The 380,207-nt window shown below is 34.6% G+C and carries 319 protein-coding genes, 6 tRNA genes, 2 other RNA genes, 1 pseudogene and 2 riboswitches; of the genes and pseudogenes, 150 read left to right on the top strand and 178 right to left on the bottom strand.

Annotation, left to right across the window (positions count from 1 at the left end; all coding sequences use genetic code 11):
* From AC07XU_RS13840 to AC07XU_RS13805, 8 genes are all read left to right on the top strand, one after another.
* On the top strand, positions 1-437 hold a 437-nt coding region (locus tag AC07XU_RS13840; protein WP_494944217.1), incomplete at its 5' end, for a TraJ family protein.
* 31 nt (positions 438-468) lie between these two features.
* Positions 469-1,083, top strand: a complete 615-nt coding sequence (gene traK / locus AC07XU_RS13835) for a conjugative transposon protein TraK (protein WP_494944216.1) — start codon at positions 469-471, stop codon at positions 1,081-1,083.
* 258 nt (positions 1,084-1,341) lie between these two features.
* On the top strand, positions 1,342-2,394 hold the full coding sequence (traM, locus tag AC07XU_RS13830) for a conjugative transposon protein TraM (protein ID WP_494944215.1): 1,053 nt from the start codon (positions 1,342-1,344) through the stop codon (positions 2,392-2,394).
* A gap of 87 nt (positions 2,395-2,481) precedes the next feature.
* Entirely contained in the window at positions 2,482-3,447 is a 966-nt protein-coding gene (locus AC07XU_RS13825; RefSeq protein WP_494944214.1) for a hypothetical protein, read from the top strand.
* Between the two features lie 97 nt (positions 3,448-3,544).
* Complete coding sequence (locus AC07XU_RS13820; protein WP_494944213.1) at positions 3,545-3,721, top strand: BF3379 family histone-like protein; 177 nt, start codon at positions 3,545-3,547, stop codon at positions 3,719-3,721.
* Between the two features lie 470 nt (positions 3,722-4,191).
* Positions 4,192-4,869, top strand: a complete 678-nt coding sequence (locus AC07XU_RS13815) for a hypothetical protein (RefSeq protein WP_494944212.1) — start codon at positions 4,192-4,194, stop codon at positions 4,867-4,869.
* Between the two features lie 62 nt (positions 4,870-4,931).
* Positions 4,932-5,138 carry a hypothetical protein gene (locus AC07XU_RS13810; RefSeq protein ID WP_494944211.1) on the top strand — a complete coding sequence of 69 codons (207 nt, stop codon included), beginning with the start codon at positions 4,932-4,934 and terminating at the stop codon, positions 5,136-5,138.
* On the top strand, positions 5,116-6,180 hold the full coding sequence (locus AC07XU_RS13805; protein ID WP_494944210.1) for a DUF932 domain-containing protein: 1,065 nt from the start codon (positions 5,116-5,118) through the stop codon (positions 6,178-6,180). The genes AC07XU_RS13810 and AC07XU_RS13805 overlap by 23 nt, the downstream gene beginning before the upstream one ends.
* A 123-nt stretch (positions 6,181-6,303) precedes the next feature.
* Here AC07XU_RS13805 and AC07XU_RS13800 read toward each other — a convergent pair whose 3' ends face one another.
* On the bottom strand, positions 6,304-7,092 hold the full coding sequence (locus tag AC07XU_RS13800; protein ID WP_494944209.1) for a hypothetical protein: 789 nt from the start codon (positions 7,090-7,092) through the stop codon (positions 6,304-6,306).
* A gap of 381 nt (positions 7,093-7,473) precedes the next feature.
* A complete protein-coding gene (locus tag AC07XU_RS13795; protein WP_494944208.1) occupies positions 7,474-8,304 on the bottom strand; it encodes a hypothetical protein in 831 nt (276 codons plus the stop codon).
* A gap of 115 nt (positions 8,305-8,419) precedes the next feature.
* Between AC07XU_RS13795 and AC07XU_RS13790 the strand changes: the two genes are divergently transcribed.
* Both AC07XU_RS13790 and AC07XU_RS13785 read left to right on the top strand, forming a co-directional pair.
* The gene (locus tag AC07XU_RS13790) at positions 8,420-8,845 is read left to right on the top strand and encodes a hypothetical protein (protein ID WP_494944207.1); all 426 of its coding nucleotides are present in this window, start codon (positions 8,420-8,422) and stop codon (positions 8,843-8,845) included.
* Positions 8,846-8,872: 27 nt separating this feature from the next.
* Entirely contained in the window at positions 8,873-10,609 is a 1,737-nt protein-coding gene (locus AC07XU_RS13785; protein WP_494944206.1) for a hypothetical protein, read from the top strand.
* A 1-nt stretch (position 10,610) separates the two neighbouring features.
* Here AC07XU_RS13785 and AC07XU_RS13780 read toward each other — a convergent pair whose 3' ends face one another.
* Positions 10,611-12,221 (bottom strand): hypothetical protein, encoded by a 1,611-nt coding sequence (locus AC07XU_RS13780; protein ID WP_494944205.1) that lies wholly within the window; start codon positions 12,219-12,221, stop codon positions 10,611-10,613.
* A gap of 173 nt (positions 12,222-12,394) precedes the next feature.
* On the opposite strand from AC07XU_RS13780, the gene AC07XU_RS13775 reads away from it, so the two are divergent.
* The 3 genes from AC07XU_RS13775 to AC07XU_RS13765 all read left to right on the top strand — a co-directional run bounded on the left by AC07XU_RS13775 (position 12,395) and on the right by AC07XU_RS13765 (position 15,448).
* Positions 12,395-14,137 carry a DUF262 domain-containing protein gene (locus AC07XU_RS13775; protein ID WP_494944204.1) on the top strand — a complete coding sequence of 581 codons (1,743 nt, stop codon included), beginning with the start codon at positions 12,395-12,397 and terminating at the stop codon, positions 14,135-14,137.
* 37 nt (positions 14,138-14,174) lie between these two features.
* Positions 14,175-14,360 (top strand): DUF3606 domain-containing protein, encoded by a 186-nt coding sequence (locus AC07XU_RS13770; RefSeq protein ID WP_494944203.1) that lies wholly within the window; start codon positions 14,175-14,177, stop codon positions 14,358-14,360.
* A gap of 209 nt (positions 14,361-14,569) precedes the next feature.
* Positions 14,570-15,448 carry a hypothetical protein gene (locus AC07XU_RS13765; RefSeq protein WP_494944202.1) on the top strand — a complete coding sequence of 293 codons (879 nt, stop codon included), beginning with the start codon at positions 14,570-14,572 and terminating at the stop codon, positions 15,446-15,448.
* 303 nt (positions 15,449-15,751) lie between these two features.
* Here the strand turns inward: AC07XU_RS13765 and AC07XU_RS13760 are convergent, their stop codons facing one another.
* Entirely contained in the window at positions 15,752-17,044 is a 1,293-nt protein-coding gene (locus AC07XU_RS13760) for a site-specific integrase (protein ID WP_494944201.1), read from the bottom strand.
* A 228-nt stretch (positions 17,045-17,272) separates the two neighbouring features.
* Positions 17,273-17,345: transfer RNA gene (locus tag AC07XU_RS13755), tRNA-Lys, on the bottom strand.
* Positions 17,346-17,535: 190 nt separating this feature from the next.
* Here AC07XU_RS13755 and AC07XU_RS13750 point away from each other — a divergent pair.
* From AC07XU_RS13750 to AC07XU_RS13680, 15 genes are all read left to right on the top strand, one after another.
* Positions 17,536-17,976, top strand: coding sequence for a hypothetical protein (locus tag AC07XU_RS13750; RefSeq protein ID WP_494944200.1), 441 nt, complete (start codon positions 17,536-17,538; stop codon positions 17,974-17,976).
* Positions 17,977-18,203: 227 nt separating this feature from the next.
* Complete coding sequence (locus tag AC07XU_RS13745) at positions 18,204-19,241, top strand: NAD(P)-dependent alcohol dehydrogenase (protein ID WP_494944199.1); 1,038 nt, start codon at positions 18,204-18,206, stop codon at positions 19,239-19,241.
* 220 nt (positions 19,242-19,461) lie between these two features.
* Entirely contained in the window at positions 19,462-19,656 is a 195-nt protein-coding gene (locus tag AC07XU_RS13740; protein ID WP_494944198.1) for a YtxH domain-containing protein, read from the top strand.
* Between the two features lie 205 nt (positions 19,657-19,861).
* Entirely contained in the window at positions 19,862-22,690 is a 2,829-nt protein-coding gene (locus tag AC07XU_RS13735; RefSeq protein ID WP_494944197.1) for an FAD-binding and (Fe-S)-binding domain-containing protein, read from the top strand.
* A 233-nt stretch (positions 22,691-22,923) separates the two neighbouring features.
* Complete coding sequence (locus AC07XU_RS13730; RefSeq protein ID WP_494944196.1) at positions 22,924-23,370, top strand: Hsp20/alpha crystallin family protein; 447 nt, start codon at positions 22,924-22,926, stop codon at positions 23,368-23,370.
* A 205-nt stretch (positions 23,371-23,575) separates the two neighbouring features.
* Positions 23,576-25,120 (top strand): polysaccharide lyase, encoded by a 1,545-nt coding sequence (locus tag AC07XU_RS13725; protein ID WP_494944195.1) that lies wholly within the window; start codon positions 23,576-23,578, stop codon positions 25,118-25,120.
* Positions 25,121-25,211: 91 nt separating this feature from the next.
* Complete coding sequence (locus tag AC07XU_RS13720; protein WP_494944194.1) at positions 25,212-27,656, top strand: T9SS C-terminal target domain-containing protein; 2,445 nt, start codon at positions 25,212-25,214, stop codon at positions 27,654-27,656.
* A gap of 472 nt (positions 27,657-28,128) precedes the next feature.
* A complete protein-coding gene (gene dinB / locus AC07XU_RS13715; protein ID WP_494944193.1) occupies positions 28,129-29,289 on the top strand; it encodes a DNA polymerase IV in 1,161 nt (386 codons plus the stop codon).
* A 141-nt stretch (positions 29,290-29,430) separates the two neighbouring features.
* Complete coding sequence (gene dnaE, locus AC07XU_RS13710) at positions 29,431-32,448, top strand: DNA polymerase III subunit alpha (RefSeq protein WP_494944192.1); 3,018 nt, start codon at positions 29,431-29,433, stop codon at positions 32,446-32,448.
* Between the two features lie 59 nt (positions 32,449-32,507).
* Positions 32,508-33,152: a hypothetical protein gene (locus AC07XU_RS13705; protein WP_494944191.1), complete on the top strand. Its 645-nt coding sequence runs from the start codon at positions 32,508-32,510 to the stop codon at positions 33,150-33,152.
* Between the two features lie 208 nt (positions 33,153-33,360).
* Entirely contained in the window at positions 33,361-35,949 is a 2,589-nt protein-coding gene (gene gyrA, locus AC07XU_RS13700) for a DNA gyrase subunit A (protein WP_494944224.1), read from the top strand.
* Positions 35,950-35,975: 26 nt separating this feature from the next.
* Positions 35,976-37,061, top strand: a complete 1,086-nt coding sequence (locus AC07XU_RS13695; protein ID WP_494944190.1) for a tetratricopeptide repeat protein — start codon at positions 35,976-35,978, stop codon at positions 37,059-37,061.
* A 119-nt stretch (positions 37,062-37,180) separates the two neighbouring features.
* A complete protein-coding gene (locus AC07XU_RS13690) occupies positions 37,181-38,314 on the top strand; it encodes a tetratricopeptide repeat protein (RefSeq protein WP_494944189.1) in 1,134 nt (377 codons plus the stop codon).
* Between the two features lie 212 nt (positions 38,315-38,526).
* A complete protein-coding gene (locus AC07XU_RS13685) occupies positions 38,527-38,958 on the top strand; it encodes a hypothetical protein (RefSeq protein WP_494944188.1) in 432 nt (143 codons plus the stop codon).
* A 23-nt stretch (positions 38,959-38,981) separates the two neighbouring features.
* Complete coding sequence (locus AC07XU_RS13680) at positions 38,982-40,190, top strand: TCR/Tet family MFS transporter (RefSeq protein WP_494944187.1); 1,209 nt, start codon at positions 38,982-38,984, stop codon at positions 40,188-40,190.
* On the opposite strand, the gene AC07XU_RS13675 is transcribed toward AC07XU_RS13680, so the two are convergent.
* The gene (locus AC07XU_RS13675; protein ID WP_494944186.1) at positions 40,187-41,539 is read right to left on the bottom strand and encodes a PhoH family protein; all 1,353 of its coding nucleotides are present in this window, start codon (positions 41,537-41,539) and stop codon (positions 40,187-40,189) included. The two genes, AC07XU_RS13680 and AC07XU_RS13675, sit on opposite strands and share 4 nt — an antisense overlap.
* 975 nt (positions 41,540-42,514) lie before the next feature.
* Here AC07XU_RS13675 and AC07XU_RS13670 point away from each other — a divergent pair.
* Positions 42,515-44,671, top strand: a complete 2,157-nt coding sequence (locus AC07XU_RS13670; RefSeq protein WP_494944185.1) for an FUSC family protein — start codon at positions 42,515-42,517, stop codon at positions 44,669-44,671.
* Here the strand turns inward: AC07XU_RS13670 and AC07XU_RS13665 are convergent.
* From AC07XU_RS13665 to AC07XU_RS13655, 3 genes are read right to left on the bottom strand one after another with little or no spacing between them, the layout of a single operon-like run.
* Positions 44,660-45,106, bottom strand: coding sequence for a hypothetical protein (locus tag AC07XU_RS13665; protein WP_494944184.1), 447 nt, complete (start codon positions 45,104-45,106; stop codon positions 44,660-44,662). The genes AC07XU_RS13670 and AC07XU_RS13665 overlap by 12 nt on opposite strands.
* A 1-nt stretch (position 45,107) precedes the next feature.
* Complete coding sequence (locus AC07XU_RS13660) at positions 45,108-46,097, bottom strand: PorP/SprF family type IX secretion system membrane protein (RefSeq protein WP_494944183.1); 990 nt, start codon at positions 46,095-46,097, stop codon at positions 45,108-45,110.
* Positions 46,097-48,478: a T9SS type B sorting domain-containing protein gene (locus AC07XU_RS13655; RefSeq protein ID WP_494944182.1), complete on the bottom strand. Its 2,382-nt coding sequence runs from the start codon at positions 48,476-48,478 to the stop codon at positions 46,097-46,099. Before AC07XU_RS13655 ends, AC07XU_RS13660 begins: the two co-directional genes overlap by 1 nt.
* A gap of 185 nt (positions 48,479-48,663) precedes the next feature.
* On the opposite strand from AC07XU_RS13655, the gene AC07XU_RS13650 reads away from it, so the two are divergent.
* Positions 48,664-49,074, top strand: coding sequence for an organic hydroperoxide resistance protein (locus AC07XU_RS13650; protein WP_494944181.1), 411 nt, complete (start codon positions 48,664-48,666; stop codon positions 49,072-49,074).
* 59 nt (positions 49,075-49,133) lie between these two features.
* On the opposite strand, the gene bioB is transcribed toward AC07XU_RS13650, so the two are convergent.
* From bioB to AC07XU_RS13630, 4 genes are all read right to left on the bottom strand, one after another.
* The gene (gene bioB / locus AC07XU_RS13645) at positions 49,134-50,141 is read right to left on the bottom strand and encodes a biotin synthase BioB (protein ID WP_494944180.1); all 1,008 of its coding nucleotides are present in this window, start codon (positions 50,139-50,141) and stop codon (positions 49,134-49,136) included.
* Between the two features lie 24 nt (positions 50,142-50,165).
* Complete coding sequence (gene mgtE, locus AC07XU_RS13640; protein ID WP_494944179.1) at positions 50,166-51,515, bottom strand: magnesium transporter; 1,350 nt, start codon at positions 51,513-51,515, stop codon at positions 50,166-50,168.
* Positions 51,516-51,999: 484 nt separating this feature from the next.
* Positions 52,000-53,118 (bottom strand): magnesium/cobalt transporter CorA, encoded by a 1,119-nt coding sequence (corA, locus tag AC07XU_RS13635; protein ID WP_494944178.1) that lies wholly within the window; start codon positions 53,116-53,118, stop codon positions 52,000-52,002.
* A gap of 3 nt (positions 53,119-53,121) precedes the next feature.
* Entirely contained in the window at positions 53,122-53,730 is a 609-nt protein-coding gene (locus AC07XU_RS13630; protein ID WP_494944177.1) for a WbqC family protein, read from the bottom strand.
* 37 nt (positions 53,731-53,767) lie between these two features.
* Here AC07XU_RS13630 and AC07XU_RS13625 point away from each other — a divergent pair, with 37 nt between their 5' ends.
* Positions 53,768-54,637: a lysophospholipid acyltransferase family protein gene (locus tag AC07XU_RS13625; RefSeq protein ID WP_494944176.1), complete on the top strand. Its 870-nt coding sequence runs from the start codon at positions 53,768-53,770 to the stop codon at positions 54,635-54,637.
* Between the two features lie 2 nt (positions 54,638-54,639).
* Positions 54,640-55,656 carry a glycosyltransferase family 2 protein gene (locus tag AC07XU_RS13620; RefSeq protein ID WP_494944175.1) on the top strand — a complete coding sequence of 339 codons (1,017 nt, stop codon included), beginning with the start codon at positions 54,640-54,642 and terminating at the stop codon, positions 55,654-55,656.
* Here the strand turns inward: AC07XU_RS13620 and AC07XU_RS13615 are convergent.
* Together AC07XU_RS13615 and aroQ are read right to left on the bottom strand one after the other, a co-directional pair.
* Complete coding sequence (locus AC07XU_RS13615; RefSeq protein ID WP_494944174.1) at positions 55,637-56,377, bottom strand: TlpA family protein disulfide reductase; 741 nt, start codon at positions 56,375-56,377, stop codon at positions 55,637-55,639. The genes AC07XU_RS13620 and AC07XU_RS13615 overlap by 20 nt on opposite strands.
* A gap of 1 nt (position 56,378) precedes the next feature.
* Positions 56,379-56,801 (bottom strand): type II 3-dehydroquinate dehydratase, encoded by a 423-nt coding sequence (gene aroQ, locus AC07XU_RS13610; RefSeq protein WP_494944173.1) that lies wholly within the window; start codon positions 56,799-56,801, stop codon positions 56,379-56,381.
* 58 nt (positions 56,802-56,859) lie between these two features.
* Between aroQ and xerD the strand changes: the two genes are divergently transcribed.
* On the top strand, positions 56,860-57,759 hold the full coding sequence (gene xerD / locus AC07XU_RS13605) for a site-specific tyrosine recombinase XerD (RefSeq protein WP_494944172.1): 900 nt from the start codon (positions 56,860-56,862) through the stop codon (positions 57,757-57,759).
* Between the two features lie 40 nt (positions 57,760-57,799).
* On the opposite strand, the gene prmC is transcribed toward xerD, so the two are convergent.
* Positions 57,800-58,672, bottom strand: coding sequence for a peptide chain release factor N(5)-glutamine methyltransferase (gene prmC / locus AC07XU_RS13600; protein ID WP_494944171.1), 873 nt, complete (start codon positions 58,670-58,672; stop codon positions 57,800-57,802).
* Between the two features lie 89 nt (positions 58,673-58,761).
* On the opposite strand from prmC, the gene ribD reads away from it, so the two are divergent.
* The 5 genes from ribD (at position 58,762) to AC07XU_RS13575 (ending at position 62,866) form a co-directional block, all read left to right on the top strand.
* On the top strand, positions 58,762-59,820 hold the full coding sequence (ribD, locus tag AC07XU_RS13595; RefSeq protein WP_494944170.1) for a bifunctional diaminohydroxyphosphoribosylaminopyrimidine deaminase/5-amino-6-(5-phosphoribosylamino)uracil reductase RibD: 1,059 nt from the start codon (positions 58,762-58,764) through the stop codon (positions 59,818-59,820).
* Positions 59,817-60,683 (top strand): EamA family transporter, encoded by an 867-nt coding sequence (locus AC07XU_RS13590; RefSeq protein WP_494944169.1) that lies wholly within the window; start codon positions 59,817-59,819, stop codon positions 60,681-60,683. The genes ribD and AC07XU_RS13590 overlap by 4 nt, the downstream gene beginning before the upstream one ends.
* A complete protein-coding gene (locus tag AC07XU_RS13585; protein WP_494944168.1) occupies positions 60,673-61,287 on the top strand; it encodes a YigZ family protein in 615 nt (204 codons plus the stop codon). The genes AC07XU_RS13590 and AC07XU_RS13585 overlap by 11 nt, the downstream gene beginning before the upstream one ends.
* A gap of 216 nt (positions 61,288-61,503) precedes the next feature.
* On the top strand, positions 61,504-62,370 hold the full coding sequence (locus AC07XU_RS13580) for a nucleoside phosphorylase (RefSeq protein ID WP_494944167.1): 867 nt from the start codon (positions 61,504-61,506) through the stop codon (positions 62,368-62,370).
* Between the two features lie 4 nt (positions 62,371-62,374).
* Positions 62,375-62,866 carry a GtrA family protein gene (locus tag AC07XU_RS13575; protein ID WP_494944166.1) on the top strand — a complete coding sequence of 164 codons (492 nt, stop codon included), beginning with the start codon at positions 62,375-62,377 and terminating at the stop codon, positions 62,864-62,866.
* Here AC07XU_RS13575 and AC07XU_RS13570 read toward each other — a convergent pair.
* From AC07XU_RS13570 to AC07XU_RS13550, 5 genes are all read right to left on the bottom strand, one after another.
* Positions 62,859-63,635, bottom strand: coding sequence for a polysaccharide deacetylase family protein (locus AC07XU_RS13570; protein ID WP_494944165.1), 777 nt, complete (start codon positions 63,633-63,635; stop codon positions 62,859-62,861). The two genes, AC07XU_RS13575 and AC07XU_RS13570, sit on opposite strands and share 8 nt — an antisense overlap.
* A complete protein-coding gene (locus AC07XU_RS13565) occupies positions 63,632-64,564 on the bottom strand; it encodes a glycosyltransferase family 2 protein (protein WP_494944164.1) in 933 nt (310 codons plus the stop codon). Before AC07XU_RS13565 ends, AC07XU_RS13570 begins: the two co-directional genes overlap by 4 nt.
* Positions 64,557-65,759, bottom strand: a complete 1,203-nt coding sequence (locus AC07XU_RS13560; RefSeq protein ID WP_494944163.1) for a glycosyltransferase family 87 protein — start codon at positions 65,757-65,759, stop codon at positions 64,557-64,559. The genes AC07XU_RS13565 and AC07XU_RS13560 overlap by 8 nt, the downstream gene beginning before the upstream one ends.
* An 80-nt stretch (positions 65,760-65,839) precedes the next feature.
* Positions 65,840-66,232, bottom strand: a complete 393-nt coding sequence (locus AC07XU_RS13555; RefSeq protein WP_494944162.1) for a DUF1398 domain-containing protein — start codon at positions 66,230-66,232, stop codon at positions 65,840-65,842.
* Positions 66,233-66,237: 5 nt separating this feature from the next.
* A complete protein-coding gene (locus AC07XU_RS13550) occupies positions 66,238-67,287 on the bottom strand; it encodes an aldose epimerase family protein (RefSeq protein WP_494944161.1) in 1,050 nt (349 codons plus the stop codon).
* A 66-nt stretch (positions 67,288-67,353) separates the two neighbouring features.
* On the opposite strand from AC07XU_RS13550, the gene AC07XU_RS13545 reads away from it, so the two are divergent.
* The 4 genes from AC07XU_RS13545 to AC07XU_RS13530 all read left to right on the top strand — a co-directional run bounded on the left by AC07XU_RS13545 (position 67,354) and on the right by AC07XU_RS13530 (position 71,307).
* Positions 67,354-68,511, top strand: a complete 1,158-nt coding sequence (locus AC07XU_RS13545) for a galactokinase (protein WP_494944160.1) — start codon at positions 67,354-67,356, stop codon at positions 68,509-68,511.
* Positions 68,512-68,536: 25 nt separating this feature from the next.
* The gene (locus tag AC07XU_RS13540) at positions 68,537-69,067 is read left to right on the top strand and encodes an RNA methyltransferase (protein WP_494944159.1); all 531 of its coding nucleotides are present in this window, start codon (positions 68,537-68,539) and stop codon (positions 69,065-69,067) included.
* A 196-nt stretch (positions 69,068-69,263) separates the two neighbouring features.
* The gene (locus tag AC07XU_RS13535) at positions 69,264-70,559 is read left to right on the top strand and encodes an OmpA family protein (protein ID WP_494944158.1); all 1,296 of its coding nucleotides are present in this window, start codon (positions 69,264-69,266) and stop codon (positions 70,557-70,559) included.
* Positions 70,560-70,650: 91 nt separating this feature from the next.
* Positions 70,651-71,307 (top strand): YdeI/OmpD-associated family protein, encoded by a 657-nt coding sequence (locus tag AC07XU_RS13530; protein WP_494944157.1) that lies wholly within the window; start codon positions 70,651-70,653, stop codon positions 71,305-71,307.
* 117 nt (positions 71,308-71,424) lie between these two features.
* Here the strand turns inward: AC07XU_RS13530 and AC07XU_RS13525 are convergent, their stop codons facing one another.
* The 6 genes from AC07XU_RS13525 to gltB form a co-directional block, all read right to left on the bottom strand.
* Positions 71,425-73,545: a xanthine dehydrogenase family protein molybdopterin-binding subunit gene (locus AC07XU_RS13525; RefSeq protein WP_494944156.1), complete on the bottom strand. Its 2,121-nt coding sequence runs from the start codon at positions 73,543-73,545 to the stop codon at positions 71,425-71,427.
* Positions 73,545-74,528, bottom strand: a complete 984-nt coding sequence (locus AC07XU_RS13520) for an FAD binding domain-containing protein (RefSeq protein ID WP_494944155.1) — start codon at positions 74,526-74,528, stop codon at positions 73,545-73,547. The genes AC07XU_RS13525 and AC07XU_RS13520 overlap by 1 nt, the downstream gene beginning before the upstream one ends.
* The gene (locus AC07XU_RS13515) at positions 74,525-75,145 is read right to left on the bottom strand and encodes a (2Fe-2S)-binding protein (protein ID WP_494944154.1); all 621 of its coding nucleotides are present in this window, start codon (positions 75,143-75,145) and stop codon (positions 74,525-74,527) included. Before AC07XU_RS13515 ends, AC07XU_RS13520 begins: the two co-directional genes overlap by 4 nt.
* Positions 75,146-75,521: 376 nt before the next feature.
* Positions 75,522-76,154 carry a hypothetical protein gene (locus AC07XU_RS13510; protein WP_494944153.1) on the bottom strand — a complete coding sequence of 211 codons (633 nt, stop codon included), beginning with the start codon at positions 76,152-76,154 and terminating at the stop codon, positions 75,522-75,524.
* Between the two features lie 347 nt (positions 76,155-76,501).
* On the bottom strand, positions 76,502-77,968 hold the full coding sequence (locus AC07XU_RS13505; RefSeq protein ID WP_494944152.1) for a glutamate synthase subunit beta: 1,467 nt from the start codon (positions 77,966-77,968) through the stop codon (positions 76,502-76,504).
* A gap of 1 nt (position 77,969) precedes the next feature.
* Positions 77,970-82,478, bottom strand: a complete 4,509-nt coding sequence (gene gltB, locus AC07XU_RS13500; protein WP_494944151.1) for a glutamate synthase large subunit — start codon at positions 82,476-82,478, stop codon at positions 77,970-77,972.
* 778 nt (positions 82,479-83,256) lie between these two features.
* Between gltB and ffs the strand changes: the two genes are divergently transcribed.
* An RNA gene (gene ffs, locus AC07XU_RS13495) (signal recognition particle sRNA small type) lies at positions 83,257-83,356 on the top strand.
* A 103-nt stretch (positions 83,357-83,459) separates the two neighbouring features.
* Positions 83,460-84,119: a fructose-6-phosphate aldolase gene (gene fsa / locus AC07XU_RS13490; protein WP_494944150.1), complete on the top strand. Its 660-nt coding sequence runs from the start codon at positions 83,460-83,462 to the stop codon at positions 84,117-84,119.
* Between the two features lie 247 nt (positions 84,120-84,366).
* Here fsa and AC07XU_RS13485 read toward each other — a convergent pair whose 3' ends face one another.
* The gene (locus AC07XU_RS13485) at positions 84,367-84,864 is read right to left on the bottom strand and encodes a D-glycero-alpha-D-manno-heptose-1,7-bisphosphate 7-phosphatase (protein WP_494944149.1); all 498 of its coding nucleotides are present in this window, start codon (positions 84,862-84,864) and stop codon (positions 84,367-84,369) included.
* 198 nt (positions 84,865-85,062) lie between these two features.
* Between AC07XU_RS13485 and AC07XU_RS13480 the strand changes: the two genes are divergently transcribed.
* On the top strand, positions 85,063-87,120 hold the full coding sequence (locus AC07XU_RS13480) for an OPT family oligopeptide transporter (RefSeq protein WP_494944148.1): 2,058 nt from the start codon (positions 85,063-85,065) through the stop codon (positions 87,118-87,120).
* A 94-nt stretch (positions 87,121-87,214) separates the two neighbouring features.
* Here AC07XU_RS13480 and AC07XU_RS13475 read toward each other — a convergent pair whose 3' ends face one another.
* Positions 87,215-89,374, bottom strand: coding sequence for a glycoside hydrolase family 3 C-terminal domain-containing protein (locus AC07XU_RS13475; protein ID WP_494944147.1), 2,160 nt, complete (start codon positions 89,372-89,374; stop codon positions 87,215-87,217).
* A gap of 212 nt (positions 89,375-89,586) precedes the next feature.
* Between AC07XU_RS13475 and AC07XU_RS13470 the strand changes: the two genes are divergently transcribed.
* Positions 89,587-89,659, top strand: a tRNA-Lys gene (locus tag AC07XU_RS13470).
* A 151-nt stretch (positions 89,660-89,810) separates the two neighbouring features.
* Entirely contained in the window at positions 89,811-90,524 is a 714-nt protein-coding gene (locus tag AC07XU_RS13465; RefSeq protein ID WP_494944146.1) for a class I SAM-dependent methyltransferase, read from the top strand.
* Positions 90,525-90,624: 100 nt separating this feature from the next.
* Here AC07XU_RS13465 and AC07XU_RS13460 read toward each other — a convergent pair whose 3' ends face one another.
* The 8 genes from AC07XU_RS13460 to AC07XU_RS13425 all read right to left on the bottom strand — a co-directional run bounded on the left by AC07XU_RS13460 (position 90,625) and on the right by AC07XU_RS13425 (position 103,980).
* Positions 90,625-93,102, bottom strand: coding sequence for a mechanosensitive ion channel family protein (locus AC07XU_RS13460; protein WP_494944145.1), 2,478 nt, complete (start codon positions 93,100-93,102; stop codon positions 90,625-90,627).
* A 91-nt stretch (positions 93,103-93,193) separates the two neighbouring features.
* A complete protein-coding gene (locus AC07XU_RS13455; protein ID WP_494944144.1) occupies positions 93,194-94,945 on the bottom strand; it encodes a HAMP domain-containing sensor histidine kinase in 1,752 nt (583 codons plus the stop codon).
* 113 nt (positions 94,946-95,058) lie between these two features.
* Complete coding sequence (locus AC07XU_RS13450; protein ID WP_494944143.1) at positions 95,059-96,171, bottom strand: sensor protein KdpD; 1,113 nt, start codon at positions 96,169-96,171, stop codon at positions 95,059-95,061.
* A gap of 197 nt (positions 96,172-96,368) precedes the next feature.
* Complete coding sequence (locus AC07XU_RS13445; protein WP_494944142.1) at positions 96,369-97,439, bottom strand: porin; 1,071 nt, start codon at positions 97,437-97,439, stop codon at positions 96,369-96,371.
* 216 nt (positions 97,440-97,655) lie between these two features.
* Positions 97,656-98,216 carry a K(+)-transporting ATPase subunit C gene (locus AC07XU_RS13440; RefSeq protein ID WP_494944141.1) on the bottom strand — a complete coding sequence of 187 codons (561 nt, stop codon included), beginning with the start codon at positions 98,214-98,216 and terminating at the stop codon, positions 97,656-97,658.
* 154 nt (positions 98,217-98,370) lie between these two features.
* Positions 98,371-100,398, bottom strand: coding sequence for a potassium-transporting ATPase subunit KdpB (gene kdpB / locus AC07XU_RS13435; RefSeq protein WP_494944140.1), 2,028 nt, complete (start codon positions 100,396-100,398; stop codon positions 98,371-98,373).
* A gap of 78 nt (positions 100,399-100,476) precedes the next feature.
* Positions 100,477-102,195 carry a potassium-transporting ATPase subunit KdpA gene (kdpA, locus tag AC07XU_RS13430; protein ID WP_494944139.1) on the bottom strand — a complete coding sequence of 573 codons (1,719 nt, stop codon included), beginning with the start codon at positions 102,193-102,195 and terminating at the stop codon, positions 100,477-100,479.
* Between the two features lie 444 nt (positions 102,196-102,639).
* Positions 102,640-103,980 (bottom strand): sigma-54-dependent transcriptional regulator, encoded by a 1,341-nt coding sequence (locus tag AC07XU_RS13425; RefSeq protein ID WP_494944138.1) that lies wholly within the window; start codon positions 103,978-103,980, stop codon positions 102,640-102,642.
* Between the two features lie 125 nt (positions 103,981-104,105).
* Here AC07XU_RS13425 and AC07XU_RS13420 point away from each other — a divergent pair, with 125 nt between their 5' ends.
* The 4 genes from AC07XU_RS13420 (at position 104,106) to AC07XU_RS13405 (ending at position 109,953) form a co-directional block, all read left to right on the top strand.
* Entirely contained in the window at positions 104,106-105,806 is a 1,701-nt protein-coding gene (locus AC07XU_RS13420) for a ribulokinase (RefSeq protein ID WP_494944137.1), read from the top strand.
* The gene (locus AC07XU_RS13415) at positions 105,803-106,501 is read left to right on the top strand and encodes an L-ribulose-5-phosphate 4-epimerase (RefSeq protein WP_494944136.1); all 699 of its coding nucleotides are present in this window, start codon (positions 105,803-105,805) and stop codon (positions 106,499-106,501) included. Before AC07XU_RS13420 ends, AC07XU_RS13415 begins: the two co-directional genes overlap by 4 nt.
* Before the next feature lie 234 nt (positions 106,502-106,735).
* Complete coding sequence (gene araA, locus AC07XU_RS13410; RefSeq protein WP_494944135.1) at positions 106,736-108,226, top strand: L-arabinose isomerase; 1,491 nt, start codon at positions 106,736-106,738, stop codon at positions 108,224-108,226.
* Positions 108,227-108,252: 26 nt separating this feature from the next.
* Entirely contained in the window at positions 108,253-109,953 is a 1,701-nt protein-coding gene (locus AC07XU_RS13405) for a sodium:solute symporter family transporter (protein WP_494944134.1), read from the top strand.
* A 575-nt stretch (positions 109,954-110,528) separates the two neighbouring features.
* Here AC07XU_RS13405 and hemF read toward each other — a convergent pair.
* The 5 genes from hemF to AC07XU_RS13380 form a co-directional block, all read right to left on the bottom strand.
* The gene (gene hemF / locus AC07XU_RS13400) at positions 110,529-111,422 is read right to left on the bottom strand and encodes an oxygen-dependent coproporphyrinogen oxidase (RefSeq protein WP_494944133.1); all 894 of its coding nucleotides are present in this window, start codon (positions 111,420-111,422) and stop codon (positions 110,529-110,531) included.
* Positions 111,423-111,687: 265 nt separating this feature from the next.
* On the bottom strand, positions 111,688-112,908 hold the full coding sequence (locus tag AC07XU_RS13395; RefSeq protein ID WP_494944132.1) for an MFS transporter: 1,221 nt from the start codon (positions 112,906-112,908) through the stop codon (positions 111,688-111,690).
* Between the two features lie 110 nt (positions 112,909-113,018).
* The gene (locus AC07XU_RS13390; protein WP_494944131.1) at positions 113,019-113,606 is read right to left on the bottom strand and encodes a fasciclin domain-containing protein; all 588 of its coding nucleotides are present in this window, start codon (positions 113,604-113,606) and stop codon (positions 113,019-113,021) included.
* Between the two features lie 79 nt (positions 113,607-113,685).
* Entirely contained in the window at positions 113,686-114,486 is an 801-nt protein-coding gene (locus tag AC07XU_RS13385) for a DUF4249 domain-containing protein (RefSeq protein WP_494944130.1), read from the bottom strand.
* Positions 114,487-114,488: 2 nt separating this feature from the next.
* Positions 114,489-116,822 carry a TonB-dependent receptor gene (locus AC07XU_RS13380; RefSeq protein ID WP_494944129.1) on the bottom strand — a complete coding sequence of 778 codons (2,334 nt, stop codon included), beginning with the start codon at positions 116,820-116,822 and terminating at the stop codon, positions 114,489-114,491.
* A gap of 180 nt (positions 116,823-117,002) precedes the next feature.
* Between AC07XU_RS13380 and AC07XU_RS13375 the strand changes: the two genes are divergently transcribed.
* The gene (locus AC07XU_RS13375) at positions 117,003-117,488 is read left to right on the top strand and encodes a PaaI family thioesterase (RefSeq protein ID WP_494944128.1); all 486 of its coding nucleotides are present in this window, start codon (positions 117,003-117,005) and stop codon (positions 117,486-117,488) included.
* A 13-nt stretch (positions 117,489-117,501) separates the two neighbouring features.
* A complete protein-coding gene (locus AC07XU_RS13370; RefSeq protein WP_494944127.1) occupies positions 117,502-118,134 on the top strand; it encodes an AlbA family DNA-binding domain-containing protein in 633 nt (210 codons plus the stop codon).
* A 79-nt stretch (positions 118,135-118,213) separates the two neighbouring features.
* On the opposite strand, the gene AC07XU_RS13365 is transcribed toward AC07XU_RS13370, so the two are convergent.
* Both AC07XU_RS13365 and AC07XU_RS13360 read right to left on the bottom strand, forming a co-directional pair.
* Positions 118,214-118,366, bottom strand: a complete 153-nt coding sequence (locus AC07XU_RS13365) for a hypothetical protein (protein ID WP_494944126.1) — start codon at positions 118,364-118,366, stop codon at positions 118,214-118,216.
* A gap of 177 nt (positions 118,367-118,543) precedes the next feature.
* The gene (locus tag AC07XU_RS13360; protein WP_494944125.1) at positions 118,544-118,759 is read right to left on the bottom strand and encodes a hypothetical protein; all 216 of its coding nucleotides are present in this window, start codon (positions 118,757-118,759) and stop codon (positions 118,544-118,546) included.
* A 130-nt stretch (positions 118,760-118,889) separates the two neighbouring features.
* On the opposite strand from AC07XU_RS13360, the gene AC07XU_RS13355 reads away from it, so the two are divergent.
* The 3 genes from AC07XU_RS13355 to AC07XU_RS13345 are packed head-to-tail and all read left to right on the top strand — an operon-like array spanning position 118,890 to position 121,795.
* A complete protein-coding gene (locus AC07XU_RS13355; RefSeq protein ID WP_494944124.1) occupies positions 118,890-120,263 on the top strand; it encodes an MATE family efflux transporter in 1,374 nt (457 codons plus the stop codon).
* Entirely contained in the window at positions 120,260-121,396 is a 1,137-nt protein-coding gene (locus tag AC07XU_RS13350; RefSeq protein ID WP_494944123.1) for a cytochrome-c peroxidase, read from the top strand. The genes AC07XU_RS13355 and AC07XU_RS13350 overlap by 4 nt, the downstream gene beginning before the upstream one ends.
* A gap of 39 nt (positions 121,397-121,435) precedes the next feature.
* Complete coding sequence (locus AC07XU_RS13345; RefSeq protein WP_494944122.1) at positions 121,436-121,795, top strand: response regulator; 360 nt, start codon at positions 121,436-121,438, stop codon at positions 121,793-121,795.
* A 2-nt stretch (positions 121,796-121,797) separates the two neighbouring features.
* On the opposite strand, the gene AC07XU_RS13340 is transcribed toward AC07XU_RS13345, so the two are convergent.
* The 12 genes from AC07XU_RS13340 to AC07XU_RS13285 all read right to left on the bottom strand — a co-directional run bounded on the left by AC07XU_RS13340 (position 121,798) and on the right by AC07XU_RS13285 (position 131,330).
* Positions 121,798-121,959, bottom strand: a complete 162-nt coding sequence (locus tag AC07XU_RS13340; protein WP_494944121.1) for a hypothetical protein — start codon at positions 121,957-121,959, stop codon at positions 121,798-121,800.
* A gap of 66 nt (positions 121,960-122,025) precedes the next feature.
* Entirely contained in the window at positions 122,026-123,144 is a 1,119-nt protein-coding gene (gene dinB, locus AC07XU_RS13335) for a DNA polymerase IV (RefSeq protein ID WP_494944120.1), read from the bottom strand.
* Positions 123,144-124,088: a hypothetical protein gene (locus tag AC07XU_RS13330; protein ID WP_494944119.1), complete on the bottom strand. Its 945-nt coding sequence runs from the start codon at positions 124,086-124,088 to the stop codon at positions 123,144-123,146. The genes dinB (AC07XU_RS13335) and AC07XU_RS13330 overlap by 1 nt, the downstream gene beginning before the upstream one ends.
* A 27-nt stretch (positions 124,089-124,115) precedes the next feature.
* Positions 124,116-124,859 (bottom strand): hypothetical protein, encoded by a 744-nt coding sequence (locus AC07XU_RS13325; protein ID WP_494944118.1) that lies wholly within the window; start codon positions 124,857-124,859, stop codon positions 124,116-124,118.
* A 38-nt stretch (positions 124,860-124,897) separates the two neighbouring features.
* Positions 124,898-125,581 carry a pseudouridine synthase gene (locus AC07XU_RS13320; protein WP_494944117.1) on the bottom strand — a complete coding sequence of 228 codons (684 nt, stop codon included), beginning with the start codon at positions 125,579-125,581 and terminating at the stop codon, positions 124,898-124,900.
* 63 nt (positions 125,582-125,644) lie between these two features.
* Positions 125,645-126,517: a carboxypeptidase-like regulatory domain-containing protein gene (locus AC07XU_RS13315; protein ID WP_494944116.1), complete on the bottom strand. Its 873-nt coding sequence runs from the start codon at positions 126,515-126,517 to the stop codon at positions 125,645-125,647.
* A 53-nt stretch (positions 126,518-126,570) separates the two neighbouring features.
* Positions 126,571-127,473 carry a histone deacetylase family protein gene (locus AC07XU_RS13310; RefSeq protein ID WP_494944115.1) on the bottom strand — a complete coding sequence of 301 codons (903 nt, stop codon included), beginning with the start codon at positions 127,471-127,473 and terminating at the stop codon, positions 126,571-126,573.
* A 3-nt stretch (positions 127,474-127,476) separates the two neighbouring features.
* The gene (locus tag AC07XU_RS13305; protein ID WP_494944114.1) at positions 127,477-128,337 is read right to left on the bottom strand and encodes a bestrophin family protein; all 861 of its coding nucleotides are present in this window, start codon (positions 128,335-128,337) and stop codon (positions 127,477-127,479) included.
* Positions 128,338-129,621: a kynureninase gene (kynU, locus tag AC07XU_RS13300; RefSeq protein ID WP_494944113.1), complete on the bottom strand. Its 1,284-nt coding sequence runs from the start codon at positions 129,619-129,621 to the stop codon at positions 128,338-128,340.
* Between the two features lie 66 nt (positions 129,622-129,687).
* The gene (locus tag AC07XU_RS13295; protein WP_494944112.1) at positions 129,688-130,173 is read right to left on the bottom strand and encodes a pyridoxamine 5'-phosphate oxidase family protein; all 486 of its coding nucleotides are present in this window, start codon (positions 130,171-130,173) and stop codon (positions 129,688-129,690) included.
* A gap of 61 nt (positions 130,174-130,234) precedes the next feature.
* A complete protein-coding gene (locus tag AC07XU_RS13290) occupies positions 130,235-130,840 on the bottom strand; it encodes a DNA-3-methyladenine glycosylase (RefSeq protein WP_494944111.1) in 606 nt (201 codons plus the stop codon).
* Positions 130,833-131,330, bottom strand: a complete 498-nt coding sequence (locus tag AC07XU_RS13285) for a GAF domain-containing protein (RefSeq protein ID WP_494944110.1) — start codon at positions 131,328-131,330, stop codon at positions 130,833-130,835. The genes AC07XU_RS13290 and AC07XU_RS13285 overlap by 8 nt, the downstream gene beginning before the upstream one ends.
* A 135-nt stretch (positions 131,331-131,465) precedes the next feature.
* Between AC07XU_RS13285 and AC07XU_RS13280 the strand changes: the two genes are divergently transcribed.
* The 3 genes from AC07XU_RS13280 to AC07XU_RS13270 all read left to right on the top strand — a co-directional run bounded on the left by AC07XU_RS13280 (position 131,466) and on the right by AC07XU_RS13270 (position 134,972).
* Positions 131,466-133,634: a S46 family peptidase gene (locus tag AC07XU_RS13280; RefSeq protein WP_494944223.1), complete on the top strand. Its 2,169-nt coding sequence runs from the start codon at positions 131,466-131,468 to the stop codon at positions 133,632-133,634.
* Positions 133,635-133,722: 88 nt separating this feature from the next.
* A complete protein-coding gene (locus AC07XU_RS13275; protein ID WP_494944109.1) occupies positions 133,723-133,971 on the top strand; it encodes a hypothetical protein in 249 nt (82 codons plus the stop codon).
* A 362-nt stretch (positions 133,972-134,333) separates the two neighbouring features.
* Complete coding sequence (locus AC07XU_RS13270) at positions 134,334-134,972, top strand: hypothetical protein (protein ID WP_494944108.1); 639 nt, start codon at positions 134,334-134,336, stop codon at positions 134,970-134,972.
* Positions 134,973-134,977: 5 nt separating this feature from the next.
* Here the strand turns inward: AC07XU_RS13270 and AC07XU_RS13265 are convergent, their stop codons facing one another.
* From AC07XU_RS13265 to AC07XU_RS13240, 6 genes are all read right to left on the bottom strand, one after another.
* Complete coding sequence (locus AC07XU_RS13265) at positions 134,978-135,439, bottom strand: RES family NAD+ phosphorylase (RefSeq protein ID WP_494944107.1); 462 nt, start codon at positions 135,437-135,439, stop codon at positions 134,978-134,980.
* A 2-nt stretch (positions 135,440-135,441) separates the two neighbouring features.
* Positions 135,442-135,873 (bottom strand): antitoxin Xre-like helix-turn-helix domain-containing protein, encoded by a 432-nt coding sequence (locus AC07XU_RS13260; protein WP_494944106.1) that lies wholly within the window; start codon positions 135,871-135,873, stop codon positions 135,442-135,444.
* Positions 135,874-135,928: 55 nt separating this feature from the next.
* A complete protein-coding gene (locus AC07XU_RS13255; RefSeq protein ID WP_494944105.1) occupies positions 135,929-136,618 on the bottom strand; it encodes a Dph6-related ATP pyrophosphatase in 690 nt (229 codons plus the stop codon).
* Entirely contained in the window at positions 136,611-137,303 is a 693-nt protein-coding gene (locus AC07XU_RS13250; protein WP_494944104.1) for an SIR2 family NAD-dependent protein deacylase, read from the bottom strand. Before AC07XU_RS13250 ends, AC07XU_RS13255 begins: the two co-directional genes overlap by 8 nt.
* Before the next feature lie 69 nt (positions 137,304-137,372).
* A complete protein-coding gene (locus tag AC07XU_RS13245; RefSeq protein ID WP_494944103.1) occupies positions 137,373-137,945 on the bottom strand; it encodes a DUF6580 family putative transport protein in 573 nt (190 codons plus the stop codon).
* A 59-nt stretch (positions 137,946-138,004) separates the two neighbouring features.
* Positions 138,005-139,873 (bottom strand): TonB-dependent receptor plug domain-containing protein, encoded by a 1,869-nt coding sequence (locus AC07XU_RS13240; RefSeq protein WP_494944102.1) that lies wholly within the window; start codon positions 139,871-139,873, stop codon positions 138,005-138,007.
* Between the two features lie 93 nt (positions 139,874-139,966).
* Positions 139,967-140,157: riboswitch (cobalamin riboswitch) on the bottom strand.
* Positions 140,158-140,243: 86 nt separating this feature from the next.
* Here AC07XU_RS13240 and AC07XU_RS13235 point away from each other — a divergent pair.
* Positions 140,244-141,494, top strand: coding sequence for a serine hydrolase (locus AC07XU_RS13235; RefSeq protein ID WP_494944101.1), 1,251 nt, complete (start codon positions 140,244-140,246; stop codon positions 141,492-141,494).
* An 85-nt stretch (positions 141,495-141,579) separates the two neighbouring features.
* Here AC07XU_RS13235 and AC07XU_RS13230 read toward each other — a convergent pair whose 3' ends face one another.
* Positions 141,580-142,467, bottom strand: coding sequence for a polyphosphate kinase 2 family protein (locus AC07XU_RS13230; protein ID WP_494944100.1), 888 nt, complete (start codon positions 142,465-142,467; stop codon positions 141,580-141,582).
* 223 nt (positions 142,468-142,690) lie between these two features.
* On the opposite strand from AC07XU_RS13230, the gene AC07XU_RS13225 reads away from it, so the two are divergent.
* On the top strand, positions 142,691-145,144 hold the full coding sequence (locus tag AC07XU_RS13225) for a transglycosylase domain-containing protein (protein WP_494944099.1): 2,454 nt from the start codon (positions 142,691-142,693) through the stop codon (positions 145,142-145,144).
* Between the two features lie 69 nt (positions 145,145-145,213).
* Positions 145,214-148,396, top strand: a complete 3,183-nt coding sequence (locus AC07XU_RS13220; protein ID WP_494944098.1) for a peptidase MA family metallohydrolase — start codon at positions 145,214-145,216, stop codon at positions 148,394-148,396.
* A 304-nt stretch (positions 148,397-148,700) separates the two neighbouring features.
* Here the strand turns inward: AC07XU_RS13220 and AC07XU_RS13215 are convergent, their stop codons facing one another.
* Complete coding sequence (locus AC07XU_RS13215; RefSeq protein ID WP_136877669.1) at positions 148,701-149,051, bottom strand: GIY-YIG nuclease family protein; 351 nt, start codon at positions 149,049-149,051, stop codon at positions 148,701-148,703.
* 134 nt (positions 149,052-149,185) lie between these two features.
* Between AC07XU_RS13215 and AC07XU_RS13210 the strand changes: the two genes are divergently transcribed.
* The gene (locus AC07XU_RS13210; protein ID WP_494944097.1) at positions 149,186-149,962 is read left to right on the top strand and encodes an XRE family transcriptional regulator; all 777 of its coding nucleotides are present in this window, start codon (positions 149,186-149,188) and stop codon (positions 149,960-149,962) included.
* Between the two features lie 77 nt (positions 149,963-150,039).
* Positions 150,040-150,489, top strand: coding sequence for a DUF4890 domain-containing protein (locus tag AC07XU_RS13205; protein WP_494944096.1), 450 nt, complete (start codon positions 150,040-150,042; stop codon positions 150,487-150,489).
* 61 nt (positions 150,490-150,550) lie between these two features.
* Here the strand turns inward: AC07XU_RS13205 and AC07XU_RS13200 are convergent, their stop codons facing one another.
* From AC07XU_RS13200 to AC07XU_RS13165, 8 genes are all read right to left on the bottom strand, one after another.
* Positions 150,551-151,240, bottom strand: a complete 690-nt coding sequence (locus AC07XU_RS13200) for a GDSL-type esterase/lipase family protein (protein WP_494944095.1) — start codon at positions 151,238-151,240, stop codon at positions 150,551-150,553.
* 9 nt (positions 151,241-151,249) lie between these two features.
* Positions 151,250-152,611 carry a glycerol-3-phosphate transporter gene (gene glpT / locus AC07XU_RS13195; RefSeq protein ID WP_494944094.1) on the bottom strand — a complete coding sequence of 454 codons (1,362 nt, stop codon included), beginning with the start codon at positions 152,609-152,611 and terminating at the stop codon, positions 151,250-151,252.
* A 43-nt stretch (positions 152,612-152,654) separates the two neighbouring features.
* A complete protein-coding gene (locus AC07XU_RS13190; protein ID WP_494944093.1) occupies positions 152,655-153,560 on the bottom strand; it encodes a glycerophosphodiester phosphodiesterase family protein in 906 nt (301 codons plus the stop codon).
* A gap of 1 nt (position 153,561) precedes the next feature.
* Positions 153,562-154,965: a calcineurin-like phosphoesterase C-terminal domain-containing protein gene (locus AC07XU_RS13185; protein ID WP_494944092.1), complete on the bottom strand. Its 1,404-nt coding sequence runs from the start codon at positions 154,963-154,965 to the stop codon at positions 153,562-153,564.
* A gap of 82 nt (positions 154,966-155,047) precedes the next feature.
* Positions 155,048-156,592 (bottom strand): DUF5689 domain-containing protein, encoded by a 1,545-nt coding sequence (locus tag AC07XU_RS13180; protein ID WP_494944091.1) that lies wholly within the window; start codon positions 156,590-156,592, stop codon positions 155,048-155,050.
* Between the two features lie 19 nt (positions 156,593-156,611).
* Positions 156,612-158,180, bottom strand: a complete 1,569-nt coding sequence (locus tag AC07XU_RS13175; protein ID WP_494944090.1) for a SusD/RagB family nutrient-binding outer membrane lipoprotein — start codon at positions 158,178-158,180, stop codon at positions 156,612-156,614.
* A 50-nt stretch (positions 158,181-158,230) separates the two neighbouring features.
* Positions 158,231-161,557, bottom strand: a complete 3,327-nt coding sequence (locus AC07XU_RS13170) for a SusC/RagA family TonB-linked outer membrane protein (protein ID WP_494944089.1) — start codon at positions 161,555-161,557, stop codon at positions 158,231-158,233.
* Between the two features lie 468 nt (positions 161,558-162,025).
* On the bottom strand, positions 162,026-162,790 hold the full coding sequence (locus AC07XU_RS13165; RefSeq protein ID WP_494944222.1) for a DeoR/GlpR family DNA-binding transcription regulator: 765 nt from the start codon (positions 162,788-162,790) through the stop codon (positions 162,026-162,028).
* A gap of 152 nt (positions 162,791-162,942) precedes the next feature.
* On the opposite strand from AC07XU_RS13165, the gene AC07XU_RS13160 reads away from it, so the two are divergent.
* The 7 genes from AC07XU_RS13160 to AC07XU_RS13130 all read left to right on the top strand — a co-directional run bounded on the left by AC07XU_RS13160 (position 162,943) and on the right by AC07XU_RS13130 (position 171,033).
* Positions 162,943-164,535, top strand: coding sequence for a glycerol-3-phosphate dehydrogenase/oxidase (locus tag AC07XU_RS13160; protein ID WP_494944088.1), 1,593 nt, complete (start codon positions 162,943-162,945; stop codon positions 164,533-164,535).
* Positions 164,536-164,557: 22 nt separating this feature from the next.
* A complete protein-coding gene (gene glpK / locus AC07XU_RS13155) occupies positions 164,558-166,048 on the top strand; it encodes a glycerol kinase GlpK (protein ID WP_494944087.1) in 1,491 nt (496 codons plus the stop codon).
* A 70-nt stretch (positions 166,049-166,118) separates the two neighbouring features.
* Positions 166,119-166,859 carry an MIP/aquaporin family protein gene (locus tag AC07XU_RS13150; RefSeq protein WP_494944086.1) on the top strand — a complete coding sequence of 247 codons (741 nt, stop codon included), beginning with the start codon at positions 166,119-166,121 and terminating at the stop codon, positions 166,857-166,859.
* Positions 166,860-166,952: 93 nt separating this feature from the next.
* Positions 166,953-168,080 (top strand): aminotransferase class I/II-fold pyridoxal phosphate-dependent enzyme, encoded by a 1,128-nt coding sequence (locus AC07XU_RS13145; RefSeq protein WP_494944085.1) that lies wholly within the window; start codon positions 166,953-166,955, stop codon positions 168,078-168,080.
* Positions 168,077-168,688: a dethiobiotin synthase gene (bioD, locus tag AC07XU_RS13140; protein WP_494944084.1), complete on the top strand. Its 612-nt coding sequence runs from the start codon at positions 168,077-168,079 to the stop codon at positions 168,686-168,688. Before AC07XU_RS13145 ends, bioD begins: the two co-directional genes overlap by 4 nt.
* Positions 168,689-169,900: 1,212 nt before the next feature.
* Positions 169,901-170,467 carry a hypothetical protein gene (locus AC07XU_RS13135; protein ID WP_494944083.1) on the top strand — a complete coding sequence of 189 codons (567 nt, stop codon included), beginning with the start codon at positions 169,901-169,903 and terminating at the stop codon, positions 170,465-170,467.
* 173 nt (positions 170,468-170,640) lie between these two features.
* The gene (locus tag AC07XU_RS13130; protein ID WP_494944082.1) at positions 170,641-171,033 is read left to right on the top strand and encodes a hypothetical protein; all 393 of its coding nucleotides are present in this window, start codon (positions 170,641-170,643) and stop codon (positions 171,031-171,033) included.
* 234 nt (positions 171,034-171,267) lie between these two features.
* Here AC07XU_RS13130 and rplT read toward each other — a convergent pair whose 3' ends face one another.
* The 9 genes from rplT to AC07XU_RS13085 all read right to left on the bottom strand — a co-directional run bounded on the left by rplT (position 171,268) and on the right by AC07XU_RS13085 (position 180,334).
* A complete protein-coding gene (gene rplT, locus AC07XU_RS13125) occupies positions 171,268-171,612 on the bottom strand; it encodes a 50S ribosomal protein L20 (RefSeq protein ID WP_055131818.1) in 345 nt (114 codons plus the stop codon).
* A 69-nt stretch (positions 171,613-171,681) separates the two neighbouring features.
* Positions 171,682-171,882, bottom strand: coding sequence for a 50S ribosomal protein L35 (gene rpmI / locus AC07XU_RS13120; protein ID WP_113652647.1), 201 nt, complete (start codon positions 171,880-171,882; stop codon positions 171,682-171,684).
* Between the two features lie 25 nt (positions 171,883-171,907).
* Positions 171,908-172,477 (bottom strand): translation initiation factor IF-3, encoded by a 570-nt coding sequence (gene infC / locus AC07XU_RS13115; RefSeq protein ID WP_339580298.1) that lies wholly within the window; start codon positions 172,475-172,477, stop codon positions 171,908-171,910.
* A gap of 13 nt (positions 172,478-172,490) precedes the next feature.
* Positions 172,491-174,416: a threonine--tRNA ligase gene (thrS, locus tag AC07XU_RS13110; RefSeq protein WP_494944081.1), complete on the bottom strand. Its 1,926-nt coding sequence runs from the start codon at positions 174,414-174,416 to the stop codon at positions 172,491-172,493.
* A 198-nt stretch (positions 174,417-174,614) separates the two neighbouring features.
* Positions 174,615-175,529, bottom strand: a complete 915-nt coding sequence (locus AC07XU_RS13105) for a hypothetical protein (RefSeq protein ID WP_494944080.1) — start codon at positions 175,527-175,529, stop codon at positions 174,615-174,617.
* Positions 175,530-175,782: 253 nt separating this feature from the next.
* Entirely contained in the window at positions 175,783-176,511 is a 729-nt protein-coding gene (locus AC07XU_RS13100; protein ID WP_494944079.1) for a (Fe-S)-binding protein, read from the bottom strand.
* Between the two features lie 26 nt (positions 176,512-176,537).
* The gene (locus tag AC07XU_RS13095) at positions 176,538-177,848 is read right to left on the bottom strand and encodes an MFS transporter (RefSeq protein ID WP_494944078.1); all 1,311 of its coding nucleotides are present in this window, start codon (positions 177,846-177,848) and stop codon (positions 176,538-176,540) included.
* A 66-nt stretch (positions 177,849-177,914) separates the two neighbouring features.
* Positions 177,915-178,346, bottom strand: a complete 432-nt coding sequence (locus tag AC07XU_RS13090; protein ID WP_494944077.1) for a hypothetical protein — start codon at positions 178,344-178,346, stop codon at positions 177,915-177,917.
* Positions 178,347-178,441: 95 nt separating this feature from the next.
* Positions 178,442-180,334 carry a RecQ family ATP-dependent DNA helicase gene (locus AC07XU_RS13085; protein ID WP_494944076.1) on the bottom strand — a complete coding sequence of 631 codons (1,893 nt, stop codon included), beginning with the start codon at positions 180,332-180,334 and terminating at the stop codon, positions 178,442-178,444.
* A gap of 76 nt (positions 180,335-180,410) precedes the next feature.
* On the opposite strand from AC07XU_RS13085, the gene AC07XU_RS13080 reads away from it, so the two are divergent.
* Complete coding sequence (locus AC07XU_RS13080; RefSeq protein WP_494944075.1) at positions 180,411-183,662, top strand: amidohydrolase family protein; 3,252 nt, start codon at positions 180,411-180,413, stop codon at positions 183,660-183,662.
* Positions 183,663-183,802: 140 nt separating this feature from the next.
* Here the strand turns inward: AC07XU_RS13080 and AC07XU_RS13075 are convergent, their stop codons facing one another.
* Together AC07XU_RS13075 and AC07XU_RS13070 are read right to left on the bottom strand one after the other, a co-directional pair.
* A complete protein-coding gene (locus tag AC07XU_RS13075) occupies positions 183,803-186,004 on the bottom strand; it encodes a B12-binding domain-containing radical SAM protein (RefSeq protein ID WP_494944074.1) in 2,202 nt (733 codons plus the stop codon).
* 164 nt (positions 186,005-186,168) lie between these two features.
* Entirely contained in the window at positions 186,169-187,359 is a 1,191-nt protein-coding gene (locus tag AC07XU_RS13070; protein WP_494944221.1) for a BaiN/RdsA family NAD(P)/FAD-dependent oxidoreductase, read from the bottom strand.
* A 267-nt stretch (positions 187,360-187,626) separates the two neighbouring features.
* On the opposite strand from AC07XU_RS13070, the gene AC07XU_RS13065 reads away from it, so the two are divergent.
* Both AC07XU_RS13065 and purE read left to right on the top strand, forming a co-directional pair.
* The gene (locus AC07XU_RS13065; protein WP_494944073.1) at positions 187,627-188,766 is read left to right on the top strand and encodes a 5-(carboxyamino)imidazole ribonucleotide synthase; all 1,140 of its coding nucleotides are present in this window, start codon (positions 187,627-187,629) and stop codon (positions 188,764-188,766) included.
* A 128-nt stretch (positions 188,767-188,894) separates the two neighbouring features.
* Positions 188,895-189,383 (top strand): 5-(carboxyamino)imidazole ribonucleotide mutase, encoded by a 489-nt coding sequence (gene purE, locus AC07XU_RS13060; RefSeq protein WP_494944072.1) that lies wholly within the window; start codon positions 188,895-188,897, stop codon positions 189,381-189,383.
* 97 nt (positions 189,384-189,480) lie between these two features.
* Here purE and AC07XU_RS13055 read toward each other — a convergent pair whose 3' ends face one another.
* Entirely contained in the window at positions 189,481-190,044 is a 564-nt protein-coding gene (locus tag AC07XU_RS13055; protein ID WP_494944071.1) for a YqgE/AlgH family protein, read from the bottom strand.
* A gap of 127 nt (positions 190,045-190,171) precedes the next feature.
* On the opposite strand from AC07XU_RS13055, the gene pdxH reads away from it, so the two are divergent.
* Positions 190,172-190,822 carry a pyridoxamine 5'-phosphate oxidase gene (gene pdxH / locus AC07XU_RS13050; protein ID WP_494944070.1) on the top strand — a complete coding sequence of 217 codons (651 nt, stop codon included), beginning with the start codon at positions 190,172-190,174 and terminating at the stop codon, positions 190,820-190,822.
* Here pdxH and AC07XU_RS13045 read toward each other — a convergent pair whose 3' ends face one another.
* Genes AC07XU_RS13045 through AC07XU_RS13030 form a run of 4 tightly spaced genes read right to left on the bottom strand, consistent with a single transcriptional unit; the run spans position 190,823 to position 196,656 of the window.
* The gene (locus AC07XU_RS13045) at positions 190,823-191,494 is read right to left on the bottom strand and encodes a hypothetical protein (protein WP_494944069.1); all 672 of its coding nucleotides are present in this window, start codon (positions 191,492-191,494) and stop codon (positions 190,823-190,825) included.
* A 56-nt stretch (positions 191,495-191,550) separates the two neighbouring features.
* Positions 191,551-192,126 (bottom strand): hypothetical protein, encoded by a 576-nt coding sequence (locus AC07XU_RS13040; protein WP_494944068.1) that lies wholly within the window; start codon positions 192,124-192,126, stop codon positions 191,551-191,553.
* Between the two features lie 10 nt (positions 192,127-192,136).
* Positions 192,137-193,630: a RagB/SusD family nutrient uptake outer membrane protein gene (locus tag AC07XU_RS13035; protein WP_494944067.1), complete on the bottom strand. Its 1,494-nt coding sequence runs from the start codon at positions 193,628-193,630 to the stop codon at positions 192,137-192,139.
* A gap of 11 nt (positions 193,631-193,641) precedes the next feature.
* Entirely contained in the window at positions 193,642-196,656 is a 3,015-nt protein-coding gene (locus AC07XU_RS13030; protein ID WP_494944066.1) for a SusC/RagA family TonB-linked outer membrane protein, read from the bottom strand.
* A 345-nt stretch (positions 196,657-197,001) separates the two neighbouring features.
* Here AC07XU_RS13030 and AC07XU_RS13025 point away from each other — a divergent pair, with 345 nt between their 5' ends.
* From AC07XU_RS13025 to AC07XU_RS13015, 3 genes are all read left to right on the top strand, one after another.
* Positions 197,002-197,889 carry a 3-hydroxyacyl-CoA dehydrogenase family protein gene (locus AC07XU_RS13025; protein WP_494944065.1) on the top strand — a complete coding sequence of 296 codons (888 nt, stop codon included), beginning with the start codon at positions 197,002-197,004 and terminating at the stop codon, positions 197,887-197,889.
* Between the two features lie 427 nt (positions 197,890-198,316).
* Entirely contained in the window at positions 198,317-199,339 is a 1,023-nt protein-coding gene (gene ruvB / locus AC07XU_RS13020) for a Holliday junction branch migration DNA helicase RuvB (protein ID WP_494944064.1), read from the top strand.
* Positions 199,340-199,418: 79 nt separating this feature from the next.
* Complete coding sequence (locus AC07XU_RS13015; protein ID WP_494944063.1) at positions 199,419-200,927, top strand: carbon-nitrogen hydrolase family protein; 1,509 nt, start codon at positions 199,419-199,421, stop codon at positions 200,925-200,927.
* Between the two features lie 63 nt (positions 200,928-200,990).
* Here AC07XU_RS13015 and AC07XU_RS13010 read toward each other — a convergent pair whose 3' ends face one another.
* Entirely contained in the window at positions 200,991-201,212 is a 222-nt protein-coding gene (locus AC07XU_RS13010; RefSeq protein WP_494944062.1) for a hypothetical protein, read from the bottom strand.
* Positions 201,213-201,310: 98 nt separating this feature from the next.
* On the opposite strand from AC07XU_RS13010, the gene queG reads away from it, so the two are divergent.
* The 3 genes from queG to AC07XU_RS12995 are packed head-to-tail and all read left to right on the top strand — an operon-like array spanning position 201,311 to position 202,988.
* Positions 201,311-202,246: a tRNA epoxyqueuosine(34) reductase QueG gene (gene queG, locus AC07XU_RS13005; protein WP_494944061.1), complete on the top strand. Its 936-nt coding sequence runs from the start codon at positions 201,311-201,313 to the stop codon at positions 202,244-202,246.
* On the top strand, positions 202,246-202,569 hold the full coding sequence (locus AC07XU_RS13000) for a hypothetical protein (protein ID WP_494944060.1): 324 nt from the start codon (positions 202,246-202,248) through the stop codon (positions 202,567-202,569). Before queG ends, AC07XU_RS13000 begins: the two co-directional genes overlap by 1 nt.
* The gene (locus AC07XU_RS12995; protein ID WP_494944059.1) at positions 202,566-202,988 is read left to right on the top strand and encodes a hypothetical protein; all 423 of its coding nucleotides are present in this window, start codon (positions 202,566-202,568) and stop codon (positions 202,986-202,988) included. Before AC07XU_RS13000 ends, AC07XU_RS12995 begins: the two co-directional genes overlap by 4 nt.
* Positions 202,989-203,250: 262 nt before the next feature.
* Here AC07XU_RS12995 and AC07XU_RS12990 read toward each other — a convergent pair whose 3' ends face one another.
* Together AC07XU_RS12990 and AC07XU_RS12985 are read right to left on the bottom strand one after the other, a co-directional pair.
* On the bottom strand, positions 203,251-205,143 hold the full coding sequence (locus AC07XU_RS12990) for a M1 family metallopeptidase (protein WP_494944058.1): 1,893 nt from the start codon (positions 205,141-205,143) through the stop codon (positions 203,251-203,253).
* Positions 205,144-205,237: 94 nt separating this feature from the next.
* On the bottom strand, positions 205,238-206,194 hold the full coding sequence (locus tag AC07XU_RS12985) for an exonuclease domain-containing protein (protein ID WP_494944057.1): 957 nt from the start codon (positions 206,192-206,194) through the stop codon (positions 205,238-205,240).
* A 166-nt stretch (positions 206,195-206,360) separates the two neighbouring features.
* Between AC07XU_RS12985 and AC07XU_RS12980 the strand changes: the two genes are divergently transcribed.
* Entirely contained in the window at positions 206,361-208,337 is a 1,977-nt protein-coding gene (locus AC07XU_RS12980; protein ID WP_494944056.1) for a DUF3858 domain-containing protein, read from the top strand.
* Positions 208,337-210,235 carry a DUF3858 domain-containing protein gene (locus tag AC07XU_RS12975; RefSeq protein ID WP_494944055.1) on the top strand — a complete coding sequence of 633 codons (1,899 nt, stop codon included), beginning with the start codon at positions 208,337-208,339 and terminating at the stop codon, positions 210,233-210,235. The genes AC07XU_RS12980 and AC07XU_RS12975 overlap by 1 nt, the downstream gene beginning before the upstream one ends.
* Positions 210,236-210,447: 212 nt before the next feature.
* On the opposite strand, the gene AC07XU_RS12970 is transcribed toward AC07XU_RS12975, so the two are convergent.
* From AC07XU_RS12970 to mutS, 4 genes are all read right to left on the bottom strand, one after another.
* Positions 210,448-210,930, bottom strand: a complete 483-nt coding sequence (locus tag AC07XU_RS12970; protein ID WP_494944054.1) for a TlpA disulfide reductase family protein — start codon at positions 210,928-210,930, stop codon at positions 210,448-210,450.
* A gap of 10 nt (positions 210,931-210,940) precedes the next feature.
* A complete protein-coding gene (locus AC07XU_RS12965; protein WP_494944053.1) occupies positions 210,941-211,486 on the bottom strand; it encodes a redoxin family protein in 546 nt (181 codons plus the stop codon).
* Between the two features lie 4 nt (positions 211,487-211,490).
* Positions 211,491-211,994, bottom strand: coding sequence for a C40 family peptidase (locus AC07XU_RS12960; protein WP_494944052.1), 504 nt, complete (start codon positions 211,992-211,994; stop codon positions 211,491-211,493).
* Between the two features lie 71 nt (positions 211,995-212,065).
* Complete coding sequence (gene mutS / locus AC07XU_RS12955; protein WP_494944051.1) at positions 212,066-214,675, bottom strand: DNA mismatch repair protein MutS; 2,610 nt, start codon at positions 214,673-214,675, stop codon at positions 212,066-212,068.
* A gap of 349 nt (positions 214,676-215,024) precedes the next feature.
* Between mutS and AC07XU_RS12950 the strand changes: the two genes are divergently transcribed.
* Entirely contained in the window at positions 215,025-215,594 is a 570-nt protein-coding gene (locus AC07XU_RS12950) for a hypothetical protein (RefSeq protein ID WP_494944050.1), read from the top strand.
* A gap of 112 nt (positions 215,595-215,706) precedes the next feature.
* Here the strand turns inward: AC07XU_RS12950 and AC07XU_RS12945 are convergent, their stop codons facing one another.
* The 4 genes from AC07XU_RS12945 to AC07XU_RS12930 all read right to left on the bottom strand — a co-directional run bounded on the left by AC07XU_RS12945 (position 215,707) and on the right by AC07XU_RS12930 (position 219,107).
* Entirely contained in the window at positions 215,707-216,429 is a 723-nt protein-coding gene (locus AC07XU_RS12945) for a menaquinone biosynthetic enzyme MqnA/MqnD family protein (RefSeq protein WP_494944049.1), read from the bottom strand.
* Positions 216,430-216,602: 173 nt separating this feature from the next.
* Positions 216,603-217,214 (bottom strand): histidine phosphatase family protein, encoded by a 612-nt coding sequence (locus tag AC07XU_RS12940; RefSeq protein WP_494944048.1) that lies wholly within the window; start codon positions 217,212-217,214, stop codon positions 216,603-216,605.
* Between the two features lie 79 nt (positions 217,215-217,293).
* Positions 217,294-218,487, bottom strand: a complete 1,194-nt coding sequence (mqnE, locus tag AC07XU_RS12935) for an aminofutalosine synthase MqnE (protein ID WP_494944220.1) — start codon at positions 218,485-218,487, stop codon at positions 217,294-217,296.
* Positions 218,488-218,615: 128 nt separating this feature from the next.
* Positions 218,616-219,107, bottom strand: a complete 492-nt coding sequence (locus AC07XU_RS12930; protein WP_494944047.1) for a hypothetical protein — start codon at positions 219,105-219,107, stop codon at positions 218,616-218,618.
* A 102-nt stretch (positions 219,108-219,209) separates the two neighbouring features.
* Between AC07XU_RS12930 and AC07XU_RS12925 the strand changes: the two genes are divergently transcribed.
* The 3 genes from AC07XU_RS12925 to AC07XU_RS12915 all read left to right on the top strand — a co-directional run bounded on the left by AC07XU_RS12925 (position 219,210) and on the right by AC07XU_RS12915 (position 220,862).
* Positions 219,210-220,328, top strand: coding sequence for a trans-sulfuration enzyme family protein (locus AC07XU_RS12925; RefSeq protein WP_494944046.1), 1,119 nt, complete (start codon positions 219,210-219,212; stop codon positions 220,326-220,328).
* A gap of 63 nt (positions 220,329-220,391) precedes the next feature.
* A complete protein-coding gene (locus AC07XU_RS12920; protein ID WP_494944045.1) occupies positions 220,392-220,607 on the top strand; it encodes a DUF2683 family protein in 216 nt (71 codons plus the stop codon).
* A 63-nt stretch (positions 220,608-220,670) separates the two neighbouring features.
* On the top strand, positions 220,671-220,862 hold the full coding sequence (locus tag AC07XU_RS12915) for a Txe/YoeB family addiction module toxin (protein WP_494944219.1): 192 nt from the start codon (positions 220,671-220,673) through the stop codon (positions 220,860-220,862).
* Positions 220,863-221,137: 275 nt separating this feature from the next.
* Here AC07XU_RS12915 and cysM read toward each other — a convergent pair whose 3' ends face one another.
* Positions 221,138-222,010, bottom strand: coding sequence for a cysteine synthase CysM (gene cysM / locus AC07XU_RS12910; protein WP_494944044.1), 873 nt, complete (start codon positions 222,008-222,010; stop codon positions 221,138-221,140).
* Positions 222,007-222,807 (bottom strand): serine O-acetyltransferase EpsC, encoded by an 801-nt coding sequence (gene epsC, locus AC07XU_RS12905; protein ID WP_494944043.1) that lies wholly within the window; start codon positions 222,805-222,807, stop codon positions 222,007-222,009. The genes cysM and epsC overlap by 4 nt, the downstream gene beginning before the upstream one ends.
* A gap of 235 nt (positions 222,808-223,042) precedes the next feature.
* Positions 223,043-223,155: riboswitch (SAM riboswitch) on the top strand.
* A 272-nt stretch (positions 223,156-223,427) separates the two neighbouring features.
* On the opposite strand from epsC, the gene AC07XU_RS12900 reads away from it, so the two are divergent.
* From AC07XU_RS12900 to AC07XU_RS12890, 3 genes are all read left to right on the top strand, one after another.
* Entirely contained in the window at positions 223,428-224,741 is a 1,314-nt protein-coding gene (locus AC07XU_RS12900; protein WP_494944042.1) for an O-acetylhomoserine aminocarboxypropyltransferase/cysteine synthase family protein, read from the top strand.
* A gap of 48 nt (positions 224,742-224,789) precedes the next feature.
* On the top strand, positions 224,790-225,842 hold the full coding sequence (locus AC07XU_RS12895; protein WP_494944041.1) for a homoserine O-acetyltransferase family protein: 1,053 nt from the start codon (positions 224,790-224,792) through the stop codon (positions 225,840-225,842).
* A gap of 87 nt (positions 225,843-225,929) precedes the next feature.
* Complete coding sequence (locus AC07XU_RS12890) at positions 225,930-227,171, top strand: homoserine dehydrogenase (RefSeq protein WP_494944040.1); 1,242 nt, start codon at positions 225,930-225,932, stop codon at positions 227,169-227,171.
* A 520-nt stretch (positions 227,172-227,691) separates the two neighbouring features.
* Here AC07XU_RS12890 and AC07XU_RS12885 read toward each other — a convergent pair.
* The 3 genes from AC07XU_RS12885 to AC07XU_RS12875 all read right to left on the bottom strand — a co-directional run bounded on the left by AC07XU_RS12885 (position 227,692) and on the right by AC07XU_RS12875 (position 233,101).
* On the bottom strand, positions 227,692-229,035 hold the full coding sequence (locus AC07XU_RS12885; RefSeq protein WP_494944039.1) for a dihydrolipoamide acetyltransferase family protein: 1,344 nt from the start codon (positions 229,033-229,035) through the stop codon (positions 227,692-227,694).
* Positions 229,036-229,091: 56 nt separating this feature from the next.
* Positions 229,092-230,339, bottom strand: coding sequence for a competence/damage-inducible protein A (locus AC07XU_RS12880; RefSeq protein WP_494944038.1), 1,248 nt, complete (start codon positions 230,337-230,339; stop codon positions 229,092-229,094).
* A 128-nt stretch (positions 230,340-230,467) separates the two neighbouring features.
* Positions 230,468-233,101 (bottom strand): putative LPS assembly protein LptD, encoded by a 2,634-nt coding sequence (locus AC07XU_RS12875; protein WP_494944037.1) that lies wholly within the window; start codon positions 233,099-233,101, stop codon positions 230,468-230,470.
* Positions 233,102-233,259: 158 nt separating this feature from the next.
* Between AC07XU_RS12875 and AC07XU_RS12870 the strand changes: the two genes are divergently transcribed.
* From AC07XU_RS12870 to AC07XU_RS12860, 3 genes are all read left to right on the top strand, one after another.
* On the top strand, positions 233,260-234,138 hold the full coding sequence (locus AC07XU_RS12870; RefSeq protein ID WP_494944036.1) for an N-acetylmuramoyl-L-alanine amidase family protein: 879 nt from the start codon (positions 233,260-233,262) through the stop codon (positions 234,136-234,138).
* 41 nt (positions 234,139-234,179) lie between these two features.
* Complete coding sequence (locus AC07XU_RS12865; protein WP_494944035.1) at positions 234,180-234,953, top strand: N-acetylmuramoyl-L-alanine amidase family protein; 774 nt, start codon at positions 234,180-234,182, stop codon at positions 234,951-234,953.
* 67 nt (positions 234,954-235,020) lie between these two features.
* The gene (locus tag AC07XU_RS12860; protein ID WP_494944034.1) at positions 235,021-235,974 is read left to right on the top strand and encodes an MlaD family protein; all 954 of its coding nucleotides are present in this window, start codon (positions 235,021-235,023) and stop codon (positions 235,972-235,974) included.
* A 386-nt stretch (positions 235,975-236,360) separates the two neighbouring features.
* Here the strand turns inward: AC07XU_RS12860 and AC07XU_RS12855 are convergent, their stop codons facing one another.
* From AC07XU_RS12855 to AC07XU_RS12835, 5 genes are all read right to left on the bottom strand, one after another.
* Positions 236,361-237,272 carry a ribonuclease Z gene (locus AC07XU_RS12855; RefSeq protein WP_494944033.1) on the bottom strand — a complete coding sequence of 304 codons (912 nt, stop codon included), beginning with the start codon at positions 237,270-237,272 and terminating at the stop codon, positions 236,361-236,363.
* 3 nt (positions 237,273-237,275) lie between these two features.
* Complete coding sequence (locus AC07XU_RS12850) at positions 237,276-237,662, bottom strand: STAS domain-containing protein (RefSeq protein WP_494944032.1); 387 nt, start codon at positions 237,660-237,662, stop codon at positions 237,276-237,278.
* Between the two features lie 36 nt (positions 237,663-237,698).
* Positions 237,699-238,652, bottom strand: coding sequence for a phosphoribosylaminoimidazolesuccinocarboxamide synthase (locus tag AC07XU_RS12845; protein ID WP_494944031.1), 954 nt, complete (start codon positions 238,650-238,652; stop codon positions 237,699-237,701).
* A gap of 171 nt (positions 238,653-238,823) precedes the next feature.
* A complete protein-coding gene (locus AC07XU_RS12840; protein ID WP_494944030.1) occupies positions 238,824-239,804 on the bottom strand; it encodes a hypothetical protein in 981 nt (326 codons plus the stop codon).
* A 58-nt stretch (positions 239,805-239,862) separates the two neighbouring features.
* The gene (locus AC07XU_RS12835; RefSeq protein ID WP_494944029.1) at positions 239,863-240,834 is read right to left on the bottom strand and encodes a PhoH family protein; all 972 of its coding nucleotides are present in this window, start codon (positions 240,832-240,834) and stop codon (positions 239,863-239,865) included.
* 103 nt (positions 240,835-240,937) lie between these two features.
* On the opposite strand from AC07XU_RS12835, the gene AC07XU_RS12830 reads away from it, so the two are divergent.
* From AC07XU_RS12830 to AC07XU_RS12820, 3 genes are all read left to right on the top strand, one after another.
* The gene (locus AC07XU_RS12830) at positions 240,938-241,717 is read left to right on the top strand and encodes an SAM hydrolase/SAM-dependent halogenase family protein (protein WP_494944028.1); all 780 of its coding nucleotides are present in this window, start codon (positions 240,938-240,940) and stop codon (positions 241,715-241,717) included.
* Positions 241,718-242,009: 292 nt separating this feature from the next.
* Positions 242,010-242,294 carry a putative quinol monooxygenase gene (locus tag AC07XU_RS12825; protein ID WP_494944027.1) on the top strand — a complete coding sequence of 95 codons (285 nt, stop codon included), beginning with the start codon at positions 242,010-242,012 and terminating at the stop codon, positions 242,292-242,294.
* A gap of 10 nt (positions 242,295-242,304) precedes the next feature.
* Positions 242,305-242,841 carry a hypothetical protein gene (locus AC07XU_RS12820; RefSeq protein WP_494944026.1) on the top strand — a complete coding sequence of 179 codons (537 nt, stop codon included), beginning with the start codon at positions 242,305-242,307 and terminating at the stop codon, positions 242,839-242,841.
* A gap of 194 nt (positions 242,842-243,035) precedes the next feature.
* Here the strand turns inward: AC07XU_RS12820 and AC07XU_RS12815 are convergent, their stop codons facing one another.
* The 9 genes from AC07XU_RS12815 to AC07XU_RS12775 all read right to left on the bottom strand — a co-directional run bounded on the left by AC07XU_RS12815 (position 243,036) and on the right by AC07XU_RS12775 (position 252,335).
* Positions 243,036-243,986: a D-2-hydroxyacid dehydrogenase gene (locus tag AC07XU_RS12815; protein ID WP_494944025.1), complete on the bottom strand. Its 951-nt coding sequence runs from the start codon at positions 243,984-243,986 to the stop codon at positions 243,036-243,038.
* Positions 243,987-244,073: 87 nt separating this feature from the next.
* On the bottom strand, positions 244,074-245,144 hold the full coding sequence (serC, locus tag AC07XU_RS12810; protein WP_494944024.1) for a 3-phosphoserine/phosphohydroxythreonine transaminase: 1,071 nt from the start codon (positions 245,142-245,144) through the stop codon (positions 244,074-244,076).
* A gap of 124 nt (positions 245,145-245,268) precedes the next feature.
* Positions 245,269-247,707, bottom strand: coding sequence for a TonB-dependent receptor (locus tag AC07XU_RS12805; RefSeq protein WP_494944023.1), 2,439 nt, complete (start codon positions 247,705-247,707; stop codon positions 245,269-245,271).
* Positions 247,708-247,716: 9 nt separating this feature from the next.
* Positions 247,717-248,388, bottom strand: a complete 672-nt coding sequence (gene rpe / locus AC07XU_RS12800; protein WP_494944022.1) for a ribulose-phosphate 3-epimerase — start codon at positions 248,386-248,388, stop codon at positions 247,717-247,719.
* Between the two features lie 387 nt (positions 248,389-248,775).
* On the bottom strand, positions 248,776-250,911 hold the full coding sequence (gene pnp / locus AC07XU_RS12795; protein ID WP_494944021.1) for a polyribonucleotide nucleotidyltransferase: 2,136 nt from the start codon (positions 250,909-250,911) through the stop codon (positions 248,776-248,778).
* A 110-nt stretch (positions 250,912-251,021) separates the two neighbouring features.
* Positions 251,022-251,306 carry a 30S ribosomal protein S15 gene (rpsO, locus tag AC07XU_RS12790; protein ID WP_494944020.1) on the bottom strand — a complete coding sequence of 95 codons (285 nt, stop codon included), beginning with the start codon at positions 251,304-251,306 and terminating at the stop codon, positions 251,022-251,024.
* Positions 251,307-251,598: 292 nt separating this feature from the next.
* Entirely contained in the window at positions 251,599-251,790 is a 192-nt protein-coding gene (locus AC07XU_RS12785) for a hypothetical protein (RefSeq protein WP_494944019.1), read from the bottom strand.
* 9 nt (positions 251,791-251,799) lie between these two features.
* On the bottom strand, positions 251,800-251,934 hold the full coding sequence (locus AC07XU_RS12780) for a hypothetical protein (RefSeq protein ID WP_494944018.1): 135 nt from the start codon (positions 251,932-251,934) through the stop codon (positions 251,800-251,802).
* A gap of 146 nt (positions 251,935-252,080) precedes the next feature.
* A complete protein-coding gene (locus AC07XU_RS12775) occupies positions 252,081-252,335 on the bottom strand; it encodes a hypothetical protein (RefSeq protein WP_494944017.1) in 255 nt (84 codons plus the stop codon).
* An 80-nt stretch (positions 252,336-252,415) separates the two neighbouring features.
* Here AC07XU_RS12775 and AC07XU_RS12770 point away from each other — a divergent pair, with 80 nt between their 5' ends.
* Together AC07XU_RS12770 and AC07XU_RS12765 are read left to right on the top strand one after the other, a co-directional pair.
* Positions 252,416-252,835, top strand: a complete 420-nt coding sequence (locus AC07XU_RS12770) for an acyl-CoA thioesterase (RefSeq protein WP_494944016.1) — start codon at positions 252,416-252,418, stop codon at positions 252,833-252,835.
* Positions 252,836-253,041: 206 nt separating this feature from the next.
* Positions 253,042-254,466, top strand: coding sequence for an MATE family efflux transporter (locus tag AC07XU_RS12765; protein ID WP_494944015.1), 1,425 nt, complete (start codon positions 253,042-253,044; stop codon positions 254,464-254,466).
* Positions 254,467-255,033: 567 nt separating this feature from the next.
* Here AC07XU_RS12765 and AC07XU_RS12760 read toward each other — a convergent pair.
* Positions 255,034-256,017 carry a D-alanine--D-alanine ligase gene (locus tag AC07XU_RS12760; RefSeq protein WP_494944014.1) on the bottom strand — a complete coding sequence of 328 codons (984 nt, stop codon included), beginning with the start codon at positions 256,015-256,017 and terminating at the stop codon, positions 255,034-255,036.
* A 120-nt stretch (positions 256,018-256,137) separates the two neighbouring features.
* Between AC07XU_RS12760 and AC07XU_RS12755 the strand changes: the two genes are divergently transcribed.
* The 7 genes from AC07XU_RS12755 to AC07XU_RS12725 all read left to right on the top strand — a co-directional run bounded on the left by AC07XU_RS12755 (position 256,138) and on the right by AC07XU_RS12725 (position 262,487).
* Positions 256,138-256,911, top strand: a complete 774-nt coding sequence (locus AC07XU_RS12755; RefSeq protein ID WP_494944013.1) for a PASTA domain-containing protein — start codon at positions 256,138-256,140, stop codon at positions 256,909-256,911.
* Between the two features lie 9 nt (positions 256,912-256,920).
* Entirely contained in the window at positions 256,921-257,976 is a 1,056-nt protein-coding gene (gene mltG, locus AC07XU_RS12750; protein ID WP_494944012.1) for an endolytic transglycosylase MltG, read from the top strand.
* A complete protein-coding gene (locus AC07XU_RS12745) occupies positions 257,976-258,386 on the top strand; it encodes an acyl-CoA thioesterase (protein ID WP_494944011.1) in 411 nt (136 codons plus the stop codon). The genes mltG and AC07XU_RS12745 overlap by 1 nt, the downstream gene beginning before the upstream one ends.
* The gene (locus tag AC07XU_RS12740) at positions 258,387-259,376 is read left to right on the top strand and encodes a YihY/virulence factor BrkB family protein (RefSeq protein ID WP_494944010.1); all 990 of its coding nucleotides are present in this window, start codon (positions 258,387-258,389) and stop codon (positions 259,374-259,376) included. It abuts the gene before it with no gap.
* A gap of 96 nt (positions 259,377-259,472) precedes the next feature.
* Positions 259,473-259,560 (top strand) — tRNA-Ser (locus tag AC07XU_RS12735).
* A 365-nt stretch (positions 259,561-259,925) separates the two neighbouring features.
* A complete protein-coding gene (locus AC07XU_RS12730) occupies positions 259,926-260,360 on the top strand; it encodes a hypothetical protein (protein ID WP_494944009.1) in 435 nt (144 codons plus the stop codon).
* A gap of 42 nt (positions 260,361-260,402) precedes the next feature.
* Positions 260,403-262,487: an HRDC domain-containing protein gene (locus AC07XU_RS12725; RefSeq protein ID WP_494944008.1), complete on the top strand. Its 2,085-nt coding sequence runs from the start codon at positions 260,403-260,405 to the stop codon at positions 262,485-262,487.
* A 39-nt stretch (positions 262,488-262,526) separates the two neighbouring features.
* On the opposite strand, the gene AC07XU_RS12720 is transcribed toward AC07XU_RS12725, so the two are convergent.
* From AC07XU_RS12720 to rhaT, 5 genes are all read right to left on the bottom strand, one after another.
* The gene (locus AC07XU_RS12720) at positions 262,527-263,558 is read right to left on the bottom strand and encodes a GntR family transcriptional regulator (protein ID WP_494944007.1); all 1,032 of its coding nucleotides are present in this window, start codon (positions 263,556-263,558) and stop codon (positions 262,527-262,529) included.
* Between the two features lie 52 nt (positions 263,559-263,610).
* Entirely contained in the window at positions 263,611-264,990 is a 1,380-nt protein-coding gene (locus tag AC07XU_RS12715) for an FGGY-family carbohydrate kinase (RefSeq protein WP_494944006.1), read from the bottom strand.
* Positions 264,991-264,999: 9 nt separating this feature from the next.
* On the bottom strand, positions 265,000-266,283 hold the full coding sequence (locus tag AC07XU_RS12710) for a sugar isomerase (protein WP_494944005.1): 1,284 nt from the start codon (positions 266,281-266,283) through the stop codon (positions 265,000-265,002).
* Positions 266,284-266,388: 105 nt separating this feature from the next.
* On the bottom strand, positions 266,389-268,509 hold the full coding sequence (locus AC07XU_RS12705; RefSeq protein WP_494944004.1) for a bifunctional aldolase/short-chain dehydrogenase: 2,121 nt from the start codon (positions 268,507-268,509) through the stop codon (positions 266,389-266,391).
* Between the two features lie 19 nt (positions 268,510-268,528).
* On the bottom strand, positions 268,529-269,623 hold the full coding sequence (gene rhaT / locus AC07XU_RS12700; protein ID WP_494944003.1) for an L-rhamnose/proton symporter RhaT: 1,095 nt from the start codon (positions 269,621-269,623) through the stop codon (positions 268,529-268,531).
* Positions 269,624-269,848: 225 nt separating this feature from the next.
* Here rhaT and AC07XU_RS12695 point away from each other — a divergent pair, with 225 nt between their 5' ends.
* The 7 genes from AC07XU_RS12695 to AC07XU_RS12665 all read left to right on the top strand — a co-directional run bounded on the left by AC07XU_RS12695 (position 269,849) and on the right by AC07XU_RS12665 (position 276,996).
* Positions 269,849-270,607, top strand: a complete 759-nt coding sequence (locus AC07XU_RS12695; RefSeq protein WP_494944002.1) for an ROK family protein — start codon at positions 269,849-269,851, stop codon at positions 270,605-270,607.
* Positions 270,607-271,215: an HAD family hydrolase gene (locus AC07XU_RS12690; RefSeq protein WP_494944001.1), complete on the top strand. Its 609-nt coding sequence runs from the start codon at positions 270,607-270,609 to the stop codon at positions 271,213-271,215. Before AC07XU_RS12695 ends, AC07XU_RS12690 begins: the two co-directional genes overlap by 1 nt.
* 1 nt (position 271,216) lies before the next feature.
* Positions 271,217-272,638 (top strand): NADP-dependent phosphogluconate dehydrogenase, encoded by a 1,422-nt coding sequence (gnd, locus tag AC07XU_RS12685; RefSeq protein WP_494944000.1) that lies wholly within the window; start codon positions 271,217-271,219, stop codon positions 272,636-272,638.
* Between the two features lie 60 nt (positions 272,639-272,698).
* Positions 272,699-274,210, top strand: coding sequence for a glucose-6-phosphate dehydrogenase (gene zwf / locus AC07XU_RS12680; RefSeq protein ID WP_494943999.1), 1,512 nt, complete (start codon positions 272,699-272,701; stop codon positions 274,208-274,210).
* Between the two features lie 99 nt (positions 274,211-274,309).
* Entirely contained in the window at positions 274,310-275,032 is a 723-nt protein-coding gene (gene pgl / locus AC07XU_RS12675) for a 6-phosphogluconolactonase (protein WP_494943998.1), read from the top strand.
* A gap of 146 nt (positions 275,033-275,178) precedes the next feature.
* Positions 275,179-276,384 (top strand): ATP-binding protein, encoded by a 1,206-nt coding sequence (locus AC07XU_RS12670; protein WP_494943997.1) that lies wholly within the window; start codon positions 275,179-275,181, stop codon positions 276,382-276,384.
* A gap of 3 nt (positions 276,385-276,387) precedes the next feature.
* On the top strand, positions 276,388-276,996 hold the full coding sequence (locus AC07XU_RS12665) for an alpha-ketoglutarate-dependent dioxygenase AlkB family protein (protein ID WP_494943996.1): 609 nt from the start codon (positions 276,388-276,390) through the stop codon (positions 276,994-276,996).
* 99 nt (positions 276,997-277,095) lie between these two features.
* Here AC07XU_RS12665 and AC07XU_RS12660 read toward each other — a convergent pair whose 3' ends face one another.
* The 3 genes from AC07XU_RS12660 to AC07XU_RS12650 form a co-directional block, all read right to left on the bottom strand.
* Positions 277,096-277,977 carry a Ppx/GppA phosphatase family protein gene (locus tag AC07XU_RS12660; protein ID WP_494943995.1) on the bottom strand — a complete coding sequence of 294 codons (882 nt, stop codon included), beginning with the start codon at positions 277,975-277,977 and terminating at the stop codon, positions 277,096-277,098.
* 2 nt (positions 277,978-277,979) lie between these two features.
* Positions 277,980-280,037: a polyphosphate kinase 1 gene (ppk1, locus tag AC07XU_RS12655; protein ID WP_494943994.1), complete on the bottom strand. Its 2,058-nt coding sequence runs from the start codon at positions 280,035-280,037 to the stop codon at positions 277,980-277,982.
* Positions 280,038-280,137: 100 nt separating this feature from the next.
* On the bottom strand, positions 280,138-280,743 hold the full coding sequence (locus AC07XU_RS12650; RefSeq protein ID WP_494943993.1) for a hypothetical protein: 606 nt from the start codon (positions 280,741-280,743) through the stop codon (positions 280,138-280,140).
* A 76-nt stretch (positions 280,744-280,819) separates the two neighbouring features.
* Between AC07XU_RS12650 and AC07XU_RS12645 the strand changes: the two genes are divergently transcribed.
* Both AC07XU_RS12645 and AC07XU_RS12640 read left to right on the top strand, forming a co-directional pair.
* The gene (locus tag AC07XU_RS12645) at positions 280,820-281,311 is read left to right on the top strand and encodes a YajQ family cyclic di-GMP-binding protein (RefSeq protein ID WP_494943992.1); all 492 of its coding nucleotides are present in this window, start codon (positions 280,820-280,822) and stop codon (positions 281,309-281,311) included.
* A gap of 82 nt (positions 281,312-281,393) precedes the next feature.
* Positions 281,394-281,846: a GNAT family N-acetyltransferase gene (locus AC07XU_RS12640; protein WP_494943991.1), complete on the top strand. Its 453-nt coding sequence runs from the start codon at positions 281,394-281,396 to the stop codon at positions 281,844-281,846.
* A 37-nt stretch (positions 281,847-281,883) separates the two neighbouring features.
* On the opposite strand, the gene AC07XU_RS12635 is transcribed toward AC07XU_RS12640, so the two are convergent.
* The 4 genes from AC07XU_RS12635 to AC07XU_RS12620 all read right to left on the bottom strand — a co-directional run bounded on the left by AC07XU_RS12635 (position 281,884) and on the right by AC07XU_RS12620 (position 285,881).
* Positions 281,884-282,846 carry a glycoside hydrolase family 43 protein gene (locus tag AC07XU_RS12635; protein WP_494943990.1) on the bottom strand — a complete coding sequence of 321 codons (963 nt, stop codon included), beginning with the start codon at positions 282,844-282,846 and terminating at the stop codon, positions 281,884-281,886.
* A 131-nt stretch (positions 282,847-282,977) separates the two neighbouring features.
* The gene (gene rlmF / locus AC07XU_RS12630) at positions 282,978-283,931 is read right to left on the bottom strand and encodes a 23S rRNA (adenine(1618)-N(6))-methyltransferase RlmF (RefSeq protein ID WP_494943989.1); all 954 of its coding nucleotides are present in this window, start codon (positions 283,929-283,931) and stop codon (positions 282,978-282,980) included.
* On the bottom strand, positions 283,931-285,244 hold the full coding sequence (locus AC07XU_RS12625; protein WP_494943988.1) for a nicotinamide mononucleotide adenylyltransferase: 1,314 nt from the start codon (positions 285,242-285,244) through the stop codon (positions 283,931-283,933). The genes rlmF and AC07XU_RS12625 overlap by 1 nt, the downstream gene beginning before the upstream one ends.
* A 205-nt stretch (positions 285,245-285,449) precedes the next feature.
* The gene (locus tag AC07XU_RS12620; RefSeq protein WP_494943987.1) at positions 285,450-285,881 is read right to left on the bottom strand and encodes an Hsp20/alpha crystallin family protein; all 432 of its coding nucleotides are present in this window, start codon (positions 285,879-285,881) and stop codon (positions 285,450-285,452) included.
* 71 nt (positions 285,882-285,952) lie between these two features.
* On the opposite strand from AC07XU_RS12620, the gene AC07XU_RS12615 reads away from it, so the two are divergent.
* A complete protein-coding gene (locus tag AC07XU_RS12615) occupies positions 285,953-286,438 on the top strand; it encodes an acyl-CoA thioesterase (RefSeq protein WP_494943986.1) in 486 nt (161 codons plus the stop codon).
* On the opposite strand, the gene AC07XU_RS12610 is transcribed toward AC07XU_RS12615, so the two are convergent.
* The gene (locus AC07XU_RS12610) at positions 286,435-286,794 is read right to left on the bottom strand and encodes a dihydroneopterin aldolase (RefSeq protein ID WP_494943985.1); all 360 of its coding nucleotides are present in this window, start codon (positions 286,792-286,794) and stop codon (positions 286,435-286,437) included. The two genes, AC07XU_RS12615 and AC07XU_RS12610, sit on opposite strands and share 4 nt — an antisense overlap.
* Positions 286,795-286,919: 125 nt before the next feature.
* On the opposite strand from AC07XU_RS12610, the gene AC07XU_RS12605 reads away from it, so the two are divergent.
* Genes AC07XU_RS12605 through AC07XU_RS12585 form a run of 5 tightly spaced genes read left to right on the top strand, consistent with a single transcriptional unit; the run spans position 286,920 to position 289,927 of the window.
* A complete protein-coding gene (locus AC07XU_RS12605) occupies positions 286,920-288,110 on the top strand; it encodes an acyl-CoA dehydrogenase family protein (RefSeq protein ID WP_494943984.1) in 1,191 nt (396 codons plus the stop codon).
* A 6-nt stretch (positions 288,111-288,116) separates the two neighbouring features.
* Positions 288,117-288,503, top strand: a complete 387-nt coding sequence (locus AC07XU_RS12600; RefSeq protein WP_494943983.1) for an SRPBCC domain-containing protein — start codon at positions 288,117-288,119, stop codon at positions 288,501-288,503.
* Positions 288,503-288,859 (top strand): DUF1801 domain-containing protein, encoded by a 357-nt coding sequence (locus AC07XU_RS12595; protein WP_494943982.1) that lies wholly within the window; start codon positions 288,503-288,505, stop codon positions 288,857-288,859. Before AC07XU_RS12600 ends, AC07XU_RS12595 begins: the two co-directional genes overlap by 1 nt.
* 12 nt (positions 288,860-288,871) lie before the next feature.
* Complete coding sequence (locus AC07XU_RS12590; protein ID WP_494943981.1) at positions 288,872-289,660, top strand: hypothetical protein; 789 nt, start codon at positions 288,872-288,874, stop codon at positions 289,658-289,660.
* A 54-nt stretch (positions 289,661-289,714) separates the two neighbouring features.
* Positions 289,715-289,927 carry a hypothetical protein gene (locus tag AC07XU_RS12585; RefSeq protein WP_494943980.1) on the top strand — a complete coding sequence of 71 codons (213 nt, stop codon included), beginning with the start codon at positions 289,715-289,717 and terminating at the stop codon, positions 289,925-289,927.
* A gap of 119 nt (positions 289,928-290,046) precedes the next feature.
* Here the strand turns inward: AC07XU_RS12585 and lysA are convergent, their stop codons facing one another.
* Positions 290,047-291,213: a diaminopimelate decarboxylase gene (gene lysA / locus AC07XU_RS12580; protein WP_494943979.1), complete on the bottom strand. Its 1,167-nt coding sequence runs from the start codon at positions 291,211-291,213 to the stop codon at positions 290,047-290,049.
* A gap of 178 nt (positions 291,214-291,391) precedes the next feature.
* Positions 291,392-292,705 (bottom strand): aspartate kinase, encoded by a 1,314-nt coding sequence (locus AC07XU_RS12575; RefSeq protein ID WP_494943978.1) that lies wholly within the window; start codon positions 292,703-292,705, stop codon positions 291,392-291,394.
* A 175-nt stretch (positions 292,706-292,880) separates the two neighbouring features.
* On the opposite strand from AC07XU_RS12575, the gene AC07XU_RS12570 reads away from it, so the two are divergent.
* The 13 genes and pseudogenes from AC07XU_RS12570 to rnpB all read left to right on the top strand — a co-directional run bounded on the left by AC07XU_RS12570 (position 292,881) and on the right by rnpB (position 303,267).
* Entirely contained in the window at positions 292,881-294,614 is a 1,734-nt protein-coding gene (locus AC07XU_RS12570; protein WP_494943977.1) for a phospho-sugar mutase, read from the top strand.
* 277 nt (positions 294,615-294,891) lie between these two features.
* Complete coding sequence (locus AC07XU_RS12565) at positions 294,892-295,269, top strand: hypothetical protein (protein WP_494943976.1); 378 nt, start codon at positions 294,892-294,894, stop codon at positions 295,267-295,269.
* A 305-nt stretch (positions 295,270-295,574) separates the two neighbouring features.
* A pseudogene (locus tag AC07XU_RS12560) lies at positions 295,575-296,360 on the top strand (MbnP family protein).
* A 4-nt stretch (positions 296,361-296,364) separates the two neighbouring features.
* Complete coding sequence (locus tag AC07XU_RS12555) at positions 296,365-297,447, top strand: cytochrome-c peroxidase (RefSeq protein ID WP_494943975.1); 1,083 nt, start codon at positions 296,365-296,367, stop codon at positions 297,445-297,447.
* Between the two features lie 5 nt (positions 297,448-297,452).
* On the top strand, positions 297,453-298,304 hold the full coding sequence (locus tag AC07XU_RS12550) for an MbnP family protein (RefSeq protein WP_494943974.1): 852 nt from the start codon (positions 297,453-297,455) through the stop codon (positions 298,302-298,304).
* Between the two features lie 5 nt (positions 298,305-298,309).
* Positions 298,310-299,353, top strand: coding sequence for a cytochrome-c peroxidase (locus AC07XU_RS12545; RefSeq protein ID WP_494943973.1), 1,044 nt, complete (start codon positions 298,310-298,312; stop codon positions 299,351-299,353).
* Positions 299,354-299,358: 5 nt separating this feature from the next.
* A complete protein-coding gene (locus AC07XU_RS12540; protein ID WP_494943972.1) occupies positions 299,359-300,282 on the top strand; it encodes a transporter family protein in 924 nt (307 codons plus the stop codon).
* A 12-nt stretch (positions 300,283-300,294) separates the two neighbouring features.
* Entirely contained in the window at positions 300,295-300,729 is a 435-nt protein-coding gene (locus AC07XU_RS12535; protein ID WP_494943971.1) for a hypothetical protein, read from the top strand.
* Positions 300,729-301,358 (top strand): SCO family protein, encoded by a 630-nt coding sequence (locus tag AC07XU_RS12530; RefSeq protein ID WP_494943970.1) that lies wholly within the window; start codon positions 300,729-300,731, stop codon positions 301,356-301,358. Before AC07XU_RS12535 ends, AC07XU_RS12530 begins: the two co-directional genes overlap by 1 nt.
* A gap of 21 nt (positions 301,359-301,379) precedes the next feature.
* The gene (locus AC07XU_RS12525; protein ID WP_494943969.1) at positions 301,380-301,637 is read left to right on the top strand and encodes a YHS domain-containing protein; all 258 of its coding nucleotides are present in this window, start codon (positions 301,380-301,382) and stop codon (positions 301,635-301,637) included.
* Between the two features lie 100 nt (positions 301,638-301,737).
* Positions 301,738-302,382, top strand: coding sequence for an SCO family protein (locus AC07XU_RS12520; protein WP_494943968.1), 645 nt, complete (start codon positions 301,738-301,740; stop codon positions 302,380-302,382).
* Between the two features lies 1 nt (position 302,383).
* Positions 302,384-302,836, top strand: coding sequence for a c-type cytochrome (locus tag AC07XU_RS12515; RefSeq protein ID WP_494943967.1), 453 nt, complete (start codon positions 302,384-302,386; stop codon positions 302,834-302,836).
* Positions 302,837-302,892: 56 nt separating this feature from the next.
* An RNA gene (rnpB, locus tag AC07XU_RS12510) (RNase P RNA component class A) lies at positions 302,893-303,267 on the top strand.
* Between the two features lie 560 nt (positions 303,268-303,827).
* Here rnpB and AC07XU_RS12505 read toward each other — a convergent pair.
* Positions 303,828-304,937 carry a cytochrome-c peroxidase gene (locus AC07XU_RS12505; protein ID WP_494943966.1) on the bottom strand — a complete coding sequence of 370 codons (1,110 nt, stop codon included), beginning with the start codon at positions 304,935-304,937 and terminating at the stop codon, positions 303,828-303,830.
* A gap of 123 nt (positions 304,938-305,060) precedes the next feature.
* Here AC07XU_RS12505 and AC07XU_RS12500 point away from each other — a divergent pair, with 123 nt between their 5' ends.
* Complete coding sequence (locus tag AC07XU_RS12500; RefSeq protein WP_494943965.1) at positions 305,061-306,458, top strand: sigma-54-dependent transcriptional regulator; 1,398 nt, start codon at positions 305,061-305,063, stop codon at positions 306,456-306,458.
* 44 nt (positions 306,459-306,502) lie between these two features.
* Here AC07XU_RS12500 and AC07XU_RS12495 read toward each other — a convergent pair whose 3' ends face one another.
* The 25 genes from AC07XU_RS12495 to AC07XU_RS12375 all read right to left on the bottom strand — a co-directional run bounded on the left by AC07XU_RS12495 (position 306,503) and on the right by AC07XU_RS12375 (position 344,089).
* Entirely contained in the window at positions 306,503-308,293 is a 1,791-nt protein-coding gene (locus tag AC07XU_RS12495) for a chloride channel protein (RefSeq protein WP_494943964.1), read from the bottom strand.
* A 41-nt stretch (positions 308,294-308,334) separates the two neighbouring features.
* A complete protein-coding gene (locus AC07XU_RS12490) occupies positions 308,335-309,057 on the bottom strand; it encodes an RluA family pseudouridine synthase (RefSeq protein ID WP_494943963.1) in 723 nt (240 codons plus the stop codon).
* 105 nt (positions 309,058-309,162) lie between these two features.
* Positions 309,163-310,341 (bottom strand): glycoside hydrolase family 88 protein, encoded by a 1,179-nt coding sequence (locus AC07XU_RS12485; protein ID WP_494943962.1) that lies wholly within the window; start codon positions 310,339-310,341, stop codon positions 309,163-309,165.
* A 9-nt stretch (positions 310,342-310,350) separates the two neighbouring features.
* A complete protein-coding gene (locus tag AC07XU_RS12480; RefSeq protein ID WP_494943961.1) occupies positions 310,351-311,856 on the bottom strand; it encodes a hypothetical protein in 1,506 nt (501 codons plus the stop codon).
* Positions 311,857-311,866: 10 nt separating this feature from the next.
* Complete coding sequence (locus tag AC07XU_RS12475; protein ID WP_494943960.1) at positions 311,867-313,030, bottom strand: alginate lyase family protein; 1,164 nt, start codon at positions 313,028-313,030, stop codon at positions 311,867-311,869.
* Between the two features lie 2 nt (positions 313,031-313,032).
* Complete coding sequence (locus AC07XU_RS12470) at positions 313,033-315,495, bottom strand: glycoside hydrolase family 2 protein (RefSeq protein ID WP_494943959.1); 2,463 nt, start codon at positions 315,493-315,495, stop codon at positions 313,033-313,035.
* Entirely contained in the window at positions 315,495-316,631 is a 1,137-nt protein-coding gene (locus AC07XU_RS12465) for a glycoside hydrolase family 18 protein (protein WP_494943958.1), read from the bottom strand. Before AC07XU_RS12465 ends, AC07XU_RS12470 begins: the two co-directional genes overlap by 1 nt.
* 2 nt (positions 316,632-316,633) lie before the next feature.
* Positions 316,634-319,288 (bottom strand): glycoside hydrolase family 2 TIM barrel-domain containing protein, encoded by a 2,655-nt coding sequence (locus AC07XU_RS12460; RefSeq protein ID WP_494943957.1) that lies wholly within the window; start codon positions 319,286-319,288, stop codon positions 316,634-316,636.
* A gap of 37 nt (positions 319,289-319,325) precedes the next feature.
* Positions 319,326-321,566 (bottom strand): beta-glucosidase BglX, encoded by a 2,241-nt coding sequence (gene bglX / locus AC07XU_RS12455; RefSeq protein ID WP_494943956.1) that lies wholly within the window; start codon positions 321,564-321,566, stop codon positions 319,326-319,328.
* 16 nt (positions 321,567-321,582) lie between these two features.
* Complete coding sequence (locus AC07XU_RS12450) at positions 321,583-322,659, bottom strand: endo-1,4-beta-xylanase (protein WP_494943955.1); 1,077 nt, start codon at positions 322,657-322,659, stop codon at positions 321,583-321,585.
* Positions 322,660-322,661: 2 nt separating this feature from the next.
* Positions 322,662-324,083, bottom strand: a complete 1,422-nt coding sequence (locus tag AC07XU_RS12445; RefSeq protein WP_494943954.1) for a hypothetical protein — start codon at positions 324,081-324,083, stop codon at positions 322,662-322,664.
* 1 nt (position 324,084) lies between these two features.
* Positions 324,085-325,914: a glycoside hydrolase family 2 protein gene (locus tag AC07XU_RS12440; protein WP_494943953.1), complete on the bottom strand. Its 1,830-nt coding sequence runs from the start codon at positions 325,912-325,914 to the stop codon at positions 324,085-324,087.
* A gap of 72 nt (positions 325,915-325,986) precedes the next feature.
* Entirely contained in the window at positions 325,987-327,732 is a 1,746-nt protein-coding gene (locus tag AC07XU_RS12435) for a RagB/SusD family nutrient uptake outer membrane protein (RefSeq protein WP_494943952.1), read from the bottom strand.
* A gap of 11 nt (positions 327,733-327,743) precedes the next feature.
* On the bottom strand, positions 327,744-330,821 hold the full coding sequence (locus AC07XU_RS12430; RefSeq protein ID WP_494943951.1) for a SusC/RagA family TonB-linked outer membrane protein: 3,078 nt from the start codon (positions 330,819-330,821) through the stop codon (positions 327,744-327,746).
* A 37-nt stretch (positions 330,822-330,858) separates the two neighbouring features.
* Positions 330,859-332,577: a RagB/SusD family nutrient uptake outer membrane protein gene (locus AC07XU_RS12425; protein WP_494943950.1), complete on the bottom strand. Its 1,719-nt coding sequence runs from the start codon at positions 332,575-332,577 to the stop codon at positions 330,859-330,861.
* A 4-nt stretch (positions 332,578-332,581) separates the two neighbouring features.
* A complete protein-coding gene (locus tag AC07XU_RS12420) occupies positions 332,582-335,776 on the bottom strand; it encodes a SusC/RagA family TonB-linked outer membrane protein (protein ID WP_494943949.1) in 3,195 nt (1,064 codons plus the stop codon).
* 297 nt (positions 335,777-336,073) lie between these two features.
* Positions 336,074-338,005: a 7TM diverse intracellular signaling domain-containing protein gene (locus AC07XU_RS12415; protein ID WP_494943948.1), complete on the bottom strand. Its 1,932-nt coding sequence runs from the start codon at positions 338,003-338,005 to the stop codon at positions 336,074-336,076.
* A gap of 474 nt (positions 338,006-338,479) precedes the next feature.
* Positions 338,480-338,938 carry a MaoC family dehydratase gene (locus AC07XU_RS12410; RefSeq protein WP_494943947.1) on the bottom strand — a complete coding sequence of 153 codons (459 nt, stop codon included), beginning with the start codon at positions 338,936-338,938 and terminating at the stop codon, positions 338,480-338,482.
* Positions 338,939-338,970: 32 nt separating this feature from the next.
* Entirely contained in the window at positions 338,971-339,441 is a 471-nt protein-coding gene (locus AC07XU_RS12405; RefSeq protein ID WP_494943946.1) for a pyrophosphohydrolase domain-containing protein, read from the bottom strand.
* A 156-nt stretch (positions 339,442-339,597) separates the two neighbouring features.
* Complete coding sequence (locus AC07XU_RS12400) at positions 339,598-340,365, bottom strand: SDR family NAD(P)-dependent oxidoreductase (RefSeq protein WP_494943945.1); 768 nt, start codon at positions 340,363-340,365, stop codon at positions 339,598-339,600.
* A 93-nt stretch (positions 340,366-340,458) separates the two neighbouring features.
* Entirely contained in the window at positions 340,459-341,388 is a 930-nt protein-coding gene (locus AC07XU_RS12395; protein ID WP_494943944.1) for a helix-turn-helix domain-containing protein, read from the bottom strand.
* A gap of 172 nt (positions 341,389-341,560) precedes the next feature.
* Positions 341,561-341,634 (bottom strand) — tRNA-Pro (locus AC07XU_RS12390).
* 57 nt (positions 341,635-341,691) lie between these two features.
* Positions 341,692-341,765, bottom strand: a tRNA-Pro gene (locus tag AC07XU_RS12385).
* 94 nt (positions 341,766-341,859) lie between these two features.
* Positions 341,860-341,946: transfer RNA gene (locus AC07XU_RS12380), tRNA-Ser, on the bottom strand.
* A gap of 64 nt (positions 341,947-342,010) precedes the next feature.
* The gene (locus tag AC07XU_RS12375; protein ID WP_494943943.1) at positions 342,011-344,089 is read right to left on the bottom strand and encodes an HD family phosphohydrolase; all 2,079 of its coding nucleotides are present in this window, start codon (positions 344,087-344,089) and stop codon (positions 342,011-342,013) included.
* A 197-nt stretch (positions 344,090-344,286) separates the two neighbouring features.
* Here AC07XU_RS12375 and AC07XU_RS12370 point away from each other — a divergent pair, with 197 nt between their 5' ends.
* The 7 genes from AC07XU_RS12370 to AC07XU_RS12340 all read left to right on the top strand — a co-directional run bounded on the left by AC07XU_RS12370 (position 344,287) and on the right by AC07XU_RS12340 (position 350,900).
* Positions 344,287-345,144, top strand: a complete 858-nt coding sequence (locus AC07XU_RS12370) for an SPFH domain-containing protein (RefSeq protein ID WP_494943942.1) — start codon at positions 344,287-344,289, stop codon at positions 345,142-345,144.
* The gene (locus tag AC07XU_RS12365) at positions 345,144-345,680 is read left to right on the top strand and encodes a hypothetical protein (protein ID WP_494943941.1); all 537 of its coding nucleotides are present in this window, start codon (positions 345,144-345,146) and stop codon (positions 345,678-345,680) included. Before AC07XU_RS12370 ends, AC07XU_RS12365 begins: the two co-directional genes overlap by 1 nt.
* Positions 345,664-345,834 carry a type II toxin-antitoxin system antitoxin gene (locus AC07XU_RS12360; RefSeq protein ID WP_494943940.1) on the top strand — a complete coding sequence of 57 codons (171 nt, stop codon included), beginning with the start codon at positions 345,664-345,666 and terminating at the stop codon, positions 345,832-345,834. The genes AC07XU_RS12365 and AC07XU_RS12360 overlap by 17 nt, the downstream gene beginning before the upstream one ends.
* Before the next feature lie 213 nt (positions 345,835-346,047).
* Complete coding sequence (locus AC07XU_RS12355) at positions 346,048-347,226, top strand: acetyl-CoA C-acyltransferase (RefSeq protein ID WP_494943939.1); 1,179 nt, start codon at positions 346,048-346,050, stop codon at positions 347,224-347,226.
* A gap of 20 nt (positions 347,227-347,246) precedes the next feature.
* The gene (locus tag AC07XU_RS12350) at positions 347,247-348,173 is read left to right on the top strand and encodes a hypothetical protein (RefSeq protein ID WP_494943938.1); all 927 of its coding nucleotides are present in this window, start codon (positions 347,247-347,249) and stop codon (positions 348,171-348,173) included.
* 94 nt (positions 348,174-348,267) lie between these two features.
* Positions 348,268-350,037: a peptide MFS transporter gene (locus AC07XU_RS12345; protein WP_494943937.1), complete on the top strand. Its 1,770-nt coding sequence runs from the start codon at positions 348,268-348,270 to the stop codon at positions 350,035-350,037.
* 113 nt (positions 350,038-350,150) lie between these two features.
* Positions 350,151-350,900 carry a polyprenol monophosphomannose synthase gene (locus AC07XU_RS12340; protein WP_494943936.1) on the top strand — a complete coding sequence of 250 codons (750 nt, stop codon included), beginning with the start codon at positions 350,151-350,153 and terminating at the stop codon, positions 350,898-350,900.
* 58 nt (positions 350,901-350,958) lie between these two features.
* Here the strand turns inward: AC07XU_RS12340 and AC07XU_RS12335 are convergent, their stop codons facing one another.
* The 4 genes from AC07XU_RS12335 to proS all read right to left on the bottom strand — a co-directional run bounded on the left by AC07XU_RS12335 (position 350,959) and on the right by proS (position 355,183).
* Positions 350,959-351,462 carry a YdeI/OmpD-associated family protein gene (locus tag AC07XU_RS12335; protein WP_494943935.1) on the bottom strand — a complete coding sequence of 168 codons (504 nt, stop codon included), beginning with the start codon at positions 351,460-351,462 and terminating at the stop codon, positions 350,959-350,961.
* A gap of 109 nt (positions 351,463-351,571) precedes the next feature.
* Entirely contained in the window at positions 351,572-352,459 is an 888-nt protein-coding gene (locus tag AC07XU_RS12330) for a TIGR02757 family protein (RefSeq protein WP_494943934.1), read from the bottom strand.
* A 16-nt stretch (positions 352,460-352,475) separates the two neighbouring features.
* Positions 352,476-353,615 carry a cystathionine gamma-synthase gene (locus AC07XU_RS12325; RefSeq protein ID WP_494943933.1) on the bottom strand — a complete coding sequence of 380 codons (1,140 nt, stop codon included), beginning with the start codon at positions 353,613-353,615 and terminating at the stop codon, positions 352,476-352,478.
* A gap of 95 nt (positions 353,616-353,710) precedes the next feature.
* Positions 353,711-355,183: a proline--tRNA ligase gene (gene proS / locus AC07XU_RS12320; RefSeq protein ID WP_494943932.1), complete on the bottom strand. Its 1,473-nt coding sequence runs from the start codon at positions 355,181-355,183 to the stop codon at positions 353,711-353,713.
* 105 nt (positions 355,184-355,288) lie between these two features.
* Between proS and AC07XU_RS12315 the strand changes: the two genes are divergently transcribed.
* Together AC07XU_RS12315 and AC07XU_RS12310 are read left to right on the top strand one after the other, a co-directional pair.
* On the top strand, positions 355,289-356,176 hold the full coding sequence (locus AC07XU_RS12315; protein ID WP_494943931.1) for a hypothetical protein: 888 nt from the start codon (positions 355,289-355,291) through the stop codon (positions 356,174-356,176).
* A gap of 24 nt (positions 356,177-356,200) precedes the next feature.
* Complete coding sequence (locus tag AC07XU_RS12310) at positions 356,201-357,559, top strand: OmpP1/FadL family transporter (protein WP_494943930.1); 1,359 nt, start codon at positions 356,201-356,203, stop codon at positions 357,557-357,559.
* 56 nt (positions 357,560-357,615) lie between these two features.
* Here the strand turns inward: AC07XU_RS12310 and AC07XU_RS12305 are convergent, their stop codons facing one another.
* Both AC07XU_RS12305 and AC07XU_RS12300 read right to left on the bottom strand, forming a co-directional pair.
* A complete protein-coding gene (locus tag AC07XU_RS12305; protein ID WP_494943929.1) occupies positions 357,616-359,448 on the bottom strand; it encodes a UbiD family decarboxylase in 1,833 nt (610 codons plus the stop codon).
* 475 nt (positions 359,449-359,923) lie between these two features.
* The gene (locus AC07XU_RS12300; protein WP_494944218.1) at positions 359,924-360,403 is read right to left on the bottom strand and encodes a Dps family protein; all 480 of its coding nucleotides are present in this window, start codon (positions 360,401-360,403) and stop codon (positions 359,924-359,926) included.
* A 174-nt stretch (positions 360,404-360,577) separates the two neighbouring features.
* Here AC07XU_RS12300 and AC07XU_RS12295 point away from each other — a divergent pair, with 174 nt between their 5' ends.
* Positions 360,578-361,924, top strand: a complete 1,347-nt coding sequence (locus AC07XU_RS12295; protein ID WP_494943928.1) for a LysM peptidoglycan-binding domain-containing protein — start codon at positions 360,578-360,580, stop codon at positions 361,922-361,924.
* Entirely contained in the window at positions 361,911-362,546 is a 636-nt protein-coding gene (locus tag AC07XU_RS12290) for a uridine kinase family protein (RefSeq protein WP_494943927.1), read from the top strand. Before AC07XU_RS12295 ends, AC07XU_RS12290 begins: the two co-directional genes overlap by 14 nt.
* 14 nt (positions 362,547-362,560) lie before the next feature.
* Here AC07XU_RS12290 and AC07XU_RS12285 read toward each other — a convergent pair whose 3' ends face one another.
* From AC07XU_RS12285 to AC07XU_RS12265, 5 genes are all read right to left on the bottom strand, one after another.
* On the bottom strand, positions 362,561-364,051 hold the full coding sequence (locus tag AC07XU_RS12285; RefSeq protein ID WP_494943926.1) for a M56 family metallopeptidase: 1,491 nt from the start codon (positions 364,049-364,051) through the stop codon (positions 362,561-362,563).
* Positions 364,052-364,055: 4 nt separating this feature from the next.
* Positions 364,056-364,418 carry a BlaI/MecI/CopY family transcriptional regulator gene (locus AC07XU_RS12280; protein ID WP_494943925.1) on the bottom strand — a complete coding sequence of 121 codons (363 nt, stop codon included), beginning with the start codon at positions 364,416-364,418 and terminating at the stop codon, positions 364,056-364,058.
* A gap of 68 nt (positions 364,419-364,486) precedes the next feature.
* Entirely contained in the window at positions 364,487-364,999 is a 513-nt protein-coding gene (locus AC07XU_RS12275; RefSeq protein WP_494943924.1) for a hypothetical protein, read from the bottom strand.
* Between the two features lie 32 nt (positions 365,000-365,031).
* Positions 365,032-365,556: a hypothetical protein gene (locus AC07XU_RS12270; protein WP_494943923.1), complete on the bottom strand. Its 525-nt coding sequence runs from the start codon at positions 365,554-365,556 to the stop codon at positions 365,032-365,034.
* Entirely contained in the window at positions 365,543-366,964 is a 1,422-nt protein-coding gene (locus AC07XU_RS12265; RefSeq protein WP_494943922.1) for a dicarboxylate/amino acid:cation symporter, read from the bottom strand. The genes AC07XU_RS12270 and AC07XU_RS12265 overlap by 14 nt, the downstream gene beginning before the upstream one ends.
* A 299-nt stretch (positions 366,965-367,263) precedes the next feature.
* Between AC07XU_RS12265 and AC07XU_RS12260 the strand changes: the two genes are divergently transcribed.
* The 3 genes from AC07XU_RS12260 to AC07XU_RS12250 are packed head-to-tail and all read left to right on the top strand — an operon-like array spanning position 367,264 to position 368,933.
* Complete coding sequence (locus AC07XU_RS12260; protein WP_494943921.1) at positions 367,264-367,761, top strand: RNA polymerase sigma factor; 498 nt, start codon at positions 367,264-367,266, stop codon at positions 367,759-367,761.
* The gene (locus AC07XU_RS12255; protein WP_494943920.1) at positions 367,748-368,338 is read left to right on the top strand and encodes a hypothetical protein; all 591 of its coding nucleotides are present in this window, start codon (positions 367,748-367,750) and stop codon (positions 368,336-368,338) included. Before AC07XU_RS12260 ends, AC07XU_RS12255 begins: the two co-directional genes overlap by 14 nt.
* 40 nt (positions 368,339-368,378) lie before the next feature.
* Positions 368,379-368,933 (top strand): DUF922 domain-containing protein, encoded by a 555-nt coding sequence (locus tag AC07XU_RS12250; protein ID WP_494943919.1) that lies wholly within the window; start codon positions 368,379-368,381, stop codon positions 368,931-368,933.
* Between the two features lie 181 nt (positions 368,934-369,114).
* Here the strand turns inward: AC07XU_RS12250 and AC07XU_RS12245 are convergent, their stop codons facing one another.
* The 6 genes from AC07XU_RS12245 to AC07XU_RS12220 all read right to left on the bottom strand — a co-directional run bounded on the left by AC07XU_RS12245 (position 369,115) and on the right by AC07XU_RS12220 (position 377,952).
* Positions 369,115-369,729 (bottom strand): hypothetical protein, encoded by a 615-nt coding sequence (locus AC07XU_RS12245; protein WP_494943918.1) that lies wholly within the window; start codon positions 369,727-369,729, stop codon positions 369,115-369,117.
* A 56-nt stretch (positions 369,730-369,785) separates the two neighbouring features.
* Positions 369,786-371,705, bottom strand: a complete 1,920-nt coding sequence (locus AC07XU_RS12240) for a beta-N-acetylhexosaminidase (RefSeq protein WP_494943917.1) — start codon at positions 371,703-371,705, stop codon at positions 369,786-369,788.
* Between the two features lie 1,496 nt (positions 371,706-373,201).
* Complete coding sequence (gene trxB / locus AC07XU_RS12235; protein ID WP_494943916.1) at positions 373,202-374,185, bottom strand: thioredoxin-disulfide reductase; 984 nt, start codon at positions 374,183-374,185, stop codon at positions 373,202-373,204.
* Positions 374,186-374,527: 342 nt separating this feature from the next.
* Positions 374,528-375,691, bottom strand: coding sequence for a dipeptidase (locus AC07XU_RS12230; protein ID WP_494943915.1), 1,164 nt, complete (start codon positions 375,689-375,691; stop codon positions 374,528-374,530).
* On the bottom strand, positions 375,691-376,317 hold the full coding sequence (locus AC07XU_RS12225) for a toxin-antitoxin system YwqK family antitoxin (protein WP_494943914.1): 627 nt from the start codon (positions 376,315-376,317) through the stop codon (positions 375,691-375,693). The genes AC07XU_RS12230 and AC07XU_RS12225 overlap by 1 nt, the downstream gene beginning before the upstream one ends.
* Before the next feature lie 6 nt (positions 376,318-376,323).
* Positions 376,324-377,952, bottom strand: coding sequence for an acyl-CoA carboxylase subunit beta (locus AC07XU_RS12220; RefSeq protein ID WP_494943913.1), 1,629 nt, complete (start codon positions 377,950-377,952; stop codon positions 376,324-376,326).
* Between the two features lie 194 nt (positions 377,953-378,146).
* On the opposite strand from AC07XU_RS12220, the gene AC07XU_RS12215 reads away from it, so the two are divergent.
* Both AC07XU_RS12215 and AC07XU_RS12210 read left to right on the top strand, forming a co-directional pair.
* Positions 378,147-378,857: a hypothetical protein gene (locus AC07XU_RS12215; RefSeq protein WP_494943912.1), complete on the top strand. Its 711-nt coding sequence runs from the start codon at positions 378,147-378,149 to the stop codon at positions 378,855-378,857.
* An 82-nt stretch (positions 378,858-378,939) separates the two neighbouring features.
* Positions 378,940-379,380 carry a DUF2721 domain-containing protein gene (locus AC07XU_RS12210; protein WP_494943911.1) on the top strand — a complete coding sequence of 147 codons (441 nt, stop codon included), beginning with the start codon at positions 378,940-378,942 and terminating at the stop codon, positions 379,378-379,380.
* Positions 379,381-379,456: 76 nt separating this feature from the next.
* Here the strand turns inward: AC07XU_RS12210 and AC07XU_RS12205 are convergent, their stop codons facing one another.
* Entirely contained in the window at positions 379,457-380,041 is a 585-nt protein-coding gene (locus tag AC07XU_RS12205; RefSeq protein WP_494943910.1) for an LOG family protein, read from the bottom strand.
* Between the last annotated feature and the right edge of the window lie 166 nt (positions 380,042-380,207).

Genomic DNA, 380,207 nt, shown 5'->3' with positions numbered 1-380,207 from the left:
AGAGCCGTATGAAGCGAGAGTTTCACGTACGGTTCTGTGAGGGGTTTGGGGTGAAATTCCGCCTTACCCACTCGACTCTTTCGCAAATCGAACAGCAGGGCGATACCTTTTTCAGCGGAACAGATACAGCTTACCTCATATTTTTGCTGATTGGCATCATAGGATATTTTTCTGTGCCGAATGTGGCAAACTATGTCGTTCATGCGGGTGGTGGAAATGCTATCCTCCAAAAGGTAAATGCCATCATTAGTAGTACCAACAGTACGGGAATGAAAACAGCATCATCTGGAGCTGGAATGGCTGCAGATATGATGGGCAATGCTTACCGTAATATGCAACAGGGTTATGCTGCTTCCAGTAATGGCGATTATCTGCCTGATCAAACGCCTGGACAACATCAACACGATAAGCTGAGTGGTAAGGAAGGAAAATCATAATCATTAATAGTAACACCTAATCTATTTACCCATGTTCAGTCAACTAAGAAATATAGATACCGCATTCAGGCACATCAAAAGGTTCAGTCTTTTTCTGATCATTGCCTGCATTACCATTTCAGGATTTGCCATTTACAAGAGCTATGAAATGGTCGGTAAAGCACAGGCAAAAGTTTACATCCTTGCCAACGGAAAAGCCATAGAAGCTTTTAGTACCGAACGAAAAAGCAACTTGCCTGTAGAGACCAGGGATCACGTAAAAATGTTCCACCACTACTTTTTTACCCTTGATCCTGATGAAAAGGTTATCCAGCGAAACATTAGCAAAGCTCTAGAACTATCAGACCAAAGCGCAAAGAAAAGTTACGATAATCTGAAGGAACAAGGTTTCTATAGCAACCTGATTTCGGCCAATATCTCACAGGAAATTACAATTGATAGTGTTCATCTTGATATTGAACAGTATCCCTATTATTTCCGCTGTTATGCTACACAACAGCTTATCCGTTCGAGTGCTACAGTAAACAGAAAACTGGTTACCCAGGGGTATTTGAGAAATGTCGGACGCAGTGATAATAATCCTCATGGTTTTTTGATCCAACGCTGGGAAACTTTGGAGAATAGCGACTTACCCTTAAAGCCCTAAACGTATGAAACTCTTTAGGAAAAATAGTACATCAATTGGTGGCGATGCGATTGCCGAGAAAATTGCCAAAAAGATTATCGATAGGCAAAGGATATTAGCCAATTATCTGAACAGAAAAACAAGGAACATTTCTGGCAAGTTATGGATGGCTATCCTGATAATTTTTTGTGCGGCTTTTGGGTGCTATTGTACATTTCTGCTCATTAGGGCGCTAGGCTGATTTAATCAAATACAGAAAAATCATTTAAAAATAAGATTATGGAAACAATCAACAAAAAGGACAAGCGGAAACAGTTACTCATCATTCCGTTACTTATCATCCCATTTTTGGCACTGGGATTTTATGCGATGGGCGGGGGTAAAGGTAGAGATGAAGATCTTCAAAAAGGTCATCGAGAAATCAATGCCAACCTGCCAGATGCAGCTTTCAAAAAGGAAGAGCCAACTGATAAAATGGGTTTTTATAAGCAGTCTGATACGGACAGCTCTTACATTAAGGAAAGTGTAGGGGATAGTAGCCTGAATAGTATTGAAGCCCGTTTGGCCAGAAATAGAGACCAGCAGGATATAAGGACTGATGCCATTAATCAGAAGCTGGAAGCTTTGAACAAAGAGATCAATCGTCCAGAAGAGCCACGTTCAAATCCTAATGCTCAATCAAAGGGTAGGCAGGAAGCATCAATCAAAAACGATGTAGACCGGTTGGAAGCCTTGATGAAAACCATGCAGGCTGAAAAAGGCGAAGACCCAGAAATGGCACAATTGAGTGGGATGATGGATAAGATCATCGCCATTCAGAACCCCGAAATAGCTCGTTCAAAAGAACAGCTGAACTTGATAAGGGACAGCCAGTTTAGGGCTGTGCCAGCTACAATTGTAGAAAATCAAAAGGTGGTTCAAGGAGCAACGGTTAAATTGCGGTTGAGTGATAGCGTTCGTTTAAGTGGTCAATTCTTTCCGAAAGGACATTTGTTGTTCGGCACCTGCAACATTACCAATCAACGCTTGCTGCTGCAAATCAAAAATATCAGGTTGGGAACTTCTATTGTCCCTGTTGATCTGACAGTATATAGTCTGGACGGAATGCCTGGTATTCCTGCACCGGAAGCTGAATTGACAGGAGCAGTTAATGGTGGTGCAGATGATGCTATCCGAAGCATGCAGTTCCTTTCAATGGATCAGTCCATAGGTTTACAGGCCGCTGGAGCTGGGATTGATGCCGCAAAATCCCTTTTCAGCAAAAAATTGAAGAAAGTAAGGGTCAAGCTCAAAGCTGATTATCCTATACTAATCCGTATCAACAAAAAATAAACATTTAATAAATTTTAAACTGGGATAAACCTGAATAAGACAATTTCAGAAAATCCCAATAACCAATTGATTATGAATCTAAACAATTTGGAAAATCTCAAAGAAGAGATGAAAAATCTGGGCTTCAAGGATAAGCTCATTGAGAAAATGGAAGAGAACATGAGAAAAGATGTTCCCGAATTTACGCTTAATGATAGCGTTGCCGCAACAAAAGGCCAGGTTGATCTTGCACTTCATTTTAAGCAATCCGGACAATCTGATTTCTATTACTTTAACAAGTTTACTGTTAGCCATAACCAAGGTAAACCATTGGAGGAAGGTCAGCAGTATATGGTCATTACCAAAAATGAAGAAGGAAAAAATATCGTTAAGAAACATGAAAATGTGAGCGATGCACTTGCTTTCTTTAAGGAGCAGAAAGGTAACAGTGAACTTGCGGTAGGGAAAGATGCGGCCAATAAAGTAATGGTAGCTAGCATGGAAAATGGTAAGGTAAATTATGTAGCAAAGGAGTTCAACCGTACCTATTATGCAAGCCCTGCAACCCAGACCATTTGGCTGGAGCGTGGTAAAGGCTTTACAGCTGAACAAGCCGCCAATTTGATACAAGGTCGTTCGGTCTATCGTGATGACATGATGAATATGGGTGGGGAGACTTATAAAGCATGGATTAAATTGGATTTTGATAAGGGTAAAGACCGTTTTCAGAATTATAGTATCAACCAGTACCATGATCCGTCCTATGGTTTCGATATCAATAAAGTATTAGATAAGTTCAATATCAAAGAGTTGGAAGATCCTGCTAAAAGAGTGCTGCTTGAGGCATCATTGCGTAATGGCAACAGACCACTTGTAACAGTTGAAAAAGAAGGGCAGGAGGTGAAGGTGTTTTTGGAAGCCGTACCGCGTTACAGCCAGTTGAATATGTACGCAGAGAACGGTAAACCAGAAAAAAGGGAACAGTTTTTGAAAGAGACTGCACTTTCAAGTAAGCAGGAAAACACTAAAGGTCAAGAAAAAGAAATGAGCGAGAGCCAAGGCGTGAGGAGATAATTTAATCCTAGTTTTTTGTACTTGTAGATTTAATAAATGTAAATAAAGGAATTGTTGAAAGGCAATTCAAAACCTTAAAAATTTAATTTAAAATAGCATGGAAAAATTCACAGAGTTAAAGGCGGTGATTGCATCAGCAGAAGCAGATGCCACTGCATTTTTTGAAAAGAACAATAAAGCAGCTGGAACAAGGTTAAGAAATGCGTTACAGCAGACAAAAACTTTGGCGCAGGATATCCGTAACGAAGTTACTGCCAAAAAGAATGAAAAATAAACAGCATAGCTGTTTTGGTAAATGCCTGACTGGAAACGGTCAGGCATTTTTTTTTGGCTTTTTTTTACAGGTTAAGTTCTTTTTTAATTTTAGCTAAATGATAAGTCAGCGGTAAAACCGCTTTGCTCGTACCTCGCTTCAGCCGATTTCCGCATTTATGCAACAATGGCTTCGTGCCTCGCCAACGTTGCGCTTTTTAATACATCATATCAGCATCATCTTCCATAAACTTTCGGAAAGATCAGGGTAAAAATTCCACCTAGGCTTTTTGTTGCAAAATTTCTGAACAAGCCCTTTGACGTCAAGGCCAAGCCCTACGGGTTTGCTGAAAAAAAATCTTCCTCACTCGCTGCGCTCGGAGCGTATTTTTTTTCGCAAAGCCTTGCCTTACAAAGGGCTTGTGTCAGGAGCGGTGGTTTAACAAAAAGCCAGGAGGCCCTGCCGACTGGATTTATAAAAAAGATAGCCACATGATAGCAACAAAGGACAGAAGCCCACCCACCCAAAGCGGTACAGCAAACAGCTACCGCCTAAACAGAACTGCCCCAATAGGGGAAATTATTCAAATCATTATCAATAAAAATTTAAAATCAAAAGTTATGAAAACTGCACAATTGAACGGTTCAGCCGTAAATGGAAAATCAGAAGTTAAAATTAGTCAACCTGTAAACAATGGTACAGCAAATAGGATAGAGACAAAAGCCGAAGAGGTTAAGGACATTGCACAATCAATCGATTTAAAAAATGTGGAACAGGTAAAACCCGAAGCAGTAGCGCCAAAAGTGGAACAACCAAAAGTTGAACCTACCAAAATAGAAATCAAGGAACAGTTGAAAGAGGAAAAACCTGCCCTTAATTTAGAAAAAACCATCAAGTTGGCGTTAGACTTAAACCGCCGTATCAATCAGAGAGGTAAATTATTGGAAACAATAAACACATTGGAAGCCTTTGAAGTAGCGCAAAAAGATGATGCAGACGAAACAGATACCAACTTTTTTCAAGGCTGTACCCTTACCCTTGAAGATGATAAAGGTAGGGAATTTACTACTAAAAACCCATTTATCATTCGTGAAGTAGCAAGCAGGGTAAATGCTTTATGTGTTGATAAATTAGCCGAAATCGAGGGAGAGATTTTTATTCCTGCTTAATTAAAGTAACGCCCTTTGCAGATTGCAGGGGGCGTTTATTCATTTATCAAAATCCAAAAAAAATGAAATACGAGACAATATTTATTATGGCTCGGGTGGCAGTTCATGCCGACCATATCAATTTGGGGGATATCGTACACGAAATAGAAACCCAATCTAAACTAACATTAAGCGATACCGCTAACATCAATATTTTAGAAACTGAAATTTTGGTTTCACGAGTGAGGAACATTAAAAATATCAACCATGGCACACAACCTGAATTATAACGAAAAAACAGAAAAGTACAGCTTTTTTAGCGTAAAGGAAAAAGCCTGGCATGGTCTGGGGCAGATTATAACCGATTACCCTACCAGTGCTGAAGCAATCAAGCACGCAGGTTTGGATTACACCGTAGAAAAACGGAATTTGTTTACCTATGGAGATGATACAACACCCGAAACAGAGGACAATGATATTGTAATGGAATGGCGTGTTGATTTACCAAACCATTACGCAAATGTTAGAACAGATACGGACGAGGTTTTGGGGGTTGTTGGCAAGGATTATAAAATCGTTCAAAATGTAGATGCATTTGCATTTTTTGATAGTATCGTAGGTGGAAAAGATGGGATATTATATGAAACCGCAGGGGCATTAGGATTAGGAGAACGGATTTTTATTACCGCTAAACTGCCTGATTATATTCGTGTAGGCAGAACGGACTGTATAGAAAAATATCTTTTCCTTACATCTTCGCACGATGGTTTTGGTAGTATAACCGCATCGTTTACGCCTGTTCGTGTCTGTTGCCAAAATACATTGAATGCCGCATTAAAAAACCATACCAATTGCATTAAGATACGCCACACCGCAAGCGCACAGGAAAGGTTAAAGCAGGCGCATAAACTTTTAGGGATTACCAACCAATTGGCAAATGAATTGGAGGAGGTTTTTAACCAATGGTCTAAAGTAAAAATTACTGATAGGGCTGTAAAACGCTTGGTTCAGTTGGCAATGGCACCGAACAAGGAAACGTTAACCAATCTAAAAATTGGCAGACAGGATGAATTTTCAAGTGCTTACAATAATATGGTCAATAACGTGATGGAATATGCTTTAACAAACCCTACCCAACTGGAAACTACGACCAAAGGCACTTTGTTTGGTGCGTATAATGCCGTAACTGGTTATTTTCAGAATGTTAGAAAGTATAAGGACGATGAAAGTAAATTCAAATCAATCATATACGGAACGGGTTTACAAAGAAGTCAAACCGCATTTGATTTATGTAGAAGCTTTGCTAAAAATGGCGTAGAAGCGTTAAATTAAGCTGAAATAGTAAATAAATGCCCACTTCATTAATTAAATGGAGAGGGCATTTATTTGTCGGCGCCTTAAGTGCTTTTTAAGTCCATCTAAGACAATTACAAGTTTATTTAGTTAAGATTGATTTTAAGTTGTTTTGTCGTTTTCAACCGCAAACGCAATGACATGATGAACTAAAAAGGCATCAATCAAAGAAAGTGCATAGTCACGATTTATGGGCAACATATCTGGTCTCAACAGACTTTCATCGATATATTTTTCTGCATTCCATAATTTACGAACCAAATCAGGGTTTTCTGGCTCTAGTCTTTCTAAGACTTCCTCAAATACTTCATTGGCCGTATTAATAAATTTTATTCTATCTTCTCCCACCAATGGTAGGGCAGTAATTTTAACTGCAATTTTATTTTCCATTTCCTTTATATTTGGTTTAACATTTTGACTTTCATTCATTGGTATTTCTTTTTCTCTCTGTAAGCGGTAGTCTATTCCGTCACTTTGATGGCCATCTACTTCGTCAAAGACCGTTTTGAAAATATCCAATTTAAACTCGTCATCAAAACGAAAACCTTTGTCACGTTCTTCACTAGAAATATAAATGTCCCATTCAATAACACTCACTTTGTGCATGTTGTCAAAAAGTAGTTTTGATAATTCTAGTACTGGGGAGGGCGCTTTCAGCATATCCGTCCATTTTCGAAATCCTGCCAAACGTGCAATATAGTGCTGAGCGTTCATTAGGGTAAAATGGTCTTCATCGATATCGAAATCGAGTGCCAATGCATCTATATCGAAAAATTTTGGCGCATACTCGTAAACGTCGTGGCCATGAGTGTGATCGAAATAAGAATTTTGGGTTTTAAAATCTTTGTGCAGATTTTTTGCTTGGAGTTTGAAGTACTCAACTGTTTTCATAATATAACAATCCTTTAACACCAACTAATTATCCAGGGTTTTTGCGTTCGTATTCTTATTAGGATAATAGGCAGGTAGGTTTGCTTTATTAAACAATTAAATTGGCTGATGAAATCTTTGCACGAACGGGCAAGCTTGCCAACAAGCATATACAATTATAGAAATAAAAATTCTTAGTTTCAATATCTAAATTCAGTTTAAAAAAAATGTTTTTATACTTTTCCGTATGAGATCAGAACTTCATTCCAGTAGCATGAAATGCATCAACGCAAGTCTAAGTGGATAGTAACCGTGGGTTGTAGTTTACGCACTTAGCGAAAGACTTACTTAAAGTTTAAGTATTCATTAGTTATATTTTAGAGCATAAAGATTCTTTACTAATCAAAACATATCAAAAGCCTCGAAATCGTTATACCCAAAGATGAATTTTACCGTGTTCATTGTAAAATCGTTATAAAAGCTGATGAAATTTGAGAACTGATCGATTTTCGGAAGTAAATTGAGATAGCCATTTTGATCACTAATCAAATCAAAATGCCTTGAGAATACATCTTTCGCCTTAGAATAAATCTCATTTTTTGTATCTGTAGAAACAATTTTGCCATGATGCCCTACTAGATTCCGTAACATAGAAGTTAGTTCAAAAAAATTATTCCAATCTGTATCTAAATCGATTCTAATCTTTTGATTTAAAAACCAATCTACATCGGTAGACTGTTTTTTTAAGAAGGAGAGAATATGTTTGTTATTTCGTGAATCAATTTTCTGATCGACAGACTTTAGATCTTTTTCAATGGCATTAATAATAGAATTAGTAGCCTGGCGACTTCCTGTTGGATTTTTTAGATCAGGAAAGTAGCGAATCTTTATTGCCTGGAAAAAGAAAACCTCCATTGCATTATAGATTCCCAGCAGAGATTGGTTTGCAATTGAACACATAAATGAGTCACTACTTTTATGAAGATCAATGGTAACAAAATGATCAGCATCCTTATACATTCTTCCCCATCCATCTCCCGTTTCTGGCGAGATGTTATATGCGTGGAAAACTGAACTATAGATATGCTCTGGTTGATATTCCTGGCTCAGGTAGCGATCGATCGAAAGTTTTAAAAAAGAACGATAGAACGTCAAATCATTAATCGCTTTTGAAACGGTATTTTTATAGATAAGAAATGCTTTATCTAAATTTTCTAATTCGGATGGGGTCATAATATAAAAGTACAACTTGATTTCCAACTTATAAAGTTCATGATCTTAAACACTTGTTTATGATAAAAAACTCATCTGAAAACACTACATTTCAATTTTATGAATGTATTTCAAAATGTTGACAGAAAATGACATAACAAACTATTTAGTAGTTTATTTAAAATATATAGGTTATACTGAAGTAAAATATATAGGTTATACTGAAGTAAATGGATTAACGACACTTGAGCGTGGAATTGACGTTACTGCATTAAATATTAAAGGCGAAAAAGTTTGTATAGAGGTTAAGGGTGAAACAAGTTCTAAAGTTGGTACAAAAAGATATGGTATGCCTTTTACTGGAAACCAAATTTCATCTCATGTTAGCGTAGTACTTTTGAAGACCATTGTAACCATGAATGAAGATGAATATAGAAATTGTGAATTCGGTATTGCTTTTCCCTTTAACCACGAGATATTAATCCGAAGAATACTTCCTTCTCTTAAGTTATTGGGAATATCAGTCTATTTAGTATCTTCTGAAAATATAGTTGTATTATAAAAATATCATAAATAGTATTACACCCTTATGAAATTTGGCATTGTACCACGTTACATTGATTTGTTTGAAGAACCAATTCCAGAATTATCACAATTGCTAAGTGGGATTTCCTCTGACATAATTGTTGGCCTGACAACAATGATACACGCTGAATTGCATTTAGTAAGCAATAATGTTAGTGCGCAAGCTCGGATATTAAAACTTTTTTTACAGCGTCAGTCTCCAGATTTGCAATTATCATTTTTGAGAAACTTATCCAAGGGAAAGAGGAATGATGAGCATGCTCTATTCTCGATGAACTATGTTATGGACTTTATGCATTATGCATTAGCAAACTATAGGGAAATTCCTATGATTGGAGGAGATACAAGTCCCGAACAAGACTATTTGCTCTTAAAAGCCTATGTTGTTTTTATTGAGTTGCGAAACGATAGAGATTCTCGAATCTATGACCATAACAGAAATCACACTGATGATTTCTTTTTTAAACATACTTTGCCCATTTTAAGTGGGCAATTTGAAGCAAATCGACTTCTTAATCCGTTTCCAGAAATGGTCAGAGGCTTGGTCTTCTTCAATTATTTACAGTTTTCCTCTCCTTATGGCGAGCTTGTAAAATCTTTCTTGAAAAAACGGGGATTTAGTAGTTCTTGGCATTATGTTTTTACGATGACAAGTATAATTCAGAGTTCTTGGGAAACAATAACGCATAATGGAAAAACAAGTGCTCGCTATTCTATACCAGTACAAAAGGAATTTGAAGATCTATTTAAGGAATTTACACTAGACATTGCCTTGTATAAACAAAAATATTCTGTGGATCACAGAAATTTTAGTGGCATTAAAGATAAACCCTTGTTTAAGTATGATGAAAACACTTACATAGTTCTGAACTGGAATTTTTTTGCTAGTAAGCTTTATGAAGGCTTACTTTTCGATTTTTATAACAACTCGGGTTTAAAAGAAGCAAGTTCTTTTAAGACCTTTCCTAATTTCAAACAATATATCGGAGAAGAGGTAACCGAAAAATACTTGTTTAAAAAGCTACTCACTGAAGCTTTTCAAAAGAAGCATAGCGTCTTAATTTTTGATGATAAAGAACATGATGGCTTTCCAGATGCATACTATAGAGAGGGAAATGATGTAATCTTGTTTGAAGTTAAAGACGCTTATTTTCAGGCGAAAGGAATAGATACGATTGATTACTCAAACATCAAGGAAGCTATCGACAATAAATATAATAAAGACAACAAAGGCACAGGTCAGCTCGCTGCTCAGCTATTGAAAATGGTGACTAAGCCATTTGAGACCCATCAAAATTATAAAAACTCTAAAAATCTAACAGTTTATCCAGTTATGATTTATACTGATTACTTTTTTAGTATGCCTGGTATTAACAACTATTTGCAGCTTGAATTTGATAAAAGGATTGACATGCTAAAATTAAAGGATAAGTATAAAAATATAAAACCATTGGTATTTATAAGCATCCGTTTTTTTATTAATCACATCGATCTGATAAGTCAAAAAGAAACGGATCTTTTAACTCTGTTTAAAATTTTTTATAAGGAACAAATTCGCGCGAATAAGAAGGTCAATAGGACCGATGATTTATCTGTTTTCTTTGACTGCTACAAAACTTTTGAAACTGTCGTTCTTGAGACCTATAAAGATATCATGTATAGGAGAGAAAATTACGTCAAAAGAATAGTAGAAACATTAGAACTTTCTAAAGGGTTGCCGGAAGGAGAATCTATTGAATAATTTAAACTGTAATTTCATTGATAATTTCACTTGTAAGACCTGAACTTCCCATCATCCTATTCATAAATTCATCAAATGATTTGGCTAGAATTGGATTGTTTATCTCTGTCATAGACTGCCATAAGCCCATGAACGAGAAATACCTTTCATCTGGATGGTCACTTTTATTTTTGAGCATTTGAACGAAATCCAAATCTTGACTGATCATGGTTCCCATAAGTTCGAGGTCTGAAATACTTCCCAATTGCAAGTCATTAGCCATTTCTCCATATTCTGCCTGTATTATAGGCAATAATATGGTATTTAGAACAAAGACATCTTCATATCCAATAATAACCTTAATCACACGAGAAATATTCTTAAACCTAACATCATCTATCTTCCCGCTCAAGACAAACTCACCAAACTTATTGAGTTGCTTCAATGCTTTCTTGAAACTACCGTCTTTTATTTCTGCGCTCAATGTGGATTGCTCAAAATATGAGCGTGCTTCTATCTTAAGTAAAGTTGTTTTTATCTCATATAGTACACAGATTTCATTTTTAACAAAAGCGAAGTCTGGTATACTAATTCCGCTTTTATTATTGAAGTCCTCATCCATATCTATAAATTGGAACCCAACATTACCCTGATTCAATTGCACGCCAGCATACTTACGATAAATATGGCCAAACTCCTTTCTAAATGGATTTTGGCCTTTTTTTTCCAGTTGGCTAGCAATTTGTTGTTCTCTATCTGCTAAAAGATAAAAGATACCGCTAGAGGCACGGTCGAAGAAATATCTCGGTTGTGGAATAACATAAGAGCCATTTTTATAGTATGTAGAATGATTAATTAGAAGCGCAGGCATGCGAAAAAATGGTTCTGCGCCGTAGGTATCCTTCATTTCGTCACGATCTTTCCATTTATCTCCTCTTACATAACGTCTGTAATCTTCAGGAGTTCCAGATGAAAGTTTTAAAAATTGGGTTTGATTATGGTCTGAAGCTACGCTGACCATTGCTGGAATCTGGATTTCTAATAGATTAGTTTCATAACCATTTGTTTTCATCCATAAAGTCATACCAGTAGCGATAAATTCAAATGCACCAAAACCAAAATATTCATTCATTTTCTCATCAAAAGAGTATTCATCTTTGAATTTCTCTGCTAATTGCACAAACAGAAAATAACCTCGTCCAATTATATATTTGTGTTCGGCTTGTAAAGGAAATTGCTTTTGACTCATCCTGGCTAGCAGTCCAGCAGCCCCCTGATCCTTAAATAATTTTTTTTCCAGTTCGCTATCGTAGATTTCACCTGTCATATTTAATGCAATGGCAAAAGAGTCATTACTTAAATCCAAATGCTTACTTCGGTAATCATTGGCTCCTGAGAGTAAAAGGTATCTAGCCAATCTACCAGTATCAATAAATATTGTAAGGAAGTTTTGATAAGTTTTGCAGTTTATTTTTAGCCATTCAATAACGTAGGGAGCAACACCCTCATTATCAATATTTTTGAAATCATATTTAAGCGCCGAATTAATAGCTGCGATGAGAACTAAGCTGTCAGACAGGTGGAAGCCCTTTAAATAGGTGTATAAAAATGCGAGAGATGTATCTTTTTTCATGATTAATCCAAATTTACCTGATATTGTATTAATAGTTTAATCCCTTTGCCGTACAGAACAAAAGCCATCAATAATTTTGTATTATTGACGGAGAAAATAACGATCTACCAAAATAATTTAAAAAAATATTACTCTCAAACATTTCTAATTACCGCACTAAATTTTATCTAACCATGAGTTATCAAACCCCAATATCAATTAAACAAGCAATTGACAAGATTGACTTTAACCACTATTTACTGCCAGCGATACAGCGGGAATTTGTATGGAAATCAAATCAAATTGAATTACTATTCGATAGTTTAATGAGAAATTATCCAATTGGTTCCTTTTTAATGTGGAAGGTACAAGGTGTAAACAAAACTGACCATCGATTTTATAGTGTCCTAAAAGAATACAAAGAAAGATACGTAACACACTGCAAAGAGGTCAACACAAATTCAATTGGAGATTTTGAAGCAGTTTTAGATGGACAACAAAGATTAACTGCTTTGTATATAGGTCTTAAGGGATCTTATGCCTATAAGACGAAGAACTTTGCATGGAACAACAATGAGCATTCCTTACCTACACGCAAGCTTTATTTATGTCTCAATGAAAATTCAATCAATGAAGACGACAATGAAGATGGAAGAGTATATAATTTTAGATTTCTAACAACCTCAGAAATCACCACATCTGACAAAATTTGGTTTGAAGTTGGTCAAATCCTCAACCTTAATGGAACTTTTGAACTCAACCAATTTTTAAAGAAAGAAGGCTGGGATTCTAATGAGTTTATTAGCAATACAATCTCAAAGCTCCTTGATGTGATTCATGTTAAAACTCTGGTAAATTACTATCTTGAATTAGAACAAGATTATGATAAAGCATTAAACATCTTTATTAGAATTAATAGCGGGGGTGAAAAGCTATCGTATTCTGATTTAATAATGTCAACTTTAATTTCCGGATGGAATTCAGCAACAATATCCGCTAGAGATGAATTTAATAATCTAGTTGATGAAGTCTGGAACTCCACCTCGATTGACATTGATAAGGATTTAATAATTAGAGCTTACCTTCTCATTTTTTGCGAGGACATAAAGTTTAGAGTAACCAATTTTTCAGTAGCAAATGCCAAAGAATTTAAAGAAAATTGGGCAGATATAAGATCAGCGATTGTTGAAACTCTACTTTTGGTTCGAGATTTCGGGTATGTAGAACGAACGCTAACCTCAAAAAATTCTTTGTTGCCAATAATACATTATTTGTACAAAAGTGGTAGGAAAAAGCAATTTACTACCAAAGTTGCTTACAAAGAAGACCGAGAGCTAATTAAAAGGTGGTTACATACTGTTCTTTTGAAAAGAATATTTGGTGGGCAAGCAGATACTGTACTCAAAGTGATTAGAGATGTGGTTTCGGAAGAAGTTAAAAATGATACTGAATTATTTCCAGCTAAAGCAATAGCAAAGAAGCTATCCAAAACTACAAAATCAATTACAATGGATAGTGAAACAATTGATAACCTATTATATACAACTTATGAAGATCGATATGCCTTTCCCATTTTAGCACTCCTATATCCCCATCTTGATTACAGAAATAATGACTTTAATAAAGATCATGTTTTCCCTGTAAGTTATTTTAACAGTAAGAATTTGAAGAAACTAAATGTTGATTTAAAGCAAGAAAGTGGACACTACTATACTGATAACTGGTTTTATAACGGAATTGTTAATCTGCAAATGTTTGATAGTAATGAAAATAAATCTAAAGGTGACAAGAGCTTTGAAGAGTGGGCAAAAACCTCAAAAGTTAACTATGAGAAACAAATCCTGCCAGAAATTACGGAATTCAACCGATTTATTGAGTTCGTTGACGTTAGATGGGAAATGTTAAAAACAAAATTGGAAGAAGCGTTGAAATTTTAATTACTTTAATATCAATAAGATTCTAAACATTTATATTATGATAACTGAAGATTACAAAACTAGCGAAAGTGTGGATATGAAAAATCCAGATGCAGTAAAGTATGCTGCTGATCAAGTAGGCTTAAGCGTTGCAAAATATAGACTGTATGCTGATCAAGCAGGTACATATCATAGGAAAGCGGTAGAAAAATATATTTCGCACAATCACGAGGAAAAAAATTAAAATATCATTATTCTTTATTTGGAATTACCGTTTTACCCATAGCAATCAAAATATTTTGACTCTATTGTATGAGTTAGAAATCCCTAGTTTAATTACTGTAAAGCATTCTTAATGCTGATATCTATTATTTGGTACGGTTAGTACAATCTTTGTTGTTCATCTAACTTTTGAGATAAGTTAGTCTATTTTATAAGTTAAAATAAATTCATATGGCGGGACATTATACCCAAGTAGTAGTTAATAAGGCAAAAAGTCGGGTTCTAAAAGCAACCACTGTAATTTCATTACAAATCAGAGAGCATAATGGTATCGAGGCATTGGGTTCTGGTGTCCTTCTAAAGATGGATGGAGATATATTCCTTGTTACAGCAGCCCATATTCTTAATCATGAAAATTGGCATTTGTTGACTATTCCAGGAGATGGAGATGTAATGATTACCCTGCAAGGGGAAATGTGTAGTAGTTATATAGGAAATGAGGATTCCAAAATTGATTTTGCAGTTTTGAAATTTTATCCAAAAATGCATAAATATTTAGGACGGTACTTACCTCTGGATACGAGTGAGATTTCTATGAGCCACAAATTATTAAATACAGATAATTATCTAATTAGTGGCTTTCCATTTAGAAAAATAACCAAAAAAGCTGAAGGTAAAGTTTTAATCTACACGGCTGATCCACTAATTCTTCTTACTTATAATGCTAGTAGAAAGAGGTATGCAAAGCACAATTTTAATGACCAAACTCATATATTGGTACAATTCCAGCAAAAGTTGCAGGCTTTTGGTAGTGCTCTCATAACTAGAGTGGTTAATCCACAGGGAATAAGCGGGTCAGGATTATACTTCTTACCTGCGTTTAATGAACAACAATCTATCAAGCCGGATCTTTCTATAGTAGGTATAATGATCGAAAATCATAAAGATCGTGGCTTCATGGCAGCTATAAGAATTGATGCCGTAATTGAGATAATTAGATCAAACTTTCCAGCAAATCACATTGATTTACCACAAACGGCATTTCAATTTCATTTAGGGAACGTGTACATAGGAGATTATAATGAAAATCTTAAAGCTACCAATCAATAAAATATACAATAGTCTTAAAACCTATTTGTTTATTAACTTCACTTTTTACTGTATCATTTTAATTATTCCAAAATGAATAGACAATATTTAACTCCTTAACTATTTGTTCATATACTAAAAATGTCTACTGTTCCAATTTGGAAGCTTGGGGTTTTAGCTACAACAAAAACTGAATAGTATTATAGCAATCTCAAAAATAGATGTGATTCATTTTTATGGTAATAGTGATACTGGATTAACAGTTCAAGAAGACTTAGAAACCTGTCAAAGTATTCAAAGCATTCCTGCTCATAGATAATTAGTTTATTTCTTAAAAGCTTTCTTCAATTCTCCGGTTTCATCAAATAATATACTTTTCGCATCGTTCATTTTTTTGCTAATCCTGCTTTTCTTTACTCTGGCATATCTTTGGGTAGTGCGAATATTTTTGTGTCCTAGCATTTTGCTCACATCCTCCAACGGAAAGTTCAAAACATTCAGCATCATATCTGCGAATGTATGTCGTGCAAGATGACTATTTAGCGGTCTTCCAATCTCGCATATATCAGATAGTTCTTTTAAATAGACGTTATACCTAAAGTTACTGTTTACTGGAATTAAACGATTATGTACTTTACAATAAGGATGTTTTTTATACTTTTTTATTAGTTCACCAACAATTGGAAGTACTGGAACCATCTCTGTAACCTTTGTTTTTCCTCGTTCCTTTACCAACCACGGTTCATGTTCTGATCCAACGTATATTATATGCTCATTACTTAGATTATAAATATCCTGATAGGCAAATCCTGTAAAGCATTGAAATATGAATGCATCCCTAACTTTAGCTAAGCGTTCAATTCCAATCTTTTTTCTCCATAATGTTTCTACCTCGAAAATTTCAAGAGGTATTATCTCTGGATCTTCTGACCCACATTTGAATTTTGCAATTGGATTTTTAGGAATCCACATGTTCGCTTCTGCTATATTTAAGAGCTGTTTTAGATTTTTAATCTGTTTCATTGTAGCGGCATCTTGCAACGCTGGAGTTCTTCTTACAGCAAGATATTTGTAGAATTTCTGTGCGAAGGAGTATTCAATAGCTGATAAGCTAAAATCCGTAACCTTAAATTCAAATTTTAAAAACTCAATAATCTTCTTTTGAGTGGCTTTCCATTGTTTTAATGTCTCTTTTGATCGTATTTCCTTCTCTACCAACTCGCTGAAATCTTTAATATGGATTTCAGTTAATTCTAATAATGAAGGTGTTTTATGTTCTTTTACCTCATTCTTTTTACCTTCAATAGGAACGTTTTGGTAAATGTTTTTTAGCATTAATGGGCTAACACAATCATACTGGGTTTTTAATACATTAAAATTAACTTCGAGTGAACTTTCAATGTGGTTAAGGGCTGAATTAATTTTCTTAGAATCAGTTGACCTCATTACTTTTTTCATTTCAACGTTCCAGTCCTCAACATGTACTTTTTGGGATGTTGAAAATTCAGCATCATTTCCATCAATAGAAATCCTGCAAATAATAGGAGCAAGGCCCTTTGAATCGGCTTTTGATTTACGGTGCCAGAATAGGATTTTTAGGGTTTGGTTACTTTTCATTTCTCAATCTTTTAGTAAAACATTTTATTTGTTTTCAGATTGTTCTTCAGCACTTTAAATCAATTTGATCTGGTATGACTGGTGCCCAAATTTACCGATTACAATTGGGCACCAGTTAGGGCACCAGTTTGTATGGTTTAAGATGGTTTGAAATGACTTATAATTTTTTCAGAATTGCGGTTTAAAATATCTTTTAAACAGAAAAGGCGCAATTTCTTGCGCCTTTCGTGATCCCGCTGGGATTCGAACCCAGGACCACTACATTAAAAGTGTAATGCTCTACCAGCTGAGCTACGGAATCAATTCCTTTTGTTTAAGGAGGTGCAAATATAGAAATTAATATTTATTTGCCCAATTATTTTTAAGAAATTATAAAATTCTATCAAAAATACTTATAACCCCTTGAAAATTAGCCATAAAAAATCTTCCCATTAAACTTAAAAACAATTTGGCACTAAAAACTATTTCATTATAGTTAAAACTATTAAGCTATGGAAAATTCAAAAGATGGAAATTCAGTTCATGAAAATCCGAAACCTACAGATCAAATACAAATGCAAATAGAAACTGTTACACCAGATACAGAAAAAAATGTGGTGCCTACAGTTGATAATGATAATTCAGACAAAAATATAGACGAACCTAAAGATCTCGAGCAAGAAGAAACTCAATCTTCAAAAGAAAATGATCAAACAGCTGATATAGAAACTGTAGTTCCTGATAAGGCAAAAGCCGATGCTGCTAATACAAAAGCTGATGATAGTGATGATGAAGTTAATGCAGAAGAATCAACTAACGACGAAACAAAATTAGAAGAAGAGGAAATTACAGCTGCAAAAACTGATAACTCTAAGGGAGATGAGACAGAAAGCCAAAATAAAGAAGATGAAGGCGATGATGAAAGAGATCAAATAGAAACAGTTAGTCCTTAAAAATAAAAATGATGGCGAAGAAAAGATCAAAATCTAACCCCTGCTGGAAAAACTATAAACGCGTTGGAACCAAAATAAAAGCTGGTAAGAAAGTGCCTAACTGTGTTCCAAAATCTTCATCAAAAAAATAATAATTGTAATTGATTAGCCATAATTGTAAAGGTTATAGTTAACAATTTAAATATCAATTAACTTTACTTATTAAACAAAAAAATTAAAAAATAAATATGATACAATCTAAAGGATATGCTGCGCAATCTCCAGAGGCTGATTTAACGGCTTGGGACTTTGAACGCAGAGATGTTGGCGCTCACGATATTCAAATTGAAATTCAGTTTTGTGGGGTTTGCCATAGTGATTTACATCAAATTAAAAATGATTGGTTTCCTGGCATTTTTCCTATGGTTCCAGGACATGAAATTGTAGGTAAAATTGTAAAAGTTGGCGATCACGTTAAAAACTTTAAAGTTGGTGATTTAGCAGGTGTGGGCTGTATGGTAGATTCTTGTCAGGTTTGCGAAAACTGTAAAGCTGATTTAGAGCAATATTGCGAAGAAGGAAACACGCAAACTTATAACAATAAAGGCAGAGATGGTGTACCGACATACGGTGGCTACTCAAACAATATTGTTGTTAGAGAAGAGTTCGTGTTGCATATTTCGGATAAACTATCATTAGCTGCTACAGCGCCATTATTATGTGCTGGTATTACCACTTATTCTCCATTAAGACACTGGAAAGTTGGTAAAGGACATAAATTAGCAGTTTTAGGTTTAGGGGGCTTAGGACATATGGCTGTTAAATTTGGTGTTGCTTTTGGAGCGGAAGTAACAGTTTTAAGTACTTCTCCTAATAAGGAAGCTGCAGCCAAAGAATTAGGTGCACATCACTTTGTAGTAACAAAAGATAAAGCGCAACTTGACTCGGTAAAAGGTAGCTTTGATTTTATTTTAGATACGGTTTCTGCAGATCATGATATGAACATGTATTTAGGTTTATTGCGTACCAATGGTGTACATATCGTAGTTGGCGTACCTGCTCCATACGCTATTCATCCATTTTCATTAATTAACGGGCGTAAAAGTTTAGCTGGCTCTGGTATTGGAGGCATAGCCGAAACTCAAGAAATGTTAGATTTCTGTGCAGAACACAATATTGTATGTGATATTGAGTTGATTGATATTAAGGATATTACCACTGCATACGAGCGTATGGTTAAAGGAGATGTAAGATATCGTTTCGTAATTGATATCGCAACATTGTAAACATAACATACCAAAATTTTACAGTTTCATTTCGTATAAGAGATGAAGAGAGATCTTTTTCAATATTCATTTGAAGAAGATTTCTCTTTTTAAAATGCGATAGTTTTTGAGGGAAGCTCATTCTAAAAAAACAGAACTCTAATGTGATGCAACAATTTAAAATTTAATCAAACAATTAATTTGGTCAACTGTTCATCTATAAATTTAAAAACATTTTACCATGGGATTATTTAGAACAGCATTAATTGGAGCAGCCTTATACGGCGCATACAAATACATCACAAAACCAGATGAATTAACTGGTAGAACAATTGTTGACGATTTAAAGGACAAAGCTCCTGAATGGATTGATAAAGCAAAAGTTTATAAAGAAGATCTGGAAGCAAAGTACATGACAGATGATTTACCAAGATAGGTAAGAATTAAAAAATTTTAGAGGCTGCAGCAATTGTAGCCTCTTTTTTTTGCTCAAAATCTAAGCGAATGTTCAATTCTGCCAATAGATTTATATATTTGAAGGTAATTCTAAAATTTCAATCATTAGATCTATTTAGCGTTATTAAAATCTGAATTCTTCTGCTTATGAATTCCTTTTTTACATCAATAATTTAATCATTCACATGTCTACTACTACTGGAAAATTATTAGCCGAAATTATACCATCAGATCGAATTAAGGATAGATTAATAGATTTAGTTTCTTACGCTTCCGATGCCGGATTTTATTACCTCCGTCCGAAGGCAGTAGTGCAACCAGTTTCTGATCAGGAAGTGATTTCGCTCTTTAAATTTTCACATCAGCAACAAATTCCCATCACTTTTAGGGCAGCAGGCACAAGTCTTTCTGGTCAGTCAGTGTCTGATGGTATATTGGTAGATTTAAGTCAGCATTGGAATTTTGTTAGGGTAGAAGAAAAAGGTGAGACAGTTAGGGTTCATCCAGGTGTTATAGGCGCTGTAGTAAACAGTGAACTAAAAAAATACGGCAAAAAGATTGGACCTGATCCAGCTAGTATAAATTCTGCCATGATGGGGGGTATTTTATCTAACAATGCCAGTGGAATGTGCTGTGGTGTTAGTAAAAATTCTTATCACACTGTTAAATACATTAAATTTATATTGCCAAACGGCAGCAGTTTTAGTACAGAAAACGAAGCTGATTATGCTCGTTTTAAAGAAGAATGTAACGAGGTTTATAATGAAATTCTAACACTCCGAGATCAGATCATAACAAATTCAACACTTTTCGATTTAATTAGAGATAAGTATAAGACCAAAAACACAGTCGGTTATGCCGTTAATGCATTTATTGATTTTGAGGATCCTTTAGATATTTTAGCACATGTCTTAATTGGGGCTGAAGGTACTTTAGGCTTTATTTCAGAGGCCGTTTTAAATACGGTACCAGATTATCCTGTTAAGTCTACAGCTCTTTTGTATTTCCCAGACATTTATGCATCATGTAGCGCTATTGTGCCACTGAGCAATTCTGGTGCAGAGGCAGTAGAATTAATGGATCGGGCTTCTTTACGCTCGATAGAATTAATGAAGGGTGTGCCAAATATCATTAAAACTCTTCCATCAACAGCATCAGCTTTGCTAGTAGAATATCAAGGCAACAGTGTTGAGGAATTACAGGTTAAGGCAGCTAATTTTTTAGCTGTTGCACCTAATTTGTCACTCATAGAAATGCCTAATTTTACCGAAGACCCTGATGAACAAGCTTTTTTATGGAAAGTGAGAAAAGGGATGTTTCCATCAGTAGGTTCAGTAAGGGCAAGTGGTACCACGGTAATATTAGAAGATATTGCTGTGCCAGTCGCTCGTTTAGGCGATGCTATTTTAGATTTACAATCTTTATTCAGCAAATACAATTACGAAAACGCCATCATTTTTGGTCATGCTAAAGATGGTAATATCCACTTTGTGGTTACCCAAGCTTTTGATACTGCAGCAGAAATTACACGTTACGATGCTTTTTTAAAAGAGGTTGTAATTTTGGTCGTCGAAAAATATAAAGGTGCATTAAAGGCTGAGCATGGTACTGGCCGCAATATGGCGCCATTTGTGGCAACAGAATGGGGTGAGGAAATTTACCAAATCATGAAGGGTCTAAAAACAATCATCGATCCAAAAAACCTATTAAACCCTGGTGTAATTATTAATGATGATCAACATGCCCACATTAAAAATCTAAAAGATTTACCCAAGGTTGAAGAAGAGGTAGATAAATGTATGGAATGTGGCTTTTGTGAATATAAATGTCCGAGCCGTAACATTACACTTACACCTAGAAGAAGAATTGTAGTTAGGCGAGAATTGCTAAATTTAAAAAGAAAAGGAGATACGATACCTTACAAAGAACTCCTAAATCAATATCAATATGATGGTTTAGATACTTGTGCAGTTGATGGTTTATGTGCAACTGCTTGTCCGGTAGATATTAATACAGGTTCTTTGGTAAAAAGGTTGCGGAGAGAAAATCATAGTGCTTTTGCCAATGGAGTAGCCTTAAAAGTGGCAAAAAACTTTAAACCTGTTACTCAAATTGTAAAAATTGGAGTAAAATCAGCAACAGTATTTAACAAGGTTTTTGGCAAAAATGCGATGTTGAATTTAACCAAAACAGTTAAAAAAGTTGTTCCTGCTATGCCGTTATGGTCTAACCAAATCCATCCAACTGCTAATTTTAATCATTACCTATCGGGAGATGTTTCTAAAAACACCGCGACAGTAGTTTATTACCCTACCTGTATCTCAAGGGTAATGGGTGGCGCTGCCGATGGCAAAAAGAACATCATTGAAACTTTTGTGAGCATCTCTAACAAAGCAAATGTAGGTTTTAGCATTCCAAAAGATATTAGTGGCACTTGTTGTGGACAAATTTTCTCTTCAAAAGGCTTTAGCAGTGCTTACCAACATACAGTAAATGATACGGTTGCTAAAATGTGGACTTGGAGTAATGAAGGTGCTTTGCCTATTGTTTTGGATATAACTTCATGTACATTAACCCTGCAAGATTGTGGCTATGCATTAACGCCAGAAAACAAACAAAAATTTGATGCCATGCAAATTATTGATAGCGTAGATTATATCTTAAACTATCTACTGCCTAAAATCAGCATTGCGAAGAAAAAGGATAACATTACTTTACATCCAGTTTGTTCTTTACAAAAAATGGGCTTAGAAGCAAAATTTGTAAGTATTGCTAGGCATTTGGCTAATGAAGTTAACGTGCCTGTTAACGCTGGTTGTTGTGGTATGGCAGGTGATCGAGGCTTTTTGTTTCCAGAACTCACGGCATCTGCTACTAAACCAGAAGCCACCGAGGTTAACCAAAAACAATATTCGGGTTATTATTCTAGTGGAAAAACCTGCGAAATTGCCATGTCTGAGGCGGTAGGTAAAAACTACGAATCGATTTTGTATTTATTGGATGAGTGTGTTTAGACAATTTTAAATAACACATAGGCAAATAGCTTGCTCAAGCGTCAATATGGTTCGCTAATGAAAAAATGTCAAAATCAAGCTGATTTTTTTTCAGTTTAACTGTAATTTTTTCAGTTTCAATTAGGCTTAACTTGCTTGGCATAAGGGTTGTTGTTCATTCAACGAGATCAGAAATCTCATTTTTAATTAATCATAGTTTTAATCATTAACAAAAAATTAAGGAGGAAAAACCAATGACACTGGTTAAATTCAATTCAGACAAAAACAACAATCAAAGGAGTTTAGTTCCATCAATCAACAATGTTTTTGATTCTATTTTTACCGACAGCTTTTTTAATGCAAGGGAAGCAACTTTGGTACCTGCAGTTAACATTTCAGAAACTGCAGATCAGTATCAGATAGAGTTGGCTGCACCTGGATTAAGTAAAGAAGATTTTAAAGTAAATTTAGAGCGAAAAATGCTGAGCATTGCAGTTCATAAAGAGCAAACGGCTGAGCAAGATAACAGAAATTATAGCAGAAGAGAATTTAGCTATACTTCTTTTACTCGATCATTTACATTGCCAGATAGTGCTGATGAGCATGCTATTCAAGCAAAATACAATGATGGGATATTGCAAATTCAAATCCCTAAAAAAGAAGAGGCAAAATTATTAACCCGCCAAATCTCGATTAGCTAATTTTTAAAAGCCACCGCAAAAAGGTGGCTTTTTCATTTTATAAAAAAAATTAATATGTATTTAAGAAATTGAAATAGTTCGAATATCTGCTCTATATTTATGTTTTAAATAAGCACTAACACAAATATTACATTTATTCACAAATGCTTTTTTTATATTTAAATTCTTAATCCTAACCAAATTAAATCACATCGCATATCATTGTATGAAAATTCATTCGCGTTTAAACTTAAGTTCTTTAATTTTTATTGCCGCAATTTCTTTATCTAGCATAGCTGAAGCACAAAATTTAAATACCTCTGCCGAAGTTGCTCAAATTCCGCCACATCCGCCTCGTTTGCCCGAAGGTGCAATTCCTGCTTTTCCTGGTGCTTGGGGTGGCGGTATGTTTACCACTGGTGGCCGTGGAGGTAAAGTTATAGCAGTTACCAATTTAAACGACAGTGGCGTGGGTAGTTTACGTGCTGCGTTAGAAAGTAAAGGTGCACGAATTGTGGTTTTTCGCGTTGCGGGAACGATAAAAGTACAAGGAGATTTAAATATAGACAATCCAGATCTTACAATCGCTGGTCAATCTGCACCGGGCGATGGCATTTGCATTGCCGGAACTTTAAATATCAATACGCATAATGTCATTATTCGTCATGTGCGTGTGCGCAGAGGTGTACCAGTTGGCGGTCAGGGTGATGACAATATTGGAGGTAATCCACATCATCATATTATTATCGATCATTGTTCTACCAGTTGGGGAATGGATGAAAATATTTCGCTTTACCGACACATGAGGCCATCTTTGGATGGTAATACACAAATTAAAGATGCTGCAGAAAATGTTACCATTCAATGGACGATATCAAGCGAAGCTTTAGATGCTAAAGGACATGCTTTTGGTGGTACATGGGGTGGCAATCCTTCTACTTTTCATCATAATCTTTTTGCCAGCAATACTGCTCGTAACCCTTCAATCGGTATGTCTGGCCCGTTCGATTACCGTTACAATGTAGTTTTTAACTGGCGTCACCGCACTATGGATGGCGGCGACGAAACTTCTATGATAAATTTAATTAACAATTACTATAAAGCTGGCCCAGCAACTAATAAAGATATGCAGGCTGTTTTTGCTCGTATAGAAGAACGAAGCATGTATTCTCCTGGTAGCGCATGGGCAGAAGGTGGTTGGTATGCAAAAGAGGCCAATAGACCAGGGAAATGGTATGTAGCTGGAAATATAATGCATGATAATGCTGAGATTACAGCAGACAATTGGAAAGGGATGCGAATGAAAACTGATCCAAAAAATAATGCTGGACAAAATTTAGCTCGAGTAAATACACCGTTTGAAGGTTGGCCAGTAGCACCACACCAAACAGCTGAAGTGGCTTATGAGGCGGTTTTGGCAAAAGCCGGAGCAACTTTACCTAAAAGAGATGCTGTTGATACCCGTGTGGTAGCAATGGTTCGAAGTGGCAAACCAACAACTGCAACTGGCATTATTAAAGATGTTGCTGAGGTTGGTGGTTATCCAAATTTAACTTTTAACAAAGCTGATGTGTTGGTAGATACCGATGGCGATGGTATGCCAGATGCTTGGGAGATTAAATATGGATTAGATCCTAAAAACGCTAAAGATGGTGCTTTAGATGCTGATGGTGATGGTTATACCAATGTAGAAGAGTTTTTAAATGGAACAAATCCGAAAGAAAAAATCAATTACCGTAACTTGGCAAATAACGTTGATCAAATTAGCTAGTTATTTTTATACCAATTAAACTTTGAGCTATCAAATGCCTCAAATAAAAGATTACAACTCAAAAAATGGGATTGAATAATTCCAAAAAAATATGCAAAATACAATTCATCAATACATTAAGAGCACATTTATTAGCTGCTGTTTAGCTTTTACGTTATTTAGTTCAACGCTTTATGCGCAAAAGCCAGTTATTAAGGTAGATTTAAATTTTAGCGGAAGAAATGAGGCTGAGGTACATGAACTGGGTTATACATCTTGGCCTATACAAAGTGGTACATCAGCACAGAAAACTATCGATGGAATTCAATTTATCCTAAAAGGAAATTTTACTTCTGATTGGTATAAAGCAGGTGTTCAGGCTCCATTTTATGCTAAACTAGTTAATGACGGAATTACGACAAAATCGCCGGTTGAGTTAACGATTACTGGCTTAAAAGAAGGTAGTCACACTTTATTGAGTTTTCACAATTCATTTAGTCAAAATACAGCTGCATTACCAACACAAATGGCTATTTACGTTGATGGAAAATTAGCTGTAGATAAGTTATTGCCAAGTACCAGAGCCGAACATACTACTAAAGCGCAGTTGGCTTACCTAACCTTGCAAGCAAAAGCAGGAGTTCCGGTTGTAATTCGTTATCAAGCAAATGAAGGTGCAAGTTTTTCTATCAATGGTTTCGAGCTAAATACGCCTAATTTAGCCAAGCAAGCCAAAATGCCAATGCCAGTAGACGCAGATGAGCATGTAAATTTAGGCAACAACATTACGCTAAAATGGTCTGCTGCAACCAACGTAAAATCTCATGATGTTTATTTTGGATTAGATAAAAATGCTGTTGAGAATGCCAATCGCACTGCGCCAGAATTTAAAGGCTCACAAAGTGATACCACTTATCAAGTTAAAGATTTGTATAGTATGCAAACTTACTTTTGGCGTATTGATGAGCAAGACAAAAGTGGCAACATCACCAAGGGTAAAGTATGGTATTTTCGTCCAGCTCAATTGGCATTTAAGGGTGCCGAAGGATATGGTCGTTTTGCCAGAGGCGGACGAGGAGGTAAAGTTGTACATGTATCCAATTTAAACGATAGCGGCGCAGGAAGTTTGCGTGAAGCAGTAAACAATGACATCGGTCCGAGAACAATTGTTTTTGATGTTGGTGGTGTTATCAAATTAGAATCGCGTTTGGTTGTTAACCAGCCTTACGTTACTATTGCCGGTCAAACTGCACCTGGTAAAGGAATTACAATTACAGCTGCTCCAATTGGCTTAACAGGTAACGATGGTATTATTCGTTTTTTAAGAGTAAGAGTCGGCGCTGGCAGAACTTATGATGGCATGGGTTTAACAGGAGCAAACCACAGTATTATCGATCATTGTTCAATTAGTTGGACAATTGATGAGGCTTTTAGTTCTAGAGGCGCACATCACATCAGTTTACAAAACACCTTAATTTCTGAAGCCTTAAACGTAGCCGATCATGGTAAATATGAAAAAGGTAAGATGCATGGTTATGCAGCAACCATAGGTGGTGATATTGGTAGTTTTCATCATAATTTATTAGCGCATAATTATGGTAGAAATTGGAGTATTGGCGGTGGATTAAACGGAAATGGTGCTTATGGTGGCAAATTAGATATTAGAAACAATGTGGTTTACAACTGGGGCAGGAGAACTACAGATGGTGGCGCCAATGAAGTAAATTTTGTAAATAATTATTACAAACCAGGTAAAGCTACAGAGGTATTCCATGCCTTGAAAGCACAGCACGAAGGCGTTGGATCGGGTATGCAACGTTATTATTTTGCTGGCAACGTTATGCCGGGTTATTTTGATGAAAAAAATCAAGAGAAGGGTAGAGCTATTCAAGGCAAAGTAGATTATGAAACGTTTGTAAATCAAGAGTTTTTTCCATCATATGTAACTACACAAAGCGCAAAAGATGCTTATAAGCAAGTACTGTCTGATGTTGGCGCCAATCAGCCTGTTTTTGATGATCATGATTTGCGCATCATTAAAGAAACCCAAGAAGGTACTTACACCTACAAAGGTAGCAAAAGCGGCATAGCCGGAATGATTGACACGCAAGCTGATGTGGGTGGTTTAGAAGATTATCCGGCCGTAAAAAGAGAAAACAATTGGGATACTGATGGTGATGGTTTGCCTGATTGGTGGGAAACCGCACACCAACTAAATCCAAAATCTGCAATGGGAGATTTTTCTGATAGCAATGCCGATTCAAACAAAGATGGTTTTACCAATTTAGATGATTATTTGCAGTGGATGGCTGAACCTCATTATTTTTTAAATGCTGGTAAAACACACGATGTTGATGTAGCAAAATTATTTATGGGTTATGAAGCTAATCCAGTTTACAGTATTAAAAGTGTGGTAAATGGTAAGGTTAAAATTAATAACAACATAGCTCAGTTTGTTGCAGATAAAACAGGTTTTGGAAACGCAGTTTTTATGGTAAAAGATCAGGATGGAAGTACAATGACAAGGACTGTTAATTTTTATATGGTAACTAAGTGATTTTATAATACTCCTAACTAACATCTTCCTTACTAAGAAGGTGTTTAACTTAACCTTTTACTGCAGTTTTTTAAGTAGTTAGATTAATTTAAAAGCTTAATTCATAATTTGTGAGTTAAGCTTTTGGTTTTATAGGTAAGTGTAATAGCGTTTGCCGTATATATTTTAATGTCAAATTCTTTGCCTGCGTGGTTACTAAATGTAAATCTGAAACTTGCAACTTGAGTGTGTTGCACTGTTTTTGCTCTTTAAACCTGATTGCAATGAAAAGCCTCAATTTTTACCAATTAAAATCGGTACAAAAAATTGAGCTTGTAATGCAAAGCAGGACATCCGTATGCTATAAAATGCTGAATTAGCTTTTCAAAAACAATTTCAACAAATATTAAAATTACTAACATATTTAGTTAAATATCTTGATAACTTAATTTGAAATACTAATATATTTAGTATTATATTTGTTCATCAACTTATGGATTTCGGCGATAAACATATTATTCACATGGATCAGGATGCATTTTTTGTTTCGGTAGAAATAAAAAAGAACAGCAAACTGGCGGGCCTACCTGTTATTATTGGTGGTACATCTGATAGGGGTGTGGTGGCATCTTGCAGTTACGAGGCCCGTAAATTTGGCATACACTCGGCTATGCCCAGCAGAATGGCCAAACAGCTTTGTCCGCATGCTATTTTTGTAAAAGGCAGTATGGATGAGTATAGTTATTACTCGCATCAGATTACCGAATTGTTGCAAGAAAAAGTGCCGTTGTTAGAAAAAGCAAGCATTGATGAGCATTATATAGACATGACCGGAATGGATAAATTTTTCGGCTGTATGAAATTTGCACATGAGTTGCGGCATTCGGTAATGAACCAAATCGGTTTGCCTATTTCTTTTGGGCTGTCTGTTAATAAAACCGTATCTAAAATGGCTACTAATGAATGTAAGCCAGATGGCGAATTGCAAATTCAAAAATACGAAGTTCAGCCTTTTTTAAACCCTTTGTCGATAAAAAAAATACCAGGTTTGGGCGATGCAACATTTCTGAAATTGAGCGAAATGGGTGTTCGCAAAATACATACCTTAACCCAAATACCGCAAGAGCTGATGTTTAAAATACTAGGCCAAAATGGATTAAGCCTTTGGCAAAAAGCAAATGGGATAGATAACTCGCCAGTGGTACCTTACCGCGAACAAAAGTCTATAGGCAAACAAACCACTTTCGAGAGCGATAGTATGGATATGGCTGGTATAAAAATCATTTTAATGGATATGATTACCAAGTTGGCTTTTGAGTTGAGGCAAAAGCAAAAATTAACGGCTTGTATTACTGTTACCATTCGTTATGCCAATTTTGAAACCGTTACGCAGCAAGCTAAAATACCTTATACATCTTTAGATAGCACACTAATTGCCAAAGCAAAAGAGCTTTTTGATAAGGTTTACGGCAAAAGAATGTTGTTGCGATTGGTTGGGGTAAAGTTATCGCATTTGGTAAGCGGAAACGAACAGATTGACTTGTACGGGCCATCTGAAAAAATCTATAACCTTTACCAAAGTATGGATAAAATGCGCTCTCGTTATGGAATAGACACCATTAAGCTGGCTACGGTTTTACCTGCAAAAAGTTAATTAGATAATTGGTTCATTTTTTTTAGGATTTTAATTGAGTAATACTAAAGAAATAACCACATAGAAAGATTTACACTAGTTTGCGTTTGTATGCTCGCTATATAATAACCAACTAAACATCAATGTTTTAACATAAATGATATGTTTTTAAATGTTCATTCGCAATATAGCCTTAGGTATGGTACTATGGATATCGAAACCTTGATTAAAGAAGCAAGGGCGAAGAATATTCATCAAATGGTATTAACCGACATTAATAATTCTACTGGATGCATGGAATTTATTAGGCTTTGTCGTAAGGAAGCAAGTGGTTACGAAGATAAGGATGGTAAATTTTGGCCCGCTTATGATTTAAAACCCATCATCGGGATAGAATTTAGGCGAGATCAGCAGCTGTTATACATCGGCATTGCCAAAAATAAGGAAGGTATGAAAGAGCTTAATGACTTTTTAACCGAACATAATTTAGCGCAAAAACCTTTACCGAATGAGCCTTGTGAATTTAAAAATGCTTTTGTTGTTTACCCCTATGGCAGTAAAACCGATTTAAAACCGAATGAGTATTTAGGAATAGGCGCCAACCAGTTAAATAAAATAACCCGAAAACCATTAACTGATATTAAAGATAAATTGGTGGTTTTGCATCCGATAACAGTTAAGAATAAACTAGAGTACAGGCTACATAAATACTTAAGGGCTATAGGTTTAACTACGGTTTTAGGTAAGCTTACCGAAAGTGATTACTGCTTAGAAAATGAACAATTTTTAAGCGAAGAAGAGCTTACCAAAAAGTTCGAAAATTTTGAATTTATTTTAGCAAACACCCAGCAATTATTAGCCAATTGTTGTATGAATGATTATACATTTGGCAAGAAAAATAAAAAAACTTTTACAGGCAATTTTAACGATGATTTATCGCTTCTAACCAAATTAGCCATTGACGGAGCAATTTATCGCTACGGTAAAAACAACAAAGAAGCTGTTGCTAGGGTAAAAAAGGAGCTAAAAGTAATTGCCGAACTTAATTTTTGTGCCTATTTTTTAATTACTTGGGATGTAATTTCTTATGCAATGAAAAGGGGTTATTATCACGTAGGCAGGGGTTCTGGTGCCAATAGCATTGTGGCCTATTGTTTAAAAATAACTGATGTAGATCCGATTGGTTTAGATTTATATTTTGAGCGTTTTTTGAACCACAAACGTACATCGCCACCAGATTTTGATATTGATTTTAGTTGGGATGAACGTGAGGATGTACAAGATTACATTTTTAAGCGCTACCAAGGAACAAATACCGCACTTTTAGGCACCATGAGTACCTTTAAGGATAGGGCGATTATTAGAGAAATTGGCAAAGTAATGGGTTTGCCAAAGGCAGAAATAGATAATTTTACCGATCCAACAAAAGACCAGTTACATAAAGATAATGAGGTTTTTAAGAAGCTGATGTACATTAATTCGATGATGCGAGGAATGCCTAACCAGCGTTCGATACATGCAGGTGGGATTTTAATTAGCGAAGAACCGTTAACTTATTACACCGCATTAGATTTACCACCCAAAGGGATGCAAACCGTACAATGGGATATGTACGAGGCAGAAGCAATTGGTTTGGATAAATATGATATTCTTAGTCAGCGGGGTATTGGGCACATTAGAGAAGCAGTTAATTTAGTGTTGGCCAACAAAAAGCAAAAGGTTGATATCCATGATTTTAAATCGTTTAGGTATGATCCAAAACTAAATGCACAATTACGTGCGGGCACGCCAATTGGTTGTTTTTATATCGAATCGCCTGCCATGCGACAATTGCTCAAAAAACTAGAATGTGAAGATTACCTCACTTTGGTAGCTGCAAGTTCTATTATTAGGCCTGGAGTTGCCAGTTCTGGGATGATGAAAATGTATATTCAAAGTTACCATAAACCACAAGATGTTAAATACTTACATCCGGTAATGAAAGAACAATTAGAAGAAACTTTTGGGGTAATGGTTTACCAAGAGGATGTGATTAAAATTTGTCACCATTATGCAGGTTTAGACATGGCCGATGCAGATATTTTACGCCGTGGCATGAGTGGCAAATATCGCTCTAAAATTGAATTTGATAAATTGGTGCAACGCTTTTTTGATAAGGCTAAAGAAAAAGGTAGAGATGAAGCAGTAACAAAGGAAGTTTGGCGCCAAGTATCCAGCTTTGCTGGTTATAGTTTTTCTAAGGCGCATTCAGCTAGTTTTGCGGTAGAAAGTTACCAAAGTTTATATCTTAAAACCTATTACCCGATGGAGTTTATGGTGGCTGTACTTAATAATTATGGGGGATTTTATCAGCGGTGGGTTTATGTACATGCGCTACAGCAAACTGGTGCTACCGTTAATCTGCCTTGCGTAAACAATAGTGATAGCGTGGTAAATATCAACGGTGAAAAAGTTTATTTGGGTTTTGTTGGGATTCAAGGATTGGAAAATAGGTTAATGGAAATTATACCGCAAGAGCGGAGAGAAAATGGAAATTATACCGATTTAGAAGATTTAATTAAACGTACACAACTTACTTTAGAACAAGCAATTATATTAATTAGAATCGGTGCTTTACGTTTTACAGGTAAGAGCAAAAAAGAATTGCTTTGGGAGGTGCATAATTACTTAGGTACAAAGACTAAAATAATTGCTGACAAAGAATTATTTCACATATCAACCAAAGCCTACAACTTACCAGATTTAGCGAATAGCTCAATCGAAGATGCTTATCAAGAATTGGAACTATTGGGTTTTCCTGTTACGTTGGGTATGTTCGACTTATTAAAAACCGATTACCGTGGAGATATTTTAGCGAAAAACTTAGAGCAGCATGAAGGCAAAATTGTAAAAATGTTGGGCAGCTTTGTATGCGATAAAACAGTACACACCATTAAAAATACCAAAATGTGGTTTGGAACTTTTATCGATGTAGAAGGAAATTTCTTCGACACTACACACTTTCCAAATAGTTCGCCAATTTATCCTTTTAGAGGAAAAGGTTGTTATTTAATTTTAGGCAAAGTGGTGTTAGATTTTGGCGTGCCAAGTATAGAAGTGATTAAATTCGCTAAACTGCCAATTATAGATAATCCGGTATTGGTTACAAATAGTAAGCCTTTGAAAAAGAAATTCAACTAGATTAGAAATTCATTTTATGTAATATAACCACATTATGCATCTTATTTAAAATTTGCGGAATGAAATTATTTTTAAAATTGTTAGTATCCCTTCTAATAAGTATTCAGTTCTATGGTTGCAAGACAAATGAACAAAATGTAGGAGGTTCTTATTATCTAAATCGATGGAAAAAAACCAAACTTACGTTAAATAACAATGGTACTTTTGAGTTTTTAAACTATAATCCTTTGCTTATCTTCAAAGGAGGAAATTACCAAACAAGTAGCGGTTATTGGCAAAAAGCATCTCAAACTATTAATCTAACGAGCGATAGATCAGCATTAAATTACAATAAAATATCAGTTAAAGAAAAGCAACCAAAATCCAAGTCTGCAACCAAGTTTGTATTTTTTGACTTGTACGGAGACACAGTTGATATCGATGCTGTTAAAATAGGAGATAGCTTAGTTGCTATGAGATTCCATAAATTACTTTCTAGTTATGAAACTTCAGAAAAAGAGATAAAACAAAAGCTTCATAGCTTTTATTTTATTGGTTATAAAACTTTTAACTTTATAAATAACCAAGAAAAAAATGCCGATTATGACATTACTTTATCTCCTGAAATAAACGAAAGTTATTTTGATGAAACTTTCTTTAAAATTAAAAAGAACAAACTCATAAATAAAGAGTTGAGTTATAAGTTTATTAAAATCAAAAAATGATAAATCATAGGTGATTTTATATTCTGAAGCATAACAGAACGCCATATTTTAAAACCCTAAAACTTTTCCACATATAGGTGCATATTGAGGGTTATTTTGTTAAATTCGCAAGGTTATAATAAAACCTAATTTATATTGCGATTGGCAATTGTAAAATGGCGTTATGAAACGCCTAACGCATTACGCCTTGCGCAAAACACAAAAATTTATGGCAGAAGATTTAGAAAATCAAGAGAACGACAAAATCATTTCAATAAACATAGACGAGCAGATGAAATCTGCTTACATCGATTATTCGATGTCTGTTATTGTAAGTAGGGCTTTGCCTGATGTACGTGACGGATTAAAACCAGTACACCGCCGTGTTTTATACGGTATGTTAGACTTAGGTTTAGGTGCAGGAAAACCTTATAAAAAATCTGCACGTATTGTAGGAGAGGTGTTGGGTAAATATCACCCACATGGCGACTCTTCTGTTTACATGACCATGGTACGTATGGCGCAGGAGTGGAGTTTGCGGTATTTAATGGTTGATGGACAAGGTAACTATGGTTCGATAGATGGTGACTCGCCAGCTGCGATGCGTTATACTGAGGCTCGTTTCCAGAAGATGGCCGAAGAAATGTTGGCAGATATCAATAAGGATACAGTTGATTTTCAATTGAACTTTGATGACTCGTTGCAAGAGCCAACTGTTCTTCCTGCTAAGGTTCCTAACCTTTTAATTAACGGTTCATCGGGTATTGCTGTGGGTATGGCCACCAATATGGCTCCTCACAATATTACCGAAGTAATTAATGCAACAGTAGCATATATCGATAATACGGAGATTACTATCCCTGAATTAATGAAATATGTGAAAGGCCCAGATTTCCCGACAGGAGCTATTATTTATGGCTACTCTGGCGTGCAGGAAGCTTTCGAAACTGGTAGAGGACGTGTTGTAATGCGTGCCAAAGCAGAAATAGAAACTGTAAAGGATAGAGAAACCATTATTGTAACTGAAATACCTTATCAGGTTAATAAAGCCATGATGATTGAGCGTACTGCCGAATTGGTAGGCGAGAAAAAAATCGAAGGTATTTCTAACATCAAAGATGAATCTAATAAAGACGGTATTCGTATTGTTTATGAAATAAAACGTGATGCTAATGCGAGTATCGTATTAAATAACTTGTACAAGCAAACAGCATTACAAACTTCATTTAGTGTAAATAACATTGCGTTGGTGCATGGTCGCCCACAAATGTTGAACCTAAAAGATTTAATTCGTCACTTTGTTGATCACCGCCATGAGGTTGTTGTTCGTAGAACGAAATTTGAATTAGCAGAGGCTGAAAAACGTGCTCACATTTTAGAAGGTTTATTAATTGCTTTAGATCATATTGAAGAGGTAATTAAACTAATTCGTGCATCAAACACCCCAGAAGAAGCTAGACTTGGCTTGATGGAAAAATTTGGTTTGAGTGATATTCAAGCTAGAGCCATCTTAGACATGACCTTGCGTAGATTAACAGGTCTGGAGCGTGATAAAATTAAAGAAGAGTATGCTGAATTGATGAAAACTATCGAATATTTAAAATCAATTTTGGATAGTGAGACTTTAAGAATGCAAATTATTAAAGATGAATTAGCTGAAATGCTTGATAAATATGGCGATGAACGTAGAACAACTATTGTTCACTCGGCAGAAGATATGAGCATGGAAGATTTCATCGAAGATGAAGAAGTGGTAATCACAATCTCGCATGAAGGATACATTAAACGTACACCGGCTACAGAATACCGTACACAAGGTAGAGGTGGTAAAGGCTCTAAAGGAAGTGACTCTAGAAATGAAGATTTTATTGAGCATTTGTTAATTGCTTCTAACCATAATTACATGTTATTCTTTACCGAAGCGGGAAGATGTTTCTGGTTAAGAGTTTACGAAATACCTGAGGGAAGTAGATTAAGTAAAGGAAGAGCTTTGCAAAATATCATCAACATACCAAAAGAAGAAAAGGTAAAAGCATATATTAAGGTTAAAAACTTAAAAGATCAAGATTACTTAGAGAATAACTTTATCATTATGTGTACCAAAAAAGGTACCATCAAAAAAACATCTTTAGAGGCTTATTCTCGTCCGCGTGTTAACGGTATCAATGCAATAAACATTAATGAAGGCGATCAGTTGTTAGAAGCAAGTTTAACAACTGGCAGCAGCGAAATTGTAATGGCTTTGCGTTCTGGTAGAGCTATTCGCTTTAACGAAAGTACAGTTAGACCGATGGGTAGAACAGCAACTGGAGTTAGAGGTGTTACATTAGCACATGATAAAGATGAAGTAGTTGGTATGATTGCTATTGATAGCCCAGAAGCCACTGTTTTAGTAGTTTCAGAAAAAGGCTATGGCAAACGTACTGATATTGATGATTATCGCGTTACAAATAGAGGGGGTAAAGGTGTTAAGACCATAAACATTACAGAAAAAACTGGCGCATTAGTTGCTATTAAAAACGTAACAGATGCTGATGATTTAATGATTATTAACAAATCTGGTATTGTTATACGCATAGTTGTGAGCGAGTTAAGGGTAATGGGAAGAGCAACACAAGGCGTTCGTTTAATTACTTTAAAAGGTAATGATGAAATTGCATCTGTAGCAAAAATTGAACATGAAGATGATGTGGAAGAGGTTGAAGATGCAGAAATTGTAGAAGGAGCAGAGCCAACTGCAGAAAATGCTGAACCTAAAAATGATGCTCCAGCAGAAGATAACAATACTGACACTAACGAAGAAAAAGAAGAGAATTAATATAATTTCAAAAAAAACAAAATAACATGAAAAAAATACTTTTAAGTATATTAATTGTAGGAAGCGCTACACTTGCTAATGCTCAAAAGAGTGAAGTAGCAGAAGCGAAAAAGAAATGGGATATTTTTAGCATTACTGGTGGAAAAGGTGCTTTTGATAAAACAATGACATCGCTAAATGATGGTCTGGCACATACAGATAAAGCTATTGCTAATGAAAAGTCGAGCATTTTGCCAGAAGCATGGTCGTATAGAGCTTTGTTTGCTTCTGCCATTGCTCTTACTGACTCTGTTAATACAGATAATTCAATAGCTAAGCAAAAAATTGCTGAAGAAGCAATTGCGAAAACTAAAGATCTTGACAAGAAAGATTCTGAAAAAGATAAAATAGAAACAGCTAAAATCAATATTCGTAATGCAGTTACCGGAAGAGGCATTAGGGCTTACAACAAGAAAGATTACAAAACCGCTGTAACCTCATTTAAGGATGTGATTGCATTAAACCCAACTGATACTGCAATGTATTTAAACGTTGCTGTTGTATCTAGAATGGATAATAATTTTCCAGAAGCAGTAACCTATTTCAAAAAAATGATTGACTTTAACGTTCCTGAATCTAAAAGTTATTTAACAGAGATTATTAACATCAATTTGATTAACTTGAAAGACACAACGGCGGCTTTAGCTTTAATTACTGAAGGTTTAGCTAAGTATCCAAATGATGGAGATTTAATTTCTATTGAAACTGATGTATATATCTCAAGAGGAGATATTGCAAAATCTCAATCTTCACTTCAAAAATTGGTAGCAAATAATCCAAAAAATGCGCTATACCAATATTTGTTAGGTACCACTTACTTTAACACTGCATTAGAAGTTCAAAAACAAAGAGATAAACTTGATGCGAAAAAAGTAAAGGAATATAATGCTGAAACTGCAAAAGTGGTTTCAATGATTGATCAATCTTTACCATACTTTTTAAAAGCTATAGAATTAGATCCGAATCATCAGCCAAGCTTAGATGTGTTGACAAGAATATATGCATTTAAAGGCGACACAAAAAGTTATGAAGAAATAAAGAAGAGGTTAGACGCTTTACCAAAAACGAACTAATTTTAAATAGGAAAGGAGGAATGAATGTTCCTCCTTTTTTTTTTGAAAAATCTGAACTAGTGTAAAATATGATGATAAAAAATTAAATCACTATTTTTGCTAGCATAAGTATTTAAGAGATGAATTTGAGATATATTATTTATTACGTACTACTTTTTACAAGTTTTAATGCTTTAGCCCAAAAAACTCAAGTACAACAAGCGCAAAATAGTGTAGGCAAACTTCAAGTGAGCATATCAAAAGATGAAGATATAAAAAAACAGCTTACAATAATAGGTGAGGGGATAAAAGCAATTGAATTAGCAGAAAAGGATAGGAAAACGAAAAACTGGCCTGAGACATGGGCAGTTAAAGCATACTTAAGTTCTTACGTTGCTTTAGTTGATGGCGAAACCAATGCAGACAAACATTTTAATTTAGCAACCGAAGCTTTAGAAAAAGCTAAATCCTTAGATAAGTTTCAGGCAAATTCATCATTAATAAATGCAGCCGCTTATAATATTATCATTAAAAAGCAAAAGATAGGCAATGAATTATTTTTTCAGAATGATTTTACCAATGCATTTAAATATTTAAAAGAAGTAAGTGATTATTTACCAAAAGATACAACGCTTGCTGTAAATGTAGGCATGTGTGCGCAAAATATACAGTTATACAATGAGGCACTTATTTATTTTAAAAGAGCTAAAGATAATGGGATTAAAAATCCTATCGTATACCAAAATATGGCAAATATTTATGCTTCAAAATTTGATAGCGAAACCGCAATTAAAACACTTGAAGACGGTTTATCGGTTAATCCTTATCAGCCGTATTTAACAAATGATTATATCAATTTATTGCTTGATAATGAAAAATATGATAAGGCTACTAAAATAATTGAAGGTTCAATAGCTACTGATAAACGCAACAAATCACTGCTTTTTTTATACGGTTATCTACATCAAGCTCAGCTAAACAATAAATCTACTGCAGAATTAGCTTATCAAAAAGCATTAGATCTTGATAAAAATTATTTTGATGCTTTATATCAACTTGGATTGATTTATATTGAAAGTGCTAACGAAACACTTAAAGCAAATAATACCAAACAATTTGCATCAAATATCAATCGTGCAGAATTCATTTTACAACGTGCTCATGAAATAAACTTGAATGATAGAAATACAATTCAATTATTAATTGAAATATATTCTAGAAAAAACAAGTTAGATAGGGTTCAAGAACTGAAAAGAAAACTTAACGAGTTTTAAAGAATACTAATAATATGAATAGGTATTGAATAGTAATGTTCACAACTTAACATAATGTTAATTATAAGACAAATAATAATATTGCTTTTGTTAGGATTAGAAATTTTGGTATGAACGTATTGTAGTTTATTGTAATATCAAGTTTGAATGATCTATATTCGCATTATAATCTTCTTAAATCTATTTATTTTATAATTTTTGCAGCATATCAATTGAATACGAAATTTTTATACATTAGTTTAGCTTTGCTAGTTTGCTCCAAAATTTTATATGCGCAAAACAATGTAGAATATGTTGGCTATTATAAAGCAAAATCTATCAATATGGGAAATATTGCGGTTAAAGTTGATAAAGATAGCAACGCTTTATTAATTATATATGATTATAAAAATAAACCCATTAAACTTCAATGTGATTGTAGAACACTTAATCAAAATACTTTAGGGTGTTATATGGTAAAATTGGTTGAAGGTAAATCTGTTATTTTTAATCCTAAAGTTGGTGAATTTGTTTTCGCTATCATTCATGAAAATCGTGAATATTATCCTTTTATTAGAGGCGATCAACCTCCATTCACAAATAACTTGCCTTCCGAGAAATTATTTATGAAAAAAGACGCTGTAAAATTCATAAAGTCGAAGTAGTATAAATAAGATTAAATTAAACAATGAATAACAAAAATTCTACACTCGGCTTTATATTCATTACAATTTTAATTGATTGTATTGGTTTTGGGATAATTATTCCGGTTTTACCAGATTTGATAAAAGAAATTTCAGGAAAAACGCTGGCTGAAGCTGCAGAATATGGCGGTTTACTTTTGGTAGCTTATTCAATTGCTCAATTCATATTTTCACCAATTATTGGTTCGCTGAGTGATAAATACGGCCGTCGACCAATATTATTGATTTCTTTATTAGGTTTAGGTATAGATTATATTTTCTTGTCATTTGCGCCAACGTTGGCTTGGATATTTGTAGGTCGTATTATTGCTGGGGTTGCTGGAGCAAGTTTTACAACCGCAATGGCTTATATAGCCGATATTAGTACTCCAGAAAAAAAAGCGCAGAACTTTGGTTTAGTTGGTGTAGCTTTCGGAATTGGTTTTATCATTGGCCCATTAATTGGTGGTTTGGTTAGTAATATGGGACTAAGAGTTCCATTTATGATTTCTGCAGCGTTGGCAATTTTAAACTGGCTTTATGGTTATTTCATTTTACCGGAATCTTTAGCTAAAGAAAAACGTCGAGAATTTTCGTGGAAAAGAGCTAATCCAATTGGAGCCTTAAAAAGCGTTTCTAAATATCCGGCAATTATTGGGTTAGTGGCTGCATTGTTGTTATTGTACATTGCCAGTCATTCTGTGCAATCTAATTGGGGTTATTACGTAAAAGAAAAGTTTCTATGGAACCCAACAATGATTGGTTATTCACTTACAGTTGTTGGAGTTGTTGTAGCCATAGTTCAAGGTGGCTTAATCAGAATTGTTATTCCTAAAATTGGCAGTAAAAATGCCATCATGTTGGGCTTATCGCTTTATACAATTGGTTTTACTTGTTTTGCTTTTGCTCCAAATGGCGTAATGATGATGATTTTCATTCTTCCTTATTGCTTAGCAGGAATTGGTAATCCTGCCATGCAGACAATTATTTCAAATCAAGTTCCGGATAATGCTCAAGGAGAAATTCAAGGTATTGTAACTTCTATGCAGAGTTTAGGAGCAATTTTTGGACCTTTTTTAATGGCTTTTATTTTCGCTTATTTTATAAATAAAAACAACTCAATTTATTTCCCCGGAGCACCATTTATTTTGAGCGCAATTTTAGCGTTTTGTGCTTTATTAATTGCTATGTCTGCGTTAAGAAAACATCATTAAAGTAAATCTGTAGCCAAATTTGCTAACTCACTCCTCTCCCCTTTTTGAAGTGTGATATGCGCATACAATGGATGATTTTTTGCATTTTCTATGAGATAAGATAATCCATTACTTTCCGAATCTAAATATGGTGTATCAATTTGATAGATATCGCCAGTAAAAATGATTTTAGTTTGCTCCCCAGCTCTAGATATGATTGTTTTAATTTCGTGTGGAGTTAGGTTTTGGGCTTCATCTACAATAAAGAAAATCTTGGTTATAGTTCTTCCCCTTATAAACGCTAAAGGAGCAATCTGTATTTTTTCAGTTCTAACGAGTTCATCAATTTTAAATTGCATCTTTTCATCATCACTAAACTGCTCTCTAATAAACCTCAAATTATCCCATATTGGTGCCATGTAAGGGTCTATTTTTTGCTTCACATCACCAGGTAAAAAACCAATATCTTTGTTGCTTAATGGCACAATTGGTCTGGTAATGTAAATCTGCCTAAAGTCTTTTCTTTGTTCTAAGGCACAAGCTAATGCGAGCAATGTTTTGCCAGTACCTGCATTTCCTTGAATAGTGACTAATTTAATATCTGGATTTAATAAGGCATCAATAGCAAATGATTGTTCGGCATTACGTGGCAATATATTGAATACAGGTTGATCACTTACTTTTTTGAGTGAATTTAGTGCATGATTATAAAAGGCTATGACGTTTTTCTTTTTATTTTTGAGGATAAAAAAATGATTACATTTTAACTGAGGTATTTCTAGTGGAGTGGGATTTAGCTCCTCATTACTATCTAACTTTGCTATCGCTTTTACATCAAAATTGTCTAATTCCGTTTTTCCGGTGTATAATTCATCGGCGTTTTTAATTTTACCTGTTTCGTAATCCTCAGCATACAGATCTAATGATTTTGCCTTTAAACGCAAACAAATATCTTTAGAAACTAAAACAACCTTACATTTAGGATTTTCTTCTTTTAAGAATAATGCGGTATTTAAAATTCTATTGTCAAACTTCGTATCTCCAAAAATTTTTTCAGCATTTATTTTTTTTGGGTTTTCATCTAAAACAACTTTAAATTTGCCTAAACTATTTTTTTTAAGCGCAAACCACTTGTTAATTAAATTATGTTTTGATGCTTGATCTATCAATCTAATGAAATTTCTTGCTTCGAAATTTCTTGTATCATTACCGCTTTTAAAATTATCAAGCTCTTCTAAAACTAAAACAGGCACAGCAACATCATGTTCCTGAAAGCTATTAACAGCTTCGTGGTCGTATAAAATAACCGAAGTATCTAATACAAATATCTTTTTTATTGAACTGCTTAGCTGATGCTCTTTTTTTGCCATATCATTACAAAATTAGCAATTAGGCTCAAAAAATAATAGCTTATTTGCTAACAATAGTAAACAAAAAACGGAGATCCTCTTCTTTCGATTTGGTGTCTCCGTTTTAACCTTATTACCAACCGTAGTTTGTAACATGGCATCAATTGAATATACTTAACCTTATGCGTTTTTTAAAAATTCTTTCGAATAATTAAACTCGTTTATAAACTATCACGCTATTGCTTTACTCCGTAAAATGCGGCAATTGTGCTAGTGTCTGATTTTGCTTTAAACTATATGGTTTTTCAACCATTAAATCTGCTAAATAAACTTATTTTTCAATCAGCTTAATCTAGTAATTTTTTTTTAACAATAATTGTCTTTCGATATTTTTTGTTAAAGATTAGCATCTCTCGATGTTCATCAGTTTTATCATCAAATTAAATTTAGGCCTTAAACCTATTTTTTCCATCTATTTATAAACCTTTAGGTTTTTAAATTTCAGTTACTTATTTATTTCATCAATTTATCTTTCGATAATTAGCTGAAATCGATTTACATTTTGCAATGTAATTTCGAATTTGATTTTAAGCATTCTAATCCCAAAAATTTTTAATCTTTCGACTTGATTTTTGTTTTGAATTATTTTCAGACTGTCAAAGTACTTCGTTATTGATATGATCTAATTTAGAAGCAATTTGACTAGGATGCAAGAAAATAATAAAAGTTTTTTACACAAGTTATAAACCTTTCATTATCAGTTATAAACAATGATTTTATCTAAGAAAGTTTAAATATAGATCAAAATCAAACTTTTTTGGATTTTTTATTTATCTTATTAACAATTAGACGATTATAGCTTGTACACATTTTATGAAAATTATTGAGTTTCAAAAGAGAATAAAAACTCTATTTTTTAGTAAACATTAGAAAAAGTTAATATCAATTATCAATTTTTAAAATCAATTTGAACCCTAAAAACGTTAATTTTGCGTCATGCTGAACCAGCCAATAAGAAACATTCAAGATTTTTTGCTAAGTACCTATTTTGCAGATGGATTGCGAATAACTATTGGTGTACTCCTGCCCTCTTTAATAATGGCGCAATTTGGCATGCTACAATACGGAATGACGCTTTCACTTGGAGCATTATGTATTAGTGTTGTAGACACACCAGGACCAATTGTGCATCGCCGCAATGCAATGGTGATTACCACAGCATTATTATTTATTATTTCTATTGTTGTTGGCTTAACGAACTTAAATATCTACGTTACAGGCACATTACTTGTATTCTGCAGTTTCTTTTTTTCAATGTTCTTTTTATATGGAAATAGAGCTGCATCTGTTGGAACATCAGTTTTACTGATTATGGTTTTAAGTATTGATGATATAAGACCGTGGAAAGAAGTTATTTTTTATGCATTGTTGGTACTTGCCGGAAGTATTTGGTATACTTTGCTAAGTTACTTTGTATACAGGTTGCGTCCCTACCGCTTGGTACAGCAAATGCTGAGCGATTCTATTTTAGAGGTTAGTGCTTTTTTAAGAGCAAAGGCTAAATTTTATCATCAAAACACAGATTACGAAAAAAACTATACAGAACTGCTACAACTACAGGTACAGGTAAATGATAAACAAGATGAAGTACGAGATGTATTATTTAGAACAAGGGAAATTGTAAGGGAATCTACACCACAAGGCAGATTTTTATTGTTGGTATTTGTAGATATGGTTGATTTATTTGAACAAGTAATGTCTACCTACTATAATTACAAACAACTGCATGAGCAGTTTGATTCTGCTGGTATTTTACCTAGGTACGAAAGGGTTATTAACCAAATTGCTGACTCTTTGGATGAGGTTGCTTTCGCATTAAAAAGTGGCAGGCTGCCACATTTAGATCCCAAATTAATTAAGGGCGTTGAAAAACTTAAATACAAAATTACATTACTTGAAAAAAATAAACAGCAGCAATACAATACTTTAGGGTTAATTGCTTTAAAAAACATTGAAGTAAATATTGAAAATATTGTTGGGCGAGTAAAAACAATCAATGGATATTTTAACAAAAACGAAAAGAAAAACTTAAAAAGAAGAGATATTGATGTAGATAAGTTTGTTAACAAACAGAATATGGATGTAAAGTTGTTCTTCGAAAACTTAACATTCAGTTCGTCTACATTTAGACATGCTATAAGAGTTGCCATTGTAATGTTTATAGGTTTTATAGTGGCTAAAAGTTTAAATTTCGCACACAGTTATTGGATTTTATTAACCATTTTGGTGATTTCTAAACCTGGTTTTAGTTTAACCAAAGAGAGAAATATACAGCGTTTAATTGGTACTGTAGTTGGTGCTTTTATAGGAATGGGCATACTGGTTTATGTGCATGACAAAAACACTCTTTTTGTTATTTTGCTATTCTGCATGATTGGCAGCTATAGTTTTCAGCGTAAAAACTATGTAGTTAGTGTACTTTTCATGACACCATATATTTTAGTATTATTCGACTTTTTAGGGATGGGAAGTTTATCATTAGCTCGAGAGAGAATTTATGATACATTAATAGGATCTGCTATTGCTTTATTGGCTAGTTATTCTTTATTTCCTAACTGGGAATATGAAAAACTAAAAGAAGCTATGATAGATACCATTAAGGCAAATATGAAATATTATGAGCAAGTTACTTTATTATATTTCGAGCAAAACCACAACACAACCAATTATAAAGTGGCCAGAAAACAGGTTTATGTAAAAACATCCAACTTGGCCTCATTATTTCAAAGGATGTTCTCTGAGCCTAAAAGCAAACAGCACCACATGACAGAGCTACATCAATTTACAGTGTTAAATCATTTGCTATCGTCCTACATAGCTACTTTATCATTATATAAAAAGGAACATGCATACGTGTACCTGGATATTGATGAGCTAAAACCTGTGGCAACGAATACAATCTATCTTCTAGACCAGTCTGCAAGTAACATAAATGTGCATAATGATGACATTAGCAATGTACCTTTAATTAGAAGGAAAAACCTAAACATCTCACTAAAAGAAAATGAAAATATGGTAATCTCAGAGCAATTTGATACCATACAAAAAGTTGCTTATGATATTTTTAAACTAACGGAAAAACTAAAGATTTAGCGTTTTTAATTTATCTTTTGCTAAACAAAATCTAAAAGGTAATGCTATTTTTTTTCCATTTAAAAACGTAAAATATATTGTCGTTTCGCAATCTATTGATTTGTTTAATATTGACTTTATATTCGCCCCAATAAGTAAACTCTTCAAATTTTCATCATCCGTTTTAATTAAAAAATCAACAGCGTTGAATGGAACTTGAATTAATTTATCTCCATTTTTTACAGCTACACTCTGTAATTTATCAAAACTATGAGTGGTTAAAAATTCAAATTCGATAGCCGATTTTGTATCATCTACTTTAACAAACATGTTGTACGCATGATATTCGTTATCAGCTCTGCTGTATTGATAATCTACATTGATACGTTTGTCTTGAGATTTAACATTTAAAGAAAATAGCACAATGCAAAATAATAATTGTAGAATTTTTTTCATATCAAAACTTGCAAGTGTTTTTAAATTTACTGAATGTATTGTCTCTAAGGATAAGTGATAATTCGAATGTTCTGGGCTGGTAATTGCTGATGTTTTTAGAAAACAACGAATAATTTACTCCGAGTGATAAATTAGACACATCGAAACCAATAAAAGGTAAAAATGAATTGCCATTTGTTTGATACCATAAGCCAGTATTTAGTTTCACTTTAGAATCAAAGTTTGGCTTAAACCCTACTACTGCACCCAAAATGGTATCATGACTAGCACCTTCGATTAAACGGTGAGCGCCAAAATTAAAATCAATTAAATCTTCATTTGAATATCTAAAGCTAAAGTTAATGGAATGTCTATAAGGCAATCTGATAGATAAATCGTTAAATAATGATTGTTTAGGCTTTGTTAAGTGATAAACTGCATAACCTAATGAGGCAGAGATTTTATCTAATGATAAAGCTAGATTAGTTCCAACATTAAAATCGAAATACGATAGTTGGTTGCTATTCAAGTCTAAATAGTTTGGTAATGATAAATTAAATCCACCATTTTGATATTGAGATGCGACAGTTAAAGCGTTAAAATCTAAACGTTTAGAAACATAAGAAACTTGTGGTGCTAATCCTAGTTTAAAATTGTGGTTTGGATCTAAAAATTTATAGTACGAAAATCCTGCACTGTAATTTGTAGCTTTTAAAAAATTATTAAACGATTCATCGTACAAGGCGCTAACCCCAATTGTAAAAATATCATTGTGATAAAATTCATCATTTAACTTTAACTCTCCTGATAAACTATAGGTGTTATATGGTGCACCAACGTTTGCCCATTGTTGCCTTACATTAGCGGCAACCCTATAATCTCCATCAAAATAACCAGCCAAAGCAGGATTTAAAGCTAATGGTGCTGCAAAATATTGAGAGAATTTAGCATCTTGACTATAAATATAATTAACAGCAAATAAGGCAATTAGTGTAAGTAATAACTTTTTCATTACGGGATTAAAATTGTGTTGCCCTTTGCAGTAAATTTCTGGTTAATTAAATCGATCCCCTCTGCAAACCAGGTGTATGTTTCAAATGGTTGAGCAGAATTATTGTAATACCCATTCCAACCACTTCCAGGTTCTGATGTATTTGTCTCAAAAACCAAATTTCCCCATTTGTTAAAAACTTTAAAGCTTAATAACTTTTTCAATGCATCAGTAAATGGATAAAGTTTATTATTGGTACTTTTAAAAGGGGTAAATGCTGTAGGAACAATTATTTTTGGTAACTCAACCAGTTCAGCTTTCACCTCTCCTACAATTGTACAACCAGATAAATTTGTTAGTGATATAAAATAACTTCCAGATTTAGTAACTTGATTTGGGGTCGTCAACTGCTTTTGCATTTGACTATCATGCCAATAAGCAATTTTATTATAATCGCTACTTCCTTTTAATATTTCCTGTTTTGTAAGGTCGATTTTTTGTGTAACAAACACGGTTCTAGGTTGATTAATTACGATTATTGGTTGCGAATTAACAATGACTTTAATTTCACTAATCGTTTCGCAATTATTCGGATTTGTTGCTTTCACAATGTATACACCGCTTTTATCAATAGATTTAGGATTGCTTATCATTCTTCCATCAACTTTGTCATAAAAGGTATAGTTTACATCTTTTGTACTTCCTACATAATTATTTAAATCCGTTAAATCTATTTTTAGCGGAGCACAAATAGGCTCTGGATTTTTTACTACTAAAACAGGCAATTCATAAATTGTAACTGCAACTGATTTACTAGAAACACATCCATTTTTGTTTACTGCTTTGATGTAGTAAGTACCTGTTAATGCGATAGATTGAGGATTATCTAACTTTAGCAACAAATTTTCATCTTTAAAATACGATAACTGTATATCATTGTCGCTTCCTTTAGTTACCTCTGCATTAGTAATATCAATTGTTTTTGGATAACAAACTGGTACAGGATTACTTACTTTTAAATTTGGCAAATCATAAATTTCTATATTTATTTTCTTTACAACACTACAATACTGAGATTTAAAACTGATATAATAAGCGCCGCTTTTGGTAATTTTATGTGGCGCTGAAACAACTTTGGTTAGGGCTAAATCTTCATAATATTGTACTGTTAAACCAGTTGGAACAATTTTTTGTATCAATTTACTGGTTAAATCTACATCGGTATCAGCGCAAACTTTGATTTCAGGAACAACATCAATATCGGTAATATCAGTAAATATAACTTCAATTGGCTTTATGGCACTACAGCCATTTGTGCTTCTAGCTTTTAAATAAAAAATACCGCTTCTAGTTACACTTGTTGGGTTTTGTAGGATATTTTTTAACTCAGAATCTGTGAAGTAATCATAGGTAACATCCTTACCCATGTTTAATCGATACTGATCAGAAGTTAAATCAATAATATCATTTTTACATGCATTCACTACGTTCACCAAATTCAGTTCAAAAGCTGCACTTTTTATTGTGGTGCTAACCGTATTTGTACATCCAAAACCTTCAAAAGGTATTAGATCAAGTACAACCTTCTCACCTACTTTTAATTTAGGATTGATAATGATTGATTTTCCTTCTCCGTATAATATAGATTTATCTTCATTGTACCATTTATAAAATTCGTAACCACTTGGTCCTGTCAACATCACATCTTCAGAGCCATTACAGTTACCATTACCTTGTATTATACTTTCGCAGTTTTCGTTAACGTCTAAATAGGCATAACCAAAATGTCCGCTTTGGGTACAATCTGCCGTAGTAAACTCTAATAAAAGCTGTTTACCTTGGTAATTACTTAGGTTAATAGAAACCGGCGACCAATCTTTATAAATGACACCATTTACTTTAGATTTTTTAAAACCTGGCAAGTTAGAGGTTGCTATATACTCGAAAGAAGCACAGTTTATATAGTTATTTGTACTTAAATCTAATACTTTAACGTTAAACCTAGGCTGTTCTGGTTCAATATGATTAGGATCTTGAAATACAACTGCATATTGATAAGTTAAATTAAAAACAGGTTTATCTGCCGGAACGGTAATTAAATAAGAAATTCTTTCGGCCTGTCTACCAGTGCCATCATTACCGAGTTTTACAGAATAATTGCTGCCATTTGGTGCGAGTACCGGAAAATCACCATATGGATCTTTTGCCGTTTTAGAATTTAAAATCGTATGCCGTAGGTTGGTAACCGCTACAGGATTTACAATAACTCGATTGCTGATTTTTCGATCTGGCAATAAAAAAGTTTCTACAGAACCAGTAAATGTTTGCCACTTGGCAAACGTACCTGTCTCAAACCCAATGTTATCTGGGCAATTTTGTCCGAAAGTAAAACTTATCTCCATTAAAAAGGAAATAAGCAAGAGGCTAATTAATCTATAATTTTTCAATTTTGGGGATGATTGAAGTACTAAAACTAATAATTTTTTTTCTTAATACTCAAATAAAATGCCTTAAAAACACACGATTTAACGATAAATAAAAACTTATTAACTATTAGTTTGTTATTTTAAATTAAAGGAAATTTTATATGAATAAATTATATACATCATCTGTTGTTGCCCAAGGCGGAAGAGATGGACACATAAAATCAAACGACGGAATTTTAGATTTTGAAGTTAAAAGACCTAAAGAAATGGATGGACAAGGCGGTGCAACCAATCCAGAGCAATTATTTGCTGCAGCTTGGGGACCATGTTATTTAGGCGCTTTAAAAAGCATTGCAGATAAAGAAGGTGTTGTAGCAGAAGATGCGACTGTCGATGTTCAAATCTCATTTAATGAAGATGGTAAAGCATTTGCTTTATCAGCAGAGCTAGATGTGCATATACCTGGTTTATCACATGATGAAACACAGCGATTGGCAGATATGGCTCACAAAACTTGTCCATACTCAAAAGCTACTAGAGGAAATATTGAAGTTAGAGTTACAGCGGTTTAATTTAGTAATATTACAATACAAAAAAAGCTTTCCAAATTTGGAAAGCTTTTTTTATGCCTTTATGCTTGCTCAACAATTTCTTCTTTTATCGTATTTTTTGGCCTGCCGTTTTTAAAAGCTTCTCTAGTTTTTAAGCCCAGCAACTCAAACATTACCATATCATCGGCAAATGCCGGATTAGGGGTAGTTAACAATTTATCGCCAGCAAAAATAGAACTTGCACCTGCCATAAAACAAAATGCTTGCTCTAAGGTACTCATCTCATTTCTACCAGCACTTAAACGTACTACAGAATTTGGCATCACAATTCTAGCTGTTGCAATCATTCTTACCATATCCCAAATTGGTACACGCGGCTGCTCCTCCAATGGTGTGCCTTTAACTGGCACCAAAGCATTTACAGGAACCGATTCTGGATGCTGTGGCAAGTTTGCCAAAGTTTGCAACATCGCTACCCTATCTGCTGGAGTTTCTCCTAAACCAATTATACCACCGCTACAAACTGTCAATTTAGCCTTACGTACGTTTTTAATTGTATTTAATCGATCATCGTAAGTACGTGTGGAGATAATTCTTTTATAATCCTCTTCAGAAGTATCAATATTATGGTTGTAGGCATATAAACCTGCATCTGCTAAACGTTGCGCTTGTGTTTCGGTAAGCATACCTAAAGTACAACAAACCTCCATATCCATATCATTAACAGCTTTAACCATTTCAATTACGCGGTCAAAATCCCTATTATCTCTAACCTCACGCCATGCAGCACCCATACATAAACGAGATGCTCCACCCTCTTTTGCTTTTACAGCGGCGCTAACTACCTGTCCCAATTGCATTAATGGCTGTACTTCTAAATCTGTTTGGTAACGAGCAGCCTGCGGACAATAAGAGCAATCTTCGGCACAACCACCAGTTTTTATAGAGATTAAAGAACTTATTTGAACTTCATTGTAGTCTTTCTGTTCACGATGAATAGTTGCAGCCTCATAAACTAAATCCAAAAATGGCTTATCATAAATGGCCTGTATTTCTTCTTTTGTCCAATCGTGTCTTAATGCTTGCATATTTATTTATGTGTATTTTTAATTTTATAATAATAATTTACTGGCTAAACCTAAAAGAAGTAAAAATCCAAAAACATCTGTAAATGTCGTAATAATTATAGATGATGCAATAGCTGGATCGATACCAAAACGTTTTAATACTAAAGGTATACCCGAACCTGTAATGCCTGCAATAACTAAATTGCCAGTCATGGCTAAAAATATAACCAACCCCAACATTGGGTTAGCATCAAAGAAAAACGCAATACCGAAAACAATTAAGCCGGTAACAGCTCCATTAATTAAACCAACGGTAAATTCTTTTAAAACAGCACGATAAGCCTGATTATCTGTTAAATCATATAGCGAAATACGCCTAACAGTAACGGCTAAAGCTTGTGTTGCGGCATTACCACCCATACCGGCTATAATAACCATGTAAGCAGAAAGAACGGTTAATTGTGCGGTTACAAACTCATAATGCCTAACCACTGCCGATGCTAAAAATGCGGTAGCTAAATTAATAATTAACCAAGGTAAACGAGATTTTACTGCCTCTACCCAATTACCGCTCAATTCCTCATCTTCAGATACCCCAGATATTTTTAGAAAATCCTCTGTGTTTTCATCTTCCAAAACATCAATCACATCATCAAATGTAACTAAGCCTAATAGTTTCATTTCATCATCAACAACCGGGATACTGGTTAAATTGTACTGCGAAATTAACTTTGCAACCTCTTCCTGATCTGTTTCTGCTTTCACATACACCACATCAGCATTTACCATTTCAGTTATTTTTTGGTAGCCTTTGGCTTTAATAATGTCTTTTAAAGAAACAATTCCTTTAAAAACATTGTCATCATCAACTACATAAACCGTGTAAAACTCTTCAATTTCTTCACTTTGCCGTATTATTTCATCAATTGCATCTTTTTTGCTAGCATTTAAGTTAATTCGAATAACATCGGTGTTCATTAAACCACCTGCTGTTTCTTCGTCATAGCTCATTAAATTCCGAATACTTGAGGCATCATCCTCATTTAAGTCTTCTAAAATTTCTTGCTGCTCATGCTCGTCTAGCTGAGAAATAATATCCGTAGCGTCATCATAGTCGAGTTCTTCAACAATTTCGGTACGCTTATCTGGATGCAGTTGCAGTAACAATTCTGCAGGGTGCGATTCCTCATGCATTTCGGCAATAACTTCCGATGCAATTTCTACATCCAATAAGTTAATAATTCGCTCCTTGTCTTCACTGCTTAAGCTTTCAAATAAAATAGCAATTTCAGACGCATGATATTCAGCCAGCGTAGCCTTAAGTAGTTCATTATCACCACTTATTGCCTGCTTTAGCTTAGAAACGTCTGTTTTATCTAAATCAAATGATTGCATAGGGCACTAAGATAGAAATAATTTACATGTGAAATGTTAGAAAAATGGCTTTTAAAAGCGGTTAGAGTAATTTTTATTTGAAAAACAAAGGGTAGCAAATAATGGCTAATGCTATCCTGCTTTACGTTGCTCCCGATGAAAAATCGGGATTTACTTCAATCAGGTTTATTTTACAAAGCAAGTAGTGCTTTTTGGGGGTTGTATGATGCAGATTTTGTTCAAAAGCCTTAACACAATTTTTAAATCATTGCCGTCGGTTTTAACCGACGGAACTATGGATTATGCTTAAGCGCTTAATTTTTGTTTCTTGCACAAGCCTTAATTTATTAAACCTGACAGCAGCGAACATGTAGGGGTAACCCTCTCGGTTACCCTGGAGTAAAGCGAATGGCAGGACTTTAGTTTCCGATGAAAAACAGAACCTTGCTTTTCAAAAAACATCTCAAATCACACATCTCAAATCTCATATCACATATATCAAACCTTACTTAAACCAACCTTTGCGCCAAAAATAAATTACTTGTAGCACAGCAATTATACCCATAACAATCATGGTGTATAAATAACCATGTTCTTGGTAAAGTTCGGGCATGTTTTGTGGCAAAATTTTACCTGTAACTGGATCCTCTCTGCTAAAATTCATACCGTAAATACCAGCAATAAAAGTTAGCGGAATAAAAATAGATGAGATGATGGTTAGCACTTTCATAATCTCATTCATTCTGTTACTGATGATTGACAAATACATATCGATGTTACTTGCCGAAATCTCTTTAAGCGATTCTACCATATCAATAGTTTGGATACAGTGATCGTAAGCATCTCTTAAATACACTTTTGTAGAATCAGTGATAAACTTACTGTCGGTTCTCAAAATATCGTTCATTTTGTCTCGCTCTGGCCAAGTAACTCTCCTCACATTTATTAAATTACGTTTTATGGCTTGAGTATCGTACATAATAGTACGGTCTGGTTTTTCAAACAACCTATCTTCAATGTTATCTAACTCTTCGCTCCAAACGCCTAACACAGAAAAATATTCATCGATAATTAAATCCATTAAGGCATACATTAAATAGCTACTGCCGCCAATGCGAATATTGCCTTTACCACCTTCTAAACGGTTGCGAACAGCATCCAAACAATCTTCATATTTATCTTGAAAAGTGATTAAAACATTGGAAGTTAATATGAAAGACAGTTGCTCATTTTGTAAAACATTTTCTTCGTCTATAAACAACATGCGGCTAACAGCAAAATCATGCGAACCATACTCCTCGAACTTAGGGCGCTGGTATGTTCTGGTAATATCTTCTAAAACCAATTTGTTGATATTCCATTCGGTATTTAATGTTTCGAACATGTTAAAGGAGTTAAATCCTTTAATTTCTACCCAATAATTGTAGTCTGCATCTACCAATTGAGCCCTTAAACCCTCAATAGTTTCTAGCTTTTTTACCTCGTAATAGTTTTCGTTGTAGGTGTATAAATTGATGTGAGGAGTTAAAGAGTTCTCATCAATAAATACAATACCCGGACTAGAACCCGGTTTAGGAAGTTTATAGCTGTGTTTTTTATGTTTATGCTTTTTAAGCTTTGTCATAATTTACAAATAGAGTTTTGCTTGCGGCCCTTGGTTAAATAACAAATCGACAATACTTAAGTTAGGTATAAAATCATTTCTATCGCTAAACACCTGAAAATAGTTTTTTGCATTTGCAGAGTGTATTTCACTTTTATTAAACTTTGATCTAAAATCAAGTTCATTTGCTAAATCATTTTCATATTCAGCTGTAAATGATAAAGACTGATTTTGCTTTAATTGTTTTAAAATCCAAGAGAATAATTCTACATTAAAATCGAAAAGGAAATCGAATTTGTGATGATAAAATGGTGCTAAACCATCCTCATAAAATTCAAAATAAGCTGAGCTACGGTAGCAAGTTTGCATGCTAAGCCAATGCAATCTTTGCCATTTGGCATCGTAGCTAATCTTTACATCTTTAATTGGTGTTTTAAATTTCGAGCCTTTTACAACCGGTATCATTAAATCTAAAATACCATCTGGCGAAGCGATGCTGGTTCTATTTCTGAATGTCTGCTTTACAAAATGCTCATGCTTTTCTATAGAAAAATTAAAATCATTTTCTTTTAATGCTGTAAAATAGCTTACCGGTGGAAGATAAAAAAGAGGAAATATTGCTGAACTTTGCATCTGTTACTTTATGTTTGTATTCTAGTTGCCCAAATTAATGATTCTAAAAGGCTTTTCGTATATCGGTATATTTTTTTTGTACGTTTTATCGCTTTTACCCCTACCTATACTATTGTTTTTTGCCCGGATAATTTATTATCCGCTTTATTACATTGTTGGTTACCGAAAAAAAGTTGTTAGAGAAAACTTGCAAAAATCTTTTCCGGAGAAGGATTTAAAGACAATTATAACCATCGAAAAAAGATTTTATAAGTATTTAACAGATTTGATTTTCGAGATTATTAAGTTGAACAATATCTCTGAGCGAGAGTTACGCAAAAGAGTAAAATTTAACAACCTCTCTTTAGTTGAAAACTACTTTAACAAGGGCGAAAGCATTTTAGCGTGTACCGGTCATTATGGCAATTGGGAACTTTGCATGCTTGCTTTAGGATTAAATATTAGCGCAACGCCATATGTAATTTATAAGCCCTTGGCAAGTGAGGTTTTCGAAAATTGGTTTCAAAAATGGAGAACTCAATTTGGGAATATATTTGTACCCATGAGACAAACTTTACGGCAGGTTGTGGCTACAAAAGATAAAGCAACTATGTTTTGTTTTGCAAGCGACCAAACCCCAGTTAGAGAAGAAACCCAATACACTTTACAATTTTTAAATCAGCCTACGGCGGTATTATTAGGTTTAGAAAAAATAGCATTACAAACCAATAGACCAATATTTTATTTTGATGTGATAAGTGTTAAGCGTGGTTATTATGAGGTAAATTGTGTGCCTTTATGTTTAAATCCGAAAGCAACAAAAGATCACGAAATAACGGATTTATTATTTGAACATTTAAATAACACCATTCAGCGAGAGCCGGCTTTTTGGTTGTGGAGCCATAGGCGATGGAAGTTTACAGTATAAGTATGGAACCAAGCGTAGCAGTTGTAATATTAAATTGGAATGGTAAAAATTGGTTAAAACAGTTTTTGCCAAGTGTTGTGGCTTCTAATTATACCAACCTTCAGGTTATTGTTGGCGACAATGCATCAACTGATGAATCAATTTTATTTGTTAAAGAGCACTTCCCCACCGTTAAAATTATTGTTAACGACAAAAATTATGGATTTGCTGGCGGATACAATCAGGTTTTAGCACAAGTTGAAGCTGATTATTTTGTGTTGCTTAACTCTGATGTTGAAGTGCCGCAAAACTGGATTAAACCTGTAATTGATTTAATGCAGAGCGATGAAAAGATTGCAGCCGCTCAGCCTAAAATTAAATGGCAAAAAAATAAAAGTGTTTTTGAGTATGCTGGTGCAGCTGGCGGATTTTTAGATTTATTTGCTTATCCATTTTGCAGAGGAAGAATTTTTGATGCCATTGAGCAAGATACCAATCAGTACCAAACTGAAATTGATGTTTTTTGGGCAAGTGGTGCAGCATTATTTATTAAAAGTAAAGCTTGGAAAGAAGTTGGAGGTTTAGATGCCGATCTTTTTGCCCATATGGAAGAGATTGACATTTGTTGGCGTTTAAAAAATTTAGGATATAGAATTGTATGCTGCACAAGCGCAGAAGTTTACCACGTTGGCGGAGGTACTTTAAATAACAACAATCCTTATAAAACCTACCTTAATTTTAGAAATAACCTCATTATTATGCAAAAAAACTTGCCTAAAGTTGATGCCTATTTAAGGATCTTCATCAGATTTTGGCTCGATTTGATTGCGTGGGTTCGGTTTTTATTGAGAGGAGAATTTAAATTTACTGCCGCAATTAGCAAGGCTCATTATCACTTTTTCATAAACTTAAATCAAACCGCAAAGAAAAGAACACAAACTCAACTTCCATATTTGAAGCACACTGGTGTTTACAAACACAGTGTTGTTTACAAATATTTCGTTAAAAAAATTAAAAAGTTTAGTCAGCTGCCTTGGTAAAAGGTAAATCAATTTGTTCTTTAATGGTTTTATCTACCCAATGTACGGTGTTAGATGCCAAACCCGTGGTATGAAATTTTACTAAACCATCTTTACCAACCACTAAATGAGTTGGGTAAGACGAAACGCTGTATTTTTGAGCATAATATCTTCCATCTGCAACTATAGGGTATAAAAAAGGCAAAGTTTTTATAAATTGCTTGATATCATATTTTTCATCAAGTGCTACTGCCAAAAATACAACATCTTTATTGTCTTTGTATTTAACATACATTTGATTTAATTCTGGTATTTCTTGCTTGCAAGGCGGACAATTGATAAACCAAAAGTTAAAAACTAATACTTTACCAGTTAGTTCTCTTAAATCATATTTATTGCCATTGATATCTACAAACTTATCCCCTTTAAATTTTTCACCATCTTTAAAAGACGAACTTAAACGCGGTCTCGGTAATTTATCCATGTTTGCTATCTTTCTCTCAGTGGCTTTAACTTTTTCCTCAGCAGACATTTGATACATGATAAACTCCGTTTTTTCTTTGTTTAATTTAAAAGCATAGTCACCAGTAGTATAATAGGCACGCCATAACTTACTGTTCAAAATGTTTCCAGCTTCATCTTTAACAATAGCTTTATCATCTAATTTTAATGTAGTTGTAGCCATTTGTGCATTGCTATAAGTAGCAAATAACACTAATGCAATGATTAAAAATTTTTTCATATTAGTTTGATTTTAATAAACTTTCAATAGCTAATCTGTAGCCATCTAACCCAAAACCTGTAAGCACTCCTTTGCAATTTTTACCAGTTAAAGAAACATGTCTAAACTCTTCTCTGGCATAAATATTAGAGATATGTACTTCAACAACGGGTGTTTTAATGGCCGCAATAGCATCGGCAATAGCTACAGAAGTATGTGTATACCCACCAGCGTTAATGATAATGCCATCATATTTAAAACCAACTTCATGTAATTTATTAATCAACTCCCCTTCTACATTGCTTTGGTAATAATCAATTTCCAAAATCGAATACAAATCACGCAGTTGCGAGATGTAACTATCAAACCCTTCAGAACCATAAATACTTGGCTCTCTTAAACCTAAAAGATTTAAATTTGGTCCGTTTATAATTTGTATTTTCATTTGTTGTAATTTAAAATTTGTAACGTTGCAATGTTATAAAAAAAACTCAATAAATTAAGTGAATTTTCAATCTTACCTAAAAGGATTTAAAGACTATCTGAAATTAGAGCGCTCGCTTTCTAAACATTCTATTGATGCCTATTTAAACGATGTAGATAAGTTAGTTCAGTTTTATTTATCAACAGAGAAAGAGCTTAATTTAAATAAAATTACCTTAAAGGATTTACGAGAGTTTATTACTTGGCTCAATGAAATTGGTATGCAATCTAACACTCAGGCAAGGGTAATATCAGGATTGAAAGCTTTCTTTATGTATTTAATGCAAGAAGAAATTATTGATGAAGACCCAACTGCTTTACTCGAAGCTCCTACGCTTACCCGTAAATTACCAGATACCTTAAGTATTGATGAAATAAATAAACTAATTAGTGCAATTGATGCTTCTAAGCCAGAAGGCATGCGCAATAAGACCATTATCGAAATGCTTTATGGTTGTGGTTTACGTGTTACAGAATTGGTTGAGCTCCGCATATCTAACATATTTGAAAAGAGTGAGTTTATAAAAGTTGTGGGTAAAGGAAACAAAGAAAGAATTGTACCTATTGGTTCAGTTGCACTTCATCTCTTAGATATCTACATTAAACAGGTAAGAGTTCATCTAACCATTAAAAAAGGGCATGAAGATTTTATCTTTTTAAACAGATTTGGAAGTAGGCTATCACGAATTTCTGTATTTAACTTGATTAAATCTTTAGCCGAAGCTACAGGAGTTCATAAAAATGTTAGTCCGCATACACTGAGGCATTCTTTTGCCACCCATTTAATTGAAGGTGGCGCAGATTTAAGGGCTGTACAAGAAATGTTAGGGCATGCTAGCATTACCACAACAGAAATTTATACGCATTTAGATAGAGATTATTTGAAAAGCGTGATTACGCAATTTCATCCAAGATCATAACACCCTAAAGGACCTTTCCATAAAATAGGATTTGAGAGTTTCAGTCTGGTTTATTTGCTTTAATCATTCTATCCTTACCTTGCATATCTTTTCTTAACTCAATGTTTTTAAAATTTTTATCCTTAAGTAATTGCATAGTTTGTTCACCTAAATATTCATTAATCTCAAAAAATAACAATCCATTTTCTTCAAGATTTTCCAAGGCGAAATTGGCTATAGCCTCGTAAAATATCAATGGATTTTGGTTGTTAACAAATAATGCTCTGTGCGGTTCGTTACTTAAAACATTTTTATGCATTGCAGGTTTTTCATCTTCTTTAATATAAGGGGGATTGCTAATAATTATTGAAAGTTGAGATTTGAAATTTGAGACTTGAGAATTTAATATATCATCCTGAATAAATTTAACTTCAAGATTGTTTAATAAAGCATTTTCTTTGGCTGTTTCAATTGTATCTTCTGCAATATCTAATGCGTAAATTTCAGTTTCAGGCAAATTTTTCTTCAATGAAACTGCAATGCAGCCACTTCCTGTGCCAATATCAAGTATGTTTACAATTTTAGATGGACGATTAATAGTATTTTCTGAACGGCAAACCGACAAAATCCAATCTACCAGTTCTTCAGTTTCTGGTCTCGGTATTAAAACCGATGGATTAACTTTAAATGGTAATCCGTAAAAATAGGTCTCCCCTAAAATATACTGTATAGGTTTCTCAGCTAATAGTTCATTTAAAATATGATCAAATTCTTGGAGGAGATCTTGGTTAAGTTGTCCCTCTTTTTTTAGTAAATAATCAGCTCTGCTATACTGCATTAGCTGTGCCACACTTAACAAAAATATAGCTTGCGCTTCGTCCTTTTGGTAAAGACCCGATAATTTATCAATAAACTGTTGTAATAATTGTTTCAATTGCATCGGTGGTAAAAATAGAAATATTCATTTGAATAGTTATCGAAAATATGAGCCTAGGCTGAAAAATATAACTTACTTTTGCTGCAATGAATATCGATGAATTTTACATGCAACGCTGCCTAGACTTAGCCAAATTAGGTATAGGTAAAGTAAGTCCTAACCCGATGGTTGGTTGTGTAATTGTTCAGGAAAATAAAATTATTGGAGAAGGATTTCATCAGAAATTTGGTGAAGCACATGCTGAAGTAAATGCTGTGAATAATGTGTTTGCCGAATATGGTGATAATACTTCTGCCCTCTTAAAAAATGCTACAATTTATGTGAGTTTAGAACCTTGTGCTCATTTTGGTAAAACTCCACCATGTGCAGATTTGTTGATTAAACATGAAGTTAAAAAAGTTGTTATCGGCAATAGAGATCCATTTGACGCAGTTAACGGAAAAGGTATAGAAAAACTAACTAACGCTGGTATTGAAGTAGTAAGTGGAGTTTTAGAAGATAAATGCAGCTATTTAAATCGAAGGTTTTTTACCAGAATTAAAGAACAACGACCATTTATAGTTTTAAAATGGGCACAAACAGCAGATGGTCATTTTGCGCCTCTAAATGCTATTCAGAAATGGATTACAGGGCCAATTGCCAAACAACTCTCTTACAAATGGCGAAGTGAAGAAGACGCAATTTTAGTTGGTAAAAACACAGCATTGGTTGACAATCCGCAATTGACAAGTAGAATTGTAGGCGGCAAAAATCCAATCCGAATAGTAATTGATAAAAATTTAGACATCCCATCTAATAACCACATATTTGACAATAAAGCAAAGACGATTATTTTTAATGAAGTAAAAACGGATGTAATAGAAAATATCCACTATGTGCAAATGGAGGATATGCATTTTTATTTAGCTCAAAAAATAGCCTTCCAATTATTTTTAATGGATATACAATCGGTGATTATTGAAGGTGGCATTCAAATCCTAAATCAGTTTATCAATGCAAATTTATGGAATGAGGCGAGAATATTTACGTCTAACACAAATTGGAATGAAGGTAAATTAGCACCAGCAATTGACGGAATAGTAATGGAAAATTTGATATTAGGAGATGATCAATTGACAATCTTAACCCAAGCTAAAAAACGATGATATATTTAATACTCAGTATAATTTGCAGTGTTACTGTTGGTGTTCTTTTAAAGCTAGCCAAACGTTACCATATTGATATTGTACAAGCAGTTACGTGGAATTATTTGTTTGCTATTGTTTTGAGCTTAGTGTTTTTTAAACCCGATTTCAGCTTAATTACAGTAAGTAATTTCTCTCCTATTTACATTTCGCTTGGTGTTTTATTGCCAGTAATTTTTCTTTTTCTTGGCTTTGCAGTAAGGCAAGCAGGCTTAGCAAAAACAGATATTGCGCAACGGTTATCTTTATTCATATCACTTTGTGCCGCCTATTTTATATTTAATGAAAGTTTTGATCGTTTAAAATATGTAGGGATCATTTTTGGTTTTATTGCTATTGTACTAACCATGTATAAAAAAGGAACATACTCATCCTCAAAAAATAGTTGGTTATATTTATTGCTAGTTTTTGTAGGCTTTGGCGCTATTGATATTCTCTTTAAAATGGTGAGCCAGTTAAGCGCAGTACCTTACACAACATCACTTTTTCAAATATTTTGCATTTCTTTCATACTGTCTTTAGTTTATATCATTTATCTGGCAATCGCTAAAAAAACAAAAATTCAATTCATCAATTTTATTTGCGGTTGTATTTTGGGCTTTTTTAATTTTGGCAATATTTTATTCTATTTAAAAGCTCATGGTGCAATGGCCGATAATCCATCAACTGTGTTTGCAGCAATGAATATTGGCGTAATCATAATTGGTAGTTTAGTAGGGATTATCGTCTTTAAAGAAAGGTTTAGTAAATGGAATTACACCGGGTTGCTTTTTGCTTTAATCGCAATTATTTTAATCACTTTATCAAAATTACATGCTGTTTGATGATAGCTACAAAACGATAAAATCAATTTCTGAAGGCATTTTTAGAGATAAAGGCAGCAAGTTTATTGGTTACGCCTACCCTATAAAAAGTGAAGACGAGGTTAAATCAATTGTTGCAAAATTGAAAGCCGAACACGCAAAAGCAAGACATTTTTGTTGGGCTATTAGACTATCTACTGATAGAAATGTATTCAAACTAAATGATGATGGAGAACCTTCTGGAACAGCAGGCAGACCGATACTAAACACTTTATTGTCGGCAGATGTGACCAATATTTTAGTTGTTGTAGTGCGTTATTTTGGTGGTACGCTATTAGGTGTACCTGGTTTAATTAATGCATACAAAAATGCCACAATTGAAGCTATAAATGCCAACGAAATCATCAACAAAACCATTAATGATATTTATCAAATCAATTTTGATTATTTAATGATGAACCAAGTTATGAGAGTTGTAAAAGAAGAACAATTAGAAATTATTAATCAGGAGTTTGATACCAATTGTATCATAAAATTTGAAGTTAGAAAAGCTAACTTAAATCAGGTTTTAGGTAAATTAGAAAAGATTGAAGGAGTTGAGATAAAGTATTTAACTACAGTTTAATTAATCCAATACTTTGTCGAACTTTTTAAAGATGAAAACTCTGAATTTTTTTATAAAGTTGATATTAAATCAGCTTTGTAATGAAAGATACCTCCTCGCTGCCCTACGTTCGATAGGAGGTATTTTACCAATGATTTTTGTTAAGTTTGCTATGCGCTTTGTATCTGCCAATAATCTAATGATACAAATGAACTAATGAACGAACAAACCAATGTTATGCAAAAACTCTCAGAAGCAGATTTAATTATCAATCCAGATGGAAGTATTTACCACCTAAATTTATTACCAGAAGATATAGCTGATACTTTAATTACTGTAGGCGATTTAGATAGAGTTGCTGAGGTGAGCAAATACTTTGATCGTATCGAGCTTAAAAAAGGAAAGCGTGAATTTATAACACATACCGGTTATATTGGTAAAAAACGTGTAACTGTTCTTTCTACAGGTATAGGTACTGATAATATTGACATTGTTTTTAATGAGTTAGATGCTTTAGTTAATATAGATTTTGAAACTCGTACTGTCAAAAAAGAGCTAAAATCTTTAGATATTATTAGAATTGGTACATCGGGAACAATACAACCTGACATTGAAATGGGTACAATTTTAGCTTCTTCTTTTGGATTAGGTTTCGATGCCTTGATGCATTATTATATACATGAACTTTCTGGAGATGAGCACAGTATTTTGGATGGTGTAAAATCGCACTTTTCGCATGTAAAAAATTTGCATCCTTATTTAACAGCTGCAGACCATATTTTACTCGAAACAGTTGGGAAGGATATGACGCAAGGTATAACCATTACTGCACCAGGTTTTTATGCACCACAAGGCAGACAAGTGAGAGCTAAAAATGCAGTACCAAATTTTATTTCAATGCTGAATAGCTTTAAACAAGATGAACATCGCATTACCAACTTAGAAATGGAAACCGCTGGCATTTATGCTCTAGCAAAAACATTAGGTCATAAAGCATTATCGGTAAACGCAATTTTAGCAAGCAGAGTGAATTTTGAATTTAGCAAAGAACCTAATAAAATAGTTGAAAAGGCGATTAAAATGGTTTTAGAACGTTTAAGTTAGGATTGTGATTAATCTAGATAGACTAAGGTTATCCTTATTGCGCTTCATCGATTTTTTTTACCCAGTAGCTAAACCTTGGTTGGGCTTGCAGACTTTTAGATATGCAGTTTGTGGCGGTAGTAATGCTGCTTTAAACTTACTTATTTTTTATTTGAGCTATAATTTTATTTTTGAAGATGAGGTAATCTATCTTTTAGATTTCGCAATAACTAGGTACATCGCAGCTTACCTAATTGCATTGTCATTTAGCTTTCCAATTGGTTTTTGTTTAAATAAGTTCATCGTATTTCAACAATCTAACTTAAAATCTCAAGTACAATTATTTAGATATGCATTTATAACAGTCTCGAGCATTTTAATAGATTATTGTCTGCTCCACCTACTAGTTGGTTATTTTGGTTTTTGGGCAACTCCATCCCAAGCATTTATCATTGTAATTCTATCGCTCTATAGCTACTTTGCCCAAACTTATTTCACTTTCAAGACAATTAAATAATTTTTCTTACGAATTCATAAATAGTTGAGTTTTGATAGTTTTGTTTGTTTAGCCAAGCTAAAAAATTATCCATACGAGTAACCATTTGGTGGCCAGAATTTTTACTTACATAACCCGGAAAACCAAAACGTTTTTTGTTACTTAAATCGGTAAATTCCCATGGATGAAAATATATGTTTAAGTATTTATCTCTTTTAACAGCTTTTTTTACAAGAAAGCGGTAAAACCACTGCGGAAAGTTATGGAATGATAGCCAGAACAAAGGAATACGAAAAAATGTACTTACTGAAGCTGGTAATTGTAAAACATTGCCTTGATTAAAGTAAGTTCTTTTGATGTGTAAATTATTGTATCTGCCAGGTAACCAAGTTGGATTGATTGAACTATTATACAAATATCCTGCTTTTTCAATTTCAAGTTCATTAACAGGCATCATCCGTGGCATTCTAAATCCATGTATTGGCGAACCAAAAAGTTCTTCCAATTTTTCTTTGGCATTTTTTAAATCCTTAACCTCAAATTTGGAATGATAATAACTGTGAGAGGCCAGTTCGTGACCATCATTTTTAATTCTTGCAATTGCTGCAGGCGCATGTATGGCAAAGGTTGCAGTTGAAAAAAAAGTAGCCTTAAAATTATGTTTTTTTAAGAGATCTAAAATAAGGTTTGTACCTTCGATTGATATGCTAATTTGATCCTCGAAAGAGATTTCCTTACCATATTCAAAGGCCATATCAAACTCTTCTATATCAAAACTTAAGAGGATCATTTGTTATTAATATTAGTAGAACGGATGATGTAATTTGGTCTGTTTTTAGATTGTATAAACATTTTTCCAATATAAATACCGATTATCCCTAAGATGATAAGCTGCAAACCTCCAAAAAATGCCACTGTTGAGATTAGAGACGCCCAACCGCTAACATGCTGACCAACATAATACGCATACAACACATAAGGAATATAAAGTAAGGATAAAAATGAGAAGAAAAAGCCCAAATAAACTGCAGTATGCAAGGGTTTGATGCTTAAAGAAGTTACTCCATGTATTGCCAATTTGCGCATTTTTGCGATGTTATACTTGCTGGCTCCCGCAAACCTTTTTTCGGGAATATAGTCGATAGCATATTGCTTAAATCCTAGCCATTTTACCAATCCTCTTACAAAAGGCTCATTTTCATTAAACTGTTTAAAAACATCCACAACAGTTCTATCTAATAACCTAAAATCGGCAGTGCCTGGTTCTAATTCAATATCTGATAAGGAATTGAGCAATTTATAAAAATACAAAGAAGATTTTCTTTTTCTAAAAGACAGACTTTTATCTTCTTTTCTTCGGGTATAGACAACATCAAAGCCTTCCTCCCATTTATGTATCATTTGCATAAATAACTCTGGCGGATGTTGTAAATCTGCATCTAATGAAATCACACAATCGCCCTTGGCAAAATCTAAACCTGCTTTTAATGCTGGTTGGTGACCAAAATTGCGAGAAAATTCGATATAAAAAATTCTATGATTTATAGCAGCAATATCCTTAACAATTGATAAGGTTTTATCAGAGCCACCATCGTCAATCACTAAAATTTCATAATCATAGTTTAAGTTTAATAGCACTTTTGCTATTCTATCAAAAATGATGACAATATTTTCTTCCTCGTTATGTGCAGGAATTACTATTGATATGAGTTTATTCATTAATGTGTACAGGTTTTAGACTAAACTTTTCGAAAATTAGTTGATAAACTATTGCCAGCCAAACAATTAAACACGGTAAAGCTTTCAGCGAATATCGTATAATGTATTGATCTCTAATAAATTTCGGAAACAGATCTGAAGGTGAAAAACTGGTCAACAACATGGCGAAAATAAATAAGGCGTAAGTCCAATATGATTTTGGTTTATCTTGTACTACAAACCAAATAGCTACACCAACAAATGCGATGATGTAAGTTGGCGACTCTGATGAATTACTGAAAATTACAGCAAAAATTAGGGCTGAGGCCAGATACAATAGCCTAAATTTTAATGATTGATACTGCGATATTCTCAGATACGGTAATGCAAAAACAATAACACCAGTAACTAAAAATGGCAAATTTGAAATATTTACATTTCCACTTATCCTACGAGCCATACCCATTACAGAAATATCTTGCATAGAAGTTAATGAGGCGTTTAATAGTTGCTTCTCTGACAAGGATTGATACCAATCTTGATAGGATTGTAAAATGTAAGAAGGCGTAAAAAATAGCATTGGTAAAATCAAAAACACAATTGACCACATAACACCATACATAATGAGTTTTGGTTTTTGTTTTGCAAAGAAGAAAAATGCCAGGCCAATAACACCATAAAGCTTTACAAAAGTTCCTAATACGATTACAAGAGCAGCCCAAAAATTTTTCTCTTTCTCAATATAAATAAATGCTAAAACTATGATTGCTGCAATTGATATATTAAACTGCAAACCCAACATCGCCGTATATAGTTCATGAGTGATAATCCAAAAAACTGCATTTACCTTTGTAGTGCTTAAAGGCAATTGCTTAATTGCAAAGTATAGGAAGAATATATTTGCTAGTTGCCAAAAAAGCATCCCTAAATAGTCGGGTAATATGGCAAATGGTGCAATTAATAAACTAAAAAATGGACCATAATGATTGCTGTCTTGATGGTCTGATGGATACGCTGAATAAAGATTTAGTTGATCAAGAGCATGGTAAAATGTATGCTTAAATATTAAATAATTATTACTTACAGTAAGTTGAAAATAATGCTTTACAGCTATTAGAAGGGCTAAAAGTATCCAAAGTATTAAAACAACAGATTTATTGTTTAAGAATTTTACTACAGCATTAAGTTTTGATACAGAGCTATGATTATTAGTCACAATAATTTAGATTGCTACATTTGATTAAACAAATATAGCAGTTAATCTAACATTACTGTTACAAAATAATAAATTTTAAATTATGCCTCTGGAATATGCTCAACTACTAATTCATTGCCTGCGCTATCCAAGTAGGTTACCGTCATTTCATTTAAATCAGTTACCCATTTTTCTACACCTGCAACAGCAACCTGCCTGCAAAAAGTAATGTAGTCAGTTGCTCCATTTTGATGAACTTTTAAAGCTTCCTTTAACTCTTCAACAGATGAAGTTTCTTCGATAATTAAATCTTCATAAGCAGGTGCGCTTTGAACTGTATGATCGTCGTTTCCATAATAAACAGACATACCATTTATTACAAAAACATCATTTCTTATTACACCCAATGCTTTAATTTCTTGAATAAAATTAGGAAAATCTGCACCAGATTTAATCTTAGCCTCTGCTGCTTGTATTTGTTCTATTGTAAACATGATCGTTAATTTTCTAAGGTAACTTTATAAATTGTGGTTTGGCTATAATTCTCGTCAGGCTGTAAAATTGTATTAGGAAAATGTTCAATATTTATTGCATTTGGATGGTGTTGGGTTTCAACACAAAATCCGTCAAATTCTTTATATTCTTTTCCAGCTTTACCATTTTTAACTGCCAGATATTTAGCAGTATAAAAATGCGCAACAGGTTCGGTACTATATACTAAAAGAGATAAACCACTTTCGCTGTCTTTTGTTTTACTAGCTAGCGTTAAATCTCCATAATTTTTATCTAAAACATAAGATTGATCGTAACCCAAAGCCGCATCCCATCCCTCTCCTATTTTTTTACCGCTTCTAAAATCATGATGCGTACCTTCAACAGACAATAAATTTCCTGTAACTACACTATTTGCATCTTGTTCTAAATAATTAGATGCAAACATTTGGTGGTGATGGTTAATTATTTTTTCGCCATTGGCTGATAAGTTAAAATAACTATGGTGTGTTAAGTTTACAGGTGTAGCTTCATCTGTATCAGCATGATAAGTTAAAATTAATTCGTCGTTATCAGTTAACTCAAATCTCAACTGAACTACTAGATCTCCAGGAAAATTCTCTTCGCCATCAAAACTGAAATGCTGAAAAGTAACGCTTGCATTTGGCTGTTCAGCAATTTCAATCACATCCCAAACTTTTCTGTCGAAACCAAATTTTCCACCGTGCAAGCAGTCTTCGCCATTATTTTTTTCTAATTGATATTCGTAGCTTTCAACTTCAAACTTACCGTCTTTAATTCTATTCGCATAGCGACCAATTATAGCACCGAAATAAGGGTATTTTGCTAAATAATCATCGCTTAAATAATCTTCAAATTTATCAAAACCCAATACAATATCTTGATTTTCGCCTTTGGCATTTTTTACAATAAATTTATTAATAATGGTACCGTAATTAAAAATCTTAACTAAAGTACCTTTTTGGTTAGTTAATTCGATCTCGATTATCTCTTTTTTATCAACAATAATCCCTGTATTAATTTGCTTTACTTTCATAAATTGTATATTGGCTGCTTGCTAAATTACAACTAATATTGAAGACAAATCAATAAATTATTTTTTATGGAAGATCAGTTACGCCAAAAATTTATAGAGAAATACCATCAAAATCCCACGGCTATCTATTTTGCACCTGGCAGAGTAAATTTAATTGGAGAGCATATAGATTACAACGGCGGTTTGGTAATGCCTTGCGCAATTACGGCCGGTACATGGCTGCTTTTGGCTCCAAATAATGATAATGTATTGAGATTTAGCAGTATTAATTTTGAAGATGAAACAAGCCTGCCAATTCAAATAAACTACGAAAAAAATGGCTCATCTTGGTTCAATTATCCCGTTGGTGTTTTTAATGAATTACAACAATTAGGTTGGTTACCTGGCGGATTGGATTTATTATATTTTGGTAACATACCTATTGGCTCCGGACTTTCATCATCAGCATCTTTAGAAGTTTTAACTGCTTATGCTTTAAATGATTGTTGTAATTTAGCTCAAGATAAATTAGAACTAGTAAAATTGAGTAAAAGGGTTGAAAACAATTTTATTGGCGTTAACTCTGGCATTATGGATCAGTTTGCAGTTGCCTTTGGCGAAGCTGATAAAGCCCTTGTATTAAATTGTGATACTTTAAAATATAAGGTAGTAGATTGTAATTTAGGCGAATATGTTTTAGCGATAATTAATACCAACAAAACAAGAAAACTTGAAGAGTCTAAGTATAATGAACGCTTTGAAGAATGTAGATCTGCGCTTAAAGCTTTACAAAAGGAAATCAACATTAACAACCTCTGCGACCTTACCGCCGAAAAATTTGCTTTACATAGTCATTTAATTGAAAACGACACTATATTTAAAAGAGCAACACATGTTGTTAAAGAAAATGATAGAGTTCATTTAGCCGCAAAAGCATTAAGTAATGGAGAATTAGAAGTTTTCGGGAAGTTGATGTATGCTTCACACCAATCTTTAAAAGAATTATATGAAGTATCTGGTGAGGAATTAGATGCTGTAGTTGATTTTTGCACTGAATACGAACACGTTATTGGTGCGAGAATGACCGGTGCTGGTTTTGGCGGATGCGCCATCGCTTTGCTAAAAAAAGGATTTGAAGAAGATTTTGCTAAGCATTTAACGGATAGTTATGTCGCAAAAATTGGCTATCCTGCTGCTATTTACATTCATCAAATTGGCGATGGAGTGAAGAAATTAGTTAATTAAATATTCTAATCAGTAGTTTTGCAATATGAGAAAATTAAAACTAGACGAACTAAATCGTGTAGATATTAAAGAGTTTAAGGAGCAAGAGAAATTACCAGTAGTAGTGGTGTTAGATAATGTTAGAAGCATGCACAACGTTGGTTCTGTGTTTCGCACCGCAGATGGTTTTTCTATTGAAAAAGTTGTTTTATGTGGTATTACAGCTCAACCTCCACACCGTGAGATTGAAAAAACTGCTTTAGGAGCAACCCAATCTGTAGACTGGGTACATTTTGAAGATACGTTAACTGCAATTGATCACCTAAGAAATGAAGGTTATCAAATTATTGCAATTGAGCAGGCTCAAGATAGCACTATGTTAAACACCTTTAAGCCAAATAACGAGCTTAAGTATGCGTTAATTTTTGGCAATGAAGTAAATGGAGTGAGCGATGAAGCTATGCAAATGATAGATGAATGTATCGAAATACCACAATTCGGAACTAAACATTCGTTCAATATCGTTATTTCTGCAGGGATAGTTTTATGGGATTTCTTTGCAAAATTACGTTTGTAAAAATACACTAATTTTGGCAAGTGTATAGTTTTGTATACAAAAATAGACACTTGATCTCTCCTTTAATTGTATCAGGTATGATACATTAATAAGCTGATAACATGAAGTTTACGTAAAATTCATTAATATTTGGCAAGGTTTTTCTAGATGGCGATGTAAATAGAAATTTATCATCCATCTATTAAAATTAATAAAAATGAACTTAAAAATTACAAAAACTGCATTATTGGTAGCGTTACTAGGCGTATCAGGATCGGTATTAGCACAAGAAACAACAACTACAAGTACACGTTTCGACAAACAATCTTACCGCACATGGAGTGTTGGTGCACAAGGTGGAATCTTATCACAAAACACAATTTTTGGTGGAGATAGCCAAAGAGCAGACGAATTCTCTAGTATTGGTTACGGAGTTTTCGTTAAAAAACAAATTTTACCAGCATTAGGTTTACAAGCTGATTTTTTACGTGGCGATGTAAAAACTTACTTTGGTGCAAACTCTAGATCAGAAAACAAAGTTAACTGGGCTACTTCATTAACAGCTGTATTAAATGTTGCTAACTTTAGCTTCAACGATCAAAATGCTGTATTAATTCCTTATGTAAAAGCAGGTGCTGGTTATATGTCATCAAGTGCTGACGTAACTACAGGATCTACTACAACAAATTTATTTACAGACAGAGAAGGTTGGTATATTCCAGTTGGAGTTGGATTTAAATTAGGTGTATCTAAAGGAATTAACCTTGATTTTGGTTACGATGTTAACTTTATCAAATCTTCACCTACTGTTAAATCTGTTTATAACGAAGGTAGATTTGGATATGCTCACGCAGGTGTAGAATTTGCTATCGGTAAAAAAGAAAAATCTCAATTACAAAATTATAGCGCAATTGCTGATTTACGTAAGAAAAGTGCTGCAGAAAGTGAAGAATTAAGAAGAGCACTTTCATCTGCAGAAGCAAACGCACAAAGAGATAGAGAGCAATATGCTAAAGACATGGGTGATGATGACGGTGATGGTGTTGCAAACAAATTTGATAAATGCGCTGGTACTCCTGCAGGTACTGTAGTTGATGGTTCTGGTTGCCCTTTATCAGCTCCAAAACCACAAATCATTAAAGAAACTAAAGTTGTTGTAACTGAAGCAGACAGAAAAGTTGTAGGTGATGCTATTGCAAACTTAGAATTTGACTTAGGTAAATCGACCATCCGTTCTAAATCATATGCTAGCTTAAACAGAGTTGCTGCTTTATTGATGGAAAAAGATTTTAGCTTAAAATTAGCTGGTCACACAGATAACACTGGTGGTAGAGAATTAAACTTACGTTTATCTAAAGACAGAGCAGAAGCTGTTAAAGCTTATTTAGTGTCTCAAGGTGCTAATGCATCAAGAATTGAAGCTACTGGTTACGGACCTGATCAACCAATTTCTAGCAATAAAACTGCTACTGGTCGTCAAGAAAATCGTCGTGTAGAGTTTACAATTTACTAATCAAGATTTTATCTTAACAAAAAGCCTTCAAGAAATTGAAGGCTTTTTTGCTTTATACCAATTTTTAATACATTTGATCATACATCTAAATATGGAAAATCAATTATTAAAAAAACTACAAATTAAACCCGGCTTCAAAGTTAGAATAGTAAATGCGCCTGATAATTTTTCCTCAATTATCTCAGCAATACCATCTGATATAGAACTTTCAGCTAACATCAAAAAGGATTTTGATGGATTGTTAATATTTGCTATCAGCAAAGCTGATTTATTAAGCGCCTTGAAACTTGAAAATATTGGCACAAATACAATTTGCTGGATATTATACCCAAAAGCTAAATCTAAATTGGCCAACGATTTAAACCTTATGCAAAATTGGGAAGATTTAAAAGCCTTTAACCTCACTCCTTGTGGATCAGCTGCTATTGATGAAACTTGGACGGCTCTACGTATCAAACCGATTTCAGAATTAAAAAGATCTGGTTTGGGAAATACAGAAATTGCACAAAACGATTTTGGAAATTATATTGATGTTACAAATAAAATAATTACCCTGCCAGTAGATTTAGAGCTGGAACTTCAAAATAATTCTCTAGCGTTTGATTTTTATCAAAACTTATCTTATTCCAATAGAAAAGAGTATGTGCTTTGGGTTTTATCTGCCAAGCAAGAAAAAACCAGAACAGATCGTATCGCTAAAACTATTGAGAAATTATCTGCTGGCAAGAAAAATCCAAGTGAAAAGTGAAATAACCACTAAAGTCCACTAGAAAGAGAGCAGTGATGAGAGAACTGACTTGGTTAAGCTACTGCCTACAAAAAAACAGATATCTCGTCGCTGCACTCGCTCGATATGACGGAAAACCTAACCTTCCAAAACCTTATCTGGCGTTATAGGTAAAGTTCTAATCCTTTTCCCTGTGGCGTTAAAAACCGCATTTGCCACAGCGCCAGCAAAACCGATTAAAGCAATTTCTCCCATTCCCTTTGCTCCCATTGGGTTTACGATAAAGTCTGGCTTATCAATAAAAATTACATCAATTTCAGGCACATCTGCATGTACAGGTACGTGGTAATCTGCAAAATTGTTGTTTACATATTTACCGTATCTATTATCTAATAAAGCTTCTTCAGTTAACGCCATCCCAATTCCGCCAACTGCACCGCCAACCATTTGGCTTCGGGCTGTTTTCGGACTAACGATTTTACCTGAATCGCCAACTGATACAATTTTACTCACCTTAACTACGCCAGTTAAATTATGCACTTTAACTTGCACAAAGTGGATTGAAAACGAATACATCGAATATTCTTTACCTTGCTGGTTGGCTTGAGATTGTTTGGTAACCTCAATCATAGGTAAATTGTTCTTTTTCAACACCTCAACAAAGTTTGATGTAGCATCCATATTAGCATTAGCCGCTAATTCTGCAATTGTAGATTTTAAAGAAACACAAACATCGTTAACTGCTGTACCAACTGTAGATAGCGTTGTAGATCCTCCTTGACTAGGTGCAGGTGGTAATGATGAGTCACCTAATTCAAAAGTTATTTTTTCAACTGGAATGTTCATTAATCTACTGGCAATTAATGTCATACCCGTTCCTGTTCCTGGTCCAATATCACTCGTTGCGCTTTGCAGAACTAACGATCCATCAGCTTTTAAAATTCCTTTTACGGTTGCTCTACCTCTGCTAGCATTAAAAACACCAATACTTACACCATAACCAATATTCCATGGGCCATCTGCAATACTTCCTGGTTTATTTTTTCTATTACTCCAACCTATTTTAGCAGATCCCAACTTGTAAGCTTCTTTTATATTTTTACTAGAAAATGGAATGTTTTTCATTGGATCAGTTTCAGGATCATTCTTCATCCTAAATTCCAAAGGATCCATATCTAAAGCATGTGCCATTTCATCAATCGCACTTTCTAATGCAAAGGCACCAGTTGCTTCACCCGGACCACGCATCCAAATGGGCACGCTCATATCCAGGGGTACTACATAATAATTGGTATTTACATTTTCCGATGCATACATGAATTTAGTCATGTTTACTACGCCTTCGGTAAAGTTCTCATAAACTGCGGTTTGTCCGAAAGCGGTATGAGTTATGCCAGTAATTTTACCATCTTTTGTTGCGCCTAAACCAATCTTTTGATAAGCAGCTGGTCTGTTACCCACCATAGTAAACATTTGGTCGCGAGTAATTACCAATTTAACAGGTTTTTTAACCTGTTTTGAAGCCATAATTGTTGCAATTTCTAACGGCCATGTACGCAAAGCCATACCAAAACCACCACCAACAAATTCAGATTTTACCTGAATATTTTCTTGAGGGATTTTAAACACATTTGCTATAGTTGCCTGTGCAGCCTTTACACCCTGTGTTTTAGCATAAACAGTAACTTGATCGTTGGTACGCCAATCTGCAATAATTCCGTGTAATTCCATTGGATTATGTGTTTCAACTGGCATCTCATAAGTCTGCTCTACTTTTACCTCTGCAGTTTTGTAAGCATCGGCAACACCTCTTACATAAGGAGGCTGACCTTGCTTTTTTGTTACACTTGCATCAGCAACACTCTTTTTAAAATCTGTATTAAAGGTAGATTTTTCATAACTTACTTTAACCAATGTAGCAGCGTAAGTTGCTCTTTCAAAAGTATCTGCAACTACTAAAGCTACAGGCTGACCGTTAAAAAAAACTTCATCCGTATAAAAAATCTTCATCGGCGAACCACCACCAGCTTCATAACCAGCGGCGGCAGGTTTGTTTAAATGCGATAGCACATCTAAAACACCAGGAGCATTTTTCGCCGCCTTAATATCAATTGCTGTAATTTTTCCTTTGGTAATGGTACTAGGTACTAAAACACCATAAATTAATCCGGGTAACTTAAATTCAGCAAAATATTTTGCCTTACCAGTTACTTTTTCTATACCGTCTACGCGGTCGTTTTCGTCTACAAAAAAATCCATTAGGCTTTGGCTTTAGCTACAGTTAACGCTTCAATTATTGTGTTTGGAGCCATTTTTAGTTTAAAATCATTCTCTCCAAAACCTTTTGCTCCTTCCATGGCAAGTTTAGCAGCCGCCTCAAAATTGGCTAGCGTTGCTGTTTTACCTTTTAAAAAGTTTTCGGCAGCGAGTAAACGCCAAGGTTTATGCGCCACACCACCCATCGCCAATTTAGCATTGCTAATTACTTCATCTTTAAGTTCCAATGCAGCTGCTACAGAAATCAAGGCAAATGCATACGATGATCGATCACGTACTTTCTGGTAATGAAAATTCTTGTTTAAATTATTTACCGGAATTTCTAACCTCGAAATCAATTCTCCCTTTTGTAGATTATTATCTTTATCTGGCGTATTTCCTGCCAAGCGGTGAAAATCTATAAAATTAATTTTTCGCTCGCCTTTTGCTCCAGCTATTACCACTTGGGCATCCAATGCTACTAAGCCTACGCACATGTCGCTTGGGTGTACAGCAATACAAGACTCGGATGTTCCAAAGATCCCATGCATTCTATTGTAACCTCCTATGGCACCACAACCGCTTCCATGTTGACGTTTATTACAGGGCATAGTGGTGTCGTAAAAATAACCACAGCGGGTGCGCTGCATCATATTGCCACCGACAGTAGCCACATTTCTCAACTGTGCTGATGCGCCAGACTGTAAAGCCAACATCAACAGCGGAAACTTTTCTTTTACAATCGCATTTTCGGCCAATGCCGAATTAGAAACCATTGCTCCTATATGTAACACGTTATTTTTTAGTTCAATTTGTTTAAGCGGTAGCTGATTAATATCGATTAACTTTTCTGGAGCGGTAACTCCCCTTTTCATTAAATCAACTAAATTGGTACCACCAGCAATAAAAGTTGCTTTAGGGTCTTTAGCCACCAAACCTAAAGCAGTTTTAATAACCGATGTTCTTAAAAATTGGAAATTAATCATATCGCAGCCCCCTTTTCTTTTACTTCTTGTATCGCATCAACTATATTAGGGTAAGCACCACATCTACAGATGTTTCCACTCATGTATTCTCTGATCTCTTCTTTCGAATTCGCATGACCCTCGCGTACACAAGCAACGGCGCTCATAATTTGTCCAGGTGTACAATAACCGCATTGAAAACCATCATGTTTAATAAAAGCTGCCTGCATTGGGTGCAATTCATCGCCATTGGCTAAACCTTCAATTGTGGTTACGCTTTTGCCTTCATTCATCACCGCTAAACTTAAGCATGAATTTACGCGTTGTCCATCAACATGAACGGTACATGCACCACATTGACCATGGTCGCAACCTTTTTTAGTGCCAGTTAAGTCCAACTCTTCTCGCAATAAATCTAACAAGGTTACCCTTGGTTCAACCTTAAGCGAGTAAGCTTTATTATTTACCTTTAAGTTTAAAGGGATTTTCTCAAAAAGTTCAGCAAAACGTTCATCAACCTTGTTATCTGCTGCTTTTAAAACCGTTAAAGGCGTTAATGATAAGGCAGTAAAAAGCGAAGTTTTCTTTAAGAAATCACGGCGGGTATCACCAGATTGGTTATTGTCAATTTCAGACATAGAAAAACAATTAAATATGCGATGGGATATTTTTCTAATATCGGAATAACAAATGTTGTTTTACTAGGTTTTGATAATTTAGAAGGAGTCTATTTACAACTAAACCTCTGTTTGTCATTCCGAGGAACGAGGAATCTCTAAGCGATTTAGAATAGAGATTCTTCGCTGCGCTCTGAATGACAAATAGAATTAGAAAAACAATGTCAGTAGCTCTTGGATAATGCAGTCCTTCTTTTCGCTGTATCTTTTTGGCTGTCCCTCAACAGCCGCCACGGCGGGCAAGCGCTCAGGATCACAGCCAAAAAGGATGCCGCTTCAATAAGGTTTATAGAACATAGGTAGTGGTTCTTTTGAAGGGATGGTTTCACATCAGAGCTTAGTGTTTAGCTTCGAAACCTTCCATCACCCTTTTTAATTGGGCATCATGTAATTTGACAATGATTACATTTGATTCGACTTGTTGGTTTTCTATACGAATAGAAATTTTGTATGGTATTTTCCTTTTTCCATCGGTTAAAATATCATTCGTTAGTTTTAATGAAAGCTGTCGATTAGGTGGCAACTTATTGCTAAAATAACTATTCCCACATGTCGAAGTTCCATTCGTTCTGAATGCTACCCATTTATTTTTAATGAAATAATATTCCTGCACATTAGCTAAAGTAGCATCTATCCTTGCGATTTCGATTGAATCAGCTGTATTATTTAACAAATAAGCTTTTGCAAAAGTATTTCCATTTGGCATTATCACTTTAAAATCTGATGGAAAATATAGTTTTATTATGTCGCTTGTTTTATCTGAAATTTCACTTTCATTTTCTACCCAAAGGCTAAGCCGATCGAAATATCCTGCATCTTTTCTTAGCCTAAATGACCACTCCTCAGTAGTAATTTTCTTGTCTGTCATTTGTCTATAAAGTTCTGATTCAATGGCAGACCAATCTTTTTGCGCAAACGAACTTAAAGAAGCTGCTAAGTATAATAGAACAAAAAAGGATACTTTATACATTATTGATTATTTAAAATTCAATATACGAAATTTTGATGAATGATGTTTCTTCTTTGTAATTTCCACAATTAACAAAATAAATATTTATGCTCATAAATATTGCTAGATAGCAGACAGAGAACAACAAAGGGAAGAGTTTTCTTTACAAAACTGCAAATGAGATTGCCACGGCTCGGTCTAGCCTGACACAGCCTCGCAATTACTATTTATTTAACAAAGAAAGCCACAGAAACTCAGAATTAAATCTATGCATCTGCGGCTAATAAATTGTCATCATTTCGACGTTAGGAGAAATCTGCAAGATAGATTTCTCCTCGCTGCGCTCTGTCGAAATGACGGGTTACGGTTTACGCATAAGCAACCGCATCTTTCGATGGCAATTTGCTATAACCCATTAAATATTCATCAACTTTTCTAGCGGTTTCTCTACCTTCAGAAATTGCCCAAACGACTAAAGATTGTCCTCTACGCATATCTCCGGCAGCAAAAACCTTAGGGATATTGGTTTGGAAATTACCTTCAATTGCTTTCACATTTCCACGTTCATCAAGCTCCACGCCTAGTTTTTCTAACAAGCCTTGCTTTTGAGGATGTAAGAAACCCATCGCTAATAAAACCAACTCACAAGGATATTCTTTTTCAGTTCCTGGAATTTCTTTAAAGCCTAAAGCTCTTCCATTGGCATCAATTTCCCATTGCACTTCAATTACACTTAAAGATTTCAAGTTGCCATTTTCATCAGCATTGAACTTTTGTGTGTTAACTGCCCAATTTCTATGCGCACCTTCCTCATGTGATGAAGTTACCTTTAACAACATTGGGTATTGCGGCCAAGGCATGTGCTCAGTTCTGCTTTGTGGCGGCATCGGCATAATTTCAAATTGCGTAACCGATTTTGCACCATGACGGTTAGATGTACCAATGCAATCAGAACCCGTATCGCCACCACCAATTACAATTACATTTTTACCCGTAGCTAAAATCTCTTCTTCTTCAACAGCTCTACCACTAACGCGTTTGTTTTGCTGTTTTAAAAATTGCATAGCTGGATAAATGCCTTTTAACTCTCTTCCTGATAAGTTTAAATCACGTGGAATAGTACTTCCTCCTGCTAATACCAAAGCTTGGTATTCTCTTAACAAAGTGCTCAATTCTACATTCTCACCAACGTTTGCATTGCATTTAAATTCAATGCCTTCTTCTTCCATTAATTGAATACGGCGTTCAACTACATCTTTCTGTAATTTAAAATCCGGAATTCCATATCTTAATAAACCACCAGGTGCATCATCACGCTCAAAAACGGTAACCTCATGACCAGCTTTATTCAGTTGAGCTGCTGCAGCCAAACCAGCAGGACCAGAGCCAATTATGGCAACTTTTTTGCCAGTTCTAATTAATGGTGCATTGGCCTTGATATAGCCTTTTTCAAAAGCAATTTCAATAATGTGTTTTTCAATTTCTTCAATAGAAACTGGTGATTTATTGATCCCCAACACGCATGCGCTTTCGCATGGTGCAGGACAAATTCTGCCAGTAAACTCTGGGAAATTGTTAGTGCTCAATAATATTTCAGCAGCATTTAACCATTCGCCTTTGTAAACAGCATCGTTAAATTCTGGTATTACATTACCCAAAGGGCAGCCAGATTGGCAAAAAGGCACACCGCAATCCATACAACGGGCAGCTTGATGGTTCAATTGCTCGGCTGGAAGTGGATTTAAAAATTCGTTATAATGTTCTAGGCGTTCGCTAGGTTGTTGTCTGGTAGGCGAAACTCTTTCGTACTCCAAAAATCCTGTAACTTTTCCCATCTTAATTGGTTTTAACTTGTTGACGTTGTAATAAAACTGCTTTGTACTCTTTAGGGAATACTTTTACAAAATGTGCTGATTGATTTTCCCAATCACTTAAGATAAATTCTGCAACTCTACTACTGGTTAACCTGATATGATTTTTTAACAGTGTAGTTATTCTAGCTTCATCTTCCGATTGCAGTGGATCTAAATCAACCATTTCTGGATTAACTTTATTAGCAAAGGTCTTGCTTACATCATAAACCCAAGCAATACCACCACTCATACCAGCAGCAAAATTGCTACCTGTATCACCAATTACCAATACTTCTCCACCAGTCATGTATTCACAACCATGGTCGCCAACGCCTTCTACAACCGATGTTGCACCAGAGTTACGTACGGCAAAACGCTCACCTGCTTTACCTCTAATATACAACTCGCCAGATGTTGCGCCATATAATGCAACATTACCAATAATTATATTTTGCTCTGGTACATAGTTAATGTTGCTAAACGGATAAACAACTAATTTTGCACCTGATAAACCTTTACCAACATAGTCATTACCTTCTCCTTCTAGCGTTAGTGTTAAGCCTTTAGCGGCAAAAGCCCCAAAACTTTGTCCGGCAGAGCCGAAACATTTAAAGTTAATAGTATCTGCTGGTAAACCTGCGCTTTTATGCACTTTAGAAATCTCGTTAGACAACATCGTTCCGATAGCTCGATCTGTATTTTTAACCTCGAAGCTAGCGAAAACGGGCTCATTGTTCAAAATTGCAGGTTGAGCTTTTTCGATCAATTGATGATCTAAAACGGTATCCAAGCCATGATCTTGGAATTCTGTTTGATACGATGGTAAACCATGATCTGGCTCTTTGTATAAAATTGGCGCTAGGTTTACATATTTCAATTTCCAATCTGCATCTGCAATTTCTCTGGTTTTTAAAACTTGAGATTGACCAATCATTTCATTGATAGTTCTGAAACCTAGTTCAGCCATAATTTCGCGTAATTCTTCTGCCAAGAAATGGAAAAGATTTACCACATGATCAGGATCTCCAGTAAATAACTTCCTTAAATCTGGATCTTGAGTTGCCACACCCACCGGACAGGTGTTTAAATGGCATTTACGCATCATGATACAGCCAGTTGTTACCAAAGCTGCTGTTGCTACACCCCACTCTTCTGCACCTAATAATGCTGCAATGGCAATATCTCTGCCAGTTTTTAACTGACCATCAGTTTGTAGTACTACTCTACCCCTTAATCTATTTTTAACTAAAGTTTGATGTGCCTCTGCCAAACCTAATTCCCAAGGTAAGCCAGTATGTTGAATGGAAGTTAAAGGCGATGCGCCTGTACCGCCATCGTAGCCCGAAACTAAAATTACATCGGCATGTGCCTTAGCAACACCCGCTGCAATGGTACCAACACCAGCTTTTGAGACCAATTTTACATTAATTCTAGCAGCTCTGTTTGAATTCTTTAAATCGAATATCAGTTGGGCTAAATCTTCAATCGAATAAATATCATGGTGCGGTGGAGGAGAAATTAAGCCAACTCCAGGTGTTGCATGACGAACTCTTGCAATCCAATCATCCACTTTGTGGCCAGGTAATTGCCCACCTTCTCCGGGTTTTGCGCCCTGCGCCATTTTAATCTGCAACTCATCGGCATTGGTTAAATAATTGCTCGTTACGCCAAAACGTGCTGATGCAATTTGTTTAATCGCCGAACGCATCGAATCTCCATTTTCCATTTTTTGGTAACGGATATCATCTTCACCGCCTTCGCCAGTATTGCTTTTTCCGCCAATGCGGTTCATCGCGATAGCTAAAGTAGAGTGCGCCTCATGAGAAATTGACCCGAAAGACATTGCTCCTGTGGCAAAACGCTTTAAGATCGCTTCTGTAGATTCTACTTCTTCTAATCCTATCGCAGGGCGAGAATAATCAAATTCTAATAAACCACGAATGGTGTAAGCTTGCTGCGTTTGCTCGTTAATTAACTTCGAATATCTTTTAAAAGTTGAGTAATTGTTAGTTCTGGTTGCATTTTGTAACAAGTGGATGGTTTCTGGATTAAATAAATGTTTCTCTCCACGCCTTCTCCATTTGTATGTTCCGCCGGTTGGCAAAATTGGTTCGGCCTGTGTTTTTGGTCCGAAACTGCGGCGATGTTTAATCAATGTTTCATGCGCAATTTCATCTAAACCTAATCCGCCGATGCGAGAAACCGCACCTGTAAAATGTGTATTTACAACTTGCTGATTGATGCCTAAAATCTCGAAGATTTGTGCACCATGGTAAGATTGTAAAGTAGAAATCCCCATTTTAGAGAAAATCTTTAACAAGCCATTATTGATCGCATAAATATAATTCGAGATTAGTTTATCTGGCTTTAAACCACTCTCAACATCAAACCTACGGATAGTTTCTAAAGCTAAATAGGGATTAACAGCAGTAGCGCCAAAGCCAATTAAAGTAGCAAAATGGTGTACTTCCCAAACATCTCCAGCCTCAACAACAATACCTACAGCTCCACGATATCCTTTTCTAATTAAATGATGATGAACAGAAGAAACCGCCAATAGAGATGGAATTGCCGCATGTTCCGAATCAATCGCTCTATCTGTTAGCACGATAACCTGGAAACCATCTTCAACCGCATCTACCGCATAACGGCACAACCTGTCTAATGCTTTTTGCAGTGAACCCGGTTTTCCATCTGCTCTAAAATACATTTGCAGGGTTTTAGACTGGAATAAGCCTGTATCAATACTACGCAATTTCTCTAATTCTAAATTGGTAAGTATAGGATGTTTAATACCCACACAATGGCATTGCATCTGGTTTTCTTCTAAAAGGTTACCATTGTTACCCATAAAACCAGCCAAACTCATCACCACTTTTTCTCTAATTGGGTCGATTGGTGGATTGGTAACTTGCGCAAATAACTGTTTAAAATAAGAAGATAAATGTTGAGGTTGCTTAGACAAAATAGCCAGTGGCGTATCTGTACCCATAGATCCAATTGCCTCTTTACCTTCAATTGCCATCGGTTTTAACAAAAGATCGATGTCTTCTCTACTATAACCAAAAACTTGTTGATATTTAAAGATTGAGTCTTCTGCCAAGTTGGTAAACATTACCCTTGGTTCTGGCAACTCTTCTAATTTTATTTGATATTGGTTAATCCAATCGGCATAAGGACGGCGACTGCAAACTTGTTGTTTAATTTCTTCATCAGAGATGATACGACCTTGTTGCATGTCAACCACAAACATTTTGCCTGGCGTTAACCTACCTTTCTCAATCACCGTACTTTGATCAATTGCCAAAGCCCCAGATTCAGAAGCCATAATTACACGGTCATCGCTAGTTAGCGCATAGCGAGATGGACGTAAACCATTTCTATCTAAAGTTGCACCGATTAATCTACCATCTGTAAAAGCGATTGCAGCTGGTCCATCCCAAGGCTCCATTAACGAAGCATGAAACTGATAGAAAGCTTTTTTAATCGGATCCATATCATCGTTGCCATCCCAAGCTTCTGGAATAAGCATCATTAAAACATGTGGCAATGAACGACCTGCATGCAATAACAATTCAACAACATTATCCAAACAGCCCGAATCTGACTGCGTTTCATCAATTACCGGAAGAATCATGTTCAACTCTTCTGGCGTAAAATATGGTGATGCAAAAGATTTTACACTTGATCTAAACCAATTTAAATTTCCTTGTAAGGTATTGATCTCGCCGTTGTGCGCAATGTACCTAAAAGGCTGTGCCAAGCGCCAAGATGGAAATGTATTGGTTGCAAAACGTGAGTGCACCAAACCGAAGGCCGAAACCATACGTTTGTCGCTCAGTTCTGTAAAATAGGTTCTAACCTGTAAAGAAGTAAGTTGACCTTTATATATTATAGTACGAGATGAAAAAGAAACGATATAAAAGTCATCTTTGCTTCCTTCAACCGTATTGTAAATTGTTTTGGTTAAATAGGTTTTTAAAACGAAAAGTTTACGCTCAAAATCTGCTCCTTCGGCAATATGGTAAGGTCTTGCTACAAATACTTGCTCAATTTCTGGCTCAACAGAAAGTGCCATGTTACCAATATCTGTGGTATCAATTTGCACCTTTCTAAAACCTAAAACCTCCAATCCTAGTTTTTCTGCAGTGCGATAAATAATTTCACGGCATTCTTCTCGAGCTCTAATTTCTTTAGGTAAAAACAATTGACCTACGCCATAATCGCCATAAGCTGGCAAACTAAAGCCTGTTCTTAAACATTCGTCGAATAAAAATTCATGAGGCACTTGAATCATAATCCCAGCGCCGTCGCCTGTGTTTGGTTCTGCACCACAAGCACCACGGTGATCTAAATTTTCGAGAATGGTAATAGCGTCTGAAATAATTTGATGTGATTTACGCCCCTTCACATGCGCTACGAAACCTATGCCACAGGCATCGTGTTCGAAACTTTTACGGTATAATCCTTGTTGTTCATTCAAGTGGTTCATTTAATTGGTGTTAGTTAGTGTATAGGAAACACTAAGATAAGGAAAATTTACCTTAAATTTAACTATTGATAAAATTTTTATAAATTATTAATGTGATACGTAATTAAAACCATTTAAAATACGAAATTGGCAATTGACATCGATTACAATTGCCATAATGATAATATGATAGTTTATTAACTTAGCATAACAATTGTTAATTCTGCGTTTAGAAAAGGTTTTTCAGTTTTACTATTCACGTAAATCCGGCTTTGCATTGTATCTTTTGCTCGTAAAAACGAGCAAAAGGATGCCATTTCAATCCGGTTTATTAACAAAAGTTCTTGCTACGATTTGGGGTTGCAATCGCCATATATTTATCGTCATTGCCAGCTCACAGCAATATTGCTTTCGCATTACGATACCCAATCAAGTTGGGTATGAAACTTTTCAAGTTTCAAATGATGGAGACACCAGCCGATAGGTAAAAAGTATTGAGGGGTTTTTAAAGCCAAGAACTACTGCCTTAATTATACAAACCCTATTGAAATGAAAGCTCCCATGTCAATCTGAGCGTAGTCGAAGATCAAGGGACTTGCAATGAAAAGAGGGGCTGCATTTACCGAAAAGCATTACCATTGTTTTTCAAAACAGCTTAATCATAATTATTTCAACAATAAAACAATACCATCATTAAGCATTATTTAACATAATCACCTATCAATCAATAACATAAATTTAATAGTAAAAAATAGCAGATTTCTTTTTGTAAAACGCTTCCTTTTTCTACCTTTGTGCCGGGCAAGTCTTTTACGATCAGCTCCCTTTGAACTCCCCCAGGGTGGGAACGCAGCAAGGGTAGAAGGTTGTAGCGGTGCGATAAAAGTTGCTTGCCCATTTTTTCTTTTCCTATCCCCTCCGATAGCAATCGGAGTAAACTCTGAAGGGCGAGGTAAATTCTTCAGGGTTCATAAGCTCATTTATTTTAAGAATTTATAAACTATGAAATTTTTTATTGATACAGCAAATCTTGACAACATTAAAGAAGCTCAGGATTTGGGCATTTTAGATGGTGTAACTACCAACCCAAGTTTAATGGCTAAAGAAGGCATTACTGGCGAAGCTAACGTAATAGCTCATTACAAAGCAATTTGTGATATTGTTGATGACAATGTAAGTGCTGAAGTAATTGCTACTGATTATGAAGGTATCATTAAAGAAGGTGAAGCTTTGGCTGCTTTAAACCCTAAAATTGTGGTTAAAGTACCTATGATTAAAGATGGTATTAAAGCCATTAAATATTTTTCTGATAAAGGGATTAAAACCAACTGTACTTTAATTTTCTCTGCTGGACAAGCTTTATTAGCAGCAAAAGCTGGTGCTACTTATGTTTCTCCGTTTTTAGGTCGTTTAGATGATATTTCTACTGATGGTTTAACATTAATTGAAGATATCCGTTTGATTTTTGATAACTATGGCTACCCTACTCAAATTTTAGCAGCTTCAATTCGCGGACCATTACATATTGTGGCTTGTGCTAAATTAGGTGCAGATGTAATTACTGCTCCGTTAGCTGCAATTACTGCATTGTTAAAACATCCATTAACTGATAGCGGTTTAGCTACATTTTTAGCAGACCATGCAAAAGCAAGTGGTAAATAGAATTTAAATTATCAGATGGATTTTGTGTTCATCTATTATAAAATACTAAAAAGAGCTTCACAAAATTGTGAAGCTCTTTTTAGTTTAATATGATCCGTCATATCGAACGCAGCGCAGCGAGGAGATATCTACTAATTTTATATATGTTTCTAAATGAGCTTGTGCTCAATAAAATAGAACATTTAGCTTCGCTGAGCACTTCGTGTTTCTCAATGGCGAAAAGCTCATTCGGAATGACAATAACTTATTAGCTAGCTAAAACTTCTTTAACTGTTGCATAATCAATCTGTTCATCAGGTTCTATTAAAATACCCTTCACTCCTGCTCCGTTTGCTGCCTCAACATCACGCGGTTTATCGCCAATCATTACAGATAAAGCTGGATCGATATCGTATTTCGCAATCGCATCTAGCAACATACCAGAGCCGGGTTTACGGCACAAACATGGATCGTTGACAGTTGGGTGGTGCGGACAATGGTAAGCATCAGTAAATTTTACTCCTTGTTTGCTGTAAGTATCAAATAAAATTTGATGCATTTCGGCCAATGCCACTTCAGTATATCTCTGTAAGGCAATACCACCTTGATTTGTAATTACAATAAGCATATAACCTTCATCATAAAGTTTTTTTAATGGAGGAATTTGATATTCCAAAACTTCAAAATCTTCTACCCTACAAATGTAATCATGTCTTTCGTGGTTTAGCACCCCGTCTCTATCTAAGAATATGGCTTTTTGCTTCATCGCGTAAAGATGTCGAAAATAATCGTGATATCGAAAGTGTGTAGTGAGGAGACGTTCCTTTAGAGGATTATATTTAATAAGAAAAATTTGGCTTAGCACTTCTTGGTCCTTAATAGCAAAAAGTACAATTTGAAATGAGTTGAATTGAGTAATATGAATTAGTTAAAATAATTTAACTTTATCGCTTAATTTTTTCAAATGAGCAAAGAAGTATTTAAACCTTTTGTACCTGCAGAAAGTAATGTTGCTGAGTTTACCATCAAATCAATTTTATTAGGCTGTATAGCTGGGGTCATTTTTGGAGCTGCAACTGTGTATTTGGCTTTAAAAGCTGGGTTAACAGTTTCTGCATCAATTCCAATTGCTGTATTGGCAATTACACTAGGTAAAAAATTCTTTAAGACAACCATACTAGAAAATAACATTATCCAAACTACAGGATCTGCTGGCGAATCTATTGCTGCCGGGGTTGTATTTACCTTACCAGGATTTTTATTCTTGAGCACAGATATTGGTGGAAAAAGCTCAGGAGAAGCTTTTTTTAGCTACATGACCATCTTAATTCTCGCTATTTTGGGTGGCATTTTAGGTACTTTAATGATGATCCCTTTACGCAGGTCGTTGATTGTTAAAGAACATGAAAATTTACCTTATCCCGAAGGTACGGCCTGCGCATCTGTTTTACAAGCAGGCGAAAAAGGTGGTGACTTTGCTCGTACCGCTTTTTGGGGATTAGGTTTTTCGTTAGTTTATGCCATGATGCAAAAGGTTTTTCATGTGGTGGCAGAAGCACCAACTTGGTCTAGTAAACAAGCCAATAAATTTTTACCATCGGCTCAAATTAGTGGAGAAATTACACCAGAATACATGGGCGTAGGCTATATTATTGGTCCGAAAATAGCAGGTGTTTTAGTTGCCGGCGGCGTTTTGGCTTGGTTAGCACTAATCCCTTTGTTAGCCACACTTATAGACCCACTAGTTGCTGCAAAACAGCTAGTTAAGTTAGGTTTATTGGCAGATATTACTAAACCAGGTGGTGCAGGAAGTTGGGACCCACTAACGCAAACTTTTGCAGATTATCCGAGAGCGATTTACCAAGCCTTCGTAAAACAAATTGGAGCTGGAGCTGTTGCAGCTGGTGGTTTTATTACTTTATTAAAAACCATTCCAACCATCGTATCTTCGTTTAAAGAAAGCGTTGCATCAATTAAAGAGGGAAAAGCAGGCAGCGTAGTGAAACGTACGGATAGAGATTTATCTGTTAAATTAGTGGGTATTGGAAGTCTAGTTCTCATTCTTTTAATGGCAATTTTACCTCAGATACCTGGCGATAGTATTTTAAACAAGCTCTTGATTGGTGTTTTGGTAATTGTGTTTGGGGCATTTTTCGTTACGGTTTCTAGCAGAATTGTAGGCTTAATTGGTTCTAGCAATAATCCAATTTCTGGGATGACAATTGCCACCATTATGGGAACTTGCTTGGTATTTATTGCTGTAGGATGGACGGGTAAAATATATGAGCCAATGGCTTTGGTTGTAGGTGGTATGATTTGCATTGCTGCTGCTAATGCCGGTGCAACATCTCAAGATTTAAAAACGGGTTACCTCATTGGTGCCACGCCAAAATATCAACAAATTGCTTTATTTATTGGCGCCATAGTATCATCTATTGTAATTGGTTTAACAGTAAGAATTTTAGATACCCCAACTGCTGAGATGGTTAAACAAGGTATTCATCATGCTATTGGTACAGAAACTTACGCTGCGCCACAAGCTACTTTGATGGCCACCTTAATTAAAGGAATGCTTTCGTTTAATTTGGATTGGCAATACGTTTTAGTGGGCGTTTTTATAGCCATAACTATTGAATTATGTGGAATAAATGCGCTTTCATTTGCTGTTGGAGCTTATTTACCGCTATCAACTACTTTACCAATTTTTGCTGGCGGAGCTATTAAAGGCTTGGTAAACTGGAGAGAAAAACAAAAAGTTAAATCTGCCGAGGAAGAAGAAATTGCCCCAGGAAATCTATTTGCCACCGGATTAGTGGCGGGCGGAGCAATTGCAGGCGTTATTGTAGCTATTTTAATGGTTATTCCGGCGGTAAGAGATAACTTAAGCAAAGTAAATATCGAACCGATTTTTACCATTTGGTTTGGCGAAGATGGTTACCAAATCCTTGGTGTTTTATTCTTTTTATTGATGGGTTTTGTACTTTACAATATCGGAATTAAAAAACAAGATAAAATTGAATAATTAACAATTATTGCCATTTTAAAATGTTGACGGAATCTCTGATAATTTTAAGATAGAGATTTCCGCTTTGCTATAAATGACAATAATAAAAACTTTATCTCAACATAAAACTACCAACTAATTTTGCTTCAGCAGAAGATGGACCTATCATTAATTGAATATTACCTGGGATAATGGCTAAATCATCAAGTTGCTCATTATAGTGCTGTATATCTGTGGCATTTAATTCGAATTTGATGGTTTGCCTCATTCCTCTCTTAAGATGGATGCGTTTAAAACCCTTAAGCTCTTTTAAAGGCTTATTGGTGCCTGCATGTTTAATATAAAGCTGCACTACTTCATCGCCATCAAAATTCCCAATGTTTTTTAAGCTAAAGGTAATTTGTAATGGCTTTTGAGTTGAAAGTTGATTAGCAGACAATTTTAAATCTTGATAACTGAAATTGGTATAACTTAAACCAAATCCGAACGGATATAATACCGGTTTAGTTACATAACGATACGTTTTGCCATTCATGCCATAATCATCGAATGCGGGTAAATCATCAATTGATCTGTAAAAGGTAACAGGTAATCGCCCTGCGGGATTGTAATTGCCAATTAAAACATCAGCCAATGCTGCACCACCCTTTTCGCCGCCATACCAAGTTTCTACAATGGCATTGATATTTTCTTGCTCCCAATTGATAGCCAAGGCACTACCATTTAACAATACCAAAACAATCGGTTTACCTAGCTTTTTTAATTCTTTTAACAAATCTGTTTGTATGGCTGGTAAATTTAAATCGGTTTTATCGCCACCCAAAAAGCCAGGTACTTTAACTTTCAACTCCTCACCTTCTAATCTAGGCGATATGCCTCCAACAAAAACAATTACTTCAGCCTTTGCTGCAATTGCTAAAGCTTCGTTAAGCTCTTTTTTGCGATCGTAACCTGGCGTATCTATTACGTTGCAGCCTTTTGCATATAGCACATTTGTGGATGAAAATGCTTTTTTAATTCCTTCTAAGGGAGTTACGATGTGTTTAGGATCACCATTATAGTTGCCCAAAAGTATTTCTGCATCATTGGCATTTGGACCAATTACGGCCAAGTTTTTGAGTTGGAGACTAAGCGGCAATGTGCGCTTCTCATTTTTAAGCAGTACAATAGCTTCTCTGGCCATTTGTAAAGCATGTGCTTGATGGTTTTCGCTATTTACAATACTATAAGGGATTTTTGAGTAAGGATTAGCAGCTTCACTATCAAAAATGCCCAATTTAAATTTAGCTCTCAACAAACGAGCAACTGCAGTATCGAGTTCGCTTTCTTTTAACAACCCTTGTTTAATAGCCGGAATTACTGCACCAGCATAACCCCAACATTGATTATCAGAACCACCTTTTATAGCTTGTGCAACAGCTTCTACACTATCTTTAGCGGTTTTATGAAACATAAAGAAATCATATACAGCACCACAATCTGTTGCTACAAAGCCTTTAAAGCCCCATTTTTTTCGTAAGATATCATTTAATAAAAAGGTGTCGCTGCAACACGGTTTTCCATACAGTCGGTTATAAGCACACATAAAAGAGTAAACATGACCATCTTGTGTAAGTGTCTTGAAGGCAGGCAAATAGGTTTCCCATAAATCTCTTTTTAAAGGTGCGGCATCAAACTCATGTCTGCTCGGCTCCGGACCACTATGTACTGCAAAATGTTTGGCAGTGGTAATGGTTTTAAAATAATTAGGATCATCGCCTTGCATACTCTTTACAAAAGCTACAGCCAGTTTACCTGTTAAATAAGGATCTTCGCCAAATGTCTCATGTCCACGTCCCCACCGTGGATCTCTAAAAATATTTACGTTGGGCGAGTAAAAAGTTAATCCGGTATAAATATCTCTATTGTTTTCTCTAACAAATTGATGGTGTTTTGCTCTTGCCTCATCGCTAACCATAGTGCCCATCGTAAAAACTGCATCTGTGTTAAACGTGGCAGCTAAACCAATAGGTTGCGGAAACGAGGTTGCCAAACCTGCTCTTGCTACACCATGCAAGGCTTCATTCCACCAGTTGTAAGCCGGCATCTTTAAACGATCTATGGCTGGCGTTTTGCTATTCATTTGCTGAGCCTTTTCTTCTAAAGTCATTCGCTTAAGCAAATCTTGCACACGTGTTTCTAGCGGCATTTGTGCATTAAGGTAAATATCATTTTGCGCTGAGCTTACAATTGAGGAAAAGATAAATATTAGAAAACAGATGATTTTACGCATATGGATGATTTATTAGGGCTTTTTAGCTTAACAATTTTAAACATTTTTTGACTTAAAATCACTTATTTACTCGTCAAAAATCATGGTTTTGTAATTAATCGCCTTATAAATCAACAGAGTACAAGTTATCATCAAAAAATGCTTGCACAACTTTAAGGAGAACCCTATATTTGCACGCATTAAAGCAAACGATTTTATCCAAACCTTTAATTGATTCCGTAGCTCAGCTGGTAGAGCATTACACTTTTAATGTAGTGGTCCTGGGTTCGAATCCCAGCGGGATCACAGAAAGCCCTTAACAAAAGTTGAGGGCTTTTTTGTTAAAAACGTGTTTGCAAAGCTTCTTATATAAACATGTAGTTAAAGTTTAATAAAAAGCAATCAAACTAAACTTTATTCCTCTCCTTTTCGTTCATTCTTTATAAACTAAAGCTTTATGAGAATTTCAGATTTTTTAATCCCATTTTGTTTATTGATAGCGATAAACTCGGCTTGTGCCCAAGAGAAATCGCCATACACTTCCAAAAAGCCATCTGCCAATGGAACTGGTAAAGTTTACATGGGCAGAGAAATTGCGCATGTAATGAGTTTTGAGGGTGTTGAATGGTTAGAACGCGATACTAGAACAGCCGAAGAAAACACGAATTTGGCCTTGGCTTCTCTCCCACTTAAAAGCAATAGTGTAGTTGCAGATATTGGTGCAGGATCTGGTTTTTACACTTTTAGGGTTGCCCAGCGACTTCCAAAAGGGAAAGTTTATGCCGTAGAAATTCAAAATGACGCCATTGCTTATTTGAAGAAAAAGGCATCAGACGAGAGGCTGACGAATGTTGAAGTAATTGAGGGAACAGAAAAATCGCCAAATTTACCAGCTAACTCTATTGATTTGGCATTCATGGTAGATGTTTATCACGAGTTACAACATCCCGAAGCTTATCTATTGGAATTAAAAAAAGCCCTTAAACCCAATGGACAGTTGTTACTATTGGAGTATAAAGAGGAAGATCCCACCGTTGCGATTAAACCTGAACATAAAATGAGTGTTAAGCAAGCTAAAAAAGAGCTTGCGGCCAATGGTTTTAAATTGGTTAAAAACGGCACCTTTTTACCTTTGCAACATTTCCTTTTGTTTGAGAAAACCGAGAAATAAGTATAATTAATCAAAATTGTTTCTACATTTTGAAACTTTTCTTGGCCGCTAGTTCTCAAAAAGAACCTGTTGCGAGTAAAATTGATTTAAACTCCGTTGCTTACTCATTACCCTTCCTATCGACGAGCTTTTTCTTCCCTTCATCATAAAAATGAACAACCTGCTGTGGTAGCGGGATTACAATTTTATGGGTTTTAAAAATAGCATCAATGTCATTAATGATATCGCTTTTAACAGAACCGCCTTCTTTTAAATCTCTAATCCAAAAAAACAGTTTCACCTCTATCCCATTCACACTAAAATCTTGAAAAACAACTGATGGATTTGGATTTTTAAGGATACGCTCATCTTCATCCAGCAAAGCTGATAAAAGCGATTTAACATTTGCTAAATCGGTGCCATGTGCTACGCTAAATGCAATAGAAATCTGCTTGCGATTGCCGGCTAAAGTCCAGTTTACCAAATGCGCATTAAGTAAATCACCATTAGGGATCACAACATCTGCTCCGTCTAATTTAGAGATGATACTGCTTCTAAATCCAATTGATTTTACAGTTCCAGATTGTCCGGCAATTTCTACCATATCACCTACATTAACTGGTTTCTCGAAAGCAATAATTAATCCACTAACGAGATTATTTACAATGGTTTGTAAGCCAAACCCTATACCTACCCCTAAGGCTCCAATAACCAGGGTAATTTTTTCCATAGGAAAACCAGCAGCTGCAAGTGCTAATAATACGCCTAAACTGATAATTAATACTCGGATCAATAAAATCCAACTTCCTAAGCCGGCTTTACGTTCCTTATTAGATGCATGCTCATGCGGTTTATCTGATGCAAAAAAGGAAACAATTTTAGAGATCAGCACTGCACCGGCCAAAATCACAAAGAAGATAAGCAAATCGTAAACGGTAAATACATAACTGCCTAAGGTGCGCTCTACGGTAAAAAAGTTTTTAAGTGGATCGGTAAAGAGTTTAAAAGCATAAAAATTTCTGCCCAACAAAATCAACCAACCAATAATCAATGGGAAATAAAATAGATAATGGATTTTTTCGCCCACCAATTTAAAATTGATGTAGAATAACTTTCTTTCTTGTTTGGTATATACTCGAGTAGCTAATGCTAAAGTTTCGTTTATCAATCTAACGCTCCATAAAAATAAGATCCCGATAACGATATTTACAAAACCGCCAATTAGTAAAGATTTAGCCAAATTGTATCTTCCAAAAACATTTGCAACTACAGAGCCCAGCTCAAACACTACTAAAATAAGGATGAAATATAAAATCAGTTTCTCTTTTAACTCTTGCTTGGCTCCTTTGCTTAATATCCACAAACCATACAAAAAGCCAATACTGGCCAAAACAATCATTAAATACCTTTCGGTGCGTGAAGCTTGTAAAATTAAATTATCGGCTGTTGCCAATACAAATAAAGCTACAATGATTAACCAAAATATCATCCAATATTTGGTAATAAATCGGTGAAAAATAAAGCTTAGCGATACCGCAGCTACCACCCACAAAATAGCGCTTAGTATAAATGGAGGATCGATAAACAAGAACTGAAAAATGCTTGGAACGATCACTAATGCAGAAAGCAACGGATACCTAAAAACCAATTGACCAGCAAAATCATCCTGCATTAATTTTTCGGATACTAAGGTTCGCTTTAAGCTGGTTAAAAATAACGTTGCAATACCAATTAAAATAAATAAGGATGCTATTTTACCCAAATTATTAGCAATATAAAATGCCAAAATCAACTCTCCTTTAAGCAAAGAAAAATGTAAAATTTCTTTAATTGGTCGGGCGTAACTTACACTATCGTTGATATTTTTAAATTCTCTATTTAATGATGCTGAAGATAATTTTTTCTGGTAAACATCAATTTCTTCCAATTTAATAGCCAGTTGATTTTCTAGAAGATCAACTTTATATTGCATTTTTCTAATATTGGTAATTTGATTTTTTAAGGCCGTATCAACAGGCGAAATTTCATAAACAATGACCCTCATTTTATTGAGGTACTCTTTTGTGGCAACCGTATCTGAAGAAAAAGTATAAAGAATTGGATCACTAGAGAGCGAATCTATTTTAAACCTAAAGTTAACCAAGCTTTTCTCTTGCAAATCGATTTGCTTTTTAGTATGGTTAACTCTTTTTAATAACTCCAACAACAGTTTAGATGTAGTAGATAAGTTACGAAAAGTATTTGAAGTCCCTTTATTGGTAAATATCCCATCGCCAGCAATCTGATACCAATTTTTAATTTTATTTACTTCGGCATTTACTACTGTGGTATCTAAAACCTGTTTTATAAACGCTTTAGATTTTAAGGTAGTTGATTTAATTTCTTCTAATAGGCGTTCTTGCTGAATGGCATCTTTAGATTCTTGAAATTTAACAGCACTTCTTTTGGCTTCTGCTGCACCAAGCTTATTGAGCTTTTCAATTAGGCTTTTCTTAACAGAATCTGTACCTTTTATATTGATAGGTTTTGGCTCTTGCGCTTTTAATTGAAAACACCAAATTAACAGAAAAAATAAAATATAGAGGCGTTTATTGACCATAAAAGCTGTTAATAGCGCAGCAATATAAATGTAGAAATCAAATTTTTAATTTACAATAAAATTTAATATTTAAACATGATAAAATTGATTTTTAAGAAATTGGCAAGGTAAAATAAAAAGTACTTCCTTCACCCATTGCACTTTCTAACCCTATTTTGCCATTTTCGGCTTCGATAAAATCTTTAGCAATTGCTAAACCTAAACCAGAACCAGATTTGTTTTGCCCATCTGTTGGCACTTGATAATAGCGATCGAATAGGTGCTGCTGGTACTGCTCCTCTATACCTTTTCCGAAATCTTTTACCGAGAAGGTGATAAATTTAGCCGTTTCAGAAACAGCAATGATAATTTTAGATTTTGCAGCGCTGTACCTTAAGGCATTAGACAGAAAATTGACCAACACCCAAGCTGTTTTTTGCACATCTGCATTTACAAATGGCAGGTGATTTACATTATTAAATACCAATTCAATTCCTTTCTGCGCAGCTTGCAAACGAACAGCATCAAGCGCAAAGTTTACAATTTCAATTGGGTTAGTTTTAACGATATTTAATTGTAGGTTGCCTGTTTCTACCTGAGCCAAATCTAAAAGTTCACTGGTAATTTTTAACAACCGCTCACTATCTTCGTTAATATGATTTAGGAGCTGATTTTGCTCATCATTTAAAACTCCTACCCGTTTATCATTAAGCAGTTTTAAGCTCATTTTTATAGATGATAACGGGGTTTTTAGCTCATGAGATACGGTAGCGATGAAGTTGGTTTTTGCTTCATCTAATTCTTTAAACTTAGTGATATTTTTAAGGATATAAACTTTGCCTGCCGATTTGCCAGAGGTTATTAATGCCTGCTCGTTTGGTTCCTCAAAATTTGGAATAATGATTTCTCTGCCCTCTAAAGTAAAGTACGATTCTTTATTATTAGCGAAAATTTTAACTGGCTCCTCACCTATTTGCTCAAATAATAATCTGTTCAGCAAATCATTTTTTTTGGCTAAAGCTTTTGCGTTTTGTCCGAGTACATTTTCTGCATTTAAATTTAAAAGCTCACTGGCCACTTTATTCAGAAACAAGATTTCCTGTTGCTCGTTTAAGCCAATAATCGCATCCTGCATCTGCTCAATGATGGTTTCTATACGCTGTTTTTCTGAAATAAGTTTAGCTACATTAGAGTTGTCCCAATTTCGTAACTCAAGTGCCATTTTGTTAAAGGCTAAAGCCAACTCGCTAAACTCATCGTTGCCTTTAAATTCTAGTTTTTGCCTATAGTTTTTACGGCTGATTTCTTTAATTCCATCTAACAATTCTTTTAAAGGATTGGCAATAAAACTAGGAAAGTTTACAATGAAGGTGAATAAGATTAAAAAACTTACAAAAGCTGTTACACTTAAATAAACTGTAGCTTTTTCTGTAGACTGTTGCGCATCGTTGTTTTTCCTCACAATGGCATCCATGTTCATTTGATCAATATTTCTCAATTGAAATCTAATTTGATTAAGCGCTTCTGCTCTAGTAGCCAATGAAGCTGAAGAATTTTTAAGCGTGTTAAATGCATTTCGTAAATCTTTTACAGCTTTTTCTTCTCCCCTTTCGGTGATGTTATTTTCTTCCAGCTTTAGCTTTTTTTCAAATTGTACGGCATTATTTACATTGATGTCGCCGTTTTCACTGTCCAAGGCCGAACGCATATCGTTTACGTAAGTTAGTGATTTGTAATTATCTTTTAAAATAACTTTAGATCTATTGGCTATTTCATTAATGTGGTATAAAGAAATGCCTCCAAAGCCAATAATTACCAAAAAGAGAAATCCGAAGCCAAGTCTGAGTTTTGTTTTAATGTTCATTTGATTTTAATTTAAATTAACCACAGATGCGCACAGATAAACACAGATTTAATTTTATCCGTGTTCATCCATTTCATCTGTGGTTTAAGATTTGACATCATAAACAGCAATTGCTAAGATAAAATAACTAAATCCGTGTCAGTTTTTGCCATGGCTTTTAACAATTGATTAAACACACTAGTGCTTAAAATTAATCTGAAAAGATTAAAATGTGGTTTACCAATACAAATGGTAGTTATTTCTCTTTCCACCGCAAAGTTAATGATGGTTTTAGTAATCTCGTTGCTTTTAATTTTAACAACTTCTGCGCCTAACTCTGTAGCCAATTTTAAATTGTTAAGCAGATGACGTTGTTTAGCTAAGTTAATTTTATCGGCTGTTTCGCCACTGTTTTGCACATACAGCACCAACCATGGCGAATGATAATAGGAAGCTAAACGGGCTGTTTTTCTTATTACCACTTTTGCTGTTTCTTGGTTAGATGAGATACAAGCTAAAAAACGTTCTTGCCTAAGCTTAATCTTTTTTGGCACCTCGATATTAATTTTTCGTTCTACCTGATGAGCAACTTCTTTTAGCGCCAATTCTCTAAGCTGAAGTATTTTCTCGGGCTTAAAAAAATTATTTAATGCCTGTTCAATTTTATTGGCTTTGTAAATTTTACCCTCTTTTAAGCGGTTTAGCAATTCATCGGCAGTTAAATCGATGTTTACAATTTCATCCGCAATTTCTAAAATCTTATCAGGAATTCGCTCTGTAATGGCAATACTTGTAATCTGTTCTATTTCTTCGTTTATACTTTCTAAATGCTGGATATTTACCGCAGAAATTACACTAATCCCCGTTTCTAAAATATCTAAAACATCTTGCCAACGCTTTGCATTTTTACTTCCTTCTACATTGGTATGTGCCAATTCGTCCACAATTACAACTTCTGGATGTGCATTGATAATCCCTTGAACATCCATTTCTTCTAGCTCCTTGGCTTTGTAAAAAATCTTCTTTCTGGCAATAACTGGCAATCCAGCCAGTAGTGCATGAGTTTCTTCCCTAAGGTGTGTTTCTATATAACCGATTTTAACATCAACATTGTTGCGTAAAAGTGAATGTGCTTCTTGGAGCATTCTATAAGTTTTACCTACACCAGCACTCATACCGATGTAAATTTTTAATTTACCTCTTCGGTTTTTTTTAACCAGTTCAAGAAAATCTTTTACATCATTCATATAAATTGATTACAACGATTTTAGAATTGGCAGTTTTTTAATTACTCTGCCCAATTCAACATACAAAAGTGATAATGTCAGTCTGAGCGTAGTCGAAGACCATTTTAATTTTGTAAAAACATCGAAAGATTTCCTTCGACTACGCTCAGGATGACATCTCTTTTGAGTTCAGACATCTTCCGGACTTTCGGACTAACTTAAAAAGAAACTGCGATACTTGCCGTTAAACTTGCATTATGGTTAACATTGCTTAAATCTCTTATAAAAATTTTGTCTTTGCTATCGTAAACTTTTCCTTCTAATCTTACTACAGCATTGCTGATGGGCAAATAATCTAAGTTTAACGAATATCCAGTGGTTTTAAATCCATTTGTAGTGCCAGTGGTGATAAAAACACCGTCTTTGTCTTGGTAATATTCGGCTCTACCAGCAACAGCCCATTTTGGATTTAACTTGTATTGAGCTATTAAAACTGGAGAAATTACTTCGCTATTAGCAGATTGTCCTTTAACTTTTTGCTGCGTACCATAATCGAAGCCAGCAGTTACACCAAATTTGTCTGTTAATTGAGCCACAGCATAAAAATTATGATATAACCTAATAACCGCAACTGCATTCTCCCCTTCTTTACCTAAATAATTGCTGTAATTTAATGTAAGTTTCGAGCTTGGTTTAACAGTTATTTGCACACCTCCGGCAGGTTTGCCGTTGCCATCCAATCTTTTAATTTTTTGCCATCCATTTAAGTATAAAACTGTTGCAGTTAATTTTCCATCGGCTGTGCCATATGTTAATTTAGCTCCAGCTTCATAATAAGGAGTATTTTCTGAAACAATATTTCTTGTTAGCACCCAACAATCTTTACTAATAGCGCTTTCAAAACCAATGTGCGATGAGAAAATTCCTGCATCTAACCATAAATTATCAGTTTTACTCAACTTTAAACCTGCATTGGCTTCAAATATATTTTTTAAAACACCAGGTTCAGCCGCTAAGTTTGCATTGGTATAAGTTCCAGCCATTAGGGCGATGTTTGCCCGAACAATTTCGCTTTCGTAATTGGCTTTTATAAAACCAAGATTTAAATTTACTTCATTATGTCGGTTATGTGAGTAAATAAATGAAGGGCGATTATTGTCTGCTGGTTTATTAAAATCGTAATTATAATAGGTTTCTAAATAACCAGTTACTTTTATTTTTGATGTTTCTTGCGCTTGTAAGTTTGTTGCTGTTAATAAAGCTACAGCTGCTATGATTAGTTTTTTCATTTTTTTATATTGATTTCACAATTGAGGTGATTACACAGATTTTTATTTGTTTTGTCATCCAGAGTGCAGCGAAGGATCTCAAATTGAGTGAGTATTTTCCGCTTTGCGTTTGATTTCACAGATTTAAGGTGATTACACAGATTTTAATTTGTTTTGTAATCCAGAGTTTGTCGGAGGTTTTATTGCCGAGTTTATTCCTTCGTCAGCATAAAAAAATTAAAGCTCATCTAATGCCAAATTAAGCTTTAACACATTAACAGAAGTTGGACCAAAAAGACCTAACAATGGTTGTTGTGTGTTTTTTACAACCAATTCTGCAACTTTTCTTTCGTCAATTTTACGATAAGCTGCAATTCTTTTAATTTGAATGATTGCTCCTTGCTCTGAAATATTTGGGTCCAATCCGCTGCCTGATGCGGTTACCATATCTGAAGGTATATCAGCTTTTTTAATGCTCGGATTATATTTCAAAAGCGTATCTATTCTATTTAAAACTTCTTTTAAATAATCAGGATTTGATGGTCCTTTATTTGAACCACCAGAACCTGCTGCATTGTAATTTACAGCCGACGGCCTACCCCAAAAGTACTCTGGTTTAGTAAATGATTGACCCAATAAAGCATAACCGACAACTTGTCCATTTTTGGTGATTTTTTCTCCACCACCGTTGCCTTTACTAAATTTACCAGCTAAAGCAATGCTGATTGGATAGATGACGCATAACAACACTAATAACACTAATGTTAAGCGAAGAGATTGAATGATATTTTTTTTCATTTTATTTTAAATTTTTGTCATCCAGAGCGAAGCGAAGGATCTCTAAGATGAATGTTTACTTATATTTAATATTTTTTGTTGCCGTCCTGAGCTTATTGAAACATCTAACATTAAGATTCTTCTCCGCCGTTGCGGATCAGAATGACAAAGTCGTTTACACAAACAAGCCTACTAATAGATCGATCAATTTAATACCTATAAAAGGTGCTACAACTCCACCAATACCATATATAAATAGATTTCTCCTTAGTAAAGCTGTAGCTCCTATTGGTTTATAAGCCACACCTTTAAGCGCTAATGGAATTAAGATTGGAATAATGATCGCATTAAAAATAACAGCAGACATGATGGCACTTTCTGGTGTATGCAAACCCATCACATTTAAGCTTTGTAAAGCGGGTATAGATGCGATAAAAAGTGCCGGTACAATAGCAAAATACTTAGCAACATCATTTGCGATTGAAAAAGTAGTCAAAGTACCTCTGGTAATTAATAACTGCTTGCCAATCTCGACAATCTCTATCAATTTGGTTGGATCGTTGTCCAAATCAACCATGTTACCAGCTTCTTTTGCAGCTTGTGTACCACTATTCATAGCTACACCAACATCAGCCTGAGCCAATGCCGGCGCATCATTAGTACCATCGCCCATCATTGCAACCAACTTACCTAAGTTTTGCTCATTTTTAATGTAGTTCATTTTATCTTCAGGTTTTGCTTCCGCGATAAAATCATCTACACCAGCTTTTTCTGCAATGTATTTAGCAGTTAAAGGATTATCTCCAGTAACCATTACTGTTTTAACACCCATTTTACGTAAGCGCTCAAAACGTTCGCTAATACCAGGTTTAATAATATCCTGTAGTTCGATTACTCCTAAAGCTTTTTCGTTTTCGGTAACCACCAAAGGTGTTCCGCCATTAGAGGCGATAAATTTTACTTTCTCCTCAATATCAATTGGAAATATGTTGCCTGCATTTTGAACTATATTTTTCATTGAATCAAAAGCACCTTTTCTAATTCTTCTGCCATCAACAGTATCTATACCACTTGATCGGGTTTCGGCTGTAAATTTGATGAATTCAGATCCCGAAGGTGCGGTTTCTAAAACTTTACTTTCATCTCCTCTGGCTAATTCAATAATCGATTTTCCTTCTGGAGTTTCATCAGCTAAAGAACTTAATACACAGGCATCAATAAACATTTTCGGATCAACACCCTCAGTTGGATAAAAATTAGTCGCTTTGCGGTTACCAATAGTGATGGTTCCCGTTTTATCCAATAGCAAAACATCAATATCACCAGCAGTTTCTACCGCTTTACCAGATTTGGTAATTACGTTGGCTCTTAATGCTCTATCCATACCGGCAATGCCGATAGCAGATAACAAACCGCCAATTGTGGTTGGAATTAAACATACAAACAATGAAATTAATGCAGCAATAGTGATTGGCGTATTGGCATAAGCTGAAAATGGTTTCAGAGTTACACAAACGATAATAAAAACTAATGTAAAACTTGCCAAAAGTATGGTTAAGGCAATTTCGTTGGGCGATTTCTGTCTAGATGCACCTTCTACCAAGGCAATCATTTTGTCTAAGAAACTTTCACCAGGTGCGGTTGTAACTTGTACTTTAATTTCGTCTGATAATACTTTGGTACCACCTGTAACAGAAGATTTATCTCCGCCTGACTCACGTATTACTGTCGCCGATTCACCTGTAATTGCCGACTCATCTATAGTAGCAATTCCTTCAATAATTTCTCCATCCGTCGGAATAATGTCTCCAGCTTCGCAGATAAAAACATCTCCTTTTTTCAAGGTATTAGAAGAAAGAATTTCAAATCCACCATCTGCTAAAATCACTTTGGCTGGTGTTTCTTCCCTAGTTTTACGTAAACTGTCTGCCTGTGCTTTACCTCTCGCCTCGGCAATGGCTTCGGCGAAATTGGCGAACAAAACAGTTAATAATAAAACCATAAATATGGATAAATTATAAAGTGCTGAGCCTTCTCCAATATTAAATATGGAGTAGATGGTCACATATGCCATAATTACAGTACCTATCTCTACCGTAAACATAACCGGATTTTTGATCATTAACCTAGGATCTAGTTTAATGAAAGATTGTACGAGCGCTGATTTAACTTGTGCAGGCTCAAATAATTTTGTTGATTTCATTTTTATTATAAGTTAGTTGTCATCCTGAGCTTGTCGAAGGTGTTGTAAAAGCATTTCGACAGGCTCAATGTGACATTTTTATTTTAACATCGTAAAATATTCTGCAATTGGGCCTAATGCTAAAGCTGGGAAGTAAGAAAGAGCATTTAATACCAAAATCACGGCAAATGTCATTAAAGCAAATGTTTTAGTATCTGTTTTTAAAGTACCTGCACTCTCTGGTATAAATTTCTTTTTAGCCAATAAACCTGCTATAGCAATGGGACCAATAATTGGTAAAAAACGACCAAGAAAAATAATTACGCCAGTTAAAATATTCCAGAACATATTGTTATCACCCAAACCTTCGAAACCAGAACCGTTGTTGGCATTTGAAGAAGTTACTTCATACAACATTTCTGAGAAACCATGAAAGCCAGGGTTGTTGAGCCAATTTTGCGGTTGAACTGCCCAATCTGCATTACCATTATTTGTAAAAGTGTAAGATGCCAATACAGTACCTGCTAATATTAAAAAAGGACTTAGTAAGGTAATTAATGCCGCAATTTTGATCTCTCTTGCTTCTACTTTATGACCTAAAAATTCTGGCGTTCTACCTACCATTAAGCCAGAAATAAATACAGCTATAATGAGGTAAATGAAATAATTCAAAATCCCAACTCCGCAACCACCATACAAACCATTAATCATCATACCTAACAATTGCCACAAGCCAGTTAAAGGCATTGTACTATCATGCATTCCGTTTACCGAACCAGTAGAAATGATGGTGGTTAAAGTACTCCAGTAAGCTGTTGCCGCTGGTCCAAATCTTACTTCTTTACCTTCCATTGCGCCAGTAGTTTGCGAAATACCCAATTTTGCCAATGCAGGGTTACCATTTAACTCTGAGGTTAGTGTTGGGATCATCAAGAGCAGCATGCCAATTGTCATTACACCGAAAATCATCCAACCTAATTTTCTACGTCTGATGAAATAACCGAAACAAATTACCATCGCAATTGGGATAATTGTTTGTGCAATCATCTCTATCATATTGGTAAAATAACTTGGATTTTCTAATGGATGTGCGGAGTTAACACCAAAATAACCACCACCATTTGTACCTAAATGTTTAATGGCAATCATTTGCGCAGCCGGACCTCGAGACACATTAACTGTATCGCCCTGCATTGATAAAAACTGATCTTTTCCTTCATAGCTTGCTGGCGTTCCATTAAACGTTAAAAGCAAAGCAATAACAATAGAAAGCGGCAATAATAAACGAGTAATTGCTTTTACAAAAAACTCCCAAAAATTACCCAAAAAGGTTGATGTTTTATCTCTAAAAGCTTTAAACAAAACCACTGCAGCAGCAATACCTGTTGCAGCACTTACAAATTGCAAAAACATTAACACAAATTGCTGACTGAGGTAGCTTACACCACTTTCGCCAGAATAATGTTGTAAATTGCAATTGGCTACAAAACTGATAATGGTGTTAAAGGCCAAATCTGGCGTCATGCCTGGGTTACCATCCGGATTGTTTGGCAAACGATCTTGATACAGCAACACAAAAAAACCATAAATTAACCAAACTGAGTTAATTAGCAATAGGGCTTTTAAATGTTGTTTCCAATCCATTTGTTCTTTCGGATTGATGCCAGAAAGTTTGTAGATTATATTTTCAATTGGTTTAAGAAAGTCTGTCCAGACCTTTTCTCCTGCAAATACTTTTGCCAAATACTTTCCAAGTGGAATAGCAATTATAAGCGTTAGTAAGAATGTGGCAATGATGCCTAAAAATTCAGTATTCATTTTTTTTTAATTTTTTTTCTCCTTTAGGGGTTAAAAATTTTCTGGTTTAATAAGCACGTAAACCATGTAAAGGAATACGGCAATTGAAATGATAAATAGTGCCAACATAAGATTAGATTTCTTCGAACCAATTGATGGATTTATAGATGATCCAGCATAAGGCAATTAAGGTGAGCAATAAAACAATTGTATACATATAGTAATTAATTTCGTACCCCATACCAATTGTTAATCCAACAGATTGTAAACTAATTCAAATAATTGAAAAACAGATATTTACAGTTAATCCATAAATCTTAAGCATAAAAAAACCCTTCCATTTTGGAAAGGTTTTTATCATTATGGAAGGATAGTATATTTATTTTTACACAACGTCATCCTAAATTTATTTCAGGGTCTGTTATGCAATAACGATACTGAAATTAACTCAGCAGGACGACTCGATTAAATATTCTCTCCGATCTGATACTCTTCTATTTTTCTATATAACGTTGTTAATCCGATATTTAATAACCTAGCGGTTTCAGTTTTATTACCTTTAGTATGTAATAATACCTTTTGTATGTGTTGTTTTTCTATAGTTTGTAAATCGAAGGCATTCACATTTGGTGCATCTATAAAAAACTCATTTGGCAATTGATCTGTTGAGATGAGTTCTCCATCTGCTAAAATTACCAAGCGCTCAATTACATTTTTTAGCTCCCTGATATTTCCTTTCCATTGGTGTTTATTTAATGCCAACAAAAGCTTTTCATCCATTTTTAACGCATGGCGATTTACTTTCCTGCCAAACTCTTTCAAATAATATTCAGCCAATAAAGTAATATCCGCTTTTCGCTCTGCTAACGATGGTAAGTTTATTGTAAAAACAGATAGACGATAATATAAATCTAACCTAAAATCTCCAGCATCAGCTCTTTGTTTTAACTCTCTATTGGTGGCGGCAATAATTCTAACGTTAGTTTGTTGAGTTGTTGTTGCACCAATTTTTATAAAAGTTTGGTTTTCTAATACGCGTAAAAGTTTGGCTTGCAAATCCAGGTTCATCTCTCCTATTTCATCCAAAAAAAGTGTACCTCCGTTTGCTTCTTCCATCAAACCTTTTTTGTCTTTGTTGGCTCCAGTAAATGCACCAGCTTTGTAGCCAAACAATTCACTTTCTAATAACTCAGGACTAAAACCACTGCAGTTTAATGCCACGAAAGGTTTATTTTTTCTTGGGCTTTCATAATGTATTGCTTGTGCAAAAACCTCTTTTCCAGTACCCGTTTCACCTAATAATAAAACAGTAGTATCGGTAGCTGCAACTTTTTCTGCCAATGCAATTGCTTCTTTAATAGGTTTAGAAGTACCTAAAACAGTTTTAAAACTATATTTATGCGCAATTTGATGCTCTAATTGATAAACACGATGTTGCAACTCTGCCTTTGCAATGGCCTTGTAAACCAGAGGGATAATTTTATCATTGTCATCACCTTTGGTTAAATAATCAAATGCTCCATTCTTAATGGCTAAAACACCATCAGCTATTGTTCCGTAGGCAGTTAAATTGATAATTTCTATAAAAGATTTGATATTTTTAATTTGTTTAACCAGCTCCACTCCATTTGCATCGGGCAATTTAACATCACTTACCACAACCAAAATATCTTGATTAGCAATTATTTTTAAGCCTTCTTTGGCATTTTCTGCCTGATAAACTATAAAACCTTCTAACTCAATTATCCGAGCTAACAGGCTTCTAATCTTAATTTCGTCGTCTATAATAAGTATGGATGATTGCATAGCACTAAATTATAGCACAATATTAGTCATAATCATTAAATGCTTAAGATTCAAAAAAGAAAAATGAACATAAATTTTTAATTGTAAATAAATAAACGTTAATTAGACATTTATTAATTTCTTGTATGAACGAAGCAAACTATGTAATTGGTGTAGATTATGGAACAGATTCAGTACGTTCTGTAATTGTTGATACAGCCAACGGAAACGAAATCTCCTCTTCAGTATTCCTTTACCCACGCTGGCAAAAGGGTTTATATTGTAATCCATCTAAAAATCAGTTCAGACAACATCCACTAGATTACATCGAAGGATTAACTGTAACCATAAAAAATTGTATAGAAAAAGCTGGCGGTGAGCATATTGCAAAGCAAATAAGAGGTATTTCTGTAGATACTACCGGATCTAGTCCGGTTGCGGTTGATGAAAAAGGTGTGCCATTGGCATTAACCCCAGGATTTGAAGAAAATCCGAATGCCATGTTTGTACTTTGGAAAGACCATACTTCTGTTGGCGAGGCAAATGAAATTAATGCGCATGTTAAAAGTTTTAAAACCAACTACCTAAAATACGTAGGTGGAACTTACTCATCAGAATGGTTTTGGGCAAAGCTTTTACATGTACTTAGAGTTGATAAAGATGTGAGAAAGGCGACCGCATCTTGGGTAGAGCATTGCGATTGGGTGCCATTTTTATTAACTGGCGCTGCTGATGTTAAGGAAATGAAACGCAGCCGCTGTGCCGCTGGTCATAAAGCTTTATGGGCTGAGGAATTTGATGGTTTACCTCCAGAAAATTTCTTCGCTAAATTAGATCCCTTACTAAAAGGATATAGAGAAAAATTATTTAAAGAAACCTACACATCAGATGTTGTTGCCGGGAATTTAAGTCCTGCCTGGGCAGCGCATTTAGGTTTAAGCACCGATGTGGTAGTTGGTGTTGGTGCTTTTGATGCTCACATGGGCGCTGTTGGCGGACAAATTGAGCCCTATTATTTAAGTAAAGTAATGGGCACCAGTACTTGCGATATTTTGGTAGCTCCTAATACAGACATCGACGGAAAATTAATTAAAGGTATTTGCGGCCAAGTAAATGGATCGGTTATTCCGAACATGGCTGGTTTAGAAGCAGGCCAATCTGCTTTTGGTGATACTTATGCTTGGTTTAAAAATTTAATTAGCTGGCCTTTAAATCATTTACTTACTCAAACTACATTAATAGATGAGCAAACAGCCATTGCTCTAAAAGAAGAAATTGAAGGCAAAATTATTGCGACTTTAAGTGAGCAAGCCGCGGCATTAACAGAAGATTACGATGCAGAGTTTGCTTTAGATTGGTTAAACGGTAGAAGAACGCCAGATGCCAACCAAGAGTTAAAAGGCGCCATAAAAGGTTTAAGTTTAGGTACTGATGCACCGCGTATTTTTAGGGCATTAGCCGAAGCAACTTGTTTTGGAGCCAAAAACATTGTAGATCGTTTTAAAGAAGAAGGCGTACCTGTAAAAGGAATTATTGGCATTGGTGGTGTTGCTAAGAAATCGCCTTACATTATGCAAATGATGGCCGATGTTTTAGAAATGCCCATTCGCATTCACCGTTTTGAACATACATGCGCTTTAGGTGCAGCAATGTTTGCCGCAGTTGCGGCTGGTATTTATCCAACTGTAGAAGTTGCGATGGAAAAAATGGGTACTGGTTTCGAAAAAGAGTACAAACCAAATGCTAAGAACAAAAAAATGTACCGCGAACATTACGAGCAATATTTAGGCTTTGGCAGATACATAGAAAAATACAATAAAAGAGATGTAAAACCTTATCAATCATGAGTTATCAGGAAATAAAAGAGCAGGCTTATGAAGCCAATATGCAATTGCCAAAATTAAACTTGGTGCTTTTTACTTTTGGTAATGTAAGTGCTGCAGATCAAGCTAAAGGTGTTTTTGCAATAAAGCCCAGTGGCGTTCCTTATGAGCATTTAACAGCCGATAAAATGGTTGTGGTAGATTTTGATGCCAACATAGTTGAAGGCAGTTTAAGACCATCATCAGACACTAAAACACATGCGGTTTTGTACGAAAACTGGAATGAAATTGCAGGCATTGTTCATACACATTCCACTTACGCTACATCGTGGGCGCAAGCGCAAATGCCAATTCCCATTTACGGCACAACCCATGCTGATCATTTAACGACAGATATTCCTTGTGCGCCACCAATGGCCGATGAAATGATTAAAGGAAATTATGAGTATGAAACTGGTTTTCAAATTATTAATCATTTTATTGAGCTTGGTTTAAGCTACAAAGAAGTGGAGATGATTTTGGTGGGCAACCACGCTCCTTTTACATGGGGCAAAACAGCAGAAAAGGCAGTTTATAATAGTGCAGTTTTAGAATATACTGCGCAAATGGCATTGTTAACCCAACAAATTAACCCAAATGCGCCAAGGTTAAAAAACTCGCTGATTAAAAAACATTATGACCGTAAGCATGGAACTGATGCTTATTACGGACAAGAATAATTTCAGTTGGCAGTTTCCGGTTTTTAATTGCGAACTGTGAATTACAAACTGAGTTAGTAAGGTTTGCTGAAGTAAACTAAACCTGATTGGAGTGAACATGAGCCTGCGGCACACAGGCGAGTAAAACGAAAAGCAGGACTTTCGGGACCGATGAAAACCGAACATTGCTTTTCAAAAAAACAATGGAATACTATCGATTAACAATTAAGTAAAAAACGATTAAACAATATAAAAATGATTGATTTAAAAAAATTACAAGTTTGGTTCGTAACAGGAACACAACATTTATACGGTGAAGAAACTTTAAAACAAGTTGCCGAGCATGCACAAGAAGTAGCTAACTCGCTAAGTGCAAACAAAAATATTAGTGCTACTGTGGTCTACAAGCCTATTGTAAAAACCACTGAAGAGATTTTTGAAACTTTACAACAAGCCAATGTGGATGAAAACTGTATTGGTGTAATTACCTGGATGCACACCTTTTCTCCAGCTAAAATGTGGATTAGAGGTTTAAATATTTTACAAAAACCTTTGTTGCATTTGCACACCCAATTTAATCGTGATATTCCTTGGGATACTATTGATATGGATTTTATGAACCTAAACCAAAGTGCGCATGGCGATAGAGAATTTGGGTTTATGGTATCTCGTATGCGCAAAGATCGCAAAGTTGTGGTAGGCCATTGGCAAGATGAAGAAGTTGCAAAACAAATTGATGTTTGGTGCCGTGCCGCTGCCGGTTGGAACGATTGGCAAGGTGCAAAATTTGCTCGTTTTGGAGATAATATGCGTTATGTGGCTGTAACTGATGGCGATAAAGTAGAAGCTGAAATGAAATTTGGTTTCTCGGTAAACACCTATGGCATAGGCGATTTAGTGGCTATAATTAATGCAGTTAGTGATGCTGATGTTAAAACTTTGGTAGCAGAATATGAAGCTACTTATCATATGACCGATGATTTGAAAACGGGTGGTGCTAAACATTCATCGGTTTATGAAGCAGCAAAAATTGAGTTAGGTTTAAGAAAATTCTTAGTTGATGGCAACTTTAAAGGTTTTTCTGACACGTTTGAGGATTTACACGGTATGATCCAATTACCAGGTATTGCGGCGCAACGCTTAATGGCCGATGGTTATGGTTTTGCTGGCGAAGGCGATTGGAAAACTGCTGCTTTGGTACGTGCTTGTAAAGTTATGGGTGCTGGTTTACCAGGTGCAAATGCATTTATGGAAGACTATACCTACCATTTCGATCCGCAAAATTCAATGGTTTTAGGCTCACACATGTTAGAAATTGATGCTTCTCTGGCCAATGGAAAAGCAAGTTTAGAAGTTCATCCTTTGGGCATTGGTGGTAAAGCAGATCCCGCTCGATTAGTATTTAATGTGGCTGGCGGCAATGCTGTAAATGCATCATTAATAGATATGGGCAACCGTTTCCGCCTGTTAATTAACGAAGTTGAAGCTGTTGAAGTTGAAAACGAATTGCCAAATTTACCAGTTGCAAGGGTATTATGGAAACCACTGCCAGACATGAAAACAGGGTGTGCGGCCTGGATTTATGCTGGTGGTGCGCACCATACTGTATATAGTCAGAATTTAAGTACTGAACATTTGCTAGATTTTGCTAATATTGCTGGACTAGAATACATTAACATTGGAGCTGATACTAAATTGAACCAATTTAGAAACGAACTGCATTGGAACGAAGTTTTCTATAAATAAAACAACCTAACCAAATATAAACTTATATGAATAATCTTTCACCGATAGACTATGCAGTCTTTATCTTTTACTTTGTGCTAATTTCCGGCTACGGTTATTGGATTTACAGAAGCAAAAAAAACACCGCAGTTAAAGGTACTAACGATTTCTTTTTAGCAGAAGGATCTTTAACATGGTGGGCCATTGGTGCCTCATTAATCGCTTCGAACATTTCGGCAGAGCAATTTATAGGCATGAGCGGACAAGGCTTTACTGTAGGTATTGCAGTAGCCGCTTACGAATGGATTGCTGCAATTGCTTTAATTATTGTAGCAGTGTGGTTTATACCCATTTACTTAAAGAATAAAATATTTACCATGCCACAGTTTCTGCAAACCAGATACAATGAAACTGTGAGTTTAATTATGGCCATTTTCTGGTTATTCCTATACATTTTTGTTAACCTAACTTCAATTTTATATTTGGGTGCTATCGCGATAAGTAGTATCGTAGATCCAGAATATTTTAAATACATTATTATCGCATTAGCTGCTTTTGCGCTTTTAATTACCCTTGGCGGTATGAAAGTTATTGGCTTTACCGATGTTATACAAGTGGTAGTTTTAATAATCGGTGGTTTGGCGACAACTTATATTGCTTTAACATTGGTTAGTCAGCATTTTGGTATGGGTAATGATGCCATTGCTGGTTTTAAAATGTTGATGACAGATTCGCCAGACCATTTTAAAATGATTTTAGATAAACCCGACGCCAACTCTACACAAGAATATGTAAACAAATACCTTTCCCTACCTGGTATTGCCATGTATTTTGCTGGTCAGTGGATTGTGAACTTAAACTATTGGGGCTGTAACCAATACATTACTCAAAGAGCTTTAGGTGCAGATTTAAAAACCGCTAGAAAAGGAATTTTATTTGCTGGTTTCCTAAAATTAGGGATGCCAATTATCGTAATGTTACCTGGTATTGCAGCTTATGTTTTGCACAAAAACGGTGCATTACAATCAGAAATGGCGCCTAACGGAAAAGTAGTTGCCGACAACGCTTATTCTGCAATTTTAACATTTTTACCTACAGGTTTAAAAGGACTTTCATTGGCAGCATTAACAGCTGCAATTGTAGCTTCGTTGGCTGGTAAAGCAAATAGTATCTCAACCATTTTTACCTTAGATATTTATAAAAAATACCTCAATAAAGGTGCTTCAGAAAAAAACATGGTAATTGTTGGTCGTCTAGCCATTTTTACCGCCATGTTTATTTCTATCGTTTTCACTTGGGATGATTTACTAGGTATTGGCGGCGAAGGCGGTTTTACTTTCATCCAAAAATATACTGGCTTTATTAGTCCGGGGGTATTTGCGATGTTTATTTTAGGTATGTTTTGGAAACGCACAACAGGCACAGCAGCAGTTGCAGGTTTAATATCTGGTATCGCATTTTCATTCTTCTTCAACAGTTTTGCAACCTCAATTTTCGGTAACGAAACATGGTTATACACCGCATATTTAAATAGTAATGGTGTTTACGAAATTCCATTTTTAATTTGGATGGGTTGGGCATTTGCCTTTACCATGCTCATTATGATTGGTTTAAGTTTAGCCGGACCAAAGGTTAACCCTAAAGCTTTCGAAATAGATAAATCAATGTTTAGAGTTTCTAATGGCGTAATGGCAATGATTGTTATTACATTATTGATCTTAATTATGCTTTACGTAAGGTTTTGGTAAATAAATAATCCGCTCTATCTAAGCGATAATCTTAATTGGTTATCGCTTTTTTTATATAAAATATTTTTATTGACTTGAAAAACAATGGCATGCTTTCATCGCAATTTCAGCCCCTCTTTTCACTTCTGCCGATGAAAAATCGGCATCCGTTTCAATAGGGTTTATATTACAGCGTTTTTGGTTCTTAGGTACGGTTGCAAGGTGCATAAAAGCCATGTATATTGAAAAGTCTCGTAACGAATGTTTTTGTAGAGACTGATATTACCCTTATTTTTTAATTTGAGGTAATTGTATCAATCGGAGGATAAGCTGATTTTATTAAATCAAGTTAAGTACCCTGAATTTAGCATGTTTTGTCATCCAGAGCGCAGCGAAGGATCTCTATCATTAAATTCTTAAACGAGATTTCTCGTTCATCGGAATGACAAAACTTGTCAGCAGTGATACGCTATTGCCGACGATTGCATCCCCGCCAACGTATTTATAATTCTTAACTAAATGACATTGAAGCAATGTTCACCCCTGCCCAAGTATTTATAAAATCATGTTGAGCAACAGCAAGGTTTGCCCTACAACTATACCCAATCAATTCCTTTTTTTAATAAATTTTGAGTTTTTTCTTCTTCACCTCCAGCTTCAATCTTTGGATTGTAGTTCCATTTTGCTGTAGGTGGCAAGCTCATTAAAATGCTTTCTATTCTTCCGTTAGTTTCTAAACCAAACTTAGTACCAGCATCATAAACTAAATTAAACTCTGCATAACGACTGCGACGTAAATATTGCCATTCTTTGTGTGCATCAGTAAAATCCTCATCACGGTTACGATCAATTAACTCGGCATAAACAGGTAAAAAAGTATTGCCAACCGCCTTAGAAAATTCTAAGATCTGATGAAAATCCAATCCTGTACTTTCTGGTTTTAATCTATCGTAAAAAATACCGCCAACTCCCCTAGTTTCTTCACGGTGTTTAATAAAGAAATAATCATCGGCTGTTGCCTTAAACTTAGGGTAAAATGAAGCATCAAACTCATCGCATGTTTGTTTTAAACGATGGTGAAAAAAGCGAGCATCCGTAGGGATTACATAATGAGGAGTAAGATCTATACCACCACCAAACCAGCGTGTTTGCTCATCCATTTCAAAATACCGAATATTCATATGTATAATAGGCACAAACGGATTTTCGGGATGCATTACAATAGAAACACCTGTTGCAAAAAAATCATCGCTCTCTACCTTAAAAGCATTTTTAACCGCTTCTGGTAATTTACCGTGAACAGCAGAAAAATTTACACCTCCTTTTTCTATTACATTTCCATTTTGCATTACACGTGTACGGCCACCACCGCCACCATCACGTTGCCATAATTCTTCTTCAAACTTTGCTTTTCCATCTGCAATCTCCAAACCTTCACAAATACTATCTTGTATCTGCTGATATGCCAATGCTACTTCGTCCCTAAACATGCTCTTCTCGTTTTAATGTTCTAATGTTGCAAAATTGTAAGGTTGAAACCAACGATTACAAATCCCTGCACCTAAAAAATTTCTACATATAAATAATAACATAAAGGTAAGGCTATTGAAATGCTAAAGACTGTTTAAGTTTTAGATTTACTATTTTTTGACATACCAGATAGAAGTGAGATTTGAGAAGTGAGATTTGAGAAAAATGAATTATTGACACCAATGAACAACTGAGAACAATGAACTATTGAACTATTGAACCAACTCAAACCTCAACGTAATCTAAATCTTTGCTAAATGTTTCTTTAAGCTGACTTAATGCAACCAGAGAGATCGCTAAACAGATAAAACCAACAACCATTGCACCTTGTAAAATGCCAAATTCATCTTTAAAAAACTGAAAAGCAATTAAGATAATTACCAAAGAACCGCGAACAAAATTAGGAACCGTTGTAGTAACTGTTGCCCTTAAATTAGTGCCAAATTGCTCTGAAGCTATTGTTACAAAAGTTGCCCAATAGCCAGAAGCAAATCCTAAAAATAAACTCAACCAGACAAATGTCTTTGGTGTTAAACCAAATGAGTATAAATAAACAACTATTGCAACACCAGTTAGCAATAAAAATATTAGCATCACTTTTTTACGCGATTTTAAAACTTGGGCCAGCAAACCAGCAACAACATCGCCTACAGCAATACCAATGTAACAATACATAATGCCTTCGCCGGCATTAATAACGCCATTTGCACCTAAAGCTTTGCCAAATTCTGGCGAAAAGGTAATTAAAACCCCCACTACAAACCACAACGGCAGGCCAATTAAAATGCAGCACAGATATTTTTTAAAACGCACTTTATTGTTAAAGAGCATGAGCATGTTACCACGAATAAATGCACTTTCTTTCACTTCTTTAAACATACCAGATTCTGCCAAGCCCACACGTAATAGTAGCAGCAACAGGCCCATACCACCACCAATAAAATAACTTGTTTGCCAAGTATAGTAATCGCCAATTAAAGCTGCAGCAACAGCACCCAATAAGCCAACGCCAGCAACAATCATTGTGCCGTAGCCACGGTTCTCTTTGCTCATATTCTCGGTAACCAAGGTAATCCCTGCACCAAGTTCACCAGCTAAACCGACGCCGGCAATAAAACGAATTATGGTGTACCAAGTTACCGAAGTAACAAAGCCATTGCCAATATTGGCCAATGAGTATAAAATGATTGAACCAAATAGCACACTTAGTCTGCCTTTTTTATCTCCCAAAATACCCCATAAAATACCGCCAACCAACATCCCCATCATTTGGCTATTGATTACCGTAGCGCCTATATCTAACAAATCGGCATCAGCAACTCCTAATTCTTTTAGGCTTTTAACTCTAACTATGGAAAATAAAATAAGATCGTAAATGTCTACAAAATAGCCTAGTGCGGCCACGATAATAATAAGCGTAACGTTACGCTTGTTGGTTTGGTTCATTATATATTAAGTTTGGTGGGCTTAAACTACCAAAAAAATAGGGTGAATCAAAAAAGCCTCCTTCCACGATGTGAAAAAAGGCTTAAAATTAATTAACTATTAAATAAAATCTATTTCGGCATTAATACAGCATCAACTACATGAGTAACACCATTGCTTGAAACTACATCTGCAATTGTAACTTTAGCGTTGTTGATCATTACCACACCGTCTTTGATAGAAACTTTTAATTTACCACCTTGTACAGTAGTTAATTCTTGTCCATCTTTTAAGTCAGCAGCTTTAACAGCTCCAGGTACTACATGGTAAGTTAAAATTTTAGTTAAATCAGCTTTCATTTCTGGTTTCATTAAACCATCTAAAGTAGCTTTAGGAATTGCATCAAAAGCAGCATTTGTTGGTGCAAATACTGTGAATGGACCAGTTCCGCTTAAAGTTTCTACTAAACCTGCTTGTTTTACAGCTGCAACTAGAGTAGTATGATCATTAGAACCCATTGCATTTTCAACAATGTTTTTAGAAGGCACCATCATTGCGCCGCCAACCTCAACACCAGCTTCAGTCATTGATGTATCAGCCATCATGGTATCGACAGCAGTAGTGTCACCCATTGATGAATCAGAAGTGTTTGAATTACATGCAGCAGACATAGCAATAATTGCTACACCCATTGCTAAGCTTAAGAATTGTTTTTTCATTTTATTCGATTTTAAGTTTTGTTTGAACTACTTACGAGATAAAATGAAGATTGGTTTTTACGAGCTTAAGATATTTAAATTATTTAATCACCAACGAATCTACAGACAAAGTTGATGCACTAAAAAAGCCTAAAGCACCATTATTAAAATTAGATTCTGGGTTAGCTGGCGTAGTTGGCGGACCACCATTGCCAGTAATTTGGGTGATAGAAAAGAGATATTTATAAACTTTTTCATCAATAGTTAACAACTGAATTTTCACTTTATCACCTGTAACTAACTCTGGCTCATCAATAAAAATATTGTTTTTTACTTCTCTTCCATCAGTAAAGCGATCAGAATCAACATAAAACCTGTTATTTTTTAAATTATTAATAAAAACTCTATTGTAATAAAAATTAGCAACACCTGCTGGGTCATCAAAATTAACCTGAACAATTTTTCTGGTTTCGCCAAAAGCAGAAAGCTCTATTTGATTTAATGATTTTATGCGAACCCTTTTTGGCATTACTGAAGTTGCAACATAGGTTTTACCATTTGTATTAACTGTAATCGTATACTTTTTTCCCTCTATCCCTTTATATCTTGTAGAAATATAATTGCCTGGAGTTTGTTCTGTATAAGTTATAGTTGGCCCATTTTCTTCTGTTAACGTAACTACTGCACCGCTCACCGGAACTTTTTTAGTAGTTACATCAAAATTTGTTGTGTTTGAAAGTGAAACGATGTGCCTAACATCTAAATCAGTAAAAATAGCTTCTATAACTAATTTAGGTTCGGTATTTTCTAATTGCAAATCGATGACTTTTTCACATGATGAAAAAAGAAATGCAAAACCAGCAATTACAAAGAATGAGATCTGTTGAATAAAATTTTTCATAGTTAAAATTTGAAATTCCAAGTAACTGATGGAATAATACCGAATAAAGAAGTTTGTACAGCCTGCGTTTGTGATGTATTATCTGGATTATCTTCGAAATTAATTGCGAATGGATTTTTTCTATTATACAGATTATAGATACCAAAATTCCAACTTGATTTAAATTTCTTGTTAGGTTTACCTTCTAGCGTTGCAGAAACATCTAAACGATGAAAATCTGGTGTTCTACTTGAATTACGATCGCCATAATAAAAAATGGTTTGTCCGTCCAAAACATATTTCCCGATCGGGAAAGTAACTGCATTACCGCTACTGTATACAAACGTTGATGAGAAAATCCAACGCTTACCTGGCTTATAAATACCCACAACAGAAACGTCATGCGGTCTATCCTGACGAGCGTTAAACCAATTACCATTACTTATTAAATCAAATTGGCGTTCTGTTTTTGATAAAGTATAACCTACCCAACCATTAAACTTGCCGTATTTCTTTTTAACAAATAATTCTAAACCATAAGCTCTGCCTTTACCATAAATCAAATCGGCTTCTACATTTTGGTTACCACGTAAATCGGTACCGTTTCTATACTCAATTTGGTTTTGCATTGGCTTATAGTAAACCTCAGCAGAAAATTCGTAATCGTTGTCTTTAAAATTATTAAAATAACCTAGTGAGAATTGATCTGCCAATTCTGGTTTGGTATTTAAACTATTCATAATGTACAAATCTGTTGGCGATGTAGCGGTAGAATTAGACATTAAGTGTAAATTTTGTACATTTCTAGTATAAGATGTTTTAATAGATTTGGTATCATCTAACTGAAAACTGGCAGAAAAACGAGGCTCTAAATTAAAATAGCTTTTAACAATTTCGCCAGATTTATAAAAGGTAGAGCTTGTTTCTAAACCATCATTATTATAAGTTTTAAAGTTACCACCACCTAAAAGTGAAAAAGATGAAATCCTTAGCCCATAAACCAATTTAATCTTGTCACTTACATTATATTGATCCGAAATATAGGCTGCCAATTCTATCCCTTTTCTGTTTTCTATTTTAATTTCATTTACACTTGATGTACTCGGAGAAGAAATTTCACCCGGAGCAATGGTATGGTGAATGGCATCAAAACCGAACTTTAACTCATGTTTATTATTTAATGAGAAATTAAAATCTTGCTTTAAATTAAAATCGCTAATGCTCGAGTTAACCTGAAATTCACTTCCGCTTAATAAATTCTCAATGGTGTAATCGTATTTACTTACAATTAATGAGGTATTAGAAAATAACCTGTTGCTAAACAAATGGTTCCAGCGTAATGTACCAGTTGCGTTGCCCCAATTAAAACCAAAAGTATTGCTCAAGCCGAGTTTATCTCTACCAAAATATCCTGATAAGTAAACTGTATTTTTATCATCTAATTGATAGTTAGCTTTAGCATTTAAGTCATAAAAATAAAGTGTATTGTTTCTTAATGAAGTATCTGGAGCAAAAGCTAAAAAAGCATCTGCATAAGTTCTTCTTCCGCTAATCATAAAAGAGCTTTTGTCTTTTACAAATGGCCCTTCTACTTTTAATCTCGATGAAATTAAGCCAATACCACCTTCAAATGTAGTTTCTTTTTTATTTCCATCATTCATTCGCACGTCTAAAACAGATGACAATCTACCACCATATTGAGCAGGCATTCCACCTTTGTAAACGGTAACATCTTTAATCGCGTCAGAATTAAAGGTAGAGAAAAAGCCAAGCAAGTGTGATGCATTGTAAACCGGAGCTTCATCTAACAAGATCAAATTTTGATCTGTCGCTCCGCCCCTTACGTAAAAACCGCTATTACCTTCGCCAGCAGATTTTATACCCGGTAAAAGTTGCAAAGTTTTTAAAATATCTTTCTCGCCAAAAAGTACCGGAATATTCTGAATATCTTTCACATTCAGCTTTTCTACACCCATTTGTGGTTTTACCAAATTTTCATTTCTTCTAATATTGGTAATTACAACCTCACTTAAGTTATTAGACTCTTCTATGCTAAAATCTTGTTTCGTATTTGCCGTAATGTTTAAATCTTTAGTAATGGTAATATAACCCACGTAAGAAATCTCAAATTTATATTGTCCGGCAGGCAAATTAATACTGTAAAAACCATAGTTATTGGTTGATGTACCTAATTGTGAAGCACCAGAAATTTTAACACTGGCTCCAATAAGTGTTTCGCCAGTTGCTGTATTTTTTACAATACCATTAACGGTGTAATTCTTTTGCGCAAATAATTCAGTTGTATTAAAGCAATAGAGTAAGATTATAAAAACCTTAAAAGCTAGAATTCTCTTCAAAATATTTATTAATTAGTGTTGTTTCGCCAAAATTAAGGTTACTATGCTAAAGTTTTGTAAAGTTTTAAGGGAGAATAATCGATAGAATGTAAAATTAATTTCCACTTATTTGCAATTAGATAATAGATGTTGACCAATTAATTTTTAAACTTCAATTGTATTGTTGATATTTAAAATATTATGAAAGTATCAGAAAGCGCCTTAAAATGGGCTATGAATGCCTATCCGCCATTGTTATTTCAGCGAATTTGGGTTAAAAAGTTTCATAAAAATTTTTTGGGTGTCGATGTTAAAATTAGCAACAGTTTTTTAAACAGAAATTACAACGGCTCTATTTTTGGAGGTACTATTTACGCCGCAACTGATCCATTTTACGCTATACTTTTTGATCAATTAATGCAACGTAAAGGTTTTAAAGTAAGAGTTTGGCTTAAAAGTGCATCTATCAATTATTTAAAACCTGGTTTAACAAATTTGTATTTTACCATTAAAATAACTGATGAAATGATTGCCGAAGCCGAGAGTTCTTTAAAAGAAACAGGGAAATTTGTAAAGGCTTACCCAATGGAATTATTTAATGCAAAAGGAGAATTGTGTGCAACTGTGATGAATGAAGTTTATTTGAGAAATAAGTTTCCTGGAGAAAACCAAACTGTAGCTATTTAATTAATATACGGCAATGAATATCAAAAGATTAATTCTTGAAGGTGAGAATGTTAGTTTAGATTTTAAAAAAACGATTAGCAGCAGTCAAAAAATTGCCAAAACATTAGTAGCCTTTGCCAATAACCGTGGCGGTAAACTTTTAATTGGCGTAGCCGATGATGGAAGTATTAAAGGTGTAAAGGCCGAAGATGAAGAAAAATACATGATTACCAAAGCAGCCCATGTTTTTTGCAAACCTGCTTTAGAACCCAAATTTGAAGAAATATATGTGGATGATAAATTGATCTTGATTGCAGAAATTGCCAAGAGCAACTTAAAACCGCATTACGCCATGGACGAAAACAGCAAATGGTGGGTTTATTTTAGGGTAAAAGATAAAAGTGTATTGGCCAGCAAAATAATTGTTGATGTTTTAAAAGAAAGTAACAACGAAACTGGCCAGCTTATATCGTATTCAGATCAAGAAAAAAAGCTGCTTAATTATTTAGAAGAACACGGCAGAATAACATTAAAAGAATACAGCAAATTGACTAGAAGTGCCCATAAAAAAGCACAAAAAATTATCGTGAGCTTAATTTTAACTGGTGTTTTACAACCTCATACTTCAGAAAAGGAAGAATATTTTACCGCGGTTGACATAAAGTAACTCATTATTACCCTATCGGCTGGTGTTTTCACCTGCCTAAACTAAAATAATATTTTTTGAAGCGCAAGGATACTGGTTTCTATAAGCCTTGCTCCTGCTTTACGCTTTTATCTTCAATTTTTAATAAAATTGTAAATACCGCTGCAATCAGGGCTATAATTAAAGTTTGTGCAGGTAAAACGGTAATAGATGCAAATACCTGCTTAAAATAAACCTGATTTAACGGAAACACTTTTACCAGAAGTGGTGAGGGGCGATTTGGTGTAAAAGATTGGAGTGAGAGCAGGACTTACTTTAATAGAAAGTTGCTTTTGCTTTTCAAAATATCAAAACAATTATTATTCTATAGGCTACTGTCTTCACCTGCCGAAACCAATTTATATTTTTTGAAGCGCAAGGATACTGGTTTTTATAAACCTTGCTCCTGCTTTACGCTTTTATCTCCAATTTTTAACAAAATTGTAAATACCGCTGCAATCAGGGCTATAATTAAAGTTTGTGCAGGTAAACCGTTAATAGTTGCCAATACCTGCGTAAAATAAACCTGATTTAACGGAAATACTTTTACCAGAAGTGGCGAGGAGCGATTTGGGGTAAAAGATTGGAGTGAGAGCAGGACTGACATTAAATGAAAGCTGCTTTTTGCTTTTCAAAATATCAGAGAGTTAATTTATAAAAAACGGCTATCCTCAATTATCATTAAATTTTAAAGAATAAGTAAAAGATTACAAATAAAAACATCAATTTTGTAGGGTATGTTACAAACTTTTTTAGCCAAATATAAACCTTACTACAAAGAAAACTTAATACTTGCCTTGCCCATTGTGGGTTCGCAAATTGGCCATATGGCTGTACACATGGCCGATAGCATTATTGTTGGTCAGTTTGCTGGTACTGTACAATTAGCTGCCGTTTCTTTGGTAAACAGTCTTTTCATGTTAGTTTTAGTTTTAGGTTTAGGTATTTCTTATGGCTTAACACCGCTAATTGCACAAGCTAATGGCAGAAAAGATAACAATGAATGTGGCCGATTGCTTTCTAACAGCTTAATAATTAACATTATAACCGGCATATTTTTATATTGTTTTATACATTTTGGTACGCTTGCTGTAATTAATAATATTGGGCAATCTCCAGATGTGGTTTTTCATGCCAAACCGTATTTAGCCTACCTTTCTTTATCTATTGTGCCGCTAATGATTTTCCAAACCTTTAAGCAATTTGCTGAGGGTTTAGGATTTACATTACAAGCCATGCTAATTTCTATTTTTGGCAACGTAATTAATATTGTAATTGGCATTGTGTTGGTTAGAGGCATGTTTGGTTTTGAAGCAATGGGGGTTTCTGGGGTTGGTATTAGCACATTGATAGACAGAACTTTAATGGCAATAGTAATGGCTTTGTATGTGCTAAAGTCTAAAAATTTTAAAATATTTTTAAAAGAATTTAAAATTTACGCAATAGATAAATTACGCAGCTTAGCAATTATAAGAATTGGCGCTCCGGTTGCCATGCAATATATTTTTGAGATTAGCGCCTTTAGTGGTGCAGCTATAATTATTGGCACCATAGGCACGGCTGAGCAAGCTGCACATCAAATTGCTATAAATTTGGCGGCTTTTACTTATATGATTGCAAGTGGTATCGCATCATCAGCAACCATTAAAACCGGAAATTATTTAGGGCAGCGTAGTTTTACAGATTTGCGCAGATCTGCAATTGCAAGTTACCATGTTGTAATTTGTTTTATGGTATTTACGGCCTTACTTTTTGTTTTAGCAAATACAATTCTACCTTATATTTACACCAAAGACACAGAAGTAATTGCTATTGCTGCTCAGTTGCTTATTATAGCAGGATTTTTTCAGCTGTTTGATGGAACCCAAGTTGTTGGTTTAGGGGTTTTACGTGGCATTGGCGATGTAAATGTTCCAACCATCATCACCTTTTTATCTTATTGGATTATTGGGATTCCAATAGGTTATATTTTAGGTTTTCATTTTAATTTAGGTGAAAAAGGAATTTGGTACGGATTAACTTTCGGTTTATTGACCGCATCTATTTTATTGTTTTTTAGGTTTCAATTTAAAACAAGGCTGTTGATACAGCAAAAAGTAGATTTAGAGTGAAAAAGTTTGTTGCAATTTTAACATTGGTTTTTAGCTTTTTATTGGTGTTATCTTTTAGATCGATAGATTTTATTGGCAATGCAGAAACTGTAGATTCATTACGCAAAAGATATAGTGAACCAATTGATAAATGGCCAAAACCAACAATAGATAAAGGAATTAACTTTTTAGAGTTTGGTTTAGTTCCAAAAATTTCAATTGATTTAAGTATTGATAGCAACAGAAACAGAGTTGAATTAGGTAAAATCTTATTTTTTGATCCTCGATTATCGGCATCTAATGAAATTTCGTGTGCAAGCTGCCATAAACCAGAGTTGCATTTTACAGATGGTTTGGATGTTTCTTTAGGCCATAAAAAGGCGAAAAATACACGCAACTCTCCTAGTTTAGAAAACGTAGCTTTTTACAAGCATTTGTTTTGGGATGGAAGAGCTCAAACATTAGAAGAGCAAGCAAACGGACCACTTTCATCTGAAATAGAAATGCACCAAGACATGAAAGTTTTGCCTAAAAAACTAAGCAAAATTAAGGGTTATCGTAAACTATTTCTCGCTGCGTTTGGTGATGAAAAAATTGATAATGATCGCGTACTTAAAAGCATAGCTGATTTTCAACGAACGCTAACAAGTGGCAATTCAGATTTTGATAAATTTCTTTTAGGAGATAAGCAAGCGCTTACTGACCAACAACTTGTTGGTTTAAATTTATTTAGAACAAAAGCCAGATGCATGAATTGCCATTTTGGACCATTATTTACCGATCAAGATTTTCATAACCTTGGATTGTCAAATTTTGGTGAAAAAAATCAAGATTTAGGAAGATATTTGGATACCAAAAAACCAGAAGATGTAGGTAAGTTTAAAACTCCTGGATTAAGAAATGTAATGAAAACAGGCCCATGGTTTCATAATGGAACAGTAAGTAGCATGGAAACTTTAATGGGTCTGTATAACATGGGGATGCCTTTTCCGGCATTTACATTGGCGCAATTAGATGATCCTCTTTTACCAAAACATGATAAATTATTAAGGGGAATTAGATTGAGTAATGGCGAAATTAAGGCAGTTATTGCATTCCTTCATTCGCTTTCTTCTCCAACTCCAAAAATGGATGTACCAAAGCTACCCAGATAATTTTGTTATATTTGTAAACTAAATGATCATTCCTCTTAAATGAAAAAACGCATTCTTGTAATAGAACATAACAAAGATATTCTTGATCTTATTTCTTTGGTTTTAGTTGATGCCGGCTTTGAAGTGGTAGCTTCTATAAATGATAAAGATATTTTAGAACAAGCTATTAGTATACAACCAGATGCGATATTATTAGATATATTAAAAGTAACTGATGAAGGTACAGAACTTTGCAGAAAGTTTAAGGATGTTCATGAAACTTGTCACATACCGGTAATTGTGTTGTCTACACACCCTCAAATCCATAAAGTTAAAGATGTTTGTGCAGACGACATTGTAGAAAAGCCTTTTGATATTGATGCTTTGTTAGAAACATTGGAAGATCAACTCAAATCTTAAGATTAGATTTTAAGATTTTGATCGTTTTTATCAGGAGTTAGCTCCTTTTCATTAAGTTCTTTCTCTAAGTTTTTTTGATCTTTTTTATTTCTCTTGATTACAAAAACTATAAACAAAGCAATTGCTACAACCAATACCGAAATTACAATTACATTAAACTCCATAAAATTTATTTTTGTGGTTACAACGTAAATATAGCTATTTAGTTTGGCTTTAAAATTAACTAAATATTAAATTTTATCCATATCAGGAAACAGAGATTGCTGATAACCTTCAAATTTATCTCTCATTTTAATTTCTCCAAAATTCGAAAAACCGACACCAATTAGTCTTACTTTTTTACCCTCAAAATCGGTGTTCGCCAAAATTTTCTTACAAACTTCAAGGGCTTGACTAATATCTGTGATGGGTACTGCTAGCGAAAAACTTCTGGTGATTTGTTTAAAATCAGCAAACTTAATTTTTACAGTTAATGTTCTTCCGTAAATTTTATAACGCTCTAATCGTGCAAAAGCAGATTGAGCTACTTTGGTTAAATATTCTTCTAATTCCTCACCTTTATCTAAATCTTCAGCAAAGGTATCCTCGGCACTAATAGATTTAATTTCATGATGAGGTTGAACTGGCCTATTGTCAATTCCACGAACAATGTTGTAAAAAAACTTTCCGCTCTTGCCAAATAATTGCGTAAGTCTTGCTTCGGTTTGTTTCTTTAAATCTAATCCGGTATGCAAACCTTGTCTCTTCATTTTTTCTGCTGTTACCTTTCCAACTCCATAAAATTTCTCAACGGGTAGCTTTTCCATAAACTTTTCCATTTTAGATGGACCGATGAAGGTTAAACCATCTGGCTTATTCATGTCTGAGGCAATTTTGGCCGTAAACTTATTGATAGAAACACCTGCTGATGCAGTTAAATTCAACTCCTCTTTTATCGCTTGTTTAATTTGTTCGGCAATGGTAATGGCAGAGCCGATGTTGAGTTTGTCTTCGGTAACATCAAGATAAGCTTCATCCAATGATAAGGGCTCAATTAGATCGGTATATCTGCTAAAAATTTCTCTAATCTTTTTCGAAACATCTTTGTAAGCATCAAATCTTGGTCTCACAAAAAGAGCATACGGGCAAAGCTGTTGCGCTTTTTTGCTTGTCATGGCAGATTTAATACCAAACTTTCTGGCCTCGTAACTTGCGGTTGCAACTACACCACCTCTACCTTCTGGCGAGCCACCAACCACCAAAGGTTTACCTCTATATTCTGGAAAATCACGCTGCTCAACCGAAGCATAAAAAGCATCCATATCAATATGGATAATTTTTCTAACCTCAAGAGCGTTTTGCTTTTCCATTACTTCAATATATAATTTTCGTAAACCCTTTCGCTCCAAAAATTATAATTCTTGTCCTGAAAATTTGTAGCCCTAAAAATCAAATCAATAAAACCATTTTTTTCTACCAATACCGTATGAAAAATTTTAGCCTCTGGATTTTTAATTAAACTAAAGGATACACTCTGATTATTATCATTAAAATTTAACCTATCGGGAAGATTTATTTCCTCAAGTTTTAAATCATTAGCCATTAATTTGCTTCGATACCATGTTCCGCCAGTTGGCGATACAAGAGGTTTACCATTGTAAACAACTACACTATCATTATAAGCTATCACTTGCAAAAACTTGTTTTTAGTAATTATCCAATTTTTAAGCTTCGTTCGATGTTTTTCAGTTTCATAAGCATAGGTGGCATCTAAAAAACCAATACGTTCTATATAAACTGGAATTTGATTTTGGGAATTGATGTAACCAAATATGAAACTACCTCCACCACTGTGACCGCTTAAAATAAGTTGTGGGTTTAGCTTTTGGTAACGGTTCAAAATTTTAGTTACTATTTTGTTGATTTGCTCATCTGCATCGTTAAACTTACGGCGCCATGCTGGCCAACTGTTCAAACTATTTTCGGCATAAACAACAATATAATTTGTATTTACACCTGTACTGCGAATAAATTGTGTTTGTGCTCCAATATGCTGAATATTGAAATGCCAATCGTCTCCTTCTGCTAATTGTTTACCAAAAGTTTGGGCGGTAGTATTGCCATTTGGCAACGCATAGAAGATAATTTTTGTAGGGTTATTTGGCTTCAATTCCCAAGGTTCATCAATAATTAATCTTACACCACTATCTAATCTTAGCGCTCTCAACGAATTAAATTTTTGATAGAAATTGACTTGAGCCGAAATTTGTGCATTTAAGCCCACTATTAAAAACAGTATTTGTAGCCATCTCATGCTAACAAATTTACAATTAAAGTCTTATTATTTTTTAGGTGCTCTACCTAAATTAACTACCGCTCCGATACTAAAAACAGAGTGACCAGCATTTAAAAATTTACGGCTTTTTAAGCCGAAATTACTGCCACTTGTGTATTGTAATTGAACTTGATCACTTAAAATCATTCTGGTAAAAAATACAGGCTCGATAAAAATATTATCTTCATTAGCTTGCAAAATCCCATTTCTATAAAAATTATTGGTGTTAATAAAACTCATCCGCAATGCGGTGCCATAATTTAGACCAAAATTGGCACCAAACAATCTTAAATTGCTTCTGCGTTTAGAGCTATAATTAACCTGGATAAACTTCTTATCGAAATTCGCTTCTTGCCTGTCAGATCCAATTAATAAATCGTTGTTATCAAATGTTTTAAAAAGGCGATCACTTTTACCGCTACCCAAGCCTCCGTAAATTTCTATTATTCTATTATTGTCTGGTCCGAAAGTATTAAAGTAACCAGCTCCAATTTCAATGGCTTTATTTTTAACATCTTTTCTTGTAGCTTCATTTTGCATAAAAGAACCGTTTGCAATTACGGCAACATGATTAGTAACCGCATAAGCAGAGTTAAAATTGAAATTTCCTTTTAATGACATGTGTGCCCCCGCAGCAATTTCACCTTGCGTAGTTAGCATTGGTGTGTTTGGCACACTTGGCATGTAGATAGAGGAACAGCTACTTAATACAACAGAAAGGAGGATAATGGCGAGTAAATTTGCTTTCATATGCTTCTTTAAACTCAATAGTTGAGCCAAATATTGTTTTAGGCAGTAAAATTCATCATTTTCATTACCCTTTTAAACTCATCATGTAGGTTTGCCTGTAGCTTAATCTGTTCTCCCGTTACTGGATGTTTAAAAGAAAGTTCAGCAGCATGCAATAACATGGTAGTCATCTCAAATTCTTCTTTAAAAAACTTATTCTGTTTGTTGCAGCCGTGTTTTCTATCGCCAATTATAGGATGAAAGATATGCGCAAAATGCCTACGTAATTGATGCATCCTGCCAGTTTTAGGTGTAGCCTCTACCAATGAATAGCGAGATGTAGCATGCTTTCCAAAAGCTACATCAATTTCGGCACGTTGCAAGGTTTTAAATGAGGTAAATGCTTCTTGCATGTTGCCATTTTCTTTAGCTAGCGGATAATCGATGTCCAATTCATCAGGAGCGAAACCTCTTAAAATGGCCAAATATTTTTTAGTTACTTCGCTTTCCTGAAACTGCTTGTGCATGGCTATTTCTACTTCTTTTTCGAAAGCAAATAAGAGCAGACCACTTGTTTTTCGGTCTAAACGATGTACAGGACTAACATGTTTACCAATTTGATCTCTTAATATTTGCAAAGCAAATTCTGTTGCATCATTTGCTATTTTAGAGCGATGAACCAATAAACCATGCGGTTTGTTGATGGCGATTAAATGTTCATCTTGGTAAACTATTTCTAACATTTGGCGAAGGTAAGGATTTTGGTGCAATGTAAATCTCCAAATGATATCCGAGGAAGAATGTATCTATTTCTTCTTCGAAAAATCGATGTTCTTTTTAAAAGCCTTTTTTATCTCCATTACAATTACCCCATTTGCAGCTTTTGAACCGTAAATTGCAGTAGCGTTTGCGTCTTTTAATATTTCTAACTTTTCTATCCATTCAGGATTAATTTTAGCTATTTGAGCACTATCGGCAATGCAACTTTGTTTACCAGAAATGATTACATAAAGTGGCTGATTACGAGGAGTTACCGAATGTATTCCGCCCATGATGATGTGTTTATATTCATTTAAACTCACTTGCATGTTATTACTTATCAATTTTTCAGCAGGTTCATATCCAACTGCTTCAAAAACAAGCATTTCATTTTTAAACTCTTCTCCTATCTTGATTTCAAAATTCCCTATACTATCAGTAACTGCCATTACATTATTAAAGTTTTTATACTTCACCTTAACATTCTGAAGTGGTTTACCCGACTTTGCGTCAATAACATTACCTTTTGCTACTTCATTATCTTGAGTTTTGGCATTTGAATTATGTTTTTCTAATGCTTTTGAATTAGCATTATCTGCGATCTGAAAATCTGAAAAATGATGCGCCTTGGTTTGATGTGGAGTAATTAAAGCAGCACCAAAAGCAATTGGCAATAACCAGTTCCAATTGGTTTTTTGTGGAGGTAACACCAATTCTCTATGTAACTGAGTTGAAAGTAATCTTCCGCATACATCATCTCTTTTATGCTTGAAAAATTCAATTAACTCTTGATCGGTTTTATCAGTTAAATCAATAACATTTTTAGCACAGCTGTCGCAAAACTTACCTTTTTTAGTAGTTTTCATGTCATCCCAGTTTTCTGAACAGGAATTAGTAGAGATGAGTTGTAATTTTTTCAATTGCTATAAGGTTTTAATCATGATGGTCGAGTGAACCTTATTCCATAAACAAACTACATAAAAAGATCTCTCGCTACTCTAAAAGTATTACAATGTGCATCAACAATTATTTTTATATCTTCAGAATAACCACCTCCCATGCTTACCTGCACCGGAACATTATATTTTATACAAGCCTCAAAAACCATTTGATCGCGTTGTTTACACGCATTTTTGCTTAAAGCCAATTTACCCAACTTATCGCTTGCCAAAACATCAACCCCCGATAAATAAAATACAAAATCTGGTTTGTGCTTTTCGAATGTGATTTGTAGAGCTTCACTCAGCTTACTTAAAAATTCTTCATCTCCTGTTTCATCAGCCAATGCGATATCTAAATCTGATTGTTCTTTTCTGAAAGGAAAATTTTTATCGCCATGCATAGAAAATGTAAAAACGCTTGGCTCATTTGCGAAAATTTGTGCAGTTCCATTTCCTTGATGCACATCTAAATCAATAATTAAGATCCGATGAGCTAAGTTATTATTTAAAAGATAGTTCGCTGCTATTGCCTGATCATTTAACATGCAAAAACCTTCGCCCCAATTGCTGCCCGCATGGTGTGTACCACCGGCCACATTAAAAGCTACTCCAAACTGTTTTGCATAGCTCGTACAATCAATTGTACCTTGTGCAATTCTAATTTCTCTTTCTACCAATTGCGCATCAAGCGGAAAACCAATTCTTCGTTGTTCTTTATAAGGTAAGGTTAAATTTTTAAGAGCTAGCCAATATTCAATATCATGAGTTGCTACAATATCTTTTTCAGGTAAAGCATTTGGAGCAAAAATATTGGCTGTTGTTATCGTTCCTTCATGCAATAATTGTGCAGGGATTAACTCGTATTTAAGCATCGGAAAACGATGGCCTTCGGGTAAAGGGTGAGCATAAATAGGGTGATAAGCGATCTTAAGCATATACTAACTTAATATTTCTCCTACATGCTTTTCAATGTTATTGCAAATGGTATCAACTGGTAAATCATTAGCATCCATCCCAAAGGGGTTTTCAATTTCCTCGGCAATTAACTCTAAACTGGCCAATACATACAATATAAAGGGTACAATAGGCACCACGAAATAACCTAAGCTAAAAACCCATCCGATAGGCAAGGTTAAAACATAAATGAAGATGAACTTTTTGATAAAAGCGCTGTAAGAATAAGGTATTGGTGTGTTTTTAATTCTTTCGCAACCGCCACAAATATCAGTAAATTGGTTGGCATCGTTGCTTAACGTGATCAACTGCTCCTGTGTAATTTTACCAGCCCTTTGTAAGTCATACAATTTGGTAAACATGCTTCCAGCAATTTGGTTCGGGATGTGTTTACCATCCTCTACCTCTATTAAAAAGCTATCCTTACCAAAATATTGTTTCTCTCGCAAATGCTCTTTTAACGCAAAGGCATATTTCGGAATACCATATTTAAAAAATTCATTTTCCTCGGGTCCTAAATTGAGGGCTTTAATTTTAATCGCAAAATTTCTGCTTACATTAGTTAAAGAACCCAATAATCTTCTACCTTCCCACCATCTATCGTAAGAGGTATTTGTTCTAAAAACCAACAGCATTGATATCACAAAACCCAAAAGATTATGCATCATACCAACGTTTTTAATGTATGTAGTTTCTGCTAGTTTTAAATAATTCAATTCAAAATATGCAATGATCGCAGAAAATGCTGCAATGGTCAACATCAACGGCCATAATTTTCTAAAGGTATCTGCTTTGTGAATGTGAAAGATAAAACTTACCCATTCTTTAGGATTGTAATTGATCATTTATAGCGATTGACTGATTTTTAACAATAATTCTCCAGTTTTAAAAACATCTTCAAAACTGTTATACATCGGCACCGGACTAAGGCGAATAACATTTGGTTCACGCCAGTCGCCAAGTATGTTATTGGCTACTAAAGCATCAAAAATTTGTTTACCATTAGCCTTGGCGATGATAGAAACTTGAGCTCCTCTATCTTCCACTTTTTCAGGTGTTATGATTTTAAATTGCTCCTGCCCCAACTCTTTATTTACCTGATTGATAAGGTAAAATAGATAAGATGTTAAAGTGATGCTTTTACTTCTAAGTTTCTCTATAAAACCTGCCTTTTCAAATAATTGAAGTGATGCATGGTATAAAGCCATTGGCATAACTTGGGTGCAACTTACTTGCCAACCATCAGCTCCGGCTTCTGGCACAAACCCTTTTTCCATTTTAAAGCGTTGCGCTTCTTTGTAACCCCACCATCCTGCAAAGCGATGTAATGTTTGATCTGTAAAATGTTTTTCGTGTACAAAAATCGCACTAATACCACCTGGACCAGCATTTTGATATTTATAAGAACACCAGCAAGCAAAATCGATATCCCAATCATGCAACTGAAGAGGAACATTACCTGCTGCATGTGCCAAATCAAACCCAACAATAGCACCTATTTCATGACCAGCCTTTGTTATTGCAGGCATATCAAACCATTGACCAGTAAAATAATTAATGCCCCCAAATAATACCAATGCAATCTCATCAGCATTATCTTTTATTGCTTTTAAGATATCATCAGTCCTTAATGTATATTCTCCTTCTCGTGGTTTCACCTCAATAATCGCATCTGCGGGATCAAATCCGTGGAAACGAACTTGGCTCTCAATAGCATATTGATCTGAAGGAAAAGCACCGCCTTCCATAATGACTTTATATTTTTTCGCCTTTGGCTGATAAAAACTTACCATTAACAAATGAAGATTAACGGTTAAGGTATTCATCGGACAAACCTCAGAAGCCTTAGCACCCACAATGGGCGCCATCAGGTTTTTAAGCTCTTTGTGGTAAAACATCCAAGGAGAATCGCCATCAAACCAACCTTCTACAGCTAAGTTTTGCCAATTATTTAATTGCACATTTAACACCTCTTTAGCCACTTTAGGTTGTAACCCTAAAGAGTTACCACACAAATAGATAAAAGGTTTACCATTATGCTGTGGAAACAAGTATTCATTTCTCATTTCACGTAGCGGATCTTGTTGATCTAAGCCTTGTGCAAATGCTAAATTGTTCTCAAAATTCATATTTCAATATTAACAAAAAAAAGCCTAACCCTAAGGCTAGACTTTTCATTCATAAATCATTTTCTATTAAAATTTAATTTTTTCATGCTCACCCATATCTGGTGTATCACCTGTTACAATAGCTTTAAGCATTTGAAATGCTACAACCATTTTGCTTGAAGATGAATCCCAGTATTCGGCAACCGATGGAGTAACTTTTATTAAAATTAAGTTAGGATCATCTGCACCTTCTGGAAACCAAGCCTTAACAAATGGAGAGAAATAAGCTTCTTTTCTAGTTTGATCATCAACCAACTCAGCTTTTCCGTTGATATAGATGTAGGTATTATTTGATGGATCGCTATAACCCAAATTAACTTCGTTATCCTTTGAAATTTCTTTTGATTTTGGCGAATATTCGTTTGTAAAGAACCAGATACTGCCATCATCTTCAATTTTTGCAGTTCCCATAGGTCTACTGTGAAAACCATCATCAGTCAGGGTATTGAACATGCAAATTCTTACTTTTTCTGCCATTTCTTTCAATATGGCTATATTTTTTTCGTTTTTCATAGCTTTTGTTTTTATACTAAACAGCAGCGGTTGCGAAAAGTTTTTTTAGTAAAAAGTATGATTAAGAATTTGGTTTGCTTACAAATTGATTTCCTTTAATGTAAAATCGCCATGGCAACAATGCATGATCTTCTGCATAAGCAACGCCTACCCTTGGCGAAGAGATAATTTGAGAATCAGAAAAATGTATTCCAACATCTTCAATCCAGATTTCATCAGCTATTAAATCTTTCGCGTTTAAATTTTTATCAATACCCAACGCTTGAGCTAAAGCACCTGGTCCTGAGGTAATTCGTGAAGCTACCTTTGGCATCTTTCTCCTTTCCAACATGGTTGATACACCGTCTATAGGCTCTAACCCTCGGACTAGAACAGCAAGAGGATTACCTTCTACGCCAGTAACTACATTAAAAAGATAGTGTATGCCATAACATAAATACACATATGAAACGCCACCTGCTTTATACATAGTAGATGTTCTAGGCGTAAATCGACCGTTATAAGCATGCGAAGCTTTATCAATAACACCATTATAGGCCTCTGTTTCTACAATAATTCCGCCAGTTAATTTGCCATCAATAAAAGTTAATAGCTTTTTACCCAATAACTGCTTGGCTAAACTAATTACATCTTCTTGTTGGTAAAAAGAAAGCGGTAATTTAGGCATCTAATAAATTAATAATTTGATTTAAATACTTGCCATCAACTTCATCAAAGTGAGCAAGATATTCACTATCAACATCTAAAACACCAATGATGTTTCCATTATTATAAACTGGCAATACGATTTCAGATTTTGATGCAGAAGCACAAGCAATATGACCTGGAAATTCATCCACATCGGGCACTATTAAAACCTCGTTCTGCAACCAAGATGAACCACAAACACCTTTACCTTTTTTAATTCTTGTACAGGCAACAGGCCCTTGAAATGGCCCCAAAACTAATTCTTGCCCGCCTGCAGGTGAGGCATCGTTTTTAACCAAATAAAAACCTACCCAAAACCAATTAAATTGCTCTTTTAAAGCCGCACAAATGTTTGCCATGTTCGCAATTTGATCTGTTTCTCCATAAAGCAATGCTTCAATCTGCGGAATTAGCGATTGGTACTGTTCTTCTTTGCTGCCAGTTTTGGCAATTGTTAAATCTTCGGCCATGCTACAAAGTTAGTAAATGATTAAATAATAAAAATCTGCGAAGAGTAATTAACATCTCTAAGACTATTCAACAATGGATGATAACATCCTATAAAATTATTAGCTTTGAAATTTACCAGTATAACACACAATATGATGAACAAGAAAACCTTATTAATTACTTTAATCTTAATTGGCGGATTTATACAGTTTGGCTACAATTTTAGGGAAGAAGGAATGTTTCCGCTAAGCGAAATCAGTAAAATTGATTTAAAGAAAGCGGGGTTGAAAATCGAACCGAATGAAGTTTATAATCCTAATGGAATAAGTTTAGTAGATGCTTTGGTAAATGTGGGAGGTTGTACCGGCTCATTTGTATCAAACGAAGGATTAATCATTACCAATCACCATTGTGCATTTAGTGCAGTGCAATTGGCTAGCACCCCAGAAAATGATTATTTAAATAATGGATTTGTAGCTAAAACAAAAGAACAAGAAATTGAAGCAAAAGGCTTAAACTGTCGAATTACTGATAGTTATGAGGATGTATCTGATAAAGTATTAGGTGCTGTAGCTCAAATTGATGATCCCGCCACGAGATTACAGGTAATCAATAATGCGATGAAAAATCTAGCGCTGGAGGCAGAAAAAAATGATCCGAGCATAAAAGCTGAAGTTTCTGAAATGTTTATTGGAAAAAGTTATGTGCTATTTAAATACAAAACAATTTTGGATGTTCGATTGGTGTATGTACCCAACAGAAAAATTGGTGAATATGGCGGAGAAACTGACAATTGGGTTTGGCCTCGTCACACAGGCGATTATTCGTTCATGCGAGCTTATGTAGCTAAAGATGGTAAACCAGCCAAATATTCAAAAGACAACATCCCCTACACGCCTAAAAAGTTTTTAAAAGTAAATCCGGCAGGAACTACGGAAGAAGATTTCGTATTTATTCTAGGGTATCCAGGTAGAACATTTCGCCATCGCCCTGCACAATTTATAGAATATCAGCAGCAATATCTGTTACCATACACTTCAGAATTATACGATTTTCAGAACAGTACGATGGAAAATGTAGGCAAAAAAGATAAGAGTACTGAACTTAAGTTAGCCACACGAATAAAAAGAAATGCCAACGTGATGAAAAATTACAGAGGCAAATTGAAAGGATTAAAAGACATTGATCTTGTTGGACAAAAAATACAAGAGGATGCAGATTTAGCACAATTTATAAATAACAATATTGATTTAAAAGCTAAGTACGGCAACTTAATGAATGATATTGATCAGTTATACAAACAAATTAATGGTGATGTTTACAGAGACATGTGGTTGGGACAAATTTATACTTCAACGAGCTTACTTAATGTTTCTAAACAGATTAATGGATTTAAAAGCGAACTGGATAAATTGCCAGCATCTCAGAAAGAAACCTTCTTTAAAAACAACATTGATAAACTTAAACAGAGTTTGAATGTAATTTATGATGCTTTTGATGTAGATGCAGATAGAAGGATTTTTAAGAAGATGATGACAGATGCTGCAGTTTTTAGCTCCAATCAAAGGGTAACTGCGGTTGATAAAATAACCAGTAAAGGCTCTAGTAATGAAGCCATGGTTAATGATTTTATTAACGACACTTTTGGATTAACTAAGCTAAAAGATAAAAACTATGTTGATAACAACATCTTAAAGTCAGCTAAAGCCATTAGTGATTACAACGATGGATTATTGCTATTTGAAAGAGATATCGCCAAACAAATTGCAGAGCTTAAGCCAGAAAAAGATAGACGAGACGGCGTGTTAAATAAACTAATGGGCGACTACGTAAACGTTAAAGAGAAGTTTTTGAAGAAGGATTTTATTCCAGATGCCAATAGCACATTGAGATTAACTTATGGATATGTGAGAGGCTATTCTCCCGCTGATGCTAGCTATATGGCTCCTTATACTTCTATCAAAGGTATTTTAGAAAAAGGTGCAAGTGGAAATCCAGATTTTGCTTACCCAAGTGTGATTAAAAATTTATGGGAGAAAAAAGATTTTGGGCCTTTTGCTAAAAAAGAATTGAATGATGTACCCGTAGCTTTCTTGTATAACATGGATACCACAGGGGGAAATTCTGGCTCGCCAATAATGAATGCCAATGGAGAATTGATTGGGGTAAATTTTGATAGGGCTTACGGGGCCACCATAAATGATTACGCTTGGAACGAAAAGTACAGTCGCTCTATCGGGGTAGATATTAGGTATGTTTTATGGGTAGCGTCTAAAATAGATAAAGCAGATTTTCTGCTTACAGAAATGGGAGTAAAACTGTAATCAAATAACTTAATTTTTAAGCAGATCATCATTGGAAAATCCAGTCTGATGATCTGCTTTTTTGTAGTATAATTAAATCAAAAAATAAATGAGAATTATTGCCGAATTACCACATCCAGATTTTAAGATAACCTTGTTCAATATGAACCAAAAATACATTGTAAAATTTGAACAAGGACAACTTGAACAAAGCTATAAATTATCTGAGTTAGACTTAACCGGAGGAGGAGCTAACGAAGTGTTTGAAATAATTGATGACGAGTTTTTAGCTACAGTAACAGAGCGATTTAAGTCGATGAGATCAGATTTTTCTGCAGCATACAAAAGACAGCAGTAAAACTTCAAGTAAAAAACGTAACTTGCTGTATATTAATAAAAATAATCAGTTAACAGAATTTTATTTTGAGTTTAAGGTGATATTTTCATGGATTATAAATCATTATCTAAACAAAAATATAACCAAAAATCAATTAACTAACTGTAATATAAATTTTTATATGTTACTAAAGAATAATATTTGGTATACTAAAAATACCAAATAATTAGGAGGTTTGGCAATTAATGCCATACTAATCTGCATTTCTTAGATGAGCAATTATAAGCTAAAAATAAAATTTTTAAAGCAAGCTAATATTATAAATTAATGCGCTTAAAACAAAATCTCCACTCTTTTGTTGTTGGTGTAAAATCTAAATTAACATGAAAAAATATTTTTTATCAATAACATTTTCTGCTGCATTAATTTTAGCAAATTATTCATCTAAAGCTCAGGAAACTTCAGTTAGACCAGACAAATTATATACCATGAGTGGGCTAGGATTTGCTTTCCCAGTAGGTGAAACTTCTGATTATTTTAAACCCAAATTTTCTACTTCAATAGGCATAAATTTAGGCTTAGGAAATGGAGGTTTTTTTCTTTATCCGAAGGCTAGTTTACATGCATACAGTTTCAATGAACTTACACCAGATGCTGGCTATAATGTTGCACTACAAAAAGGCAGAGCTACCACATATTTATTAAATATGGCTTTAGGCTACAGAAAAATTACTGGTAAGTTTGCTTTCTACGGTTTTGCAGGTGGCGGCGGTGGAATAATCTTAACACCACGAGCTACAGTTAATGCTGCTACATCACAAGTAGAGCTAGACAACAAAAGCAATGGTATGGGAATGATAGAAGCTGGAGCAGGTACAGAATATAATATTGGAGGTGCTGCTTTATTTATTGAAGCAAGTTTTATGAATGGATTTAGCAAAATTCAGAACAGAAATTTTATGGCAGTTCCATTGAGTGTGGGTATCAAACCTAATCTTAGTAAATTGTTTAATAAGAAATAATATCCCTATTGTGATAGTAGATTGAGCAGTCGATATTCGGTTGTAAAATCTACTATCTCATTAAATAAAATTTGATCAAATTGTTTAGACCTTACATTAATGATCAAATTGAACTCTTGCTGAATAATAGCAGATGGCACTGTAAAAGCCAAAACATTTTCATCAGCCAATAATTGCTGACCTAACCATTGAGAATATTCAATATCATCAATCCAATCCCTTTTAAGTTTATTTACATCGACTTTAAAAATTAGATCATCAGGTATTTTTAAACTAAGCAAAGTCAAATTACGCATCTGTTCGGCTCCCTTTGCGTGAATAAATTTTTCTAAAAAAGCCAGTGATATGTGATTACTGGTATAGATGCATGGAACATTAACTTCATTCCACCTACCTCCAAATAATTTTGCCCCAACTCCTTCTCTATCATTGATAAATTTTTTATCGGCAATTCGGTAAGCAATCATATTTATATATATACACCGTAAGCCATACGACCAAGTTCATTGCTGATAAGTTTAACACCCCAAAAAGACTTTAGTGATGAGAAGTTGAGCGTATGTTGTAAAACTTGTTTAGATGCTATTAACCAACTTTTAACCTTCTCTGGTGTTTCAAAAATTGATAGCGCTAAATTAGCCATGTTATCAAGCTGCTGAAGATGCTCTGCATACAAAGCCTCAAATGGTTTATTATCTTTAATGTAGCGCTGCAAAGTACGATCGCTGATGTGTAAAATATCAGCCCATTCTGCTTGGCTAAATAAAAGTTTTTTGCTGAGTGCTTCGAATTTATCAATGGTAAATTCTATTAATTTAGCACTTGTAACATATAATACTTCTGGCTCAGAAGCAATTGTTAAACTACTTGAAATAGGTTTATCGTAAATAAGAGATTTCATTGCTAAATATTTTGTCTTACCAATTTACGACATTTTTCGTGTTTTTTAAATTTTATTAAAACAAATCTATAAACCAATATCCAGTAGGTATTTCTCTCCCGTTAGGATTTGGATATGTTTTATATACTCGCTCACCAATTTTAAATCTAACAGGCTCAGAAAACATTGGTCCGTCAAAAACGAACGTATGGAACTCGCCATTCTCTCCACAAGGATCTATCCCATCTGGTAAATCATCTAAAAAAGACTGGTCGATAACCCTACCACAAAAGTCTTCTAAACCATCCTTTGCACAAACCACAATTGTTCGGTAACCTAAACTAATAAACTCCTTAATCAAGCTTAAACTATCGTCCTTCCAAAGTGGGAATACTCCATCTAACCCAACTTTTTCAAGCTGTTTTTCACGATATAGTTTTAAATCTTCTAAAAAAATGTCGCCAAATATGGAATGACTAATCCCTTTATCTTTTAAAATATTCATTTGCTTACCGAGTTCAGTTTCATAATTTTCCATGCTCACCATTTCTGGTAACTGTACTTGTATGAGTTCAAAACCTAAACTCTTAGCCTGTTGAGTAAGCAAACTAGTTCTAACACCATGCATCGAAATCCTGTTAAAGGTTTCATTAACCGTTGTCAACAAATATTTTATATCGAATTGATCATCTTCTAAAACACGATGAAGTGCTAAGCAACTATCTTTGCCTCCACTCCAATTAAAAACAGCTGGAATTTTATTCATTTTCAGTAAGCAGTTGATAAACTTCTTTTAATCCAACAATTGCTGATTTTTCTATTTTAATGATATTTTTAACATAGCTGATAGATGGCACTTTAGGGTCTATGATATATTTAGGCACATCTTTTTGAACAAAATCAATCAGTCCTGCTGCCGGATAAACAACCAAAGAAGTACCAATTACCAGAAAAATATCTGCCTGCTCACAAATCATTGCTGCAGTTTCAATCATAGGTACCGCTTCTCCAAACCAAACCACATGGGGCCTTAACTGCGAACCTAACTCACAAAAATCTCCCATTTTAATCATCTCGCTAGTTAGCGGATAAATTAGATTAGGATTGAGATCTGATTGAGAAAACGTAATGATACCGTGTAGGTGTGTAATTTGTGTAGAACCTGCCCTTTCATGTAAATCATCAATGTTTTGTGTTATGATATAAACATCAAAATACTCTTCAAGCTTTGCTAAAATTAAGTGAGCCTCATTTGGTTCTGCATCTAAAACTTGTCTTCTCCTTTCATTATAAAATTGCTGCACCAAATCAGGGTTTCTTTCCCAGGCTTCTGGCGTAGCTACATCCATAATATTGTATCCTTCCCAAAGACCATCACTATCTCTAAATGTTTTTAAACCGCTTTCTGCGCTTATGCCTGCTCCCGTTAAAACAACTAATCTCTTTTTCATTTTACTAATTTAACAAAAAACCCTTCTGCATTAACTACAGAAGGGTTTAAAATATTGTTACCAGATAAACTAAGCCTTGCCGAAAGACAAAACTGTATACTTAGCTTTTAAAGCTTCAAAAGCTCCAAACATTAATGCAGCATAACCTAATGTTGAATATAGAAAGATACGTTCAAATGGTATTGCAGCAACCAAACAAGCCCAAAATCCAGCTAAAGTTTGCGGATAAGTTGTTGAGCCTAACCAAACACCAAAATCAGATACAATCCAATGAATAAAAACAGCAATAAAGCTTGCTCCTACTACATTTTGAATATTTACTTTATTGATATATAATTTACCTACTAAAACCATTAAAATAAAAGCAATGTAAGTATAATACCAACCTTGGTAAAAGCCATAATCAACTCCCATGGTTAGTACCAATCCTAAATCACTCAAAAACAATACTAAAATAGGCAAAGCAAATGCGTAAACCTTATTTTTAAAATATGCACCTCCAAATAAAGCAACCGCTCCTAATCCAGAGAAGTTTGCAATTAATTTAAAATCAGGAGAAAGTGGTGCTATAACTCTTAGGCCAATTATAATTAGCATAAATAATAGTAATACCGCTGTTCTGTAGCTAGACTTAGTTTCCATTTATATTATTTGTTGAATTGCAAAATTAGGTTTTTAAACGCTGAATAAAAAATTGTGGCTTATTTAAAATTGAAAGTTACTCCAGCATTCATGTTAAAGCCCATTGTACTGTAACCAATTATTTCGGTATATTTTTCATTGGTGATGTTCTTTAAATCTACAAAAACCCTCATGCGCTTTTTTGAAAATGCATATTCAGTATAAAAATTAAATAATTGATATGAATCTAAAACTTTATTTACAGATGGGAATGAACTAAAATCACTATCTACTCTATCTCCTGTAAACTTATAATTTGCACTCATGTATAAATTAGATGTTGCTTGAAAGCCAGCATTAATACCATAAGTGTTTTTTGGTCTTCTTAACAATACATCAGAGATTAAACCATTATTTATTTGCTCACCTTCTACATAAGCATAGTAGCCATTAATTGTCAAGCTTTTAAACTTTACACCTGGCTCTATTTCAAAACCTTTGTCATTTTGCTCATTTTGGTTGATATAACCATTCGAACCATAAATTATGGCATCGTCCATGTTTCTTTTAAATCCAACAAGTCTTAAGTTTACAACATCGTTAAACAAATTTAAGGTAGTTCCAACTTCGTAATTGATTGCCTTTTCTGGTTTAAGATTTAAGTTTGCACCGAACTGACCGAACAACATATCTAATGTTGGAGCTCTAAATGAAGATGAAACTGTACCAAACAATTTAATTTGATTAGTAACATTAATACTTGGTGATAATGCATAGGTAAAATTTTCTCCATATTTATTATGTTTATTGTATCTCCCTCCAATTTCTAAATTAAAAACACTTAAATCGTGCAAAAATAAAGACCCGTAAGAGCTGAATAAATTTGCCGAAGGTTGTGTTAAGCCGGTAGCTTTAAATTGAGTTACTGATGTTTCTCTATTTTCAATACCTAGAAGAAGATTTAACTTTTCGTTTAGGTTTTGATTATAAAACAAATCAACAAGGTTCATTTTACCTTCGTAATCGCCACCATACTGGCTCACATAATTTCTTTTTGTATTTTGATGACTATAGTTTAAAGTAAACTTTCCTTGATCTAATAAGTAAATAGCATTTAAACCAGCATTTATATTTTTAGAGGTCGATGTGTTATTTGCATCAGTAAATGCATTATCATCGTAATCAAATTTACCTTCAAAATACCTTACAAATGGATTTAAACTTAAACGTTTATCAAGTTTTAAAGAGAAATTCGCATTCAAGGCATCTTGTTTAACGCCATCTTTATCAAAAGGTTGTGAGTTTGATGGCGGATTTACTGCTTCAGAAATTCCATCAGTTCTTAAGTGAGAATAGCTAAGGTTATAAGTAAAATTATCTATTTTGCTACTTAAACCGATTTGGCCTTTATAAGTTTCATAACTTCCGGCAGTTGCCACTCCGTAAACATTATTTCCTTTTACACCATCTTTTTTTGTAATGATGTTGATTACACCGGCAACGGCATCAGAACCATAAATTGTAGATTGGCCTCCTCTTAAAATCTCAACACGTTCAATTTGATCTATAGCCAATAAACGTAAATCAAATGCTCCAGTTCCCGATGGATCAGTTGCTAATACCCCATCAATTAAAACTACTGTATACGCACTTGCAGCACCTCTAAAGAAAACGCTCTTTTCTTTTCCTGCATTGCTACCAGCACCAACAACGTTAATACCTGCTTGTAAATTTAACAATTCTGCAAGATTACGCCCACTGCTTTTAGAGAGCTCCTCAGCTGTAATTACTGTTACAACCTTACCGGTTTGCGATTGTTTTTGATCATTCTTAGTAGTTGAAATTACTACTTCTCTTAATTTTTCTGCATCTTGTGCAGAAGCGATTTTCCCAAATAGGGTCAATTGTACAAGTCCTAGACCTGCAGCAATTAGTGTTTTTTTGTTCATTGTTGTGAGTTTTATACACACAGCAACAGAATCAGAATAGAAATGAGGTACAAATAAATAGTCCCACTCCTAGCTTCAATCCCCGAAAGCTATGAAATTATAATGCTAAAGGCAGGTCTTCTGACTTGCTCCCGGTTAACCGCCTTCCCATCCCGCAGTTGCGGAAAAGTGGCAATAGATTTGTAACCGTTAATAGAGCTTACAGCTGCGGGACAGTTACGGATTTACACCGTATTCCCTTTTAATCTCGATATTACTCGAGAACCAAAAGCGGTGCAAATGTAGCTAAATAAGCGAAAGTCGCAAATAAATATATTTTAAGCGGGTATAAATAGCATAAAACCATATCTTTAAAATTTAAATTTTAGCTATGATAAAATTATTCATTTGCCTAATATCAATAATAAGTTTACCAGCAATGGCACAAAAAACAGACACCTCATTTTTGCAACAGTTAATGCAAAGCAAGCCAGAACTTTTTTCCAAAATATTAAATCACCCCAATAAAAACGAGGTGCAGTTAATGTATACTCAAGTTAATAGAGATAAAAATAACAAACCATCATTTAAAACTTATAGTTACAACCTCGATAAAAAAAGATATTTCTATCCGGCAAGTACGGTTAAGCTTGCATCGGTAATTTTTGCTTTAGAGAAAGTAAATGGTTTAAAAACAAAAGGTGTAACTGCTTACACAACTATGTTAACAGATAGCAGTTATAAAAGCCAAACTAATGTTTTAACAGATAAAAGTGCTGCTAACGGCAAACCAACAATTGCTCATTACATTAAAAAGATTTTGCTAACAAGCGATAACGATGCTTTTAACAGGTTATTTGAATTTATTGGCAGAGCTGAAATTAACTCGAAGTTAAAAAAATACGGCATGACCGATAGTAGAATTTTAAATCGTTTGGCCATAGGCGATGGTGGCGAAGCTGCTAAAAATACCAATCCTATTGATTTTTATGATGGAGAAAAACTCATTTATCACCAGGATGCGCAATATGACACGAAAGACTACCCATTAGAATTAACAAATTTAATTGTTGGTAAAGGCTATATTGATGCAAACGAAAAGTTGATTAACGAGCCTTATAGCTTCGCTGATAAAAATGTTTTTACTATAGCAGATCAACAATTATTAATGATGAAATTGATGATGCCTGAATCGTTCGCCAAAAAAGATAGATATAACTTAACGCCCGAAGATTATCAATTGATTTACACTTACATGAGTAAGTTACCTACCGAAAGTAAAGAACCAAAATATGATGAAAAGGAATTTTGGCCCACTTATGCCAAAATGATCTATTATGGTAGAGATAAAAAAGCAGTTGTAGATGATGATATTAGAATTTTTAATAAGTACGGCGATAGCTACGGATACATTATAGACAATGCATATTTCGTTGATTTTAAAAACAAAGTTGAGTTTTACTTAACTGCGGTAGTTCAATCTAATGAAGATGGAATTTATAATGATGGAAAATATGAGTATGAAACTGTATGTTATCCGTTTATGAAAAACATTGGACAAGAAATTTACAAATACGAGCTTAATAGAAGCAAAAAGCATTTACCAGATTTAAGCAAATACAAAATGGTTGATAAGTTTTAGTATTTATTAATACTAGCTATAAGGGCAACCTTTTTGGTTGCCCTTGATATTAAAAATTGGGTAAGGGCAAGCCTTACCCCTACAGTTATACTTCATCCAACAGTTGTTGTCTTAAAGTTCCTAATTCGGCTACTTCTTCTGCTGGTAATTCTGGAAATTTCAATTTCATGTCTTGCAATGCTTCATCAATAACTTGGCTAATTGCCAATCTTGCATACCATTTTTTATCTGCCGGTATAACATACCACGGTGCAGTATCAGTTGATGTTTCTCTTATCGCCTGTTGGTAAGCATCCATATATTTATCCCACAAAGCTCGCTCTTTTAAATCGCCAGCAGAAAATTTCCAATTTTTAGTTTGATCATCTATCCTATCTAAAAATCGTTGCTTCTGCTCATCTTTACTTACATGCAGAAAAAATTTGATGATGGTTGTACCATTTTCTACTAAATGTTTTTCAAAATTTCGAATACTCTCATATCTATTTGCCCAAAATTTCTTATCAATTTTTTTAACATCGGCTATACCAGGAATATTCTCATTTAAAATATACTCTGGGTGAACTTTACAAACCAAAACATTTTCGTAATGTGAGCGGTTATGAATCCCAATTCTACCTCTTTCTGGTAGCGCTTTGTAATGTCTCCACAAAAAATCATGTTCGTATTCTTCGCTGTTTGGTGTTTTAAAACTATACACTTGGCAACCTTGCGGATTTAAACCAGACATTACGTGCTCAATGGCGCTATCTTTCCCGGCGGCATCCATTGCCTGAAAAATAACCAGCAATGAATGAGAATTTGATGCATATAATGATTCTTGGTGTTTAGACAAGTCTTCTTTAACTCTCGCTAACTCTTCTTTTCCCTCTTCTTTACTTAAATGTCCGTTGTATGTCGTACTGTAATCTTTAAGAGAAAATTTACCATTTGTTTTGGCAATGTATTTTTTAGTATTTGTTTTTATGGCCATAAATTGATGAAATGTTTTTTTATACTATTTTTAAATATAGGCTAAAATTTAAGTAAATTAAATACGTTAATTTGTATTGATTAAAACAAAGCTAAATTTTTAACCTCTCATACATCAAATAGCTCTTGTTTTGTTGAGTTGTATGATTAATTATTTGTAGATATTTACCTAGAATAAAAAAAATTTAAAGCCAAAAACTGCGTTTTTTTACCATCTTTAACATATGTTTCGAGAAATTAAAAATAATTACTTCCGCTACCTAACCATATTTATTTATTTAGTTATTGCCTTCTTTTGTGCCTTACAATTAAACTTTTTATGGCTTTTTGGTTACTCACCAAGTTATGCAGATATCAAAAAACCAGCGCAAAGAGTTGGCTCTGAATTATATACAGCAGATGGAGTTTTGATAGGTAGATACTTTAAAGAGAACAGAACACCAGTAGATTTTAACCAGATTTCACCAAGCGTAATCAACGCACTTATTGCTACAGAAGATGTTCGTTTTTACAAGCATTCTGGTATTGATATACAAGCAGTTGGTAGAGCTGTTGTAGGTTTAGGGCAAGATGGTGGAGCAAGTACGATTACCCAGCAATTAGCAAAAAATCTTTATAGAACACGATATAGCAAATCATCTGGATTGGTTAAACACATCCCATTGGTAAGAACGTTGGTATCAAAACTTAAAGAATGGATGACCGCTCTAAAACTTGAATCCAATTACGAGAAAAAAGATATCATAACTATGTATTTAAATACTGTTTCTTTTGGCAACAATGCATATGGTATTAAAACAGCATCAAGGGTTTACTTTGATAAAGAAGCCAAAGATTTAAAGGTTAATGAAGCTGCCTTGTTAGTCGGTATGCTAAAAGGCCCGAATTTGTATAGCCCAATAAAAAACCCTGAGGGAGCACTTAAAAGAAGAAATACCGTTCTAAACCAGATGAATAAATACAACTATTTAAGTAATGATAGTTTAACTATGATATCAAATTTGCCTTTGCAAATTAAAGAAGGCAAAATGAGAGATGCCACTAACGACGATTCTTATTTAAGAGCCGCCGTAGATAAATATTTGGAAGAATGGTGTAAAGAAAATAACTATGATTTGTATGAAGACGGTTTAAAAATTTATACGACTATAGATTCTAAACTTCAAAAATATGCTGAAGAGGCTGTAAAAGATCAGATGAGAATCATCCAAAGAAGATTTTACAATGTTTGGGGCAACGAAGATCCTTGGGAAGACTCGGAACGTAAAAAAGTAGATTATCCCGATAGGGCAAAAAGAAACTTGCCAATTTACGCCATGTTACAAAAAAAGTATAACAACAACACCGACTCGATTGATGCTTATTTCAACAAAAAGAAAGAAATGAGAATCTTTACTTACCGTGGTGAAGTTGATACGCTTTTTAGCACGATGGATTCAATTCGTTATTATGGTAAAATAATGAATACCGGGATGATGACAATGGAACCTAAAAGTGGCAAAATTAAGGTATGGGTTGGAGGCATAGATCATAAATATTTTAAATATGACCACGTTAATCAGGCTAAAAGACAAGCTGGCTCTACATTTAAACCTTTCGCATATTTAGCAGCTTTAGAAAGCGGAATGAGCCCTTGCGATACTTTTGTAGATAAACCAGTTAAAATTGCTTACCAAAATAAAGGTAAAACCGAATACTGGGAACCAAAAAATGCAGATTGGAGCTATAGTTATCAAAATATGTCGTTACGTTGGGCCATGGGTAAATCTGTAAATACAGTAACTGCTCAAGTAACAGAAAAAGTAGGCTGGGATAATGTGGTAAAATGGGCTAATGAATGTGGTATTGATAGCAAATTAGAGTCGGTTCCATCTGTGAGCTTAGGGCCAAATGATGTTACCGTTTTTGAAATGGTTAAAGCTTATAGCACATTTTTAAATGAAGGTGTAAAAACCGACCCTATTTTAGTTGAAAAAATCACCGACCTTGAAGATAACTTAATTGAAGACTTTAAACCAAAAACCAAACGTGTTTTAACTGAAGAAATCGCTTGGTTAATGTTATATATGTTTAGAGGTGGCATGGAAGAACCAGGTGGAACATCGCAAGCGCTTTGGGAATGGGATTTATTTAAAAAAGGTAATCAAATTGGTGGTAAAACAGGTACATCATCAGACTATGTTGATGCTTGGTACATGGGGATTACAAAAGACTTAGTTACAGGTGTTTGGGTTGGCTGTGATGAAAGAACTGCACACTTTAGAAATGGTGAAACTGGCGAAGGTTCTAGAACTGCATTACCCATTTTTGCAAAATTTATGGAGAAAGTTTATAAAGATCCAAATAGTGGCTATACCTATGGACCATTTCCTAAACCTAAAGTTGAAATTTCTATTAAATACAATTGCCCTACTCCTCGTCAGCAGGTTGACACAACTACAGTTGATAGTTTAGGAACAGATAGCTTGGATATGGGTGAGCCAGTTATTGAAACACAGCCTATAATTACTCCAGAAACTGAAGTAAAGAAAACTGAAGAGAAAAAAACAACAGAAAACCAACAAGCTCCAGTTACAGCACCAACAACTCCTTTAACCAAAAAAGAAGAGCGAGAGCAACGGAGAAAACAACGTCAAGAAGAAAAAGAAAAAAATAAAAATAATGGTGGTGGAGAGTAGAATTTTCTATAAAACTACATCAGCTTTTTTAACGTAAATTATTTGTATACAAGCTTTTAACATCAACATATGGATAGAAATTTTACCTTCAAAAAACTAGCAGTTACACTACTTTTAGTTTTTGTTTCCATTATTTCTGTAAATGCTCAATATTTTGGGCAAAATAGAGTTAGGTATAAAAATTCGGATTTTAAGGTACTTCAAACCCCTCACTTCGAAATTTACTATTACCTAAATAATGAGAAACTATTAAACAAGTTTGCTCAAGATGCTGAGACTTGGTACAAAATGCATCAAGAAGTTTTTAGGGATACTTTCTTTAAAAAAAATCCAATCATTCTATATAGCAATCACCCAGACTTTCAGCAAACAACTGCGTTAAATGGCGAGGTTGGAGTTGGTACAGGTGGTGTTACCGAGGCTTTTAAAAACAGGGTAATTATGCCTGTTTTGGATTTAAATAGCCAAACCAGACACGTATTAGGGCACGAGTTAGTACATGCTTTTCAATACCATGTGCTTTTAGAGAAGGATTCGATGAGCTTAGAAAGTGTAGGCAATACTCCACTATGGATGGTTGAGGGTATGGCAGAATACCTTTCAGTTGGTAAAAAAGATGCTTTTACATCTATGTGGATGCGAGACGCATTACTGAATAGAGATATTCCATCGTTGAAAGATTTAACCAATTCTAACAAATATTTCCCTTACCGTTATGGACAAGCATTTTGGACTTTTGTAGGTTCACTTTATGGCGATACTACAATTGTTCCACTATTTAAAAACACAGCTAGATTTGGCTATGAAAACGCCATAAAATACACTTTTGGTTTTGATGACAGAACTTTATCAGGGTTATGGAAAAACTCAATTGAGGAACACTACAGGCCTTTGCTAAAAGCTGATAGCTCACAAATTAAGATTTCAGGGACTAAAATTATTGATAATAAGAATGCAGGGAATATGAATGTTGCTCCTGCAATTAGCCCTGATGGCAAGTATTTGGCATTTTTATCTGAAAAAGATCTCTTCGGTATAGATTTATTTCTTGCTGATGCTAAAACAGGGAGAATTATTAGGAAATTAACCAGTCAGGTTGCTAATTCACATATAGATGATTTTAATTTCTTAGAATCCGCCGGAGCTTGGTCACCAGATAGCAAGCAATTTGCCTTTAGTATTTTTAGTAAAGGAAAAAATCAAATGCTAATAGTTGATGCCGCCAACGGCAATACCATATTAAGAACACATATGGATAAGGTTGAGCAATTCAGCAATTTAACTTGGTCACCAAACGGAAAGGATATTGCCTTTTCTGGTATGATTGAAGGACAAAGCGATATATTTTCCTATAATTTAGACACCAAATTGGTAACGCAACTTACCAATGATGAGTATTCTGATTATGCACCAAGTTTCTCCCCAGACGGTACTAAAATTGTTTTCTCATCAGATAGAGCTTCAACACAAAGTGGAAATATAGCAGCAGTTCATCCAATGAACTTAACCGTTTATGATATTGCTACAAAAACTTTAAACAATATACCAGTTTTTAAAGGGGCCAATAATTTAAATGCACAATTTAGTGGCGATAGCAAACGTATTTTCTTTTTAAGTAACAGAGACGGATTTAGAAACCTTTACGAAGTAACGTTAGCCGACAATGGCGTTAAGCAATTAACTGATTATTTTACAGGTATAAGTGGTATTACTGAGTTCTCACCTGCTATTACTGTTTCAAGAAACGACGATATTATCTATAGCTATTATCGCTACCAACGTTACACGCTTTACAATTCTCCTTTAAGTAATTTTAAGTCAAAACCAGTTGGTGCTCAAGATGTTAATTTTGATGCAGCGATTTTGCCTCCTATGGAAAACATTGGGGTTAACATCATCAATTCGAACTTGGGAAATTTTGATCGCTTTGAAAAAACGCTAGCAGATTCGATGCGAATTGTACCATACAGACCTAAATTTAAGTTAGATTATTTAGCTAATAGTGGAGTTGGTGTATCTACAAGTAGATTCGGCACAGGCTTACAAGGTGGTATAATTGGGATGTTTAGCGATATTTTAGGTAGAAACCAAATTATAGGTAACTTAGCAGTAAATGGCGAAATTTATGATTTTGGAGGTTTAATCGCTTACATTAATCAGAAAAGCAGAATTAATTATGGTGTAGCATTATCTCATATCCCATACGTTACCGGATTTAGAAGTTACGGACAATTTAATCCGCAATTTAATACTGACCCAATAGATACGATTAGCACCAATATCTTAAGAACTTTCGAAGATAAAATTGACTTATTTGCTTCTTATCCTTTTAGTAAGATACATAGATTTGAGGCAGGAACAGCATTTGCCCGATACAGTTATCGTTTAGATAGATTTAACAATTTTTACGAAAACGTTAATGGCTACCCTACTTTCTTTTTAGGTTCTAACAGAGAAAAAGTTTCTACCGCACAAGCAACAAATGCTTTGGGTATACCACTTGATCCTTTTACGATTATGCAAGGTAATGCTTTCTTTGTTGGAGATAATTCTATTAACGGATTAACCTCTCCTTTAGATGGTTTTAGATATAGAGTTGGTGCTGAGCAATATTTCGGGGATTTTAATTTTACTGCAGTTACCGCAGATTTAAGAAAATATTGGAGATTAAAACCAGTGACCTTAGCTGTTAGAACATACAATTATTTAAGGTTAGGCCAAGGCGGAGAAAATCTGTTTCCGTTGTATGCCGGTTATGGATATTTGATTAGAGGTTATGAAGCAAACTCGTTTTATAATAACAACAACCAATCTCAAGACAATGCTACATTTGAAATTGAGCAATTATCTGGAAGTAAGTTGTCTGTTTTTAATTTTGAGGTAAGGCTTCCTTTCACTGGTCCAAAAAAATTAGCTCAAATACAATCTAAATTTCTATTTTCTGACTTGAATTTATTTTTTGATGCTGGTTTAGCATGGACCGAAAATACAAAGGTTGCTTTCAAAGGAAAACCAACTTATCAAACTGTTCCACTAACTGATCAACAAGGTAATCCAATTTTAGATCAGCAAGGAAAACAGATATTTACCCAATTTACAAATGAACGTGTACCAGCAATGAGTGTTGGTGTATCGTTAAGAGTAAACTTGTTTGGTGCTTTAATTTTAGAGCCTTATTATGCTATACCTTTTCAGCGTAATGATTTAGCTGGAAGAGGCATTTTTGGTTTAAACTTCGCTCCTGGTTGGTAAAATTAATCAGGCTAAAAAAAAATGCGTTCCGAAAAATCGGAACGCATTTTTTTTTATAATCACATTTGGTGTAAAGTTGGTAAATTCATCATCAACTGAATCTTGTGGCTATGTCTGTTTCCTAAGAAATTGATGCTTTGTTTATAAACCCGGTTGAAGCGAAAATATCCCGATTTAAGCACCACAGTCTATTGTTTTTAATTGTTTGCTTGCTTGTTTCACAGGTTTGATCGGGAATTGTAGCGAAAGACGGGAACAAATTATCCGAAGAATTACTGCAAATGCTTTTCTAATTTTGATCTTATTAAGACATAATGCCTAATGGCAAAGCAACTTGTGTGTTTAATCTTTTATGGTAAATGATATTTTCGAAATCTAAACCGATTGTTAAATCTATCCAATCTGGATTGCATGAGCGAACAATTCTCTCTTTTTGAGCTCTAGTAAAACGACTCACAATTTTAAAACGACTTAAGGCTTGTTCTTCGGTTTTAAACTCTTCAAAATAAACTAATCTAGTTAACTGTTGGCCGCTATCAAAAAATAAATTTGGCATTTGTTTGTAGAAATCAAGCGTTTTAATTAAATCAGCGCTCATTCCTACGTGTAAACTAGTGCGGTTTCTGTCGGTTACGATGTAAACAAATTTTTTCATGACTTATCGGCTTAAAGGTTAAAAACTAAATTATTTAGATATATATTTGTACTTTCGATTAATATTACTAACTTTATTGGCACAATAATACTAACAATTTTAGTAAAAACAAATTTATTTTAAAATTATTTTTTATGTCGAACATTTCCTCCAATCTCAAATACCTTAGAAAGAAAAAAGGCCATACACAACAGCAATTCGCTGATGCTATGGAAATTAAGCGATCATTAATTGGAGCTTACGAAGAAGATAGAGCAGAACCTAAATATGATTTACTAAAAAAAATAGCAGAATATTTTGATTTAACAATCGATGAGTTTATTAACGAAAGCATAGACGATAAATGGAAACCTAAACCAAAAAGCCAGGGTTCTAATTTAAGAGTGCTTAGCATCTCTGTTGATCAAAATGAAAATGAAAATATAGAACTTGTTCCGGTAAAGGCAAGTGCCGGTTATTTAAATGGTTTTTCTGATCCACAATACGTTAAAGACTTACCTAAATTTCAATTACCATTACCTGCTTTAAAACAAGGTACTTTTAGAGCTTTTGAAATTATGGGTGATTCGATGTTGCCAATACAGCCAGGCAGTGTAATTATTGGAGAGTATATGGATAACTGGAATGATGTTAAAACTGGCGAAACCTACGTAATTATTAGCAAAAACGAAGGCGTGGTTTATAAAAGAGCTGGCAATAGGTTTAAAGAAAATAAAGAGTTAAAGTTAATTTCCGACAATACAGTTTATGATCCGTATTCTGTTGCTGCAGAAGATATTTTAGAGATATGGAAAGCTAAAGCATATATATCTACTACGCTCCCAGATCCGACACCAGAGCCAACAATAGAAACGCTATCTAGCATGATGGCGCAAATGCAAAAATCAATATCACAACTAAACAAAAATTAACATCTTTTAACATAAGCAGATTAAACTCTTCTGGCATTTTTTCATCTATGCTATTAAACAACCAATTTAATTTACACATGATGAAAAAATTAATTTACACCGTAGCATTTGTAGTAGTAGGATTTACTGCTAGTTATGCTCAAAAACCAAACAGAGATAATTTAACTCCAGAACAAAAAGCAGAAAAAGCAGCTACAGCAATGCAGCAAAAACTTAGTTTAACTGCAGATCAAAAAGCAAAAGTGCAGCAATTAGAGCTAGAAAGAATTAAGAAAGCTGATGAGTGGCGTCAAAATGATCAAGGCGCAATGAAGAATAAAATGGAAGAACGTAGAACTTACATGAAAGCTTCTAAAGAAAAGATGGATGCAATTTTAACACCAGAGCAAAGAAAAACACTTGACGCTTCTCGTGAAGAAATGAAAGGAAAAGCGAAAGAAAGAATGAAGGATAGAAAAGATGGAAAAGGCCCTAGAGGTCCGAGACCAGGAAACGGAACTCCTCCTCCACCTCCAGCAAATAATTAAAAAAAATGCCTCGATTTTAACAGATCGAGGCATTTTTTTTTTTGCATAATGGTAAGGTATTTTATTTCAGATATCCAGTTGAGTTTAAAAAATCAGCCCATACTTTATATCCTTCTGGAATAAGATGTAATCCATCTTTAGTTAACTCGGCTCTCAAGTGATTGTCCTTATCTAAAAACTGTTGATATAAATCGATAATAGTTACATTTTTTGCAGCAAGCTTTTTAATTTCACTATTGATGTAAAGAATGTGATCATCTTTACCATAATGATTTTTAAACTTTGCAAATGAAGCATTTACTGGCAGCAATGTGTTAAAGTAAATCTGCGTTTTCTTTGAGCCCTTTCTAATTCTATCAATCATCAATTTATAGTTTCTCAAGATTAAGCTATCAGGAATATTTCTCGAAATATCATTTATCCCGATAAGGATGAAAACTTTTTTAGGCTTTCCATCTATCACTTCTTGCAATCTTTCTAATACACCAAAGGTGATATCACCAGAAATACCTCTATTTTTCGCCTGCGGCAAATTTAAAAGCTTAGCCCAATCTGTGCCTGCAGTTATGCTATTCCCTAAAAAAACATAATCTTTTTTAGATTTTGGATCTGCTTTAAATTTAGCAACTTGCTCTAGATATTTACCCGGACGATAAGTGCTATCCCATTTAGCAGTTTGTGCATTTACATTAATTACGGCCGCAATAGATAAACTGCATATTAAGGCTATTTTTTTAAAACTAATATTCATATCAACTTATTAATGAGACAATGGTGTTAAATTTCCTAAATTTTTCTTTTCTCTATTCCATGTAAATGACGTAAAGAATATGGCCAATAAACAAGATGCAGCTATAACCATAAAACTTGCATCCCAACCTTGTTTATCAACTAACCTACCTAAGGCAGCATTTGCCAATAAATCGCCAATAAAATAACCAAATAAACCAGTTAAGCCAGCGGCTGTACCAGCAGCTTTTTTAGGAACTAAATCTATAGCTTGCACACCAATTAACATTACTGGGCCGTAGATAAAAAATCCGATAGCCCAAAGAGAAATGTTTCTTACAATATGTATTGTATCTGGCGATCTCCAATAGACGAGTACAGCGATTAGTGTCATAGCCATATAAATAATTGTAACAGGAGCTCTTCTGCCATTAAACAATTTATCGCTCATTACACCACATAAAATAGTACCTGGAATTGCAGCTAATTCATACCAGCTAGATGCCCAAGCTGCTTCAGATGGGGTATAATTTTTGGCCTCTTGTAAAAAAGTTGGTGCCCAATTGATAATTCCATTTCTTACCAGATAAACAAACGCATTGGCGAAGGCAATAAACCACAGCAACCGATTATTTAACACATAATTCAAGAAAATTTCTTTAGCCGAAAACTCTTGCTCTTGTGTTTTTGCATCATAACTTTTAGGATAATCGTTATTGTAAACTTCAATTGGCGGCAAACCTTCCGATTGAGGTGTGTCTCTAACTAACAACAAAGCCACGAGCGCAAAAAATATAGCTACCAAACCTGGGAAATACAACATTCCATGAAAATCTGCAAATAGCTCTAAGCCTAAAACAGTTAGCGGGCCGACAAAAAAACCACCTACGTTGTGTGCTAAATTCCAGAAAGACATTACTGTACCACGCTCACGAACCGAAAACCAATGCGCTATAACCCTACCACAGGCAGGCCAACCCATTCCTTGAAACCATCCATTGATAAACAAAAGCACAAACATAAGCGCTATAGATGAAGTTGCAAATGGAACCAAACCCATAAAAATCATGGTAAAAGCAGAAAGCACTAAGCCAATTGAGAGAAAATAACGAGCATTACTCCGATCGGAAATATTGCCCATTAAAAATTTACTAAAACCATAAGCAATAGAAAGCGCCGAAGCTACCAAACCCAATTCTCCTTTACTATAACCTAGTTTTTGTAGCTCAGGTATTGCAAATGAAAAGTTTTTACGTACAAGATAATATGCTGCATAACCTAAAAATATACCAATAAATACTTTGATACGTTGGCTACTATAAATTGAATTAATTTTACCTTCTGGCAATAGAGGTTGATGGGCAGCAGGTGGTGGAAAAAGTCTAAAACTCATGTATAATTTGGTTCGAATTTAGGTTTAGTAAATGATGTTATGTTTAAAATAAGTTTGGATAATCAGTGATGATACCATCAACTTTTAAAGCTTTTAACTTGTTGATTTCTTCCTTGGTATTTACTGTCCAAGGGATAACTTTAATACCATCCGCATGGGCTTTATGCACTAAACTTGCATCAACCATGTTGTAATTTGGACTTAAAATAAATGGCTTGTAACCTAAATCGGCCATGTTCTCTTCGTAAGTTTTTTTGTTAGATATTAAGAATGATGTTTTAACACCTGGATATTTCTCATTGATGATTTGAATAGTTCGTTTATCGAAAGATTGAATCACAACATAAGGTGTAATTTTTTTCTGCTCAATCACATCCATCAATAACTTCACGAAAACTTCTGGTGTTGGGTTAACAATATTGTCACCAGCTACTTCACTTTTAGTTTCAATGTTATAAAATAACTGTTTCTTGTTTTTTTGTTTGATGTCTTTTTGTACAACATCAATTAAATCTGCCAGCAAAGGAATATAGGTTTTGATTTTTTTCTGCTGAAGAAAACCTTTATTGATTTTTGTACCGATATCGAAAGTTTTTAGTTGCTCATAATCCATCTGGTAAACAGCATATTTTTTGCTATCTGAAGTAGGGATTTCTTTTCCATCAGCGGTAAGCATAAAACCCGGACTTAAATAATCATCATGAGTAACCACAACTTTTCCATCTTTGGTGATGTGCGTATCCATTTCTAAAGTGGTAACTGCCTCATAGTTCATCGCATCTTGCATAGCGATAATGGTGTTTTCTGGCATTAAGCCTCTTCCACCCCTGTGTGCTTCCGCACTAAATGCTGGAAATTCTGCACTCATTTTATTTGGTTTATAAGCTGATTGACTGCAAGCGGCTAATAAAGCTACACTAAAAATACTTAAAACGATGGTTGATTTCATACTATAATTCTGCAATAAATTTTTCGCCAAAACGATCGGTTGCTACTACTTTTACTTTCTTAACTGATGGTTCAAAATGAGCAATAAATAAATGATCTGTCATTCGTGGTTCAGGAAATGTTCTGCCCAGAGGTAATTTATCACCTTTATAAAGTTTAACAGCAAGTGGATCGAAACCCTTTTGTTGTAGCATCTCTCCCATTGGTTTTCCATCTAAAAAATATTCAATTTTCCAGCTAGGATCATAATTCCAAACGTTGGCCAACAATCTTTTTTGATTGGTTAATTCGTCAACATAAAGTCTGATTTGTTCTCTTTTATCAGATCCTGTAGGCTGATAATACCATTTTAATTCGGTTCCGTTGACTTCGTAAACACCATAACCACTTGGCGTTCCATCTTCACAAACTGGGCCTGTCCACCATGCACCGCATACTGTACCATGGTTATGTTCGAAAACGCCATTGGTAATCATATTTTGGTTATAGTGTGTATGTCCAGACATGATGTGAACGTTTTTAAAACTCTCTACAACCTTAAAAAAATCTGCTTTGTTTTTTACGCCACTATTTACTGGAATGTGAAGTGAAATAATCACTAACGCATCTTTGGCTACAAATTGTAAATCTTTAGCCATCCAATCTAATTGAGCTTGACTAACAAAGCCATCATAATTACGCTCAGTTCCTAAATACCTAACATCATCTAAAACAATGTAATGTGCTTTACCGCGGTTAAACGAATAGTAAGTTGGCCCGTAATGTTCTTGAAAGGTTTTATCAGAAGTCTCATCTCCGCCCATGCGGTAATCCATATCGTGGTTACCTAAAGCCTGAAAAAATGGAATACCCATTTCAGCAACTGCTTTATTGTAATCGGCAAATAACTCGTGGTTATCCCAAACAATATCGCCCACACAGATACCATGAACAGGAGTTTTACCCATAGATTTGATGATTTTTTTGGTATCAGGCACCGAATAAGCCATCATTTTTTCTACGTCTTTTTTATTTTTAACCTGCGGATCAGCCCAAATAATGAAATTATGCTTATCATCATTTCTACTTAAAGCTTTAAGTTCGAAGTTTAATTTAGCTGTTGCCTGTAACTTTTCGTAATAATTAGCGATGTAGCTTTCCGTTTTAAACTCGTAACCAGCTGGTGTGCTTAACCAAACAAATTTAGCTAACGGATTTACATCAATCGTATAATTACCATCGGCATCGGTTCTAACCACATTAAAACCATCAGAAACAACAACATTGGCAATTCCTTTACCTCTGCTTGTAATTTGACCTGAAATTTTATTATCTAAATCGAAGATAGATAAAGAATGAGCTTTTAAACTAACAAATAATGTTGTGGCTAATAATCCAGATTTCTGTATAAATGATCTTCTGTTCATTGTGTGTTTTAGAGATAGCTAATCTCGTATTTATAATTAATAAAAAAGGTCAGTTATTGCTAACTGACCCTAATGTTTATTCTTAGTTAGCAAGCGCCGTACCGTCTGTTTCTATTGTTGTTAACGGAGTTGTAGCACTTAGCGGCACACCAGTTGCCGTTCTTCCGGTAGACCATCTACCAAATTGAGGTGCACCAGGTATTTCTCCGTACACACCACCTAATCTTGTAAAATTAGTTGTAGGATTTGGAAACGGTAATCTTGTTGTATTTGTACCAGCACCCATAAATAATTGAGCACCACGTGTTAAAGGATTTATAGTGTTGTAATATTCAGTATTTGTAATTCTGTAACCAACTGCTGGCGGACCTGCAGAATAGAAATTACCACCAGAACCTCCATAAAAAATCACATCTAATGGAATGCTACTTGAAGTAACATTTGTACCCTCGAAGATAGCGATACCTGCAATGTTACCACTATTTGCCAACAAATTTGAGGTGGCTGTACCAACACCATTTGCACCAGTCGTAGTTGAATAATTAACAGTCGCTCTCCATCTATCTAAAGGTATTGGAGTAGAACCAGATCCTGTAATCGTTCTTCCTGTGCCACCAACATAAAAATATTCTCCTTTTTTAACACTACCTGTGGTAAGATTAAATTTATAAGTTCTTGCACCACCAGTAACCCATCCGTTAACAGGGAAAACAGTTGCACCAGCATTGTTAGTGGTGATCACCGAATAAGGAGTAGCTGTAAAATCGATATCTCTAGTACATAAAAACTGAATATATTCGAAATTACCATCTCCACCGTTTGGATCTACGTTGTAACCAGAAATAATAGCAGATGAGAATTTTGGTAATGCAACGAAAAAGAAATCATTCTCAGAACGCATCCAAACCGTAATTTTTGGAGTAGCTCCAGTGCGATCGATAAATGGTATACCTGTAAAATTACCAGTTGGCAAAACTTGAGCATTAGCAAAAGATGCAGTAGCTTCTGTATGTACAGTTGCTGTACCGAACCCGTCGTTAATAACTTTATCCCCAGCATAAGTAGTACCAGCTACAGGCTCAGGTTCATAAAGTGCATTACTTAAAGTCACTAAAGTGCTTTCATAAAAATCTGGCGAAGCCGCAATACGACCTGTGTTAACTGCCTGAGTTCTTAAAGCTCTACCGCTTGCAACTTTTGTAATTGAGGCATCGGTTACACCAACAATCTGTAAAATACCATTTACTCTTTTTAAAGTAGCGCCATCAACAGTTACATGAATTGAATCACCCGGAATGTATTTAGAAGCATCTGCCCCTATATTAAATGCCATTCCTCTCAACGAATCAATACCGTTACCAACAACCCTAGCATTTTGCATAATTACTAAGCCAGCTGGCGAATTTCCTGATCTAAAATCTGAAATTACTACCCCTTTAATTGCTGTAGCACCGCCAAGCATGTCAGCTTTAAGGGTTAAATCAGCATTTTTATATAATTTTTTTAAATCGAAATTCGAGATAAAATTACTAGGTGTGCTTTTAATGTAATCATCGTCGCGTTTACATCCTGCCATAATACCAACAACTGTAGTTAGTAAAAGCATATATTTTAATGTCTTCTTCATATCTGATAATTGTTATGATTTATGGTTTTTGCCACCAAACTAATGTACTAAAGTCATCTGGCCCTTGAGAAGCAACAGCATTTATATAATTAGTTGGATTGGTTGATTGAGTAAGTAATGGATAATTTAAACGACTTGGCATTCTGCCTCCATTTAAAAAGCCCGTACCAGGATTTAAAAACGGATGACCAGTTCTTCTATACTCAAACCATTGTTGAAAATCTACCAAGAATAAAGCATAATACTTTTGCAAGTGGATTGATTCTAATTTACTTTGTGTACCTCTAACTGTAGTATTTAATGGTAAAGCATTGTTCCAATCAATATCTGCATCTACAACATATTTAATAAAGTTTGGATCAGAAACGCCAGAATAAACTGTTGGCATCCAATAGTTGATGGAATCAAAAATACCTTTATTATAATACGCTTCACCTGTACCATTAACCCATCCTCTTGCGGCCGCTTCTGCTAAAATAAAATCAACCTCAGCAACATTCATGATAATACCAGTAAAAGGATCAGTTTGTAAGGTTAAAGGATTATTGGTTTGAGCATCTGAATAAAAATAAGATTGTTTTACAGCTCCACTACCATAAGATAAACCACTTTCAACACCAACAAATCCTGCCGGACCAGGTGCAATACCCCATCTGTTTACTCCGTTTCTACCAAGTGTGTTATTAACTCTTGGATCATTCCAGTTACCTATGTTACCAATAAAGAAAGTTGTAATTGCAGGGGTTCTAAAATCTACCGCACGTGTACTCATAAAAGGAGATGAATAAACAGCTGTACTGCTATTTGTTCCATTCCATAATATTTTAGCCGTATGCGTATTGTTCTGCATGATTGGATAATTTGCCGGGTTAGTATCAATCATCTCTTTTATTTTTGCAATTACTTGAGCACTTACATCGGCTTTGCCAGAAACGCGAAGCATTAAACGTAAATACAATGAATTACCAAATCTGCGCCACTTGCTCACATCTCCTTGATAAACTGGATCGCCAGTTGCAACAATAGCTTCATTGTCTTTTAATAAAGTATTGGCTTGTTCTAATTTTTTAAACAAATCTAAATAGATATCTTTCTGTTTATCAAAAACTGGCTCTAAAACTCCATCCTTACCTTGGTTTGCTTGTGTGTAAGGTACATCTCCATAAACATCGGTTAATAATTGATAAACCCAAGCTTCAGTTATCAATGATATAGCTTGATAAGATTTGTTTACCGATCCAGTTTCGCTAGCAATTTTACCGATATCTTTAAAATTTGTTAATTGCAAATACCAGTTATTCCAAGTGTAATCGGCTAAATTTCTTCTGATATCATATCTGAACACTTTACCCTCGTTATCACCTAAATCTACCGTAACCTGCATTAATTCATTATTCACATTTCGGTTACGTACCATATTTGTAGTTAACACGTTAACTAATGCCGGTGCTAATAACTGATTTGCAGTTGTTGAGCTTTTTCCAATTGGATCTGTATTTATCTCATTAAATCCTTGTTTACAAGAGAAAAAAGATACCCCGAGCATACACACCAAAGTATACGCAGTTATATTTTTAATATTTTTCATTGCTATTTTTTTTCTGTTAATAGATAATAATAGTTTCATATTTCTGATCCTTATAAACCTACAACTAAACGAACACCATAATTTCTTGTAGATGGCAACTGACCGGTTTCAAAACCTTGTACGATATCTGATCCTGCTAAGGTACCAAACTCTGGATCGAAGGCTGGCCATGGAGACCATATAAACAAGTTACGACCGTATACACCTAAAGTTACTCTACTTAAACCTAAACTATTTACAAAATTCTTATTGAACACATAAGTTAAGTTTGCTTCTCTAAATTTAACATAATCTGTTCTAAATACGCTACCCTCTGCTTGGTCTGAACCATAAAGAGAAGTATAATAAGATTCGAAGTTAGTTGCAATTACATCGTTCTGACGATATGTACCATCAGGATTTTGTACCACACCTTCTCCAATTACACCATTATATCTACCAGGCAATGTTACTTTTAGCTTACCCAAAGCAGCCATTCTAGAAAATGTAAGCGAATGACCGACTGCACCTAGTTGAGCATCGAATAATGCTGAAGCTGTGAAGTTCCTGTAAGAAATATTTGTACCAGCGCTAAATCTGAATTGAGGCATTGTGTTACCTAAGTAGAACAAATCTGTTGTATTGGTTCTAGCGTTACCTGTGTTTGCATCATAAACAATTTGTCCATCTGGCGAGCGTAAAAACCCTCTTCCATACAAATCGCCCATGCTACCACCTACATTCGCAACTACTTGTCCGCCACCTAATGCACCAGTACGTAATACAACAGAACTATCAGCTAATTCTTTAATAGTATTTCTATTAGCAGTGAATGTACCGTTTAAAGTCCATTTAAACTTTTTAGCCTGTAATACAGTACCGTTTACTGCAATTTCAATTCCTTTATTGTTTACCTGACCAACATTAAATACGGCCACGTTGTAACCAGTAGAACGATCTACTAAACGGTTTAAGATTTGATTTTTAGTTGATCCAGCGTATGCAGCAAAATCAAAATTTAATCTGTTATTAAATAATTTTAGTTCTGCTCCTACTTCGAAAGTTGTAGTAATTAATGGTTTCAAATTCGGGTTTGGTAAAACCGATGGATTAGTCATTGCGCTATCAGGATAAATTCCATCTGCAGCCAATACATAATTATAAGCAGTACGATAAGGAGTTGTACCACCACTACCTACTTGAGAAATTGAAGCTCTTAATTTAGCAAAGCTGATTGCTTTTGGCATTTTCCATAAGTCTGATGGCACAAATGATACACTCGCCGATGGATAGAAGAAACCAACATTGTCTGTACGTGTTGGCGTAGCCAACGTACTGCTCCAATCTTGGCGACCAGTTAAATCTAAATATAAAAAGTTTTTGTAGGTGAATGATAAAGCCGCATAAAAACTATTGATGCGATACTTAGCTGTGTCTAAAACATTAACCAATGGATTGGCATTGTTATCTAATCTAAAAACACCTGGCACTACTAAACCATCTGCTCTAAGTTCGTTTCTACCATATTGATTTTTCATCATACTACCACCAGCAGTAGTAGTTAAACGCAAATCGTTAGAAATCTTTTTATCGTATTTTAACAAGAAATCACCGTTGATTTCGTAAGAATTTACATCTGCTACACGAAATGAACCCTGAGCATATCTGTTACCAGCAGCATCATAAGGTCGGCGAGTTTCGCGAACATCATGGTTAAAATCTATCGAGGTACGTAGCAATAAACTTAGTTCATTTGTAAATTTATAAGTTCCTTGTACACTACCTAAAACTCCATTTCTTCTTTGCGCATTTAAATATTGCTCAGAAATAGCATACGGACTTTCTGGATTTGTAGTTGTAATGTTTACAAATTGACGATTAACTAAACCAGGTGCCCAGTAATCTCTATACCAATCTGTATTTACATTTGGCTGAGCGAACATAAACCAATACATTAATGATTGGTTACCATAACCAGTTGCTGGTAGATTATCACTATTTCTATTGTTATACGCAACTTTAACAGCTAAGTTTAATTTTTTTGTGATGTCTGTATTTGCAGTTAATGTTGCAGAAGTACGCTCAAGACCTGTATTAGGCACAATCCATTCGTTACTGCCATGACTTGCAGAGAAACGCAAAGCAACCCCTTTAACAGTACCATCTAAACTAACAGCATTAGTAGTTTCAATCCCTGTTTTAAAAAAAGCATCAACTGGATTTTCGTATGCTCTCCAAGGTGTTCTTACTAAACCTCTTGTCTTAGTTGCCGGATCATATTGAAAAAAGTTACCTCCATTTGCAAATGGCGCTCCCCAACTTGCACTTGTTGCATTTGTACTAGCACCATCGTCAGAAGCTCCGTAAGAGAAATAAGAAACTCCGAACTGACCTTGGCCGTACTCTTGTTGGATATCTGGTTTACGATTAACCTCTTCCCAAGCGGTATTTGAAGTAAAAGTAACGCCTAATTTCTTTTTATTTTTATTAGCTCCTTTTGTTGTAATAATAATTGCACCATTTGCACCACGCTGTCCGTATAATGCTGATGCACCTGGACCTTTTAAAACGTTTACGCTTTCAATATCATCAGGGTTTAAATCGTTTAATGCACTGCCAAAATCTGCTGGCATAATATCACCAGATGTTCCGTAAACGCCACCACCTGTACCGCCTGTACGTCTGGCAGAGCTACTTGCTACAACACCATCAATAACAATTAATGCTTCATTATCACCGGTTAAGTTATTCTCGCCACGTAAAATAATTTTGTTAGAACCAGCAGGCCCACCATTACGCACTAAATTTAAACCAGCAACTTTACCGGATAAAGCATCTGTCCAGTTACTTGAAACCGCATCGGTAAAAGATGTACTATCTAATTTAGTAGTAGCATAACCAAGAGATTTTTCTTCTCTTTTAATACCTAACGCGGTTACTACCACTTCACTTAATTGACTAGAAGATTCTTTAATTCTAATAACAACGCTGCTTTGAGCCTCACTAAATGTTCTAGTAACAGCAGTGTAGCCAATCATAGAAAAACTTAAGGAAATTCCTTTTGGCACATTAACAGAAAAGTCTCCATTTTCATTCGTTACCCCAACAACCTTTCTATTGTTGTCAACTATTGTTATTCCAGGTATGCCTTGACCATCGCGATCATCCACAACTTTACCTTTAACAGTAATATTTTGTACAGCAGTTTGCTGCGCAAAAGTTAATTGCGTTGTAAATGTTAAACCTAGAGTGCAAACAAGCATAAATTTGTAGCTAAATAAATAGCTGTAAAACAAATTAAACTTACTTGGCTTCTGAAATTGCTTTTCGGTGTCTTCACTTTCACTTAGCAAGCGATGCCAAAGCAATGCAACATGTTGAGTAAATGTTTTGTTCATAATTAATTGATATATCCGGTTAGTTTATTGCAAATATTTTTTTGCTACCGTTGCTGCAAAAGTAAGCAGGTAAGGTTAAGCCAATATTAACTACTGATTAACAGTTGTTAACTTTATATTCCGAATTATTTAATTTTATGTTATTAAATATTTCGATATAAAAATATAAAAACAAATTGAAACTACTAATAATTTTTAAAAAATGAAGGATAACATGTTGCTAATAAGTAAAAACCGCAATTTAAATGTATTTAACACAATGCGCCATTTATACAAATGCATGCAGATATAACATAAAAAAACCAAAAAACCATTAACGTTAAGTTAACATGCAACAATTCTATTACATGCGTTTTCATATTTCAGAAGCGAAAACAAATATTGAAGATTTGCTAAACAGAAAAAACCTGCATAATCAGTCATGATTAAACAAGCTGGGATAGTAAATAAACCTAAAGATTACTAAAATTATACAATTGTTACTGTAACACCCAAGCTTTCAAGGTGATTTACAATTTGTTGAGAGATACCCTTATCGGTGATAATATGATCAATATCTTCTAAACCACAAATTTTACCAAAACCTCTTTTACCAAATTTAGTGGAGTCTGCAAGCACAACGGTTTTTTGAGAAACACCAATCATTTTGCGGTTCAAATGAGCCTCCATGGCATTTGTAGTCGTTAATCCGTAATCTAAATCGATACCATCAACCCCTAAAAACAAAGTATTAAAATAGAAATCTTGTAAAACCTGCTCTGCATAAACACCCATAACAGATGATGAGCTTTTACGAAGTATCCCACCCAACTGAATAACCTCAATACTTGGCTCTCTAAGTAACTCTAAAGCAATGTTTAAGGCTGATGTGACCACTGTTAAATTTAATCCAGATGGTATGTTTTTCACAAAATACAATAAGGTTGTGCCAGAGGCAACAACCACAGAATCATTCTCTTTAAGAAGCTTAGTAGCGGCTAAACCAATCTTGTTTTTTTCAATAGATTGAAGCTTTTCTTTTTCGTTAACTGGTCTATCTACCGTATAAGGATTATTAACAGTAGCACCACCATGTGTTCTGAAAAGCAAGCTTTTATCTTCTAAAAGTTTTAAATCTTTTCTAATGGTTACAGAAGAAACTTTTAGTTCTTTACACAATTCAACCACATTAATATACTGATCTTTTTGTATTCTATTCAGTATAAACTGGTGCCTTTCAGCTAAGTTCATTATCATATTTGGATTATTCTTCTGCAAAATAATAAATTATACCTTCAATTAATTGATTTTTGTAAAATTAAAATCTTTTTAATCCTTGATATTTTATATTTCGAAATGATTACTTATACTTGCTTATTGTTTCGTTTTATTATTTTTATTATTTGATGCCTAGAATTCATAATTATCGTTTAGCAGATCAACAAATTTGGGATGTAATCATCATTGGTGGTGGTGCTACAGGTTTAGGTACAGCTTTAGATTCTGCTAGCAGAGGTTTAAAAACCCTACTCGTAGAACAGTCTGATTTTGCAAAAGGGACTTCGAGCAGAAGTACTAAATTAGTGCATGGCGGTGTACGTTATTTGGCACAAGGTGATATTGGATTAGTTAAAAGCGCACTCAAAGAAAGAGGCTTGCTAGAAAAAAATGCATCCCATCTAGTTAATAAGGAAGAATTTATCATTCCATGCTATGATTGGTTTTCGGTTTTAAAATACCTAACGGGATTGACGATTTATGATTGGCTTGCAGGCAAATATAGTTTCGGAAAATCTAAATACTTATCCAAAAAGGAAACGCTTCAATTAATGCCTGGCATAAAAGAAAAAGGCTTAAAAGGTGCAATTAGTTACTTCGATGGTAAATTTGATGACGCTCGCTTAGCAATAAATATTGCACAAACCGCTACAGAGCAAGGTGCTACTTTAATAAACTACATGAAAGTAACTAACCTAATTAAAGAAGGTGATCAAGTTACCGGTATCGAAGCTGAAGATACATTAACCTTCGAACGATTTAGATTAAAGGCCAAAGTTGTGATTAATGCAACTGGTGTTTTTGTGGATGAGATTTTAAAAATGAACAATCCTTTAGCTAAAAAAATGGTTCGCCCTAGTCAAGGTGTTCATATTGTGTTAGATAAAAGCTTTTTGAATACCAATTCTGCTTTAATGATACCTAAAACTGCAGATGGGAGGGTTCTTTTTGCAGTGCCTTGGCATAATCATTTATTGGTTGGAACTACAGATACACCTTTAAATGAACATAGTTTAGAGCCCCGTGCTTTAAAAGAAGAAACAGATTTTATTTTATCAACTGCAGGATCATATTTTAACAGAAAACCAACAGAGAATGATATTTTAAGTGTGTTTTCTGGACTTAGACCTTTAGCTGCACCTACAGACTCTGATGGCAGCAGTACCAAAGAAATCAGTAGAGATCATAAGTTAATTGTTTCTGCAAAAGGATTAATCACAATTACTGGCGGCAAATGGACAACCTATAGAAAAATGGCCGAAGAAACCATTGATTTGGCCATTAAACATAGTGGTTTACCATCACAACCATGCGTAACAAAAGATTTAAAAATCCACGGATGTGCCGATAGTAGTAATGAAAACTACATGAATATTTACGGCACTGATAAAGTTTTAATAGAAGAGCTTAGTAAACTACAGCCAGGATTGAACAAAAAACTGCATCCAAATTTTCCTCATACAGAAGCTGAAGTAGTTTGGACGATTAGGAATGAAATGGCAGAAACTGTAGAAGATGTTTTAAGCAGAAGATTGAGAATTTTATTTATTGATGCAGCTGCTGCGATAGAAATGTGCCCAAGAGTAGCGGCTTTATTAGCTACAGAATTAGGTGCAGATAAAGTTTGGGAAGAGAATCAAATCAAAATATTTAATACATTAGCTTCTGGTTACGTTTATCATCAAAAGAAAAAGGAAAGAGAACCTGTTTTAATTAGTTAAACTACCTACCAAATATAAACTTATGAGCAAATACATTTTATCTCTTGACCAGGGAACAACAAGTTCGCGTGCCATCATTTTTAACCATGAGGGTGAAATTGTTGCTATTGCACAAAAAGAATTTACGCAAATTTATCCGAATGCGGGATGGGTTGAACATGATCCGATGGAAATATGGTCTACTCAATTATCAGTTGCTGCAGAAGTAATCACAAAAGCTAGATTATCTGCTTCAGACATCAACGCTATCGGCATTACCAACCAAAGAGAAACAACTGTAGTTTGGGATAGAGAAACAGGAAAGCCAGTTTACAATGCTATAGTTTGGCAAGACAGAAGAACATCAGCTTATTGCGATAGTATAAGAAAACAGGGTCTATCGCAAAAAATACAAGATAAAACAGGCTTAATTATCGACTCTTACTTTTCTGCTACTAAAGCAAAATGGATTTTAGAAAACGTTGATGGAGCAAGAGAAAAAGCCGAGCAAGGAAAATTAGCTTTTGGCACAATAGATAGCTGGTTAATTTGGAACTTAACTGGCGGAAAAACACATGTTACCGATGTAACAAATGCATCTAGAACGATGCTGTACAATATTCATGATTTAACTTGGGATGAAGAGTTATTGAGCTTATTTGGTGTTCCAAAATCAATGCTGCCTGAGGTAAAATCATCAAGTGAGGTTTATGGCGAAACCGCAGGAAATATCTTAGCGGCAAAATTACCAATTGCAGGTATCGCTGGCGATCAGCAGTCTGCCCTATTCGGTCAAATGTGTACCGATATTGGAATGGTAAAAAATACATACGGCACAGGTTGTTTTATGTTGATGAACATCGGCAAAACACCAAAAATATCTGCAAATAATTTATTAACAACAATTGCTTGGCAAATTAATGGCGAAGTTAATTATGCGCTAGAAGGAAGCATTTTTATTGGCGGTGCAGTTGTGCAATGGCTTAGAGATGAATTAGGCATGATTTCTCGCTCTGCGGATGTAGAAACATTGGCAAAGCAAGTAAATGATACGCAAGGAGTTTACATTGTGCCGGCATTTGCAGGTTTGGGCGCTCCGCATTGGGATCAACATGCTCGTGGAACAATTACGGGATTAACAAGAGGAACTAACAAATCGCACATTGCCAGAGCAGCTTTAGAAAGCATTGCCTACCAAACCATGGATGTTCTAAAAGCGATGGAAGCTGATGCTGGTGTAGCTATTGCTGAATTAAGGGTTGATGGTGGCGCTACGGCAAACAATTTGTTGATGCAATTTCAGGCAGATTTATTAAGTTGCAAAGTAATTAGACCAGAAGTTACTGAAGTTACCGCAATTGGTGCTGCATATCTTGCTGGTTTAGCTACCGGATTTTGGGATAGTATCGAACAAATTAGATCGCAATGGAAAATTAATAAAACCTTTGTTGCCGATGAAGGAATTGACAATAAAGAAAGAATTAAAGGCTGGAATAGAGCTGTAAAAGCAGCGAGAGTTAATGCCGAAGATTAGTTTAGTTTTCAGTTAACAGAGTTGAAATAACTATTCAATCTATCAATTTAAACGATTAACCAAATATAAAATGAATGTATATTTAGCAGAATTTATTGGCACAGCCTTAATGATTTTACTAGGAAATGGCGTGGTTGCCAATGTTGTTTTAAAAGGTACAAAAGGCAATAATGGTGGATGGATGGTAATTACAACAGCTTGGGCACTAGCAGTTTTTGTTGGTGTAGTTGTTGCTGGTCCACACAGCGGGGCACACCTAAACCCTATTGTAACTTTAGGCCTAGCTATTGGTAAAGGATTTGATTGGGCATTATTACCAGGCTATATTGCTGCGCAAATTGCTGGCGCAATGACAGGTGCTTTTTTAGTTTGGTTAATGTATAAAGATTATTTCGATGCAACAGATGATCAAGGTTTAAAAGCTGCCCCTTTTGCAACAGCCCCAGCCATAAGAAATTACACCTCTAATTTAATATCAGAAATTATCGGAACATTTGTGTTAATTTTTGTGATATTTTACTTTACTGACGCAAGTATGGGAACCAAAGAAGAAACTACACCAATTGGTTTAGGTTCATTAGGTGCAATTCCGGTAGCTTTTTTAGTTTGGGTAATTGGTTTGGCTTTAGGCGGTACAACAGGTTATGCAATTAATCCGGCTAGAGATTTAGGACCAAGAATTATTCATGCCGTAATACCCATGAAGGGAAAAGGAACTAGCGATTGGGCCTATGCTTGGGTACCAATTATTGGCCCAATTATCGGCTCCGCCTTAGCAGCATTCGCTTATCTGGCTTTAAATATCAAGTAATTTTCTTAAATCTTTACATCGTTTCAGTCTTTTCAAGTTTTAAAAGCAAGTAAAGCCTCAAAAATATCGGGGCTTTGCTTATTTTTGACCACGATGAATGAGGCAGAAAATTTTCTCGAAAATAAATTAAAAGAAAGAACCGAAAATGGCTTGCTGAGAAAATTAACAAGCACTTCACTCCCATCAGATTTTAGCTCTAACGATTATTTAGGCTTTGCTCAATCATCAACATTAAAAAATCTTATTAAAACACAAACCGAAGCCATAACCAACATAAAAAATGGTTCTGGTGGTTCACGTTTATTAAGTGGCAATCATTTCTACACCGAGCAAACCGAACAATATATCGCAAATTTTCATCAGGCAAAAAGTGGATTAATTTTTAACTCTGGTTACGATGCAAATGTAGGCCTGCTCTCTTCCATCCCACAACGTGGAGACACCATAATTACCGACGAATTAATCCACGCTAGTTTAATTGATGGGGCAAGATTAAGCTATGCAGATCGATTTAAATTTAAGCATAACGACTTAACAGATCTAGACCAAAAACTCAGAAACGCAAAAGGCATTATTTACGTAGTAGTAGAAAGTGTATATTCTATGGATGGAGATCTGGCTCCATTAAAAGAAATTAGTAACTTATGCGAAAAGTATAATGCAAATTTAATTGTCGATGAGGCTCATGCCACAGGTATTTTTGGCGAAAAAGGCAAAGGATTAGTCGTACAGCTTAAATTGCAAAGTAAAGTTTTTGCCCGTATCGTTACCTTCGGTAAAGCAATGGGTACACATGGCGCCATCATTTTAGGCAGTGAAAACCTCAGAAATTACCTTATCAATTTCTCTAGATCATTTATTTACACAACAGCGGCTCCACTACACAGCATTGTAGCCATAAATTGTGCATACCAAATGCTAAACAACGGAAACTTTGAACATCAAATAACCGAAAAAATTGAGCGATATAATACCTTAATTAAACAATTAGACTTATCAATAATTTCAAGCAATAGCGCAATACAAACTATCCTGTTTTACAACAATAAAGATGCTCGAAATGCCGCACAACAATTGCAAAATAAAGGTTTTGATGTTAGAGCTATTTTAAGACCTACGGTTGCACTTGGCAAAGAACGCTTGCGCATTTGCCTGCATACATACAACAGCAACCAAGAAATTACAGATTTGGTGCAAGCAATTAAATCAATAACAGCATGATACAAAAATATTTTATAACAGGTATCGGAACCGGAATTGGTAAAACGATAACCAGCGCAGTACTTACCGAAAAACTAAAAGCCGATTATTGGAAACCCATCCAATCTGGAGATTTAGCACAAAGTGATAGCTTAGCAATTGAAGATTTAATTAGTAACCAAACAACTAAAATCCACCCAGAGTTATATCGTTTAAACCAACCATTATCACCTCATTTATCTGCAAAGTTAGATGGAATTGACATTGACCTAAATACATTCGAACTCCCACAAACCGCTAATCATTTAATTGTAGAAGGAGCTGGTGGCTTAATGGTACCACTCAATAACCAAGCACTTATTTTAGATTTAATTAAGCATTTAAACATTCCGGTTATTGTGGTTTCTCAAAATTATTTGGGCAGCATTAACCATACCCTACTTACCATCAACGCCTTAAAGCAACACCAAATTAGCATTAAAGGAATAATATTTAACGGCGATACAAATTTCGAAAGCGAAGATTATATCCTCAAATACACTTCTGTTAAACATTTGGGCAATATCCCCACTTTAAAACAACTCAGCAAAGAAAACATTGTAAACGCTGGCAAAAGTTTAAATCTTTAATTAGAAAAGCGAATACAGTTTTTCATAGCTCCCTCAGCCCTGCTTTCGCCTATAGCCTTGTTCGTAAACTCACTGCGGGCTATTTGGCTCAATCAGGTTTATTTTACGCAGTTTTTTCCTTCTATTTAAGGCTGCAAGGCGTATCATCAAATTAAGCTATCAAATAAGAATAAGCATTTTATATAAATATTTAATCCTAAAATTATATTGCCAAATATTTGCATAGCTCCATAACTCTTTATTACATTTGGTTATCAACATCCTTTTTGCATTAAAAAATCATCCGAAGATTTATTAAAAAAAGCGTGTATAAACGTTTATAATCGTTTATACACGAATATTATTAAAAATATAAAAACGCCATTTAACTATACTCGAAGCACATTTAATAAATTTGAATAGAGCATATAAGTAAGTTAGTGGCTATTTGGAAAATCCGAAACTTGAAGAGAATTTGAACCTAAAAATAAGCAGAACAATTCAAGACGCTGAAACGGAAATTAACGGATATAAACGGATGAACACCAAAGCAAAAAAACAAATACGCTACTCTATTTGCAATAGTTAAAACATAGGTTTTTACAAAAAATAAAAGAGTGAAAAAATGAATAAAACGTAGAACAAATCAAAGCGTAGAAACAAAACTTTACACAGAAAATCAAAACACAGAAACGGATAAAAACTGATACAAACAGAAAAACACCAAAGCGTAGAAACTGAATAAAACGTAGAACAAATCAAAGCGTAGAAACAAAACTTTACACAGAAAATCAAAACGCTGAAACGGATAAAAACTGATACAAACAGAAGAACACCAAAGCGTAGAAACTGAACGAAACGTTGAGTTGAATAAAGCAAAGTGTAGAAATAGAACTTGAAGCAGAAAATCAAAATGCTTAAACTCAAATAAACTGAACTATTTTTAGACAGAAAACAAAGAACATAAAACTGAACTATACAATATTATTAAACAAACCAAAACGCTGAAACGGAATTAGACGGATAAAAACGGAGAACAAAGTTAGATAGAAAAAACAGCCACTAACATGGGTTTGGCAAAAGTGGGGCTTTAGTGCTAGGCTGAACATTTGTACTTTCTATAAACTTTTGTACTAAATTTGAACTTTAGTACTTTTTAAACCCCACCTTCGCCAAGCCCAAAACCGTTATGGGCAACCTTTAAAAGACGACAGGCATTAAACGAAACAAGAAATGGAAATAGGAAAAAAATTTAGTGAACTCACTTTAAAAGAATATTTCTTTTTCATTGACAATTACAAAAAATGTGAAGACTTTAATACACTTGGACTTTATCGTTCAATTGTAGAAAACGAAAAATTGAATATCGAACAAAAAATTGAAGTGCGTGAATATGCAAACAAAACTTTTAAGAAGACATTTGATTTTTTGCAACTTAAAGATCCAAAAACATTTGTAGAAGTTTCGACATTAGGACAAGAATTTACAAAAGGTGACGAAGAGAAAATATGGAACGACATTAAAGTAAATCAACAAAAAATATTGTCCGAAAAGAGAATAAAACACCGAAATTTCGGAAGTTACTCAAAGCATAATTGTCCTTATGAAGATTGTGTTTGGAATGGAGTAATGATAAGACAAGGTTCTGGTTTGGCTTGGACAAGTATGCATTTTTTCAGCGATAAAAATAATTATCATCAAAAAACAAAATCTGAAATGAGAAAATCTTACAGAAAATCAGAAAAACAAATTGTGAAAAATGAACTCAACAATGAACAAAAAGCCGAACAGCTAACGTAGCTTCGGAAATATGGCGGGTTTCGTACTTCTATGAAACATTTGTATAAGGTTCAACAGCAGTAATTCTATTGAACTTTTGTGCTAAAAATCCGCCACATCGCAAAGCCCCAAACCGTTATACGTAATTGCCTGAAAAAATGAGAACACTGACTTCCATAATAATTTTTCTATTTGTGACCATAACATCGTTTGGTCAAGACATTTCTGACATTACCTACGGAATGACTGCTAAAGAAAATGAGCTATGGGTAAAAAAAGTTATGTCATCAGAGAAGGAAAAACAACTAACATTAATTCAGAACAGGTTTTTTAGAAACAAGGAAATTAAGAAATCGGTAGATGACATTGTACCAATAATAATTGCAAATGGCATTTTTGTCAATGAAGTAGCAAATATCGAATTAAGGAATTTATTTGTCAATCAACTTACACCAGACAAAGTTCAGATTACAATATTGGATAAGGAACCAGAAGGAGTTTATGTAAACAAAGCTTGGACAGGAATTATTATTTTAAGTATCAACGATAAGAAAATAAGTAAGCTCTTGAGAAAATATAATCCTTAATGCTATCTGCAACTACGTATAACAGCAAGTTTAAGTTAAGCCTCGGGCGAAGTGATAACACGATAATTTGAAGCAATTTATTTAGATTAGTGCTGTAGATAATTAATGTAAGCAATAAGGCTCAACTCAAACCTGCAAAATGTCAATCTAATTATCCACCTTCCAATCCAACAAAAAATTTAATCACAAAAAAAGGGGAACAAATTGTTCCCCTTTCTCTTATTATCGTATTTCTTATTTTACTGCATCAATGATTGCTTTGAAAGCATCTTTATGGTTCATTGCTAAGTCTGCTAATACTTTACGGTTTAAACCGATGTTTTTAGCTGCCAATTTACCAATTAATTGAGAGTAAGATACGCCGTGTTCACGTGCACCAGCGTTAATACGTTGGATCCACAAACCGCGGAATTCTCTTTTCTTAACTTTACGGTCACGGTAAGCATATTGCAAACCTTTTTCTACCGTGTTTTTAGCAATGGTAAATACCTTGCTTCTTGATCCCCAATAGCCTTTGGCCATATTTAGGACTTTTTTTCTTCTGCGTCTAGCAGCTACTGCGTTTACCGAACGTGGCATAGTGTGTTGTTTTTGATAAGCGGTGTTGCGTTAGCAATCTTAGTTACCGAGTATCTGGTTAAAAATTAATTATTTACCGATGGCAAGCATACGTTTAACGTTGCCCATATCAGCATCACTTACCAGACTAGTCTGGCCTAAGTTACGCTTACGTTTTGTGCTCATTTTTGTTAAAATGTGGCTTTTGTAGGCGTTCTTTCTTTTGATTTTACCTGTTCCAGTAAGCGAAAAACGCTTTTTAGCACTGGAATTGGTTTTCATTTTTGGCATAACCTTGTTTTAATTTATATATGTATTACTTCTTTGCAACTTTAGGTGCTAATGTTAAAAACATACGCTTTCCTTCTAATTTAGGCAATAATTCTACTTTACCTATATCTTCTAAAGCCTGAGCAAATTTTAACAATAAGATTTCACCTTGTTCTTTGTAAACAATAGCTCTACCCTTAAAGTGTACGTAAGCTCTAACTTTCTCGCCGTTTTCTAAAAAGCTAACTGCGTGTTTTAACTTAAATTGAAAATCGTGATCGTTGGTATTAGGACCAAAACGAATTTCTTTAATTACAGTTTGCTTTGCATTTGCCTTAATCTCTTTTTGCTTTTTCTTTTGCTCGTAAACAAATTTGCTATAATCGATAATGCGACAAACAGGCGGAACTGCATTTGGTGAGATTTCAACTAAATCTAGTTCTAACTCATCAGCAAGTGCCAAAGCTTTTGACAAGGGATAAATCCCTGGTTCAACATTATCGCCAGCTAATCTCACCTCCTGAGCTCTGATATACTGATTAATATTATGTTCTGCTTCTTTTTTCTTAAAAGGAGGACGTGGTCCCCTATTAAATCCTGGTCTTCCTAATGCCAAATGTAAATCCTGTTTAAACTGTTATTTCTTTAATAATTAATGCACTAAATTCCGCTAAAGTCATCGAACCTAAATCTCCTTCGCCATGTTTACGAACCGAAACTTTTTGTTCTTCCATTTCCTTTTCGCCAATAATAAGCATGTAAGGTAATTTTTTAACTTCAGCATCTCTGATTTTCCTTCCAATCTTCTCATCACGAAAGTCTATCAGCCCGCGAATATCGGAATTATTTAATTCATTTGAAACTTTTTTTGCATATTCTTCATATTTTTCAGAGATGGGAAGAATAATATATTGCTCTGGCGAAAGCCATAATGGGAAGTTACCAGCACAATGCTCAATCAAAACTGCCACAAAACGCTCTAAAGATCCAAAAGGAGCTCTATGAATCATCACCGGGCGATGTTTTTGATTATCGCTACCTGTATATTCCAATTCGAAACGTTCTGGCAAATTATAATCAACCTGAATTGTACCTAACTGCCACTTTCTGCCTAAAGCATCCTTAACCATAAAATCTAATTTAGGGCCATAAAATGCTGCTTCTCCTAATTCAACAACTGTTGGAAGGTTCATTTCTTCTGCAGCTTCTATAATTGCAGTTTCAGCTAGCTTCCAGTTCTCATCTGTACCGATATATTTCGCTTTATTTTCTGGATCACGTAATGAAACTTGAGCAATGTAATTGTCAAACCCTAAAGATTTAAAAACATACAAAACCAATTCTATTACCTTTTTAAATTCTTCTTTAACTTGGTCTGGGCGACAAAACAAGTGTGCATCATCTTGAGTAAAACCACGTACACGAGTTAAACCATGCAACTCACCACTTTGTTCGTAACGATAAACTGTGCCAAACTCTGCAAAACGAACTGGTAAATCTTTATATGAACGAGGTTTAAACTTGTACATTTCGCAATGGTGCGGGCAGTTCATTGGTTTTAAGAAGAACTCCTCTCCTTCTTGTGGTGTTTTTATTGGTTGAAAACTATCCTTACCATATTTATCATAGTGACCAGAAGTTACATATAAATTTTTATGGCCAATATGCGGTGTAATTACTTGTTCGTAACCAGATTTAACTTGTGCTTTGGTTAAAAACTGGGCTAAACGCTCACGCAAGGCGGTACCTTTTGGCAACCACATTGGTAAACCTGCACCTACTTTTTCTGAGAACATAAACAATTCTAATTCCTTACCCAACTTACGGTGATCGCGTTTTTTCGCTTCCTCGATCATTAACAAATATTCTGTTAACTCGCTCGCTTTCGGAAAAGTTACGCCGTAAATACGGGTTAATTGTTTTTTGGTTTCATCACCACGCCAGTATGCACCAGCAACATTCATCAATTTAATGGCTTTAACAAAACCAGTGTTTGGAATGTGCGGACCACGACATAAATCGGTGAACTCACCTTGGGTGTAAAAAGTGATCTTACCATCATCTAAACCTTCTAAAAGATCTAATTTATACTCGTCACCTTTTTCTGTAAAGTATTGAATTGCATCAGCTTTGCTAACACTTTTTCTGCTAAACTCTGATTTTTGCTTTGCCAATTCAAGCATTTTGGCTTCAATAGCTTTAAAATCATCAGATGAAAATTCTCTATCGCCAAAATCTACATCGTAATAAAAACCAGTTTCTATGGCAGGGCCGATGCCAAATTTCGTACCTGGATAAAGAGCTTCTAAAGCTTCGGCCATTAAGTGAGCTGATGAATGCCAGAAAGTAGCTTTACCAGCATTGTCATTCCATGTTAACAATTTTACCGCAGAGTCACTTTCAATTGGTCTTGTAGAGTCCCAAACTTCTCCATTAACTTCTGCTGCTAAAACGTTTCTTGCTAAGCCTTCTGATATTGATAAGGCAATTTGATGGGCAGATGTGCCCTTTTCGTACTGACGAACTGAGCCATCAGGTAAAGTAATGTTAATCATCTACAACTATGATTTACCCCTAAATCTCCGCCGCGGCGGATAATTTCGTTGTTGTTTATAAATTTTTGTTAATTAGCTAAATCACCTACTACGTGATTTTATTGTGCCGCAAAGATAAAAGTTAAAAGCATTATAAAAACTAGTTTCATAAAAAAGCCCCAACAAAATGTTGAGGCTAATACTTATATTCAGTTATAATTAATTGATAATCACACTTCTTGGTTGTCCACCTTGTCTGTTGCCACCACCAGTAAATCTTTTCATCATATTTTCCATTTTCATTTTATACTCATCAGCAGTAATTGGCGTTGCTTTTTTAGGAGCTGTTACATCTCTTGCACTAACATTTCTGTACTCGATGCTTTTAGCCATTGTAGTTTTACCTCTATTTTCGATGGCTAATACAGTTCCTTCAGTCCAAAAATTTGGATCAGGAGAAAAATTAAATCCAAGATCGTTTGTATACCATACTGCAGTTTCATCAATAACATCTTTATCCTCGCCTAAAACTTTAGCTTTACGAATAGATTTAACAATTACTTTATTACAGTTTAAGCCAATAATCTTTTTGGTTTCATCGGTTTTAACAACCTCTAAAGTTGGTGGACCAGGCAAAAACTGAACTGCACTAATGGTTGTAGTGTTACCATTAGTTACTGGTGCATTGTTTTGATTTCTGTTACCCATGTTGATTGCTTGCACCGGATTAGCAACTGCTAATTTGCCTGGCATAACATAAGTTGTATCACTTAAATCAAAAACCTCTACTAATTTTTGATCAGCAAAAGAATAATAATATTCTCTAGCGCCACCAGCACCGCCAAAACGCATCATCATACGGCCCATTCCACCGCCACCGCCACCGTTGCTGTCTTCAATTTCTTCTACAGGCATGTAGCTCGCATTTGTAGGAGTAAACAATAATTCGAAATTAGTTTTCACAGCTTTTGGCATGCGAGCTCTCATTTCATCGCTGATTTGCATCCCAGTTGCAGCCATTGTAGCAGCTGGGTCTATGGTACTTTCAAACTGTATAGCACCAGATTTTTTTTGTGCCTGAGCAGCAAATGTTAATGTTAACATGCCAACAATGGCAACGCATATTTTTTTCATTGATATTTATTTATTTTGATACTACAAATTTATCGTAGTTTTTAGATTTAATATGTTAAAAAAGGTTAATTTGTTTGAACATCACTATAGTTTTACAAAGTGATGATTGCTAAACTTATAGCGAAATACCGCTGTTGTTAAACCCGATTGAGCTAAATAGCCCACAGCGAGGAACGAGCGAGGACTATAAGCGAAAGCGGGACAAAGTTTGCGATGAAATGCCGACTTTCATTTTCTATAAAAAATTTGTTAATTAGTAATCTAACCAACCATTGGCCAAAACATCGGCAATATGCATGGTTTTAATATTGATGTTATTTTTTTTGATGTAACCGTCTAAATGCATCAAGCACGATAAATCTGTTGAGATGATGTAATCTGCCTCCATTTCTAAGGCGTTATTTACTTTTTGCTCTGCCATGGCAGTAGAAATAGCGTCGAATTTAACAGCAAATGTACCACCAAAACCGCAACACATATCGGTATCTTTCATTTCAACCATTTCTAAACCAAGCACTTTAGAAAGTAATTGACGAGGTTCATCTTTTATTTTGCATTCGCGTAAGCCACTACATGAATCGTGATAAACGGCTTTGCCTTCTAGCTCTGCGCCAAAATAATCTCTCTTGAGGATATTGATTAAAAAATCTGATAATTCAAAAATATTAGCTTGAATGTTTCTGCATTTGTTATGCACTATAGTGTTAGTAAACAAATCATTAAAACCACCTTTTACCATGCCTACGCATGATGCTGATGGAGCTACAATATATTCATTTTCAGAAAAATCATTTAGAAATTTATTTCCAATTTCTTTGGCATCTTCCCAATAACCAGCATTATAAGCAGGTTGCCCACAGCAAGTTTGCTTAGCATTGTAACTAACTTGGCAGCCAGCTTTTTCTAATATTTTAATGGTATTAAATGCAGTTTCTGGATATAATTGATCTACAAAACAGGGTACGAATAATTCAGTTTTCATTAAGTGGATGTTAAATTTGAGGCACCCTAATTTACCATAACAGTTTTAGGCTCTACCTTTTTTAAGTACAGCAAAAATAGTAAACCTAAAATGAAAAACACGGTTAAAGCGATAACAGAATTACGCATTCCTAATTGTTCGTCGATAAAACCGAAAATAAACATACCGAAAACAAGGGCAACTTTCTCTGCCACGTCATAAAAACTAAAAAACGAAGTGTGATCTGGACTTTCTTGCGGTAAAAATTTTGAGTATGTAGAACGAGATAGAGATTGTATACCTCCCATAATTAACCCAATTACAGCAGCTAATGCATAAAATTGATATTCGGTATGGATAAAATAAGCAGCAACACATGAGCCTATCCAAATGATAACCACACCAATTAAAACGTTAACATTGCCGAATTTTTTTGACGATAAATACGACATTAACATTGCTCCTGGTATAGCTACCAATTGCAAAATTAAAATAGTTGCAATTAGCTTTTCTGTAGGCAAATTAAGCTCTTTTTCGCCAAATATTGTAGCTACCAACATTACCGTTTGCACCCCCATAGAGTAGAAGAAAAAAGCAAATAAAAACCGCTTTAAGTAAGCCATTTGTTTTACTTGATGCCATACTTTATTTAATTCGTTAAAACCGCTCGTAAACACATTTTTGTTGGTTTTAAAATTCGGACTCCCCTTTGGTAGATTTTTAAATGGAATTTGTGCAAAAACCACCCACCAAATACCTACCATAAAAAACGATAACCTAGCAGGAATAGAATCATCGGTGATGCCAAACCAATCTGGTTTAAATACAAATACAAAACAGATAATTTGCAAAATGATACTTCCAATGTAACCGTAGGTAAAACCTTTTGCGCTTACTTTATCTTGCTGATCAACAGTGGCAATTTCTGGTAAGTAAGAATTATAAAAAACCAAACTTCCCCAAAAACCTATTGCTGCTACAACGCATAAAACCACACCTAATTCTAGCGTTTCTATTTTAAAAAAGTATAAACCACAGCATGCTAACGACCCTAAGTAAGTGAATATTTGCATAAAAACTTTTTTATTACCGCGAGTATCTGCAATCGATGAAAGTATTGGAGAAAGAATAGCAATTACTAAAAAAGCAAAAGACATGGCGTAGCTGTACAAAGCAGAATTAACAAACTTTCTACCGAAAAAGGTCACATAATCAATTGTTTCAGGATTTTTATCTGAAGTAATTATGGTGTAATATGCCGGAAATATGGTTGATGTTATTACTAAATTATAAGCAGAATTTGCCCAATCGAAAAACGCCCAAGAGCGGATTGTTTTTTTGTCGTTTTTAGCTTGCATATTTTTATAAGAGAAACTAAAAGTAGATAAAATAGATTAAAGCAAAAAACTAATGCAATTATGCAGCTATAAATTGATTTGTTTTTGTTGCACGCTAGAAAATTTGAGTTTTATTGAAAATATACCAAAAACGAAAATAAGTAACATGTAAAAATGATTATCTAAACTACATGGCTTCACTTCCTCCCAATCGTTGCTAAATGCATCGGTATATAAGGTGTAGCTTGTGTTATCAGCTTCATTGCCTCCATTATAAAGCCTACAGTTTCCAACATTTGAGCCAGTTTGAACAAACTCACATGCAGTGGAAAGAACGCCCACAGTTCTATAAAAAAACCTATTTCCTCTACTTGTATTTGAAGTATACAAAAGCCCATCTACTAAACAATCTCTACCTAATTGCGCAAATGCAAAGCTATTTGATAATGAAATTATTAGAATTATTAAAAAAGCTTTTGAGCTAAATTTAATTAAAAAAGAGCTGTTGCTAGACATCATTATTCACTAAACAAAATCTATTCAAGTAATATTTCTCAAATATAAAAATATTTAATTTATAATTAATTTAATCAAATACATTAATCAACAGCAAACTAGAGATAGTACTTATTTCCATCAGATTTTATTTTGCCGGCATCTAGTAACTCCCTAATCCTTTGAATTTTCTCGTTTTCGGTTCCACTCTCAATTCCATTTACTAAATCATCTAAATTGCGATGCTCACTTTGTAAAACGGTTACAATTTCAAAGTCTATTTTATCGTTTATTATAGCAGCATCTTCTAACTTCTTTTCAGCAAGGCAGATGTCACAAAATCCACATTTCGAGGCATTGGTTTCTCCAAAATAGTGTAGCAACTGTTTACTTCTGCAACTTTGGGTAGATGCATAACTTAACACAGCTTTAATTTGGTTTTTTTGTATTTGCTGTCTGAGTTCGATATACTTCACGTCGATATCTAGATTGATCTGATCTCTACGTGGTAAAATAAACTGCAATTGTGGCTGATCGGTTTGCGGTAAATAGGATAAAATCTGAAACTGCTGGAGCCTGTTTAAATACTCAATTACGTCTTTGTAAGAAATTTTTAACCGATTGGACAAATCAGATTCCTTGATTTTTACATAGCCATCAAAAGCGCCACCATAACTTCGCTGGATAGTTTTAATGATCGGATCATAAGCAGAATTTTCTATTTGAAAACGATAAACATCTTCATGTGAAGCCGTAAACATAATTCTAGATTGTAAAAAGATATTTTCTGATAACGCAATGTAACCATCATGCTCCAAAAATTTTAAAGCGGCTAAAGTTTTAAGCACGCCTAAGCTAAATTTTTTGCAAAAATCTGCAATATCAAATTCGAAATTTAGTCCTTCTCCAGCGCCAAAAGCTAACTGAAAATAGCTACCTAAATAATGGTAAGTTTTTTTAATTTCTTCTACGGTTGGGTAGCTTTCTTTATATTTTGATTCTAAAATTAATTGATCTGATTTATTGGCTAAAAGCACAGCAAATGCTCTGTTTTCATCTCTTCCTGCCCTACCCGCTTCTTGGTAATAGGCTTCTAAACTATCTGGCAAATCTAAATGAATTACAAAACGCACATTAGGTTTGTCAATTCCCATCCCGAAGGCATTGGTGGCCACCATAATCCTTATTTTGTCAGTCTTCCAGTCTTCCTGCTTTTTAAAGCGAAGATCTTTTTCTATACCAGCATGATAAAAATCTGCAGCAATACCATTTCGCTGTAAAAAGTGAGCAATTTCTGCAGTTTCTCTACGGTTTCTTACATAAACTAAACCACATCCTTTTACATTATTTGCAATGTCGATCAGTTTTTTATGCTTGTCTTCTAAATCATAAACAACATAACTTAAATTTCTACGAGAGAAACTTTTTACAAAAACCTGAGCATCTTTCATCTCTAGTTTTTCAATAATATCTTGCTTTACAAATGATGTAGCCGTTGCTGTAAGTGCTAAAATTGGCTTATCAGGATGTATTTCACGTAGTTCTTTAACTTTTAAATACGGAGGGCGAAAATCATAACCCCATTGCGAAATACAATGCGCTTCATCAATGGCTATCAAATTCACATTCATGTAAGAAATACGAATACGAACAATTTCAGACAGCAACCTTTCTGGCGATAAATACAGAAATTTAATGTTGCCATAAATGCAGTTATCTAAAAGGATATCAATTTCTCGTTTACCCATTCCGGCATAAATTGCGATAGCTTCTATACCTTTTGCCTTTAAATTTTCAACCTGATCTTTCATCAAAGCCACCAATGGAGAAACTACGATACAAATTCCATCCATTAGCATTGCTGGCACCTGAAAACAAATTGATTTTCCTCCGCCAGTTGGCAAAAGTGCTAGCGTGTCTTTACCATTTAAAATAGATTGAATGATATCATCCTGTAAAGGCCTAAAATTATCGAAACCCCAATATCTTTTTAAAATTTCTGTTGCTTTCATAAAAAAGGTAGCATCAAAACTAATAAAAACGACGCGATATTATTAAATTGCGAATTAATTAATCGAAATCCTTAATATGAATAAATTTTTTCTCATAACTAGCTGTTTATTTCTTACGCTTTCTGCAGCCGCTCAAGATAAAAAAGAAACCACAAAGTGGGATATTGAAAAATACAAAGGACAAACAAAAACCTTTACCATAAATACCGACGAAGGTACTTGGATGAACTTGGATGTTAGTCCGGATGGGCAAGAAATTGTTTTCGATTTATTGGGTGATATTTATAAAATGTCTATCAATGGCGGTCCGGCTAAATTATTAAGTGGCGGAATTGCCTTTGATGTTCAACCTCGTTTTAGTCCTAACGGGAAATATATTTCTTATACTAGTGATAAAAGTGGCGGAGATAACATTTGGATTATGGACCGTGAAGGAGGAAACAAGAAGCAAATTACCAAAGAAACCTTTAGGTTATTAAACAATGCTACTTGGATGCCAAACAGTGACTATATAATTGCCCGTAAGCATTTTACCGGTTCTCGTTCTTTAGGTGCAGGCGAAATGTGGATGTATAGCATTTATGGTGGTGATGGTGTTCAATTAACGAAAAGGAAAAATGATCAGCAAGATGCTGGTGAGCCAAATGTATCGCCAGATGGCAAATTTTTATATTTTAGTGAGGATGTTTCTCCTGGCCCCAATTTCGAATATAGCAAAGACCCGAATGGACTAATTTATGCCATTAGACAATTAGATTTAACCACTGGAAAATTAACAAATCTAATAGCAGAGCAAGGTGGTTCTGCTCGTCCGCAAATATCGCCCGATGGCAAATTTATGGCCTATGTTAAACGCGTTCGCTTAAAATCTGCTTTGTATATTCAAAACACAAAAACTGGCGAACAATGGCCATTAACTGAGGACTTAACTCACGATCAGCAAGAGACTTGGGCAATTTTCGGAGTCTATCCGAACTTTGCATGGACACCAGATTCTAAAAAAATTGTTTTTTACGCAAAAGGAAAAATTAAACAAATTGAATTGAATAACCTAATGGTTAATGAAATTCCGTTTGAAGTAAATAGCCAGCAAACTGTACAACAAGCCGTTCAATTTGAGCAAAAAGTTTTTAGTCCAGAAATTACAGTTAAAATGATTAGGCAGTTAACTACATCGCCTGATGGCAAAATGGTTGTGTTTAATGCTGCTGGCTATTTGTATAAAAAAGAAATGCCAAACGGTGTGCCTGAGCGAATTACAAACGCTTTAGATTTTGAGTTCGAGCCAAAATTTAGTCCAGATGGCAAATTCATCGTTTACACTACTTGGAGTGATGAATTTAAAGGTGCTGTAAAAAAGACCGATATCAAATCTGGCAAAACCATTTCATTAACTGATGAAAAAGGATATTACTATACTCCAGCTTTCTCCAATAAAGGAGATAAAGTTGTTTTTAGAAAAGGAAGTGGCAATGAAACTTTAGGCTTAACCTATGGCAAAAACACAGGCATTTTTGTAGTTTCTGCAAATGGTGGAGTTAAGACTTTAGTAAGTGAAAGTGGCATCAAACCGATGTTTAATATAGATGATACTCGAATTTATTTCCAAGGATATGATGCAGGTAAAAAAGCATTTAAAAGCATGGATTTAAACGGTGGTAACGAAAGAACACACTATACATCGCAATATGCCAATCAATTTGTACCTAGTCCGGATGGAAAATGGATGGCGTTTACCGAGTTATTTAATGCATATATCACCCCAATGGTAACCACAGGTATCCCGATGGATTTATCTGCGAACAACAAAGCCATCCCTTTGGCTAGAGTTACAAAAGATGCCGGAACTTATTTACATTGGAGTGCAGATAGCAAAAAATTGTTATGGACGTTAGGTGAACAATATTACAATCGTGAGGTAAAAAACACTTTCAACTTTGTTGAAGGCGCACCACAAGTTTTGCCAGAATTAGATACCACCAGTGTAAGTATTGGATTAAAATTAAAAGCTGATGCACCAACTGGATTGCTAGCTTTAAAAGGTGCAAGAATTATTACCATGAAGGGTGATGAGGTAATTGAAGAAGGCACAATTATGTTAGAAAACAATAAAATTATTGCTGTTGGCAAAACTGCCGATGTGATTATTCCGGCTGATGCGAAGGTGGTTGAGGTTAATGGCAAAACAATTATGCCAGGTATAATTGATGTGCATGCGCATTTGCGTACTAGTCCGGATGGGATAAGCCCACAGCAAGACTGGTCTTATTTGGCTAATTTATCTTTCGGGGTTACTACTTCTCATGATCCAAGTAGCAATACAGAAATGGTGTTTAGCCAAAGCGAAATGCTTAAAACTGGCAGAATGATTGGTCCACGTTTGTATTCTACAGGTTCAATTTTATACGGAGCAGATGGCGATTTTAAAGTAGTAATTAATAGTTTGGATGATGCGCTGTCGCACTTAAAAAGATTAAAAGCAGTAGGCGCATTTTCGGTTAAATCTTATAACCAACCACGTAGAGATCAGCGCCAGCAAATTTTAGAGGCAGCAAGACAGTTAAAAATGGAAGTTGTACCAGAAGGAGGATCAACGTTTTTCCATAACATGAATATGGTAGCCGATGGACATACTGGTATTGAACATAGTATTCCGGTAGCGCCAATTTATAAGGATGTGGTTAATTTTTGGAGTAATACCAAAGTTGCCTATACACCTACCTTAATTGTGGCTTATGGTGGTCAATGGGGAGAAAATTATTGGTACGATAGAACTAATGTTTGGGAAAATGAGCGTTTATTAAATTTTACGCCAAGGGCGATTATTGATGCAAGATCAAGAAGAAGAACAACATCAGAATATGGAGATTATGGACATATTGAAGTAGCAAAAGCGGTAAAACAATTGGCCGATGCAGGTACAAAAGTTAACTTAGGTGCTCACGGACAGATACAGGGTTTAGGTGCACATTGGGAGCTTTGGATGTTTGTACAAGGTGGTGCAACGCCATTACAAGCTATTCGTAATGCCACTTTAAATGGTGCTTCTTATTTGGGTATGGATAAAGAAATTGGCTCATTAGAAGTTGGTAAGTTAGGCGATTTAGTAGTGATGGATTCTAATCCTTTAGATGACATTAGAAATTCTGAAAAGATTAAATATGTGATGGTAAATGGTAGGCTTTATGATAGCATGACCATGAATGAAACCGGTACAAGAGAGAAAGTTAGATCTAAATTATGGTTTGAGTTAAATAGAGGCGTGGCGTTTTCTATTCCTTATAAAATGTCTGAAACTTGGACGTTTACTATACCAAATTGCGATTAAACTCCTAAAGGAAAATACAAAAGAACGCCGTCATTTCGAACGTAGAGAGAAATCTGTTTTATAGTAGTACTTAGCTAACAGATTTCTCCTCGTTCCTCGTCGAAATGACTACTGAACATTGCTAACAGTATATTAACCCATTACAGCACTAACAGCCCAAACTCCCTTAAAGTATGAATTGGTTTTGAATACCAGAATAATTCAAAATGTTCAATACTATTTTCAAAATCTGCTTTAACATCTTGAAAAGTTAGTGTATTCGGATTTAAAATGGCAATCTTATCTAAAATAGCAACTAACCACTCGCCTTCTTTTTTGTTGGTTTGAATACTAAAAGTCTCTTTTTTGCTATGGAAACTTAAAGTCATCATTTCCCAAGTATTGCCTTTTTTAGATTTGCAGAAGGTTTCTACAGATGGCTTCCCTCCTAGCCAAACTATTTTGGCAGTAGGTTTTATATTAAAATTTTCGTCAGCTTGCAGGGCTTTATTAATAAAATTGGATGGAATTGTTGTTTTTGGAATTTTAAAATCAAACCAATCTTGCAGTTTGTAATCAAAGCAAATGCCATGCATAAAATTGAAGAGTGATTTTTTTAAACCGTAGCTAAATTTATTGTGGTCTATACCAGTTTTATCTGTGTAATTAATATCGTTATTCGCAAAAGTTCCTATTTCTTCTGTCTCTTTAATTACACCAAATTTTTCAGGATATAATCCTACCGGGCTATGTGCCGTCATGGCAAATTGGTGCCAAAAGCCAGATTGTAAAACGCCAGCTTCAAATAACTGCCTAACCATTTCCAAGCTATCAACCGTTTCTTGAACTGTTTGTGTTGGGTAGCCATACATTAAATAAGCATGCACCATAATCCCTGCTTCGGTAAAGTTTCTGGTTACTTTGGCAACTTGTTCTACGGTTACGCCTTTATCAATCATTTTTAATAATCGATCAGATGCCACTTCTAATCCGCCAGAAACGGCAATACAGCCAGATGCTTTTAACAATAGACATAAATCGCCAGTAAAACTTTTTTCGAAACGGATGTTGGTCCACCATGTAACGGAAATCTTTCTTCTTAAAATCTCTAAAGCAACTTCACGCATTAACGCAGGTGGTGCTGCTTCATCCACAAAGTGAAAACCATTTTGTCCGGTTTTTTCTATCAGTTCTTCAATACGATCAACAATTTGCTTTGCAGCAACGGGCTCGTAAACTTTAATATAGTCTAAAGAAATATCGCAAAAAGTACACTTACCCCAATAACAGCCATGTGCCATGGTTAGTTTGTTCCAACGGCCATCGCTCCACATTCTGTGCATTGGATTTACAATTTCAATAACTGAAATATAGTTATCCAATTGCAAATCAGAATAATCTGGCGTACCCACATCTGCTTGCTTGTAATCGCTTCTCAAAGCATCATTTCTGTAGGTTACTTCTCCGTTTTCTAACAAAAATGTCCTTTTGTAGAGATTAAATTCACCGCCTTTTAAAATTGCAGCGCACAACAATTCAATCGGTAATTCTCCATCATCTAGGGTAATGTAATCGAAAAATTCAAAAACTCTTTTATCAGATAAGGATCTTAACTCTGTATTTGCAAAACCACCACCCATTGCTAATTTAATATCAGGATAGTTTTGTTTTACAAATTGCGCACAGCGAAAAGCTGCATATAAATTACCTGGAAAAGGAACCGAAAGCAGAAATAGCTTAGGTTTAACTTCCTCTATCCTACTTTTAAGAATGTCAATTAAAATCCCATCAATGTAAGTTAATTCTTGATTTAAAGCTTCATACAACTCATCAAATGAATTGGCACTTCGCCCTAATCGCTCAGCATAACGGCTAAAACCAAAATTTGGGTCAACACATTCTACTATAAAATCAGAAAGATCCTCTAAGTAAAGCGTGGCTAAATGCTTGGCTTTATCTTGCGTACCCATAGCTCCAAAAGCCCAGTCTAGTTCTTCTAATTGCGCAAAGCGAGCAGCTTCTGGCAAAAAATCTTCTTGACAAATTTGCAAAGCCAATGTTGGGTTTTTACCATGAAGAAAAGCGATAACCGAGTCGATGGTTTTAAGATAATCTTCTTTTAATGCGATGATGCGTTGCGAGTTAAAAGACAATGTCACAGCGCTTCGACGTTGCTCAGCGTGACAAAACAAGTTGATTAGTCCTTCTTTAGAAAAGAGTGCTAAAATTACTTCAATACCTAAATCTGCTTGGGTTGATGAAATGCCTTTAGTGTTTAAAAACCCTTTAATATATGCAGTTGCTGGATACGGAGTATTCAGTTGCGTAAATGGGGGTGTAATTAAAAGTAGGTCGCTTTGCAAGAGGATTTGTTTTCTGCAAATTTAGGCAAATCTTTGTTTATAAATTACTAAACAGACTAGTTATAATTGTCGTCATTGCGAGGCACGAAGCAATCTTACCACCATGGGTGGGTTGTCTTTTATCGCTTTAAGATTGCTTCGTGCCTCGCAATGACGTAAGTAACTTACAAATTTTGTGCAATTACAAAACCACTTGCCCAAGCCCATTGAAAGTTATAACCACCTAGCCAACCGGTAACGTCTACACATTCGCCCCCGAAATACAAGCCAGGTAACTTCTTGCATTCTAAAGTTTTAGAAGAAATTTCATTGGTGTCAATTCCGCCACGCATTACCTCTGCTTTGTCGTAGCCTTTGTCGCCAGCTGGTTTTACTTTAAACTCATGAATAGTTTTAAATATGAGTTCCATTTCTACTTTATTTAAATCAGCAACCGTTTTAGTTAGTGGTAAAAACTTGCCTAATGCTTCTGTAAATTTTTTAGCATAAAAACGGTTCAACAAGGTTGATAACTGGTTTCTGCCATTTGTTTTACGTTCATCATCAATCACATCAATTATATTTTGATGAGGTAACAGATTGATATTGAACACCTCACCCCTACGCCAGTAGCTAGAAATCTGTAAAATTGCTGGGCCGCTTAAACCCCAATGCGTAAATAAAATATTTTCTTCGAAGGAAATTTCATCATTGCTTACCTCACAAAAAACCGAATTGCCTGAGAGCTGAGCATACCAATCTTCATCTTTACCAGTGATGGTTAGTGGTACAAGCGCTGGAGCGGTTTCTATAATATTTAAACCATGGTTACGAGCAAATCTCAAAGCAAAATCTGTTGCACCCATTTTCGGAATTGGCAAACCGCCACTTGCAATAACTAATTTGGGAGCAAATATTGATTTGTTTTTCTCTCCAGAAACATAATTAACTTTAAAACCATCGGCTATTTGTTCAACATCTTTTACATCAATATTGCACCAAATTTCTTGTTCCATTTCTTCGCAAAGCGATGTAAAAACCTCAACAATATCCTTGGCATTTTTATCTAATGGAAATAATTGTCCTAATGTTTTTTCTTTCCCAATTATGCCATAAGTTTCAAAAAAGGTAATGCTATCTTCAACCGTCCATTGTTTAAATGATGATTTTATGAAATGTGGGTTTTCAGAAATAAACTGTTCTGTAGTTGCATATTGGTTGGTGTAATTACATCTACCACCTCCAGAGATTAAAATTTTAGCACCAGGTTTACTGTTTTTTTCGAGTACAATTACTTTTTTACCTAAAAATCCAGCTTGCACTGCACACATTAATCCACAGGCACCGGCACCAATAATTATTGCATCTACATTCATTGTTGCAAAGGTAGAATTTTTGATTGGTTGCATTGTTGTTTTTTGCTAGCAGCAATGTCTTTTGTTAAATAGCCCCGACAGTAGCGTAAATACTTTTTGTTGTACAGACCATTTTACACCACCAAACCATCACAAAAAGATTGCAGCGTATGGCGGGACTATGCGTAGTTATGTGCAGAATTATTGCGCTTCTAATGTTAATCTAATCTACAATTTAACCATCTTATAGGTAAATTTTGCTATTTTTGCACAAACTTTAAAGTAATAATGGCAAAACAGATAAGCGAATTAAAATTGGGTATTTTAGGTGGCGGACAATTAGGAAGGATGCTAATTCAAGAAGCAATCAATTATAATTTAAGTATTTCTGCTTTGGATCCTGATCCTGATGCACCTTGTAAACATATTGCACATAAATTTGAATGTGGATCGATTACCGATTATGATACTGTATATAATTTTGGCAAAAAAGCCGATATCATTACCATTGAAATAGAAAAAGTTAATATTGAAGCGCTCGAACAGTTAGAAAAAGAAGGAAAAATTGTTTTTCCTCAATCGAGAGTGATAAGATTGATACAAGATAAAGGAGTTCAGAAACAGTTTTTTAAAGAAAATGATATTCCGACTGCTCCTTTTCAATTGGTTAATAGTAAAGAAGATATTTTAAACGCAAACTTCACTTATCCTTTTATTTTAAAGCAGCGTAAAGATGGCTATGATGGCAAAGGTGTGATGAAAATTAACAGCATTACAGAGGTTGAAAATGCCTTTGATGCACCATCATTAATTGAAGAGTTAATTGATTTTGAGAAAGAAATTGCGGTTATTGTTGCCAGAAATTCGAATGGCGACATGAAGACTTTTCCGATGGTAGAAATGGAGTTTAACGAGGAAGTGAACTTAGTTGAGTTTTTAATTTCGCCATCTACCTACCCAGAAGATATACAGCAAAAAGCAGAGCAAATTGCCTGTAACATTGCTCAAGCGCTTAACGTTACTGGTATTTTGGCTGTTGAAATGTTTGTAACCAGAGACGGAGAGATTTTAGTAAATGAGTTAGCTCCAAGACCGCATAACAGTGGTCACCATACGATTGAAGGTAATTACGTTTCGCAATTTGAACAGCATTTACGTGCTATTTTTAATTTGCCATTGGGCGATACTAGGTCAGTTAGCAATGCTGTGATGATAAATTTATTGGGCGAAAAAGGACACGATGGTTTGGCAAAATACAGTGGCTTAGAAAAAATTATGGCTATTGATGGTGTTTATGTGCATTTGTACGGTAAAAAATATACTAAGCCTTTTCGCAAGATGGGCCATGTTACAATTGTAGATCAAAACCGTGATTATGCAATTGAAAAAGCTAGGTTTGTACAGCAAACTTTGAAGGTTGTTTCTTAGGAGAAACTAGAATTGAGATATGAGATTTGAAACTACTTTCAAATCAACATAATTTATAAATCCCTGTGTGCAGCAGTCAGGGTCACAATCAACCGCATTGCTAAAAAAGAAGTAAATACGAAAATTATATGAGCGCAAAAGTAGGTATAATAATGGGCAGCAAATCTGATTTACCAGTTATGCAAGATGCTGCAGATATTTGTAAGGAATTTGGTATAGAATTTGAAATCACAGTTGTTTCTGCCCATAGAACGCCCGAGCGTATGTTTAATTATGCAAAAGAAGCTGCTGGTAAAGGCTTAAAAGTTATAATTGCTGGTGCTGGTGGTGCCGCACATTTACCTGGCATGGTTGCTTCTATTACTACATTGCCTGTAATTGGGGTGCCTGTAAAATCATCAAACTCAATTGATGGTTGGGATAGTATTCTTTCTATTTTACAAATGCCCAATGGTATTCCTGTAGCTACTGTTGCCTTAAATGCTGCTAAAAATGCAGGTTTATTGGCTGTGCAAATTTTGGCAACTTCCGATGATGATTTGGCTCAAAAAATGCAGGCATACAAAGAAGATTTGAGAAAAAAAGTAGAGGAAAGTGCTGCTGAAATGGAAGGATAGTACGAAAGTCGGACAAATTTTTAGTCGGAAAGATATAGAGTTTCATTGAAAATCGATAACCTTCATATTTATATTATCTTTCTGACTCACTGACCCCTCAATTCAAACTAGGATCACTTGGAAAATTACTTACATGAGCAAACTTTGGACCTAAGCTAACGATAACATCTCTCCATAGATCTTCCTCATTATTCGAAAAAATGATATCTGGTGTAAATTGATCAGAAACAATCCAAGTGTTTGATGCAATTTCTTCAGCTAACTGACCAGTTGACCAGCCAGAATATCCTAAAAAAAACTTGATTTCGTTGTTAGAAATACTATTGTTGTTCACCAAAATTTTTAGTGTTTCGAAATTACCACCCCAATAAATACCATTTACAATTTCTTCTCCACTATTCATCTTGTCGTTACAACGATGAATAAAATGTATGGTATCCATTTCTACAGGCCCACCAATAAACACTGGAAAATCTGCTCGCAATAAATCCGGAACTAAATCTTTTAAAAAGAACTGACTAATTTGGTTTAAGATAAAGCCTAATGTACCCTCTTCACTATGCTCTGCCATTAAAACTACGGAGCGTTTAAAATTTGGATCATTTAAAAAAGGTTCAGAGATGAGTAATTTCCCAGTAGATGGGATTGTGCTACTTAACATAATTGCATTTATAAAGCATTAATAAAATACAACATCAATAATTAAATAAATTATGATTGTTGTCATAAGCTTACAAAAATTAGAGATAGCTTGTACGTATTGATAAACTAAAGCCTATTTTTGTAATATGGAACTAACAAACGAGATGATACAAAGTTTAAGGCAAGATTATAAAGCTGCTGAACTGAGTGAAAAAGACGCAGACAAAAACCCGATTAAGCAATTCGAAAAATGGTTTACAGATGCATTGAATGCTAAAATATTTGAACCAAATGCCATGACATTGGCAACTGCCGATAAAACAGGTAAGCCTAATGCTCGTATTGTTTTGTTAAAAGGTTTTGATGAAAATGGTTTCAGTTTTTACACCAATTACCTAAGTCAAAAAGGTAAGGAAATGAAAAAAAACCCTCAGGCTTGCTTGGTATTTTTTTGGGGTGATTTGGAAAGACAAATACGTATTGAAGGCAAAATAGAGAAGTTGTCTAAAGAGACATCAGAAAAATATTTTCATAGCAGACCATTTGCAAGCCAAATCGGTGCAATTGCATCTCCTCAAAGTCAGGTTTTAAATGATAGGAAAGAGCTAGAAAATAAATTTGAAGCATTAAAAACACAATACGAAGGAAAAACTATACCTAAACCTGCGCATTGGGGCGGATATATTGTTAAACCAACATCAATTGAATTTTGGCAAGGCCGAAGAAGCAGGTTACACGACAGGATAAAATACGATTTAATTAACGGCAAATGGCAAACCAATAGGTTGGCACCATAATTACAAGATCGTATTGTAATACTCAATAATTTTTTTTAGATCTTCTTCCCTTTTAATATTTAATTTATTTTTTAAATAAAAATCAATTATCTGGGGAGATTTTTCTGCGTCTAGAAGTTTGGCTACATTTTTTATATCGTCTTTTTTAAAATTAACTAGTCCTCCATTTTTGAAGAAATAGTAAGTGACGTTATCCAGAACATTGCGAACTACAGTTGCTGAATTGAATTCTTTGGTTTCTGAAATTGATTTACTATTTTTTTTTAAAAGTTTAACTTTTAAATCGCTTAGCACTTCGAAATAAGAATTTTCATCAAAGTTTTTGATGCTAGGAAAGCCATTTCTAAAAAGGTACTTATTTTCATCATTTATCAAACTAAACTCTTTTACCGGCTGGTTAAAATAATATTCAAAGTCATTTTTGCCTAAAAAAATAACTTGATCTTGAACCAAATCATATTTTAAGGCTATATTCTTGATATTCTTTCCATCCTCAAAAGTAACATCACCTTTCAACCATTTGTCATTAAAAAAGGATGTTCCATTTAATTCAAGATAATTTTGTTCTTTTAAAACAGTGCCGCTAACATCGTTAAGATTTACTATTTGTGACTTAGCTTGTGAATATCCCAATAATGAGAAAAGAATGAATTGGAGAAAATATAATTTCATGTTTATTAAAAATAAAATTAGGCTTTGGAATTCCAAAGCCTAATCAACCGAATAATTTAAGTTTGAGAAATTCTTAGTCCTAATTTACTGTAATTAACACTAGGTTTTACATTATCATTTCCAACCAATTCTAAAACTAAATCTCTTGAACCAGAAGTAGCACCTGGATTTAAAATTTGAATAGTTAATTCTCCGAAACTAGAATTAGCAGGAATTATAAAACTACCTGTTGTAGTATAATGTACGCCACTAACAGCTGTAGTTACAGTAACATCTGCACCTGTTGCGTCTTTTTCAGTTGCAACAATCCTATAAGCAATTGTTTGATCTACTGGTTGTTGAGCAGTTATCAAATTAATCCTGAATTTAACAGTTCCCGATGTTCTTGTTAGTAATGGATCTGCAACTACTCCAGTGGCAGCAACAGATGTTGCAATGATAGATCTTCCATAACCTGGTACACGAGTTAAAATTGGATAAGTTCTTCCTGAAGCCACTGCATTTAAAGATGTTGCATCAAATTCAACTTGAGCCGGACCATCATATAAAAATCTAGTCTCTTCCAGCTTTTTGCATGAAAAAAGTGTAACAAGAGAAATTAGTAGTAAAGTATATATTTTAATGATTTTCATATTTATAATTTTAATAACCTGGATTTTGAACCAAACTTTTATTCACATCTATTTGGGCAGTAGGAATTTGTGCTAATATTCTCCTATCAGTATAATCAACACCCGCTATAGCATAAAGTGCTGCCGGATCTTTCGGAATATTTGCTTTGATTCTAACCAAATCCATCCATCTATGCCCTTCAAATGCCAACTCAAACCTTCTTTGAGCTAAAACATCTGTTAAAACATTAGCAGCAGTAGTAGATAATGGTAAAGCTGTTAGTCCTGCTCTAGTTCTAATTAAATTAATATCTGCTATGGCCAAAGCAACGCTAGCTGCATCAGCTTTTCTTGCATAGGCTTCTGCTCTATTTAGTAAAATTTCTGATGTTCTAAAAACTACTATATCATCCAAACCATTTTCTCCACCCGTGCCACTATATTTATTTGAGTAATATAATCCTGTTTGACCCGCTTTGCACCAAGGTCCATCAATTAATTGCGTACGTCTAATATCGTTAGCTGCAAAAGAAGCATAAAATGCAGGAGCTACACGTAAATCTGACAAACTAATTCTTGCAGGGTTACCAGTACAGCTATTATTAATTGGTTTTGGATAAATACTAAACCATGCTTGTAATGAACCGCCACCCAAATTATCTGCTGGATTTTTACTAATCTGCCATATCGATTCTGATTTATCTTTGTATGTTCTCCACATTGTTACCAGATCTGCCCCCGTAGCTGCAACATTTGTTTGCTTTGTATTTATACTAGTTGTGTTTAGCACAGCAGTAGAATTAGAAATTGTTGCATCTAAATCTAACGTGTATAATGATACCCTACTCAATAACGATTGTGCAGCAGCTCTTGAAATATAAGCTTTACTTGGTCTAGCTGTATTGTTAAGCAAACCAATTGCAGCCGTTAGATCAGATTTAATTAAAGCATAAACCTGCTCATTTGTACTTCTAGCGGGATACTCTACCTCTTCAAGCGTTTTAGAAGGTTTAGTAATGATCGGAACACCTAATTTCCAGCCACCAACTTCATTACCAGGTATATAACCATATGATGTTATTAATTGAAAATATGCTAATGCCCTAAAAAATAAAGCTTCTCCTTTATAAAGATTCTTATTATCAGCACTTGCATCAACCAATATTCCATTATCAATAGCATCAATTACCAAATTTGCTCTAAAAATTTGGCTATAGTTATCAGACCAGTTCCCTAAAGTTGTTCCAACTTGATTTGCCTCCTGAGTTCTGTAGCTATTGTTATTTGTTGATGTGTTAATAACATGATCTGCTAAAAGTTCTGGCAACAAAATTCTGCTAAGCCCATAATTACCTGAAGCTCCAAAGCTGGTATAGATTGAGTTTAATAAAGCATTTACTCCTGTTGAAGATGTTAAAGCAATCTCTGGAGATATAGATTGTTTAGGTTCTGTTGTTAATAATTTTTTACAAGAGACTGTAAAAATGAAACAGAATAGTAATAAATAGTATATATTTTTTTTCATGATTATAAATTTTATAAGCCGATTTGAATACCTGCAGTTAACATTTTTCCTTGTGGAAACACACCTAGATCACCTCCAACAACTTCGGGATCATATCCAGTATAACCAGTTATAGTAGCTAGGTTTACAGCTTGTAAGAATATTTTTGCACTTCTCATCTTAATTTTGGCTAGCAAATTATTATCAAATTGATAAGATAATGAAACTTGTTTTAATCTTACATAAGAGCCAGACTCGTAATTTCTACTTGTAAACGAAGTCATACCTCTATGATTTGGTTCGCTGCTAATAAACCTTGGCTGGTCGGTAATTTGGCCTGGAGTAGTCCATCTTCTCTCGTATGCCCTTAAGCTATAATTTGTTTCTGCAGCACCAGATCTTTCTATAAAGAAGTTATTATTGTTAATAATAGTATTTCCGAATTGACCTTGTAAAAACACAATTAATTCTACGCCTTTATAAGAGAAAGTGTTAGATAATCCTCCATAACTAGTCGGCAAACCATATCCAATTATTCTTCTTGCATCCGTTACTCCTGATTCGCTTGGTAAATAAGTAGGATTATTATTTACATCGTAAAAGAAACCTCTACCGGTTGCTGCATTAACACCAGCAAATTCTACAATATAAATTGGTGATAAAGATTTGCCTAAAAACACAGTTGTGCCGATCCTATCTTGACCTTCGATAAGTTTAGTTACTTTATTACTTAATAACGTCCAGTTAAAATCTGTTCTCCATTTAAAGCCCTTATCGATATTAGAGCTACTAATTTCAAATTCTAAACCCTGGTTTCTAACTTCTCCAACATTTTGTGATATAGAAGAAAAACCAGAAGTGGTTGGGAGTGGCTTATTCAATAAAAGGTTTTTTGAAGTTCTTCTAAAAACATCTACACTTCCAGTAATTCTATTTTTTAAAAAAGCATAATCTAAACCTAAGTTTGCCGAATGACTTTCTTCCCAGGTTAACAAATCGTTTCCTAACTGACTAGGGTTTATTCCACCAACGTTATTGTATGCACCAGTACCAATAAATAACGATCTTGAAGCAAAATTACCAATGTCACTATTACCAGTAATACCATATGATGCACGAATTTTAAGCTCATTCAAGAAATCAACATCTTTTAAGAAGTTTTCTTGTGAGATTCTCCACGCAGTTGATACAGATGGAAAAAGACCAAATTTATTCGCATCTCCAAAACGAGAAGAACCATCATATCTTAATGTCGCGCTTAAAATATACTTTTCTTTAAACGTATAATTTGCACGAGTAAAATAACCTGCTAACCTCCATATTGTATAATTTGCACTAACACTTGTTGGCGTAGCAGCTGATTGTAAGGTATTAAATAGTTCATTAGGAAAACCCTGTCCGCTAGCAGTAATTGTTGTATTAATTACATTTCTATAACTAAATCCTAGCAATGCAGAAAAGTCATGAGCCTGACCAAACTTCTTTGTATAGTTCAAAACCTGATCCGTTGACCAATTTATTTGTCTGGTGTTTAACGCACTTGCAGATCCACTTACTCCAGATCCACCTAAAGTTCTTGGATCAATATATCTATCTTCTAAGATATCAGTATAATCTAAATAATAGCTAGATTTAAAAGACAAACCTTGTATAATTTGATAAGTACCGCTCACACTGCCTAATAATTGATTTGTGGTACCTTTGTTAATGTCATAAGTTGCTGATTTTACAACATTCGTTGTTCTAGTACCTAATATAGGCTCATCAGCAAAAGATCCATCCGCTTTATAAATAGGTTGTATAGAAGGAACGGTTAAAGCCGAAAGCAACATGCTACCACCAGCATTAGAAGATGGAACGGCATTCTGTGAATAGGTAGCTAAGTTAATTTTTGCATCAAATTGTAATTTAGATGATGCTTTATGATTAAGGTTTGCTCTAAAAGTTCCTCTAGTGAAATCTGTAGCAATCAACTGACCTTGAGTTTTATTATAAGATCCTGACAAAAAGAAGGTAGTATTTTCACTTCCACCATTTGCAGTCAATTCAATAATATCTGATTTACCTGTTCTTGTTACTTCATCTATCCAGCTATAAGTAGGCGCTTGACTAAACGTAGCAGGCAAATACCCATAAGCACCCTGAAAATTAGTGGTTATGTTTGGATCTAAACTAGGCGTTCTGCCAGCATTAATACCGCTGTTAGCTCTAGCTTCGTAAACAGCTGCCAAAAATTCTGGACCATTGGTTAATGGTACTGTCCTTATCATTTCATTTATACCACTTTGGTAACTAACATTGAACTGAGTTTTACCAGATTTACCCTTTTTAGTTGTAATTATTACAACTCCATTGGCTGCTTGGGCACCATAAATTGCTGCTGCAGCAGCATCTTTTAAAACATCAATAGATTCAATGTCGTTTGAATTTAAACCTGCCAAAGAGTTAGATGATGTTAAACTTCTAGATAGATCACCACCTTCAACCTGTACACCATCAATAATATATAAAGGGTTGTTACCAGCATTTATAGATCCAGTACCTCTAATCCTTACTGTTACAGCCCCGCCAGGATAGCCATTGTTACCAGCAACCTGCACCCCAGCCATACGTCCTTGCATTGCCCTATCAAAAGATTGTATCGGAATATTTTCAATCGTGCTACCTTTCAATTGGGTAACAGCGCCAGCAATATCTCTTTTCTTTTGAACTCCAAAACCAGTAACAACAATTTCGTTAAGAGATTTTGGATCGCCGACTAACATGGCGTTTATAACAGACCTGTTGTTAATTTGCTCAATTACAGTTTGGAAACCTAAATAGCTAAATTCTAAAGACGTAGCCGTTGATGGAACAGATATTGAATAAGTACCATCTGATTTAGTTTGTAAAGCAATTGAAGTTCCGGTAACTTTTACAGACACTGATGGTATTGGCAAACCATCATCTTTGCTTGTTACCTTTCCGGTAATTAATTTGTTCTGCGCAAATAAGAAATTCGCAAAAACCAATGTAAAAACAATTAAAGCGAGTAATTTTTTTTTCATTTAAGTTAATTTAGATTATTATTTAGTTAATTATTTTACAAATAAGATAAATTTTTAAATAAAAAGAAAGTAATTTTAGACAAGCGGTTAAAATTTATATAATAAAGCTCATAAAAAGTCAATTTTCAATACTTTTTAGGTGTTTTCTATCAAAAACAGACATAAAAAACTAAAATTTTAGTTAAAATCAAGACACCATCAGAATATACGTAAGTTAATTTCTATTATTTTATGAAATAAACAGCTAAACATGCATAATTAAGTTGCGACACCTATAGAAATCGTATTATTAATTTTATATGTAATAATGGATGTTAATGTTAAATTTGGAATATAATTGAGAACATGAAAAACATTACAGTAATAGGCTCTGGCACTATGGGCAATGGCATTGCACATACTTTTGCGCAATTTGGTTACAGCGTTAATTTAGTTGATATTAATGCAGAAGCTTTAGAAAAAGCAATTACAACCATTACAAAAAACCTAGATAGACAGGCTACAAAAGGTACATTAACCGCCGAACAAAAAAAAGCTACTTTAGCTAACATTACAACAATTACAGATTTACAAAGTGGTGTTAAAAATGCCGACTTGGTTGTAGAAGCTGCTACAGAAAATATAGATTTAAAACTTCAAATATTTAAAGATTTAGATCAATTTGCAGAACCTAATGCAATTTTGGCAAGCAACACCTCCTCTATTTCCATCACTAAAATTGCATCGGTAACCAACCGTGGCGATAAAGTAATTGGCATGCACTTTATGAACCCAGTGCCAGTAATGAAACTTGTTGAGGTAATTAGAGGCTACGCAACTAGCAACGAGACTACACAACAAGTTATGAAGCTTTCTAAGCAATTAGAAAAAACTCCCGTAGAAGTAAATGATTACCCAGGTTTTGTAGCCAACAGAATTTTAATGCCCATGATAAATGAGGCAATTTATACTTTATATGAAGGTGTAGCTGGTGTAACCGAAATCGATACAGTAATGAAACTTGGCATGGCGCACCCAATGGGGCCATTGCAACTCGCTGATTTTATTGGTTTAGATGTATGCTTGGCCATTTTAAACGTGCTTCATCAAGGTTTTGGAAACCCAAAATACGCACCATGCCCATTATTGGTAAATATGGTTACTGCTGGTAAAAAAGGAGTAAAAAGTGGCGAAGGTTTTTACGATTACAGCAATGGTGTAAAAGAAGCGAAAGTGGCTGCAAAGTTTAGCTAATTAAAGTTGAAGCGCAAATAACTGCATCTATTTACGGTAGTCCCACCATTCGCTATATCTTTTGGCAAAACTTACAATGTAAGTTTTAAAAAGCCAAAAGGATATCGCTGCTGTTGGGGCTATTGTACTTAAAGCGGTGCAAAATAAAACCTAAATAGTTGCAAAAGCTTTGCGTTTCAAACCTGATTGCAACGAATATACTTTTTTGTTTTTTGCCTCGCGTCATACCGAAATGAGGAACGATTGAGGTATCTGTTAGTTAATACTTCTATCTTACAGATTTCTCCTATCGTCGAAATGACGAAAAACAAAAAGATAGTAGTGAAAAGCAGGACATTATTTAAACAAGAGCTGCAGCAATTGCTTTTCTAGTAATTGTAATTATATTTATCAGCTCAATACTTTATTAAAAATATATCTTTGTACAATGAATGAAAACCTAGACCCATCTTCAGATCATTTAACTCCCATTGAACGTGATATCGAAAAGGTGCTACGTCCGCAGGAGTTTGAAGATTTTACGGGTCAGGATAAGATCTTAGAAAATTTAAAGATTTTTGTTAAAGCAGCAAAACTACGCGGCGAAGCTTTAGATCATGTACTTTTACACGGGCCACCCGGATTAGGGAAAACAACACTTTCCTACATTATTGCCAATGAAATGGGGGTAAATATTAAAGTAACCTCTGGTCCGGTTTTAGATAAACCAGGCGATTTAGCTGGTTTATTAACCAATCTTGAAACTGGCGATATTCTATTTATTGACGAAATTCACCGTTTATCGCCTTTGGTAGAAGAGTATTTGTACTCAGCCATGGAAGATTTTAAGATTGATATTATGTTAGAAAGCGGACCAAATGCCCGTTCGGTGCAAATTGGTTTAAATCCGTTTACTTTGGTTGGTGCCACTACGCGTTCTGGTTTGCTAACTGCACCTTTAAGAGCGAGGTTTGGCATTAACTCTCGACTAGCCTATTACGATGCTAAAATTTTAACTACAATCGTTTTACGTTCATCTGCGATATTAAACACACCAATATCAGACGAAGGTGCTTATGAAATTGCCCGCCGTAGTCGTGGTACACCACGTATTGCCAATGCGCTATTACGTAGAACCAGAGATTTTGCCCAAATTAAAGGTAATGGAAGCATTGATACCGAAATTGCTCGTTATGCTTTAACCGCCTTAAATGTTGATGTACATGGTTTAGACGAAATGGATAATAAAATTTTACTAGCCATTATTGATAAATTTAAAGGCGGTCCAGTAGGTTTAAAAACCATTGCAACTGCAGTTGGAGAAGATGATGGAACCATTGAAGAAGTTTACGAACCTTTTTTAATACAAGAGGGCTATTTAATGCGTACCGCTAGAGGTAGAGAAGTTACCGAAGCTGCTTATAAACATTTAAATAGAATTAAATTGGGACAAACAGGCAAACTTTTTTAGTGTATTTACTGTTCTTAAATTAACAATTACATTTTCTAAATTTAGGTAAGAATTTTCTTTCTGCCTTTTAACATATTTTATGAATATAGACATACGAAAACTCACCATAGAGGATTATAATGATTTACGCGAATCCATGGTGCAGGCATATGATACCAGTGGTAACGGAATTTGGAGCAAAGCAAATATCCAAAACTTGCTAAATATCTTTCCAGAAGGCCAACAATGTATATCGGTTGATGATAAGGTGGTAGCTTGTTCGCTGTCTATTATTGTTGATTATGATATTTTTGGAGATAATCATACCTATGAAGATATTACGGGGAAATATTCATTTTCAACGCATACATCTAGCGGAAACGTTTTATATGGTATTGAGGTTTTTGTGCATCCAGAATATCGTGGTTTACGTTTAGCCAGAAGATTATACGAAGCCCGAAAAGAGCTTTGTGAAACTTTAAATCTTGAAAGTATTATTGCTGGCGGCCGAATTCCGGGTTATCATGAGCATGCAGACAAGCTTAATCCCAGACAATATATTGATAAGGTTAAATCTAAAGAAATTTACGATCCTACGCTTACTTTCCAAATCTCTAACGATTTTCACGTACGTAAAATTCTTAAAAATTATTTGCCTGGCGATCTAGAATCAAAAGAATTTGCAACACTTATTGAGTGGAATAATATTTATTATCAAGATAATGTATCTGCCAGATCTGCGAAGACAATTAGGTTAGGTTTGGTGCAATGGCAAATGCGTTTATTCCCTGATATTGATGCTTTTTACGAGCAAGTGAAGTTTTTTGTTGATGCAGTAAGCGGATATAAATCGGATTTTATCATGTTTCCTGAGTTTTTTAATACACCTTTATTAGAGCCATATAACCACCTACCAGAAATGGAAGCGATGCGTAAATTGGCAGAAAGCACTGAAGAAATTGTAAAAAGACTTCAAGAATATGCCGTTTCTTACAACGTAAATATCATATCTGGCAGTATGCCAATTATTGAAGACGGGAAACTTTACAATGCAACTTATTTATGCCACAGAAATGGATTAACTGAAGATTATAGAAAAATACATATTACACCAAATGAGCAGAAATATTACGGCATGAGTGGTGGTGATAAAATTGGTGTTTTTGATACAGATTGCGGTAAAATTGGAATTTTAATTTGCTATGATGTTGAGTTTCCTGAATTGAGTAGAATTTACGCCGATCAAGGGATGCAAATTTTATTTGTTCCATTTTTAACAGATACGCAAAACGGATACACTCGAGTTAGAAGATGTGCACAAGCAAGAGCAATTGAAAATGAATGTTATGTAGCAATTGCTGGTTGTGTTGGTAATTTGCCTAAAGTAAACAATATGGATATTCAATTTGCACAATCAGCAGTATTTACACCTTCAGATTTTGCATTTCCTACAAATGCAGTTAAGGCAGAAACAACGCCTAATACAGAGATGATGTTAGTTGTTGATGTTGACTTGCATCTTTTAGACGAATTACACCATTTTGGAACTGTTAAGATTTTGAAAGACAGACGTAAAGACTTATATGAAGTAAAGTTATTGAAGAGTTAAATAATTAAATAAACTTTGTTTTTAAAAAAAGCCATGATATTTAAACATCATGGCTTTCAGTTTTTATTGGGTTACATTATTTCTAAAAAACAAGAAATAAATAACCAATAATACAATCACAACTATCGGGATAATCCATTTCATTGCTTGTCCTGCTCCCTCATTGTCAGGTTCGTTTACTGTTGGCGCTGGACCAGGATTTTGTTTATGTTTTTCGTAATCAGTTTCAATTGGTGGAACTGGTTTGTTTGGATCTTCGGTATGGTTTGGCGTTGAATTTTCCATGATTTCTATAATTTAGTTTAAAAGTGATAGCTTTCCTATCAAATACTAAACAAGCAGAAAGCTTAAAAGGTTTTTGGTCAAAACCCTATCTTTGTTCAATGTTCAATAATTCTGCAAAATATAGTAAAATGATAAAGGATGAGGCCTTACGCCTTGGCTTTATGGCTTGCGGAATTAGCAAAGCTGATTTTTTGGAGGAAGAAGCACCAAGATTAGAAAATTGGCTTAATAAAAATCACCATGGAGAAATGGCCTACATGGCCAATCATTTTGATAAACGTCTTGATCCTCGTTTACTGGTTGAAGGTGCAAAATCGGTTGTTTCACTAACATTAAACTATTTTACTGAGCAGCAGCAAGCAGATCTTAATGCGCCAAAAATATCTAAATATGCCTACGGATTAGATTATCACACTGTGATAAAAGAAAAGCTAAAACAATTAATGGCTTTTATTAATGACAATATTGGTGAAGTTGGCGGGAGATGTTTTGTAGATTCTGCCCCTGTAATGGATAAAGCTTGGGCACAGAAAGCTGGTTTGGGTTGGAGAGGGAAAAACACCAATTTAATAAGTAAAAATGCTGGTTCCTTCTTTTTTATTGCAGAGCTGATAATTGATTTGGAACTAGATTATGATACGCCTTTTGCCGCAGATCATTGTGGCTCATGTACGCGTTGCATAGACGCCTGCCCCACTGATGCAATTGTTGCCCCTTATACGGTTGATGGCAGCAAATGTATTTCTTATTTAACTATTGAATTAAAAAACGAAATACCAACCGAGTTTAAAGGTAAAATGGATAATTGGATGTTTGGCTGTGATGTTTGTCAGGATGTTTGCCCATGGAATAGATTTTCTACCCAACACAGCGAACCGGCATTTGAGCCAGCTATGGAATTGTTAAATCTTAAAAAAGACGAGCTCATAGAAATGACAGATGAAGTTTTTAAACGAGTTTTTAAAAATTCGGCTGTAAAAAGAACAAAATTTAATGGCTTAAAAAGAAATATTGATTTTTTGAAGGAGGTGTAATGAAATATATAACTTTGATATTTTTTGTACTTACCCAAAGTTTAAGTGCGCAAACACTACAATTACCTCATCGCAAAGCGGATGCACTAACTGGCTCTGCCTTCGCAAAATCAATTTCTGATAGCTCGCTCACTTTAGCGCAGCGAGAAAAAATCATTTTTAAAGAAATTAAGAATGGAAATGTGCCTAACTTTTTAAGAAAATTGACTAAAATAACTGATAGTACTAAATCGGATTTGGGAGTTGGTAAATTTTCTATCTATTATGTATTGGCCGATTACTTTTGCATTGGCACCGATAAAGACTTTTTTATGTACCAATGACACCAATTTTAGCTCAAAAAATTGCAGATTTAACAAAATGTAATTTACCCACAAAAAGAATGGTCGATCAAATTTATAAAAATGCTACCATCAAATTAGAGCCAAAACCTATTCCGACTTCTAAAGCTATGACAACCGTTCCTTTATTTATTGCTCACACAGAAATTATAAAGATGCAATTAAAAGATTTTGAGTTAGCACATAAAAATGGAAATCTCACAGCTGGCCATAAAAAAGACATCATAATATCTAACAGAATTTATGGTGAAAAAACACCCAGAGTAGTAATTTATGGCTGGCATAAATTAGATGGAAAACCAATACAGCCTGTGTATAATAAACATACTAACACTTGGGCAGATTACAGCCATGGTGTTAGATTGGTGCAAAAATACGTTTGGGTTAACAAAAAAAGATGAACCTGGCTAAGGTTATAAAAGACGAAAAGCTAAGCATTTTACTTAGTGATGAAGGAAGGATAGAAAAATCTTACTATCCAGCGACTGAATATTAGCATGATCCAACCTCAAATAATTGTATTGTTTTTAGTTAATTAAACGGGATTGAAGCGTAAATACTTTTTTGTTTCGTTCTCATTCGACTACGTACAGTTTAAACAGGGCAAAAAAGATTGTAGCAAAAAGCCCGACTAACATTAATCGGGCTTGTGTTTTTGCTTTACTAATTTTTAACATTAAATGTATTGTCGCTTCTGTCTTTATCAGGCACATGACTACTTCCTAAAACAACTTTTTTTAAGGTTTTATTGGTTTCAATAGTTTTAGTAAATTCTTTGTTTCCATCTTTCCAAGCTATAATACTAGTGTTTACTTTTTCAGTTGTACCATCCTGATAAGTTAAGGTTAAATGAACTGGTAGTGGGTTATTGCTCTTATTTTGCACTATAATTTGATATCCATTTGTTGTTTTAACTACATCTTTAATGGCCAAATCTAAAATACCAGTTTCAAAAAACCAGGGTTTCCAAAACCAATCTAGGTTTTCTCCAGCTCCGGTATTCATGCTGTAAAAGAAATCCAAAGGCATTGGATGCTTTCCATTCCAGTTTTTAATGTAATGATGCAAAGCCTTGGTAAAGCGTTCATCGCCCAAATATTCCTTAACAAAAAGATAACCGAAACCAGGTTTTGGATAATTATTGATAAATGTACCTGCTCCTTTAAGTTCGGTTGTTTGTGTTACAATTGGCACATCATCCTTTCCGCCAGATAAACTACCAGTTTGTGCAACTCCATAATCATCAACTATGGTTGTATCTATCATCGGAGAAATCAACCACTCTCCTATTGTTGCCCAACCTTCGTCCATCCAACCATATTTGGTTTCATTTATGCCCATGTAAAAAGGAAACATGGTATGAAAAATTTCATGATCGGTTAAAGTAATGGCATCAAAAGTATTATCGGTTGGATTATCATTTACCATCATTGGATATTCCATTTGGTCTAAGCCATCAAAAACAGTTATATGAGGATATGGAAATGGCCATTTTGGGAATTCATAACTCATAGCGTGAACAGTTTTATGAGCAAAGTCTATTACCTCGTAATAATCTTTATGTTTTGCATTAAAAACTGCATCAACTCTTGTTCTGCGTTTTGTTTTTGGATCTACAACCAAACTATTCGATTTCCATAAATAATGATTACTTGTTGCAAAAGCAAAATCAACCACATTTTTGGCATCAAATTTAAAGGTATTAAAAGTTTTTTGAGCCGTTACCGCATTATTGGCCAAGTCGTTACTATCAATTACATCAATAGTTATTTCGCTTTTTTCTGCCTCTTGTAGTTTAGTAAATACCTTTTTACTTAAAACCTCTGCTCCGTTTACTAAATCCCCTGTGGCCCAAACTCCATAATTTTTTGGTACTGTAATGGCGACTTTAAAATTGCTAAAATCATTATAAAATTCTTCCGCTCCACTATATGGTATTTTATTCCAACCATCAACATCATCGTAAACTGCAACACGCGGAAAGAAATAAGCAATAAAATGTGCACCATCATCAACTTGTCCGGTTCTTTGGTGAGATCCTTTATTCAAAATGTATTGATATTCAATCTTGAAGGTCATTGATTTTCCAACCGCTAAAGTTGGCACTTTAATGTGCATATTGGTACCATCTATCACTAAACTAGCGGTATCTTTCGGCTGGTTGTTTATCGAAATACTTTTAATATTTACACCTTCTCCTAAATCACGTTCGTTAAATTTTGATTTACGAGGAACTCCTTTTTTATATAAATTAGGATAGAGTTTAAACCAAATTTCCTCTAAATTATCAGGACTGTTATTGGTGTATTTAATTTCTACCGTTCCTTTAATCAATCTAGTTTCTGGATTGAAGCTGATTTGCATTTGGTAATCGGCTGTATTTTGCCAATAGTTTTTTCCGGGAGCACCCGAAACATCACGAGTACCTTTTTGGTAAGCTGCCTTATAAACTGGATCTACAGCTAATTGAGCTTGTAGATTGCTATATACTGCAAGTACAAGTATTAAAGATGCTAGAAAGCTAACAAAGAACTTTTTGTGAATTTTGTCGATCATTTTTTATTATAAAGATGTATTACTGTATTTTTTTACCACCTAAGTCACCTAAGAACACTTAATTTTTATTCATTTTTCTGGTTAACGATTCAATTTATTTCCCAAATTTCATTTTCAATTGCTCTAGCATATCATTGTTAATGGGCTTAGCAGGTTCTTGAGGTTTTGGTATACGTGAGGCTTCTGGTTTTCTAACTTCTGTTTTAGGAGCTTGATTTTGCTGTTTGTTTTGTTTTGTCTCTTCTTTCTTTTTACTCCAACGAGCCCAAATCTCATCCAATTTCTTTTTGGTATACAAAGGGAAATCTCCTTGTTTCATCCAGGCGTAATAGCTCGGCTCTACATCTAAAACAGACTCTACAGTTCTACCTTTGTGTTTACCGAAATTAATTACCTCTTCACCATTTTCGTTATAAACCATTCTGCCAGCAAAATCTACCACTTTATTCATGTTGGTAAATTCATGCAAAGCATCAACATTATTTTGTACCGGTTTAGATTTTACACCTTTTTTATCTTCAAATTCAACATCTTGATATTTATCTAATTGAGCTAACAAAACTTCATAAGTAGCTTTAATATCTGCCTCTGCAGAATGGGCATTTATAATATCTTTTTGGCAGTAAAATTTATAAGCAGCTTTTAAAGTGCGCTGTTCCATTTGGTGAAAAATATTTTGCACATCAACAAATTTTCTATCGCCCATGTCAAAATCAATTCCTACACGTAAAAACTCTTCTAATAGCATAGGGATATCAAACTTGTTTGAATTGTAACCAGCTAAATCAGCATCACCAATAAATGCGGCTATTTCTGCGGCAGCTTGTCCAAAAGTTTGCGCATCTTTAATATCTTCATCATAAATGCCATGTATTAAAGAAGTAACCAAAGGGATAGGAATTTGAGGATTTATTCTTTTACTTAGAATTTGCTCTGTTCCATCAGGCATTGCCTTTAAAATAGCAATTTCTACAATACGGTCTGCACCAACATTTATCCCAGTTGCCTCTAAATCGAAAAAAGCTAACGGACGTTTTAAGTTTAATTTCATTTTTTAATAGCTGTAATGTTTAGGTAGACTGAACTTGCAGCTACTTATCATTCAAAAATGCTAAAAAGGTTTGGTTAGTCAGCAACAATCAATCTAAAATTTTACTTCATATTAATTTCATATTGTAACGCCTATCCATTAAATTGCTAAAATATTGTTCTTATTTATGAAATTTTTTTTAGCGCTCTTCTCATTCTTATTTTGCATTTTCTCTACCACACAGGCTCAAGATTTTACTTTTGGTGCTAGTAATTACGATGATTTTAATTTTGATAAAAACAAGATTGATAGCAATGCAAACGCAGTTGTTTTAAAAGAATTTGGTACAGCAAGACTACAGATTGATGATGCAACGGGCAATTTAGTTTTATTGTATGATTACCACGTTAAGATCAAAATTTATAATAAAGAAGGTTTCTCACAGGCAAATATTGTAGTTCCACTTTATAAAGATGGAAATAGACAAGAATATCTTCGTGAATTAAAAGCAAGCACCTTTAATTGGGTAAATGGTAATCCGGTAGAGTCTGTAATGGATAAAAAAGCTTTGTTTGAAGAAAATAGATCGAAATATACAACCTTAACAAAATTTACACTTCCAAACATCAAAGATGGATCTATTATAGAATATAGCTATAATATCCAGTCGCCCTTATTATTTAATTTCAGACAATGGAATTTTCAGAGTGATATACCGAAGGTGACCAGTGAATATGTTGCTTTTATACCCGCCAATTACAATTACAATATTGTTTTGAGAGGTTTTTATAAATTAAGCGATCAAAAATCTGTAATAGATAGAGAGTGTTTAAGGATTAATGGGATAAACATTGATTGTTCTAAAATGACCTACATTATGAACAATGTTCCGGCATTTGTAGAAGAAGATTACATGACAGCGGCAAGTAATTTTAAATCGGCCATGTACTTTGAACTATCTGATGTGCAAATGCTTAATGGAAGCAAACAGAACTACACAAAAGATTGGAAAAGTATAGATTACGATTTGGTATCTGAAAAAATGTTAGGTTCGCAAATGAAGCGTAAAGACTTGTTTAAAGACGTAATGCCTGCAATTTTAGCCAATACTACAGATGATTTAAGCAAAGCAAAAGCAGTTTATAACTATATCAAAAAGCAAATTAAGTGGAACAATTATTACGGAAAGTATAGTGAAGAAAGTATAAAAAATGCAATTGATACAAGATTTGGAAATGTTGCAGATATCAATTTAAGCTTAATTTCTGCACTATCTGCCGCCAATCTAGATGCTGAGGCTGTGATTTTATCTACCAGAGACAATGGAAATGTAAATAAAATATATCCTGTAATATCAGAATTCAATTACCTAATTGCTAAAGTTAATATTGGTACAGAAAGCTATTTATTGGACGCTACAGAACCTTTATTACCATTTGGATTATTACCATTACGCTGTATCAACGGACAAGGAAGAGTTATTAATCTAAAAAAACCTTCTTACTGGATAGATTTAAAAGCGGCTCAAAAAAGCACTACTAGTTATGTTTTAACTGGCAAATTAGATAATGAAGGTAAAATTAAAGGTCTATTAACTTCAACAACTGTTGGATATGCAGCTTTTAACCGACGAAAAGAAATTAAAAAATATAATTCCATTGAAGAATTTGTAGAAAAACTGGATGAATCTCTACCAAAGCTAAGTATAAAAAAACACGAAGTTTTAAGAGTTGATAGCGTAGAATTTCCTTTAATAGAAAGCTATGAAGTAGAATTTGCAGTTTATGATAATAATAGCAAGGATCAATTATACATCAATCCTTTTTTTATCAATCGAATTTCTAAAAATCCATTCAATTTAAATGAACGAACATACCCGGTAGATTTAGGTTCAGTTTCTGATGAACGAATTGTGATTAACCTCACTTTACCAGAAAAATACGAACTGCTAGAAAAACCTAAAGACATGGCTATCGGCTTGCCAAACGGCGGAGGTAGGTATTTATTGCAATCTACTGTGGGTGATAATCAGCTAAATTTGAACCAGATGCTGCAGTTTAATAAGGCGATATACAGCTCAGAAGAATATCTATATTTAAAAGAATTCTACAGTAAAATTATCCAAAATCAAAAAACAGACTTAATTATTAAAGCAACTAAATAGTGAAGGTTCTTCTTATCCTCCTTTTCATTTCAACGTTTCAATTCAGTTTTGCACAAGACAATTATGATGCAGATTTAATTCCATCCGCTTTGCGTAATAGAGCAAATGCAACCATAAGAAATGAAGAAACAGTTGTTGATATGCGATCTAGAGATAACGTGCTCTATTCTGTTAAACAAGCTATAACTGTGCACAATAAAAATGGAGATGAAAACGCAAGATTGGTTCTTTTTTATGATAAAAACACAGCCATAAAAAGTATTAAAGGCGAAGTTTTTAACGAATTTGGAAAGCTAACTCATAAATTTTCACAAAGTGATTTTAAGGATGAAAGTGCAGTACAGGGCTTTTCATTATTTGAAGACAATCGGGTAAAACATTTTTTACCAGCTGTAAATTCTTATCCATATACTGTAGTTTACACTTACGAAATTAGGTTTAAGCAAAATTTGAATATCCCTAATTGGATACCAAAACCATCAGCAGACGTTGCGGTAGAAAAAAGCACCTATACTTTTATTTGTAAACCAACAGATACTGTAAATATTAAAACTCAAAATATAGCCAAAGCCGAAGAAAAATTGGATGATAAGCAGAAAATGATGATTTGGCAAGCTAATAATTTAGTGGGTACAAAAGAAGAACCATACAGTCCGCTGGCAGATACTTACCAAACCTATGTAAAAATTGCGCCTCAACAATTTAGCTATTATAACTACAAAGGAAGCTACTCTAATTGGCAAGAGCTAGGCAAATGGTATTACGATAATTTGTTAAAAGATAGAGATGAACTTCCTATCCAGACTATTAATTTGATTAAGGACTTGGTTAAGGATGAAAAAACCGATAAGGATAAAGCTCGTAAGATTTATCAATACCTACAAGAAAAAACCAGATATATTAGCATACAGGTAGGCATTGGAGGTTACCAACCTTTTAAAGCTTTAGATGTAGATAAAAATGGTTATGGTGATTGTAAAGCGCTGGTTAACTATATGAAAAGCCTCTTGAGTGTAGCTGGTATTGAATCGTATTATTGCGTAGTGCAGGCTGGTTCTCAGAAAAAAAGTTTAGATCAAAATTTTGCAAGCATGAACCAGGGCAATCACATCATTTTATGTATGCCATTAAAAGGAGATACTACTTGGTTAGAATGTACTGATCAAAAAATACCTTTTGGTTTTCTAAGTGATTTTACTGATGATAGGTATGTTTTGGCTTGTACAGCAAATGGAGGCAAACTTTTAAAAACACCAAAATATACAGTCGCAAATAACTTGCAATTACGCAAAGCGACATTAACCATTGCAAAAAATGGAGATGTTAATGGTAATGTGATTACAAAATTTAGTGGCGTACAATATGATAATCACTTAGAATTGGTTGATAAACCTGCTACTGAGCAAAAAAAATCACTAAAAGATTATTATAGTTTAGATAACATTAATTTTTCTACAGCTTCTTATCAGCTTGAAAAAAATATTATACCAACAGTTACTGAAGATTTGAAATTAGACATTAGAGCATATTGCAGTATTACGGACACCAAAATGTTTATTGTTTTAAATGCTTTTAATGTAAAATCTGCAGTGCCAGAAATTAGAAATAGAACAATGCCTATTTATCTGAATAGAGGTTATACCGATATTGATAGCATTGAATATGTTTTACCAGAAAATGTTGTTCCTTTTATTGAGCCGATTAGCAAAGAGATAAAAAGTAATTTTGGAACGTATCATATTAGTGCCACTGTAAAAAACAACAAATTATTGTATTATAGAAAGTTTGAGCTCAATGAAGGCACCTATCCTGCTGCTGATTACGAACAGTTCTTCAAATTTATTAACGATGTTAATATTTCAGATACTTTGAAATTGATTTTTAGCTTAAAAAAATAATTCCGAGGGCTATACCAATAATCATGATGAGATACATTAGAATTTCGGTACTGGCAAAACGTTTGTATTTAGACCAAAATGAATAATCTTCTTTAATTTTAGGCATAAAAAATCCCGAGTGTTTGTTTGGGATAAATTTAATCAATTATTATTTGCTTGTATCTTCTTTTTTCTATTTGATACAGTAACCATTAGCTTTTACGGCTAGATTACTAAAGTTTTAAGCCTAGGCTCACCATCTTATCTACTAAATCTTTATAGCGCTCAAAAGGTTTTTCGTAAAAATGTCTGATTTTATTTTCTTTATTGTAAAATAATGTTGCTGGAATCGCCCCCTCCCATTTTAGATCAACACGTTTTATAAACTTTTGCTGATCTTTCTCATTGATTACATAAACCTCTGTTTTAAGTTGATGCTTGTTAACAAATGGAATTACAGCACTTGACAATTTAGATTTAAAATCTAAACTTAACAGTATTACTTTAAGCGGTTTATCTTTATAATCAGCTTGCAGTTTTTCAAAACTTGGTAATTCTTCTATACAAGGCCCACACCAAGTAGCCCAAAAATTAACAACATAGGTAGTATCCTTTCCTTTTGCCATTCTTTGTTCTAACTCATTTAAAGATAATAACTTAACTTGAGCACTGGCACTTAGACTTAAGAAAGAAAATAGCAATATGTATTTAAACATTTCGATATTTTTAAAGCAATTTATTAACTGTTTGCTCTACAAATTTGTTTTTGGCTACTTTGTTTTCATCCATTTCATCATCAATTCTGCCGATGTATTTGATGAGGTAACCACTCTTATTTTTTTGCAACACAACAGCTGTTGGAGTTTGCTTAATACCTAATAAAGTCGTGTACTTAAAATTATCATCAGCCAAGTACGGAAAAGTAAAACCTTTTTTTATGGCTACTTTCTTCATTTCAGGCATCGCATCTAACGGATATTTAATTGGGTTATCTCCATACGGACCAATAGCAACAACAGGATAACCTTTTGCCTTATATTTTTTATCTAAAGCTATTACCCTATTTTCATACATAATGCAATGGTCGCAAGTGGGTGTCATAAATACTAAAATAAAACCTTTAGTCGCCTTTTGAGCGCTGAGATCATAAACTGTTCCTTTAGTGCTAAGCAACGCTATATTTGGCAATGTTTGACCAACTTTTAAAACCTGCTGAGCAAATACGTTAGCTAACAAGACAACAAAACAAATAGTAAGGATAATTTTTCTCATAATTTTAATTTAAAGTTCCTGTTTTAACAATTGCTTTCTGATAAACAGGCAAATTCAGATCATCAACAATAACACCACGAGTGGTTGAGGCATGTACAAAGAAATTATTATTTAAATAAACACCAACGTGATCTACTGCTCCGCCTCCAAAAGAGAAAAATATCAAGTCTCCTTCCTTTAAGTTATTTTGATTTACCTTTTTTACAGCATCTGCCTGATCCCTCGATCTTCTTGGCAAACCATGTCCATAAATATCCTTTTGTAGCAATAAGGCAAATCCAGAGCAATCTATTCCTCTTTTATCTAAACCTCCTAAACGATATTTAACTCCTGTCCAATCGGTAATAAACCGATATAAATCTTTACTTTTCAAATTTGCCATTGCATCAGCAGCTTTTGCGGCTTTCTCACTGGGTTTAACTGTATATTTTCTAGATCCGCATGAGGATAAGCCTATTGTAAAAATTAAAAATATTGAAAAGAAAATTACAGTCTTTAATTTTATCATTTGATCTATTTAATATTACAACTAAGCACTTTTAACCTTCCAACTTCCCAACTTTTCAACCTTACAACCATCTAGTTCTTAATCAACCTCTGTATTTCGTCTAACTTTAATAAAGCTTCTACCGGAGTTAACGTATTTACATCTAAATTATTGAGCGTATCTCTAATTTTGACTAAAACTGGATCATCAATAGCAAACATTTGTAATTGATACGCCTGATTTTGAACTTTTTTGATGCTATCTTTTATACTTTGTCCTTCAGTTCTATCAATCTCTAAACGCTTTAAAATTTCATTGGCGCGATTGATCAATTTTGAAGGCATGCCTGCCATTTTTGCAACATGAATACCAAAACTATGCTCACTCCCACCCGGAACCAGCTTCCTCAAGAAAATAACTTTGTTACTCATTTCTTTAATGGTAACATTAAAGTTTTTAATACGGCTCATGGTATTTTCTAGCTCATTTAACTCGTGGTAATGAGTTGCAAAAAGAGTTTTTGGCCTTGCGTTTGGATGCTCGTGCAAAAATTCGGCAATTGCCCAAGCAATAGAAATTCCATCATAAGTACTTGTTCCACGGCCAATTTCATCCAATAAAATCAAACTTCTATCCGAAATATTATTTAAAATACTGGCCGTTTCATTCATCTCTACCATAAATGTACTTTCGCCACTCGATAAATTATCTGACGCTCCTACTCTGGTAAAAATCTTATCAACCAAACCAAAACTCACATCTTTTGCAGGTACGAAACATCCCATTTGGGCCATTAAAACAATTAATGCAGTTTGCCTTAAAATAGCCGACTTACCCGACATGTTTGGACCGGTGATGATAATGATTTGCTGGTTATCGTTATCTAAAAAAACATCATTGGTAATATACTCTTGTCCAATCGGCAACTGTTTTTCTATTACCGGATGTCGCCCACCTTTAATATCTAAATCCTTTGTGTTGTTAATTGTTGGTTTTACATAGTGGTTTTTAACAGCCAACTGAGCAAAACAAAGCAACACATCCAACTTGGCAATTAAATAAGCATTTAACTGTATCGGTTTAATGTATTGCGCAACTTGATACATCAATTCGCCATATAAACGTATTTCAATCGCCTGTATTTTTTCTTCCGCACCTAAAATCTGTTCTTCGTATTCTTTTAACTCAGGCGTTATGTATCGCTCTGCATTAACCAATGTTTGTTTGCGTATCCAACTTTCAGGTACTTTGTCTTTATGGGTATGAGTTACTTCTAAATAATAGCCAAAAACATTGTTAAAAGATATTTTTAAAGAAGGAATACCAGTCGTTGCAGCTTCTCTCTTTTGTATTTCAACTAAATATTCTTTTCCGCCAAAGGCGATTTTTCGCAAGCGATCTAACTCCTCATCAATACCATCGGCAATTACATTTCCTTTAATCAGCAAAGCCGGAGGATCTTGATTTAGCTCACGTTCTAACCTTTCTTTTATACTTAAACACGGATTTAACTGAGATGCTAGCACAGAAAGAAACTCATTTCCGGTTTTTTCGGCAAGTTTTTTAACTTCATCAATATGAGAAAGTGATCTTCTCAATTGCACCAATTCTCTCGGACCAGCCTTTTGCAAACCAACCTTCGAAATTAATCTTTCTAAATCGCCAATAGGCTTAATATGACTTAAAAATTCTTGTAATAAATCATCATGTGCTACTAAATACTCAACCATTCCAAGGCGCTCTTGTATAGGTTTTAGTTCTTTAAGCGGCATAATAATCCATTTATGCAACATCCTCGCTCCCATTGGTGTGCTAGTTTGGTCAAGCACATCAAAAAGCGTTACACCATTATCATTTGCTGTGGTTACCAACTCTAAATTTCTAATGGTAAACCGGTCTAACCACATATAACGGTCTTCTTCCAATCTCGAAATAGCAGAAATGTGCTGCAAATTGCGGTGTTCTGTTTCGCCTAAATAATAAAGCACTACACCAGCAGCAACAACACCCGATTGTAATTTATCAACACCAAAACCTTTTAATGAGTTTACTTCAAAATGCTTGGTCAATATTTCATTCGCATAATCATTGGTAAAAGCCCAATCATCAAGCGTGTAGGTATAAAATTTATCGCCAAAAAGATTTAAAAATTCCTGACGTTTGCTTTTCTGAAAAACTACTTCATTAGGCCTAAAACCTTGCAAAAGCTTATCAATATATTCTGCATTACCTTGTGCAACCAAAAATTCTCCTGTAGAAATATCGCAAAATGCTACGCCAACTTGCTGTTTATCAAAAAATACAGCAGCTAAATAATTGTTAGATTTCTGACTTAAAATATTGTCGTTATAAGCAACACCTGGAGTTACCAATTCAGTTACGCCACGTTTTACAATGGTTTTTGTCGTTTTCGGATCTTCCAATTGGTCGCAAATCGCAACTCTTTGTCCGGCTCTAACCAATTTAGACAAGTAATTTTCTAAAGAATGATGCGGAAAACCAGCTAATTCTAAAGCACCGTTTGGCCCGGTTCCTCTTTTGGTTAAAACAATCCCTAAAATATTGGCAGTTTTAATGGCGTCTTCGCCAAAAGTTTCGTAAAAATCGCCTACTCTAAATAACAATAACGCACCAGGATATTTTGCCTTAATGGTATTGTATTGCTGCATTAATGGGGTTACGGTTTCTTTTGCTTTAGCCAAAATCTTAAAAAATTACTAAGTTGTAAAGATAGCATCTTGGGCCTAAGCCATGAAGTTTTTGTTGATAAATTATTAGCGTGTGGATAGGTAAAAGAGATTTTTCTTTTAGAAAAGCAAGTTTCAACACATCTATTTATGCTACCCCTGCTGTACATTATAGCCCTCACAGCTAAAAAGCTGTTCGGGGCTGCCATTTCCATCAGGTTTGGAAGGCAAAAGAATGTAAAACTATTAAAGTATTGGATGCAAAAATAAATAATGAGCCGATTAAAATAATTAATCGGCTCAAAAATCGTCATTTTATGAGCCGAATACTTATACCTATATTTGCAACTCATTAAAAAATACAATGGCAATTTTACATCATAAAGAAGAAAAAATACAAGTAGTGTTAGGTAGGTTGCCTAAAAAATATACGCATGAACAGTTTGTAGAAATGTTTATCAAGCTATATTCTAAAGATTGGGGCAAAATTAAAGCAGCGTTTATTAAACAAAATCAGGATAAAGAACCTGGTACTGTAATTAATATGCCTAAACCAGATCTTTATTTAAAACAAATTTTAGAAACTTACCTTAATGCTAATCCAGCTAAAGCTGAAGCAATAACTGTTGAGGCAACTCCAGCAGTAAAAACCAAGGCTGCACCAAAGAAAAAAGCTGAAGTAATTGAGGAAAAAGAAATAATTGAAAAAACTCTTGTGTTAAAAGCTAAAGCTGCTCCTAAGAAAAAAGCTGAAAAAATTGTTAAAGAAGATAAAGTTGATGAAAAACCAAAAACTGCAGCAAAAAAGAAAGTAGTTGTTGAAAAAGCGGAAGATGTTAAGGAGCCAAAGAAAAAAGCTACCGCAAAAAATAAAGTTGACACTGATGAAGCTGCTCCAGCAGAGGCTAAAAAAGTGAAAGCTGAAAAAAAATAAAAAAAATTAACATCCTACACAACAATTTTAATTTTTGGATGTTTATATATACGAGAGCGTTAATTTAGATGACGGGGATAAGATCGGTATGATTTAATCCCCGTTTCTTTTTTTACAGCCTTTTAATGTAATCAAGAAACAAATCCAATGCCTTTCGCTTCTCTGCAGTTAGTTCAAAGTCTAATTTATTGAACAAATAATCTTTCAGATCGAAATTAGCAATCGGAGCTAAATCTTTTAAAACTTCATTTCTGTGAGCTAAGCCTAAGTTTAAAGCAATGTCAAATTCTTCAATAAACAATGTAGAAATGTCTTTATTTGCCACCCAAGCCGCATAAACAAATGGTAAACCCGTAAATTTCATCCACTCTTCGCCTAAGTCATAAGCAAAACTAAAATCATCTTTTTTACCAAAAGTCCTGTCGCCAATTAAAACTATTCCATCAGTTTCAGTATCATCAGACACAAATTCAACTTCTTGCTTAAAGTGAAATTTCAATAAAACCTTGGCTAAATTATTTGATGTTCTCGACTGTGGATCTAGCCTAATTGTTTTGATTTTATTAACCTCTAAGTCAGAAAAAATAAAAACAGAATTTACTGCCCCGATAGAACCGATACAGTAAGAACCGATAATATTTGCGTTAGGTACAAATGGAATTGCAGCAACAGGAATTAAGCCGATATCTACCTTTGCATCAATTAGTTTAGCTGCGCAATCTGAAGGAATATCTAAACTTAACTCGATTTTATTTTTAATCTCGCTGTGTTCAATTCCGTAAATAAATGGTTTGGTATTGGTATAAGAAACTGCTGATATTTTTATTTTATTCACTTTATTTTTTCTCTATCTATCGCGTCACCCTGAATTTTTTAGTCGCTTCTATTGATTTTTGCCTTCAAGAGATCTCGCTGTATATTTCAAGGTCCGTCTTGCTAAAAAGATGCTGACCTGTAGCAAAGCGGAAAGCTACGAAGTAAAATAAATTCAGCATGACGGTATTTTTATTAATCTTTTAAATGGATCGTATTGTTAAAATCTAAAACAGAAAATTTTCCATTTTCATAACCCATCCTGTACAATGTTGTATTTTGATGAGGGAAATCTCCCATTTCGCTCAGCTCTTTTTCCATTAGCAAGCAAAGTAATAAACGCATTGCTCTGCCGTGCATACAAACTAAAACACATTGTTCGTTGGTGTTCTTAGTAATTACATCCATGGCTTCCTGTAATCTTACCTTAACTTCATTCGGACTTTCACCGCCTTCAAATTTGGCTTCATAATTTCCACCAATCCATTTTTCGGTTACTTCTCTAAATGCAATTCTTGCCTCTTCTGTATTCGGTTGCCCTTCCCATAAACCCCAAGCTAATTCATCTAGGCCACCCAATTGTTGCCATGGTAATCCTAAATCTATAAAATGTTTAACGGTTTGGTGCGTTCTCTTAAGTTCTGAAGTATAAATTTTATCAAAATTGATGTTTTTATAATGATGATAAAATGCTTCAGCTTGAGCTCTACCGGTATCATTTAAGTCGCTATCCACACCTCTGCCTTGTACAATCCCTAACCTATTTAATTCTGTTTCGCCGTGGCGGATAATGTATATTTCTTTCAATTTTTAAGATTTTGAATCATAGATTGAATGAGTTTTGAATGAAAAACAATTCAATCATTCAAAACTCATTCATTCTAAATTAATTTATAACTGGTAATTTATAGTAAGATGGCTTTACTTCATTCTCAAAAACTACATCAGTGTAGTCTGTAACAACATTGTATAAAGTATCTCTTTCAATAGGTTTTCTTCCAACTTGTTTAATTAGAGCAACCAATTCTTGCGTACTCATTGCTGGATTTTGCTCTTCAGCTCCTGCCATCGAATAAATTTTAGTCGTATCGTCTAAAGTACCATCAATATCATCAACCCCAAAACTTAAAGACATTTGTGCAGTTTCTCTACTAATCATTGCCCAATATGCTTTAATATGATCGAAATTATCTAAATAAATTCTACTAATGGCATAATTTCTCAAATCTTCAATAACAGAAACCTCAGGTACGTTACTCATCTGGTTATGCTGATTTCTGAATTTTAAAGGAATAAAAGTTTGGAAACCACCCGTTTTGTCTTGAAGTTGACGCAATCGCTCCATATGATCTACACGGTGTTCGAAGCTTTCGATATGACCGTAAAGCATGGTTGCGTTTGAGCGCATGCCTAGTTTATGCCATTCTTCATGTATGGCCAACCACTGTTCGCCCGTACATTTATCTTTTGCAATTTGTTCTCTAATTTCTGGATGAAAAATTTCTGCGCCACCACCAGGAATAGATTCTAAACCTGCTTCTTTCATCAATTTCATACCTGTAGCGTAATCAATTTTTGCCTTTTTAAAAATATAATGATACTCTACAGGTGTTAATGCTTTTACGTGCAACTCTGGTCGGTGTTGTTTTATAGCTGTAAATAAGGCCGAATAAAAGGCAACATCGTATTGTGGCAATACACCACCTACAATATGAACTTCTGTAACAGGCTCATTATCATATTTTTTAACCACATCAAGCATTTCATCTAAAGTTAATGCCCAACCCTCTTCCTTCTGCTTAATTAAACGAGAATAAGAACAAAATTTGCAATCGTAAACACATAAATTAGTTGGCTCTAAGTGAAAATTACGATTAAAATAAGTTTTATCGCCGTGCTTCTTTTCTCTGATGTAATTGGCTAAAACTCCCAAATAACTTAACTCGGCATTTTTATATAGGTAAACACCTTCATCGAAAGTGATGCGTTTTCCATCTGCTACATTTTGAGCAATCGCTCTTAATTCAGATAAAATTTTTTGATTATTAAGAAGTATAGCTAAATCTTGCACGGTGTAAATTTATTGTTCATACAAAAGTACAACATTGCCCTAATTCTAAATCATTTTGTTGTAAAAATGGATGATTTAGAAACAATAAAAGCCCTTCGAATATTCGAAGGGCTTTACAATACTTGTTACTATTTTGATTATTTAGCTGCTTTTGTAAAATTCATTACAATATAAGCGGTCCTGTTACCATATTCAATTGGCGATTTAATTACCATGTTATTTCCATCAGCCGATGCTAAAGCTAAACGATAACCTGAAGTGACTTCTTTAGCTTTCTCTCCTTCAAATAGTTGTTTGTATTGGAATGTACCATCAGCGGGGCTTACCGACCAAAAAATTGATTGTGTTTTTGCTGCACAGCTAGCACTTGCTGGCAAACTGTAACTTCCATTACCACTGTTAGTTAAATTCCATGTGCTACCTACAAAACATTTGTAAGATGCCTCGCCTAAAAAAGATTTAACTGCAATTTCAGGAATGCCATCAAAAGTGATATCATTTACTACCCAATTACCAGATACATCACCTCTTTTTGCTGCTACAGCACCTGTTGTTGTTTTCGGAGAACAGCTTTGTAACACTATTATTGAACTACAAATTAACGCTGCTATTAAAAATATTCTTTTCATATACTTGTTTTTTGATAAGCTAATTACATAAATCTTGCCAAAACAAAATAATGGAACAGATTTTAATTTTAGCTTTGTGCAAACCCCATCTAAAATATTAAAATGAAAACGGAAACAATTGCTATACATGCCCAAAATATTGTAAAAAGTGCCACAGGCGATGTTACAATGCCCATTAGTTTGTCCACCACTTTTTTAAGAGATGAAACTGGCGGATATCCAGGTGGACATATGTATAGTAGAGTAAGCAATCCAAATCGTGCAGCTTTAGAAGAAGTGATCTCTAAACTAGAATTTGGTGAGGCTAGCTGTGCCTTTTCTTCTGGTAACACAGCCGGCATGACTGTTTTTCAAGCGTTAAAAGCTGGTAGTCATATCATTGCACCTGATGATATGTACTGGGGATTGAAAAAACAATTACTAACTATTTTTAATGATGTTTTAACTTTTGATTTTGTTGATTTAACGGAATTAGATAAAGTTGCCGACTACATTAATCCAAATACGGCAATGATTTGGGCAGAAACACCATCCAATCCATTGCTAAAAATAACTGATATTGAAGGATTGGGAAAAATTGCAAAGGCTAATAATTTGATATTTGTAGTAGATAGTACTTTCGCTTCGCCAATTCTACAAAATCCAATATTATTAGGAGCTGATATGGTAATGCACTCTACCACAAAGTATATTGGTGGCCATAGTGATGTCTTAGGAGGATCTTTAACCACAGCTAAAAAGGATGCGTTTTGGGAAAGAATTTTAAATGTACAACAAACTGGTGGTGCAGTTCCATCTCCATTCGATTGTTTTTTATTACTCCGTAGCATTAAAACATTGGCTTACCGAATTAAAGGACATTGCGAAAATGCAATGAAATTAGCACAATTTTTAGACAATCATCCAAAAGTTGAAGCAGTTTATTACCCTGGCTTAGCATCGCACAAGCAACATGAAATTGCCAAAAAACAAATGAAAGATTTTGGAGGAATGATGTCTATTTTAGTAAAAGGCGATGGTGATAACGCCCGAAAAGTGGTAAACAGTGTGAAGGTATTTGCCCAAGCTACCAGTTTAGGTGGCGTAGAAAGTTTAATAGAGCATCGTGCATCAGTTGAAGGTCCAGATACTAAAACACCACAAAACTTAATTAGAATTTCAGTTGGTTTAGAGCATATTGATGATTTAATTGCTGATTTGGAACAGGCTTTGGATAAATAAAAAATCGATCAAACTTTATTATATTTGTTTAGAGCTAATTAAAAAAATTTAATCAACCTAATCATGACAACAATTACCTTAAAAATAAACGAGAAGAGGACTTACGGAAAAGCCCTCTTAGAACTTATAAAAGTTGGCATTGATGAAAATAAAGGAATTGAGGTGGTAGAAGAAGAAAGTCCTTACGCTCCTGCATTTGTACAAAAAATTAAAGATTCTGCAGCAAACCAACAACGTTACGAGGTAAAAGATGTAAACGAACTATGGGAAAGTTTATAGTTTACCTAACAAAAAATGCACTGAAAACATAAAAAATCGGGCAACAAAGCTGTAGAAAATAAGATAAAAGAAATTTTAGAAGAATTAAAAGTACACCCATATACCGGAACTGGCCAGCCAGAGGCACTAAAATATAATCTAACTGGGTTTTGGTCAAGAAGGATCAATCAAAAAGACAGAATGATTTATATTGTAAGTGAAAATACTGTCATTGTGGAAGTAATTTCTGCAATGGGTCATTACTCAGATAAATAAATTAAAAGTTATACTTTTTTGTCACTTAAATAATATTGATGGCTTGGAGAATAAGCCATATTTTACTTCCGAACTTAACGAGTAATCATTGTGTTAGATATTTAAGATTCTCACCTACGCAAGAATAATCAAAATCCATCGTTGGCGACCCCGTCAACGCGATTTATTAAATTTGTTCCACTTTAAACTAATTCAATATGGTAATACCCAATTTAACGAGGCTTTATAATTCAATCGCTTTAAGATTCTCGCCTTCGCAGGAATGACGCTTTACATTACCCAAACAAAGTACTACTTAAATACCGATCTCCCCTATCACAAGCAATAAATACAATTAGCCCGCTTTCCAATTCTTCGGCTAATTGCAAAGCACAATGCAAAGCGCCTCCACTACTCATACCTGCAAAAATACCTTCTTTTTTAGCTAAAGCTCGAGCAGCCATTGTGGCATCTTGCTGAGAAACATCCATAATTCGGTCTAAACGTTCTGGCTCATAAATTTTTGGCAAATATTCAATTGGCCAGCGGCGAATTCCCGGAATAGATGACTCTTCTGTTGGTTGGCAACCCACAATTTGAATAGCTGAATTTTTCTCTTTCAAATATCTTGAATTACCCATTATACTCCCTGTTGTACCCATACTACTTACAAAATGAGTAATTTGTCCATTCGTATCATTCCAAATTTCTGGACCAGTAGTTTTATAGTGTGCTAAATAATTATCAGCATTGGCAAATTGGTTCAATAAATAATAACCAGTTCGATTACCTTTTTCTTCTGCATAATCTCTACAAATTTCAATAGAATCAAGTAAAGTAACTTTAGCACCAAAAGCCTCCATGGTTAAAGTACGTTCTCTGGTTGAGCTTGATGGCATTACCAGTTCAATTTCAATCCCATAAATGGAGGCAATCATAGCTAAGGCAATTCCTGTATTGCCGCTGGTTGCTTCAATTAATTTCGTGTTTTTATCAACTTCCCCACGTTCCATCGCACTGCGAATCATATTTAAAGCCGCTCGATCTTTAACGCTACCACCAGGATTATTTCCTTCCAGCTTTGCGTAAATTTTAACATCAGGATTGGTATTTAAATACCTAATTTCCGCTAGCGGTGTGTTTCCAATGCAATCGATAATGGTTTTCATGATGATTTAATTTTAATTTCTGCTTGATGAAAAACTGTAGAATTTTCTGGAACACTTGTAGTTAACCAAACATTTCCGCCTATAATACTACGCTCGCCAATAACCGTTAAACCGCCTAAAATGGTTGCTCCAGAATAAATTACTACATGGTTTCCGATAGTTGGGTGCCTTTTGGTATTCGACTTTGATTTATCTACACTTAAAGCGCCTAAAGTTACACCTTGATATAATTTTACATAGTTACCAATCACGGTAGTTTCTCCAATAACAAGGCCAGTTCCATGATCTATGTATAAATATTCGCCTATCACTGCTGCCGGATGAATGTCTATTCCTGTTACTGTATGGGCATATTCGGTTATGATACGCGGAATGTATGGAACATCAAGCAGGTATAATTCATGCGCAAAACGATACATCGCGGTAGCAAAAAAACCTGGATAACATCTTATGATTTCAAACTCACTTTGTGCTGCCGGATCGCCGTTTACTAGCGAAGCTAAATCTGTATTTAGTTTGCGATAAATTTCTGGCAATTGTTCAAAAAAGCCGTCTGCGATAGCTTTGTGTCTATCAGATTTACAATCTTTAGTTGATTTTAAGATCAATTGTAACTCTTCCTTTGACTCAAAAAATACGCCTTTTAATACATCATGTGTATAATTAGTTGATGCTCCTCTTTCAGGAAATATGAGGTTGAGTAGATTTTGAGCCCAATTAGCAATGGTTTGGTTAGATGGAACTACCTGTTGCTGCTTTTGGCGAAAAATGATACTATCTAAAAAATAATTATCCACTATTGAAAGTTTTAATTTAAACTACAAAGTTACTATACTTTAGTTTGATAGGTAATTATTTAAGTCAGTATAATGCCAAATTAAAAATAGCCAGTAAATATATCATTGTAATTTACTTATTATCAGTATAATAAAAAATAATCAGAATTATATTTTGCAGTATTAAATATTTCATACTATATTTGAAACATTATTTGGAAAAACCAAGTAAAAGTCAATTACCAACATGGTTATTGATTTATAAAGAAGTGGCGAGAGACAGGCTCTAAGACCCACTGGCAACCCTCCCTAACGGAGAAGGTGCCAATTCCTGACCACTCAACATGGTGTTGTTTGGAAATATAAATTAAGAAGATGAAAAAATTAAATTCTATTTCGCTTGGTAGCGATATTCTTAAGTTTAAAGCTAAAAATGAGGCTTCAGTATTGATTTCTAATCAGCTATGCGCAAATATTTTTGCTATGAATTGTATGTGCATTTGCATGTACTAAATAAAAACTTCGGCTCTGTAAAAATATTTCATTTCTGAAGGTCCCGATTAACGGGATACGCAATATCACTTAAGCCAAATTCGGCTAACAACAAATCGTAAATCGTAAATCTAAAATTGTAAATCAAAATGTCAACTCAACATAAATTCGAAACACTACAACTACATGCAGGTCAGGAAATAGATCCAACAACTGGATCTAGAGCAGTACCAATTTACCAAACAACCTCTTACGGCTTTAAAAACTCTGAACACGGTGCAAATCTTTTCGGTTTAAAAGAATTTGGAAACATTTATACCAGATTAATGAACCCAACTACAGATGTTTTTGAAAAAAGAATTGCAGCTTTAGAAGGCGGTGTTGCAGCTTTGGCAGTTGGCTCTGGACAAGCTGCACAGTTTATTGCATTAAATAATATTTTGCAAGCAGGTGATAACTTTGTTTCATCTAACCATTTGTACGGAGGTTCTTACAATCAATTTAAAGTAGCTTTCAAACGCTTAGGGATTGAAGTTAAATTTGCGAATATAGACGAGCCTCAAAGCTTTGTTGATTTAATAGATGAAAACACTAAAGCCATTTATGTAGAAACGATTGGAAACCCTGCTTTTAGTGTTCCAGATTTTGAACAAATTGCTGCAATAGCTAAACAGCATGATTTGCCTTTAATTGTAGACAATACTTTTGGTGCTGGCGGATATTTATTTAAACCCCTAGAGCATGGTGCACATATTGTTGTAGAATCTGCCACAAAGTGGATAGGCGGACACGGAACAAGTATTGGAGGTGTAATTGTTGATGGTGGAAATTACAATTGGGCGAATGGAAAGTTCCCTCAATTTAGTGAACCGTCTGATGGTTACCACGGTTTAGTTTTTGGAGATGTTTTTGGTCAAGATGGCCCATTCGGTAATATCCAATTTATCATTCGTGCTCGTGTAGAAGGTTTAAGAGATTTCGGCCCTGCCATCTCTCCTTTTAATTCATTTTTATTAATACAAGGTTTAGAAACTTTATCGCTTCGTGTGCAACGCCATGTAGAAAACGCTTTGGCTTTAGCTACTTGGTTAGAAAATCATCCGGCTGTTGCAAAAGTAAATTACCCAGGTTTAGAAACTAGCCCTTATCATGCTAATGCTAAAAAATATTTAAGAAATGGATTTGGTGGAGTGTTGTCTTTCGAGCTCAAAGGAAGTAAAGAAAACGCCATCAACTTTGTTGATAATTTGAAGTTAATAAGCCATTTGGCTAATGTTGGTGATGCCAAAACTTTAATTATCCAGCCATCTGCAACCACTCACCAACAATTAAGCGAAGCAGAACAATTAACCGCTGGAGTTTATCCAAATCAACTGAGAGTTTCTGTTGGTATTGAGCATATTGATGATATTAAAGCAGATTTTGAGCAGGCTTTTGCTACAATTGGTTCATTGGTTCAATAGTTCATTTGGCCAAAACATTTCAACATTTCAACAATTCAACTTTACAAAATGTCTTCTACATATAAACATCCAAAAATATTCAAACTAGAAAGCGGTAAAAAATTACGCAATCTAGAAATTGCTTATCAAACTTTTGGTAAACTGAATGATAAAAAAGATAATGTGATTTGGGCTTGTCATGCGCTTACCGCAAATGCTGATGTTTTAGATTGGTGGAAAGGATTATTTGGTAATAATGATCTATTTAATCCTGAAGAACATTTCATTGTATGTGCAAATATTTTAGGCTCTAATTATGGCACAACAAATCCGTTAAGTATAAATCCAATTACTGGGCAACCATACTTTTTATCATTTCCAGAATTTACCATTAGAGATTTAGCAGCTGCACACAATTTGCTAGCGAACCATTTAGGTATTGATAAAATTAAGGTTTTAATAGGCGGTTCGTTAGGTGGACAGCAAGCATTGGAATGGTCATTGGCAAAAACACAAACCATAGAAAATTTAATTTTGGTTGCCACAAATGCAGTTCATTCTCCGTGGGGTATTGCATTTAACGAAAGTCAGCGTTTGGCAATTAGCACCGACAGAACTTTTTATGCTAATCAGCCAAATGGTGGTTTAAAAGGTCTTAAGGTAGCAAGAAGCATTGCTTTACTATCATACAGAACTTATCAGGCCTATGCTGATACCCAAGTTGAAAGTGTTAACGATAAAACTACTGGATACAGAGCTTCTTCTTACCAAAATCATCAAGGAGAAAAACTTTGTAAGCGCTTTAACGCATACAGTTATTGGTATTTAAGCAAAGCGATGGATAGTCATAATGTTGGCAGAGGAAGAAAAAGTATTATTGCGGCATTGGCCGAAGTAAAATCAAACACGTTGGTTATTGGTATTGAAAATGATGTTTTGTTTCCTGTTTCTGAGCAAAAATTTTTAGCCGAACATATTACCGATGCACAATTTAGCGCCATAAACTGCGCTTATGGGCATGATGGCTTTTTAATAGAAACTGATAAGCTTACAAATATTATCGGCAATTTTTTAAAAAACAACGCAGACAAAAAAATTATAAAATTAAGTAGAATAGCTTAAGCTTAACTCAGAAAGACTAAACAGAATAAAAAATAAAACAGATAAAATCAGTGAAATCATTTTATCTGAGTAATCACAAAAAAAGAAATGAGTAAAAAATTAAAAATTGGATTATTTGGTTTTGGTGTAGTTGGACAAGGATTACATGACATCATCCGTGGCCAAAACTTAAATTTAGAAATAGTAAAAATTGCCATCAAAAATCCTGAAAAGCAAAGATCTTTAGATGCGAATTTATTTACCACCAATCATGATGAAATTTTAGATAATCAAGAAATAAATACCATTGTTGAGTTAATTGATGATGCAGAAGTAGCTTTTAGAATTGTTAAAAAAGCATTGAGCAGTGGTAAAAATGTAGTTTCTGCTAACAAAAAAATGATTGCTACACATTTAGCAGAATTAGTGAAATTACAGGCAGAAAATGGCACATCGTTATTGTATGAAGGTGCAGTTTGCGGTAGTATTCCAATTATTAGAAATTTGGAAGAATATTATGATAATGAACTTTTACATGGCATCAGCGGAATTTTTAATGGTTCATCAAATTATATTTTATCGAAGATATTTAATGAAGGTTTAGCCTATTCTACTGCATTAAAACAAGCTCAAGACTTAGGTTTTGCAGAAACCGATCCGATTTTAGATGTTGGAGGCTACGATCCTAAATTTAAGTTAACTATCGCTACAGCTCATGCTTACGGCTTATTTATCAATCCAGATCAAATCTTAAATGTGGGTATTCAAAACATTTCTGATGCTGATATTCAATACGCAAGAGAAAAGAATTTTAAAATTAAATTGGTACCAACCGCTCGTAAAATTAGTACCAAACAAGTGGTAACCTATGTGCTTCCTAAATTTGTGAAGTCTGATGATTTTCTGTACAACGTAGAAAATGAATACAATGGCGTAACTGTACAGGCAGCATTTGCGGATAAACAATTCTTCTTCGGTAAAGGTGCAGGTGGACATCCAACCGGTGCGGCAGTACTTTCGGACATTGCAGCTTTACGCTATGATTATCGTTATGAGTACAAAAAATACCACCAACAAGATGGACTTATCCATACTGACAAAGTGAGTATAGAAGTTTATTTAAGATACGTTCATGAATATACAGTTGAAAAATTAGAAGTGGAAAATATTTCAGAACGTTTCTCTCGTAACGATTACAAGTATGTAATTGGCAGTATAAGTTTAAAAAACCTAATCGCACACCGCGAATTGTTGTTAAATAAAGATGTATTTATTGCACAAACTGGCAAGTTAACTTACAGTCAACAAGATATTGCAGCCATTGCAGAAGAAGGCGTTTTTGCAAACTAGATTTTTTTTTGTTTTGTTTTGATGCACAAAGCCTCGATGGATGTCGGGGCTTTTGCTTTTTAGCTACAATTAACAGCAAAAGCACAAAGAGCGCAAAATATTTTTTTGAAAAGCAAAAGCAGTAAAGTAATTAAAAATTGTTCCCGCTGTTCGTTTTACTTCTGGTCAACCGCAAGGGTTGACCCTACGTGTTCACTACCATCGGGTTTAGGTACAATAGCTTTTACAACTATGAGGGGTTGCCACCGCCAAGAACCACGAACTTTAAAATATAAACCCGATTTAGTGAAAAGCCCGCAGTGAGGCACGAAACGAGGACTTGAAACGAGAGCGGGACTGAATAAACCGATAAGTAGCAACTTTCTTTTTCAAACTCAAAAGCTTGCAAAAAAGTACCTGAAATACTCCTCGCACAAAAAAAGGTCTGTGAGCCACAGACCTTGATATCCTATCTTATACATCAGTCAAAATCAACTAATGAACAATGTTGAGTGAAACGAAACGCCGATTTTTAGGGAAACTAACTAATCTCTCTATTGATATCCCAATTTTCTAAATAATCTGCAACTCGGCGAACGAAAGAACCACCTAAAGCACCATCAACCACCCTGTGATCGTAAGAAAGTGATAAAAACATCATGTGGCGGATCGCAATTACATCACCGTATTCTGTTTCTAAAACTGCTGGTTTCTTTTTAATGGCTCCAACAGCTAAAATTGCAACTTGAGGCTGATTAATGATTGGAGTACCCATCACATTGCCAAATGAACCAACATTTGTTAATGTAAAAGTTCCATTTTGAGTTTCATCTGGTTTTAATTTTGAATTGCGGGCACGTGTTGCTAAATCATTTACAGCTTTTGTTAACCCAACTAAATTTAGCTGATCTGCATTTTTAATTACAGGAACAATTAAATTTCCGCTAGGTAAAGCTGCTGCCATACCAATATTGATATCTCTCTTTTTAATGATTTGTGTACCATTCACAGTAACATTAATCATCGGAAAATCTTTAATAGCTCTAGTTACCGCTTCAATAAAAATAGGTGTAAAAGTGATTTTTTCATTTTCACGTTGCTCAAAAGATTTTTTCACTTTATCTCTCCATTTTACCATATTGGTAACATCAGCCTCTACAAATGAAGTAACGTGTGGAGAAGTTTGCTTACTCATCACCATATGATCGGCAATAAGTTTACGCATTCTGTCCATTTCTATAATTTCATCGCCACCACTTACAGAAACTAATGGTTTTGCTGCTGGTGAATTTGTACTAGACGCAGCCGCTGGAGCAGCAACAGGAGCCGGTGCACTTGCAGTTTGTTCTTTTTCAACAGCACCAGATTTATTTTGAATGTAACTTAAAAGATCATCCTTTGTTAAACGACCTTCAGCACCACTTCCTTTAATATTTTCTAATTCTGATAACGCAATATTTTCTTGTGCGGCAATACTTTTTACCAATGGAGAGTAAAAACGATCTGAACTCTTAAAATCTTGTGTTTGATTATTCTCTGTTGTTTCTGTTGGTAATTGATTAACACCAGGAATATTTTCAACTTCTTTAACTGGCTGTTGTACTTCTTCTTTTGCAACTGGTGCTGATGGAGCATTATCGCCACCTTCAGTTTCAATAATCGCAATTACGGCACCCACTTGCACCACATCATCTGCAACAAAAAGTTGTTTAACTAATTTACCAGAAACCGGAGAAGGAACTTCAGAATCCACTTTATCTGTAGCGATTTCTAAAATGGTGTCATCTAGTTGAATAGTATCACCAGGTTGTTTTGTCCATTTGATAATTGTTGCTTCAGCAACACTCTCGCCCATTTTTGGTAACAATAATTCGTATTGAGCCATATTGTTTTGGTGTTTATAATTGGTAATCAGCCGCAAAAGTACACCTTTTTAACCATTTAATTCAAATCTTGTTTTAACAGATTGAGCAACAAGGTTAAAGCGGCTGTTGCAGAACGTTCTATGTTTTGAATTCGTTTATTGCTAAAAGTAAATAATTTAGCAACAACTGTATTTTTAGAAGCAATTGCAATCCACACTGTGCCAACTGGTTTACCTGGCAAGCCACCATCTGGCCCGGCTATACCACTAACTGCAATTGAATAATCTGTTTTAAAATGCGTTATAGCACCAACAGCCATTTCTTTAACTGTTTGCTCGCTCACTGCACCAAATTCGGTTAAAGTTTCATGTTTTACACCCAACACAGACTCCTTTAAATCATACGAATAAGCAACTGCACCACCTGCAAACACTGCCGATGAGCCAGCATGCTGTGTTAATAAGTGAGAAATATATCCGCCAGTGCAGCTTTCTGCAGTAGATAAGGTAAGTTGATAGGCTTTCATCAAATCTAAAATTGCCTTTTCTAAAGCTACATCATCTTCTGCTGCTACATATTTTTTTGCACGTTCAATTATTTGCTGAGCGTAAATTTCTATTTCTGCTTTTAAAGATTGTTCATTAGGCCCGATAGCACTTAACCTTAACCTCACCTGACCCAATTTTGGCAAGTAAGCTAATTTAATGTGACTTGGTAAACTATCTTCTATGTCTTCAATTTCTTTAGCAAGAAAAGATTCGCCCTGCCCTACCGTTAAAATGGTTTTATGAACAATGTAAGGTAAATCGAAGTTATTTTTTAGCCGAGGTAAAATTTCCTCTTCCATTAAATACATCATTTCAAAAGGTACGCCAGGCATTGAAACAAAAATTTTTCCATTAACCTCAAACCACATACAAGGCGCAGTACCATTTTTGTTTTGTATCACTGTACAACCATCAGGAACATCTGCCTGTTTAATGTTTGCATCAATCATTGGCCTATTAAACTTCCTGAAAAGTTCCTCAACATGCGCCAAAGTTTCTTCATCACGCCTAAGCGGCATCTTAAAATAGGCAGATAATGTAAGTTTGGTAATGTCGTCTTTAGTTGGACCTAAACCACCTGTAATTAAGATGATGTCTGCTCGTTGCTGAGCTTCTTTTAATGCTTCTACAATATGATCTGCATTATCAGAAACTGATGTTATTTGTTTTACACTTACGCCAATTTTATTGAGCTCTTTTCCCATCCATGCAGAATTGGTATCCACAATCTGTCCGATGAGTATTTCATCACCTATTGTTATAATTTCAGCTAGCATATTTTAATGTTCGAATGAGTGAATTGAATGAGTGGGTAGTTGTACATAATGAAAATATACAGAACAAATGTGTTTACAATTTTTAGATTTTGTCTTCAAAAAATACATTATCCAATGTACCTGCTTTTTTAATTTCTGGTATAAAAGCCTTTACGTTTGCTTAGTTTTAAGTCTTGAAGGATGGAAGCTTTAACTTTAATATCTATAGAATAACTTTGGTATTGACCAAATGGAACCCAACTTGCGCTTAAATCCCAGCAGTGTAAATCTCTATAAATTGAAAAAGAAGTTGGTGAAATTTCACTTCTTACTAAATCGTAACCAGATGTAAATTGAATTTTCCATTTAGGCGTTAAATTAAAATCGCCATTGAAGTTTAAGGTATTACTAATAGTTCTCGTTGCTCTTTGCCCTAGTGGATTGCTGTAGTTAAAGCTATAACTAATTGCAATGTTCCATGGAATATTAAAGTCTACAAAAGCATTTGGATCTCTACTAATTGCCGCAAGTTGCTCAATTTGCTCTGGAGTTCTATTACCATTATTAGTTACATCATTTGCATTTTTAACGGCATCCATGTTTTTGTTTCTACTTTTTAAAGCATCAGGATTGAAACTAAAATCAGTTGAGAAGTTTAACGAAACCAGGCGTGGTAATTTTCCATCCTTCCAAACATATCTATCAACCTCCTGAAAGCTCGATGAAGTAAATTGAGAAGCACCTGAGCCGGTAGTTGTTTGAACCAAATCGACAGCATATGGGCTTAACACACCACCAAAGTTAAAACCTAGTTTATCGGTAAATTGAGATCTACCACTAAAATTTATAGGCGCTAATTTTTTACTCTCAGCTACAAAATTATAGGCACTCGAGAAGGTTAAACCTTGTATAATTGGTATTTTTCTTTCACCTGTGCCAGTGGTATCCTTTGATGATAATACTTTTAGCTCTACATTATTATCAACAGAAAAGTTTAAACCAGCGTATTTCCCTGCAGATGGGCCACCAAAAATACCCTGCTCAAAAATTGAATAGCGCAACGGTCTACCATCTGAACCTCTAACAAATTGAGAGCCGTCATTGGCAATTGGCACGCTTTTTCCTGGTCTAATATCATTGGTATAATAAACCTGATCTTTAAAGTAACTGTAATTTTCAGATGAAAAATCTGGTCGGTAAGAAAAGCCGATGTTTGGCGTAATTACGTGTCTAATTGCCGATATATTTCCTATTGGTTTTTTAAATTCTCGTTTACCATACAATTTGGTAGACATCCCTAAATTTAAATTATACTCACCAGCTCGTTTAAATCCGTTAACTGTATCTATTTTAACACTATCTGATGTAGCTAACCTGATAAATCTTTTTTGAATGGTTTGAAAATACCAACGCTCTGTATAGTTTACACTGCTGTTAAAATTTAAGAACTGCAAAACATTAAATGGCAAACTGATTGGTATGTTATGTTGAAAACCGTTTTGAAATCTGTTTAAACCTCCTTTGGCAAATACCAAGTTCTCTTTATCACTAACAGTATTTTTTGCTTCTAAATTGTAACCAACTGTTAGCTTCTGATAAAATTTTTGTGTACCTACCCTATCTTTTGGATCGAAAGGATTGATGGTAGACATATTTAAACTAACCGATGGTAAAGTTAGTGTAATTGTTTTTCCTACTGTTTCTTGTGAGTGAGTTAATGCTGAAGTTAAATTGAATAAACCATCGCCAAATGTTTTGCCATAGGCGATACTTGAACTTAAGGTGTTTCTGGCGATTTGATTAAAATCATTTGTATTGTTTGCACCGGTTGTTCTAAAATAATCTGCCGTACCTGCATTTACCGAGGCGCTAAAAGTAGAACCTGGCCTAGCTAAAGGATTTTGACTATGTGTCCATGCAATATTAAAGTTTTTTTGGGGTGTGTATTCTGGAGTTCCCTCTAAACCATTTCTGGTACTCGAATATGCAAGATTTAGACTACCATTGTGCTTATATCTTTTAAGGTAATTACTCCCTAAGTTTAAATCATAAGATCCGTTGGTGAATATGTTACCTGTGAGCTTAGCATCCAAATAGTCATTAAATGCCATGTAATAACCACCACCATTAAGTGCAAAACCTCTAACACCATCCTCACTTGGTGTGGGCAATATAAAACCAGAAGACTTTTTGTTGGGCTTAGGAAAAAATGCAAATGGCAAACCTAAAGGCATTGGTATTCGCTCAAATTCCATGTAAACCGGACCAGTAATAATCTGATTTTTTGTGATTATCGCTTTGGTAAAGTGAATACCAAAATGTGGCTCTGGTAAATTACAAGTACTAAAAGTTTGTCCTAATGAATGAATTTCTTCATCGGGTTGTATTTTGGCAACTCCACCAGAAAAGAAACCACCTTCTTGCTCGGTAGAAACACCATAAACTATTCCTTTTCTTAATTTGGTATTATAATTAATAGAGTCAGCTAATGAAGTTCCCTCCTGACCCATTTTAAAAATTGGGCGACCAACATATTTTCCTTTATCATTTTTTATACCGCGAGCAAATATGGTGTTGTTTCTAGAATCGAACCTAATGTATTCTGCGTCTAATTCAAATTCATCGTAAATTACTCGAGCACTACCATATAATTGCATTACACCATTTTTTCTGTCGATGTCCGTGGTGTCTTTTGCATAATACTCTAATTTATCATCCAATCCTCCACCCTTTTTCATTACTTTTTTGGTGGTGTCTCTTTTGGTGCTGTCTACCTGTTGCACAACCTGTTGAAACGAAAATAAGTTTAATGCGTATGAATTATTATCAACGGATGTTAATAAAAGAGCGCAAAATGATAAAATGATGTACCTAAAAAGTTTCAAATTTGTGTATGAATGTTATTTTTGCAATAATGTCTATCACAAAACGTTCAAAATTAATGAAAAATATACCATTGCATAAGTCAAATAAAATTTTGATGTTATTTATTTGTATAGTATTAGTTTTATTTGCTGATAATCAAATACTTGCACAAGAATATAAAATTAAAACAATTGTAATTGATGCAGGTCACGGAGGCAAAGACGGCTCTACGAGAGGTGCTTACTCTACAGAAAAGGAAGTTGCGCTTAAAACGGCTTTAAGTTTAGGCAAGGCGATTGAAGAAAATATGAAAGACGTAAAGGTGATTTATACCCGTAGCACCGATGTTTTTATTCCTTTGTATGAAAGAATTGCCATAGCAAATAATGCAAAAGCAGATTTATTTATTTCTATACACTGTAACGACATGCCTGTTGTAAGTACCCGTTACATTAGCGGATATGTAAGAAACAAAAAAGGTAAAAAAGTACCTGTATACAACACCAGGTATGCAAAAAGTACATCAACCAGAGGCGTAGAAACATTTGTTTCGGGAAGTGGAAGGTTAGACGAGCAAGATGATGTGATTAAAAGAGAAAATGCATCAATGTTTTTAGAAGAGAATTATAAAGAGAACTACCAAGGTTTTGATGCTAACGATCCTGAATCGGCAATAATATTGTCGTTAATGAAAAACACATTCAGAACCCAAAGTTTAAAATTGGCCAAATTGGTACAAGATGAATATGTAAAAGTTGGCAGGGTAAATAGAGGGGTGCAAGAGAAAAGTTTAGCGGTATTAGCAAGAGCGGGCATGCCTGCAATACTAACAGAAATTGGCTTTATTAGTAACCCAGGCGAAGAAGATTACATGAACTCTGAGGCTGGACAAGCAGAAATTACCAATTGTCTGCTTAAAGCAATACAAGCTTATAAAACCAGCGTAGAAATATAGTTTATAATTTTTATTATAAATTTGCAGCAAACACACAATAAATGAAATTTAAATCGGTCTTATTATTCATCTTAATCCTCTTCTCAATTAAGCCATTTGGCGCCAATGCACAAGGTTATAAAATTAAAACTATAGTTATAGATGCCGGACACGGAGGTGTTAAGCCTGGTGCTGCCGGAAAATATTCTTTAGAAAAAACGGTAGCTCTTAAAGTAGCTTTAAAATTGGGCAAAATGCTCGAAGATGAATTACCAAATATAAAAATTATTCAAACCCGCAAAACAGATGTTGATGTAGATTGGTACAGAAGAGCCGAAATTGCGAACGATGCAAAAGCAGATCTTTTTATCTCTATACACTGCAATTCGATGCCTAAAGGGAATAATTATACCAAAGGAACAGAGACATTTGTGGGTGCCTACCGCCGAATTAATGAAATGGATGCAGGCATAAAAGAAAATGAGGATATCTTAAAAGACAAGGATTACAAAAAGAAAGGTGCTTATGATCCAACCGATCCTGAAGAATTAATTATGCTATCTTTGTACAAATCTTTGTTTAGAACTAAAAGTTTAGCCTTGGCGAAATTAATTCAAAAAAACTACACTGAAGTAAACAAAAGAACCAACAGAGGTGTTAAAGAACAGGGATTACTAATTTTGCAGAGAGCAGCAATGCCTTCGGTTTTAACTGAGATAGGATTTATCTCCAACCCGGCTGAGGAAGATTATATAAACTCTGAAGATGGGCAACAAGAAATTGTTAGGGCTATTGTAAATGCCGTTAAAGAGTACAAAAAACAGATAGAAAATTAAAAAATAAATCAGCTTTGCTTAACAGCATTTTAGTAAAGCTAGTACCATTTAAAACGCTACAACACAAATGAAAATAAAAAACGAAACCAAAGTAGGTGTATTAGCAGCTTTTGCTATTGCCTTATTAATAATTGGCTATAATTTTCTAAAAGGAAATTCAATTTTCTCTAATGAAACTGTATTATATGCACTTTATTCTCAGGTTGATGGACTGGGTGTTTCTAAACCAGTATTAATTAATGGTTTTCAGATCGGTAGAGTTGATAAATTAGAATTACAAGCCGATGGTAGAATTAAGGCTACGTTAAAAATCAAAGATCAGTATCAAATCCCTATAAACACTATTGCTAGATTAGAGAGTACTGATTTGTTAGGTGGTAAAGCAGTTGTAATGGTTTTAGGTAACAGTAAAGAATATGCTCAAGATGAATACGTTTTAAACGCCAATGTAGAGAAAAGCTTAATGGAATCTGTACAACCGGTTCAAAAGAAAGCAGAGCTGATTATTACAAAAATGGATTCGATTTTAACAAGTGTAAACTCAATACTTAATCCAAGTTTCCAAAAAAATGTTGATAAAAGTTTTACAAGTATTGCATCGACTTTAGGTTCTTTAGAAGCTACATCTAAAAAGGTTGATGCTTTGGTTGGTTCAGAAAGTGCAAAATTATCGGGTATTTTATCTAATGTAGAAGCGATTACTTTAAACTTTAAAAATAACGGAGCAAAAATTGATGCAGTTTTAAATAACTTGAATACTGTTACTGATAAAGTTGCAGCATTAAACTTTAAAACTACTATTGATAATGCGAATAAAGCAGTTGCCGATTTACAAGGAATGGTTTCAGAATTAAAAGCTGGTAAAGGTTCTTTAGGTAAATTGCTTACTGATGAGGAGATGTACAATAATTTAAATAACGCTTCTAAAAACTTAGATGCCTTGATGATCGATTTAAAAGCTAATCCGAAACGTTACGTTCACTTCTCTGTTTTTGGTGGAGGAAACAAAAAGGATAAATAATAACTTAAACGGATTTAAAAAAGGCCAGAAATAAATTTCTGGCCTTTTTTGTATAATAACAATTTGAAGGAATTCAGGTGGATGGTTTCATTTGCTATTTATCTAAGCTAAATAAATAAGTTTCCTAAGGTAAAAGACAGATTTTTTCTGAAAGTTAGAAACATGCTCTCGCGAAAAACTGGTTCGAAATTATGGGAACTTTGCAGGGTTTTACTTGCAAAAGCCTTTGTTATTTAGCCCTGATTAAAGTGCAAATACTTTTTGTGTAAGATTAAGTACTTACCCGCCATTGCTTGTAGTAGAAGCACACAAAAAGATTGGAACGAAAAGCAGGACTGACGTAAAAATTAACACCTGTAATTGCGCTTCAAATAAAACTTGAAAAATTAAATCTTAAAAGTAATTCCTTCGATAGCTAATTCCGTTTGCGGAAATATTGATTTTGCCTCGTCTAAAAGCTCGGTTAAGGTTTTGTAACGCGATGAAAAGTGACCGATCAATAGTTTCTTTGCGCCAACAATGTTAGCCACCTCAGCAGCCTGTAAAGCAGTTGTATGATGTGTTTCTTTAGCTCGCTCTAGCATTTCATGCAAAAAAGTAGCTTCGTGATAAAGTGTATCGCAATCTTTTATAGTATCAAAATATACTTCATCATACAGAGTATCTGAACAATAAGCGTAAGATTTTGGGTCTGCTGAGTCGGTGGTGTAGTCTAAATTTTTGATCAAATCGCCGTTTGGCAAATCTAGGTCTACCCCTCTTTTTAATAACGGATAAAGTTCTACAGGCACTTGATCATGCTCTAACTTTTCGACAAGCAATTTTCTTAATCTTTTCTTTTCTGTAAACTTAAAACCAGTGCAGGGTATACGATGATTTAACACAATGGTTTGTACGGTTACATCGTTGTTTTCAAAAATCACTTCAGATTTAGTTGCATCAGTAAATGTGTAAATCAACTCGTACTTTAAATGCGTATCGGAGTGTTTAAATTGCAGCTCGAGTATTTCTTGAAGCGCTTTAGGGCAAAAAATATGAATTGGTTTGATCCTGCCATTTAGGTGCAAACTAGAAAGAAGGCCAATTAAACCAAAATAATGGTCGCCGTGTAAATGACTAATAAATATATAATCGATTTTTGAGGCTTTTAACCCAAATTTAATCAATTGTTGCTGTGTACCTTCTGCACAATCTATTAAATAAAATTTCTCATTGCAATTTAATAATTGCGATGTTGGGTTTCTATTAAAAATTGGAGTTGCTGAGCTGCTGCCTAAAATAGTTACTTCAAATGTCATTAATTATCCTTTATCTACACTGCCGCGTAATTCTTTCTCTATTTCTTCCATAAAGATTAAATCCGTAGCCTCATCTAGTTTGTTTACAAATGTAACCGAATGATGTAGGTTAGATATTTTAACAATATTTGCGATGGTATTGTTTACACCAGTTACCACGAATATTCCTCCAGCACTTTTGCAAAGTCTATCGCCAACCAAAAGGCAGCTTAAATCTTGCGAATCATTACATTCTTTAACTTCAGATAAGTCTAATACAATGTTTCGATATCCTTCGGTGTTTAATAAGATAAATTCCGATTTTAAAGCTGGTGTATTGTCGTTGGTAAACTTAGGTTCATCCAATTTTAAAACAACATATTTTTCGTGTTTATCTGTAGAAAATTTCATGGTTATTGTGTTTTTGTAAAACGAAAGTAGCTATTTTTAATTTGATAATAAATTAGAAAGTGCATTATTAACGTTTGTTTCTATTCTTTGCAAAATATTTGATGATGTATTTTTCACAAACTCATCGCCTGTAATTTGTTCGTAAAGCTCAATATAACGATCTGAAATTGAGTTCACAATCTCTTCTGTCATTTCTGGTACAACTTGACCATCTTTGCCTTGAAAACCATTCTCGATTAACCATTTGCGTACAAACTCTTTACTTAACTGTTTTTGAGCTTCGCCAGATTGTTGTCTTTCTTCATACCCATCAGCATAAAAATAACGAGAAGAGTCTGGTGTATGAATTTCATCAATTAGGTAAATAGTATCTCCTACTTTTCCGAACTCATATTTGGTATCAACTAGAATTAAACCACGTTCGGCAGCCATTTCTGTACCACGTTTGTATAGTGCGTGAGTGTAAGCTTCTAATTTTTCGTAATCTAGTAAAGAAACAATGCCTTTTGCCAAAATATCTTCTTTAGAAATATCTTCATCGTGACCAACTGCTGCTTTTGTTGTTGGCGTAATAATCGGTTCGGGTAATTTATCGTTTTCTTTTAATCCTTCTGGCAAAGCAACGCCGCAAACAGCTCTTTTGCCTAAAGCATACTCACGAGAAGCATGACCGGCTAAATATCCTCTAATTACCATTTCAACTTTAAATGGCTCGCAAATACGACCAATTGTTACCATTTCATCTGGAGTAGCTAAAACCCAATTGGGCACAATATCTTGTGTTGCAGCTAAAAATTTTGCGGCAATTTGGTTTAAAACCTGGCCTTTAAATGGAATAGCTTCTGGCAATACCACATCAAATGCTGAAATTCTATCGGTTACCACCATGGCCATTAGTTGATCATCTATTGTATAAACATCACGCACTTTACCTTTGTAAAAATTGCTTTGTTGCGGAAAATTAAAATTGGTTTCTTTGATTGCTTTCATTAGGGGATAAAAATAATAAAAAGATATGAGTATTGAGATATGAGATGTGAGACTTACTTTGCAATCTTTAAGTTTTAATGCACAATTTTGATATTAAATTAAAAGAGAAAAGTCCGAAAATAGGATTTTTTACAATCTCATCTTCGGACTTTAAAATGCTTGGAAACTAAATTATCGACTTAGCTCTTCATTAAAGGGAATATACTTTTCTTTGCAATAATCTTCAATTTCACTATCATTTGAGAAATAGTTATCACAAAATTCATCAAGTTCTTTCTCGGCCCCTGAAGCATACTTCTCACTTGCGGTCATAAGTTTTTCGGTTTGCTCAATAAACTTTTCAAACTCTTTATTCATTTTACAAAGTTTATCGATTGTTTTAAAATCTAAATCTCGAAAAACAGAAGGGAATAACACTCTGCTTTGGTAAGGATTTGCATTAAGTTCAATTATCCCAATTCCAAAAGATTGATTTAATCTTGCCATTTCGTCATTTAAACTATCACTAAATTCGAATGCTACCAAATATCCATAATTAGCCCAACTGGAATTAGAAACAGCTTGAAAGAATGCTTTTTTTAGTTCACTATCACTATTAATTTCTCTTTTAAGTTCGTATGAACTGATTTTAAATGTATCAACCCGATTTATAGATTTTAAAAAATTCTGACTGGCTTTTGTTTGTAGATTTAGAAATTTTATACCAACCATATCAGGATGTGTCCATATTTGATTGCTGTCCTTTCCATTTGATTGTTCGTGGAAAATTGTTTTTGAGTATGTATCGGTATTTTTCAAATAACTACTCAAAAGTTTATGTAAATCTCTTTCTTCATAAACTTTTGATTTACTTATTTTATGTTCTTTAATTTCTATTATCTCTACATCACCACTTAAAACCTCAATTCCTATGTTTTGCTCATTTTTTGTTAGATAATATGAATAAGTACCGCCAGATTGCTTTATACGTTTTACTCTAGCATCGCCGTTTCTTATGAAATCACCTAAAACAGCAGATATTGTGCTTCCAGGAGTTTTTGAAACCTTAAAATCATAATATTTATTAATCAAAATATGATTTAAAACCTCTAAGTAGTTAGTTACATCATTTATATCTTCTAAACTTTTTAAAACAGCTTCTTTTAGTGTCATTATCTTTTTTTTGCGTTAATCAATCTCGATACTCGATACTCATATCTTGCTACTCAAATTACTGTATATCCCCATAAGCTTTCAAAATCGCTTTTACTAACTTATGTCTTACAACATCTTCTCCAGTTAAATAAATTACATCAATGCCCTTAATATCTGTTAATATACGCAGTGCATTATGCAAGCCAGATTGTGCTTTTTTAGGTAAATCGATTTGGGTAATATCACCAGTTACAATAAACTTAGCCGTTGGCCCCATACGGGTTAAAAACATCTTCAATTGTAAATCTGTAGAATTTTGGGCTTCATCTAAAATCACAAAACAGTTGTCTAACGTTCTGCCACGCATAAAAGCGAGTGGGGCAACTTCAATGGTTCTGTTTTCTAAATATAGTTTTAACTTATCTGGCGGGATCATATCATCCAGGGCATCATAAAGCGGACGCAAATAAGGATCTACCTTTTCTTTTAAATCTCCAGGTAAAAAACCTAAACTCTCCCCTGCTTCTACAGCTGGTCTAGTTAAGATAATTCTTTTTATTTCTTTGTTTTTTAATGCTCTAACCGCCAAAGCAACAGCTGTATAAGTTTTACCTGTTCCGGCAGGGCCGATGGCAAACAACACATCGTTTTTATTGATACTGTCGACCATTTTACGCTGATTAGCCGTACGAGCTTTAATCATTAACCCATGGTTACCAAAAACAATTACCTCTCCAGAGCCTGCGTTTGCTGCTGCTGAAGCAACAGGATTTTCTTCAGTTTTAGTTATTGATTTCTTAGAACCCAGTATCGATTCAACATCATTATGCGAAAGTGTTCTGTATTTTTCTAAATGCGCAACCAGCTGTTCAAACTTTTGCTCAAATGCCTTTAGCTCAGCCTCATCACCTAAAGCTTTAACGTCATTTCCTCTTGCTACTATTTTTAATTTCGGGAAAGCTGCTTTAACCAACTCATAGTGCTCATTGTTAGCACCCCAAAATTGTACTTGATCTGTTGTCTCTAATGTTAGCTTTAGTTCGTTCAAAATATTGTATTTTTATTTTAGCAGTGTGTATTTCGATTTAAAAATTGAATATTTGTAGGCGATTTGCCTATACACAAGAATAAGAATAAATATTGAATTTTTAATGGCCATAATTACATTAACTACAGATTTAGGTTCTAAAGATTTTTATCAGGCTGCTTTAAAAGGCAGTATCCTGAACATCTTGCCTACAGCTAATATTGTGGACATAACCCATGAAGTTCCTTCATTTAATATTCAGTATGCTGCATTCGTTTTAAAAAACGCGTACCCTTATTTCCCAAAAAATACCGTCCACCTTATTGGTATCGATTCAGTTTTCAGCGAAAACACTAAATACATCGCCCTGCGTTATAAAGACCACTTTTTTGTTGGTGCAGATAATGGTATCTTTTCCTTATTGTTAGATGAAACACCTGATGAATTAGTTGAGCTAAACATTATGCAAGATTTAAAATATTTACACTTTCCTTTGGTAGATATTTTTGTAAAAGCAGCCATTCATTTAGCTAAAGGTGGCAAGTTAAAAGACATTGGTGTACCTACAGGAGAAATTGAGCAACGAATGCTTTTACACCCTGTTATAGAGCGAGATATCATTAGAGGAAGTGTAATTTATATTGATACTTTTTGCAATGTAATTACCAACATTACCAAAGATTTATTTACCAAAATACAACGCAATAGAGACTTCACTTTGTACTTTAGAAAGAGTGAAACTATTACCCAATTAAGTTGGCATTATAATGAAGTACCAGAGGGAGAAAAACTTTGTTTGTTTGGAATAAGTAACCATTTAGAAATCGCGATCAATAAAGGTAAAGCAAGTGGTTTGTTAGGCTTGCATTTGAGCGATATTGTAAGGGTTGAGTTTCATCCTTAGAAAGAATGCCCCACCCACCCCTGCCCAAAAGGGAGTACCTTAAAAGAGCTTGTCACTGAGGTGTAATTTGCATAAAGATCAATATAAATGAAGTTAAATTTAGCCCGCTTTGTCATCCTGAACGCATTGAAGGATCTCTATAAGAGATTCCTTGTACCTCAGAATGACAAAACCTTTTTGTACTAAAAATTGAATCACAAAAGGTTAAACAAAAAATCATCGTTAGCATAGTCGAATTTCTTAACTGAGGTCTTCGACTACGGTCAGACCGACCATAACTTAATTTTATTTTATGATAGTACGTGTTGTAAAAATGCAATGTGATGGTAATTTCATCGATGAGTTTAGAAAATTATTTAATGAAGTTAAACCTCAAATAGCAAAATCCGATGGCTGTTTAAGTGTTAAACTCTTGCAGCATGAAAACGAGTTAAGTTTATTTTTTACGATAAGTGAATGGCGCAGTGCGGATGATTTGGAAAACTATAGAAAGTCTGATTTGTTTATAAAAACATGGGCTAAAGTTAAACCCAATTTCACAGCAAAAGCTGAGGCATGGAGTTTGCTTGAACAATAAAAACAAAATCATGATTAAAAAACTTATTTGGTCGCTTTGCTTAACCGCATTTACTTGTTCGTTTTCGGTTGCTCAAGATACTTCTGCATATGAAGTTCAGCGGGCAAAGATTAACGCATTATTAGCAGATCGAAGTTCGAAATTTGGTCAATATGACGAAAGTTTAAGTGCAAGAACCGGGATTTTTGGTTTTCAGACTAAGAGAGATATCAAAAACTCAAATGAAATTCTTCGTCAGATAGCTTTAACAGATAATGAGATTTTTACGCAACTAAAAGTTTTAATGGATTATAAAGACTTACAGGTTGAGCAGGTAAAGACAGCTGCAAGCAGCAATACAGAAAGTATAATTAATTATAGAAAGACCATTAAATCGCTACAGGAACAAAACCTAATCCTTTCAGAAAACCAAGACAAGGTTGAAAACTCAAGAGATTTGGCTTATTTAATGATGTTTATCTTTATGGCAGGATGTGGAGTTTTAGCCTATTTGTTTAACCTAAAACGCAAAAAATTAAAGCATTATGATGAAACAAAAAGCTTTTAAATTATTGGTTAAATTAAATAATCTGATTTTACCTAGTTATTATCAGAAAGATCCAATGAAATTGAGCACTTTTCAAAAAGCGGTATTAGGCTTTAGATATTGGGCGTTAACAAATTCTATGAAGTAAATTTGTCATTCAAAGAAACAGAATTCTCATAAGAGATTCCTCGTTCCTCGGAATGACAAATAAATACTTATTTCTTAAAAAAATCTATAATAATATTAGCCAACTCTGTACCAACACGCTCTTGAGCTTCGTTAGTAGCAGCGCCAATATGTGGAGTTAAAGATATTTTAGGATGATTTAGCAATTGTTTAATCGGTGTAGGTTCATTATCAAAAACATCTAAACCAGCAAACGCAACTTTACCCGAATCTAAAGCTTCAATTAATGCTTGCTCATCTATAGTACCACCGCGAGAACAGTTTACGATGCCCACACCTGATTTCATGGCTGCAAATTCATCAGCACCTAAAATAGGTTTGTCTGCAAATGGAGTATGCAATGAAATGAAATCACTTTGTGCGATTACTTCTGCTAAACTTACTGTTTGCACAGGAATATCAACCTTAATACCGCCTTGTAAGTTTAACGTAATGTTGCCTGCAAATGGAAATAAATCGTAAGCCAACACATTCATCCCTAAACCTAAAGCTACGGCAGCAGTTTCTCTACCAATTCTGCCAAAGCCTATAATACCAATGGTTTTACCACGTAATTCAATACCTTTTGCGTATGCCTTTTTCAGATCGTTAAATTTAACATCACCATCTAAAGGCATTTTACGATTGGCATCATATAAAAACCTAACACCTGTAAACAGGTGTGCAAATACCAATTCTGCTACCGATAAAGAAGATGCTGCAGGTGTATTTACTACAGCAACACCTTTGCTACGGGCATATTCTACATCAATGTTATCCATACCAACACCCCCCCTACCAATTAATTTGATATTCGGACAGGCATCAATTAAAGCGGCTCTAACTTTTGTAGCACTACGAACAGTAATGGCATCATAATTTAACAAAGCTTCAGTTAACTGATCTTGAGGAATAGTTTCTGTATCAACCTGAAAACCTGCTTGTTCTAATAATTGTTTCCCAATTGGGTCTATGCCATCATTGGCGAGTATCTTAATCATATATTTGATTTCTCGGATTAGATTGACAACATAAGTTACAGCCAACAGGCTGAGATGTGTACAATCGAATATTTGTTAAACCTTAAATTAATTTTTGTTGTGCTTCTCCTCAAATTCCTGCATCAAGTCTATTAAAGCATGAACACTGGTAATTGGCAATGCGTTGTACATTGATGCTCTAAAACCACCAACACTTCTGTGTCCTTTTAAACCTTCAAAACCATTTTCATCTGCAAATTTGGCGAATGGTTTTTCTAGTTCAGGGTTTTCCATCACAAAACAAACATTCATTCTAGATCTATCTTCAACAGCACAAGTACCTTTAAACAACGTATTTCTGTCAATTTCTTTATATAATGCGTCAGCTTTTGCTTTATTTTCTTTTTCAATTTCTGCAACGCCACCTTTAGACTTTAACCAGTTTAGGTTTAACATTGCTGTGTAAATAGAAAATACAGGTGGTGTATTGTACATCGAATCGTTATCCTTGTATGAAGCATAATCTAACATCGATGGAATTGCTCTGCCACTCTTGCCTAAAATTTCATCCTTAACAATTACAATAGTTAAGCCAGCCGGGCCGATGTTTTTTTGAGCACCAGCATAAATTAAATCGTACTTAGCAACATCAATCACTCTGCTCATAATGTCTGATGACATATCACAAACTACTGGCACATTAGTTTCTGGAACTTCGAAAAGCTCTGTACCGTAAATCGTGTTATTAGAAGTATAGTGAAAATAAGCTGCATCAGTAGGAATAGCAAAATCTTTAGGAATAAAAGTGAAGTTAGCCTCTTTTGAACTAGCAACAACTTCAGCTTTACCAAAAAATTTAACTTCTTTAATTGCTTTATTTGCCCAAACACCCGTTTCTAAATATGCCGCTGTTTTTCCCTCAGGCAATAGGTTCATTGGCACCATTGCAAACTGCAAACTTGCACCACCTTGCAAAAATAATACGGAATATCCTGATGGTACATTTAAAAGTTCTTTTACCAATTTATTTGCCTCTGCCATTACGCCTTCAAACTCAGGACTACGGTGAGAGATTTCTAAAATTGATAAACCATCTTTAAAATCTAAAACAGCTCTAGAAGCTTGCTTAAACACTTCCTGTGGTAAAATACAGGGACCTGCACCAAAATTATGTCTCATTTTTATTAAAATATGTTTTCAATGGTAATAAAATAATGTTGATTTATACAGATAGTTATCCATTAAATCGCGATTTCTTTATTGTATTTTTATAGGTGTAAATCTAACACTTTGGTATTAATTTTTATTGATTTTTAAACTTTAAAATCAATTTAAAATTAAATTGACGCCCAGTTAAATAATTTGGCACCGCATATTGAACGTTATCTACATCTTTTAACCATAAATATGAAACCGTATTATTTACATTCAACAAATTAAATACTTCAATGTAAGCCATAAACGAACTAAAATATTTTTCTAACACTTTTGGTTTACGTAGTGCAAAATCATCTAAAAAATCTTTAGAAAAACCAATATCAACTCTCTTGTAAGCAGGGATTTGAAAAGCATCACTATAAGTATTACTTTGTGGAGAACCAATTGGCAAACGAGAGCCATATAGCATGGTTAAATGAACTTTATAGGTAGGACTGTTTAGTAATCGATCTTGAAAAAACACTGAAAAATTAACGCGTTGATCTGTTGGCCTTTTTAAATAACCAGGATAAATCGTTGTAGAAATTCCATCGCCATTTTTTACAATATATGAATCTCCTAAAATATCTTGGTTTGCTTTCATGAAAGACAATCTAAAATACGAAACAAGATCCTTTACAAACTCTCCTCCGATACTAAAATCTGCACCTAATGTATTACCAATGGCCGTTTGTGTGGATAAGTATTTGATCCTAACATTGTCAATTACGTAAGGGATCAATCTGTCTGAATATTTGTAATAAGCTTCTGAACTAAACTTTAATCGAGTGCCTAAGCCATCAAAAGCGTAATCGAAACCAAAAGAAGTATTGTAAGATCGTTGTGCTTTTTGGTTTAAGTTTAAACTTCCATCAAAAGCTCTTATGCTTCTGTAAGTTGGTGCTTGCTGATAAACACCTGCCGTAAAGCGTAGAATTTGACGATTATTATTAGGCCTGTACGCCAAGAGCAATCTCGGACTAATTAAAAATTGCTCACTTAAACTGCTATAACTTCCTCTAACACCTAATTGTAAATTGGTATTGGCCGATAAACTATAACTATCTTGAATAAATGAAGTAAAATTATTAATATTAACCTTATTGGTTTGATGGATAGATTGATCTAGATAAAACAGACTTGCATCATTTGGCAAGATGTAACCTGCAGAATCTGTTAAATGATATTCGCTTAACTCATCTCGAAATTTATTACCCTCAAATCTAAAACCAAAGGAAAAAACATGATTTTCGAAGTTTTGATCAGCCTTAATTTCGCTACTTATTGTTTGAGAGTTTAAGCTGTTTCGGGCATAACTTAAATAAGTGCCTACTCCTCTATTTACACGTACGGAGCTAAAACCGCTGGTATTAAATCCACTTTCTAGTTCATCAAAAACGTATCTTCCTTCAATATCAAACCGTTCTCTCTCTCTAGTATTAAAATAGCTATTTATCCATTTTATTGCAAAATTCGGTTTCGGACTAAATATTGCAGTAACAGCACCTCCAGCAGCTTGATAACTATCTATTTCTTGTCCGTTATATGATATATTTAGCCTCAATTGTGTATTTAAAGTTCCAAACTGGGTTTCTCTATCTTCTGGTATTAATTTAAACTGACCGATATTTAAATTTCCTAATGCACTTAGGCTAAACTTATCTGAAAAATTGTACTGATATAACAACTGCGCATCACCAAAATTTGGATTGTAACTTCCTTTATTATCTTGTTGGTTAAGTACGCTACTATTATTCTTGTACCTTAAACCCGCTAAAAAAAAACTTTTAGCATTTACAAGTTTAGTTGTTGCAGATGTACCCAAAAAACCTGTTGATAAAATGATCTGGTTACTATCTGGTCTGTCGTATTTCACATCTAAAACCGATGACAATTTATCTCCGTAACGAGCTTCAAAACCACCGGCAGAAAATTTGGCTCTGGTTACCAAATCTCCATTGATAAAACTTAAACCTTCTTGTTGTCCGTTTCTAATTAATATTGGCCTGCTTATTTCTACATCGTTGATATAAACTAAATTTTCATCGAAATTACCACCTCTAACACTATATTGCGAGCTTAATTCATTATTAGTAGAAACTCCGGGCAAGGTTTTTAAAATAGATTCGAAATTACCCGAAACGGAAGGCAAAGATCTTAAATCTGCAATGTTTATGGTATTGGTATTGCTTAATTGATTTTGCTTGTTTGTAACAGTAACCTGTTCTAATTCGTTTATATTAGGTTCTAAAAATAAATCTCTAACAATTCGTCCAGCAGCTTTTTCATTGATTTTTAGCAACACGGGTTTATAGCCTAAAAGATTGTATTTAAGTGTAAAAGCAGTCGTTTTAGAGTATATGGTATAATCGCCATTTGCATCTGTTAAAGTAGATTCTTGTTGGCCTAAAACTGCAACTGTAACTTGTTGCAACGGAAAGGATTTTGGATCTAAAATTTTACCTGTTACCCTTACCAATGGCTGGGCATTTACCAAAGTAATGCCAAATACAAAAGTAAAAATCAACAAATATAATTTTGTCATCAATGAAATTTAGATTTGATAGCTATCTATTGATCTGTTTTTCATATCTGCAATCATTTGAGCTTGGTCATTAGCAGCAAAAATCGCGTTACCAGCAACAAATGCATTAGCTCCAGACTTAATCAAATTATCGATATTTGAAATGCCAACTCCCCCATCTACCTCAATTATTAAATCGGGATTAACTTCATTAGCCATTTGCCTCAATTCGGCAATTTTATTTAAGGATTGATCTATAAATTGCTGCCCACCAAAACCTGGATTTACTGACATGATTAGTACCATATCTAAATCTGCTAAAATATCTTTGAGTAAGCTTACAGAAGTATGTGGATTGAGCGCTACACTTGCTTTACAACCATGAGCCTTAATCAATTGGATAGTTCTATGTAAATGTGTACAAGCCTCGTAATGAACTGTAATAATTGCTGCTCCGTTTTTCGCAAACTCTGCTATATATTGATCTGGATTTACAATCATCAAGTGCACATCTAAAGGTTTTGTGGCATACTTGTTTACCGCCTTTAAAACTGGAAATCCAAAAGAGATATTAGGTACAAAAACACCATCCATTACATCAACATGAAACCAATCTGCTTGGCTGTTATTGATCATTTCGATATCGCGTTGCAGATTAGCAAAATCTGCTGAAAGTATAGACGGGGCTATGATGTGTTTCATATTATTGAAATTTTATGCTATCGTTATTGCTAGGCACGATGCAATCACCTAGGTTGATTGCATTCGCATTAATATTGCTTCGTACCTCGCAATGACGCATTATCTTAGAAAGGCAAGTTACAAAAGAAGTAGGGAACTTTGTAATGGCAAACTTAAAATTTTAGCACTACCTTATGTTTGTAAACTGGATTGCAGCGGCATCTCCCGATTCTTCATCGGGAATATAGCGTAAAGCCAGACTAACATTAAAATATTTCACTTAAACTGCTTTTCAAAAAAACAAAAAACCCTTCCAGTAAAACTGAAAGGGTTAATTTCGGTCGATGGAGACACCAACCGATAAAACTTATAAAGTTCCGACTTTCCGACATACGGATTTCCGGACTTTTATCCTTGTGGAGCTGCAGGTTTTTCAGGGCGTGGCAACAAAACTTTGCGAGAAAGTTTCATTTTACCTTGTTTATCTACATCTAACAATTTAACTTCAATTTTGTCGCCTTCTTTAAGCACACCATCCATAGTTTCTAAACGTTCCCAAGAGATCTCAGAAATGTGTAACAAACCATCTTTACCTGGCATAATCTCTACAAAAGCACCAAATGGCATAATAGATTTTACTTTACCTTGGTAAGTAGCACCAATTTCTGGTTTAGCAGCAATTGCATTGATACGAGCAACAGCAGCATCAATTGCAGCTTTATTATCAGCAAAAATCTCAACGATACCTTTGTTACCTACCTCTTCAATAGAGATTGATGCACCAGTTTCACGTTGCATTTCTTGAATAATTTTACCACCTGGGCCTATTACCGCACCAATAAATTCTTTATCAATAGTTAGAGAAACAATACGTGGAGCATGTGGTTTTAAATCTTCGTTTGGTTTAGCGATTGTTTTCTTCATCTCGTTTAAGATGTGTAAACGACCTTCTTTAGCTTGTAATAAAGCTTTAGTTAATACTTCGTAAGATAAACCATTGATTTTTAAATCCATCTGACAAGCAACAATGCCATTTTCAGTACCAGTTACTTTAAAATCCATATCTCCTAAATGATCTTCATCACCTAAAATATCTGAAAGGATTGCATATTTACCAGTTTTCTCATCAGTAATCAAACCCATTGCAATACCAGAAACAGGTGCTTTGATTTTTATACCTGCATCCATTAATGCTAAGGTACCAGCACAAACAGTTGCCATTGATGATGAACCGTTAGATTCTAAAATATCAGAAACGATACGAATTGTATAAGGATTTTCTGCACCTTCTGGTAATACTTTTTTCAACGAACGTTGAGCTAAAGCACCATGACCAATTTCTCTACGGCCTGCGCCTCTGTTTGGTCTAACCTCACCTGTAGAAAAACCAGGGAAATTATAGTGCAACAAGAATTTATTGTAACCGTTAAAGAAAGCTCCATCAATCATTTGCTCATCATCTTTGCTACCTAAAGTAACCGATGTTAAAGATTGAGTTTCGCCACGGGTAAATACCGCCGAACCGTGTGCTGCAGGTAAATAACCTACTTCACTCCAAATTGGACGAATTTCTGTAGTCTTACGACCATCTAAACGAATACCTTCATCTAACAACAAATTTCTAATTGCATCGTACTGCACATCATGGTAATAATGTTTAGCCATTGCTTTAGTTAAATCTTCAGTTTCTTCTGGCATAGCCTCAAAAAACTCGTTTATGATTGCTGTAAAACCAACTTTACGCTCATCTTTATTTGAACCAGATTTTGCTACAGCATAAACTTTATCATAAGTTGCAGCATAAACTTGTTGTTTTAAAATTTCGCTATGGTCTTCGTGGCTATATTCACGTTTTACTGTTTTACCTGTTGCTTCAGTTAATTCTAATTGAACAGCACATTGAACTTTAATTGCATCATGTGCAAATTTTAAAGCCTCAACCATTTCATCTTCCTGAATTTCATCACACTCACCCTCAACCATGCCTATATCGTTAGCCGAACCAGCTACCATAAATTCTAAAGTTGCACGTTCTAAATCGCTAGCTAATGGATTAATTACCAATTTGCCATCAATTTTAGCCACACGTACTTCAGAAATAGGACCGTTAAAAGGAATATCAGAAACTGCTAAAGCTGCAGATGCCGCTAAACCAGCTAAACAATCTGGCATTATATTTTTATCAGCCGAGATTAATGAAATCATTACTTGTGTATCAGAGTGATAATCTGAAGGGAACATAGGGCGTAAAGCTCTATCAACCAAACGAGAAATTAACACTTCGTAGTCAGATAATCTTGCCTCACGACGTAAAAATCCTCCTGGAATACGGCCAGTAGCCGCATATTTTTCTTGATAATCTACCGATAAAGGTAAAAAATCTGTACCAGGTTTGGCACCTACAGTAGATACAACAGTTGCTAACAACATGGTATCTCCCATTTTTACTACAACAGCTCCATCAGCTTGTTTAGCCAATTTACCTGTTTCAATTTCTACAATTCTACCATCGCCCAAATCGAACGATTTTTTTATTACATTCATATTTAATTGTTGTGATCTGCTTTTCCTCTTTCGAACAGATCGAGTTTATATATATTTTCTTCGAGTATTAAACTAAAAAAGCCACTCTAAAAGAATGGCTTTTATTAACATTACACCGATTTGATGATATCTCTTAGCGATAAAGCTTTGATAATAGCACGATAACGATTAATATCTTTTTTGTATAGGTAAGCCAAAATACCGCGGCGTTTACCTACCAATTTTTGAAGTGACAACTGAGTAGAGAAATCTTTACGATTTTTCTTTAAGTGTTCTGTTAAGTGCGCAATACGGTATGTAAATAACGCCACTTGACCTTCAGCAGAACCAGTATTGGTTGCTACTTCGCCGTGCTCTTTAAAGATTTCGGCTTTCTTTTCTGTACTTAAATACATTCTTGAATAATATTAAAGTTAAAATTAATTAATTGTGGCGCAAAGATAAGGTATTTTAATTTAAAAACAAGCTGCTAAATTGTTTGATTGTTAAATTGTTGCGAATATATCATTAAGCTTAAACACAGAAAATAATTATCGAAAAACAATGTTAGTAATGCTTGGCAGTTACAGCCCCGCCCTCGCTTCTGCCGTGAAGGCGGCATCTCGCTAAGTCGGGTTTATTTAGCTGAGGATGAAGCGCTTTTGAAAAGTAGGTTTCCCCTCATAGTTAGCAAAACCTTTAAAAAAGTTAATCCTTTTTATTTATACGCTCCAACTCCTGTACATCCAACTGGTCTTTTATTCTATTGGTTGCTTTTTTATTCTCTATCAAATGGTTGTAGTGTAAAAAGTAAACATTAAAATCTTTTATTTTATCTACAGTGGCCATAGATAAATATTCATCGTACTTTTCTTTCTGAAGGCCAGGGATATCTGTCATTAAATCGGCTTACATTCCATCATCCATCAACACCTCGCAATAACCTGCAATAATCGGAACATCAATTAGCATATCATACCTACCATAGCCCATTTCATCAATGGCTTCAATTAAGTTTTTCCTGTTTTCTACTGTATCTTCCAAATAAATATCCAAATCACCTGTGGTACGGTTATAACCATAACGGTTAACTGCACCCCCCCTACAATTAGATAATTAACATTATGTTTTTCAAATGTTTGCAAAAGCAATAACATTTCTGCACTCTCTTTATCAAAAGACATAAAATTTTAAATGTTAGGCTTACGAATAACAAGCCCCAAGCCTTGTGGTTTTTTCAAGGGATTACCTCCATTCATTTGAACAGAAATACGATTAAGATTTAACAAGGCAAAAAATTTTTGTTCCGAAGAGCGATTTAAATAAGCATATTCTCGCTCTGCAACTATGCTAGCTCTCGAAATATTTGTATCATATAGTTTTAAACTGCCCATTCTATCAAAAATACAAAAATTATCTTTAATTAAAACAAAGAGGTTATTCATTTCCCTTAGATTAATAACTATTTAAATTTATAAACTTTATAGGTTTTAAAAACCTACAAGGTTTGTTTACTTTTGCCCCGATGATTAAAAACCAATACAGCATTTTCGAAACCGAGTTAAATGTTCGCCCTGATGATATAGACATGTTTAACCATGTACACAACAGCAAATACCTTGATTATGTATTGGCCGCTCGTTACGAGCAAATGGAAAAATTTTACGGCATGAGCTGGGAAAAATTCTCTGAACAAGGTTTCGGCTGGGTGGTAGCAAAAGTAACAATCAATTTTAAACGTGCTTTAAAAATGGGCGATAAAATGATTATTCGGACTGGGATTTTAGAAATGAATGAAAAAGGAAGTAACGTACAATTCGAAATCATCAATAAAGCTACTGGCAAATTAGCTTCTGATGGGGTTTTTGATTATGTAATGATCGATTTAGCAACTCAACGTTCTTGTAAAGTAAATGAAGAGATGATTAAAGCTTACAGTATATAACCTATTAGCTAGCTCTCTATTTCTTTGAAGATAATATCAAATATATTTTAAACATATATTTTTTTCCCTACATTTATATCATCAAACCTTTAGAACCATGAAGTTTATCGAAGTCCGTATCAGAATAGCTTAGGGCTCCACTTTCTACATCTAAAATTAAACTGGTGCTGATCTAGCATCAAATGGTTCATTCATAACTTTTTATAATGTCACAATCTTTAAAAACTTTAAATAGTTTTATAAACTTTTTTACGCTGCTTTGGCACGCCATTATTGGTAAAGAAGCAGATTTAACTTCAATAAGTATTCGCAGAGCAATCTTTCTTTTGGCAATACCTATGATGCTAGAAATGATGATGGAATCTGTATTTGCCTTGGTAGATTTATATTTCGTTGGTCATTTACCCAATAGCAGTAATGCCATACAAACAGTAGGCTTAACCGAATCTGTATTAACCATAATTTATTCTTTAGCTATAGGAATGAGTATGGCCGCTACAGCAGTAGTTGCCCGTAGAGTTGGCGAGAAAAATCCAGATGCAGCTGCAAAAGCTGGCATGCAAGCCATTTTAATTGCAGTTTTTATCAATGTAATCATCAGCATCGCTGGATTAATTTATGCAAAAGAGATTTTGCTAGTCATGGGGGCTACTGAAACCACTGCCATACAAGGAACAACTTTTGTACAAATTATGATGGGAAGTAGCGTTATTATTATGCTACTATTTTTAATCAACGGTATTTTTAGAGGCGCAGGTAATGCTTCTATAGCGATGCAAAGTTTAATTATTGCTAACGTTGCCAACTGTATTTTATGCCCCATATTTATTAGAGGTTTTGGTTTTATACCAGCTTATGGCTTAACTGGTGCAGCCATTGCCACAACCATTGGCAGAGGGTTAGGTGTTTGTTATCAGGTATTTCATTTAGCAAGAGGAAATAGCGCTTTAAAGATAAAATTAGCCTACTTTATTCCTCAATTTGACCAAATTAAAGCTATTATTAAGATTGCTGCACCAGCCATTTTACAGTTTGTAATTGCCTCATGCAGCTGGATATTTTTAGCGGAGTTGGTGGCCACAACTGGTGGCGACCATGGTTCTGCTGGCTACCAAACTGCATTGCGCCTAATGATGTTTTTTATGTTACCGGCTTGGGGTTTAAGCAATGCTGCAGCAACTTTGGTTGGCCAAAACATGGGTGCTGGTCATTTTGATAGAGCTGAAAAATCTGTATTTACCACCATGAAATATTCGGTGTTATTTATGGCTTTTGTAACCGTTCTCTTTTTAACTTGTGGCAAATATTTCGCTTCCTTTTTTACCACAGATGAGCAAATTAAAGCAGTTGCAGTTGAGGCTCTGAGAATTTTAAGCTACGGTTTTGTACTTTATGGCATTGGGATGGTATTGGTTAGTGCATTTAATGGCGCAGGCGATACTTGGACACCGACCAAAATAAACATTGTCGCTTTTTGGTTATTTCAAATTCCATTTGCTTACTTTTTAGCCAAGTATTTAAATATGGGTCCAACAGGCGTATTTGTAGCCATTCCTGTAGCAGAAGTTGGAATTACCATTGCCGCTTTTATTTTATTTAAACGCGGCGGTTGGAAGAAAAAAGTGGTTTAATTTTAAAAGCTACAAAACAATTTTTAACCACATAGATAGCATAGAATTTTATAGTTTTATTTAAGAATTAGGAGGCTTTATAGTTAAGGCTAAAGTTTTTTCTAGAAGCGCACTAATAGTACAAAAATTAATGTATTGTCCCGCCATCCACTTTACTTCGCCCTTCGTAAACTTCGGGCTTCGTGCTCGCTGCTGTCGGGGCTAATTACAAGGGCTTGTGCTATTAAAGCCCCTCATAGTTGCATAAACCAATTCTTTTAAACCTGATAGCAGCGAAAATACTTTTGCTAAACTTTCGAAGTCTTCTAACCAACCTACCAAAGACTTCGTAAGTTTTTTAGCAAAAGATTGTAGCGTAAAGCAGGACTACCAGAAATATAGAATACTTGCGTTGCTTTTCTCCTAATTTATCTGGGTATTTTTACACTTTCGTTATTATAGCGTGTTTAAGAAAGATTGATCTACATCTAACAAGAACTCTTACCTAGTCAATCTTACTTAAATATCTTAAATACAAATCAGACCCTGAAATAAATTCAGGGTGACGGCAGTTTAAAATATTAGCTATTAAATCGTTTCTTCAATTACCTGAGTATAAAAATCTTTAAGTTGCGTACCCATGGCAGCTACTTGTTGAGGGATAAAACTTGTAGCTGTTTGGCCCGGAATGGTATTAATTTCGATGAAGTAAAAATTGCTGGTATTGTGCTCTAAAAAATAATCAATGCGTACAATGCCGTTGCAATTTAGTTTCTCATAAACTTCTGCAACAACTTGCTCTACCCTATTTTTCTCCTCATCAGACATTCTACCAGGTGTAATTTCTTCGGTAGCACCAGGTGTATATTTGGCCTCAAAATCAAAAAACTCGTTTGCAGGAATTACTTCTGTAGCAGGCAAAACCACAATTTTACCTTTGGTTTTAAAAACGCCAACAGAAAACTCTCTACCTTCTACAAACTCTTCAATTAAAACTTGACTATCTTCCTTAAGCGCTTTGTCTAAAGCGCTTTGCAAATCATCAGCATGTTTAACTTTACTCATGCCAATGCTACTACCGCCATTATTAGGTTTTACAAAATAAGGTAATTTAAGTTCGGCCTTAATCTCATCAATAGAAAAGATAGTATTTTTAAAAATTTGTACAGATTTGGCAACGTTAAGGTTTTTAATACCATTTACAATTGCTTTGGTGTAACCTTTATTCATCGTAATGGCAGAGGTTAAAGCACTGCAAGTGGTATAAGGAATACCTAACATATCAAAATAACCTTGTAGTTTACCGTCTTCGCCTGGCGAACCGTGAATGGCTATAAAAACGCCATCAAACTTAATTTTTCTACCATTTATTGTCAAAGAAAAATCGTTTTTGTCGATATCGATTTTAACAGAATCTGCAGGTTCATAAAACCAGCCATTTTCGGTTAGCATTATTTTATAAACATCGTACTTTGTGGTATCTAAATTTTGAGCAATTGTAGCTGCACTTTTTACTGAAACTACCCATTCGCCTGTAGTGCCACCTGTCAATAATGCGATCGTTTTCTTCATGGAGATAAAATTAAAAACCAAAAATATAAATTTTGTTGATGCAGATTTGATTTTAATTGAGATAAAATATTTTTTTTAAACTAAATTTGAGCGCTTAACATCAATCCTAATAGAAAATAAATGAGCAAATTTATTGCATATCTTAAAACAAAATCTTTTAGAAATAACTTTATAGCCGCCATTTTTACAGTTGCTGTAATCTTGCTGATTGCCTTTTTTAGTTTACGTTATTACACCAAACATGGTGAAGGCTTAAATGTGCCAGAGCTCAAAGGTCTAACACTATCTCAAGCGGTAAGTAAGTTAGAAGAACTTGGTTTAAGATATGAGATTGATTCGGTTTTTATAATGGATAAACCTCCAGGCATTGTTACAGATCAAGATCCTGATGCAAATACATTTGTGAAAGATAACAGGACGATCTATTTAACAATAAACACTTCTCAGGCACCTAATGTAAATTTCCCTGACATTGAAAATAAATCGCTAAGGGAAGCTGTAGCAATTTTAGAAAGTTATCGTTTAAAACTTGGCGACACTACTTACAAACCAGATGTTGCAAAAGACGTAGTTTTAGAGACTTACTTTGGCGGGCAGCTAATTAAAACTGGAGAAGTGTTGCCAACTGGATCGAGAATAAACTTAACCTTAGGCGATGGTAGAGGAAATGAAGATGTAGAGTTACCGAGTTTGCTAGGTCTACCATTAGATGAGGCTAAGTTCTCATTAAGAGGAGCCATGTTAACCTTAGGTACAATAAGTTATGAAGGAGAAATTACCGATACAGCAAATGCTGTTATTGTTTCTCAATTTCCTTTACCAGCAGACACCATTGTTAAAGTTAAAATAGGCACGCCTGTAAACATTACCTTAACCAATAAACCAAAAAATTAGATCGTAGAGATGACTGAATTGAATAAAAAAACGACTTCGAAAAGCACCAAAATTATTTTAGTAATTGCTTTAGTAATTTTAGCCATTGGCGGATATTTTGGATTGAATGTTTATAGAACTTATTTATCGGCAAATGTAACCGGCAATGAAAAGTACATCTATATAAAAACTGGAGCAACTTACGATGAATTTATTAGCAACCTAGAAAATAAGGATGCTTTAAATAGCATAGCAACATTTAAAGAGGCCGCAGCTAAAATGAATTTGGCAAACAGCTTAAAATCTGGCAGGTATGCGATAAAGGTTGGCATGAACAACAGAACGCTAATTAATAAGTTAAAATCTGGAAACCAAGATGCAGTACAGTTAAAGTTTCAAAACATCAGGAAAATTGAAAACTTTGCAGCTTATTTAGCGAAAAATGTAGAAGCTGACTCTGCTTCTTTTATGCAAGTTTTGGATTCTGCAGCATTAATAGAAAAATATGGTTTTAATAAAGAGACTGTTTACACAATGTTTATTCCAAATACTTACGAATTGTATTGGAATACTAGTCCGCTTGATTTTTTTGAAAAAATGCAAAAAGAATACACCAAATTCTGGAATGCAGATCGTAAGCAAAAAGCTGCTGCCTTAAACCTTAGCCCTATTCAAGCAACAATCCTCGCTTCTATTGTTGATTCTGAAGCATTGTTTGATAAAGAAATGCCAACTATTGCAGGTTTATATCTTAACCGTTTAAATCGTGGTATTTTGTTACAGGCAGATCCAACTGTAATTTTTGCAAACGATGATTTTACCATTAAAAGAGTGCTTAATTCGCATTTAGCTGTAAACTCTAAATATAACACTTATAAGTATGCAGGTTTGCCTCCAGGGCCGATTATGATGCCTAGCATTAATGCAATTGATGCTGTTCTAAATCCTGATAAGAATAATTACATTTATATGTGTGCCAAAGAGGATTTTTCTGGCTACCATGCTTTTGCTGAGACTAGAGAACAACATGAAATTAATGCCAATAAGTACAGGGCAGCAATGAACAAACGCAATATTTATAAATAATGTTTGTATACGAAAGTAAAGTTAAAGTTAGGTACGTAGAAACCGACCAAATGGGTGTTGTACATCATAGTAATTATGCCCAATATTATGAGTTAGCAAGAACCGAATGTTTTGAAGCCTGCTCTGGCATGAGCTACCAAACCATGGAAGATGAGGGTGTGATGTTGCCTATTTTAGAAATGCAATCTAAATTTTTAAAGCCTGCACATTACAACCAAACTTTAACCATTAAATCTATAGTAAAAGAATTACCAACCGTAAGACTAACTGTAGATTATGAGATATATAACGAAGCAGAAGAATTGATTAATATTGGAAAAACCGTTCTGGTGTTTGTAAATAGACAAACACGGAGACCTTGCCAACCACCAGAAAATTTTATGCAACAGGTTCGTCAATATTTTAAATAAATGAATTGGGTACACCAACAGCTATTGCGCCTTGCTCCTTACCGATTGTTCATTAAATGGACAAAAGCTTGCGTATTACCTGGTTTTAGCCCTTTACCTTTATATACTGTAGCAACTTTCTTTTTTAAAGAAATTGGCAAAGAAACTTTGGTGAACAAAGCATCTTCTTTGGCTTACAATTTTATGCTAGCCATATTTCCGGCAATCATTTTTCTTTTTACGCTCATCCCCTACATCCCTAAAAGCATTGGCTTTCAAAAAACATTAATGGATTTATTGGCTTTGGTGCTGCCAAACAATGCTTATTTAGCTTTCGAAACTACCATCAATGAAATTGTAAATATTCAAAATGGAAGTTTATTATCTGTAGGTTTTATCTTATCTATATTTTTCTCTACCAATGGTGTGCACAAGCTAATGGTTGCATTCAATAAATCATCGCTAATTGTTGAAACGAGAACTTGGCTAAAACAACGCTTAGTAGCTATGGTATTAACTTTTATTATTGCAGTTTCGGTAATAGTTTGTATTGCGGCAATGGCCATAAGCGAAATCTTATTAACCTATTTACAAAATGAATTAGATTATAAGGGTGGAATAACCTTATTTATTATACAGTTTATTAAATGGGCATTGTTAGGGATTTTGTATTTTATTACCGTATCTATTTTATACAGGTATGGACCAGCCCATGCTAAAAAATGGAAGTTTTTTAGTGCGGGATCTTGGTTGGCTACAATTTTAGCATTTTTAACCATCTGGGGATTTTCTTTCTACATTAATAACTTCGGCTCGTATAATAAACTTTATGGTTCTATCGGTACTTTAATTGTGGTAATGATTTGGCTTTATCTTAATTCTTTAATTTTATTGATCGGATTTGAGTTAAATGCAAGCGTAGACTTATCAAAAAGAAGCGTGAAAATCATTCGTCCGAACTTTAATTTGTTCAAAAAACCACTTCAAAAGGAAGAAAAACTAAATAAATAAAATTTTTTATTGCTCTGTTTTAGGCGCTTAGCACATTTTTTAAAAAAAGATGCATTCACAGTTTGCAGATTTAATCAGAGTTCGTACTTTTGTCGCGGAGAGCTGGCAGAGTGGTCGAATGCGGCAGTCTTGAAAACTGTTGACTGTCATAGGTCCGGGGGTTCGAATCCCTCGCTCTCCGCCACTCAAAAAAACAAAAGCCTTTAGATATTTTCTAAAGGTTTTTGTGATTCTAGCAGGTTTCTAAATATTCCTATTTTCTTAAATGAGAATTTAGTAAAGTTCGGTTACATTAACTCAAAAAGATTTCAGATGTAAAACTGATGACCTTCTTGGTTTAATTTTTTTCTAAATAAAATGATGGATGAGTTTGCGGTTATAGTTAGCAAACGAGTTAATGATAAAGTATAAAAAAAGAGAGCGGAAATTAGCCAAAGGCACTTCCCGCTCATCTAAATTAACGCTCTCACAATAAAAAACGTAAGCGTTTCTTAAATGTTGCGTTTGATTAAAAAAAAATCAAAATCAACCTTGAGCTATAAAGCTTAAATGTGGAAAAAAACTGTCGGCCTTGAAGCTAACTTGCCTTATTTTTGCCACATCAATAGCAAACAGTCCATGGCCAATTTTGAATACCTTTTCTACCTACAAAACCAACACATCATTATCCTCGAGATTAAAAGAAAAGATCTCCGGAATGATGCTCCCGCAGAAGACAGGTTTAAATGGTTATGGATTGAAAGAATCGACAATTCGATTACAAAGCTTGATTTCTGCTCTATGGATAATTCTGGAGAAATCCAAGAAAGATATTTCGATCAAGGATACCTTAAATTTAACGATAAGACTGGAACATTTATCGAAAAGTATAATTCTGCTCAGCACTCTTTAGAAAGGTGCGATCCAGCAATTGAAGATGATGCGATCCATCAGTTGATAGTTGGCTTTCTATCTACACATCAAGAAACCCAGAAAGGCAAATAAATTAATATTCAGCATCAACAGTCTTATTTCAAAAATTCATCTATGCCCAATAACCAGCAGCAGCTTATTCTACAGTTCATAGAGCTGACCAATAACCCCATCTTTTTGACAGGAAAGGCGGGAACGGGTAAAACTACGCTATTGACTAAGATCCGTGGTACAACAAAAAAGAAATATGTGGTAACTGCGCCAACAGCAGTTGCGGCAATTAATGCAGGTGGAGTAACCATACACTCCTTTTTCCAAATTCCTCCCGGACCATTACCTCCACCACAAGAAACAAATAGTCCAGAATTCTCTGCAAAAAGCTTTAATAGTGAAAAATCAAAGCTTTTTAAAACCCTTGAACTACTGATTATAGATGAGATTAGTATGGTTAGAGCAGATATGATAGACTATATCAATAGATCACTACAATTTATACGAGGCAATGATGAGCCTTTTGGTGGCGTACAGCTTTTAATGACGGGCGACCTTTATCAACTACCGCCCGTATTCCAAAACGATTGGCATTTACTCGCTAAACATTATCAAAGCCCCTACTTTTTTGATAGCATTAGTTTAAGGCAAAGCCCTCTGACTACTTTTGAACTTGAAAAAGTATACAGGCAGAATGATCCAGAATTCATTGATATATTAGCTGGAGTGAGAAGCGGCAACATTTCACCAGATTTATTGGATAAGCTTAATGGTCAGCATGTAGATAACCTAAACGAGGTAGATCTCTCTACCTATGTAACCCTAACTACGCACAACCCGCTTGTTAATGAGATTAATCAGCAGCGGCTTGAGAAGCTTGAGGGTGAAGCGCATGCCTTTACTGCGCAGATTACCGGAGATTTTCCAAAGGAAGCGCATCCTACACTTGAGCAACTAATACTTAAGCCAGGAGCGATGGTGATGTTTATTAAAAACGACAGTTCGGGCAAAAAGCAGTATTACAATGGAAGAACAGCAAAAATTGACAGCATTAGTGGAGAAGAAATCAATTTGACTTTCCTTGATGACCAATCAAGCTTTCAGCCAAGCAGAGAAATCTGGGAGAATAACAAGTATGCGCTCTCAGAAGATGGAAAAGAGCTGAACCAGCAAACTGCTGGTACTTTCTCGCAATTCCCGCTTAGACTTGCATGGGCAATTACTATCCATAAAAGTCAAGGGCTAACCTTTGATAAAGCAGTTATTGACGTAGGTGCTGCATTTGCTCACGGACAAACCTATGTAGCACTTAGCAGATGTAGAAACCTTGAAGGAATGGTGCTAAGGGAAAAAGTTCACATGCGTAATATTATTACTGACCCAGCGGTATTTAGCTTTATGGCTAAAAACGGCCAAAAAAAGCCAGAAAAAACTGAGCTTGAAAAATCGATTATAGAAAGTGACAAGCAGCTTATCAAATCCTGTTTCAATTTTTCGGCCTTTAACAGAGCATTACAGCAACTTACAGCAATTCTTTATAATAGCACATCACCAATAACGCTTACCTTGAGTAAGCAAAGCGCAGCACTTTCTGAACTCACTAAAAAGAAGATTAACCAAGTTGGGCAACTTTTTATCCAACGGGAAATGAATGGATACAGTGGACTTAATGAACAATTTAAACTAAGATTAAAAAAAGCGGCAGGTTATTTTTTACCGCAGCTTAATGAGCTTTCATCAGGACTGCTTTCTATACATGAGCAGACCGAAAATATTCCATTTCATCCAGAATATCTGCCTACAATGAACCAACTGATGGCATGGATTAAAGAAAAAACTTCAGCATTTATTCAGATGGAAGATTTGCATGAACTTTACCAACTTAAAGAAGCCATTACAAGTGCCAGTGCCGATTACCGCGAACTTGAGCAATACACCAAGCCAGTTCCAAAGGTTTCGGTTAGCTCCAACCCTATTCTTTTTACTAAACTTGAAAATTGGAGACAGCTCGCCGCTCAAGCAAAGAACATCTCTGTTCATCAACTCATCTCAGAACAGGCCCTGATTGACATCGCTGCCAAACCACCCAAAACACTAAGCGAATTGGCAAAACTAAAGAGCATAGGCGAAGGAAAAGCAATGCAATATGGAACAGAGATTTTGAGTGTAATTAGGTCGCACTATGGAGATAGTGCTTCTCTGTTTTAAAAAACAACCTAGAATTCTTATGTAATTAATTTCAAAAAATTACAACGATTTCCTTAACCTCAAATAAAATGGAATTTCTATTTTCTGGGTTTGATTTTCTATAATTAGTTCAGCAGCTTTTTTGCCTAATTCATTAAAATCTGTAGAAATGGTGGTGATCCCATTTAAAATGAAACGCTTAAGAGGAGTTTCATTATAAGAAATTATACCTACATCTTTTCCAATTTTCAAGTCTAAGGTAATTAAGCGTTCAATAAGAATTACCAAATCATCTTCCATTAAATTGATATACACTTCACCCCTATTAATTTCCTCATCTTTAATATTGTGTATCACTTTGTGATTAAAAGCATATTGCTGACAAAAGCGATAAAAGCCAGTTAAGATTTCTTGAGGAAAGTAACTATCTTTTGGAAAGATAATTTTAAGCGTATCGTAATTTGCCAGTCTTTCTAATGCTTGCTCTAAAGCATTGTAAATATCTAAAGTAAAATTTTCGTAAGCCGCCGCATAATCTCCAGTAATACCAGGCAAAAGTTTATCTAAAATGATTAACTTCTCTTTTGGGATAGTATTTATTATTTCATGCGCATTTTCTCCTCCTTCATTAAAATGAGGAATAATTACGAAATGAGTATAATCATCTTTTTTGCTAATCAGGATTTTTTTGAAGAGTGCAAAATCATTGTTGTAGATGTAAAAATCTATCATTGCCTGTTCACCAATTGATTTTACAAATGAATCGTAAATGATTTTTTTGTGTGTGCTCAATTTATTAAAGAGCAAGCAAATTTTAAGTTTGCGTGCGAAATCTACGTTAACGATAAAAAATCCCTTACCAGGAACCGATTCTACAACACCAAGTTTACGCAAATGTCGATATCCTTTTTCGGCGGTATCTCTAGAAATTTCTAATTTAAAACTAAGCTCGTTTATGGAAGGAAGCAGGCTATTCTTTTTTAGTTTACCACTAGAAATGGCCGACAAAATAGCATTGGTAAGCTGTTTGTATTTAGGCGTTGATGAATATTCATCTACAACAATATGCGCTATAAGGTCTTTTGGTTTCAAAACTAGGCTTGTTAAACAATTTGAAGATAGGAATATTTAACGAAAATAGGCTTTATAGCGTACGCTGTATAGCAGAAAAGTATTTTAACTCTATAATATCCGTAGGCACGGGATTATTGTTCCAGGCGTTATTAATTGCCAAAGCAGTACCAATTGCAGTTGCCTGAGATACAGAAGATGCATACACCTCAATGTTTGGTAATGAAATAGCTAACAAATGCATATAAATTGCATTTTTACCGAAGCCTCCATCAACAAAAATCCGAGTAACACCAGCATTTAAAATTAGGTTTAAAGAATAAATTTGCTGTTTTACCAAATCAAATATCAATTGATGATATGCTTCTTCAGCTGTTTTAAACAAACTTAAATCTCGATTAGCAAAAGCTGATACAGTTGTAAATTCTTTAATTGGCTCTGCATTTTCTGGCACTTTTGCGGCCAACTTTAAAAATAATGATGCATTAAATTTTAAATGTTTGAATAAATAGGCTGCTCTATCAAAATGATTGGCAATACGACTTAACTGTTGCTCATGCTCATTACCAGCAAATATTCTTGATGCTTTAACTGCTTTACCTTTAAAGTGCATATAACATAAACAATCTTGTTTCAGCTCTGCTGCTGTTAAAGGATTTTGGTTAAAAGGGTTTAAAGCAATACACCAAGTGCCGGTAGATAATAGTATAAATGGCGTATTAAAATTCTCTAAATAAGGGATTAAAGCTGCCGAACTATCGTGTAAACCTACACCAACTTTATAATTTCTCCCTTCGTAGGTGATATCTAAACTCGAATCAGCGGGTGTAAATTCTCCAAGTTTTGGCAATAAGCCTTCTTCTTTTACCCAATGGTGATACTCATTTTTATTAAAATCCCACAGTTGTGTATGGCAACCAATGCTGGTAATATCGGCCAATGCCTTACCTGTAATTAAATAACTCAAATACTGCGGCAAATGAAGTGCATATTTAACTTTCTCGAAAATTGCAGGTTGCTCTTTTTTTAGTCGATAAAGTTGAAGACCTGAATTTAAACTGCCTAATATTGGCGAAGCAGTTTCTTGAGCGATTTTTTCTTCTCCACCATATCGATCATAAAACTCATTACTCAGCTCTGCTGGATAAGCTTTTAAGTAGTTATAAAGTGGTGTTAATGGTGTTCCATTTTCATCTAAATAAACAAAACTTGCTCCATAGGTAGAAAAATTAATTGCTTTGATATCATATTCTTCCATCTTTTGCACCTGATGTAAAGAATCATAAACTGATGAAATTAAACTTTCTAAATTTTCGCAAGGCTCGCCATCTTCATCTAAGGTTTCGATAAATCTAGCTGCCCTTTCGTAAACGATTTTATACTCTTCATCAACTAAGAATAACTTTTTGTTGGTTTTTCCAACGTCAAATATGGCGATTACAGGTTTTGGCATTTCTCTTTTTTATAATCCTGTAGCTACAGTATTAGATCCACGTTGTGCAACTAGCGTTTTTCTGCAAGTTAATTCTCTATATAAATTTAATGGAGCTAACGCTGCACCAGCCCTTAATCTTGCTTCGGCAACAAGAGCTCTTAAATCGCTTCTAAATGTATGTTGTAATATTTCTTGACAAGTTACCACATCATTATTTTCTTGCGCTGAGATTAAAGCTTTTCTATCTACCAATAAAGCTTGCGCATAAGCGATCATAATGGCTTCTATAGATTGTAACAAATCTTCTAATGGATCTTTCACGTTGTGTGATGCATCAATCATCCAGCCTAAACCTGTGGCATGATCCATTCCTTTTGCATCCATTCCCTCAACCAATTCATTAAAAATTAAAAATAACTGATAGGGTTTGATGCTTCCCGTTGTTAAATCATCATCTCCGTATTTAGAATCGTTAAAATGGAAACCACCCAATTTGCCTTCCATTAACAATAAGGATACAATTTGTTCGATGTTGGCATTCGGCAAATGGTGACCTAAATCTACCAATGTGTAGGCTTGTTTACCTAATTTGTTAGCGTATAATAACGATTGGCCCCAATCTCCAACAGTTGTTGAATAAAAATTAGGCTCAAAAGCTTTATACTCTACAAACATTTTCCAATTTGCTGGCAAGGCCGAATAAATTTCTTGCAAACTGCTCAACGTGTTTTCGAAAGCTTTTCTAAAATTTAATTGACCCGGAAAACATGATCCATCTGCCAACCAAACGGTTAACGATTCTGAACCTAAAGATATACCTTGTTTAATTACTTCGATATTATGCTCAATTGCCTGTTTTCTTACCGCTTTATCTACATGTTGCAATGAACCAAATTTATAACTTACTGGCGCACCAGGCTGATCTTGAAAAGTGTTTGAATTTACTGCGTCGAACTTTAACCCGTAACCAGCGGCTAAACTTTTAATCTGCTCTGGATTTTGAGGAATATCCCAAGGAATATGTAAAGAAATAGCACCACTAGAATTGTTTAGTGCGTGTAGCAAACCAACATCTTCAATTTTTTGCTCCAAATTTGTTGGCTCTCCACCAGCTGTAGCAAAACGGCCAAAACGTGTACCGCCAGTTCCCAATGCCCAACTAGGTATCGCAATTTGAAAATCAACTAACTTTTGTATTACTGCTTCAAGATCTACATGAGACCATTCATTTTTTAAATAACTGAGCTTTTGTTCGTGCTTGCTAATTAGGATATCGTTATGTTGTGCTATTTGGTTTTTCTCGATGTTCATGAGTATTTGGTTATAGGTTAGTTTTGAACCACTGATTTACACAGATAAACACAGATCAAATTTCTTATCTGTGTTCATCCTTTGCATCCGTGGTTAATTTTTTATTTATCTCGCAAACGCCATGGCTACTCCGCCATCAACGTTTAACATATTACCTGTTGATTTGCTTAACAAGCCGCCAACAAAAGCAAAACAAGCATTTGCAATATCATCTGGTAAAATAATTTGATTAAGCAAGGTACGTTTTGCGTAATAAGCAGGCAATTCTGCAACAGTAATTCCGTATGCTTTTGCCCTTCCTTCAGCCCAACCGCCTGCCCAAATATTGCTATCGCTAATTACCGCGTCTGGGTTTACTACGTTAACACGAATATTGTCTGCACCAAGTTCTGCAGCATTTAATCTACTTAAATGCAATTGAGCAGCTTTTGCACTACCGTAACCAGCATTATTTGGTCCGCTCACTAGAGCATTTTTACTTACAATATTGATAATATCACCACCAATTTCTTGTTTTTTCATGGTTGCTGCTGCCGCTTGCGTAATAAAGAACTGACCTTTTACCAATACATCATATAACAAATCCCAATCTTTTTCGCCGTGATCGGCAATGGTTTTAGAAATTGACAAACCTGCATTGTTGATCACAATATCTATACCGCCAAAAGCTAAAGCAGCGCTATCGAAAGCTGAGTTGATATCAGCAGCACTAGTTACATCTAAAATAGCTGTACTATAGGCATCTTTACCATACAGTTTTTTAAACTCCTCACCTGCTTCTGCTAAGCGCTCTGCATTCATGTCATTTAAAATAACAACACCACCTTCGGCTACAAACTTTTTAGCAATTGCTTTCCCTATACCGCCTGCGCTGCCTGTAATTAGTGCAATTTTACCTGTTAATGGTTTAGGTTTAGGCATGCGTTGCAATTTTGCTTCTTCTAACAACCAATACTCGATATTAAATGCTTCTTGATGTGGCAATGAGGTGTATTCAGAAATTGCTTCAGCACCTTTCATTACATTAATGGCATTGATATAAAATTCTGAAGCTACTCTTGCCGTTTGTTTATCTTTAGAGAAAGTAAACATTCCGATGCCAGGATAAAGAATTACAACAGGATTGGTATCTCGAATTACAGGACTATTATCATGCTTGCAAGCCTCATAATAATCGGTATACATTTGTCTGTACGCTTCAAATGCTGGGGTTAATCTCTCTTTTAAAGTAGCAACATCTGTTAAATCTGCATCAACTGCTAAATCTAAAACCAATGGAGAAATTTTGGTGCGCAAAAAATGATCTGGACAACTCGTACCCATTGGCCCTAAACGACTTAAGTCATTTGAGTTAATGAATTCCAACACCCTTGTATCATCAGTAAAATGACCAATCATGTGTTGTTTTGATGAACATAAACCACGTAAAACTGGAGCTAAAGCAGCAGCTTGTTTTTTACGATTCTCATCAGTAGCACTCTCCAATTTTTGTCCGCCAAAAACAGGACCTTTTTTACCATAGTTTGCATTAAGATATTCAGAACAAATCTCAATCACATCTAACGTGTTTACATAACTTTCGTAAGCAGTATTGCCCCAAGTAAACAAACCATGTGAGCCCAACATTATACCTCTTATGCCAGGATTTTCATCTAAGCATTTTTTTAAAGATAAGCCCAACTCAAAACCAGGCTTTTTCCACTCAACCCAACCAATTGTACCACCAAATAACTCTTCTGTTATTTTCTTTCCGTCTTTAGCTGCCGCGATGGCAATTGCTGCATCTGGGTGTAAATGATCAATGTGTGCAAAAGGCAAAAATCCATGCAACGGTGTATCAATTGATGGTGCTTTAGAGCTTAAATCGAAAATACAGTGGTTAAATAATTCAACCATTTCATCTTCACGCTCAACACCGCGATAAATATTTTTTAGACTTCTCAATCTATCTACATAAAGTGCAGCTAACCCACTTTTTTTCAATGTTCCTAAATCACCTCCAGAACCTTTAACCCACATCACCTCAGTTTCTGAACCCGTAAGTGGGTCTTTCTCCATCAATTTACATGATGTATTTCCCCCACCATAATTGGTTAAACGTAAATCAGCTCCCAATAAATTCGAACGATAAATTAATAAGGCAACTTCATCTCCAGCCAATTTAGCCGCCTCTTCATCATCCCACAAGTAACTAACGTATTTATAACTCTTTGTATCGATTGACATTTGTATATATTTTTATTTTTTAAACTTTAATTGAATTACCGTACCCAACAATAAGTACAGATACTATAATGGTTGCAATACCAATAATGATTGTTCTAAGCGTAGCTTTAGAAACTCCTTTCCACTCGTTAAGCACAAGGCCCCAAACATTTGCAATTAGAATGATAAATGCCATGTGTAAAATCCACGAACTTGCGCCATTGCCCATTTTACTCTCGCCCATACCATAAAAGAAAAACTGTAAAAACCATGTTGTTCCGGCCAATGCCGAGAAGATATAATTTTTTAATAGCGGTGTTTTAGGATTGGTATAATCGCCAAAAGTTTTGTTTCTGGCATTTAAAATCATGCACCAAATAAAATTGGTAGTTAAACCGCCCCACAACACAACAACGTAAGTAACATTATTAGAGAAAAGGAAATTACCAGTTTCTGTCGGATTTAAAGTTTTCCATGCAGCATTCGCAATATCTGCCATTGGCTTACCTGCTTCAATACCGAAGTTAAAACAAGCGCTTAACACACCAGAAACTATCCCAACAAATAAGCCTAAGCCAAATTTATATTCTGTTTTAACTACATCACCGTGTGGATCTTTAGAATCTAATTTTAACTGTTTTTCCTTCATCATTCCGGCTTTGCCGCAAATAACAATACCAATTACACAAACAACTAAGCCCAAAAGCACCATTCGGCCCCAATCGGTAGTTAAAAACATCGTAAAAGTATCTTTGCCTTCTTTTGGGAAAACATCAAAATAAATAGAAGGTAAAATAGAGCCTAAAACCATGCATAAGCCCAATATGATTGAGCTACCAAGAGATACGCCCAAATAACGAACACCTAAGCCGTAGGTTAAGCCACCAATACCCCATAAAACACCAAAAAAATAGGTTAAGGTTAAAATACTTCCGGTAGTGGTTGCAATAATATCTCCAAAGTTTGGGATGGTTAAATAAGCTGCCAATGGCGGAACGATTAACCACGAAAAAATTCCTCCAACTATCCAATAGCTTTCCCACGACCAACCTTTAACTTTTTTGTAAGGGATGTAAAAACTACCAGAGGCAAAACCGCCGATAAAATGAAAGATTACGCCTAAAAATGCTTGCATACAATGAATATTTGGTTTACTAAAATATAAATTGCTTAAAAGTTAACTGTTATGAACTGTTATGCAATATAAATTGAAACGTATTGGAAATATTTTACCAACAAAAAAAGAGCTGTGTTGATAATTAACCACAATTAATTACATTAAATATACCTTTAAGCCAACTTAATCCTTGTATTTTTGTTTAATTGATGAATTGAATTCTTCATTATAAAAATAAAGCTTATGCCTACAAAAACAAAGGTTCCACAAGGTGATATTTTATCAATAGACATTGGCGGCACCAATATAAAATCCTGCTTATTAAGTCCGAAGGGAAAATTATTAACAGATTTTAAAAAAACACCTACTCCTAAAAACTCAACACCAGAAGAGATTTTAAAATCAATAAAAAAATTATGTGCCGATTTTAAAAAATTTGAGAAGGTATCAATCGGCTTTCCAGGTTATGTAAAAAAAGGAATAGTAGAAACTGCACCTAATTTAGCTGAAAATAAATGGTTAAACGTAGATTTAGCGCAGCAAGTTGCAGACATGTTTGGCAAACCTGTTCGCTTAATTAATGATGCAGATCAGCAAGGTTTAGGTATTGTAAGTGGCAAAGGTTTCGAAATTGTATTTACACTAGGAACCGGATTTGGTACTGCACTTTTGTTTGATGGAGAACTTTTACCTCATTTAGAATTGGCACATTTACCAGTAAGCAAAACCGAAGATTTTGATGAATTTATTGGTGATAGAGGTTTTCATAAAGTTGGTAAAAAGAAATGGAATAAGCGTTTACAATATATCATCGAGATTTACAAAACTGTTTTTAATTATGATAAGCTTTACATCGGCGGAGGTAATTCCAACGAAATTAGTTTTGATTTAGATAAGAACATTAAATTAGTATCAAATAAAGATGGAATAAAAGGTGGCGCTAAATTATGGCTTGCTAAAGAAAAATACCATGTGTTCACCGTACATCCGAAGAAAAAATAATGAGCAACATCAAATTACTTTTTTTAGACATTGGTGGAGTTTTACTGAGCGATGGTTGGAATCATTCATCAAGAAAAGAGGCGATTGAAAAGTTTAAGCTTGATCCAATTCAGTTTCCAAAAGATCATGCTGTTGCATTTGGTTTATTTGAAAATGGCAAACTTACTTTAGATCAATACCTAGAAGCGGTTATCTTTAATGTAGAAAGAGATTTTAGTAAACAAGAGTTTGCTGATTTTATGTTCAGTAAATCGACACAATTGCCAGGATTTTTACCTTGGCTAATCAATTTTAAAAAGGAAACAGGTATAAAAATCTTCTCTATTAATAACGAAGGCAAAGAGTTTAACGATTACCGTATTAAGCACTTTAAGCTTCACGATTGTTTTGATGCATTCGTCTCGTCTTGCGAAGTGGGTTTTTCGAAACCAGACCCTTCTATTTTTAAACTGGCCTTGGGCATAGCGCAAGAAGATCCTCAACGCTGTTTGTATTTTGATGATAGGGCAATTCACGTGGCTATAGCAAAGCAGATGGGTTTAAATGCACATGTGCATGAGAGCTTCGAGAAAAGTAAATCAATTTTAGAAAGTTTAATAAAAGCATAAAATGAATAAAGAAAATCAAGCAAAATTTGCCTTTGGGATGGTGGGTTTAGGTACCATGGGAAGGAATTTATTGCTAAATATGGCAGATAACGGTTTTGCAGTTACTGGCTACGACAAAAGCGAAAAAATGCTTCAAATTTTTGAAGAAGAAGGCAAAAAGCATAACCTAAAAGGATTTGCAGATATTAATCAGTTTGTTGATAGTCTTCAATCGCCTCGCACCATCATTCTTTTAGTACCAGCAGGTGCAATTGTAGACAGTGTAATTGAAGAATTACGGCCACTACTTTCAAATGGAGATATCATCATTGATAGTGGAAACTCTTATTTCGCCGATACCAGCAGAAGATATTTAGAGCTAAAGGATAAAGGCATTCATTTTTTCGGGATGGGAATTTCTGGTGGTGAAGAAGGAGCTCGTTTTGGCCCAAGTATGATGCCAGGTGGCGATAAAGAAGCTTATGCAGTTGTAAAAGATATGCTAGAAGCAGTTTCTGCTAAAGTTAATGGCGATCCATGTGTAACCTACATTGGTGCCGGTGCATCTGGTCACTTTGTAAAAATGACCCACAATGGTATAGAATATGCCATTATGCAGTTATTGGCCGAAGCTTATGAAATTATGAAAAACGGATTGGATTATGACAATGATCAAATTCAGCAAGTTTTTGAAAAATGGAATAATGGAAGATTAAAATCATTTTTAATGGATATTACCAAAGATGTTTTCTTATTTAAGGATGTGAAAACTGGTAATTTATTGGTTGATGAAATTAAAGATGAAGCAAAATCTAAAGGAACGGGTAAGTGGACATCGCAAGTTGCTATGGATGTAGAAATGCCAATACCAACTATTGATGCAGCAGTTTCTACTAGAAATTTATCTAAACTTAAAAAATTAAGAGTTGAGTTAAATGAAGCATTTGGACCAACAGAAAAAATAGAAGCTGATGCGAGTTTTATTGATGATTTAGAAGAAGCATTTTATTTTGCAATGGCAAATGCCTACGCACAAGGAATGCACTTATTGTGGAAAGCATCTATTGATTATGAATACGGCTTAAATATGTCAGAAATTGCTAAAATTTGGCGTGGTGGATGTATCATTAGAGCAGAGTTTTTAGAAGACATTTATCAAGCTTATAAAAAACAGCCTGATTTACAGCATCTTTTTTCTGACCAGAATGTACAAGCGAAAATTAAACAGAGCTTAAAAGGTACAAGAAATGTAGTTTCATCTTCAATTAATGCAGGCTTGGCTATCCCTTGTTTTGCTGCTGCTTTAACTTATTTCGATACTTTAAAAACAGGCAGAATGCCATCTAATTTAACTCAGGCACAAAGAGACTTTTTTGGCGCTCATACTTTCGAGAGAATTGATAGCGAAGGTGTATTTCACGCTGATTGGAACAAAAATTTATAATTAAATACATACCCTTTTACACTGAGCAAAGCTCAACAAATGAATACAAATTCATAAATCATGAAAAAAAAGAGTAATCTTCATCCTACTATTTTTGTAATTTTTGGCGGTACTGGCGACTTAAACAAAAGAAAACTAGCCCCAGCTTTATATAACTTATACACAGAAGGTTATATGCCAGAAAAATATTCGATTATTGGTACGGGAAGAACTTCGTTTACGGATAAAAAATACCAAGAAGAAATTTTAAGTAGCGTTAACCAATTCTCTAGAAATGGAAAAGTAAATAAAGAGCAATGGGCTGAATTTGAGCCTAACGTTCATTATTCTTCTGTTGATATAAGTGATCCAAAAACTTTTGAAAACCTAAAAAAAGAAATAGAAAAATATCAGGATGAATTTGGCGAAAATACCCAGGTAATTTACTATTTGGCTGTGGCTCCAAACTTTTTTCCGCTAATTGCAGAATGTTTAAAAAAATATAAGTTAACCGAAGATGAAGATAACAGCCGCATCGTTATCGAAAAGCCTTTTGGTCATGATTTAGAAACTGCAAAAGAATTAAACCAACTACTAAGTGGAATTTTCACCGAAAAACAAATCTATCGTATAGATCATTATCTGGGTAAAGAAACCGTACAAAACATGATGGCTTTCCGCTTTGCGAATTCGTTATTTGAGCCATTATGGAACAGAAACCACATTGAACATGTGCAAATTTCGGTAACTGAACAATTGGGCGTTGGAGATAGAGGTGGCTATTATGAAGGCGCTGGTGCTTTGAGAGATATGATCCAAAATCACCTGTTGCAATTGTTATGTTTGGTTGGCATGGAAACTCCAATAAACTACGATGCGGATGAAATTAGGCACAGAAAAGTTGAGGTTTTAAAGGCAATGCGCCCTTTTAAGCCAGAAGAAATAAGTGCCAATGCTGTTCGCGGACAATACAGCAAAGGTTGGGTAGAGGGCAAAGAAGTACCAAGTTACAGAACTGAAAAAGGGGTTGATAAAAATTCAAATACCGAAACTTTTGCAGCTGTTAAGTTTTTTATCGACAATTGGCGTTGGCAGGGTGTTCCGTTTTATTTAAGAACAGGAAAACGACTAAATCAAACCTCATCAATTATAACCATTCAGTTTAAAGATGTGCCACACCACATATTTTCTGCTGGAGCAACCGAAACTTGGACACAAAACCGTTTAATCATCAGCATACAGCCAGAAATGAGCATTCGTTTACAAGTTCAAGCTAAAAGACCTGGTTTAAAAATGGTATTAAATCCTGTTGATATGGTTTTTGATTATAAAGGGACCTATGATACAGATACTCCAGAAGCTTATGAAACTTTGCTTTTAGATGTGATGAACGGCGACCAAACATTATTTATGCGAGGCGACCAAGTAGAGGCAGCATGGGAATTGGTAATGCCTATTATTAATACTTGGGAAAGTAAAAAATCGCTGAACTTCCCTAATTATGCAGCAGATAGTTGGGGACCAGAAGAAGCCGAAGCACTAATTGCAAGAGATGGTTTCCACTGGTTTACCTTACCATTAAAAGATAAATAACAAATACATAAACCGTCGTTGCGATCAGCAGAAGCAATCTTTCCTATTAGATAGATTGCTTCGTTGTTTGAACTCTCGCAATTATGAAAAATTAAAAATATGAACCTACTCATCTATAAAACAGTCGACGAACTGAATAAAGATTTAGCCGATTACATTATCAAAATAGCAGAAATGTCTATAGAAGAAGATGATAAATTTGATTTTGTACTTACTGGTGGAAGTTCTCCTAAAGCATTGTATCAGTATTTAGCTACCGAATGCCTGCATAGAATTGACTGGGAAAAAGTATATTTCTTCTTTGGTGATGAAAGAAATGTGGCATCAACCGATGAAAATTACAATGGCTTAATGGCAAAAAAAACTTTGCTAGATCCTTTAGGTATTAAAGAAGATCATATTTTCTATGTAAATACTTCTTTGGCGCCAGAAGATGCTGCCGCTGATTATAAAAAAGCTATAGACAAACATTTTAAACATCAAGAAATTAACTTCGATTTAATTTTATTGGGCATGGGCGATGATGCACACACAGCTTCAATTTTTCCGGGTACAGATTTAGTAGAAAATAATAAGGCTACAGTTGCGGCTGTTTATGTAGAAAAGTTAAATACACATCGCATTAGCTTAACTGCACCATTAATTAACCAAGCAGATCATGTTGCATTTTTAGTTTTTGGCGAAAACAAAGCTGAAGCAACTAAACATGTAATTGGCGATGAAGAGAAAGATTTTAGCAAATATCCTGCTCAATTAATTAACCCAGTTGATGGAAAATTGACGTGGTTTACAGATGAGGCGGCTACAAGTTTATTAAGCTAACCATTTATTTCGTCTATTTATGTAGCAAACTTTATGAAATTGGCAGAGCTAAAAAATATTTTTTTTCGATATCATCCATTACTAACATACAATATTGTTGTTTGGTAACAAACAATATCTTATATTTGTAATGAAAGATAACCTTCATGTTGTTAGAAGCTCAAATAGCCAACGTTTTAGATTCCCAAAATGAAACTTTTGTAAATAAAAATTCGGGTTTACAAAGGTATAAACTACTTGACTTAAAAATTACTGAAAATTTTGCTTTAATCATTACTGGAATTAGAAGATGCGGGAAAAGTACGCTTCTTCTACAATTATTGAAAGAAGAAAAAAACGATGCTCTTTTTATAAATTTTGAAGACACACGGTTAGTAGGATTTGAAAATGATGACTTTACAAGATTAATAGCTGAAATAAAAAGAAGAAAGGTAAAAATCTTATTTTTTGATGAAATACAGCTAGTAGAAAATTGGGAGTTATTTGTGAGGCAAATGCTTGATGAAGATTATAAGGTGGTTATAACAGGTTCAAATGCGACACTCTTAAGTAAAGAATTAGGAACAAAGTTAACTGGACGACATTTATCAACTGAATTATTTCCATTTTCTTATCAAGAATTTTTATCGTTTAAACAATTAGAAAACTCTTCAAATTCATTACAAGAATATTTACAAAAGGGAGGATTTCCTGAATTCCTGAAAACAGATAATGGAATAATTCTTAATCAGCTTTTAGAAGATATTTTGAATAGAGATATTGCTGTGAGATACGGTGTAAGAGATGTATTAACATTAAAAAAATTAGCAACATACCTTATTTCTAATATTGGTAAATTAGTTTCAGGAAATAATTTAAAAGAATTGTTTGATATAAAATCTACCTCAACAATATTAGAATTTTTCTCCTATCTAGAAAATGCTTACATCATTCAATTTTTACCTAAGTTTAGTTACTCTTTAAAAAAACAAATAAGAAACCCTAAAAAAGTATATGCTATTGATTTAGGATTCTTTAGTCAAAACTCTATAATCTTTTCTGATGAAAACGGAAGACGTTTAGAAAATGCAGTATATCTATATTTAAGACAAAAATATAAGGAAATATATTATTTTCAGGAAAAAAAAGAATGTGATTTTGTTGTAGTAGAAAAAGGAAAAGCGGTAGAATTAATTCAAGTATGTTATGAGTTAAACACGCAGAATATGGAAAGAGAAATGAACGGGTTAATGGAAGCAATGGATTTTTTTGATATGCAAACTGGTAAAATCATAAGTTTTAATCAAAAGGAGACGTTTAATAAAGCAGGCAAAACAATATATGTTTTACCTGCAAATGAGTTGATGAGCTAGATCATGGACCTATTCAACTCCTCACCTCCTCAAAGTATCAATCTACTCCCATTTGATGGAACGGTGAATTACTATGGAAAGCTAATGCCACAGCAACAAGCGAATTGTTATTATGATTGCTTGATGAATAATATTGAGTGGAAAAATGATGAAGCAGTTATTTTTGGAAAACACATTACTACCAAACGCAAAGTTGCTTGGTATGGCGATCAACCTTTTGAATATACCTACTCAAATATCACAAAAAGTGCCTTGCCATGGAATAAGGAATTATTAGAGTTAAAATCATTAGCAGAAAAAAATTCTGGCGAGAACTATAACTCTTGTTTACTAAACCTCTACCATAGTGGTGATGAAGGTATGGCTTGGCACAGCGATGGAGAAAAGGACTTGAAGAAAAACGGTGCAATTGCCTCTTTAAGTTTTGGCGCAGAGCGGAAATTTGCTTTTAAACACAAGCAAAGCAAACAAACAATTTCTCTACTATTAGAAAATGGTAGCTTATTGGTAATGAAAGATGAAACCCAAACCCATTGGCTGCATCGTTTACCTCCAACAAAGTTGATAAACAAACCTAGGATCAACTTGACTTTTAGAACGATTGTTGTATAGTTTTTTAGCGTCATTGCCAGCTTGACTGGCAATCGTAATGCTATAAAAATGCTGTTCATGTTTCGCTTTAAGATTCCCGTTTTCACGGGAATGACGAAACTATACTACCAAATTCTCTTCAATCAATAAATTGATAATCCCATCAACCATACCAACTTTAGGCACATAAATTTGTTTAATACCTGCCCATTTCATCAAGGTTAAATAAATTTCGCAAGCCGGTATAATTACATCTGCCCTATCTTGGTTCAATTTCATCAAGGTAATACGCTCTTTTAGCGAGTAAGAATTTAACTCATTGTACATTGCGTTAAGCTTTGCAAAATTTAAAGGCATATCTTCCTTTTCGCCAGACATACGGAATAACTTATTGATATTTCCGCCAGTTCCGATACCTGCTAAATGTTTTAAATCTTTGGTATAAGTTTTAACCCATTCTCTCATTTCATCCCAAGTTTCATCTTTATCTTGGTTATCTAAAATCCGGATGGTACCGATATTAAAAGATTTGGAAGCTAATGGCTGCTTGTTTACAAATACAGAAAGTTCGGTACTACCGCCACCTACATCAATGTACAAATAACTTTTGTTGGCATCTAAATTTTGTTCGATATGGTTGGAGTAAATGATATTTGCTTCTCGCTGACCTTCAATTATTTCTAAATCGATATTAGCCAGCTTTTTTAGCTTTTTAATTATGTCTTTTCCATTTTCAGCCTCACGCATAGCGGATGTAGCGCAAGCTAAATAATGTGTAACCTGATAAACATCCATCAAATTTTTAAAGGCAGTCATGGTTTTAACCAAATCTTCAACCTTTTTTGGAGATATTTTATGATCCAAGAAAGCATCATCGCCCAATCTTAGCGGCACGCGAACCAGGGTATTTTTTTTAAATCCATAGCCCTTATCGTTATGGGTAATATCGGCAATTAGCAAGCGAACAGCGTTAGAGCCTACGTCTATAGCGGCATATCTCATCCTTATTGATGTTTGTTTTTTAAATAGTTATACGTTTGAATTTGTGCCCTAACTTTAGTGCTTAATCTGTTTCTATGGTATTTATTGTTGTTTAAATGATTGATATCTCTTGCCTTAACATTGTCTTGCAGCTGAAAATCAATAATATCCTTAATTTCTTGTCTAACTTCATCATCTAAAACAGGAAATCCAACCTCCACCCTGTGCTCAAAATTTCGGCTCATTAAATCTGCAGATGAAAGAAACATTTCTTCTTTGCCATTATTTCCAAATATAAAAACCCTGGCATGCTCTAAAAATTTATCGATAATACTGATCACGGTTATATTCTCACTAAAACCAACAACGCCAGGAACCAAACAGCAAATCCCTCTAACAATTAATTTGATTTTTACCCCAGCATTGCTCGCATCATACAATTTCTCTACAATACCTTCATCAGCCAAGCTATTTACCTTTAAAATCATGTAAGCAGGTTTACCACTTTTTGCAATTTTTATTTCCCGCTCTATTAGTCCGTATATTTTGTTTCTAGACTCAAGTGGCGATACAATTAAATGCTTAAAACCCTTAACCACTGTTCTTTTGTTAAGTGCATTAAAGAGTTTTAATAAATCTGCTGTGATTTCTTTTTTAGCGGTGAAAATACTATGGTCGCAATAAATTCTGGCTGTTTTTTCGTTAAAATTACCTGTAGCTAGGTTAGCGTAATAAACTGCCTTTCGCTTTTCTATGCGTTTAACTAAACAAATTTTAGAGTGAACTTTGTAATCAGTTAAGCCATAATTTACGTTCACCCCTTCTTCCATTAGCCTGTTTGTCCAAAAGATATTTGCTTGCTCATCAAACCTAGCTTTTAACTCTACCACACAATTTACTTTTTTACCGTTTTTAACAGCGTTGATGAGTGCATTCACCACTTTCGAATTTTCTGCCAAACGGTAAAGCGTTATATTTATTTCTACAACTTTTGGATCGATGGCTGCCTCACGTAAAAATAAAATAATGTAATCGTAAGATTGATAAGGTAAATTAACCAAGTAATCTTTTTCTGCCAGTTTATTAAAAATACTTTCAGTTCTGTGTAAACCCTTTACCTTTAAAGGCACACTTGGTGGATATTCTAAATCTTTACTACCCACATTAGGAAAAGCAATAAAATCACCAAAACGATGGTATCTATTACCAGGAATTAAACCCTCAGCTTCTATTTTGAGTTTGGTAACCAAAACGCCCAACATTTCAAAAGGCATAGCGGTATCATACAATAAACGCATTGGTTTACCTTTTTTACGCTTGTCTAAACTGGTTTTAAGTTCCTCAATAAATTTATCACTAACATTTTTATCAATATCTAGTTCTGCATCTCTGGTTAATTGAATAGAAAAGGCTTCGATCTGATCGTAATTAAAAACGTAAAAAATATCGTCTAAGCAATATTTGATTATGTCTTCTGCTAAAATGATAAACTTAAGCTCATTTGTTTCTGGCAATACCAAAAACCTAGGTAAAAGAACAGGCAATTCTACCAAAGCAAATTTTTCACTTTTTTTATTGCCCTTTTTGGATAAGCGAACAAAGAAATATAGACGCCTATCTTTTAACTCTGGAAAAGGCTTATCTAAATCGATAAGAATTGGAACAAGGTTAGACAAAATTTTATCTCTAAAATGTTCTCTTACAAAGCCTCCACGAGCAACGTTAAGCTGAGTATCATTTAAAATAAATATTTTGTTTTTAGCTAAACCGTTTATAAAAATATCTTGAAAAAGACTTTCGAACTTACGCTCATGCTTTACAACAACATTTTTAATTTCGTTTAAAACCTTTTTGGCGTTAAAACCGAGTAGCTCTTTTGTTTTATCATTTAGGTTAACCAGCCTACTTAAAGTGGCTACCCTTACCCTATAAAACTCTTCTAAGTTTGATGAAAAAATTGATAAAAACTTTATTCGCTCTATTAATGGGACGGTTTCATCTGCAGCTTCCTGCAAAACACGTTCATTAAAATAAAGCCAACTTAATTCTCTGTTTAAGAATGGGAGTTTTTTCTTTGGCATGTATAATCAAAAAAATCCTCCAGTTGGAGGATTTTCAAATCTGCAAATTTTAAAGTTAATTTAGTGTTAAATTAAAGCTAATTCATCAAAAATTAACGATTTACTTTTTAGTTTCTGCTTTAACTGTTGTATTGGCTTTAGCAGGAATTCCCTTATTAGCGACTTTTTTAACAGGATTATTTGTTACTGCCTTAACTACCGACTTTTTTGCTGTAGCTGCACTAGCTGAAACAGCTTTATCTGCTTTAGCAGCTGTGGCTTTAGTAGCGGTAACAGCCTTTTTAACTGGCGATTTTTTTACAGGTGTTGCAGGTGCTTTAACAGGCTCAACTTTAACACTTGTAGCAACCGGCTTGGCTTTTTTAACTGCTTTTTTTACCACTTTAGTTACTGATTTATCAACCTTTTTCATCAATTTAGAAGCATCTTTTTTAGCCAATTTTAACTTTTTAGGTGCCTCTTTTTTAGTTGATGAAGTTACATCTTCAATTTTATCTTCTACCACAGATTTAACCTCTTGAAACTTTTTAGAAAGTTTTTTAGCAGCTGCCTTACTCATTTTAGCAATATCTTCAGCAATTAATTCGGCGTTATGGCCTAAACCTTTTACTGCTTCTAAAAACTTATCGGTTAAACTTTGTTCTATTTGTTTTTTAACCGCTTTTTTAGTGGTTTTGTTTGTTACTTTACTTTTATTGGTTTTCATAATTATTTTAGCGTTTTTTGTAGGGGTAATTATATTTTACTAAATCTATTAATTTTTAATCATTTAATTTAAAATCATGCCATCTTTCGATATTGTAAGCAAAGTAGATGCTCAAACTTTAGATAATGCCATCAACAATGCAAAAAAAGAAATTTTAAATCGTTTCGATTTTAATGGCTCTAAAAGCACAATAGAATTGGATAAAAAGACAAATTCTATAACCGTTGTAACTGAAGATGATATGCGTTTAAAAGCCATTACCGATTCAATTATTTCTCGTATGATGAAACAAAATTTAGACCCAAAAAGTTTGGATTTCGGAAAAGAACATGCCGCTTCTGGAAATATGATCAGAAAAGAGATCAATATTAAGGAAGGTATTGATAAAGAGGCCGCTAAGAAAATTGTTGCTAAAATTAAAGATAGCAAAATAAAAGTTCAAGCTTCAATGATGGATGATCAGGTTCGCGTTACAAGTAAAAATATTGATGACTTGCAAAAAGTAATTTCATTGTGCAGAGGCGAAGATTTTGGGCAGCCATTGCAGTTTATAAATATGAGAAATTAGATTAGTTCATTAGCCATTGGTTCATTACGCAAGGAAAATACATTAATGGACGAATGATACTAATGAACCAATGAACTTAAATATGGAAATAAAGGATAACGGTTTTATTTTTTCTGATGATGTTAATTTAGTCGATGTTAAAGCTGTACATCATTATTTAAGTACACAATCCTACTGGGCGAAGGGAATTCCGTTAGCACTCGTACAAAAATCAATTGCCAATTCGCTTTGCTTTGGGATTTATAAGGATGGTAAGCAAGCAGGTTTTGCCCGTTGGGTAACAGACAAAGCGACTTTTGCATACCTATGCGATGTATATGTAGAAAATGATTTTAGAGGATTGGGCTTATCTAAAAAACTGATGTCGTTGATGCTATTTCATCCAGATTTGCAAGGATTAAGAACTTATTATCTTGCAACATTAGATGCACATGGTTTATACAAACAATTTGGTTTTAAGGCTTTAGCTGCACCAGAAAGAAAGATGGAAATTGTTGTAAAGGATATTTATTTAAACGAAAAAGGGAAAATATAAATTAATGCATCTTCCCTTTCCCTTGGTATATATCAAGCTATAATTTGTTTTTCTTCACCCCTTCATTCGTAATCTTAACAGGATTTATCAAACCATCTTTGTCAAAAGTCATCATATCTATACAAGTTACTCGATGATTCCCATCTTTCTCGCCCAATGGTCTTCTGTGATATACAATATACCATAAATCTTTCTTTTTATCGTGTATCACAGAGTGATGTCCCGCTCCTGTTGCAACAGCCGGATCTTGCTTTAGAATTTTTCCTATTCTTTTAAACGGACCTAATGGCGAATCAGCAATGGCATAAGCAACCGAATAATTCGGACCAGTCCAACCACCTTCGCTCCACATAAAGTAATATTTTCCATCTTTCATAAACATAAAAGAACCTTCCACATATCCTTCTGGCGTAATTTCTTTAAAGGTTGATCCATCTTCAAATGGCACAAAACCTGTAAAATCATTGTTCAGCTTTGCGATGTTACAATGAGACCATCCACCATAAATTAAATAAAACTGTCCGTCTTTATCTTTAAAAACAAACTGATCTATCGGCTGTGCCTTATTGTAAAATTTATCGATTAACGGCTTACCCAAATGATCTTTAAACGGGCCTTGAGGTTTATCTGCAACTGCTACCCCAATACCACCAACTTCATTATCGCTTTGTATATCATTTGCACCAAAAAATAAATAATATTTGCCATCTTTTTCAGTTATTGATGGAGCCCACATCGCTTTGTTAGCCCATTTTATTGATGCTGTATCGATAATTCTTTCATGCTTTTTCCAAGTAATTAAATCTTTGGAAGAAAAAGCATCCATAAAAACTTGCTCTTTGTATTTGGCAGAATAAGTTGGATAAACCCAATAAGTTTTACCAAAAATTTGAGCTTCTGGATCTGCATACCAGCCCGGGAAAATAGGATTTCCTGAAGACTGAGCTTGCGATAGCATCGGAAACATCAATAAGAGATAGATAAATCGTTTTAGTTTCATAATGCAATATAAAAAAAATGATTTAATAAATATAAACCGTCATTCCGAGGAACGAAGCAATCCTACAACTATCGCTATTTTTTTACATAACGCTCAGGTCTACTTAGCTACATGAATAACCAAAAATTTAACTACCAACCCTTAACCCAATCTTCTTGCTGCGTTGCATTTAAGAAAGTCCAAGCCACAATACGTGTAATTTTATTACCTGTACTCATTTCACTTGTTCTAATTTCTGCTACTTCTGCCCTATTGAGCATAGCATAAATACTACCTAAGTTTTCACTTTTAGATAATAAACTCGTAAACCAAAAACACTGATTTTTAAATAGTTTACTTTCTGTTATTAACTGCCCTATGAAAGCTACCTCACCACCTTTAGTCCATAATTCGGTGTTTTTACCACCAAAATTTAATATCGGATTAGTGTAATTTTTATGACCTAAGTTTCTATTTTTTCTTTGCGAACCAGCATTTGCTTCTTCTGCAGATGCGTGAAATGGAGGATTGCAAATTGTTAAATCAAACTTTTCTTGCTTATGGATGATGTTATTGAAAACTGCAGATTTTGATGGTTGCAACCTTATCTCAACATTATTCTTTAATGCTGGATTTACCTCAATAATATTTTTTGCTGATTGTACAGCTACGCTATCAATTTCTGAACCTACAAACTGCCAACCGTATTCTCTATTACCGATAATTGGATAAACACAATTGGCGCCAACACCAACATCTAAAACGCTAATTTTTTTCCCTTTCGGGATATTTTGAGCATTACAAGAAGCTAGTAAATCTGCTGCATAATGAATATAATCTGCCCTACCTGGAATTGGTGGACATAAATATCCTGTTGGAATATCCCAAAAATCAATTTGATAGAAATGTTTAAGAAGTGCCTTATTTAAAGTTTTTACTGCATCAGGGTTTGCAAAATCAATAGATTCATTACCATATTTATTTACAAATACAAAATCTTTCAGTTCATTTAAACTTTCAGTTAAAGCCTCAAAATCATACCTAGCTTTATGCTTGTTTCGAGGATGTAAACTGCTTTTTTCTGCTTCTAATTTCTTCTTATCCATTAAGCAGTTTTTACATCATCTTCACTGTAGTCTTTTATATCAGTGATGTAACCATTAAGCAATAAAAAATCGAACAATGGTTTCGCATCATCGGTAACTGGCATATTTGAAGTAGAAACCACAGTATTAGTTTTTTTATCTAAAAACGGATAAGCAAAAAGTTTTACGTTTTGGGTAAACATATCACTTACATAAGCCAAAAGCTGACTTGTATAATTTTCTCCAAAATTTTTAGAATTGAATACGAATTTCAAGTTGTTGATGTTTGTAGAAATACCAACACTTTTAGGCTTGCATCTGCTTAAATATTTTGCTAATCTATTGTGGCGAGTAAAGTTAGAAACGATAACCAAGTTGCCCGTAGCGCACATTTCTTCAGCCCTCAAAGCAACTGCTTCTAAATCAATATCATCTGGAGTTTCTTGATCGTTAGTTAACACATTAGTCAACAGCACTTCAATCATAACCGCTAAATTACCATCTTGAACTTGGTTGGTGCGCTTAAATTGATCGGTTGCTTTGTTAAATAAATTAAAGTTGGGCAATGATTTCTGACCATATTTGGTTCTCAAAATCATAATATCTTTTTTGTAAAGGAGGTCTTTTGCCTGTCTAGGGTGACTATCTTCATCAAAAATTGCGGCTGCAGAAAAATCTTTCATAATTAAATAAAGATTAAGCAACATATTATTCACTCCTTCAAAAGCTGGGCCTTTAACCGATATCAAGTCAATTTCAACAGAGCCTACAGTTAAATTATCAACCAATGATTCTATCATCACCTTTGGTTCATGATAATGATAAAAAGCAGCGTACACTAAATTTACGCCAATAATACCCAAAACACGCTGTTGCATGTTTACATCGGTATCAAACAACCTTACATGAAAAAATATTTCATTTGGTAAACCTCCAGGTTCTGTTTTAAAGCATATACCAACCCAACCATGAGGCTCATTTGTACGTTTAAAATTTAAAGTTGTAACTGTATTTGCAAAGGCGAAAAAGGTACGATGATCGTATTTCTCTCCCTGTAAACGTTCATTAAGTAAACTAAATTCATGCTCAAGCATCCTTAACAATCGGTTTTGACTAACGTATCTGCCCGAAGCTTCCGCTCCATAAATGGCATCACTAAAAGTCATATCATAGGCCGACATGGTTTTAGCAACGGTACCAGCGGCTGCTCCAGCTGTAAAAAAATTACGTGCTACTTCTTGTCCAGCTCCAATTTCGGCAAATGTGCCATAAATTTTTTCGTTCAAATTTATCTTTAGCGCCTTACGCTTGGTATCAAGAATTTCTCTTTCCATGGTGCAAAAGTAACAAATTGGTTCATTAGTTCAATTGTTCATTTACATCATTTGGTTATTAATCATAGGTTCATTAGTCTCATTGGTTGATTGGTTTACTCATCCAGCCAAGTGAACAAATGATACCAATGAACTATATTAAAAGAAAAGGCGACACCTTCGATATCGCCCTTTCAACCTTAAACTTAAACTAAATTAATCATTGTTATGAAACTACAATTTCTTTATGCGTATTTTTTGCTTCATCTTGTTTACCAATGGTGATATTTAAGATCCCATTAACGTACTCAGCACTAATTTTTTCTGCATCAACACCTTCTGGTAAAATAAATGATCTAGCAAAAGATGAGTATTCGAACTCTTTTCTGCTGTAATCTTTTTGAACATTTGCATCAATCTTTTTCTCAGCCCAAACAGAAAGGTTATCTTTCTTTAAATCAATTTTAAAATCTTCTTTACTTAACCCAGGTGCCGCCAACTCAATTTTATACTCGTTTTCATTCTCATAAATGTTCACGTTTGGCACTTTATTTATACCTTGATTTTTATTTAATGCATCGCTAAACAATGAATCAAAAACGTTGTTAAAGTATGGTGCGGTATTTCTGGTTTTGTTGTTAAATTTTACTAAAGTCATTTTTATATCCTCCGTTTTTTATTTTAAATTATAATTGTTCATATTCAAACCTTATTCCAATCCGATAAAATATGTTATTTAAGTCATTTTGGCGCAAAAAAGAAAAATCAACAGACAAAAAGTCAGTAAACTTGAGTAATAAAGACAGTTTTAAGTATAAAACCAGTTTAGAAACACGTTTCGCGGATTTCGATATGATGGGACACGTGAATAATGCTGTATATTTTACCTACATGGAAATGGGACGAACCAAATATTGGGGACACGCCATTAAATGGGATTGGCAAAAAAATGGAGTTGTAATTGGTAACGCTTCTATAGATTACATCAATCCAATATTTATTAACGATAAGATCCACATCTACGTTAAAACATCAAGAATTGGCAATACAAGTTTCGACTTAGAATACTTAATAGTTAAAGAGCAAACTGGCACAGAAGTAATTTGCAGTAGAGGAAAAACCGTTTGTGTTGCTTTTGATTATGCCACAAAAAAACCAACACCAATACCCGAAAAGGAAAAAGAAAAAATGATCAGTTTTGAACAGCTACCTTAAATAGCTTTATAACTTAATTGAACAAATGAACTACCTATTTCTCCTGGCATAGGCGGGTTCATTTTTTTTATACCAACTACAGCTGTTTTTATATAAGGATATTTCGAAATTAGCTCATCAATAATATTTTTAACTACTGTTTCTAATAATTTTTGCGTCTGCTGCATCGCATTGATTATAATTAAATTGATGTCTTCGTAATTTACGGTAACGTTTAAATTCTCCGTATCATTATTCGGTACAAATGTTACCTCAACATCTACAGAAAAATGACTTCCTATGAGTTGTTCTTCTGGATAAAAGCCATGAAAAGCTTTAAATTTCACATCTTTTAAGGCAACAGTTTGTATAAACATTGGGTTTAAATTATTTAAAGTGATATTTCTTGTTTGAAATTAAAATTTAACTCAATTTCATTGGTGATTACACTAAATTATTAACTTTGGAACAATCACTTACATAACCAAATATAGTGTAAAACATGAACAAATCAGCTAAAAAAGACCTTTACGAAGCCCCAGATTATTACCAGTTAGATGAATTATTATCAGAAGAACATCTATTAATCCGTTCTACGGTAAGAGATTGGGTAAAAAAAGAAGTTAGTCCAATTATAGAAGATTATGCACAAAGAGCAGAGTTTCCTAAACATTTAATAAAAGGATTAGGAGAAATTGGTGCATTTGGTCCAACTATACCTGTTGAATATGGTGGCGCAGGATTAGATTATACCGCCTACGGTATCATTATGCAAGAAATTGAACGTGGTGATTCGGGCATTCGCTCTACCGCTTCTGTACAAGGCTCTTTGGTAATGTATCCAATTTACGCTTACGGAACCGAAGAACAACGTAAAAAATATTTACCAAAATTAGCCACAGGCGAAATGATGGGCTGTTTTGGTTTAACCGAGCCAGACCATGGATCTAACCCTGGCGGGATGGTAACCAACATTAAAGACAAAGGCGATCACTATTTGTTAAATGGTGCCAAAATGTGGATTTCGAATGCTCCATTTGCAGATATTGCAGTAGTTTGGGCAAAAGATGAAGAAGGCAAAATACGCGGGCTAATTGTTGAACGTGGGTTGGAAGGATTTTCTACTCCTGAAACGCACAACAAATGGAGTTTAAGAGCATCAGCTACGGGAGAACTGGTATTTGATAATGTGAAAGTTCCTAAAGAAAATATTTTCCCTGACATAAAAGGTTTAAAAGGCCCATTGGGTTGCTTAAACCAAGCTCGTTACGGTATTGCTTGGGGCGCTTTGGGCGCTGCTATGGATTGTTACGATACTGCTTTAAGATATTCAAAAGAACGTATTCAATTTGGCAAGCCAATCGGCGGATTTCAATTACAACAAAAGAAATTGGCAGAAATGGTAACTGAAATTACTAAAGGACAGCTTTTAGTTTGGCGTTTAGGTGTTTTAAAAAGCGAAAACAGAGCAACCGCAGAACAAATTTCTATGGCAAAACGTAACAGTGTTGAAATTGCATTAGATATTGCTCGTAATGCCCGTCAAATGTTAGGCGGAATGGGCATTACTGGTGAATATTCAATCATGAGACACATGATGAACCTTGAATCTGTGGTAACTTACGAAGGAACTCATGATGTTCATTTGTTGATCACCGGTATGGATGTAACTGGTTTAAATGCGTTTAAATAAATCCTGATGAAGAACTATAAAAAATACTTACCCCTACCAGCACCACCAGATGAAGTTTATTTAGCTTTAACTAAAGCGCAAAGCATACAATTATGGACCGGTGCCGAAGTTGAATTTACCGAAGAGCCAGGCACTGAATTCTCTTATTGGGATGGTGATATTGTAGGCAAAAACATAGAATTTGAGTCTAATAAAAAAATTGTTCAGCAATGGTATTTTGGCGAGGGTGGCGAACCTTCAATTGTTACCATCAAATTGCATGAAGACAAAAAAGGAACCTCTTTAGAATTTAATCAGACCAACATACCTGATGAGGATTACAAAGATTTTACAGAAGGCATAGAAGAATACTTTTTAGGAGGATTGGCCGATTTCTTCGAAATTGAATTGTAATGATTAGTGAATTAGACAACTTTTACTTAAAATTTGAGGAACCTACTCAAGGTTGCTTATTAGCTTTAAGAAATCTTATTTTAAAACACAACGAAAATATCACTGCAGAATGGAAGTACAAACTTCCATTTTTTTATTTTAAGGGAAAAATGCTTTGTTATTTGTGGATCCATAAAAAATACAAACAACCGTACATTGGTTTTGTAGATGGTGGACTAATTGATCATCCAGATTTACTAAAAGAAAAAAGAGCTCGAATGAAAATTTTGCTTATAGATACCGAAGCTGATTTGCCAATGGAAAAAATTAATAATATCTTAACCTTAGCAATATATATTTGTACAAATAAGAAATAAATTTTTCTTTTCATGAAATTCAATTACGCTCTTTCTCTATTTGCAATAGCTAGTTTATTTTTAGCTTCTTGTTCTACCCCTTCTTATTTTGTACCGGCACTGGCCGGAAATGACATTTCTTATCTTCCTAAGCCTATGGAATCAGATTCTGTTAAATCGAAGAATTACGTTAGTGCTAGCATAGCTGGTTTATCTTTGCCATATGGCACAGGAGATGTAAATATTGGCTTTTTAAACTTTAGTAGAGGATATACTTTTAAAAACATAAATATTGGTTATGGCGCTTATGGCTTTGCCGGATCTACAAGTTATGACAGTAATTTTTATGGAAATGACAATAAAGTTGAAGGTTTTGTTGGCAAAGGAATTTTTGGCGGTGGTTTAAGATCATCAATTGGCTATTACGACAATGCAGGCAATGCAGAATTTAGAATTTTAAGCTGGGAAAATTCATTAAGTTTTGAGAATGGAAATTATTCGAAATTTAGAAAAGAAGTTTATCAGTTAAATGATCCTGACATTATAACCTCAGGCAAAACTACGTTGTATACAACAGGCATTTCTACTGAAATTATTTGGCATCCCAAAAAAAACATAAATAACCATTATGCATTTAGGTTATTTTATGGTTTTACGCCAGGTTTAAATGAAAGTTTTAATAGAGGCATTTTTGAAGATAAGCCAAAAGGTGGTGCTTTCAATTCTTCAGTTTATTTTAAAATAAGTAAGTTTTATGGGATTTTTGAAACTGGCATCAGCAGAGGCGCTAGTGCAAAATTTAGTTTAGGCTACTCATTTTAATATTCTTCAAACTTTTAAACCTCATCATGTGTTCATCAATTAAAGCAAAAAATTATGGGCAAATCATTTGGTATTGGATTAATTGTACTTGGTATTGTATTGTTAATTTGGACAGGCTTTACATACACCAAAAAAGAAAAAGTAATTGATGCAGGTCCTATTCAGGTTTCTGCAGATAAAGAAAAATCGGTAAACTGGCCACCATATGTTGGCGGCATCGTTTTAATTGCTGGTGTAATTGTTTTTGTTGGTTCAAGGAAGAAGTAAAATGAAATTCGTCATTTCGACAGAGCGCAGCGACGGGAAATCTTTTAAGTAAAATAGTAATTGTATCTATGTAAAAGATTTCTCGATCTCAAAAAGCTTATTTAGAAACGACTATTAGGCTATATATCCTCACTAGAAACCGTAGCAATAGTTTCTCTTAGATTATAATGAGAAGCCATAACCTCTCCGTAAGCTCCAGTACTTCTAATCGCGATTAAATCGTTTCTTAGGGTTTCAGGCAATTCAACTTCTTTACCAAAACAATCGGTACTCTCGCAAATTGGACCAACAACATCGTATTTTGTTGAGATGTTATAAGTGAGATTTGAGATTTGAGAAATATTCTCAATTTTATGATATGCTTGATAAAGCGCTGGTCTCATCAATTCTGTCATCCCTGCATCTAGCACCAAGAAATTTTTCTTCTTTCCATTTTTAACATATAAAACTCTGCTAATCAACGATGAGCATTGACCAACCAAAGCCCTACCCAACTCAAAATGAACTTCTTGATACGGTTTGATTTCCAGAAAATCAGAAAATATTTTAAAGTAAGCTTCAAAATTTGGTATTTGTTGATTTGGATTGTGATAATCAATCCCTAAACCACCACCCACATTTAATATGGTAACTTTAAAACCATGATCTTCGAACCAAGCAGCAAATTCGTTTACGCGAACGCACAGATTTTTATAAACATCTAGATTGGTAATTTGTGAACCAATATGAAAATGAATCCCTATAAATTCCAAATTTGCAGAGATATTCAATACATCGGCACAAGCCTGCATATCCCAAGAGTTTACGCCAAATTTATTTTCATCTAAACCAGTGGTGATGTTTGCATGCGTATTTGCATCAACATTTGGATTTATTCTAATGGCAACCTTCGCAATTTTTTGTTTTTGCTCTGCAAGCTCATTAATTACCGAAAGTTCTTGAACTGATTCAACATTAAAACAGAATATATCTTTATCTAATGCATCATTAATTTCTTTATCAGATTTACCTACGCCCGCAAAAACAACTTTATCATTTTTAAAGCCAACTTCAATCGCTCTGCTTACCTCGCCACCACTTACACAATCTGCTCCAAACCCAACGGCTTCAATTTTCTTTAAAACTATCGGATTAAAGTTTGCTTTCATCGCATAATGCACATGAAACTGATGAGCATCGGCAGCCTTTTTACAAGCGTTTAACGTACTTTCAAGCAAATTTAAATCGTAATAATAAAATGGAGTTTCTAATTTAGAAAAATGTGCTATATCTTTATCGGAAAACATACTCTTGAAATTTCTATTAATAATTTTTTTGGTCTTTATAACCGTGGTTTATATTGGCAATTACATCGACTACAGAAAAGGCAATATTACTCGTGCAGAATTTGAACGAAGAATAAGATTTACCATTCTATTAGCGCTAATTATCATCTTTCTTTATTTCTTCTTTCGGAAAAAATAATTATTCAAATATTCTGTTATGTAAGCTTCTTAAAGCTTCTACTTTATCGTCTGTATTAACCAATAAAGAAATATTGTATGCACTGCCACCGTAAGAGATCATTCTAACCGGTATATGCTTAATAGAGTCTAAAACTTTAGCTGCATAACCATGTTTTTCTGCACCAAAATCGCCCACTACGCAAACAATAGATTGATTTTTATCTATTTCTACAGATCCAAAAGAGTTTAATTCTTTTACTATTTCCTCTAAATTATCAGTAAAATCGATAGTTAATGATACAGCAACTTCAGAAGTTGTAATCATATCGATTGGCGTTTTATATCTTTCGAAAATTTCAAAAATTCTCCTTAAAAAACCATAAGCCAAAAGCATTCGGCTCGACTGGATTTTGATAGCAATAATACCATCTTTAGCAGCAATAGATTTAATTTTACCTTTTTCGCTTTCGGTACTAATCACAGTTCCCAAAGCTTTTGGCTCCATCGTGTTTAACAAACGAACAGGGATTTTATATTTCTGTGCCGGAAAAACCGATTGTGGATGTAAGATTTTTGCACCAAAATAAGCCAACTCAGCAGCTTCATCAAATGACAAATGAGAAATTGGCTTGGTACCTTTTACAATTCTTGGATCATTATTATGCATTCCATCAATGTCAGTCCATATTTGAACCTCTTCTGCTAAAATTGCTGCACCTAACAACGAAGCTGTGTAATCACTTCCGCCTCTGCGCAAATTATCAACTTCGCCAAAGCTGTTTCTGCAAATAAAACCTTGGGTAATAAATAAATTATTGCCTTGATACTGTTCTAAAATTGGCGATAGGTGTTTAGTAGTAAATGGAATATCTGGCTCATTATCCTCATCAATTTTCATAAAATCTAAAGCCGGCAAAAGCACAGATGGTACTCCAATCGATTTTAAATAGATATGATATAAAGTAGTTGACAACAATTCACCTTGCGCCAAAACCACTTTATCTTCCACAGATGTGAATATATCGTTAGCTAACGATTGTAAAAAATTAAAATGATAATCAACAACTTCTTGACCTTGTTCTCTAAAATCGCCTTCTGGCAATAACTCAATCACAAAATCATTGTACTTTTGGTGTAACGCCTTTATTAATGTAGTTGCCTCCTGCTTTTGTTCCTTCAATAATTTAGAAGAAATTTCTACCAAACTATTTGTTGTACCAGACACAGCTGATAAAACTACGATTTGCTCTTCTGCTGGATTGATGATATCCAACAATTTTTTCATGCGCTCTGGGCTACCTACAGACGTACCACCAAATTTTAATATCTTCATTTTATTTTTAGAATGCGTTTTTTTCTTAATATTGTAACGGGGCGTGAAAATAGTGAAAAGACTGCTAAATTTCGCCTAAATGACAAAATAAAATTCTGATAGCGTTAGCGTAAATTGTCGTGAACAATTTTTATTTTGTTTTGTAGTATGTATAAAAAAATCAATCAAATACTGTATGCAATTAGAACAATCTACCTTAAATACCATAAATACATGGTTAAATGGCAATTACGACCAACAAACTAAATCAGAAATTCAATCTTTATTAAATAACGAATCAACTACAGAATTAACTGATGCTTTTTATAGAAGTTTAGAATTTGGTACTGGCGGATTACGCGGAATTATGGGTGCAGGCTCAAACCGTATCAACAAATATACCATCGGTACTGCTACACAAGGTTTAGCCAATTACCTAAATAAAAAATACAAAGGTCAAGAAATTAGTGTAGCAATTGCTCACGATAGCAGAAATAATTCTGATGTTTTCGCAAATATTACTGCCGATGTATTTTCGGCGAACGGCATAAAAGTCTACTTTTTTAATGCGCTAAGACCAACTCCTGAATTATCTTTCGCCATTAGAGAATTAGGCTGCAAAAGCGGTGTTATGTTAACAGCCTCTCATAACCCAAAAGAATATAATGGCTACAAAGCCTATGGCAATGATGGCGGACAGTTTACTTCTCCAGATGATAAAATGGTGATGGATGAAGTTGCCGCTATTAAAAGTATTGATGAAGTGAAGTTTGATAGAGTTGATGCGAACGTAGAAAGCATTGGCGAAAATATTGATAAACTTTATTTAGATAAAATTACAGCACTTTCGGTTTCTCCGGATGCAATTGCTCGCGAGCACGATTTAAAAATTGTTTTCTCTCCTATTCACGGTACCGGAATTACTTTAGTACCACAAGCTTTAGCACAATTTGGATTTACCAATGTGCAAATAGTTGAGGAGCAAAGTGAACCAGATGGTAACTTCCCAACAGTTGTTTACCCTAATCCAGAAGAAAAAGAAGCTTTAACACTAGCTTTAAAGAAAGCTGCAGAAATTGATGCCGACTTAGTTTTAGCAACAGATCCGGATGCTGACAGAGTTGGTATTGCGGTTAAAAATAATGATGGCGAATTTGTATTGCTAAATGGTAACCAAACTGGAAGTTTATTGATCAATTACTTATTAACCGCTTGGCAAGAAAAAGAAAAACTAACTGGAAATGAATACGTTGTATCAACTATTGTTACTACAAGTTTAATTAAAGCCATTTGCGATGCCAAGGGCGTTGAGTATTTTAATACCTTAACAGGATTTAAGTGGATTGGACAAGTGATGACCCAAAATGAAGGTAAAAAAACTTTTATTGCTGGCGGTGAAGAAAGCTATGGTTATTTAATTGGCGATTTGGTACGTGATAAAGATGCGGTAATTTCATGCGCATTTATTGCTGAGATGACCGCCTTCTACAAAGATAAAGGCAGCAGTTTATATCAAGCGATGATTGATATGTATGTAACTTATGGAATGTACAAAGAAGATCTGGTATCAATCACTAAAAAAGGTAAAACTGGCGCTGAGGAAATTAAAGCGATGATGGAAAAATTCAGAAATAATCCACCTGCAAAATTAGGCGGCTCTGATGTAGTTACCTTAAAAGATTACGAATTAAATAAAGAAACTGACATTAAAGCTGGATCGAGTAAAGAATTAGGTTTCCCTAAATCTGATGTGCTGCAATTTATTACCGAAGATGGCAGTATTATTTCTGCCCGCCCAAGTGGTACAGAACCAAAAATTAAATTTTATTGCAGTGTAAATACGCCTTTGGCAGCCGCCGAAGATTTTAAAGCTACTGAAGAAAAATTAGCGGATAAAATAAAAGCAATTATGGAAGATTTGCAGGCATAATTGATATCTAAGTGGTTTAAAGATTTATTGTAGAAAAATTAAAATGCTAAAATGCAAAACATTTTGTCATCCAGAATGCAGTGAAGGATCTCTTGTCGTGAAATTCCTCGTTCCTCGGAATGACAAAACTGCATATATTAGGAAAATCCAGTTGTTCGTAATAGAACAAGAATTAAAAAGGTTGGTGCATTTCGCATCAACCTTTTTTTGTCAACCTAATCACAGATTTTGTAAAATTAATGACAAAAAACTAAACCCAATAGCTACATTTGCAGCAATGACAGCGTTTAGAAAAATTATTGCGATTTTTTTATTACTCGGAATTGTTGCCAATAGCTTCAATCAATGGCTGTTATTTTCTTCTTATACTGTAAATAAAGAATACATCTCTACCGTTTTATGTACCAATAAAGACAAACCACACTTACATTGTGATGGTAAATGTTTCTTGGATATTAAATTAAAAGAGTTGGAGAAGAAAAACAAACAAGAGCAAGATAATTTAAAAAGGATGATAGAAACATTGGCCCCTGCTCAAGCTAATCTACTTCCCCAAGTTTTCGAAACTTATCTTGAACTGCCATCAACTCCTTACTTGCTACGACAACCATATGGTAAAGTAGTGTCTATATTTCAACCGCCAAAAACGGCTTAAATATTATTTCTTGCTATAAATTTTTCTGTTTTCAGCTCTGCTGGATATTTAAAGAAGTTTCGTCATTGCAATTCCGATTTTCCATCGGGAGTGTTAATTCATTTATGATCCATCTGGAGGAATAACTACTTTTTGATTAGCTATTAATAGCCTATTCAAACATTTTCAGCAAGAAATAATCATCCTTTTTTAGCGAATGCTAAATCCCAAAAATTAAAACGATTAGATGAGTAAAATCATCAATCAATATCATAACACCTATAAATTCAACTACTTACCTATCAAATTTTAGGGTAAGTGATTATATGAAAAAATTATTATCTATTATATTATTAGCTACTGTTTTATTTACATCATGCGATAAAAACGAAGAACCATTGGCGGTTGCAGAAACCGAAGGAACTGCGTCTGTAACCTTTGATGCTGTTTTCGGAACTCAAGATTTTGCATTAAACAAAGATTTTGTTGCAGGAACAAAAACTTACAACTTCAATAAATTTAGATATTGGATTAACAATGTTACCTTGATAAATGCAAAAGGTTAAGAGTTTAAAATCCCAAATTCTTACTATTTAATTGAAGAAACCGCTGCAGTTCCTGTACAAGAAGGCGCTTTTACCTACCCAGCTACCAAGCGTGAGACTGTGAACTTGCAAGGAATTCCGGCAGGCGATTACAAATCTATCAAGTTTAATATTGGTGTAGAAAGCAGATACAACGATAACTTGAGTTTACAGGTTGGCGAACTTTCACAGTTAAACGGCATGACAAATATTTCATGGATGTGGATGACCAGCTATATTTTTAGCTCAATTGGTGGTAAAATTACTGAAGGTACTACCACTAAAAATATGTTGGTAGAAACTGGTTTAAATGCAAACCATAAAACAACAACAATAGATTTTCCAACTGCTTTACGTATCGGTTCTAGCAAACAAACTTCCATTGTTTTAACTACAGATGTTGCAAAAGCAATTGATGGTGTTGATGTTTTCGCTAATCCAGTTGTTGGGGCTAGCAAAGCAACTATCATGGCATCTGTTGCTACTAATTACGCAATCAAAGTTTTTACAGTTAAATCTGCAAACTAAAAAAATGATGGGTTTAATTGCTAAAAAGCGGTTTATTTACCTTATAACATTGGTTTTAATCATCATCTTTTCTTGTAAAAAAGAAGAGGTGATGGTAACCGATGAAACACCCCAAGCAGTAAGATTGGAGGTACCTGCTAATTTCCCAAAATATTCTGATGATTTGGATAATCCATTAACTACAGAAGGAATAGAGTTAGGCAGGTTGCTGTTTTTTGACACCAGACTTTCGGGCAACAATAAACTTTCATGTGGTTCTTGTCACAAACAAAATATTGCTTTTAGCGATGCTATTGCATTAAATAATATTGGTGTTTCTGGTAAAACGCTCGACCGTCATTCTCCAACTTTAATCAATTTAGCATGGGCCAACAATGGTTTATTTTGGGATGGTGGAGTAACAAACCTCGAATCGCAAGCCTTTGCACCTTTAACCAGTGCCGATGAGATGCACCAAAATTTAACAGAACTGGAATATGAGTTGAAACAAGTAACAGATTATGTAAAAAAGTTCAAGCTTGTATTTAATGATGAAATTAAATCGGCCAATGTTGTAAAAGCCTTGTCTCAGTTTCAGCGAACTTTAATTTCTGGCAATTCCAAGTACGATAAATACATTAGAAAAGAGGATGGTGCAACGTTAAGCAACCTGGAAACAACTGGCCTTAACCTCATCAATAGCAAATGTAAAAGATGCCACGCTGGCGAACTATTCACAGATAATGGTTATCACAATAACGGATTAGATGCAACATTTAATGATGAGCATGAGGGTATTTACCAAGGCAGATACAGAATAACCCACAATCTGCTAGATGTGGGAAAATTTAAAACACCCACCTTGCGAAACATAATGTTAACTGCCCCATATATGCACGATGGTAGATTAAAAACTATTGATGATGTTTTAGAACATTACAATACAGGATTAAAAAGCTCCGAAACAATAGACCATCAACTTTTCCAAAACGATAACCAACTAGGTATACCACTCTCAACAAATGAAAAAGAGGCAATAAAAGCTTTTCTTCATGCACTAACTGATAATGACTTTATCAGCAATAAAAAATTTAGTAATCCTAATTAAATATCATGAAACAAATCAATATAAAACAAACACTCCTCACTATTTGCACTATTATATTATTAGCATCATGTGCTAAAACTGAAGATCCTGCACCAGAATTTAAAGAAGAAAACCTAGCTCCTTTTTCTATAGAGTTCGACAATATTGTTGGCGAAAGAACTTTGTCTATTAATAATACTGGTAGTTTATATACAAATGCGGCTGGAGAAAGATTTTCTATTTCAATGTTGCAATATTTTATTAGCAACATTAAGGTGGCAACAGCCGATGGTAAAACCTACACTGTACCACAAGAAAAAAGTTATTTTTTAATTAATGGGGCAGACAAAACTACACGTTTTACAAAAGTAGAAGTGCCTGAGGGAGATTATACCAAAGTAACTTTTACACTTGGTATTGATAGTTTACGCAGTACGATGGATTTATCGAAGCGAACAGGAGTTTTAGACCCTGCCGCTGGCGGAGGACACGATGGCGGAGGAATGTACTGGGGATGGAATTCCGGCTACATCTTCTTTAAATACGAAGGTAACTCCAATGTAATTTCTGATGATGTAAATGGTGATCCAACTGGTAAAAAACAGTTTAAATACCACATCGGTGGATTTGGAGGTTATAGTGCGCCTACCATTAACAACATCAAAACTATTACGGTCGATTTAACAACAGCAGGTATTGCTAAAGTTAGAAAAGACAGACAAAGTAACGTACACCTTTTTGTAGATGTAATGAAGGTTTTTAATGGTAAAAATGCCTTCAGCATTGCTGCACACCCAAATGTAATGTTTAGCAATTACAGTACAAATATTGCAGCAAACCTTACAGAAATGTTTAAACACGACCATACTGAAAACTAATCATCATGAATAAAAAACACTTATCGGTTTTATTTTTTATGGGATTAATAGTTTTTGCCTGTAAAAAAAGTGAACCTATTATTGATCAAATTGAAACCTTTATCGGTTTCCAAAAGCCGGTTAATTTTCCAGATCCGGTTTACAACTTTGCCAATAATAAAGTAACTAAAGAAGGCTTTGAATTGGGCCGTGCTTTATTTTATGAGCCAAGATTATCTCGCAACAATACCATCACCTGTGGTTCGTGCCACATTCAATCCTCAGCTTTTACACAACATGGGCATGATGTAAGTCATGGTATTGATGACCGTTTAGGAACACGTAACTCACCTCCTATTATGAACTTGGCTTGGAGCAAAGCTTTTAATTGGGGTGGTGGTGTTTTTGATTTAGACTTACAACCAATTATCCCGATTACTACACACGAAGAAATGGACGAAAACCTAGAAAATGTGTACAATAAATTGAGAGCCATGCCTAAATACACCAATATGTTTAAGGCTGCATTTGGTACAGAAGAAATCAACACCGCTCGTTTTATGAAAGCACTTTCTCAATTTATGGTCATGTGTATCAGCAGCAATTCTAAATATGATAAAGTATTGAGAAAAGAACCTGGATTTTCTTTTACAACAGAAGAATTAGAAGGCTATACCATTTTTAAAGAAAAATGCGGCTCTTGCCATACTGAACCATTATTTACCGATGGCTCATTTAGAAACAATGGTTTAGGTATTAGTCCGGTTAACGATAAAGGTTTATTTGCAGGTACATTGGTTGAAACCGACAAATATAAATTCAAGGTTCCATCATTAAGAAACTTGAGATATACCGCTCCATATATGCACGATGGTAGATTTTTAAGTTTAAATGGCGTTTTAACGCATTACAATTCGGAGGTTGTAGCAACCCAAAACCTTGATCCATTACTAAAAGGAAGCAAGCTAGGTATTGCTTTAAACGAAACCGAAAAAACAAAAATTACCGCTTTCTTAAATACACTTAATGATGAAGATTTCATCAATAACAAGCTTTTAGCAGAACAATAATAAAAATGAAATTGAAATTAATCATCGCGTTAGCAACAATATCCTTCAGTTTTACTGTAAAGGCATGTGACATTTGTGGTTGTGGCGTAGGCAGTTACTACATCGGCATTTTGCCAGAATATAATAAGCGTTTTATAGGCCTAAGGTATCAATATAAAACCTTGCAAACTCATTTAGGACCTACGGGTCAACGCACACCAATTTCTACTGATGAAACCTATCAAAGTGCCGAGTTTTGGGGCGGGTGGAACATCGGGAAAAAATTTAGGGTTTTAGCTTTTGTACCTTACAACTTTAATGAACGTATAAATCAGGATGAGCGTGGCACTAAAAATGGCTTGGGTGACGTAGCTTTAATGGGCTATTACAACCTTTTTAATAAAACTGGCACATTGGGTAGTAAACTTTTGGTGCAATCATTATGGCTTGGTGCTGGCGTAAAAGCACCAACAGGCAAGTATGAGCCCAGCGAACGTTTAGCTTTGCAGGATTCGCCAAATAACTTTCAGCTGGGTACGGCTAGTACAGATTTCACATTTAATGCAGCTTATGATATCCGCCTGAATGATTTGGGTTTAAATGCCAATGTAAATTACAAAGTCAATACCGAAAATAAATTTGATTATAAATATGGTAATAAACTGACTACTAACCTATTGGCTTATTATAAATTTAGGCTGTTTCATAGTTTTACAATAGCACCAAATGCTGGTATTCTGTACGAAACATCTGCCAAAGATTTTGAGAGCGGTAAATATGAAGTTGAGGTTTCTGGAGGACATTCGTTAGCGGCTATTGCCGGAGTTGAGTTTGCTTTAAAGGGCATTTCTTTTGGTGCCAATTATCAAAATATCAGATCTCAAAATTTAGCTGGCGGAAGAGCTTTTGCTGGCAATAGAATAATGACACACATTTCAATCCCATTTTAAAAATTAAATAACATGAAAAAACTAATTATAATCTCTGCAATAGCAATTTTTGCTGGTGCCTGTAAGCCAAAGGCTGATGTAACAACCATAAAAGATGAAACAATGAAACTGCATGATGTAGTAATGGCAGATCATAGCAAAATCATCGGCAACCAAATGAAAATAGACACCCTACTGAAAAACTTGGGCAAATTAAAAACTAAATTTCCGGCAATTGATACCGCTGAAGAAAAAGTAGAGATGCAAAAATTGATGACCGATTTAGTAAAAGCTGAAGAAAGCATGAACAATTGGATGCACAATTTTAATGGAGATTTTAAAAATGAAGCCGATACTACTGTATACAATTACTACAAAAACGAACATGATAAAATTGCTAAAGTAAACGAATTGTATCAAACAGAAATCAAAAAATCAGATACTTATCTATCCAAATTTAAAAAATAATGAAAATAGCAAAATTGATGTTATTAGCTGTTATAGTTGTCATTACAGCATGTAGCAAACCAGAAAAACTCCCCTACCTGCAAATGGAAGTTGTTGCTAAAGAGGTTGATGGAAAAATAGTAGAGGACACTACTTTTAGAACTATACCTGACTTTAAACTCTACAATCAGGATAGTGCTGTGGTGACTTTAAAAGATTTCGATAATAGCATTTACGTTGCCGATTTCTTCTTCACCTCTTGCCCTACCATTTGCCCTACTATGTACCGTAATTTATTTAAGGTATATAAAAAGTTCGAAAACAATCCAGAAGTAAAATATGCATCGCATACCATTGATGTAAAGTACGACAAACCATCGGTAATGAAAGCTTACGCCAAAAAAATGGGGATTAAAGGAAACAATTGGCAGTTTTTATGGGGAACCAGAGATGAAATTTATGCCTTGGCAGAAAGAAATTACATGGTTTATACCAAAGAGGACAACAAAGCACCTGGAGGATTTGCGCATCAGGGATATTTGATTTTAGTAGATAAACAAAAGAGAATTAGAGGTGCTTATGATGGTACTGTGGAAGAAGATGTAAATAAATTAATGGCAGATATGGAGATCCTGCTAAAAGAAAAATAACCAAAGATTAAAATAAATTAAATGAAAAAAGCAATATTAATTTTAGCTCTAGGCTTAGCATTATCGCAAGTATATAGTGCCACTAAACAAAAAGAAATTAAACAACAAAAAGCGGCTATAGATACTTTAAAGAAAGATGGCATCGATCCGGTTTGTAAAATGAAAGTTAAAGCTGGCAATACCAAAACAGTAGTTTTTGAAAAAGTAACCTATGGTTTTTGTTCAGAAAGTTGTAAGAAATCTTTCGAGGCTCAACAAAAAAAATACATCAAAAAATAATAATTAAAAAATGGTTTTGGCATTTTATTTTACCTTGTTATGCCATTAAAATTTAGGCTAAAACCATTTTTAGTTTACCTTTGTCTATTAAAATAAAATCATGAAAATATTAAATGCTAAACTTGTAATTTTTCTTGTTTCCATACTATTTGTTGCTTGCCATAATGAAAAAAAGTTGCCAATTTACGGCGATCGTGAGGCGGTAATAGTGAAAGATAAAGCTGGCATAGAAAGAATTGATACGGTTTACCAAACCATTCCAAACTTTTCTCTACTAAATCAAGATAGTGTTCTCATTAATCAAGATACTTTTAAAGGCAAAGTTTACGTGGCAGATTTTTTCTTTACATCTTGTACCACAATTTGCCCTACCATGCATAGAAATTTAAAATCGGTTTACGAAGATTATAAAAGCAACCCTGATGTGATGTATTTATCGCATACTATTGATTTTAAATACGATAAACCTTCGGTGCTAAAAAAATATGCTAACAAATTAGGTGTTGACCAAGCCAAATGGCAGTTTGTTTACGGCAGCAAAGAAGACATTTACAAATTAGCCGAAAAAAATTATTTTACAGTAGTTGCAGAAGATCTAGACTCACCAGATGGTTACATGCACCAAGGCTGGCTAGTACTTATTGATAAGCAAAAAAGAATGCGTGGTGCCTATGATGGCACAAAAACTGAGCAAGTAGATTTATTAAAAAAAGATTTAGCGCTGTTATTGGCAGAAAAAAATTAATATGCGCAAATCAATCATCATAGCAATATTCTCTTTAATTATTTGCTCCATTATTTACTCTTGCCAAAGTTCTGGCGAAATTGAATTTGCCGCCTACAAAAGTAATGGCAAAGATATTTATGTAAAATATTGCCAAAATTGCCATGGTGCAAACGGTGAAGGTTTGGGAGAATTGGCACCACCTTTAACTGACAGTGTATTTTTAAAAGAGAACAAGCAACAATTGGCTTGTTATATTAAAAATGGCGCAAACCAACCAATGGTAGTTAATGGCAAAACCTATCACGAAAAAATGCCTGCGTTTAATCAATTAGAAAACATAGACATTGCCCAGGTAATTACTTACGTTACCAATACTTTTGGCAACAACCAAGGTATGTATAAGCAAGAAACTGTAGAGAATGATTTAAAAAACTGTAGCCCCTCCCAACCCTCCCAGAAAGGAGGGCTTTAAAATAGCCAAGCTTCTTTATCCTTTAGTCTTTCAGCTTTTTATTATCTTTACAAAAAAATGCAAGCCGTTCTATCGCTGTTTCGAGTAATCGAAAGAGAGGAAAGTCCGGGCAACATAGAGCATCTCGCTTCCTAACGGGAAGGCGTTTAGGATTGAATACCTAAACGACAGAAAGTGCCACAGAAAATATACCGTCCCGATTTTACATCTGGATAAGGGTGAAAACGTGAGGTAAGAGCTCACGATCTCGCTAAGTGATTAGCGATTTGGTAAACCTCGGGAGTTGAAAGACCAAATAGGCTAACGCATGTAGGGCGGCTCGTTCGATGTTAGTGGGTAGGTCGTTAGAGCTAAACGGCGACGTTTAGACTGGATTAATGATAGAAACTGAGCAATCAGGACAGAACCCGGCTTACAGGCTTGTATTTTTTTCTTTTTCAAACTGATTACTTTTTTGCAGCGCAATTATCTGAAGCTATCAAACTTTAGTCCCGCTGTTTGCTTTATTTCGTCCCAACCTCAAGGTCGGGACTACATGTCCGCTTCCATCGGGGCTATAAACATCGGCTAATGCAAGTAAAACCCCTCATAGTTACAAAAACCTTATTGCTCCATATTCTGCTGCCAATGAATTAAGAATTATTAAAATTTTAGCGAAGACGCCAACATGAAAAAACTCCCACATTGACGTATGAGCTAAGGTTAAACTATTTTTTTTTCAAACTAGCTATTAAATTTCGTAAGTTTTAGCTAGTTAATACAGTCATCCGATGAATATTCACAGTAATTGATATTCATCGGATGACTTACTTGTACTTTGACTTATGCAAGTAAACCCATCATAGTAGCAAAAGCTTGCGTAATATAAACCTGATATGAGTGAGCATGTAGTCCGGACCTTTAGGTTGGGACGAAATAAAACGAAGAGCAGGGCTGCATTAGCCAAAATGCACTATCAATCGTTTTCAAAAAAATCGATATTATTTACGATTTATTGATTTGGATTACTAAAATCTCTATTTGAGGCAAATTTATAATCGGTTAGCGTAGTTAGAAACGCGATAATTGCCGTTTTCTCATCGCTGGTTAATAAAATTCCAGTTTTGCCATTTGGCTGCACAAGCGAAGCATCTAAACTTGGTGAAGATTTTACGCCATTACTGTAATGATCTAAAACCTGTGTTAAGTTAATAAATCTACCATCATGCATGTAAGGTTCGGTTAAAATTACATTCCTTAAAGTAGGTGTTTTAAATTTTCCTAAATCGTTAGTATTTCTCGTCACTCTAAATCTCCCAGTAAATACTCCTCCTAAAGATTGATCGGTAAAAGTTGCATCTAAACCATTGTTATGAAACTCATTATCGGTAAATAATTCGCCAGCATGGCAATTACTACATTTTTGTTTAACTAAATTTAAACCCTGTGTCTCGAGCGCACTTAAACTTATATTGTTTTCTTTTCTAACAAATTGATCGTATTTAGAATCACCAGAAATGAGCGTTTTTTGAAATTGTGCTAATGCTTTCGCAATCAATTCGGCTTTGATATCATCATTAAAAACTTTCCTAAATCGGGTTACATAATCCGGAATTCGTTTTAATTCTACTTCTAAATCTGGCAACTTTTCATTCATTTCATGCAAGTCGGTTAAAGGTATAAGCGCTTGCGATTGTAGACTATTTGAAATTCCATCCCAATTTAAGCCATTATTTGCCCAAGCTAAATTAATTAAAGCAGAAGCGTTTCTAGGCAGCGGAATGCCAGTAAAACCAATATTTGTTTGTGGTACGGCATCTGTAAAAGCTAATTCTGGCCTATGGCATGAGGCACAGGAGATGCTATTGTTACCAGATAATTTTACGTCAAAAAATAGCAACCTACCCAACGCAATTCCCTCGGTTGTTAGTTGATTATTGATATCTAAAGTTGGTTTAGGAAAGTTTGTAGGAACCTTGAGCTCAAAGGGATGTAAACTATCATTAATTACAATTGGCTCGTCTTTACCGCATGACAATAACATCATCAGCAAAGCTACGGCACAATAAACAGCTGATTTTTTAATATTCATTTTTTCAATTGCAGTACCTAAGTTAATCATAAATATCAATCAAATACAACTTAGAAAAACCAATCGCTAATTTTTTCGTTTTAACTGTATAAAAAACTATACATTTAACAAAAAATAATATATTAGCACTCTTTAACACACTTAAACCCAAAAATGGCTAAACTACTTATAATAGACGACGAAAGAGCGATAAGAAGTACTTTACGTGAAATTTTAGAATACGAAAGTTATGATGTTGATGACATTGATAATGGAATTGACGGATTAGAACTCATCAAGAAAAACAATTATGATTTAGTATTGTGTGATATCAAAATGAATAAAATGGATGGTATGGAAGTGCTAGAAAACGCACAAATCCTAAAACCAGATCTTCCATTTATCATGATCTCTGGGCACGGTACTGTAGAAACTGCTATTGAGGCTAGTAAAAAAGGAGCTTTTGATTTTGTATCTAAACCACCTGATTTAAACCGTTTATTGATCACTGTTCGAAATGCTTTAGATAGAGGTAATTTAGTAACAGAAACAAAGGTATTAAAACGTAGAGTTAGTAAAACTCGCCATATTTTAGGCGAATCTGATAGCATAAGCAAAATTAAAGAAACAATTGACAGAGTTGCGCCAACCGAAGCACGAGTTTTAATTACTGGTGCAAATGGTAGCGGTAAAGAGTTGGTTGCCCGTTGGATACACGAAAAATCTAACAGAGCAGATAGCCCGCTAATTGAAGTTAATTGCGCCGCAATTCCGTCAGAATTAATTGAGAGTGAATTATTTGGTCACGAGAAAGGTTCATTTACCTCTGCAGTAAAACAACGTATAGGTAAATTTGAATTGGCGAACGGAGGAACTTTATTTTTAGATGAAATTGGCGACATGAGCCTTTCTGCACAAGCCAAAGTTTTAAGAGCTTTGCAAGAACATAAAATTACACGTGTTGGTGGCGAAAAAGAATTAGATGTAAATGTTAGAGTTTTAGCGGCAACCAATAAGGATTTGTTAAAGGAAATTGAGGATGGTAATTTTAGAATGGACCTTTACCATCGCTTAAATGTAATTAATATTCATGTACCACATTTAACTGAACGTACGGATGATATACCTGTTATTGCACAACAATTTTTAGAAGAAATTTGTGGCGATTATGGCATGCCTGTTAAAAAAATAAGCGAAAGTGCAATGGAAGCTTTAAAGGCATTACCATGGACAGGTAATGTACGTGAGCTACATAACATGATTGAGCGTTTAATTATTTTAAGTGATAAAAGCATTACTGAAAATGATGTGATTGCATTTGCAAACCCAACTGGCGGTACAAACATTGGCACAGGAAATAGCAATGCTGCTGCAGCCCAAGTGAGTTCAACAGTTCCTTATGATAAATTCTCTAACTTTCAGGATTACAAAGACTTTGCAGAAAAAGAATTTATTAAATTTAAACTAGAGAAGAACAATTGGAATGTTTCTAAAACTGCAGATGATATTGAAATACAACGCAGTCATTTATACAGTAAAATAGAAAAATTCGGTTTAAAAAGATCTGAATAGTTAAGTTTGAAGGCTGTAAAGTTTAAACTTTACAGCCTTTCATTCTAATCCATATATTGAGCTTGCCTTACTAACATTGCCCTATATTTATTAAAAATTGCAGTTTTAGAAATAAAACCTTTGAATTTATTTTGCTGATCTAATACAGGCAAAATCCAAGCATTTTCTGCTTCCATTTTTTGCAAAACATCTTTTAGTTCGGCATTAATATTTAATACTACTGGCGCATCTTTCATTAACTCATTCACCATAAACTCACTATCATTATTTAGTGAGACTGATTTTTTCAAAATCTCCTCCACATATAATAACCCTTTAAAAACACCTAAATCATCAACTACTGGAAATATGTTACGTTTTGATTGTAGAATATCAGATAATCTATTTTTAATTACATCATTTTCATTGAGTATTAGATAATCTTTCTCAATCAAGTATTTTAACTTCATCATGTTTAATACTGTAGTATCCTTGTCTTCATGATGAGAAAGTTCTCCTTTATCTGCCAGTGGTTTGGTGTAAATTGAATATTTGTTTACGCTTCTATTAATTAAATATGCAATAGCTGTGGTAATCATTAAAGGCACCATTAAAACATATCCGCCAGTAATTTCGGCAATTAAAAATATACCTGTTAAAGGTGCATGCATAATTGAACCTAATGAAGCCGCCATACCGGCAACAATAAAATTTGCGGTATTTACTTGCGCTATTCCTAATGTATTAATGGTAAAAGCTACTGTAAAACCTAAAAGTCCGCCTATAATTAAACTTGGTGCAAAAATACCACCGTTACCACCTGCACCTAAAGTAACCAAAGTAGCTATAGATTTTGCAAAAACTGTAACCAGAGTAAATAAAATGATTAATACTGGAAATGAACTGTAAGAAGAGAATATACTGTTTGTAATTACAGCAATGTGATCTCCTTTCAGTAAATTTTTAATGGTGATGTATCCTTCGCCATATAGAGTTGGAAAAAGAAAAACCAATAAACCTAGCATTAAGCCACCGATTACAACCTTTTTGTAAGGATGATCTATTTGATAAAAAAAACTTTTGATGGCATAATTTGCTTTGGTAAAATAAATTGAAAACAAGCCAATAACTGCCGCTAATAAAATATAATACCCTATAGATGAGGTTACCCAACCTTCGGTTGCTAAAAAGAACAATTGCTCATTATAAAAAAACCTAGCAACTACCGCCGCAGTAGCCGAAGCCAATAATAATGGTATAAATGCAGGAATAGTAAATTCTGGCAACAAAATTTCTATGGCAAATACAATTCCGGCGATGGGGCTGTTAAATGCACCAGCAATACCTCCAGCTGCACCACAAGCTAAAAGCAAAGTAATTTCACGCTGAGATAAACCTAAAAACCTACCTACCGTTGAACCTATAGATGAACCAGTTGTAACGATTGGGGCCTCTAAACCGGTAGAACCTCCAAAACCAACAGTTAAAGCAGAGGTTATAATTTGCGAATAAATATTGTGCGCTTCTACATGACTAGATTTTTTTGAAATGGTATAAAGTAAAGGCGTTAAACCAGTTTCAAATTTTCCTTTTTTAATGAACCTTCTTACATAAAGCACCGACAAGAAAATACCAATCATTGGAAAAAGCAAATACAGATAGTATTTATACTGCCAATTTAAGTCGGTTTGCAAGAAATTTTCGATGTGGTGGGTAATCGTTTTTAACAACGAAGCTGCTAAGCCAGCAAAAACACCTACAAGTACAGCAGCAATAACCAAAAAATTTCTATTCGATATTTTAGTTTTGCGGTAAGAATTAAGTTGATCAACTAAGCTTACAAACCGTACATACATTTTAATTGTTTTTTAAGTTTTAAGAAAATGGAGCGTTTTCTTTAAACATCAAATTTATCAAGCAATTTTAAAAGAGTTGTAAAGTCTTTTGGATATGGTGCTTCAACATGGATATCCTGATCATCTAAACCTTTAAATGTAATTTCTTTCGCATGTAAGGCAAAACGCTTCATAATCGGCTGTTCTTCTTCATCTTTAGATAAGCGATAACCCTTTTTTATTGAAGATAAGAAAACTGGTTTACCTTTATACATTGTATCGCCACAAATGGCAGCACGCTGAGTAGCCAAATGTATTCTTATTTGGTGCATTCTGCCGGTAACTGGCTTACACTCTACCAAAGTGTAATGTTTATAATATTTTATCGATGTAAAAAAAGTTTCTGCTCTTTTGCCTTCTGCCCTATCAATCGTTACATTTTTATTGCCATCATTTAAAATAGGCAAATCAACAAATAAATTATCAAATTGATATTGTCCATCAACCACAGCATGATAGATCTTTTTTACCTTTCTTCGCTCAAACTGCATTGATAAATGACGGTAGGCATCTGGATTTTTCGCAATAACGATAGCTCCAGAAGTTTCCTTATCCAAACGATGGCAAACCTGCGCATCATCTGTGTATTGCCTAGCTAAACGCAAAATATTTACTTCGCCAGCAGCACCACGCTCATCTAAAGAAGCAACAAATGGAGGTTTATTTATGACGATAAAATCGTTGTTTTCGAATAGGATGAGATCTTTAAAATTTGGGTACTTCACACTGTTTATTTAAATAAAGTACAAAAGTACAAATATTTAAGGGCAATGGTAACATCTTATAGCTTTAAGATGTTACCAAAAGTATTTTATAACCGTTAATGCTGGCTAATAACCTTTGTTTGTCTTTCTAAGCAATGCTTCAATGTAATAATAATCCGCATAATTAATAGGCACATCAATTTCAGATTTCGCAGGGCGATGACCTGTACTATGCGCTAATAAGAAACCATGGTTTGTACCAATTTCATTCGTGTATTTTGAACTTAATGAAGATAAAATTTTATCAGCCTCGGCTTTATATTTTTTTGCATTCGCCTTACTAAATTTTGCCAATTCATATAATGCAGATGCAGTTATTGCCGCTGCAGATGCATCCCTAGAAACATTCGGGATCATCGGATCATTATAATCCCAATAAGGTATGCCGTCCTCTGGAGTAATTTTACTACTTAAAATGTAGTTTGCTATCGCATCAGCTTGCTTTAAATAAGTTGAATTTTTAGTATATCGGTAACACAAGGTATAGCCATACAAACCCCAAGCTTGTCCACGTGCCCAAGCAGATTCGTTGGCATAGCCTTGAGCTGTTAATTTGTTGCGAACATTACCCGAAACGGTGTCATAATCTATAACATGGCATGAGCTAAAATCTGCACGGTAATGATTTTTAATGGTTTTATCTGCGTGAGAAACCGCTACTTTATAAAATGATGAATCGCCTGTAAATTTGGTAGCTTCAAACAATAATTCTAAATTCATCATATTGTCAATAATAACCGGAAACTTCCATTTATCGGTGTTATGATCCCAAGATTTGATAACACCTGCTTTCGCATTAAATCTAGTCGACAAGGATTTTGCAGCTTGAATAATTACATCTTTATAGGCCTCATCCTTAGTTGATTTATATCCGTTACCGAAAGGACAATAAATCATGAAGCCTAAATCGTGTGTGCCTTTATTAAACTGTTCCTTTTTGATATCCTCTGTATATTTTTGAGCCAAGGTTAACCATTTTTTATCTTTAGTATATTGATAATAAAACCACAACTGAGCAGGAAAAAATCCACTTGTCCAATCTCTTGAGATTACCATTTTAAACTGACCGTTTTCTACCGTTCTTGGAGACACTAAGTTTGGTTTAATGAGCCTTGCAGAGTCAACATTTTTAATTAAAAAATTGGTTTGCACTAAAGCACTGTTCATCACTTGTTTTACATTTACATTTTGCGCCTGCACCAAAGTAAAAGCTAACAACATTACTGCAATTAATTTTAGTTTCATTTTCATGATTTATTTTTTCTTAAGTTCTTCTAATTGTTTTAGATACAATGATTTTGGCATTAAACCAGTTTTGTTTAATCCTTCAATAACCCCAACTGGCCTATCTTTTAATCTACCACTATCAAGCGTTGCTTTTAAACCAAAAGCATAATTTTTACCGCTTACATAAGGATTTTGGATAGCAACTTTGCTCGCAGTACAATTCCAAAGCACCTGATTTACACCAGACCAACCATGTCCGGTACCCCAGTTGCCACGATCTTGAATATTGATTTCTCCATCTGTTATTACATTATCGTATAGCGTACCAACTGCCCAACGGTGGTGCGGACCAATATCTGCTTTAGCATTTTCTGATTTGCAATTGTAAAAAACATTTGGTCCGGCAACTTTGGCTCCTGTAACATAATCATGCCTGCCTTCAGATGCGTAACAATTCATCACTAAATTCAACTGACCATCATTGTTAAACGAATATCTTCTACCTCCAGTAATCTGAGATTTGGGAGAAAGATACCTGCAATCTTTTACAGTAATCTGTTTGCTTAATCCACCTAAATTAACACAAGAATAACCAAAATACCTACCTGTAACCCCACTCACCCAACTATTTTCTATTCTGTTGTATGAAATTGCATCCCATCCATGATCTTCATCTGTATCTCCATTATATTCAGATTCAATCAATAAATTCTCAATTCCCACCTCATTTATTCTGCCATCAAATGTATATTTATAAATTTCTCCACCACCATATTTTGTTTCCATTGCCATAACAATTGGATTATCGATATCAATTCTGTTTCCTTTTATAGCAGTTATTACACGTTCAAATTCCAGATGGTAATCTTCAGCTTTCCATTGTATTAAGGTTGGCCTTGGCTCAATCTGATCCATTTTTAAATCTTTAATCCAATTTGCAGTACCCGGTCTAAAAACAACAATTTTATCGCCTACTTTTAATCCTTTGGTAGAGGTCAAATTAAAATGCTTTGCCCCAACTGGCACATAATTATCTGTAATTTTTGTTCGTGTATTAGGTATTTCTTCTAATTTTCCGTTGCCAGAGGCGATGATTGTTTTTCGTTGCCCTTTACCTGTTGCAACCAATACCGTTTCATCTCCTTCTCCCCGTAAAACGATACCACTTGCATTAATTTTAATACTGCCAGGTATTTTATAAATTCCGCCTTTGAGCAATATTGCTCCTCTAATTCCTTTGGCGTCCAAAGGGATTTTAGCAAGTTCATTTATCGCATTTTGTATTTTTTGCTGATCGTTATCGCCTGTAGCAGAAAGCGTAAGCATAACTGGAACATTTGGGATTTCCAATAAATTTTGATGATAGCCCACTCTACTAAAATCAGGTATAATATCACCTAACTGATCTGGTAGGTAAGCCAACTTTCCATCACTTTTAAGCTTTACATACTTTGATTCCCAAAATTTTTGAGCCGAAACTGTGTGCGTAATTACCAGAGCAAAAACGAGTAAGATTACATTATTAAAGGGCATTAATCTCATATTATAACCAAATTAAAGGATGTCTGATAGGAACATTACGGATTACTTCTTCATTAGAGGGTTTTAAATCTAAACTTCTCCATGTGTTAAACCATGTCTGATTTTGAAAGTGATTTGCTCCGAAAATTAAAAATGGTTGAGCTACTGGCCAATTATTCCAAAACATCACATCAGGCTTTAAAGTCCATTTGCTTTTATCTGCAACATAAGGATATAGATAAGTGATGCCTTCGTAAATTGATTTTCCGTCAGGCGTTTGGTAATTCCATAGGTTATCTTTTGGTGTGGATAAAATTTGACAGATCATTGTAAATGCATCTAAATTAAAGATAGAATAACCAAAAGGTTTGGTTCTTTCTAACTCTAATGGAAAGCTGCCATTAACCGCCATTTGATTAGCTAATGAAACATTTTTATATCTCCATCTCAATGAATCAAGCATTGTTTGATCATTGCATAACTTTGCAAAAGACGCTACTTGCATTACCCAACATGCACTATGGTTATTTTTAGATAGCTTTTCTGCAACACCAGGTTTGCTTGTATTTAGCCATAGTGTATAAGCAGTAAACCATTTTTTTATGGTAAATAAATCTTGTTTGTTAAATGATTTAGCATTTTCCATCACCATAACACCCTGAGCCACTTCCATTAAATGAATAGTATCAATTATGCCCCAACTCCTGCCCGTTGCTACGCCTTTAACAGCTTGCGCAAAAAGTAAGTTAGGGTTCATTAAGGTTTCTTTATTCACAAACCATGCTTTTAAATGATTAACAGCATGCCTTACGTATTTTTCATCTCCAGTAATTTTGTAAGCTGAAGCTAAAGCACCTATAATTTCGCTAAACCTAATCATCGCCTTACGATGTGCTACAAAATTATCGGGATTTGTTTCTCCATCTCGATTAATGTATGGACCTTCAGGGTTTTTAGGATTTGGCCACCAATAATCAGCCTCTGAGAAGAAATCATTCTTGCCTCCTGCACTTCTGGGCGAACTGTGGGCAGTTACAGTGATGGGTTGTTGCTTTAATGCCCAATTCGCATCAAGTAAAACCTGTTTACTTAAAACTTCAACCGCTTGTTCGCCAATACTTTGTTTTTGGCCAAAGGCGATAAAAGCAAACGTAATTAACAGGAAAGATATCATTGCTTTTTTCATAGCTACAGATTTAAAAATACAGTTGGCATTGTTACCGATTGAACCGAGACTATGCTTTTGGCATTGTTGGTTTTCATTTTAATAATTGCCCTGCCATTATACAATTGCACTTTAGCCGATCCAGTTGAAGTACCTTGATCTTTTAAAAGTTCACCATCGCCCACTAAATTAAATGAAACCAAATTTACAGCATCCAAGCAATGAACACCATTCTCATCAAAAACCTTAACCTCCAAAGTAGCAATACCATCTTTTTCATCAATTTTATTTAGTGTCATTTTTGTTGGCTTATTCCACTTTTCGGTTTGGTAGTTTTGCGTAATTTCGTCAGTCACTGTTACTTTACCTTTCTTAGCAACAACTTTAAAAGTGTAGTTTCCTTTGTGCATAGGCACTTGCCAACGTAAACCAGCAGCCGGAAAATTTTGACTATTTCTTTTTCTCACGCCAAAACTTTTACCATTCACAAAAAGCTCCGCTTCATCGCAATTAGAATATACTTTTACCATTTTTTCTTCACCTTCATCTCCCCATCTTGTTGGCCAAGTATGCCCATAAATATGAACCATTGGTTGCGTGGTCCAATAAGATTGAAAAATGTAAAATGCTTCCTTTTTGGTGAAATCGCGTTCAATAACTCCTTTTTGGTTAACATAAGGCACCGGATTTTCTGGTCGGATTGGAGTAGAAAAATCTTTAAATGGCCAATAAGCCGTACCGCTTAACCATGGCATAGTCTCTTGTTCTTTTAAATGCCAATCGATTAGGTTTGCAATGTAACTTTCACTCCAGTCGCCATCTTTGCTCACTCTTGCGGCTCCGCCATATAATGAAGCATCACCAGCTCTTTCATCGGCGCCGCCGCCTTTTTTAATTTTACTTAGGGCGTTATCTGGATTTTCTGAGTGGCGACGAGCATGACTATCACCACCCCATTCTACATGTAAAAATCGATCTGATTTATTAAATTCTGCCAAAGAAACATCTTTATATTCGGTATAATCGCCACGATACCAGCCAGCCCAAATTGACGGCGAATAAACATCAACAATGTCTCTGCAAAAATCACATCGCCTTATGGCTGTACTTCTTGTGATATCTAACTGATGTGATAAATTGTTTAATTCTTTCATAAAAGTTCTGATTTTCTCTTTATCGAACTCTTCGAAATCTCCTGGCCAATCATTTTCATTTCCTAAACCCCAAATAATAATTGATGGGTGATTGTAATGCTGTTCAATCATGTTCGTTAGCATCCGCTTTGCTTGATCTTGATAAATTTTACCACCCAAACCACCCCTGCACCAAGGAATTTCTTCCCATACCAAAATCCCTAAACTATCACAAGCATCTAAAACAATTCGAGATTGCTGATAATGTCCTAAACGGATAAAATTAACACCCATTTCTTTCATCATCTTCATCTCGGTAATAATCATCTCTTCGGTCATTGCTGCCCCAACACCCGCATGATCTTCGTGTCGATGAGTACCACGTAACAAAAGTCGCTTGCCATTTAGCATGAATGGTCCTTTTTTTACAAACTCGAACTTTCTAAAACCCACTTTTTCAGTTAGGGTGGATTTCTGACCATCTACTATGAGCTCAGTCGTAACAGTATATAAATGAGGATTTTCAGTTGACCATAATGTGGGCGATTTAATATTCCAATCAACCAAAACAGAATCTGTTTTAAAAGATTTGATGGATTTGGCAAGATTTAAAACGCTTATTCCCTTCGGATCTAAAACATTTATTTTTAGTTGGGCATTTTCACCAGTTTTAAAGGGATTTAAGCGTGCTATAATTTTTAATTTACCCGTTTTAAGATCATCGGTAAGTGTGGCAGTTGCAAAAAGTTTATCAATTGAAACTTGCGGATTATACACAAGATTTAAATATCTGTAAATGCCCCCATAAACATTAAAATCTGATAAACTAGAAGGAATCATTTCTAAATCTCTACTGTTATCACAACGAATTATAAGAGGTATTTTGCCTTTGAATTGTGTTTTAAATAGTGGATTTTTTTTAAATTCCGCAACCGCATCTGTAATATCTGCTTTCCATTCGTCATATCCACCAACATGTTCTGCAACTTTAATATTATAGATATAAACAATCGTTTTTTGTCCGGCTCCTTCAAAATGCAAAATTGTTTTACCGTTACTATAAGGATTATCTATTTCTAAATTAGTACGGTACCAACCTGGCCCTTGGTAGTAATTCACATCAGGATCAACGGCATCCACATCATTAAAACAATGTGGTAAATTAATCTTTTTCCAAAATGGAAGTTCTTCTGGATTACCCGCCTTCACAGGTCTTACAGCTTCCCAAACTCCTCCCAAATCCATTTTCACAAACTCCCAACCAGTATTTAAACGTGTTTTAATTTGAGCTTGTAGAATGGCATGGCCAAAAAGTAAATTAAATAAAATTAAGTAACTCGCTTTTTTTAACATTAGTTAAAACTTTTAGTAATCTGATTTAATAAGTAACCTTTTTTATCGGAGCTATATTCCCAAAACATTACGCCTGCTAGCTTATTTTTAAGCACATAATTGCATTTATTTGCTACCGACCATTCATTGTCATAAGATATAAATTGCTTTGTATTTGAATTGAATAAGAAGGAAGCTTTTGCATCTTCATCTCTAAATTCTATAAATCCTTTTTTATTGATTAAGCTATCTTTTAGAAAAGTATAACCCTTACCATAACTATTTGCAGAAGATAAAATGATATCTCCTAAACCAGTTTTTGCAGTTTCATTTAGCTGAAGGTTACGACCATAAAAAGCTAACCCGATAACTATTTTATGAGCAGGAACACCAGCGGCGATATAAGCTTTAATGGCTTTATCGGCAGAATTATTTGATGGATAGGTTTTACTCACGAATAAATTAGTGTGGTGACCAGCAACTTTAGAAGAATAATAATCGTAAGTCATTAAATTAACGAAATCTAAATATTTTGCCGCTTTACACATTTCTGTATTGTTTAAAAAGTAAGGAAATCCGCCAGTAGCAGTGGTTAGCAACTTTTTTTTGCCAGTTTCCTTTTCTAAAACGTCAAGTTCTTTTCTAATCGCCTCAAACATTAAAGTAAAGTTTTGCTTGTCATCTGGGCGATAAACATTTCCTTCTTCACCTTGCATTCCAGGATATTCCCAATCAATATCTACACCATCTAAATTATGATTTTTTATAATCTGTACCGAGCTTATAGCAAAACCTTTACGAAGCGAATCAGTTAATACTGCATCTGAAAAATTTTCGCTCCAAGACCAACCACCAATAGAAATTAAAATTTTAAGATTTGGGTTCTTTTGCTTTAGGCTATTTAAGCGCACAAAATTTGTGGAGTCTCTTTTATAATTATCAAGATAGGCTTGATTGTTTTTTACATTAACAAATGCGTAATTAATGTGTGTAAGCTTATTTGCATCAATTTCATTTACGTTTATGAAACCGCTATAGCCAGTAACATAACCAATAACAACAGGCTTTTTATCAGCTGTTTTAAAAGCCACTAATAAAGCTATAGTTAAAAGAACTATAAAAATGTAAGCGATGTTTCTATTGATAATTTTATCCATTGTTATTGAATTTGCTTTAACTGTAAGGCATTTAACACGGCTTTACCTTTTATACTTTTAAATACGATTTTAATTACACCTTTATCGACTACAGTATACTCAAAAACCTTTTTAACAGCATTTGTAGCGCCATATTTTGATACTAGATTTAAGTCTTTGATGATCAATTTGTCATTCAGAAAAACATCAAAAATTCTTTGCGCTGGTATTTGACTATTGCCTGCATTTAAACTATCGAGGTTGTAGGGCAAGTTTAGGGTGTTTGTGCCCTCCAATTCAGCAAAATGCAAGGTTAACTCATACTTACCATTAGGCACATCAAATTGATAAGCATCCAATCCGATCAATTGCGTTTGGTAAATTGGATCGTTTGCCGTTCCAACAATATTTTTATCAGTGCCATAACTTTGGCGATTGTTGCCTTTAACTTTAAAAAACTCTCCTCCAAAACTGCCCCAAGAACCAGTTTCATAAACTTTACTAGGCAACCAAACTTGGTTTTGGTCATCTATAAATTGTCTTTGACTGCCTAAAAGGATATTAATTTGTTTAAAAATCTGCCCTTCTTTAAAATTAAAAGGTTGTAAAACAAAGTTGATTTTTGAGACGTCTTCAATCTTTTTACCCATAGCCATTGAAACTGCTTTAAGTTCATTAACACCATCTTTAAAAGGTACTTGCCAAGTGGTTATTCTTTCTACTGCATTTTTTTTACCCAAGCTTTTGCCATTTACAAAAAGTTCTACGCTATCAGTATTGCCTATTGCCTGCACCATTTGCATTACCGTATTTTCATTGGCTTTTGCTACTCCGCTTCTAAAGTTCCAATTTCCATCACCAATTTTAATAAATGGCTTATTTAATAAATTTGCCTGATAAAGAAAAAAAGTATTTTTTGGTTTTCTATCTAAAGTTAATAAGCCTTTATTGTTAACGTGTGGCATGGTTTCTTCTCGAGTTTCCGAACTAAAATCGGCTAAATTCCAAACTGCAGCAGCAACAACAAATGGTCTTTGTAAAATATCTTTTAAATAGGTTTGATGATAAAGCATGCCATATTCTAAACTTTTATCAAATTTTACTGGCGGAAAAGCATGTATTCTATCATCAATATCTGCCCCATATTCAGTAACTAAAAGTGGCTTATCTGGAACAAGCTGATGTATTTTATCTAAGTTGGGACCAAAATCTTCTATCTTGCCCCCATACCATCCTTGGTATAAATTCCAACCAACCAACATTGGTATTTTAACTAATCCTGCCTTAATATATCCATTTACATCGCCATGGTTACTCATTAAAGTATACCTAGTCGCATCAGTTTTACGGGTTAAATCTTCTAACTCTTGGGCTAGTTTTTCTATGTTAGCTAAATAAAGTTTTTTTCTATCGGGATTGCTACTGTGCCTCATTTTTAGCAAAACCTCATTCATGTACGCCCATATAATTACACTTGGGTGGTTGTAGTTTTGCTTAATCATTTCTAGCTGCATTGCTTTTGCATTGGCAGTAAAATCAACGCTTTCTGTAATTTCATTTACAATTGGAATTTCAACGGAAGTTAAAATCCCTAAACTATCGCAAGCGGCTAAAACAGCCTGGTCTTGTGGATAATGAGCCTCACGTAAAAAATTACCGCCCATTTGTTTTAGCAACTCTACATCTTTTATTTGCAAAGATTTTGGCACAGCATTACCCAAACCTGCATAATCTTGATGCCTGCTTGCTCCAATTAATTTTACAGGTTTGCCGTTTAAGTAAAACCCTTTGGCTACATCAAAACTAAAAAATCTTAAGCCAACTGGTGTTTTAATTTCATCTAATACTTTACCTGTTTTTTGATCAATTAATCTTGTTGTTGCAATGTATAAGTAAGGATTTGATGGCGACCATAAATTGGGCTGTTTGATTTGAATTTTTGGCAGTTGAAAGGCAATATTTTGCTGAGTTCGAGCCACGGTTAAAAACTTACTTTCGTTAATTTTTTCACCATTACTGTTGGTTATTAATGTTGTGATTGCAATTAGCCTTTCGGCTCCATTGTTCACAAAGTTTCCATTCACCACAACTTCTGCATTTCTTGTAGATACATTTTCGCCATGTACAAAAACCCCTTGGCTACCAAATTGCTCATCATTAAAATGAGTTGTTGCCAAAACCTGTAAAGTTACATTTCTGTAAATGCCACCAAAAAATGTAAAATCTGCAGTTAAAGGAGCAATATTTTCATTATAGCTATTATCAACTTTAACGGTAATTTCATCAGTCCCATCAAATTTTAAACCCAATAAGGCTACACGAAAACCTGAATATCCACCAATGTGACTACCTATTTTTTTGCCATTTAAAAATATTTCAGTTTCCTGATTTGCACCTTCGAAATAGAGAAATAGCTTTTTGTTTTTCCACTCTGTTTTAAGATCAAGTTTCTTTTTATAAATACCAACGCCACGATAATAACCTGGTAAATCATCCACTACATCCACCGCATTCCAAGTATGTGGCAAATTTACAATTTGTGAACCATTGCTATTTGCTTTGCTAAATCTCCAACCCGCATTATAATTCAATAACATACGTGGGGACTGAGCAGCCAAGTCCAATCCAAAAACAGCCGAACAAAGCAGCAATAGCAGATATTTCTTGATCATATTCATCTCAGCTGCTGTAAATAGTTTGATTTAGCATAATTAATTAGTTGGTTAAACTAAAATCACTTTCTAACCTGATTTGATCTGAAGCAGTTCCAATCATCAATTTAAAATCGCCAGGCTCTGCCGCCCATTCTAATTTTTGGTTATAGAACGAAAGTTTTTCTTTATCAATAACAAAGTTGATGGTTTTACTTTCGCCAGGTTTTAACATCACCTTTTTAAAATCTTTTAGCTCTTTAACTGGTCTGGTAACCGAAGCAAATTTATCTTGCAAATAAAGTTGAGCTACCTCTTCACCATTAAAGTTTCCTGTATTTTTTAAAGTAAAACTCACATTGATTTTATCGTTTAAGCCCATCTCTTTTTCGCTCAATTTTAAATTCGAATATTCAAAATTGGTGTAGCTCAAACCATATCCAAAAGCAAATTTGGGGCTGTTTTGCATGTCTAAATAGGCTGAGCGGTACCTGGTATCCTGATCATTTTTAGCTGGCCTGCCTGTACTTAAATGATTATAATAAATGGGTATTTGTCCTTCATCACGAGGAAAAGTCATTGGTAATTTACCTGAAGGATTATAATCGCCATACAAAACATTTGCCATTGCATTTCCTGCCTCGCTACCTAACCACCAAGTGTACATAATAGCATCAGCATTTTCAGCTGTGTAATTAAAAACCAACGGTCGGCCAGCCATTACCAAAACCACAACAGGTTTTCCGGTAGCTTTTATCGCTTTAATTAAATCTTCTTGCACACCAGGCAGATGAATATTTGCTTTACTCTTTGCTTCACCGCTCATATCGTAGGCTTCGCCAACTGCCATCACCACAACGTCGGCTTGTTTGGCTATTGCTAGCGCTTCTGCAAATGCAGCTTTACTGGTGTCAGCAATTTCACAACCTTTGGCGTAAAGTAAGTCTGTTTGTTTACCAACCTTGTTTTGCAAGCCCTCAAACAAGGATATCAATTTATCGTTTTGCCAAGAAACCGACCAAAAACCTTGCATGTCTTTTTCAGATTTAGCCAAGGGACCAATTACTGCAATTTTCTTTAATTTTTTTGTAAGTGGTAAAGTTTGATTATTATTTTTAAGTAATACGATACTCTTTTCAGCCATCCTTAAACTTGCTTGTTTATTGGCTGCTGAATTTATTTCTTGCTCTTGGCGAGCTATATCGCTAAAACGATAAGGATCATCAAAAAGGCCTAACTCGAACTTTTTGTGTAGAATTCTTTTAACTGCATCATCAATTAGCGCAATATCAACTTTGTTCTCTTTAACCAATTGAGCTAGGTAAGGCAAGTAACTTCTGCTTTCCATATCCATATCGCTACCAGCTTTAATCGCCTGTTCGGCAGCTTGCTTTTTATCTTTCGAAAAACCATGAGCAACCATTTCGCCGATAGAGCCCCAATCGCTTACCATAAAACCATTAAAACCCCATTTTCCTTTTAAAATATCGCGTTGCAAATAAGCATTTCCGGTTGCAGGTATTCCATTTAGTGTATTAAATGAGTTCATGAAAGTTGCCGCACCGGCATCTAAACCAGCTTTAAAAGGTGGCAAGTAATATTCCCATAAGGCATGCTCGCTCATATCAACCGCAGCGTAATCTCTTCCCGCAATTGCGGCACCATAAGCGGCAAAATGCTTTACGCATGCCATTACCGCATCTAAATTACCCAAACCCTTACCCTGAAAACCTTTAACGCGGGCATAGGCTATTTTAGAACCTAAATAAGTATCTTCTCCTGCGCCTTCCATTACCCTGCCCCAACGCGGATCACGGCCGATATCAACCATTGGTGCAAAGGTCCAATGAATGCCAGATGCAGCCGTTTCTCTACCCGCAACCCTAGCAGCATTTTCAATTTCAGCCAAATCCCAACTTGCTGCTTCGGCCAAAGGGATAGGGAAAGTAACGCGATAACCGTGTACTACATCAAGCCCAAATAAAAGAGGAATTTTTAACCTAGATTGCATAGCAACTTCTTGTACAGCTCTAGTTTCTTTTGCACCACGAACATTAAGCATTGAGCCTAACCTACCCTCTCTAACTTCTTTTAATTTATTCGGACTATTTGTAATTGGGCCTGTTGCGTCTCTATCTCCGGTGTATTGATTTAACTGCCCGATTTTCTCATCAAGAGTCATCAGTTTCAACACAGAATCTACCTCAAAATCTATTTTATTTAAAGCTCTTTTTTGGGCAGAAACTGAAATTATTTGCAATAAAAACCCCAAAAACAGGATTGCTGTTAAATTATTTTTAATCATTTTATAGTTGTTTGATTTATTTTACTCCATCTAAAATGCCTTGGTAAGCTGCTTTTCTTTGGTATAGATTATTAAATGGCATTGGCCAATCTGGGCGATTGTAATTTGATGGAATCCAGCTATCTGCATCGGTAACATTCCAAGTGGTTAAGCCAAATTGCTGCTCTCGAGGAATAGCATAAAATGTTTTTACAATGAATTTGTATTTTGCTGCCTGAAGCTCTCCTAATGCTGTTGTATAAGTAAGCGATTGATTATTATCTGGATTTAAAGCAATATCTAATTCTGAGATATGAACTCTTAAACCTGTAGCCGCAGCAGTATTTATGGCGGCAGCAAGATTGGCGTCGGTTTGGTTGTAACGGGTATGCATTTGTAAACCAATACCGTTAATAGGTATACCTTTTGCCTTTAAATCTGTTACCAATTTTATAATTGCGGCTCTTTTTGTTGCACTATATTCATGCCCATAATCGTTATAAAATAATAAAGCATCTGGATCCGCATTTCTTGCATATTGAAAAGCTCGCTCAATATAACCTACACCTAATTTTTGCACCCATATGCTATTGCGATAAGTGCCGTCGTCTTCTAAGGCTTCGTTAACTACATCCCATGATGAAACTTTACCCCTATATCGCCCAACAACGGTTTCGATATGCGTTTTTAATAGATTTTCCCATTCTGCCGTAGTACCATTAAAGTTATTTACCCAATCTGGCAATGATTTATACCAATTTAAGGTATGCCCATGCACTCTTTTGCCATTAGCTCTGGCAAAATCTACTAGGTAATCTGCATCAGTCCAATTGTAAGTTGTTGCAGATGGACGTAATGCATTCATTTTCATTACGTTTTCTGCTGTTACACTATTAAATTCTTTAATTACCAAATTGCGATAATTAGTATTGTTTTTAAGCAACCCAACATTTAGTGCAGCACCTATTGGGAAAGGTAATTTCTCTTTTAGCGTTCCGTCTCCTTTTACTACAATTTCTGGAGAAATATCTGGAGTTATTGACGTTTGGCTTTTTTTAGAACAAGCTAAAAAAGCAAGTGGGATAATGCAAATGAGTTTTAAATAGCTATTCATGTCTAGCGCTTTTTCTTGTCAAAAAAATCTGTGAGTTGATACATTTGCAGATTAAGTTCTTTCATTTTATCAACCAAAGGCGAATAAGGTTGATAATCGTTATTTACAATGCCTTTATTTGCATTTGTATTAGAAGGTTCTGCTCCCTTTTGATCTGGGTCATTGTCCATATATTTAAACCAATGCCAACCAATGCAATTTTTAGATTCAATTAAACCAAGGGTGAAGTTTTGGTAAAATAAACCTCTGTCGTTTTGAGTCTTAACCACCCATCCCGCCCCTGCGGTATTCCCTAAACCAGAATCATCTGCTTTTACGTACCATTCGGTTATCAGGAAAGATTTACCAGACCAATTTGCCCAATTAGCCATCTCTTTCTGATTTGGTGTCCAAGCGTTATAGTAATTCATCGAAATGGCATCAGTATATTTTCCGGCAGAACGCCACAAAGGTTCCCATTTACTTTGCTGACCATGAAACCTGCATCCCAAATACATGTGATTAGGATCGTATTTTTTAATCGCTTTTGAAACGATCGAAAAGTATTTATCAGCTACAACAGACAAAAATGCCAATCGAATTTCATCGGTAAGTTGATCAGCTGAAATTCCTCTATCATCAATCCATGTTTTGGCTGCTAAGTAACCTGGATTATTTTTATCCTTTAGTGTTAGATAACCATCTAAATTTTTAATACCCAAAGGCATTTCATTATCAGAAAAATAGCCAAATAAATTTGGATCATCCTTATAGGCCAAAAGCTTTTTAGCATGTCCGTCGCAAAATTCTTCAAACTGTGGATCAAAAACGAAAATCACGTTATTTGGATAACCTTTATGCCCCGGAACTACATATGTACCACCCCTTTTATCGCCATAAGCGCTCATAAAATCAAGGTTAATGGTATATGCTAATGGTTTTGTTTTTTGCAACGGAGAGTTGGTAATCACATTGGTGTTTGACCATGCGCCAACTCCATTAAAGCCATTTTCATTTAAGTAAGATTGTGTTTTTGAAATCCAATTTTTTTCATCTCCATACTCCTTGCCAAAAGCATTTTTATTTCTCTCTGATGAGCCATAGTTGACGGCTACAACAGCATTATGCAAAAATAAATGACCTTTTGGATCGATAGCCCACCATCTGCCATTCACTTTTTTAGTATAATAAAATCCAGTAGCTTTTTCTTTACGATCTAACCTTCCGCCATAAACATCGGTTTTTATGGTTTTAGCTTTAAAACCGGTTAAACTGTTTAATGTTCTTGTAGCAAATGGTTTATATGGGGTGAAATAAGCATTTACTGAAGAATTTTTTTCTACTTTTCTTGCATCAACTTTTAGTTTAAAATCTAAACTATCTTGAGCGAAAGCTGATAATTGTGAGAGTGTAAATAATCCAATAATCAATCCAAATTTGTTCATGTTATTTATATTTAGCCTGCATTTGGTTATAGTAATCTTGTAAAACAAAATATGCTTTTTTCTTTTTACCTGTTTCGCTGATTAAACCCTTTCTATTCCAAAAATTTTGATACACGGGATGTTGTCTTCTTGGTGATCTAAAATCTGCCAAAATCCATGGGGTCATACCTCTTAGTGCATCAATTTTACTTAACAGCGTAATTTGATTTTTATATAAGGCCTCCTGATATTCTTCACTCCAACGGGTATTCTCATCAGCATGAAAACCACCCAAAGCATCGCCACCAAACTCTGTAATAACTACCGGTTTATTGTATTTAATATTAAAATTGTAACTGGTAATTTCACTTGGTGTGCCACCCCAATACCAACCTGCATATTCATTAAAACTTACCAAATCAATTTTCTCACCTAAAGGATCGTTTAAGATGATAGTTTTGCCTTCTCTATGCACTTCCAAAGCAGCTGCAACTAAGCGTGTATCATCTAAACCTCTAGCTGTTTCAGCAAGATTGCTCATAAAACTTAATCTTGGTGCACTTAATGGGGTTTCGTTGCCAATAGACCAAACAATAACGCTTGCTCTGTTTTTATCTCTCACAATTAAATCGGTAAGTTGTTGTTTTGCATTTGCATACGTACCCGGATTTTCCCAACTAATGGTCCAATAAACTGGCACTTCGGCCCAAACCAATAAACCCATTTCATCGGCCAAACGAACCATTTCTTCATTATGTGGATAATGAGCCAAACGCACATAATTGCAATTCATATCCTTTGCCCATTGCAAAATCATTCGCATATCTCCTTCAGAACGTAATCTACCAGCCAATAATGGGTTTTCATCATGGATAGAAATCCCTCTTAAAAAGATCGATTTGCCATTTAATAATATGTTATTTTCTTTAGTTTCAATAGTTCTAAAGCCTATTTTATCTTGTAGCGTTTCTGTTGCCGATTTAATAGTAACGGCATAAAGTTTAGGGTTTTCTGGAGACCAAAAATTTAGCCTATTCCACTGAAATTGTTCACTAATTTTACCTTCGCTATTTGTAGTAAACTTTTTTTCTAATTTCAATTCGGGGATAGTGAGCGTTATTTCTTGCCCTGAAGTTGCATCTTCAAGCTTTACATCTAATTTTAAAGTATTATTGCTGCCTTTAATTAATTGTAACTTGTAATCTTGTATGTAATGATTTGGCAGTTCTGCTAAAAAAACATCTCTGGTAATGCCACCATAATTCCACCAATCTGTATTAACCGTGGGTATTTCATCAGGTTTTCGAGTATTATCTGCCTTTACAACTAAAGAGTTTTCTCCATCTTTTAGTTTATCAGTTACATCAAATTGAAATGGAGTAAATCCACCTTTGTGGATACCTAATTTTTTACCGTTTAAATAAACATGAGCCTCGTAATTAACTGCACCAAAATACACGATGTATTTTTTTCCTTTTTCTGGCTGTGCATTAAATTTTCTCCTTAACCATACTGTGCCTTCATATAATTCTAATTTTTCTGACTGCGAATTCCAATCGCCAGGCACATTCATTTGTGGAGACAGATCAAAATTATATTCAATTAATTCTGATTTACTTTTTTGAACCTTATCATCATAAAAACCACCTGAACCAGATTTAGACTGATCAAAAGGATCGTGTCTATAATCGTAAAACCCATTTTCGTAAGGATCTACAATATAATTCCACTTTCCATTAAGGCTTATAATCTTACGAGATTGAATGTTTTGTATAGAGTTAACTTGAGCGTAACAGAATGATGTAAGTAGCGAAAAGCAGATTATGAGTACTCTATTTTTTAATTTTAGCATAGTATTTTGATGAATGTTTAATTGTAATATCAACAGCTGATAGCAACTACCAGCTGTTGATTTTTCTTAGCACTAATAACCTGTATTTTGGCCCAGTTTTGGCGATCTGTTCAATTCGTTTTGTGAAATTGGATAAAGGTAATTTCTTGCTGTGAATACTCTATTATCAACAGTAAAACGCGTATACGTAAAAGTTGTTGCCGTTATTGGTGTAATTCTCATCCCTGTAACTGGTCCGCTAAAAGTGGTTTCACCCTCCTTCCATCTTCTCACATCAAAGAAACGATGTTCTTCAAAACACAACTCTACTCTACGTTCGTTTCTAATTCTTTTACGCAATTCTATTTGAGTTGGGGCCACATAAGCATTACCTGCCGGATTTGTAGTTTGCAAAGCTGGCATTGCTACACCAGCTCTTGCCCTAACCAAATTAACAACTCTTAAAATTTCTGTAACTTGAGCAGCTCCTTGAGCCTCATTTAGAGCTTCCGCATAGTTTAATAAAACCTCTGCATATCTAAGGAAAATCCATGGGCGACGGATATTTGTTGTTGTTCCTGCCCAAGATGCACTCTCGCTTAAATATTTACGCATGTAGTAACCCGTTTTGGTAGCATTTACATTCAATCCTAAACCATCTTTTCCACCAACAAAAGTTTCAACTGGTCGAGATTTAAAATTGGTAGTTGCTACAGCTGGTTGTACCGAAGCTGAGTTGAAAAGAACTGTAAAACCTAAACGAGGATCTCTGTTGGTGTAAGGTGCACTTGCATTGTAGCCAGATGTTGCATCAGAAATTGGTTTACCTGTTGTTCTCATTTCAAAAGCGTCTACAAATTCTTGTGTAGGGTTTGTACGGCCATTTGCACCATCATAACTAACTGGCGCATTATTGGTCTCGATGCTCGTAGTATTAAGAGTAGCGGTTGCAAAAATCGTTTCGTTATTAAATGCTGCAGCAGTATTCCAAAGCCAAATGTTTGGATAAGAAGAATATATGCCGTGTTTACCAGTATCCATAATACGTTTTGCCGCATTAGCAGCTTCCTGCCATTTAGCTAAACTATTTGTGGTATTGTATTGCGGACTAGCTGCATACAACAATAGTCTGGCTTTTAAAGCCATAGCTGCAGTTTGTGTTGCTCTGCCTCTATCAACTGTTCTCCATTCTACTGGTGATAATGGCAACCTTGAGATTGCTGCTTCACAGTCATCCGAAATTTGTTTAACACATTCATCAAAAGTATTTCTTGGTAAATCTAGCTCATCATTAACCGATAAAGTTTTAGTAACAATTACATATCTACCATAACGTTTTAACAATTCGAACTGGAAAAATGCTCTTAAAAAATAAGCCTGACCCAGCAAGCGTTGGATTTGAGCATCATAAGTTTGGTTGGCGGCAACATTGGCAGGTAGCACTTCATCAATAGGAATAATTGCACTGCCATTTGCTTTTTCTAAAAACATGTTTGCTTTTCTAATACCAGCATACATATCAGTATATACATCATCAACAGTTCTAGCTGCGTTCCATGTACCATTAGTAAAAGTGTTGATGCCCGAGTTCAAATTTGAGTTAACCGCTTCATCAGTTGCCGAAGCCAATAATGCACCATCACCTAAATTATATCGATCTGATAGTGAAGCATAAACGTTGTTCAAAAAATTTCTGGCATAATCTGGATTTGCCCAAAGTTGAGCCTCAGTAACATCATTTGTACCACTGAATGATCCATCTTGAAGAAATTTATCTTTTTCACAACCTGCTGTAACTAAAATTGCAGCTAGGAATATATAGCATATATTTTTTTTCATCTTGTTAATCATTAAAATTTCAAGTTTAAACCGAATGAATAGATTTTCATATAAGGATATGATGAGTTGTAACCTGATTCTGGTAACTCAGGATCTATGTCCAAATCTCCCAATTTATCAAAGGTTACTAAGTTTAAACCACCAACATAAAACCTCAACTGTTGTAATTTTAGTTTCTTTACAAATGCATCTGGTAATGAATAACCTAGCTCGATGTTTTTCAATCTCAAAAAGTCTCCAGACCGGATCCAAAAATCTGAGTTAACCGTATTGTTTCCTCTATCTGCTAGTAACAGTCTTGGGAAAGGAGCATTCGGATTTGATGGTGTCCATCTATCTACACTATACTGATTCAAAAACCCGTTGTTTGTATTGCCCGCGTTAACTAATTGTTGGATGGTAATAGAGCTACCCAATGTTCCTTGCAATAAGAAGTTTAAATCGAAACCTTTAACGGCAACTCCAGCTCCAAAACCAAAAACTGATTTTGGCACAAAATTAAAGTCAGTTTTTACACGATCTAAATCATTGATTAATCCGTCTCCATTTTGATCTACATACCTGATATCACCTGGTTTAACTGTTCTTGAGAAAAGCTGTGTTGGTGCTGCATCAATTTCTGCTTGAGTTTGAAAAATACCATTAGATATTAACATGCTGTTGATGTAACCTGCGCCTGTTGTTGCAGTTGCAGCTGGCGAAATTACACTTGTAATTGGCCTGCCTAAAGCTTTTTGGTATTCTGGCAAATTTGCTGCTTCGTTAATTGCTAAAATCTTACTCACTTGATAGGTGTAGTTACCGAACAAATTCAAATTAACTTGACCAATTTTTTTGTTGTAATTAATACCCGTTTCAAAACCTTTGTATGATGCTTGACCTTCATTAACAAAAACCAAATTCTGACCTAGAATATTAGGCAATAATGAGCCTGTTGCTAAATCTTTTCTATTCTCATAAAAGTAATCAGCACTTATTGAAAGTGATTGTTTAAACATTTTAGCATCAAAGCCTACACTTGATTTGTATGCTTTTTCCCATGTTAAAAATGGATTTGCCAAAGCCAATTGGGCAGAACCGCCCACACCAGTGTAACCTGTACCGAAAGTATATCCTGTTGAGCTCCTGGCAAAGAAATCATTAAAAGCAAATCTTCTGGCGCTGCCGATTGCATCATTACCAACTAAGCCAAATGAACCTCTAATTTTTAAGAAATCCAAAACGCTAGCAGAACCTTTCATGAAATCTTCATCAGAAATAATCCATCCTGCCGAAACTGCCGGAAAGAAACCAAATCTTCTGCCTACAGCAAAGTTTTCTGAACCAGAATAACCAGCTGTTAAATCCATAAAATAGCGTTGTTTAAAGCCATAAGTCATCCTTCCAGAAATACCTTCGCGTTTAACATCCAAGTTTCCGAATGTAGAGTAAACTTGTCGTGATACACGTGTACTGAATTTGATATCATGATCTCCAAAAGTTCTGTCATAATCAAAACCTGCCCAAAATTCACTTTTTCTAATGTTGCCAGAGAAACTGTTGGCTTGATAATCAACTTTGTTGGCCGTACCATAAGTGGCATATAATCCGGTTGGCAACAACTCTGATGTTTCATAAGTTTGAGAAAATCCAGATCTGTATGCACCAGAAATATCATAAGCATAAAAAAGCTCAGCAGTTAAACCTTGCAAAATGCCGTTCATTTTTTGTCTTGCGCTAATGGTAGCAATCATATTCCTTACCAAATCAGTACTGGCCCCACGTGCTTCTAACATCGCTTTCGGATTACTTGTCGGAAAAATTGATGTTCCGCCGTAAGATCCGTTAGGATTAAGTACTGGAAAAGCATTGGCCGGCGTGCTGTAAACCGCATTTAAAAATGCACCAGTTCCTTGGTTGGGGAAGGTTAGATTGGTAATTCTTCCGCCAATATCTAAAGCAACATCTAAATTTTTGTTAACATGTAAATCTAAATTGGTACGTAAATTATATCTGCTAAAATTCGTGTTAGCATCATAAGTTTCGTTAAAACCACCTTTGTAAAAACCACCTTGTTGATAAGCACTTAATAAAGTGTAATATTTGATGAATGCATTACCACCGCTTACACTTGCTACATAACGTTGTGTTGGTGCAACAGATTTGGTAAAATCTTTAACAAAATTATTGTTTGGATATTTGATAGGATCTGAACCGGTTTGGTAAGCCTGTAATGCCGTAGCATCGTAAATTGCTGTACCACCACTATTAATTGAAGCTTCGTTGTACAAGGTTGCATAACTAAACGCATCTAGCGGACTAGCAATATTTAACGGAGCTTGTAATCCAGCTTGCCCATCGAAAGTAACTTTAGTAGAGGTTGCGCTACCTCTTTTGGTTTTTACATAGATTACGCCATTTGCAGCGTACATTCCGTACCACGCTAAAGTTGCCGCATCTTTAAAAACACTAACACTTTCTATTTCGCCTAAATCCATTGCTGTAAAGCTACGCTCAATGCCATCAACCAAAATTAATGGCTCCTGATTGCTGTTGTAAGATGATCTTCCTCTAATTAAAAAGCTCGATTCATCATAACCTGGTTGCTGCGAACCACTTGGATAGATATTTAATCCTGGTAAGCGACCTGTAAAAACATTTGTTAATGATGATGAAGGAATTTGAGGTAAATTTTCGGCTTTAATGGTGCTAATTGAAGCTGTAACTTCCCTCTTTTTTCGAACTCCAAATGGGATGTATACCAAATCATCATCTCCAGCATCTATTAAAGATTTTGTTAACGTTAAAGCAATATTATTTACTTCGCCTGCTGGCTTATAAATTGTACCATAACCAATCATTTTAAATACTAGCACATCACTTGTTGAAGTTTCTATAGTATACTCACCATTGGCATTGGTGTTCACAGTTCTGTTCTTTTTGTCTTCTTGGATTGAAATCGCGACACCAGGTAATGGTTTTTTGTCTTGATCTATCACTTTTCCTTTAATTGTAATTTGTTCATCGGGATTTTGTTGCCCATAAACGTGCAGCCCAGCCATCCATAAAAATAGCAGACATACGATATATTTTGATTTTGATAATTTCATAATTGAATAAAATCTTATTGCGTGAATGATAGACAGCTTACTCCCAACCAGGATTTTGAGTTAATACACCTTTACTTTTAAAAATCTCTGGACGAGGTATTGGGTAAAGATTTTGACGCTCATTCCATGTTTTTTGGAAATTGTTACCTAAGGTGAATACATTATAGGTGAAAGAACCATTGCTGTTTCTAAACACATCCATACCTTTCATAGGTACAGCAATCGTGGTAGCACCAATTTTCCAACGCATAATATCATACCAACGATGATCTTCGAAAGCCAACTCAATAGCACGCTCATGCCTAATCACCTCACGCATCTCTAAAGTGTTCATATTATCTTTTAAACCATAACCATAAACCCCGGTACCGCGAGCAATGCCCGCTCTTTGGCGAATAAGAACCAAAGCATTGTAAACAGTTGCATCTGGAGCAGCTAAAAATTCATTTTGTGCTTCTGCATAATTCAATAACACTTCTGCATAACGGAAATAAATATAGTTGAGCAAAGTTGTACTACCCCCGACAGTTCTATAAACTTCTGGCCAATATTTTTTACAGTAATACCTTGTTGCGGTATAGGTGATATTTCTTGGATCCCAATCTACTCCGTACGATAAGTTTGGAGCTGTACCTGTAGCCCACATTTGGATCCTTCTTCCCTGCCAAGGTAAATCATTATAAATAATATTAGCGTAAAAACGAGGCTCTCTACCAGCATAAGGATTTGCAGGATTGTAACCAGATGTTGGATCTGTAATTGGCTTACCATTTGCCATTTCATACATATCAACATGGTTTTGTGTTGGGTTCATCTGACCTTGAGCACCACCAGAACCAGGAGACATTGAAAAATCTTGCATCATTTCACCAGCTAGAGGTGTATTACCTTTAATTCTGATCATGATGTATTCTGGTGAGCTTGGTACGTTCAAGATATCAGCATAGGTTGCTTGCAATGCATATCTTCCATCCATTAATGCCAATGATGCATCAGCAGCAGCTTTCCATTTTGCCTTATCATTTGATGGATTGTTTAAAGGACTAGCCGCATAGAGTAACACACGTGCTTTTAATGCCTGTGCGGCACCAATAGTTGGTCTACCGTAATTAGATGCACTGTAATCTTCATCGTTACCCAATTTGGTTACAGCTATTGCTAAATCTGCTAAGATAAAATCAGTAATTTCTTGAAAAGTTTTTCTAGGCAAATTAATGTCGTCATTAACTTCATAAACTTTATCAACTAATGGTACACCTCCAAATCTTTTGGTTAATTCAAAATAAGACATGGCACGTATAAATCTCATCTCCCCTTCTATACGCTTCGGATCAAAAATAGGAACGGTGGCATTAGGAGAAGGTGGCACATCATTAATTCTGGCAAGCATTTTATTGGTTATAGCTATGCCCATGTACATTCTTTCCCAAATATCTCCAATATCATTTAATGATGCTTGTGTAGAATGCTCGTGATACAAACCTCGATTTAAAGATGTAACAGTTCCTTCCGAATTACCAGAAACAGCTTCATCTGAAGCTTGAGCTACACAACCGCGGTGATCGTTAAAACGTACATATTTATGAATGAGATAGTTATAGGCGTTATCGGCAAATCTTGCTGCCAAAGCAGGATTAGCAAAAATTTCTTCTTCGCTAATGGCTACTCCTGGTGTTCTTTCTAAAAAGTCTTTTTTGCAGGATACAAAGCCGACAGTAATTAGGAAAACTAGTATATGTTTGATATATTTTTTCATCATTTTAGAAATTAATGTTTAATCCAAAATTGTAAACTCTTGAACTTGGATAAAGCGATTGAAGTGGAAATGTTTGATTAACCACATTCAAATTTTCAGGATCTAAATACATCTTGAATTTTGTCCATGTATATAGATTTTGACCGTTCATAAAAACTCTGATATTACTCAGTTTTAAAGCGGTAGACCAAGTTTTAGGTAAATTATAGGCAATTTCTACGTTTCTAATTTTTAAGTAAGCAGCATTTTGTAAGGTAAAATCATTTAAAGCATAATTTAAAGATGCCGTACCTCTTGAGTGTAAAGCTGGCCATGTTGCGGTAGCTGCATTCTCCGGTGTCCAAGCATTAAGCATGAATGGGTACATTTGCTGACCATTGTTTTGCTCAGATAAAATTACATTAGAACTTACATTAGCAGCACCTTGAAACATAACCGATAGGGTTAAACCTTTAAATGCAACTCGTGGTGTAAAACTGTACACATACTCTGGGTTATTGGTGTAACCGATTGATGTTTGATCTAAAGTTGTAATTAAACCATCGCCATCTAAATCTCTCATTTTTAAATCGCCAGGTATTGGATTAAAACCTTGTTGTTTTGGCGAAGCATCGATATCTGCTTGAGAAGTGTAAAAACCATCGGTTTTATAACCAATAAATTGCCCAACGCTTTTACCTTTTCTAGCGTCTCTATCTGGCAAACCATCTGGTTCATCATTTTCTACAATTCTGTTTTTTGCATAACCAACTTGTGCGTTTAAACCAAGTGATACTTGTCCAACAGTTGCCTGATAATCTAGCTCTACTTCATATCCTTTGTTGTAAACTTCACCAACATTTAAACGTGGATAAGCATGACCAAAAAGCTCTAATCCGCTTAAAGCCGCTGTTAAAATATCTTTACGTGTCTCATCAAATAAATCAACATTAAGCTTTAAATGATCTTTAAATAACCTAGCCTCTAAACCTATATTTCGCTTGTAACCAGTTTCCCAAGTTACCTGATCATTACCTAATGATGTAGAGTTGATAAATAACGTAGGGAAATTTGTTATTGATAAAGGATTTCCGAATGGAGACGAAGCATTTGCTGAGTAGGAAGTAAGAAATAAAAATCTTTGATCAGCAATTCTATCATTCCCTACTAAACCATAACTACCTCTTAATTTCAAATAAGTCAGTAAATTATTCTTTTTAAAGAAAGGTTCATTCGTTAATGTCCATCCTGCCGAGACTGATGGAAACAAACCATATCTTAATCCTGGAGCAAAATTTTCTGAACCATTATAAGTTCCATTTACTTCTACAATATAACGGCTATCATACTCATAAAAGAAACGAGCCGCTAATCCTTGGGCAGCTCTTGGAGGAGCGCTAAAAGAGTTATCACCCGTGGTACGAATAAGCTCTCTTCTACCTAATAACATTCCATTTACACTATGCTTACCGAAAGTACGTGCATAGTTAAATGAGGTTTGAATGTTCATATTTGTGCTACCGGATGTTACTCCACCATTTTGTACTGCTCCTAAAGGCTCATCACGGTTACGCGTATCAGTTGATAATGTTGCTTCTCTAGTAATAGGATTAAAAACATATGCTGCCCAATTGGCATTTCTTCTCTCCACATTGTTGTAATAAGAATCATAGCCGAATATGGTTTTAAAAGTTAAACCCTTTGTAATGAAATCTAACTTGTAATCTAGATTAAAAGTGCTTTCGATGGTGTTGATATCATCATTACGAGTACCATAACGTGTTAATATTGCAAATGGATTCCAAATATTGGTACCAACATTTGGGTTAGCTGTTATTCTTCCATCAGGTAACGTTACAGGATAAGCATATGCAGGAACTTGTAAGATACGAGAAATCATCCCCTCAATGGTATCATAAGAAAATGCCGACGCAGATAGCAAACCAGAAGGTTGGTAACGGTTGGCAAACCGACCGCCTAATTTAATGCCTACCGTTAAATCTTTGCTTAAAGTTAAATCAACGTTCGATCTGAAGTTATACCTGTTATAATTAGGTACTGTGTTGATGCCATAAGGCGAGTCAAACTTTTTGAAAATACCATCCTGAAATGAATAACCGGCAGAAACAAAGTATTTTGCAATTTTGGTACCACCATTAATATTGATATTATGCTGGGTTTGAGAATAATACTTCTTTGTTAAATAATCAAACCACTGTACATCTGGATAGCCAATCGGATCAGATTTATCAGCAAATTTTTGAATAGCTTCATCAGAAAACGGGGCTGCTTTGTTATCATTTAGATATGCCCTATTTAAAAGAGTTGCATTTTCTAACGCTGGCAGGCCCACTGCTAAACCAGTATAAGTTTGTGCCGCAAGATTGCCGGTATAAGTTACACGTGGCTTTCCAATTTTACCAACTTTTGTTGTAATTACGATGACACCATTTGCTCCTTTTAATCCATAGATGGCTGTAGAAGCTGCATCTTTTAGTATAGAAACTGTTTCTATTTCATTCGGATCAACATCTGCAAAGCTAGGGCGCTCAATACCATCAACAACAACAATTGCTGATGCAGAAGCTGAGTTTAGCGTGGCTATACCTCTAATTCTTATAGTTGATGCATCTGCACCTGGCTGACCACTGGTTTGAACAGCAATTAAACCTGGTAATCTACCAATTAAACTATTCGTTGGATTTGGAGTTGGCGATTTCAGAATGTCTTCAGAACTAATTTGTGAAATAGCTGCAGTTACACTAGCTTTTTTCTGAGTTCCGTACCCAACTACAATAACTTCATCCAATCCTTTAGCGTCTTCCTCTAAAGTAACTTGAATGGAAGTTCTGCCTTTTAAAGCTATCTCCTGCTCTTTGTAACCAATACTGGTAAAAACAAGAATTGCCTGAGCATCTACATTACGTAAGGTAAACTTTCCATCAACATCTGTTGATATGGCATTATGAGTTCCTTTTACTTTAACGCCGATACCTGGCAATGGATATCCTTTGGTATCTACAACTACACCGGTTATATCTGCAAAAAAAGAATTGGGCTTATTTACTCTTTTTTTTAAGTCGATTGCAGATGTAGTTAGATAATTGAGCTTGATACTATGATTAATAGTAATAGCTGAAGCACTAATTTGCAGAAATAAACACCATAGCAGTGTTATAGAAATTTTCCGCAAAATTCTTTTTAATAGAATTTTCCTCATACAGTTTAATTTGGTTGATTAGTATTCCAAAATATTTGGTTCAGTAAATATAGAATAATCACATTCTTAAATGCAAATATTTTTTTTCATAATTAGCTGATATATAATTAGTTATAAAATTTTTGATACGCTTTATTCGCATCTTTAGTTTTCTTTAAGTAATTGATTTACTTGTAGATAAAGCCAAGCAAAATAAAAGTGCTGATACGTTAAAATCACATTAAAAAAAAATGAAATAAAATGCAGAAAAACGTTTTATGCAAGCTCTAAACGAAGATTTTAGCTGTTGTAACTCACTTATTTGTTAATGATGAGCTTACTCCACCCAGATTTACCTGTTCCTTTAGTGTCTTTCTTCCGATCTTCCATTACTTTTTTAACCTTCGAGGCGTAGGTCCAACAGGTACTTTGTCTTATTCCAATTCTTTCTGAGAGTTTATGAGAAGATATTGCTCCTTTGTGATTGTAAATTAAATAAACCAAATAAAAAGCCTTATTAATTGGAATTCTATTGTTTTCAAATATTGTATCGTGCAACACAGATTCTTCATAAGCGCATTTAGTGCATCGGCGGTTAAATGGAACTTTACCATTGCAGTAGCTGGTATTATTGCACTTGATACAAGCATAGCCATTTTCCCATTTCATATCCGACAAAAATTTATAACACGAATCTTTATCAGGATATTTTAGACTAAATTCTTCAAAATCAACCTCTGTTGCATTTACCCTCGCTTCCCTAACTTTTTCAATATTGCTTTTAAGATTAATGTTGTCTTTTTCTAACAAAATATTCATCCTAGAAATTTCATCAGCCTGATGCTCTAACAAATTATTTTTTGACAACAATTCTTCGTTTTGATGCTCAATAGTGATGTTTTTCTGTAATAACTCTTCAGATTTTTGTTGCACTTCTTTTGTACGCAACTCTACCTTGTATTCTAGTTCTTTGTTAATATTGTCCTTTAGCTCTGCATTAACCTGCATTTGTTTAATAATTTGTTTTCGAGCATTTTCTTTTTTACGCCTTAAAATTCTTACTTGATCGCCAATGGCAAATGATAAAAAAACCATCTCCAGCAAAAACCCAAAACTTAAACTGTAGTACCCAACAACATTACCAATAAATAACCTAGACCAACCTAAAATATGAACAATTTTGATGATAAACCCAAGTGATAAGAAAAAGTAACCCAATACAAAAAACCTAGCTGGTCCGTATTCCTTTTTCCACCAAATGTAAATACCAGTAAAGAAACACAGCGATAAGGGAATGAATTCTAAAAATTTGTATTTAAACCAATCGTTGCTATAAATTAAACAGACCAAAAAGTAAATCAGCCTAAGTACAATTACCAAATTGATAACAGTATTAATTTTTGGTGCTTTTATTTTAACATGTAAAAGTTCTTTGGTAAAAATCAATCCAAAGGTGCTTAAGAAAAAAAGTGAAACTCCATAAGCATACTCGTTCCAAACCGGATGATTTGGCCATAGATATTGAAAGGCAATACCATCGGTTGACATTTCGAACAACCCAACGCTTAAAACATATAAAATATAAAATAGGTATTGTCGTCTTCTTACAGCCAAAAACATCAATAGATTATGAAAACTGAAAATCACAATCATGCCGTAAAAAAAACCAAACATGATGTACTCTGATAGCGCATATCCAATAAATCGTTCTACTGTTCTAAAAACAATAATAACATTTACCTGATCCTTAGATTTTACCCTGAAATAATAATAGTACTCCCCTTTTTTATCGGTGTTAACTAGAAATTGGAAATTTTTATGATGAAAGGATCTCTCTCTAAACTTTAAATCGGCGCCAGCAATACTTTTAACATAATTACCATTTTCATTTGGCAAATAAGCTTCAACGTGATCAGTAATTTGATCGAAAAATTCAATTATAGCCGAATGATTTAAATCTTCCTTAAATCTTACTTTAAGGCGATACCAATAAGCAGAAGAACGGTTGTAGTTTTTTGGATAAAAATTAATATTTTCTACAAATCTATCTTTATTAGCATTGCTTTTAACTTCGTCAATCGTTAAATTTCCATTTTCGTCTTCTAAACAAACAATTTCCTTGTTAACAAAAATATGTTCTTTTGTTTGTTTTTCAATGGTTACAAGCTGTTGTGAGTAAACTTGGTTTGAAATTGAGAATAACGCAAATAAAGTAAATCTAAATATGATCTTTAGTTGCTTAATAACCATAATTGAGTTTCAAAAAAGTTAATAAGTTTAAAGTATATAACATCAGGCTCCTACTAATCGTTAATTGTTTATTAACGATTAAATATATTAACAATAAATTAAATGTGGCTCTATAAAAAATTAATTATCGATAAATATCTAAAAAGCTAAATTCAAATTAATGGAGGTTATAATTTTTCATATCAATAATAAAATGAAACATATCAAAACTAGTTCTATAAAAAAGGAAATGGTTTCTGCGATCATACCGAAAAAAATGGCATTGAATAGCTACCTAAATTGTGAGATGCATAACAATCTAACTTATTTGTCTAAATAGTTATAACAACAATAGAGATGCGAGTGCAAACAAAAACAAATGCAAAAAACATTTTAATTAATAGTTAAATTGCTAAAGAAAAAGGTATTCAGAATTTTTAAAAAAAAATGCAAAATAAACAAAGGCTAAATATATTTCTTTAGCCTTTGTGGTATTTAATTAAAATGATATAAGAACATTACATCACCTGTATAGGCGGGCTTACTTTGATCTTTAATGCTTAAAGTTGCTTCAATAATTACTTTTGTTATGCCTCTTAAATTAACTATAGATTTTAATTTGGCCTTCAATTGAACTTCACTATTAACAATTACTGGCTGTCCGAATTTAAAATTTTCAATCCCATAATTAATTTCCATTTTGATATTTCTAATATCTGCAATCTGTTTCCATAAATATGGGATTAAGGATAAAGTCAGATAACCATGAGCGATGGTAGCTTTAAATGGACCTTCTTTTTCTGCTTTTTCTTCATCAGTGTGGATCCACTGGTGGTCTAATGTAGCATCAGCAAATTTATTAATCTGATCTTGATTGATGGTATGCCACTGCGACAAACCAATTTCTTTACCTAAATGAGCTTCAAACTCTTCGTAACTATTAACAACAACCATATTTTTTTCTTCTTATAAGTGCTAAAATAGCATTATTGTTTTAACAAACCACTTAAATCTGCTGGTGAGTAATTAATTGACTTTAATGTTTTATGATCGTTAGTTCTGTAAACTAAAAATAAGCCGTCAATTTCTTTATGATAAGCATCTACACTAGCACTATTTTTATAATGAGCTATGGTTTCATCAGCTTCTTCAACAGTTTTACAGGCTTTACTCATGTTAGAGCGATGTACTTCATCAAATAAAGTTTTAAACTTATCTGCTAAACCAAACTCCAAAACAGCACCAGCCAATACATATTGCAAATCACATAAAGCATCAGCAATTTCAACCATGTTATTGTCGTTAATGGCCTCTTGTAGTTCTTTTAATTCTTCAGCAATTAAGTCAACCCGCAACTGGCTTCTTTCCTTACTCGGAATAGTTGGGGTTTCTAAAATTGGATGTTTAAAGGTTTTATGGAATTCTGCAACTTGGCTTAAAGCATTTAAATCTTTCATTTATAAAATATTTTAAGCCGCTAAGGTTATACAATTTAAAGTTTAGGTCAAATTTTATTATCAACATCAGTTTTTGTTTCCACAATGTGGAGATATACTAAACAAAAACGCCTACTTAAAATTAATTAAGTAGGCTCTAATATGGTTTAAATTTAGTTAAACATAAAATCCACCGGAAACTTCAATTCTTTGTGCATTAATCCATTTAGAATCATCTGAGCATAAAAAGGCAACCACAGAACCAATATCATCTGGCAAACCTACCCTACCTAACGCAGTTTGGCTAGACAATACTTGATTAAATTCTGCATTATCTCTCACAAAACCACCACCAAAATCTGTAGCTATAGCGCCAGGTGCTACAGAGTTTACTCTAATTTTTCTTGGCCCTAGCTCCACTGCTTGGTACCTAGACAATGAATCTACGGCTGCTTTCATAGGTCCGTAAGCAGAATATCCAGCGAATGAAAAACGTGCCAAACCAGATGAGGTATTCACAATGCTACTTCCATCATTTAACAGCGGAAGTAGTTTTTGAGTTAATAAGTAAGGGCCTTTAAAATGAATATTCAACATCGCATCTAAAGCATCCTCTGTTGTACTTTCGAATGGCATATTTACGCCAACTCCGGCATTATTTACCAAAGCATCTAATTTACCGCCATTAAAATTATTGTTAAGCAAAGCTGATAATTGATTGTAAAATTCATTGAAGCTAGCAGAACTCGAAAGATCAAGTTCTATAGCAGCAGCTTTTTTTCCTGATGAGCTAATTTCTTCTACAACACTTTCTGCATCAGTAATCTTAGTTTGATAAGTTATTATCACATCAAAACCTTTAGAAGCTAATTGCAAAGCTGCATCTTTTCCTAATCCACGGCTTCCGCCAGTAACTAAGGCTATTTTATTTAAACTTTGAGACATCTTTTTATTTATTTAATTTATGTTTCAAAATTGCACATAAACCAATTGAAAAGGTTTGCATTTTTCAAACCATTAATTGTAAAAATCAAATAATTATTCTCTAAAGACTAAAGGTGATACCTTATTATTTTTTTTAAAGAAGTTGGAGAAATGAGCAATTTCTTCGAAGCCTAAACTATAGGCAATTTCAGAAACATTCCATGTGGTTTGTCTAAGCAAATTTTTCGCCTCCTGATTAACCCTGCTAGAAATGATGTCCGTGGTTGTTTTACCTATTGTTTCTTTTAATACTTTATTTAAATGATTTACATGGACATTCAGAGCATCAGCATATTGTTTAGGTGTACGAATCTGCAAAACCTGCGTGATACTTTCGATCGGAAACTGTCTTTCTAATAATTCGATAAATAATGATGCTATTCTTGTATTTGCATTTTTCACATTTTGCTGCGGTGTAATAGGCTTTAGTTTCTGACCATAATGAATTAACTCCATTAAATAATTACGCAGTAACTCGTATTTATACTCGTAATTAGATGACATTTCTAGATGCATTTTTTCGAAAATCTGTTCAACGGCAACATATTGCTCTTCAGAAATTTGAAATACAAAATCACTTTGACTAGAAAAGACCGGGAGTTGATCAATATCTAAACCTATTTTAGATGTTGGAACAAAATCTTTAGTAAAAACACAAAAATAACCAGCTTGCTGAGTAGTATTAGGTGTATATCTATAAGGTATTTTTGGGGTTGCGAATAATAAGCCATACTGATTTATTTTTATCGTTTTACCAGCATATTCAACTAAATTATCACCATTAATTAAACTCACTTTATAATAAGTGCGTCTGTTGTATGGCATCTCTGGTTTGCCAATACAAGACTTGTACATGTCTTTGATATTAAAAACATTAACATGTCCAATGTCCTTATTTAAATTTTCGGCTAAAAAATGCTCTAAATCAGTACAAGTTTCTTTAAAAATTTCCCTATAAAATTCACTTATGGTAATGTTATTCATCTTTTTTCAAAATTCAAATATACATTTCATTAAAATACAATCATGTTTGCATTGCGCTTAATTCCTAAAAATGATTAATTTATGATGTTAATTATCAAAAGATTGAAATATTTATTTCTAGCAAAAAACAAAAAAGCCTCTAAATCTTTCGATTAGAGGCTTTTTGTTGTTGTCGGGATGGCAGGATTCGAACCTACGACCTCCTGCTCCCAAAGCAGGCGCGATACCGGGCTACGCTACATCCCGAACTTTGGTATCACCTTTTATTATGACTCTTATTTAAAAGTATAGTCGAACTTTTTGTCGGGATGGCAGGATTCGAACCTACGACCTCCTGCTCCCAAAGCAGGCGCGATACCGGGCTACGCTACATCCCGAACTTTGGTATCACCTTTACCCTTTTTTCGAAGGGATTGCAAAGAAACGATTTTTTATTTTAAAAAACTCATTAAAATGCAATTAATTTTAAAGCGGAGAGGGCGGGATTCGAACCCGCGGTACCGTTGCCAGTACGACAGTTTAGCAAACTGTTCCTTTCGGCCACTCAGGCACCTCTCCTATTCTCAGAACATCCGTTTTGAGGTTGCAAATATAGCAATTCAAGTATGTTTTCAAAAAAAAATTACACAGTTTGTAAATAATCTATTCGAACATGATAGATACTCATAAGCATCGTCTTGAATATCAGCTTTATAGTTTCTAAATCTTTTAACGTTAAATCGCAGTCATCTAACTGATTTTGTTCCAATTTGTAGTTAATTATCCTTTCAACTAGATCATCTATGCTCTGAGCATCTGGATTTTTAAGACTTCTTGAGGCTGCTTCTACCGAATCTGCCAACATTAAAACTCCAGTTTCTTTACTAAAAGGAATTGGCCCAGGATATCTGAAAATATTTTCGTCAACAAATTTTTCTGGAGAATTCTTTAAAAAAGATTGATAAAAATAATCCACCCTTGTGTTACCATGGTGAGTTCTGATAAAATCGATTACAGTTTCTGGTAATTTGTTTTTTCGAGTAATCTCTATCCCTTTATGTACGTGTTTAATAATAATCTGTGCACTTTGCTCATAAGGTAATTTATCATGCGGACTAATTGCTGTATTTTGGTTTTCGATGAAATACTGTGGATTTTCCATTTTACCGATATCGTGATACAATGCTCCAGCCCTAACCAATAATGAATTTCCTCCAATCTTAAAAATAGCCGCTTCTGCAAGGTTAGCTACCTGAAGTGAATGCTGGAAAGTTCCAGGAGCCTTAAATGCTAACTCACGTAGCAATTTATTGTTGGTATTAGTTAATTCTATTAAGGCAACATCAGAGGTAATACCAAAAACTCTTTCGAACGCATAAATTAAAGGATAAGCTAAAAGAGACAATAAAACGCTAAAAATAAATGGCACAAATAAAGACCAATCAATTTGCTTAAAATCTCCCTCCCTTAAGAGCGCAATACCTACAAAAGAAACAAAATAGGCAGCTAAGATAAATGAAGCAGAAATAAGCAATTGCTCTCTCTTGAGTAAGTTTTTGATGCTATAAATTGCAACCATACCCGCTGTAGTTTGATAAAATACAAATTCAAAACTATTAGGCACAAAAAATCCAGCAATTAAGATTACCAATAGATGTAGATTTAGCGCCAATCGGGTATCAAATAAAATTCTGATAATGATGGGTACAATACAAAATGGAATATAATAAAGACTGTTTAAGTTGAGTTTTAAAGCCCATGTTAAGGCCAATAGCATTGATGTAATTACAATTAGCAACAGGGAGAGTTGCCTATTATCAGCAAAAATATCTTTCCTAAACAAATATAGGAACACCATTAATAAAGTTATTATAAAGCCAACTAGCAATACCTGACCCAAATACACCAACTTATTGTCGCCAATATTTTTAGTCTGTGCTTCATAAGCTTCCTTGAAAGAAACTAATTTCTGGTAGATCTCATCATCAACAAAATTCCCTTTTGCAACTATGAGCTCTCCTTTTTGCACCATTCCTTTTGTGGTAGAAATACTATTAACTGTGCTATTTTTAACTGTTTCAGTTAGGCCCTCATCAAAAATCAGATTTGGCTTAAGGTGGCTTTCCACTAATTCTATTAAAACGTCTTTGAACCTAACATCAACAGACTTAAAATTACTTCTAAAATAATTTAAGGCTTGATCTGTTGTAAATACATCCTGAGAGTTTGTTTTTAATGAAACATTATCATTTACAAGTGAAAAATCATAATATTTTCCATCACTCTGATGTTTTGCATTTAAACCGATTATGCCTTTATTATAAATATACTGAAGCATTTTCACAGCTTCCTTTTTATTAACCTCTTTTTGCGCTTCAGGAAAATTATTTGATTTCCATTTTACATCGAATTCATTTAAAAATGCATCAAGCTGACCTTCTTTAACCTCTTTTACATATTGGTAAATTGGCAAAACATTATTTAACGCCTCTGTTTTATCGCTTTTTACCTGCGGGTTCGTTTTTAAAATGGCAAAACTAAACGGAGAGATTAAATCTCTACTTTGCCAAGTTTTACCCTTTTCTATCTCATACCTAAATCTTGGTTGCTTAGGCAGGTAAAGTGTGATCACCAAAACACAAAATACCATCATTACATATTTAATGTTCGAAGAATATTTTCTGTAAAGGACTTTATGTGAATTCTTTTTGATTTTAGCCAAAATAGTACAATTAGATTATCTCAAAATTAAGATTATTTTTTTTAACTGGGTAAATTAGTTTTTAGACTAATAAACGACTTATTTTAACACAAACCATTATGAATTGATTTAACAATTAATTATAGCAATATTTCTTATTAAAAGTTTGTAAATATCATTTTTTATTAGTCAATTTATGATATCAAATTAATATCATTATGTATACAGAAAAAGTTATAAAACCACCTTCGGGTTATTTAACCCTAGTTTTGTTTTTAGTATTATTAGTTGGCGGTATTTACGCCCTCTCAACCAGAGAATTCTTAATAGGATCTATTATCCTCACCGTTAATTTTATTCTAGTGCTTCCTGGGTTAATCATCGTAAATCCAAACGAATCAAGAGTTCTAACCTTATTTGGCAAATATGTTGGCACAGTAAAGTCAGACGGTTTTTTTTGGGTTAATCCGCTTACAGCAAAAAAGAAACTATCTCTTAGGGCACGAAACCTAAATGGCCAGCAATTAAAAGTAAACGACAAAATGGGTAACCCTATTGAAATTGCAGCAGTAATTGTTTGGCAAGTTAACGAAACTGCTAAAGCAACCTTTGCAGTAGAAAATTACCTTCAATATGTAAATATACAGAGTGAAGCTGCTGTAAGGCATTTGGCTAACAGCTTTTCTTACGACAATATGGAAGATGAAAGTGCTGACATTACCCTAAAAGATGGCGCAGAAAAAGTGAGTGGTATTTTAGAAGATGAACTAAATGAGCGCTTATCAAGAGCGGGTATTCATGTAATTGAAGCAAGAATATCACATTTAGCTTATGCACAAGAAATTGCAAGCGCCATGCTGCAACGCCAACAAGCATCGGCAGTTATTTCTGCTCGAAAATTAATTGTAGAAGGCGCTGTAGGTATGGTAGAAATGGCTTTAGCTAGATTATCGGAAAAAGGCATTGTAGATTTAGACGAAGAACGTAAAGCCGCAATGGTTAGCAATTTATTGGTTGTTTTATGTGGCGATAGAAATGTACAACCAGTTGTAAACACCGGCACTTTATACAATTAATGGAATTTATTGACAAGCAACAACTTAAGCTATGGTGGCTATATATATTATTAGGTATAGAAACCATCATAGTTACTAGCATTTTGTTTTTGGGCAAGCAAAAAATAACATGGCAAGAGCTAAATAATGCGCATTACCTCCCCATTTTGGCCATCATACTACCTTTTATTATAGTTTACCTTGTTACCAAAAATTCTTTTACGCTCAAAATTAATTCAGATGGGATAAACTATCGATATTGGCCATTTACAAGAGCTAAATCTATATCGTGGCAACAAATTAGCTCGTTATATTTTAGAAAATATGATGCATTAGGTGAATACGGAGGTTGGGGATACAGATATAAACTTTGGTTTAAATTTAGCGACAAAGCATACATTTTCAATGATGGCCATTTGGGCTTACAAATTGAACTTACCGACAATAAAAAAATACTTTTCAGCATTTCAAAAATAGATGAATTAGAGCTTTTTCTGGTAAACCTGAAGAGCAAACAAAATATAGGAGCAATAGAAACAGATGTCAGAGAAAGATAAAAAAGCTTTTGTATTAAGGATCAATCAGGTTTTATTAAAAGAAATAGAACAATTGGCAGCTAATGAATTTAGAAGCACCAATGGGCAGATAGAATACTTATTATCAGAAGCGATTAAAAACAAGAAAAAAAAGAAATCCAAAACTGAGGAATAAATTATTTTTTTGAAAAACAATGTCAGTTTTTCATCGCAACATTAGCCCTGCCCTTTGCTTTTCCCATTCCCCACAAAATCCTTGCAATGGGAATCGCTGTCGGTCAGGTTTATATCACAAAGCAATTACAAAAGGCCAATAAACTCACAATTGTGCGGTAATTAATGGTCAAATGCCTAAATTGCGCCAACCAAATATTATTAAAAAAATCATATGAGAGATGTAGTAATTGTTGCTGCTGTAAGAACGCCAATTGGCAGTTTTGGCGGCACTTTATCAGGATTTTCGGCGACTCAATTAGGTGGTTTTGCCATTAAAGCAGCTGTAGAAAAAGCTGGCCTTAAACCAGCACAAATTCAAGAAGTTTACATGGGTAACGTTCTATCTGCAAATTTGGGCCAAGCACCTGCAACACAGGCTTCCAAATATGCTGGTTTACCAGATTTACCTACCACAACAATAAATAAAGTTTGCGCATCAGGCACTAAAGCAATTATGTTAGCGGCCCAAAGCATCGCCCTTGGCCAAAATGAAATTGTAGTAGCTGGTGGTATGGAAAGCATGAGTAACGTACCCTATTATTTAGACAAAGCCCGAAATGGTTATCGTTTAGGCCACGGACAGATTACCGATGGTTTAGTAAAAGATGGCTTATGGGATGTTTATAACGATTATCACATGGGTTCGGCTGCAGAATTGTGCGCATCAACTTGCAACATTACCCGCGAAGATCAAGATAATTTTGCCATAGAATCTTACAAAAGAGCACAATCTGCGCAAACATCAGGCAAATTTACTGATGAGATTATAGCAGTTGAAATTAAAGACCGTAAAGGCGACATCACTTTGTTTGATAAAGATGAGGAACCTAACGCAGTTAAATTTGATAAAATACCTGGTTTAAAGCCAGTATTTAAAAAAGATGGTACGGTAACAGCAGCTAATGCATCAACATTAAATGATGGTGCCGCCGCATTAGTTTTAATGAGTGCAGAAAAAGCAGCTGAATTGGGTATTAAACCATTGGCTAAAATTTTAGCTTATGCTGATGCACAACAAGCTCCAGAATGGTTTACAACTGCTCCTTCTAAAGCAATTCCTTTAGCATTAGATAGAGCAAACCTTAAAACTACAGATGTAGATTTCTATGAAATCAATGAAGCCTTCTCTGTTGTTTCATTAGCAAACAATCAAGAATTGGGATTGGATGGAAATAAAGTGAACGTGAATGGAGGCGCAGTAGCAATTGGTCACCCGCTTGGTGCATCTGGAGCTAGAATTGTTGTAACGCTATTAAATGTTTTAGCTCAAAATAATGGCAAAATTGGTGTAGCTGGTATTTGCAACGGTGGCGGTGGCGCAAGTGCAATAGTTGTTGAAAATTTACGTTAATTGATCACAAGTAAAATTTGATGTTTAAGAATTTTAAGACTCATTTATTTATACTCATTTTTTTATGCTGTGCGCTTAATGAACTTAAAGCACAGCATACCATTAAATTAGATAACAAGCCTGAACTAGATAAATATCAAGATTCGCTTAAAATTTTGAGTGAAGAAACATTTGCGGCAAAAGAAGATAATGAACGGGTAGAGAAAAATGCTTTGTTCATCAAAAAGTTCATCAATGCTTTAAAAATAAATGGTTCGTTTAATCACGGTTTCGATTCGCTTAAACGCATTTCCATTATCAAATCTACCGACAATGCTTTTCGTATCATTACCTGGTTTTTGCCAAATAACGATGGCACTTACCGATATTATGGTACGATACAGATGGGAACTTCTAACGGAAGCTTAAAGTTATTCCCTTTAACAGACAACCCGAATTTTGATGATGTAAATGCCATTAGCACGCACAAAAATTGGTTTGGAGCACGTTACTACGAAATGATACCTGTGCTGGTAAATGGAAAGCAGCCTTACTACATCCTTTTAGGATGGAAAGGGAATACCTTAAAAACTACTAAAAAAGTAATTGATGTGTTGTCTTTTGATAGAGGCGAACCCATTTTTGGAAAAAACATTTTTGAGACGGAAAAGAATGCAGCGTTGAAAAACAGAGTCGTATTTGAATACAATAAACAAAATACCATGACTTTAAAAGTTGATCAAAACGTGAATATGATTGTATTTGATCATTTGGCTCCTTACGACCCCAAGATGGTGGGCAATTACGAATATTACGGTTCTGATTTAAGCTTTGATGGCTATCGTTTAACATGGGGTAAATTATCTCTTGTTGAAGATGTTGAACTTAAAAATGACCCTTCGCCTAATGATGAGTTTTATGGAAAGCCTGTAAAAGCATCAACAGTAATAACAAAATCTTCTAATTAGGCTATAAACTTTTATTTGCTACTTTCACAGCAGGTATATATATTGCAAGTTGAAACTAACACACAAATTATAAACTGAAACTTACTAGCGTTTTATGCAAACAACTGTTAATACGAGCAACGACTTTTTTAAAGATAAAGTCTTAGGGCATCCGGCCGGCTTATTTGTGCTATTTTTCACAGAAATGTGGGAAAGATTTTCTTATTATGGGATGCGGGCACTCTTAGTGCTTTTTTTAACATCTTCAATAATAGGAGATAATCCTGGTTGGGGCTGGCCAAGAGAACAAGCTCTAGCAATTTATGGTTCTTACACTGGGTTAGCTTATTTAACCCCTATACTTGGTGGATATATCGCTGACAGATTTATCGGCTTTAGATGGGCAGTTATTGTTGGTGCATTTTTAATGACATTAGGCCATTTATCGATGGCGATGGAGTTTAATCCTGTATTTATGTACATCGGACTTGGTTTATTGGTTGTGGGTATAGGTTTTTTCAAACCAAACATGAACTCAATAGTATCAAAAATGTACGAAAGACATCCTGAAAAAAAAGATGGAGCTTTTACCATATTTTACATGGGCGTTAATTCTGGAGCATTTTTAGGTATGCTACTTTGCGGATACATTGGAGAAAGTGAAAATTGGGGATGGAGCTATGGATTTGGTCTTGCTGGTATTTTTATGTTCGTAGGTATGCTCCAATTTTATTTTACAAGAAATATTTTTGGTAATATTGGTTTAAAACCAGAAGCTGGTGACAATCAAAAAGATGAAAATGAAAGTGTTGATGAAGCGACAAAAAATCCATTTTCAATTTTTGATATCGCCATTATTGCCATTATCTCTATTATCGGTTTAGTGTGGATTATTAATGACCCACTCTCTAAAATCACCTCTATTAATGTTTTTAATTTTAAATTAGGAAGTTGGGATGGTAGTAATGTGATGATTTTATCAGCTTTGGTTTTATTCATCTTTCTTTTGGTTAAGAGAACAGCTCAATATACTCCTATTCTAAGAGGAAGGATGATTTCCGTAATCATCTTAGCATTTATCACCATATTCTTTTGGGCTTCGTTTGAGCAAGCTGGCGGATCAATGACAATTTTTGCAAAAGATTATACCTTAAGGATATTAGAGGGTAATGCAAAGATTGCTTTTAACATCGGAAACACTTTGATTACTGTGATCCCTATGGTAATTATTACCTATGTATTATTTAAGCTTTTTAGACAAACCTTTAAAAAATACGCCTTAGGTAATGTTATTTTAGCAATTGGCTTTGTAATTATCTGGGTTATTGTGATCTATATGCTTAAAAATCAATATGCTGATGATAAAGCAGAAGTGCCGGCTACCTGGTTTGGTGTACTTAACTCCTTATTTATTATATCATGCGCACCATTGGTTTCTAAAATCTGGGAGAGTAAATATAATCCATCTGCAACAATGAAAAACGGATTTGGAATGATTTTACTCGGAATAGGATTTGCGGCATTGGCTTATGGATCTAGCGATATTCCTTCAGGTGCAAAAGTTGCTTCTGTGAGTATGATTTGGCTAATCATAGCTTATTTGTTTCATACCTTGGGTGAGTTATTCATCTCTCCAGTTGGACTTTCTTATGTAAGTAAATTGGTTCCTGCACGTATGATTGGGATTATGTTTGGTATTTGGTATTTATCAATTGCAATTGGAAATAAAATAGCTGGTACAATGGGCGGGGTAATTGATCAAATTACCGCACAATACTCTATGACTACATTTTTCTTAATTTTTACACTCATACCAATAGGATTAGGTTTACTAGTAATGTTGCTAACGCCATTAGTTAAAAAATTAATGCACGGGGTTCACTAAAAACATATTTAACATCATTTAACCAAAAGCCCGTAAAGAAATTTTCGGGCTTTTGGTTTTTAATACCTAATTTCGCCAATTCTAAAATCGTAAATCAAAAATCCTAAATCAAATTGTCTGATAGCTTAGTCATTATCCCAACCTACAACGAAAAGGAAAACATCGAAAAAATTATTCGAAAAGTATTTTCTTTATCGTATTCATTTGATTTGTTAATCATTGATGATGGCTCTCCAGATGGTACAGCCGGAATTGTAAAAAAGCTACAAGTTGAATTTCCATTTCAATTACATTTAGAAGAACGAAAAGGTAAATTAGGTTTAGGTACAGCCTACATCCATGGTTTTAAATGGGCATTGGAACGTGATTTTCAATATATTTTTGAGATGGATGCCGATTTTTCTCATAATCCAGATGACTTAGTGAGATTAAGAGGTGCTTGCTTGCCAGAAAGCGAATTTGTAAATGGCGGTGCCGATGTTGCCATTGGCTCGCGTTATGTAAAAGGCGTGAACGTTGTAAATTGGCCAATGGGTAGAGTTTTAATGTCTTATTTTGCTTCGATGTACGTTCGCTTCATCACCAGAATAAACATCCAAGATGCTACCGCTGGATTTAAATGTTACCGACGCATTGTTTTAGAAACCATCCCAATGGATAAAATTAAATTTGTGGGTTATGCCTTTCAAATTGAGATGAAGTTTACGGCCATTAAATTTGGTTTTAATGTAGTTGAAGTTCCCATTATTTTTACAGACAGAACTGAAGGGACTTCTAAAATGAGTACCCGTATTTTTAGGGAAGCTTTTTTAGGCGTAATCCAGATGAAAGTGAATAGCTGGTTTAGGAATTATAAGCGATAATTAAGTTTGGAGGATAGAGTTTGGAGTAATTGACCGCTACAGACTGGCAACTCTCAACTCACGACTTGTTGGCCCTAATCATTGCGCCAAAATCTTGTTTCAACGCCATTGCATTCACTAGCATCACTAATCTTTTGGTAAGTGTTGGTTCAGTTTTAGCGGTATTTAACCAATTGATAAAATAATTCTGATGTGATTTAGGCAAGGATAAAAAATATTCAAGCAAGCCTTCCTCTTGTGCTAAACATATCTCTAAAACTTCGGGCATTTCTATTTTAAAATCAGCATCAAATACTAACCGAAGTTCAATAACAGCTCCTTCTTCTTTTTTTAATGCCTTCCTCAAATTTTTGTTTAAAGCAATGATAAATCCATCACTTTTAACTGGGGTAACGCTAAGTCCGTTTACCGCAAGCTCATCTAAAAAGCCCTTAACCCTAAAACCTCTACGCGAATTCGGCCTAATTTGATCAGCTATTTCCTGAGGAATAAAAACATAACTCCAACCGGTTTTTTCACCATTAGTTTCGTATTTTTCAATTTCAGTTTTAAGGTAAATCATTATTTAAAATTAAAAAATTAAAATGATTGATGAAAGAATCTTGCTACTAGAAACTCATATTTTGATAAGCTAATCTCAGATCTTGATACTTGATACTCGATACTTAAACCTAAAACTCCCCTTCCACTCCTAACCCAAACAATGCAAAATCGTACTTAACAGGATCATTCTCATCAAATTTCTTTAAATTTTCAGTTAGCTCTACAGCAGTCAACCAGTCGGTTTGGTTACGACTAATTAAACCCAATAAACGGCCTACGCGATCCACATGAACATCGCAAGGGCATATCAAATGAGATGAAGATATCGTGTTCCAAACGCCAAAATCGACACCGCAATTATCCTTTCTTACCATCCACCTTAAAAACATATTTAAACGTTTACAGGTAGATTTTTGCAAAGGCGATGAGATATGTTTAAATGTTCTTCGAGGAAAATCTCGCAAACTAAAAAAGTAGCTCCTAAAATGATTTAAAGCTTTTTCTGCAGTAAAATCATCAGCCTCAAAATCGTTTAAAGCGCAGGGCGATGATGTAACCTCCAGATATTCATCCTTACTAAATTGTGTTGGTAAATATGCTGGATCAAAAATTTGCTGTTGAGGTAAAAAAGCTGTTTCTAAAGTATCTGATTGTAGATAATGATGCTTGAAGAATGAAACAAAATACAATAAATCAGTATCGTTAAATGTACGATGTTTGAAACCCAGCAAACCCTTCAAATCATCATCACTGTGATTGAGCATAAATTCATAAGGTTGATTATCCATCCTTAAAAACAACTCTTTACACTTATTGATAATGGTTTTACGTTGTCCCCAAGCTAAAATTGCCGCAAAAAATGCAGCAATTTCAATGTCTTGTTTTAAGCTATATTGATGTGGGATACAGATGGGATCGTTAGCTATAAAGTTGGGCTGATTGTATTGCTCAACTTTAAAATTTAGGAAATCTTTTAATTGATTAAAATCATTTGCGCTCCCAGTCTCAAATCTCATATCTCTTATCTCAGCACTAGGAAAGTGCTTGTTCTAAATCCGATAATAAATCGTCAATATCCTCTACACCTACACTTAAACGCAATAAATTATCGGTTACACCAACCTTTTCACGTTCTTCTTTTGGTATAGAACCATGTGTCATTGTTGTTGGATGGTTTATTAAAGACTCCACACCTCCTAAAGATTCTGCCAAAGAAAATACTTTAAATCTAGATGCAACTCTAAAAGTTTCTTGCAAATCTGCATCCTTTAAAGTAATAGAAACCATCCCACCAAAACCACGCATTTGCTTTTTAGCAATATCATGGTTTGGATGATCTTCAAATCCTGGCCAGTAAATATTATCAATTTTTGGATGATTTTTAAGATAACGAGCCACTTTCTCTCCGTTTTCACAATGCGCTTTCATTCGCAAATGCAAGGTTTTAATCCCTCTTAAAACCAAAAAGGAATCTTGCGGACCAGGAGTTGCGCCACAAGCGTTGTAGATAAAGAATAAATCTTTGTACAGTTGCTCATCATTGGTTAATAAAGCGCCCATCACTACATCAGAGTGACCGCCGATGTATTTGGTAACTGAATGCATTACAATATCAGCACCTAAATCTGCTGGGTTTTGCAGATAAGGCGAAGCAAAGGTATTATCAACCGTTAAAAGAATTTTTTTCTCTTTGGTAATTTTAGCCACACCTTCAATATCAATAATACGCATTGTTGGATTTGTTGGTGTTTCTATCCAAACCAATTTTGTATTTTCGTTTATGTAAGGAATGATATTTTCTGGCTTCGATAAATCTAAGAAATGAAATTTAATTCCATACTTCTGATAAACTTTAGTGAAAATACGATAAGAACCACCATACAAATCATCGCCAGTAATTACTTCATCGCCAGGCTTTAATAATCTTAAAACGCAATCTGTTGCGCCCATTCCGCTACTAAAAGCCAAACCGAATTTGCAGTTTTCTAATGCTGCCAAACAGTCTTCTAAAACTTTACGCGTTGGGTTGGTACCACGAGAATATTCATAACCCTTGTGTTCTCCTGGCGATTTTTGCCAGTAGGTAGAAGTTTGATAAATTGGAGTCATTACTGCTCCTGTTGTAGGGTCTGGTTCTTGACCAGCATGGATTGCTTTTGTTGCAAATTTCATTTTCTAATAGATTGGAGATGTGAGAAATGGGATATGAAATGATTTATATTAATCTTTAATGTTCTTCAATCTCATATCCAACTTCTCACATGTAATTAATAAGCTCTGGCAAATAAAACTCTCTGTATAGATGGCTTACCTGTTACGATACAAACACCATCTTCCTGCTTATTGTTCAGAGGGATACATCTAATTGTTGCTTTTGTTTCTTCTTTAATCCTTTTTTCGGTATCTGCAGTTCCATCCCAATGTGCAGAGATGAAACCAGTTTTTTCATCTAACAAAGTTTTAAACTCATCGTAAGAGTTTGCCTCTGTAATATGTTCTTCTCTAAACTGGTGCGCCTTTTTATAGATATTCTCTTGTATTTCATTTAATAAATTAAATACATAAATATCTAAGCCATCTTGCTGAACAGTGAATTTCTCTTTGGTGTCTCTTCTAGCCAACTCCACGGTACCATTCTCCATATCTCTTGCGCCAATTGCTAAACGAATTGGCACACCTTTTAATTCATATTCTGCAAATTTAAACCCTGGTCTTTGACTATCTCTGCTATCATATTTTACAGAAACACCCATTCCCTTAAGTTTAAAAGTTAACTCATCAACAAATTTTGTGATTTTAGCTAAGTCTTCATCACCTTTGTAAATTGGTACAATTACAACTTGAATAGGAGCCAATTTTGGTGGAAGAACCAAGCCTGCATCATCACTGTGTGCCATAATTAATGCACCCATTAAACGTGTTGATACACCCCATGATGTTGCCCAAACATGCTCTTGTTTGCCTTCTTTACTTGTAAATTTAACGTCAAAAGCTTTTGCAAAATTCTGTCCCAAAAAGTGCGATGTACCTGCCTGCAATGCTTTCCCATCTTGCATTAATGCCTCAATACAATAAGTATCTAAAGCACCAGCAAAGCGTTCTGTAGGTGTTTTTTTACCTTTAACTACAGGTACAGCCATCCAGTTTTCTGCAAAATCTGCATATACATCTAACATTCTTTCCGTTTCTTCAATTGCTTCTTGAGCAGTTGCATGAGCGGTATGACCTTCTTGCCATAGAAATTCGGTAGTACGTAGAAATAGACGCGTTCTCATTTCCCAACGAACCACATTTGCCCATTGATTTATTAATAGTGGTAAATCACGATAAGATTCGATCCAACCTCTATATGTATTCCAAATAATAGTTTCTGATGTTGGACGAACAATTAACTCTTCTTCCAATTTTGCTGTTTCGTCTACAATAATGTTCCCATTTCCATCATTTTTTAGACGGTAATGTGTAACCACTGCACATTCGGTGGCAAAACCTTCTACGTGAGCAGCCTCCTTAGAAAAATATGACTTTGGAATGAACAAAGGAAAATAGGCGTTACTGTGGCCAGTATCTTTAAATTTTTGATCTAAAACTGCCTGTATCTTCTCCCAAATCGAATATCCATAGGGTTTTATTACCATACAACCTTTAACAGAAGAATGTTCTGCTAAGTCGGCTTTTATAACAATATCGTTATACCACTGCGAATAATCATCATTTTTACTTGTAATACCTTTGCTCATAACTATTTGGAACGTTTTTTGTGTTAAATTTCTTGTAATGTAGTTTACAAATTTATAAATTTATAGCTACAATTTTGTTCAACACACAAACAAAACACATATAGTATGAAACCTAACCAATTATTCACAAGTATGCTCGCGGTAACAGCCTTGTTTGTTGCCTCTTGCTCCGCACCTAGAATGGCACAAAATAATACCGTTCAAGATGATGTTTACAATACTACTGCTCAAGCAAAGGAATACAAACCAGCAGTTTCAGTTCAAGCTCCACAGATAGAAAATACTACAGCAGATGGAGAGGTTGATGATTACTATGGTAAATCTGACCCATATTATGACATGGACTATTCTTCTAGAATAGATAGATTTTATTATGGAAACATGAACAGAGGTTATTTTGATCCATTTTATAACTATTACGGTTACAACTCATTTTACGATCCTTTTTGGGGTGGTGGTTTTGGTTTAGGCTTTAATAGATGGGGTTTCAATAATTGGGGATTTAATAACTGGGGTTTTTATGGAGGATGGGGATACGATCCTTTCTGGGGGTTTAACTCAAACTTTAATAGATTTGGAACTGGCTATTGGGGCGGTGGCTTCGGTGGTTGGGGAGGCGGTTTCGGCGGTGGTTTTTATGGCGGCGGAAACGTTAACGCAAACTACAGACCAAGACCAACTAGAGGTTATGAGAGTGCTAGACCAGGTTCAAACATTAATAGGTCTACTCCTAATAGAGGTAATGTTATAGGTTCAGATCGTCCATCTAGACCAAGTAGCTACAATCCCAACGGTAATACATCTAGAGCAAACACACCTAGCAGAGGAAATACGCAAAGTACTAGACCTTCTAGAGAAACAGATTCAAGACCTACTTACTCTCCACCGCCAAGACAATCTAATACTCCGCCACCTTCATCAAGTGGAGGTTCAAGTTCTGGAGGTTCAAGTTCTGGAGGAAGCAGACCAACACGTGGTGGAGGTAGAGGGTAACATTACACATTTTAACACATACAAATGAAAAAATATATTTTTGCATCTATGGTTGCTATAGTAGCTTCCATGAGCTACTCTTACGCTCAAGTCATCCTGCCAACTTACGCTGGTGACGCTCTTCGTTTTTCGCAGACTAATTACGGTAGCACATCCCGATTTAAAGGAATGGGTAATGCTCAAATTGGAGTTGGAGGCGATATGAGTTCTATCGGAGGAAATCCTGCTGGCTTGGGTCTTTTCACGAAATCAGAATTTGCATTTACGCCAGAGTTCAACAGTACAAGTATTGATGGTAATTATTTGAATAGCAATACTGTAACAAATAAGAGTCAGGCAAATATCAATCAAATTGGTGCTGTTTTTTTTATGCCAGCCTACAAAATTAAAGGTCAAGAAACTACGAAAGGCTTGGTCAGCTCAGTTATTGGCTTAGGGTATAACAGAACTAATGACTACGGCTTAGAAGCTAATTATAGTGGCTTTAATAATGAAAGTTCTGTTTATAATATGTTTGATGGCGATGATGCCTTTACATTAGGCAACAACCAATCAGGTAACATTAACAGATCAGGTTCTGTATCAGAATTTAATATTGCAGGTGCATTAAATATCTCTAATCAAATTTATATTGGAGCAACTGTAGGATTAATTAATTTACGCTACCTTAATGATGGTAGTTTGTTTGAAGAAGGTACAACTGAAAATTATAATGTGTCATATTACCAAAATCAGGAAACCAAAGGATCAGGAATTAATGCGAAATTAGGCGTTATTGTTAGACCAACTGATGGACTTAGAATTGGAGCAAATTTCCAATCTCCAACTTGGTTTAATATAGATGATAGTTTTTCTGTTGGAACAGATAATAACGCCATTGATGCAGAAACTTATAACTTTAGCTACAATTTGAGGACACCATTAAAAGGTTCACTGGGTGCTAGTTATGTTATTGGCAACAAAGGAATTATCTCAGCTGATATTGATTTTGTTGATTATTCGAGTATTCGTTTCAGCTCAAGCGATGGTGGAGACATTAGTGTTATCAATGAAAACAATAATGAAATAAGAAATAATTACCAGAGTGCGATTAACTATAGATTAGGAGGAGAATTAAAATTAACTGACCTATTTAGTTTGAGAGCTGGTTATGGTGTGAATGGAAGCGCATTTAAAGATGATAATGAAGGTGCTTTTGACACAAAATTTTATTCAGCAGGTTTAGGATATAGAATTAATAACTATTTTATTGATTTAGCCTACCAAAGAGTTGAAGCTACTTATACAGCTAGCCCATATTTGTTGAATGACTTTAGAGAGCCAGTCTTTAATGCAACAAACAATAAGAATAATGTTTTCTTAACCTTGGGAATAAGATTTTAATAATAACATAAAGATAAATAAAAAAGCCATCGCGATTATCGAGATGGCTTTTTTATTTAAATGCCAAATAGAGAACCACCTTTTTGCCAAAAACGCTCAATATTTTTTTCTACTTCATTATCTTTAATTAACTCTGGAGCATGATGTGGTTTTTTACGAGCATCGATAATTAGTGGTCCATTACAGCCCCAATGTTTATTGGTTATGAAGTCATTAACGCCATCAATGTCTGCTGCAGGGTTACTTCTTGTAAACGTAACCCAAATTAAATTATTAACGGTTGCAGCCGTAAAGTTTGCATCATCACAAAAAACTATAATCTGCAAGGCAGATAATTCGGTTGTTTTTAAATGCTCTTTTAATCTGCCAATTTCAGCTTTGGAGTTTGCAGCATTAGTATAACTGATACCATCAATCGCTAACACACCTGGCAAAGCTATTTTAAAATTCCCAAATCCATCAGGCAATGAAATTTCATTTGGTAAAACAGCCATCAACTCCCTCCTCTTGTCTCCTACAGCTGCAAAAACAACTTTCGATCCAGTATTTAAGCCATCACCAGAATAATCTAAAGTGTCAATGGTAGTATTGGTATGGAAGTGCAAATCTCTGCTTAAATCAATCCTTTCTAGCATATGCTGTAAAAAAGAAGCAATATTATTAGTTGATAATTGCTCATTATCTTCCCTAGCCGCAATAAATAGATATTTAGCTAAGCTCAGCTGGTTTTTGCCCAAAATATGATTTGCAATGGTTAATATTTCTTGCGGTTTTTTGTCCTTCAAAAAGGGAGTATAACGCTCACTTCCAATGGCAAACAACAATGGGTGCACACCTGAAGCATCAACTGCATTCACTTCTTTTAAGCCCGATATTTCTTGCGGAATGGCAGCACCGGTTATTTCGTGTATTAAAGCACCAAAACTGGTATCCTCTTGTGGCGGCCTACCAACAACTGTAAAAGACCAAATTGCATCTTTTTTGTGGTAAACATTATGCACTTTCATTAACGGAAACGGGTGTGTTAAACTATAATAACCCAAGTGATCGCCAAAAGGTCCTTCAGGCTTATTGTCCTGTGGTAAAACGGTACCTGTTATTACAAAATCTGCATCAGCTGATATTACAAAACCCTCTTCATCTCTAAAATACCTAAATCTTCTATTGCCCAAAGCACCGGCAAAAGTAAGTTCAGATAGGCCTTCTGGTAAAGGCATAACTGCGGCTACAGGGTGCGATGGCGGACCACCTACAAAAATGCTCACTTTTAAAGGTTGGCCTTTGGCATTCGCTTTTGTTTGGTGCACACCAATTCCTCTATGTATTTGGTAATGAAGTCCAATTTCTTTATCCTGCACATAATCGTTACCGCCTAGCTGAATTCTATACATTCCTAAATTACCGTTCATCACCCCCGGTTTATCAATGTCCTCTGTAAAAACCTGCGGCATAGTTACAAACGGGCCTCCATCCATCGGCCAATTTACAACTTGAGGAATACTGCTTATTGTTGTTTTCTGAAATGTATTTTTAAATAATGATTGTTTTAGGGGCAAAGCAGATAATGCTGTTAATGCAGAACCAGCGTATTTTAAAGGATTTTTCATTGCTTTCAGTGGGTCTGAGCGTAACTCTACCAATTGCTCTACTTTAGATAAACTATCTCTAAATATAAACTTAGAACGTTCTAAGGTGCCAAATAAGTTAGAAACCGCCGGAAATTTACTGCCTTTTACCTTCTCGAAAAGCAATGCTGGTCCTTCGCTTTCAAAAACACGCAAATGTATGGCGGCCATTTCTAAATAAGGATCAACTTCTTCTTTAATTCTAATTAAATGTCCGTTTTTTTCGAGATCAGAAACGCATTCTGCTAAGCTTTTGTAACCCATAATCAAAGATAGAGAATTAGCATTTTAGAAAATGTAAAAATGCCTTCCAATAACATAATTAAAGATTTAGCTGACAATCAATATTTAGTTATATGATTGATATTTTTTGAAAAGCAATGTCTGTTTAAGTTTTAAAGCTCGTTCCTGCTATTCGTTTTATTTCGCCCCAACCTAAAGGTGGGGGCTACATGTTCACTCCTATCAGGTTTATGAACAAAAAACAGTACTGCTAGGTCTGTTTTAATAGCATAGCACTTAACAAATAAAAGAATACACATTGATGGGTAGAAAGCTATGAGGGTATTTTAATGCACAACCCCCAAATAATAGCCCCAATTGAAGCGGCATACCCCGATTTTTCATCGGGGATATAGCGTAAAGTGGGACTAACATTAATAGCAGAGCTTACACTGCGCTTTAAAAAAAAACCACATCATTTATTAAAATAATGTGGTTTACAATAAGGAGAAAAGGATTATTTTTTTCCAGCAAATGAGCGTAACATCCAATTGGTTTTTTCTTTAAACTGCATAAAGCGGTTAACCATATCGTTTGTGCCGTCATCACCTGCTTCATCAGAAGCTTCTAATAAATCACGCTCAATTTCAATTAATTTAGCCATATCTGCTAAAACTTCATCAACCATAGCCATATCATTCATACCAATAGTATCAATTTCTTTAATGGTAGATTCTTTAATATAATCTGCAAATCTGCTATGTGGCGGTTTACCTAGGGTTAATACTCTTTCGGCAATTTCGTCGATTGTTAGTTGAGCGTTAGTGTATAATTCTTCAAATTTAACGTGAAGAGTAAAGAAATTTTGACCTTTAATATTCCAGTGGCAACCTCTTAATTTTTGATAATGGATATGATAATTTGCCAAATAATCGTTTAACATGTCAACTACTGGCTTAACTTTTTTTTCACTTAAACTTATTTCTTTTGCATCCATGATGTTTATTGGTTTTAATGTTGTTCTAATGCCTACACAACAATTGGTTGTAGACAAAGGTTTGCACAATTTTTAAAAATTGTACAATACATCAATTAGAATATCGTTTTACAATGGCAATGGCGTAAAAATTAATTTTCGTATAATTGTCGTTCCAAATATTAAATGATTTTAATGCAAAAAACATACATATTATTTCTGTCCGCTCTGTTTATTAATGTATCACTATCAAAAGCTAGCAACACGATTGATTCTGTTGGGGTTGAAAACAATAAGGGTAAAAAATTAATCTTACATAAGGTTGATGCAAAGGAAACTTACTATTCTATAGCCAAAAGATACAGTGTTAACTACAAGGATATAATGACCTTTAACGATAGCAAATTTCTACAAATTGGCATCGTAATTAAAGTCCCTACAAATGTAGATTTCTCTGCAAATCAGGCTAATACTGTACCAGCTAATTCAAATCAAACCGAATATACCATAAAAGCTAAGGACAACTTGAATATGTTAGCCCAAAGGTTTGGTACAACTGTAGAAGAAATTAAAAGAGTTAATAATCTAACTTCTATAAATTTACAAATTGGGCAGATTTTGGTTATACCTAGTGCTACACAAGCACCAACAACAACACAACCTGTTAGTCAACAAATACCTGCTACATTTACTCCAAACGTACCTAAAGCTACTGCTAATACTCTAGTTGCTACGCCAAATGAAAATGCAGCAATTGTTGAACATACCATTAAGGCGAAAGAAAATTTAAACCTTTTAGCCGAAAAATACGGAACTACCGTTGAAGAGATTAAAAGGATCAATGGGCTTAGTTCTAATAATTTAAGAATTGGTCAGGTTTTAAAAATTGCAAATGTAAATCAGATTGCTGTAGAAAATACTGTGGTTGCTACGCCAGTTACAACTTTACCCAAGCCAATTGTTAGACCTACTGAAGAGCAACCTGTTCAGCAAAATACAACCTCTGCTGGTTATACTCATCATGTTTTGGCTGGTGAAACTATTTACTCGATTGCAAAAAAATATGGATTAACGACTTACCAAATTAAAACAGCAAATAACTTAACAAAAGACGAGGTAGTTGTTGGTCAAAAATTAATTATTAAAGATGCTTCGAGATCGGTTGCTGAGACTGGAACAGATGAGCCTACTGATGATGAAAATACCATAAAAGACCCATCATTAAGGCAACCAGCAAGTAAATATGGCATTACTCAAATAGAAGAAAAAGGTACAGCCGTTTGGATTGCTGATCAAGATTTAGATGCAAATAAAATGTTAGTTCTACATCGCACTGCTACTGTTGGAACTATAATAAAAGTTACCAATCCAATGAGTAACCGCTCTGCATTTGCAAAGGTTGTTGGTAAATTTACTGAGAATGAATCAACAAAAGATGTTATCATTGTAATGACAAAAGCAGTAGCAGATGCTGTTGGTGCTTTAGATAAAAGATTTTATTGCAATATAAACTACGGCGCTCAAGAGAATGAACAACAATAAGCCTCTAATAATTGGTATCGCAGGTGGTAGCGGTTCTGGTAAAACTTTCTTTTTAAATAGCTTTTTGCATCATTTTAAAAATGATGAAGTGACACTTCTATCTCAGGATGACTATTATATCCCAGCAGGTGAAATGACACAAGAAGAAAATAAGTTATACAATTTCGATCTTCCATCTACAATTGATGATGAACAGTTTTTAATCGATATTAAAAAATTAATTAAAGGCGAAGTTGTTTATAAAAAGGAGTACAACTTTAACAATCCATTAGCTGTGGTTAAAATTTTAGAGATCAATCCAGCTCCTATTATTATTGTTGAGGGTTTATTCATTTTACACTTTAAAGAAATTTCTGAATTACTAAATCTGAGAATTTTTATTGAAGCTGAAGAAAGTGTAGCCTTACAACGCCGCATAAAACGCGACGGAATGGATAGAGGCTATCCAGAAGATGATGTGCTTTATAAGTGGCATAATCATGTAGTGCCTGCCTATAAGGAGTTTTTATTGCCTTACAAAGATCAATGCAATAAAATAGTGGTTAACAACCATGATACTCCTGATGACATCATCAAAATTACAGAAGAAATTACAGACGAGTTGAAAACTAAATATTGTTAATGTTTATTGCTTAATTAAGGTTTTGATTGAGTTCCATAACCTGTAATTCTAATTTCGCCAACGTTTTCACCTTTTATAACAGATACATTTGTAATTTGATCTGATTTTATCTTATCTAATTCTTCTTTGGTAATTTTTTTATCGTTAAAATAAAAATCTATTTGTTGCTGGTCTTTAGACTGTTTAAAGCTGCTAGTTTTAAATGACGTTACCATTATTCTATTGGCTTTACTATTGGCACTGGCCTCTCCTATTATAACTTTCGGTTTATTTTCTAAGATGATTTGATCAATTTTACCATTCAATTGTTCTAAACCTGCCGTATCTGTTTTGATAAAAAGAATTTTATGCTCTGGTTTTTCTTTAGCAGGCTGATCATCATATTTGCCATTTGTTTTATACGAAAAGGAAAATTGTTTAACCTTAACATTATCAGCTATTGCTATTAAACTATCTTGGTCGGTGTAAGTAGTATTTATTACTATGCTAGTTGGCTGTTTTAAGGTATCAGTCTTAGTTGTTGGTTTAATCGGTATTTTAACTTGAGCGAGTTTCTTAGGATGAATCACAGTTACTTCAGAGACGGTATCTAACAAATCAATTTTAACCAATGCATTTTTGATGGGCTTTAATTGATTTTTAATGTTTTTAGAACCCACGGTAAAAGCTAGGGTAGTCAGCAAAATTGGAGCAATAAAAAAATAACGCATTAAACTAAATTTTGATGAACGTTTAGCATTCATCATTTTAATGCGCTTCTTTAAATCAGATAGATTAAAGTTGTTCACAATATCTACAGCAGGAACTAGATTACCAACATCTAATAAACTATATTGATAAGCTTTTCTATCCATGCCTCTCTTCAATATTTTTTCGTCGGTCAAAAACTCTAAATTCTCTTTTACCGCCTTTTTCATTAACCAAACACCAGGATTAAACCAATAAAAAACAACACTTAGCTCTGCCAAAATAATATCTAAGGTGTGCCATTGTTTAACGTGAATTAGCTCATGTGTTAAAATGGTTTTTAATTCGTTTTCATTGTGCAAAGCAGGATTAATGTAAACAGTTTGCCAAAAAGAAAAAGGGCCAACTGGCTGATTTAGAACCCTAACTTTAAAATCAGAAACCATGCCAGGAGATGATTGCTGGTGAATTTTGTGTAGCGATAAAAACTGTACCACCAACCTAACACCCATAATTAATACACCCATATAAAATAGCATACTAATCCAAAACCAATATTCGGTAATTAGATTAGATGGCATTAATGATTTAACCTGTTGATTAATTTCTGGCACAAAAGCAACAGCTTGTTGATTTTGCTGTTGAAAAAAATCAGTAAGATCTATAAATGGATATATAGTTGAAAATAAAATTCCAAAAACTAAGAATAATCGATTTATAGTGTAAAAAGTTAATTTGCGCAGAATGAAATAATAAGCTACCGCAAAAAGAATTAGCACTAAATTTATCTTAAGCAGAATGATAAAAAAATGCGGCATAAACTTATTTTTTAGGATTTTCGATCAGATTAATTATCTCTTTTAATTCCTCTGCACTAATCTTGTTATCCTTTGCAAAAAAAGCAACCAACTCTTTATATGAATTTTGAAAGTAATTATTTACAAAACCTTTCATAAAACGCTTCTTGTAGTCGACTTCCTTTACTTTAGCGCTATATCTATTGGCATTCGCAAATCTCTCGCTTTTAATAAAACCTTTACGCTCTAAATTCTTAACAGTTGATGCAAGTGTAGTATAGGGCGGTTTTGGCTCAGGCATCGCATCCATAAAATCTTTGATAAAACCCACTCCTACTTGCCAAATGGCCAACATTGCTTCTTCTTCTTGTAAAGTTAACTTTTCCATTAATTACGAATATATCGTAAATGTACGAAATATCAATTTAATTGAGAAAGAATTTTTGTTAAGAAATGTTAAGGATTTGAATATCTATCCTCTACTTCATCGATAGTAGATTTTAATGTTTGTTGAAGCTGGTTTACACGATCTAAAACACCCATATCCTCATCATAATCAGTTAGATAAATAATCTTTTTAACTTTGGTTTCGTAGTTAAACGTAATCTCATAACGGAGAACCTGATTAGTTTTTAGATCAGCATTTTTATTGGCAATTACTGTAGGTAAATCCCAAAAATTAAGCTCGTTTGCCCTGCTATGAATAAAGATGATATTATTTGCCCTCAGTTTTAGCATTTTTCGAATCAGCGAATCTCTATCATCTAAATATTGATAATTACCAGTTGAAGAATTGTAACTATTAGCTAATGTATCGCCTAAGCCCCATTTGTACTCAACTGAAACCAATTCTGCTGGAGAGAAAGGTCCTTTTTGCTTGTTAATTAAAAAATATCCAGCAATGCTGATGATAATAATCCCAATAACTGTTGCAATGAAAGAAATATTTTTCTTGATTTGGCTTAGCATTATTTAGCTTAAATGATTTGATTTTTGGAATGTTAATTATTCTTTGAGCGTTCCTCTAAATCGACCAATTTTTGCTCTATGATTTTTTGCATTTGAGCAGCCGCTCCACGCATTCTCGGATTTCCATCAAAATCAGATAAATAGGTTACTTCTTTAGATTTCGTTTGATAGTTAAACTTCATGAAATATCTTAAAGCTCTAGAATTTTGAACATCGGCTTCATTATTAGCCACAATATCTGGCAAATTCCAAAAGCCTTGCTCATCAGCATTGCTATCTAAAAATTTTTTATCTTTTTCTGTTAAATCAAGCTTTTTAACGATTAAAGAATCATTTCTATTATAGTATTTGTATTCGCCTGTGGCAGAATTATAAGAATTTTCTAAGTTTTTACCTACGCCCCATTTATACTCTAAAGAAACAAATTCTTTAGCTTTAAATGGCGCATTGCGAATAATAGGTGCATAATAAACAATCGCATAAATTAGAAATGGGATAATTATGGTTGATGCTAAAAATATTTTTTTTCCTCTGCTTGTCATACTAATCTTCTCCAAAATTTTGGGCGGCCTCGTTATCAAACTCTTTCTCCCATTTAGCCACAACAACAGTTGCTAAACAATTACCAATAACATTTACCGAAGTTCTAGCCATATCCATTAATTCATCGATACCTAAAATTGCGGCAATAATAAATACAGGTAAACCAAATTGTTCTGCGGTAGCAATAAGTACGATTAATGACGCTCTAGGCACAGCCGCCACACCTTTACTGGTAATCATTAACGTAAATGCGATGGCCAATTGCTGTCCGATACTTAAATCCATACCTGCAGCTTGCGCAACAAATATTGAAGCTAAAGATAGGTATAGTGATGTTCCATCTAAATTAAAACTGTATCCTGTTGGTATTACAAATGAAACAATTTTACGTGGCACACCAAATTTCTCCATGTTGCTCATCGCTTTAGGCAAAGCTGCATCAGAACTAGTAGTAGCAAATGCAATTGATACCGGTTCTTTTACCGCTTTAATGAATTTGCCAATTGGTATTTTTAAGAAAAGCATGATAGGAACAAATACCAGTAGCACAAAAATAACTAAGGCAATATAAAGCGAACCTAAGAGCATGAATAGGTTTTTAAGAATGTCTATGCCCAAATGACCAACAGTATAAGCCATTGCAGCGCCAACACCAATTGGTGCGAAATACATAATAATGTTGGTAAATTTAAACATCACTTCTGATAAACTTTCAGCAAAATCTACAAGTGGTTTTCGTTTTTTCTCTTCTACCATAGCTAAGCCAATACCGAAAAGCACAGAAAATACTACAATTTGTAACACCTTGTTTTCATACATTGATTTAATTACGTTTTCTGGAAATAGTTCGTAAATAAAATTGGTAAACTTATATATCCCGTGAACGTTTTCTGGTAATTTTTCTAAACTTGTATCAACCATTTTAGCAGTAGGCAATTCTTCTTTAGGCATATGTTGAATATCTACGCCAACACCTGCATGGGTAATATTTATTACAGCTAAACCGATAAAAATTGCACAAGATGTTGCACAAAAGAAATACAGCATAGATTTCCACGCCATTCTTCCTACCTGTTTTAAATCAGAATGGCCAGCTATACCATAAACCAGGGTACCAAAAAGAATAGGCCCTACAATTGTTTTAACTAGTTTAATAAAGCCTTTACTTAAAGGATGTAATGCAGCTGCAACATTCGGGAAATCTAAGCCTACAAACACGCCTAAAATCATACAAATCAAAATCCATGTAGTAAGATTTTTCTTTACGGTAGCATATATAACTAAAACTAACGCTAATGTCCAACGCATTGGCATTAAGAAATGTTCTGGAAGATGAACGATATTAAACTGGTTTAAAACCGTTAGTAGAATAGCAATAGTGATAAAAATTAAGGTTATCAACCCAATTTTATTTTTTCTCATTTATTTGTTTTTTAGGTATTGAGCTCAAATTGTAAATCAATGTGGCAGTATTGGCACTTTCACATTATTTGCTAAGAAAGCATTGGTTACATTTGGCTTAATTTAATTTTACAACTTGGCACTAGTGTGTTTGCAAAAATTTTTTACAGCTAACAAAACATAGTTAATTGCAACTAATTTCTCAATTAGACAAAATTAAAGTTTTGAGCTTATGAAGCAAACTTTTATTAATTTTGGCAAACAAATACTTGTAACAAATTAACACTATTTTTATCTAATTTTTATAAAAACATCAATTAATGGATCTGAAGGATCAACTTTTTAAAGAAATATTCGATAAAAATTCTAAAAAGATTTTCCATTTATGCTATGGTTACACTGGCGATAAGGATTCTGCTAACGACCTACTGCAAGAGACCTTTTTAAAGGTTTGGCAAAATTTAGATAAGTTTAGAAACAAATCACTCATATCAACTTGGATTTATAGAATTGCTGTAAATACATGTTTAACCTATTTACGCTCGGAGAAAAGACAAGCTAAAGATGAGCTAACAGAAAATATTATTGAAACTAAGGTGGAAGAATTTTCTGAAAAAAATGAACAGGTTGCCTTATTGTACAAATCAATCTCTCTTTTAGAAGAAAATGATCGTTTAATTATCACCATGGTATTAGACGAGTTACCTTACAATGAAATAGCAGATATTTCTGGTATAAGTGAAGGAAATCTAAGAGTAAAAATTCATCGTATTAAACAAAAACTGACAGAAATATACAATCAACATGCAAGAATTTGATCAAATAGAGGCACTTTGGGCTAAGCATACGGTTGATGTTAAAATTTCTGCCGATGAAATGCTTAAGCAAGTAAAAAAAGAAGTGAATGGTATGCGTACCAAATCGCTAATGAACATTGCTGGTATGACTATCTCAATTGTAGCTATGGCCATGTTATGGCTGTTATATGATGTACAAAACTGGACAACCCATGCAGGTATTAGTATAATTATTGCCGCAATTGCAGTTTACACCATTATTCTTTATAGCCAACATCGCCTTATCGCTAAAAACGATTTTACGGCAAACCCAAATGAGTTTATCGCTAACTTAAAACAATACCAATTAGATCGTTTTGCACTGTACAATAAATTGTATTGGTTTTATGCAATAGCGCTATCATTAGGAATGATTTTCTATTTTGTAGAAATATTAGCGTATCTAGAATTATGGATGCAGGTATTAGCTATAGTTGTGAGTTTCGGATGGATGATATTCTGTTCTACGCTAGTAAGAAAAGCTGTTATTAAAAAAGACAAAGAAAGAATTGCGCTTTTAATTGAAAAATTTGAGCGAATTAGCGGACAGTTAAAATAAAATACAATTTATTGGCACGGCTTTCGTTCTGTAAATTTGAATGAAAAACATTAAATTATCCAATACATTTTTATTATCGTTGCTAGCTTGCTTATTTTTGTTTTCATTTAAAACACAGCAAGATCTTGCTCCAGAACAAGTAGATTGGGATACACACTTTCTGGCTAGACCCGATAGATCTTCTCCGTATGCAGCATTAACTGTAACGAATTGGCATTACAGCTACAATTCTAAAATAAGTGGAAACAACTTGCACATCGACTTTAAGTTTACAGGTGGAGTTGTACCTGATCAATCGTGGGTTAAATCTGAAAGAATTGCAAATAGAAAAATAAGCAGGCAGCTATTAAATCATGAGCAAGGTCATGTAAACATCAATTACTTACTTTTAAAAGAAGGTGAACAACAGGTACGTTTTCAGAGATACACCATCTCTAATTACAAAAGGCTCATACAAGCAAACGCCAATAGAGTAAGTAAATATTACAGTGAAATGCAAAGCAGATATGATGTTGAAACTAAACATGGGTCTGATTTAGAAGCTCAAGCACGCTGGGATAACTACTTACAAGAACAATTAGATAAATATCAGTAAACAGTTTATAGCATAAAATTCCAAGTTCTGTTTTACAACATCAACTGGTAACAAAATTAAGATCAGTACTTTAATTAGTTTGAGTTTATCTTTAGAAAATACTTCTCTTCAAATTAAAAATTGTTAACAATAAATTGTCAGGTACCAAAAGACAACTGCCAACTAAAAACTGAAAACTGGACTATTCTTTACCCTTAACTTCGCTCGCAGAAAAACTATTGCCGCGTAAACTGTATTGTAAAGTTTTAACCAATGTAGTTGTCTTTCCGCTATCAATCGTTACAATTGGAACGGTGCGAAAAAGATCTCCATTTTTAACATAAAATTGATCATCTCCTTTGTAGCCTTTTTTATTTTCGCTACTTAAACCCGGGAAGCTAATTTTGTTAAAACTGTTATTGGCATATTCGTAAACATTAATATCGTTTACATTTTTTCTTACCAAATATTGGATATAAACTTCAGGATCTCCATCGTTATCTAAATCCATGTTCCAAGCATCTGCAATGATACCCTCACGCTCTACCGAAATTGATTTGTAATTGTTTTTTAAAGAGTCAGACATTAAAATTAAATAGCCACCTAAGGTATCAACTCCTTTACCCCAACTTACCACTTCAAAATTAAAACCAGGCTTTATCTCTATGCTCTTATAAAATGGAAAAGGATTTTTTGATACTGCAACAACCTCTGTTTTAGTTGTTGCAACAGGCTTTTCATCACTGGTGCAAGCAAAAAGTAAACTTATTGTGGCTAATCCTAAATAAACTAATTTAAAGGCGTTATTTAATTTCATTTGATGTTATCTGTTTTATTAATCCAATTTAGAGCATTTAACTTTTTTACCCAAATTTATTTTGTCTTTATGTCTGGTGCTCCATTATTTAAAATGGTTTCGCTCACTACGCTTCTTTTTCCGCTAGGTGTTACAACAATAGTTTTAAGCACCTTTTTTTGTCCTTGCGGCACAGTTACTTTAATTGGTTTTGTATAAGTTGCAGCGTTTTCTGATGGACGATAATTATCTAAAGTATAATAAATTTTGGCTCCAGCTATTGGCACTTTCAATTCTATAGTGAAGTTATCTCCGTTCAATACTTTTTCTGGCTGATTAATTGGAACAGGCACCCAATAATTTGTAGCAGATTGATCTAACTTAGCCAAGTGCAGTGGCACTCTTTCTTCCATAAAATTCTTCAAATCTTTTTTCTCTACCGGTGTCCAAGCTATTTCTGCGAGCGAGTAAATTTTAGGAAAAATCATATACTCAACCTTGCTAGGCGTTTCCATGTATTCTGTCCAAACATTTGCCTGCACACCTACAACATATTTTTTCTGTTCTGCAGTTAAAACAGCCGGCACTGGATCATAATTATATACTTTTTGAAAATTTGAAAAACCTGATCCCAAACCACTTATGGTTAGCGGCTCATCTGGAGAAGTTGATGCTTTGTGATCAAAATACAAACCAGCAGAACCAGGTGTCATGATTACGTCGTGGTTTTGTTGTGCAGCTTCAATCCCTCCTTTTTCTCCTCTCCAACTCATCACAGTGGCATTGGGTGCTAAACCTCCTTCTAAAATTTCATCCCAACCAATTATCGATCTTCCTTTGGCATTCACATATTTTTCAATCCTTTGTATAAAATAACTTTGCAAGCCATGCTCATCTTTCAAATTATTGTCCTTAATAAATTTTTGGCAAAACTCAGATTGTCTCCAATACTCTTTCGGGCATTCATCCCCACCAATGTGAATATATTTTGATGGAAATAATGCGATCACTTCGTCTAAAACATTCTCTAAAAATTTAAAGGTGTTATCTGTTGGCACAAAAACATCATCAAAAACTCCCCAAGTTTGTTGCACTTGTTTACCTTTTCTATCGCCACTCCATGGTGCTTTTTCCCCAATCCAAGTATCTCTTTCTGGAAAAGCACTTAATTCTGGATAAGCGGCGATTGCGGCAGAAGCATGACCCGGCATTTCTATTTCAGGTACCACGTTAATGTATTTAGAAGCAGCATAGGCGATTACCTGTTTTGCTTCCTCTTGTGTATAAAAACCATCATGCGGTGTATTATCTGTGCCGCCAGTGCCAGGATAATTACCCACAATTGTACCACTTCTTTTGGCCCCTACCGAAGTTAGTTTAGGATATTTTTTAATTTCAATTCTCCAACCTTGGTCATCTGTTAAATGCCAATGAAAAGTATTGATTTTATACATCGCCAAAATGTCTATATACTTTTTGATAAAAGACAGCGGAAAGTAATGACGAGAAACATCTAAATGCATTCCGCGGTATTTAAAACGAGGATAATCGTTAATTTCTGCAGCTTGAATTGTTATTTTATCCTCCTTTTTATCTGGCATCAATTGCATTAAAGACTGCACAGCGTAAAACAAGCCAGCATCTTTACCCACAACTTTAATCTGATCTTTCGTTATTTGTATGGTATAACCTTCATTTGGTAACTTGTTTGCCCCTACCGAAGTTAAAACAATTGCTTTCTGACCGTTTGTTACCGACTTGGCTTCTCTTAAAGCAAAACCACCTTTTTTAACAATAAATGCATTTAATAAATCTGCAGTTTTAGCATTTACTGTTTCGCTGCTTATTAAAGCTACAGTTTTGTCTAGCAAAAAGGTACCGCTATTTTTTTTTACCGATACAGGTGCAGGGATAATCCCCATGTTAGCATCTGTTTGGGCAAAAGAGTTAAACGCAAATAAAGTTATCAAAAAAAGAAGGGAGATTTTTTTCATCATTGTTGTAATTTGGTATGCACAAGATAGAAAATTTAGGCTAAATGTTACTAAATCTGCTCACGTAAATATTCCGTGAGGTAATTTATGCAGCTATCGAAATTTAGAAAAGCACTGTCTGTTTTCCATAGGATAGTTCAGCCCCGTTTTTCGCTCCAATTCCCGACTGTTCCGATAAAAATCGGATCGGGAGATTTCCACTTCAACCGGGTTTAAAAACAAAAAATTGTGCTACAATTAACGATTGGACGCATAGCAACCGTAAATAGAATTACCTGCCCAAGTAATATAAACGGGATTGCAGTGAAAATTCTATTTGTACGGCACTAACTTTCACCTATTTTAATAAACCCAACCCACAAATAGATTGTAACGCAAAGCCCGATTAACATTAAAAAAAGCGTTTGTTGTTGCTTTTCTAAATTTTGTTATTCTGTGTGCCACAGACCAAGGGCTTAGTTGAAACTGCAATTTACCAAAAGTATTTCCACTTCAACCGGGTTTAAAAACAAAAAATTATGCTGCTATTAACGATTGGACGCATAGCAACCGTAAATAGAATTACCTGCCCAAGTAATATAAACGGGATTGCAGTTAAAATCCTATTTGTGCAGCACTAGCTTTCACCTATTTTAATAAACCCAGCCCACAAATAGATTGTAACGCAAAGCCCGAGTAACATTAAAAAAAGCGTTTGTTGTTGCTTTTCTAAATTTTGTTGTTCTGTGTGCCACAGACCAAGGGCTTAGCTTTTCATAGGTCAGCTCAGTCCCGTTTTGCGTTCCAATCTTTCTCTCAAATCGCAGTTGAAACTGCAATTTACTAAAAGTATTTCCACTTCAACCGGGTTTAAAAACAAAAAATTGTGCTACTATTAACGATTGGACGCATAGCAACCGTAAATAGAATTACCTGCCCAAGTAATATAAACGGGATTGCAGTGAAAATCCTATTTGTGCAGCACTAACTTTCACCGATATTACATCGGTATCATAAACTAAACCCACAAATAGATTGTAACGAAAAGCCCGAATAACATTAAAAAAAGCGATTGCTTTTGCTTTTCTAAATTTTGCTCTGTGTGCCACAGACCAAGGGCTTAGTTGAAACTGCAATTTACCAAAAGTATTTCCACTTCAAGCGGGTTTAAAAACAAAAAATTATGCTGCTATTAACGATTGGACGCATAGCAACCGTAAATAGAATTATCTGCCCAAGTAATATAAACGGGATTGCAGTGAAAATCCTATTTGTGCAGCACTAACTTTCACCGATTTTAATAAACCCAGCCCACAGATAGATTGTAACGCAAAGCCCGAGTAACATTAAAAAAAGCGTTTGTTGTTGCTTTTCTAAATTTTGTTTTTCTGTGTGCCACAGACCAAGGGCTTGTGTTTTCCTCATGGAAAGATGCTCTTATTTTATTTAAATAAAAAAGCTTCCTGAAATTAATCAGAAAGCTTCTCGAATATCAAATCCCCATTTTGGGATTGAGGGTTTTAATCGTAAGTTGAAGCCAGTACATTTGGAGTGGCATCACCTTTGGCAGCTAAATAACGCTCAGCATCTAAAGCAGCCATACAGCCAGATCCCGCAGCAGTAACTGCTTGGCGGTAATAATGATCCTGCACATCACCCGATGCAAAAACACCTTCAACATTGGTTTTTGTTGTACCTGGAATAGTTTTTAAATAACCAGTTTCATCCATATCTAGCCAACCTTTAAAAATATCGGTGTTTGGTTTGTGGCCAATTGCAACAAAGAAACCTTCAACTTCTAGAGTAGATTTCTCATTAGTTTGATTATTGATTATTTCTAAGCCAGTAACGTTTTTGCCATTTCCTAAAATCTCTACCGCTTCTGAGTTATAAATTACCTCGATATTTGGTGTAGTTAAAACGCGATGAACCATTGCTTTTGATGCTCTAAACTCATCTCTACGTACCAACATGTAAACTTTTTTGCACAATTTAGCTAAATAAGTAGCTTCTTCTGCAGCGGTATCTCCTGCTCCAACTATGGCAACGTCTTGACCTTTAAAGAAAAAGCCATCACAAACTGCACAGGCAGAAACACCAAAACCATTATATTTTTGCTCACTTGGTAAACCTAACCATTTGGCAGTTGCACCTGTTGCGATGATAACAGTGTCGGCGGTTATGGTTTTAATTTCATCAACCACAACTTTGCGAGGGAAAGAAGAAAAATCTACCGAGCTTACATAACCAAAACGAATTTGTGTACCAAAACGCTCAGCTTGTTTTCTAAAATCTTCCATCATTGCAGGGCCCATAATGCCATCTGGGTAACCTGGAAAGTTATCTACATCTGTAGTTTGAGTTAATTGACCACCCATTTCCATACCAGTATACATTACTGGTTTTAAATCGGCACGAGCCGCATAAATTGCAGCAGTGTAGCCTGCTGGGCCCGACCCTATAATTAAGCACTTTACGTGTTCTATTTCTTGTTCTTGAGACATGATTATTTTATTGTGATACAAATTTACGCTTAAACTTTAAATTGCCAAAGCTTGTGGAGAAAGATGAAATTGTGGAGATAATTCAGTTTTCAGTTGACAGTTTTCAGTTGTTAGTTTTCAGTTTGCATTTTTCAGTTTCCAGTTAGTAGTTTTCAGTTGGTAGTTTTCAGTTTATAATTTCAAATAAATAGCCTATTACTTTCGGTCTTTCCAACTTTTCAACTTCCCAACTTTCCGTCTTCCCAACTTCCCAACTTCCCAACTTCCCGTCTTTCCAACTTCCCAACTTTCCGTCTTCCCAACTTCCCGACTTTCCAAATTCCCAACTCCCCGTCTTCCCGACTACTTCCCTTTATTAGCTTTTAAAACTCTCAAAAAATTACCGCCTAAAATTTTATTGACATCTGCAGTTTTATAACCCCGTTTAATTAAAGCAGCCGTTACTTTAGGATAATCAGCAACACTATTCATTCCTCTTGGAAAAGCTTCTGCACCATCAAAATCTGCTCCTAAACCAACATGATCTACTCCAATCATTTTTACGATGTAATCTATATGATCTACAATAAGATCAATGGAAGGCTTCGTAACCTCAGCCTCTGCTGGATATTTAGCTATCAAGGTATCAATTGCATTACTCCTTCCGTATCTGGCACTTAGCGCTTTTAACTCATCATTATATTTATTTAAAAAAACTTTCTGTTTAGCACTATATGTTGAATCTAAAAAGCCAGAATAAAAATTTATAGAAATTAATCCGCCGTTTTTACCCACTGATTTAATCTGTTCATCATTTAAATTTCTGGCAACTGGATTAAGTTGATAAACACAACTGTGTGATACTAGAATTGGTTTTTTGCTTTCGTTAATGGCATCAAAAAATGTTTTCACACCAACATGCGATAAATCAACCATCACTCCCAAATCATTTAATTTATGGATTACCTTTTTGCCGAAATCGTTTAAGCCAGCTTTATCGGCTTTTACTTTACCAGAAGTTTCTTCGGCAGCAGAGCTAGACCAAGGAGTGCTATTGTTCCAAGTTAAAGTTAGATAAATCATTCCTCTTTTGGCCAATTCTTCGAGCTTATCCAAACTATTCTCAATCATATGACCGCCTTCAACACCAATCATAGCTGCCATTTTACGCTCAGCAACTGCTTTTTGTAATTCATCCGCATTGCGAACTAAAATAATATGAGAAGGATATCTTTTGATTAAGCTATATAAAGAATCTATTTGTTGATTAGCAACACCAAAACCACCAGTTTCGTCACTCCAAATAGAAAATACCTGTACATCTAAACCGCCTTGTTTGGCTCTAACCAAATCGAAGTTTCCGGTAGGTTGTAGTTTACCAATATCAATACCAGATTTAATTTGATTGAAAAGAATATCACCATGTGTATCAACCAAGATTGCCTTTTCATGGATTATATTAGGTTCTTGAGCATGAGCATATACTGTGCATAACGAAATTATTAAAACACCAATAAATCTTTTCATCAATTGTTTCTATTTTGAATTGTACTTTTAATTTGTTTATTTTTTTTAATCTTTTCCCTTGATACCAGCACGCCCATCTTCCATATTTCTTTAATTTTATCTTTGGCATATATCCACTCACCATCCTTTTCTCCAGTTACATAATTACCAGAAACTATTTCTTGCCCATACTTATCATAAGTAATAAACTTACCATGCAACTTACCATCAACAAACTCCTGACTATTAAATACATTACCATCTGGAAAATAAAGTAACCATTTACCTTGTTCGCTACCATTTACAAAATTACCTTCTTGAGCAACAAACCTTGTTTTACCTTTAATTGAGAAACTATGTTTATAGATATAATTAAATTCGTTAACATCACTATAAAAAGTAAATTTACCGTGAGGAACAGCTAATGTTTCATCAGAAAAAGATCCAGTTTGTAATAGGTTGTCATATAAATCGTACCTTTTAAAGGTATAAATATTACCTGTGCTTAATTTGCCGTATACTGCATAAGAAGTTGCTTTATCTTTGTCTTGAGTAACTTGATTGCCATAAAAATAAATTGGCGCAACCTGAGCATTTGATGCGCAATACGATAAAATACCAAAAAGTAAGACAAAAATTTTTTTCATTCAATTTCAGGTTTGTATAATACCCACATTAAAAGCCTTTTTAATAGGCGATTGGTTTGCTGCTTCAATACCCATAGAAATTACTTTACGTGTTTCTAAAGGATCGATTACCCCATCTACCCACAAACGTGATGCCGCATAATATGATGTAGTTTGATTATTATACCGATCTGTTATCGTTTTTAGCAAATCAGCTTCTTTCTCGGGTGTAATAGTCTCTCCTTTAGCTTTTAATGAGGCCTCCTCCATTTGTAAAATTACCTTTGCAGCTTGCGCACCACCCATAACAGCAATTTTTGCAGTTGGCCAAGCATAAATTAAACGTGGATCGTATGCTTTTCCGCACATTGCATAATTACCTGCGCCATACGAATTACCAATAACGATAGTGAATTTTGGAACAACAGAATTGGCAACCGCATTTACCATTTTAGCTCCGTCTTTAATAATGCCGCCTTGCTCTGATCTGCTACCAACCATAAAGCCCGTTACATCTTGCAAAAAAACCAAAGGGATTTTCTTTTGGTTGCAATTCATGATGAAACGACTAGCTTTATCTGCACTATCAGAATAGATAACCCCGCCAAATTGCATTTCGCCTTTTTTAGATTTCACTACATTGCGTTGATTGGCAACAATACCAACTGCCCAGCCATCAATACGAGCCAAACCACAAATAATACTTTGTCCGAAGAGTTTTTTGTATTCTTCAAATTCAGAATTATCAACCAAACGCTCAATGATATCTCTCATTTCGTATGGTTTTTCTCTATTTTCTGGCAAAATGCCATATAATTCTTGCTGGTTAAGTTTTGGCATGACCGCTTTAATGCGATCAAAACCTGCATTTTCAGGTGCACCTAACATGCTCATTATTTTTTTAATGCTATCTAAACATGCTTCATCATTTGGATGTTTATAATCTGTAACTCCAGAAATTTCGCAATGGGTAGTTGCTCCACCCAAACTTTCGTTATCAATATCTTCGCCTATGGCCGATTTAACTAAGTAAGATCCTGCTAAAAAAACTGACCCAGTGCCTTCAACTATCATTGCCTCATCACTCATAATTGGCAAATAGGCACCACCAGCAACGCAAGAACCCATAATTGCAGCTATTTGAACAATGCCGTCGGCACTCATCATGGCATTGTTTCTAAACATTCTGCCAAAGTGTTCCTTATCAGGAAAAATTTCATCCTGCATAGGCAAATAAACGCCTGCACTATCCACCAAGTAAATTACCGGCAATCTATTTTCCATGGCAATTTCTTGTGCTCTTAAATTTTTCTTCGCCGTCATCGGGAACCAAGCGCCAGCTTTTACAGTTGCGTCATTAGCTACAATTAAACATTGTCTGCCACTTACATAGCCAATTCCTGTCACTACGCCTGCACTTGGGCAACCGCCCTGTTCAGCATACATTCCATCTGCTGCAAAAGCACCTAACTCTAAAAATTCACTACCTTCATCAGTTAAGTAAGCTATTCTTTCTCTGGCTAAAAGTTTCCCTTTATCTTTTTGCTTAGCAGCATTTTTCTCTCCTCCACCTGCATATATCTTTTTCAACCTAGTTTTAAGCTCGTAAACCAGTTGTTTATTCACATCTTCATTTTTGTTAAATTCTATATTCATTTCGATATTTGGCTAGATCAGCATTTATCATTTTAATGCTTTGGGGCAAGTTAGTTGTTAAAATTAATAAACTAAAACCTGTTTTGGTATTTAGTAGCTTGTTAATTTTTAAAATTTATGTAATTCTTATAACTAAAAATACAATTGAGTTTGAGCCTTAACAACAAAAGAAAACAACGGCCGTTTAATGATTAATGAAATACCTTCTCATTTTATCTTTATGCTTAACTCAAATTTCTAAAGCTCAGGTTTTTGCATATCCTATATTAAATAAACAAGTTAAGTCTATAGAACAAATTGCAACCTCACAATGGAAAGCAATAGATACGGCTTATGGCGATTTGAACAACGATAAATTAGATGATTTAGCCATTATTTTAGAATTTAACTTACCAATAGCCGAGCATAGGGCTTATGGAGATAATGAAACCGATTTGATTAAAGAGTTTCAGCGACCAAGAGTTTTGGTAATCTATTTTAAAAATGCACAAAGTGGAAAATATAATCTGGTTACTCAAAACAATAACTTTATCTTAAGAGCTAATGAAGGAGGTTCATTAGGAGATCCGCTTAAAAAAATCACTATTGCTAACAATAGATTAATGTTAAAATTTGAAGGCGGAGCCGATTGGCGTTGGATTTTAAATTATGAATTTAAGTATACAAACAAAGATTGGAACTTAGTAAAAGCTAACAATATTTATTACAATGCTTTTACAGGCGAAATGACCAACAATCAATACAATTTTGCAGAACGTAAAAAAAGATTAATATCAGGTAACCTAGCTAATCAAGATGGAAACAACTTAATTGATGAAGAAGCGCTAATTTTTACTAATTATAAAACATTTACCACATTTAAAAAGCCGTGGACATGGCAAATAAGCGAGGGCAATTTCCTATAATTAATAATTTAAACAAACTTTAACTTTTGATTCAAAGATTACTGCTTAATAATTGATATTTTTGATTAAATAATCATTCCTTATGACATTAAGCATAAATACGCCTGCATTACTTTTCCCTGCAATTAGTTTAATTATGTTAGCCTACACCAACCGATTTTTATCGTTGGCAACTTTGGTTAGAAACCTTCATTCAAAATATTTAAATGATGACAAAAACAGCATCATTATTCCTCAACAAATCAAAAACTTAAGAACAAGATTAAAATTAATTAAGAACATGCAAGCCTTTGGCGTATTGAGCTTTATATCTTGTATTGTGTGTATGTATTTCATTTACATTGGCCAAGAGTTTACTGGAGAGATTTTCTTTGCCTTAAGCTTAGTTCTTTTTACAGCATCCTTATTTATGTCGCTTATAGAAATACAAATAAGCACAAAAGCTTTAGAACTGGAATTGAGCGATATGGAATTGAATGATCCTTCTTTAGTATCTTATATTAAAAAGAAGTTTGATAAATAATTTGAGATTTGAGTATTGAGATGTGAGACCATGAAAACTTTTCATTTTTTAAAACCTTTCAACTTCCGATACTTGCTTAAACTAAATTCCGATCTCTAAACCAAACTTCATCTGGCGCAGCTTTAAAGTTTTGCATTTTTTCTATTAAAACCTTTGCATCAGTCTCATTAAAAACTAAATCTCTATTGGTTTGCTTTAAAAAGCGATGTTCAACCATCATATCCATCTGTTTAAAGAGCGGATCATAAAAACCACCAACATTTAAAACCCCTATTGGTTTACCATGCAAACCTAGTTGCAACCACGTCAACACTTCAAATAATTCTTCGAGAGTACCAAAACCACCGGGTAAAATGACAAAGCCATCAGCTAAATCGGCCATTTTTTGTTTACGATGATGCATGTTTTCAGTAATGATCATCTCCGTTAAACCTTTATGTCCAACTTCCTTATCCATTAAAAACTGAGGAATAACGCCGAAAGCTTTACCCCCACGCTTTAAAATTTCATCGGCAATAACTCCCATTACACCAACACTTCCTCCACCAAAAACTAGCGTAATTTCTTGCGTTGCCATATTTTCTGCTAAGTCTTCTATAGCTTTTCTTAAAACAGGATCTCCATTAAAGTTAGAACCGCAGTATACACAAAGTGATTTCATTGTATTTAGATTAAACTCAAAAGTAGTGATTTAGTTCATTGGTTCAATACCTCATCGGTTTATTTAATAGGGTATAACATGGGTCATTTTAACCTAAAAAACTTTGACAAACCAACAGCTGTAAGCCTAAAGATTTGTCAAAGTGGTACTCACAAATGAACAAATG

Source organism: Pedobacter sp. GW456-11-11-14-TSB4 (assembly GCF_059424425.1).
This window is presented reverse-complemented; position numbering and strand designations above follow the sequence as displayed.

Excerpts from the sequence above, each read along its gene's own strand:
- traK (WP_494944216.1), top strand. The coding sequence starts at position 469 with ATGTTCAGTCAACTAAGAAATATAGATACCGCATTCAGGCACATCAAA.
- traM (WP_494944215.1), top strand. The coding sequence starts at position 1,342 with ATGGAAACAATCAACAAAAAGGACAAGCGGAAACAGTTACTCATCATT.
- AC07XU_RS13820 (WP_494944213.1), top strand. The coding sequence starts at position 3,545 with ATGGAAAAATTCACAGAGTTAAAGGCGGTGATTGCATCAGCAGAAGCA.
- AC07XU_RS13815 (WP_494944212.1), top strand. The coding sequence starts at position 4,192 with ATGATAGCAACAAAGGACAGAAGCCCACCCACCCAAAGCGGTACAGCA.
- AC07XU_RS13810 (WP_494944211.1), top strand. The coding sequence starts at position 4,932 with ATGAAATACGAGACAATATTTATTATGGCTCGGGTGGCAGTTCATGCC.
- AC07XU_RS13805 (WP_494944210.1), top strand. The coding sequence starts at position 5,116 with ATGGCACACAACCTGAATTATAACGAAAAAACAGAAAAGTACAGCTTT.
- AC07XU_RS13800 (WP_494944209.1), bottom strand. The coding sequence starts at position 7,092 with ATGAAAACAGTTGAGTACTTCAAACTCCAAGCAAAAAATCTGCACAAA.
- AC07XU_RS13795 (WP_494944208.1), bottom strand. The coding sequence starts at position 8,304 with ATGACCCCATCCGAATTAGAAAATTTAGATAAAGCATTTCTTATCTAT.
- AC07XU_RS13790 (WP_494944207.1), top strand. The coding sequence starts at position 8,420 with ATGTTGACAGAAAATGACATAACAAACTATTTAGTAGTTTATTTAAAA.
- AC07XU_RS13785 (WP_494944206.1), top strand. The coding sequence starts at position 8,873 with ATGAAATTTGGCATTGTACCACGTTACATTGATTTGTTTGAAGAACCA.
- AC07XU_RS13780 (WP_494944205.1), bottom strand. The coding sequence starts at position 12,221 with ATGAAAAAAGATACATCTCTCGCATTTTTATACACCTATTTAAAGGGC.
- AC07XU_RS13775 (WP_494944204.1), top strand. The coding sequence starts at position 12,395 with ATGAGTTATCAAACCCCAATATCAATTAAACAAGCAATTGACAAGATT.
- AC07XU_RS13770 (WP_494944203.1), top strand. The coding sequence starts at position 14,175 with ATGATAACTGAAGATTACAAAACTAGCGAAAGTGTGGATATGAAAAAT.
- AC07XU_RS13765 (WP_494944202.1), top strand. The coding sequence starts at position 14,570 with ATGGCGGGACATTATACCCAAGTAGTAGTTAATAAGGCAAAAAGTCGG.
- AC07XU_RS13760 (WP_494944201.1), bottom strand. The coding sequence starts at position 17,044 with ATGAAAAGTAACCAAACCCTAAAAATCCTATTCTGGCACCGTAAATCA.
- AC07XU_RS13750 (WP_494944200.1), top strand. The coding sequence starts at position 17,536 with ATGGAAAATTCAAAAGATGGAAATTCAGTTCATGAAAATCCGAAACCT.
- AC07XU_RS13745 (WP_494944199.1), top strand. The coding sequence starts at position 18,204 with ATGATACAATCTAAAGGATATGCTGCGCAATCTCCAGAGGCTGATTTA.
- AC07XU_RS13740 (WP_494944198.1), top strand. The coding sequence starts at position 19,462 with ATGGGATTATTTAGAACAGCATTAATTGGAGCAGCCTTATACGGCGCA.
- AC07XU_RS13735 (WP_494944197.1), top strand. The coding sequence starts at position 19,862 with ATGTCTACTACTACTGGAAAATTATTAGCCGAAATTATACCATCAGAT.
- AC07XU_RS13730 (WP_494944196.1), top strand. The coding sequence starts at position 22,924 with ATGACACTGGTTAAATTCAATTCAGACAAAAACAACAATCAAAGGAGT.
- AC07XU_RS13725 (WP_494944195.1), top strand. The coding sequence starts at position 23,576 with ATGAAAATTCATTCGCGTTTAAACTTAAGTTCTTTAATTTTTATTGCC.
- AC07XU_RS13720 (WP_494944194.1), top strand. The coding sequence starts at position 25,212 with ATGCAAAATACAATTCATCAATACATTAAGAGCACATTTATTAGCTGC.
- dinB (WP_494944193.1), top strand. The coding sequence starts at position 28,129 with ATGGATTTCGGCGATAAACATATTATTCACATGGATCAGGATGCATTT.
- dnaE (WP_494944192.1), top strand. The coding sequence starts at position 29,431 with ATGTTTTTAAATGTTCATTCGCAATATAGCCTTAGGTATGGTACTATG.
- AC07XU_RS13705 (WP_494944191.1), top strand. The coding sequence starts at position 32,508 with ATGAAATTATTTTTAAAATTGTTAGTATCCCTTCTAATAAGTATTCAG.
- gyrA (WP_494944224.1), top strand. The coding sequence starts at position 33,361 with ATGGCAGAAGATTTAGAAAATCAAGAGAACGACAAAATCATTTCAATA.
- AC07XU_RS13695 (WP_494944190.1), top strand. The coding sequence starts at position 35,976 with ATGAAAAAAATACTTTTAAGTATATTAATTGTAGGAAGCGCTACACTT.
- AC07XU_RS13690 (WP_494944189.1), top strand. The coding sequence starts at position 37,181 with ATGAATTTGAGATATATTATTTATTACGTACTACTTTTTACAAGTTTT.
- AC07XU_RS13680 (WP_494944187.1), top strand. The coding sequence starts at position 38,982 with ATGAATAACAAAAATTCTACACTCGGCTTTATATTCATTACAATTTTA.
- AC07XU_RS13675 (WP_494944186.1), bottom strand. The coding sequence starts at position 41,539 with ATGGCAAAAAAAGAGCATCAGCTAAGCAGTTCAATAAAAAAGATATTT.
- AC07XU_RS13670 (WP_494944185.1), top strand. The coding sequence starts at position 42,515 with ATGCTGAACCAGCCAATAAGAAACATTCAAGATTTTTTGCTAAGTACC.
- AC07XU_RS13665 (WP_494944184.1), bottom strand. The coding sequence starts at position 45,106 with ATGAAAAAAATTCTACAATTATTATTTTGCATTGTGCTATTTTCTTTA.
- AC07XU_RS13660 (WP_494944183.1), bottom strand. The coding sequence starts at position 46,097 with ATGAAAAAGTTATTACTTACACTAATTGCCTTATTTGCTGTTAATTAT.
- AC07XU_RS13655 (WP_494944182.1), bottom strand. The coding sequence starts at position 48,478 with ATGGAGATAAGTTTTACTTTCGGACAAAATTGCCCAGATAACATTGGG.
- AC07XU_RS13650 (WP_494944181.1), top strand. The coding sequence starts at position 48,664 with ATGAATAAATTATATACATCATCTGTTGTTGCCCAAGGCGGAAGAGAT.
- bioB (WP_494944180.1), bottom strand. The coding sequence starts at position 50,141 with ATGCAAGCATTAAGACACGATTGGACAAAAGAAGAAATACAGGCCATT.
- mgtE (WP_494944179.1), bottom strand. The coding sequence starts at position 51,515 with ATGCAATCATTTGATTTAGATAAAACAGACGTTTCTAAGCTAAAGCAG.
- corA (WP_494944178.1), bottom strand. The coding sequence starts at position 53,118 with ATGACAAAGCTTAAAAAGCATAAACATAAAAAACACAGCTATAAACTT.
- AC07XU_RS13630 (WP_494944177.1), bottom strand. The coding sequence starts at position 53,730 with ATGCAAAGTTCAGCAATATTTCCTCTTTTTTATCTTCCACCGGTAAGC.
- AC07XU_RS13625 (WP_494944176.1), top strand. The coding sequence starts at position 53,768 with ATGATTCTAAAAGGCTTTTCGTATATCGGTATATTTTTTTTGTACGTT.
- AC07XU_RS13620 (WP_494944175.1), top strand. The coding sequence starts at position 54,640 with ATGGAACCAAGCGTAGCAGTTGTAATATTAAATTGGAATGGTAAAAAT.
- AC07XU_RS13615 (WP_494944174.1), bottom strand. The coding sequence starts at position 56,377 with ATGAAAAAATTTTTAATCATTGCATTAGTGTTATTTGCTACTTATAGC.
- aroQ (WP_494944173.1), bottom strand. The coding sequence starts at position 56,801 with ATGAAAATACAAATTATAAACGGACCAAATTTAAATCTTTTAGGTTTA.
- ribD (WP_494944170.1), top strand. The coding sequence starts at position 58,762 with ATGAATATCGATGAATTTTACATGCAACGCTGCCTAGACTTAGCCAAA.
- AC07XU_RS13590 (WP_494944169.1), top strand. The coding sequence starts at position 59,817 with ATGATATATTTAATACTCAGTATAATTTGCAGTGTTACTGTTGGTGTT.
- AC07XU_RS13585 (WP_494944168.1), top strand. The coding sequence starts at position 60,673 with ATGCTGTTTGATGATAGCTACAAAACGATAAAATCAATTTCTGAAGGC.
- AC07XU_RS13580 (WP_494944167.1), top strand. The coding sequence starts at position 61,504 with ATGCAAAAACTCTCAGAAGCAGATTTAATTATCAATCCAGATGGAAGT.
- AC07XU_RS13570 (WP_494944165.1), bottom strand. The coding sequence starts at position 63,635 with ATGATCCTCTTAAGTTTTGATATAGAAGAGTTTGATATGGCCTTTGAA.
- AC07XU_RS13565 (WP_494944164.1), bottom strand. The coding sequence starts at position 64,564 with ATGAATAAACTCATATCAATAGTAATTCCTGCACATAACGAGGAAGAA.
- AC07XU_RS13555 (WP_494944162.1), bottom strand. The coding sequence starts at position 66,232 with ATGTTTACAATAGAACAAATACAAGCAGCAGAGGCTAAGATTAAATCT.
- AC07XU_RS13550 (WP_494944161.1), bottom strand. The coding sequence starts at position 67,287 with ATGAAAGTAAAGCAAATTAATACAGGGATTATTGTTGATAAAAAAGAG.
- AC07XU_RS13545 (WP_494944160.1), top strand. The coding sequence starts at position 67,354 with ATGGAAGATCAGTTACGCCAAAAATTTATAGAGAAATACCATCAAAAT.
- AC07XU_RS13540 (WP_494944159.1), top strand. The coding sequence starts at position 68,537 with ATGAGAAAATTAAAACTAGACGAACTAAATCGTGTAGATATTAAAGAG.
- AC07XU_RS13535 (WP_494944158.1), top strand. The coding sequence starts at position 69,264 with ATGAACTTAAAAATTACAAAAACTGCATTATTGGTAGCGTTACTAGGC.
- AC07XU_RS13530 (WP_494944157.1), top strand. The coding sequence starts at position 70,651 with ATGGAAAATCAATTATTAAAAAAACTACAAATTAAACCCGGCTTCAAA.
- AC07XU_RS13525 (WP_494944156.1), bottom strand. The coding sequence starts at position 73,545 with ATGGATTTTTTTGTAGACGAAAACGACCGCGTAGACGGTATAGAAAAA.
- AC07XU_RS13520 (WP_494944155.1), bottom strand. The coding sequence starts at position 74,528 with ATGATTAATTTCCAATTTTTAAGAACATCGGTTATTAAAACTGCTTTA.
- AC07XU_RS13515 (WP_494944154.1), bottom strand. The coding sequence starts at position 75,145 with ATGTCTGAAATTGACAATAACCAATCTGGTGATACCCGCCGTGATTTC.
- AC07XU_RS13510 (WP_494944153.1), bottom strand. The coding sequence starts at position 76,154 with ATGTATAAAGTATCCTTTTTTGTTCTATTATACTTAGCAGCTTCTTTA.
- AC07XU_RS13505 (WP_494944152.1), bottom strand. The coding sequence starts at position 77,968 with ATGGGAAAAGTTACAGGATTTTTGGAGTACGAAAGAGTTTCGCCTACC.
- gltB (WP_494944151.1), bottom strand. The coding sequence starts at position 82,478 with ATGAACCACTTGAATGAACAACAAGGATTATACCGTAAAAGTTTCGAA.
- fsa (WP_494944150.1), top strand. The coding sequence starts at position 83,460 with ATGAAATTTTTTATTGATACAGCAAATCTTGACAACATTAAAGAAGCT.
- AC07XU_RS13485 (WP_494944149.1), bottom strand. The coding sequence starts at position 84,864 with ATGAAGCAAAAAGCCATATTCTTAGATAGAGACGGGGTGCTAAACCAC.
- AC07XU_RS13480 (WP_494944148.1), top strand. The coding sequence starts at position 85,063 with ATGAGCAAAGAAGTATTTAAACCTTTTGTACCTGCAGAAAGTAATGTT.
- AC07XU_RS13475 (WP_494944147.1), bottom strand. The coding sequence starts at position 89,374 with ATGCGTAAAATCATCTGTTTTCTAATATTTATCTTTTCCTCAATTGTA.
- AC07XU_RS13465 (WP_494944146.1), top strand. The coding sequence starts at position 89,811 with ATGAGAATTTCAGATTTTTTAATCCCATTTTGTTTATTGATAGCGATA.
- AC07XU_RS13460 (WP_494944145.1), bottom strand. The coding sequence starts at position 93,102 with ATGGTCAATAAACGCCTCTATATTTTATTTTTTCTGTTAATTTGGTGT.
- AC07XU_RS13455 (WP_494944144.1), bottom strand. The coding sequence starts at position 94,945 with ATGAACATTAAAACAAAACTCAGACTTGGCTTCGGATTTCTCTTTTTG.
- AC07XU_RS13450 (WP_494944143.1), bottom strand. The coding sequence starts at position 96,171 with ATGAATGATGTAAAAGATTTTCTTGAACTGGTTAAAAAAAACCGAAGA.
- AC07XU_RS13445 (WP_494944142.1), bottom strand. The coding sequence starts at position 97,439 with ATGAAAAAACTAATCATAGCAGCTGTAGCTTTATTAACAGCAACAAAC.
- AC07XU_RS13440 (WP_494944141.1), bottom strand. The coding sequence starts at position 98,216 with ATGAAAAAAAATATCATTCAATCTCTTCGCTTAACATTAGTGTTATTA.
- kdpB (WP_494944140.1), bottom strand. The coding sequence starts at position 100,398 with ATGAAATCAACAAAATTATTTGAGCCTGCACAAGTTAAATCAGCGCTC.
- kdpA (WP_494944139.1), bottom strand. The coding sequence starts at position 102,195 with ATGAATACTGAATTTTTAGGCATCATTGCCACATTCTTACTAACGCTT.
- AC07XU_RS13425 (WP_494944138.1), bottom strand. The coding sequence starts at position 103,980 with ATGCAATCATCCATACTTATTATAGACGACGAAATTAAGATTAGAAGC.
- AC07XU_RS13420 (WP_494944137.1), top strand. The coding sequence starts at position 104,106 with ATGAACGAAGCAAACTATGTAATTGGTGTAGATTATGGAACAGATTCA.
- AC07XU_RS13415 (WP_494944136.1), top strand. The coding sequence starts at position 105,803 with ATGAGTTATCAGGAAATAAAAGAGCAGGCTTATGAAGCCAATATGCAA.
- araA (WP_494944135.1), top strand. The coding sequence starts at position 106,736 with ATGATTGATTTAAAAAAATTACAAGTTTGGTTCGTAACAGGAACACAA.
- AC07XU_RS13405 (WP_494944134.1), top strand. The coding sequence starts at position 108,253 with ATGAATAATCTTTCACCGATAGACTATGCAGTCTTTATCTTTTACTTT.
- hemF (WP_494944133.1), bottom strand. The coding sequence starts at position 111,422 with ATGTTTAGGGACGAAGTAGCATTGGCATATCAGCAGATACAAGATAGT.
- AC07XU_RS13395 (WP_494944132.1), bottom strand. The coding sequence starts at position 112,908 with ATGAACCAAACCAACAAGCGTAACGTTACGCTTATTATTATCGTGGCC.
- AC07XU_RS13390 (WP_494944131.1), bottom strand. The coding sequence starts at position 113,606 with ATGAAAAAACAATTCTTAAGCTTAGCAATGGGTGTAGCAATTATTGCT.
- AC07XU_RS13385 (WP_494944130.1), bottom strand. The coding sequence starts at position 114,486 with ATGAAAAATTTTATTCAACAGATCTCATTCTTTGTAATTGCTGGTTTT.
- AC07XU_RS13375 (WP_494944128.1), top strand. The coding sequence starts at position 117,003 with ATGAAAGTATCAGAAAGCGCCTTAAAATGGGCTATGAATGCCTATCCG.
- AC07XU_RS13370 (WP_494944127.1), top strand. The coding sequence starts at position 117,502 with ATGAATATCAAAAGATTAATTCTTGAAGGTGAGAATGTTAGTTTAGAT.
- AC07XU_RS13360 (WP_494944125.1), bottom strand. The coding sequence starts at position 118,759 with ATGTCAGTCCTGCTCTCACTCCAATCTTTTACCCCAAATCGCTCCTCG.
- AC07XU_RS13355 (WP_494944124.1), top strand. The coding sequence starts at position 118,890 with ATGTTACAAACTTTTTTAGCCAAATATAAACCTTACTACAAAGAAAAC.
- AC07XU_RS13345 (WP_494944122.1), top strand. The coding sequence starts at position 121,436 with ATGAAAAAACGCATTCTTGTAATAGAACATAACAAAGATATTCTTGAT.
- AC07XU_RS13340 (WP_494944121.1), bottom strand. The coding sequence starts at position 121,959 with ATGGAGTTTAATGTAATTGTAATTTCGGTATTGGTTGTAGCAATTGCT.
- dinB (WP_494944120.1), bottom strand. The coding sequence starts at position 123,144 with ATGGAAAAGCAAAACGCTCTTGAGGTTAGAAAAATTATCCATATTGAT.
- AC07XU_RS13330 (WP_494944119.1), bottom strand. The coding sequence starts at position 124,088 with ATGAGATGGCTACAAATACTGTTTTTAATAGTGGGCTTAAATGCACAA.
- AC07XU_RS13325 (WP_494944118.1), bottom strand. The coding sequence starts at position 124,859 with ATGAAAGCAAATTTACTCGCCATTATCCTCCTTTCTGTTGTATTAAGT.
- AC07XU_RS13320 (WP_494944117.1), bottom strand. The coding sequence starts at position 125,581 with ATGTTAGAAATAGTTTACCAAGATGAACATTTAATCGCCATCAACAAA.
- AC07XU_RS13310 (WP_494944115.1), bottom strand. The coding sequence starts at position 127,473 with ATGCTTAAGATCGCTTATCACCCTATTTATGCTCACCCTTTACCCGAA.
- AC07XU_RS13305 (WP_494944114.1), bottom strand. The coding sequence starts at position 128,337 with ATGATCAATTACAATCCTAAAGAATGGGTAAGTTTTATCTTTCACATT.
- kynU (WP_494944113.1), bottom strand. The coding sequence starts at position 129,621 with ATGAATTTTGAGAACAATTTAGCATTTGCACAAGGCTTAGATCAACAA.
- AC07XU_RS13295 (WP_494944112.1), bottom strand. The coding sequence starts at position 130,173 with ATGAAAAACGAAAAAAATATAGCCATATTGAAAGAAATGGCAGAAAAA.
- AC07XU_RS13290 (WP_494944111.1), bottom strand. The coding sequence starts at position 130,840 with ATGCCTAAATTACCGCTTTCTTTTTACCAACAAGAAGATGTAATTAGT.
- AC07XU_RS13285 (WP_494944110.1), bottom strand. The coding sequence starts at position 131,330 with ATGGCCGAAGATTTAACAATTGCCAAAACTGGCAGCAAAGAAGAACAG.
- AC07XU_RS13280 (WP_494944223.1), top strand. The coding sequence starts at position 131,466 with ATGAACAAGAAAACCTTATTAATTACTTTAATCTTAATTGGCGGATTT.
- AC07XU_RS13275 (WP_494944109.1), top strand. The coding sequence starts at position 133,723 with ATGAGAATTATTGCCGAATTACCACATCCAGATTTTAAGATAACCTTG.
- AC07XU_RS13270 (WP_494944108.1), top strand. The coding sequence starts at position 134,334 with ATGAAAAAATATTTTTTATCAATAACATTTTCTGCTGCATTAATTTTA.
- AC07XU_RS13265 (WP_494944107.1), bottom strand. The coding sequence starts at position 135,439 with ATGATTGCTTACCGAATTGCCGATAAAAAATTTATCAATGATAGAGAA.
- AC07XU_RS13260 (WP_494944106.1), bottom strand. The coding sequence starts at position 135,873 with ATGAAATCTCTTATTTACGATAAACCTATTTCAAGTAGTTTAACAATT.
- AC07XU_RS13255 (WP_494944105.1), bottom strand. The coding sequence starts at position 136,618 with ATGAATAAAATTCCAGCTGTTTTTAATTGGAGTGGAGGCAAAGATAGT.
- AC07XU_RS13250 (WP_494944104.1), bottom strand. The coding sequence starts at position 137,303 with ATGAAAAAGAGATTAGTTGTTTTAACGGGAGCAGGCATAAGCGCAGAA.
- AC07XU_RS13245 (WP_494944103.1), bottom strand. The coding sequence starts at position 137,945 with ATGGAAACTAAGTCTAGCTACAGAACAGCGGTATTACTATTATTTATG.
- AC07XU_RS13240 (WP_494944102.1), bottom strand. The coding sequence starts at position 139,873 with ATGAACAAAAAAACACTAATTGCTGCAGGTCTAGGACTTGTACAATTG.
- AC07XU_RS13235 (WP_494944101.1), top strand. The coding sequence starts at position 140,244 with ATGATAAAATTATTCATTTGCCTAATATCAATAATAAGTTTACCAGCA.
- AC07XU_RS13230 (WP_494944100.1), bottom strand. The coding sequence starts at position 142,467 with ATGGCCATAAAAACAAATACTAAAAAATACATTGCCAAAACAAATGGT.
- AC07XU_RS13225 (WP_494944099.1), top strand. The coding sequence starts at position 142,691 with ATGTTTCGAGAAATTAAAAATAATTACTTCCGCTACCTAACCATATTT.
- AC07XU_RS13220 (WP_494944098.1), top strand. The coding sequence starts at position 145,214 with ATGGATAGAAATTTTACCTTCAAAAAACTAGCAGTTACACTACTTTTA.
- AC07XU_RS13215 (WP_136877669.1), bottom strand. The coding sequence starts at position 149,051 with ATGAAAAAATTTGTTTACATCGTAACCGACAGAAACCGCACTAGTTTA.
- AC07XU_RS13210 (WP_494944097.1), top strand. The coding sequence starts at position 149,186 with ATGTCGAACATTTCCTCCAATCTCAAATACCTTAGAAAGAAAAAAGGC.
- AC07XU_RS13205 (WP_494944096.1), top strand. The coding sequence starts at position 150,040 with ATGATGAAAAAATTAATTTACACCGTAGCATTTGTAGTAGTAGGATTT.
- AC07XU_RS13200 (WP_494944095.1), bottom strand. The coding sequence starts at position 151,240 with ATGAATATTAGTTTTAAAAAAATAGCCTTAATATGCAGTTTATCTATT.
- glpT (WP_494944094.1), bottom strand. The coding sequence starts at position 152,611 with ATGAGTTTTAGACTTTTTCCACCACCTGCTGCCCATCAACCTCTATTG.
- AC07XU_RS13190 (WP_494944093.1), bottom strand. The coding sequence starts at position 153,560 with ATGAAATCAACCATCGTTTTAAGTATTTTTAGTGTAGCTTTATTAGCC.
- AC07XU_RS13185 (WP_494944092.1), bottom strand. The coding sequence starts at position 154,965 with ATGAACAGAAGATCATTTATACAGAAATCTGGATTATTAGCCACAACA.
- AC07XU_RS13180 (WP_494944091.1), bottom strand. The coding sequence starts at position 156,592 with ATGAAGAAGACATTAAAATATATGCTTTTACTAACTACAGTTGTTGGT.
- AC07XU_RS13175 (WP_494944090.1), bottom strand. The coding sequence starts at position 158,180 with ATGAAAAATATTAAAAATATAACTGCGTATACTTTGGTGTGTATGCTC.
- AC07XU_RS13170 (WP_494944089.1), bottom strand. The coding sequence starts at position 161,557 with ATGAACAAAACATTTACTCAACATGTTGCATTGCTTTGGCATCGCTTG.
- AC07XU_RS13160 (WP_494944088.1), top strand. The coding sequence starts at position 162,943 with ATGCCTAGAATTCATAATTATCGTTTAGCAGATCAACAAATTTGGGAT.
- glpK (WP_494944087.1), top strand. The coding sequence starts at position 164,558 with ATGAGCAAATACATTTTATCTCTTGACCAGGGAACAACAAGTTCGCGT.
- AC07XU_RS13150 (WP_494944086.1), top strand. The coding sequence starts at position 166,119 with ATGAATGTATATTTAGCAGAATTTATTGGCACAGCCTTAATGATTTTA.
- AC07XU_RS13145 (WP_494944085.1), top strand. The coding sequence starts at position 166,953 with ATGAATGAGGCAGAAAATTTTCTCGAAAATAAATTAAAAGAAAGAACC.
- bioD (WP_494944084.1), top strand. The coding sequence starts at position 168,077 with ATGATACAAAAATATTTTATAACAGGTATCGGAACCGGAATTGGTAAA.
- AC07XU_RS13135 (WP_494944083.1), top strand. The coding sequence starts at position 169,901 with ATGGAAATAGGAAAAAAATTTAGTGAACTCACTTTAAAAGAATATTTC.
- rplT (WP_055131818.1), bottom strand. The coding sequence starts at position 171,612 with ATGCCACGTTCGGTAAACGCAGTAGCTGCTAGACGCAGAAGAAAAAAA.
- rpmI (WP_113652647.1), bottom strand. The coding sequence starts at position 171,882 with ATGCCAAAAATGAAAACCAATTCCAGTGCTAAAAAGCGTTTTTCGCTT.
- thrS (WP_494944081.1), bottom strand. The coding sequence starts at position 174,416 with ATGATTAACATTACTTTACCTGATGGCTCAGTTCGTCAGTACGAAAAG.
- AC07XU_RS13105 (WP_494944080.1), bottom strand. The coding sequence starts at position 175,529 with ATGAAAAAAATATGCGTTGCCATTGTTGGCATGTTAACATTAACATTT.
- AC07XU_RS13100 (WP_494944079.1), bottom strand. The coding sequence starts at position 176,511 with ATGAAAACTGAATTATTCGTACCCTGTTTTGTAGATCAATTATATCCA.
- AC07XU_RS13095 (WP_494944078.1), bottom strand. The coding sequence starts at position 177,848 with ATGCAAGCTAAAAACGACAAAAAAACAATCCGCTCTTGGGCGTTTTTC.
- AC07XU_RS13090 (WP_494944077.1), bottom strand. The coding sequence starts at position 178,346 with ATGATGTCTAGCAACAGCTCTTTTTTAATTAAATTTAGCTCAAAAGCT.
- AC07XU_RS13085 (WP_494944076.1), bottom strand. The coding sequence starts at position 180,334 with ATGAAAGCAACAGAAATTTTAAAAAGATATTGGGGTTTCGATAATTTT.
- AC07XU_RS13080 (WP_494944075.1), top strand. The coding sequence starts at position 180,411 with ATGAATAAATTTTTTCTCATAACTAGCTGTTTATTTCTTACGCTTTCT.
- AC07XU_RS13070 (WP_494944221.1), bottom strand. The coding sequence starts at position 187,359 with ATGAATGTAGATGCAATAATTATTGGTGCCGGTGCCTGTGGATTAATG.
- AC07XU_RS13065 (WP_494944073.1), top strand. The coding sequence starts at position 187,627 with ATGGCAAAACAGATAAGCGAATTAAAATTGGGTATTTTAGGTGGCGGA.
- purE (WP_494944072.1), top strand. The coding sequence starts at position 188,895 with ATGAGCGCAAAAGTAGGTATAATAATGGGCAGCAAATCTGATTTACCA.
- AC07XU_RS13055 (WP_494944071.1), bottom strand. The coding sequence starts at position 190,044 with ATGTTAAGTAGCACAATCCCATCTACTGGGAAATTACTCATCTCTGAA.
- pdxH (WP_494944070.1), top strand. The coding sequence starts at position 190,172 with ATGGAACTAACAAACGAGATGATACAAAGTTTAAGGCAAGATTATAAA.
- AC07XU_RS13045 (WP_494944069.1), bottom strand. The coding sequence starts at position 191,494 with ATGAAATTATATTTTCTCCAATTCATTCTTTTCTCATTATTGGGATAT.
- AC07XU_RS13040 (WP_494944068.1), bottom strand. The coding sequence starts at position 192,126 with ATGAAAATCATTAAAATATATACTTTACTACTAATTTCTCTTGTTACA.
- AC07XU_RS13035 (WP_494944067.1), bottom strand. The coding sequence starts at position 193,630 with ATGAAAAAAAATATATACTATTTATTACTATTCTGTTTCATTTTTACA.
- AC07XU_RS13030 (WP_494944066.1), bottom strand. The coding sequence starts at position 196,656 with ATGAAAAAAAAATTACTCGCTTTAATTGTTTTTACATTGGTTTTTGCG.
- AC07XU_RS13025 (WP_494944065.1), top strand. The coding sequence starts at position 197,002 with ATGAAAAACATTACAGTAATAGGCTCTGGCACTATGGGCAATGGCATT.
- ruvB (WP_494944064.1), top strand. The coding sequence starts at position 198,317 with ATGAATGAAAACCTAGACCCATCTTCAGATCATTTAACTCCCATTGAA.
- AC07XU_RS13015 (WP_494944063.1), top strand. The coding sequence starts at position 199,419 with ATGAATATAGACATACGAAAACTCACCATAGAGGATTATAATGATTTA.
- AC07XU_RS13010 (WP_494944062.1), bottom strand. The coding sequence starts at position 201,212 with ATGGAAAATTCAACGCCAAACCATACCGAAGATCCAAACAAACCAGTT.
- queG (WP_494944061.1), top strand. The coding sequence starts at position 201,311 with ATGTTCAATAATTCTGCAAAATATAGTAAAATGATAAAGGATGAGGCC.
- AC07XU_RS13000 (WP_494944060.1), top strand. The coding sequence starts at position 202,246 with ATGAAATATATAACTTTGATATTTTTTGTACTTACCCAAAGTTTAAGT.
- AC07XU_RS12995 (WP_494944059.1), top strand. The coding sequence starts at position 202,566 with ATGACACCAATTTTAGCTCAAAAAATTGCAGATTTAACAAAATGTAAT.
- AC07XU_RS12990 (WP_494944058.1), bottom strand. The coding sequence starts at position 205,143 with ATGATCGACAAAATTCACAAAAAGTTCTTTGTTAGCTTTCTAGCATCT.
- AC07XU_RS12985 (WP_494944057.1), bottom strand. The coding sequence starts at position 206,194 with ATGAAATTAAACTTAAAACGTCCGTTAGCTTTTTTCGATTTAGAGGCA.
- AC07XU_RS12980 (WP_494944056.1), top strand. The coding sequence starts at position 206,361 with ATGAAATTTTTTTTAGCGCTCTTCTCATTCTTATTTTGCATTTTCTCT.
- AC07XU_RS12970 (WP_494944054.1), bottom strand. The coding sequence starts at position 210,930 with ATGTTTAAATACATATTGCTATTTTCTTTCTTAAGTCTAAGTGCCAGT.
- AC07XU_RS12965 (WP_494944053.1), bottom strand. The coding sequence starts at position 211,486 with ATGAGAAAAATTATCCTTACTATTTGTTTTGTTGTCTTGTTAGCTAAC.
- AC07XU_RS12960 (WP_494944052.1), bottom strand. The coding sequence starts at position 211,994 with ATGATAAAATTAAAGACTGTAATTTTCTTTTCAATATTTTTAATTTTT.
- AC07XU_RS12950 (WP_494944050.1), top strand. The coding sequence starts at position 215,025 with ATGGCAATTTTACATCATAAAGAAGAAAAAATACAAGTAGTGTTAGGT.
- AC07XU_RS12930 (WP_494944047.1), bottom strand. The coding sequence starts at position 219,107 with ATGAAAAGAATATTTTTAATAGCAGCGTTAATTTGTAGTTCAATAATA.
- AC07XU_RS12925 (WP_494944046.1), top strand. The coding sequence starts at position 219,210 with ATGAAAACGGAAACAATTGCTATACATGCCCAAAATATTGTAAAAAGT.
- AC07XU_RS12920 (WP_494944045.1), top strand. The coding sequence starts at position 220,392 with ATGACAACAATTACCTTAAAAATAAACGAGAAGAGGACTTACGGAAAA.
- cysM (WP_494944044.1), bottom strand. The coding sequence starts at position 222,010 with ATGAAAACCATTATCGATTGCATTGGAAACACACCGCTAGCGGAAATT.
- AC07XU_RS12900 (WP_494944042.1), top strand. The coding sequence starts at position 223,428 with ATGTCAACTCAACATAAATTCGAAACACTACAACTACATGCAGGTCAG.
- AC07XU_RS12895 (WP_494944041.1), top strand. The coding sequence starts at position 224,790 with ATGTCTTCTACATATAAACATCCAAAAATATTCAAACTAGAAAGCGGT.
- AC07XU_RS12890 (WP_494944040.1), top strand. The coding sequence starts at position 225,930 with ATGAGTAAAAAATTAAAAATTGGATTATTTGGTTTTGGTGTAGTTGGA.
- AC07XU_RS12885 (WP_494944039.1), bottom strand. The coding sequence starts at position 229,035 with ATGGCTCAATACGAATTATTGTTACCAAAAATGGGCGAGAGTGTTGCT.
- AC07XU_RS12880 (WP_494944038.1), bottom strand. The coding sequence starts at position 230,339 with ATGCTAGCTGAAATTATAACAATAGGTGATGAAATACTCATCGGACAG.
- AC07XU_RS12870 (WP_494944036.1), top strand. The coding sequence starts at position 233,260 with ATGAAAAATATACCATTGCATAAGTCAAATAAAATTTTGATGTTATTT.
- AC07XU_RS12865 (WP_494944035.1), top strand. The coding sequence starts at position 234,180 with ATGAAATTTAAATCGGTCTTATTATTCATCTTAATCCTCTTCTCAATT.
- AC07XU_RS12860 (WP_494944034.1), top strand. The coding sequence starts at position 235,021 with ATGAAAATAAAAAACGAAACCAAAGTAGGTGTATTAGCAGCTTTTGCT.
- AC07XU_RS12855 (WP_494944033.1), bottom strand. The coding sequence starts at position 237,272 with ATGACATTTGAAGTAACTATTTTAGGCAGCAGCTCAGCAACTCCAATT.
- AC07XU_RS12850 (WP_494944032.1), bottom strand. The coding sequence starts at position 237,662 with ATGAAATTTTCTACAGATAAACACGAAAAATATGTTGTTTTAAAATTG.
- AC07XU_RS12845 (WP_494944031.1), bottom strand. The coding sequence starts at position 238,652 with ATGAAAGCAATCAAAGAAACCAATTTTAATTTTCCGCAACAAAGCAAT.
- AC07XU_RS12840 (WP_494944030.1), bottom strand. The coding sequence starts at position 239,804 with ATGACACTAAAAGAAGCTGTTTTAAAAAGTTTAGAAGATATAAATGAT.
- AC07XU_RS12830 (WP_494944028.1), top strand. The coding sequence starts at position 240,938 with ATGGCCATAATTACATTAACTACAGATTTAGGTTCTAAAGATTTTTAT.
- AC07XU_RS12825 (WP_494944027.1), top strand. The coding sequence starts at position 242,010 with ATGATAGTACGTGTTGTAAAAATGCAATGTGATGGTAATTTCATCGAT.
- AC07XU_RS12820 (WP_494944026.1), top strand. The coding sequence starts at position 242,305 with ATGATTAAAAAACTTATTTGGTCGCTTTGCTTAACCGCATTTACTTGT.
- AC07XU_RS12815 (WP_494944025.1), bottom strand. The coding sequence starts at position 243,986 with ATGATTAAGATACTCGCCAATGATGGCATAGACCCAATTGGGAAACAA.
- serC (WP_494944024.1), bottom strand. The coding sequence starts at position 245,144 with ATGAGACATAATTTTGGTGCAGGTCCCTGTATTTTACCACAGGAAGTG.
- AC07XU_RS12805 (WP_494944023.1), bottom strand. The coding sequence starts at position 247,707 with ATGACAAAATTATATTTGTTGATTTTTACTTTTGTATTTGGCATTACT.
- rpe (WP_494944022.1), bottom strand. The coding sequence starts at position 248,388 with ATGAAACACATCATAGCCCCGTCTATACTTTCAGCAGATTTTGCTAAT.
- pnp (WP_494944021.1), bottom strand. The coding sequence starts at position 250,911 with ATGAATGTAATAAAAAAATCGTTCGATTTGGGCGATGGTAGAATTGTA.
- rpsO (WP_494944020.1), bottom strand. The coding sequence starts at position 251,306 with ATGTATTTAAGTACAGAAAAGAAAGCCGAAATCTTTAAAGAGCACGGC.
- AC07XU_RS12785 (WP_494944019.1), bottom strand. The coding sequence starts at position 251,790 with ATGACAGATATCCCTGGCCTTCAGAAAGAAAAGTACGATGAATATTTA.
- AC07XU_RS12775 (WP_494944017.1), bottom strand. The coding sequence starts at position 252,335 with ATGAATAACCTCTTTGTTTTAATTAAAGATAATTTTTGTATTTTTGAT.
- AC07XU_RS12770 (WP_494944016.1), top strand. The coding sequence starts at position 252,416 with ATGATTAAAAACCAATACAGCATTTTCGAAACCGAGTTAAATGTTCGC.
- AC07XU_RS12765 (WP_494944015.1), top strand. The coding sequence starts at position 253,042 with ATGTCACAATCTTTAAAAACTTTAAATAGTTTTATAAACTTTTTTACG.
- AC07XU_RS12760 (WP_494944014.1), bottom strand. The coding sequence starts at position 256,017 with ATGAAGAAAACGATCGCATTATTGACAGGTGGCACTACAGGCGAATGG.
- AC07XU_RS12755 (WP_494944013.1), top strand. The coding sequence starts at position 256,138 with ATGAGCAAATTTATTGCATATCTTAAAACAAAATCTTTTAGAAATAAC.
- mltG (WP_494944012.1), top strand. The coding sequence starts at position 256,921 with ATGACTGAATTGAATAAAAAAACGACTTCGAAAAGCACCAAAATTATT.
- AC07XU_RS12745 (WP_494944011.1), top strand. The coding sequence starts at position 257,976 with ATGTTTGTATACGAAAGTAAAGTTAAAGTTAGGTACGTAGAAACCGAC.
- AC07XU_RS12740 (WP_494944010.1), top strand. The coding sequence starts at position 258,387 with ATGAATTGGGTACACCAACAGCTATTGCGCCTTGCTCCTTACCGATTG.
- AC07XU_RS12730 (WP_494944009.1), top strand. The coding sequence starts at position 259,926 with ATGTGGAAAAAAACTGTCGGCCTTGAAGCTAACTTGCCTTATTTTTGC.
- AC07XU_RS12725 (WP_494944008.1), top strand. The coding sequence starts at position 260,403 with ATGCCCAATAACCAGCAGCAGCTTATTCTACAGTTCATAGAGCTGACC.
- AC07XU_RS12715 (WP_494944006.1), bottom strand. The coding sequence starts at position 264,990 with ATGCCAAAACCTGTAATCGCCATATTTGACGTTGGAAAAACCAACAAA.
- AC07XU_RS12710 (WP_494944005.1), bottom strand. The coding sequence starts at position 266,283 with ATGAACATCGAGAAAAACCAAATAGCACAACATAACGATATCCTAATT.
- AC07XU_RS12705 (WP_494944004.1), bottom strand. The coding sequence starts at position 268,509 with ATGTCAATCGATACAAAGAGTTATAAATACGTTAGTTACTTGTGGGAT.
- rhaT (WP_494944003.1), bottom strand. The coding sequence starts at position 269,623 with ATGCAAGCATTTTTAGGCGTAATCTTTCATTTTATCGGCGGTTTTGCC.
- AC07XU_RS12695 (WP_494944002.1), top strand. The coding sequence starts at position 269,849 with ATGCCTACAAAAACAAAGGTTCCACAAGGTGATATTTTATCAATAGAC.
- AC07XU_RS12690 (WP_494944001.1), top strand. The coding sequence starts at position 270,607 with ATGAGCAACATCAAATTACTTTTTTTAGACATTGGTGGAGTTTTACTG.
- gnd (WP_494944000.1), top strand. The coding sequence starts at position 271,217 with ATGAATAAAGAAAATCAAGCAAAATTTGCCTTTGGGATGGTGGGTTTA.
- zwf (WP_494943999.1), top strand. The coding sequence starts at position 272,699 with ATGAAAAAAAAGAGTAATCTTCATCCTACTATTTTTGTAATTTTTGGC.
- pgl (WP_494943998.1), top strand. The coding sequence starts at position 274,310 with ATGAACCTACTCATCTATAAAACAGTCGACGAACTGAATAAAGATTTA.
- AC07XU_RS12670 (WP_494943997.1), top strand. The coding sequence starts at position 275,179 with ATGTTGTTAGAAGCTCAAATAGCCAACGTTTTAGATTCCCAAAATGAA.
- AC07XU_RS12665 (WP_494943996.1), top strand. The coding sequence starts at position 276,388 with ATGGACCTATTCAACTCCTCACCTCCTCAAAGTATCAATCTACTCCCA.
- AC07XU_RS12660 (WP_494943995.1), bottom strand. The coding sequence starts at position 277,977 with ATGAGATATGCCGCTATAGACGTAGGCTCTAACGCTGTTCGCTTGCTA.
- ppk1 (WP_494943994.1), bottom strand. The coding sequence starts at position 280,037 with ATGCCAAAGAAAAAACTCCCATTCTTAAACAGAGAATTAAGTTGGCTT.
- AC07XU_RS12650 (WP_494943993.1), bottom strand. The coding sequence starts at position 280,743 with ATGAAAACCAATAAAAGTAAAGTAACAAACAAAACCACTAAAAAAGCG.
- AC07XU_RS12645 (WP_494943992.1), top strand. The coding sequence starts at position 280,820 with ATGCCATCTTTCGATATTGTAAGCAAAGTAGATGCTCAAACTTTAGAT.
- AC07XU_RS12640 (WP_494943991.1), top strand. The coding sequence starts at position 281,394 with ATGGAAATAAAGGATAACGGTTTTATTTTTTCTGATGATGTTAATTTA.
- AC07XU_RS12635 (WP_494943990.1), bottom strand. The coding sequence starts at position 282,846 with ATGAAACTAAAACGATTTATCTATCTCTTATTGATGTTTCCGATGCTA.
- rlmF (WP_494943989.1), bottom strand. The coding sequence starts at position 283,931 with ATGGATAAGAAGAAATTAGAAGCAGAAAAAAGCAGTTTACATCCTCGA.
- AC07XU_RS12625 (WP_494943988.1), bottom strand. The coding sequence starts at position 285,244 with ATGGAAAGAGAAATTCTTGATACCAAGCGTAAGGCGCTAAAGATAAAT.
- AC07XU_RS12620 (WP_494943987.1), bottom strand. The coding sequence starts at position 285,881 with ATGACTTTAGTAAAATTTAACAACAAAACCAGAAATACCGCACCATAC.
- AC07XU_RS12615 (WP_494943986.1), top strand. The coding sequence starts at position 285,953 with ATGTTATTTAAGTCATTTTGGCGCAAAAAAGAAAAATCAACAGACAAA.
- AC07XU_RS12610 (WP_494943985.1), bottom strand. The coding sequence starts at position 286,794 with ATGTTTATACAAACTGTTGCCTTAAAAGATGTGAAATTTAAAGCTTTT.
- AC07XU_RS12605 (WP_494943984.1), top strand. The coding sequence starts at position 286,920 with ATGAACAAATCAGCTAAAAAAGACCTTTACGAAGCCCCAGATTATTAC.
- AC07XU_RS12600 (WP_494943983.1), top strand. The coding sequence starts at position 288,117 with ATGAAGAACTATAAAAAATACTTACCCCTACCAGCACCACCAGATGAA.
- AC07XU_RS12595 (WP_494943982.1), top strand. The coding sequence starts at position 288,503 with ATGATTAGTGAATTAGACAACTTTTACTTAAAATTTGAGGAACCTACT.
- AC07XU_RS12590 (WP_494943981.1), top strand. The coding sequence starts at position 288,872 with ATGAAATTCAATTACGCTCTTTCTCTATTTGCAATAGCTAGTTTATTT.
- AC07XU_RS12585 (WP_494943980.1), top strand. The coding sequence starts at position 289,715 with ATGGGCAAATCATTTGGTATTGGATTAATTGTACTTGGTATTGTATTG.
- lysA (WP_494943979.1), bottom strand. The coding sequence starts at position 291,213 with ATGTTTTCCGATAAAGATATAGCACATTTTTCTAAATTAGAAACTCCA.
- AC07XU_RS12575 (WP_494943978.1), bottom strand. The coding sequence starts at position 292,705 with ATGAAGATATTAAAATTTGGTGGTACGTCTGTAGGTAGCCCAGAGCGC.
- AC07XU_RS12570 (WP_494943977.1), top strand. The coding sequence starts at position 292,881 with ATGCAATTAGAACAATCTACCTTAAATACCATAAATACATGGTTAAAT.
- AC07XU_RS12565 (WP_494943976.1), top strand. The coding sequence starts at position 294,892 with ATGACAGCGTTTAGAAAAATTATTGCGATTTTTTTATTACTCGGAATT.
- AC07XU_RS12555 (WP_494943975.1), top strand. The coding sequence starts at position 296,365 with ATGATGGGTTTAATTGCTAAAAAGCGGTTTATTTACCTTATAACATTG.
- AC07XU_RS12550 (WP_494943974.1), top strand. The coding sequence starts at position 297,453 with ATGAAACAAATCAATATAAAACAAACACTCCTCACTATTTGCACTATT.
- AC07XU_RS12545 (WP_494943973.1), top strand. The coding sequence starts at position 298,310 with ATGAATAAAAAACACTTATCGGTTTTATTTTTTATGGGATTAATAGTT.
- AC07XU_RS12540 (WP_494943972.1), top strand. The coding sequence starts at position 299,359 with ATGAAATTGAAATTAATCATCGCGTTAGCAACAATATCCTTCAGTTTT.
- AC07XU_RS12535 (WP_494943971.1), top strand. The coding sequence starts at position 300,295 with ATGAAAAAACTAATTATAATCTCTGCAATAGCAATTTTTGCTGGTGCC.
- AC07XU_RS12530 (WP_494943970.1), top strand. The coding sequence starts at position 300,729 with ATGAAAATAGCAAAATTGATGTTATTAGCTGTTATAGTTGTCATTACA.
- AC07XU_RS12525 (WP_494943969.1), top strand. The coding sequence starts at position 301,380 with ATGAAAAAAGCAATATTAATTTTAGCTCTAGGCTTAGCATTATCGCAA.
- AC07XU_RS12520 (WP_494943968.1), top strand. The coding sequence starts at position 301,738 with ATGAAAATATTAAATGCTAAACTTGTAATTTTTCTTGTTTCCATACTA.
- AC07XU_RS12515 (WP_494943967.1), top strand. The coding sequence starts at position 302,384 with ATGCGCAAATCAATCATCATAGCAATATTCTCTTTAATTATTTGCTCC.
- AC07XU_RS12505 (WP_494943966.1), bottom strand. The coding sequence starts at position 304,937 with ATGATTAACTTAGGTACTGCAATTGAAAAAATGAATATTAAAAAATCA.
- AC07XU_RS12500 (WP_494943965.1), top strand. The coding sequence starts at position 305,061 with ATGGCTAAACTACTTATAATAGACGACGAAAGAGCGATAAGAAGTACT.
- AC07XU_RS12495 (WP_494943964.1), bottom strand. The coding sequence starts at position 308,293 with ATGTATGTACGGTTTGTAAGCTTAGTTGATCAACTTAATTCTTACCGC.
- AC07XU_RS12485 (WP_494943962.1), bottom strand. The coding sequence starts at position 310,341 with ATGAAACTAAAATTAATTGCAGTAATGTTGTTAGCTTTTACTTTGGTG.
- AC07XU_RS12480 (WP_494943961.1), bottom strand. The coding sequence starts at position 311,856 with ATGCCCTTTAATAATGTAATCTTACTCGTTTTTGCTCTGGTAATTACG.
- AC07XU_RS12475 (WP_494943960.1), bottom strand. The coding sequence starts at position 313,030 with ATGAAAAAAGCAATGATATCTTTCCTGTTAATTACGTTTGCTTTTATC.
- AC07XU_RS12470 (WP_494943959.1), bottom strand. The coding sequence starts at position 315,495 with ATGTTAAAAAAAGCGAGTTACTTAATTTTATTTAATTTACTTTTTGGC.
- AC07XU_RS12465 (WP_494943958.1), bottom strand. The coding sequence starts at position 316,631 with ATGGATAAAATTATCAATAGAAACATCGCTTACATTTTTATAGTTCTT.
- AC07XU_RS12460 (WP_494943957.1), bottom strand. The coding sequence starts at position 319,288 with ATGAATATGATCAAGAAATATCTGCTATTGCTGCTTTGTTCGGCTGTT.
- bglX (WP_494943956.1), bottom strand. The coding sequence starts at position 321,566 with ATGATTAAAAATAATTTAACAGCAATCCTGTTTTTGGGGTTTTTATTG.
- AC07XU_RS12450 (WP_494943955.1), bottom strand. The coding sequence starts at position 322,659 with ATGAATAGCTATTTAAAACTCATTTGCATTATCCCACTTGCTTTTTTA.
- AC07XU_RS12445 (WP_494943954.1), bottom strand. The coding sequence starts at position 324,083 with ATGAACAAATTTGGATTGATTATTGGATTATTTACACTCTCACAATTA.
- AC07XU_RS12440 (WP_494943953.1), bottom strand. The coding sequence starts at position 325,914 with ATGCTAAAATTAAAAAATAGAGTACTCATAATCTGCTTTTCGCTACTT.
- AC07XU_RS12435 (WP_494943952.1), bottom strand. The coding sequence starts at position 327,732 with ATGAAAAAAAATATATGCTATATATTCCTAGCTGCAATTTTAGTTACA.
- AC07XU_RS12430 (WP_494943951.1), bottom strand. The coding sequence starts at position 330,821 with ATGAAATTATCAAAATCAAAATATATCGTATGTCTGCTATTTTTATGG.
- AC07XU_RS12425 (WP_494943950.1), bottom strand. The coding sequence starts at position 332,577 with ATGAAAAAATATATCAAACATATACTAGTTTTCCTAATTACTGTCGGC.
- AC07XU_RS12420 (WP_494943949.1), bottom strand. The coding sequence starts at position 335,776 with ATGAGGAAAATTCTATTAAAAAGAATTTTGCGGAAAATTTCTATAACA.
- AC07XU_RS12415 (WP_494943948.1), bottom strand. The coding sequence starts at position 338,005 with ATGGTTATTAAGCAACTAAAGATCATATTTAGATTTACTTTATTTGCG.
- AC07XU_RS12410 (WP_494943947.1), bottom strand. The coding sequence starts at position 338,938 with ATGGTTGTTGTTAATAGTTACGAAGAGTTTGAAGCTCATTTAGGTAAA.
- AC07XU_RS12405 (WP_494943946.1), bottom strand. The coding sequence starts at position 339,441 with ATGAAAGATTTAAATGCTTTAAGCCAAGTTGCAGAATTCCATAAAACC.
- AC07XU_RS12400 (WP_494943945.1), bottom strand. The coding sequence starts at position 340,365 with ATGTCTCAAAGTTTAAATAAAATAGCCTTAGTTACTGGCGGAAGCCGT.
- AC07XU_RS12395 (WP_494943944.1), bottom strand. The coding sequence starts at position 341,388 with ATGAATAACATTACCATAAGTGAATTTTATAGGGAAATTTTTAAAGAA.
- AC07XU_RS12370 (WP_494943942.1), top strand. The coding sequence starts at position 344,287 with ATGTATACAGAAAAAGTTATAAAACCACCTTCGGGTTATTTAACCCTA.
- AC07XU_RS12365 (WP_494943941.1), top strand. The coding sequence starts at position 345,144 with ATGGAATTTATTGACAAGCAACAACTTAAGCTATGGTGGCTATATATA.
- AC07XU_RS12360 (WP_494943940.1), top strand. The coding sequence starts at position 345,664 with ATGTCAGAGAAAGATAAAAAAGCTTTTGTATTAAGGATCAATCAGGTT.
- AC07XU_RS12355 (WP_494943939.1), top strand. The coding sequence starts at position 346,048 with ATGAGAGATGTAGTAATTGTTGCTGCTGTAAGAACGCCAATTGGCAGT.
- AC07XU_RS12350 (WP_494943938.1), top strand. The coding sequence starts at position 347,247 with ATGTTTAAGAATTTTAAGACTCATTTATTTATACTCATTTTTTTATGC.
- AC07XU_RS12345 (WP_494943937.1), top strand. The coding sequence starts at position 348,268 with ATGCAAACAACTGTTAATACGAGCAACGACTTTTTTAAAGATAAAGTC.
- AC07XU_RS12335 (WP_494943935.1), bottom strand. The coding sequence starts at position 351,462 with ATGATTTACCTTAAAACTGAAATTGAAAAATACGAAACTAATGGTGAA.
- AC07XU_RS12330 (WP_494943934.1), bottom strand. The coding sequence starts at position 352,459 with ATGAGATTTGAGACTGGGAGCGCAAATGATTTTAATCAATTAAAAGAT.
- AC07XU_RS12325 (WP_494943933.1), bottom strand. The coding sequence starts at position 353,615 with ATGAAATTTGCAACAAAAGCAATCCATGCTGGTCAAGAACCAGACCCT.
- proS (WP_494943932.1), bottom strand. The coding sequence starts at position 355,183 with ATGAGCAAAGGTATTACAAGTAAAAATGATGATTATTCGCAGTGGTAT.
- AC07XU_RS12315 (WP_494943931.1), top strand. The coding sequence starts at position 355,289 with ATGAAACCTAACCAATTATTCACAAGTATGCTCGCGGTAACAGCCTTG.
- AC07XU_RS12310 (WP_494943930.1), top strand. The coding sequence starts at position 356,201 with ATGAAAAAATATATTTTTGCATCTATGGTTGCTATAGTAGCTTCCATG.
- AC07XU_RS12305 (WP_494943929.1), bottom strand. The coding sequence starts at position 359,448 with ATGGGTTACAAAAGCTTAGCAGAATGCGTTTCTGATCTCGAAAAAAAC.
- AC07XU_RS12300 (WP_494944218.1), bottom strand. The coding sequence starts at position 360,403 with ATGGATGCAAAAGAAATAAGTTTAAGTGAAAAAAAAGTTAAGCCAGTA.
- AC07XU_RS12295 (WP_494943928.1), top strand. The coding sequence starts at position 360,578 with ATGCAAAAAACATACATATTATTTCTGTCCGCTCTGTTTATTAATGTA.
- AC07XU_RS12290 (WP_494943927.1), top strand. The coding sequence starts at position 361,911 with ATGAACAACAATAAGCCTCTAATAATTGGTATCGCAGGTGGTAGCGGT.
- AC07XU_RS12285 (WP_494943926.1), bottom strand. The coding sequence starts at position 364,051 with ATGCCGCATTTTTTTATCATTCTGCTTAAGATAAATTTAGTGCTAATT.
- AC07XU_RS12280 (WP_494943925.1), bottom strand. The coding sequence starts at position 364,418 with ATGGAAAAGTTAACTTTACAAGAAGAAGAAGCAATGTTGGCCATTTGG.
- AC07XU_RS12275 (WP_494943924.1), bottom strand. The coding sequence starts at position 364,999 with ATGCTAAGCCAAATCAAGAAAAATATTTCTTTCATTGCAACAGTTATT.
- AC07XU_RS12265 (WP_494943922.1), bottom strand. The coding sequence starts at position 366,964 with ATGAGAAAAAATAAAATTGGGTTGATAACCTTAATTTTTATCACTATT.
- AC07XU_RS12260 (WP_494943921.1), top strand. The coding sequence starts at position 367,264 with ATGGATCTGAAGGATCAACTTTTTAAAGAAATATTCGATAAAAATTCT.
- AC07XU_RS12255 (WP_494943920.1), top strand. The coding sequence starts at position 367,748 with ATGCAAGAATTTGATCAAATAGAGGCACTTTGGGCTAAGCATACGGTT.
- AC07XU_RS12250 (WP_494943919.1), top strand. The coding sequence starts at position 368,379 with ATGAAAAACATTAAATTATCCAATACATTTTTATTATCGTTGCTAGCT.
- AC07XU_RS12245 (WP_494943918.1), bottom strand. The coding sequence starts at position 369,729 with ATGAAATTAAATAACGCCTTTAAATTAGTTTATTTAGGATTAGCCACA.
- AC07XU_RS12240 (WP_494943917.1), bottom strand. The coding sequence starts at position 371,705 with ATGATGAAAAAAATCTCCCTTCTTTTTTTGATAACTTTATTTGCGTTT.
- trxB (WP_494943916.1), bottom strand. The coding sequence starts at position 374,185 with ATGTCTCAAGAACAAGAAATAGAACACGTAAAGTGCTTAATTATAGGG.
- AC07XU_RS12230 (WP_494943915.1), bottom strand. The coding sequence starts at position 375,691 with ATGAAAAGATTTATTGGTGTTTTAATAATTTCGTTATGCACAGTATAT.
- AC07XU_RS12225 (WP_494943914.1), bottom strand. The coding sequence starts at position 376,317 with ATGAAAAAAATTTTTGTCTTACTTTTTGGTATTTTATCGTATTGCGCA.
- AC07XU_RS12220 (WP_494943913.1), bottom strand. The coding sequence starts at position 377,952 with ATGAATATAGAATTTAACAAAAATGAAGATGTGAATAAACAACTGGTT.
- AC07XU_RS12215 (WP_494943912.1), top strand. The coding sequence starts at position 378,147 with ATGAAATACCTTCTCATTTTATCTTTATGCTTAACTCAAATTTCTAAA.
- AC07XU_RS12210 (WP_494943911.1), top strand. The coding sequence starts at position 378,940 with ATGACATTAAGCATAAATACGCCTGCATTACTTTTCCCTGCAATTAGT.
- AC07XU_RS12205 (WP_494943910.1), bottom strand. The coding sequence starts at position 380,041 with ATGAAATCACTTTGTGTATACTGCGGTTCTAACTTTAATGGAGATCCT.